Below are 461,373 nucleotides of genomic sequence, written 5' to 3'. Positions count from 1 at the left end.
GCTTGGACCAAAGGAGTTTTGACTTTCGTTGGTGATCGATACCGCATCTTGTGCCGGAGCAGGTCCGGCGCGTGGCGGTGTTGCCCAACTCGAAAGGTTGCCTGACGCAACTCTCTGCCAAAGCTTTGATCCGATACGACACAATCTGCTTCCGGCTTCAACGAAAGCGGCGCTTTATCTTACGACAGGCCCATTATGATGCTTATCGTACCGGCGCGCAGCGCTGAGAGGATTGGAGGACTCCACACCATGACGCAGTTCCGACCGAAATACATCACTTTCGATTGCTACGGCACGCTGACGAATTTCGACATGGCCGGTGCGGCAAGGAGAGTCTACGGCTCCCAGCTTTCCCCCACGGCGATGGCAAGTTTCATCAAGGATTTTTCAGCCTATCGCCTGGACGAAGTTCTTGGCGCGTGGAAGCCCTACTCCGAGGTCGTGCATAATTCGGTAGAGCGCACCTGCAGGCGCAATGGTGTCGCCTTTCGGCCGGAGGATGCCCAACGCATCCATGAAGAAGTGCCGACATGGGGACCGCATGCCGACGTTCCGGCGGGTCTGGCCCGGGTTGCGAAGGAGATACCGCTCGTCATCCTGTCGAACTCCATGAAAAACCTCATCATGTCGAACGTGGAGAAACTAGGTGCGCCCTTCCACATGGTCATCACGGCCGAGGAGACCGGCGCCTACAAACCACACATGAAGGGCTTTGAGTACATGTTGGACAGACTGGGCTGCGGTCCGGAAGACATTACTCACGTCTCGTCCTCCTTCCGCTACGACCTGATGACCGCTTACGACCTGGGCATCAAGAGCAAGGTATGGGTCAACCGCGGTCACGAGCCCGCGAACCCGTTCTATGAATACACCGAGATCGCTGACATCGGCGGGCTCGCCGCGGCAGTCGGCCTGGAGCCCCTTCGGAAAAGCGCGTGAATGCGTGGCCTTTTCGGATTCTTTCTTCGCGGCGCTAGCCTTCGATAATTTCAGAACAGTTCGATGCGTTGTGAAGGAAAAAGGGGGCGGTTCAACCGCCCCCTTTTTGTGTTTCAGCTACCCATCCGATGGGCTCACTCCAACCCGCCGACATGGAGCGTTTTGATCTCGAGATATTCTTCTATCCCGAGCTGAGATCCTTCGCGCCCCAGTCCCGACTGCTTTACACCGCCGAAAGGCGCAACCTCGGTCGAGATCAGGCCGGTATTGAGTCCCACCATTCCGAACTCCAGCGCCTCGGCAACACGCCATGAGCGCTTGAGGTTTTCCGTGTAGAAATAGGCAGCAAGGCCGAATGGCGTGCCGTTCGCGATCGCAATCGCTTCGTCCTCGCTCGTGAAGCGGAAAAGCGGAGCGACCGGTCCGAAGGTCTCTTCCGAAGCCAAAAGCATCTCGGTCGTTGCGTCACCGAGCACGACGGGGCGGGCATATTGCCGACCGTCGGGCATACCTTCACTCTGCGATATGATCCTCGCGCCTTTGCTCAAGGCGTCTGTGACGTGACGCTCGATCTTTTCTATCGCCGCGCCATTGATCATCGGCCCGATTGCGACCCCTTCTTCCGTGCCGGCGCCGACCTTCATTTTCGCGACCCGACCGGCGAGTTTTTCTGCAAAAGCGTCGTAAATGCCTGATTGTACGAGGAGGCGATTGCAGCAGACGCAGGTCTGTCCACCATTGCGGAACTTCGACGCGATCGCCCCCTCAACCGCCAGGTCGACATCGGCATCGTCAAAGACGATGAATGGTGCATTGCCCCCGAGTTCAAGACTGAGCTTCTTGATGTTATCGGCGGCGCCTTTCATCAGCAACGCGCCTACACGGGTCGATCCGGTAAACGAGATCTTGCGCACGGTTTCATTGGCCATCAGCTCGTTACCGATTTCCGCGGGCATGCCGGTTACGATATTTATCACACCAGCCGGAATCCCGGCGCGCTCCGCCAGAACGCCGATCGCGAGAGCCGAAAACGGCGTAAATTCGGATGGCTTGATGACCACGGTGCAGCCCGCCGCAAGAGCAGGCGCCACCTTGCGGGTAATCATGGCGTTCGGGAAATTCCAGGGGGTGATAATCCCGCAGACGCCGACCGCCTCTTTCAGTACTAAAATGCGGCGGTCGCCTGTGGGTGAAGGGATGGTCGATCCATTGATCCTGCGCGCCTCTTCCGCAAACCATTTTACGAAGGATGCCCCGTAGCGGATCTCGCCAAGCGATTCAGCAAGCGGCTTGCCCTGTTCCAGCGTCAACAAAAGCGCCAGATCGTGCTCGTGCTGCAGCATGAGTTCATACCATCGCTCCAGCAACGCTGCGCGCTGTGCATGGGTATTCTTTTTCCAACGCTTGAAAGCATCGGCTGCGGCGTTGATCGCTGCCCTGGTCTCGTCACGACCCATATCGGGAATGCTACCAAAAACCTTCTGACTGGCAGGATCAATGACATCGACGGTCGCTTTCGCGTTCGCATCCTGCCAGTTGCCGCCAATCAACCCCTGCTGGCGAAACAGATCCCTGTCCTTCAATGCAACCATCTTGTTTTTCCCTTCGGGGCCACCCCCTCAATTCGTTCGCAATCGGCTTGCGTCCCTCGTCCACGAGCCAATCTGCTCGACGGGGGTTCGACGAGCACGCTCCTGGATTTGCGATAGGTGAGACAAAATCGTCTCATCCGAGCAATACAGGAGCGAACGCCGCATTTTTCATCGAGAATGAATGGCCTGACGGCGTTGAATCTGGTCAGACGCGGGCTCGAAAGCCGATTGTTCTGAGGGCCGGACCATTGGTGCGGCCCTCAGCATCGCGCTCAGTCATAATGGCAGACGTAGATCTTGCGCACGGTCTCGATCGTGCGCCAGACGCCGACAAAGCCGGGCTTCATCACAAAGCTGTCGCCGGCTCGATAAGTCTTCGTCTCACCATCCTTTTCCTCGATTTCGACAAGACCCGAGATGATGTGGCAAAACTCGAAGGTGGTGCCCTTGATGGAATGGGTCTCCCCGGGCGTTGCTTCCCAGACGCCAGTCAGGACCTTCTCGCCTTTCGAAGCGTCCTGCGCCCAGGTCTTGAAGGATGGATTGCCCGAAATGAGTCGTTCCGGAGCAGGCAAGGCGTCCTTTGGTGTGAAGTCCGGATTGGTGGCGATAGTAATCAGAAGTGACATGACATTTTTCCTGGTTAGTAGCCGAGTGTTCGATCGACAAGGCCGATCGGATCTTTTCCGGCACGATAGCGCCGGATGTTTTCTATGACGGATTGTGCTGCCGTATGCGGCTGCGTCACGGAGGCGATATGCGGCGTTAACATCACCTTCGGATGTGACCAGAGCGCATGACCCTCCGGCAGCGGCTCGGGGTCGGTAACGTCGAGCATCGCTGCCGCAAGGCGGCCGCTGTCGAGCGCCTCGATGAGAGCCTCTTGGTCAAGCTGCGGGCCACGGCCAACATGCAGCAGCCGCGCTCCCGCCGGCAAAAACGAGAAGAGTCTTGCGTTCAGGATGCCGCGGGTTTGCTCCGTCAGGGGCAGCAGACAGACGAGAATATCCGTGCTTTTCAGGAAACTGCCAAGCTGATCTTCGCCGTGAAAGCAGGTGACCCCCTCGACCACCTTTTTGCTGCGGCTCCATGCAGCAAGAGGAAATCCAAAGGGTTTGAGGCGGTCGATTGCCGCTTGCGCCAGCATGCCGAGGCCCAGGAAACCCACACGACGTTCGGTCGCCTGCGTACTGGTAAGGGCTTGCCACACTCCCCTGCTCTGCTGCTCCCGATATGCGAGCATCTCGCGATGGAGCGCCAGCACGCCAAGGACGACGTATTCCTGCATCATGCGTATGATGCCATCCTCGACCATGCGCACCAGCTTCACATGGTCGGGTACGATCTCCGGCTTGAACTGATCAACCCCTGCACCGATAGAAAAGAGCACTTCCAGATTACGAAAACGCGAGACCTCGTCCGGCACGTTCCAGGTCAGGAGGTATCTCACCTTGTCGGGGTCGATATTTTCACTACAGTGGTAGAATTCCTGGTCGGGGAGCTCGCGCGCAAAGACCTGGCGGAAGACTGCTCCCCTGTTAGCATCGGAATTGAAAAGAAATGCCATCGATGCACCTTTCTCGTGTCACGCGGCAAAGCGCGCATCGAGGTCCTGCCCCTTGGCCCGCGACGGTTGGAAATGCGACTGGCCTCGCAAGGATTTCTTCAACAGTCATGGCGCCGCTCTGCCCGCCCAATTCACCGGATGTCGACACCGTAACCGCAAGCAGGAGCTTTCCCTGCCGAATAGCGTTACGCTATAGACCGAAGATTTCGAAGACTGCCCCCAAACAGGCGAAATATGCTGAGTTTCCATGCGATGATGGGGAGAGACGCATCGGCCGCAGCAATGCGGCAGGAGGATCAAAAGCCACGTTATGCCGGACACTTTGGGCATTCTGCAAAGAAACGGATGAGCTGAAATGGGACGATCGGTACGTCTGAAGTCCTTTGAATTGGTCGCGCGCGACATTCGCGAGGTTGATGTGAAGCTACTCCACGCGCTCTCGATTGCGGTTGGCTGGCCGCATCGGTCGAAGGACTGGGATTTCCTGCGCCGCGCCGGTCAGGGCATCGTCGCTGTTGACGGGATCGGGCGTGTTTTCGGAAGCGCGATGTGGTTCCCGCACGGACGCGAATTCGCTACCATCGGCCTGGTAATCACATCGCCGCGCACCCAAGCACAAGGTAGTGGCCGATGGCTCATGGAACAGGTGTTCGAACGGTGTGGGAAGCGGAATTTGAGCCTGAACTCGACCGATGCCGCCTATCATCTTTATCTTTCGCTGGGCTTCAGCAAGGAAGCGGTCGTGTATCAATGGCAAGGTGAGGTCGTATCCTCGCTCCCTGCGGTGCCAGTTCTGGACGGTGAACTGAGGTCGCTGTCGGCCGAAAATCTTCAGGAGATCGCAGCGCTCGATGAGTGTGCGTTCGGAACAAGCCGCCAGAAGCTGCTTGCATTGCTTTCGGAAGGTGCGTCAATCTGCACTCTAAGCCGCGGCGGCGAGATCGTCGGCTACTCCATGAAGCGCGAGTTCGGGCGTGGTCACGTGATCGGTCCCATCGTCGCCAGCAATGATTGTGACGCGATCCATCTCACGGCCGTGCATCTCAAGGAGCTCACGGGACGGTTCGCCCGCGTCGATACGCGCGAGCAGACAGGTCTATTTGCTGACTATCTTCAGCAGAGCCGCCTCGGGATAAGCGAGACGGTCATAACCATGTCCAAGGGACGGCGATTCCTGAACCGAAAAGAAAACGAGCCGTGGGTTTACGGATTGGCCGGTCACGCGTTGAGCTGAAGCCGCGAAGCGAATAGACCGTTGGCGAAACCAAGTCAGTTAACAAGACGCCGTCGTCGCCGCGCGGAAGCAGGTCATGGCTGCGGCAGCTAGGCGAAGGGCGCGACAGAGATCGGCATCATGAGCAGGTTAATTGGCGACGAAGTATTCGCGCGGAATAGAACGGCGCACATTGCTCAATTCCTTCACTGGGGAGCGGCTGATAAGTGCCGCCTGAGGCAAGAGAGCCTATGAAGGGTAAGATCGCAGAACTCTGGCGCTATCCGGTGAGCTCCATGGCAGGCGAACAACTCGCCGTGGCGCGCGTCGACGCAGGCGGCATCGCCGGCGACCGGATCTGGGGAGTGCTCGATGAAGCAACCGGCCGCATCGCCTCCCCTGGGCGGGAAAAGCACTTCATCGGCGTGCCGCGCGCGCATGCCAGGATCGCTGATGGCGGCGTCGCCGTTTCGGTCGATGGCAAGCGTTGGGCTGGACCGGAGGACACCTCGATGCGGGCAGCCTTGTCGACGACCTTCGGTTTCAGGCCGATGCTGAAGCCGTTCGACCCCATCGGATCGGGCGGTTTCCGCCCTCGCTACGAGCACGCTCCGATCCATCTCTTGACCACGGCTGCACTGCGCAGCCTTGGCCGAGAATTGCCCGACAGCGTCATCGACACGCGCCGCTTCCGTCCGAACATTCTCGTCGACTGGCAAGATGAGGACGAGGCGATGCCTGAAAAAGACTGGATCGGCCGGGAGATCAGGATCGGAGAGGTCGTGTTGCGGGGCAAGAAGCCCTGCGGACGCTGCGGCTTTATCACGATCGAGCAGGATCGCTTGCCGCTAGACGTCGAAATCCTGCGCAGAGTGGTCCAGCGTCACGGTCGTGATTTCGGGATTTATTGCGACGTAGTGGATCCCGGGCACGTGACAGCCGGTGCGATGGTCGCCGTTGCGTAAGCTCTCGTCTAGCTAGTAGCAGCGCAATGCGTTCTCCTCGGGTGGCCAGAAGGACCGACTCGGATGATGAGCGCGGATTGCCGAACAAGATCGCACCGCTCCGGAAACATCAGCCCGCCGCCGACACCGCAGCGCGTTCAGTTCAGCCTGTTTACGTTGGTTGTCGCTAGATTTTCTTTGATCTCTCGGTGCACACATCGTGCACACGGCGCCCTCTAAGACATTGAAAAAGCTAAACTCTCGTTCCAATCCATCATGGGCGCGACGGAAAAGCGATAGTTTTGATATTTCAACAGCTTATCTTACTCTTCAATGGGATGAACAGCGAACGTGTGCACTCCAAACTAGACGAAATTGCACACGTTTGTACCCGGTTTGATGTTCTCGGTGCACACGCAGGACCCGCAATCCGCGGCGTCATTTTGGGTGGCGCGTAGAGGCATCGGCTGGCTTAAAATCGCAGTCGGCGGGCTTGGAAACGAGCTCGGTTACTCCCTTCGCAATTTCGCTTCGGAACGAGCTCTGGAAGCCGTCGTCATATTTTGGGGGCGCGAGTAAACACGACATCGATAACGGTTGGCTGCACTGCTCTGAGAAATAATAGGCCGTGCACGGTGTGCCCACGGCCAACACATCATCCGATGGGAGGCCGCCGCGTATGCCAGTCCGTCGTTGACTGGAAGGCGTGTGCGGCGCGTGCAAGCACCTCTTCGGAAAGATGGCGACCGACCAGTTGCATGCTCAGCGGCATCTGATCCAAACTCATTCCCGCCGGCAGCGTAATCGTGGGGCTGCCGCTGAAGTCGAACACGGCTGTGAATCGCAAGATGCTCAACAACACGCCTGGATCGGCGCCATATTCACCCATCTTTGCAAGCGTCGGGATCGGCATCGGCATCGTGGGGACGAGCAACAGGTCGATTTCCTCGAACAGCGCCGCCAGGCCGCCGGAGAATTTCAGTCGCTCGTGATGAATGGCCGCGATCTCAACACCGCTTACCGATCTGCCTTGTTCGATCAACTGCGCCAGGTCCGGACCGTACTCCGACTTGCGCGACGGATACGTCTCCAGGTGGGCTTCGGCTGTCTCCACCGAGCACATCGGTATCCATAGACTGACAAGTTTCTCGTAGGATGGAAATCGAACCTCACGGATTTCTGCGCCGAGATCCGCGAGGGTGCGCTCGGCTTCGAGCAGGGCCGCCACGACCTGCGGGTCTATTCCTTCCTGGGTGTAGTTTCGGTCAACGCCAATCCTGAGACCGCGCACGCCATCCCCGATCCGAGCCAGATAATTCGGCACGGGAGCCGGCAGAGCCGTTGGGTCGTTTGCATCCGCGCCCGCAATGACGCCCAGCATTGCGGCGGCATCCGCAGCACTTCGGCACATCGGTCCGACATGATCGAGCGAGTCCGCCAATGGGAAAACGCCATGCCGACTCACCCGGCCCCATGTCGGCTTGATTCCGGTCAGCCCGCAGGTCGCCGACGGAAATCTTATCGAACCGCCGGTGTCGCTGCCGATCGAACCATAGCAAAGCCCGGCAGAGGTCGCGACACCAGATCCGCTCGATGACGAGCCGACCCAGTAATTGGCGTTCCAGGGATTGAGCGGGGCCTGCTCGTCCGGATGATGGCTGGTGTAGGCACCTTCCGTCATCTTGAGCTTTCCGAGTGTGACCGCGCCGGCGCGCTCGAGCCGGTCAACGATCGTCGCATTGAACGACGGGACGAACTTCGAATGGATCTTCGTGCCGCCTGCGGTCGGCGCAAATGTCGTGTAGCACAAGTCTTTCAAGCCGATCGGTACGCCATGAAGGGGCCCGCGCCAGATGCCCTTAGCGATCTCGCTGTCGTGCTTCTTTGCCTGCGCCATCGCCCGCTCCGCCAGGACAACGGCATATCCGTGCAGGCTTCCATCGAGTTTGCCGATACGGTTCAACACCGCTTCGGTAACCTCTGATGGCAATAGCTCCCTCCGGCGAAACAGCCTGGAGAGTTCAGATATGGATTTGTAGTGCAGCTCATCCGCGGACATATCGGCACCCCGCCACGGCTAGAACTGGACGCCGCGCGTCAAGGCACCGTCCACGACAAGGTTCGTTCCCGTGATGAAACTCGCGGCACGGCTCGCAAGAAACACGACGCCGTTCGCCATCTCCTGCGGCGTGCCCATCCGGCCGGTCGGATTGAGCGCCAGCGCGGTCTTGTAGAGTTCAGGGTTATTGTCCTTGATCATGTTCCAGACCCCACCTTCGAAATAGGTGTTGCCCGGAGACACGGAATTGGCCCGTATGCCCTTGCCGGCCAACTGGTTGGCCAGGCCCTGCGTATAGTGGATGATCGCGGCCTTGAAAGTGCCGTACGGGCCGCTCGCGAAATCTACCTCCCGGCCCGAGACGCTGGAGATCGTCACGATCGCCCCCGCGGCACTTTTCTCAAGAAACGGCATCGCGGCATTCACCAGGCGCACCGTTCCCATCATATCCGTGGAGAATTCCTTCTCCCAGCTCTCCTCGTCCTGCCCGATGGAAAGCGCGCTGACATTGGCGACGACGACATCGACGCCGCCGAGCTTCGATGCCATGTCGTTCACCCAGGCCTTGAGAGCCGCACCATCGGACACATCGAGCGCGCCGCCAAAGGCCGCAGCGCTTTTTGCCTTGAGCGCCGCGACGGCGCTATCCACGTCCGCCTGATTGCGCGAGCAGATACCGACATTGGCGCCCTCGGCGACGAACGTTTCGGCGATCGCCCTGCCGATCCCCCTGGTGCTACCCGTGACGAGAACCTTGGCTCCGTTGAGTCCTAAATCCATGTTCGATTTCCTCCCTGTTTATCGGATCTCGAGCCGCTCTTGCTTTCGAGCAAGTTGCCGCCAAACGCTACTTGCGTCACAACAAGAGTTGCGCACGGACATTGTCCGCGGTCACGTCCTCCCCGGTCAGCGACCGCGTGATCTTGCCTTTTTCCATGATGTAGCATCGCTCGGCGATCGCCATGATCGTATCGAGATTCTGCTCGACAAAAACGATCGTCGTCCCAAGTTCGGTGCGGAACGATTTCAGTGCTTCACAAATGTGCTGCACGATCGACGGCTGCACGCCCTCCGACGGTTCGTCGAGAATCATCAGGCTCGGGTTTCCGATCAGCGCGCGCCCGATGGCCAGTTGCTGTTGCTCCCCTCCCGACATGGTGCCCGCGATCTGCCGCCGGCGCTCCTTCAACCGCGGAAAGTATTCGTAGACCAATTCCGGCAGCTTCTTGCCCTTCGGCCCGCCGATCAATTCGCCAACCTGCAGGTTCTCCTCGACGCTCATCTGCGGAAACACGTCCCGTCCCTGCGGGATATAGCCGAAGCCGGCACGGGCCCGGGCGTCGGCCGGCAGCTGCGTGACATCCTGGTCCATGAACGTGATCGTGCCTCGCCACGTTTCAAGGAGCCCGATCAGGCACCGCATCAATGTCGACTTGCCCACGCCGTTGCGGCCGATCACGCCAACGATTTCGCCGCGCGAGATCGTCATGCTCACGCCCTGGAGGATCGGTGTCGCGCCGTAACCCGCCCACAGCTCCGACAGTTCGAGAATCCGATCAGTGGACATGTGTCTTACCCAGGTAAATTTCGGCCACCTTCTCGTCCTGAATGATCGCCTCCAGACTTCCGCGCGCAAAGATCTTGCCGAGGTGCAACACCGTCACGCGTTGGGCAATCTGGCGCACAAACGCCATATCGTGCTCGACGACCAGAACCGTCATGCCTTCGCCATTGAGCGATTTGATCAGTTCACCGGTCCTGAACGTTTCCTCCGGCGACATGCCGGCGGTCGGCTCGTCCAGAAGCAGAAGCTGCGGTTGCAATGCCAGCGCCATCCCGATCTCGAGCCATTGCTGCTGGCCGTGCGAGAGAGCTCCGGCGAGCTTGCTGCTGTCCGGCGCCAGATTGAGAAGCGCGAGCAGCCGGTCTTCCTCAACGACCCGCTTGGCGCCTGAAAAGCGCTTCTGAAGCGCGATCTGGATATTTTGCCGGACCGGCAGCTCCTTGAAGACGCTCGGCGCCTGCATCTTGATGCTCATGCCCCGCTGCACGCGCGCAAAGGGACGCTCTTCGGTGATATCGACGGAGTCGAACAGGATCGTCCCCCTGGTTGGCGGATAAAGACCGACAATCAGCTTGAACAACGTGCTCTTGCCGGCTCCGTTGGGACCGATCAGACAGTGCACCTCGCCGACATTCACCGTCAGATCGACATCGGAAACGGCGGTCAATCCACCGAAGCGCTTTGTTACTCCTTTCACATCGACCAGCGCCATGATCAGGTCTCTTCCGGTTGCAGGCGGCTGGTGTCCGCCAGGGCGAGTTTTGAGCCGCGTCGCCGGCGCGCGCTCCATCGATCCGCTACGAACTTGCCGACACCGAGCACAAAGCCCTGCGGCGCCAGCATCACGGTGGCGAGCAGAAGGCCTCCCATCAGCACCAGCGCGGCCTGCTGGCTATAAACCGTGATGGTCTGGAAGCCGAACAGCAGCAGGAACGAGCCCACCAGCGTCGCGGTCAGATCGCTTCGTCCGGAAAATGCGACCCACACGATCGGCATGGCCGCCGCCGGCAACCCGATGCTCGATGGGGTGATGAACTGGCCCCAGGATGTATAGAGGGCACCGCTCAGGCCCGCGAGCCCGCTTCCGATGATGAATGTGAGCAATTGATATTTACGGACATCGTAACCGAGCATTTCGGCGCGCTGCGGGTTCTCGCGCGTGGCAACGATCACGTTGCCGATGCGCGAATTGACCAGCATACGCAGCGCGAGGTAAACGATGACGATCAACGCCACCATGAGGTAGTAAAGCGCGGAACCCTCGATATAGAAATCGCCGATGGCAAGCGGGTCCATGCCCTTCATGCCGTTGTAGCCGTTCAGCCGCGCCGGGCCGATGTGCCATTCCGGCCCGGCCGTCTGTCCCAGAAAGAACGCCAGCACCAGCGTCGCCGACAGCGTTACGATTCCGAAGAAGATGCCGTTGATGCCGCCCCAGATCATGAAATAGCCGAGGATGCCCGCCGCGATCATCGCAATGATGATCGACAGGATGAGTGCGGCGATCGTCGCCGACCCGCCTCCCATGTTGATGGCCAGCACGCCATAAGCATAACCGGAGATGCCGAAAAACAGCGTCTGGCCGAACGATAGCATGCCGCCATATCCCCACATCAGACAGAGACCGAGCGCCATGAAAATCCAGATCAGGAAATAGGAGAAGTTGCCGACATCATAGGAGTCCGCAAAGACCGGATAGATCAGCGCGGCTGCCAGTACGACGAGGAAACAGGACCAAAACGTCGGTCCTCTTCCCAGGGTCTGCGAACCATCAAGTAACTTGAACATCAATTCTCCCGATTAGCGGCCACGACGGACCAACACACTGGAAATGCCTTCGGGCAGGACGCGAATGATCAGGATGACGGCAAACAGCATGCCGATCTGGCCGATAATCTGCCCATAGCTCGCATTCAAGGCCATTCGAATGATTGCCAGGAACACGGCGGCCGGCGCCGTTCCGAGCAGGACATTTGCCCCGCCGACGACGACGGTGACGAAGCTCTCCACCACAAACGTAGCACCCATCGTCGGGATCAACGTCATGGTCGGTGCGTAAAGCGCGCCACAAAGACCCGCGAGCCCAGCGCCGATGCCGAAACTGATCGCATAGATGCGCCCCGTGCGAGCTCCCAGCGCCCTGGCCATTGCGGCGTTCTGCATCGTCGCGCGCGCCATCACGCCGAAGCGCGTCTTCATGAAGGTCACATAGAGACCGACCAACACGGCGACCGCGCAGGCAAACAGCACCAGGCGATACGTCGAGAACGTATAGCCGCCGATTGCGAAGCTGCCCTCCGGCGTGCCGATGCCCGTGATCGACGACCCGACGATCAGCAGCATCGATTGTGTGACGATCAGGCTGAGGCCCCAGGTCGCGAGCAGCGAATCCAGCGGCCTTTTGTAGAAGCGCCGGACCACGAGGTATTCGACGGCAACGCCGATCAATCCCGCCGTCAACGCAGCAAGCGCTTGCGCGATCGGGAGCGGCACGCCGAGCTTCACCAGTCCGACCGTCACATAGGCGCCGCACATGATGAATTCGCCGTGCGCCATATTGATGACGCCCATCATGCCGAACACGATGGCAAGACCGGCTGCAGACAGGATCAGAAACGCGAAGACGTCGGCGAACTGATAGAATACCGAGAATAGTTCAGCCGACATCCTGTCCTCCTGCCCCTTCATGGCGCCGCATCGTTGCGGCGCCCATGCAGTTCCACTTCATGACGCGAATGGGCACTCTTGCGGGAGCAAGATTCGTGCCCATCAACGTGTCACGACTTCTTGGGAAGATGACTGGGCGTGTACTGATCCTTGTCATTCTTCTTGGTGAGGTCGCAGCCGATCTCACCGAGCCAATACGGCTTGATCGTTCCGTAGTCCTTCTCGACCTTGACCTCATGCTGGGGCCCAACAGAGATCAAACGCATGCGGTGGGACGTATGCTGGCTCTTCGGGTCGATGCAAACCTGGCCTTCGGGCGCTTCGATGCAGGCTTCGCCTGTCGCGATCACCTTGCGCATATCCTCCAGCTTGATCGACTTCCCCTTCTCGACCAGCATCTTGTACATATAGAGGGTGTTGTAGGCGTTGTAGCCCATGTCGTTGATGTAGAGCTCATCGGCGAATTTCGCGCGCCAGCGCTTTTTGAAATCGTTGGCTTCGGGCGTATCGATCTCCTCGAACCAGTTCGCGGTCGCATGCATGTTGTTGAGCGCCGGCGGCTTGAACCGCTTGTGCTCGAAGCCGAGCATGACCTTGATCGACGACCCCATCGGCAGGTTGAGCTTGGCTGCGGCGGCCTGCTCGAAGAACGAGTCCTGGGCTGCGCCGACATTGATCGTCAAGATCCAGTCCGGCTTTGCCTTCTGTATGTTCTGGATCGTCTGCGCGAACTGTGAAACGCCAAGCGGAATGAATTCTTCTCCGACGACCTCGCCGCCGAGGTCCTTCATGATCTTCCGGTTCCACTCGGCCGAGATCTGACCGAAATTGTAGTCGGCGGCGATGACGTAGACCTTCTTGCCGAACTTCTCTACCATCCAGGGGATCAGCGTCGAGAACTGCTGCTCGGGCACCGCCCCCATGCTGATCATGCTGGCATCGCACACGCCGCCTTCATACTGGTTGGTATAGAAGTACGGCGTGGTCGTTCGGTCGATGATCGGCCGGATGGCCTCGCGCGAAGCAGACGTGATGCCTCCGATCAGCACGTCGACCTTGTCGCGGCTGAGAAGACGCCGCGCAAACTCCTGATAGCGGGCGTTATCGCCCTGCGGATCGAGATGGATGAGCTCGATCTGCCGTCCGAGAATGCCGCCCTTCTTGTTGATTTCCTCGACGGCAAGCTGTGAACCGCGCAGTTTCGGCATGCCCATGAACGCAAGATCGCCGGAGACGTCTTCGAGCAGGCCGATCTTCAAGGGAGGCTCGGCTGCTTGGGCGGCACCGCATGCCGCCACCCCGAGTATGGCACCGAGAAGCGCAGATCTGAGCAGATGTCCTGACTTCATAAAAGTATCCCCTTCGTTGAAAGCTGGTGGAGTTCACGCCTTGAGATAGTTTTTCAGGATCGACGCACCCATCGTGTATTTCGGGTCGACCATGTTGCCGAGCCGCATTCGCCCAGCCTGGCTGAGCAGCATGTACGCGTCGATCTCGTCGAAGCCGTAGTCCGCGCTCATCCATCGCGTGAGTTCGCGATAGGCGATGCGCGCCGCATCCTCGAGCGGGCGTGCGCTGCCGATCGTCATGATGAAGTCGCGGGTCTCCAGACGCGGCCAGGCGAAGCTCCAGTTCTTGATCAGATCGACCTGGAGTGTGACCGTCGCGCGCTGCTCAAGCGCCACACCGGAGAGTTCGCCGTCACCCTGTGTTGCATGGCAGTCACCGACGTAGAGAAGCCCGCCCTCGGTATGCACGGGCAGATAAAGAACGGCCCCGGGGCCGACGTCGGGCAGGTCCATGTTGCCGCCGTGATAGTCCGGCTGCAGGGAGGAGATCGCCTCGATCTCGGGCGACACCCCAATCGTGCCAATGAACGGCTCGTAGGGCAGCGTGATCTTGTCGCTCCATCGCACGCCGTTCCTGTCGACATGCAGCTTGCGGACACGTTCGGGCAGCGGCGGATTCAGCATCGCCGTGGAACTGGTCCCGACCAGCCCGCCGAACTCGGGGATGATGCAGGTCGTTCCGGCCGGTTGTTCGCCGCGCGTCTCGACGTCGCGGATATAAACCGCGAGGCAATCGCCCTTTTTTGCGCCCTTGACCGCAATCGGACCGCATTGCGGATTGAGGTACGGAAAGTTCAACTTCGCGGTGGGGCTGTCGCTCTCGCTCGTGAGCGCACCGCCGAACGCATCCTCGGTTTCGACCACGACGACGCCGCCGGGATCGATCGACAAGGTCGGCTTCGCGTAGGGCCCGTAGACGTAGTGAAAGTTTCCCTGCTCCTCGATCGTCAGGCTATGCCGTGCGCCAGCCACACCCTTGGCGACGGCTCGCTTCGCCATGATGGAACTCGTCAACCAATCTTCTGCTGTCATGCGAACGGTTCCTTTGATCAGAGCGCGGGATGGCGGGTGTGCCAATCGGTGACGCGCTGGAACGCGTCGCCGGCTCGGACGAGACCCGCTTCATCGAAGTGGCGGCCAACGAACTGGAACGCGACAGGACCACCACCTGGCGCGAAGCCGCCCGGAAGCGTGATGGTCGGGCTTCCGGTCATGTCGAACGGACAGGTAAAGCGCAGCAATCCGGCAATCAGCGACGCGTCTTCGCCAAGCGCAGCCATCTTGGCGAGCGTCGGGGCGGCGAAGGCCTGGGCTGGTACGGCGATGAAATCTACCGTCTCGAACAGTATCCGCACTGCGCCGCGAAACGCCTCGCGCCGCAGCACGATCTTCTGATAATCGGCGCCGGATTGCGCAAGGCCAAGGTCGAGCAGTCCCGCAAGTCCGGGGCCATATTCGTCCTTGCGCGACGGATAGGTCGCCTCGTGCGCCACCGCCGCCTCGATGCCGCAAAGCGGGAACCAGTCATCGATGACGGCCTTGGAGTCCGGGAAAGTGACCTCAATGATCTTCGCACCAAGCTCGGCCGCAGCCCGCAAGCCTTCGCTCAAGACCTTGCTTGCGGCCTCGTCGGTGCCTTCGCTGGTCCAGCGCCGATCGACGCCGATCGTAACTCCCCGCAGATTGCCCGGCAGGCCTGCGAGATAGTCCGGCACGGGCAACGGCACTGCCGTGGTATCCTTGGCATCCTGGCCTGCGATTACCCCAAGCATTGCACCGCAATCGACCGCATTGCGGGCCATCGGCCCGATATGATCCAGCGTTGCCGCGAGTTCGAATGCGCCGTAGCGGCTGACCCGTCCCCAGGTTGGCTTCAGCCCCGTGATGCCGTTGGCCGCCGAAGGAAACCTGATCGATCCACCGGTGTCGGTTCCAAGAGATCCGAAACAAAGGCCGGCCGCTGTCGCAGAACCTGAGCCGCTCGAGGATGCGCCCGTCCACAATTCCGCGTTCCACGGATTCTTCGGCGGATCGATTTTGGGGTGGTGATCGGCGTAGGCGCCTTCGGTCTGCTGCAACTTGCCGAGGATGACCGCGCCCGCATCCTTCAGACGCGCGACGACCGTGGCATCCTCGTCGGGGCGGAAGCCGCGATGGATGGTCATGCCATGCGCGGCCGGTGCACCCTTGACCCAACACAGATCCTTGATCGCGACCGGCACGCCGTGCAGCGGCCCCTTGATCTTGCCGGCCGCGATTTCCTTTTCGGCAACAGCCGCCTCCGCAAGCGCGGAATCAGCCATGACATAAGCGTAGCTTTTGAGCTTGCCATCGAGCCGCTCGATCCGGCCGAGCATCGCCTTCGTCACCTCAACCGGCGACAGCTTCTTCGCGTGTATCTGCTGCCCGACCTCGACCAACCCGAGGTAACAAAGATCTGTCGCTGGCATGGCCTGTCGTCCCCCACCCGTGGTGTCCCGCGCATCCACGGCCCGATTACCGTGCATGCGTCACCGGCTTGACGACACGCATGCATCGCCAACTTCCTTTGCGGCAAAAGAAAAAGAGCCACCCGCCCCTCAGAATGAGGTGACGAATGGCTCTGATGCCGCGGCTATGATCTATCGCATGGACCCTGGATCGAACGGAGCACCGAAAGCAGGGATCGGGACGTCATCGGCCCGATCAAAGCAAGCAAGGTTCGACAGGAAGCCCTGTGGAAGAAAGTCTAAGTTCCTGCCCTGCACATTGTCAACGAGCGAGGATGCACAAATTTCGCAGGCCTCATGCGCAGCAAATAAGCAAGACTTCCTGCACTGGCATCGGCGATGATAAGTTCCTCAAGGCGTCGCTCCGTCGAAAGTCATCAATGACCAAGCCATCGGTTCCAGTTGGCATCATATGTTCGCAGTCCGGCCCCTACCACGCCATGGGGCGCGAGATCCTCAAGAGCGCCCTGATGGCGGTCGACGAGATCAACAATCACCCTGATTTCGATTTCTCGCTCACGGCGCATGTGCGCGATCCCCGCGGCGTCATTTCTGAGTATCACACGGTTTGTGACGACCTGATACGCAATACCGGCGTCGAGCACATCATCGGCTGCTATACGTCGGCGTCGCGCAAGCAGGTGCTGCCGATCGTCGAACGCACAGATCGCCTGCTCTGGTATCCCGCGCGTTATGAAGGATTCGAGTGTTCCGACAATGTCATCTATGTCGGAGCGTCCCCCAACCACAACGTCCTGCCGCTTGTGCGGTACATGCTCGACAACATATCGCGGCACGTCTTCTGCGTCGGATCCAACTATGTCTGGACATGGGAGACCAATCGCGTCACGCGCGAACTGGTGACGGCGGCACAGGGAAGCATTCTTGCGGAACGGTTGCTGGAGCTGGGCGAAGGCGCGGTCGAGCACATCGTCGACGAAATCGTGCGCCGCAAGCCGCCCGTAGTCTTCAACACGCTGGTCGGCAGTTCGAGCTATGATTTCATCCGCGCGTTTCACGCCGCCACCACTGCAGCCCGCCTCGAAATTCCGATGCTGAGCTGCAGCCTTTGCGAACCGGAACTCAAGATCGTCGGACCTGCATCTGCCGGATGTATCACGTCATCGGCCTATTTCGAGAGCATCCAACTGCCCGAGAACCGGGCTTTCGTCCAGCGCTGGAAAGCGCGCTACGGTGAAGCAAGCAGCCCCTCCGTCGACGGGCAATCCGCCTATGTCGCGGTCTACCTGCTGGCGCGCGCGCTCAGTCGGGCTGGCACCTCCAGCATCGGTGAAGTCCGGCGTGCGGCCGCAGGCTATCGTTATAACTCACCGCAAGGGCCGGTCTGGATCGACGGTGACAACAACCATTGCGTCCTTACGCCGCGGCTGGCCGTCTCCAACGCGCAAGGACAGTTTGATCTCTTCTGGGAAGCAGACGCGCCGGTCAAGCCGGATCCCTATTTGACGCAGCTCGATGTCGCCGCCGGACCTGCTCGCGAAACATCAAGGGCCGAAGCTTCGCCGATTGCGCCTCACTTGCGGGTGGTGAAATGAGTAAGCCTTCTTCATTCTCCCTCCGCGGGCGCAGAGCGCTGGTCGCCGTCAAGGACGAACGTGACCTGTCGATCGTCAGGCGACAGTTCGAACGCCTGGGTATCGACATCTTTACATGGGAAACGGGTGACGCCCTCGAATGCCGCCCGGACGTGGCGCTGATCGACGATGAATTCCTGCCGCTCGCCTCACCCGCGCAACGGGCCTTGCCCGGACGATGCCCCGTCATCGCCCTGCTAGGCACGGAGACGCCAAGCCGGTTGAAACTGGTGCTGGAACTCGACCCGGCGTCGTTTCTCGTCAAACCGCTGCGGTCCGCAGGCATCTACGCCGCGCTGGTCTTGGCATTCGAGCGGGCCGAACGTACCAACGAGCTGAAGCAGCAAGTCGTCAAGCTGGAAGAGCGCCTTCGCTCGCGTCGAGTCGTACTCGCTGCCGTGCTTCAGGTGATGCATTCGCACGCCGTCGCCGAACCGGCCGCTTTTGCGCTGATCCGGCGAGCCGCCATGGAGCATCGCAAGACAATCGAGCAGATGTCCGCCGAGATCGCGGCAAACGGCAGCTTACCCCGCGCGACCGGATAGGTTCATCAGTCGCTGGATTTGGCGGAACGTTCCGTACAGGTCACGAGCGTCACGTCGCCGTCGATCATGGGCTTGGCGATGCCGAAGAAGCGCGCGACGGCATCGGAATTGTTGTGCCGGTCCATCGCCGCTCGATCCAGGTAGCGCTCGTAGGTCGTGAACACACGCGGATCCGTTGCATCCTGCGACACATAGTACCCGATCGTCGCCGGCTCATTTGCTCGCACGCTACTGACAACATCGAGCAGCGCCTCAAGCATGGCGGCCTCGCAGCCCTGCTTGACCCGGATAATCGCGGTGATGGTCAACATCTCGCCTCTCCGTGCATGATGGCGGTGCCTGATCAACTTCTAGCTTGCACCCCATCGAATGCCAACCGTCGCGAAGCAGATGGGTCCATGCCAAGCGGCTGGATACCCACCGAGTAACGCGCCCAAAGCTAAGCCTTCTCTCGCCGGTTCGTCGTGACGGCCTTCGCAGCTCCTCCCGGCGCGAACCCATGCAAGAACAATTCGACGGCCATATCCGCAAATTCCTGCGGACCGATCGCGCCCTTGGGATCGTACCAAGTGTAGGTGAAGTTGATGATGCCGAACAGGATCATCGTGTAGATCTTCTTGGTGCGCTTGACGACCCGCCCCTCGGCATCGAGCCTGAGCAGAAGATCGGTGACGATATCGACCAGCTGCCGCTCGAGATCCTTGATGATCTTCTGCTCATCCACGCTCAGAAACGACAGATCGTGAATCAGTACGCGCTGCTCGTATGGCGATTTGGCATTGACTTCGACAATCGCGCGAATGACGTTCTGAAACTGCGTCAGGGTCGGGCCGCCGGCCGCGACGGCCGTTTCGACGTGCTCGATCATTTCCCGTATATGGGCGTCCAGGATTGCGAACAGGATCGCTTCCTTGGAGTCGAAATAGTGATAGAGCGCGCCGCGCGACAGCTTGCAGGCGTCCGCAAGGTCGGCAATCGAGGCGCGCATATAGCCCTGCGCCGAAAACAGCCGGGCGGCATTGGTCAATATGCCGAGATGGATGCCGTCGTAATTTTCAGAGCGTGTTCGCGCCATCGGATATTGCCCGCTTCCATTCAGCTTTAGCTCGTATTCCCAAGGGGCATGCTTAGCTGATTCAGCGGCCCTTTTTTACTTTCTCGAAGCTTCGGCCGGCCCGCCGGTCCTGCACGGGCCTGCGGCCGATCGACCACTTCCCCCTTATCGCAAAAAATTGTTTGAACGGCCAGTCGGATTATAATAGAATGACCCAAATCCAGGACAGCCCGGATCAACCGGGCAGCGCGCTTTGGGAGGTGGAATGACGGTCGTTCGTGCGGATGCTGTCGTGATCGGGGCCGGTGCCGGCGGGCTTTGCGCCGCGGCTCGCCTGTCCCATGCCGGGCTCCATACCCTCGTCGTTGACGACAAGGAGCGGATCGGCGGGCGCGCCTCGACCGAAGAGATCGACGGTTTTACGGTCAATATCGGCGCCATCGCGATCGAACTCGGCGGGGTCTTCGAGGAGACTTTCAATACCGTCGGCGCGCCGCTCGATATCCGCACGCCCGAGCCCGCCAGTTCCTTCTTCATCGACGGCAAGCTGATCGATGTCGGTCGCGGCGGCTGGTCGCTGCTGCTGGGGCAACTGACCAAGCAGGCTTCGCGCATCCTGGAGAAATTCGCCGACGCCCGCTCCGGCAACCTACCCGATGGGCGGCAATCGACCGAGGACTGGCTCAAAAGCTACACCAGCAATGCCTCGGTGCACGCGATCTTCCGCAATCTCTGCGCTGCGATCTTCGCCTGCAACGCCAATGAACTGCCGGCCCGCGCCTTCCTGACCTATTTCACCAGCAAGGGCGCCTTCAAGCGTTTTGGATTTTGCCCGCAAGGCACGATCGGCGTCTGGAACGCGCTCGCAACCGCGATTAAACGCAATGGCGACATCTGGTCGTCGACTCCGGCGGTGCAGATCCACACCACCGATGGTCGCGTCGACGGCGTCACCGTCGTTCGCGACGGCCAGAGGGTGCGGATCGAAACTGATCTCGTCATCAGCAATGCCGGCCCCAAGACCACCGTCGTACTCGCGGGCGAAGCCGCCTTCCCGCCCGGCTATGTCGAGCAAGTGCGCACCGGCCTCAAGCCGGCTGCCAACATCGTCATCAATATCGCCAGCCGCGAGCCACTGATCTCCCATCCCGGCATCGTGACCTTCGGCAAGACGCGGCGGCTCTGCAACATGGCCAACCTCACCGCAACCTGCCCCGAACTGGCGCCATCAGGCTGGCATCTCTATGTCGCCTACGCCGTGCCGATCCCGGCGCTCGGCGATTTCGACTCCGACGCCGAGGTCGAACTGGCGCTGACGGATCTGCGCGAACAATTCCCGAATTTTGCACAAGCCAAAATCCTGTCGACCCGAGTGATGCGCGACGACTGGCCGGCCCAGCGCAGCTGCGCCGGTTACGATTTGCCGCGTGAGACGGGTATCAAGGGCCTGTGGTGCGTCGGCGACGCGGTCAAGCAATACGGCAATGGCGGCACCCAGGCCTGCGCCGAAACCGCAAAGATCGTCACCGACGCCATCCTGGCACAGCGGCCGCGCGTGCCGCAGCCGAGCCGGGCCTGAAGATGCCGACAACGATCCCGACGCAGGCCAATATCGGCGGTGCGCAGGCCGCGCCCGATCCGTCATGCCTGCTCGAATTCCGCAACATCCGCATCGTCTATGACAACGCCATCGAGGCGATCCGCGACGTCAGCATTGCCGTGCCTGAAGGCGGCATCGTCGCCCTGCTCGGCTCCAACGGCGCCGGCAAGTCGACGCTATTGAAGGCGATGTCCGGCATTCTCTACACCGAGGAAGGCGTGATCGAGAACGGCTCGATCCGCTTCCGCAACGAGGAAATCCATCGCCTCGCCCCTGATGAACTGGTCCGGCGCGGCATCGTTCAGGTTCCGGAAGGCCGCCGGGTGTTTCCGGCGCTGACCATCGACGAAAATCTGCAGATGGGCGGCTACACCAAGACCGCAGCCGAAGCCCGCGAGCGCCGCGAAAAAGTATTCGCGCTGTTTCCGCGGCTGTTCGAGCGGCGCGACCAGATCGCCGGCTACATGTCCGGCGGCGAGCAGCAGATGCTCGCCATCGGCCGTGCCCTGATGACCGATCCGGTGCTGCTGGCGCTCGACGAACCGTCGCTGGGTCTCGCGCCCCTCATCATCGACCGCATCTACGAGGTGATCGCAAAACTGCGTGACGAGATGAAGATGACGGTGCTGCTGGTCGAACAGAACGCGCAGCGCGCGCTCGATATCGCCGACTACGCCTACATCCTGGAAACCGGGCGCGTCGTGCTCGACGGCACCGCGCAGAAGCTGGCGTCGAATGAGGACGTGCAGGAATTCTATCTCGGCGTCTCCAATTCGGGGCGCAAGAGCCTGCGCGACGTCAAGCACTACAAGCGGCGCAAGAGGTGGCTGTCGTGACCGCCCTGCTCAGCGTCCAGAACCTCAGCAAGAGCTTCGGCGGCCTCAAGGCCGTCGCCGATGTCAGCCTTACCGTGACAACGGGTGAAATCTGCAGCGTGATCGGCCCGAACGGCGCCGGCAAGACCACGCTGTTCAACATGATCTCCGGCGTGCTGCGGCCAAGCGGCGGCCGCATCCTGTTTGGCGGCGTCGACCTTGCGACCGTCTCGCCCTCGCGCTTCGCCGCGATCGGCATCGGGCGGACCTTTCAGAACCTGGCGCTGTTCAAGCACGGCACCGTGGTCGAGAATATCCTGACCGGCCGGCACACCCATCTGCGCTCCAACGTGCTCGATGCCGTGATCTTCTTCGGCCGCACCCGCCGCGAGGAGATCGAGGCCCGCCAGCGCGTCGAGCACATCGTCGAATTCCTCGAGATCGAACCCATCCGCGACGCCGTCGTCGGCACGCTGTCCTACGGCCAGCAGAAGCGGGTCGAACTGGCGCGGGCGCTCGCTTGCGAGCCGAAACTGCTGCTGCTCGATGAAATGGTCTCGGGCATGAACCAGGAAGAGACCGAGGATATCGCCCGCTTCGTGCTCGATATCCGCGACCAGCTTGGCATCACCGTGTTGATGATCGAACACGAGATGCGGATCGTGATGGACATCTCCGACCGCGTTCATGTCCTGAATTTCGGCCGCAAGATCGCGGAAGGCACGCCCGCCGAAGTGCGGCGCGATCCGGCCGTCACGGAAGCCTATCTCGGCGGCCACCGCGCGGAAACCGCAGCCGGGGTACACGCGTGATGTCGGTGATCGAAAGCCTGCGAACCGAACATGCCGCGACGCCATCAAATCCGGCGCGCGCGTCGTCCGCACACGATGCCGGATCGCTGCAGACTGCCCTGAAAACCGCCGCGATCACCATTCCGCAATTACTGCGCCAGCGCGCCGCGATGCACGGCGACGCGCTCGCGCTGCGCGAAAAGGAATACGGCATCTGGAATCCCTATTCCTGGAGCCATTATTACGAGACGGCGCGTTCGGTCGCCCTCGGACTTCTTGCCCTTGGCCTCAAGCCCGGCGACCGCGTCGCCATCGCCGGCGAGAACACGCCGGAATGGTTTTACGCCGATCTCGGCGTCCAGATGATCGGTGCGGTCGCGGTCGGCATCTACCCGACCAATCCCTGGGTCGAGCTGCAATATATCGTGCGCCACTCCGGCGCGCGGGTGGTCATCTCAGGCGACCAGGAGCAGACCGACAAGGTGCTGGACGCGTTGGCCAACAATGGCGGCCTGCCGGCGCTCGAGGCCGTCGTCTGCATTGACATGAAGGGCCTTCGGCAGTACCGGCAATCGCAGCTGATGTCGTTCGACACGCTGTGTCAGCGCGGCCGGGCCTATGCTCTGGAAAACCCCGAAGCCAACGCGACGCTCGATCGGCTGATTTCGCAAGCCTCCCCCGACGACGTCTCGATCCTGGTCTATACGTCGGGCACCACAGGCCCGCCCAAGGGCGCAATGCTGACGCATCGCAATCTGGTCTATGCCGCCTACATATACGCCGACGCGGTCGGGATAGCAGACAAGCCGTTCGAGGCGGTGAGCTATTTGCCGCTGTGTCATGTCGCCGAGCGTTGCTATGGCGAGGTGACGCATCTGGTGCTCGGCGGTGCCGTCAGCTTTGCCGAATCGATCGATACCGTCGCGCTCAACATCCGCGAGATCGCGCCGACCTTCTTCGTCGGTGTTCCCCGCATCTACGAAAAGCTGCAACAGGGCTTCCTGTTCCGGCTCGGCGAAAGCGGCCAGTTGCGCCAGCACTTCGTCAAAGCCTGTATGGCCTGGGGCCGCAAGCTGTCGGATCGCCGGCAGGCCGGGACCACAAATTGGTTCGACCACCTCGGCTACGCGCTGCTCTACGTCCTGCTGTTCCGCAATATCCAGCGTCATCTCGGCTTTGCCCGCAGCCGTCATCGCCTCTGCGCCGGCGCGTCGATTTCGCCGGAGACGCTGCGCTTCTTCGACATCGTCGGCCGCCCGGTGTCGCAAGGGTACGGCCTAACCGAAAGCGGCGGCGTTGCCTTCATCCAGACCGGCAGCCATCACCGGCTCGGCGGTTGCGGTCTCCCCTTGCTTCATACCGAATGGAAGCTCGACGTCGACGGCGAGATCCTGCTGCGCAATCCCGGCGTGTTCAAAGGCTATTTCCTCGACGAAAAAGCGTCCGCCGCGACGCTCGATGCCGCCGGCTGGCTGCGCACCGGCGACATCGTCGAAATCATGGACAATGGCGAGATCACCGTGGTCGACCGCAAAAAGGCGATCATCATCACCGCCGGCGGCAAGAACATCGCGCCCTCCGAGATCGAGAATGCGCTCAAGGACTATGAGTTCATCAAGGAAGCGATCGTGGTTGGCGAGGCCAGGAAATACCTCGGCGCCATCATCCAGGTCGACTTCGACAATGTCGGCCGCTGGGCGCGCGACAAGGCGCTGGCCTACACCAATTACAAGTCGCTGTCGCAACTGCCCGAAGTGCATGACCTCGTCGAGCGCATCGTGGGCGAGACCAACAAGCGCTTTGCCCGCGTCGAGAACATCCGCCGCTTTGCGATCCTCGAGAAAGAACTCGATCATGACGACGGCGAGCTCACCGCCACGCAGAAGGTTCGCCGCGCCATGATCGAGAAGAAGTTCGCGCGCGAACTCGCCATCATCTACCCGGCGGAGGTCTGATGCAGTATTTCATGCAGCTCGTGATATCGGGCCTGGCGATCGGCGCCATCTATGGCCTGATCGCGATGGGCTTTGCGGTGATCTACAAATCCACCGGCCTGGTCAATTTCGCGCAGGGCGAGATGACCATGATCACAGCCTATATCGCCTGGACCATCTCGACCACGGTCAGCGGCAATATGTTCGTCGTCGCGATCGGCGCGATCCTTGCCGCCGTCGTGCTCGGCCTGATCATCGAGCGGGTGGTGATGCGGCCGATGCTGGGCGAGCCGGTGTTCGCCACCGTGATGGTGACCATTGGCCTTGCCGTGATCCTGCGCTCGTCGATTAATTTCATCTGGGACGCCTACCCGCACGGCCTCGATGTCGGCTTCGGCCGCACCATCGTGCGGATCGGGTCGATCGGCGCGCGGACTGGACAGATTGCGGTCATCGTCACACTTCTGGCGCTGCTGGCGGCAATCTGGGCGTTCTTCCGCTACAGCAAGGTCGGCGTCGCGATGCGCGCGGTGGCCGCCGACGATCGTACCGCACTCCTGATGGGCATCAGCGCGACCAAAGTCCATGCGCTGGCCTGGGCGGCCTCCTCCGTGATCGCCGGGATCGGCGGGGTATTCTTTGCGCTGTCCTACGACCTGTCACCGGCGATGTTCCAGCTCGGGCTGAAGGCGTTTCCGGCCACCATCTTGGGCGGCCTCGACGCTGTGCTTGGATCCGGCCTCGGCGGCCTCCTGATCGGCATCACCGAGAATCTCGCTGGCGGCTATCTCGGCTCCGGCATGAAGGAGGTCGCGGGCTTTGCCATGATCATCGTGGTGCTGATGGTCCGCCCGTTCGGCATCTTCGGCGAACGCGACATCGAGAGGGTTTAGCACGATGCGCACCGGTGATTTCAAACAGACCTACGGCGAACTCGTCACCCTCGTCGACTCGCCGCCGGTGTGGCTGTGGTCGGCACTGCTGGTCGCGGGCCTGATCGTCGCGCCCTTTGTGCTGAACTCCTACGCGCTGTCGTTTCTGATGATCATCCTGATCACGGTCGTCGGCGCGCTCGGCCTGAATATCCTGACCGGCTACACCGGCCTGATTTCGCTCGGCCACGTCGGCTTCCTCGTCACCGGCGCCTACGCCTATGCGGTCCTGGTTTCCAAATACCAGATGCATCCGCTGGTCGGCTTCCTGGGCGCCGGCGTGGTGCCGGCGCTCGCCAGCCTTATCGTCGGCGCGCCGTCGCTGCGACTGAAGGGGCTTTACCTCGCAATCACCACGCTCGCCTTCTCCTTCATCATCAACACCGTGATCCTGGAAGCGCGGTGGCTGACCAACGGTGCCCGCGGCATTTCGGTGCAGCGGCCGGAGATTTTTGGCATCAGCTTCGACAGCGACGCCGCTTTCACCTACCTCTGCCTCGGCTTTGCCGTCCTCACGCTGTTTGCGACGCTCAACATCCGCCGCAGCCGGGTCGGCCGCGCCTTTGTCGCGATCCGCGACAACGACACCGCCGCCCGCGTCATGGGCATCAATCTGCACGCCTACAAGCTGTTCGCCTTCGTCACCTCCTCCTTCATCACTGGTCTGTCCGGCGCGCTGTACGGCATATATCTGTCCTTCGTCAGCGTCGAGGGCTTTCCGTTCCTGCTCTCGATCGAGGCGCTGGCGATCCTGATCGTCGGCGGGCTCGGCTCGGCTCTCGGCGCCGTGCTCGGCACCATCCTGATCGTGCTGCTGCCGGAAGCGACCCGGCTGGCCTTCAGCCTGTTCAGCGCGCAGATGGACGCGCTGTTCTCGATCGGTGCGCAAGAGCTCAAGAGCATGCTCTACGGCCTCGTTATCATCCTGTTCCTGCGTTTCCAGCCGCGCGGCCTGGTCGGCGCATGGCACGACCTCAGGCGAATGTGGGTGAACTGGCCGCTTCGTTACTAATCAAAAAGGCAATCGAACAGGAGGAGGAAACGATGATCAAATATCTGGCGACCGCGTCGCTGTTGCTCGCGGGCGCGTATCTCTCGACCGGCACGGCACTGGCGGCCGACCCCGGCATCACCGACACTGAGATCGTGATCGGCGACGTCGAGCCCCTGACCGGGCCGCCGGCGCTGCTCGGCGTCGCCGCATCGATCGGCCACAAGATCGCGATCGCGGAAGCCAATGCCGCCGGCGGCATCAATGGCCGCAAGATCAAATATGTGCTGGAAGACGACGGCTACGTCACCGCCCGCACTATCCAGGGCGTCAAGAAGGTGATCGACGTCGACAAGGCGTTTGCCCTGCTCGGCATCTCCGGCTCCGGACAGTCCATCGCCGTGATGCCGCTGCTGGAGAAAGCCGGTATCCCCACTGTGATCGACGTGGCTCCGGTGAAATTCCTCTGGGAGCCGCCGCGCAAGAACGTGTTCGTGGTCGGGCAATCCTACGAGGAAGGCATCATCCACCTCGTCAACTATCTCGCCGAGAAGAACCCCGGCAAGAAATGGGGCCTGATCACGCAGGACGACGATTACGGCATCACTGTGCGCGACGGCTTCGACACCGTGGTCAAGGCCAGGAAGCTCAACGTGGTCTACAGCGGCAATTACAAGAAGGGCCAGCAGGACTTTTCGTCCGACATGCTGCAACTGAAGGAATCCGGCGCCGAGGTGTTTCTCGCCGGCGGCATCATCGGCGAGAACATCGCCATGATGAAGGAGCTGGAAAAACTCGACATCAAGCCGGTGGTCGGCATCTTCTGGCCCGGGCGGGTCGAGCCGGTACTGAAACTGATGGGACCGGCCGGTGACGGCATCTACGCGGTCGACTATGTCGAACCCTTCGCAGGCGCTGCCGGCAAAGCCTTCCTCGAGAAGGCCAAGGGACTGCTTCCGGAAGCCGAGATGAAAGGCATCAACCGCTATTCCATGACCGGCTATGCTGCCGCCAAGGTGCTGATCTCCGCGATCGAGCGCTGCGGCAAACAGCCGACCTGGGCCTGCACCATCACCGAACTGGAGAAGACCAAGAACGTCGAGACCAGCATCATGGCGCCGATCAGTTTTGGGCCCGGCGTGCGGTTCTCGAACCAGAAGCTACAGATCATGCAGTCGGAGTTCTCGACGCTGAGTTTTAAGCCAGTGAATTGAGGGTATAGCGGCAACAGCAGTGCCCCCTCTCCCCTTGTGAGAGAGGGTGGCTTCGCGAAGCGAAGACGGGTGAGGGGTTCTCTCCTCACGGTAAGACTTGAGCTTAAGGAGAGAGACCCCTCATCCGGCGCTTCGCGCCACCTTCTCCCACAAGGGGAGAAGGAAGAAACGCATGGCGCTTCGTTACTGCCCTCACATCCGCTTGGCAACTTCTTCCAGCATCACTTCAGTCGCCCCGCCACCAATCGTCAGCACCCTGGCATCGCGCACCATCCGTTCGATCGGGGTGCCGCGCATGAAGCCAGAGCCGCCGTGCAGCTGCAGGCAGCCATGCACGACTTCGTGCAGCACTTCCGGCGACAGCGCCTTCACCATCGAGACTTCGCGGGGGCACGGCTTGCCGGCTTCGACCAGTTCCGCGGCATGATACGCCAGCGCCCGGGCCGCAGCGGCCTTGGTCGCCAGCGAGGCGAGCTTGAGCCGCACCGCCTGCTGGTTCCATAAGGGACCACCGAACGCCTGACGGGTCTTCACATAATTGGTGGTGAGCTCGATCGCCTTGGCGGATTCGCCGGCGCAGATGCCGCCGATGCAGATCCGCTCATTCTCAAAGGTCTCCATGATGCCGTAGAAACCGCGGTTCTCCTCTCCCAGCAGGTTTCCGGCGGGGATGCGGACATCCTGAAAACTGATCTCGGCGGTGTCCGAGCACAGCCAGCCGTGCTTGTCGAGTTTTGTGACCGAAATGCCCGGGGTCGTGCGCTCGACAATGAACAGCGAAATGCCACGGCTGCCCTTGGCGGCGGGATCGGTGCGCGCGGCGACGATCAGGATGTCGCCGTAGACAGCATTGGTGATGAACATTTTTGAGCCGTTGATGACCCAGTCATCGCCGTCGCGGCGGGCTCGCGTCTTCAGCCCGGCAACATCGGAGCCCGCATCGGGTTCGGTCACCGCGATGGAGCAGATCGTCTCGCCACGGATGATCGCGGGCAGATATTTCTGCTTTTGCTCCGGCGTACCGCGCAATGTGATGTGGACGGCCGACATGTCGGTATGAACCAACACCGATGACGTGAAACCGCCGAAGGTAGATCGCCCGAGTTCCTCTGCCCACACCATCGACGCCAGTGGCCCCATGTCGGTGCCGCCATATTCGGCCGCGTGGCGCATACCGAGGAAACCGAGCGCGCCCATGCGGCGGTAGATTTCGCGCGGGATCTTGCCGTCGCGCTCCCATTGTTCGCCATGCGGCACGACCTCTTTCTCGACGAAGCGGCGGACCTGCTCGCGCAGCATCCGCAACTCCTCTGACAGTTGCGGCTGCTCCGAGAAATGGAATTCGCTATCGGCGTGGTTGCGTGGATCGGCGGGCCTGACGTTCATGATGATGCCCTCTCGTCCTTGATTTGAAGGTGTCGGTTGAGAAATTGCGCAATCGATGCGATGGCCCGATGCGCCTCGGAAAGCTCCGCCCCGAACATCTGGAAGACATGGATCATGCCATCCCAGACCTCCAGATTAACATCGACACCGGCGGCGCGCGCCAGGTCGGCGAACATGATTGAATCATCCAGCACGGTTTCGCGGTCGCCGACCTGGATCAACAGCGGTGGCAGGCCCGCAAGGTCGGCATAGAGCGGCGAGACCAGGGGGTCGCAGGGATCGCCCTGCGCACCCAGATAATTCTTGGCCAGCGCCAGGATCATCGGGCGCTGATGGATCGGGTCAGCCTCGGCCCGGCTGACATAACTCGTGCCGGTCGCCGCCAGATCAGTCCATGGCGACATCAGAACCGCCGATACAGGCAGCGGAAGTTTGCGTTCGCGCAAGGCCAGCATGGCTGCGAGCACGAGATTGCCACCTGCGGAATCTCCGGCAAAGGCGATACTGCCGTGCGCCAGCCCTTGCCCCAGCATCCAGCCATAGGCCGCCAGCGCATCGTCCAGCGCCGCCGGAAAACGATGTTCCGGGGCAAGGCGGTAGTTGATGGCGAGCACGCGACAGCCGCTGGCGAGCGCGATCTGCGCGATCAGGTCGCGGTGCGATTCCACCGAGCCGATGCGAAAGCCGCCGCCATGAAAATACAGAATGGCCCTATTCAGGGGCGTATTGGCCGGCGATATCCATTCGCCATCGACGCCCCCGGCGCAGACGCGTTCGCAGGTCACCGGGGCGGTGCTGCCTCCAAAGGCCGCATCCCAATCGCTGCGCATCTGGGCCACTGACGTGTCGCGGTTCCAGCTGCGGTAGACCGCGCGGATACGCGCGATCGCAAGGTCGATCGGCGCCGTTGCGATATCTTCGCTTGCGCGCGTCATATCAGCCGCCCATTCCCATGCCGCCGGATACGCCAAGTGTTTCGCCGGTGATGTAGGCCGCCTGATCGGAAGCGAGGAACAATGCAGCTGCGGCGACTTCTTCGGGCTCGCCGAGCCGCCGCAACAGCGTGGCGTCGGTCATGGCGCGCAATATCTTGTCGCCACCTTGGGCTACCGCCGCTTCCAGCATCGGCGTGCGGATCGGCCCCGGCGCAATGGCATTGGCGGTGATTCTGAAGCGCGCATTCTCGCGCGCAATGCTCTTGGTGAAGGCGATCACACCGCCCTTGGCGGCGGAATAGACCGCGCCACCCTTGGAGCCCAGCCGGCCCGCTTCTGAGGTGATGTTGATGATGCGCCCGAACCCGGCCACCTGCATCGCCGGCAACGCGGCGTGAGTGCAGGCAAAGGCCGAGACCAGATTGACCGCGAGCAGTTTGGTCCAATCCTCCGGCGTCGTATCGGTGAAGAACGCATGCTGGTCGACGCCGGCATTGTTGACGACGATATCGAACGGCCCGTGCTGCGCCATGATCGCTTGCACCATGCCGGTGTTGCTGACGTCGAGGCGGGCCGCACTCGCTCCGACCTGTCCGGCCAGACCGGACGCCGTTTCGAGATCACGATCAGCGATCACGACGTGAGCGCCTGCATCGGCAAAGCTGCGGACGATCGCAGCACCGATCCCCTTCGCGCCGCCCGAGACGAAAACGCGGCGGCCGTCGAGCCGCCCGAACGCACGCATGCCAGAGGTCGGCACTGACTAGCGTCCCGTAAAGACGGGCTTGCGCCGCTCGATGACCGCGGCGAGCCCTTCCCGCGCGTCGGCCATGCCGGATAGTTCGGACACGGTGCGCGCTTCCTCGGACAGGCACTGCTCGATACTGGTGCCGGTCCCGGCCCAGACCAGCCGCTTGGTCGCGGCCAGCGCTTTCGGCGCACCGGCCGCCAATTCGCGCGCCATCGCGAGCGACGCTTCGGCCAGTTCGGCATCCGGAACGACTTTGGTGACGATGCCCATGCTCAGGGCTTCGGCGGCCGAGATCACCGGATTTGTGAGAAGGATCGACATCGCCCGGCGTAGCCCGACCAGGCGCGACAGCGTAACTGACACCCCGGCGTCAGGCGCCATCGCGACACGCGTTGCGCCTGCGAGGAATTTGGCGGATTCGCTGGCGATCACGATGTCGGAGGCGCAGACCAGACCGAAGCCGCCGCCGCCCGCCGCAAATCCCTGCACCGAAGTAATCACCGGCGCCTCCAGCCGCAGCAATCCCGTCACCGCGTTCTGCAGATAGGCCGTCGCCTGCCTGATGTAGTCAGGCAGCTTCTCGCCCTTCGACGCAAACGCCCTGACATCGCCACCCGCGCAAAAATTCGTGCCCTCGCCGCTCAGCAGCAGCACGCGCAGGTCCGGCTGGCCGTGGCAGACCATGATGGCGTCGCACAGCGCGCTCAAGAGCTCGACGCTCATGCCGTTGGCGGCGTCGGGGCGGTTGAGCCGCAGCCGCGCGATGCCATCGGCGATATCGAGCAGAACAGGACCTTTATCGATCATCGCTAGTTTCCGCCTTCGGCTAGATCAGGAACGAGAGCGTGAACAGCGCTTTCTCGTTGTTGACCAGGATCACCTTCTTGTACGCCATGCGCAGCTCGCCATCGACATAGCGCAGCCGGTATTCGTTACGCGCAGCCCAGACCGTGTCGTCGCGCAGGCTTGATTCGAACACCATGCTGTTGCTGGCGACCGAGATATCGCCGCCGGGCTGCTGGTCCAGCAGCTCGATGTTGGACACCAGCCGCCGCAGTCGCGATTGCGGCGTCTGAGTGTGGCGTTTTCCCGTCAGCAATTGCTTGACGCGCAGCGAGATGCGCGACCGGTTGTCGTAAATGATCGACATTTCCTTTTCGGGGTCGATGTCGTCGCCATTGGCCGGCACCCAATAGACGCCGTCATCGGTCCACAGCGCTTCCCAGGCTTCGTACTGGTGCTCGTCCTGCAGCCGCGCCTCCTTGTAGATGAAGGCGGTTACGGCTGACATGAGCGTGGCGCTGCTTTCGCGCGACAGCATCAGCGCGCCTCCATCAGGCTGCGGTAGTGCCGCCAGATGCCGCGCGACGGGATCTCGTCGGTGACGTGACCGACCTTGAAGCCGAGTTCGTCCTGGCGCTCGCGCTTCTCGCCGCGGCCGAGGAAAATCCATTCGGGATTGCGCGCCAGCACGCCGCGATGGCAACGCTCGTACATCTCGGAATCATCCGCCAGTAACAACCCGGCCGGGCCGACCGATCCCATGGTCTGCTGGCGTAGACGCCGGTTCATGTCGGGAGCACCTTTGAACTGCAGCGCGGTGACATGCTGCACGCTGTCGTCGACCGCGAGCGGCTGGATCACGAACATCTGGATTTCGGCGATGAACAAATTCGGAAAGATCATCACGTGCGGCGTGCCGTCGATCATGATCTCGCGCGCCTTCTCATCGCCATAGGCGGCCTTCATTCGCGCCGTGTAATCCGGCAACCGCGCTTCCGTGGTGCCGAACCAGCTCATCGGCGCGTCACGCTTGCGGAACTCGGGCCGCAGGTCGATCTCGGTATGGCCGTTGCCGTAGTCACGCGTCACCGCCGTCGAGGCGCCGCCATAGAGCTTGCCGATCGCACTGTCGGCGACGCCGAAGATCGAGGAGTGCACGAAGGCCGGGTGATAGCCGTCGCATTCATTTTCCAGGATGAATTTCCAGTTGGCCTTGACGCGGTGCTTGAGGAAGCCCGCGGTGACCTCGACCTCGCCTTCCGGCGAGAAGCGAACCAGACGGTCGATGGTCTCGGCAGCACCGCCGAGATGCTCCCCCAGATCAGGGCCTTCGGCTGCGAACGAGCCAAAGACAAAGCCGCGATAGGACTGCACCCGCGTCACGCGGCCGAGCGCAAGCTTTGATTTATCCTGGCCCTCATAGCCGTCGGGGAAGGCGTAGCCGACCAGCCGGCCGTCATTGGCGAAGGTCCAGGAATGGAACGGGCATGTGAAGGAGCGCGCGTTGCCCTTGTCGTAGGAACAGACCTGGTTGCCGCGATGCGAACAACGATTGAGCAAGAGATTGACCTTGCCCTGCTCGTCACGGGTCATGATGACGGATTGCGGACCGATCGACTTGACGACGTAGTCGTTCACGTTGGGCACCTCGCTCTCGTGTCCGACATAAACCCAGGTGCGATACCAGATGTTCTGCAGTTCGGCTTCGAAGATTGCGGGATCGCTGTAGAGCGAGCCGTGCACCCTGTCGGAGCGGATCAATTCGCCCCATTGCGAAGCGCGCGGCACCACGTTCATCGCTGCATCTCCCCTTTTATCTTTCGCGGCTGGCCCGAACTCTTCTTGCGGAGCCCCGCGGCCTGGTCTAAAATAATCCGACTGACCGTTCAAATAATAGCACCGGCCGATTTGGGCTTCAAGGACATTTTCAGGGGGAAATGGTGGAGAACGTGAATCCGCGATCTCGCGACGCACCGCGCCCGAGCTTTGCCAGAAATCTCCTTGCCCTCGAAATGAGAGGGCGCAGGGAAGACCGGGTGCGCGCTGCACCCGCGGTCCCGTGTGCGGTTTGCACTAAAGTGTTGCACACGAGCATACAGGTCCAGCGGGGAACACCCGGCCTTCCCTGCGCAATGGCTTTACGGCTTATGCCGTGATCTCCCCGGAGACGAGTTCTTGGTTGACTCCGTCGCTGCCGGTTCCGCTCACGCTTCTCCGACAGCTTGACGCCGGCAACGGGCGCCAGGACCACACGGTTTTGCCGTACGCTCGATCCACGCCGTCGTCTGACGTGAACCAAGCGTCCACCGCAACCCGCCCAACGTCCGTGACGACGGCCGACGCCCTTCTGATCAGGACGGGATGGGCATACAGAAGCACTGATTTGGGGTTCCGTAAAAGCGAACTATTTTTCAGTTCGGGACTTGACATGATTTCCGTAAATCGGAAGTGATTTGCCCGTCGGGTTGATTTGCCGCACTCCGCTGTCATTGCGCATCGAAAAGGAGGACCTACGGCATGGAACGCCAAAGCCTGGAATGCCAAAGCCCCGCCGAACTCGCCCGTGCGCTCTATGCAGCACTTGCCGCCGGCGACCGCGTGCAACTCGACGCCTTGCTGCACCCCGAATTCACCGGGCGCACCGCCGAGGGCATGCCGTTCGGCATCGGCGGCAATCATGATGGCCCCGCGGCAATGCGGAAGAATGGCTGGGGTGCGATCGCCCGGCACTTCGAGGCGCGCGCAGAGCCGGAACGGTTTCTCGATCTCACCGATGGCCGCCTGCTGGTGACGGGCCGTTATCGCGGCCGCGGCAAACAGGGCGGCGCTGCTCTCAATGCCACCTTTGCGCATCTGATCGCGATCGACCAGGGACGCATCAAGTCGCTAGAGCAATTCACCGATACCGCGCAATGGCATGACGCCGCGGGCCCGTTACGAACGGTGCTGCTGGATTTCAACGCAGGCGTCGCGACGTTACGCCTGAACCGACCGGACAAGGGCAACGCGATCGATGAAAGCATGGCCGCCGATCTTGCCGAAGCTGCAACCCAGATTGCAGAGCGATCGGATGTCCGCGCCGTCCTGATCGCCGGCAGCGGACCGAACTTCACGGTCGGCGGCGACCTCAGCCTGTTCGCGGGAACCGCGCGCGAGCAATTGCCGAACCGACTGCGCCGCATGATCGACAGCTATCATCTGGCGATCGAGCGGTTGACCAGCATCGACGCGCCGGTGGTCGCTGCCGTGCGCGGTGGTGCCGGCGGCGGTGGATTGGGTCTGCTCTACGTCGCCGACATCGTCGTGGCGGCCGACGATGCGCGGTTCGCGCTCGGCTATGGCGCGCTTGGCCTGACCGCCGACGGCGGCAACACCTGGTTCCTGCCACGCATGGTCGGGATGCGACGCGCACAAGAACTATTCCTGCTCAACCGACGACTGACCGCGCAGGAGGCGCTTGACTTCGGATTGGTGTCGCGCCTGGCGCCTGATGATGCCGTCGAGAGTGAGGCAGCGACCCTCGCCGCCAAACTGGCCGCAGGTCCGACACGCGCCTTCGGGGCCGTCCGCCGCATGCTGCGGCAGTCATTTGAAACCGGCCTATCGGATCAGCTCGATGCTGAGAAGGAATCGATCGTAGAAGCCAGCCGCACCGGTGACGCACAGGAGGGAATCGCCGCCTTTGCCGCCAAGCGCCACCCGCAATTCCGCGGCCGTTGAAGGGAGCAAGACGGACAGCAATTTACTCGGCTTTCAAGCAGGCTCTTCATGATCCATGGAGGAAGCCTACCGGACGAGGCTCTACTGACGACGCCGAGCTCTCAGCGTCTATAACTTCCCGTCATGCCAATGCAATGCCGCATCGCTCCGGGTATCGACGCAGCGCAGGTTAATCGCGCAGCGCGTCCCTAAACCCCTGAAAGACGTAGAGGATCAGCACCAGCGTCAGCAGGCGGTGCAGGCGCAAAGACGTAAGCAGGCTGGCCATACTTTGGGGCCATGAGGCCTGCGAGTCCACCTCCGAGCGAATGACCCGTGAAAACCAGATTAGTTGCGCCAGTCTGCTGTTTAACTTGCTGAACAAAAGGAATCGCATTCTGAAGTTGCGCCGTATTTACGTTTCCCCACGCGAGGCCATCGTTGCCCTGAGTGAAGTCAATAGTTATGCTCTGCGCGTTAAAGTCCGTACCGCGGAAAGCGATCACGGTCTTTCCGCCTATGGTCCAGGCCTCGGCATAAAAGCCGCTCGACGCTACAGTCATGGTCAGTATAGGTACTGCGCCGGGAATGAGCTTCGTTAGATCAAATTCGTTATTGGCTGCAGAGCGCGAATACACGTAATCGCTAAGCAATGCATATTGAGTTTCGGTGTTCATTGCATCCTCGCAAGCTCGTGATCCAGGTCGAAGTAGCTAGGTAGCCAAAAGTACTGATCGCGCTCGACGATGACGGCGCCAGGCGCCATCATCCTAGCTCCCGGCCAGGTACCGATCAGTTTTTCATCGATGAAAATGCGATGATCAGCCGCTGGCATCTCTCCACCCTGCGGCTGGGAGAAGTACTGGCCGTACATGTCGCGATAGCAGTAGGCGGATCGCCTTTCGGGAAGAAGCCGTCGCCACGGAAGTAGCTTCGCCCGTTGACGTGGTCCTCACGCCGGTCCCCGATCGGAACGATGTTGTCTTTCCATTTCGTCTCGCGCCACGCCTGATGGTCGGCTTCAGTTGCCGTGGTGACGGTGGCGCGATGGAACTTCAGTTTCGAGACCGGCTGCTCGTATGCCCGCTCGTGCAGATAAGCCACGAGGAATTCCAGATTGCCGGCATCCGGCGCCCAGAACACGACAGGAAGAAAATCGGCGGGGACTGGCTCCTTGACGACATCCCGGTCGCAAACGTTAGGGCTTTGAACGAGCACGCCCTCCCCGTTCTTGGTGCGAACCCCGTAAATATAGGGCGCCCAGATCGCACGGGAACTGCGCCCCTCCCCCGGAATCTGCCTCGCCTCGGCGCCGCAGGCGATGATGATTTCGATGTTGATCGGCTCATCACCGTGGGAAAGCTCAACATTAAAGCGGTAAAACCAGCTGAACTTGATGCCTTCAGACGTAGCAGGCTGGCAGCTTGCCAGGGCCGTCGCCAAGACCAGCGTCACGATGGCAAGCATCGTGCGTTTACACGTCGATTCCACGATATGCAGAAATCCACTGACCCGCAGCGCCCTGCGCCACGCTGCCATCAAGATCCCGCCCATCATCGCCATTGAGGAACCGCCTCAAGGGAGCCTCAGTAACTGCCCAGCCAGTCAACTCAGCACCCAGAGGCGAACTCTGGCCGCTCGTACCCAAGTTGTAAAGCGTAGTTCTACATCTTTAATAAGAACCGTGTGGAGGTCGACACTTGTCTTAAATACGTTGCACACTTGCTGTGACAAACTGTCCTTCAACAGCCCCGGCGACCGCCGTTCGGGACAGCCTGGCGATTTCGGAGAAGGCACGCTTCTTCCGCCTATGGGACAACTAGCCCCTTTGAGCGAATCGTTTCCGTCAACCTCTGGTCGTTATATCCGTTCCAATATTGCTATCGCCGCCGGGTTTAGATCGCCATTTTGCACTACAAACCTGCCGCGCCCAACGGTCGTAGCCACGGAAGTGGCTGATGATTTGGCTGCGGCGACACCTCGGTTGCGCCGGGCGCCCCTGCTGACACTTACTTCGTTGTTAGCGATGAACTGTCGTTCACGTTGGTTGTTGCTAGATTCTCTTTGATCTCCCGGTGCACACGCCGCCAACTATCTCATTGAAGAAGCCAAACTCTCGCTCCAATCCATCATGGGCCAGTTTGAGCAAACTACAGCAAAAGCAGGACTAAGCATAGCAAGTGCGGTCCGCCTGGCGCGCCTGAAGCGGTCGTTCATGTATCCACGACCGCCAGACGGCGAAGGCCGATTTAAGAATCGAGTTGCAACAGTCGCTTCGCATTGCCGCCGGTCAATTGCGCCAATGTCGTCTCATCCATACCGTCGACACCGGCGATGTGGCCGATCGGATTGTATTCGGCCATGTCATAGGGATAGTCGGTGCCCATCAAAATCCGATCGGGACCGAACAGGTCGAGCAAATAAGCCAGTTGATGGTAGCTGAAGACAACAGTGTCGAGATAGACCTGACGCAAATACGTTGTCGGCGCTAGCGGCAGGTCACCACGGGAATCCGGCCGCGCGCCCCATGCATGGTCGATGCGTCCAGAATACGCCGGCAGATAGCCCCCACCATGCACAGCCATCAGTTTCAGATCAGGAAAACGCGCCAGCGTTCCGCTAAAGATCAGGTTGTGCAGCGCCAGTGTGGTCTCAAGCGGGTTGCCCACTACGTTGTTGAAGTAGAAGTGCGTAAGACGCTCTCCGTGCGTGAAACCGTTGGGATGCAGCATGATGAAAGCGCCGAGTTCTTCAGCCTTGGCGAAGAATGGGCGGAAAGCCGGATCAGACAGTTCCCTGCCATCGACGTTGGTTAGAATCTGAACACCCTTCAGTTTCAGATGGCTCATGACATAGTCGAGTTCGCGCATCGCCAGTTCGGGCTCTTGCAGCGTAATCCCGCCCAGTCCCACAAATCGATCCGGCCGGCGAGAGCAGAATTCAGCCACGCCATCATTGGCGATGCGATGGGCCTGTTCGGCGATTTTCGCATCGAGATGATAGTAGCATTGCCCGGGCGCAGGAGCGACGACCTGGATATCGATGCCCATCTTGTCGAGATCACGCAATCGCCGGTCGATTGTGGTCATCACCTCCATAATGTCCTGTTCTTGACCGGCATTGATTGCCTTGGTCGCGTCGTCGGCGAAGTGGGCCAGCGAAATACGGCTGATGTCGTTGTGTGGCTGCGCCACCCTGGCTGCTTCGCGGACAAAGATGTGCGAATGAATATCGATCGTTGTGGAAGTTGGACGGCGAGCGCGGCCGTCGGCGTCATGGATGCGTGCTGCGGTCAAGCCATAGCGATTTTTGCGGTCGATCATTAACAGGCCCCGTTCTTGAAAGTCGTCGAAAAGCTGAGCTCAGGCCTGCATGGCCGTCCATTCCAGGGCGGTGCTGAACCGTTTGACGGCCGCCGAAACGTGAGCTTTCAGCAGGCTGACCGAACGGCGCGAGTCGCGCGCCTGAAGCGCTGAAATAATGTCATTGTGCTCTTCGACGAACTTGTGTGCTTTGGGCCGAACCGCGGCGACGCTCATCCTGACAAGGCGCTCGGTTTCCTCGATCAGATCACAGGTCGTTCGCGCCATCCGGCCGTTGTTGGAGCATCGCGCGAGCACGCAGTGAAATTCCTGGTTGTAATTGATGAACTGGTCTTCGTAGTCGCCATCGAATTCGCGAAACCGATCGAGTGCTTTCAGTTCCTCGTCCGATGCGTTCTTCACCGCCTCCGCGATGCACGCGAGTTCGAGCGCCTGGCGAAACGCAAAGATCTCGTTGGCATCCCGCAGCGACACCGGCGACACGCGATACCCCTGACGAGGAATGACGATGACCAGTCCTTCGCTGACAAGGTGCTGGAGCGCCTCGCGCACCGGCGACTTGCTGACATCAAACTGCTGGGCGAGCTCCTGCTCGCGCAATTCGCGGCCGGGCGGCAGATCACACGTCAGAATACCCCGCCTCAGGAAATCGTAGATTCGCTGTCCTTGCATCGTCGAACTGCCGCCTCTTTTCTATCTTGTAAGATATCACGATTTCAATTTCGGTACCTACCCAGCGGATCATATTGCTATTTTCGAGCCGATTACATCAAGAAAATGGCACTTCGAATAACTTTCTATCCGACGATTGACTCTTTGGATGGCTTGGTGACATCTTAACAAGAAGCAAAAATATAAATTGTGATGTATCAAGTCTCGGCTCCAGGGAGATTAAGCATGGTGCGTACCCGCATCTTTTTATCGACGACAATCCTCGCCGCATGGGCATGGACGGCTCTGACGCCGCTGCAGGCTGCCGAACCGCTCAAGGTCGGCTTTATGACGGTCAGGTCGGGGGCCTTGGCCGCCGGCGGCCGGCAAATGGAAGAAGGCCTGAAGCTGTGTATGGATGAGCACCGCGGCGAAATGGCCGGGCGCAAGATCGAGATCATCACCGCCGATACAGCCGGCCAACCTGCCGTGACTAAAACCAAGGCGCAGGAACTGGTCGAACGCGACGGCGCGCAGGTGTTGATCGGTCCACTGGCGGCCTTCGAGGCACTCGCCATCGACGATTACATCCGGCAAACCAAGACGCCAATCATCTCGCCTTCCGCTGCCGCCGAGGACTTGACCCAGCGCAAGCCAAATCCATGGTTCGTGCGCGCTGTCGGCACGTCGGCGCAGGCGCATCATGCACTCGGCGAGTATGCTGCGAAGGATTTGCACTACAAGAAGATCGCGATCATCGCCGACGATTTCGCATTTGGCCATGAACTTTCGGCTGGCTTCCAGCGAACGTTCGAACAGAACGGCGGCAAGGTCGTCCAGAAGCTGTGGTCACCGCTCAACGCCGCGGAATACGGCACCTACATTACGCAGATCGACCCGAGCGTCGATGCAGTCTTCGCGGGGTTTGCCGGCGGCAACGGCATCAAGTTTCTTGGTGAATACAAGAACTATGGCATGCAAAAGCCTGTTCTCGGCGCCATGACGACGGTCGACGAGGGCATTCTCAAGCGCATGGGCGATGAAGCGGTGGGCGTGATCTCGTCCGGTTGGTATAGCGCCGCAACCGATACTCCCGCCAACAAGAAATTCGTGGAAGCCGTGCGCAAGGCCTACAACGCCGATCCGGGCTACTACACCGTCGGCGCCTACATGGCCTGCCAGTTCCTCAACAATGCTCTGGAGCAGGTCAAGGGCGACATCTCCGACAAGGCCGCCTTCATGAAGGCCTTGCGTAGCGTCAACATCTCGCAAAGCCCCTATGGTCCGGTGAAGCTCGACGCGTACGGCCAGCCCATCCTCGATGTGTCGATCCGCAAGGTCGAGAAAAAGGACGGAAGGCTGCAGAACACCGTCATCAAGACCTATCCAGCGGTTAGCCAGTTCTGGACCTACGGGGCTGACGAATTCCTCAAGAGCCCTGTCTATTCGCGCGATTGGACAGCGGCGAAGTAATTCGCTCCGCCGGGAGGGATCCGCATGAATTTCTGGATCATTCAGGGTTTGAACGGTCTTGCGTTCGGATCCCTCCTGTTCATTTTGGCGTCAGGCTTTTCGTTGATCTTCGGCCTCATGCGCATCGTCAATCTCTCGCACGGCGCATACTTCATGCTCGGCGCCTATGTTGGCGTGTCGGCGATCGAGGCCGGCGTGAATTTCTGGCTCGCGATCCTGATCGGTGGCGGCACAATCTGCATCCTCGGTACCTTGATCGAGCGCTTTATCCTGCGCCGGCTGAACGGGCAGCCGCTGGCCCAGGTGCTCGTGACGCTCGGCATCGCATTCATCATCGCCGACACCTGCGTGTGGATCTGGACCGGCGATCCGCGTCCGGTTCCGATGCCCCGGGAACTGGCGGGCGCCCTCCGCGTCTCGAATTTGGCGTTTCCGATCTATCGCCTGTTCGTGATTGGCGTCGCGTTCGCGCTGGCCGCCGCGCTCTGGTTGCTGCTTGAGCGCAGCCGTCTCGGCGCCATGATCCGTGCCGGCGTCGACGATCTGCCGATGGCCCGCGCAATGGGCATCCGGACTTCACTGCTGTTCTCCGCGGTATTCTGCCTCGGCTCCGCGCTGGCCGGCGCCGGAGGCGTGCTGGCAGGACCGATCCTGTCGGTATACCCGGGCCTCGATTCCGACATGCTGCCGCTTGCGCTGGTCGTCGTTATTCTGGGCGGCGTCGGCAGCCTGGTCGGCGCGTTCGTCGGCAGCCTCCTCATCGGCTTCATCTACAGCTATGGGCAGGCGCTGTTTCCCGATCTCGCCTACGTGATCCTTTTCCTGCCGATGGTCCTCGTCCTCACGCTGCGGCCGACTGGCCTGTTCGGAAGGCAGGCGATCTGATGCGTGTCCCATCCAGCATGATCTCGTGGCTTGTTGCAGTCGCCGCACTGTTGGCATTGCCGTGGCTGGTCACGTCGGATTACTACATCAACATCGCAAGCCAGATCGTGATCGCGGCAATTCTCGCCCTCAGCCTCAATCTGCTGATCGGGTTCGGCGGCATGACCTCGCTGGGTCACGCGGCCTATCTCGGTGTAGCCGCCTATCTGTCGATATACCTCACCGCGCATGCGGGTTTCGGGCATCTTGCGGGAGCACTGATCGCGATCGGAGCGACGACAGTGCTGGCGATGCTGTTTGGCTTTCTGGCCCTGCGCGCGTCAGGTCTTGGATTTCTGATGATTACGCTGGCGCTTGGCCAGATCCTGTGGGGCGTTGCCTATCGATGGGCCAGCCTGACCGGCGGTGACAACGGGCTGGGCGGACTCAAGCGACCGCACCCGTTTGGCCTCAATTTGATGGATCCTGCCATCTTCTACTATTTCGTTCTCGCCTTTCTCGGCATAGCGCTGTGGTGCATCGCACGCTTCGTTCAGTCCGGACTTGGGCAGAGCCTGCAAGGTACCCGTGATCAACCGCGGCGCATGCGGGCGCTCGGTTATGAAGTATGGCTAATTCAGTGGCTAAGCTTCGTGTTCGCAGGTTTCTGGGGCGCGATTGCCGGCCTGCTCTATGCCTATTACCATCAGTTCGTCAGCCCCCAGACGCTGCATCTTACGACGTCGGCCGAAGCCCTTCTGATGGTGATCGCCGGCGGCACCGGCACCCTGCTCGGGCCGGTAGTCGGCGCGGCACTCGTCGTCATTCTCAAAAATATCGTCAGCGCCTACATCACGCGCTGGCTGATCCTGCTTGGCGTCATTTTTGTCGCGATTGTCCTGTTCATGCCTGAAGGTCTGGTGCCCGGTCTTACACGTTGGGTGCGCGCTTTGAAGAATCGGCCGCGCGCCGACAAGCCTGCCGATGCGCCCTCTATTGCCGAGGGGCCCGCTCGATGACGACACCTGTTCTGGAGGTCGCCGGACTTTTTCGCTACTTTGGCGGACTGCCAGCCGTACGCGACGTCTCGATGCGCATTCCGGTTGGGGAACGGCGGCTGCTGCTCGGCCCCAATGGCGCCGGCAAGACGACATTCTTCAATCTCATCGCGGGTGATTTTCCGCCGTCGCAGGGCGAGATCCGGATATTCGGTCAGAACGTCACCAGGAAGTCTGCGAGCCAGCGAACCCATCTCGGCATGGCGAGGACCTACCAGATCATCACGTTGTTCTCCAAGAACACGTTGCTGCACAACGTCGTCATCTCTCTCGTCGGCCTCCGCAAAATTCGCTTCAATCCATGGTCCGACCTGCGCCGTCAGACGTCGCTCTGGGAGGAAGCACGCGCAACACTTGCCCTAGTCGGCCTCGAACATGTTGCGGACCGAACCGTGGCGGAGACGAGTTATGGCGAACGGCGACGGCTCGAGATCGCGATGGCGCTTGCGCAAAAGCCAAAACTCCTGCTGCTCGACGAACCATTGGCCGGACTTTCTGCCGACGAACGCCAGGACGTTCAGCGTCTCCTTCAATCCATTCCGCGCGACGTTACCATTGTCATGATCGAACACGACATGGACGTCGCCCTCGCCTTCGCCGACGTGATCACCGTGATGCAGCATGGACAGGTGGTCGTGGAAGGAAGCCGCGCGGACGTGGTCGCTGATCCCCGAACGCGGGAGGTGTATCTTGGACACTGACGCGCTCGCAATCAGCGGCCTCAACGCGTTCTATGGCGAGAGCCATGTCCTGCACAACCTGTCCTTCAACCTGAAGAAGGGGCAAGTCCTGGGACTTCTCGGTCGCAACGGTGCCGGCAAGACCACCTGCATCAGCGCGATCATGGGGCTGGTCAAGGTCAAGGCCGCTCGCGTTGAGCTGTTCGGTCAGTCTATCGCGGGCATGTCACCTGAAAGCATCTCGCTCAACGGCGTCGGTCTGGTGCCGCAGGGCCGACGTATTTTCCCCTCGCTCACGGTCTACGAAAACCTGACGGTCGCGGCTCGCCGCGGGCTCTCCCAACAAGGACCCGGGTGGGGGCTGGAGCAGGTCTATGCGACCTTTCCCCGGTTATCCGAACGACGGCGGCAACTCGCCGGCTCGCTTTCCGGCGGCGAACAACAGATGCTCGCCATCTGTCGCGCCCTGATGACCAATCCGCGCCTCATCCTGTTCGACGAGCCTTCCGAGGGGCTCGCCCCGCAGATCGTCGCCGAGGTAGCGACCGTACTCAAACAACTGCGCAACAGCGGTTTGTCGATCATCCTGGTCGAACAGAACATCAAGCTGGCGCTCGATATCGCCGACGAGGTCGTGGTGCTCAACACCGGCTACGTCGCGCACGCGGGCGATGCGAACTCGCTCCGCTCCAACGATCGTTTGGTCGAGCAATTGCTCGGCGTCTATTGAGAGGTTACCCATGACATCCCTTCGCTTGCGTGACGGCACGCTCGACATCGCCGAAACCGGCACCGGCAAGCCGCTGATCCTGCTACACTCGCTGCTCGCCGATCGCGCAATTTTCGACAAGATCGTCCCGGCGCTTGCCAAGCAGCGACGCGTCATCGTCCCGGACCTGCCGGGATTTGGCGGCTCGTCGTCCGCGGGTTCCACCATTGAGGGAATTGCGGATCGCATTGCGGGCCTGTTTGACGCACTCGATCTCGGGACGACCTCTGACGTGCTGGGTAACGGCTTCGGCGGCTTCATCGCCAGCACGCTGGCTATCCGCCATGGCGCGAAGTTCGACCGGCTGGTCCTGGCCGACACCGGCGTCAGCTTCTCGCCGGAAGGCAAGCAATCGTTCTATGCCATGGCTGAACGGGTGCGCCAAAGCGGCATGGAAGCGATCGTCGATGTCGCGCTGAAGCGGCTGTTTCCGGAAGACTTTATCGCGCTCAATCCTGACATCATGACCGAGCGGCGTAACGCACTGGTCAAGACCAATCCGGACTTGTTCGCCGAAGCGTGCCACGCGCTGGCTGCGCTCGATCTCGCCGCCGAGATCGGGAAGATACCTAACCCGACACTGGTGGTAGTGGGTGAGTTGGACGCCGCAACACCGCCTGAAATGGCACGCACGCTGGCAAAGGCGCTACCAAGGGCCGAACTCATCGAAATGCCGGGATGCGGCCATGCCCCGATGGCCCAGGCCCCCGAAGCATTCATCAAGGCTGTCGCGAAGTTCCTCGACCTGAAGTAAATCCGATGAAAGCATCGCCCTTTCAATATCACCGTCCGCAAACACGCGAAGAGCTCGGCGCGCTGCTGGCCCGTCTGGACAATGCCAAGATCCTTGCGGGCGGACAATCATTGATGCCGATGATGAATTTGCGGGTTATCGCCCCCGATCACCTGATCGATATCAACCGCATTCCCGAACTCGCAGGAATTAAAGAATCCGCTGACGGTATCGAGATCGGCGCGATGACCCGCCAAATGGACGTGTTGTCGTCGGAAACCGTTCGATCCCGGCTCCCGCTGCTGGCACGCGGCCTCGAGCATGTCGGCCACATCCAGACCCGCGCGCGCGGCACGATTGGTGGAAGCTGCTGCCATCTCGATCCTTCGGCCGAGCAGCCTGCTGTCTGCGCCGCCTTTGACGCGGAATTCATCGTCTCGGGGCCGACCGGCCGCCATGTCATTCCCGCAAGCGCCTGGTTTGAAGGATTGTTGCAGTCCGCTCTTGGCGAGCAGGAGTATCTCGAAGCACTCCGCTTCAAGCCATGGGCCAATGGCCATGGTTACGGCTTCGCGGAATATGCGCGGCGGCATGGCGACTTCGCCGTTGCGGGCGGTATTGCCCTCCTCGAGGGCGACCGGGACGGCCGGATTACGCGGGCGGTGCTTCTGTCATTCGGTGTCGAGTCGTCGCCGCGGCGATTGACCGAGGCCGAAAGCGCGCTACTCGGCCAGCACGTCGACAATCTCGACATCGAGCCCGTCATAGAAGCAGCCCGCTCACAGGAAGCAATGGAAGATGCCCACGTGACGGCAGGTTACCGGCGCCATCTCGCCGGCGTGCTCATCGGTCGAGCCTTGAACGACGCATGCGCCACGCTGGAGCGGCAATCATGACAGAACGATCTGTCTCATTCACACTCAACGGTGAGCAGCGTGAGGCCAAAGTCGAGCCTCGCACGCATCTTGGCGACTTCCTCCGGCACTCACTCGGGCTGACCGGCACACATCTTGGCTGTGAGCACGGCGTCTGCGGCGCATGCACCGTGATCGTGGATGGCGCGCCGGTGCGCTCCTGCCTCATGCTGGCGGTTCAGATCGAAGGCAGCGTTGTGGAAACGGTCGAGGGCCTTGGCAATCCTGATTCGTTATCGACGCTCCAGCAGGCTTTCTCAACCAATCATGGCCTGCAGTGCGGCTTCTGTACGCCGGGAATGCTGATGACACTCGAAGCCTACCTGCGCTCCACGCCCATGCCGACAGAGAGGGACGTCAGGATCGCGATCTCGGGCAACATCTGCCGCTGTACCGGCTATGAGGGCATCGTGCAGGCGGCGCTGGACGTCGCAGCAACCAGGGCGGACCGGACATGAGCGCACGCTACTTTGGAGCCGCTGTTACGCGCCTGGAAGATGCACGCCTGCTGGCCGGCAAGGGCCAATATGTGGACGATATCGAGCTGCCCGGGATGCTGCATGCCGCCTTTGTGCGGGCGAGTTTTGCCCATGGCGGGATCCGCAGCATCGATACCAGCGACGCTCTCGCGATGCCGGGCGTAGCCGCGATCTACACCATGGCCGATTTCGAAGACATCGCACCCGGCCCGATGCCGCCAATGGCGCCACATCCGCTGCTGAAGACGCCGATCACCTATCATCCCCTGGCCGATACGGAAGTTCGCCATGTCGGCGAAGCCATCGCCATCGTTCTTGCCGATAGCCGCGCCAAGGCCGAGGACGCTGCTGCCGCGGTGGTGCTCGATATCGAGTACCTGCCGGCGGTCTCGGATGCCACCCTCGCCTGCAACGCCAACTCGCCCAAGGCGCACTCGCAGCACACGAGCAATATCGCGGCTACGATGAAGGCCGGCTTCGGCGACACCGCCGCGGTGTTCGCCAAAGCAGATCATGTGCTGACCGAGCATTTCGACATTCACCGCGGCGGCTGTCATTCGATGGAATGCCGCGGAGTGGTCGCAAATATCGACCTGCTGACCGGTGCGTTGACCATCTCGACCTCCTCGCAATCGCCCTACATGGTCCGGCGGCATCTCGCCGGCTATTTGAAGTGCGACGAGAATGACATTCGTGTCATGACGCCCGATGTTGGCGGCGGCTTCGGGCCGAAGGCCAACGTCTATGCCGAGGAGTTCGCTGTCGCCCTCGCCGTCATCAAGTGCCGCCGCCCCGTGAAATGGATCGAGGATCGCCAGGAGCATTTTGTCGCCACAACTCAACAACGCGGTCAGACCTGGACGCTCGACGTCGCGTTCGACAATGACGGACGTATGCGCGCAATCCGCGGGCGATGTATCCACGACAATGGCGCCTACGCACCCTATGGACTGATTTTGCCGGCCACCGCTCTCGCCAGCTTTCCCGGCCCCTATGCCCTCGAGGCCCTCGATCTGTCGCTCGACGTCGTCCTCACCAACCTGGTGCCGACCTCGCCGGTACGTGGGGCTTGCCGGCCCAACGTCGCATTCCTGCTTGAGCGCCTCGCTGACCGAATCGCGCGGCACCTTGGCATCGACCGGCAGGAGGTTCGGCGCCGCAGTTTCATTCGTGCCGACCAGATGCCCTACACCACCGGCATGAAGGCGCGCGATGGTTCACCGATCTCCTATGATAGCGGCGATTATGTCGGCGCACTGAATCTCGTTCTCGAAAAGATCGACGCGGGGAATTTCCTGACGCGACGCAACGAATCGAAACGCCGCGGCAAGCTGCGCGGACTGGGCATCGCATCCTGCGTCGAAGATACGGGGCTCGGGCCGTTCGAAGGGGCGTCCGTTCGCGTAACGCCGGGCGGCAAGGTTATCATTGCCTCCGGCGCATCCAGCCAGGGCCAGGGCCATCGCACGGCCTTTGCGCAGATTGCCGCAGACGTGCTCGGCGTTGAGCTCGAAGACGTAACGGTTGAAACCGCCGATACCGCGAAATTCCCACTCGGCATCTCGACCATCGCCAGCCGCATTGCCGTCACAGCGGGCTCTTCGGTACAACTTGCCGCGCACAAGGTGCGTGCCAAGGCCATCGCCTTCGCATCCCATCAGCTTGAAGTGGACGAACACGACCTGGAGCTTGCCGGCGGCGCAGTGCATGTGAAGGGCATCCCGGACATGAAAATCAAACTATCCGAGATTGCTCGCACGCTGTCTGGAAATACAGGAATGCCGATGCCGGGCGACATGGAGCCGGACCTCGCTGCGACGGCCTATTTCAATTCCAATGCCCTGACATTTGCCTACGGCGCAAACGCCTGCGAGGTCGAAGTCGACCCCGACACCGGAGATATCAGGGTCGTTCGCTACGTGGTGGTCCACGATTGCGGCAGGCTGATCAATCCAATGATTGTCGACGGCCAGATCCGCGGCGGCGTGGTGCACGGCATTGGCAACGCGTTGTTCGAGCGCATGATCCATGACGAGGAAGGACAGCCGCTGACGACCACCTACGGCGACTATTTACTGCCGATGGCGTCGGAAATGCCGAGGATCGAAATCTACCACATGGAAACGCCTTCTCCTCGAAACCCGATCGGCGTCAAGGGCGCGGGCGAAGGCGGCACCATTCCGGCCGCCGCCTGCGTGATATCGGCCGTGGAGGATGCTCTCGGACCGAACGGGCCATTTATTGCGCTTCATCCGATCTCACCCCAGCAGGTCGTGACATGGTTGGACCGGACCTGACGATGTGTGCCCTTTCGGCAATTCACAATCTTTGAATCTGAAGACTTATGGTCAACATTCTCACAGACCGAACTGGTCACCTTCAGATCTTGAAAGTGCGATCTAACCGACTGATCCACCAGACGTAATCATTTCGCCGACGCTGACGTTCCGACGTCATCGATTAGCTTCCAGGACGAACCTTCAAATTTCGCCATGCGCAGCGATTCGTAGGGTGCGTAGTCCTGAGGCGTGGTGTTGAGCTGAATTCCGGGCAGCATCATCTTGAGACGCGTGCCCTTCATGCTGGTCGCCTGTTTCAGGAGATTTTCCCGCGTCAGGTCGTCTCCGCACTTCGTAATCGCCTGCACGATGCCCTGCACGTTGACATAGCCCGACAGGGCGACGAAATCGCCGGGATTGTCATTTGGAACCCACTTCTTCATGAACTCCACATATTCAGTCACTTCGGGGTCATTGGCCCAGGCCGGATCACCAGCCTGCTTGGTGAATTGCGTCGTGATGATGCCTTGCGCGTTATCGAAGCCGGCCGGCTCCAGCACGGTCTTGACCGAATTGGTCGGGCTGGCAAGGAACTGTAGCGGCGTCCAGCCTGTCTCCTTCACCTTGCGCAGGCCCTGCGCGGTGAATTTCGGCGTCGAGAAGTACAGCAACGTGTCGGCGCCGGAATCCTTCAGGCGAACGATCTGGGAGTCGATGGTCGGCTCGGTTATTTCATAGGTCACCTCGGCAACGATCTTGACCTTGTCGCCGAGCGCAGCCTTCAGGCCGACCAGAAAGTCCTTGCCGTAATCATCGTTCTGATACAGCACGCCGATTTTGGCGGCCGGCTTGTGCTTGAGGATGTACTGCCCGAACGTCTTCCCCTCCATCTCGAAGCCCGGATACATCGGCACGGTCCAGGGGAAGTTCTGCGGGTCGGCGAAACGCCGGCCACCGGCAGACACGAAGATGTGCGGCACCTTGGCGCCGTTCAGATATTTCTGGATCGCGACATTCGGCGTCGTGCCGACGGTACCGACATCGGCTAGCACCTCGTCATTCTCGACCAGTTTCCGGGTCTGTTCGATTGCCTTCGGCGGACTGAAGGCGTTGTCGAGCGAGATCATGTTGATCTTGCGGCCGTTGATGCCGCCGGCCTCGTTGACCATCTTGAAATAGCCGGTCATCACCCGGCCGTAGCTGGAGAACGCCGACGCCGGCCCGCTATAGGGCACGGTTTGGCCGAGCTTGATCTCGGTATCGGTGACGCCGGGCCCGTATTTCTTCTCGGCGGCCGACAGGTCACCGATCGTTGCCACGGCAATCACGGCAACCGCGGCCGTCCATCCAAATTTCCGGATCATGCTTCCCTCCCCGTTAAGCCCGCTTGAACGGATCTCAATTTAACAGTACACTAGCATACTAATTTTTAGCTTACAAGCAAGTTAGCCGGTTTCTTTTGTTGGGCCCGCAAGTAGCGGCGTCGGCGCGCATCAGCATGGCCTACCCTTCTACTCGCACGCCCTGGATTCGCCTTTGGTTTCCTGCAGTTCAATCCGGTCGATCTGTGCGAACAATTCATCTGCGATATCAAGATCGGTTGCGAAGTTCATGGGATCGGCATGGCCACATATCACGTCGGCAAAGTGCCAGGCCGCTACAGCCACCACCCGGTCCTTTGCCATCACCGCGATCTTGAGCGGATGGCTGGCGCCGACACCGCGTGCGGTCTGGTAGCCGTCGGCGATGCAATAGAGCTCGGCCCGCACCTTCCCGGTCGCTACCGCCTGGATAGAAACCTCGATGTCGCAAAAGCCGAAGGCGGGATCGTCGCGCGAACCCTCCGCATAGAAATAGAATGCGCCGATTTTGCCATGCGCGCACGGTCCCAATGCACGGTCGCGCGGCACCTGCGGGTCCGGCCTTGCCGGCGTACGCGGTGGAAGGAGCCCAAGCGAACAGAACTGACGATAGGAATAGCAGGTAGCCAGAACAGCCTCCCTTCAGGTTTGCTTCAAGCCGGGGCCCTGATGTCGAGACCCAACAAGCCCTTCGCATTGCTCATGAACGTTTCACGCGCGAGGCCGAGCGCCCGCTCGGCAAACTCCGCCGGCCGGTCCTGCTTGATCGTGAACGGGTAATCGGATCCTGCGACAACGCGATCCTTGCCGACCTTGGTCACCAGATAGTCCAACGCGACATCGTCATAGAGGATGGTGTCGTAATAGAACGACTTCACCATCTCGCCGGGATCGCGCGGAAACAGGCTGTCCAAGGGCGGTCCGATGCTCCGGGCGTGCCGCAGTCGCGGCAGGATCCAGGGTAGCGCGCCGCCACCGTGGCTGAGCAGGATCCGCAGTTTTGGGAAACGCTCGGTCACACCATTGGCCATCAGTGACACGGCGGCAAAAGCGGTTTCGAGCGGAAATGCCGCAACTGCCGCCAGCTCCGGCCGGCCGCCCATACGGTCGAGACCGAGCGGATGCAGCGGATGGACCATCACCATCAACCCCGCCTGTTCGGCCGCGGCATAGACATCGTGCAGCCTGATATCGCCTAGCGGAATACCGTTGATGTGGCTGCCAATCTCGATGCCACACAGGCCGAGCGATTTGATCTCGTCCAACCGCTTGACGGCGAGAGACGCATCCTGCATCGGCGCCATGCCGATGCCGATGAAGTGCCTGGGGTTCGCATTGCAGAGTTCGGCGATGCCCTCATTGATATGCCGGCACAGCGCGTCGGCATCCGCGGCCGGAAACCAATGCGACAGCAGTTCCGGCATTGGCGAGACCGCTTGCACGTCGACATCGTCGGCCGACATGTCGTCGATGCGGCGCCTGGCGTCCCAGCTTCGTGAATCGATGACGCGGAACACCTTGCCGCCGACCATCACCGCGGCCCCATCCGCGCCCTTGCGCTCGATTGAGGGCCAGAGCGGATTGCGCCCGGCCTGCTGCGGAATGCTGACGGGTACGAAATGGGTATGGCTATCGATGGCCTCGGCCACAACGCGCATCCTCGATATTGTTATGCACCGCGCCAGTTCCTTAGCCCACATTCTCCGGGCGGAACCTGCGATGTCACTTTACAAGCAGGTTGGACTGTTTTTAATATGGATGCAATCGAAAGAATAAGCTGCACGGTTTTGCGAAACCTCGCTCGACCGACTTGCGGAAAGGACGCGACGATCAAGATCGCGTCAGGGAGCGAAAGCGGAAATTGTCGGCGCCAGTCGAAAACATCGTGATTGCAGGAGCGGGCCAGGCCGGCGGCCGTGCGGCGGAAGCGTTGCGCGCCCGCGGCTTTCAGGGCGCCATCACCATCCTCGGCGAAGAACCCCATCCGCCGTACGAGCGGCCGCAATTGTCCAAGGCGATGCTCTACAGCCCGGACGCGCCGGTAGCCTACATCAAGCAGGCCCGGGATTGGAGCAACGTCCTGAACGTTCGACTCGAAACCGGTGCGGCAGTAACTGATTGCGACGCCGACCGCCGCACGGTTACCACAGCCGATGGCCGTTCGTTCGCCTACGATCGCCTGCTGATCGCGACCGGAACGCGGCCTCGCCGGCTTGCTGCGCTGGAAAACCCATGCCTTGAAATTCAGTACCTGCGCAACGTCGAGGATGCGCTGCGCTTTCGCAAATCCGTTCAACATCAATCCCGGATCGTGATCGTCGGCGGCGGCGTGATCGGGCTCGAGGCGGCCTGCGCAGCCGCAAAGAACGGATGTCTCGTTACGGTGATCGAGAGCGAGCCGCGCTTGCTGGCCCGGGCATTCCCGCCGCTCGTCAGCGACCTCGTCGCAGCCAAGCATCGCAGCCATGGCGTCAACTTCATCTTTGGTGCGACCGTCACCGGAAGTACGCCTGATGGCGTTCAGCTCAGCAATGGCGAAGAGGTCGAGGCGGATCTGGTGCTGATCGGCATCGGCGTCGAACCGGTGCCGACGGTCGCCGAACGGCTTGGCCTGCCAACGGCGGGCGGGATCGCCGTCGATGCCTGCGGCCGCACCGCGGCGTCCGGCGTATTCTGCGCCGGCGATGCCGCTCTGCAATGGAGCCGCTGTCACGGCCGCGCGATCCGCGTCGAAACCTGGGCCAATGCGCAAAACCAGGCGATTTCGGTGGCGGCGAACATGATCGGCGAGGCCAGAGAGTACAGCGACCCGCCCTGGTTCTGGACCGACCAGTACGACCTGAACATCCAGGTCGCCGGCGATATGCTCGACAGCGATCACATCATCCGCGGCGATGAACGTTCGGGAAGGTTTTCGGTCATCGCCATGCGCGGCTCGGAAGTGGTCGGCGCGCTGTCGGTCAATGCCGCCAAGGAGATGGCCATGCTCAAGCGCGTGATCGCAGCGAACGCGAGGCCGTCACGTGCCGATCTTGAATCGCCCGCCTACGATCTGCGGGCCGCCTTGAAATGAAAAGAAAAGAAATTTCCAGGGAGAAACAGCAATGAACGCGTTCCAACGGATGAATACCGCGCTCATGATCGATGAAGGCAAGAAGATATTCAAGGTTTCGCGCCGGGCCTTTGTCGATCCCGATATACTGGAGGCCGAGCGGGCGCAGATCTTCGACAAATGCTGGCTCTACCTCGGCCATAGTTCCGAACTCGCCAAGCCCGGGGATTTTGTCACGCGTTCGGTCGGGGGACGGAATATTTTGTTCGCGCGCGATGGCAAGGGCAATCTCAAGGCGATGCTCAACACCTGCCCGCACCGCGGCGCGCAGGTCTGCCGCGAAAAGCACGGCAGCGCCAAATCCTTCCAGTGCTTCTATCACGGCTGGGTATTTGGGCTCGACGGAACGCTGCGCAGCCAGCCTGGCGAGTCCTCCTACGCCGAGGACTTCAAGGAGCGCTCGACCTCCAACATGCAGCAGGTGGCGCGGTTCGAGAGCTACCGCGATCTCAATTTCATCTGCTTCGACAAGGGCGTCGAAAGCCTTTCGGACTATCTTGGTCCGGTGAAGGAGTATCTCGATGTGATCTGCGATCAGGCCGAGATGGGAATGACCATCGTCGGCGGCACGCAGGAATATTCGATGCGGGCGAACTGGAAACTGCTGACCGAGAACAGCATCGACGGCTACCACGCGTTGACGACGCATGCGACCTATCTGGACTACCTGAAGTCGGCGACCGGCGCGCTGGCTCAGGTCGCCTTTGAGGGCTCTGCGCGCGATCTCGGCAAAGGCCATGCCGTGCTCGAATACAAGGCCCCCTGGGGCCGCCCAGTCGCGCAATGGATCCCCTCATGGGGTGAAGAGGGAAAACGCGAGCTTACCCGTCTTTTTGATGGCCTGGTGAATCGGTTCGGCAAGGAACGCGCCGATCGCATCGCCACCTTCAACCGGAATCTGTTTATCTTCCCTAATCTCGTGATCAACGACATCATGGCCGTGACGGTGCGAACCTATTATCCCGCCGCGCCCGACTTCATGAATATCAGCGCCTGGGCCCTCGCCCCCAAGGAAGAGACCGAATGGGCGCGGAAGTACCGGCTGTTCAACTTCCTCGAATTTCTCGGGCCCGGCGGCTTTGCAACGCCTGACGACGTCGAGGCGCTCGAACAGTGCCAGCGCGGCTTTCGCAACTCCGCTGAGGCGCAGTGGAACGACATCTCGAAAGGCATGGGCAAGGAAAATCCGTCCTACGACGACGAATTGCAGATGCGCGCGTTCTGGTCGAACTGGAATGAGCATATTTTCCGGGTGCCGGCATGAGCGATGGAGTAACCGCGATGCAAACCATAGCCCGCACCGACGTCGAGGACTTCCTGTTCGCCGAAGCCGAACTGCTGGATGAATGGCGGCTGCCGGAATGGCTGGAGCTGTTCACCGACGACGCGATTTATTACGTCCCGGCGACGGACCTCGCCGTCGACGCTTCGCCCGACAACAATTTGTTCTATGTCGCCGACGACCGCTTCCGTCTCAGCGAGCGGGTCAAGCGCTTGATGAAGCGCACCGCGCATGCCGAGTTTCCGCATTCGAGGACGCGACACCTCGTCAGCAACGTCCGCATCAGAAAGCATATCGGCGACGATATCGAGGTGAGTTCGGCCTTTATCACCTACCGCACCAAGGATGGCGTCACCGACACCTATTTCGGCAGCAACCGGTATCGCCTGGTGCCCGGCAACGGCACCTTCCGGATCAAGGAAAAGCGCTGCCTCTTGGACAGCGAAGGTCTTCGCGCCCAGGGCCGCGTCAGCATCATTCTGTGAAGGCAAGGCAGGTAATGAACAGGAATCTGAAAGATAATGTCGCGATCGTCACCGGTGCGGCCAAGGGCATCGGCCTCGCGATCGCCGAGCGGTTGGCGCGCGACGGCGCCAAACTCGTGCTCGCCGACCTCGACGAGGCCGGGTTGAAACAGGCTTCCACCCACCTCAGCAAGGAGTTCGGCGCTGAGGTCACCAGCCATGCCGGCGACCTCTCCGATCAGGGCACGGCGGAGAAGACCATCAATCTCGCGAGTGAGCGCTTCGGCCGGCTCGATATCCTCATCAACAACGCCGGCGGCGGCATCATCAGGGCATTCACCGAGCAAACACCGGAAACGCTGAAAACCACCATCGACCGCAATCTCTGGACCGTGTTGTGGTGCTCCTGGTACGCGGTTCCCAAGATGCGCGCGCAGGCTTATGGCCGGATTATCAACCTCGGTGCCGATTCAGTCCGCAACGGGTTGTGGGATCATGCCGCCTATAACGCCGCCAAGGGCGGGGTTCATGGCCTTACGACAGGCATGGCACGGGAATTCGCCAAGGACGGCATCACGGTCAACACGGTGGCGCCCTGCGCGGTGAATACGCCGCAGATGGTGGCGATCACCAAGAGCAACCCCGCGCTCGCCGCCAAGTTCGTCAGCGTCATTCCCATGGGCCGTCCGGCCGAAATGGAGGAAGTCGCCTCGATGGTTTCCTATCTCGCTTCCGCCGAAGCATCGTTCGTGACCGGACAGGTCATCAGCGTCAACGGCGGCAGCACCATGCTCTAGGTCTTGATATGGGTGAAACAGTCGTTCTCTGCGCGGCCAATGAGGTGGTCGAAGGCGAAATCAAGCAGGCGCCTCTGCCCGATGGCTCCAACGTGGCGCTGTATCGGGTCGACGGCGCGGTCTACGCCACCGCCGACATGTGTACTCACGGAGAGGCATCGCTTGCGGAAGAAGGCATCATCACCGGGAAAACCGTGGAGTGCACGTTCCACTTCGGAACGTTCGACGTGACCACGGGTGAACCGACCGGCATGCCCTGCGAGATCGCATTGAAAACCTACCCCGTCACTATCGTTGACGGAAACGTTCAGATCGAGGTCTAGAAATGGCGAATCGTCCTGACCGACTCCCCGCCCCGCTGAAATCCGCGCGCCGCCCGCTCGGCACCGCCCGGCGAAGAACCCAGGCCGAACGGACCGAGGAAACGCGCACGCGCATCCTCAAGGCAGCGTCGGAACTGATTCGCCGGCGCGGCTATGCCCGCTTTCGAACCGCCGACGTCGCCGCCGAAGCGGGGCTGTCGCGCGGCGCGCAGCTTCATCATTTTCCGACCAAGGATTCGCTTGTCGTCGCCACCCTCGAATACGTCTTCGAGCAGGCGCAGATCCAAAGCCGTCGCCGCGCGGCCGCCGTCAATCGGCCGCGTGACCTGATCGAAGCCGTGATCGAGGACGCGCGCGAGTTCTTCTTTAGCGAGCATTTCATGGTAGCGATCGACATCGTGCTGTCGACGTCGACCGATCAGGCCGTTCGCAAGCAGATCCTGGACATCTCCCGCAAGGCGCGCCGGCCGGTCGAGACGGCCTGGACCGAAGCGCTGGCCGCAAGCGGCGTGCCGCCTGCCCTGTCGGCTGACATCGTCGCCCTGACGCTCAGTCTGGTGCGCGGCATGGCGCTGCGCACGCTGTGGGACAACGACCCGAAATGGTTCGACGAGCTGTTCGCGGTGTGGCGGCGGATGATCAAGATTTTCCTGGAATCCCAGCATCCGAAGGCACGGGCGCGATGAACAACGGCCGCGCCACTCCCCTGATCACCTCGGTCTGCTACGTGCGCCTCGCCGTCAGCGAGCCGAGCGCCAGCGCGCGTTTTGTGTCCGACATTTTCGGGCTGCAGCGCGTCTCCGATCAGGATGGCGAGATCGCCTTTCGTTCCGACGACCGGTTTCGCACGGTGAGCCTTGGCCAGAATTCTGCCGATGGCGCCAGCGTCGGGATCGAGGTCTGGGATGACACGGCGCGGGCAGAAATCGGCGGGCGATTGCGCGCACTCGGCTTCACGGTCCAAGAGGCGTCAGCCAGCGACTGCCAGCGCCGCCATGTACAGTCGGCGCTGCTGACAGAAGACGCATCCGGCAACCGGATCGATCTGGTGGTGCGGCCGACGCGAAGCGGACGGCGGTATTTTCCGCCGCGCGATGCCGGCATCGTCGCGTTCCATGGCGTCGGCCTTCGTAGCACCGATCACGCCCGCGACCTCGCATTCTGGCGCGCGCTCGGCGCCGAGGTCAGCGACTGGGTTGGCGACATCGCCTATTTGCGGATCGACGAGTTGCACCACCGCATCGCGCTCTATCCGTCGAACCGCAATGGGCTGCTCTATGCGGCGTTCGAGGTCGAGGCGCTCGATCAGATCATGCAGAACAGCTACTTCATGCAGGAAAGCCAGATCAGGATCGTGCAGGGCCCGGGCCGCGAGGCCGCCTCGCGCCAGATGTTCCTGCACGTCGAAGGCCCGGACGGCCTGATCTTCTCTTATGTGAACGGCATGGCGGAACTCGACGGCAAGCCGCGGCTGGCGCGGCAATTCCCACTTGCTGCCACCTCGCTCTGCGACTGGGGCAGCGAAAGCAAGGACGTACCGGAACTGAGCGCCGGGCCGATGAACAGGAGAACAACATGATCCAGCTGAAGGATGTGAGCTACGTCCGCCTCGGCTCGCCCGATCTCGAATCGGCCGAGAACTTCGCGACCGCCTGCCTCGGCCTGCAGATTGCCGAGCGCGGTAAGAAGGATCTCTATCTGCGTTCCGATGAACGTGCACATACGCTGTGCTACACCGAAGGCGATCCGAACACCCAGACCGTCGGCTTCGAGGTCGAGGACGAGGCGAGCCTGCAGGAAGCAGCTTCCACGCTGGAAGCGCTCGGGCATGCCGTCCATGCAGGAACTGCGCAGGAAGCCGAGCGGCGCAAGGTAAGAGCCTTCATCGGCTTTCGCGATCCGACCGGCAATCATATCGAACTGGTGGTGCGACCGGAGCGCAGCGGCCGGCGCTATTTCGCCAGCCGCGATGCCGGGATCACCGGCTTCAGCCATATCGGCCTCAACTCGACCGATCCGGCGCGCGATGAGCGGTTCTGGACGCAAGTGTGCAACGCCCGTGTCAGCGACCGGATCGGCGACATTCCGCTGATGCGCGTCAATGCGATCCATCACACCATTGCGCTGGTGCGTGCGCCCAAGGCCGGCATCCAGCACATCAACCACCAGGTCGAGACCAGCGACGACGTGCTGCGCTCCTACTACTTCCTCAATGAGCGGCGCGTGCCGATCGTGTTCGGCCCCGGCCGGCATCCGACCTCGGGCGCGCGCTTCCTCTACTTCAAGGGCCCGGACGGCATGATCTTCGAGTACTCGGTCGGCGTCGATGAGATCGAAGACGAGGCGACGCACCGGCCGCGACAGTTCGGCTTTGAGCCGACCAGTTTCTGCATGTGGGGTTCAAAACCCGCGGGCATGGCTTTGCCGAACTCCTGATTGGAACAGAGCAAATGGATCTGGGACTGAAGGGACGCACCGCGATCGTGTGCGCGGCAAGCCAGGGCCTTGGCAAGGCGAGCGCGATGGCGCTCGCCCGCGAGGGTGTGAATCTGGTGATCGCCGCGCGCCGCGGCGACGTGCTGGAAGGCGCTGCCCGTGAGATCGCGTCTGTGACCGGCAACCGGCCCAAAACCGTCATTGCCGACGTGACCACCAACGAAGGGCGCGACGCCATTCTAGCCGCCTGCCCGGCTCCCGACATTCTCATCAACAATGCCGGCGGGCCACCACCCGGAGATTTCCGCAAGTTCGAGCGTGAGGACTGGATCAAGGCGCTCGATGGCAACATGCTGGCGCCGATCGCGCTGATCAAGGCAACGCTGGACGGCATGATCGCGCGCAAGTTCGGTCGCATCGTCAATGTCACCTCGCATGCCGTGAAAGCGCCGGTAGCGATGCTCGCGCTTTCCAACGGCGCGCGCACCGGCTTGACGGGTTTTGTCGCGGGACTGGCCCGGTCGGTCGCCGAGCACAACGTGACGGTCAACAACCTCTTGCCGGGCACGTTCGATACCGACCGCCTCAAGTCCAATCTGGCGGCGCTGGCCCGGAATTCGTCGCGCGAGGTCGGCGCCGTGACCGAGGAGATCAGAACAGCCAACCCGACCAAACGGTTCGGCCACCCCGATGAATTCGGCGCGACCTGCGCGTTCCTGTGCTCGGCGCAAGCCGGTTACATCACCGGCCAAAACATTCTGATCGACGGCGGCGCCTACCCCGGCACGTTCTGATTCGAACAAGCCCGATCAGCTTCGGCCCATTACTCGGTCTTGACATTGCGCTCCTCGATGACCCTGCGCCACGCGGGAATTTCGGCCGCAATGATGGCGGACAGTTCAGCGGGAGTACTGGTCGCGGCCTCGACGCCGTAAGCCAAAAAGCGCTCGCGCAATTGCGGCATCGCCAGCGTCGAGTTGATGGCAGCGTTGAGTTTACCGACGATCTCAGGCGGCGTGCCCGCGGGAGCCAACAACCCGAACCAGGTTTCGACTGAATACCCCTTCAAGACGTTGCCGATGGGCGTGGCCCCGGGAGCGACGGCGGAGCGCTCAGGCGACGAGACGCCGAGCAGCTTCACCTTGCCGGAGCGGATATGCTCGTTCAGCGTGTCGGATGTTGTTGTGAGCAGGATGTCGACCTCGCCGGCGAAGATCGCGAGCGTTGTCGGTGCCTGGCCGCGGTACGGGACGTGGACCATCTGCAGCCCGGCCTGGTTGAGAAAGCGCTCCGTGCTGAGATGTCCGAGCGAGCCAGGTCCGGCGGTCGCATACAGCATCGGCTTGCCCTGCGCCTTGGCGTAGGCAATCAGGCCGGCGGCATCGGCCACCGGCACCTTTTCGCTCGCAACCAGAACCAGCGGCGCCTTGGAGACCAGCGAGACCGGCGCAAAGCTCTTCAGCGGATCGAAATCGACGCCCTTCTGAAGCAGGGGGGCGATCGAGATCGGACCGTTGTTCGCAAACAAAAGCGTGTAGCCATCGGGATCCGCCCGGGCGGCTTCGTTGGCGCCGGTCGTGCCCGCCGCGCCCCCGCGGTTGTCGATGACGAGCGGCTGGCCGAGGATCTTCGCCATCGGCTCCTGCAGCGCGCGCGCCATGATGTCGGTCGAACCGCCGGCGGGATATGGCACGATGAGCCGGATCGGCCGCGACGGGTAATTGTCTGCGGCGGCGGTTCCCGCGAGAACCACAAGCCCGAGCGCAAGAGCGAAGAAATGAAGTCGTTTCACGTCGATCCTCCCATCAGGTCGTCTCTTTTATTTTTGATGCAGTCTCTTGCTCGGGTCGGCCCTATTCTGCTGCCGTTCTGACAACTTTTCCGAACGCGCCGGAGGCGGCCAGTTTTGCGATTTCATCCGCGGACAGTCCAAGCACGCGTTCGAGCACGTCGTCGCGGTGCGACCCGATGGACGGAATTTCTCGCCCGATCGCACTACGCGCACCCGACATTCGCCACGGCGCGTTGACGCCCTTGAATTCGCCGGCGGCGTCCGCAATCGGCGCGAATGTGCCGCGATGGGCAAGATCGGGATCGTCCAGCGCTTCGGCCGGGTCTCGAAAGCGCGCGCAGGGAATGCCAGCCTGATCGAGCAAGGCTAAGCATTCGTCCATCGTGTGTTGCATGGTCCATTTTTCGATGACCTGCATCATCGCGGTCCAGTTCGCGCCGCGCGCCGGCACCGATGCGAACCGCGGATCGGATGAAAGCTCCGGCAGGCCGGTCAGTTCGCGAAGGGCCGCGAAGTTGCGCGCCGACACCGGCGCGATCAGGATGTCGCCATCCCCAGTGCGCACGGGCCCATAAGTCGGCCGCGGCATCGGCTTGGAGAATTGCACTTCCTGCAGCTCATACACCAGAAGGTTCAGCATGCAGTCCATCAGGGCGATATCGATGCGCTGCCCTTCGCCGGTGCGCGAGCGCTGCACCATTGCCGTCTGAATGGCCGAGAAGCCGAAAATGCCGCCGAGAACATCGGCGACGAACACCGCACCTGCCGCCGGCCGATCGCGGTCGCCGGCATAGCGCATCAGCGTGCGATCGAAGCCGCTCTCGGCATGAACGATCATCGCATAGGCGGCGCGCTCGGCCTGCGGACCGGTCTGGCCGTAGCCGGAGATCGAGCAGTAAATCAATCGCGGATTGATCTTTCGCAGCGTCTCATATCCGAGACCCAGGCGCTCCATCACACCGGGTCGAAAATTCTCGACCAGGATATCGGTGTCTTCGACCATACGCTGGACGAGCTTGATAGCATCTGAAGATTTCAGGTCGAGCGCGATGCTCCGCTTGCCGGCATTGAGTTGGCCGAAATAGGCGCTGTGGCCGTCACGCACCGGCGCGCGCAGGCGCATCTCGTCGCCTTCCGGCGGCTCGATCTTGATCACTTCCGCGCCGACATCGGCCAGCAGCCGCGCGCAATAGGGCCCGGCCAGCATGATGGAGAAATCCAGCACCCGCACGCCCTCGAGGGGCGATGTTGATGTTCGGTCCTGCATGCTGCCTGCCTCCTATCTCGGCAATCCGAGCCCACGCTGGGCGATCAGGCTGCGCTGTATCTCGTTGGTCCCGATGCTGATCACCCACATCAGCGAATGGCGCAGGTTCTGCTCGAACCGGCCATTGTCGAGCGCCCCCGGCATCTGCTCGGAAATCGCGGCGCGCATGCCCAAAATGTCGAGCGCCGCCTCGCCGAAGCGTTCCATCAGTTCGCCGGAATAGACCTTGCTGATCGCGCCATATTCCGGCGGCGTCACGCCATTGGCCGCGAGTTCGGCGCAATGCATCATCAGTTGCCGGCCAATCTCGATTTCGCAGGCAAGCGTCGCCATCTTGTCGCGCACGATCGGATCCTGAGCGAGCGGCGGCCGATCGCCCTCGGCCGCCATCACATACCGGCGCAGTTGCTCGAAGGCGTGCGCCACCTTCAGCACGATACCGCCGCCGACCAGACCGCGCTCGAAGGCCAGCGCGCCCGTCAGGACTTTCCAGCCACCATCGACCTCGCCGACGATGTTTTCCAGGGGAATGCGAACGTCGTCGTAGAAGATGTTGGCAAACGTGCCGTCATACATCGTGCCCGCCGGCCGGACCGTAATGCCCTGCGCATTCATCGGGACGATGAACATGCTGATGCCGGCATGCGGCGGGTTGGCATTCCGGTCGGTGCGGGCGGCAAGAAACATGTATTTGCCCCACCAGGTCGTGGTCCAGATCTTCTGGCCGTTGATTGCCCAGTGCTCTCCATCCCGCACCGCGCTGGTACGCAGCGCGGCGAGATCGGAGCCGGCTTGCGGTTCGCTGTAGCCCATGCCGTGCATGGCTTCGCCCCGCAGGATTTCTGGCAGGTACTTCTGCTGCTGCGCTGGCGTGCCGAACATCATCAGGGCGTTGGCCTGAATCGACGCGCCGATGCGCGGTGCCTCGCCCTGCTCCATCGTCTCCATGAAGGCGATCTGTTCCAACGGAGAACGGCCTTGCCCGCCGAATTCCTTTGGCCATCCGAGGCCGATCCATCCGGTCTTGCCGATATCGCGCGCGAAGCCACTGTCGAACTCACGCTTTTCAAATGGCAGTTCGTCGAACCGTGCCTTCCTGTCTCCCGACCAGTTCTGATCGAGCCATAGCCGCACCTGTTCGCGCAGCTCGTTGCCGGCCGGACCGAGATCGTGTTGCGGCAACGACGCGCCGCCGCGATCCAGCAAATACGAAGCCAACCGCCGCCGCGCCTCGGGCGCCCCTCCGAGCGCGACCGTGTCCAGATGCACGCGCTTGAAATGTTGCGCGGCCTCGTGCTCTTCGGCATAGCCGATGGCGCCGAAAACATGCTGGATCTCGAGCGACACACGCCGCAGCGCGTCACCGCCGAAGGCAACCGCGCAATCGGCGAAATAGCGCCAGTTGCGGTCTCCAATGTCATGCAGCCTGGCCGCATGGTCCAGGATCAGGCGGACGCCTTCGAGCGCGATCAGGCTGTTGGCGAGCTTGTGCTGAATCGCCTGGAACTTTGCGATTGGTTGCCCGAACTGGTGACGCTCCTTGGCATAGTCCACGGCCAGCTCGAACGACCGCCGGGCCGCGCCATGTGCTCGCCCCAGCAATGCTACCTTGGCTTTTAGACGGAGATCGTCGAGATTGGCACCTTCAAGCCGAAGCAACGTCAGCGGCGCCGAGTTCAGCCTCACCTCGCAAAGCCCCCAGGCGCCCAAAGCGCGCGTCGGCGTGAGGACAATGCCTGATGCATCCAGTTGGACGAGGGCAAGATGGGACGCGTCAACGGCCACCAGAAGATGTGTGGCACCGGCCGCCTCGACGAAGCAAAGCACGCCGGTTGCGCGAGAGCCGTCAATCCGGATCGATCCCGCACCCACATCAGGATTGCGGGCGCCGAAGGAGAAAGCGGCCACCGCCGTGCCGGCGTGCAGCTTTTCCAGCAGTTCCACCGCGGCGTCGGCCTGCGAGTCCGCGAGCGCAAAGTTGGCCAGCGCGGCGGACCACATCGGCGCCGGACATGCGGCGCGGCCAAGTTCTTCCATCACCACCAGAATCTCGCGAAGCCCGCCTTCGTCAGGGCCCGACCCGAGCGTATCCACCCCCTGCCCGATGAGCTTGCGCCAGATCGCAGAGATATCGTCCGGGGACGGGCGTCCCTTGCCGCCGCCGGCGGCCCAATGCGCTTCGAGAAACCCGCGCAGGGAATCCCGAAGCATTTTGGCGACGTCGTCGTTCGGAGGCGCGGCCGCATCCATGGGAGACTATGCCTTGCCGTATTTCGGCTTGCGCTTCTCCTTGAATGACATGGTCGCCTCTTTGTGGTCGGCGGTCTCGAACGTCACCTGTTCGAGCGCCATCGAGGCCTCGAGCATCATGTTCACGCGGTCCTTGACGATCTGGTTGATCGACAGCTTGGTCCAGCGAATGGCCCAGGTCGGGCCGTTGGCGAGCTCAATTGCGATCTCGCGGGCCTTGGCGAGCACCTCCGCGCGCGGCGCAACGTGGTTGACCAGCCCGATCCGCTCAGCCTCCGCGCCTTTCAGAAGGGTGCCACGGATCAGGTATTCCTTGGCCTTGTTGATGCCGATCAGCAGCGGCCAGATCACGGTGCCGCCGTCGCCGGCGACCAGGCCGACGCGCGAGACGTGGGTGTCGCCGATGCGCGCGTCCTCCGCCATCACCGTGATGTCGCAAAGAAGCGCGTGGGTTGCGGCGAGGCCGATGGCGTCGCCGTTGATCGCTGCAATGATCGGCTTGTCGAGTTCGAGCTGGCGGGTCACGCCGCGGCGGCTGATCATGGGGTCGTGAACCTCGCCCTCTTCGAGGACGTCGCCGCCCGGCCGTTCCGACATCGCCTTCACATCGCCACCGACGCTGAAGAAGTCGCCCGCACCGGTCAGCACCACGACGTTGACCGCGTGATCATCGGCCAAATCGTCCCAGATGGTTCGCAGTTCGCGGATCAGCTTCTGATTGATGGCGTTGCGTGCTTGCGGCCGGTTCAAGGTCACGGTCGCGACCTTGTCCGCGACCTCGACCGACAGGCATTCGTATCTGGCGTACTGGGACACATTTTCCTCCGTTGTTATAATTGTTCGAGCGTGGATCGAGCCACCCTCTCTTATCTGGGCTATCTGCGCATTCCGGGCTGCACCTCCGCCAACGCGACGTGAAGCGACATCGCCCCGGGGTCCTGCTCCAGCATCCGCTGTACCGATTCCAGATGGGTACGCATCAGGCGCGTTGCCGACGCAACATTTCGTTCACCCAGCGCCGCCAGGAATTGCCGCCGCTTTTCCGTCAGCCGCGCCATCGCGACGCCGCTCGACGAGACCTTGGCGTAGACGAAGCGCATGTGAATCTCGGTGACCGAGTCCATGATCATGGCGATCACCTTGTTACCGGTCGACGCCGCGAGCAGCCTGTAGAATTCGCGCGAGCATTCGACGCGGTCCAGCAACCGCCCTTCCCGCGTCGCATCCTCGGTGCGCCGAATATTGGCCTCGAGCGCGTCGAGATCGGCTTTTCGCGCATTGGCACAGGCCAGCCGCACCACGAGATCGAGCACGTGAACGCGCGCTTCCGACAATTCCCGGACGGAGATCGTGCCGAGCGACAGCATATCGCGCATGACGCCGTTCATGCGGCTGGTATCGCCCTCCTGAATGAAGGCCCCGCCCTTGACGCCCTTCTGCAGCCGAAGCACGCCGGCCATTTCGAGGCTGCGCAAGGCCTCGCGCAGGACGTTGCGGCTGACGCCGAGCTGCTGGGCCAGATCGCGCTCGGGCGGCAGCTTGTCGCCCGGCTTGAGGACGCCGAGCGCGAGTTGCTCGCGGATGCGCTCGCAGATTTCCTCGAACGCCCGCCGCGTATGGATCGGCCGGAATGCCGGCGCGGCCGGCGCTCCAGCCGCGCGATGATCGGGGACCCGTTCGCGCCGATTGGGCGATGGGGATCTCGGGCGGGCGGGCGTGCGAGGGCTTGACTTGGTGCTCATGGGGTGAATTATTAAATGGATCACCCATTCAATGGAAGTCCCTTTTTCAAACTTCCGGCAAGAAAAGATGACCCAGGGATCAACATGAGCTTCACCGAGGAGCAGATCGCATTCCGCGACACCGTGCGGAAGATGGTCGCAAAGCACGTCGCACCTGTCGCGGCCGAGATCGACGAGACCGACCGCTTCCCGCTCGAACTGGTGAAGCTGTTCGGCGAGATGGGGCTGATGCAGCTCTGGGTGCCGGAACGTTACGGCGGTCCAAACGGCAATTTGACCATGGCGTGCCTCGCCCGAGAGGAGATTTCCAGGGTCTCGCCAGCCTGCGCCTCGATCGCGGCGCTCAACACCATGTTCATCATGCCGCTGCTTCACTTCGGTTCCGAGGAGCAGCGCGCTAAATACCTACCCATTATCGCCAAGGGCGGCGTCGTCACGGCGATCGCGATATCCGAGCCCCAAGCCGGCTCCGACGTCACCGCAATCAACACGCGTGCCCGGAAGGACGGCGACAGCTACGTCATCGACGGCCGCAAGCAATGGTGCAGCTATGGCGTCGTCGCCGACTACATTGTGGTGATGGCCCGGACCAGCGACGCCCCGGGCGCCGACGGGATCAGCGCCTTCATCGTCGAGCCGAAGAAGATGTCAGGTATTTCGTTTGGACGCCACGAGCGCAAGATGGGCTTCCGCGGCGCGCCGAACACGCCGATCTTCTTCGACAATGTCCGCGTGCCTGCGGAGAATTTGGTCGGGGAAGAAGGCAAGGGTTTCCGGGCGTCGATGCGCGCGCTCGACCTCAACCGGCCGACCATCGGCGCCCAGTCCGTCGGGTTGGCGCAAGGCGCGCTCGACGCGTGCGTCGCCTACGCCAAGGAACGCAAGCAGTTCAAGAAGGCGATCTCGGAGTTCCAGGGCGTGCAGTTCATGCTGGCCGACATGGCCATGCAGATCGAGGCTGCGCGTGCCCTGGTCTATGAATGCGCTCGGGCCGGCGATGCCGGCGACTGGAAACGCCTCAATTTGCTCGCCAGCATGGCCAAATGCGTCGGCAGCGACATGGCCATGAAGGTGACAACGGATGCCGTCCAGATATTCGGTGGCTACGGCTACACCATGGATTATCCGGTCGAACGCATGATGCGCGACGCCAAGCTGACCCAGATCTTCGAAGGCACCAACCAGATTCAGCGCGTGGTCATCGCGCGCGAACTGCTTCGATAGTCACCCCTGCGCCATCGCACCGGTCGCTTCCAGCGCTGTGACCTGGTCAGGCGGAATGCCCCAGTCCGCGAGCGCCTGCCGGCTGTCGCGACCGGGCGCGGGCGTCGGCGTGCGAAGCACGGAGGGCGTGCGGGAAAATCGTGGCGCCGGGCTTGGATGCTGCACTCCATCAAACCTAGCGTAGACCTCACGGGTTTGCATCTGCGGATGGCCGGGCGCTTCGTCGATCGTCAAGACCGGTGCAAGACAGGCGTCGCGCCCCGCCGCTATCGCGACCCATTCGTCGCGCGGACGGGTGACGAAAACCTGCGCAAAATGCTTGCGCATCTGTGGCCACGCCGTGCGATCGTTCTGGTCCGGCAGGGGTTCTCCATCGATGCCCATCACCTTCAGGAGACTGGCGTAGAATTGCGGCTCGATGGCGCCCACCGCGATGAACTTGCCGTCGCTGGTGGCATAGCTGCCGTAAAACGGTGCGCCGCCATCGACGATGTTGTCGGCACGCCGCCCAGTCCAGCTGCCCTGCTGGCGGAACGCCTGGAACGCCGACATCAAATGCGTGACGCCGTCGATCATGGCGACGTCGATCGTCTGTCCGCGGCCCGATTGACGCGCTTCCATCGCAGCCGCGAGCAGGCCTACCACCAGATACATTGCGCCGCCGCCGAGATCGGCGACCAGATTGAGCGGCGGCGGCGGCGGCCGGTCGGCATCACCAAGGCAATGCAACGCGCCCGTCAGCGCGAGGTAGTTGATGTCGTGACCCGCCTCCTGCGCCATCGGCCCCTCCTGCCCCCAGCCCGTCATACGCGCGTAGACCAGCCCCGGATTGATCCCGTGGCAGACATCGGGACCGAGCCCGAGCCGCTCCATAACTGAGGGACGAAAACCTTCGATCAGAGCATCCGCTCCGGCTACGAGGTCCAGCACGGTCGCCACCGCCTGAGGCTGCTTGAGGTCCAGCGCTACGGAGCGTTTGTTGCGATTGTAGAAGTCGAAGCGCGGCGGCAAATCCGGCTCGACGCCCGGTTTGGCGATGCGATCAATCCGCAGGACGTCGGCGCCGAGATCGCCGAGCAGCGCTCCGGCGAATGGCGCAGGGCCAATCCCACCCATCTCGACGACGCGAAAGCCGTTCAGCGGTCCCGTCACGATGAAATCTCCTCCCTCAGCGGTGGAACCGAATGGCTGCGTCGATATCAGCGCGGCCGACGCGCGCGGCATTGGCCTTGATACTGCGATCCTCGTAGCCAAACGAAACGCCGAACAGCAGTTTGTAATTCTGGGGAATGCCGAACTGTTCGCGGATGATTTCAGGAAACAGCCCGAGCGCGCCCTGCGCGCAGGACGCTATGCCGCGCGCGGTCAGCGCCAGCATCAGGGTCTGCGCATACATGCCGATATCGGCCGCTTCGCGGGTATCGAATGGCGCCGGCATAAAGATCAATACGGCATGCGGCGCGTCGAAGAAGGCGTGGTTGCGGATATAGGCCAACTTGCGGCCGACCAAGTCGTTTCGATCGACCCCCATCGCACCGTATAATTTCTGCGCCGCGTCCACCTGCCGCTCGCGATAGATGCCGGTGAACTTGCCGTCAGCGGGCCAGTCCGGCTTGATCGGCTCGTCGCGCATCCCCGCCGCCACCAGCGCCGCGCGAAGACGTTTCAACGCTTCACCCGAAACGACATGTGGCGTCCAGGGCTGCACGTTGCAGTTCGACGGTGACCATTGCGCAAGCTCGAATACCTCCCGCAACGTCGCCTCCGGAACCTCGTCGGGTAGAAAGCCACGCACCGAGCGGCGGCGCCGGATCGCCTCGTCGATGGTCATGGCCGGCCGTTCGTGCACATTCATCGTTGTTCCTCGATCAACGCAACACCGCGCTTCGCATAGGCCCGCGCCAGATGCCGTCCGACGCGCGCCGCGTCCGGCAACACCCCGGTGCCAAGATCGCCGCGCGCGGCGACGCCCGCGCTGCCGACCGCGCCGCGAAACATCGCGAACACCTGGTGAAATCGCGTGAGGCGCTCGGTCGCGCCGGACAGCTCGTAATAGAGTTCCAGATAGTCGCGCTCGGACGGAATCCCCATCTCGGCGAGAGGCAGGCCGAGCAATCCGCCGTTTTCGTCCGGCGCCATCAGCCAGGCCTGGCTGTTGAAGGCGAGATCGACCAGCGGATGACCGAGCGTCGAGAGCTCCCAGTCGAGCACGCCGATCACGCGCGGCTCGGTTGCATGAAACATCACGTTGGCAATACGGAAGTCGCCATGACAAAGCGCGACGGTCTCGCTTTCGGGCAGGCGCTCGGCAAGCCAACGCACCATCCTGTCGAGCGCGGGGTTATCGTCATCGCCGCTCCGGAATTTTGTCCATTGCTCCGACCAGCGCTTGAGCTGGCGGGCAAAATAGTTTCCGGGCCGGCCGAAATCGCCCAGCCCCAATGCCCGGTAATCCAGCCTGTGGATGGCGGCCAGCGCGGCGCACATCGAGCGGAACAGCTCGGCGCGCTCGGCGCGGGCGAGTCCGGGCGTTCCGAACTCGTTGAAGACGCGGCCATTCAGCCATTCCATGAGATAGAACGGTGTTCCGACGATCTCGCGATCTTCGCAGTACCGATAGGGTTTGGGTGTCGGAACGGAGCTGCCTTGCAGCGCCGTCAGCACACGAAATTCGCGGTCGATCGCATGTGCCGACGGCAGCACGTTCTTCGGCTGCTTGCGCAGCACCGCGCGCCATTCGCCGCGGCTGACAAAGTATGTCGGGTTCGACATCCCGCCATGCGTGCGTTCCACCCATGTCGGACCAGCGCCGCCGAGCCAGCCCTTCAGATATTCATCGAGCCGCGCCACGTCGAAGTCGATGCCGCGGTCGGAGGCATCAGCCCCGGTCATCCGCTGCTCGCACGCTTGCCGCTGAAGTTGAACAGGTATTGCGCGACGCGCCGGATCTGCACTTCCTCGGTGCCCTCGGTAATGCGATAGCGGCGGTGATGCCGGTAGATATGCTCGAACGGCAGTGCACGGCTGTAGCCAATGCCGCCATGTACCTGCATCGCCCGGTCAGCCGCCTCGCAGCACAGGCGGTTGGCGCGGAAGTTGCAGATCGAGACCATGTCGCTGATCTCCAGTGGATTCTGACGATCCATCTGCCAGGCCGTACGGAAGATGAAGTTGCGCACCAGTTCGTATTCGGCCCAGAGCTCGACCAGCGGAAACTGCACCGCCTGCTTCCGCGCGAGCGGCTCGCCAAAGGCGACGCGGTCCTTGGCGTATTCGACCGCCTTCAGGATACAGTATCGCGCGGCGCCCGCGCTCGCCGCCGCCTGGCGCACGCGGTTTTCGTGCACAAAGCGCTGCGCGACGACGAGGCCCTCACCCTCCTTGTGCAGGATCGCGCTGTCGGGCACGCGCACATTGACCAGTTCCGTCTCCGCGTGATCGCTGGGCATGTTGAAGGTCCAGTGATTGTAGAGGACGTGATGCCCCGGCGTGTCTGTCGGAACGATGAAGGCGGTGATGCCCTTGGCTTCGCCCGGCTTACCGGAGGTGCGCGCAAAGACCAGATTGGCGTGGGCACGGGCGACCTGACTGTTCCAGCGCTTGCGGCCGTTGATGACCCAATGATCGCCGTCACGTACGCCTTCCGTCTCCAGCCACGTCGCGTCGCTGCCATGTCCGGGTTCGGTCAGGGCGAAGGAAAGGTGTTTGTTTCCGGTGATGATGCCCTCGATATAGGTCTTTTGCTCCTCGGTGCCGTAGTCGGCGAGCGCCGGAATGATCGGGAAATTGCCGACGATGGAGGATTCGTCCTGCAAGTCGTTGTGCAGGCCGAGTCCCTTGGCGGCGAGGTGCTCGCGGATCGCTGCGATCGCAAGATTGGAGGCGGCCTGGCCGCCGCATGATTTCGGCAGGCCGTAGCGCAGATGCCCTGCCTTGTCGGCGCGGCGCTCCATTTCGCTGATCAGCGCGCGCCATTCGGTGCGCGGGCGTCCGTCATCATCCCAGTCGGTTCGGGCATTCTCGCGGCGATGATCGAAGAATTTGATATTGTCGCGCTCGAGCGGCTTGATCTCGGCCTCGATAAAGGCGTCCAGCTCAGCAAGCTTGTCGGTGATTTCCTTGGGCAGTTCGAAGTCCATGGCGCCTCTCCCGGTGCTCTCTTTGTTCCGGGCCGCTGCTAGAGCGCGATCCGCCCATAAGGGTGGGTACTGCTGACGCCGCCGTCGACCGAGAGCAATTGTCCGTCCACATAGGAGGAATCGTCGCTGGCAAGGAAGGCCGCGGCGGCGGCGATCTCCTCGGAACGCCCGGGTCGCTTCATCGGTGTCACATGGCCGAGCTTGGCCTCGACGCCGCGCGCGCGTGCATCTTCGAACACTTTGCGGGTCAGCTGCGTTTCCACCAGTCCCGGCAGCACGGCATTGACGCGCACGCCGGTGCCGGCAAAGGCGTTGGCCGCCGTCTGCGCCAGATTGTTCACCGCCGCCTTGCTCGCGCTGTAGGAGATGGCGCCGGCATTGGCGCGTAGCGATGCGGCCGACGAGGTCAGGATGATCGAGCCGTAGCCCTGCGCCGTCATGTGCCGACCGGCATACTTGATAGCAAGGAAGCAACTGATGGTGTTGATGCGGTAGACTTCCGACCACTCCTCGACCGTCTGCTCCAGCAGCGGCGTGTTGGTTCCGGTGACGCCGATGTTGGCGAAGAAGATTTCCAGACCGCCGAATTCCGCCACGCAGCGTCGGACGATCTCGGCGACGTTTTCCTCGACCGCCGCGTCCGTGATCAACGCCGATGCAATGCCGCCTTCGTCCCGGATCGCCGCTGCGGTTTCCTCGGTGTTGCCGGCGCGGCCGACCACCAGCACAGAAGCGCCTTCGCGCGCGAAACGGATCGCGCTGGCGCGGCCGATGCCGCTGCCACCGCCGGTAACGACCGCGCGCCTGCCCTCCAGTCGCTTCATTGCGTTTCTCCTTATCTGGCAGGGATGGTCCAACCGCCGTCGGCGGTGATGACGGCGCCCTGGATGTAGCTCGCGTCGTCGCTGGCGAGGAATGCGGCAAGGGCCGCGATCTCTTCCGGCTCACCAAAGCGGCCGGCCGGCATCTCGGCTTGACGCGTTGCGATCGTCGCTTCATCGAATTGCGCGATCGAAGCCGGTGTGCCGATCATGCCCGGCGCGATCACGTTGACGCGAATCTTCTTGGCGCTGAGCTCGATTGCCGATGCACGGGAGAGACCGACGACGCCGGCCTTCAGCGCGGAATAGGCAATGGAATCCTTGGCGGGATTGAACGCCGACACGGAACTCAGATTCACGATCGCGCCGCCGCCGCGACGTTCCATCTGCGGCGCCGCCGCTTGCGTGGTCCAGATCAGGCCGTGCACACCGACCGCAAACATGCGATCGACCGTCTCGACTTCGATCTGCGCCAGCGGCTCGAAGCGCGCAAAGACCGCATTGTTGACCAGCACGGCTACCGGCGCCACGAACTCGCGCTCGATCCGCGCAAACAGAGCATGGACATCGTCGCGCTTGCCGACATCGACCTCATAGGGCCTGGCGTCGAACCCCTTGCTCTTCAATCCCTCGACCGCTGGCCCCAGGCGGCGCGCGCTGACGTCGACACATGCGATGCGACCGCCTTCCCGCCCGAAGCGCTCGGCGATCGCAAGGCCGATCCCGCGCGCGGCGCCGGTAACGACGCATACGCGATCTTGCAGGCGGGAGTTCATGCGCTGGCCTTGTGCGGCGGTTCCGCGAAGGCTTTTGCGATCTCCCGCAACTGGAATTTTTGCACCTTGCCCGCCGGGGTCTTTGGCAGATCGGCGACGATCTCGATGCGTTCCGGCCAATATTGTTTGGCGACCTTGTGCTCCGCCATCAAGGCCTGCACGGCGGCCAGATCGAGCGTCTGGCCGGGACGCAGCACCACAAATGCGCAGGCGCGTTCTCCCAGTCGCGGATCCGGATAACCCACGATCGCGGTCGAAAGCACGGCGGGATGCTTGAACAGCAGGTTTTCGATATCGAAGACCGGCACGTTCTCGCCGCCGCGGATGATGATGTCCTTGATGCGGCCGTCGATGCGGATGTAGCCCTCGTCGTCCATGTAGGCCATGTCGCCGGTGTCGAACCATCCCTCGGCGTCGAACGGCTCCATGTCGGCGCGTTTGTAGTAGCCGAGGCACATCTGGGCGCCGCGCACCTTGAGCAAGCCCTTCTCGCCGACCGGCGCCGGCGATCCGTCCATGCGCAGCACCTTTACGGCGACGCCCTCCAGCGGCCGACCGTCGGTCTTCGACGATTTTTCGAGCGCGCGCTCGGGTTCGGTCAAGGTGCTCGACAGCGATTCAGTCATGCCCCAGAGCGAACAGACCTTGAGATCGAGCTCGCGGTAGACGCGATCGATCAATGCCGGCGGAATTGGCGCGCCGGCGCACAGGAATTTGCGCAGCCGCGCGGGCTTTGCCGCGCCACCGGCGACCGCCTCGCACATGTCGGCGAGGAACGTCGCCGCACCCGCCGAGTAGGTAACGCCTTCATTGGCCATGATCGCGATGCCGCGCTTCGGTTCCCACACGTCCTGGAACACGACGGTGGCACCGATCTTGAGGCCGAGCAGCATGCCGGCCGCAAAGCCGGTCATATGGCCGAGCGGCGAGCAGACCAGCATGGTGTCGTTGGTGTCGAGGCCGAAGCGGCCGGCCAGCGCGATATTGCAGGCCAGCAGCGTATTGAGGCAATGCATGACGCCTTTGGGCGAACCCGTCGTACCCGAAGTGAACATCAGCACGGCCATCTGATCGGCGGGAAGCGCGCCGATCTCGCCGATCGGGGGCGGCTTGAGACGATCGCTGCCGGAGAGCAGCGCCTGATCGAAGCTGTTCGTCCCCTCGCCGTCGACCACGATGATGTGCTGAAGTTTTGGCAGTTTGGGCCGCAGCGACTGCGCCATAGCCTCGTGATCGAAGCCGCGGAACAGTTTTGGCACGATCAGAAGCTTGGTTTCCGCAAAATCGAGCATGTAGCTCAGTTCATGTTCGCGGAAGATCGGCATCAGGGGGTTGACGACGGCACCGACCCGGAAGGCGGCGAGCGCGATCACGGCAAACTCCCACCAATTGGGAAGCTGAACGGAGACGACGTCGCGAGGGCCGACGCCGAGGCGCTTCAAGGCGGCCGCCGCGCGCGAAATGAGATCGCCGAGTTCGGCATAGGTAAAGCGCTTCGCCTCGGGGCGATCGGCGCGGTCGGCCAGAAGGGCGAGCTTTCCCGGCGTGGCCGCGATGGTCGCTTGCAGAAATTCGTCGAAGCTCTTGTCGATCCAGAAGCCGCCGGCGCGCATCGACCGTGCGTGGGCGACGGGATCAAATCGATTTCCGCTCATGCGTTCTCTCCCTGAAATCTTATCGCGGCGCTTGACGGCCTATTGGTTAGCTAGTGTACTAGTTTTTCGATGAACCGCAACTTCAAAATCGACCGGTCCGTTCACCTATCTGCACCGGACCGCATACTGGCCGCGGCGGGTCCGACGGCGCCTTGAGGGAACAAGCACAAGACGCATATGATAAACGTGTGTCCGAATACCGGAACGCGCGGCGGAGAAAGCAGGAGAAGCACCATGAAAGCGGCGGTCCTGGAGCGGCGCGGAGCCGAAGGTGTCAGCTGGCGGGATTTTCCCGATCCGGCCACTGCCCCCGGCGAGTCCGTGCTCAAGGTCGCAGCCTCGTCGCTCAATCGCGTCGATCTCTACATGCGCGACAACGGCGCCGGGATCACGCACATCTTGCCGCAGGTGATGGGCGTGGAGGCCGCGGGCGAGATCGTCGAGGCCGAGCCCGGCAGCGGGTTGAAGCCGGGCATGAAGGCCGTCCTGTTTTCCGAGGCGTTTTGCAACACTTGCCGCTATTGCCTCGCCGGCGACCAGCCGCTTTGCGAGAACGTGAAGATCATGGGCGAGCATCGCCATGGCGGCTTTGCCGAATACATCGCGATGCCGAGCCGCTGTTTCCTCCCCCTGCCCGACGACGCCGATCTGGTCGCGGCCGGCGCGCTGATGACGGGCCACCTCACCGCCTGGCGTATGCTGTTCGGCAAGAAGACCTTGCAGCCCGGCGAGAGCGTCCTGATCGTCGGCATCGGCGGGGGCGTCGCGGTCGCCTGCCTGCAGCTGGCAAAACTGGTGGGCGCGCGGGTCTTCGTCACCTCGTCCAGCGACGCCAAGATCGAGCGCGCGATCACGCTGGGTGCCAGCGGCGGCGTCAACTATCAAAAAGACCGCGTTTCGAACGCGATTCTGCAGATGAGCAATGGCGGCGTCGATATGGTGATCGACAGCGTCGGCGAAGCCAGTTGGGGTGAATCGCTGCGGTCGCTGCGGCGCGGCGGGCGGCTTGTCACCTGCGGCGCGACAACGGGTTCCAATCCGCCCGCCGATCTGCAGCGCGTGTTCATCCGCCAGTTGGAGATCTACGGATCGACCGGCGGCAGCCTTACCGAATTCCGCCAGCTGCTCGATGTGTTCAATCGCGGTCTGGTGAAGCCGGTCATCGATGCGACCTTTGACATGGCGGAGATACGCGCCGCATTCGATCATCTCGCGTCCGGGGCGCAATTCGGCAAGGTGTCGCTGGTGGCGTGACAGGCAGGCCGCGAACGGGCGTGGCCTGGCCATAGCAGTTCGGCGCCGGCGTCGAAACTTGATCGACATCGGCGCCGGCTCGCTCACTTCTTGCAGGCGGGATCGACCGGGGGAATGATGTCCGGGCCCGGCTCGATCTTCTTGATGTGGTAGGTCGGCTTGCCATCCTTGCCCGGCAGGATCTGGCCGATGGCCATCCGCCGCACGGCCTGATGATCGCCCGCGCGCATCTCCACGTCGCCAAGCACCGTGTCGGCCTTGAGGCCCGACAGCGCCGCCCGGACAGCGTTGATGTCGGTCGACTTCGCCTTGTTGAGTGCGGCAGCGATCAGCTCAATGGCGGCGTACTGGTCGGCACCGGTGTAAGGCGGCAGTTCGCCATTGTACTTTTCGCTGTACGCCTTCACGAAGTCTTCGGCCTGCGCGCCCGGGAAGCCGGCAACGAAGCCGATGTTCTGATAGACGCCCAGCACCGTGTCGCCCTGAGCAGGCAGCGTTTGCGGGATCACGAAGGAATTTCCCAGCACCATCTTGTACTTCTTGAAGAGGCCGAACTGCTGCTGCTGCTTGGCAAGGTTGATGGCGTCGCTGCCGAAGATCGTCACGAACAGGCCGTCGGCCGGTTCTGCGCCGAGCTCGGAAATCTTGGCGCCGAAGTCCGGCGTCCCGAACGGGGTGAACAACGTCTTTGCGATCGTTCCACCCTGCGAGGTAATCAAGCCCTTGAACTTGTCGGCGGAGTCGCGCCCTGCCGCGTAATCGACCGCAATGATGTCCCATTTCTTGACGCCCTGGTCCTTCAGGAATTCCCTGTAGGAACCCATGATCATCGAATCGTTGGCGTTGACCCGGAAATAGTTCGGCGAGCAGCCCTTGCCGGTCAGGCCGTCGGCATTGGCCATCACTTCGACCATCAGGGCCTTCAACGCGGGAAGCTTCGCCTGTAGCGCCGGCGAGACGGACGAGGTGTCCATTCCGGTAATGAACAACGCACCATCCTTCTGGACGGCGCGGGTGGCGCCGTCCACGGCGGTATCCGGCGTGCCGGGATAGGTGATGAAGACGGCTTCAAGCCTCTTGCCGGCGCCGCCGCCGGCGGCATTGATCCGCTCGATCGCCAGATTGACCGCCTTGGTCTGGGTTTCCTTCAGGCCGGCCAAGGGGCCGCTGTCAATCAGCAGCACGCCGATCTTGACGGTATCGTTGGCGGAAGCTGCGGTCGGCGCCGTCGTTGCAATCGCGATGGCCAGGGCCGCCGAAAGCAGCGCGCCGAAGCCCGTACTGGTAAGTGCCTTCCTCATATTTCCTCTCCCTACGCCTGGTTTTCAGTTTTCTGATTACAACGCCATCAGTGCCTGGTTCTCAGGCGCACCGATCGCCGGTGTCGGTCCTGAGCCGACGACTTCTCCCTTGGCCAGAATGATGAAACGATCGGTCGCACGCTTGACCAGATTCAAATGCTGCTCGACTACCAAGACGCCCGTGCCGGCCTGGCGGATCGTATTGAGCGCGCCGACCAGTCCGTCGATCAACACCGGCGAAAGGCCTTCCGACGGCTCGTCGAGAAAGACCAGGCTCGGATTGGCCATCAGCGCCCGGCCGATCGCCAGCATCTGCTGCTGGCCGCCGCTCAACATGGTGCCGGGCCGGTTCGCGCGCTCTTCGAGTACCGGAAACAGTTCGTAGACGGCCTTCAGATCCCAATACCCCGCCCTGCCCGTCGCCTTGCTGAGCAGCAGGTTCTCCTTGACGGTCAGGTTGGGCAGAATGCGACGACCCTGCGGAGCAATTGAAATGCCGAGCTTCGCCGCCATATAGCCGGGCAGATGATCGACCCTGCTGTCATGCACCCAGATCGCGCCGGAGATGATGTTGGTCTCGCGAAAGACCGAGAGCAGCAGCGTCGACTTGCCCGCCCCGTTGCGGCCCACCACGGCGACCGATTCCCCTTCATTCACCGTGAGGTCGATCCCGTGCAGCACCGTCGAGGCGCCATAGCCGGCAACCAGCTTCTCGATGCGGAGCGCGCTCATGCCGCGGTTCCAAGATAAGCGGCGACGACGCGATGGTCGGCGCGAATTTCCTGCGGCGTGCCGGTGGCGAGGTGGCGGCCGAGGTCGAGCACGGTAACCTTGCCGCAGCACGCGAATACCGCGTCGACATCATGCTCGACCACGACAGCCGCGATCTTCCGCTCGCGCACGAGATCGCGCAGATGCTCGAACAGATGCAGCGTCTCCGCCGCCGAAAGACCTGCGCCCGGCTCGTCGAGCAACAGCAGATGCGGGCGGCCGATCAAGGCCAAAGCGACGTCCACCCTGCGCTGCACGCCGTAGGCGATGCGGCCGGCTTTCTGGTGCAGATAGCCGGCGAGATCCATCACCTCGATCACGTCGTCGAGCCTGGTATCGCCGAGATGCTGCGCAACCAGATGAAGCTGCTCGTGAACGGTGATATCCTGGAACACGCTGGTGCGCTGGAACGAGCGCGCCATGCCCTGCCGGCGCCGCCAGGCCACCGAGCGCCGCGTGATATCCTCGTTGCGATAATGAACTTTTCCCGCGACCGGACGGCGGCGACCGCAAACCGCGTCGAGCAGCGTGGATTTACCGGCGCCGTTGGGCCCGATCACGCCGTGAAGAATGCCGTCGCCAAGAACTTCCAGATCGACGTCCGACAAAGCGCGGACCGATCCATAGCTCACGGAAAGGTTCTCGATCTTGAGCATGTCAGGAAGCCTCCCGCCTGCCGCCGAGCTTCCGCAGCCATGCCATGCTCGACAATCCGCCGACGACACCGCGCGGGAAGATCACGATGAACACGACGATGGCGATGCCGGTCAGAAGCTGCGTGAGCCCGCGCGCGCCGAATTCATCCTGCGCAAAGGAGAAGATCACGCCGCCCAGCAGCGGTCCCACGGAGCCGGCAATGCCGCCCATCAGGGCCGCGACCAGCGAATTGGTGCTGACCGAAATCCCGAGACTCTCAGGCGAGACGAAGCCGGCGTTGAGCACGTGCAGCAGGCCGGCTACGGCGGCGACGATGTTGACGAGGACGTAGGCGATCAGGCGCGGCAGATAGGTGTCGAATCCCGAGAACCGCATGCGTTCCTCGTTCTCACGCACCGCGCGCAGGATCGCGCCGAGGCGGGAGCGGCCGACGGCCCACAGCGCCAAACCGGAAAGCCATGCCGCGACCCACATCACCACCCAGAACCGCGCCGGGCTGGCAAAGTCCGCGGCCTCCATGCCGAATACCGTACCCTTGAAGCTGACGACGAGGCCGTCGGCGCCTCCGGTATAGTCGCGCAATGCTTCCAGCATGACCGCGTGGCTGATCATCTCACCGGCGGCAAGCGTCAGCATCATGAAAGCGAGCGGGTTGGTACGCACGATCAGCGCGCCGAGAACGGTGGCGTAGACTACAATGATGAGAAAGGCGACGCACAGCGCCACCATCGGGGTCAGGTTCCAATCGTTCATGGCGATGGCGAACAGCAGGCCGGAGCCGCCATAGATGCTGGCCGCCCCCAGCGCCACCAGTCCGGCCTGGTTCATCAGGAACGCGACGCTGAGAGCGAGCATGCCGAGCAGCAAGCCTTCATTGCCAAGCCGCAGCACGAAATCGCCGGCGAAGCGGGTTGGCACCACCGCGCCGACCACGAACACAATCGCAACCGCGACAAGGGTCAGCGGCACGCGCAAGGACGATCCGCCCATCGCGCCTAGCGGGGCAACACGCTCGCTTGCCGCGGTCGTTGTCCGGTTACTCAATTGAGCACCCTGCCGCGCCCGATGCCGCGGGGAGCGACCAACAACACGATCATCAGCAAGATGTAGGGAACCAGCGCGGCGATGTTCGGCAGGAAAACCGATCCGGCGACCTGCATGAACCCGAACAGCAATGCTGCGACGATCGCGCCGCCGATGCTTCCGGTGCCGCCGATCACCACGATGATGAGGCAGTTGACGATCATCGTGACGTCCATTCCCGGGTCAATCGACAGATAGGGACCTGCCAGCACACCGGCGACACCGGCGAACGCGGTGCTGAGACTGGTCACCAGCAGGCTAAGCCGGTCGGCATTGATGCCCATCATGCGCGCGACGGAAGGATCCTGACTCACGGCGCGGACATAGAGTCCCGAGGATGTGTATCTGAGCCACAGCGCAAGCAGCGCGCACGACCCCAGCCCCATGATGATCAGGAAGATGCGATAGACCGGATAGGACAGGTTCAGGACCGTCACTGAACCCGACAGGATCTGCGGGGCATCGACGCTGCGCGCAACGCCGCCATAGAAGAAGATGATGATCTGCCCGAGGATGATGCCGAGGCCGAGCGTAACCAGCGCGACCTCGATATGCGACCTGCCTTGCAGGGGCCGCAGCGCCAGATACTCAAAGGCTACTCCGAGCAGCGCAAGCAGGATCGGCACCACGATCAATGCCAGCCAGAATCCACCGACCAGTGAAACCGTGTAGCCGAGATAGGCGCCGAGCATGTAAATCGCGCCGTGGCCGAAATTGATGACGTCGCGCAGCCCGTAGATCAACGCGAGGCCGCTGGCGAGCATGATCAGCAGCGAGGCAAGTGCCAGCGAATTGGCGATCAGCAACGCGATCACGCCGGCGCCCTCTCGTCATGCGTCCGCGGACGAAACGCGTCCGTCCGATACGCCGCCAATTTGCGCACCCGCTTCCGCAATGGACCCTCCCCGCCACGTTAAGCGTGCGCCAACGATCCGATCGCGGGCGATGCCGAACTGCTTCTTTTCCCGCCGTGCCGGCGGAGCCGGTCTGCGCCCGTTATTTAGTACACGTGTTTATCATATACTTATATGTCCCGCAAACGCAAAACGCTGGCCGACCTGCGCTGCTCTGCCACACGTACGCCGTCGCGCCGGGAGTTTGCTGACTAATTAGTACACAAGCGCAACGATGCGACGGATTTCGGCGCGCACAGCTGCAAGCCAACGAAGATCAACTATCGAGCGCATCCAGGTCGGCCATCGCCGTCGTCATCCGCTCGATCATCGTGAGCGTCGTGGCCTCGGGCTGCATGTTCGGCAACAGCGGCGAGTGGCATAGCGTGATCGTCCACATCGCGAGCGCGTGCACGATCTGCTGCCGATAGCGCAGGAAGCTGAGGTCGAAGTCCGGCTTGACGCCGGTCTTCTCCGCGAACCGCTCGATGTAGCGGGCCAGCAGTTCGCGCTCCCAGCTTCGGCGATCGTCCGGCGTCAGCGACGCCGTCACGGCGTAGGCGAAGTCGCGTGACCAATGGCCGCGCGAGAGGCATTGCCAGTCGCACAACCCCATTTGGCCCGAGCCTGTCCGGTACCAGTTGCCGATGTGCACGTCGGAGTGAATGAGGCCCTGCGGCTCGCTGTCATGCAGCGCAAGTGCGCGCATCGTTGCCGGCCAGACATCGTCGCGGCGCGCCATGACCGCAGCTGGAATGACGTGAGTGGCGGCGTCAAACGCTTTCCTTGTGTAATACTCGGTGCCCATTTTTGCAGCCCCAATGGTGAACCATCGGGGATAGCTGGCGAGCCAGCGGTAGCGTTCGGCCAGCGTCGGATCGCCGTAGAAGCGGCCGTGCAACGACGCCAGGAGATCGATCATGTCCTCGGCCATGGCGCGGGTGACGTATGTCTTGTGATTGCAGAACGTCGCTGACTTGGTCGCGACCAGATCTTCCAGCAGATGGATTGCTGCAAACGTTCGCCGATCATAGGCGGAATGATAGCACAGCGGGGCTTCGATCTCGAGCTGGGGGCGGATCTGCGTGAAGAAGCTGCCCTCCACGCGCGCCGTGCCATTGAAGCCGCCGATCATGCGGGTGACGATGCTCGGCAGCGACTTGGTGAAGATCGAGACCGGCAGGCCGGCGCGGCGACCTTCTTCGTTGTAGGACACTCTCAACTGATGCCGCTCGTGGGTGCCCGCACTCGCAGGCTTGACTTCAACGTCTGTGACGATGGCCCCCGGGACCTTGCCGCAGAGGACCGCCGTCAGCCATTCAGGCGTAACAGCGTAAGGTGTGCAGGGCACATCGTCGAACCGGCGCGCCATTGGCCGCGCCAGGCGCTCGTAAGCGACACGTCCACTGATTTTCAGCGCGGCCAGGGCCGTATCTGTTGATTGTCCCATCTTCTCAAGATCCCCTTAAGCGGCGTAAACCTCAACCGATCACACGTTCCCGACGCAATTCGCCGATTGTTTCGGATGACAGACCTATTTCACCCAGCACATCGTCGGTGTGCTGCCCCAGCACCGGCGGCGGCCGGCCTGCGCGACGTTCCGCGCCGTTGATCAGAACCGGGTGACCGACACCCTTCAGCCTGCCCGCGGTCTGGTGCTCGTAATCGACAATGATGCCGCTCGCTTTGGTATGCGGATGGTCGAGCAACTGCGCGATCGAATTGATCGGCGCGCAGGGCACGCCGACACCGGTCAGCACCTCGTTCCAGTGCGCGACGGAATGTTGCCGCAGCGCGGCCTGGACATGGCCGAGGGTTTCCTTGCGGTGAGCCACGCGATCCGCATTTGTTCTGAATTTCGCATCGTCGACGATCGCGTTCAGTCGCGTCACCGCACAAAATTTACGCCAGAGATTGTCGTTCGCGACGCCGATCATGATCGGGCCGTCGGCCGCCTCGAAGGCCTGATAGGGACAAAGCGATTCATGGCTCGAGCCGCATTTCGGCGGCTGAACGCCGCGCTCCCAGAAGGTCTGGAGATTGTAACCGAGCAAGCCGAGTGCGGTTTCGAACAGCGAGACCTGAATCTCGCCGCCCTTCCCGGTTTTTTCCCGCGCATACAGTAGCGCCAGAATGCCGCTGAAGGCGTGCACGCCGGTCATCTGGTCGATCGGCGAGATCGGACTGCGGATATAGCCGCCGTCCTCGTCGCCGGTCATCGACATGACCCCGCAAAATGCCTGCAGGATCACATCATAGCCGGGCGAGTTTTTCAGCGGCCCCGCGCGGCCAAACCCGGAGATGCTGCAATGGATCAGACGGTCGTTCAGGGTTCTCAGCGTCGGTGCATCGATGCCCAGCCGTTCGGCCACTCCTGTTCCAAAGCTTTCGATGGCGACGTCGGCGGATTTGGCCAGCGCATGGACGATCTCGCGCCCCTTCTCCGATTTCATGTCGACGGCGATGCTGCGCTTGTTCCGGTTGGCGCTGAGAAAGACGGTGCCAAGGCCCGGCGCCGGAAACGGCGGCCAGCCGCGCGTCTCATCCCCCTGCCCGACGGTCTCCACCTTGATGATGTCGGCGCCGAGATCACCGAGATATTGCGCACACAGCGGACCTGCCAGGACCTTCGACAGGTCGAGGACGCGGATGCCGGTCAGGGGTTTTGACACTGTCGTTCTCTCAATTGAGTTGCGCGAGCCGCGGTAGCGGTAGGTGAAGTTTCGACGCCGGCATCCGTCAGGCGCCCGGCTGGGCGGACGAGAAGGCACCGGCCATGTAGGCTGGAAAGCCGTATTTCGTAACCAGCAGATAGTCCGCCGCGCGGCGCTGATCCTCGGAGAAGGCGGTCCGCCATTGGTCTGCCACGGCATATGCCCGCGTCAGCCGCTCGCCGAGCGCGCGTTTGCCGTCGGTGACAGGCTCCGACTCCAGCCAGAACGTTGACTGCGCAATGACGCCATCGAAGGCCGGCGCCTTTCCTGGCCCGTGAAAGCCGGCGCGGGCGAACGCGTTTGCAAGCGTTACATCTACTCCGGCCTGCAGCGCTTCGAATACCGCTGCCACGGCCTGTTCGACGGGCGCCGGAATGCCTCCCGCCTTGCGAAGACGGTCATGATCGAGCCGGCCTAGAAACAGCGTCCTGATCATGTTGCGCGGCTCGCGCCGCTGGATGAGCTTTGAGAATATCTGCATCTCGGTGCGGATCGCCGCATCAAAGGGTTGCGGCAGTCCTTGCGCAACGCAATCGAGAATAGCGAGTGGCGCCGGGTAATGTCCGAGGCTCTCGGCCAGAACGCTTTCCCGCTTTCGCGCGACGATCGTAGCCACATCATCGACATCCACCGGCCGCCATCCAGCGCGGTCCCAAGGCTGCGACGCCGACGGATGCGACAGCACCCATCGTTCCGCTGCCGCCACCTCTTCACCGGCAGGAACCAACTCATCGACCACGCCGGCGGCGACAGCGGCCTGCCCGGACAGCCGCGCACCTTCCAACAGGATCGGAAATGCCTTTTCGATTCCAGTCAGACGGGGCAGCCGTTGGGTTCCCCCGCCCCCCGGCAACAGCCCGACCAACGACTCTGGCAAGCCAAACGCGACCTTGGGATCGTCGACCATGACCCGGTGGTGGGTCGCCAGCGCCAGTTCGCCGCCGCCGCCGAGCGCCAGGCCCGCGATCGCCGCCGCGACCGGCTTGCCCGCGACTTCGATTCCACGCAGCGCCTGACTGAGACGGAAGAAATGATCGAACGCCACGCGATCGCGCGTCTCGGCCGGCGCGGCCATGATCATGTCGTAGGCCAATCCCAGTTCGGCGAGATCGGCGCCGGCACAGAATGCCGATGGCTTTCCTGAGCGGATCACCACGCCCTTGACGTCGCTGTCGCGGAGCCACCGGCTGAAAATGGCGAGTTCGGCGATCGCGGCGTTGGAGAATACATTCATCGGACGGCCGGGCATGTCGAAAACAAGATGCAGGACATTGTTTTCGCTGCGTTCGGCCCGGAATTGTTGCAACTTTCCCAGTTCGTCCATGGGCTTCTTCTCCGCCGACATTTTTGGCCCTATAGCATATCGTATATCTGTGTACTAGTTTAAACGGATGGTCCTGCCGCCGCGAAAACTCTACAGCGTTTGCAACGCTGATCTGCCGGGAACGCACGCGAAAGTCCTGACGCTGACGTCGTCGACCCCTGATGCAAAAAGGCCGCGGCGCCAGCTTGCCTTTTACCATCCTCGAACATATAGTACACTACCTAACTAAATTGATGTGGACGGATGTCGATGATCGAGCGCACCATTTTCCGCGAGGAACATCATATTTTCCGGGAATCGGTCCGGCGCTTCGTCGATCGCGAGATCGTGCCGTTTCATGCCCAGTGGGAAAAGGACGGCATCGTGCCACGGGAACTGTGGCTCAAGGCCGGCGCCGAGGGGCTGCTTTGCTGTACCGTTCCGGAAGAATATGGCGGCATGGGCCTCGACTATCTGTTCGACGTGGTCGTGTTCGAGGAATTATGGCGCTCCGGCGCGAGCGGCCCGGGGTTTCTGATCCACACCGATCTCGTGGCGACCTATCTGCTTTCATTCGGCACCGAAGCACAAAAGCGGCAATGGCTGCCGAAGATGGTGTCGGGCGAAGCGATCGGCTCGCTCGGCATGACGGAACCGCATGCGGGCAGCGACCTCAAGGCGATCCGGACCCGCGCCGTGCGCGATGGCGACGATTTCGTTATCAACGGCCAGAAGGTTTTCATCTCGAATGGCCAGCTCTGCGACTTCGTCGTGCTGGCGACCAAGACCGACGGCAGCGCCGGCGCCAAGGGCGTGACGCTGTTCATCGTCGAGAGCAACCGGCCCGGCTTTCAGCGCGGACGAAACCTCGAAAAAATCGGGATGAAGGCCCAGGATACCTCCGAACTGTTCTTCGAGAACATCCGCATTCCAGCGACCAACATGCTGGGACAGGAAGGCAAGGGCTTTGCCCTGATGATGACGAAGCTGTCGCAGGAGCGGCTCGCCCAGGCGATCCGCTCCGCCACCGTCACCGAAACCGTGCTGGACTGGACCGTTGAATATACGTCGGACCGCAGCGTGTTCGGGCAAAAGCTCGCCAACTTCCAGAATACCCAGTTCAAGCTCGCCGATCTCAAGACGAAGGCGACGGTCGCTCGCGTCTTTACCGATCGATGCATCTCGCTCTTCATGGAAGGAAAGCTCGATCCGGTGGACGCCGCGATGGCCAAGATGTTCACCTCCGAACTTCACTGCGAGGCGGTCGATGAATGCCTGCAATTATTCGGCGGCTGGGGTTATATGACGGAGTATCCGATCGCGCGCGCCTATGTCGACGCCCGGATCGTCAAGATTGCGGGCGGATCGATCGAGATCATGAAAACCATCATCGCCCGCCAGATGTTCGCGCAATGTGGTTTCGCGCTCGCCAAGAGCGGTTGATCGCCATTAACGGCACACGGCCGGCGGACGCCATGGGGTCCGCCGAGACAGAACAGACGACCAAAGCGTCGCAAACCAAGGGAGTGAGATTTGAAAGGCTTATCAGGCAAGGTAGCGATCGTTACCGGCGGCGGCCAGGGCATCGGCCGCGCCATCACCCTTCGGCTCGCGGAAGAAGGCTGCAAGGTCGCGATTTTCGACATCAATCCCGATGTCGGACATGAGACCGCGAAACTGGCGCCGAAATCGGCGATCACGACCTACACGGTCGATGTCGGCGACCGCGCCTCGGTCGATCGCGCGGTCGCGCAGGTCGAGGCCGAACTTGGCCCGATCTGGGTTCTTGTCAACAACGCCGGCTGGGACCGGCCGATGCCGTTCCTGAAGACCGACAAGGATCTCTGGGACAAGATCATCCGCATCAATCTGTATGGTCCCCTCAACACCCACCACGCCATTGCGCCGCTGATGGTCGAACATGGCGGCGGCCGTATCATCAATATCGCGTCCGACGCGGCCCGCGTCGGCACCAGCGACGAGGCGGTTTACTCAGCCTGCAAGGGCGGGCTGATCTCCTTCACCAAATCGATCGCCCGCGAACTCGCCCGCAAGAACGTGCTGCTGAACGCGGTATGTCCGGGTCCGACCAACACACCGATGATGGCGGCGGTGCTGGGCGAAGGCGAACAGGCGGTCAAGTGGAAGGACGCCATGGTTCGCGGCATTCCCTTGAAGCGCATGGGCGAGCCCGAGGACTATGCCGGCATCATTGCCCTGCTGGCGTCGGACGACGGCAAATTCATCACCGGACAGGCCATCTCGGTCTCCGGCGGCATGAACATGATCTAGCAGATGTGAGGACAATACGATGTTCGACCCCAGCAAATTCACCGACGTGATCTACGAAGTGCGCGATCGTGCCGCCTGGATCATCATCAACCGGCCCAAGGTCTATAACGCCTTTCGCGGCCAGACCCTCGAAGAACTGATTCAGGCGTTCCAGATCGCCGCCAACGACCGCAACGTTTCCAGCATCGTGCTGACCGGCGCCGGCGACAGGGCCTTCTGCACCGGCGGCGACCAGTCCGCCCATGAAGGACAATATGACGGCCGCGGCGTCGTTGGCCTGCCCATCGACGAGCTGCAGGGCCTGATCCGCGACGTACCCAAACCCGTCATCGCGCGCGTCAACGGTTTTGCGATCGGCGGCGGCAACGTGCTGGCGACGCTGTGCGACCTGACGATCGCCGCCGATACCGCGCAATTCGGGCAAGTCGGACCGAAGGTCGGCTCCGTCGACGCCGGCTGGGGCACCGCCCTGCTCGCGCGCCACGTCGGCGACAAGAAGGCCCGCGAAATCTGGTTCATCAACGACCGCTACACCGCCGAACAGGCGCGTGAAATGGGCCTGGTCAACAAGGTGGTTCCGGCCGCCGAACTCGATGCCGCCGTCAAGGACTGGACCGACAAGCTCGCGCAGCGCTCACCGACCGCGATTGCGCTCGCAAAGCGCTCCTTCAACGCGGACAGCGACAACATTCGCGGTATCAGCAACCTCGCCCTTCATGCCGTGAAGATGTTCTACGATACCGCGGAATCGAAGGAAGGCGTCGCCGCCTTCAACGAGAAGCGGACGCCGGACTTCCACAAGTTCACTTGAGCCATTTTGGCAATGAACGCGTCGCTTCCTTCGCCTTGGCTGATGCCCTCCTCGGGCATCGGCTGAGCGCGTATCGCAAGAGGAAAAACACCGTGCCGGCACGTAAGGTCATCATTTCCTGCGCGATCACGGGCTCGATCCATACGCCCTCGATGTCGCCTCACCTTCCGGTGACGGCGGCGGAGATCGCGGAATCAGCCCTCGGCGCGGCCGAGGCAGGCGCCGCGATCGTGCACCTTCACGCCCGCAATCCAACAGACGGTCGGCCGGACCAGTCGCCGGAAGCCTTTGAGCCGTTTCTTCGAATCATCAAGCAACGATCCGACGTCGTCGTGAATCTCACGACCGGCGGCTCGCCCTATATGACCGTCGAGGAACGAATCAAGCCCGCGGCGGTCTGGAAGCCGGAGGTCGCCAGCCTGAACATGGGCTCGATGAACTTTGGGCTATTCCCGATGCTCAAGCGATACAAGCAGTTCAAGCATGACTGGGAGCCCACGATGCTGGAAGGCTCCCACGATCTCGTGTTCCGCAATTCCTTCAAGGATATCCGTTACGCGCTGGAAACGCTCAACTCGACCGGCGCGCGCTATGAGTTCGAGTGCTACGACACCAGTCATCTCTACAATCTGCATTACTTCTGGACCGAGGGTCTGGTGAAAGCGCCGCTGTTCATCCAGACCGTGTTCGGCCTGTTGGGCGGCATCGGCGCGCATCAGGAAGACGTGATGCACATGAAGCGCACCGCCGATCGTCTGTTCGGCGACAATTATCGCTGGTCGGTGCTGGGCGCCGGGCGCGCGCAAATGCCGGTCGCGGCGATTGCAGCGGCCATCGGCGGCAATGTGCGGGTCGGCCTCGAAGACAGCCTCTGGATCGGCGCCGGCCAACTTGCGGCGTCAAACGCCGACCAGGTAACGCAGGTTCGAAAGATCATCGAAGGGCTGGGGCTGGACGTCGCGACGGCCGACGAGGCGCGCGAGATTCTGGAGCTCAAGGGCGGCGACAAGGTCGCGTTCTGACGCGCTTCATCGATCGGAATGATGTAGCGGCCGGATCGCCAAAAGCAATCAACGGGAGGCCTCAATGCTGCCCCATCGCAGGGTTTACGACGAAGAACATCAACAGTTCAGGGAAACGGTACGGCGCTTCGCGGCGGCAAAGATCGCGCCCGATTTCGCACGATGGGAAGAAGCCGGGATCATCGACAGATCGCTGTGGGGCGCCGGCGGCGCGGCCGGCCTGCTCTGCCCGCAGGTCCCCGAAGAGTTCGGAGGCGCCGGCGGCGACTTCCGGCACAATGCCGTCGTGATCGAGGAATTGAGCTATTCCGGTTTCGCCGGCCCGGCTACCGACTTCTCCGTACACAATGATGTCTGCTGCGGCTATTTGCTCAGTTACGGCACGGCGGAGCAAAAGAAGAAATGGTTGCCGCGCATGGTGACCGGCGAGACCGTCTGCGCCATCGCGATGACCGAGCCCGGTACCGGCAGCGATTTGCAAGGCATCCGCACCCGCGCCTTACGCGATGGCGATGAGTTCGTCATCTCGGGCCAGAAGACCTTCATCTCCAACGGGCAGATGTGCGACCTCGTCATCGTCGTTGTCAGGACCAACCAGGAAGGCGGCTCACGAGGAATGAGTCTGGTTCTGGTTGAAACCGACCGTCCGGGCTTCCGCCACGGCCGCAACCTCGAAAAGCTCGGACACCTCTCCTCCGATACATCAGAACTGTTCTTCGACAACGTGCGCGTCCCCGTGACCAATTTGCTGGGAGCCGAAGGCGGCGCGATGGGCGCGCTGATGAGCGAGTTGCCGCAGGAACGTTTGACCATCGCGCTGCATTCGATCGCCGCCGCCCAGAAGGCCTTCGACCTTGCCAAGGACTACGTGCAGCAGCGCAACGCCTTTGGATCGCCGATCGGCAGCTTCCAGAACACCAGGTTCAAGCTGGCCGACCTGAAATCCGATCTTGCCGTGGGCTGGGCCTATGCCGACCAGTGCCTCCATGACCACATCAATCACGAACTGACGACCTACGCGGCATCGACGGCAAAACTCTGGATCACTGAAATGCATGGCCGGCTCGTCGACCAATGCCTGCAGTTCTTCGGCGGCTACGGCTTTATGCGCGAGTATGAAATTTGCCGCCTCTACGCGGATGCACGGGTGCTGCGGATTTACGGCGGCACCTCGGAAATCATGCGTGAGCTGATTTCGCGGAATCTGTAAGGTCAGTTCGGGGCCTGCATCCTTCGAGACGCCGCTTCGCGGCTCCTCAGGATGAGGTCTGACAGCGGCGGGATGAGGCGTTGAACCCTCATGGTGAGGAGCGCGGCTAGCCGCGCGTCTCGGACCATGAGGCCGAGGGATCGGTGGTCGTGATTCCACCCAAGCAGGGCGTCAGATTCTTCAATAGCTCTTCGGCAGCTCCAGCACTTTCTCGGCGATAAAGCTGAGGATCAGTTGCTCCGTGATCGGCGCCAGCCGCGTGATCGAGACTTCACGGAACAGCCGCTCGACATGATATTCCTTGGCGTAGCCAAAGCCGCCATGGGTCATGATCGCCTGCCACGCCGCATCGTGGCCGGCACGGGCGCCGAGAAATTTGGCGGCGTTGGCTTCGGCGCCGCAGGGTTTGTCGTGATCGTAGAGCCAGGCGGCGCGCATCGCCATCTGCCAGGCTGACTCCAGATACATCCAGTTCTCCGCCAGCGGATGCTGGATGCCCTGGTTCTGGCCGATCGGCCGGTCGAACACCACGCGCTCCCTTGCGTATTTTGCCGCCCGGCGCAGCGCGTCCTGGCCGATCCCGATCGCTTCGACCGCAATCAGGATGCGTTCGGGATTGAGGCTGTGCAGGATGTATGAAAAGCCTTTGCCCTCCTCGCCGATCCGGTCGGCTTCCGGAATGAACAGGCCGTCGATGAAGATGGCATTGGAATCCACCGATTTGCGGCCCATCTTGGGAATGCGGTGAACGTCGATCTTGGACCGGTCGAGATCGGTGTAGAAGATCGTGATGCCGTCGGTCGGACGCTTGCAGTCCTCATACTTCGTCGTCCGCGTCAGCAGCATGATCTTGTTGGCGACCTGCGCGGTCGATGTCCAGACCTTCTGGCCATGCACGAGATAGCCGCCGGGGACCTTCTGCGCAAAAGTCTTGATCCGGGTCGTGTTCAGCCCGGCATCCGGCTCAGTAAAGCCGAAGCAGCATTGATCTTCGCCGGCAACCAGCCGCGGCACCCAGCGCGCCTTTTGCTCCGACGTGGCCTTGACGACGATCGGATGCGGTCCGAACAGATTGATGTGCACCGCCGAGGTCGCGGACATTCCACCGCCATGGCTGGCGACCTCGTGCATCATGATCGCGGCTTCGGTCACTCCGAGGCCGGAGCCGCCATATTCTTCCGGCATGGTGATGCCGAGCCAGCCCGCGTCGGCCATCGCGCGATGAAATTCGAACGGGAACTTGCCGTCGTCGTCGCGCGCCAGCCAGTAATCATCGCCGAAGCGCGTGACGATTGAGCGCACACCTTCGCGAATGGCTGCCTGATCGTCTCCCGGCTCGAACTCGTTGGCCAATGCACTCAAGTGACGTCCTCCCCGGCAGAGGCGAGCGCGCGCTTGGCCGCGATCAGATGCGGCATGTCATACATCTTGCCGTCGATGCCGAGCGTTCCCGCATCAGGCTGCGCGGCAAAGGCCGCCACCACGCGGCGCGCATGCGCCAGGTCGGACTCCGACGGCGTGAAGCATTCATTGATCGTCGCGACCTGAGCGGGGTGAATGGCGATCTTTCCGACAAAGCCGTCGCGGCGCGCGATACGGCAGCTTTCCGCCAATCCCTTCTCATCCCTGAAATCCCCATACAGCGTATCGAGCGCCATGGCACCCGCAGCACCCGCGGCAAACAGGCACTGCGCCCGCGCCACCTGATAGGGAAACGTCCAGCTTCCGTCGGCTTCCTTATTGGAGAGCGCGCCGAGCGCCGCGCCCAGATCCTCGGCGCCCCACGTCATGGCGACCAGGCGCCGGTTTGGCGTTGCATAACCTGCAAAGCCGATCATGGCGGCCGGTGTCTCGGTCGCGACCACCAACAGCTTGACGTGTCCCGGCGTAACGCCGGTGGCGACCTCCAGCACGTCGACATAATTCGAAATCAGTTCGATATCCTGCATGCCGTTGACCTTGGGGATCAGGATGCCGTCGAGGCCCGGGCGAACAACCGCCGCGAGGTCGCCAAGCGTCAGGCCGCTGCCGAGCGGATTGATGCGCACCAGGAACGCCCAGTCGCGCGGCGGACCATTGAGCAGGTTCTTGACCATCTCGCGCGCCAAAGCCTTGCGCGGCGGCGCCACGGCGTCCTCGAGATCGAGAATCAGCGCGTCGGCGCCGATGCCCGATGCCTTTGCAAACTTGTGCTCGCTGTCGCCAGGCACAAACAGAAGGGAGCGCAATCTCATGCGGGACGCCTCATCATCAGGCCGGTGCGACGGCAATAGGCGACTTCCTCATTGTGCTGATTGAAGCCGCGATGCTCGAAGGTCACGATACCCTGGGTCGGGCGGGACTTGCTCTCGCGCACCGCCAGGATCTTCGTTTCCGCCCTGATCGTATCACCGGCAAAGACCGGGCGCGGAAATTTCGTGTCTTCCATCCCGAGATTTCCGACCGTCGTGCCCAGCGTGGTGTCCTGCACCGAGAGACCGATGACCAGGCCCAGCGTGAAGATCGAATTCATCAGCGGTTTGCCGAATTCGGTCGATTTGGCGTACTCGTGATCGATGTGCACGGCCGCCGGATTATAGGTCAGCGACGAAAACAGGATGTTGTCCATGTCGGTGACCGTTCGCCTGATCTCGTGAACGAAAGTTTGCCCGACCGAAAACTGCTCGAAGTAAAGTCCCGCCATCTCGTTTCCTCGCTTTTTTGTCTTCGTACATACGTGTACGATATTTTATTGACACCGCCCGACAGGCGTCATGGCGCCTTCTTCAAGGCCTCCGGAAGTTTGGAGCGGTGAAACCCTTCGAAGGCCGTGCTGCGATTATGCGGTTCGAGCTTCCAAGTGGTCCGCGCATTCGGCGTACCGCCGTCAACCCGGATGCAGGAACCCGTGACGTAGGCGGCAGCCGGCGACAACAAATACACAATCGCCGCCGAGATTTCGGCCTCGGTGCCGAACCGCTGCAGCGGCACACCGGCCGTGAAATCATGCAGCTTCTTCTGCATTTCCGGCGTGTAGGTATCGAACCCGCTGGACACGATACCACCGGGGGCGACCGCATTGACGCGCACGCCCGAGGAAGACCATTCGCACGCCGCGGTTTCGGTCAGCGTCAGCATTCCGCCGCGCGCAGCTCCCGAATGGGCGAATTCGGGCCAGCCATGCCAGATGTCGGCGATGATGTTGACAATGGCCCCGCCATTGGCTTCCATCCAGCGGTTGTAGACCTCGCGCATGAAAATGAAGCCGCCGGTCAGATTGCTGCGGACCACCGCCTCGAAACCCTTGGTCGAGATGGTTTTCATCGGCGCGCGATATTGACCCCCGGCGTTGTTCACCAGCCCGTCGATGCGACCATAGGCGCCAAGCACGGCGTCGATCGCCGCGATCACCATCGCTTCGTCGCGGATATCGCAGACCTGGGTCAGCACCTGCCCGCCGTCCTCTTCAATCTCCGCCCTCACCTCCGCCAGCTTTTCGGCAGTGCGGCCGAGGATCGCGACATTGGCGCCGAGAGCCACCAGCTCGTGTGCGGTGCAACGACCGATCCCGCTGCCGCCCCCAGTGATGATGATGGTCTGGCCCTTGAAGAGATCCGGCCTGAAGACCGATTGATACGACATCGTGTTCTCCGAACGGATGGGCGCGACCGGCATTGGCCGCCCCGCGCGGCAAAAATTAGTACACTATATTATGATATGGTGTATTCTGTTTCGCAAGCGCTTTGCTGAGCGCCTCGACAGGGCCGAAGACGAATTGGAACAATCGGCCGCTTATGGCCATCCACACCGCACCGTGACATCCTGCTGTCCCGGCGCGAATGGAAACGCACGACATGGACAAATTCACGACCATCACCGTCGAAGCGCGCGACGCCATCGAGATTCTTTCCCTAAATCGGCCGGATGCCCTCAATGCGGTGACACCAGCGATGGCCGACGAGCTGATCTCGTACTTTTCGGGGCTGCACGATCGCCTGAGCACGCGCATCGTGATCTTCCGCGGTAATGGGCGGGCGTTTTGCGCCGGGGCCGAACTCGGCTCGGATGCCTTCGCCGCACCCGGTGCGGGCCGTCCGCAGCGGCAGCTCGACATGCAGCAGCGCTATTCGCGGATCATCCGACTGATGCGAAGCTGCCCGCAACCGATCGTCGCACTTGTTCAGGGCGCGGCATGCGGCGCCGGGTTTTCCTTGCTGCTGGCCTCCGATATCAGATTTGCGACGCCGGCAGCGCGGATGAACGCCGCCTACATACGCGTCGGCGTCGGCGGCTGCGACATGGGATCCGGCTACCTGTTGCCGCGGCTGATCGGCCTCTCCGTGGCGTCGGAATTGTTGCTGACCGGACGGTTTCTTGGCGCCGATCGGGCCAAGGCTGTGGGGTTGGTCAGCGACGTCGTTGCCGACGACAAATTGCTCGAGACCGGCCTCGCTTTCGCCGCGGAAATGGCCCGCGCCTCGCCGATGGGTTTGCGCCTGACCAAGCAAACGCTGAACGCGCTGATCGACGCACCCGGCATCGATGCCGCGCTGATGATCGAAGACCGTCAGCAGGTGATGCTGCTCGAAACCAGCGACCACCAGGAGGCCGTCGCGGCATTTCGAGAGAAGCGCGACCCGAACTACAGGGATCAATAAACCTATCTTCCGGCAAATGTCGGTTTACGCTTCTCCCTGAAGGCCTTTACGCCCTCCTGGGCGTCCGCCGTTCGCGAGATCGCCGCCAGCGTTTGCGCCTCGTCTTCCAACTGGCTTTCAATGGAGCGGTTGAGCGTCTGCAGGAACAGGCGCTTGATCCCGCCATAGGCTTCAGTGGGACCTGCCGCCAGCTCACGCGCGATCTTCTCGGCCTCGGCTACGACCGCGTCATCATTCACGACATAGTCGACCAGTCCAGCCGCCAGTGCGGAGTCGGCATCCATCGTCTCCGCCAACAGGAAGAACCGGCGGGCGCGGGCGACGCCGATGCGCCTTGTCACCGTCGTGGTCGAGCCGCTGTCGGGCGTGAAGCCGATCCTGGCGAATGCGGACGAAATGCGCGCCGATTTGCCGATCACCACCAGATCGCCCGCGGCCATCAGCGAGACGCTGCCGCCCGCCACATTGCCTTGCACGGCCACGACAACAGGCGCACGCATGCGGACCATCCGCACAATGGCGGCATGCAGATCCGCCGTCCACGATTTGATCGTCACGGGCAACGCGGCGCCACGGGAGGCGAGCGCTGCGAGATCGCCGCCGACACTGAACAGCCTTCCGCGCGCGGAAATCAGCACCGACCGCACATCGTCGCGCTCGCTGAGTTCCGCCATGCAAAGGTTGAATTCGCGGCAGAAGTCGCCGTCGATGGGGTTGCCGCGCTCGGGCTGATTAAGAACGATATGCGCAAGGCCGCCGTCGATCGTGCATTCGAAGCTGGTGGTAGCGATTGCCAGACCCATTGCGTCTCTCCCGGGCGTTCGGACCTTGTTGGAAATGCATTCGAGGCGGCCGGCATAGACGGCTTTTCGTCGCCGCCCTGGCGTCAGGCCGACCGGCCTTCCTTTTCCTTGCGCGTGGAGGCTTGAATGGCCTCGCGCGCCCGCTGCCAATCGTCAGACGAAAGCTTCGAGAGGCCGGCGAACGTGCTTGGCGCCGCCAGATGATGCCCGCCGTCGATGCTGATGGTGTCTCCGGTGATGTAGCTGCAGCCATCCGACATCAGGAAGATCATGAGATTGCGCAGCTCATCCATCTTGCCGAACCGCCGCAGCGGAACTTCGTCTGCCTGGGTCGCGCCCACGCCGGTCTCCGCCAGCGGATTGAGCTTGTCCCAGGCATTCTCGGTCGGAAACGGACCGGGTGCCACCGCGTTGACACGGATGCCCTTCGGTCCCCATTCGACCGCAAGCGACATCGTCATCGCATGGACCGCGGCCTTGGCCATCGCGGCCGGCACCACATAGGCCGATCCGGTCCAGACCCAGGTGACGAGATTGCTGATGATCACGCCGGGAAGCCCTGCGGCAATCCAGCGTCTGCCGCAGCCCTGCGCCGCGTAGAACGAGCCGTCCATGATGGTCGACCTGATCGCCTCGTAGCCGCGTGGCGACAACGTCTCGGTCGGCGCCAGGAAATTGGCGCCGGCGTTGTTCAGGAGGCCCGTGAGAGGTCCGGTGGCCCAGATTTCCGCCATCATCTTTTCAATGCTGTCGGGATCGCGAACGTTGGCGACCAGCGCCTCGGCCTGCCCGCCCGATCGGCTGCGAATTTCGCCCGCCGCCTGTTCGAGAATTTCCGGCCGGCGGCCGCAGATGAAGACATGGGCGCCGTGCGCGGCAAAGCCCAAGGAAATCTCCTTGCCGAGCCCCGTGCCGCCGCCGGTCACGAGGATGCGCTTTCCCTTGAGGACGTCACGGCTGAACATGAACGGAAAACCCCGCTATTCGAAGCTTACATCACAGCCGAGCCAGGCCGCCAAGCCAAATTAATACACTAATGTACTTCATATGTAAATCGCGATCGTTCCGACTCTAGGATGTCCCCGGGAGCTCAATCCGGCTCAATTCCCAGCAAATAGAGCCGATTCCTGGGGATACGCACGGCCAGGAATCGCCGCGGACGGGTTCGCCGGGGCGCGTTCCTTTTAAAATACGCTTGTGTATGATATCAGTTGAATCGCCGGTGATGGACACGCAATCGGTATCAGCTTCTGACGAGGAAAAAATCGAATGGTCGACCGGCCCGACTGGGATCTCCGACTAGGCTACCTCATCCACGACGTTTCCCGGTTGCGCCGGATGATGTTCGATCGCGCCCTCGCGCCACTCGGCATCACGCGGTCGCAATGGTGGGTGCTTGCCTTCATCTCGCGCAAAGACGGGCTGCCGCAGACTCAGCTCGCCAATGAGCTCGACGTTGGCAAGGTCGGCGTGGGAGCGCTGATCGATCGTCTGGAGTCTTCCGGCTTCGTGCTTCGGCAGGCGGACCCGGTCGACCGCCGCGTCAAGCGCGTCTTCGTCACCAAGCAGGCGCGCGGCTTCCTGGAAAAACTTCGCAAGGAGACCGACAAGTTCAATGCCCAGCTCACCCAGGGGATTGACCGCAAGGCATTGGAAGCGGCGTCGGACGCATTGCTGGCGATGAAGCACAATCTGCTCGCGATGTCCGACGGAAGCGCCCTGCCGGATGAGGGCGAAGAGGACGTCGGCAAGAAGAGCAAACCGCGAAAGAGCAGGAAAGCGGCCTAGCCGCTGATCCTCCTTGCTCGCTGAGCAGATCGCATCGATCGTTAGCGATGCGGTGGCGCTCTATGACACGATGTCTCGCCCCCAAATATCGGCATTGGGGCGAGCCTGCTTCAGCAATTCGGCAACCTTTGAGCCCAGCTCATTGGGATCCTCGACCGGCTCTATCCCCGGCCCCGCGTGCCAGCCTTCGGCAATTTTGAGAATGCCATCACCCGCTTCAAACACGCGGCCTGTAACGTCGCGGGATTCCTCGCTGGCCAGCCAGACGACGATCGGCGCGACCCAGCGCGGATTGCGCCGCTTGATCTCTTCCTCAGTGCGCTCCCGCAATCCTTCTGTCATCCGGGTCTGCGCCCGCGGCGCGATGGCGTTGACGGTTATTCCATACTGCCGGAGTTCGGTCGCGCTGATGATGGTGAACGCGGCGATGCCCGCCTTCGCCGCCCCGTAATTGCTCTGGCCGACATTGCCGAACAGGCCCGACGCGGAAGACGTATTGATCAGGCGCGCGCTCACCGGGGAACCGCACCGCTTGGCCTCCTGACGCCAGTATTGCGCCGCATGATGCGAAGGCGCGAACGTCCCCTTCAAATGCACCTTGATGACGCTGTCCCATTCCGGCTCCGTCATGTTGACCATCATGCGGTCCCGCAGAATACCGGCATTGTTGATCAGGACGTCGAGGCGTCCGAATGTCCCAACCGCTTCGTCGATCAGCGCCTTCGCGCCGCCCCAGTCGCTGACGTCGTTGCCGTTCACGATGGCCTCGCCACCGGCGTTCGTGATCGCTTCGACAACCGACTGGGCCGGCGTCAGGTCGGCGCCCTCGCCGGCCGCGGTGGCGCCGAGATCGTTGACGACGACCTTCGCCCCCTGCTCGGCCAGCATCAGCGCGTATTCGCGCCCGAGGCCGCGGCCCGCACCCGTCACGATCGCAACACGTCCCGCACACAGATTTCCCATTTTCATTGTTCCCAGACCACATCGTTTCACTGACACATACATTCAGGGGACTCGCCATCGCCGCGGCGCCATTTGCACACGCCGACGAACAGCCGAGCGCGTTCACTTCTTCTCGATCTTCGCGGTCGCGACAATCTCGGCCCAGCGCCTGGTATCCGCTTCCTGAAAGGCTCCGAGCTCCTGCGGCGTCGAGGGAAATGGCGTCGCGCCGATCGTGGTCAGGTACTTTTTCGCCTCAGCGCTGTTGACGAAGCCGGTGACCAGAGTGTTGAGCCTTGCGATGATTTCGGTTGGCGTCTTTGCCCGGACGAAGACGCCAACCCAGGCCGTCAATTCGTAACCCGGCAATCCGCTTTCCGCGATGGTGGGTAGCTCCGGCATCGTCTCCAACCGCTTCGCACTGGTCACGGCCAGCGCCCGCAACTTGCCGTCCTGTACCAGGCCTTGCGCGCTCGCGGGATCAGCGAAGACACAATCGATCTGCCCGCCCATCACGTCCGTCAAGGCCTGCGGCATGCCGCGATACGGCACGTGCTGCATTTCGATGGCCTGACGATATCTGAATAGCTCGGCCGCGCCCCTGCTCGATGTATTGCCGCTGCCAAAGGACAAGGGTTTCTCGCGCTTCTTCGCCAGCGCGACGAATTCGGTAACGGTCCTGGCCGGGAAATCAGCCTTTACCGTCAGCATCATCGGTATCGTCATGATACCGGCGACCGGCGCGAAGTCCGCTTTGGGATCGTAAGGCAATGAATGGAACAGGCTGATGTTCGCCGCCTGCGTCGAATTCGTCGTCACGAATGCCGTGTAGCCGTCGGGCTCCGCCTTCAGGACCGTGAGCGCGGCAAGATTGCCGTCGGCACCCGGCTTGTTCTCGACCACAACGGTGGCGTTGGTCGTTGCACGAATGCTTTCCGCCAAGTGGCGCGTTACGCTGTCGGTCGCGCTGCCGGGCGGGAATGGAACGATCAGGGTGATACGCTGCGAGGGATAGGGTTCCGCAGCAGCCGCCGGGAAGCAAGCAGCCAAGAGAAGTACGACGGCAGCGATAGCCCGCGTAGAATTGGCCCTCAAGCTGTCTCTCCCCTGTTGGCGTTTGGGCGGCATCGCCTTCCGGATCGGCCTCGACATATGGGCCTTGTCCGATATAGTACACATACGTACTATCTTTGCGGACTAATGCAAGCGGATCGGTGCGGCCAATCAGCTCGTCGCGTTCGCGCATCGCATACCCTGCCAACAGGAACCGTCGGCCATGAAGAGCAATCGCAATCGTCAGGTCATCCTGAAATCCCGGCCGGCCGATATTCCCCAGGCCGATAATTTCGAGATCATCGAGTCCGACGTTCCCGATCTGCGGGACGGGCAAATCCTGGTGCAGAACCTTTATCTTTCGGTCGAACCTGCCATGCGCGGCTGGGTCAGCAATGTCGCCAATTATTCGGAGCCGGTACGCATCGGCGAAGTGATGCGCTCATTCGCCGCCGGCGAGGTGCTGCAATCGGCACATCCCGACTTCAAGCCGGGCGACAAAGTGATGGGCATGTTCGGATGGCAGGAGTTCGCCGTCGTCGGACCTGCCGCCGTCACACGAAAGATCGCGGAAGAAGGACTGCCGCTTTCGCTCTCGCTCGGCGTCACCGGTCTCAACGGCATCACTGCTTATTTCGGGCTGCTGGACGTTGGCCAGCCCCGCCCCGGCGACACCGTTGTGGTGTCGACCGCGGCCGGCGCGGTGGGCTCGGCAGTCGGACAGATCGCGAAACTCTCAGGCTGCCGGACGGTCGGGATTGCCGGCGGGCCGGCGAAGGTCGCCCAATGCCGCGAGCTGTTCGGCTACGACGCGGCGATCGATTACAAGAGCGACAGTCTGGAGACCGCGCTTGCCACAGCCTGCCCGGCTGGTGTCGACCTCTATTTCGACAACACCGGTGGCGCTATCAGCGACATCGTGCTTCGCCATCTCGCCGTCGGCGCGCGCGTGGTGATTTGCGGAACCGCTTCCGTGTCGAGCTGGAACCCTTGGCCCAACGGTCCACGCGCCGAGCGTCATTTGCTGGTCAAACGCGCACGCATGCAGGGTTTCGTCATCTTCGACTACGCGCCCCGGTTCGAAGAGGCCGTTACCCGGCTGGCCCAGTGGATCCGCGATGGACGACTGCGCTATTCCGAAGACGTGCTCGAAGGCATCGAACACGCGCCGGGAGCGATTGCCGGTCTTTATCGCGGCGAGAACACCGGCAAGCGGCTGATCAGCATTCGCTGAGTCAATCATGGGCAAAGTTGGGCTGTGTCCAGCATCCCTGGTCCGACGAAATCATACTCAGTGGGCGCTGAGAATGTCGCGGTACCTGAACGGCAAACCGCGACATGATCTCTTGCCCGTTATGATTGAAGATGAAGCCGCCCCGACGGCCGCGTCATTGCTCTTCCACTTCCTTGAAGGCCTCCCGCGCGTTTCGGAAGGCATCGATTCCCGAAGGGATGCCGCAATAGACGGCGACCTGGAGCAGGATCTCCTTGATCTCGTCCTTGGTGAGCCCATTCACGAGGGCCCCTTTTACGTGCAGCTTCAGTTCGTGGGGACGACCCAGCGCACCGAGCATGGCCAGGTTGACGATGCTGCGGGTGCGGCGGTCCAGACCCGGCCGCGTCCACAATGCACCCCAGCAAAATTCAGTCGACCATTCCGCCATCGTCCGGGTGAATTCGTCGGCGCCTGCAATGGATTTGTTGACGTAGTCCTCGCCTAGCACTTCCTTGCGAACCTTCAGGCCCTTGTCGAACAATTCAGTCATTGTTAGTTCCTTCCATTGTTTGAGAACTGTTTTTCGAGGCGGCGCGGCTCAGCCGTGCGCCCTCATCAGGCTTGAGACGTCCGCAAGCTCGTCGAGACGCCAGACACCATCGATGACGCGATCTATATCCCAATCGGTCCCCCCCAGCCGTGCACAATCGCGCAATTTTGCTTCGATATCCCGATCCGACAGCGGGTCGGCAAGACTACCCCTCGCTTGCATCACGATCTCGCTGAGCGTTTCTCCCGACGTCAGTCGGATCATGACACGCGTGGCACCATCCGGAAGCGAAGTGTCAAGCTCAGCCCGCACCTTCTGGCGCAGGGATACGATGTCGGGCCGAAATACGGTCGCGTCCGCGAACTCGGTGACGCCGGCCGCCCCCAGCAGCAGCGCGCAGGCAGCGCAGTGATGGATGCTGACCCGCGCGTCGCGTTCGTTGCGAACAGGCCGATCGCCGCGCGCGAGCAGCAGCGCCGAGCCCTGCACCATAATGGAGGCGATATCATCGATGCGTCCGCCCAGCTTCGCCCGCAAAGTGAAGCAGGCGTCGATCACGGCATGAAACACGATGCCCGCCGGATAGGGCTTGTAGGTGTTCTTGGCGATTTCCCAGGTCTTGCCGAGGCTGCCGGTCAATCGCCCAAGATCAGGCTCGTCTCCCATGGCGCGGGCCCAACCGAGCGGCCCTTCAATGGCCCATGGCGATGCGGAATAGCCTTCGGCCGCAAGCAATGCCGCGAACAGGCCGTTGCGCGCCGCGTTGCCGACGCTGACATTCTTCGCGGCGCTCGGGAGATTCTCGATGATCCCCGCCGACTGGCTGGCGGCAATTCCGATCGCATTTGAAATCTGGTCCGCCGGAAGCCCAAGCAGTTTCGCGCAGGCTGCGGCAGCACCGAATACCCCGCAAGTCGAGGTGATGTGCCAGCCGCGCGCGTAATGTCCAGGAGACACCGCGTTGCCGATGCGGCATTCGACCTCCACGCCGAGAATGAATGCCGTGAGAACAGCCTGTCCCGAAAATCCCCGCGCCTGCGCCAATGCCAGCACCGGCGCAGCGACGGGCGCCGCCGGATGAATGATGGTGTCCAGATGGGTATCGTCAAAATCGAGCAGATTGGCCGAAACCGCGTTGACGAACGACGCAGCCAGCGCATCGAGCCGTTCCGAACGGCCGATGACCGCGGATGTCGCAGCGCCACTGAACGGCAACAACGTGCGCAACGCGGCAGTGACGGCAGGATCATTCGCCGACCCCAGCGCGGTCGCGAAGAAGTTCAGGATCGAGCGTTTCGCTTCGTGACTTTGCGCGGCGACATCCGCCCACACCGTGCCGGCAACGAAATCCGCGAATGTCGTGCCGGCGCCTTGCGCTTCATCTTGCCGCACTGAGCAAATTCCTCGGTCCTTGTTTTTCCGACCCTATTCCGGCGCGACGTCGCCTGTCGACCAAAATCTTATGCTTGACAGATTGACTGACAATCTTGAAATTCGGCGAAACGCGACCGGGGAACCCTGGCGCGGCAAGAATCAAGGATGCGCCCGGGCTTGGGGCGCGACAGGGAGCGAACCATGGCAGCGGAAACAATCGGCTTTGTCGGAACGGGCCGCATGGGCGGACCGATGGCCGGGCGCCTGCTCGACGCCGGCTACTCGCTATGTATTTACGATTCGCAGAGCGAGGCGACCAATGCGCTGGTTGCGCGCGGCGCGCGGCTGGCGAAATCGCCTGCCGAAGTCGCATCGAGCGCCGATATCGTGCTGTGCAGCCTGCCGACCCCCGACATCGTCAAGGCGGTTGCGCTGGGGCCCGATGGAATCGTTGCCGGAAACCGCGCCACGGTGCTGATCGACCTGTCCACCACCGGACCCGGCGCAGCCAAGTTGATCGCGAAGGGATTTGAAGCGAGGAACCTGACCCTGGTCGACGCGCCTGTCAGCGGCGGCATCAAGGGCGCGGTGAACGGCACGCTCGCGGTGATGGTGTCCTGCCCGAAGGCGACATATGACCGGGTTGAGCCGATCCTGAAACATTTCGGAAAGCTGTTTTACACCGGCGACAAGCCGGGTACCGCGCAGACCGCGAAACTCGCAAACAATCTGATGGCGGCTGCGGCTCTGGTGATTACCTCCGAAGCGGTGGCGATGGGCGTCAAGGGCGGCGTCAATGCCAAGGTGCTGATCGACATCATCAACGCCAGCAGCGGGCGCAACAGCGCCTCCGAGGACAAGTTTCCTCGCGCCGTGCTTCCCGGCACCTTCGATTTCGGATTTACCACCGGCCTCTCCTACAAGGATGTCCGGCTGTGCGTCGATGAAGCCGAGGCCATGGGTGTTCCGATGGTCTGCGGCTCGGTGGTCCGGCAGATGCTCGCGATTACCAATGCAAAATACGGCGCATCATCTGACTTCACTTCGATCGCGAAAGTGCTTGAGGAATGGGCCGGCGTCGAAATGCGCGGCTAGACGGCCGGCGCGCGAGGGGCGATTGCCATGACGATCGGATCGACCGGACCAGGCGAGGTTTCGTTGGCGCGAGCGCTGACGCGCGCCGCGCTTGCGGTCGACCCCGTCCGTTTCGACACTGAAGTCATCGCCAAGGCAAAAATTTGCCTCCTCGATTTTCTCTCCTGCGCCTTCGAGGCACGCAATCACCCGTGGAGCCGCCAGGCGATCGGTATCGCGCGCGAGGTCAAGGACGGCGCAACCGTCATCGGCACCCGAACCCTCGCCTCACCGGGCGACGCGGCCTTCGCCAACGCCACCATGGGCCACGGCCTGGTGCGCGAAGACATGCACGCCGCCAGCATCTGCCACCATGGCGTGGTGATCTGGCCGATCCTGCTGGCATTGTCGGAACGAACGCCGATATCCGGCGCGACCTTCCTTGGCGCCGCGATCATCGGTTATGAGGCCGGCGCTCAGATCGGCCGCGCGCTCTTTACCGCCGATCTGGCCCGCCTCTACCGGCCGACCGGTCTTGTTACGCCACTCGGCGCGGCGTTAGCGGGAAGCTATGCCCTGGGCCTTGCCGAAGATGCCGCAACCAGCGCAATTGCCATTGCCGCCAACACCTCGTCCGGCCTGAACGAATGGCCGCGCGCCGGCGGCTCCGAAATGTATTTCCATCCCGGTTTTGCGGCGCGTAACGCAATTGCGGCGATCGAACTGGCCGAAGCCGGCGCCCTTGCCTCGGAAACGATCCTTGAGGGCGAAGCCGGATTGTTCGCCGCCTTCGGCCGCCGGCCCGCCCCCGACGATATCCGTTTGTTCACCGGCGCCGAGCCGGAAATCATGGCCGTCTACAACAAGCCGGCTCCCGCCTGCAATTTTGCACAAACCGCGGCGCAGACAGCCCTGCGCGCCGCGCGCGAACTCGGATCATCGGACGACATCGCGACCGTTGCCATTCGGGTGCCGGAAGCCGCGGCCCGTTACCCCGGCTGCGATTCGAAAGGGCCATTTAACAACGCGCTGCAGGCCAAGATGAGCATTCCCTTCAGCGTCGCCGCCGTGCTGGCGCGCGGTGCGCTCGAAGAGGAAAATTACGCTGACATCGACGATCCCCGGATATTGCGCCTGATCGAGCGGACCGAACTGCAAAGCGCGCCTGATCTCACCGCCGCATTCCCCGCCAACCAGGGCGCCGAGGTCCTTGTTGGCCTTCGCAATGGAAAGACCATCCACCACCGCCTCGACAACGTGATCGCGGCCACACCGGACGAAATCCGCAGCCGCTTTCGGCGCGCTGCTTCCGACGTCATCGGCGACAAGCCCGCCCTGCATCTCGAAGAGCTGGTGGACAATTGCACATCGCTTTCGGACAGCCGCCTCGTCGCCGCCCGGTGCAGGCTTGAACCGATAGAGCAACGGCTGCGGCCAGCATCATGATCGATAACGAAATACGGAAAATGGGGGACACAATGTTCAAACCGGGAATGGCCAAAACAGCCACAGCGATAGCTGGCGCGAAACACGGGTCCTCCCTTCCCGCACGAGGTTCGCAGTGACCCAGGCACTGGAAGGTTTCCTGCAAGCGTTGTCCGCCGGACTCCTGATCGGCGCGGTCTACGGGCTGATGTGCGTCGGCCTCGGGCTGATCTTCGGCGTCATGCGCGTGATCAATTTCGCCCAGGGCGATTTCATGATGCTCGGCATGTATGCCGCGTTCTATTTCTTCACCGCGTTCGGCGTGCAGGCCGCGTTCGGCAACACTTTCGGGCCGTTCGTCGCGATCCTGCTGGCCGGCCCGGTGCTGGCCGTGTTCGGCTACTTCGTTCACCTTACCCTGATCTCGCGCGTATCAGGCATGCGTACCTCCTCGCTCGAGGGAGAAGGTCACTATGCCCAGCTTATCCTGACGCTCGGAATCGCGCTGATCCTGCAGAATGGCGGCCTGCTCGTGTTCGGCTCGGTATTGGCGTCGATCCGGACACCGCTGTCGAGCTCGGCGTGGGAGCTCGGACCGATGCTTTACGACGTCAGCGTCTTCATCAACAAGGCGCGCGGGATCGACGCCGTCGTTTCGCTGGTGACGATGCTGCTGCTGACGCTCATGATCACGCGATCGCGGATCGGAAAATCGCTGCGCGCCGCCGCCGATAATCCCACCGCGGCAACCTACATGGGCATCGACGTCGACCGCGCGCACCGCATCGCCTTCGCGCTCGGCACCGGAATCACCGCGATTGCCGGCGGCCTGCTCGCCACCAATTATCCATTCCATCCCTTTGTCGGTGTCGAGTACGTCATCGTCATGTATGCCGGCGTCGTGCTCGGCGGGATGGGCAGCCTCATCGGCGCCTTCTGGGGCGGCATGACGATCGGCCTGGTCCAGCAGATGTCGACGCTGATCCTGCCGACGCAATTGCAGAATGCTGCGATCTTCGTCGTGTTCCTGCTGATCATTTTCTTCCGTCCGCAAGGCTTCTTCGGGCGCATGGTCGAGAGGACATGACCATGCGCGGATGGCGATCGCTGCTGCCTATCCTTGTCTTCACCGCGCTCTATGCCGCGGTGTCGCTGAGCGTGACCAATTCCTACTACCAGCTGGTGATGACGCTGGTTCCTGTCTGGGCGATCTTCGGCCTGTCGTGGAACCTGCTGAGCGGATACACCGGGCTGATCTCGTTCGGGCACGCCGCCTTCTTCGGCGTCGGCGCCTATACGGTCGTGCTCTGCCAGATCCATTTCGATCTGTCGCCGTGGGTGACGATCCCCATCGCGGCCGTTCTCGGCGGTATCGCCGGATTGCTGATCGGCTTTCCGACTTTCCGCCTGCAGGGGCACTACTTCGCATTGGCGATGCTCGCCTACCCGCTCGCCATCCTCTACGTGTTCGAATGGCTCGGCCTGCAGGAAGTCACGCTGCCCATCAAGCGCGACAATCCGATCGCCTATATGCAGTTCGCCGATCATCGGCTCTACACGTTACTGGCGCTGGCGATGATGCTCGGCACCATCCTGCTGACGCGTGCGGTCGAACGGTCGCGCTTCGGCATGGCGCTGCTTGCGATCAAGCAGAATGAGGCCGCCGCGGAAGCCGCAGGGATCAACACGCTGGCCTGGAAACTCCGCGCAGTCACGCTCAGCGGAGCCATCGCCGGAGCGGTCGGCGGATTTTACGCTGTCGTGTTGCTGGTGGTGACCCCGCAATCCGTGTTCGGCATGCTGGTGTCGGCACAGGCGCTGACGGTCGCCATGTTCGGCGGAGTTGGAACGGTCTGGGGACCGGTGATCGGATCGGTGATCCTGATCCCATTGGCCGAGACGCTCAATGCCGAAGCAGGCTCGCGCTTTCCCGGCATTCAGGGGGTGATTTACGGCCTCGCTATCATATGCGTCATCCTGCTCGCGCCTGAGGGCCTGTTCTGGAAAGTGCGTGACTTCCTGCGCAAGCGGTCGGCGCCACCGGCAGCGGCAAAGCCGAGCGCGCCGGAGGCCCCGGTTGCGGCTGCCGCCCCCGCCGCACCGGCGCCAGCGCGGGCCAAACGCCCCACTGGGACGGGCGACGTCGTCCTCGAAGTCCGTAACCTGTCGCGTTCCTTCGGCGGGTTGAAGGCCGTGCAGGACGTCAGCTTCAAGCTACGGCAAAACGAGATCCTCGGAATCATCGGTCCCAACGGAGCCGGCAAGACCACGCTGTTCAACCTGCTGAACGGCTTCCTGAGGCCCGGTACCGGCGAGATTTTGCTCGACGGACGCGAGATGTCCGGCCGCAAGCCGCACGAACTCTGCGAGGCCGGCATCGGCCGCACCTTCCAGATCATGCGTCCGTTCCTGCGCATGTCGATATCGGACAACGTCGTGGTCGGGGCTTATGTGCGCGCCGGGACCGATGCCGAGGCCAGGAAACTGGCGGCCGATGCCATTGCCCGCGTCGGACTGTCCGAGATCGCCGAGCGCATCGCGGGCGAACTCACGACCAAGGAATTGCGACTGATGGAACTCGCCCGCGCGCTGGCCGGACAGCCACGTATCCTGCTGCTCGACGAGACGCTCGCAGGCCTCGGACATGACGAAGCCAACGAGGTCGTGGCTGTCATCCAGCGGCTCGCCCGCGACGGCATGACGATCGCGATCATCGAACACACGATGCAGGCGATGGTCCGGCTGGTCGACAGTTTCCTGGTGCTCGACCACGGTGCCGTGATCGTCGAGGGCGAACCGGAAGCGGTCACGCGCGACAGCCGCGTCATCGAGGCTTATCTCGGCAAAAAATGGGTGGCCCATGCTCCGAATTGATGGGCTGACCGCAGGCTATTCCGCGATTCCCGTGTTGAACGGCGTCTCGATCAAGGTTGACGAAGGCCAGTTCGTCGCGATCGTCGGACCGAACGGCGCCGGCAAGACCACGCTGTTCAAGACGATTTCCGGTATCGTGCAGCCGAGCGCGGGAACGATCACATTCGAAGATCACGACCTGCTGGCGATCCGGCCGTCGCAACGCGCGCATCTCGGCATCGCCCACGTCCCGGAAGGCCGACAGGTCTTTCCCTCGCTCACCGTGATGGAAAACCTCGAAATGGGCGCGATGACCGAAGCCGGGCAGCGCGACTGGAAACACAACATCGAGCGCATCTTCGAATGGCTGCCCATCCTGGCCGAGCGCCGCGGCCAGTTCGCGGGCACGCTCTCGGGCGGACAGCAGCAGATGCTGGCGATCGGCCGCGGGCTCGCGGGCTCGCCCAAGCTCCTGATGCTGGACGAGCCCTCGATGGGCCTTGCACCCACCATCGCCGATTTCATCTTCGAACGGTTGATCGAAATCCGCCGGCAATCCAACCTGACCATCCTGCTGGTCGAACAGCGTGTGGCGGAGGCGCTCGAATCCGCCGACCACGGCTACGTGCTCGAAGCCGGCCGCGTCGCACTCGAAGGCAACAACGAAACCTTGCGGGCGGACGACCGCATCCGCAAGGCCTATCTCGGCATGTAACCAACAACAACAACATTGGGAGGACGAAATTGGGCCAGGGCAAGATTGAGGGCAACGTCGCCGACAATATCTCGAAGACGTCGCTGACACGGCGAACCGTGCTGTCAGGCGCGGCCGCGATCGGCCTGTCGACGATGGCGCGCGCGCAAGCGCCGGCCGAGGTCAAGGTTGGCCTGATTGTGCCGCTATCTGGTATCTATACCCGCCCGGGCCAGGTCATGCGCATGGGCGCCGAGATGGGCATCGAGCACATCAACGCGCAAGGCGGCATCAAATCGCTCGGCGGCGCCAAGATGAAGCTCGTCGTGATCGATTGCGGCGACACCACCGAAAAGGCCAAGAACGCGGCGCAGCGCATGGTGGCGCAGGAGCCCGATCTGGTTGCGGCGACCGGCTCCTATCTGAGCTCCTTCACGCTGGCGGTGACTGAAGTCACCGAACGCGCCGAACTGCCTGTCCTGACGCTGTCTTACTCGGACCTGCTGACCGATCGCGGCTTCAAGTTCATTTTCCAGACCGCCGCACCCGCCAGCGTGCAATCGCAACTCGGCCTGCCCGAACTGATGAAGCTGGCGGAAAAGGCCGCCGGAAAGCGGCCGAAGACGGTAGCGATGCTGATGGACAATACGGCAACCTCGGTCGCTACTGCCAAAGCACTGAAAGAGAAACTCTTCGCGCAGGAAGGCCTTCAGCTCGTGGTCGAGGAAGTCTGGACACCGCCGCTTTCCGACGCCACGCCGCTGATCCAGAAGGTCAGGTCGGCCAGGCCAGACCTGCTGCTATTCATGCCGAACGCGATCTCCGACGCGAAGCTCGGCCTGGAGAAGATCAACGAGTTCGGCCTCGGACAAGGCAAGATTCCGACCGTCTCCTTCAGCATCACCATTGCCGAGCCGGACATGCTGCAAAGCGTCACCCCGGAAGTCGTCCAAGGCATCATGACGATCGTCGCCAATTGGGGCTGCAAAGGACACGAGGACATCATTGCCGAGCTCAAGGCCAAGTACAAAGAGCCCTGGGCGACGCAGAACGTCATCTCGACCTACGGCGACATGTGGCTGATGAAGGCTGCGCTTGAAAAGGCCGGCAAGGCCAACCGCCTCGCCGTCGCCGATGCGTTCCGCACCCTGGATGACGGACCCGCGAAATACTATCCCGGCGGCCAGTTGAAGTTCGACGAAAAGGGCCGCCGTGTCGGTGCCGGCGTCGTCATCGTGCAGTGGCAGAACGGCGTACCCGTGACCGTGTTCCCTTCCGACCTCGCTCAAGCGTCCCCGTTCTGGCCGAAGAAGTCCTGACCATCATGTCGTCAACAAAGATTTCAGGGAGGAATTGTCATGACAAGGAATACCCGATCTGCACTGACACGGCGTAGCTTACTCGCCGGCGCATCCGCCGGTCTGATCTCGTCTCGTGTATGGGCACAGCAAGCGTCCGAAGTGAAAGTCGGATTGCTGGTGCCGATCTCGGGCCTTTATGCGCGCCCCGGAGCCGTGATGCGCCACGGCGCCGAGATGGGGGTCGAGCACATCAATGCGCAGGGCGGCATCAAGTCGCTGGGTGGCGCCAAGCTCAAACTGGTGGTGCTCGATTCCGGTGACACCACTGAGAAGGCCAAGAACGCCGCGCAGCGGATGGTCGCCCAGGAAACCGACATGGTGGCCGCGAGCGGCGCTTACTTGAGTTCGTTCACGCTGGCCGTCACGGAAGTCACCGAGCGGGCCAATCTTCCGGTCCTCACCCTCTCCTACTCCGATCTCATCACGGACCGCGGCTTCAAATATGTGTTCCAAACCTCGGCAACGGCGGGATCGCAGGCAAGACAGGCATTGCCGCAAATCGTGAAGCTGGCGGAAACCGCTTCCGGCAAGAAGCCCAAGACTGTCGCGATCATCACCGACAACACCGCGGCATCGGTTTCTTCGGCAAAGGCGATGCGCGACGGCCTGCTCGCCGAAAACGGGCTGCAACTGATTGTCGATGAAACCTTTACGCCGCCGCTCGCCGACGCCACCCCGCTGGTTCAAAAAATCCGGTCGGCCAAACCTGATCTTCTGTTCTTCCTGCCGACGGTGATTTCCGACGCCAAACTCCTGCTCGAGAAGATGAACGAGTTCGGCCTCGGACAAGGCAAGATTCCGACCATCTCGTTCGGCATCGCCATTGCCGAACCCGACATGCTGCAGACCGTAAGCCCGGAATTGCTGCAGGGCCTGCTCACCTGCGTCGCCAGCTGGGGCGCCAAGGGCCACGAGACGCTGATTGCCGAACTCAAGACCCGCTACAAGGAACCATGGATGACGCAGAACGCAATCTCCACCTATGGCGACATGTGGGTGATCAAGGACGCGCTCGAGAAAGCCGGCAAGGCCGACCGCGTTGCGGTCGCCGACGCGCTGCGCACCATGGATGCCGGTCCTTCGAAATATTACCCGCTCGGCGAAATCAAGTTCGACGAAAAGGGCCGCCGCGTCGGCGCCGGGATGACCATCGTGCAGTGGCAATCCGGCGTACCGGTCACGGTGTTCCCGCCGCAACTGGCGCTGTCGCAGCCGTTCTGGCCGAAAAACTAGCAGAGGATTGGATACCGACATGGACAAGGCAACATACGATCGAGGCCTCCAGATCCGAAAGGACGTACTAGGCAACGAGTTCGTCGACAAGGCGATCGCATCGGCCGATGACTTCAACCGGCCGATGCAGGACCTCACGACGGAGTACTGCTGGGGCTATGTCTGGGGCCGCGACGGCCTCACGCACAAGACCCGCAGCTTCCTCAACCTTGCGATGCTGTGCGCGCTCAATCGGCCGCAGGAACTCAAGACCCATGTGCGGGGCGCCCTGACAAATGGCGCGACGCGCGAAGAGATACGCGAGGTGTTCATGCAGGTCGCGATCTATTGCGGCGTGCCGGCCGGCGTGGACGCGTTCCGTAATGCCAAGGAAGTGTTTGCCGAACTGGACAAGAAGTAACCGAGGAACTTAGGGCGATGCTGAAGGGCAAATGGGCTCTCGTGACCGGGGCAAATGCAGGCCTGGGCCTCGCCGTGGCCGAAAGCCTTGCCGGGGCGGGAGCCAACATTGTCCTGCACGATCTGAATGAACCGGCGCAGACGCGGGATCGTCTTCGCGCGCAATTCGGCGTCGAGGTAATCAGCATCGCAGCCGACCTCTCACAGCGCACCGCCATAGAAACTGCCATGGCCAGCCTGCTCGGCCGCGTCGGCGCGGTCGACATCCTGGTGAACAATGCGGTGGTGCGGCATTTTTCACCGGTCGAGAACTTTGCGCCGGAACGATGGGACGAAGCACTGGCGGTCAATCTTTCGGCTCCGTTCCACCTGATCCGTCTCGCATTGCCCGGCATGAAGCAACGGAAATGGGGCCGCATCATCAACATGGCATCGATCTATTCGACGCGTGCGGTCGCGGACCGGATCGATTATGTGACCACCAAGACGGCCATTGTCGGCATGACCCGCGCCGTTGCGATCGAGACGGCCAGAAGCGGAATTACCTGCAACGCGCTGTGCCCGGGCACGCTGCCGACGCCGGCCATTCAGGAAAAGATCGCAGCCATCGCGGCCAGCGAAGGCCGCAGCATCGACGAGACCACCAGCGACTACCTTGCGAGCCGGCAGCCGAGCGGGCGGTTTGTCGCCATGGAAGGCGTGGGCGCGATGGCGGCCTTCCTGTGCAGTCCGGCCGCGCAGGATATCACGGGGGCCACCCTGCCGATCGATGGAGGCTGGTCCATCGCATGAACATCATCGGCTGTCCCACCAAGGAGATCTGCAATGGCTGAAGCATCGAGCCGAAACGCCGTGGTGACCGGAGCGGCCGGCGGCATGGGTCGTGCCATTACGAAGGCGCTGGTCGAAAGCGGACGACGGGTCGTGCTCGCCGACCGCGATCCGGCCTCGCTTCGCGAGTTCGCCGCTGAGATGGGCGCCAGCACATTCCCGATCGAGCTCGATATTACCGACACCAAGGCCGTGGACCGCCTGCCCGACCTCATCCCGGACGCCTTCAAGCCGATCGATATCCTCGTCAACAATGCCGGCCACGACATCGGCGGCCGGACCCGCTTCGATGTAGGCTCAGCGGACGATTGGTCCGGGATCATCCAGACCAATCTGATCGGCCTGATGCGGGTGACCCGCAGCCTGCTGCCGGAGATGGTCAGGCGCAATTCGGGCCATATCGTCAACATCAGCTCGATCAACGCCGTACGCATCGTCCCTGATATGGCCGCCTACAGCGCCAGCAAGGCGGGCGTGCACATGTTCACCGAAACGCTCCGGGGCGAGCTTGCGGAAACGGCGATCCGGGTCACCGAGATGCAGCCCGGCCTGACAAGGACCAACATCATCCTCACCCGCTACCGCGGCGACCGGGAGAAGGAAAAGGACTATTTTGAGCAGTTCAAGATGGCGCTCGATCCGGCCGATATTGCCCGGTCGATCGTGTTTGCGCTTGACCAGCCGCCGCATGTTCAGATTGCGGAGATGATGATTCTACCCGTAAATCGCTATTGAACCAATGCCGGTGCGAAGGCGGTAGACAATGGACAAACGAGGTGAATTGCAATCGACGCTCCGGATCGAGGACGTTCCGACCGTCCGGTCGATGGTCGCCCAGAAGCTACGCGAGGCGATCATGTCCGGAAAGCTGAAGCCGGGCCAGCGCCTGGTCGAACGGGAGCTTTGCGAGATGACGGGCGTAAGCCGGCCGTCCATTCGCGAAGCGCTCCGGTTGCTGGAAGCCGATGGTCTCGTCAATACCGTCCCTCACCGCGGCCCGGTCGTCAGCACCATCAGTCTTGAGGAGGCAAAGCAGCTCTACGCGGCCCGCGCCGTCCTCGAAGGATTTGCCGGACGAGAATGCGCGCGCCTGCACGATCCAGCCGTCGTCCGCCGGATCGGGGACGCTCTGACCAAGTTGAAAGCAGCGTTCGCCGATTCCGACCTGATAACGGCCCTCGAAGCCAAGACGGAGTTTTATGCAGCGCTGATCGGCGGCTGCCAGAACGCCTTTATCGAACGCATGCTCAGGCCGCTTCACGACCGGATCACGCTGTTGCGGATTACCTCGATGTCGCAACCAAAGCGCATCAACAAGAGCTTGCGCGAGGTCACCGCGATCTGGCGCGCCATCCAGAGCGGCGATCCCGATCTCGCCGAGAAATGCTGCGTCGATCACATCAACGCGGCGGCCGTGGCCGCGCTCAGCATGATCGAACAATCATCCGCGTCGAACGAGAAGGCGACCGCGGATGAATGACCCCACGCTATTTCGACCAAGCCGTTTCAAAGGGCCACAGGGCCGATAGGAAGTTGCCATGAGGTTTGTAAGGCGCGTTCTTCTGATGCTGTTGCTGTCGCCGGTACTGCCGGCATTCGCCCAGGAATTTCCAAACCGGCCGATCACGCTGGTCGTTCCCTTCTCGGCCGGCGGCCCAGGCGACGTCATCGCCCGCCTGCTCGGAACGTCGATGAGCGCGACGCTGAAGCAGTCGCTCGTCATCGAAAACGTCGTCGGCGCCGGCGGTACCCTTGGAACCAATCGCGTCGCCAAGGCCTCGCCTGACGGTCACACCCTCCTGCTGATGCATGTCGGCCAGGCCACCGCGCCGGCGCTCTACGCCAAGCTGCCGTTCGACCCCGTTGGAGACTTTGCGCCGATCGGTCTCGTCACCGACGTGCCGATGATCCTGGTGGCGCGTGCGAATTTTCCGGCCAAGGACCTCAAGGAACTCGTCGCCCATGTGCGCGCCCAGGGCGACAAGGTCACCTATGGCAATGTCGGCCTCGGCTCCGCATCACACCTGTGCGGGCTGATGTTCATGAATGCCATCGAAGCCAAGCTCACACCGATCTACTACAAGGGTGGCGGCCCCGCGCTGAACGATATCATCGCCGGTCACATCGACGTCTATTGCGATCCGGCAACCGGACCGACACCCTATATTCAGGCCGGCACCATTCCCGGCTACGCCATCACCAGCAAGAAACGTGTGCCGACCCTGCCGAACGTGCCGACGTCGGCGGAAGCGGGGGTGCCGAAGTTCGACGTCACGACCTGGTACGGGCTGTATGCGCCACGCAATACGCCCAAGCCGATCGTTGATGCGCTCGTCGACGCGTTGCAAAAGGCGCTCAAGGACCCGCCCCTGGTCAACCGCTTCGCCGAACTCAGCATGGCGCCGGTCGAGCAGGAACGCGCGACGCCCGCAGCGCTCGAAGCCCTCCTCAAGAGCGAAATCGACAGATGGGGCCGTATTATCAAGGATGCCGGCATCACGCCGCAGTAAAGCGGACTCGGCCCGCGGCACAGCGTTTCCGGATCATCCGCGCGGAAGCCAAATCGTCACATTTGTTTGTGCACACATGGTGCACACGAATGCCCCGACCGGCCCTTGGTTCATCGGTGACGGTATGTTGCCACGATACGGTTCGTCGCGTGCCAACTATTGTCAAGAGGCTCGCAGTGCGTTCGTTAGTGCAGCCAGCGCAGCCGGCTGATGCTGACGACTGGGGTAATACATGAAGAATCCGGGAATTGGCGGCGTCCAATCTTCCAGCACACGAACAAGGCGACGTTTCGCAACATGCTCTGCGACCTGCTCTTCGAATGCGAGTCCCAGGCCGGCGCCAGCGAGTGCCGCCTGAATCACCAGATGGGTATCATCGATTATGAGCGGGCCATTCACGCCGACCGTGACCGCCTTTCGTCCTTTCTCGAATTCCCACCGATATGGACCGCCCGGAAGACGCAGGCTTATGCATCGATGGTCATTAAGGTCCTTGGGTTTCCGAGGAATGCTTCGCGATGAAAAATAGCCAGGCGATCCGATCACCGCCAATCTCAGTTCCCGGGTGACCCGCACCGCGATCATGTCCTTTTGAATGTACTCGCCAAGTTGAATACCGGCGTCGAACTCGCCCGCAACGAGGTCCACAGGGCCGGTCACAGTAACAACGTCAAGAACGATGTCAGGGTAGGCTTCCGCGAATGCCGTGAGCCGCGGCAACAATACCATCACGGCAGCCGACCGGGACATTACAATTCGAAGGCGCCCTGCAGGTCGGTGCCGAACGTTTCGGGCTTCGCTGATGGCACGAGCAATTTGCTCAAGTGCCGGAGACAATTCTTTCAAAAGAGCTGCGCCTGCAGCGGTTGGTGCAACGCTCTTGGTCGTTCGAGCAAGAAGCTGCAGCTCGAGCCGTTGCTCAAGTCCCCGGATCGTGTGGCTCAGGGCAGACTGAGACACACCAATCTTTGCCGCAGCCCGCGTAAAGCTTCGTTCCCTGGCGACGATTGCAAACGTAGCGAGTTCGTTCAGTTCGTTTCTCATGATTGATGAGTATCACTCATAAGACCATGCCATGCAACATGGCTAGTTTCATAAGCCACGTTATCCTAGATTTGGCCGCAGGAAGATTTGAGGCAACTTTCCGTACGGTCTTGCCGGCTTGACGCTCGGGCACAGCAGCAGGGCCTATGAGCCGATCCTTGTAACAACCTGGGACGAGGCGATTTCAATCCTCATCTGAAGAGCGCAACCACTTTTTGGGAGAGCAGAATGTCAAAGATGGATCGACGAACATTTCTGGGTCGATCTGCCAGCGTGACTTTTGGAGCTACGCTCGTCAGCGCTCCCGGTTTGATGCTTGCAGAGCCGACAATCAGCTATGCGCAGTCTCCTCCCGTTCCAAACAACAACCCTATGGATAACAAGCTTATGGATGCCGATGCTCATGCCTTGCGCTCTCTGGCGCAGACGTATTTTGACGGTGCTTATGAAATGGATGCAGACAAGTTTGCGTCCATATTTCATCCTGCGAGTTCCGTGACCAAGGTCGGCGACGACGGCAACGTGAGCGTGACGCCAATTGCGGCCTGGCTGGCAGCCGTCCGCAGTTTGACGGCTCCGAAACAACTGGGTCTGGGGCGCCAAGATCAGATTCTGTCAATTGACGTTGAGGGAGAGCTCGCGCTTGTGAAGCTGAAACTGCAAATTCCACCTCGTTACTTCACCGACCTGTTGTCATGCTTAAAGGTCAACGGAACCTGGAAGATCGCTCAGAAAGTCATGACTTCGAAAACCTAGCGGATCGGTGCCGTTTAAAAAAGCGAATCACACACACGGCAGGTTGTCCGTGAAAGCTCTGTCACAAAGCGCCAACACCTTGGCCTGCGCTTCGGGGTCATGGAGGATTTGGTCACTCTCTGATGGATATGTCGACCTGCCCGCCGAATGCCTCAAGTATCCGAGCAACAAAGTATGCAGGCAGACCGAGCCGCCTCAGCGGGACGCTTCGCTAGTTCGATTATCGGTCAACTGCTTCCTGTTCGATCGCTCTGGCATGGATCGCGTCTTGATCGATTGTGGAGCGGGCAGGAGTTGGGACCCGACCATGGGTCACCTCGTGGAAGCGATGGCGGAGGCAGGTATCGACACGTCATCGGTCACGATGATCGCCCTCACTCATGCTCATGGCGACCACATCAATGGTCTCCTGATGCCTGACGGTCGACGAGCATTCAGTGGCCTGAGGAAGATAGTGATAGGGGAAGACGCCGTTGAGGAGTTTCTTGCCGAGCCAGTGCTAGAGGAGTTTCGTTCACTCCTTGCCCCAGTTAACGGAGGAGATCGGCTAGCCGATCATTTACGGGCGGTGGACATACCCGGGCATGCTCGGGGTCATATGGGTTATCTCCTCAACACCGATGAGGACGATGTCTTGTTCTGCGGCGACCTTATCCACGTTCCCGCCGTACAGTTTTCCCGTCCCGAGCTTACCTGGGCCTATGACGATGACGAAGCCGTGGCGAGGGCAAGCCGGATCAAGTTGCTCCAGGACGCAGCAAATGCACATACGTGGCTGGCCGGCGCTCACCTGGGCCGACCAGGCATCGGCAGTGTGATCGAAGAAGGGCAAGGGTATGCGTTCATTCCGGTCGCGTAGCGCCCCGTGAGCCCGCCGTCACTTAGGCATTGATGATGGAACGGTCGTGCCATGTGACGAAAGATGTCAATTCCGGTGGTACGACGGGCCCCATCTTCGCACTACTTCATTGTCGGCATGACAAATTCGGGACCTTGCGCGATGCTTGTCGGCCAACGGCTGGTGATCGTCTTGAGCCGCGTGTAGAAGCGAATTCCCTCCGGACCGTGCATGGAATGATCGCCAAACAGCAAAGCCTTCCAGCCGCCGAAAGAATGGAACGCCACCGGCACTGGAATCGGCACATTGATGCCGACCATGCCGACGCGGATGCGATGCGCGAACTCCCGGGCGACGTCGCCGTTCTGGGTGAAGATCGCCGTGCCGTTGCCGTATTCATTATCGTTGATCATGCGGGCTGCGTGGGCATAGTCGGGTGCCCGTACCACGGCGAGCACAGGCCCGAAGATCTCTTCCTTGTAGATCTTCATTCCTGTCGTGACGTGATCGAACAAGCTGCCGCCAATGAAGTAGCCGCCCTCGTTCGAACGAAAATCGCGGCCGTCGACGACGAGCTTCGCCCCCTCCTCAACACCCGAATCCACGTAACTTCGAACCTTTTCGAGATGCTGTCGGGTGACGAGCGGGCCCATCTCGGATTCAACATTGAAGCCAGAGCCGACCTTGAGAGCGCGTATCTTCGGCTCCAGTTTCGAAACCAGCGCGTCGGCTGTCTTTTCGCCGATCGGAACCGCCACGGATATGGCCATGCAACGTTCGCCGGCCGAGCCGTAAGCAGCACCCATCAGGGCATCGACCGCCTGGTCGAGGTCGGCATCCGGCATCACGACCATATGGTTCTTGGCACCGCCAAGCGCCTGACAGCGCTTTCCGGTGCTGGTCGCCGTCGAATAGATGTAGCGGGCGATCGGTGTCGAACCGACGAAGCTGACCGCCTCCACGTCCGGGTGCAACAGCAACGCATCGACGGCTTCCTTGTCGCCGTGGACGACGTTGAACACACCCGCCGGCAGGCCGGCCTCGGCAAGCCATTGCGCGATCAGCAGGGATGCCGAGGGATCCCGCTCCGAGGGCTTCAGCACGAAGGTATTGCCGCAAGCCAGCGCCACCGGAAACATCCACATCGGGACCATGACCGGGAAATTGAACGGCGTGATGCCGACCACTACTCCGAGCGGCTGGCGCACGCCGTAGCTGTCAACCCGTGTCCCGACATTCTCGCTGACTTCGCCCTTCAGGAGCTGCGGTGCCCCCGACGGCGAATTCGACAACCTCCAGTCCGCGCTGGATCTCGCCCCTGGCATCCGACAGGGTCTTTCCGTGCTCGGACGTGATCACCGCCGCCAACTCATCGATACGATCTTCGACGATCCGCAGGAACCGGTTGAGAATGCGGGCCCGGCGCAACGACGGCGTATCGCTCCAGCTTTCGGCCGCCGCCCGCGCCGCCTCGACCGCCGCACTCACCTCCGCCGCCGTTGCGAGACCAACTTCGCCGGTCTGTTCTCCGGTCGCCGGGTTGAAGACAGGCGCTGTCCGCGCGTCACGGCCAGCGACCAGCTTCCCGTCGATGAAATGTCTGATCTGCGAAACCATGGAAGTCTCCTGTTTGATCTGCAGATCTTTGCGCGCCTTCTGCGCACCGGACAACGCCAAGTATTGCGGCTTCGATGTGCAGCAAATAAAGTCGTCCGATGGATTGGGACAAAGTTCGCATTTTTCTCGAGGTGGCTCGCACGGGTCAGATTCTCGGGGCCGCCAGGCGGCTGAAGCTCAACCATGCGACGGTGGCGCGCCAGCTCACGGCGCTTGAAAAAGAGCTGAAGACGAAGTTGCTGAACCGCCAGACGACGGGCTCGTCCCTGACCCCTTCCGGGGTCGCACTTCTCGCAGCCGCGGAACGAGCCGAATCCGAGATCCTGCGCGTGGGGTCTCAACTCACATCCGCGGCGGACAAGCTGGCCGGCACCGTCAGGATCGGCGCGCCCGAGGGGCTCGGAAATTACTTTCTGGCGGATCGGCTTGGCGCCTTCGCTGCGGCCAACCCCGACCTCGTGGTCCAGCTGGTGGCGTTGCCACGCACGTTCTCACTTGCCAAGCGCGAGGCCGATATCGTCGTCACCCTCGAGCGCCCGGAGGAAGGCCGACTGATCTCGACCAAGCTCATCGATTATACGTTGAGCGTCTATGCATCCCGCGACTATCTGGCGGGCAGCAAGCCGATTCGCGAGCCCGGCGATCTCGCCGACCATCTGCTGATCACTTATATCCACGACATCATCTACAGCCGCGCGCTGGACTACGCTTCGACCTTCAGCGGCTTGATCACGCGCCGCTTCGAATGCGGCAGCGTCGTCGGACAGGTCGAGGCTGTACGCGCCGGGCATGGCGTCGGCATCCTTCACGACTACGCCGCGCAAAAATACCCCGAGCTGACGCGCATTCTACCCGCCAGCCGCTTCACGAGAACCTACTGGCTCGTCTCTCATCCCGACACCCACGACACGAGGCCGGTTCGGGAAGTCCGACGTTATATCGTCGGCAAGGTGCGTGAAGCACGTCAGCAATTCATCGTGAAGTAATCTGCCTGCTTTGTGCGGACCGGCATTGGCGCCTGGGCATGCTATTTGTCACGAAGCGGAGACGACCGCCCCAAATTTCGTGAAGAACTCCCCGGCCAGCTTCTTTGCCGTCGAATCGATCAACCGCCCGCCAAGTTGCGCCAACTTACCGCCGATCTGCGAATCGATCTCATAGTGCAGGATCGTTTCGTTGACGCCGACGGCTTCGAGCCTGATCGCGGCTCCTCCCTTGGCGAAACCCGCAACCCCGCCCGAACCTTCGCCGGTGATCCGGTAACTGTTCGGCGGGTCGAGATCGCTCAGCGTGACTTTGCCGCCGAACGTCGCCTTCACCGGTCCGACCTTGATGACAACCGTCGCCGTCATGTCGGTCGGCGATGTCATCTCGAGGCTCTGACAACCCGGAATGCATTGTTTTAGAACATTGGGATCATTGAGCGCTGACCAGACCTTATCGCGTGAAGCCGGCACGCTCCGGCTGTCGTTCATCTGCATGGGATCACCTGTTTAAAAGGATGCGCATCAAACCGCGCAATAACGTTCCTGGATAGCTTTGTCGGCGAGCAGCGCGGCGGAGCTGCTTTCATAGACGACCTCGCCCTGATCCATGATGATGGCGCGATCGGCGAGGCGAAGCGCCCATTCCACATTCTGCTCGACCAGCAGCAGCGTGACCCCCTGATCGCGCAACCGGCGGAACAGTACACCCATCTCCTCGACCAGCACCGGCATGATGCCTTCCGATGGCTCGTCGAGCAGGATCATCTTCGGCTTGGCGATCGTGGCCCTGGCGATCGCGAGCATCTGCTGCTCCCCTCCGGACATCGTCACGCCTTCCTGGTCAAGGCGTTCCTTGAGGCGCGGGAAGCTTTCCGCAATTTCCTCGATCGCCTCGCGCTCGTCGATATGGTCGCGTGCGGCCACGAGGCCCAGTTGAAGATTTTCGCGCACCGTAAGCCCAGGGATGATCCGGCGCTCTTCCGGCACATAAGCAAGACCCAACCGGAAGCGATCATGCGCGCGCAGCGACACAAGGTCCGCACCGGCGAAGCCAATGCTGCCCGTAGTCTTCGGCATCAACCCCATGATGGAGCGGATCGTGGTGGTCTTGCCGGCGCCGTTGCGACCGACCAGAGCCACGACTTCACCCTGTTCCACCGCGATTGAGACGCCGTGAAGCGTATGGCTCGCGCCGTACCAGGCGTGCAGGTCCTTGGTTTCAAGCATAGCCATCGTTCTGTCCCAGATATACGCGACGGACTTCCGGATCCGTCTGGATGTCACGCGGCGAGCCGTCGGCGATCAGCCGCCCATGGTGCAGCACCAGGATTCGATCGCTGAGACCAAGGATCATCTTCATCTTGTGCTCGACCAGAAGGATCGTTCGCGCCGCAGCGAGCCTTTCCAGCAGCGCGACCATCTCCTTGGTCTCTTCCGGTCCCATGCCCGCCGTCGGCTCGTCCAGCAACAGCACCTCGGGATCGGAGATCAGCGCGATTGCGATTTCCAGGGCGCGCTGCTGACCATGTGCCAGAAATTTGGCGATCTCGTCGCGCTTGGCGACCAGACCTACGGATTCGAGCGCCGCATCAGCTCGGACATCCAGCTCGGAGAATCGCTTCCGATTGGTCCAGATGTTGTAGCGGGACCGGCTTGCCTGAGCGGCGACCCGCACGTTTTCGTGCACGGTGAGGTCGGGAAAGATGTTGGTGATCTGATACGAGCGCGCGATGCCCCGGTGCACGAATTCGTGCTGCCGCGTTCCCTTCAGGTCCTGCCCCTTGAAACGGATCGTTCCGCTCGACGGCGTCAGGACACCCGACAACAAATTGAATAACGTGCTCTTGCCGGCCCCGTTCGGGCCGATGATCGACGTCACCCGTCCCGGATGAAACGCGGTCGTGACGCCCTGCAGCGCCACCGCCAAACCTCACTCCGATATCGTCGACGGCTAGAAGCGGCGCGTTCATCGCATCACCCTTGCCAGAAACGTGCCCCAGATGCCCTTGGGCAGGAACAGGACGAACAGCACGAAGATCGACCCGACGATGATCTGCCAGTGTGACGTCCACAGCGAGAACACGTCCTCCATCACCAGGAAGACAAGGGCGCCGACAAAGGGCCCGAAGAAGCTGCTGGCCCCGCCCAGCAGCGTCATCATCACGATCATGCCGGAAGCATGGTAGTGCAGTGAATCCAGCGGCACGAAGGCCAGATGAAGCGCCGACATCGTGCCGCCGAGCGCGCATATCGTCCCCGACAGAGTGAAGGACAGCAGCTTGGTCCGTTCGACATTGTAGCCGCAGGTGCTGGCACGTCGCTCGTTTTCGCGGATTGCCTCGATCGCCGCGCCGAATGGCGAGTTCAGAATGCGTGAGACGATCCAGAGCGCCAGCGCGGCAAACGTCATCAGCACGTAGTACTTGTTCACCGGATCCAGGAAGTTGACGTCGTAGCCGAGCAGATTGATCTTGTTCACGGTAAAGCCACGCAGCCCGTTCTCGCCACCTGTCCAGGACGACGCCTGTAGCGCGACGTAATAAACGAGTTGCGCCAAAGCTAGCGTGACCATCGAAAAGTAGATTCCGCGCGTTCGCGTCGACAGGGCACCAATCGCGAATGCCAGCAGCCCGCCACCGAAGACGCCGAGCAGGACCGCCGCGTACCAGGGCACGCCGAACTGACCGATGGCGATACCGGTGATGTAGGCACCAGCGCCGACGAACGCCGCGTGTCCGAACGAAAGCAGGCCTGTATAGCCGAACAGAAGGTTATAACCGACTGCGACGACGCCATAGACCAGGACATTGACGGCCAGCGCCTTGGACGGCAGCAGCCAGGGCAACAGGCAAAGCGCGATGATCGACAAGGGAACGCGATAGGTCGTTACCAGCGATTTCAATCGGGCGGGCTTTCGCACGCTTGATGACATAGGTGCGGCGAGCGCCGGGGATGTCATGGTTGGTTCCCTCACGCGAGTTTTCCGAACAGGCCTTGTGGCCGGATCAAAAGGACCAACGCCATTAATGCGAACATCACGATGGTGGCCATTTCCGGCGCGAACAGCGCGGTCATGCTGATCACGATTCCGACCACAAGACCGGCGATGATCGACCCCAGCAGCGAGCCAAGCCCGCCGATCACGGTCACAACGAAGGCTTCCGCGAGCACCAGCGCGCCCATTTCCGGATTGACGCTGCGCATCGGCCCCGACAGGACCCCGCCGAGCGAGGCCAACCCGACGCCGAGACCGAACACCAGCAACCACACCTTGCTGATATCGACGCCCAGCACCCGCATCATTGTCGGGTCGCGGGCGCCGGCACGCACGATAAGCCCGAACCTGGTCTTCTCGAGGCCCAACCACAGCAGTAGCACCACGATAAAGACAACGCCGACGACGAAGATCCGATAGATCGGGAAGAAGCCGACGCCAAGATCGAGCACGCCGGTGAGCGACGGCGGCGTCGGGAATGGGATGCCGTCACTGCCGAACACGATCCGCACGCCCTCCACGAGCACGTAGCTGAGCCCGAAGGTGAGCAGAAGCGGGTCGTCGATCGAGCGGCCATACAGCGGGCGCACCAGGAGATACTCGATCAACATCCCGAACAGGCCGATCATGACCGGGGCGACCAGCAGCCCCCACCAGAAGCTGCCGGTCAGCGACGCGACCCACAGTCCCGCATAGGCACCGACCATGAACAGCGCGCCATGCGCGAAGTTCACGACGCCCAGCATGCCGAAGATGATCGACAGGCCGAGCGCGGTGAGCACGAGGATCGCGCCGAGGGCAACTCCCGAAAAGAGCTGCATCAGGATGAGTTCGGTATCCATTGGAGAGTGGGTGCTTTCGTTAGGCGGGGAAGCCAAGTTCGGTGCAGCCGCGCAGCGCTTTCTCGGAGGCAGGCTCGTTGGCGACGACCTTGAACAGGTCGGCGTCGCTCTTCATGTCGGCCTTTTTCTGCGACTCGAGCACGAGGACCGACTGCACCGACTGGTGATCGCACTTCCGGTAGCTTTGCGGACCCTTGGCCACGTCGTACTTCAGAGCCTCGAGCGATGCGATCACCTTGTCGGTGTCGGTGCCGCCGGCCACCTGCATGGCCATCAGCAGCGACGACAGGCCGGTGTAGCCATAGGCGCCGTAGTCCGTCGGAATCGCGCCACCATGGGCAGCCCGATAGGCATCGTTGAATGCCTTTGCGCTCGGGAGCTGGCTCTCTAGGCCCCAGTAATAGTTCGCGCCACCGACGACACCCTCGAAAACCTCGGGTCCAACCGCCAGCCGCTGGTTATGCAGGATGACCGGCACGACGATCTTTGCCTGCTGCTTCAAGCCGAAATCGACGGCCTGCTTGATCGAATTCGCCTGGTCGCGGCCGAAATTGCTGATGCACAGGAAGTCGGGACGCATCGAACGCAAGCGCGGCATGAACGTGGAATAATCGGCCGCGCCGAACGGATGCAGGATCTCGCCAACCGTTTCGGCCCCGATCTCCGCCTGCGCCCGCTTGAAGCCCCGCAGCATTTCATGGCCGTAAGCATAGTCGGCGACGAGATGCGCAACCTTGGCACCCTTCTTGAAGCTGTGCCGCGCCACGGCGCCCGCCGTCATATGCGGGTTGAGCGCCTCGTGAAATGTATACTTGCTGAAGTCCTTGACCTCGTTGATGGTGTCGGACTGGCTGATCGAGACGTAGATGACGCCACGTGCCCGCGTCACCTCGTTGACGGCAAGTTGCACCGCGCTCGACAATGATCCAACGACCGCATGCACCTTGTCCTTCTCGATCAGCTCCAGCGTGCGGGTCGCCGCCTCGCCGCCGTTGAGCTTGTCGTCACGGACCAGCAGTTCGATCTTGCGGCCGTTGATGCCGCCTTTGTCGTTGAACTGCTTGACGGCCAGTTCGGCACTCTTGACCTGATCCTTGGCCTCGGCCGCAAATGGGCCAGTGAGCGGCGTTGGAAATCCGATGCGGATGGTGTCGTCCGCTGCACGTGCGATCCACGGCATGGCGACGAGGCTGGCGCCCGCGCCCAGTCCAGCCAAGGCACGGCGCCGCGAGATGTTCGTCCGCGTGATATTTCGAATGCTATCGGTCATGGTGTCCTCCAATGGAATGTTTTCTTTGTTGCGTTGAGTTAGTTCTGTCTTTCCAGCTAGATGTGTCCAAGCGCCTTCAGAATTCGTGCAGGGGTCATTGGCAACTGCGCGATCGAACCGCCGAATGGCGCCATCGCGTCGTTTACCGCGTTGAGTGCTGCCGCCGATGCGGCGGCGGTGCCGGCCTCACCGACGCCCTTCGCGCCTAGCTGGGTGTCGAGCGTCGGTGTCTCCACATGCCCGATCTCGATGTCAGGCATCTCGACGGCCATCGGAACGAGGTAATCGGCGAGCGAGCCATTGGTCAGCTGGCCATTGTCGCCGTACGCGCATTCCTCGAAGAACGCGGCGCCGAGCCCCTGAACGACGCCTCCGCGAATCTGCTCGTCAACCAGCAGCGGATTGACGATGCGCCCGCAATCTTCCACGACCCACACCTTCAGGATGTTGACGAGGCCGGTTTCGACGTCGAGTTCGAGGTGGCACCCCTGCACGCCATTGGTGAAGGCAAAGGGGTAGCCCTGCGGCGCGTAGTGATGGGTTACTGAAAGCTGGGCCTGGGTTCCGGGCGGCAACGTGTCCGACCGGAAGTAGACGATGCGCGCGATTTCGGCGAGTTCCACGCGCCGATGCATAGTTGCCGCATCGACGATCCAGCCATTCTGGATGTCGAGCCTCTCCGACGCCTCCTGCAGGATGGCCCCCGCAACCGAAAGTACATTTGCTTTCAGCTTCCTGGCAGCCTGCAATGCGGTTTCCCCGCCGATGCCGGCCCCACGGCATGCATAAGTGGCACCGCCATGCGGCGTCGTCTCGGTGTCGCCGGTAATGACCTTGATGCGATTGCGGTCGACACCGAGATGTTCGGCCACGATCTGCCCGATAATCGTTTCAGTGCCCTGCCCGAGTTCCGTCACCGAAATCAGGCAGCGAACATCGCCGGACGGCGTGATCTTGATGATCGCGCCGTCCTGCGAGGAAATCCGCGCACCACCGACGCCGTAGAATGCCGGGCCGGGATTGGTGATTTCGACGAACGTCGCGATACCGATGCCGCGATGAATACCCTTGGTCCGAAGCTGCGCCTGCTCGGCCCGCAACCGGTCGTAGTCCATCATCTGACGCAGCTTGGCGAGGCATGCATGGTGCGAGAGCGCTTCGAACTGGTAGCCCGTCGGCGACGTACAGGGATAGGCATCGTCGGGTATCAGGTTGACGCTGCGAATCTCGAAAACGTCGCGCGCCGTTCTCGCGGCGATCATGTCGACGAGTCGTTCGGTGACCGCGCAGGCGATCGGATGCCCGACGGCGCGGTACTGACTCATCTGCACCTTGTTCTGAAATACCACCTGCAGATCGGCGCGGTAATTCCTGAACGTGTAAGGCGCGCCCATCAACCGGTAAACCTGATTGCCCTCGACCACGCTGGTGCGTGGATAGGCGGAGAAGGCGCCGATGGCCGTCACATCCTCCACATCCATTGCGAGAATTTCGCCGCCGGCATCTGCCGCCATGCGAGCCCGGACGCGATGGTCCCTCGCATGGATGTCCGAGACGAACGATTCGATGCGGTCGGCTACGTACTTCACCGGACGACCCAGCATGATGCTGAGGCCGACCACGGCCATGTCCTCGTGGTACATGTGAAGCTTCATGCCGAACGAACCGCCGATATCGGGCGCGATCACCCGCACGCGTGATTCCGGAATGCCGTAATGGCGCGAATAGATGTCCTGGAACTGATAGGGCGTCTGCGTGGCGTGATGCACCGTCAGCTGCTGCTCGCTGGCGTCATAATCCGCGATGACCGCGCGCGGCTCCATGGTCACGGCAGTATGACGCCCGAAGTGAAACTCCTCCTCGACGATATGCGCGGCGTTGGCGAAGACGTCGTCCACCCCGCCGGTGTCGATCTTGCCGTGGAAGCAAAGATTGCTGCCCAGTTCAGGAGAGATGACAGGCGAACCGGGCACGCGGGCGGCGTCGATATCGACGACAGCTGGAAGTTCTTCGAACTCGACATGGACGGTCTCGGCAGCATCCTCGGCCAACGCCCTTGTATCCGCGACGACGGCGACCACCGCCTGCCCCGACCACACCACCTTGTCGACCGGCAATGGCAACTGCGGCGGCGATTTCATGCCCTTGAAATGCTCCATGGTCCCGACCCACGGCGTGCAGAGGCGTGCGAGATCTTTTCCCGTCGCAACCAGCTTCACCCCGGGCATCTCGCGCGCGGCTTGCGCATCGATCGAGACGATCCGCGCATGGGCGTAAGGGCTGCGCACATAGGCAACATGCAGCATGCGCGGCAGCACGATGTCGGTGACGTAACGGCCGCGGCCAGCCAGCAGCCGTTTGGCATTGGGCCGCGGGACCGAGCGGCCGATGTAGGAATTCGGACGATCGAGTGAGGTAAGTGCGTTCATGCGCTGGCTTCCCCACGCGTCTGCACGGTGAAGGCCGCGTCGCGGTCACGGGCGACGTTCTCGATCGCATCCACGATCGCTTCGTACCCGGTACAACGGCAATAATTCCCCGACAGCGCATCTCGGATCTCGTCGCGCGTGGGAATGCCGGGCTGCGACAGCAGGCTGTAAGCCGTCATCAGCATCCCCGGCGTACAGAAACCGCATTGCAAGGCATTACGCAGATGAAATGCATCCTGGAGATCGGCAATCGCTGCGCGTTCGGTCAGGCCTTCCACGGTCTCGATCACCGAGCCACCCGCCTGCACCGCGAACATCAGGCATGAATGCACGACCCGTCCATCAACGACGACCAGGCAAGCTCCGCAAACACCCATTTCACAGCCCGTATGGGTCCCGGTAAGCTCAAGCGTCTGGCGCAGGAAATCCGCCAGACTGCTGCGCGGCTCAACACCGCACGACACTCTGCTTCCATTGACCGTCATGCTGACATTGATCGGTTCGCTCACGAGTCCTGCCTCATGATCTGGCCGAGCAATCGCCCGAGAAGCACGCGTGCGAGGTGAAGCTTCATCGCGGGCGGCGCATGCTCATCCTCGGGTGGGTCGAGGTCGCTGCGGATCAACGCCTGTGCTGAGGCCACCGCGGCCGCATCAAATCGCTTACCGATCAAACATTGCTCGGCCTGTCGGGCACGCAGCGGCGTGTTTCCAACGGAAAAGAACACGATGCGGGCCTGCTCGACCAGATCGCCCGCGACCTCGAGCAGAATTCCGCAGCCGACAAGCGCATAGTCCCCGCGCCGACGGGCGAATTCACGAAAGGCCCATCGATGTCCCGACCGGATCACTGGCACGTGGATGGCGACGAGCAGCTCGCCGGGTTCGATGGCGGTCTGAAACAGATCGATGAAGAAGTCATCAGCGGCGACGCGGCGCGTTCCCGTGCGGCTGACGAGTTCCAGTTCGGCGTCCATCGCCAGTGTCATCGCCGGAAACTCCGACGCAGGATCGGAATGCGAGATGCTGCCGCCGATCGTGCCTCTGTTCCGGATCGCCGGATGGGCGACGTGCGGCGCCGCCGCGTGATAAAGCGGCGCGTGCCGGGCTATCAGCGGATCCGTCAGCACTTCGCAATGACGGGTGAGCGCGCCGATGCGCAGCCATTCCCCTCGTAGTTCAACGCCGCGAAGCGCCTCGATATGGGCAATGTCGATCAGCAGTTGCGGCGCTTGCAAACGCAAGGCGAGCGCCGGAACCAGACTCTGGCCACCGGCAACGTAGCTCGCCTCTTCACCCGCATCCGCGAACGTTTCGAGCGCCTCCATCACGGTGGAGGGCCTTGCGTAGCTGAATGCCCGCGCCTTCAAAGGGGAAACTCCCGGCTGTTTCATCCATCCCAAATTTGTGACCATTTGGTCTGAAATCTACATCACGCCGGTTTTTCGAAGTCAACTAAAAACGACCATTTGGTCACTATTGAGAAATGGAGTATCGATAGCGACCTCAAGGCGAACTGGAAATGGCAAAAAAAGAAGTTAAATCAACGAAGAAGCGACCACGCCGAAATATGCGGGCCGCGGAACGCGAGCGTTTCATCGTCGACGAGGCCGTGCGATTTTTTGCCGAGCAGGGATTTGGCGGACAAACGCGCGAGTTTGCCAAGCGCATGGGCATCACCCATTCCGCGATCTACCGCCACTTCCCGAGCAAAGAGGCTCTGATCGAGCGGGTCTATGAAGAGATCTATCTCAGCCGATGGTCGCCATCATGGAGCGACCTCATTCGCGACCGAAGCCTGCCGCTGCAGACGAGGCTGACGAGGTTCTATCTGGAGTATGTCGAGCGCGTCTTCGAATACAACTGGGTCAGGATATTCGTCTTCTCTGGAATGAAGTCTTTTGACATCACCAAACGCTATCTTGAGATCGTTCGAAAGGAAATTATCGAGCCCGCCTGCTGCGAGATGCGGCACGACCTCAAACTCCCCCCGATCGATGAAATAAAACTCTCGGAACGCGAGGTGGAAATGTTCTGGGGCTTGCATGGCCGCATCTTCTACATAGCCATCCGGCGTTTCGTCTATCAGACTCCGACGCCGACGCAGCTGGACGACGTCGTGGTTGACGCCGTCAGGCTGTTTCTCGAAGGCTCAAAGCTCCTGATGCCTGAGCTTGTCGCATCCAAGAGCAAGCCCTGATTTCGATGCGCTATTCGTTGGATGGCGCAGCAGACCCGCGGGCATGCGTGTAGCCGCGAAGATTGAAGCTGGTATGATCGCGCTCAATCGCGGGCTGATGTCGGATCCGGCCGCCCCGTGACCATGTTGCGCCGTGGGTCAAGAAGCAGAACTGCGGTGAGGTCCAGAGCGCGTCAGGCTCAGGCGTTTCAAGGACAAGACAGAGGAGATTGATCGTGCGCACCATCAAGGGACCGGCAATATTCCTGGCTCAGTTCGCCGGCGAAGCTCCTCCTTTCAATACGTTGGACAGCATATGCGCCTGGGCGGCGGGCCTTGGATACAAGGGCGTGCAGATCCCCAGCTGGGCTTCCAGCTTCATCGACCTGGAAAAGGCAGCGACGTCGAAAACATATGCGGACGAACTGCGTGGCACAGCCAATCGCCATGGGCTCGAGATTTCTGAATTGTCGACGCACCTTCAGGGACAACTGGTCGCTGTGCATCCGGCATACTCCGGTGCTTTTGATGGCTTTGCGCCGACTGCAGTCCATGGGGATTCCTCCGCCCGGACAGCGTGGGCCATTCAACAGTTGAAATGGGCGGCAAAAGCTTCGAGCAACCTTGGTCTGAATGCCCACGCAACCTTTTCGGGCGCGTTCGCATGGCCTTTCATCTACCCCTGGCCGCAACGCCCAGCTGGCCTGATCGAAGATGCCTTTAGTGAACTTGGCCGCCGATGGTTACCAATTCTCGATGAGTTCGATCGCAACGGCGTCGATGTTTGCTATGAATTGCACCCGGGCGAGGATCTACATGACGGGGCGACTTTCGAAATGTTCCTCGATCAAGTGAACAACCACGTTCGCGCCAATATTCTTTACGACCCAAGCCATTTTGTGCTGCAACAACTCAAATATCTCGATTTCATCGATATCTATCACCAGCGGATCAAGGCGTTTCACGTCAAGGATGCCGAATTCAATCCAACCGGCAGGCAGGGAGTCTATGGAGGATTTCAGTCGTGGGTTAACCGCGCCGGACGTTTCCGATCGATTGGAGACGGTCAGGTCGACTTTCGGTCGATCTTTTCGAAGCTCACGGCCTACGACTACGCGGGATGGGCCGTGCTGGAGTGGGAATGCGCGCTGAAGCATCCGGAGGATGGCGCCCGAGAGGGAGCCCGGTTGATCTCCGACTACATCATACGGGTCACCGAGCGAGCTTTCGATGACTTTGCAAGCTCCGGCATAAACAGGGAAGCAAATCTGACAATGCTTGGTCTGCCGCCAGATGAGGGCATGTCATGAGGGACGGTGCGAGGTCGCGGATTCGATTGGGAATGGTCGGTGGCGGGATCGGAGCCTTCATCGGCTACGTCCACCGAATTGCATCGCGAATTGACGACGATTATGAACTGGTTGCGGGTGCTTTGTCTTCCGATCCTGATCGAGCTCAAGAATCTGGTAGAAGGATTGGGCTGGCCGAAGACCGAATCTATGCGAGCTTTGCCGAAATGGCGGCGAAAGAGGCTGCCCGTGAAGACGGCATTCAGGCCGTCTCAATCGTTACACCCAATCACCTGCATTTTGCGCCAGCCAAGGCATTTCTTGAGGCTGGAATTCATGTGATCTGCGACAAGCCGCTTACGTCAACGCTCGATGACGCTCGTGCGCTGGCCAAAATCAAGCCAAAGAATGGCGCGAAGTTTCTATTGACGCACAATTACACGGGCTATCCTTTGGTACGACAAGCGCGTGCCATGGTGGCGAATGGTGATCTCGGCAAGATTCGCGTCGTTCAAGTCGAGTACGCGCAAGATTGGCTAACTCGCCACCTTTCAAGCAAGCAGGCGGATTGGCGCACGGATCCTGCTCGTTCAGGACAAGGCGGTGCTATCGGAGATATCGGTACGCACGCCTATAACCTTGCACGGTTTGTCACGGGTTTGAAAACGGCAGCCGTAAGTGCGGACCTGTCGACTTTCGTGGAGGGCAGACCGCTCGATGATAACGTGCACATACTGCTGCGGTTTGAAGGCAACGCGCGCGGGATGCTGTGGGCCAGCCAAGTTGCCTTAGGCTGCGAAAACGGTCTGCAGCTGCGCGTTTACGGGGAAAAGGCCGGGCTTGAATGGCGCCAGGAAAATCCGAACCAGATGTGGTTCACCGAATTTGGCAGGCCCCGGCAACTTCTGACGCGAGGCGGCGCCATCTCTGGTGACGCTCCTCCGATTCAGGTTCGACTGCCGGGCGGACACCCCGAAGGTTATCTCGAGGCGTTCGCCACACTTTATAGTCAGTTTGCTCAGCTGATCCGATCGGGAGACGCTGCCTGTCCCGACCTGCCCTCGCTCGCTGACGGAGTCGAGGGAATGGAATTCATCGCCGCCGCAGTCCGATCGAGTAACAATCAGAGCATGTGGACAAGCCTCAGCGACGTGTAAGGCCCGCCGCTGAATCCAGCACCAAAGGACTCACGATGTCGGCATCGTGGCAGGACTGACCACGTTGACGCGGATATCCACCGCCACTTCTGGGTAAATTCCGTATGAGGCCTAGCTGGGTGACCATTTTCCTCGACCGGCCAGCCCTGGACCAGCGTGTTCCATTCTCGCATAGGCATTGCTTGATGCATACGCATTGACGGCACCGCCGGACAGCTCCAGCCCCATTCTGCCGGCAGGAGTTAACGCGCCTCCATTCAGCACATCCCGGTTCGGGAACATCGCCTGAAACGCTCCGGGTTCTGAGATTGCAGCTTGCGCAAGTGCCGGGGTTATCGAAACGGTCGATAGCAGAGCTACCGCGACGAATGCTTTGATTCTGGTCATGGTGTTCTCCATTTTTTCTTCTGCGAGAATTCGAGCTGGCGCCTGGAAGCGCGGCGGCACCGTACGACCGCATCCGGGCGCCAGGGCGGCCCGAAGATCTGCCCTGGCGCTCCGCCGCATCTCGACTCAGTACGGCCCGGGTTCGCAGGGGATATTGTCACCGGTCCAGGGTGCCGTAGCAAATGCGCCGACGCGCGGCGCCGGGATGCAGACCTGGCCATCAACATACCGAGCGGCGGCAGGGTCGCTCGCGTTGACGTTCTCTGTAGCATGCTGTCTGGCCATATGATTGTCGCGAGCCATGACAGGTGTTGCGAGCATGGCGGCAGCAATCATTCCAGCCGACAGGAGCTTGATTGTGGTCATTTCAACTTCTCCATTATGCGTGAAGGACGCCAAGGACATTTTGGCTTCCACTATTCAGATGTGGATCTCTGCGAGAGTTTTAAACGGCACGCTTGCTCACGATCATTCAACGCGTCGTGAGGCATGAGCGCTATGACTTCGGACTCTGATCACACGACGATTGCAAAACCGTTCAAGACTTCGCGGCGATCGCAAACGGGAGAATGAATTTTTTTATAATCGATTTCGTCGCCGCCGCGCTCCACATTAGGATTGCCACAAGACAAAATGGACAAGACCCATGAAAAGTATTCGGAGCATCGCGATTGCCTCGACAATCGCTTTTTCAGCCCTGGTGTTCGCCTCGGTCACCGCGTCAGTGGCGGAGGCCGGGCCGATCGTTTCAACGGGTCACTATTGCCTGTCATATGATGAGGGCGGGACGGATTGCAGTTTTACAAGCTATTCGCAGTGCCTCGCGACCGCTTCAGGTATTGGCGCGGAATGCTACGGCACGACTTTTCGCAACGACGCTGCCGACGGCTTCCCGGCTGCTCGGCACCCCAAGTCTCAAGGCTCGTGACTGAGGGACGCCCGGGATCTAAGCATTGTCCTGCAGGCAGTGACGACGCTGCTGCCCGGATCAATCCGGTTGATCGGGACAGGCAATCTCCACGTGGCAACCCGGCCCGGAATGGATCGTCATGCGAAAGCCATGTAGCTTTACGATCGCGGCGACCAGATTGAGACCAAGGCCGACACCCGGTGTATTTCGTATCTTGTCGGAGCGATAAAATCGCCTCAGCACGGCCTCCTGTTCTTGTTCACCGATACCGCAGCCGGTATCGGTCACGCGAATAACGGGCTCGCTGCCGTCGCAAAGCAGCTTGATGCTCACTTTGCCGCCTTCCGGCGTGAATTTGATGGCGTTGTCGACCAGGTTGGCAACCGCCTCAATCAGCAAGTCACGATCGCCGCGCACGGTGAGAGGCCGCTCCACCTCGACCTGCAACGCGATGTCCTTGTTCTCGGCGATCGGCTCATAGATGTCATGCACCTCGCGCAGCATGTCGTGAAGGTTGACGTCGCCAAACCCAGCGGACCGCCGGCTGTTTTCGATCTCCGCCAACCGCAACAGCGCGGTTATGATCGTCAGCGACTGATCGATGCCGGCGATGGCCTTGTCAACAACCGCCTGAAGCTGCTCCAGCGACGTTGCGTTGGTACGCCCGCGTTCAAGCGCAAGACGGGCACGCGTGAGCGGCGTCCGCAAGTCATGGGCAATATCGTTTCCGACACCCGCCAGCGCATGGATCATCGTCTCCATTTCATCAAGCATGCCATTGACGATGATCGCAAGCTTCGAAAACGGATCGTCGACGGTACGGTGCGGCAGCCGCTCGCGCAGGTCTCCGGCGATGATACGCTGAACCCGTTGATTGACTTCCTCGACGCGTTTCTGCGTACGCACGCTAAGCCATGCGCCGGCCAGCAGGCAGAGACAGAATCCGGGCAGCAGGCCGAGCGCGAGCGCCTGCCCCACGACACGGGAAATTTCCCTGGCCTCATCGACATTTCGCCCGATGAACAGCACGTCGCCGTTTCGCATCCGTCGCGCAATCGCACGCACCGCCTGATGTTCCCGGCCGCCTCGATCTATCCTGATAATGTCGACGCCTTGCGGCGGCGCATCGATCTTGAGTTCGGCGGGCAGACTCTCCAGATTGCCGGTGATCCGGCGACCGTCGGCGGCAAAGATCGCTGCGAGTTGCACGCCGCGGGGATCCTGCCTCAAGCGCTCGTCGATCGCTTCGAGCCGCCGCTCTGGCGTCAGCTCGGATAGCCCGTCAATGTGCGCCGATATCACGCGGTCGGACCGCACGATCAGATAGTCATCGATCGTCCAGTAGATGAATCCAAACAATGCCAGGATGAAGGCGGCAAGCACGCCTGCCACCATCAGCGTCCAGCGAAACGTATTCGAGCGCGCGAACTGCAAGTTAAGCATCGGATTTCCGTCGCCCGAGGTTCTCAGCCGATACCAGTATAGGCCGCTATCGACAGCGCATCACCCCGGGGCAAACGGTCGATCGCCTCAGGACACAGCCCTAAGAATGAAGCCCGCGCCACGCACGTTGTGGATCATCGGCGCATCACCGGACCCATCTACCTTGTGACGAAGGCGTCCCATATGCACGTCCACAAGGTTGGTCGCGGGAACGAACTTGTAGTTCCAGACCTCTTCCAACAGCATGGCTCGTGTGAGCAATTGATCGGCGCGCCGCATCATGTACTCCAGCAGGCGAAACTCACGCGGCAACAACTCGATCGCACGATCTCCGCGTTTTGCGGTACGTTCAATCAGGTCGATCTCCAGCATCCCTACCTTGAGCGTGGTCTCGCGTGATTCCGCAGGCCGCCGCAGCAACGCTTCCATTCGGGCGACAAGTTCAACAATCGCGAACGGCTTCGTCAGGTAATCGTCGCCCCCCATTCGCAGCCCCCGGACGCGGTCGTCGACCGCGCCCAGCGCACTCAACACCAGCACGGGCGTGCGTACCTGTTCCTTTCTCAAGGTCTCGATAACGGTGAGACCGTCCATTCCGGGCAACAGCCGGTCGACGATCATCGCATCAGGCTGCGACGAGCGCGCCTTGTCGAGGCCCTCGATCCCGTTGCCTGACCATTCAACATCAAAACCACGATCCGCCAGTTCGGCCTTGATTTCCTCAGCCGTTTCAGCGTCGTCTTCGATTAGGAGCACTTTTGCCATATGCCGCTTCTCGATTGCCGCAAAGCCATGCGCGTCCGGCAAGCCGGAAGCCTGACGTCTGCCAACTGCTATCAATGCCATAAGGTCAACCACTTGCAATGCCAAGGCCTTGCCCGGAACTGGATTCTCCGCCCGAATTTTACCTTAAGAGCCGGACGGCACCGCCAGCCTCACCGGGGGAATGAGGCGTGGCGTGCGCCGTCCGCTCGGCGGCCAGGAGAGACACCCCCCATGGTACAAGCGGGGTGAGCCGCACGCAGGTGGATATAGTCGCGATAGATCGGCCGCACCATTAAATAGGATTTTAGGATCGGCCGCCGGATGAGGCTGTTGCCTGCCTCACCCGGTCTTGAGAGTCAGGATACCTGTGTCACCTGGAGCCTGGTGCGCACCTTGCTGCCTTCAACCAAATCGACAGCGGGATTGAGGATGACCTGATCGCTCGGCTTGACACCGCTGTTGACCTCGACCTGCTGCCCGAGGTCGCGCACCACCGTCACCTTGCGCAGATGCACGACGCCATTCTCGACCACCGCAACTTGCAGCCCATCTTTATTGAAGATGACGGCGTCGGCGGAGACCGTGAAGCTTGGCGTCTTGCGCGGAATATGCAGTTCGATCGTGCAGTAGATCCCGGGGGCCAGCGCCCCGTCGGGATTGGGGATGTCGATTTCGGTCAGCAGGGTCCGGGAGCCTGGTTGCAACGCATCGGCTATCCGCGTCACCTTGCCGGGAAAGCTGCGATCCGGGATCTCGGGTACGTGCACGACGGCCTCAATTCCCGGTCGCAGCCCAAAGGCTTCGTCCTGCGGCACGAAAACCTGGGTCCGGATGACATTGCCTTGCATGATGGTGAACATGAAGGTGCCGCTGGTCGTATCGGCCTGCACGAGGCTGCCGATATCGATGTTGCGCTGGGTGATCACGCCATCAAACGGGGCGACAACGTGCTGATAGAGCTTCTGTTGATGCAACACCTGCAACTGGGCTTCCTCAGCCACCACGTTGGCCTGTGCAACGGAGACGCCAGCCTCCTGCGCCTTCAGGGTCTGAACGTCGGTAGTGCCCTGCTGCGCGGTCAGCCAGCCCTGCTTCACCAGCGGACCGTCACGATCCCAGGTCACCTTGGCGAGTTCGCGGTTTGCCTCGGCCTGCTGCAAGGCTGCCTTGAACTGGCCGAGCGTCGCCTCGGCTTGGGCGATCTGGTGATCGAGTTCGGGAGCCACGATTTCGGCCAGCAACTGACCCGCCTTCACCCGGTCGCCGATATCGACCTCGCGCTTGTCGATATAACCACTGGCGCGGGCAAAAATATTGGCAACCGAGAACGCCGATGTGGTCGCCGGCAGACTGACAATCTCCGTGCCGGTGCTGGCTTGCACCGCCGCAACGCGAACCTGCGGGACAAATTCCAGGCTTTGTTTCGCCGTCGTAACCACCTGGCGATGCTGCGCGTAATGGTTCCACGCCCCGCAAGCCAGCGCCGTCATCAGAACGAGGGCAAGCCCGACACCCGAAAGCAAGCCAGCCCGTCGTCTCTTGCCGGGCGGCAGGCTTGCCGGCCCGGCCTCATGACCGCTCTCCGGCGGCTCAACATCCAAAGGACGATTGAAGTTCATTCCAGCACCTCGTCAAATACCCCGTGATGTACTTTGCCGTCGTTGCCTTTGCGCAGCATGGCGAAGAGATACGGCACGACCAGCAGCGTCGTCGGTGTTGCGAACAGCAACCCGCCGATCACCGCGCGCGCCAATGCAGCGTTCTGCTCTTCTCCCGGCGCGCCGATCGCCATCGGAATCATACCGACGATCATGGCGGCAGCCGTCATCAGCACCGGCCGAATCCGCGTATGTCCGGCCTCGATGGCCGCCTCGAACGCCGTCTTGCCCCCAAGCTGTTGCTCGCGGGCAAACGTCACGAGCAGAATGGAGTTTGCCGATGCGACGCCGACCGCCATGATCGCTCCCATCAGGGACGGCACGTTGAGCGTGGTCCCGGTGATGAACAGCATGGTGAGGATTCCGCATAACGTCGCCGGCAACGCCAGGATAACGACGAAGGGATCACCGAAATTCTGGTAATTCACGACCATCAGCAAATAGACAAACACCGCCGCGAACAGCAGCCCGATGCCGAGATCGAGAAACGCCCCGTTCATGCTCTGGATCTGGCCAATCACCTGGATGGTGTTACCGGGCTTGAGTTGCTTCTGCAGGTCCGTCACGATGCTGCCGATCTGGCCGGCTACACCGCCGAGATCACGACCCTGGACGCTGGCATAGACTTCATAGACCGGCTGGACGTTGGCCTGGTTGCTGTTGGTGGGAACGCTGCCACGCCTGAACGTTGTCACGTTGCTGAGCAGGCCCGGCACGGGAACGTCGGTCAAGGATGACGAAATCCCGCTGGAAACCGGCGTATTGCGCAGATCGTTCAGCGACGTGATCCTGCTCTCGGGTGTCTGGACCGCGAGATAATACGGAATACCCGATTTGGGATCGGTCCAGAAATTCGGTGTAACCTGTTCCGAGGAACTCAGGCTGACATTGACGTTGGTTGCGATGGTATTCGCATTGAGCCCGAGCTGGGCTGCGCGCGTGCGATCGATATCTGCATAGAACGCCGGTGCATCGACTTCCTGCTGCAGGTGCGCATCCGCGATCCCCGGTATGGCCGCGATTCGCCGACGCAGTTCGTTCGCAACGCGGAGATTGTTGTCCTTGTCGTATCCCACGGTGCGGACGTCGATTTGCGCCGGCAGACCGAAGTTGAGGATCTGGGTAACGATGTCTGCGGCCTGGAAATAGAACGTGTCTTCGGGGAACGCGGCAGGCAGAGCCTCCCTCAGCTTGCGCGCATATTCGCTGGTCGGCTTGTGACCGTCCTTCAGCGATACCAGAATGACGCCGTCATTGACGCCGATGGTCGAGCCGTCCGTGAACGCCAGATTGTAGGCCCGCGCCGGCAGTCCGATATTGTCCACAATCAGGTCCCGTTGGTCTTCAGGTATGATTTCACGAATCTTGTCCTCGACCTCCTGAAAGATCTTTTCCGTGGCCTCGATCCGCGTTCCGGCAGGCGCGCGCACATGAAGCTGTATCTGTCCACCGTCGATGGCCGGAAAGAAGTCGCGGCCGACGAGCGGAAATGTGACGGCTCCAAGCCCAAGCAGCAGCAACATGAACATCGGAATGACGTAACGATGCTTGATGAGTACAGCGAGCGAACTCGAATAGCGGTGGCGCATGGCCTCGAAGTTGCGCTCAAACGCGGCATGGAAACGGGCAAACAAGCCGGCCTTTGTCGCATCCACTGGGCCGTGATTTTCGCCCTTGAGCAACAAGCCGATGACGATAGGCGTCAGCGTTCGAGACAGGCCGTAGGACGCCAGCATTGCGAATACCACCGCCAGGCCCAGCGGCGTAAACAGATATTTCGCCGGCCCTTCGAGGAACACCACCGAGGTAAAGACGCAGCTGATGGCCAGCGTCGACACCAGCGTTGGAATGGCGATACCGGCGGCGCCGTGCAGCGTGGCCTGCGGCAGGGGCATTCCCTCTTCGGTAAGCAGCCGATGGGTATTCTCGATCGTGACCGTGGAATCGTCCACCAGAATGCCGACCGCCAGCGCAAGTCCGCCGAGCGTCATCGTATTCAACGTCTCACCGAGAAAATACAGCACGACCAACGAAGTGAGGATCGATAGCGGAATCGAGATCATGACCACCAGCGTCGAACGCCACGATCCCAGGAATACAAGGATCATCAGCGCCGTAAGGCCCGCGGCGATTGCGCCCTCACGCAAGACACCGGCAACCGATTGTTTCACGAACACCGACTGGTCAAACAGCTCGTTGATCTGCATCCCGGGGGGCGCAGCGGCGCGCGCTGTTTTCAAGGCATTGTGCACGGCATTGACGACGCTCAGTGTCGAGGCATTGCCGTTCTTGATGATACTGAGCAGGACGGAGTGGCGGCCATTCTGCCGCACCACGTTTTGCTGCACCAACCAGCCATCATGGACCTGGCCGACGTCCTTTACGAAGATCGTGGCCCCATTGACGACCTTGACTGGAATATTGTTGAGGTCATCGATGGTCGCGGGCGTCGCGTTGGTGCGGACGGCATACTGCGTGCTACCGAATTTTGCCGTTCCTGCCGGCAGCGTCAGGTTCTGCGTGTTGACTGCATTGACGACATCAAGCGGCGTAAGCCCCTTGGCGAGCAGCTTCGAGGGGTCCAGATCGACCATGATCTGGCGATATTTTCCGCCGGTGGGCGTCGGGAGCGTGATGCCCGGTATCGGCGCCAGCTGTTGGCGGATGCGATAGATGCCGTAATCATAGAGCTGTTGCTCGTTGAGGGTGTCGGAACTCAAGCTGATCTGCAACACCGGCACGCTTGACGCGTTGAACTGCACCACCAGAGGGGCCTGGATGCCTGGCGGCAACAGTGCACGGATGGCGTTGGTTGCCGAGACAATCTGGGCAATCGCGAGGTCGAGATTGACGTCCGGCTGAAAGTAGATCTTCTGCACCGAAAGTCCGGCCAGCGTCTGCGCCTCGATGTTCTTGATACCATTGACGTTCGAGCTGATGGCGTACTGGCTGTAAGTGGTGACGCGCTGCTCCATCTCCGGCGTACTCAGACCGGTATAGCTCCAGATCACTGTCACGACGGGGATATTGATTTCCGGAAAGACGTCGGTCGGCATCTCCCGGCATGCGACGACGCCCAGAAACAGGATCAGGGCGGCGACCACATAAAACGTGTGCGGAAATCTCAGGGCGAAGCGAACGATACCCATCCATCCATCCTCAGCTACGTGTCCGGCTGGGCCTGGCCGCTCGGCCGGCTCCGCTTGTTCATTTCAACGACACAGCTGCGAACAACGTCTTGGTCGCCACGGGCGAGATCACACGTTTGCGAACAAAAGAACACGAGAGCACAATCATCTCATCTCCGCGCAGATAAGCTCACGCGGCCGTGAATTGCCGCAAGCCTGCTCATGCGCTTCCAGAATGACTTTTCTTCTCGGAAGATTTGCCCAAAGACAATCCTGACACGCAGCTAGCCATCAGGAACATTTCAAACATGGCGGCCCGGTGCCCTGTTCTCAATTAAATACGCGTTTAGTGTCGCGCGATCATTTTTGGCTTGCCGACACGTCATCAGCGAATAAGGCGCCCTACCCTAATCGCACGACTATTACATCGCGGCAGGATCAATCCATGAGACTGACCTCGGCATGCTCGCATACCGAGGTCGTCTCATGGCCGCCGAGCCTGTCGGATTACCGCTGCAGATCGTGATCGGCATCCACTCTGCCCATCAACCGCACACCTGAACAGGTTGCCGGTGCCAACCATGCGCGGTGTGCACGCGGCGTTGAACGACATAGCAACCATCGCTTTCAGCGTAAGAATCGCTCGAAGCGTTCGGATAGCCGTAACCGTAGCCGTCGCTATAGTCGTCATAATAGTACGGATCGTAGAATCCGTAGCCTAGGCCCGTGCCGAGCGCGAAGCGGCTTCCAAAGCCGCGACCATGAAATCCCTGGCCGTGAAATCCACCGCCTCGAAAGCCGCCGAAGCTGCTCCCGCCGTGGAAGCCCCCGGCCAGATTGCCACCATGGAAGCCGCCGCCTCCGAAGCCTCCACCGCCGTGGAAACCGCCACCGCCTCCGTGGCCACCACCGCCTCCACCACGCGCCAGGGCCATGGTTGGAGAAGCCAGGCCAATGGACATGACTGCCAATAACGCGATCGCTGTTTTATGCAACATGAACGTTCTCCGTCAGAGATACAGCTCCCAGCCGGGACTTGTGACCTGGAAATGGGAGACGCATCGAGCAAACGCCACCAGCTGCGACGCGTCCGCCGCTCAACTCTGCGCGAGCCTTGTCGGCCAAGAAGGCCGTGGTTGCTTCGACTAGTTCATTCACCGGGGATTGCCGAGCCGGCGCTGGGCTTTTCTAAAACTGAATTTAGTGGCATCGGCGGACTGCGAACCTAAACTTCACGCGCATCACTCAACGAGTTGCACAGAACCGGCCGACGCCAACGAGGAGTTACGATATGAAAAAGCTTTCCGTTCTTTGTATCGCCCTTTGCTTTGGCCTTTCAACCACCGCGGCGTTTGCCCGCGGCGGCATGGGAGGAGCGCATGGCATGGGAGCGTCTCATATGTCCATGATGGGCGGCGGCGCCCTCGGCACCACCGCTGCCGCGCCCGGCACCAACTCGTCTGGCACGGCACTTTCCTCAGATGGCGTGGGCCGCCCGATGCTTGACCCCATGCCCTCTATCGACTCCGAAAACGCGAAGATCGACAAGGAGATAAATTCGATCTGCCGGGGATGTTGATGCTACCGTGCCGGGGCGTTGCCACTCAGATTGAGTTCGGGTTCATCTCAGATCGCCGGGCGCGACGGACCCTGTGCAAGGGTCTGCAGAACCGCTGCCAGCGCTGCGGCAGCCTTCTCGGGCCGGGCCTTCTCGTAGATCGCGAACTCAAGGTCAGGAAGCCGCGGCAGCCCCTCTTCGACACCGAGAATGCGCAGGCCCGCGATCACTGCGCTGGCAGGAAGCGGGGTGACAGCGAGGCCCGCGAGCGCCGCCGCGCGCACGCCTGTCAAACTGGGGCTGGTATAGACGATTTCCCAGGTCAGCTCGTTGTTATTGAGCGCGATGAGTGCAGCCTCGCGAGAAACCGATCGCTCGCGATACAGGGCCAGCGGCAGCGCCGCCCCCGGAACAAGGTCGAACGTGTCGGCCGCGGCCCATACCAGCGGCTCACGCCACACCACGCGCCCCTTCGAGGTTCCGAGCGGCCGCTTTGCGAACACGACGTCAAGCCGCCCCGCGTTAAGTTGCTCGATCAACTCCGCGCTGACACCGATCTGCACCTCGAGCTTCACGCCCGGATTGAGCGTGGCGAAGCGGCCGAGCGCCGAGGGCAGCGAACCGCCGGCGACCTCCTCGACCACTCCGAGACGCACCATGCCAGACAGCCGCGGCGCCGCGAGGCGATGGCGGGCCGCTTCCTCCAGTTGCAACAGCCGGCGCGCGTCGCCCAGCAGCATCTCGCCATCGTCGGTCAGTGCGACACTGCGCGTTGTCCGCCGAAACAAGGGCCGTTTGGTCTCGAGCTCAAGCCGCTTGATCTGTTGGCTCACCGTCGATTGGGTCAGGTTGAGCCGCTCCGCGGCGCGGTGAAAACCGCCGTAGTCGGCCACGGCAACAAAGGCACGCAACAGCTCGAAATCCAGCATTTGATTGATCCTGATTTACGATCAATCATATTATAAAATATCGTTTCTATAATCAATGATGTTCTCCTAGCTTTTGCTTGGAGGACAGCGAAAGGAGACTAATCATGTTGGACACGTCACGACGCCGAGCTAATCGCGACTCCCGCCTCGCGCGGGCCGCCGCGCTCAGCGGCACGAGCGGAAAGGTCTGCCCGGCCGATCTCGCCACGCAGTTGCTCGAGGCAATCATCGAGCCCGGCGACCGCGTGACGATCGAAGGCGACAATCAGAAGCAGGCGGATTTTCTCGCCTCGGCCCTGGCGAAGGTGGATCCTGCGCGGGTGCACGATCTGCACATGGTGCAGTCGGTGCTGGCGCTGCCCGACCATCTCGCCGTGTTCGAGCGCGGCATCGCGAACCGCCTCGATTTCTCCTATGCGGGGCCGCAAAGCCGCAAGCTCGCCCAACTCGTCGCTGCGAACGCGGTCAAAATCGGCGCGATCCACACCTATCTCGAACTCTATGCGCGCATGCTGGTGGACCTGACGCCGCAAGTCGCACTTGTCGTCGCCGACAAGGCCGACCGCAACGGCAATCTCTATACGGGGCCGAACACCGAGGACACGCCGACCATCACCGAGGCGACGGCGTTCCGGGGCGGCATTGTAGTCGCGCAGGTCAACGAGATCGTGGACCGCCTGCCGCGCGTCGACATACCCGGCGACTGGATCGACATCGTGGTGCCAGGCCCCAAGCCGTATCTGATCGATCCGCTGTTCACGCGCGATCCCGCCAAGATCAGGAACGAGAACGTCCTGATGGCGATGATGGCGATATCCGCTGTCTACGAACCCTACCAGGTCAGGCGGCTCAACCACGGGATCGGCTATGCGACCGCGGCGATCGAACTGATCCTGCCAACCTATGCCGCGCAGCGCGGGCTGAAGGGCAAGGTCGCCAGCCATTTCGTGCTCAACCCGCACCCGACCCTGATCCCCGCGATCGAAGCCGGCTTCGTCGACAGCGTCTATTGCTTCGGCTCCGAGCTGGGCATGGAACGCTATGTCTCGAACCGCGCCGATATATTCCCGGTTGGCGCCGACGGTAATCTGCGATCCAACCGCGCGCTCGCACAGGTCGCCGGGCAATATGCCTGCGACCTCTTCATCGGCGGAACGCTGCAGATCGACGCCCAGGGTAACAGCTCGACAGCCACCAAGGATCGCATCACTGGCTTCGGCGGCGCGCCGAACATGGGCGCGGACACGCGTGGCCGCCGCCACGACAGTCCCGCCTGGCTGCGCGCCGGTCAGGAAGCGGGCGAGAGCCTGCGCGGACGCAAGCTAGTGGTGCAGATGGTGCAGACCCAACAGCCGAATGGCGCGCCGAGCTTTGTCGAACGGCTGGACGCATTCGATCTCGCAGCCTCGGCCGGCTTCGCGCTACCACCGGTCATGATCTATGGTGACGACGTCACCCATGTCGTCACCGAATGTGGTGTGGCCAATCTTTTGCGTTGCCGGTCGCCACAGGAACGCGAGGCGGCATTGCGCGCGGTCGCCGGCGATACTGAGTTCGGAAGGCGACAATCGCCCGAAACAAGCGACAGCCTGCGCCGCCGCGGTATCGTGATGTTGCCATCCGACCTCGGCATCGATGTCAGCGCCGCAACCCGCGACTGGCTCGCGGCGCAGTCCATCGATGACCTCGTGTCAGCGTCAGGCGGGCTCTATTTGCCGCCGGCAAAATTCCGCCCGGCCACGGTCCCCCACGTTGAGCAGAGGAGCCAACGATGATCCCGAACACGCAAACCGCAAATGACCTGTCCAGCTCGAAGCCCGCGCCCGTGGATCGTGCGAAACAGCTTGCGGCGACACTGCTGTCGCAACGCGGCGAGGCATCCGGCGCGCAGGTCGCTCGCGAACTGCACCACGTACTGCGTGCGCTCGATGCGGACGACCGGCACCACTTCCAGCGCCATCTAGCGACGGAATTTCAGCCCGACGAAGCGGCACTTCGCGCAGCAGCGGAGCGTTATCTCGCCGACGCCACGGCGGAAGCCGCCGCCGCGCTGGCACGGGCCGGCGATCCGCCCCGGCAGGAGCTGCTGCGGCGCATGAACATGGCGCCCGGCGGCACCGGCGCGCTGATCGCGATGCGCAGTGAAATTGCCTCATTCCTGCGCGGCGAACCGGAACTGAGGCTGCTCGATGCCGACCTCAAGCATCTGTTCGCCTCCTGGTTCAACCGCGGCTTTCTCGAGCTGCGGCGGATCGACTGGCAGTCCCCGGCGGCGGTGCTGGAGAAGCTCATCGCCTATGAGGCGGTGCATGAGATCAAGGGCTGGGACGATTTGCGGCGGCGTCTCGCGCCGGATCGCCGCTGCTTCGCATTCTTCCATCCCGCGCTTCCCGGCGAGCCGCTGATCTTTGTCGAAGTCGCGCTGGTGCAGGGGTTGGCCACGGCAATGCCGCCGTTGCTCGCACGGCAGACAGATGAAGCGGCCGCACAGGCGCAAGCTATGTGTGCCGACACCGCTATTTTCTATTCGATCTCCAGCTGCCAGGACGGCCTGCGCGGCATATCGTTCGGCAATTTCCTGATCAAGCAGGTGGTCGAGGAGCTCAAGGCGGAGTTTCCGCAGCTGAAGCGTTTTTCCACCTTGTCGCCGGTGCCGGGCTTTCGGCGCTGGCTCGGTCAACGGCTCGCGAATGGAAGCGATCCCGATGCCGCGCTGTTGCCGCAACTCGAGAGCAGCGGCTGGTGGAATGACCCCGCGCAGAGCGAGACGCTGCGCGCGCCCTTGCTGCGGCTTTGCGCCCGCTATCTGACGCGGCAACCCTCGCTACGCATCGATCCGGTGGCGCGCTTTCACCTCGGCAACGGCGCGCGGCTCGAACGTGTCAATTGGCTCAGCAACAACGCGCCTCGCGGCATCCGGGAATCCTTCGGCATCATGGTCAACTATCTCTATGATCATGACAGCATCGAGGATAACCACGAGGCCTTTGTACGTGACGGGACCATCGTGCGTTCGCCTGAGGTCGACGCACTGCTCAAGGCTTATTCCAACCAACCTTAAGGGAAGAGATATCATGATGAACAGACGCGCTTTTTCCGCCGCCCTCGTGACCGGTCTCGCGGCTTCGCTGATCTCCACACGTGGCATGGCCGCAAATTCCACTCCCGTGAAGGCGAAGAACATCGTGCTTGTGCACGGGCTGTTCGCTGACGGCTCGTGCTGGTCAGAGGTGATCGCGCGCTTGCAGGCGGCGGGGCTGAACGCCACAGCCGTGCAAAATCCGCTGACGACGCTGCCTGAAGCGGTCGCGTCCGCGCAGCGCGTGCTGGATCGGCAGGATGGCCCTACCGTTCTTGTCGGTCACTCCTTCTCCGGCATGATCGTCACCGAAGCCGGCGTGCATCCGAAAGTCTCCGCCCTCGTCTATGTGGCGGCGCGCGCGCCGGATGCGGGCGAGGATTACACCGCCCTGGCCAAGACATATCCAACACCGCCGGCGTCGGCGGGGATCGTGTTCGACGGCGATGAAGGCCGCCTTTCCGAGGAGGCATTTCTTCGCGATTTTGCCGGCGACCTGCCGGAAGCGAAGGCCAGGGTGCTCTACGCCGTGCAGCAGCCGTTCCACAAGGCCCTGCTCTCAGGCAAGACTACCCAGGCGGCCTGGCGATCGAAGCCGAGCTACTACGCGGTTTCCACGGATGACCGCACCATCAATCCCGACCTTGAGCGCTTCATGGCCAAGCGGATGGGCGCCAAGACCATCGAGGTAAAGGCCAGCCATCTGTCGCTGATCTCCCGTCCCGACGAGATCACGCGGCTGATCCTCGAAGCCGCGGGACAGCAAGCCTGACGCACCCGGCACCTGCACAGCGCGAAAGGAGCAAAGCGCCAATAAATGCTTTGATCTGTGGACTGGAACCCAGTGATGCGGACTGCCTCTACGTTCACGACGTAGGGGTCCTTCCTGAAGTCCGGGGCATGGGTCTGCAGAACGTCATGTGGATCTGATGGCCGAATGCGCATTTAACCCGCCGCTCCACGCGAGATGGCGGGTTAAAGCGAACCCGCCCTACGGGAGCTTTTGATCAAGCCCCTTCAAGTCGTCGAGGAGAAGTCCTGGAAGAATCTCCTGCCTGATTGCCTCGGCATCGGCGCACTGAAGGCTTCCCCGTTCTTGATCGTATAAAATTCCGTAAAGGAACCCAGAAGCTGTTGGGTTCGAAGGCGGCGAAGCTATTCCATTCTGACCCAGATCTCTCTTGAGCTCGAACCACGTCAGAAACAGCCTGATCAAATGAGTTAGCTCTCTCGACTCGTCTTCTGGCAATCGATCGCGTGTCGGGTAAAGCCGAGCCATATCGGAAATCTTGCTCATCAAATCAGGATTTCCCCTGATTGCTTTAAGGCACTCCACGAGAAAACTGAGTTTGGGCAAACGCAATTTCGCCACCGGTATCATGGCTGGCTCTTGTGAGTCTCCGCGTCTCGCCTTCTGTTCCGCGTCCAAAGCCCAAAGCTCCTCCAGCCAACTAAAATATTGGCCGTTTGCATCAGTCCATGGCTTGTATTTCTCGTCAGTCATTTTGTACGTCCACGGTCAATGCCTTTACCCAGCTTGTCAGCTGCGTAGGGCGAGCTGTTCCGCAGCCATCGCTCGTTCCCTTTAGTCCCGCGCGAACATCTTGCGCGCGCGAATGGACTCCCATGCCTCCGGAGACTCCAAACTGTCGATCTTGCCCATCGCAATTGCGCGCAAGAGACTGTGCACACCGAGATGGCCGCGATTGATCAGCCCATACTTGGCCGTGATCGCGTCCTCAAGCGGCGTCACGACATCCCTTAGAAGGTCGTCGTCGATACCGGCAAATTCGCCCCGCTTGACTACTTCTTTGACGACGTCCCAATAGGCGGAGTTCGCCATCAAACCGCGGGCCATCCACATCACCTCGTCCGCCGTCGCTTTCGTGGTCAAGATGCCGCTGCGGTCGCCCGCCCGTTGAAAGAACCGATCTTCCAGAAAGGCCCGGGCCTCCGAATCGTCGACGCCGGAAATCGCGCCGTCGCCAATCCATCGCGCGAGCGTGACCGCAAGGTTCAGGAGCAGAGGATCACGTGTGGAGTCGAGCGGCGGGAACGGGACCGCGCCGCAGAAATCATGAGCAAATGTGGTGGGCTTGCGATCTGACGCACGCCAGTTCCTGCGGGCAACGAAGTCGGCCAGCATTCGCGCAATGACATTGACTTCTTCGGGTGTGAAATCGCCATGCACACCGACACGCTCGAATGCCTGTCGCGCCGCTTCATCAGCCCGGAGAAAAGCTGTCAGTTCGAGCAATTCGTCGATGCTCGTCGGTTCGAACATCGTCTCTGGTGGGGGCGACGACTCGTCGGATTCAGGACTCATGCAATTAGCTCCACGGGTGGAGATTGGCGTGGCCCTGGAAGGCGTGCCACTTTTGCAGCGGCCCGGCGACTCCCACAGTAGCAACCGCGCGCAGGATCGCGAGATGGCGGGCTAAAGCGAACCCGCCCTACGGGAGCTAAGCCAGCTATTGCCGATCGCGCCACGCAAACCTCCGACCCGGCCGCACCACGAGCGCCCACCAGAAACCGGCGGAACAAGTGCCGCCAATGGCAGCGGCACTCGTAAAGAAAATGAGACTGCCTGCGAGATTGGAGGTTTGAGCGGTTCCTCGCGCGACGTCGACGAACAGCAGTGAATGAAGAAGAAACTCGGCAGCGAACAGGCTGATCAGGAAGGATACCCACCATCCTCCCGAAAGACGCTTCATCAGCCAGTACGATTTCGGCCACTCGATGCTCAGGCCTATGACCATCGCGCAGGCCAGTGCGATGAAGCTGCCGACGAACCATACGGCCGAAACAAATTCCGCGATGCCAGTGAAGTCACGACGGCCGGATTGGAGAAGGCCAACTGCCGCAAACCCCACTGCAAATATCAATGGCGACACTATTCCCGTCAACAAAATCGCAGCAAGGCCACGTCCAACAAGAGCGAGGCGTTTCATGCGTGTCCCCGACCCGACCGGCCGAACAGCAGCGGCATGGTTCAGACCTCCGGATATTCTGCATACAACATGCCCGCAATTCCATCCGCCTTGGCGCGCGACGGTGACGGGAAAGCGTCGATTCGTCGCCCGAGGATGAAGTTAGCCATCACATCCAACGGTTGTAAACGGGAACGCGGAGCGAGCCCTAACTTTCCGTGAATGGAGAAGAACAATCTGCTGCCGTGGGCGGAAGCAAAAAGCCCGTTACCCATCTACGAGCTTCGCCCTGGCGCCTCCCAGCCAATTGCGAAACGCCAGCTGCGTCGCCTCACACGCAAGCACAATCTTGCGGCCTGCGTGCGACAAATCAACCCGACGGGCAAATCAGTTCTGGTTTTCGTAAATCATGTCAAGCCCCGAAACAAGAAATATTTCTGTTTACCAGAATGAAAATCAGGTGCATATGTTTGCCCATCCCGTCCCACTCAGAGGGCGTCGGCCGTCGTCACGGACGTTGGACGGGTTGCGGTGGACGCCGATGTTGCGGAGACGTAACGCGACAGAGGCGTACGGCGAAGACGCGTGGTCCTGGCGCCCGTTGCTGGCGTCAAGTTCCTGAGAGGCCAAATGCCGATCAGGGGCGACGGAGTCAATCAAGAACTCGTCTCCGGGGAGAGCGCGATATAAGCCGTAAAGCCATTGCGCAGGGAATGTCGGATGTTCTCCGCTGCCCTGTATGCTCGTGTGCAGCCTACTTAGCACAATCCGCACACGAGACCGCGGGTGCAGCGCGCATCCGGCATTCCCTGCGCCCTCTATTTGCAGAGGGCGGGAAGTTTCTGGCAAAGCTCGGGCGCAATGCGTCGCGAGAACGCCAAAGTGTGTTTTGGATAATGGTGCAACAACAAACACCGCCGTCGTCCCGGCCTTGAGCACAGATGCGCAATTGCGCATCGGGGGACCCATAGCCACAGGAAGAAGTTTTGCGAATGGCGTCTGTTACCGAGCCTCTATCGAGAGATCACGCGGTATGGGTCCCGGCCTTCGCCGGGACGACGTGAGAGATGGTCACGCCATCACCCCACGTCACCGCTCCCTGCCCGCCTCATCGAGGGCCTGCATGATCGGCGAGAGCAGATACTGGATGACCCGCCGTTGGCCGGTCTTGATCTCGGCCTGCACCGAGAGCCCGGGGCCGAGCGCCTGCTTGCGGTCGCGGACGCGGATGCTGGTCTCCAGCAGGCGGCAGGTTTTCCGGGTCATTGCCTATCCCACCTGGCGTGGATCCCGGCCAAGGTGATGGCCGCTTCAACGACGATCCGAACGCCACGCAACGCAGAACAAGGCGGCCGTGAAGCTGCGGGCCGGTCGATGCCGGACCGCCGCCGAAGATTGAGTATGGACGACGCCGAGGCAGATAGTCCACATTATCTGTCCCGCGCGTCCTTGCCCCGATGGAGAAGCGACCGTGATCTCTTCAAGTCGAATTCGTGATGCGAAACGCTTTGAAGCAAGTCGCTTTGATGCAAGTATTGGAGCCGACAACAACGCTCCCAGGGGCGGAAAAGGCGTGGTGCGATGAGCTTACCGTCTCGTCGCCTGGAGCAAGCCGCTCGCCTCATCGCGCTGGTTTCCGGTCTTGCTCTGTTCGTCTTCGCCGCGGCGGAGCTTTGCAATTATGCGACGGGTCTGGTGTCGCTGGAAACGATGGGCGACATCGCGGCTTGGCGAACGGCGCTTATTCGGTCATGGCCCGGCGCCGCGCTGCTGTTCGTCGCGTTCGTCGGTCATATCGGCACTACGCTGTGGTTCGTCGCTCGCCGGGCAACGTTGCGGATGTCACTATCGGACGCCGTCCTGACGTTCAGCGGCATCCTCGTTCCGTTGCTGCTCCTGCCCTACATCGTCGACACCCGAGGAGCAAACCTGCTTTTCGGGGTCGACGACGATTCACTCTATAAGCTCGCCAGGCTCTGGCCCGAACACGCATTCCTCTATGTCACCCTGATCGTGCTGCTATGGGGCCACGGCTGCCTCGGTCTCCACGAATGGCTCAAGTTACGGCCGAGATACGCTGCCATCGCGCCGGTTCTGACAGTCCTGGCGTTGGCGCTGCCGATTGCAGCGGTCGCCGGACTGGTCGCTGCGGCCCGGGTTGTCGGCGTGCTGATGGCGGACGATGCGTTTGCAGCGCAGGTTCGCGCGGCGACGCGGTGGCCCTCGGCCGCGGCGGAGGATGCTCTGTGGCGATGGCGCCTGACCGCGGTGGCGGCCTACGCGGCTTTCCTGGTGGCGGCGACCGGAGCCGTCATCGTGCGGTTCCTGAGGATCGTGGTCGCGCCCAAGATCGACGTGACTTATGTCAATGGCTCCACGCTGAAGGCTTCGACCGGTCCGACCCTGCTCGAGATCAGCCGCATCCACGGGGTACCTCACGCCGATGGCTGCGGAGGACGCGGCCGCTGCACGGCTTGCAGCGTACGGATCGAGCAAGGCGAAGCTTCGTTGCCTCCCCGCACGGCCGCCGAGCTTGAAATGCTCGGCGCGGAAGATCCCCTCGTCCGGCTTGCGTGTCAGATCCGGCCGACGGCGGCGTTGACGGTCACCCGGCTCGCGCACACCGCCGATGCCGCCGCCACAGAGCCCGAGCTCGATTCGGCGGGAATCGAACGGCAGGTCGCGGCGCTCTGCGTCCAGTTGCAGGATCAAGCCGCCCTGATGGGTGCGCGGCGGGCTTACGACGCGATCTTCCTCCTCAACGAGTTCCTCGACATGGCCCACACCGCCATCGCAAATCACAAGGGCTGGGTTGTGCGGATGACCGGAGGCGGAATCGTTGCCGTGTTTGGCCGGGACGACTCCCCGCAGGCCGCATGCCGCGCCGCCGCGGCGGCGAGCGCCGACATCGACGTCGCGCTCGACCGCATCAACGAAAAGTTCGCCGCAGAGCTTGGCCGGCCGATCGCTGTGGCGATGGGACTGGCGTTCGGCGCGGCCTATCTCGGCCGGATTGGTGCGGGACCTTCGAAGGTGCTGACCGCGATCGGACCGGTTATCGATGCCGCAAGCGGCCTCGCCGCGCTGACTGAAGCTCGTGGCAGCCAGTTGCTATCCGATTCAATTGCGCTCGAGGCCGCTGGTCTCGACGCCACGGGGTTTGAGCTGGTGTCGCTGACCGCCAAAAATGGCGAGACCCGGCAGGTATTCGCAACCGGCCATGCGCGGCTGGGTGTGCCGGGCAAGCCTCCACCTGTCCCTCCCGGTTGAGACCTGGGCCGCATGCCTCGCTTCCGCAATTACGCCGCAGCAATCCCGCCGGTCCTGCGGTCACTTCTCCCGGAACGTCTTGGCGAAGCTGCTCTTCAGCGGCCCGATGAAATAGGTGAGCGCAGTACGCTCGCCGGTCGAGATCAGGATGTCGGCCTGCATGCCCGGCTGGATCTTCTTCGCGATATTTTCCGGCACGGCGCTGTAGTCGATCACGATCTTGGCGGCGAAATAAGGCTGTTGCTGCTGTTGATTGCCGGTCTGGTCGACGGTCGCATCGGGCGCGATGCTGACCACCTTGCCCAGGATGACCGAGACTTGCCGCGACGAGAAGTTGGCGAAGCGCACTTCGGCGGTCTGACCAACCTCGACACTTTCAATATCGCTCGGCTGAACGCGTGCGGTGACCAGCAGCCCCTCACCGAGCGGAACGATTTCGGCCAGGGTTTCACCGGGCTTAACGACCGCGCCGACGCCGTGCACCTTCAGTCCGAGCACGGTGCCGCTCCGCGGCGCCCGCACATCGACCCGGGTCAGGACATCCTCGGCCATCACGATCTTTTCCCGCGCGTCCGAAATCTTGGCGCGGATATCGTTCAGCGCGGTGGAGACTTCATCGTCGAACTTGAAGCGGGCTTGCTTGATCTGAAGCTTCGCTTCTTCGATAGCTTTGCCGAACCGCAAGATATCACTTTCGGCAAGACCAAATTCGCCTTCGACGCGGTTCGCGTCGCGTTCAAGCGCGAGATACTTGTTGCGCGCATAGAAGCCCTTTGCGACCAGCGGAAACACCGTTGTCATTTCGGTTTTGAAGCTCGCCATCTGGGCCGCAAGCGAATCCCTCTGGCGCGTGCGTCCGGTAATGTCCTGCTGCTTCTGCTCGATCTGGGCGGCGAGAATGCCGATCTGGCCGTCGAGCGACTGCTTCCGCTCACGGAATTGCCGCTCCTGGTCCCTGATCGCCATGTCGGTTTCGGCGACCTTGCGCCGTGCCAGCAGGTCGGCCGGGAATTTGATCTGGGCGGCCCGCGTCTGCTCGGCAACAAGTCGGGCTTCCGTGGCCAGATTGGCGTCGATCTGCTTGCGCAGCAGGTCGAGATTGGCCTGGGCGTTGGTGGGTTGCAGGCGGAGGAGCACATCCCCTTCCTTCACCTGCTGTGCGTCGCGGACCAGGATTTCCCGGACGATGCCGCCTTCGAGATGCTGGACCGGCTTGTTGCTGCTCTCGACGGCCACCTGGCCTTGCGCAATGGCGGCGCGACCGAGCGGGGCGAAACCAGCCCAGACGCCGAAGCCACCAAATACCAGCGCGATGGCGGCAAAGCCGAGCCGGCCATAACCGCGGTGATCATCCAGATTTTTGGGCAGTTTTTTGGGAGCGCAAAATTGGTCTGGCGTGTTGAGCGCAAGGGCGTGCATGTTGGTCCTCCGTCAGCATGATGACGCATCCTGCGCGATCTGGCGCCGCCCCACTGTGAGTGACATCACGCACGGTTCACCCGCGCTCCCCTTGATCGAACTGCACCTCGAAAGTCCGCTCCAGGGGACTAAAACCGGAGCTTTTGGCTTCGTGACACGCGTCACAGTCGGCGCCGATCCCGACATGCCAAAACGTTGTCCAGCCGATGGAGGACAACATGGCCGCTCAGAGCAACAGGACCCATAGCCGCTCGCCGCTCACTCAGGCCTTGAAAGCTTGCTATCCCGCCCTGGGAACGACGTTCGTCCTGAGCATGTTCATCAACGCTGCCATGCTCGCATCACCGCTGTATTCGATGCAGGTCTATGATCGTGTCCTGACCAGTCGCAATGTCAGCACCCTGGTCATGCTGACGCTGGTCGTTGGCATTTTCCTGGTCCTCTACGGCGTACTCGAATTCACCCGGTCAGGCGTCCTGGCGCGCGCCGGCGTTCGGTTCGAAAGCGCTCTGCGACGGCCGCTCTTTGAAACCATGATGAAGGCCGAGTTGTCGCCGCAGCACCGGATGGGTCAGCAGGTGATCCGCGACGCCGAGACGATCCGCGAATGCATCAGCGGCGGCGTCGCGGCAATCATCTGCGACGTGCCCTGGACGCCGGTATTCGTCGTGCTCTGCTTCATGCAGCACGTCGTACTCGGCACGGTGGCGCTTGTCGGTGCGTTCGTCCTCTTCGGTCTTGCCTTGGCCACCGAGTTTTACACGCGCTCCGGCGTCAACGAGGCGGGCCGGCTGGCGAACGAGGCCAACCGCTTCGCAGCGTCGGCACTGCGCAATGGCGAGGTGGTGCGCGGCCTCGGCATGGGCGACGTCGTGCTCGACCGCTGGAGCGGCGCGCAGTACGCCCATATCGCAGTCCATAGCGCCGCCACCGAGCGCGGAGCGGCGCTTCACGCCCTCGTCAAGTTCGTCCGGCTCACAGTTCAGATCAGCATGCTCTGTGCCGGTGCGTGGCTCGCCATCGACAAAGAGATTTCCCCCGGCGCCATGATGGCCGCGTCGATCATCATGGGCCGCGCGCTCGCTCCGATCGAGCAGATCGTCGGCCAGTGGAAGCGCATCGTGGCCTTCCGGACCTCCTTCAATCGTCTTGAAAACCTGTTCCACGCACTCCCGCTTGGCGAAGCGCCGACCGCCCTGCCCACGCCCAAAGGCAACATCGAAGTCGAAAACGCGGTGATCTGGCCGCCCAATGCGTCCCGTCCGGCGGTCAAGGGGGTTTCGCTCAGTCTCAAGGCGGGAGAAAGCATAGCGATCGTCGGCGCCTCGGCGAGCGGCAAGTCTACCCTGGCTCGCGCTCTTGCCGGTGTTTGGCCGCTGCGCGATGGCACAATACGGATCGACGGCGCGGAATACAGCCAATGGGACCAGAACGTGCTCGGCAAGCATATCGGTTACCTGCCGCAGGACATCGAACTGTTCTCCGGGACAGTGGCTGAAAACATTGCCCGTCTTGGCACGGTCGATCCCAAGGCCGTCGTCGCGGCTGCCCGGGCCGCGGGTGCCCACGAAGTAATCCTGCGCCTGCCGAACGGCTACGACACGTTGCTCGGCGAAGGCGGCGTGGCGCTGTCCGGCGGCATGCGCCAGCGGGTCGGTCTTGCCCGCGCGCTCTATGGCTGCCCACGCCTTGTGATCCTGGACGAGCCCAACTCCAACCTCGACGAGGAAGGCGAAAAAGCGCTCGGCCGTGCGATGGCGGCGATGAAGGCAGCCGGCTGCACGGTGATCGCGGTGACCCACCGCAACCTGCTCCTGGCCCATGTCGACAAGCTGATGGTGATGTCGTTCGGACAGGTCATCGCACAAGGCCCGCGTGACGAGGTGATCGCCAGTATCCGCGGCAACAAGGTTGCGCTTGCGGCGACCACAGAACGCTCTGTGCGTAACGTCACTTCCGAGGCCCTCGCGACCGGCTAGAACCAACCGCGTCACCTACTCGGGGAGAAAAGTCATGATGAAGTTCTGGATGATGGGCGGCGCGGTCATCGCGGTATCGATAGCCGCGATGGTGTGGAACACGGGGCCGGTCCGCTCGTCGGAAAAACTGCTGAGCAAGGCGCAGTCGGAATTTGCGACCAAAGCGCGAGACGCGTTGATCCAGCGCAAAACGGCACAGGCTCCGACAGTGTCGACGCCGACAGCCGCGCCGAAGTCGCTTCCCCTGCCGCCCGACGTTTTCCCGTCCCTGGACCCGGTCGCTGCTGCGCCGATCGCGGCTCCCGAAACGTCTGTCGAAATCGCCGCTCCGGAGACGCCAACAGTGACCCTGGCCTCCCTCGATACGCCGGCCGTATCGCGAGACCCCCTCTCCTCTCCGGCAACCCTGCCGGCCCCGGCCCGTCTGCCCGCGCCGGCAGTGGAAGATGCTTCGGCGCGCCCTCAAATGGCATCGCTGCCCGAGGAGCCCAAGTCACCGGTATTGGCACCGGTATTGCCGAAGCGGATCGACGTGGCGCCGATGTCCGAAGTCGCAACGGCCGAACCGCCGGCCGTCACCCGGACGTTCGCGGAACCCCAGCGTCAATTCAAGGCCGAACGCAAGACACGCCGCGTACAGCGCGAGCGCAGGACGAACGATGTCGTCTATCGCTCCGAACGCAGGGCGCCGCGATATTCAACGCCCTACAATTTCGAGACCTTGCGCGCCCGCGCGCCGGAAATCGCCGCGGCAATCGCCCGGTACATGTAACAATAGAGCGTCGAACCTGTTTTGGGCGGAGCAGCATTGCTCCGCCCCTTCTGTTCAAGAGTTACCTCGCCCAAGCGAATCGCCTTGATGCGAAAGATAGCGAACTGACGCGGTATTGATTCCAGCTGTTCGTTTTCCAGGCACCGTCCGTCTCATCAAACGTTCATCGATCGCGCAGCGGATGAGTGAGCGGGTCGTGTGCGCACGAAAACGATCCGTAACGTTCCTAACTTCACAAGATCGGAAGATGCTCGACGCGCGTTATGTGTGGAAAATCACAGATGCGAATGAGCGGAGACCCCACTCTCTCCGTGCTGGGCACGCCCCCGTGGCTCGTTCGATCAAAAGGGACAATCATCATGGGCACCAATACATTCTTCAAGGACGCATTGCCAATCTCGATCAGCGGCCCGGTGGGTACAGGAACGGTGAGCCTGCTCGATCTGCTGAAGCAGACCTATGGCGAGGATGCCAGCAGGATCCAAAACGTCAGCATCTTCACGTTAGATGCCGCTGCATTGGCTGCCAGCAATTTGAGCTATTGGGATCCGAACAACAAGGTCCTCACCCACGCCGTCGCGCCCGCCGGTGTGGACCTCGGCAACATCGGCGCAGCCCACTTCAAGGACGTGCAGATCGTGATCGGCAACAACATCGCGCCGAACCTGTTTCTGACGGTGCCGGAAAGCTTCACGCCCGCCAGTGGCGACTCTGTCGGGCATAATCTTGCCATCACCGCCCTTCCGCAGCAATTGGACGCACCGTTCGCCGCCGACCATATCCCGACCGCGGCCGACATCGTGTCGACCGCAAGAATGATCGCGACGGCCGAGAACGGCGTGGCCAATGCCAATGATTGCCACAACATCGCGAGCGCCATCGCGGCGTCCGCAGGCGCAACGCTCGACTCCCAGTCGGCGAACACCACTAACGTCAGCGCGAACGAGGAAAGCGGCTTTTGGCGCATCGCCTATCGCGGAAACGATGCCGCCATCGCCGTTGACGACTGGCAAAGCAAGGTGCAGGCCGGCGATATCGTCCGCATGCAGCGGACCGACGGCGGCGTTCACACCGTCACCGTCACCGCCGGCCTCAACGCCGACGGCAACCACCCCGGTCAGATCCAGGTCGTCGACAACTCGAACGGCATCATCAGCGAGCATTGGCAAGACTACGACAACAACACCGTGAGGAGCAGCGTCACGATCTACCGGCTCACGACGGACGGCGTGTATCTCAACGATCAACATACGGATGGACACAACAACACGATCCTCGGCAGCCAGTTCAACGACGCCATCACGGCCGGCGTCGGCAGCGACACGCTGTCTGGCGGCAACGGCGGCAACGACACCCTCGACGGCGGCAACGGCGACGATACGGCTGTCTTCCACGGCAAGCAGTCGGATTACAAGGTCACCCTCGTCAACGCAACGACCGCGATCCTGACCGATCAACGCGCCGGCTCGCCCGATGGCACAGACACCATCAAGAATATCGAGCACGTCCAGTTTTCTGACGGCCCCGTGGATTTTGCCGAACTCGAGACCACAGCAGAGCCGGCGCCTGTTGCCGGTTCAGTCTCGATCAGCGATGTCAACATCACCGAAGGCAATAACGGCTCTCAGATCGAGACCTTCACGGTGACCCGTACCGGCGGCAGCGCGGCATTCGACGTCGACTTCGCGACCGCCGACGGCTCCGCGACCGTGGCGGACGGCGACTATGTCGCGAAAACCGGCAGTGTGCATTTCGATGCCGGGGTCAACACCCAGACGATCTCGATCGTCGTCAATGGCGATACCAAGGTCGAGGCCAACGAGAGCTTCAACGTGAACCTGTCAGACGCGACCAACGGCGCCACGGTTGCCAAAGCCCAGGGCGTCAGCAGCATCGTCAATGACGATGCGGCACCGGTTGCCGGTTCGGTTGCCATCAGCGATGTCAACATCACTGAAGGTGACAACGGCTCCCAGATCGAAACCTTCACGGTGACCCGTACCGGCGGCAGCGCGGCATTCGATGTCGACTTCGCGACGGCCGACGGCTCCGCGACCACGGCGGACGGCGACTATGTTGCGAATACCGGGAAGGTGCATTTCGACGCCGGGGTCAACACCCAGACGGTTTCTATCGTCGTCAATGGTGACACCAAGGTCGAGGCCAACGAGAGCTTCAACGTCAATCTCTCGGGCGCGACCAACGGCGCCACGATTGCCAAAGCCCAGGGCGTCAGCACCATCGTCAATGACGATGCCACACCGGTTTCCGGTTCGGTTGCCATCAGCGATGTCAACATCACTGAAGGCGACAACGGCTCCCAGATCGAGACCTTCACGGTGACCCGTACCGGCGGCAGCGCGGCCTTCGACGTCGACTTCGCGACGGCCGACGGCTCCGCGACCGCGGCGGACGGCGACTATCTTGCGAATACCGGCAGTGTGCATTTCGACGCCGGGGTCAACACCCAGACGATCTCGATCGTCGTCAATGGCGATACCAAGGTCGAGGCCAACGAGACCTTCAGCGTCAATCTCTCCGCAGCCACCAACGGCGCCACCATCGCTGACGGCCAGGGCGTCGGCACCATCGTCAATGACGATGCTGCCGCGACCCATCACGTCCCTAACGATTTCAATGGCGACGGCATCAGCGATGTCCTGTTCCGCAACAGCAGCGGCAGTGTCGCGGTCTGGGAGCTCAACGGCAACCATATCGACCTGAACGCTACCGTCGGATCGGCAGGAAGCAACTGGCATGAGACCGGCATCGGCGACTTCAACGGTGACGGCAAGGCCGATCTGCTGTGGCGGAACGACCAGGGTGGTGTTGCGATGTGGCAGCTGGACGGCAACCACATTGCCTCCAACACCACGGTCGGATCTGCCAGCTCCGATTGGAAGATCGTCGACGTCGCCGACTTCTCAGGTGACGGCAAGGTCGACATCCTGTGGGAGAACAGCCAGGGCAAGGTCGCGATGTGGCAGATGGACGGCGATCACATCGCCTCCAACACCACGGTCGGATCGGTCGGAACCGATTGGAAGGTGATCGGCACCGACGACTTCAACGGTGACGGCAAGGCTGACATCCTGTGGGAGAACAGCCAGGGCAAAGTCGCGATGTGGCAGATGGATGGCGACCATATCGCCTCCAACACCACGGTCGGATCGGTCGGAAGCAATTGGCACGCCGCCGGCACCGGCGACTTCAACGGCGACGGCAAGGCTGACGTGCTGTGGCAGAACGACCAGGGTGGTGTCGCCATGTGGCAGATGGACGGCGACCACATCGCCTCCAACACCACGGTCGGATCGGCCGCCGGCTGGAGCGTGATCAGCACCGGCGACTACAACGATGACGGCAAGGCCGACGTGCTGTGGCAGAACGCCAGCGGCAATGTCGCCCAGTGGCAGATGGACGGCGATGATATCGCCGCGAACCTGACCGTCGGGTCGCACTCCATCGACTGGCACGCGGTCTAGTCGACCCGGGCGATGGGCTGGATTCGGCAAGTGGCGGGAGGAACAAAACCCTCCCCTCACCCATTGCGTGGTCCCAGTTCGCAAGCACCTTTGGACCATGGTGGACACACGCTTTCCTTGTCACGGCGTCCTCGATCGCGCCGCAAAGCGAAGCACCCCAGGTTGAGCTTTCAGCCGGGCCATCAGCTTCTCTGACGCGCCTCAATCCCGTTACCGTCGATATCGAACATCGCCGAGGACTGGGCGGCGCGCTGTGTCTCGACACCCCTGCCATCCAGATCGAGGATGATCGGCGCAGCTTGCAGCCGGGTCTCGCGCAGGTCAAAGCCCGCCATCGACCAGACCGCAGATTGGCCGGCATTTTTAGCCGGCGGCACCTTCCGTTAGCATGGCGGCAAGTGGACGCCCGACCGGTTCGGCCGTCTGGCCGAAACCGTCGATGCGCGCGCGTCGTCCTGCCGCCTATGATCGGAAGTGGCCCCACCACCCCTGTTCCTGTCCGTTCATAGAACCTTAATACTTTTACAACCTCAAGACGAAAACGCGACTGCCACCAAAAACATTTCGCGATTTGTCGGCCGGTTACATTTTGTGTCTCTTTTGTCCCGGTCCGTCGCGGAACTTCGGGTTAGACAAGGTTAAAGCGGCCCGCTGTCCGGTGTGCGATGAGGTTGTTGGCGATGGCGTGATGATCGATCGCGCTGCGATATACGGCTGGATATAGCGCTGCGCCGATTGGAATTTGCCAACGCGTGGGGCGTTGTTGGTATAATATCCTCTCCAGGCATCCAGCTGCGTAGGGCGGGTTCTCTTAACCCGCCACTTGGATCGCGACATGGCGGGTTAAAGAGAACCCGCCCTACGCGAGCTGATTAAAGACTTCTTCTGGAATAAGGTGATGAATCTGAAAGTTGAAGTAACGGAACGGAATAGACGTTGCTTCGGAGCCCATGACCGCGCCCTCAACCTTCATTCACTATCGTGCATCTGGCTCGCCGCACATTGCGGGTCAGTTTGGCGGCTTTCAGCGCCGCTTCGAGCCGACCGCTCAAGAACAACGCACTCACGAGGTTCGGGTCGGTCCAAAGATCGCAGCCCTGAAGCGCTGACGCACACCACCTGCTTGAAGTTCGCGAGCACGGCGGTGGCGACCTTTTGCGAGGGGGCGATGACGTCGAGCAGCCAGGTGGTCTCGCCGCTGTTCCAGCGCGCCGCGCTGTTGGCATAATATTCTCTTCAGGCATTCAGCCTCGTAGGGCGGGTTCTCTTTAACCCGCCGCTTGGACCGCGAGATGGCGGGTTAAAGCGAACCCGCCCTACGCTCCCTACCCTTGCCTGCCAGGTGCCCGCCAAGCCTTGCTTCTCTTCAAACCTTTGCGTCGCGGTCGACGCGGACGGACGGCTGCCGAAAATCAAAATGGCCACGGACGCGGTGGCGACCTCTTTAAAAAATACGATAACAAGACCCGTTCACCTTCTTTAAAGGCACATACATACGCGACGGGAGTCTCTGGCTGATGCCCACTCGGAAGCAGCCTAAGAACAAGATTTGCGTCGTTGCGATCCTGAAACCAAAAGTCACCAGGGCCCAGTTTCCGGTCTATTTCTGATCGGCCAAAATGAACGTCGTTGTATTGAACGTAAAAGGACGATTTTATGATTTTGCCGTTGCCATATTGCTGATCGCCAAAATTGTCTTCGACAAGGAAGCTCGCTTCAAATGGATAACCGGGACCGACGCGCGCAGCCACCCAGATAATTTTCTCAACGAACCGCACTTTAAGCCGCGCGCAGGTCTTTATGCCCGAAGGCAATTCAAACTCTTGGCCGTCCGGGGCGGTCGGCGACCACCAGTGGGCGACAGCATCTTGCACGAACTTTGGTTGAGATGAACCCGGAAGATCGTTCATCGCATAAGCCCTTTCACACGGCGCGGTGACGCAAAAAAGAACAATCAAGGCTACCCAGCGCGCAGGAAGGGTTGAGCCCTGCGCGAAACCCACCTCCTTCGCTGCTGCGCTAAAAATCACCGATCACCCCCGTCGTCTCAGCCTTCGCATCGCACGATCTTTCGTGACGACAGGATCACCCAGCCGGGTTCGGGAGAGGTGAATTCGGTCAGCGGCAGGTTGAAGAAGTCAACGAGCGCCTCGCTGCGTATCCAGACTTCAACAGATTTGACCTCGGCGTATCCAGGAGAACTGAAATCGGCTCCTTTCACCTCTGTAAGGCGGGACGCCGAACTGATCGCATACAGAAGCGTATCGCGCATATTGTTGGATATTGCCGGAAAATGGCGAAGCTCCATCACCTTTGCCGTTAACCCGAGCGAGTATGTATCGTCTTGAAACTTGTATCGGACGCGATCCCCCTCGATGCTCCAAAAGAAGAAGCCGTAAACGAAGTCGTAGCGTCGCGACTGGAAGATCATGGGGACGTCGACAAGGTGAGCCGTCAGCGGCGACATCAGCCAGATTCTACGATCCTCCTCGGACGGGGGTACAAGCAGCTGACCCGGATCGATTTCAGGATCGTATCCGATGCACAGGCCCGCCGGGTCATCCAAGCCGTCGCCTTGCCCACCGATATGGACACGAAGCTTCAACGACGGATCAATGAGGAAACCCGGTTGAACCTCGATAAAGTCGTCGCGGAAGACCATGAAGTATCTCTCTCGATGGCGGGTTAAAGAGAACCCGCCTACGCGAGCTCACCATAGCCATCCCTTATCCCTTATCCCTTATCCCTTATCCCTTATCCCTTATCCCTTATCCCTTATCCCTTATCCCTTACGAGGCAGGTCGTCGTCGCGGAGCAAAAGGCGTTCACCTGGCGATTCAAGCATGCGCTCGACCGTCGCTGGCGATAGATCTGGCACCGCATCGAACCAAAGGCGATTCAAGAAGCTGGTGACGATGCCCTGAACCCGTGACCACCCTCGACCTCCCAGGCCGTAGATCCATAGTTGGTCGCTTACGAACGCGCTGATATTTTCATACGGATCGATATCTGTCTTGATCACTTCCGCTTTCCGCCGCCGATACTCTTCGAACTTCTGGAAGAACGGCGAATCCAGCAAATTTCTCATGATGTCCTTGATCTCGGATTCCAGAAGCCGGCTGCTCGCACTCTCTGCTCGGACGTGCCGAATGCGATCAGCCAGAAAGGCCAACGCGTCCGCGTCTGACGATATCAAGCCACCATGGCGACGCCTCGCCAGGGCTTCGGCAAGGAAATGGTTGTCGGCAGAACAAAGCCGGTTATGCAGTTGGGGCGCGAATGCTTCGCGGCTGGCAATGATCCGGTGGTATTCGTCAGGTGTTCGATCGAACGGCTTGTGCAGCCCAACGCGCCGGAAGATCGCATCCAGTTTCGGGTCGGCGGCAAGGTGCTTCGCCAATGCGAGGAGTTCCTCGGGCGTCGTCGGGTCGTATCGGTCACTGTCGGCTTGGTCGGACATCACGAAAGTTCCTTGCAGCTTCGTAGAGCGGGTTCCTCTTTAACCCGCCGCTTGGATCGCGAGATGGCGGGTTAAAGAGAACCCGCCCTACGCGAGCTGATTCCTCAAAGGGAGTCATGGGTTCAACTCCTGCGACGCAAGACAATACCAATCGGGCTCGACTTGCTCATAATCGCTCGGATTGAGTTTGAGGATTTCCGTCATGACAGTCTGCGACACGCACATCTCAATGCGCCGGAGGTTCGGGTGAGATGCGAGCGGAACATCTGCGTCGTCCGGCAAGCCCGGAAGATGGATGTAGTTCTTCAATAGATAGATCAACAATTCCCGCGGAAACGCCGATACTATTGGAACATTCGATTTTTTTATCCCATCCAGGTATGCCTTAGCCCAGTACAACTCATCTCCGCGGGCTTCATCCGCAGACTGAAGCTGCTTCAGGAATTTTACCCGGAGCGTGTTACCTGAAATTTCAGCTTGGGCACGAAACGACCGAGGAGGACCTTCAAAAATGTTTCGTGTTGATAGCGATTGTACCGCAATTGGGTCGTCGGCAAATCTGGCCGAACTTTCATAACGCAAATCCAGCTCGCGTTCTTCGGCAGTCTTGGGTCTGGAATAGTATCCAGGTATCATTTCCGGATCATAATATGCCGCGAACGAAACATCGTTCGGCTCCGGCTCGCGCCCATGACTTGGCCGAAGTATGATCTTCAGCACCGGGTCATACATGCTAGTCGGCCACGGATAGGCCCAGTTGTCTTCGAAAACCATGATGCTGTTTTCCTGAATCAGTGTGGAGCGGCATTTTCACGGGCTGGCATCATACTGCGCTTGCCCCCGGAATCATCACGCACTCCCGGTCGTCTCAGCGGTTCCCGCCTCCCCCACCGGCTTGACCTTCATCTTCTCCAGCACAGCCGGATCGACCAGCTGGCTCACGATCGGATGAATCCGCACCGGCTTGTCCTTCACCACCTGCTTGAAGTTCGCGAGCACGGCGGTGGCGACCTTCTGCGAGGGCGCGATGACGTCGAGGAGCCAGGTGGTCTCGCCGCTGTTCCAATCTTCGGCTTTGAGGCGGACCGGAAACACGGGGGCCTGGATCTGCTCGCGTATCTTGGCGTCGACCTCCCGATCACTGTCGGCGTCAAGGAAGGCATGCTTCACCTGCCCCCATGACGCCGTCGCATCAGTCATGAAATAAACCACTGCCTGACCTCCCGAGCACTAATGCCGGTGCGCGACGGCGACGAGAAAGCGTCGATTCGTTGCCCGAGGACAAATTAGGCATCACATCCTCGGGTTGTAAACGGGAACGCGGAGCGAGCCCTAACTTTCCGTGAATGGAGAAGAACAATCTGCAGTGGGCAGAGGCAAAAGCCCGTTACCCATCTACGAGCTTCGCCCGGCGCCTCCCAGCCGATCACGAAACGCCAGCTGCTTCGCCTCGCACGCAAGCACAATCTTGCGGCCCGCCTGCGACAAATCAACCCGACGGGCAAATCACTTCGTGTTTTCGGAAATCATGTCAAGCCCGAATCAAGAAATATTTCTGTTTACCGGAAGCGAAATCAGGTGCATATATTGCCCATCCCGTCCTGGTCAGAAGGGCGTCGGCCGTCGTCACGGACGTTGGGCGGGTTGCGGTGGACGCTGGGCTCACGTCAGACGACGGCGTGGATCGAGCGTACGGCAAAACCGTGTGGTCCTGGCACCCGTTGCTGGTGTCAAGCTGTCGGAGAAGCGTGAGCGGAAATGGCAGTGACGGAGTCAACCAAGAACTCGTCTCCGGGGAGATCACGGCATAAGCCGTAAAGCCATTGCGCAGGGAATGTCGGATGTTCTCCGCTGCCCTGTATGCTCGTGTGCAGCCTACTTAGCACTAACCGCACACGAGACCGCGGGTGCAGCGCGCATCCGGCATTCCCTGCGCCCTCTGTTTTGAGAGGGCGGGAGTTTCTGGCAAAGCTCGGGCGCAATGCGCCGCGAGATCGCGGCCACATATTCAGTTGTCATCACCCGCGCATTCGGGTGATCGTATTCAGAGGCGCCGATGATAGAACCGAGAAGCCGCGGCTGGATTCCCCTCATTGCACCGTTCCGGCGACGGCGCGCGCAGCTGCAGAAACTCGCCGCGCCGCGTGGTCTTGCGCGGCCGAATCCAAATTCGCGGCTTGTCGAACCAGATCGCTCAGCCCATCCGCCGCTTGCCGATCAGCTTGAGCGCGCCGGCGGCGGCCTTCTCGTCCGTCACCAGCACCTTGCCGATCCGACCCTGCAGCGCCGCCGCGATGACCGGCACCTTGTTGGTGCCGCCCGCAATCAGCATCACGGTCGGCGCCCGTGCCAGCTTCTCGATCGGCAAGGCGATGGCGCGCGAATTGATGCCGTGGTTGATCTGCCGGCCAGACTGCTCGAGATACTGGCCGAGCACGTCACCGACGGCGCCGGCAGCGCGCAGATCCTCGATGCCGACATCGGGCGGCAGCCCGTGCCGCACCAGGAGCGAACGCGGCGAGAGGTCGCCCATGCTGAGCAGCGCAAGATCGATCCGCTCGACGCGGTCCAACACCTCCGCATAGACCTCCTGTGCCATGAAGGTGTCGCGCGAGCGCCGGCTGCTGGCATAGATCGGGGCCGCCAGATAGCTGCATTTGGCGTGCAGCCGGCGCGCCAACTCGCCTGCGATCTCGAAAGTATTGAGTTCGAGCCCGCGCGAGAGCCCGCCCATCATCGAGACGATCCAGAGATCCGGATACTCCGCTGGTGTCACGTGGCGGATGGTTTCGCGCAACGTCGCACCCCAGCCGATGCCGATCGTGCGCGGCTTCTTCTCTTCCAGGAATTTCGACAAATAGGCTCCCGCGGCCATTCCGATCAGGCTTGCCACCAGTTCGGGATTTTCCGGACTCGGGATCACCACCGCGTCGTCGAGCCCGCATTGTTGCCGCAACTGATGTTCGAGCTCGGTACAGCTTGCGAACGCCGAGTTCAGCCTGATACTCACGATGCCGCTGTGCCGCGCCTCCGAGAGCATGCGGTTGACGCGCGCCCGCGTCAGTCCGAGCCGCTCGCCGATCTCGGCCTGGGTCAGGTTCTCCATATAGTAGAGCCAGGCGACCCGCAGGATGGTCTGGTCACTCAAAGCGCAATCTCCTCGAGCAACCGCAAAAGCTCGTCATGGATGTGCCCATTTGAGGCGATCTTTTGCAGATCGTCAAACTGCGAAGCCTCGCCCGCAATCGTGGTCACGCGTCCGCCTGCGGCGCGCACCAGCGGCATCGCCGCAGCGTGCGATACGAGATCGGCCTTGATCGACACGAAGGCGTCGAGCCGGCCGGCCGCGATCCATGTCATCTCGAGCGCGCCCGAGACCACGATGCGGACGCCGCGAACCGCCGAGCCGAGCCGCTCGATGATGGCAGCGGCCGTCCGCACCTCGTCGGGTTGATAATGCGAGGTCAGGATCACCGATACCACCGCATCGGAAAGCGACCGCGTGCTCGACACCCGCACGGGCTCACCATTCACGGTGGCAAGCGCGCCCTGCACGTAGCGGGCGCTGACATCGGCCAGCGGCGATTGAACCAGGCCGACCAGCGCCTCACCGCCATCATGGTAGGCCGCACTGACCGAATACCACGGCAGCCCGGAGGCGTAATTCACCGTGCCGTCGAGCGGATCGATGATCCAGCGCGATCCGCTTGTGTTGCCGCTAAAACCCCGCTCCTCCGACAGGATCGCCGCCCCTGGGGTCAGCGACCTCAGTCCATCGATCACGATCCTTTCCGCGGCAAGGTCGGCGTCGGTGACGATGTCACGTAGTTCCTTGCGTGCGGTCGCAAGCGGCGCGCGCTGCATCGCGACCAGCGTCGCAGCCGCCTCCGCCACCACCGGCTCGGCGCCGCGCATCAGCGCCATCAGATCTGTCCTGGTGGCTATCGGCATCAGGCCGCCTTCACGCCGGGCGCACCATCCTCGACCACGAAGGTCGCGAGCCGGCGCACACCGCTCTTCACATCCTTGACGTCGTCGAGCGCCTCGAAACCGACCGTGCAGGATCGCGCATCGAGTTCGACGGTCGCATAGCCACGCTTGTCGCCCCGCGCATAGGTCAGGCCCGGATTGTCGGCGAGCGCCTTGGCCACGCTGCTCTCGCTCGGCCCCTCGGAAGAGATCGAGGTGCCGACGAATTCGGTCGCCACGGTCGCTTCATGTGGCTGCGAATAATCGCGCTTGAGGTCGGCGGCAAAGTAAGCGTGGCGATCGCCGCCGATGACGACCGGGTTGCGCAATTTGTGCAACACGATCGAATCGAGCAGCCGGCGGCGGGCATTGGGGTAGCCGTCCCAGCCATCCATCCAGAAGCGGCTGCCCTCGTCCGCCTTGCGCTTGCTCTCGGCCATCAGAGTCTGCTGCGCCACAACGGTCCAGCGCCCGCGGCTGTCGCGCAATCGTGCGTCGAGCCACTGCTCCTGCGGCCGGCCGAGCATGGAGCGTTCCTCCTCGGTTCGCTCCGGACAGTCCGGCACCGTGGTCGGGCGCCCTCCCTTCACACAGGCGGGCGCGGAGCGGTACTGCCGGTCGTCGAGCAGCATGATGTCCAGCATGTCGCCGAAGCGATAATGCTCGTAGATGGTCGCATTCGGTCCAATCGGACGGGCAGATGGCGGCAGCGGCATATGCTCGTAATAGGCCTGATAGGCAGCGGCGCGCATCTTCAGGAACTGCTCCGGATCGCGCGTCGTGTAGGAGCGGTCATTGGCGTAATCATCCGCCACCTCATGGTCGTCCCAGATCGAAAGCCACGGTAAGGCGGCGTGGGCGGCCTGCAGGTCGGCGTCGGATTTGTACAACGCGTAGCGATTGCGAAACTCGGCAAGCGTGGTTGGAATCCCGACCCCGTGCTGGCGGACGTGACGCGAGCCCCAGGACTTTTCGTAGATGTAATCGCCGAGATGCACGATCAGATCGAGATCGCGCGCCGCCATGTCGCGATACGCGGCGAAATAGCCCTGCTCGTACTGCTGGCAGGAGGCAAAAGCGAAGCGGAAGCCGCTATTGCCCGCGGCCGGCGCGGTGCGGGTACGCCCGACCGGGCTCACCGCCGCACCGGCGCGAAACCGGTACCAGTAGACGCGGCCCGGCCGCAGGCCCGTTGCCTCGGCACGCACCGAATGCGCGAGCTCCGCCGTCGCCTGCACGACGCCCTTCGTGGCGATGCGCGCAAATCCTTCATCTTCCGCGACCTGCCACTCGACCTCGACCGGCGCAGGCGGCATGCCGCCCTCTTCGAGCGGTCGGGGCGCGAGCCGTGTCCACAGAATGACGCGGTCCTCGCGGGGGCAGCCGGAGGCTACGCCGAGCGTGTAAGGGTCCGCGTTGAATGCCACCGGCGCACCGCGCACGATCCCGAATGGCGCGGCCATCGCGGCACTGGCCAATGAGCCTGCGAGGAATCGCCGGCGCGGGATCGTGATGCCGCTCATGACGGCACAGACGCGGACGTCAGTTCGCGCCTGATTTTCACGGCGAGATCGGGCCGGTCGGTGGTGATCTGCCGCACCGGCTGGGCGAGCCAGTGGGCGATATCGTGCGGCTCGTTCGTCACCCAGGCACCGAGCCGGTCGCGACCGAAGACCTTCAGCGCCAGCGGCAGTGTCAGCGTCAGCAGCGACTTCTCGACCGCCACGATGCAATCGGGTATCGCGGCGAGACGGTCGAACGCCGGCGAGATGCCGCCCATCATTTCCGCCGACCTGCGGTCCAGCGAAGCCAGCACACGCGCCTGCGGCGACAGCCTCCGCAACGTCGCGATCACGTCAGGGACGAAGCAGGTGAGCACCGCGCGCCGCTCCAGCCCGCGCCGCTTGACCGCCTCGATGAGCCGCCCTTCGATTCCCGGATAGGGATTGCCGAAGGCGTCGGTCTTGATCTCGATGTGAAGCTCGAGCGGTGACTCGCTGTACACATCGAGCACGGCATCGAGCGTTGGAATGCATTCTTCGCCGGCTTCGCGCAGACGGATGGCGGTCAATTGTTTCAGCGTCCGAACGCCGACCGGCCCGGCGTCATGCGCGGTCCGATCGAGCAGCGGATCGTGAATGACGGCCAGGCCACCATCGACGCTCTGATGAATATCGAACTCGACCGCGTCAACGCCAAGTCCGCGCAGATTGCGAAAGCCGAGCAGGCTGTTCTCCGGCCAAAGGTCGCGGGCGCCGCGGTGTCCGGCGATAAAAACCATGATGGGTCCCCTATTTACTGCTGTCAACGAGCCCTTTGAGGAACCAGCGCTGCAACAGCAGAATCACGAGCGTCGGCGGCAGCATCGCGAGCAGTGCGCCGCTCATGGCGATGTTCCAGGCGGGCTCGCTGTCGGCGCGCGGGATCAAATTCTTCAGCGCGATCACGGCGGTCGCCATGTCCTTGTCGGTGGTGAACAGCAGCGGCCACAGATACTGGTTCCAGCCGAACAGGAACAGGATGATCGAGAGTGCGACGATGTTCGAGACCGACAGCGGCAGCAGGATGCTCCAGAAGAACCGCAGCGGTGACGCGCCGTCGAGCCTTGCCGCCTCACATAACTCATCCGGCACGGTGAGGAAGAACTGTCGGAACAGGAAGGTCGCAGTGGCGGACGCGATCAGCGGCAGGATCAGCCCCGGATAGGTGTTGACCATGTTCCATTCCAGCGCGATCGCCACGTCGTGGCCGCTGATCCATTTCCAGAGTTCGGCAACATGCAGCAGGTCGGCCAGCCATTGCAGCGGCAGCGCGGCGTTCGCCACCGCCTCGAACGTCGGCACGATCCGCACCTCAATCGGCAGCATCAGCGACATGAAGATCAACCAGAACGCCAGCATCCGGTAACGGAAGCGGAAATAGGTGATGGCGAAGGCGGAGAGCAAGGACACCACGATCTTTCCCGCAGTGATGCCGAGCGCCACCACAATGGAATTGAGAAAGCTGCGGCTGAAGTCGGCCTTGACCCAGGCCGTCTGCAGATTGGCAAGAAATTGGTCGCCCGGTAGCCACGGCAGCGGCACCTTCTGCACCTCGGCGATCGTCAGCGAGCCCGCGACGAACGCGAAGTAGAGCGGCACGCACACCAGCATCGCGCCGGCGATCAGGATCGCGTGGCAGATCATATCGAGGATGGGTGCGCGTTCCACCATGCGGTCAGACCCCGTAATTGACCTTGTGGTCGAAATAGCGGAACTGCAGCAGCGTGCAAATCAGCGCGAAGGTCATCAACAGAACCGATTGCGCCGCCGAGGAGCCGAGGTCGAGGTTGATGAAACCATCGACGAAGACCTTGTAGACCAGGATGTTGGTCGCGCCGGCCGGCCCGCCATGGGTGACGGCATCGATGATCGCGAATGTTTCGAAGAAGCCGTAGATAAAATTCATCACGGCGAGAAAGAAGATGGTCGGTCCGAGCATCGGCAGTGCGATGAGAAAGAACCGCCGGATCGGCCCGGCACCGTCGACGGCGGCGGCTTCCATCAGCGAGACCGGCACCGCCAGCAGGCCGACCACCAGGAAGATGTAGTCGTAGCAGATGTGTTTCCATGACGCCGCCATGATCACGAGCCACAGCGCGTCGTTCGGATTGCGATTGGGATCCCAGGAAATCCCGAGCGCGTGCAACATGTGTGCGAGCGGGCCAACGACCGGATTGAACAGGAACGCCCACAGGATGCCGGCAATCGCGGGCGCGATCGCATAGGGCAGCAGGATGAGAGTCCGGTAGACCGATCGCGCGCGCACCACCCGGTCGGTGGCGAATGCAAGAACGACGGCAATCGCCAGCGTAATCACGTTCTGCGCCACCGTGAACCAGGCCGTCGTCACGAGCGACTGGCGATACTCGCCGCTCGCAAACAGCGCCTTGAAGTTGTCGAACCACACGAAATGGACGGTGGTGCCGAACGGATCGCTCAACAGGACGGATTGCGTCAGCGCCCGCAGCGACGGGATGAAGAAGAAGAACACCAGGATCAACACCTGCGGCAGCAGCAACAGCGTCGGCAGGCCGGCGCCGCGGCCGAAATTCGCCCGCTTCAGTCCGGGTTCCCGATCAGGCCGGCCACGCTTGGGCGTCCGCGCCTGACTGGCCCGTTCCCTCACCACACTACGCCCGGCGGCAGTTTCGCCGGGCACCTTGTGCTGCGATCTGGCCAAGCCGGAAGGAGGATCTGCCGGCGCTTCCGGCCAGATCGACGAAGTTGCGATCGGGCTGCCTGCCTTCATTTCGCCTCGGGGGCCCACTCGGTGCCTTTTCCGGCGTTGAGCTTCTCGAACTGGCGCAGGATCTCATTGCCGCGCTTGACGGCGTCATCCATCGCCTGCTGCGGCTGCTTCTGGCCGGTGAACACCGCTTCCACCTCGCTGCGCTGCGCCAGCATCGTCTGCACGAAACTGCCAAAGCGGAAGCCGCGCGAGTTGTCATTGGGCGTGCCGCGCGAGAGTTGCAGCACCGCGATCTCGCGGGTCGGATGCTCCTTGTAATAGCCGCGCTCGCGCGCCAGCGCATAGGCCTTGTTGGTCGCCGGGACGTATCCGGTCACGCCATGCCACCACACCTGCGTCTCCGCCTGGGCAACGAAATCGAGGAAGGCAGCGACCGCGTCGTAGCGTTCCGGCGTATGGCCCTTCATCACCCAGATGGCGCCACCACCAATGGTGCTGTTGAGCGGAGGATTGATATCGCTCTCGTGCGGCAGGAAGGTGGCGCTCCAGTTGATCTTGGCGTTGCGCTCGATATTGCCGTGCGATGCGGTCGAATTGACGAAGGTCGAGCAGCGTCCGGAGGTGAACAATTGTTCCGGGCTAAAGCCCTGACCGGCGATCTGCATGACGCCATCATCGAGCCATTTTTTCAGACGCGTTACTTGCGAGACTACCTTGGTCTTGTTGTAGACGAATTCGGTGCCGAGTCCGTCGAAACCGTTGGCAAGCGTTCCGTAGGGCTGGTTGTTGATGGCGCTGTAGTTTTCCAGCAGGCTCCAGAAGAAGTCGCCCGGCAGCACCGTGCCACACTCACTGACGCCCTTGGCCTTGATGGCGTAGAGTTGTGTCTCCAGTTCCTGCCAGGTTGCAGCCGGCTTGTCGAAGCCGGCTTTCTGGAAGTGGTCCTTGTTGTACCAGAAGATCGGCGTCGAGGAGTTGAACGGCATCGCGGACATGCGGCCCTTGTAGCTCCAGAAACTCGCCACCGGCTTGATGAAATCGGAGAAGTCGACCTTGTAGCCCTTCTGGTCCAGAAGGTCCTGCACTGGCACCACGGCGCCCGACAGCAGCATGGTCATGTAGCCGCGCTCGGCGATCTGCACCATTTCCGGCGGCCGCTTGGCACGATAGGCCGCGATCACGCCATTGGTTACCTCGTCGTAATTGCCTTTGGCGACCGCCACGACGGTATATTTATCCTGGGATGCGTTGAACTTCTCGACCAGCTCGTTGAGCCGCTCGCCCAATACGCCGCTCATGGCGTGCCACCATTGTACCTCGACACGCGCCGCCTGAGCGGGCGCGGCCAACGCCCAAACCCCGAACAAAGCCGCAATGAATGCCATCTTCTTCACGGGTGATCCTCCCTCAGCGGTCCAGCGAGCCGGCGGTTCAAAACCCGGCTTCGATCATTTGTATTTCTATAATGACATATGTGTCGCTTTGATGAAAGGGGGCCAGTTACACGGATTTTGTTGCGGGGAGCACGCGTGCTCAGGCCCGGCTGGTCAGTGTATGGTGGTGTATGGCGCAATCGACCGGGAGCGCGGCGCCAATCGCTGACAGCCGCCTTCTCTGAAATCAACGCGAGCCCTCGGAAAGAGCCCCTCATGTCAGACAAACAATCCGCCAAAACCAAAGACCTCTCGCTCAAGGCCGACGTCGACGCGCTTCTGGTTGAGCTCGGTGTCGAACCTGTCAGCTATACCGGTGGCACGCTGGTCGCGAGAACCCCGATCACCGGTGAAACCGTGGCGCATGTCAGGGAGATCGACGCCGCCGGCGCGGCCTCGGCGATCGAAAAAGCCCATGCGGCTTTCCTGCAATGGCGCCTGATCCCTGCTCCCAAGCGCGGTGAACTGGTGCGGCTGCTCGGCGAAGAGCTGCGCGCCAGCAAGCGCGCGCTCGGCCGGCTGGTTTCCATCGAGGCCGGCAAGATCGAGTCCGAAGGTCTCGGCGAAGTGCAGGAGATGATTGACATTTGCGACTATGCCGTGGGGCTTTCCCGGCAGCTCTACGGCTTGACGATCGCAACCGAGCGCCAAGAGCACCGGATGGCGGAGACCTGGCATCCGCTCGGTGTCACCGGCATCATCTCGGCGTTCAATTTCCCGGGTCGCGGTCTGGTCATGGAATGCCGCGCTGGCGCTGGTCTGCGGCAATAGCATCGTCTGGAAGCCGTCGGAGAAAACGCCCCTCACCGCCTTGGCGACGGACGCGCTGTTCGCCCGCGCCCTGAAGCGTTTCAAGGCCGATGGCGGTGCAGCGCCCGACGGGTTGTCTGCCGTGCTGGTCGGAGGGCGCGAGATCGGTGATACCCTCGTGAACAACACCAGGGTTCCCCTGGTCTCGGCGACCGGTTCGACCGCGATGGGACGCGCCGTCGCGCCGAAGCTGGCGCAGCGTTTCGCCCGCGCCATTCTGGAGCTCGGCGGCAACAATGCGGCGGTGGTCACGCCGACGGCGGATCTCGACCTGACGCTGCGCGGTGTCGCCTTCGCGGCCATGGGCACGGCCGGCCAGCGCTGCACTACACTTCGCCGCCTCTTCGTTCACGAGAGCATCTATGACAGCTTCGTGCCGCGCCTGAGGAAGGTCTATCAGTCCGTTTCCGTCGGCAATCCCCTCACCGGCAATCTGGTCGGCCCTCTGATCGACGGCCACGCTTATGAATCGATGCAGCGCGCCCTCGGCGAAGCCAGGGCCGCCGGTGCGGCGATTGTCGGCGGCGACCGCGTCGCCGTGGCAGGCGCCGACGCGGCCTTCTATGTCCGCCCGGCGCTGGTCGAGATCGGTGGACAGACCGGAACGGCCGAGCGCGAGACTTTTGCGCCGATCCTTTATGTCATCAAATACAACGACTTCGATGCGGTGATCGAATTGCACAATGCCGTTCCGCAAGGGTTATCGTCTTCGATCTTCACCAACGATCTGCGCGAGGCTGAAGCCTTTCTGTCGGCGCGCGGCTCCGATTGCGGAATCGCCAACGTGAACATCGGCCCCTCAGGTGCCGAGATCGGCGGCGCATTCGGCGGCGAGAAGGAAACCGGCGGCGGACGTGAGTCCGGGTCGGATGCCTGGAAGGCCTACATGCGCCGCGCCACCAACACGATCAACTATGGCCGCACACTGCCGCTCGCCCAGGGCGTCAAGTTCGACGTGGATTGAATGGAAATTGCCGTGAACGTGCCGCTTCCGACATCATCGCATTTCCGGCCGGCCTCCCGGCTTTCGTCGATCGGGGTGTCGGAGATCCCTGGAGAAATCGACCTCGCCGCCGAACTCATGGAGGCCTGCCAGCGCATCGCGACAGCATCGCGCAACTGTCCTAGGACAGCGAACCGGTCGCCGAATTAGCTCATCCGTTGTGAGCAGAGGCACAAACCTTCGCGTGAACTCCTTTTGACCCCTTCGCTGCGCAGGCCTGCAAATGAGCATAGATCAGAGGGCTCGGGCTAAGCCGCTCACGTGCTCATCTCCCTCGCTTTTACCGGCGCGACGCGTCGCAGTCGCCCAACTCAACAGGCATCGTGTCAGGTTCCGTCAGTGCGCAGCCGCCGGCACAGCCGCGATTGAAGTTGGCCGGATCGTCAGGAGCAGGAGCAGCCCGGACAGAAGGTAGAGCGCTATCACGAAATACATGCTGTAAGTATTGTCACCTGTGCTCCTGACAATGAGCCCGTTGATCGTCGGACTTATCGCCGGACCGAGGTTGCCGAGGCTGCTGATGAGCGCGAGGCCGCCAGCGGCAGCTCCGACCGAGAGGTATTCGCTGATCAACGCAAAGAACAGAGGCGTGGCAGACGCGATCCCGATCACGGCGAACGACAGCGCCAGGAGCGATCCGACCAGGTTGCCCTGCAGCAGCGTCGTCACGAAGAGGCCGATCGCAGCAATCACCACACATGCTGCAAAATGCCAGCGCCGCTCGCGCCACTTGTCGGAATGCCGGCCGATCAGGATCATGCCGATGACACCGACTGCGTTAGGGATGGCCGCGTAGATCCCGACGAGCAACAGATCCTTGACCCCCCAACTCTGAATCAAGGTCGGCAGCCAGAACACCATCGTATAGGTAGCACCCAGCAGGAGCAGATAAACGAGCGAAAGGGCATACACTTTCGGATCCCGCAGCAAGCCGCCGAACGTGCCGGCAGGCTCCCTTCCGACACCCTTCACGTTATGCGCAAGGCTGTCTTCAAGCAGCTTCTTCTCGTCCTTCGAGAGCCAGCTGGCATTCGCGGGTTTGTCCTCCAGAAGGAAATACACCAGGAACCCAAGAAAAACCGCCGGCAATCCCTGCACCAGGAACAGCCATTGCCAACCGTAAAGCCCGCCGACCCCGTCGAAATATTTCAAGGTAGCGCCGCAAAGCGGTCCGGCAAGTACGGAAATGATCGTGGTAGCGGACATAAAGATCGCGATGACCTGGCCGCGCCGCACCGATGGATACCAGTAGGTGAAATACAGAATGACACCTGGGAAAAAACCTGCCTCGAAGACACCGAGCAGGAATCGCAACACGTAGAACTGCAGTGGCGTGGACACGAACATCATCGCCGATGCGGTCAGACCCCAGAGCACCATGATACGCAACAGCGTCTTGCGCGCACCGATTCTCTCCAGGAGAAGGTTGCTCGGCACTTCAAACAGAAAGTATCCGATAAAAAATATCCCCGCGCCCAGGCCGTAGACGGCATCGTCGAACGGCAGAGTTTGCTTCATTTGCAGCTGCGCATAGCCGATGTTGATGCGATCGAGATAGGCGATCATGTAGGCGATCAGCAGCAGCGGGATGAGGCGCCAGCTAACCTTCGAGAATACCGCCTTGAGCTCACCGCTCTCCAACGCCAGCGATTGCGGCGAGGACGTCTGCGCGCCAGTCGGATGCATGATGGTTCCCCTCCCAAGGATTGCTTATCTTTATGTCAGTCAGCCTATCATGCGGATCGCCGGGATGCATCGGCACCTGATGCACCTCCAGGCGCCAGCTCGACCGGAGGCAGCGCCTCGATTTCGCGCAGCGCGGCCCGCAGGTGCTCTACGAGTTCGTAGGATTCGTCCTGCGACAGCACGCGGCGACAGGCGGTGAGGCCGAACTCCAGCAGGCCGGCGTAGCTTTGCACCGTGATGTTCAGCGCGCTGCCATGAAACGGGATCGACACCGGGTGGTAGTGCACCATCCGCGCCCCGGCCATGTAGAGCGGCATCGACGGGCCCGGGACATTGGAGATCATGACATTGCCGGCCGCGGGCGCGCGGCCCGCGAAGTTGGAGCGGCCGAGCAGCGAGGCGAGCCCGGTCATGAGCCATGGCGAGCCCGTGATCGGCACGTTGACCCCGAGCACCGGCTTGAGCTCCCGCACCACCGCCTTGGCGGCCTCGGACGAGGCATGGATCGCCTTAAATCGCGTAGGCAGGTCCTTGATGTCGGTCGCCAGGTCGACGCGGACCATGGACACCTGGTTGTTCATGGCGCTGTCGCCTTCCGTGCGAAGACTCACCGGAACCATCGCGATGAGCGGTTCCTTCGGAAGCAGATCCCGCTCCCTGAGGAAGCGATCCAGCGCGACGCTGCACACGGCCATGACGATGGTGTTGACGGTGCCGCCAACCCGCTTGCCGAGTTCCTTGATGTCCGCCAGCGGCAGCGACAGCGTCGTGTAGGAGCGCTGGTTGGTGATTGATTCGTTGAAGATCGTCCTTGGGGCGAGGCCGAGATTCAGGGAGCGTTCGCCGCCGGTCGTGCGCTGGCTTGCGAGGACGGTTGCCGCCGCGGTGAGCGCCTTGGCTGCGGTGGGCAACAGATCCGCCAGCTTACGATATTGTTGGGCCGAATTGGCGACCGCCGCCTGCAACAGTTCGGTGACGCCAAGCTGGTAGGAGACGCCGCTGCTGCGCTTGCGGCGGGGCGGCGGCACCTCGCGCATTTGCGGCGAGACATCATAGAGCACCTTGGCAAGCTCGACCCCGGCCTTGCCGTCGACGCCGCTGTGGTGCGCCTTGGAATAGAACGCGACCTGTCCGTTCTCGAGGCCCTCGATAATGTACATTTCCCACAATGGCCGGCTGCGGTCGAGCAGCGTCGAATGCAGCCGCGCGATCAACTGCTCAAGCTGCGCCATCGTGCCGGGGCGACGCAGCGTAACGCTGCGCACGTGATAGTCGAGATCGATGTCATCGTCCTCGATCCATACCGGTTCGGCGAGCTCGAAGGGCATCTGCGCCAGTTTGCGGCACAGTACCGAAGCCAGATGCAGGCGCTTGCCAAGCATGGTCTTCATTTCTTCGTAGTAGTCGCCCTGATATCCCTCGGGGAGCTCGAACACCATCAGGCTACCGACATGCATCGGCGTCTCCGGCGTTTCGAGATGCAGGAAGGAGGCATCCATGCCACTGAGTTGATCCATCCTCATCGCTCCTTCTTGGTGTCGAGGAAATGCGCGCATCCGGTGCTGAAGTCGTTCATCCTGCCGCTCCCGCGCGCCTCACTTGCTGGCGCTCCTCTTCGTCGTACAAATCCTTCTTCGAAATCTTTCCCACGGCGGTCTTCGGCAGTTCGGGGCGGATGTCGAGCGCCTGCACCATTTCGTGCTTGCCGAGCTTGTCCTTCAGGAATGCCTGGAGCTCGCCGAGCGAAGGCGTCGCCGCACCGGCTTTCAGCTTGATGAAGGCCTTGGGCGACTGGCCGCGGTAGTCATCATGGATGCCGATTACCGCGACTTCCTCGACGGAGGGATGCATGTAGATCGCTTCTTCGAGCACGCGCGGATAGACGTTGAAGCCGCTGCACAGCAGCATGTCCTTGGTGCGATCGACGATGAATATGAACCCGTCCTGGTCCATGTAACCGACGTCGCCGGTGCGCAGGAAACCGTCGGACGTGGTGACATCGGCGGTCGCCTGCGGATTGTTCCAATAGCCCTTCATGACGTTGGCGCCGTTGATGCAGATTTCCCCGCGCTCGCCGAGCGGGACGTACTGCTCCCCACCGTCGAGACCGAGGAACTTGATCACGATGCCGGGCGCCGGCATCCCGCACGACCCGGCCTTCCGCATGCCGCCGGGCTGCGCCGGCGTAAAGGTACCACTCGGCGAGGTTTCGGTCATGCCCCAACCTTCGGTCAGATGGCAGCCGGTGATATCCGCGAACCGTTGCGCCACTTCAAGCGGCAGTGGCGCCCCGCCCGAGCCGCAATATTTGAGCGAGCGAAGGCTGTGGTTTGGCGTCTCCGGATGGTTGATCAGCGCCGTGAACATCGTCGGCACGCCGCAGAACACGCTGACCTGCTTCTTCGAAATTTCCGCCAGCGCCGCCTCGGGGTCGAAGCGCACATGCTGGATGATTTCGGCTCCGGCGAGGATGCCGAACAGCACGTTCACGGTCAGCGCATAGATGTGAAAGGGCGGCAGCACGGCGAGCATTCGCTCCTGTCCCTCGACGAGCACCGGCGGATTGCCGCGCGTCGTCTCCCAGAACTGCTGGCAGGCCGCCGACAGATTGCCATGGGTCAGCATGGCGCCCTTGGGCAGACCGGTCGTCCCCCCGGTATATTGCAGCACGGCAATCACTTCGCGCGGATCTGACATCGGGTGGTGTTCCGGCGCGCCGTCATTGTCGAGCAGCTCGGCAAAGCGAATGCGGCTGTCGTCCCACGCCACCTCGCTCACCTGCCCGGCAGCCCTCATCTGGCCTGCGAGCACGTCCGGCGACGCCGTCATCTCGGCCAGACTGCCGACGATCAGCTTCTGCAGCCTTGTCTTGCCGAGCATTCCCGCCATCTGCGGATACAGTGTGACGTGGTCGAGCGTGATCAGGAAATCCGTCCGGCTATCCTCGATCTTGTGCTCGAGAACCCTGGCGGCATCGAGCGGCGAATAGTTCACCACCGTCCCGCCGGCCTTCAGCACGCCAAAGAAGGCGATGACGTAATGCGGTGTGTTGTGCAGGAACAGGCCCACATGCACGCCCGGCCGGACGCCGAGTTGCTGGAGCCCTCGCGCCGCGCGATCCACCTGGTCGCCGAGTTCGCGATAGCTCAGACGCTTGCCCATGAACTCGATCGCGGGCCGATCCGGCCATTTCGCGATCGTGTCATCGAGAATCTTCTGCACCGGCATCGGAACGATCTCGGCATCCCATCGCACACCCGCGGGGTAGGATTTGATCCAGGGCATGTCGTTCATGTTGCGGTTCTCCCAGAAACGGCACACCGGTGCCGGATTACTTCGGCTGCAATAGTTTCTGCAGGTTGCCGAGATTTTCCAGCAGGCGATCCTGAACGACCTTCCAGGTGTTGTTGCGGGCCTGCGCTTCCAGCTCGGATAATTCGCTGAAATTCGCCAGGGCCTTTTCAACGCCAGCCTTGGCCGCTTCGGCCTGCCTGGCGAGACCGTCGGCGCCGGTCGCATCCTTGATCGCAGCCTGCCATTGCGCGAGCGTCTCTTGCAGGATCTCGTTGCGCCGCTCGACAAGCGCGGTAACTCCCGCATGAGCCAGCCGATTGGCTTCGGTCAGTGCCTCCATGTCCTTGCGCTGCCACTCGATCAGCCCCGCGATATCGAGGCCGGGCAGCTGAAACTTTTCGAGCAGCGCCTTGAGATCGACGGACGGCGTCGTGCCGTCAGCCGGTTGGTTGTTTGACTCCATGGAACTTCTCCTCTGTTGAAGCTGTGCTTGAAACGCGACGCGGGGCACGATGCGCTATGCGGCGAACGGCGCGCCATCGACGCTCACGCCAGCGGGACGCCGCGGATCCGGATAGAGCAGGCGTCTGAGGCCGCTCCAGCCACTTCGATCGAACGGTTGCCACGCGTCTTCCGGCATCGCGAGACGATCCGCTACGGCATAGAGCGCGACCGGATTGTGCCCGAGCCCACTATGACTGCTCTCCACCTCGATATTCTCGGTTGTCGCGCTCTCTTGTTCGCGACAACCCTGCCACGCGACGATGCCGTCGCTACGGCTATAGATCGCGGTGCTCGGCACCGGCGGCGGCAGCTTCATGGCCTCGCGCCCGGGCCAGTCTTCCGCCCGCTGCCCGCTGAGGGTTTCATAGAGCTGCCAGGCGTTGCTTGCTTTCGGTTCGTTGGCGAAGGGGCTGCCGAGCGTGATCACCTGGCGTACCAGCGATGGCGCCCGTCGCGACGCCTCGCGTGCAAAGACGCCGCCGAGGCTCCAACCAATCAGGCTGACCTTGCGCTGATAGCGCGCGAACAGTTCCGCGAGCCGCTCGTCGATGCCGGGTTCTACGCCGGGATGTGGACCATGGTTCGAGCCCTGCTTCCAGCCATGAGCTGCGTAGCCCAGGTCTTTCAGAAGTGTTCGCAGCGGTCGGGTCGAGACATCACTTGCCGCCAGGCCGGGCAACACAAGCACCGGATGGCCATCGCCACGCGGCGCCTGCCGCAGCAACGGATATGTCGCGAAGAACGCCTGCAACTCCCAAATGCCGCGCATCTCAAGCGCCAGCAGCAGCCGCGACGGCGGCTCGACGGGTTCGGTTTCCCGATCCATCACAATTCCTCCCCTTAGAATGCAGCGCTCATGGCGCGCTCACATCAAGTCTTTGGCTTGATCGGGATCGGAACGCTCAGGTTCGGATCAGACCTCTCGTGCAGCTTGATTTGAGGTCACGGTAACGAGCGCCTCCGACCCTCGAAAGGTGCAAATGACCCGCTTGCCCGGTGAGTTTGGGACACAGTCCGCGATGCTAAGCTCTGCCGGATACGCGCTGCACTGCAATCATTTTACGCGCGGCGCTGCTGCATGCATGATGCTTGGCTGGAAAACGCCCTGACGATCGGGTGTCCTGAACGCAGCGCGAGCCCGGACACAAAAATCGCGAAAACAACCCCATGCAAAGTAGAAAAACCCGGCCTTGCAGCACCCGTGCTGCTGGCGTCCGGGGCACGAGAAGAAAATCGTCCGTCGTCCCGGCTCCACCTCATCTCGTTCCGCCTAGCTAGATACCAAGCGAAAGCCGGAAATCAGACGGACTCTTTCCCGTCCACCGCAGAAACGCGTGCCGGAAATTGGCGGCGTCGCTGTATCCTAGCCGATTGGCGATTTCCTCATTGGTCATTTTCGTCTTGCGAAGGTACTCGATGGCAAGACGCATCCGCACCTCGGCCAGGATATCGCGGTAAGCCGTCCCTTCCACCTCCAGCCTGCGGCGCAGCGCCCGCGGATGCATCGAGAGCTTCTCGGCAACAACTTCGATGCCGGGGTATCGGCCGCGCAGTTCGATCAGCATCCGCCGAACGTCCGCCGCGACGCCGCCTCCGCGATTGACCTCAGCCATGATCTGCTCGCACATCTCGCGCGCCATGGCGTGACTGCGCGGGTCGGCGAGCGATACCGGACCATCAGCTGTCGCCAAATCATAGCCATAGGCGTTGCTTCGCTGCGTGAACAGAACCGGACATGCGAACAGTTCGTCGTAGAGGGCGGCATGCTGCGGCGTCGCATACACGACGGCGACGTGCGAGTATCTGAATGATGGCCCGACCAGATCCCGGGCAATCATCAAATGTGCCGCCAGTGCGAACTCCACCGCAAACCGATAGGCGTCCTCGGTGGGGTCCACCCAATGCCGCGGCTCGACGGTGCACAGCACGGTCGTCTCGTCATAGGCATTGCTGGCATCGCAGAACGGGCCGATCACACGGATGTAGCGGTTGGCGAAATCGCGGGCGTCGGCGTAGGTGGGACTGCTCAGCAGCGCGTATCCGTACATTCCATACGTCGTGACGTGCATGCGCTGACCCGCGCGGAGCGCGATGGCAGAATCTTTCGACAGGCGGAGGGCGTTGCGGATCACCGTATCGAGTTGCCGATACGAAATCTGGGTGGTGTGTGCCTCCAGCTGGGACCGATCGAGTCCAGTACCGTCCAGTGTTTCGGACGCATCGACACCTTGCGCGTTCAACTCCGAAACGATCGCGGCGATCGAATGCGGTGAATAGATGCGCTGCACGAAGTCTTGCCGCGACAGGCCGCATGATTCACCGTCCTGTTTTTGCGACTTGCCTCCTTCCCTCATAGCCGTGCCCTACCCGCGCCGCTCTCCTGTTGCCAGCGGCCAGAAAGACACACTATCCACCGCGCTCGGCACAGACAACGCCGATCGGACACCTCAACTCGGTGTTCTCCTCAACCCGGCGGTCTTCCGATTCTATTTGACCATCCTGGATTTGAGGCCATTCAGTTATTTTAGCGCCGGCAGTTCGGGACCGGTACGCAGGACCCGTAACCCGCGCATCATTCTGAATGAGGCGTAGAGGCATCGGCTGGCTTATTTGCATCGCAATCGGCGAGCCTGGAGCCGAGCTCGATTACGCCCTTTCGCAAGTTCGGTTCGGAACGAGCCCCGAAAGTCGCCTTCATGGATCGCGATGCTTGTTCGCCGCGGTTCCAGCTTCCGTAAAGGCAGAGGCGAGGTCCGCATGCTGCCGGTTCACCATCGCGCTTCGATGATTGATCGGACCTCAAGGCAGCCTCTTCGAACTCGTTGCGGTTGCGTCGCGATCCTCCGGCCGACGGGAGAGGTCCCATCATGAGTTTTGTCGATGATCGCTCCGGGTGATGGGATGAGCTGGCGACCCCGCACCGTGCAGCAACGCCGCACGGATGGGCTCTGCGGGTGGATCGCAATACCAAACCTCTTCCTAAGAGATTGAGATAACTATATTTTTGTAATTCGTGGAAACTGGACTTCTGTCAAAAAAAACAAATGTTTTTTGTATTTTTCATATGTTGCGTCTTATAGAATACGAATGTAATAGAGCACAATAGGAATGTCCCACGAGGGAGCCCGGTACAAGCCGGGCTGCAGGGTTGATGAGCCGAGCTCTCTTCATCGACGGCGCCAACAAAGCGCGGGTAGCGCAGTTCAATCTGCGCGAGGGTCGCGAGGACGAAGTCCTGATGGATGTCGCCTCAGTCGGCGTTTGCGGCAGCGATCTGCACTATTTCAAGGACGGCGGTATCGGCAGCGCGCTTATCAACGAACCCTTTGTCCCCGGGCATGAGTTCGGCGGCTATCTCTGTCAGGACGTCGAGGAGCTCGGTCTCACGCGCGGCCAGCTCGTTGCCGTCGATCCGAACAAGGCATGCGGCCGGTGCGACTGGTGCCATGAGGGCCATCCCAACCTCTGCCCCAACGTTGAGTTCATTGGGGCTCCTCCCTTCGACGGCGCGATGACGGAACGCATCTGGGCACCAAGGTCGCAGCTCGTCGCGCTGCCGAATGGCTTCGACGCGCTGGATGCCGTCATGCTGGAGCCGCTCGGCGTCGCCATTCACGCCGTCGGGCTCGCCAAACCGCGCATGCTCGAACGCGTGGCCGTGCTGGGCTGCGGCCCGATCGGCCTGCTCATCGTCCAGGTGTTGAAAGCTGCCGGCGCCGGTGAGGTCCTCGCCTGCGATCCGCTGCCGCATCGCCGCGCAATAGCCGAAAAGATCGGCGCCGATCGCGTCGGGGAAAGCGCCGCCGACATCGCCGAATGGTCCAAGGGCGGCTGCCCCCTTGTACTGGAAGCGACAAATTCACCGTTCGGCTTCCGCGACGCCGTAACCGCGACGCGCATCGGCGGACGGATCGTGCTGGTCGGCATTCCCGACGGCGACATTTACACCTTGCCCGCTGCGGACGCCCGCCGCCGCGGCCTAAATATCAAGTTCGCGCGGCGGATGGGCGACGTCTATCCGCGCGCCATTGAGTTCCTCGCAGCGGGGAAGATCGACGTACGCTCGATCGTCACCCACCGCGTCGCGCTGGAGGAAGCGCCTGGCGTGTTCACGGCACTGGCCGACAATGCGCCCGGCTACGTCAAGGTCCTCGTCGATCTGAAAGGCAGTTGAACCGACGCCCGAATGGCACCTGGTCGCCACCAGCAAATGGGAACATCGCAATGAAGCCGGTGTATGCGTGAGGTGAGGTTGTGAGCGACACATCAGACAGCGAAACGACGACAATGCGTATCAACGCCGATGACCTGGCCGAAGCGCAAATCCAGGCTCGAGCCTGCTGGTATTACTATGTCGGCGCGATGACGCAGCAGGAGATCGCCGATCGGCTCGGGCTGACGCGGCTCAAGGTCAACAAGCTGCTCGGGCAGGCACGGCAGGATGGGCTCGTCAGCGTCGAGATCAAGCTGCCGCTCGCCAACTGCGTTGCGCTGGAAGAGAAGCTGAAGGCGCGCTTCGCGCTCGACGATGTTTCCGTGGTTCCCAGCCTGCCCGATCCCGATGCGCTGCAACAGGTGATCGGCGAAGCCGCGAGCACGATGCTTCATCCCCTGCTGAAAGATGGCATCGGCCTCGGCGTCGGCTGGGGCCGCACGCTCAGAGCCGCCGCGCGCACGCTCAAGCAGCGACGATTCGCCCGCAGCTGGGTGACCTCCCTGATGGGCGGCATGACGCGCGGCGCCGGCACCAACACGTTCGAGGTCGCGACCGAGTTTGCTCGGCTGATCGGCGCCGAATGCTACTACGTCGCGGCACCGATCTATTGCCCGTCGGTCGAGAGCCGTTCCACACTCCTGACGCATTACGGACTTGCGGACGTGATGCGCCGGGCTCGCGAAGGCCAGATCGCGCTGGTATCCTGCGGCGACCTGACACCACGCTCGCTGCTCGCGGCGACCCATATTGTGGATGAAGCGCTGGACGGACTGCGCAAGGCGGGCGCAGTCGGCGACCTGCTCGGAACGTATCTGGACGAATACGGCCGCCCGGTCGACCACCCGCTCAATTCCCGTGTCATGGCGCTGAGCCCGCAGGAGCTGAAGGCGTATCCGATCTCCATCCTGGCCTCGGGCGGGTTACCCAAGGCGCCGGTGATCCGCGGCATTCTGAACGCGCGCTATGTACGCTGCCTCGTCACGGACGAGTCTGCGGCAGCGGCGCTGCTGCAATGAGCCTGCTGCTCGCCATCGATGTCGGTACGTTGTCGGCCCGCGCCGGGCTGTTCGACGCGTCGGGCCGGCTGGTGACCGCGCGCAGTCATCCGTTCGAACTGCTGCGGCCCGCGGAAAACCACGCTGTCTATCGGATGGACGAAATCTGGGCGGCGGTATGTGCCGCCATCCGCGCCGCCATTGCCGATGCGCCGGGCGCGGCGGCTGCGATCGCGGGCGTCGCCGTCGACGCAACGTCCTCCACCTATTTCGAGGCGAAAGGCGGGCCGCCGCTGCAAGGTGAGGCGGACGTGGTCTGCTGGATGGACCATCGCGGCGAACGCGAGGCAGAGGAGATTGGAGCGTCCGGCGACCGTTATTTGGATCATGTCGGCGGTACAGTTTCGCCGGAGATGTATCTTCCAAAGATCCTCTGGGTAAAGCGGCACACGCCGGAGGCGTGGGCACGCGTCACCGCCGTGCGCGACCTCTCGGACGAAGTCGCTCGCCGCATGACCGGCATCGATCGGCACTCCGTCTGCGGGCTTGCCTGCAAGTTTCCCTATTTGCCTGCCGAGCCTGATCCATGGCGCCGCGACCTGCTCGCTACACTTGATCTCTCCGATCTGCCGCGGCGCGGCAAGCTCGCCGAGCCGCCAGGCAAGGTCGGGCAGGTTCACGGAACGGTCTCCGCGGATGCGGCGAAGGCGCTCGGCATCGCGCCGGGTGCGCCGGTCGCGATCGGATTGATCGACGCGGAAGCAGGCGCTCTCGGCGTCGTGGGTCGCGGATTTCGCGACAAGATGAACCGCACGCTGGCGCTGATCGGCGGCACCTCGAGCTGCTACATGTCCTGGGCCGAGGATGAGCGGCACATCTCCGGGGTCTGGGGTCCCTTCAAGGACGCGGTATTTCCCGGCTACTGGATGCACGAGGCCGGGATGAGCATTTCGGGCGCGGCGCTCGACGCCGTGCTTGACCAGCATCCCGCCAGCCCCGGCAAGGCGTCGGCGGCGCGGCACGCGGAAACCGCGCGCGATATTCTCGCGCTGCTCGATCTCGACGGCCCCGCCTTCGGCGCGCGGCGGCATATCGTCCCCGACTGGCTCGGCAACCGCGCGCCCTATGGGGATGGTGCGGTGCGCGCGCTGGTCAGCGGCCTTGGCCTGGAGACGAGCCCACGCTCGTTCCTCGAACATTACTACGCGACGGCCCGCGCGCTCGCACTGCAAAGCCGCCATATCCTTGAGCATCTCAACACGCGTGGCTATGCCATCGACCGCGCCTGTCTCTCCGGCGGACACACTAGGAATCCACTGATGGTACGCCTTTATCGCGATGCGCTTGGCGCAGACCTCGTCATCTCCCACTCGCCCGAACCGGTGCTGCTCGGCACCGCGATGGTCGCCTCCGTCGCGGCCGGACTGTACCCGGATCTGTTTGCGGCGCTCGACGCGATGTCGCCGGAGCAGACGATCTACAACGCCGACCCGATATGGGCGGCGGCGAACGATGCCGCCTATTCGACCTATCTCAAGCTGTTCGCCATCCGCAACGAAATCGAGGCCGAAGGTCGGCGACCGGCCGGCCGCCCTTCGGCGTCCGCAGGCGCATTCTGAACGCGGTGTCTTTTCTCGTCAGCAACTGGCTTCAACATTCCGTCCCCGGCTTGAGAGATAGATGCGAGCTGCGTTATCGCCGAAGATGGCCGCCTTTTCATCCGGTGACAGACGGGCGAGCAGGGTTTCGGCGGTGGCAATCCATTTTTCATAACCGCCCGCCAGATTGACCACCGGCCAGTCGCTTCCCCATAGCAGGCGATGTGGCCCGAAACACGCAACGACATGATCCACCGCTTTGCGCAGATCGGTAATCTGCCAATCCGGTGCGGCCTCCGTCACCAATCCCGATAGCTTGCAGACGATGTTGGGGCGTTCGGCAAGCAGCGCGACGTCGCGGTACCAATCTGCTGTCTCGCCGGTCGCAAGTCGGGGCTTGGCGCAATGGTCAAGCACGAAATGCAAATTGGGATGACGATCGACCAGCCGCAGCAGTTGCGGCAAATGGCGCGGCAGCACCAGCGCGTCGAACGCCAGGTTGTTTCGGGCCATCGCTGCCAATAGCGGCGCCAAGCCAGGGCGGAGCAACCAATCGTCATCGGGCATGTCCTGCACCATCGGGCGCAATCCAACCAGGAGTTTGTGCACGGCGAGTGCATCAATGCGCGCCCCGCCGTCGGCTGCGTCGAAGTCCGTCCAGCCGACTACACCCCGCACCACCTGTGCCTTCGCCGCGATGTCGAGAAGAAACATGGTCTCCGCCTCGGTCGGTGCAGCCTGCACCAGGATCGTCCCGGTGATGTTCGCGGCAGCGAGGTGAGGCGCCAGATCCGAAAGGGAAAAGTCGCGGTGGATCGGCGCGAGCGCGGGAGTGAGCCAACTATAATCGCCACGCGCGAGAGTCCACAGATGATGATGCGCATCGATCCGCATCAGCCGGCTACCGGCAGCGGAACGGGCGCTTTCGCATCCAACAGGCGCTCGGCCTTCAGATCGGCCCAAAGCGCGCTTGGTACGTCGCAGGACAGCGCCGCTACGTTGCGCTCGACTTCCTGCGGACTCTGGCCCCCCAGCACAACGCTCGCCACCGCCGGATGGCCCAGGGCAAAATGCAACGCCGCGGTTGGCAGGGCAACGCCATGCGCATCACAGACGCTTTCGATCCGAGCTACCTTTGCCAGGATCTCAGGTGGCGCATCCCTGTAATTGTATTTGGCGCCGCTCACCGCGCCGGTTGCCAGAATACCAGAATTGAATACGCCGCCGAGCAACACGCCGATTCCCTGTTGTTGCGCAAGCGGCAGAAATTCCGCCAGCGCCGGTTGCTCCAGCAGGGAATAGCGCCCCGCGAGCAGCATGGTATCGAATGATCCGGCTTGCGCGAAACGCACGCACATCTCGGCCTCGTTCACGCCGATCCCGATGCCCGCAACAACGCCCTCTCCGCGAAGCCGATCCAGCGCCACGTACGCGCCAGCCATCGCTTCGCGAAAGCGCTCCTCGATCGCGTCGGCGCCATGAGTCCAAACGTCGACGTCGTGGATCAGCAACAGGTCCAGCCGGTCGACGCCTAGCCGCAACAGCGACTGTTCCACCGAACGCATCGTGCCGTCATAGGAATAATCAACCACTGCCCGGTGCGGCAATCCTCCCGCAAAACCGGCACGGTCGCCTCGACCGCGAAACGGGTCCGTCCAGCGGCCAACTTTGGTGCAAACGACGATGTCCTGGCGCGGCACGCGCCTGATGGCGGCGCCGCAACGATGTTCGGCAAGGCCGTTGCCATAGAGCGGAGAAGTGTCGAGGAGATTGATGCCCAGATCGAAGGCACGTTTCACCGTATCAATGGCCGTGCCGTCATCCAGTTGCACGTAGAGATCACCAAGCGGCGCGGTTCCGAATCCCAGAACCGAAACCTGAAGCCGCGTCCCACCAAGAGCACGACGCGGCACCGCAAATACTGGCTTCATATTGACCGGCTCTTTTCGGCCCATCGCCCAGTCGCGGGGATGCGCCTTTACCTTGCTTGCCGTTGGGGCCCGCCCGTTGAGTGGGATGGCCCTGGCTGGATACTGATTTTGCCACCGACAAACCGTGATTGGAAGTCAATCCGGCGCACAAAGCGGCAACCGCGACGCGCCCGGGTACCTGGGAACAATGGCTGACGCTGCACAGCATTTTGCGTTGTCAAGAGCGACGTCGATTCGCGCGGGCCATGATGAGGGTCATGACTTTTTCCAATGATGCGCGACCATGCAAGCGTTCGACCAGCCGTGGAGAACAGGAGTAACCGGCCATTGGGCGCTCGACGCGCTGCGGTCGGGTTGTTAAGCCCGCCTCCGCAGGGAGACTTTGAGTCGAGACATGACCGTTGCGATCGAGATGGGCCACACAACGGCAGGCGCCCCGGCTAACCTGGACCTTGAGGAACTGCTGGCGACGCGCCTGCTGGTGCAGGGCAATTCGGGCTCCGGCAAATCCCATCTGCTGCGCCGGCTGCTGGAACAGAGCGCCCCCTGGGTACAGCAGACCATCATCGACCCCGAAGGCGACTTTGTTGGGCTTGCCGACCGTTTCGGCCACCTTCTGATCGATGCTGAGGACCATACCGAGCGGGGCCTGCAGGTCGCCGGCGAGCGAGCGCGCATACATCGCGTCTCAACGGTGCTCAATCTCGAGGGGCTCGACGCCGAGAACCAGATGCGGCGCGCCGCCGCCTTCCTCGGCGGGCTTTTCGAGGCCGCCCGCGACCACTGGTATCCGATGCTGGTGGTTGTGGACGAGGCGCAACTGTTCGCGCCGGCTGTCGCCGGCGAGGTTTCGGACGAGGCCCGCAAACTCTCGCTCGGCGCCATGACGAACCTGATGTGCCGTGGCCGCAAACGCGGACTTGCGGGAATCATCGCCACCCAGCGACTGGCAAAACTCGCCAAGAACGTCGCAGCCGAGGCGTCCAATTTCCTCATGGGGCGAACCTTTCTGGATATCGACATGGCGCGCGCCGCTGACCTGCTGGGCATGGAGCGGCGACAGGCGGAGGCCTTCCGGGATCTGGAGCGCGGCCAATTCATGGCGCTGGGACCGGCCCTGTCCCGGCGTCCGCTGGGGCTGCGCATTGGTCCAACGGATACAACGCCGCGCAACGCGACCCCGCGCCTGATGCCTCTGCCGGAAGCGACGCTGGACGCGCACGCCATCATCCTGGCAGCACCGCCGCCCGAGCATAATCGGCCCCAGCGCCGGTCGCCACCCGACCTCCTCGGCCAGCTCATGGCAGCGAAGTCAGCGGCGCTGGAAATCCGTCCCGAATCGGTGGAGCAGCCGCTTAGCGCCGAGGCACTGGCGGAGCGGCATGAGCGCGTGGACCGCATTCTGCGCGCCGTCATGGCCGAACCCGACGCTGGGTTTCGTGCCATCGGCGTCCTCTATCAGGAGTTCGTCGTCCGTTGCCGAATAGAGGGCCTCGGTTCTGATGTGCCGGACCTGGGTGACTTCCGTCGCATGCTGACGCGCGCCCGCGCCGGGCTCGGCTCCGATATGGCTGACGATGACGGCTGGCAGGATGTCTCGGTCCGCGCCTCCCTTCTGCCGGAGGATATGCAGGGCGTCTTCATGATGATCGCCCGCGCCGCGAAGGAAGGTTGGCCCTGCCCGAGCGATGCAGCGATTGCCCGCGCCTATGGTTCACATTCGTTGCGCCGTGCTCGGCGTCTGCTGACCTACATCGAGGAGCAGGGCCTCATCGTTTGCCAGCTCGACGGTGCAGGACGGCGGATCGTGACGCTCGTCGAGCTGGCCTGGGCGACGGCACCGGGCGACCCCAATGCCGAGGAACTGCCGGCGGAGCAAGGCTGCAGCCCGGCGCTATGATGTGACAGTCAGGCGCATACCAAACCGTGGTGATCTCTTAAATCACACCGGCGATCCGTAAATCTTCGATCTCTGCACTGCTTAGTTCGAGCAGACCTTTGTAGATATCCTCGTTTTGGGCACCCAGCCCCGCGCCAAGCCAGCGGATCTCGCCGGGCGTTTCCGACAGCCGTGGCACGACGCCGGGAACCGCGATCTCGCCGGCGCGCGAGTCCGTCATTTGGATGTTACCCCGGGCGCGGTATTGCGGGTCTTCGAAAATATCCGCGATGCTGAAGATCAGACTGGCCGGCACGCCTCCCCTCGAACAAAGCGCAAGGACGCTATCGAGGTCGAGCGAGGCGACCCATTCGGAGACGATGCGGTTGACCTCGTCGCGGGCCGCCAGACGCAGCGTCTGCGGACCATATCGTTCCGCCGAGGCCAGTTCCGGTTGCCCCATCGCTTCCGCCAGCCGGGCGAACATCTGATCACTGGTGCAGGCGATCGCGATCCATTTGCCGTCCTTGGTCTGGTAGTGGCTGTGCGGGCAGACGTTGACCGCGTCCGCGCCCATCCGCTCGCGCACATAGCCGAACTTCTGATAGGCAGGCGCGATCTCATCGAGCACGCGAAACACCGATTCGTAGAGTGCGAGATCGACGCATTGCCCCTCGCCGGTCGCCTTGCGGGCTTGCAGCGCGACCAGTGCGCCGATGGCGCCGTACATGCCCGACATGTAATCCGCCAGCGAGGTCGAACCGGGAACAACGGGAATACCGCCGGACTCGCCGGCAAGATAGGTCAGGCCGGAAAACGCGTGCGCGATGCGGGCAAAGCCCGGCTGCGTCCGCATCGGTCCATCCTGCCCGTAGGCCGAGATGCGCACCAGGATCGCAGCGGGATTGATCTTCTTGAGCTCCTCGTAGCCGAGCCCCCATTTTTCCAACGTGCCGGGCCGAAAATTCTCGACGATGATGTCGCATTTCGCGGCGAGGCGCTTCAGCAGTTCCCGCCCGCGCTCGGTCCCGAGATCCAGCGTTACGCATTTTTTGTTGCGGGCTTCGGAGAGCCAAACCAGCGTATCGCCGCATTCGGTATTGGTTCCAAGACGCCGAAGCGAGTCGCCGGTCTTTGGCGGCTCGATCTTGATAACCTCGGCACCGAATTCACCGAGTATGGTGGCGCAATGCGGCCCCGCGATGAACGTGCCGAGGTCGAGGACCCGGATCCCTTCAAGTGCGCTCACGGCTTTCCCCCGATGCTGGCTGCCCGCTCGAGCGGTTTGTTGGCCAACTTGATGTGCATGAGAGCGATCATCTCACCGCTCTTTTCCTTAAGCGCCCTGTGCCCTTCGCGTTCGGCCGCCGCCATCGCGTCAACGACCTCGTTGGCCCAGGCAATCTGTCCGGCGGTTGGCGTCAGCACCTTGTCACTCCAATCCATCATGGGGCGCCGGAGAAGGGATAATTTTGATTTCTCGACAGCTTACATTACTCTTCAAAACTTCTCCAAATGGCCGATGGACATGGCGCTATCCGACGACGCTGGAAAGGACAAACTCGCAGTATCGCTGACGTCGGCCAATGCACGAGATACCGTCGCGTGGTCTATCGCAACCAAATGTAACATTCCGCAGGAAGAACTGGGTGTGCGATGGCTGACCAGTCCAGGCAACTCGGGCCTGACCGACCAGTTGAGACCGGGGAAGATCGCCTTCTGGCTAGCGGCAGTACATCCCTCTCATGACCAAGGCACCGAAGGACTGGGCACGCTCAGCTTCGAGCAGGCTGCGGCGGTGCTCGATGGCGAGGAAGCCAGCCGCCTGGTGCGCTTCGTGCACATTGAGGATCGAAACAGCTACCTCGCCGCACATGCCGGCGTCCGCCTTTTGCTGGGGAGCATTGTGGGGCACGCCGCGGACGCCTTGCGATTTCGACCGTCCGAGCACGGCAAGCCGATGCTCGTCACAGACTCGCCGAACATCGACTTCAGCCTCAGTCACGCAAGAGGTGTGGTCGCTGTCGCTGCTGCGCGTTCGCCTGTTGGTGTCGATGTCGAGCCCTTGCGAGAAATCCCCGATCTGGATTCCGTGAGTGAGATCGTCCTGGCCCGCGAAGAGCGTGAGATCCTGTGGAGCACCCCTGCCGCTTTGCGGTCGCGGCTGTTTCTTCGCTACTGGACCCTCAAGGAAGCCATACTCAAGGCAGCCGCGCTTGGATTCATCATTCCACCGCATTCGGTGATCATCGACGCAGGCCCCTCACCCGCCGTTCTTTCGCTACCAGCAGCGCTCGGGCCTGTCTCGCAATGGCGGCTGATAGCTCCCGCCGCCTGAAGGCTAAGCTATGAGTTCGCGGCGCGAGATCGTCAAAAGCAGCGACTCGGCGATTTCCTGCGAACGGCTGGCCAGAACGGAGAGCAACGTGTCGCTCAGGCCGTGAGAGGCCTCGGAATACCCCTGGAGATGGATTTGCGGCCGAAACGCAGGGCTGGTGGCGAGCCTGTAATTGCGGTCGACAATATCGTCCTGAATATAGCGCCGTATCGGCTCCAGAAACGCGTGTGGTGTTTCCCTGTCATAGCCGGTCGCGAGGATAACGGCATCGTAGCACGAGCGGCGGTCTTGACCGTCGAATTTATCAACTGTTCGAATCTCAATGCCTTCGACGGCCGCGAGTACCTTCGTGATTTCGCTGCGCGGATGCAATTCGATGCCCGTCGTGCCGCTGACGCGTTGCTGGTAGAGCAACCGATACAACTGATCGAGCAGATCGGAATCGACCACGGCATAGTTGGTATTTCGAAAATTGCGAACGATCGCGTTCCGGCGCTCGTCCGGCTGAGCATAAATAAAATCTGTGTAATCCGGATTGAAGATTTCGTTGACGAACGGGCTGCTGTCGGACGGCTTTAAAGCATGGCCGCGAAAGATCAGGTCAATGTTCGCGTGCGGAAAACGGTTTCGAAGATCGACCGTCACCTCGACCGCGCTCTGCCCTCCCCCGACAACGGCCACGCATGCAGCCTTGCCGCCGAGGCCAGCGGACTCGACCGTATCGAGGTAGCGGCTTGAGTGAAATAACCTGGAATCATCGGCGATTTTCGCGAAGACCTGCGGGATATTGGGCTTACCTCCCGCCGCCACGACCAGGTTCTTCGCAAGCCGCACCGTTTCACCGCCGGCGAAGTTGCGTGAATAGACCCGCAACGAATTCACTGACTGCCCCACTGTTACGGGTTCGATGGCAACGACGGTTTCGCCATAAGCCGCTTGTGACTTGAACTGAGCTGCCACCCACCGCAGATAATCGTTGAATTCCGTCCTGCTCGGATAGAACGTCCGGCAGTTGATGAAATCCTGCAAGCGGCCGTGCTTGTGCAGATAGTTCACAAAGGTGAACGGACTGGTCGGATCACGCAACGAAACCAGATCCTTGAGAAACGAGATCTGCATATCGCTGCCCGGCAAAAGCATGCCGCCATGCCAGGTAAATTGGCGCTGCCTCTCGACGAAAAGAGGAGTGCATTTCAAGCGTGATCTTCTGGCGCACTCGTCCAGCGCGATCGCAAGCGCTAGATTGGACGGACCGAATCCGACGCCAATGACGTCGTGCTCGATGGCAAGCTGGTGAGACATAAAGCTGCGCTCCGTTCGCGCGTTAGGCTGTGGGCGCCGGACCGGCCGTCGCCGGTAGCCAAAGCCGGTCACCAAAGAAGCGCTCGCGCAGCAACATGACCAGGGTGGCCCGCTTGTGTGGAAAATCGAAGTTCTTGACCTTCGCAAATCCCGAGAGTTCGAGGTTGCGCAGTTGCTGCGAATGCGCCGCCGCCGGCTCGCCGACGATCCGCTGCGTTCGGCAATCATCCAGGAACATGTAATGCATCAGCGAGGGCAGCCACGCACTGATGTAGCGGCGTCCACGATAGGCGTCCTCTCCGACGACAACGTGCCAGCCGCGATCGTAATCATCGGCATCGTAAAACGGCGCGATACGGTTTTCCTTGGCCCAATAGACCTCGAAATAGCCGAATGGCACGTCGCCGAAGCAACCGATCAGCGGCAGCATGTGCGGATCGGCCAGAATAGTGGACAGATACTTGCGATGCTTTTCGAGATCGCCGGCTTCGTCCCAAAAAGCGTCGACACGAGGATCGTTCATCCAGCGGTGCAGCAAATGAAGATCATCATTCAGGTCCGCAACGCGGAACGAGATGACCTCGGAAAGCCAGGGGATGAAGCGGGCATACACCATCCCCACCGGCTTTTGCGAGCGACGCGGATGCCGTTTGCCGTCCGTCATGACGTGGTGCTGCGGCATTGGCGGCCGCTCGGCATTGACCAGCCAGTTGTCACGACGCTGCATGACCAAATCCGGAAGCAGCACGAGGTTGTTTCCGGTCACGACAGCGAGGCCATCGTCCAGCAATTCGCGCGTAATCGGCTCCCGGACCGAATCAAGAAAAATCCGGTCGAGACCCGGGCGCCATCCGAACATTGCCTCTGCAGCCGCTGAAACCGCCCGCACCGCAAGCCGCGGATCGTCGGGAGCATCGAGCATCTTCAGATGATCCAGCTGCTCATCGAGACGCAGACGCATCATCGTAGCGCCACCTGCAACGACCCGCAGCTCCGCACCGTCTTGGAGGACCGTCGCGGCGGCGCGCGGCCCGACCGGAAACGCATGGGGATCTTTCGCGGAGCTCGACGCTTTGTTCATCCGGCACTCGTATTGACGTGATTGCTTCAAACAAGACGCGATCTTCGCTCACGCACGCGATGTAAATCACTCCCGTGCAGGATGACAAGGAATGCCAACGCACCCAGTTTAGATTCCTTACAAAATCAGCGAATGACCAGGCCGGGACGTTGCATGCCGTGTTCAACGCCAGCGTCGGTAGTGCTGGAACTTAGACTCAAATTTTCCGGGAGAATAAAATAGGTCTAAAGAGGCGCACCGGTCGGAACAGATGACGGCTCCATGACGTTATGCGCCCCCGCCTCGCCAGCGACAATCTTGCCATGCCGGAGCCGCACAAGGTGGTCCGCCGCGCCAAAATAGCGGTCGTCATGTGAGATCACGATGATCGTCTTGCCCAGGCGTTTCAGGTCGGGCAGCAGTTCGGTGTAGAAGATATGCCGGAACGCCGGATCCTGATCCGCCGCCCACTCATCGAACACCAGGACGGGCCGCTCCTCGAGCCAGGCATTCATCAGAGCCAGCCGCTTGCGCTGGCCGGTGGACAGATCCGTTGTCGTGAATACGCCATTTTCAACCGAAACCTTGTGCGCGACCTCCAATCGCTCAAGGTACCGCTCGGCGATATCGGGCACCATTCCCGCTCCCTGCAAAAGATCTTCAAACAGGTAGTAGTCGGAAAAGATTGTCGTGAAGAGCTGCCGGTAGTCATCGCGGGTTTCCGTTACGACCGACAGGCCATCGCGAAGCACCGCGCCACTCTGCGGGGCGTAAAGGCCCAGCAGCAGTTTGATGAGCGTGGTCTTTCCACTGCCATTTTCGCCGACAATGAAAACGATGTCCCCCTGGCGGATGTGCAGGTCAATCGGGCCAAGCACGAAGGGATTGCTGCCGGGCACGGTGCGGAAGGCGTACGACACCCCGCGGAGTTCGATCGATTTGATCTTGGCCGATGTTTCCGGCGCGGTCGAAGGCGCAGCCAGCAAATCCTGTTCAGGCGTAGAGAACTGCTCCGAGAGCTCGGCGATGCGGCGCATCGCCACCTGTGCGCGGCCGAGCGCGGGCAGAATGCCTATCACCTGGTCGATAGGACCCCGCATATAGAGCAGCACCAGCACAAAGCCGCTGGAGACCGAGGCCGGACTGTCCGGCCAAAGGAATGGCCGCAGGGTCAGCGCTACGCCGATCACCACGAAGAACAGCATCGTACCGAAGGCCCGTGCGGTGACGAAAAGATTGATCGACTTGATCTGCACCGTGCTGATCTGGTCGACGGTACGCTGTAGCTTGTCGACGTACACGCGCTGCCGGCGGATGCGGTTCAGGCGCAATTCCTTCGCGCCCTCCGCGATCGCCCGGTAGTGCTTCTGCAACTCATCTTCCGAGTCGCGGGCGGCATTGAAGCCCCGAACCCCCCGCGTTCGCGCAAAGGCATGCGCCAGCGAACCCAGGATGATGACCAATCCCGTGATCAGAAACAGCGGCCACGACAACACCGCCAGGTAAACCATGCAGCCGAAAGTGATGACGACGGACACGAAGAAGGACGAGAAGAAGAACGCGAAATCGCTGATCGTGTCGACGTCCTGAGTGAGAACCGGGATCAGGCGATGGGTGCGGTAAATCTCGAGTTGGTCGATCGGCGCCGCCAGAATTTTGGCAGCAAGCGACTTCCGCAGCTCGGCAATGATCCGCTGTCCGACATAATTGGCGCTTATATCGGAACCAATCGAACCGATCAGGATCAGTGAGCACAGGCCGGCAAAGGCAGAAAGCAGCGTCACGACATCGCTCTGCGAGGCATAGAGGCCGCGATTGACGACCGCCAGCAGCCCCGCAACGCTGGCGCCGCCGACAATACCGAGGACAACGCCACCGAGCACAATCGGCCAATACGGCCGCAGGAGATGCAATATCTGAGCGGTCAGGCCGCTTCGTGGAATCATCATGAGTGCCGCGCTGGATTAAAGCTGGAGCGAACCTACACGGCCCGTGGTGACACGAACAGCCTTGCTGGAGTGATGCGAATACATGATGGCAGCATCGCTATTCCAGTGCTTATTTTCCGGTCTTTTTCGATCGATTCTAATTTGTGATTGGCAACGCGTTTAATAAAAGGTCGGGTAGTATCGCCTTTGCATCGCAGCCGAAGAGCGCGTAGGACATAAATCCGGCCGCTGTATCGGACCGCGATACCCCGGAAATCGAAGCGCTCGCAGGCCAGCATCGGACAGGCCCGACTGGAGCAGGCCCGACTGGAGAATGACTTTGGATTCGCTCGTTTCCGAAACCCGCATCCAGCTTGCCGATGCCGCCGGTCTTGCTGCCCGAATGATCGATCATCTGGCCGAGCATGACATCGCCTTCGAGGATCAAGGCGGTCTGATGGTGGCGAAACTGCCGTTTGGAACCAGCTCGCTCGCCGTCGAGGCCGAGACACTCAGGATACGTGTCGAGGCCAACGACAAGGGTCACCTCGAAATGCTGCGTTCGGTCGTAGCATCCCACGTCATCGAGTTCGCAGGCAACGAGGCACCGACGATCGTCTGGTCCGGCCATGAATCCGATGGCGGCACGTTGGCCAATTTCCGCGAGGTACGGCTCAAGGCGGCGATCGATCTCACGCCCCGCATGCGCCGGCTGACGTTCACCGGAGACGACATCGCACGCTTCCTTGACGATGATGACCTGCATGTCCGCCTGTATTTTCCCCCGGAGGGCCTCGCCAAGCCTGAATGGCCGTGGCCTGCCGCGGACGGACGTATCATGTGGCCCGAACCGGACCGCAGGCCTCTCACCCGCTACTACACCATCCGTCGCGTCGATCTGCAGACCCGCGAGATCGACATCGATTTCGTGGTTCACGACCATGCCGGACCTGGCTCCGCATTCGGGCTCAACGCGCGAGCCGGCGCCATCTGCGGCATGGCCGGCCCGCTCGGACGAGGTATTCGTCCGGCACGCTGGTTTATGCTGGCAGGCGACGAAACCGCCCTGCCCGCCATCGCGCGCATTCTCGAAACGCTGCCGGCGACGGCAATGGGCGAGGTCTTCATCGAAGTCGCCGACCAGCTCGAGGAAGTTCCGATGGTCGCGCCGGCCGGCATGTCGGTTCGCTGGCTGCATCGCGGCGACCGTCCGGCCGGCACGACGCAATTGCTGGTCGATGCCGTCAAGGCCCTGCGATGGCCGGATCACCGCGAGGTCTTTGCATGGGTCGCTTGCGAAGCACAGGCGCTGAAGGCGCTGCGAAACCATTTGCGCGATGAGCGAAAGCTTTCCCGCGAGCAGCATCTTGCGGTCGCGTATTGGAGCCTGCGTCAGCCATGACGTGCCGGCGTCCGATACCTGGACCGGCCAGGCTGCGTTCTCCTTGCATCACATAGTTTCCACCGGGCGCTTCCCATGCACGCAGTTCTGCCAACCGAAACCGCGCCGGCGACGCGCGACGCGGCCATGCCCTTGTTCGAACTGGACCAGGTCAGCTTCGCGGTGACGGGCCGCGCGTTGCTCGAACCGCTGACCCTGACCCTTCCCGCCCGCAGCGTCGTCGGCCTGATCGGACACAATGGCTCCGGCAAATCGACCTTGCTGAAGATGCTGGCGCGGCAGCAGCCAAACTCCTCCGGTACGATCCGCTTTGAAGGGCGTCCATTGCGGGAATGGAGTGATCGGGAATACGCGCGAAAGGTAGCTTATTTGCCGCAGCAGACGCCTCCCGCCGCCGGCATGCTGGTCAAGGAGCTGGTCGCGCTGGGCCGTTATCCGTGGCATGGCGCGCTCGGCCGATTTGGCGATACCGACCGCAACAAGGTCGCGGAAGCCATGGCGCTCACCCACATCGAGCCGTTTGCGGACCGGCTGGTCGACACACTGTCAGGCGGTGAGCGCCAGCGGGTCTGGATCGCCATGCTGGTGGCGCAGGACGCCGAGTGCCTTCTGCTCGACGAGCCGATTTCAGCGCTCGACATCGCCCATCAGATCGAGGTTCTGTCGCTGGTGCAGCAGCTCGCCCGCGAGCGCAACCTCGGAATTGTCGTCGTCCTCCACGACGTCAACATGGCCGCCCGCTTCTGCGACGAGATCATCGCGCTGCATTCGGGCAAGTTGATAACCCGGGGCACGCCTGAAAAGATCATGACGCCCGCCGAACTCGAAACCATCTACGGCATTCCCATGGGGGTGATGCCGTCTCCGGATCAAAGCCACCTCATCAGCTTTGCGCGGTGAAGGGCCAGATCATCCGCCTCCATCGCGGCGGATCACGCGCGCCGCGGGCGCAATAGCCACACCAGATATGGACCGGCGAGCATCATCGCGAAGATGCCGGCCGGCATCTGGAACGGGAATATCACCATCCGCCCTGCCCAGTCCGCGAACACCATCAAGGTGCCGCCAATCAGCGCGGCCAGTGCTACCTGATGCAGCGCGCGTTGCGCCCCCATCATCCGCGCCATATGCGGCGCGATGAAGCCGACCAAGCTTAGGAGCCCGACCATCAGGGTCGCGGTCGCGGTCAACAGCGCGGTCAGCAGCATGATGATGATTCGGCTTCGCGCCATGGATACGCCCACCGAACGCGAGGCCGCCTGACCGAGCGGCAGGATATCGAGCCAGCGCGACAACATCGGCACCATCGCCAGCAGGATGATCGCCGCGACGGCCAGTATCGCAGCCTCGGCCGGACCGATCTGATAAAGCGATCCCGCCAGCAACGACAGAAGCATGCCGATGCGGGGGTCACCGGTCGCCAGCACCATGGCCATGATCGCGCCGAACGCCGCGCTCATGGCGACGCCGGCCAGCAGCACCCGCTCCGGACTGAACTCGGACCGCCGGCTGAACAGCAGAACCAGTCCGAGCACGACGAAGGCGCCGATCGCGGCGGCTGCAATCTGCTCCACCCGCGTGTGAGAGGGCAACGCGTACAGCAGCACAAGCACACCCATCGCGGCGCCATAGCTGATCCCCATCACTTCCGGAGCCGCCATTGGGTTTCCGGTCATGCGTTGCAGCAGCGTGCCGGCTACCGCCAGCGTGGCCCCCGCAGCCAGGGCCGACACCACGCGCGGCCAGCGCCACGGCAGAAACTCCTGGATGCCGGCAAGGCCGCTCCAACTCCAGCCCTCTGAACCGACCCCGACGGCAAGCGCGATCCAGACCACGAGCAGCAGCAAGGCCAGACCGAACAGGATCACCCGCCAGGGATGGTCGAGACGTGGTGGAACGGATGGCGTCAGGTTCCCGACCGGCGCGGTGGCCCGAAGCCGTGGCAGCAACAGCAGCAACATCGGCGCGCCGATCAGGGCGGTGGCGGCGCCAGCCGGCATTTCGCGATAGCCGGGCGGGATCAGCAGAACGAGCTCATCGGTCAGCCACAGCAGCATGGCGCCGCAGAGTGGCGCCCAAATCAGCCGGTCACGAAATCGGCGCGCGCCCGACAGCATGACGATAGCCGGCGCGGAAAGGCCCACAAAGCCCATCACGCCGACCACGGTTACAACTGACGCGCTGAGCGCGATCGCGATGCCCAGCGCGCAGACTCGCGCGCCGGTCAATCCGAGGCCGAGATTGCGCGCAGTCTCGTCATCGAAGCCGAGCAAGGTCAGTGGGCGGACCATCGCCGCGATCAGTGCGAAGGAAACGATGAAACGCGGCGCAAGGAATAGGACGTTGTTCCAGTCCTGCTGGTTGAGGAACCCAGCGCCCCAGATGAACAGCCCGATCAGATATTCGTGGTTCAGCAATATCAGGGCCTGAGTCGTCACGGCGCAATAATAGGCGACGATCAGCCCGGCAAGCACCAGCACTACCGGCGATAGCGCACGGCGCCAGGTGAGACCGAACACGCACAGAAACGCCGCGAATCCGCCCAGCAACGCAATCCACTCGCGGCCGAAGGTGAGCAGCGACGGCGCCCAAAGCGTGGTCACAGACAGCGCGAGATAAGCTCCGTTCAGGACACCGAGGGTGCTCGGTTCAGCAAGCGGATTGCGCAGCACCTGCTGACAGACCGTTCCTGCGAGGCCCAGCGCTGCGCCGGCCAGCAGCGCCACCGCTATGCGCGGAAACACCGTGTAATGAACCAGCATCTGCTGCGGATCGTTGATTTCGGGGCGCCACAGCACCGGCAACCAAGCCCCCGCCGGCAGAAACCCCGACAGATGCCGCCACGTCAGTGCGGCCGCTGCCGCAAACAACAATCCGATTACCAGCGCCGGATGCATCGCGATCCCGGAGCGGACGGGCAGCGCCTCAACCTTGCTCATTTTTTTCCTGCGGAAGGCGTTCGGCGAGAAGGCGGGCGAAGCGCTCAGCTGCCGGCACGCCGCCATAGAAGAATTGATTTCCCAGCACCGTCAACCGCCCCGACCGAAGGAACGGCAGGGTTCGCAACACCGGGCTCGACGTCAGCAGCGCTTCGATATCCGCGACCCGCGAACTCATCAGGATCAGGCGCGCGTCCGGAACGGCCGCGAGCACCTCAAGGCCGACACTGGTATGTCCCCACGGACCGCTCTGCCCGGTCCAGGCGTTCTTCAATCCGAACTGGTTGAGTACCTCCTGATAGAGGCTGTTCGGACCGAACACGAGCGCACGGTTGCGCGCGATCTCGCTGACAAGATACAGCGGTTTGCCGCCGCGATTGCGAAGCTGCTCACGATACCCTGTCATCGCCGTATCGAAACGCGCCAGATAGGCTTCGCATGCGGCCTGCATGCCGACCCGCTGTGCAAGCTCCCTGGTCGAACTGCGCGCTGTTTCCAATGGATGGCGACCAGGCTTGAAAATCGTGAAGATCTCGACTGGAGCGATCAGTTTGAGCCGGGGTATTGCGGCAGTGATACTGGGATCGATGATGATAATGTCAGGCGCGAAACTCTGCAGCAGTTCGAGATTTGGCTCCGAGCGCAGGCCGATTTCCTGAACGCTGGACGGGACAGCCGGCTCGACGACGAGCCTGCCGTAGCGCTCAATCTCCGGAACCACGAGCGGCACGACCCCGAGCACGAGCAGCGTCTGCGCGCAGGCCCAGCCGAGCGCGGCAACGCGCGGCCCGGGCTGTGATGTGGCGGCTTGCGTTGCGCAAAGCGGCCAGTTGCCGAGCAGCAGGCCCCCGCCAAGGCTCACGCCTGCGGCGAGAACGGCGCGGCGTGACGGCCGGCGATCGGGGACAATGGGAGGCTTGTTGTTCATGGAAATCGGCTCAAAGAGCTCTTGCGATCAAGGCCGGGGGACAGAAGACCATTATGACATACCTTCAATCCTCGTGTCCGTCCAAGCCCTGCCGCTGGAGGCACGAAACGCGTTTGCCAGGGCCTGTCCGATCGCCGCCTGCGCCTGCAAGGCGTCGGTCACGACATTTCCCATTCGCAAAAACTCGTGGATCATGCCTGGGTAGATCTGGAGATCGACGGCCACGCCGGCGGCGCGAAGCCGTGCCGCATACTCACGCCCCTCGTCCACCAGCGGATCATATTCGGCGAGCACGAAAAGCGCCGGCGCCAGCCCGGAGAGATCGTGCGCGGCCAGCGGCGCAAAGCGCCAATCGTCGCGGTCGGCATCGTCGCGGAGATATTGCCGGAAGAACCAATCGACGGTGTCCCGCTCGAGCAGAAAACCCGAGCCATACCGGCCGTAAGAATCCGAATTTTGCCGCGAGCTCAGGCCAGGATAGGCGAGAACCTGCAGGACCGGCTGCGGCAAGCCTGGATCGGCCTTCGCTGCAATCGCAAGGGCTGCAGCTAGCGTCCCACCGGCGCTATCGCCGCCGACAGCAACGCGGCCGGCGTCCAGCCCGGCCGCCTCCCCCTCGCGACCGATCCAGGCCAGGGCATCGACGGCATCCTCGAACGCCGTCGGAAATTTGTGCTCCGGGGCAAGCCGATAACCAATCGACAGCACCGCTACGCCGCTGTCGGCGGCGAGGCCGCGGCACAAGGGCTCATGCGAATCGAGACTTCCGACGACAAAGCCGCCGCCGTGCATATAAAGCAGAACCGGCGTGGGATTTTGCGTGTCCGGCTCCCGCGCGGCGTAGAGCCGCGCGGCGATGGCATCCCCATCCCGCGTCGGCAGAGAGAACTCGCGTTCGAATGCCAGCGCCGGAGGGTCGACGTCGAGCAACGGTGACGACGCGTCGAAATCTGTGCGTGCCTGCGTGGCCGTCAGCTGCGGGAACGGGATGCGGGCACCGCTCTCGGTCCCGAGCTGGATCATCTCGAGCAGCGCGGCGATATCGGGATCAAGGCTCATGCGATCGTTCACTCCGCCGGTTCCGGCACTTGGTCCTGCGACACCGTCGATTCCGGCTCCGGAACCAGCAACGCGCAGATCTCATTGAGAAGACCGGCATCCCTGAGGATCGTGAAATGGTTGTCCCCCACACTGCCGCGGTCGACGGCATTCGGGAGTTGCGTCTCCAGCCGATCGCGCTGCGCCAGGCGGACTGCCGTCCACCAGCACAACGGGGCTGCCTGAACACGGAGCGGCGGCGCGGCGTTCTGCGTCAGGGATTTGAGGTGCCGTCCGACGGCAAAGGCGCTGCAGAGATCGTCGACGCCGAGCAGTGTATCGTCCGACAGCGGTCTCCGCACCGCTTCCAATATCTGTGCGGCCAGACGCCGAACGCCTGCGGACGTCTCCGGCACGCCGGCGCGTTTTGCGGCTTCCACGTACGGCTGGATACGGGCAACTGCAGCGTGCTGGATAACGGCCGAAAGCAGTCCCGCCAAATCATCGGTCCAATGGGCTTCGGCTTCCGGCGGGTTCGATCCGCCTGGAGTCCGCAGCACGAAGCTGTCGACCAGGGCGAGGCAATCCACGCGTTCACCGCTTCGCTCAAGTTCGGCCGCAACGAGCGTGACGAGTAGACCTCCGAGCGACCAGCCAATGAGGCTGTACGGACCGCGCGGCTGCGCGCGTCTGATCTCATCTGCATAGTCCGCAGCCATCGCCTGCAGCGACCGGTCGCTCCACGAACTGTCGACCAGCATCCTGGATTGCAACCCAATGACCTGCCGGCGTCCGTCGAGGCGTCGCGCCAGCGGTCCGTAGTCGAAGACGGTGCCAAAACCACCATGCACGCAGAAGACCGGCATCGTTCCGTGAACCGCCGCATTCAACGGCAGCAACGCCGACGGCGCCGCTGCAGCGGCGGGAGCCACGTCACCTGTATCAGCCAGCAGCGCACGGATCGTCGGCTTCTGCAGGAGATCGCGAAGCTTGATCTCGATGCCAAAACTCTTGTCCTGACGGAGCCGGGCAACGACCTTGAGACTGAGGATCGAGTTGCCGCCCAGTTCGAAGAAATTGTCGGTGACGCCGACTTGCGGCAGCTTGAGGATGTCGGCCCACAGGCGCGCCATCGCCGTTTCCGCAGCCCCCTGCGGGGCAACGAAGCTTCGTGCCGCGGTGTCGGGAGCGGGCAGCGCGCGCCGGTCGATCTTTCCGCTCGACATGACCGGCAGGCGATCAAGCACCATGATCCGTGTCGGCACCATGTAGACCGGCAATGTCTGCCTCAGGAAATCGGTCAATCTGTCGACCAGCGCTTCGGCAGGCGCTCCCGACGCGTCCTTTGCCGCCTTCGGCGCGACATAGGCAACAAGCTGGCTTCCGGCTGCGCCCGGCAACGCCACCACCGCCGCCTGCTCGATCTCCTCGTGACGAAGAAGGGAGGTCTGGATCTCGCCAAGTTCGATCCGGAAGCCGTTGATCTTGACCTGGTCGTCTCTGCGGCCGAGATATTCAATGGTACCGTCTTCGCACCATCGTGCCAGATCGCCGGTGCGGTAAAGCCGGGCGCCGGGCGCCGCTGCGAACGGGTCCGGCACGAAACGCTCGGCCGTCATGCCCGCTTTGCCGTGATAGCCGCGCGCCAACCCAAAGCCTCCGAGATAGAGCTCACCAGCGACACCGGCGGGAATGATATTGAGCGAGCTATCGAGAATGTAGGCGCTGCGATCACCGACCGGCAGGCCGATCGGCGCGTAGGGCGTATCGCATTCGGCGGCGCCATCGACCTTCCAGGCCAGGGGCGTGACCACGGTTTCGGTCGGACCATAACCATTGATCAGGATGCGCGGTTTCAGGACGCGCTTGACCTTGTCGAATCCCGCCTTCGGCATCGCCTCGCCGCCGAAAGAATACAGTTTGACCGGCGGCGGGTCGCCCGCCTGCTCGACCCATTCCGCCACTTGCTGAAGGTAGGCAGGCGGCAGGCCGATATGGCTGACGCGATGTGCGTGCAAGGCTTCGACCGTTTGTTCCGGCGTCCACAGCTCCGCATCGCGCATCAGTAGCCGCGCGCCGTGCGACAGCACCGTCAACCAGCGTTCATGCGCGCCGTCGAAAGCCAGCGACAGGAAATGCAGTTCGCACGAGTCCTCGTCGATCTCGTAGAGCCCTCCCGTGACGTGACAGTGCATCGCGAGCGGCCCGTGGGCAACCGCCACACCCTTTGGCGTCCCCGTCGAACCGGAGGTGTAGATCAGATAAGCGAGGTTCTCGGAATCCACGTCCGGCTGCGGCGCAAGGTCCGGACCGGCATCGAAATCGAACGTGAGAAGAGAGATTCTTTGGACATCATCCAGGCCATCTTCGAGCTGGCCGGTCAGCAGAAACGAAATCCCGGCATCGCGCATGACGAACTTGCGGCGCTCTGACGGAAGCTCCGGATCGAGCGGAACATACGCTCCGCCCGCCTTGAGGACAGCGAGCAGTGCGATCATCGTGGCTTCGGTCCGTTCGACCACGACGCCGACCCGCTGCTCGGGCTTGAGCCCGCGGCCGATCAGGTAATGGGCAAGACGATTGGCTTTGGCGTCGAGCGCCCCGAACGAAAGCACATTACCGCCGATGGTAAGAGCCGTTCGTTCCGGCTGACGCCTCGCATGTGCGCTGATCGCCTCATGCACCAGCGGCAATGCGACGGCAGGTACCCCGCGGCGATTGCATTTATCGGCAAGACCGGCGTCAACCACGGTGACCGGATCGATGCCGCCAACCAGCACCGAAGCGTCCCGCGTCAGCGCCGCCAGCAGATGCTCGAACTGCATCCTGATCTGCTCGGCCTGCGGTGCCGTAAAATGGCTCGGCATATAGGTGTATTCGACCTGAAGCGTGTCCTCGACGAGCACCGACAGGTCCATCGGATAGTTCGTCACGTCGACATTCTTCAGGCCGCCGAACTGCAGCGAGCCGTCACCCTTCTGCAACATGCCGCGTTCAATCGGATAGTTTTCGAATACGATGATGCTGTCGAACATCGTCTGGCCGCCGCGGCCGGCCCAGCTCTGAATGTCATAGAGCGGCGTGTGCTCATAATCCCGGATCGCCAGGTTACGGTCCTGAAGCGCCCGCAACCATTCTCCGACCGCGCTTGCGAGCGATGGCGATTCGATCACGGGCAACGTGTTGATGAAGAGACCGAGCATCTGCTGCGACCCGTCGAGGCCGGCCGGGCGACCGGCGACGGTGACGCCGAAAGTCACGGTCTGCTGACCCGTATAACGCTGCAGCAACAAAGCCCACACACCCTGGACAATGGTGTTGAGCGTGATCCGCTCACGGCGAGCGAACGCCTTCAACTGCGCGGTCTCGGTCTCGCCGAGCCGCGTGTAGCAGCGCGCATGACCGGAAGCCGGATGACGACGAGAACCGAAGGCATCGGCAAGTTGCGTCGGCTCGCCGAAAGACTTGAGTTGTTCACGCCAGAAGCGTTCGGCCGCTTGCGCGTCCTGCGCCACCAGCCACGCGATATAGTCGCGGTAATGCGTCGGGTTCGCCGCGGGCGATCCGCCGTAATAACGCTCCAGCACCTCGCCGACAAAGCGCGCCGAGCTCCAGCCGTCCATCAAGATGTGATGATAGGTCCAGATCAGGCGATGGAAGTTGTCCTCGAGACGCAGCAGCCGAACCCTTTGCAGAGGCGGTGCCGAGAGATCAAATTCGGCGGCACGCTCGCCGGCTAGCGCCGCCGCGATGCGTTCGTCGTTGACGGTTTGCCCGCGCCAGTCTTCCTGTTCGAACGGCGCGGCTGCGTCGCGATAGACGGCTTGCAGCGGCGAACCGGACAGCTCGCGCCAAAGGAACCCGGTCCGAAGCATCGGATGACGCGCGGTCACCTCACGCCATGCGGCCCGGAAGCGTTCGGGATCGAGCCCACGGATTTCAACGCTGACCTGATTGACGTAAACGCCGCTGCCGACATCACGCAAGCTATGGAACAGCATGCCCTGCTGCATCGGCGATAGCGGGTAAATATCCTCGATGCGGCTCCAGTCGAGTCCGAGCTTTTCGAGTTGTTCGCTGCTCAGGCCCGAAAGCGAGCCCCGGACTGTCGTGGGCGTTTCCTTTGGCGGCCGGACCTGCCGGGAGACCGCCGCAAGCGTTTCGATTGTCTGATGCTGAAAGCAATCCCGCGGCTCGATCAAGACGCCTTCGCGGCGTGCGCGGCTAACCATTTGCAGCGAAATGATCGAATCCCCGCCGAGCTCAAAGAAATTGTCCGTCACGCCGATGTTCGGTTGGCGCAGCAGGTCGGCCCAAATCGCGGCCAGCGCCGCCTCGGTCGGCGTGCGCGGCGCAACATGCTCGGCAGTGGCAAGCTGATCCGGCGCCGGCAGCGCCTTGCGGTCGATCTTGCCGTTCGGCGTCAGCGGCAATCGATCCAGCACCACGATGCGCGCCGGCACCATATAGTCCGGCAGCACCGATGACAGCGCGGTCTTGAGCGCTGAGCCATCCAGCGACGCCTCGCCGCTGACATAGCCCACCAGCTGGCGGCCAGCGCCGACCTCGCGCGCCACCACCACGGCTGCGCGCACGGCGGCCTGCTCCATCAGCCGCGCCTCGATCTCGCCAAGCTCAATCCGGAAGCCGCGGATCTTCACCTGGTGATCGGAACGTCCGATATATTCGATTACGCCGTCGGCGCGCCACCGCGCCACGTCGCCAGTGCGGTACAGCCGCGCACCGGCAGGGCCAAACGGATCGGGAATAAAACGTTCCGCCGTCAGTGCGCCGCGCTGCCAATAGCCGCGCGCGAGTCCTTCGCCGCCGATATAGAGCTCGCCGGCAACCCCGACCGGCGCCAGGTTGAGATCGTTGTCGAGAATGTGCAGCGTGGTGTTACCGATCGGACCACCCAGCAGCGGCCTATCATCCCTTGCGTCGAGGCGATGGCGGGCCGACCACACCGTGGTCTCGGTCGGGCCGTACAGGTTCCAGACCTCGCCGGCCTGCGCCACCAGCCGCCGCGAAAGGTCCGGTGGCAACGCCTCGCCGCCGCACAGCACCCGGCAGCTTTGCGGAAGCTGTGGCCCGTCGTGATCGAGCAGCATCCGCCAGGTCGACGGCGTCGCCTGGATCATCGTCACGCCTTGGGCTGTCACCATCGCCTTGAGCCGGCCCGGATCATGCGCGGTGGCGCGATCCGCCAGCACCACGCGCGCGCCCAGCGTGAGCGGCAGCCACAGTTCCAGCACCGCAATGTCGAACGACAGCGACGTCAGGCCGAGCACGCGGTCCTGTGGCGCCATCCCCGGCTGTTCCGCCATCGTCGCCAAGAAGTTCGTCACTGCATCGTGGCGGACCATCACGCCCTTGGGCAGGCCGGTCGAGCCTGAGGTGTAGATCACATAGGCCAGACTCTCGGGGTGAACCGCAACGTCGAGATTGCCGGCGTCATGATCCCCGCCTCTATCCGCCTCGTCGAGCAGCCACGCTTCGGCGCCGGTCTCCTTGAGCACCGGGGCAAACTGCTCCAGCAGCGACGTTTGCGTCAGCACCAATCCCGCGCCGCTGTCGCGCAGCATGTGGGAAAGCCGCTCCGGCGGGTAATCCGGATCGAGCGGCAGATAGGCGCCGCCGGCCTTCAGCACCGCCAGCAGCGCCACCATCATGGCGACGCCGCGTTCCAGCGCCAGACCGACCACCACGTCCGTGCCGACACCGTAATCCCGCAAGCCGCGCGCCAGTCTGTTGGCCCGCTTGTTCAGCTCGCCATAGCTCAGCGCCGCATCGCCAAACACCAGCGCGATCGCATCCGGAGACCGGCGAACCTGCTCTTCGAACTGCGCGACAATACCCCGGCGCAGCTCATCGCGACGGGTACTATTCATGCGCAAGAGCAGCGCCTGATCGGCAGGATCGTTAGCCGCGATCATGCCGACCGGCCGATCCGCGTCGGCGCTTAACACTTCCAGCAACCGCACGAAGGCGGACTGTAGCCGCGCCACCTGCGCCTCGTCAAAATGCTTGCGCTGATAGTTGAGCACCAGCCGCAGCCGCTCATCGAGACCCACGCTTGCGAACAGCGGATAGTTGCTGGTCTCGGTGATCCTTGTCTCGCCGACGCGGACGCGCTGGTTCTTCTCCTTCAGCGCGCTGTCGACCGGGTAATTCTCGAACACCAGGATGCTGTCGAACAGCGGCCGTCCGGGACGTCCCGCCAGGCGTTGGATTTCATAGAGCGGCGTCCAGCCGAATTCACGCATGGTCAGATTGCGATCCTGCAGCTCGCGCAACCATGCGCCGATTTTCTGCTGCGGACCGACGCTGTCGACGACCGGCAAGGTATTGATGAACAGGCCCACCATGTCTTCGGAGCCTGCAAGCTCCGACGGCCGTCCCGACACGGTGACGCCGAAGCAGACCGCGCCCTGCCCGGTATGCTGCCGCAGCAATTGCGCCCATGCAGCTTGCACCAATGTGTTGAGCGTCACGCGCTCGCGCGCCGCGAATTGCTGCAGCCGTCCGGTCAGCGCGACGTCCATTTCCAGCGCCAACGCACCGTGGCCCGTCGTTTCTCCGCTTGATCGTTCCACCGAGCCATCCGAGAGGAAACCCGCCTCGCCCCGCTCCGCCATCGCCGTGCGCCAGAACGTGGCCGCGGCGTCGCGATCCCTGCTCTGCAGCCAGCCGATGTAGTCCCGATAGCGGCGCTGCAAGGCTGGCAACCGGGCATCGCCGCTGTATTGCAACACCTCGGCGATCAGTCGCGCCGAACTCCATCCATCGAGCAGGATGTGATGATGGGTCCAGATCAGCCAGTGACGATCTTCTCCCAAACGAATCAGCCGGACCCGCTGCAAGGACGGCCGCGACAGATCAAAGCCTTCGAGGCGTTCCTGAAGCGAGACGTCCTTGAGGGCAGCTTCGAGTCCGCATTGCTCCTGCACCACAAGGCGCGCGCGCCAATCTTCCTCGACGAACGGTACCTCGGCATGGCGATAGACGACTTGTTGCGCTGAACCTGACAGGTCGCGCCAGACAAACCCCGTCCGAAGCACCGCATGCCGATCGCTGACCGCCTGCCAGGCCAGCCGAAGCTTGCCGGCATCAAGGCCATGTATCTCGGCGGCAACCTGATTGACGTAGAGCCCACTCTCGCCGTCGTGCATCGCATGGAACAGCATGCCCTGTTGCATCGGCGATAACGGATAGACATCCTCGATCTGGCGCCAGTCGAGCTCCAGCCGGTCGAGATCGGTCTGGCTGAGCCCGGACAACGCCACATCCGATGGTGTCAGCCCGCATGCTCCGCTGGTGCAGTGATCCACCAACTCCCGCAGCGCCGCCTCATACAATGCGGCCAGCCGTTCGACCGTCTCGCGCCGATAGCGTTTGCGGCCGAAGCCGAACGACAGCCGCAACTGGCCCTCGCGCACCGTGCCGTTGACGCTGAGCCAGCGCCGCAGCGGGCTCGATGCGCTCCGCGAGGGGCCCGCGCTTTCCGGCGCCATGGCGAATGCCTCGCTGGCGCCGCCGTCGATCTGGCCGAGATAATTGAACGTGACCTTCGGCTCGATCGCTTTCGACAGAGTCGCGCGCTGCTCTTCAGAGCCGAGATAGCGCAGTACGCCGTAGCCCAGCCCCCGGCCGGGAATGGCGCGAAGCTCCTCTTTCACGGTCTTGATCAACGACGACGGATCCTTCGAGCCGCCGGCCAGACACACGGGAAACGCGGTCGTAAACCAGCCGACCGTACGCGAGATGTCGATATCGCCGAACAGATCCTCACGGCCGTGACCTTCCAGCTCGACCAGGACATCGTCCTGGCAGCTCCATCGCCAAACGGCGCGCGCCAGGCCGGCGAGGAGAAGGTCGTTTACTTGCGTGCGATAGGCGGAAGGAGCGTCCGTCAGCAGGCGTTGCGTCAGTTCTGCGTCGAACGACAGTGAGATTTCATCGGCGTCGGCGATGGTGTCGACACCGCCATGATCGTCGTCGCACGGAAAATCAGCCGGTCCGCTGCGCTCCACCCAATAGGGTAATTCCGCCGCCAGTTCGGACGACGCTGCGTGAGCTTCCAGCCGGGCGCCCCACAGCGAATAGGCATGGCTCTTCGGCGGAAGCGCGACCATGTCGCTTCGCGTCAACTGGCTGTACGCCGCCGCGACGTCCTCCAGCAGCACCCGCCACGACACGCCGTCGACCACCAAATGATGGATCACGATCAGCAGACGCTGGCTGCCGTCGGCGACATCGATGCCAACCGCGCGCAACAGCGGCCCATTGGCCAGCGACAGGCTTGCCTGCGCCGACGATGCAAGCGCCGTAACGGCTTCGCCATCAACAGCGCTTCGGATCCACAACAGTTCAGCCACATCCGGCGCGGCGCCATGCTCCGCGCCCCACACGCCGTCCCTCGCTTCGAAGCGAAGCCGCAAGGCGTCGTGATGGGCCACCACGGCCGCTATCGCGCGTCCCATGACCTGCCAATCAAGCCGGTCTTTTGGCCGCAACAGCACCGCCTGGTTCCAGTGATCCCGTTCTCCGACATCCTCTGCGAAGAACCGCGTCTGGATCGGCAGCAATGGATGTGAGCCGACAATCAACCCCTGTTCGGCGCGCGTCTCGCTCAGTTGCTCGGTACGTGCCGCGAGCCCCAGGGCTTCCAGCGTCTGATGCTGGAACACATCGCGCGGTTCGATCAGGTAACCGGCGCGTCGGGCGCGGCTCACCATTTGCAGCGAGATAATCGAATCGCCGCCGAGTTCGAAGAAATTGTCGGCAAGGCCAACGACAGGTCGGCCGAGCAGTTCGGCCCAGATCGCCGCAAGCGCCATTTCCACCGGGGTACGCGGCGCCTGGTGCTCCGCGCCGGTATCGATCGCGTCCGGCGCCGGGAGCGCACGGCGGTCTACCTTGCCGTTCGGCGCCAGCGGCAGCCGTTCCAGCGTCACGATCCGCGACGGCACCATATAGTCGGGGAGAACAGATGACAGCGCCGCGCGCAAGTCCGTCCCGTCGAGTTCGTCCGTCCCGCAAACATAACCGAAGAGCTGACGTGCAAGACCCACCTCGCGCGCAACCACCACCGCGGAGCGCACGCCGGGCAGCTCGAGCAGCCGCGCTTCGATCTCTCCTAGTTCAATGCGGAAGCCGCGGATCTTGATCTGATGATCGGATCGTCCGACATACTCGATGGCGCCGTCGGGGCGCCAGCGCGCCAGATCCCCCGTCCGGTACAGCCGCTCGCCGGGACCGCCGAACGGATCCGGAATGAACCGTTCCGCCGTCAGCCCCTGGCGCTGCCAATAGCCGCGCGCCAGACCGACGCCGCCGATGAACAACTCGCCCGTCACCCCGGCCGGAACCATGTTCAGCGAGGCGTCAAGGATGCGAATGGCGGTGCCCGGAATGGGTCGTCCGATCGGCACGCGCGCCACGCCGTCGTCGCGGCAATTCCAGAACGTCGCGTTGATCAGGGCTTCGGTCGGACCGTAGCGGTTGTCGAAGCGAACGTTGGGGAAGGCCGCGAGCACACGCGCCTTCAACTCCGCAGGCAAGGCTTCACCGCCGGCAAACAGCCGCTTGAGCGTCACGCAGCGTTGCACCTCCGGCTCAGCAATGAAATGCTCGAGCATCGGCGGCACGAAATGCAGCGTCGTCACATCGTGAGCAACGACCGCGTCAATGAGAAGCCGCGGTTCGCGATGCGCACCCGGCGCGGCGATCGCAAGGCGTGCGCCGACGGCAAGCGGCCACAGGATTTCCCACACCGAGACGTCGAAGCTGAACGGCGTTTTCTGCAGCAAGGTTTCGCTGGCATCGAGGCGATATTCCGCCTGCATCCAGCCGAGCCGTGCGGCCAGCGCGCCATGCGAGCAAGCCACGCCCTTTGGCATGCCCGTCGATCCCGACGTGTACATGACATAGGCGAGTCCTGCCGGATCAAGCGCGATGTCGAGATTGCTGCCCGGCTCTGCTACCCCGGCCTCATTCTCCACGTCGATGTTCCAGGCTTCCGCCGCCGCTTCAGCAATCACGGGCGCGAGGCGTTCTAGCAGCCGGCTTTGAGTCAGCACCAGCCTCGCCCCGCTGTCGCGCAGCATATGCAGCAGCCGGTCGGCAGGATAATCCGGATCGAGCGGCAGATAGCCTCCCCCCGCCTTCAGCACCGCGAGGACGCCGACGATTAGTTCGACGCTGCGCTCCAGCGCGACACCGACCAGCTGGTCGCGGCCAATACCTCGGTCCCGCAACTGTCGCGCCAGACGATTGGCGCGAGCGTTCAATTCGCCATAGCTGACCTGTTGATCGCCGAAGACCAACGCGATCGAGGACGGTGAATCAGCGGCCTGCGCCTCGATCCGGGCAACGATTCCGCCACCAAAAACCGGGATCCTGTCGAACTCGATTGCGCCGCCACTCCAGGCGAGTATTTGCCTGACCTCATCGACGTCGAGCCCGGTGAGTTCACCAAGCGGCGCGGCGGCATCCGTCACGATCTGCGCGAGCAGGCGCGACAGGCAGGCTTGCAGATATCTTATCTGGTCCTGATCGAACCGGCCGTGGTCATAGCGGAAACCGAGGTTGATGCCGTCGGTCTTGGCAAATACCGCGACCGTCAGCGCATAATTGGTAATCGAGACCTGCTCGACCCGTCCAAAGCGGGAACCGCTTTCATCCTCGCCGCGCAAGGTCTCATCGATCGGATAGTTCTCGAACACCAGGATGCTGTCGAACAGCGGCCGGCCGGATCGTCCGGCCAGGCGCTGGATCTCGTAGAGCGGCATCCAGCCATGGTCGCGCAGATCAATGTTGCGTGCCTGCAGGTCGCGAAGCCATGCACCGGTTTCGGTTTGCGGATTTGCCTGATCAACCACCGGCAGGGTGTTGATGAACAGGCCGACCATTTCCTCGGACCCGGCGATCTCCGCCGGCCTGCCCGAGACCGTCGCACCGAAGCAGACGACGCGCTGCCCGGTATGACACCGCAACAGTTGCGCCCACGCGCCCTGCAGGAGCGTGTTCAACGTCACGCGCTCGCGCCTGGCAAACGCCTGCAAGCTGGCGGTCAGATCAGGCGTGAGAAGCAGATCCAGCGAACCGTGACCGGCTGCGCCTGTGCTCGAAGGTCCTCCCAGGACATCCGCCACGAAGCTCGGCTCGCCCAGCTCGGCCAAGGCGGTACGCCAGAACGCCGCCGACACGTCGCGATCCTGCCTTTGCAGCCAGCCGATATAGTCACGATAGCGGCCGCGCACAGCGGGCAATCGGCTGCCGCGTTCGTGCTGCAGTATCTCGGCCACCAGTCGCGCCGAGCTCCAGCCGTCGATCAGAATGTGGTGATGCGTCCAGATCAGCCAGTGGCGGCCTTCCCCGAGCCTGATCAGCCGCACCCTCTGTAGGGGCGCATGCGACAGATCGAATCCCTGGCCACGCTCGGCCTGCGACGCCAACGCCAGGGCGGCCTCGAGTTCGCTGCGGTCCATGCTGGCCGCCCGTTCGCGCCAGTCTTCTTCGACGAACGGCAGCGTCACATGACGATACACCACCTGCTGGGCCGCGCCCGACAGTTCGCGCCAGGCGAAACCAGTGCGCAGTACCGCGTGCCGGGCGCTTACTTCCTGCCAGGCCGCTCGCAGCCTGCCGGAATCGATGCCACGGATTTCCAGGCCGACCTGGTTGACATAATTTCCGCTTTCGCCATCGCGCAGCGCATGGAACAGCATTCCCTGCTGCATCGGCGACAGCGGATAGATGTCCTCGATCTCACGACAATCGATCGTCGCACTGAGAACGTCGAGGTCGGCCTGGCTCAAGCGGGAGAGTTCGACGTCCGACGGCGTAATCCCATGCGCGCCGCCGGTGCAATGGTCCACCAGCTCCCGCAAGGCTGCCGCATAGTGCGCTGCGAGACGTTCCACCGTCACGCGCCGGTAGCGCCGGCTACCAAAACTGAACGACAGCCGCAGCAGGCCGTCGCGCACCTGGCCATTGATGCTGAGCCAGCGACCAAGCGGCGCGCTCGCGCTGCGTGCGGCGCCGGCGCTCTCGGGCGCAACCTTGAATGAGGCCCCCTCACCCAGGCTCGCATCGAACTGGCCGAGATAATTGAAAACGATACGCGGCTCGGGGATTGCGGAAAGCGCATGGCGCTGCGCTTCGGTGCCGAGATAGCGCAGAATGCCATAGCCCAGCCCGCGCGCCGGGATCGCCCGCAGCTCTTCCTTGACGGCCTTGATCAGCGCAGCGTCGTCGTCCGAACCTCTAGGCAGCCGGACAGGGAACGCGGTGGTGAACCAGCCCACCGTGCGTGAAATCTCCGTACCGGGGAAGATGTCTTCCCGGCCATGGCCTTCGAGTTCGACGAGGACATCGTCAATCCCGCTCCAGCACGATACCGCGCGCGCCAACGCCGCCAGCAGCAGATCGTTGACCTGGGTGCGGTAGGCGGACGGCGCTTCCTTGAGTAGCCGCGTCGTCAGGCCCGCGTCGAATGTCAGCGAGATTTCCTCACCCTCGGCAACCCGATCGACGTTGCCATGATCGTTGTCGCAGGGCAGATCGGCGTTGGGCTTGCGTTCGATCCAATACGGCAGCTCGGCCGCCAGTTCGACGCTGCCTGCATGCGCTTTCAAGCGCGCGGCCCAGGACGAATAGGATTGGCTCTTTGGCGCCAACGTAACCGAGGCCGCGCCCTGTGCCATCTGACCGTAAGCCGATGCGACGTCTTCCAGCAGGACCCGCCATGACACGCCGTCGATGACGAGATGATGCACGGATATCAGCAGCCGCTGGCTGCCGTCGGCCAGGTCCATTCCGACCACTCGCAACAGCGGTCCTTGCAATGAAAGGCTGGCCTGGGCTGCTGACGCCTGCGCCGTCACCTCGGCCGCATCGCGTACGCCACGCCGAATCCAGAGCAATTCCGAGACCGGAGGTGCGGCGCCATAAGTCGCGTGCCAGACATCGTCGATCTCTTCGAAGCGCAGGCGCAGCGCATCGTGATGCGCCACGATAGCAGCGACCGTGCGCTCCACGACCGCCCAATCCAGCCGCGACTGCGGCATCAACAATACGGCCTGGTTCCAGTGATGGCGCTCGCCAGCGTCCTCGCCGAAAAACCGCGCTTGGATCGGCAACAGCTGGTGCTCGCTACCCGCCAGATCCCTCTCTGGCTCAGCGTCGGGCATGGTCTGTTCCGTGCGCGCCGCCAGCGCCAGTTCCTGCAACGTCTGGTGCCGGAAAACGTCACGCGGCTCGATCAGCAGGCCGGCCTGCCGGGCGCGGCCGACCATCTGCAGCGAGATGATCGAATCGCCGCCAAGTTCGAAGAAGTTGTCGTCGACGCCAATCAGGGGCTGGCCAAGGAGCTCCGCCCAGATCGCGGCAAGCGTCGTCTCCGTCGCGGTGCGCGGCGCGACGTGCGCTGCGGTGGGCATTTCGGGGACCGGCAAAGCTTCCCGATCCACCTTGCCGTGAGCGGTGAGCGGCAGGCTTTCAAGTCTGACGATGCGGGCCGGCACCATGTAGTCGGGTAGCCCATCCGCGAGCGCGGCGCGCATCGCCGTCTCGTCGAACGCCCCTTCACCACAGACATAACCCACCAGCTGATGGGTTGCCCCGGCGTCGCGGGCAACAACGACCGCCGATTGCACGCCGGGCTGACGCATCAGCCACGCCTCGATTTCGCCGAGCTCAATCCGGAAACCGCGAATCTTGACCTGATGATCGGAGCGGCCGAGATACTCGATCACGCCATCCGGACGCCATCGGGCCAGATCGCCGGTGCGGTATAGCCGCATGCCCGGCGCGCCAAAGGGATCGGGGATGAATCGCTCCGCCGTCAGCGCGCCGCGCCGCCAGTAGCCCCGCGCCAAGCCTTCGCCGCCGATGAACAATTCGCCAGTCACGCCGACCGGTACGATGTTCAGATCGGCATCAAGGACATAGGCCGATCGCCGGCCGACCGGGCGGCCGATAGGGGCATAACTGCCCTCGATCTCTTCGCTGGCATCAACCTTCCAGACCAGCGGCGTCACGACGGTTTCGGTCGGGCCGTAACCGTTGATCAAGGTCCTCGGCTTGAGCGCGCGCTTGACCTTGTCGAATCCTGCTTTCGGCATCGCCTCCCCGCCGAAAGAATAGAGCGAGACCGGCGGCGGGTCGCCGCGCCACTCAGCAAAGTCGGCGAGCTGCTGCAGGTAAGCCGGTGGAAAGCCGGCGTTGGTGACGCGCTGTTTCCGCATGACGTCCAGCGTCTGCTCGGCCGACCACAGATTCTCATCCCGCATTATGAGCGCGGCGCCGCAGGTCAGCGCGGTCCAGAGCCGTTCATGCGCGCCGTCGAAGGTAAAGGAAAGGAAATGCAGTTCACGGGAATGCCGGTCCATATCGTAGAGGTCGGCGGTCACTTCGCAATGCATCGCGAACGGCCCATGCTCGACTGCGACACCTTTCGGTATTCCGGTCGAACCCGACGTGTAGATCACATAGGCGAGGCTTTGCGTTCCCACGGCGATCGCAGGATCGCTCTCCGTCTCCTGTTCAGGACCAGCAGCGTCGAGCACAACAACTTCGACTCCGGACTTTTTCGGGATCAGCGCTTCGCCGGCCGCATCCGTCAGCACAAAACGCACGCCGGCGTCGCGCATGGTGGCAAGCTGCCGCTTGACGGGATGGTCGGGATCGAGCGGCAGATAGGCGGCGCCGGTCTTCAATACGGCCAGGAGCGCCACGACGAGAGATGGCGAACGTTGCGCCGACAGGCCGACCAGGTCGGAACTGGTGACACCCAGACGGATCAGGCGATGCGCAAGGCGGTTGGCGCGACGGTTGAGTTCATCATACGAGATAACGTCGTCGCCGAAAACCAACGCCGGCGCATCGGGCGTTTGCGCGGCAAAGCGGGCCACCGTCTGGTGCACCGGAGTGAACGGGGGCGCCGAACCAGCGTCTGCTCCGTTCCAGCTCCTGATTTGAGTCAGTTCCTGCTCGCAAAGCAGCGCGATGCCGGCGATGGACTGAGACGGTTTCTGAGCCATCGTGCTGAGGAGCGTGATCCAATGCGTCGCAAGGCGTTCGATCGTCGCCGCTTCGAACAGAGCCGTCGCGTAGGTGAAAATCGCGCGTATCTCTCCTGACGGTCCCTCTTCGCTGTCGAGCGCCAGATCGAACTTGACGGTATCGACATTAGGTTCGATTTTTTCGATTTGCAGGCCGGTCAGGCCGAGCGAATTGTCCGATGTCCGGCGGCGTTGGTGGTTGTAGAGCACCTGGAAGAGCGGATTCTGGCTCAGGCTGCGCTTGGGCTGCAGTACCTCCAATAGCCGCTCGAACGGAAGATCCTGGTTCTCCTGGGCTTCGATCGTGGCTGCATGGACGGTTGCGATGAAATCAGCGATCGTCGCGCGTCCGTCGAGCTGCGTGCGCAGCACCTGGGTGTTGACGAACAGACCGATCATCCCCCGGGTCTCGTCCCGCTGGCGATTGGCGACCGGCACGCCAACGCCGATGTCGGTTTGTCCCGTGTAGCGATAGAGAAGCAACTTGAAGCTCGCCAGCAGAATAGCGAACAGCGTCGTCTTGTGCGTGCGCGCCAGAGTGCGCAGGGCATCGGCAAGCGCGGGATCAAGCTCCATGCGAACCGCTGCGCCGGCGAGGTCGAGTTCCGCCGGCCGCGCCCGATCAATGGGAAGCTGCAGCACCGCCGGATCGTTCAGCCGGGTCGTCCAATAGTCGATCTGCCGCTCGCCGTCGACCGCGCTCATCCAGAGTCGTTGCCATTCGGCATAGTCGATATATTCAACATCGAGCTCCGGCAGCGCCGGCGTCCCGCCTCGCGCAACGGCTGCATACAACTGCCAGAACTCTTCGACCAGCACCGCCATTGACCAGCCGTCGGCGACGATATGGTGCAGGCTGACCACGACAAACCTGTCGTCTTCTTCCAGCGTCAGCACTGCGACCCGCATGAGCGGGCCGGCCTCGAGATCGAAGGGTCGCGCGGCTTCCTCGCGCGCCAGCAGGCGAGCCTGCTGTTCGCAATCATGGTCATCCACCTTGACGTGCCTGATCTCGACCGGCTGCGGGTCGAGCAGGATCTGCTCGGCTTCCCTGCCTTCTTGCCGAAACACCGTGCGAAGCGCGCTGTGCCTGACAACCAGCCTGTCGAAGGCTTGCTGCATCGCGTGCACATCGAGTTGGCCGCGCACCCGAACGGTCGCCGAGATATTGTAGGCGGCACTATCCGGATCCATTCGCCACAGGAACCAGAGGCGCGACTGCGCAAAGGAAAGCGGCGCACGCGTCCGTTCCTGGCGCGCAATCGGCAGCATGGCGAGGTTAACGCCCTTGGCCGCCAGTTGCGTCAGGAACGCATGCTGCTTGTTCGCATCTAGGCGCATCAATCGCCGAGAGATGTCGCGAAGCTGCTGCTTTTGCGTAGTGGCGGTGTCACTCATCGGAAAATTCGACTTCCTTCAACATGTCGAGCATCGCGGCGATGTCATCGCCGCGCTTGTCGACCTGAATCTCCGGGGCGAGGCCAGCCGCCATCGTCTCAACGGTCGTCATTTCAAAAAGGCGGTTCAGCGCCAGATCATGGCCGAGATCGCGCTTGATACGGCTGATGAGCTGGACGGCGGTGAGCGAATCCCCGCCGAGCTCAAAGAAATTGTCCGTCACGCCGATGTTCGGTTGGCGCAGCAGGTCGGCCCAAATCGCGGCCAGCGCCGCCTCGGTCGGCGTGCGCGGCGCAACATGCTCGGCAGTGGCAAGCTGATCCGGCGCCGGCAGCGCCTTGCGGTCGATCTTGCCGTTCGGCGTCAGCGGCAATCGATCCAGCACCACGATGCGCGCCGGCACCATATAGTCCGGCAGCACCGATGACAGCGCGGTCTTGAGCGCTGAGCCATCCAGCGACGCCTCGCCGCTGACATAGCCCACCAGCTGGCGGCCAGCGCCGACCTCGCGCGCCACCACCACGGCTGCGCGCACGGCGGCCTGCTCCATCAGCCGCGCCTCGATCTCGCCAAGCTCAATCCGGAAGCCGCGGATCTTCACCTGGTGATCGGAACGTCCGATATATTCGATTACGCCGTCGGCGCGCCACCGCGCCACGTCGCCAGTGCGGTACAGCCGCGCACCGGCAGGGCCAAACGGATCGGGAATAAAACGTTCCGCCGTCAGTGCGCCGCGCTGCCAATAGCCGCGCGCGAGTCCTTCGCCGCCGATATAGAGCTCGCCGGCAACCCCGACCGGCGCCAGGTTGAGATCGTTGTCGAGAATGTGCAGCGTGGTGTTACCGATCGGACCACCCAGCAGCGGCCTATCATCCCTTGCGTCGAGGCGATGGCGGGCCGACCACACCGTGGTCTCGGTCGGGCCGTACAGGTTCCAGACCTCGCCGGCCTGCGCCACCAGCCGCCGCGAAAGGTCCGGTGGCAACGCCTCGCCGCCGCACAGCACCCGGCAGCTTTGCGGAAGCTGTGGCCCGTCGTGATCGAGCAGCATCCGCCAGGTCGACGGCGTCGCCTGGATCATCGTCACGCCTTGGGCTGTCACCATCGCCTTGAGCCGGCCCGGATCATGCGCGGTGGCGCGATCCGCCAGCACCACGCGCGCGCCCAGCGTGAGCGGCAGCCACAGTTCCAGCACCGCAATGTCGAACGACAGCGACGTCAGGCCGAGCACGCGGTCCTGTGGCGCCATCCCCGGCTGTTCCGCCATCGTCGCCAAGAAGTTCGTCACTGCATCGTGGCGGACCATCACGCCCTTGGGCAGGCCGGTCGAGCCTGAGGTGTAGATCACATAGGCCAGGCTCTCGGGATGGATCGTGAGATCAAGATTATCGACATCACCACCCTCACCGCCATCCTGCTCGTCGAGCAGCCACGCCTCGGCGCCGGTCTCCTTGAGCACTGGCGCAAACTGCTCCAGCAACGACGACTGCGTCAGCACCACCCCCGCACCGCTGTCGCGCAGCATGTGGGAAAGCCGCTCCGGCGGGTAATCCGGATCGAGCGGCAGATAGGCGCCGCCCGCCTTCAGCACCGCCAGCAACGCCACCATCATCGCGACGCCGCGCTCCAGCGCCAGACCGACCACCACGTCCGTCCCGACGCCGTGATCCCGCAGACCTCTCGCCAGCCGGTTGGCTCGCTTGTTCAGTTCGCCATAGCTCAGCTCCGCACCGCCAAACACCAGCGCGATCGCATCCGGAGACCGGCGGACCTGTTCCTCAAACTGCGCGACAAGGCAGCGATCTCGCGGATACCGGGCATCCGTTCGATTCCACGTCTCGAGCAGAAGCTCGCGCTCCTCGGGCGGCAGAATATCGAGTTGCCGGACGGGAAACTGCGGCCGTCGCTCCAGATTATCGGCCAGTTGCTCGAGCGCATGCTCCATCAACGCGCAGACGCGTTCAGGCGACAGCGGATGGATCACTTGCGCCGTCAGACCTAGTGCCTGACCGTAGTCCTCGACCGACAGCATCAAGGGATAATTGGTGCGCTCTTCGCCGCCGAGCCACTCGATGCCATCGACACCGGCGGCGGTCTCACCCGCGGTCGAGCCGGCCGGCATGGCGTTATGGCGGTAGTTCAGGATCGAACTGAACAAGGGAGCCGGCGCCGCAACCTTGCTGCAGCGTTGCGCAAGCGCCAGCGAGGCATGCTCATGCGCCATCAGTTCGGCGAGCCGGGCATGCGCAAGGCGAACGCTGTCTTCGACCGCGGTGCCATCGAGGTCGAGCCGCAGCGGCAATGTGTTGATGAACAACCCCATGGTGCGGTCGCCACCGGCGCCGGCCTGCATGCGGCCGAACAACACCGTGCCGAACACGACGTGCTCGCGTCCACTGCTCCGCGCCACCACCTGGCCCCAGGCGAGATGACAGAGACTGGCGAGGCTTACTCCCAGACGACGCGCCTGAACCCGCAGCCGTCCGTTGAGCGATTGCGACATCGTTCGCCGGGCTTCCACCACGCCACGGCCGTCGCCGTGCACCCTGTCCAGACCAAACGGCGTGGTCGGCTCATCGATATCAGACAGCATGTTCCGGAAAAAGCGCTCGTGCCCGGCCGTCGCTTCCGCTCCCCGCGTCTGGGCCACGAGATTTCGGAACGGGTACGGAGCCGGCAGGTCATGACCGCGCCCGGACAGTATGTTCCGGACTTCGTCATGCATCACTTCCAGGGTGGAATGATCGCCGATCAGGTGATGCAGCAATACCAGCAGCAGCCAACGATCCTTACCGGGATCGCGGGCCACCGCGAAGCGCAACAGCGGTGCCTGGCCAAGATCAATTCTGTTCCGTCGTGGATCGAAACGCCGTGCAAGCTGTTCGTGCGCCGGGCTTTCGCGGTCCAGCTCTACCTCGGTGACGATCAACGGAGCCTGTCGCCACACCACCTGCGCCGGGGTGGACAGCCCCTCCCATTCAATCGAGGTGCGAAGAATGTCGTGACGATCGATCACTTGCCGAACGGCTGCGAGATAGCCGTTGAGCAACTCGCGGTTCGTAAACGCCATCTGGCCGACGAGCAGATAAGGGTCACCCTCCGCTGCCAGCAAATGGTGAAACAGGATGCCGTCCTGAAGCGGCGATAATCCGTATATATCCTGGACGTTAACAACGCCGCCTGGAACACGCGCCACGATGCTGTCGATGTCCGATTGCTCCAGCCTTATCAATGGCAGCATATCGGGCGTGATCGCCGTCGCCTGCATCGGGATCACGTTGGCCGGCACGTCGGCCACGCCGCCGCCATCAAGGTTCGCCGCAAAATCAGCCAGCACCGGCAGGGCAAACAGCGTGCGCACGTCCGCGCTGAGCGAATGCCGCTGCAACCGCTCCAGCATGCGGACCGCGAGCAGCGAGTGGCCACCGAGTTCAAAGAAGTGATCGTTCCGTCCAATGCGCTCGATGCCGAGCAGCTCGGTCCAGATCTTGGCAACCGTTTCTTCGCGTTCGCCTTGCGGCGCTTCATAGTCGCCGCGCACGAAGGCATCGTCCTCGGGCGACGGCAGCGCCTTACGATCGACCTTGCCGTTCGGCGTGAGCGGCAACGCGTCCAGGCGCACGAAGGCCGAGGGCACCATATACTCCGGCAAGCAGGCGCGGAGGTGGCTGCGTAGTGCAGCCGCTAGATCACCGCCGTCGTCACCCGGCGCCGACGGCACCACATAGGCAACCAACCGCGGGTCGCCGCCGTGATCCTGGCGCGCCAGCACCACCGCATCGGCCGCGCCGGCGTGCTCGTTCAAGCGAAATTCGATCTCGCCCAACTCGATGCGGAAGCCGCGGATCTTGACCTGATGGTCATTGCGGCCGAGGAACTCGATATTCCCATCCGGCAGGTAACGTCCGAGATCGCCGGTGCGATACATCCGCGCGCCTGCGTCGCCGCTGAAGGGATCGAACACGAACCGTTCCGCCGTTAGATCGGCGCGATTGAGATACCCGCGGGCAACCCCTGCTCCCCCGACATAGATCTCGCCGGTCGCCCCGAGCGGAACCGGCGCGCCGAATCTATCCAGCAGGTAAATCCGCGTGTTGGGTAGTGGACGACCGATCGGGACGACGCCGCCTTGAAAGCCCATCGGCCGCAGCCAGGTGGTGGCGCAGACGGTTGTCTCCGTGGGACCGTAGCCGTTGAAAACGGCCACGCTTGAAGGCACGCCCTTGATCAACTCGGCCTTGGGCAGTTCGCCGGCGAGGACAAGTACCTGCAGCGATGCCAGGCGATCAAGGTCCGTGCGCCCCTGGAGCAGGGCGGGCGGCAGGGTTGCGTGCGTAATGCCGTTGTGTGCCAGATAATCCAGCAGCTCAGCCGCGTTGCGATGCTCTCGCGGGCCGAGCAGAAACAATTCGGCCCCGGAGCACAGGGCCATGACGATTTCCCAGGTGCTGGCGTCAAAGCTGAAGGAAGCGAACTGTACGACGCGGCTGCGCGCGGAAACTTCAAACAGCGCCCGTTGGGCCAGCGCCAGGTTCACCACACCGCGATGCTCTATCATCACGCCTTTTGGCGTGCCGGTAGAACCCGAAGTATAGATGATATAGGCAAGATGACTTGACGTCAGACCCGCGACCTCGGGACTTGATTTCGCTAACCCGGCGACAACAGGCGCGTGCGCTTCCAGATCAACGATATCGCACGCCGTTCCCGCGAGTGCCGCGCGCCCGGCATCGTCGCAAATCAACAGCTTTGGTCTTGCGTCAACGACGATCTGCCGCAACCGTTCGGACGGATAAGCGGGATCCAGCGGCAGATAGGCGCCGCCGGCCTTGAGTACGGCCAGCAGGCTGACGACCATGGCAATGCCGCGTTCCAGGCAGATCGCGACCGGCTGGTCCGGACCCGCGCCCCGCCTGATCAGATGGTGCGCGAGCTGGTTGGCCTTTGCATCCAGTTCGCTGTAACTCAGGCGAGTATCCTCATGTGCCAGCGCAATGGCATCGGGTGCCTTCCGGACTTGCTCTGCGAACAGTTCGTGGATGCAATGTTCGGACAGGTACGGCGTAGCGGTCTGGTTCCAGGTCTCCAGAACGAGTTCGCGCTCGTCGGCATCAGCCATGTCGATCCGGTCGACGACCTGATCCGCATCGGCGACCATGGCCCGCAGCACGGCAAGCAGATATTCCCGATGACGCCTGATGGTTGCCTCGTCGAACAGCGCCGTCGCGTAGTTCAGGGCCCCAACGATGCGGCCGTCGGCCTCGCCCAGGTTGAGCTCAAGATCGAACTTGATCTCGCTCAGAGCCGTGTCCGTGATCTCGGCCTTCAGGCCCGGCAATTCAAACGTCGCCGCCTCGTTGTTCTGCCAGGCGAATACGACCTGAAACACCGGGGCATGGTCCAGACGCCGCGGCGGCTGAATGATCTCGACGAGTTGCTCGAACGGCAAATCCTGATGGTCCTGAGCCGCCAGCGCAGCACCGCGCACGCGGCTCAGTAGCTCCGCCACGTCAGGTTCGCCCGACAAATCGACGCGAAGCGCCAGCATATTGACGAAGAAGCCGACCAGACCCTCGATTTCGCGCCGGTTGCGATTGGCCGTGGGCGTACCGATCACGACATCGCTCTGACCTGATAGCCTCGACAGCACGGCCGCCCACGCCGCCAGCACCGTCATGAATGCGGTCGCGCGATGAGATTGGCTCAGCTGCTTGATGCCACGTGCAAGCTCGGCGTCGATCTCGATCGGCAGTGAAGCGCCGGCAAGTGACCTGACCGGTGGCCGCGGCCGATCGGTCGGCAATTCGAGCAACGCTGGCGCATCCGCCAGCGTCTGCCGCCAATGGCCGACCTGCCGCTGCAAACGTTCGCCCGCAAGCCACTGGCGTTGCCAGGCGGCATAGTCCGGATACTGAATCGGCAGCGCCGGTAGCGGATCGCCCTCGCCGGCCACGAAGGCGCGATACAGAGCGCCCAACTCGCGCACGAGCACTCCAATGGACCAGCCGTCGGAAACGATATGATGCTGGGTCAGCAGGAACAGATACTCGCTCTCCGCGGTCCGGATGAGGTGCCCGCGGATCAACGGTCCCTGCGAGAGATCGAAGGGCGTATCGGTCTCGTCGCGGCACAGGCGCTCAAGCACCTGCTCGCGCGCTGGTTCGGCCCGCAAATCATGCACGAGCAAAGGCAAGCCCTGACCGGCAGGCAACAGCTCGACGCAAGGCTGTCCATCGGCAACACAAAAAATGCTGCGCAGCGATTCGTGCCGCGCAAACAGCTGGTCCAGACTGCGGCGCCAGGCGGTGACGTCGAGGTCGCCCGAGAGGCGCAGCGCGCCGCGAATGTGATAGTTGGTGCTGCTGCCGTCGAGTTGCGCCAGCAGCCAAAGCCGTTGCTGCGCAAACGACAACGCAAGCGGCCCGTCGCGCGGCACCGCCGGTATCGAGACAGGTTCACCCCTGTTGGCACTCCGGCTGCGGTCCTTCGCCAGCGCCAGGAGCTTTCTCAACTCTCCTGCATCCAGCCCCCGCAAATCGGGTTTCAACGAATCTGCCATTGTCACAGTCCCGATGCGATCAGATCTTGAAGTTCTTCCGCATCGAACTCGCGCTCGATCAGCCTGATCGAAACGATCCGGGCGAACTGGGCCAGTTCCGGATGAACGAACAGATCCGAAATCTGAATCGACACGCCGAGATCCTGTGACACCCGGCTGAGCAGCCGCACCGCGAGCAATGAGTGTCCGCCGAGCTCGAAGAAATGATCGTTGCGTCCGATCCGCTCGACGCCCAGCAACTCGGTCCAGATCGTCGCCAGCGCGATCTCGATTTCGTCCTCGGGCGCCGCATAGCTGCGACGCGCCGCAGCGTCTTCGTCTGGCGGCGGCAGTGCCCGCCGGTCGATCTTGCCATTCGGCGTCAGCGGCAGTTGTTCGAGCACCACGATTGTCGCGGGAACCATGTAATCCGGCAGCATGGCCGACAACGCCTGGCGCAGCGCCTGGCCGTCGAGCGTCCGCTCGCCGCTGGCGTAGGCGATCAGCTGACGTCCCGCCCTCGCTTCGCGCGTCACGACGACAGCGGCGCGCACGCCGCGCTGCTCCAGCAAGCGCGCTTCGATCTCTCCCAATTCGATCCGGAAGCCCCGGATCTTCACCTGATCGTCCGCGCGTCCGACATATTCGATCACGCCGTCAGCCCGCCACCGCGCCAGATCGCCGGTCCGGTAGAGACGCCCGCCGTCGCCGCCGAACGGATCCGGAATGAACCGTTCCGCCGTCAGCGCGCCGCGTTTCAGATAGCCCCGCGCCAGCCCAACACCACCGATGAACAACTCGCCCGTTACGCCGGCCGGGACCATGTTGAGTTCAGCGTCGAGAATGTAGGCGGACCGCAAACCAACGGGCCGTCCGATCGGCGCGTACTGACCCGGCGTCAACGCAGTCTCGTCGACAGTCCATGCCGTCGGCGCGATCACGGTCTCGGTCGGACCATAGGCATTGATCAGTAGACCGACATTGACTGCCCGGCGAAACGCTTTGATGCCCGTATCCGACCAGGCCTCGCCGCCCACGATGCAGAGCCTCAGCGAAAGGCGTCGGCCGCTGTGCCGCAACGCTTCACTCAATTGGTCGGCATAGGCCGGAGGCAGGAAGAGCGCGGTGACCGAACGACGTTCGATTTCGCCGACCAGGTCGTCGATCAGCAGACCTGGCCTGGACGGCAGGACGAGCGACCCGCCTGTCATCAGCGGCACCAACCATCTTTCGTGGGCGATGTCGAAATTGATCGAAGCCGACTGAAACTCCCGATCGCCCGAGTTCATGCCGTACAGCTTGCCGATCGCCTCGCAATGCATGGCGAGTGGTCCGTGCGAGACCGCCACGCCTTTCGGTGTTCCCGTCGAACCTGACGTGTAGATCACATAGGCCAGGCTGTCCGGATGGATTTCGACATCGAGGTTGCTTGCATCGTCACCGGCGCGCCACTGCTGCGGCTCGTCCAGGCGCAAGGCCTCGATCCCGGCCTCACGCAGCACCGGCGCGAAACGCTTGAGCAGCGTGCTTTCCGTCAATACCAGCTTCGTCCCACTGTCGCGCAGCATGTGGGCGAGGCGATCGTCTGGATAGTCCGGATCGAGCGGAAGATAGACACCGCCGGCCTTGAGGATTGCCAGCAGCGCGACCATCATGTCCGGGCTGCGTGTCAGCGCCAGACCGACCAGGCGATCCGGACCAATGCCCCAGCGACGAAGACGCCGCGCCAGCCGGTTCGCCCTGGCGTTCAACTCACCATAGCTGACTGGCGTATCGCCCCACACCAGCGCAACCGACAAAGGCGCCTCTGCGGCCTGCGCCTCGATATGCGCGACGACGCCGACATAAGGCGAGCGCGATGCCGCCAAGGCCGCGGGGCCGCTCCAGTCCAGGAGCCGCCTTGCTTCACCATTGTCGGGCAATCCGATATCACCCACCGGTCGCTCGGTATCGGCCACGACCTGCTGCAGCATTCCGCTCAGGGCGTCGCGTAGGCGCCGGATCGCGGCTCCGTCGAAACGGGCCCGGTCGTAGTTGAACTCCAGATTGAGCGCATCCGCTCCGGCAAACACGGCGACCGCCAGCGCGTAGTTCGTGGGCGTGACGTGCTCCACGCGCCCGAGACGCGGACCGCCCTCGCCGGTTTTCCGCAACGCTTCATCGATCGGATAATTTTCGAACACCAGGATTGTGTCGAACAGCGTCTGCCCGGCATGACCGGCAAGACGCTGGATCTCGTACAGCGGCGTCCAGCCATGCTCGCGCAAGGCCAGGTTCTGCTCCTGCAACTGGCGCAGCCAATCGCCAACAGCGGTTTCCGGGTTCGGAGCATCGACGATCGGCAGCGTGTTGATGAACAGGCCGACCATCTCCTCGGAGCCTGCCAGTTCCGCCGGCCGGCCCGATACGGTCACCCCGAAACAGACCGCGCCCTGCCCCGAATGCCGCCGCAGCAACTGCGCCCACGCCCCTTGAAGGAGCGTATTGAGCGTCACCCGCTCCCGCTTTGCAAATGACTTCAGCCGTTCGGTCAACTCCGCGCTCACCGCAAGCGCGATGCTGGCGTGACCTGCGGCCTCCGGCGCCCTGTCGCTCGATGGCAGTGCATTCGCCAGCAAGGTCGGCGTATCAAGCTTTGCCAGCGCCTCGCACCAGAAAGTTGCGGCTCCCGCATGGTCGCGGCCCTGCAGCCACGCGATGTAGTCGCGATAGCTGCCCTGCACCGTCGGCAGCGTACCGCCGTTCACGTGCTGCAGCACCTCCGCAACCAGCCGCGCCGAGCTCCAGCCATCGCCAAAGATGTGATGATGGGTCCAGATCAGCCAGTGCCTGGCGTCATCGAGCCGGATCAACCGTACCCGCTGCAGCGGTGGGCGGGAGATATCAAAGCCGCTTTCGCGCTCCCGGCGTGACGCATCGGCCAGCGCGATTTCGAGCCGGCCGCTGCGCTCCAGCGCCGCCGCCCGATCGCACCAATCCTCTTCGACGAAGGGCACCGCCACATGACGGTACACCACCTGCTGCGTCGACCCCGACAGATGCTCCCATACGAAGCCGGTCCGCAACGCGGCATGCCGGTCGCTTACCGCCTGCCACGCCGCCTTCAGTTTGTCGGCATCGAAACCAAACACTTCGAGCCCGATCTGGTTGACGTAGACATCGTCAACTCCATCGCGCAGCGCGTGGAACAGCATGCCCTGCTGCATCGGCGAAAGCGGATAGATGTCCTCGACACCGCGCAGGTCCAGAGCCGTCCCCAGCCGGTCGAGATCGGCCTGGCCGAGGCCGGACAACGCAACGTCCGACGGCGTCATGCCGGACGCGCCGCCGCAGCAATGCATCACCAGTTCGCGCAGGGCGGTCTCGTACATGTACGCCAGCCGCTCGACCGTCTCTCGCCGATAGCGCTTGCGCCCATATCCAAAGGATAGAAGCAGACGTCCCTCACGCACCTGCCCCGTGATGTTCAGCCAGCCCCTGAGGCGAGCGGATTCACTTCGTGACGCGCCTGAACTCTCCGGTGCGAAATCGAAGAGCGAGGATGCTCCCACGCTGCCGTCGAACCGGCCGAGATAGTTGAACACGATCTGCGGCTCCGCCAGCCGGCCCAGAGCGTGGCGTTGCTCCTCGGAGCCGAGATAGCGCAGCACGCCATAGCCAAGTCCGCGGTTGGGGACGGCGCGGAGCTCTTCCTTGACCGATTTGATCAGCGTGGCGTCGTCGCTCGATCCGCCACTGAGCCGTACCGGGAAGGCCGTCGTAAACCAGCCCACCGTGCGGGAAACGTCGGCTCCGGGAAATAGGTCCTCGCGGCCATGCCCCTCGAGTTCGATCGTCAAATCTTCGACCCCGCACCAGCGCGAGACAGCGCGCACCAGGCTCGCCAGCAACAGATCATTGACCTGCGTCCGATAGGCGGATGGCGCTTCCTGCAGCAGCCTCGACGTCAGTTCGGTATCGAGTACCAGCGGCACCTCTTCGCCGTCCCCGACGAGATCCGGATCACCGTGATCATTATCGCACGGCAGGTCGGCACCCGCGCCGCGCGCAAGCCAGAACGACTGCTCATCGGCAAGCTCCGGGGCGGCCGCATAGGCGTTCAGCCTCTCCCCCCACGACGCATAGGATTCGCTCTTCGGCGGCAGCGAAACAGTGGCCGCGCCTTGCTTCAACTGGCCGTAAGCCGCAGCCAAATCTTCCAGCAGAACCCGCCACGACACGCCGTCAACCGCCAGATGATGAATCGCGATCAGCAGTCGTTGACTGCCTTCGGCAAGGTCCATCGCTGCCGCGCGTAACAAGGGACCCGATGACAGCGACAGGCTCGCCTGCGCGGCCGACCCAATCGCCGTGACCTCTACGGCATCGCCGACATCCGTGCGAACCCACAGCAAGTCTGACGGCGCCGGCGCGGCGCCATATTCTGCCCGCCAAATGCGATCCACCTGCTCGAAGCGCAAGCGCAACGCATCGTGATGATCCACGACCGCAACGAGCGCACGTCGCAGCACCTCCCAGTCCAGCCGCGACTGCGGGACCAGCAGCACGGCCTGATTCCAATGATTGCGGTTGCCGGATTCCTCATCGAAGAAGCGGGTCTGGATCGGCAGCAAGCGATGCACGCCGGATACCCGGTCGTTCTCGACGATTGTTGCCGACTTCAGTTTCTCGTTCTTTGCGGCAGGCACCGCCGCGGTGACAGCTACCGTTGCCAGGCGCGCCACTGTTTGCTGTCCAAAGACCTGTTTCGGCGTCAGGCGAATGCCGCGCTTGCGCAACCGCGCGATGATCTGCAGGCTGAGAATTGAATCGCCGCCGAGTTCAAAGAAATTGTCGTTACGGCCAATCTGTTCCCGGCCGAGCACCTCGCACCAGATCGCGGCGATCGCCGCTTCGGTCTCTCCCTCGGGCGCTGCGTATTTCACGACGACCGTGTCTTGATCCGGATCCGGCAGCGCCTTGCGATCCACCTTCCCGTTTGGCGTGAGCGGCAGGCGCTCCAGCAGAACGAGCCGCGACGGCACCATGTATTCCGGCAGGACGGCAGCCAATTGCTGTTTGAGCGCGTCCGTCGTCGGCGTCATGCCGGCCCGCGGAACACAATACGCGACGAGTTCCTGCCGTTCGGCGCCCGCCCCGATGGCGCGGGCCACCACCACCGCGTCGTCGATCTCCTGCAACGCCTTGACCGCGCGCGTGACCTCGCCAAGCTCGACACGATAGCCGCGCAACTTGATCTGATCGTCGCCGCGGCCGAGGAACACCAACCGCGCCGACTGATCGCAACGAACCCGATCGCCCGTCCTGTACAGCCGTTCCCCAGCCGGCCCGAACGGATTCGGCACGAAGCGTTCGGCGGTCAGGCCGGGCTGGCCACGATAGCCCCGCGCCAGCCCGGCACCTCCGATATAGAGTTCACCGATGACGCCGATCGGCACCTCGTTTAGCGCATCGTCCAGCACATGGGCGCGCAGATTAGCGAGCGGCAAGCCGATCGGAACCGGACGTGCCTCACCTGCAGGCTCCCATTCATGCGTAACCGCCCCGACCGTCGCTTCAGTAGGGCCATAGTGATTGAGAATTCGGCATTGCGGCCGCAATTGACGGATTTCGTTCAGCAGATCAGCGTCGCAGGCCTCACCGCCGAGAATGAGGACATCGCGGGGCAAGAGATCGGCCGAGCGTGACGCCTGCAACAGGCCGCGCAAATGACTGGGCACGATCTTGAGAATGCCGACGTCGCCATCCCGCATCGCCTTCGCAAACAAATCCGCATCGAGGATGGCTTCTGGAGCCAACAGATTCAGCGTCGCCCCGGAGGCAAGTGCGCCGAACAGCACGGTGTGGCCGAGATCGGCCGCGACGGTAGAAACCATCGCCATGCTCGCACTCGGCGACGGTTGCACGCGTTGCAGCAACGCCTGAACATAATTGGCCAGCGCACCGTGCGAGACGGCAACGCCCTTGGGCACGCCGGTCGATCCCGACGTGTAAATCACATAAGCGGTCTGCGCCGGATGGATCGTGCAGTCCGGAAGCACGCTCACTAACTCTTCAGAGGTGGTGTCGGTGTCCGCATCGAGCACAAGGCAATCGAGCGTAAGCGCCTCGGCCAGCTTCTCACCGGCCGCCAACACGATCTCGATCCCGCCATCCGCCAGGATGCTTCGGACCCGTTCCACCGGCCATTTCGGATCGAGCGGCACATAGGCGCCGCCGGCCTTGAGCACGCCGAGCAGCGCCGTCACGAATGCCGGCGAGCGCTCGATCCAGAGCCCAACCGGCGTTTCCCGTGTCACGCCCCCGGCCGCGAGCACGCGCGCGATATCATCCGACTTCCGCTCGAGCTCCGCAAAGGTCAATGTCTCGCCGCCGCTCTGGATCGCAACCGCGGTTTGCCGATCGACCGTCGATGCGCGAAAAAGGCTGACCACATCATTGAATCGGAACGCAGCAGACTGGCTTGGCACCACCTGCCGGTTCGCATCCTCGATGACGAAGTCCGACACAAGGCGTTCTGCGTCTTCCGCGATCTGGCGGAGCAGCGAGCCGAACTGTGTCGCCAGCCGCGAGATCGTCGCGGCGTCGAACAGGTCGGTCGCGTAGTTGAAGGTCACCTTCATGCCTTCGGCGCCATCGACGATATCAAGCGCGAGATCGAAATGCGAACCCGCGAGGTCCAGGATGTCAATCTCGGCAGCAAGTCCTTCGACGCCGTCAAACCCGCTCGGCGCCTTCATATAGTTGAACTTCACCTGGAACAGCGGGTTGTGACCGCCGCTGCGTTCGGGCCGCAGACCGTCGACCAGCATCTCGAACGGAAGATCCTGATGGGAGAGCGCGTCGATTACCGCTTCCTTGACCTGTTGGAGCAGGTCCGGGAACGTCGCTCCATCGACGATCTCCGCACGCAACACCAGAGTATTGACGAAGCAACCGATCAATCGTTCGAGCTGCGCGTGACGACGCCCGGCTACGGGCACACCGACGCGCAAGTCGCTCTGGCCCGTGTAGCGATATAACGCCGCCTGATACGCCGCGAGCAGCAGCATGAAGACGCTCGTGCGATGTTTTCCCGCGATCTCCTGAAGCTGGGCAGCCAACGCGCCGTCGATCGCAAGGCCGATCGTATCTCCGCCATGGCTTTGCGCCGCCAGACGCGGCCGGTCATGGGGCAGAGCCAGCACCGGGTGGGTGTCGCCCAATTTCTCGCGCCAATATGCGAGCTGCCGGTCTGCCTCACCTCCCGCAAGCCAATCACGTTGCCAGCTTGCGAAATCCGCATACTGAATCATCGGCACCGGCGGTGGACCGAAATCCTCCCGGATGAAGCTGCGATAAAGCCCCGCCAACTCCTGGAGCATCACGTCGAGCGACCAGCCATCGACGACAATGTGGTGGGCCAGCAGCAACAATTCGTGCTCGTCGTCAGCGAACTGCAACAGGGTCGCCCGCAACAACGGCCCGTTGACGAGATCGAACGGTTTGGCGAGTTCGGACTGACCAAGCCCCACGGCATGTTCGACGCGGTCGCGCGCGGAATATGAACGGAGATCCTCGTGCCGGATGCCAACACTCAGCGAGTCGTGAACCACCTGCCCTGCGCGGCCTTCGTGCGCGACAAACGTGCTGCGCAAGACCTCATGGCGCTGGACGATTTCCGCAATCGCCCGCGACAAGGCGGCATGATCGAGCTTTCCCTTCAGCCGGACCGTGCTGGCAACCGTGTAGGCGGTTCCGCCAGGGTCCATGTTCCAGAGAAACCACAGCCGTTCCTGGGCATGGGACAAGGTCATGCGGCTTGCCGGCGCCGCCCGCTGGATCGGAGGGAGAGCCCGCCCCGCGCCCTCACCCACCAGGGTATCGATCCGGCCTGACAAGGCTGCAAGCGTCGGCGCGTCGAAGAAGCTGCGCAGTTCCAGCTCGACGCCGAAGCGTTCGCGGATCGCGGCGGCGGTCTGTCCGGCCGTGATCGAGTTTCCACCCAGTACGAAAAAATCGTCTTCCCGGTGGACAGCCTGCACGCCGAGCGCGTCGCGCCAGATCGACGCCAGCGCACGCTCGGTATCGCTCGCGGGTGCCGTCAATGCGGTACCGTCGCGACGACGCCCTCTTTCGAAAACCATGAAACTGTCGAGCGTGTTGTCGGCCCAGCGCGCGCTGCAGGCCGAACGCTGCAGCTTCCCGCTGGTCGTCAGCGGCATCCCCTGCGGATTCAACAGGATGATGACAGAAGGATATTCCTGAGCCTGTCGAAGCACGGCCTCGCCGATGGCCTGGGCAAGGGCCTCAGGATCGCTACGCTTGAGAACAGTACGGCTGAACTCGGCCGCGACTCCAATGCTTTCCCGTCCGTCGATCTCGACCGCAAAAGCGGCCACCCGGCCGCTGCGAACCAACTCGACGTCGGCCTCCACCGCCTGCTCGACGTCCGTCGGATAGACGTTCTGACCGCGAACGACCAGCAGATCCTTGAGCCGGCCGGTGACGACCAGCGTGCCGTCTCGAATGAAGCCGAGATCTCCAGTGCGCAGCCAGCGCATGCCATCCCGCTCGACGAATACCTTGGAGGTGGCCTCCGGATTATTCCAGTATCCGAGCGCTATGCTGGGACCGGCGACCCAGATCTCGCCGACCTCGTCAGCCTCTGTGACCGTCGATCCATCCGTGCGCATGATGCGCGTGACGTGATCCCCTACCGTTTGACCGCAGGCTACGAGATCGGTGCCTTCATCGGCGGTCGCAATGCGGCCCGCCGCGAGGGCTATTGTATCGAGCGTATGGCTGACGGCCTTGGTCGCCGGGTTGCCTGCCGTCACCAGCAGCGTCGCCTCAGCCAGACCGTAGCAGGCGGTCAACGCCCGTTGATTGAAACCAGCACGCTCAAATCGCTCGCCGAATCTCTGAAGTGTGGCTTTGCGGACAAACTCCGAGCCGGAGAATGCGAATCTCCAACGGCTCAGGTCGAGCCGTCCGATCGTTTCATCGGAAACGCGATCGGCACACAGCGCGTAGGCGAAATCAGGCCCGCCGCTAAACGTTCCGCCGTGACGATGGATGGCCTCAAGCCAGCGCCGCGGCCGCTCGAGAAAATTGCGCGGTGACATCAGGACGGCGGTAAAGCCGGTGAACAGGGGATTCAGCAGTCCACCGATCAGTCCCATGTCGTGATAGAGCGGCAGCCAGCTGACGAAAACATCGTCGAGCGTTCCTGCTACGACGGCCTGGATGGCCTTCTCGTTAGCCGTCAGATTGGCGTGCGAGACGCAAACCCCCTTCGGTTGCGACGTCGACCCCGACGTGTATTGCAGGAAAGCGACGGCATTCCCAGCGGGACTGGTCTCTCGCCAATCCGCAGCAAGTTCAGACGAAATCGCGTCAACCTCGATCATCCGGACATTGGTCAGTCCGGGAAGCGTTGCTTCCACGACAGCACTCAGATTCGATTTTGTCAGAATGAAGCGTGGCGCCGCATCACGCATAATGCCGTTGAGACGGCCCGCATAACGATCGGCAGCACCCTCAGGTGGATACGCCGGAACCGCGATCACACCCGCATACAGACACGCATAGAATGCCACGGCATAGTCGAGCCCGCTGGGCAAGAGAATGACTGCCCGCTCGCCCGCGCAGCCCAACTTTTGCAACCGGGACGCGACGGCGCGAACCCTTGTATCGAGAGCGGCGAATGTCAATTCGCCGGCGACATCATCTCCTTCGAGGAAGCGCAACGCCACCCGATCCGGACGCAATGCTGCGTGGCCGCGCAGTCGTTCGACGAGATTGTCTTGATACATTGTCTCGAAATCCAGTCCGGAAATCCTCGCCTCGCGGTCAGCAAGGGGCAATCAGCTCTGCCGATGCGCTTCGGCCATGGCGACGATCACCTTGCGCGGGCCCTTGAACGGCGCGCGCGCATGCGCCGTGAGCATGTTGTCGAGCATGACGACATCGCCGGCCTGCCAGGGAAAACTGATCTTGTGCGCCTCCAGCACGTTGCGCACGGTGGTCAACGTCTCGTCGTCGATCCGCGATCCGTCGCCGTAGAACACGTTGCGCGGCAGCTCGACCTCGTCGCCGACGACGTCGAGCAAGCTCTCACGCACCTCCGGCTCGAGATTCGAGACGTGAAACAAATGCGCCTGATTGAACCAGACCCTGTCACCCGTTACCGGGTGACGCGCCGTGCCCTGGCAGATCTGGCGCGTCCGCAGCTCGCCGTCTTCTTTCCATTCACAGTCGATGTCATGGCGGGCGCAATAGGCCTCGACCTCCGGCCTGGAATCGGTGCCGAACACCTGCTGCCAGTCGACATCTAGGCCGTTGCCGTAATTGCGGACATACATCACGCCCTTCTCGGTGAAACGCTCCCGAATGGTTGACGGCATGTCGCGATAGATCGCGCGGCTGTCGGCGATCGGCGTTTCGCCGCCCTCCTGTGCCGGCTGCATGCAATAGAACCAGATCTTCATCGGCCAATCCCTCGTATAGGCCTGCTCGTTATGCAGCGGGATATGCTGATGCGGCGGGTATTCGGTGGACGTGTAGACGCCGGAAGTGACCTGCGAGCGTGGCGTCGATCCGAACTCGTAGCTGAGCAGCGGGTGGCCGAAATCGGCCGCGAACGCCCGGAACGCGTCGGGGCCATCGAGGGTGAAGTCGCGAAACACGATGCCACCGCAATCGGTCAAGTGCCGGTCGACGGTATCGCGCAGCATCGGAAGCGCCGCGCCGAGCGGCTGCCCGGCCTTGTCGGCCTTCAGCAACAACGGAAGGCTCTTGCCCTCAACGAGTGGCAGGACGGAGAATGCGCTCATGATCCTTGCTCCAATGCGAACCAATCGACCGTCCCGATTGCCGGGCCAGGGCCGATCCGATCAGGTCAAGCAGTTCGGCTTGCTGCGTGTGAATGAAGAAGTGATGTCCCGGCAGCATGTCGAGCGCGAACTCGGCTGCGGTCTCCTGCTGCCAGGCTTCCAGCGATGCGCGGCTCGTCTCGTCGTCGATACCGCCGAAGATGTGAACGGGACACGGCAACGGGCGACGCAGCCGATAGTTATATGCGCCGCACATCAGGAAATCGGCGCGCAGCACCGGCAACGCCGATCGCATGAGCTCCGCATTCGCCAATGCTTCGTCCGGCGTCCCCTGGAGATTGCGCAGTTCATGCAGCAGCGCTTCGTCGCTCAGCGGCAGGCGCCATCTGCTTCCGTCTCGAACGGCCGGCGCCTCCGTGCCCGACCCGAAGAAAATGGCCGGCGCCGGTGCGCCGCGATCGAGCAAACTGTGGGCAACCTCAAACCCGACCAACGCGCCGAGGCTGTGCCCAAACAGCGCATAAGGACCGTCAAGTCGAGCATGAATCTCCGCGGCGAGTTGCGCGGCGAGGTCGCGGGGATCGGTCGCCAATGGCTCGTCCATACGCGCGCCGCGGCCGGGCCACTCGACCGGCCGGACGTCGATCCACGTGGGCAACAGCCTGCGCCACCGCGCATAGAACATGGCGCTGCCGCCGGAGTAAGGCAGACAAAAAAGCCGCATCGGAAGACGCGCTCCGTGTGCTAAGCCGATTTCTGCGGAGAAGCCGGTTCGTCCATGAATTTGCGCAGCGTCAGGGGACGCATGTCGGTCCACACCTGTTCGATGTGATCGAGGCATTCCTTCTTGGTGCCGGTCTTGCCGACCGCCGTCCAGCCGTTCGGAATGTCCTTGAACGTCGGCCAGATCGAATACTGCTCTTCGTGATTGATGACGACGGTGAAGGTGACGTCGTCTCTGTCAAAAACCATCATGGCCGGCACCTTTCAGAAAAACGAAGCAACGGCGTCTGACTAGGTCAGAAGCAAATGATGGTCAAAGCAATATCGGCGATGCAGTTTTTAATAGCTCCAAACTGGCGCGTTAGAGAAAAATACAACCTCCGCGCAGCGATGGAGCGCATGCGACAACTGGCTGATTTGCAAAGTGATCCCTATTTTGTCGAATTCTAATTGCCCGAGCTGGAACATTTTTCGTTCCCGAAAATCGTGCACCAACTCCGGATTTTTTTCATCGTATTGCCATCAACTCCGTTGAAACGAAACAGCGATAACGACCAAACAAGAAAATGCCGTCGCGGATGATATCCGCGACGGCACATGTTTGCTGGCAATGAGAGCGGCGCAGCGCTCAGAAGTTGAACGTCGTCGACACCAGATAGGTGCGCGGGGCGGCGAGCGTAATCACACCGCTATAGGCCGAGGCCCAATAGGACTTGTTGAAGACGTTCTCGACGTTGGCACGGATCACGATCGGCTTGCCGTTCCAGGGTGACGTCAGCGTGTATCTCGCCCCAAGATCGAACCTCGTCCATTCCGGTATGGACAGTGTGTTGGTGACGTTGACATATTGCGAACTGGTATAGATCAGCCTGCCCGTGAGCGTCAGGTCACGCAGCGGCGTATCCCACTCCGCACCGATATTGGCGTTGAAGGAGGGAACGCCGACGGCCGTCCTGCCGTCAGTTACTCCACCAGGTGTGTTGACCTGCTTGCCCTCGATAAAAGCCAAACCGCCGAGCACCCTAAACCAAGGCGCGATCTCGCCGAACACATTGAGTTCGGTGCCGCGGTTGCGCTGCCTGCCGTTGAGTTGCTGGGTCGCCGTCACACCCGTTCCGACGGCGATAATGCTCCGCTGCTCGATCTCGAACATGCTCAGGGTCGTGGTGAAGCGGCCCGTATCGAACTTCACGCCGGCTTCAGCCTGAGTGGTTTTGCCGGGGGGAAACACCGTACCAACGTTGGCGAACGCGCCGCCAACCACAGCCGGTGTCTGAAGCCCTTCGATATAGTTCGCGTAAAGCGAGATGTTCTCGACCGGTTTCACGACAAGAGCATAGGCCGGGGTCCACAAGCTTTCAGACTGAAACGGCCGGTTCGGCGAAGCCGCGGTCGCGAACAGGTTGTTTATCTCACTCCCTGCGGTCTGGCGACGAACACCCACGGTCAACTGGACCCGATCGTTCCACGTCGACATCGTATCCGACACGCCAAAGCTCTTCAGGTTCACACCGGTGACCTGACTTGCGGACAATGTCGTGAAGTTGGGCTTCGGAATATTGGTCGGCTCGGTGTAGAGATTCCAGAAGATAATGTCAGTCAGCGGATTGGCGGAACGCGTCCGGACCTGCTGGTTATAGGTTCGGTCGTTCTCCGAATAGTTGAAGTTCAAGGCATGTCTGACGGGACCCGTGTCCACCGTTGCACGAACGCCCGCTTCACCCGCATACGTCTCAAACGTCTCCTTCCCCATGAACGGGCGCGACCATAAGCCTCCCAACTGGAATGCTCCCGGGGGAGTCGTCAACTGACCCGGCGCGGTGTTGGAGATATTCGGCGAAGGGTATGCATAGTTGATGTTGCTGTCGTGGTAACCGAACGCCGCATAGGCGGTCAGGTTGTCGGCAAGGTCCACCTCGCCTCTCACGGTCGTGAAAAAATCCGTCGGCGCGTAGTAGGCCCACGGAACCTGGAAATTGTGACCGGGCTTCGGCGGCGGGGGAATCAGTGTTGTCGTCGTAGGCACGTTGAAGAAACGCATCGGTGGATTCAGATTGTCCGCTTGGTAGCCGATATCGACTTCCACGCGCGCGTTCTCGCCCCGATAGTCCAGGCCCAGAACCGCATTGCCGAATTCGTCGGTCTGGCGATTCCAGGGTGTATTGCCATTCGAATAGGTGCTGTTCAGCCGGACGCCCCACTCCTTGCGCTCGCCATATCGCCGGCTGACATCGGTAATCTGTCCGAACTGCGATTGGGAAACATAGGTCGCCGTCAGCCGCGTAATGTCGACATCCGGAGCATGCTTGGTAATCAGATTGACGGTGCCGCCGACGGCGCCGCCGCTCGTTGCACCGGTGCCGCCAACCGTCATGCCGTTGAGCAAGGCGCTCGGGCCCTTCAGGACCTCGACGCGTTCGACGAAATTCGCACCCGTGGAATAGTATGGTGCGATTCCGGCCAGACCGTTCAAACTATAATCGCCGCTGTCGTAGTAGAAGCCACGGATGAACAGACTGTCGGCGCCGCCCCCTGCCGCCTGTACCACTCGGACGGAAGGATCGTTCGCCAGCACGTCGCGGATGGTGCGCGCCTGCTGATTCGCGATCAATTCCGCTGTGTAGCTGGTCTGGTTGAACGGCGTATTCATCACACCGCGGTTGCCGAGAAGTCCGAGGCTTCCGCCCGACGCGACCTGTCCGCCCGCATAGGGGGCCGGAGGCGCACCGAGCGTTCCGGTTGAAGGCGTTACATACGGAACCGGTTCGACGCGGCGAGGCGCCGGCGCGGCGACACGGCGCTGCACGCGCGTCGTGGACGTTTGCGTTCTCCGTACCGAGGGCCGCGCTCGCTGCTGCGTCGGGGCATCCACCGTGACGGGCGGCAAGCTCTGCGCGAACGCTTTCTGACCGCTGGCAAAATCAAGAGAGAGCGCAAGATAACTCACCGCCCCCAGCGAAATAGCGCGCGCAACATTTCTGGCCGCAATCTTATACGTCATACTTCCACCCCAAAGCCCATAAGCAGGTCCCTGAGGCCGTTCTATCTTCGCGAGTGGAAACAGCGAGTAGAAGCTATCTAAGGTAACGCTACGCGCGCACAACGGATTGCATCAGTGGCGATCGAGCAACACCGCGTATTTTCTAATCGTTCTAAATTGTCCTGCCTAACTTTTTAAGCGTTCTAAATTTGCAAGCTGCGCGCGAAATTGAATCACGTGCGGGACGTCAGTTAGAAAAGGTCAGTTTCAAACTGCGCGCCATCTCATCCCAACAAATTACGTAACGCTCGGATGAAAACCCGCGAGCCGATTTCGATCAACTCATCCGGAAAATCGTAGTCCGGCTCGTGCAAGCCGGCGTGCCGCGTGCCCGCCCCCAGGAAAAACATCGCGGCCTTTGACCGGTGGTTGAAACGTCCAAAATCCTCCGACCCCCGCATCGGCAGCCCCTGCCCGGAACACGGCACGCCTTCTGCATCCAGCGCGTTCCGGAGATGGACGACGGCCTCCGCGTCATTCATGCAATGATGGAACACATCGCGATAGATAATCTCCGCCGTCAGTCCTTCGCTTGCCGCCACGCTCCGGACCAGGCTTTCGGCCTGCGCGCGAAGGGCATCCATCTTCGAATCGGTCAGCGTCCTGAGTGTCGCCCAGACCTCGGCATGACCGGGCGAGATGCCGAACGCTGGTTCTCCCAACCTCGCATGGGTGACCGTCACCATTGAGAAATCTTCGTCGAGCGCCCCGCCCCGTCCGAGCGCATCGATCTCGCCCAACAGCCTCGCGATCGCGGCTTGCGGCGATACACCAAGCTCGGGGCTCGACGCATGCGAGGTTCGCCCGGACAGTTTGATCTGCATACCGCGGGAGGCGCAGTTGACCAGCCCCTCGGCGATCGAAACCTGGCCAAGGGAAAGTCCCGGCAGATTGTGCAACGAGAACACAAAATCGGGCTTGATCTGATCAAACTTCTCGTCGGCGAGGACAGCAGCGGCGCCAGATCCATCCTCTTCCGCCGGTTGGAACAGCAGTACGGCCCGGCCTCGTTGCGGGCGTTGACGATCCAAGCCGCGCGCCACCGCCGCCAAAATCGTCATGTGGCCGTCGTGACCGCAAAGATGCGCTTTTCCTGGCACCGACGACCGATACGGCAGAGCCGAGATCTCCTGAATCGGCAATCCATCCAGCTCGGCGCGAAGCATGATCGTCGGGCCAGGCGCATCTCCCTGGTAGATCCCGAGCAGGCCATGCCCGCCAAGTCCCGTGACGACCTTGTCGGCACCAGTTGCGTGGAGAACCGCCTGCACGGCTTGCGCGGTCTTCTCTTCCTGCCCTGACAGTTCAGGCTTGCTGTGGAGCTCGTGCCGCCACGCAATCAGTTCCGTCAATTCCCGCTCAGCCAAAAACATGCTCATCCTCATCACGTTCAGCTCAATAGGCCCCGGTTTCGGGCGTTGATCATGCCATCACATAACACCAGGAACGAGTCGCAAGGACAGGAGCCCGATCGTTGTCACGCACATCAGGACGATCGCATCTGACGATGCCTATCTTGAATCGATCAAAATTTGGCATCGAACCAAGCTTAGAACAATTTGAAAGAACCATCGAAAACGATCCAAACGGCTCGCTCGCCTTGCCTAAAAAGCCAGTCATTGGAGCAACAAGCCGAACGTCCTGGCACCGTTAGAAATGTTCCAAACCTCTCCTGCAACGCACACGCATGAATGAGCCGTGCGATTTGACGCAACCGCGCTTTTTTGCGAGCAGACTTAGAAGCGATCCAAATCAGCCTGCCCGTCATGTCAAAGGTGAGTCTGTCTCATATGGCCAAGACAAAGAGCACGACCGTCAAACCTGAATCAGTTTTGCCGGATCGGATCATTCAGCTGACGGAAAATGCGCCGTACGCACCGTTGGTCGTACGGCACACGGCCGATCGTGCTGCTTTCCTGCCGGAAATACTATCGTTGCACACAAAACAGGAGCTTTCGGAAATACCTGGGCTTGGCAAGGCGTCGATCGCAACGATCGAGGTCTGGCTGGCCGAGCATGGCCGCAGGTTGCGAATCCCCGGCGAAAGCCTTGATGCCGTCATTTGCCATTTTGGCGCCCGACGCAAGCATACCAGCGAGCACAGGCTCGGGGCACGCCTTCGATCCGACCCCGTCGATCACCGACGCTATGCACAAGGTCGGCCGGGTCGCGCATGACTCATGCACGTCCGGCGGCTTCCATGACGCGCAAGTCACTGGACGGGACAGTCTGTGTTTTCGCTGCCAGCGCCGCCTGCAACGCCTCGACATCCGCACGCAGATTCGGGTTTCCAGCCGCAGGTGCATCCGCCGTCACAACGATGCTGATCGGCGACTTCCTTGTAGACGGCACCGAGAGCGGACGCAGCGAGACTCATTACCGTCATCGGCGGCAGCTGGGTCGTGCGAAGGACATCGCAGAAGGCGATCATGATGGACCGATGCATCTCGGCGCTGGCGGATTCGCTATCCGTGTCTGATTGCATGACTGCTCGCCTCCTCTTTCCTCGTTTGCGCCGGGGCGGGCAGCCGCGCAGGCCACGATGTGCTCAGAGAAATTCACCCTGCGCGACCAACGTCAGCGCCGGACAATCGATACGCCCTCATGTGATCGCCATCAAGCTATCGCCTGCGTTTTCAAAATTTGAATGGCTCGAAACTGTAAAGGGACGCGTCGCCACACAACGCTGTCATCCCCGCGCATGCGGGGATCCAGTACGCCGCGGCTTATCGGTTCAATCATTGGTGTCTCTGGAATACTGGGTCGCCCGGTCAAGCCGGGCGATGACAACTGAATGTGAGTTCGCCTTCTCGCGACGCATTGCGCCCGAGCTTTGCCGGAAGTTTCCTTGCCCTCGAAAGTAGAGGGCGCAGGGAAGACCGGGTGCGCGCTGCACCCGCGGTCCCGTGTGCGGTTTGCACAAAACAAAGTGCACACGAGCATACAGGGCAGCGGTGAACACCCGGCCTTCCCTGCGCAATGGCTTTACGGCTTATGCCGTGATCTCCCCGGAGACGAGTTCTTGGTTGACTCCGTCGCTGCCGTTCCCGCTTACGCTTCTCCGACAGCTTGACGCCTGCAACGGGCGCCAGGACCACACGGTTTTGCCGTACGCCCATCCACGCCGTCGTCTCAGCGCAAACCAGCGTCCATCGCAACCCGCCCAACGTCCGTGACGACGGCCGACGCCCTTCTGAGTAGGACGGGATGGCCAAACACATACTCCTGATTTTCTTTCTGGTAAACAGAAATATTTTTGATTTCTGGCTTGACACTAATTCCGTAAATCAGAACTAATTTGCCCGTCGGGTTGATTTGCCGCACTCCGCCGTCATTGCGCATCGAAAAAGAGGACCTACGGGATGGAACGCCAAAGCCTGGAACGCCAAAGCCCTGCCGATCTCGCCCGTGCGCTCCATGCCGCGCTGGCCGCCGGGGGCCGGACTTGTCGGCCTATCGGTGGTCGGCGAAAGCGACTTTGCGGCGTCAATATCAGGTTACGGACGCAACCAGTTCCCGCTCGATATGCGGGACGGCTTCAACCAGCTCACGTGTGTAAGCGGTTTTCGGATTGTCGAACATCGCCCGGCTCTCGCCTTGTTCGACGATGCGGCCATTTTGCAGCACGATGGTCCGGTCGCACATCATGCGAACCACGTTGAGGTCGTGGCTGACGAAGAGGAAGGCCAGGTCATCCTCGCGTCGCAGCCGGTCGAGCAGTTGCAGCACCACCGCCTGTACCGATACATCCAACGCCGCCGTCGGCTCGTCCAGCACCAGGAGGCGCGGCCGGCAGGCGATGGCGCGGGCGATGCCGACGCGGGCCTTTTGGCCACCCGAGAGCTGATGCGGAAAGCGCGTCAGCAGATCGATCCCCAATCCAACGCGCTGCGCACACTCCTCTACCCGCTGCCGCAGCGCGTCGCCCGGGCGCATGCCGCCAAGCCGGAGCAGCGGATGGGCGATACAGTCAAAGGCGGTGAAACGCGGGTTGAGGCTGTCGTTTGGATCCTGAAAGACGATCTGGATATCCTTCCGAAACGGCGAGCGGTGAAAATCGCGGGCCGGGATATGGCCGATCGACTGCCCCTCGAACGCGATCTCGCCCTCGCTCGGATCGATCAGCCGGCAGATGATGCGCGACGTCGTGCTCTTGCCGGATCCGGACTCGCCGACCAGACCGACGCTCTCGCCGGCGCTGATCGTCATGGAAAAGTCGGCCACCGCCGCTGCGCCCTGGTCGAACCGCTTTGCGAGTTTCTGCACCTCCAGCAGCGGCGGGGTACCCGGCGCAGCCGGCGATCTGGTAGCGACCTGGATCGCAACTCCAAGCCCTCGCTCCTCCTCCGGCACCAGATCCGCGATCCGGGACGTCGCCGTGGGCGAAGCCGCCACCAGGCGCTTGGTATAGGAATGCTGCGGCGATCGGAACAGTGTCAGCGGTTCGGCCTCCTCGACCAGCCGGCCTTGCTCCATCACCACGACGCGACGACAGTAACGGGCAGCGAGACCGAGGTCATGGGTGATCAGAATGGTCGCCATACCGCGCTCGGCCGCAATCCCGGTCAACAAATCCATCACGACCTTTTGCGTCGTAACGTCGAGGCCGGTAGTGGGCTCGTCCGCGATCAGCAGTGCGGGATTGCAGGAAATCGCCATCGCGATCATCACGCGCTGGCACATACCGCCGGAGAGTTCGTGCGGATAAGCGGCCATGCGCTTTTCGGGATCACGGATTTGCACGGCGCGCAACAGTTCCAGCGCCTGCGCGCGCGCCTGATCCCGCGGCATTCGCTTATGCGCGGTGATGGCATCGGCGATCTGGTCGCCGACGGCACGGATTGGATTGAGCGCCGCGCGAGGATTCTGAAAGATCATCGCCATCGCCGCACCGTGCAGCTGACGGAAATCACTCCCTGATATCCGCGTGATGTCCCGCCCGCGAAACCGGATATTGCCTGCCGTGATCCGGCCGGCTGCATCGAGCAGCCGCGTGATCGCAAAACCCGTCACGGACTTGCCCGAACCGCTCTCGCCGACCAGGCCGAGCATTTCGCCCGCACCGAGCGACAGCGTGACGCCGCGCACCGCCTCGACCAGCCCGCGCCGTGTCGAGAAGGTGACGTGCAGGTCATCTAACGCCAGCAACGATGGGGTCATGTGCGCATGCGGGGATCGAGAATATCGCGCACCCCGTCGCCGAGCAGGTTGAAACACAGCACGGTCAGCATCAGCGCCAACCCGGGGAACGCAACCAGCCACCATTTGCCGGTCGAAATAAAGCGCGCGCCCTCGGCAACCATGATGCCCCATTCCGGCGTTGGCGGTTTGACGCCGAGACCGATAAAGGACAGTCCGGCCGCATTGAGGATCGCCCAGCCGAGATTGAGCGATATCTGCACCGCCATCGCCGGCAGCACGTTCGGCAACAGGAAGCGCAGCACGACCGAGATGTGGCTGTCGCCGCAAGCGCGCGCCGCCTCGACCCAGCCGACATTGCGGCGGACGTTCACCTCCGCCCGCGCAAAGCGGATGTAGAACGGCAGATTGATGATGGCGGTCGCGATGATGATGTTCTCGACGCGGTTACCCAGCGCGGCGACCATCGCCATCGCCAGCACGAAAAGCGGAAAGGCCATCACGACGTCGACGAAGCGGCCGACGGCGCGATCGAGCCGACCGCCGGTATAGCCGCAGATCGCACCGATGACGGCGCCGATCGCAAAGGAGATTCCGACCGCCGAGACGGCGATCGCGAGATCGAGCCGTGCCGCGACGACGAGGCGGCTGAACACGTCGCGGCCGAGTTGATCGGTGCCGGCGATGTGCGCCGCGCTCGGCGGCATCAAAGCCTGTGACACGTTAGAGACGATCGGATCATACGGCACGATCCATGGTCCGAAAATCGCGATCAGCGTCAGCAGGAAGACGCCGGTAGCGGCGACGGCGGTGAGCGGGTTGCCGCGCAAAATCCAGCCGGCATGCCGAAGTGTTGCTGATGTCATCCGATTGTCACCCGTGGATCGGCAATACCGTAAAGGATATCCACCAGCAGATTGACGATTACGAACACGGTGGCCATCAGCAGCACAAAGCCCTGCACCGGCGCATAATCGGAGGAGAGCAGCGCATCGAGCGCGTAGGAGGCGACGCCTGGCCAGGAAAACACCTTCTCCACCAGGACATTGGCGCCGAGCATGGTCGAGAACACGATGCCTGCGATGGTGATGACGGGCAGGATGGCGTTGCGCAGTGCATAGGTGACGACGATCCGCCACCAGGGAAGGCCAACGGAACGTGCGGTACGCACGAAATCGCTGCCGAGCGAGACCAGCATCGAGGCCCGCGTGATGCGCGCCAGCGGCGCCACCACGAACAGCGCCATGCTCAGCGCCGGCAAGATCAGTTGTCTGAAGGCGGCCCACCATCCATCGAAGTCGCCTGCGAGCAGGAAGTCGATCAACAGGAAGCCCGTCCGCCTTGGCGGCAGTGACGCGAAGATATCGACCCGGCCAGTCGGGTCAGGCGCGAGTCCGAGCAGATAATAGAAAACATAGATCAGCAACAGGCCCGAAACGAACGTCGGCACACAAACGCCGAGCGCGCAGAAAAACCGCACGCCGTGGTCGATGATCGAACCCGGTCTCAGGGCCGCCAACACACCAAGCGGTACCGCCGACACCAGTGCGATCAACAGCGCTGTGAGCGTCAGTTCGAGCGAGGCCGGCAGCCGCTCGCGCAGATCTTTCGTGACCAACTGCCCGGTCATCATTGATCTGCCGAGATTGCCGCTGCCGACATCATAGAGGTACAGCATCAGTTGTTCGGGTATCGGCTTGTCGAGGCCCATCTGCTGGCGGATGGCTTCGATCTCCTCCTTGCCGGAGCTCGGCCCGGAGGCGAAGAACACCGCCGGATCGCCAGGCAGCACCCGCATCAGCAGGAAGGTGAAGACGAGCACGCCAAACAGCGCCGGAAGCGAGGACAGGAACCGCCTGCCCGCCCGCACCACCGTTGCTCCAAAGGCCACCATCACGCCTGCCGCCTACTTGCGGTTGAGATCGCGGTAATCGACCTGCCGGTGGAATTGGTAGGTGTAGCCTTCGACTGTTGCCGCCATGACAGCATCCTGGCTGGGCTGCCAGAGCGGAACCTGCGGCATCTCAGTGAAATGGATGGCGTTGAGCTTCCTGCCGTCTTCCTCGTACTTGGCCGCATCGGGTTCGAAGCGAGCTTTCTGCGCGATCTCCACCAGTTCGGCATTGTTGATCGACGAATAATTCCAGCGCTGATTGCCCGTGTAGAAATTTCGATAGAAATAGTCGGTCGATGGCAGCCAGGCGACGATGCCCTCGGTGAAGAAGGGCAGCTTCTTCTCATTGATCTGCGTCGACATCTGCGCGTCCGGCAGCTTCTGGATATCGACCTTGATGCCGATCTTGGCGAGCGATTCCTTCACGAGCGCAGCCATTGGCTCGGCGGTGGAAGCCTGGCCGACGTTAAAGCTGAACGTGGTCGAGAAGCCGTCCGGCATGCCGGCCGCCTTGAGATATTCCTTGGCCTTATCGAGGTCGAGTTTCACCGGCTGCGGTAAAGGATAGACGCCGCTCGATGGCTTGCCATCGGCCCATGTTGCGCCAAACAGCGGCGACCCGCGGCCGAACAACGCCGCCTTGAACATGTCGTCATAGGGCAGCGCAAAAGCGACGGCACGGCGCACGTTGACATTGTCGAAGGGCGGGATCTGGTTGTTCATCGAAATGAAGGTGACGGCGTTGTATTGCGGCGTCGAGATCACTTTCAGCTTGGCCTTGGCTTCGAGCGACTGGACGTCGCTTGCCTGCAGATCGATGACGAGATCGGCGTCGCCGCGCTCGACCAGATTGGCCCGTGTCGCCGGTTCCGGCACCGATTGCACGATGACGCGCTTGAAGAACGCCGACTTGTCGGCCGTGCCACGGTTCCAGGCCTCGTTGCGCGACATGATGACCTGTTCGCCCGGCTTGAACGTCTCGATCTTGTAGGCGCCGCTGCCGGCCGTGTTCTCCTTCAACCATGCCAGTGCCCAGGGATCGTCTGCTGTCGCATGCGCCTTGGCGACCTTGGAGTTGAAGATGATCGGATAGACGGTGGCGAGATTGGGCAGCGCAAGCTTATCCGGCTTCGGCAGCGTCACCTCGACGGTCAGGGGATCAATCACCTTGAACTGATCGGCCGATGTCATCGAACCCGTGAGGAGTTGCGCCTTGCCAAGCACCGGCGCCGTCACAACGCGGTCGAGCGACCATTTGACGTCATCCGCGGTGACCGGTGTGCCGTCCTGGAATTTGGCGTCCTTGCGGAGGCGAAAGGTCATCTTCAGCCCGTCCGGGCTGACCTCGTAGGATTCCGCCAGTTCACCGGTGATCTTGCCGAGATCAAATACCCATTTGCCGTTGAGTTGCTTGCGGCCAAATGACACGAGCCTGTCGTACGTGCTGAGGCTCACCGCAAAGGCTTCGCGGGTCGAACCCGGAATATTCGGGTCGAGCGTATTGACCGATGCACCGGTCACGTAGCGCAACGTTTCCGCGCGCGTTTGCGCCTGCACCGATCCGGCGGCCAGCGAAAACGCGACAAAGGCAACCACCGAAAACAATGGCCTGGATCCTGCAACGCCCATCGAACTTATTCCCTATCTTGTCAGGTTTATTTTCTGAATGAGAACATCAACTTAAAGCAAGGGATATGCCAACCGGACCGCCGGTGATGCCGAGCATAGTAGGTATGAGCCGAGCCTCCCAACGCATGACGATACACCGTTCATTGCTCCTCGCCCAAGGCCGTCGTTGGCCGCTCGACGACCGCCTGCGGCACATCGTAAGCCCTGAACGAAGCCCAGTGACGTTCGATGTCCGCACGAAACAGGCCCCGCGTCAGCCCATACACGAGCTTCGGCACCGCCGTGGTCATCGCATTGATCGATGAGCCCGACGCACCGAAGCTCATGGTGGAGGCGATCGCGAAGACATGAATGTTCGCGATCCATGGTGTTTCACCGGCGACCCGCTCCATCAGGGCATAGTCGTCAGCGAGATAGGGAAAACGCCCGAGCCGCGGGCTGCGCTCGTCCGGCGGCGGCTGGTAGCGGTCGGCCCAGGTCGCGATGTTGGCGGCGCTGTTTCGCAGTTCGGGCCGGCCAGCAAAATTCATGTCGATCCCTGTGCCGCAAATCACGAAGTCGGCTGCGAATACGCCCCGCGGCGTTTGCAAGTCGACGCCGCGAGCCGTTTCCCTGGCGGCTTCGATCGGTGCCCCCTCCTGCAGGCGGAAATTGGGATGACGCGCGCAGCGGTCGTAGGTCGCTTGCGGAAACCCTTCCCGCATCTCCAGCACGGCGCGCATGAAGCGCCAGCGCCACGTATCATCCAGATCACAGAAGTGACGCAGGAAGCCGCGGAACGTGAGCCAGCGGTAGGGCTGGATCACCTGGATCTCCGCCCTCCGGCAAAACAGGTCCACCTCGGCCGCGCCTGCCTCCAATGCGGTCGCAGCATTGTCGAAGGCCGAGGCGCCGGCGCCGATCACCGCAACCTTCTTGCCGTGCAAGCTGGCGAAGTCGATCGGCTGGGCCGCATGCGCGCAAACCGACGACGGCAGATGGCGTAGCGGCGCCGGAACGGTCCAGTCGCCCATGCCTTCCTGCCCCGTCGCCAGCACAATCTTGCGCGCAAAGACAATATCGAAACCATTAGCCGTCTTCACCTTGGCCACAAGCAATCCACCGGCCGCAGGCGAGATCTCGATAACCTCGCAACCATTCCGCACCGGCAGGTTCAGGATGCGCCTGAACCAGAGCAGATATTCCGCCCAAAGCTCACGTGAAATCTGGTCGAGATTTCGCCAATCCTTCTCGCCGAAGCGCGCCTCGTGCCAGGACTGGTAGGTCAGGCTGGGATGATCAAGGTCGGGCCCGGTGAAATGCTTCGGACTACGTAGCGTATGCATGCGGGCGTAAGTAAGCCACGGCCCCTCCTGCCCCTCCTCGGATTTGTCGAGCACAAGGATGTTGCCCACTTGCGAGCGCATCAGCCCAAAGGCCGTCGCAAGACCTGATTGCCCGGCGCCCACCACGAGCACGTCCAGCGCCGGTCTGCCGTCGGGCCCAAGCTTCGGCGTCAGCCACGCAGCATCCGGATGCGCGGTCTTGGCAAGATCGGCGCGAACCTGAGCCTCGAGAGCGAGCAAGCTATTCATGCCGCGAGCCAACCACCATCGACCACCATGACGGTGCCGGTCGTAAAGGAAGACGCATCGCTGGCGAGGTGGAGCGCGGCCTCGGCTACCTCCTCCGCCTGGCCAAATCGCTTCATGGCATGGCGGTTGCGGGACGCTTCACGCACCGGTTCAGGGTCGGCATGGCGAGCAAAACTGCGCCGCAGCATCGGCGTATCGATCGCCCCCGGCGCGATCGCATTGACGCGGATGCCGTCGGTCGCGAAATCCACCGCCATCGTCCGGGTGAGGCTGATGATCGCGCCCTTGGCCGCGATATAGGCGCTGTTACCCTTACCGCCGGCGATCGCCAGTTGCGAGGCAAGCGTAATGATAGAGCCGCTACCTTGCCGCTGCATCTCGGGCACTGCCGCGCGTGCCCAGAGCCAGGTGCCGCCGACATTGGTGCGGAATACCGCGTCCCAATCGGCCGGATCGGTGGTCAGCACCGTACCGCCGCAGGAAAAGCCGGCCGCGGCCATCAGCACATCTAGGCGGCCGCGTCGTGCCATGACGTCGCTAACCACAGTCTGTGCGAAATCGGCCTCGCTGACATCGCCGACGTGGAGCGATGCTTCACCCTTCACGCCCTCGATCGCCGCCAGCGTCTCCTGCAAGCCCGCACTGTCGCGATCGACCAGCGAAACAAGAGCGCCTTCCTTCGCGAAAAGCACCGCGCTGGCCCGGCCAATGCCGGAGCCGGCGCCGGTCACGATCGCAGTCCGTCCTGCCAGTCTCATGTCAGGCTTCCCCTCGATGCTCGGTCCACCAACGGCTCAGATCGGCAGCCGACTCCGCGCAGCCGAACCGCGCGCGCCAACCGAACTCTTCTGCCATGCGCGCGATAGAAAGCGGCGCGCGGTCTGCTGTACTATGCAGATCGACTGACGGCGTTTCTCCCACCTCTGCCAGTCGACAAATCAAGCCGGGATGCAGGGTGGCCAACTCCTGCCCCCATTGCAGCGCCGGCCATTCCACGCCGGTGGAAATGTTATAGAGCTGATGCTTCGGCCGCTCCGCCTCGATCAGCAATGTCACGGCTTCCGCGACATCCACCGCATAGATCCAGTCCCTGACGCCCGGACGCGCCAGAACGGCCTCGCGTTTTTCCTGCATCGCGGCCAGAATCTGCGCCTGCGGGCTTGGCGTGTCGCGCACCTCGTTGCTCCGCTCCCACGGCCCGAACACCGCGCTCAGCCGTACGCTGATGATTTGGCATTGCCAGAGCGCGGCCAGACGCGCCGCAACTCTCTCGGATGCGAATTTGGTGATGGCATAGAGCGAGGCCGGATCGCAGGGCGTGTCTTCGTCGAGCAGCATGTGCCGAAATGCGCTCGTACCGTAGGCAGCCGCGGACGACAGGTTAATGATGCGCTTGACGCCAGCACGCTGCGCCGCGATCAGGACCGGCGTCTGAGCCAGCAGGTTGACCCGCAGAATGGTCTCGGGATCCTTTGCCTCGCGCTCCGGACCGGCCGTGATTGCGGCTCCGAGAATGATCGCCTCATAGCTGGCTGCGATCGCCCGCTCGACGGCATTCTGATCGGTGATATCGCCCTGGATGACAGTCAGCCGATCCGCGTGAGAGGCAAAGTCCCTGGCTGCGTCAGACGGCATGCCCGCGCGGTCGAACAACGTCACCGTATGACCGCGCGCCAGCAACGTCGCGGCGATATTGACCCCAACAAAACCGGTGCCGCCGAAAACAAGGATTCTCATTTCTCAATCCGAACTCGTCGCGGCGGACAGATCACAAGAGCCTCGCCCCGAAATTCTGTTCCGGGTCCATATCCGATACCAGCCGGCCGGTCGGCTTTGCCGCCTCTCCTCCCGTGCGTGCGAGGAAACGCCCCGAGCCTGCTTCGACCGAACGTCTGCCGTCCGACACGATGACGCGCCCGCGCGACAGCACGGTCACCGGCCAGCCGCGCAGCTTGCGCCCGGCGAAGGGCGTATAGCCCGTGAGGTCATGCATCATTTCATCGCTCAGCGTCACCTCCCGCGCCGGGTCCCAGATCGCGATATCCGCATCGGCGCCAACCGCGATCGAGCCTTTGCGCGGATGCAGATTGTAGATCTTTGCGGGCGCCGTCGCGGTCAGTTCGACGAACTTTTCGATTCCGAGGCGCCCCCTGGAAACCATGGCGTCGAACAGCAGCGGCAACCGGACTTCAAGGCCCGGCAAACCGTTCGCCACCTGCTTGAAATTGGGATTGGGGCCGGCCCGCAGTTTACCGGTTTCGTCGAAACGGTACGGCGCGTGGTCGGACGACACGGTCTGGAGATCGCCGAGCGAAAGTGCCTGCCACAGCGCTTCCTGGTCGGCGGCGCGGCGCGGCGGCGGGCTGCACATCCATTTGGCACCTTCCACGCCGGGCTTGTCGAGATCATCGGCCGTGAGAAACAGATATTGCGGGCAGGTCTCCGCGAATACCTTCAGCCCTTGCCCCCGCGCATCGCGGATGACCTTGGCGCCTTCCGCGGTCGAGACGTGGAAGATCATGATGGGTTGGTCGATCAGCGCAGCCATGCCAATCAATCGCGTGAACGCCTCCGCTTCCGAAATGCGGGCGTGGCTGATAGCGTGATATTTCGGATGGGTATAGCCGCGCGCGAGCAGCCGCTTCACCATCCAGGAAATGATCCCGTGGTTCTCGGCATGGGCGCAGAGCATCACGCCGCCGTCACGCGCCGCCAGCAGAATGTCGAGCAGCGGCTCGTCATCGATCTTCAGGCGGTCATAGGTCATGAAGATCTTGATCGAGCCATGGCCCTGCTTGATCAATGCCGGCAGATCCGTCTCCAGCGTTTCCTTTGTCGGATCGGCGATGATCATGTGAAAGGCGTAGTCGATCACCGCGCCCTTTTTAGCCAGCGCATGATAGTCCTCCAGTACCTTTGGCAGTTTCATGCCGACGTGCTGGGCCGCGAACGAGATCACGCTGGTGGTGCCGCCGAACGCCGCCGAGACCGTCGCGCTCTCGAACGTATCGGCGTTCATGATACCCGCGGCCGAAAGCTGCTCGATATGGCAGTGGCTATCGACGCCGCCAGGCAGCACCAGCTTGCCACGCGCATCGATCTCGCGTCGCCCGGCCGGCAACCCGCGGCCGACCGCGACGATCGTCTCGCCGGAAATGGCGACGTCGGCCTCGAACACGTCGCTGACGGTCGCGACGCGTCCGCCGCGAATGAGAAGGTCGTAGGCGGGTTCGGTCATGGCAAACTCTCCAAGTATCTGGTCCTGAATCGCAAGTCGGGCGTCCGCTGCATAAAAGCACAGATCGTGTCGCGACACGCTCTTGCGCTTTGGGAGCAGACAGTGGACCATGCATCGCTCGATGGCATGGTCATTGCTTCCATCGAAGTCTCGTTGCGCCTCGGCCCCACGGCATCGGCCGATGCGCCGTCCAGCAGGAAAACATGATGTCCAGGCAACGCATTCTCGTCATCAATCCCAATTCAAATCGCCTCGTGACGCAAGGGCTGGAAGACGCGCTCAAGCCGCTCGGCTTTGAGGGCGGACCGGAGATCGTCTGCGAAACTCTGGCCGAAGGCCCTTACGGGATCGAAAGCCAGGCCGACGTCGATGGCGTGGCGATGCCGCTGCGCCGTCTCGTCGAAGGCGACAACCATTCGGCCGCCTTTGTCATTGCATGCTACAGCGATCCGGGCCTGCATGTCTGCCGCGAAGCGACCGATCGGCCGGTGTTCGGCATCGCCGAATGCGGCGTGCTGACGGCGCTCGCGCGCGCCGAAACTTTCGGCGTTATTGCGATCGCGCAGCGCTCGATTCGCCGCCACGTCCGTTACCTCAGGCAAATGGGATTGATGGATCGCCTGACGCGGGAGCGCCCGCTCAACATGAGCGTGGCGGAGACCGCGTCGGGCGAAGGAACGCTGGCCAAGATGATCGAGGTCGGGCGCGCGCTCAAGGACGAAGACGGGTCCGGCGCCATCGTGATGGGCTGTGCCGGCATGGCGCGTCACCGCAGGCCGCTGGAACAGGCGCTCGGGATTCCCGTGATCGACCCGACGCAGGCGGCCGTGACCATGGCATTGGGTACGGTGCAGTTCGCCCATCACTGACTTTCGCCGGACGGTTCACGCGCACCGCTGCGTGCAAGCCAATGGGCGTGGCTTTCGCGCGTCAGCGCGAAGGTATCGCGCTGGGTAGCGTAGAGATTGCCGAACAGGCGTCCGATCGGCCGATAGACATCGAAATCGACGTACATCCTCTCCCGGTCGACCAAGCCGTCGCGCGCATGCAGGCGCAGCACCTCACCAACCAGGAGTTCGCGCCCGGGTCCGAAAGCGAGTGCGACATGTTGCCTGCACTCCAGCGCGAAGGGAGCTGCCGCCAGCCGCGGCACGGCGATATCGACTGACGGCAATGTGGCCAGGCCCGTCGCTTCCACCTCGCTGTTGCCGGAGGGAAAGTCGATCGCGCAGTCGTTCATGGTGGCCGCCAACGCCTCGTCGACCATATGCACGACGAACTCTCCGCTGCGGTGGATGTTGCGGGTGGTGTCCTTGGGGCTGTGATCGGCCTTGTGTTGCAAGCCGAGCACCACGAGTGGAGGATCTTCGGAAAACACGTTGAAGAAGCTGAACGGAGCCGCGTTGACCTTGTTGTTCTCGTCGAGCGTGGTGACCAACGCGATCGGCCGTGGCACCACGACGCCGCACAGCAACTTGTACCGGTCGTGCGGATCAAGTTCGCGGAAGGAGATGCCCGACATCTAGTTTTCCGGAGGCGGCACCGCGCCGGTGCGGCTGGTGATCAGGCCGTAATGCTCGATGCGGCGATGGTTGGCGAAGTTGAAGATGGTTTTCTTGCCGAAATCGGTGGCATCGAGGTCGCAAGGATACACCAGCAATTCATCCTCTTCGGTTTTCGCCTCGACGACGATCTCTCCGTCTGGATTGACGATCAGGCTGCCGCCTATCAAGGGGTGGCCATCCTCGACGCCGGCCTTGGCAACGCACACGACCCAGGTAGAGTTCTGGTAGGCGCCGGCCTGTGCGGACAGCCGGTTGTGGAAGAGCCGCTTCTCGGGCCCCTCCTCGCTCTTCTCGGCATTGACCGAAGGCGTGTTGTAGCCGATCAGCACCATCTCGACGCCCTGCAGACCCATCACGCGGTAGGTTTCCGGCCAGCGCCGGTCGTTGCAGACGGCCATGCCGAAGATTCCGCCGAGTGCACGCCAGACGTTGAAACCGAGATCGCCGGGCTCGAAGTAGCGCTTCTCCAGATGCTGGAACGCGCGTTTCGTATCGAACTCCGAATGACCGGGCAGATGAACCTTGCGGTACTTGCCGACAATTTTTCCGGACTTGTCGGTGAGGATGCTGGTGTTGAAATGATGCCCATCCGGCGTCAGTTCGGCGTAGCCAAAATTCATTGCGATCTTGTGGTGGGCCGCCCCTTTAAACAAGGGCCTTGTCGCCGCGTTCGGCATCTCGCGTTCGAACCAGGTATCGACCTCAGCCTGGCCCTCCATGTACCAGCGCGGAAAGAACGTGGTGAGGGCAAGCTCCGGATAGACGATCAGATCGGCGCCCTTCGCCTTGGCTTCATCCATCAGCGCGATCATGCGCTTGACGACGGTTTCGCGGCTGTCGGCTTTCTGAATCGGACCCAACTGGGCGGCGGCAACATTGATGACGCGCATTGATACCTTTCTGGGCGCTTCCATTTAAGGCGGCGCTTGCATGAAAATGAAGCAGCCAGTGAAGCTCGGAGTCTTATCCGGCTCAATCGAGCCCGCAGTTAAAGTTTTGGTTCACACGAAGTCAATTCCGGAGACACTCCTCGTCCTGCACGTCAGTTCTGCGTTTCTGCCCGCAGCCCCGCGGCGCGAGCCAGCGCATGGTAGAGCGCGCCGTCACGCATCGGTGCCGGCTGCGTTCAGGCCGGTTGGGTCATGAAGCCATCGAAGAATGTCGTCAACGGCCCATAGCCATCGAGCGGCAGAACGTGCGCCACGTACTGATCTGGCCGCACAACCACCATGCATCCCCGTTCGCGATCGATGCCACGCATCGTGAAGATGTCTTTGCCGCCTGTCAGGTCGGCGCAGAACATTTTCTCGTAGTCGCGAAGTCCATAACGTCCCTTCTCCGGCAGCAGGAAGGACGGCATCGCCTCGATGGCGAGTGCGTGATGATGTTGCTGGAAAACCGCGCGAGCATCGATCACCGAGTCGATGTCCTCACCATCGGGGGTGTATTTCCGCACCGGAGAGTCCTGCGCCTCGGCGAGGAAGTCGCACAGGGCCCGGATGCCGGAATTGGACGCCGCGGGATCCTCCGCGCCGGCAAAGGCAAAAATGTGCCAGCGGCCGTCGGCCTTGACCGCGTGGCCGAGGTGAACCGGCTTGGCGTCGGCCAGGCGGATGACCGGCGCGGAATGAAAGCGCATGCCGATCGTCAGCCCCTCGGCCAGATGCTGATGGGTTGGCTCGCCGGTCAGGATCGAGGGCCGGTAACGGGCCGCGGTTCCCGCGGTGTAACGCCCGTGCCTCACGAAATAGCTCTGCGTCTCGGCCGGATCGAACCCCTTGCTCGACGCGAGCAAGGCGGCCCATTCGCGGTCGAAGTCGATCAGTTCCCTGGCAATCGCCTGGCGTTCCGCCGAGTAGCTGTGCAGGAGGCTGGGCGCGCATCGCTGCCGCAAGACAGCCGCCAGCTTCCATCCGAGATTGAAGCCGTCCTGCATCGACACGTTCATGCCCTGGCCCGCTTTCGGGCTGTGGGTGTGGCAGGCGTCGCCGGCGATGAACACACGCGGCAGACGTTTTGCGACGTCTGCTTCCGGCACGTCATCGAACTTGTCGCACAGGCGCTGGCCTATCTCATAGACCGACCACCACGGAACCTCCTTCACGTCGAGCGAATATGGATTGAAAATGCGCCGCGCCGCCGCGATCAGGTCGTCGGACGTGATGTTGCGATCGGAAACCCGCTCCCCGGCATCGAGCTTGTCGAGTTCGATATACAGCCGGAAAAGATAGCCGCCTTCCCGCGGGATGATGATGATGCTGCCGTGGTTGGCGGACTGTATCAATGACTTGAAGCGGACATCCGGAAAGTCGGTGACGGCCAGCACGTCCATGACGCCCCAGGCATGGTTGGCGGAGTCGCCGCGCAGCGTGCGCCCGATGCTCGCGCGCACCGTGCTGCGCGCCCCGTCGCAGCCCACCACATAGCGCGCCTTGATGGTCTCGATCTGTCCTCCGTGCGCGGAATCGAGCCGTTCGAATCTCGCGCTCACCTGATGGGAACCGGCATCGTCGCCGGAAGTGGCCGCAAGGTTGACCTGAAGATCGAGCAGGCGCCGTGCATAATACGGCTCGAGCCGCGACGGCGATTTGCGCATGATTTCGAGATAGAAATCATGCACCCGCGCCTGGTTCAGGACGACGTGCGGAAACTCCGACAGCCCGTCTTCGGTATCCTGCACCCGTCCGCTGCGGACGATGTTGTCGGGCTGCACGGGATCGGGCTTCCAGAAGGTCGTCTCGTTGATCCAGCAGGCTTCCTTCAGCACACGCTCGCTGAAGCCATAGGCTTCGAACATCTCCATCGTGCGGCAGGCAACGCCATCCGCCTGGCCCCGGAGCAAAGGGCCCGGCTTCTGTTCGACGATGCAAGTCTTGATATCGGGAAAGGCGGACAGTTGAGCCGCCAGCGTCAGCCCGGCCGGACCGCAGCCGACGATGAGGATATCGACCTCCGCGGGAATGGCGCCGGCAGATCCTGACGCAAGGACCCGTTGTGCCGGGTCTTGAATCTCGGGGTCGCCGGGTTCGAATCCGTTCAGATGGAATTGCACAAAACCCTCCCCGCGCCTGACGCGACTTCCGGGCCGTTAGCTTGCCGGGGCTCCAAAAAGCCGTTGCCGAATTTAATCAGTATGCTTATTATCAGTATACTTGTCAAGCGAGCGACCTGGAGGGTTTGGGTGACCGAGAACGACGACAAGCCGGGGCACCTGGCGCGCCGGTTCCAACAGATTGCGGTGGCGGTCTTCCATGCCGCGGTCGAGGAAGCCGGCTATGACCTCACCCCCGTTCAATACGCAGCGCTCACCACCATCGGGACACAACCGGGAATCGATCAGGCGACGCTTGCCGGGTTGATCGCCTATGACCGGACGACCATCACCGGCGTTGTGGATCGGCTGGTGCAGAAAGGCTTGCTGGTTCGGCAGGCCAGCCGCACCGACAGGCGCGCCCACGCGTTGCAGATCACCGATGAAGGACATCGGACCCTCGACGGGATCGAGCCGGCCGTCGAGGCGGCGCAGCGGATCATATTGGCCGGCCTGTCCAATGCCGAGGCCGCGACACTCATGCGGCTGTTGCGCAAGGCCATCGCCGCCGGCAACGAACTTAGCCGCGCGCCACAGCAAGCGGCTTTGACAGGTGCCGCCAGAAAGAAATAGCTTTCGTTCACAGGAAGCCCACGACGCGCGTGCTGACAAACCTTGAGCCGATCGTTTCCTGCCGACAGCCAACTCAGATCGCACCGCCTGCTATCTTTTTTGGCTTACTGCTCAATCGGTAATCGCTGGCGCGCGCATCTTTCGAGAACAGGACGCGGCGCTCCACGCCAGTCGTAAGCATACCCGTCGATGAAGCTCAGCTCCGCAATGCCGCTCACGGTGCCATTGCGGTCGCGGATCAGGCAGATTAATCGACGCCGGTCCTGAGGATCGCCAGCGCGAGCGCCTGGGCGCGCGGGACGATGCTGTCGAGCTCGAGATACTCCTGCGCGGTATGGGCTTTGCCGCCAACCGGGCCTACTCCGCAAATCGTCGGGGTGCCGACACTCGCGGTGAAGCCGGAATCGGCGCAACCGCCGGCGAATTCGCCGTCGAGGTTGGGCAGGCCTGCATCCTTTGCCGCCGCGCGGTAGCCATCAAACAGGATTTTCGACGTCTCACTCTGCACCACCGGCAGGAATTCGCCGTTGATCTGCAGCTTCGCCGTCGTACCCGGCACCGTCGGCGTGGCGATAATGGCCTCGATCGCCGCCAGCGTGGTGGCGCGATCGGCGGGATCGATGTAGCGCATGTCGATCTGGCCCTCGGCATGCGGCGCAGTGGTGTTGACCGACTGGCCGCCGGCGACCAACCCGACATTGAGGGTGATGCCTTTCGCAAGGTCGGTCAAAGCATGGATCTGCACGATCTTGTGCGCGAGTTCGCCAATCGCGCTGATTCCTTCCGCAAAATTGCCGCCGGAATGCGCTGCCTTGCCTGCTATCTCGAAGCGCATGAACACGCCGCCCTTGCGGCTGGTGACGACGTTGCCGGTCGGTCGGCCGGGCTCGGAATTGTACACCGCACGCGCCGCACGGCCTTCACGCTCGATCACCGGCCGCGACGACGGGGAAGCGATCTCCTCGTCGGCGGTGAGCAGCAGCTTGATCGGGCACGGCGCGCCGCCGAATTTGTGGAATGCCGCGGCGACGAAGGCGTTGATCACCAGCCCGGCCTTCATGTCGGCGACACCCGGCCCATACGCCCGGCCGCCGTCGATGGTGAACGGCCGGCGCGCCACCTCGCCCTTGGGAAACACCGTGTCGCGATGCCCCATCAGCAAGACAGGCTTCTCGTTGCTGCCCGGCTTCGTCACCAGCGCATGGACGGCATCGCCGAACACGTCATGAGGTTCGCGCCACGACTCGATGCCGTGCGCGGCAAAATGCTGCTCGAACCGCGCACCCACCGCATCGACGCCCGCCTTGTCGTAGGAACCGGAATCGATGTTCACGGCGTCGCGCAGCAGATCGATCATCGATTGCTTCTGCGACGCGATCCATTCGGTGATCTGCGCTTCGATACTGGCGGGCATGGCATTTCCTTCGTGGCAATCCATCGAGCCGGGCCTGCCTCCTTTTGGGGGACGGAGCGGCTCTCGGTTCTTACAATGCCAATTCCCAAAGCGCCAATTCTTAAAGCACCATGGCGGCGGCGTTCGACACGCCCGTCTTCCGCATCATCATGCGGGCAATCGCCTCGCCAATCACCACCGTGGTGAAATGGGTGTTGGCGCGGCAATCGGACGGCATGATCGAGGCGTCCGCCACACGCAGCGCGGCGATGCCCTTCACGGTGCCATCCGGATTCACGACGCCATTGGCGTCGTTGAAATCAGCCATGCGGCACGAACCGGCGGCATGCTGGATGTCGCCGGTGTCGCGGCGGAGCAGCGCTTCGAGTTCCCCGTTCGGCAGCGCAGCGGCCTGCGGCAGCGTCAGGTCGGTATCGATCAGGCGGATCCACTCGGCGATGTCTGCCAGCGCCGGTTGGGTGGTGAGCACGGCCAGCCGCTTCACCGCATCGACCATGCGCAGCAGGTCGCGGTCATCGGCGAGCATGTTTTCTTCGACGATCGGATCGATCGACGGGTCGGTCGAAGCCAGCTTCAGATTGCCGCGCGAATAGGCGTTGAACAGCCCCGCACCGATGGCGCCGGGGTTGCCGATGCCGCGATGGTTGAAAGCAATCAGGATCATGTCCCGCCTTGCCGCCATCCGCAAGCCCGGACGAATACGTCACGCAGCAATTGGTATGACGCGTATCCGGATCTGTCGGCTGGAATTCGTCACGCAGCTTGATGGTAGCGCGAAACAGCGGATGGTCGAAGAAGTGCCTGCCGACCGGCAGGTCGCGCTCGACCGCGATGCCCATCGCCTTCAGCTCATCGGCGGGACCGATGCCCGAACGCAGCAAGATCGCCGGACTGTGGATCGCGCCGGCGCACAGCACGATCTCGCGCGCCTTGATCTCGGAGCTGCCCTGCCCTTCGATGTGAACCAGAACACCCGTGGCCTGGCCGTCCGTGATCAACAGGCGATCGACCAGCGCATGCCCGCGGATTTCCAGATTGGCGCGTCCGCGCGCCGGCTCCAGATAGGCTTCATTGGTGGTGATGCGGCGGCTGTCGCGGCTGTTGATCGGATAGCAGGCGACGCCTTCGCCATCCGGTCCGTTGAGATCGGCACACCATGGATATCCCGATGCCAACGCGGCGTCGCGGAGCCCGCGATCGATGGGCCCCCACTTCTCCGGCGGCGCGCGGTAGACGGGCAACGCCCCGCCGCGACCATGGCCCGCGCGGTCGCCGAACGCGAAATCATCCTCGATGACCGAGAACAGCGGCATGACCTCTTTTGCCGACCACCCGGTGCAGCCACCAGCCGCCCATTCGTCGAATGCGTCAGCCACACCGCGGATGGCGATCTGACCGTTCATCATCGAACTGCCGCCGAGACCCTTGCCGCGCCAATAGAAGCGCGCCTCCTGCCCCGCCACCCGGCGCGTCAGCAAGTTAGGCCACTGCCATTTCTCCTGATACTCGCGCTGGTGAATGATTGGAATAGGATTCGGCGTCCGGACTTCCCAGGGCGCCTCATCGGCGCGCCAGTCGAGGCCCGCCTCCAGCAGCAGCACGCGCCTGGTGCCATCCTCGGAGAGCCGGGCCGCAACGGCGGCGCCGGCAGAACCGCCGCCGACTACAATGACGTCATACATGGCGTTACTTCTCGATGCTCCAGAAAATCGGAATCGCGGAGGGTATCAAACCGCGCAGATTGGCGCGATAGGCTGCCGGCTGAGCGAACTGTCCCCACGGAATGCCCGGCGCCTGATCGTACATCACGGCCTGGATTTCGGCAGCAATCTTCTTGCGATCCTCCTCGGCGGGTGCCTTGGCAAACGCATCCAGCAACGGCGTGATGCGCGGGTCGCACTGCCAGCCCGTGAAGTCGACGCAGTTGAACGCCACCATGACGTTGGTAAGCGGCGACGCCAGATCGAAGCCGCCGGCGTGAACGCCATAAACGCTCCAGCCCTCCTTCTTGGTGCGACGGGCAAGCACCGAGGCCCAATCCATCACCTGCAGATCGACATTGAAGCCGGCCTGCTTCAGCTTCTCTGCAAGGACCTGCGCCGAAATCCGCGGCGCCTCGAGGTCGTTGGCCTGCATCACGATAACAGGCTCGCCGGCATATTTCGTCGCCTTGAGCGCCGCGCGCGCCGCCTCGACGGAAGGATTCGCGGCGGCTTCGGATCCGGCCTTGCTGTCGTAGGTGGTGCCGCAGGTGAAGAACGTTGCGCAAGGTGTCGCGTACTTGGCATCGAGGCCGAGGCCGTCCATCACCTCGCGCTGATCGACCAGCTTCCATAGCACGCGCCGGATCGCCGGATCGTCGAACGGCTTCTGCGTGGCATTGAGGCGATAGGCGCCGGCAAACATGTTGCCGCCGGTGAAGTTGACGACTTTGACGCGGGCGTTCTTCTCCAGAACCGGCAGCAGATCGAACGGCGCGTATTGCATGTAATCGACTTCGCCGGTCTGCAGCGCCGACGCCGCGGTAGAGCCATCCGGAATGACGCGAATTTCAAGCGTGTCGATGTTGACGCGTTTGCCGCCGGCCAGGAAGTCGGCGGGCTCGGAACGCGGCACATAATCGGCGAATTTCTTCAAGATCATGCGGTCGCCGCTGCGATGGTCGGCCTTGCTGTAGACGAACGGCCCGGAACCGACGATTTCGGTGATGCGTTGATCGGCGGGCGTCTTGGCCACCCGCTCAGGCATCATGAAGGCCACGGGACTGACGGGATTGCCGAGCGCGTCGATCACGAGGCCCGAGGGCTCTTTCAGAGTCAGCACGAACGTCTTGGCATCAACAGGCTCAAGCGAAGCGGTGACGGAGAAAATTCGTCGGCCAAGCGCATTGCGCTGACCCCAACGTCGCAGCGATGCGACGCAATCCGCTGCCGTGACCGGCTGACCGTCATGCCATTTCAGGCCGTCACGCAAGCTGAACGTGTAGACCAAGCCATCCGGCGAAACCTTCCAGTCCTGCACCATCTGCGGCTTGATCTCACCCTTGGTGTCCTTTGCGAACAGGGTGTCGAACACCATGAACCCGAAGGTCCGCGAGATATAGGCCGGCGTAAAATGCGGATCGAGCGTGGCGATTTCCGCTTCCAGCACCGCAACAAGATTGCCGCCGGCATAGGACGGCGTAATCCCCGGAGCCGCGCCGAGCGCGAGCGAAAACGCGGCAGCGATGAAAGCCTTCAATTTGAACATGGATGCCTTTTTTGGGTTCGTGAGGAGAGTCTGCGAGGCTTCGGAAGCCGAGAAACGCACCCCCGCAAGCAAGTGCTTGATCAAGCAATGTCCATGCCGTGTGGGGCACGCTGCTCATGTCGCAACGACTACCTGCCGTGCATTTACCGAGGTCTCGGGGCACCAGTTGTGAAAGCCACAACCTTGGTGGGGCGGTAGTCCCGGCACGTCGCGTTTTGAGAACAAGCGATCACAGACGTATCGGCGCGGCAACTACAGCACCGCGCACATGCGGATCGCCGGCTCAGAGAGGAATTTGGACCGGTTCGCACCTCAGCGTCGCTGGTTATAGACGTCAAGACATACCGCGCCGAGCAACACGAGGCCCTTGATCACCTGCTGGTAGTCGATCCCGATGCCGAGAATCGACATGCCATTGTTCATCACTCCCATGATCAGCGCGCCGATCACGGCGCCGGCGACCCGCCCGACACCGCCATAGGCCGAGGCCCCGCCGATGAAGCAGGCGGCGATCACGTCGAGCTCGAAGCCGACCCCGGCCTTTGGTGTGGCGGTGTTGAGCCTTGCTGCGAACACCAGGCCGGCGAGCGCGGCCAGCACACCCATGTTGACGAAGGTGAGGAAGGTCAGCCGTTCAGTCTTGATGCCTGACAGTTTTGCGGCCTTCTCGTTGCCCCCCACCGCATAGATCTGCCGGCCAATGGTGGTTCGCGCGGTGACGAAACCATAGAGTGCGATCAGCGCGATCATGATCACCAGTACGTTGGGGAGACCCCGATGCGAAGCGATCAGATAGGTAAAATACATCACCACGCCGAACAGGACTACGTTCTTGAGCGCAAAGAAAGCGGTGGGCTCAACCTCGACACCATGGCTGGCGCGGCGGGCGCGCGTCGTGACGCTGACATACACCAGGCAAAGCGCCAGCACGGCGCCGATCAATAGCGACGTCGGGTTAAGCGAGCCGGCGCCGGGAAACAGTTCAGGAATGAAACCGGAGGAAAGTTTCTGGAACGTCGGTGAAAACGGGCCGACCGATTGACCTTGCAACACCGCCAGCGCCAACCCCTTGAACACCAACATGCCGGCCAGCGTGACGATAAAGGACGGAATCTTGAAATAAGCGACCCAATAGCCCTGCGCTGCGCCGATCAGCCCACCGAGCGCGAGGCAGATGATCGCGGCCGGAATGAAATGCATGCCGTAACGTACCATCAGCACCGCGGCGATCGCGCCGATGAAGCCCGCGACCGATCCGACCGACAGATCGATGTGCCCGGTGACGATGACCAGCAGCATGCCGAGCGCCATGATCACGATATAGCTGTTCTGCAGCACCAGATTGGTGAGGTTGAGCGGGCGCAGCAGCGTGCCGTCGGTGACGACCTCGAAGAACAGCATGATCGCGAACAGCGACAGCAACATGCCGTATTCGCGCAGATTGGCCTTGAGAAAGCCCGCATGCTTGCGCGCCTCGGGAAGCATCACGGTGTTATCGCTCATGGATGCGCCTCTCCCAACAACTTCTCTTCCAGCTTTCGTTCCAGGTCTCGGTCGACCAGTTGTTCGCCCTTGCGCACGATGACCCGCATGATTTTTTCCTGCGTCGCCTCGGCATGATCGAACTCGCCGACAAAGGCCCCACCGTTCATGACGCAGATGCGGTCACAGATCCCGAGCAATTCGGGCATTTCCGACGAGATCACGATGACCGCCTTGCCGGCATCGGCCAGCTCATTGATGATGCAATAGATCTCATATTTGGCGCCGATGTCGATGCCGCGGGTCGGCTCGTCCAGGATCAGGATCTCCGGATCGGTGAACAGCCATTTCGACAGCACCACCTTTTGCTGGTTGCCGCCGGACAGGTTGCCGGACGTCTGATAGACATCGGAACAGCGGATGCGCATCCGGTTGCGATAATCGCTCGCCACCTGCAACTCCTTGATGTCGTCGATGATGCGGCCGGCTGCGACACTATCGAGATTGGCAAGCGTGATGTTCTTGCGCACGTCTTCAGCGAGCAGCAGGCCGAGCTGCTTGCGGTCCTCGGTGACGTACGCCAGACCGGCGTCGATGGCGCGGCTCACGGTCGAGAGGTCGATCTCGCGACCATGCAGCAGAGCGCGGCCCGTGATGTTGCGGCCCCAGGAGCGGCCGAACAGGCTCATGGCGAATTCGGTGCGCCCTGCGCCCATCAAGCCGGCGATGCCGACGATCTCGCCACGCCGAACCTGGAAGTCCACATTCTTGATGACTTGCCGATCGGCATGCTGGGGATGATACACCGACCAGTTCTCGACCTTGAACACCACCTCACCTATCGCAGGCTCCCGCTTGGGGAAACGATGCTCCAGATCCCGGTCCACCATCTTGCGGATGATACGGTCTTCCTCGACCGCACCTAGCTCACAATCCAGCGTATCGACAGTACGGCCATCACGCAGCACCGTAATGCGGTCCGCGACGCGGGCCACCTCGTTGAGCTTGTGCGAGATCAGGACCGCGGACATGCCGTGGGAGCGGAACTCGAGCAGAAGGTCCAGCAGCGCCGCGCTGTCGCTTTCGTTGAGGCTCGCGGTCGGTTCGTCGAGAATCAGAAGGCGCACTTCCTTGGACAGCGCCTTGGCGATCTCCACCAGCTGCTGCTTGCCGACGCCGATATCGGTGACCAGCGTGTCCGGCGCCTCATTAAGCCCCACTTTCGCCAGCAGCTGCTGCGACCGCCGGTAGACCGCGTCGCGATCGATCACGCCGAACCGCGACGGCGGACTGGCAATGAAGATATTCTCCGCGATCGAGAGCAGCGGGATCAGCGCAAGCTCCTGATGAATGATGATGATGCCGAGCGCCTCGGAATCGTTGATGTCGCGGAAGTGGCGCTCCTCGCCGTCATAGATGATGCTGCCGTCATAGCTGCCATCGGGGTAGACGCCGCTCAGTACCTTCATCAAGGTCGATTTGCCTGCCCCGTTCTCGCCCACCAGCGCGTGGATCTCGCCCTGCCTCACGGTAAAATTGACGTCGTCGAGCGCTTTGACGCCGGCGAAGGCTTTGCCGATACCGCGCATTTCAAGCAATGTGGCCATTCAAATTCCCTGGAACCGGCAGGAAGACAGGGATGGCCGGGGCACATGCCACGAAGACGCGCTTCGCGCTTTTGCCACGGCCATCCGCTTTGTCACAACTCGTCTTAGTTGATTTGCGCCTTCTTGTAATAACCGCCGTCGATCAGGATTTTCTCCCAATTGGTCTTGTCGACGACTACCGGCTTGAGCAAATAGGACGGCACGACCTTGACGCCGTTCTTGTAAGTGGTGGTGTCGTTGACAGTTACGGTCTTACCGGTCAAGGCCGCGTCCACCATGTCGGCGGTGACTTTTGCAAGGTCGCGCGTATCCTTGAAGATCGTGGAGTATTGCTCGCCGCGCAGCATCGATTTGATGGAAGGCACTTCGGCGTCCTGACCGCTCACGATCGGCATCGGCATATTGCCGCTACCGTAGCCGACGCCCTTGAGCGACGACAGGATGCCGATCGAAAGGCCGTCATAGGGCGAAAGCACCGCGTCGACCCGCTTGGTGGTGTAGAACGCGCTGAGCAGGTTATCCATCCGGGCCTGCGCCGTGGCGCCGTCCCAGCGCAGCGTCGAGACCTTGTCCATTCCCATCTGCTTGCTCACGACCACGAGCTTGCCGCTGTCGATATAGGGCTGCAGCACCGACATAGCGCCGTTGTAGAAGAAATAGGCGTTGTTGTCGTCGGGTGAGCCTCCGAACAGCTCAATGTTGAACGGGCCCTTGCCTTCCTTCAGCTTCAGCCCCTGCTCGATCGACTGCGCCTGCTGCACGCCGACCTGGAAATTGTCGAACGTCGCATAGTAATCGACGTTGGGCGTATCGCGGATCAGCCGGTCGTAGGCGATCACGGTGATGCCCTTGTCCTTGGCTTGCTTGAGCACATCGGACAGGGTGGTGCCGTCGATCGAAGCAATCACCAGTACCTTGGCGCCCTTGGTCACCATGTTCTCGATCTGAGAGAGCTGGTTCGGAATATCGTCTTCGGCGTATTGCAGATCGGTATTGTAACCGCGCTCCTTCAGCACCTTGACGATATTGTTGCCGTCATCGATCCAGCGCGCCGAAGCCTTGGTAGGCATGGCGATGCCGACAGTGGGCTTGGTTTGCGCGAGCGCGGGTTCCGCAAGGGCGACCGCGCCGAGCAAGATGGCCGATAGGGCAGATTTGAGTAGTTTCATGTTTCACTCCCAGGTGTTGAGCGTTAATCGCCGCGTTATCAGCGGTTTGCTTTTGGCGCCGGTAACGTATCGGCGCATCATTGGGGAACGTCGGGTCGGCGGAGACGTGAACGGATGATCGGTCACACCTTGTGGTTCCGCAAGTACATGCAGCGCTCATGCGCCGTATCGTGAAGCGACCCATCATGTCGAACCGAGCCTGATGCGAGGTTCCGGCCGCCCCTGTGCGCCGACGTCGAGAACGAAGGTTTGGCCGTGGTGCGGGTCGGCAGCCCTGGCATGCTCGTCCATACCTTCCCAGGCCGTGGTGACCAGCAGCGAAGCGAAATTGCGTCCGACAAAGACCGGGCAACTCGGCTGCTTCGCTGGAATCCTGATGGTGCGAACCCGATCGCCCTCCGGAGTGTAGACATCGATGCAGGATCCGCCCCAGCGCGCATTCCAGATCAACCCCTCGGCGTCGACCACGGCGCCATCCAGGCCGCCTGCCCCGCCGCTGGCATCATAGAGTGTCCCGGGGTTTCCGATCGGCAGCGCATTCGCCGGATCGATGGCGACGCGGCAAAGGACACCCTTGCTGCTGTCGGTGAAATAGGCCGTGGCGCCGTCGGGCGAAAAGCAGATCGCGTTCGGGATGGTAATGTCGGCATAGAGCCGAAGCAGTTCGCCGCGGAAAAAGCGATAGATCGCGCCGGCTCCCTTTTCTGCGTTGCGGCCCATGGTCCCGATCCAGAGAGCGCCGCAGGGATGTACGCGTCCATCGTTGGAGCGGGTTGCCGCATTGTCCGCTTCGAGCGGTATATGAAGCGTGAGACGGCCATCCGCGATGTCGCGGACATAGAGGCCATTTTCGGTCGCAAGCAATTGGCGCTGGTCATCGATGAATGCCAGGACGCTGGCCATCAGCGGAAGCGCGTGCGAAGTGACCGCGCCGGATGCAAGGTCGGCCTGAAACAATTTGCGCTCGATGATATCGAACCACCATGCGGTGTCGGTCGCCGCATCATAGGTGCAGCCCTCGCCGAGATGGCAATGCCAATCGCTCAGGATGCTGGTGCCGACTTCCTCCACGCGAGCTCCCTTATTCCCCTGCAACCTTGCTCACCGAAAATCGATACAGCGATGTGTGACGATAGGTCTGCCCGGGATCGAGCCGCGCCGATGGAAAATCGGGACGGTTTGGCGTGTCTGGATAGACCTGTGGTTCCAGACAGAGCGCGTCATACTGTCGGTGAACGCGGCCATACTTGCCGGTCACGGACCCGTCGAGAAAATTGCCGGAATAGAACTGGACGCCGGGCTGGTTGGTCCAGAGTTCGAGAACCCGGCCCGATTTTGGGTCTTCCACGCGGGCGGCAAAGCGCGGCTCGGTGGTCGCGCCGCCGGGCAGACAGAAATTGTGGTCGTAGCCTTGCCGGATCTGAACCTGTTCGGTCGCATCGCGCAGGCGCGCGCCGACAGGACAGGATTTGCGAAAATCAAACGGCGTTGCATCGACCTTATCAGGCGCACCCAACGGAATGCCGGCGGCACTGATCGGCAGATAGGAGTCCGCCGCGATGGTCAGATGATGATCGAGCACGCCGCCACCGGACTCGACGCCCGCGAGGTTGAAAAAGCTGTGGTTGGTCAGATTGACGATGGTCGGTTTGTCGGTCACTCCTGAGAATTCGAGCGAAAGCTCGCTGCCGCCGGAAATGCGATATGTAATCTCGGTCTTCAGCGTGCCGGGATAGCCTTCCTCGCCATCAGGACTGACATAGGACAGCGTAACGTAAGGCGCCGGGTCTTCACCCATGGCCGTGATAATCCAGGGTTTGCGATCGAAGCCTTGCAGCCCGCCATGAAGCGCATTGGCTCCGTCATTGGTGGGCAGCTGAAAGCGCTCGGCATCCAGTTCGAACGTGCCGCCCGCGATCCGGTTGGCATAGCGCCCGACCGTGGCGCCGAGGAAACGCCGAACCGCGAGATAGCCTGCAAGGTCATCGCGGCCGAGGACCACGTCGGCAAGGCGTCCGGCCCGGTCAGGCACGAAGATCGACTGCAGCGCCGCGCCATAGGTGATGAGGCGCGCCTCGAAGCCGCCCTCACCGCGCAACCGCACCATTTCGATCGCGGTGCCGTCCGGAAGATGCCCGAATATCTCGCGAGCAATCTTCGCCCTCTGTGGTTGGCCTGGCTGCGTCACGTCATACCTCGATGAATGGTTCGACGTCGCGGCGCCGGCCGAGCATGAATGCATCGGCGACATGGACCAGCGGCGACTGATCGACATCGGACGCACGGTTTGCGATCAACTCGACGAAACGCCGATAGATGCCGCGATACTCCGCCTGCTTTTCGTCAACCAGGACATGGCCATCATGCGAGAGATGGCTGCCGCCGGAAGAGAGCGTCAGCCACCCGGCATCGGTCTCGACCCGGATATCCCAGGTCTGCGGGCCGGTCTGGCGCCAGTCGAATTCCGCCCGGATCGGAATGCCCGTCTCGTCCGAAAAGACGAGATCGGCCGCGATCGGCGCCGCGCGATTGCGCGGGAAGGACAGTTCGGCCTCCGTCAGAAAGAACGGCCGCGGCAGGATGCGGGTCAGGATCGAGAGCGCGTTGATGCCGGGATCGAACACGCCAAGCCCGCCCGGCTCCCAGATCCAGGCCTGGCCGGGATGCCAGACCCTGACATCCTCCTTCCATTCGACGACCACCGACTTGATCTGTCGAGCGGCGAGAAAACTTCTTGCGGGTTCGACGGCCGGCGCAAAACGCGAATGCCAGGTTGCAAACAACGTTCGCCCGGTTTGCCTGGCCGCCGCGACCAGCGGATCGAGTTCACTGACGGTGGCGCCCGGCGGCTTCTCGAGCAGCACGTGCTTGCCGGCCTTCAGCGCGGCCGCCGCCTGCGTATGGCGCACCTGGGGCGGCGTGCAGAGCGCAACGGCATCAATATCGAGTTTGGCGCCCAGCAGTTCGTCAAGCGTCGCAAAATGCACGATCCCGTCGATCGAAGCGTTGCGGCTCGCGATCGCCGCAAGTTCGATGCCGTCGGTGCCTGATATCGCCGGGATATGCTGATCCCTGGCGATCTTGCCGAGGCCGACGATGGCAATGCGAATGGTGGTCACGTCAACTCTTCTCGACGTTCGAGGAACGATGTCAGCGGCTCACTTGCCCCAGCGCAGCACGAGCGGATTCAGCGGGCGCGCGATTTCGATCAGCCCAGCCCGAACGGCCGGATGCAGCGGCTGGAGCGGAAGCCGGACGGTTTCGTGCCTGATGACGCCGCCTTCCTTCATCAGCGCCTTGCAGGCGATCAGGCCGCACTGGCGGTTTTCATAGTTGATCAGCGGCAGCCAGCGTTCATAGGCCGCAACCGCTTCGGCGCGGCGGCCGGCGAAATACGGATCGGTGATCTGGCGAATGCCGTCGGGATAACCTCCGCCGGTCATGGCGCCGGTCGCACCGGCGTCGAGGTCGGCCATCAGCGTGATCGCCTCCTCGCCGTCCCACGGACCTTCGATCGCCGCGCCGCCGAGCGCGATCAAATCGCGCAGTTTGGCGGCGGCCTGGGGCGTCTCGATCTTGAAATAGGCGATGTTCTCAAGCTCGCGCGCCATGCGGGCGAGAAAGGCCGCCGACAGCGGCGTGCCGGCGACCGGCGCATCCTGGATCATGATCGGAATCGAGATCGCATCCGAAACGGTGCGGAAAAACTCATAGATGGCGTTTTCCCCGACCCGGATGGTCGCGCCATGATAGGGCGGCATCACCATCACCATGGCGGCGCCCGCCTGCTCGGCCCGCCGCGAACGTTCGGCGCAGATGTGTGAAGCAAAATGCGTGGTCGTGACGATGACGGGAACGCGTCCCGCAACATGCTTCAATACGGCGTCGAGTACCGTGTCGCGCTCGGTATCGGTCAGCACGAACTGCTCGGAGAAGTTGGCGAGGATGCACAGCCCCTGCGAGCCGGCGTCGATCATGCAATCGACGGCACGTTTCTGGCCGTCGAGATCGAGCCGGCCGTCGCCGTCGAACACCGTGGGGACGACCGGAAACACACCTTTATAAGGTCGCTCGACGGTGGAACCTGCCATAACCATTCTCCACTTTCCTTAGCCAGCCGCGCCGTGACGACGCAGACCGTTGAAGATGACTTCCCTCATCGCCGCGGAAGCCGCCTCGGCATTTCGCTCGGCGATTGCGTCGACAATTCGTTCGTGGGCAGCGATGGTGAGTTCGCGCTCCCGCTCCTCGGTCGGCGCGCTCAGCCGAAACGACGCGCGCAATGCCGCCTCGATCACGGCCCCGATCGATCGCATGAACGGGTTTGCCGAACTGGTCGCGATGTCGAGGTGCAGCCGAAGATCAGCATCGGCGAATTCAATGCTGTCCGAAGCAAAGCTGCGCATTTTGGCGATGCTGTCGCGCAGGTGAGCGATCGCATCATCCGCCCGTCGCTCGGCGGCAAGGGCCGCGGCATGCGGCTCGACGGCAAGGCGGATGTCGGCAAGATCACGAAGAAACCGCTTGTCGATCCCGGCTTCGAGGTGCCAGCCGAGCACGTCGGGATCGAACATGTTCCAGGCCGAACGTTCCCTGACCCGCGTGCCGACGCCCGCCTTGGCGTTGAGCAATCCCTTGGCGGACAACGTCTTGACGCTTTCACGCAATACGGTGCGCGAGACGTCGAACATGGCAGTCAGCTCCGCATCGCGCGGCAGACTGGCGCCTTCCGGATAGCGGCCGACAATGATGTCGATCCCGATCGTCCGGGTCACTTCCACCTGGCTGAAATGACCGCGGCCTGGCGCAATCACAACCCGGTCGGACCTCATGACAGGTCTTTGAGAGTCATGGCTGGTTTCGCTCCCTAGATATTGCGGACCGTCCCGCCTCTTCGGGCAAGATCAAGGCTGGCGCGACCTCCCATGCCACACCCCGCAGGCCTTGTATAGCATATTGTCATATTAGTATGACTTTCTTGTTTCGGTCGCCCTTCATCGCCCTCGGTTCTGCCCGGTCGGCGAGAAAATTGAACGTTCAAACGGCGCGCCGGTATTGATTCTCGGGCCCGTACCCACCGACGTCGTTGCCGGACGCACGATCGGGGATACGACTTCGGGCCGGCCTCGCGCGCTCGCTACCGAAAGCGGGCATCGTGCCTCAGTGAGGACTCCGAGCTACGACGTCAGACTAGGCAGATCGAGACCGTTGGTCGTTGCACACTCGATCGCGCTCTCATAGCCAGCGTCGGCATGGCGCATGACCCCCGTCGCCGGGTCATTCCAAAGCACCCGCTCGAGGCGGCGCGCAGCTTCCGGCGTACCGTCAGCGACGATCACCATGCCGGCGTGCTGCGAATAGCCGATACCGACGCCGCCGCCGTGATGCAGCGAGACCCACGTGGCCCCGCTCGCACAATTGAGCAGCGCATTGAGCAGCGGCCAGTCGGACACCGCATCCGAGCCGTCGCGCATCGCTTCCGTCTCGCGGTTCGGGCTCGCCACCGAGCCGCTGTCGAGATGATCGCGACCGATCACGATGGGCGCCTTCAGTTCGCCGCTTGCCACCATTTCGTTGAACGCCAAACCCAACCGGTGGCGATCGCCAAGGCCGACCCAGCAGATCCGCGCCGGCAGCCCCTGGAACTTGATCCGCGCTTTGGCCATATCGAGCCAGTTGTGCAGATGCTTGTCGTCAGGCATCAGCTCCTTGACCTTGGCATCGGTGCGGAAAATGTCTTCGGGATCCCCCGATAGCGCCGCCCACCGGAACGGTCCGACGCCTCGGCAGAACAGCGGACGGATATAGGCCGGAACGAAACCGGGGAAATCGAACGCGTTCTTCAGCCCCATGTCCTTGGCCATCTGGCGGATGTTGTTGCCGTAGTCGAGCGTGGGAATGCCTTGGGCGTGGAAATCCAGCATGGCCTGGACGTGGCCGACCATGGAGGTCTTGGCCGCCGCCTCCACCGCTTTCGGGTCGGCCTCGCGCCTCGACGCCCACTCCGCAAGCGTCCATCCCTTCGGCAGATAGCCGTTGATCGGATCGTGCGCGCTGGTCTGGTCGGTGACAATGTCCGGCCTGACGCCGCGGCGCACCAGCTCGGGAAAAATATCGGCGGCGTTACCGAGCAGGCCGACCGAAACCGGTTTCCCGCTCTGCGCCGCCTCCGCCATGAGCGCGAGCGCCTCGTCGAGCGTGCTGGCCTGACGGTCGAGGTAACCCGTGCGCAGCCGCATCTCGATGCGGCTCGGCTGGCATTCGACGGCGAGCATCGACGCACCGGCCATCGTCGCGGCAAGCGGTTGCGCGCCGCCCATGCCGCCAAGACCTGCCGTCAGGATCCACTTGCCCGCAAGGCTGCCGCCGTAATGCCGTCGGCCCACCTCGACAAATGTTTCATAGGTCCCCTGCACGATGCCCTGGCTGCCGATGTAGATCCACGACCCGGCGGTCATCTGGCCGAACATCATCAAGCCCTGCTTGTCGAGTTCATTGAAATGATCGAGCGTCGCCCAGTGCGGCACGATATTCGAATTCGCGATCAGCACGCGCGGCGCATCGGCATGGGTGCGGAAAATGCCAACCGGCTTGCCCGATTGAACGACCAGCGTCTGGTCGCCTTCCAGCTTGCGCAGTGACGCAACGATCCGATCAAAGCTGTCCCAGTCGCGGGCTGCGCGGCCAATGCCGCCATAGACGACGAGTTCGCTCGGCCGTTCGGCCACGTCAGGATCGAGATTGTTCATCAGCATCCGCAGCGGCGCTTCCGTCAGCCAGCTCTTGGCGCTGATCTCGGACCCCTGAGGCGATCGAATGATGCGGTCGTTGTCCAGTCGGCGATTCATGACAGATGACCTTTCTCGGCAAGTCTTGTTAGGCAAGCATTGGAAACGGGTTGTTGTTGAGTACCGAAATCGCGGCTGGTGGCAATGCACCGGCTGCGACCAGCGCCGTTGCTTTCGCAATGTCGTCGGCCATGTAGCGGTCGCCACCGAGCGCCGGTACTTGCTCGCGCAGCGTAGCAATCACCGCGGCAAGTGCGGGGCTGGTCGTATGCGGTGCGCGCAGCCCGATGCCCTGCGCCGCCACCAGCAACTCGATGCCGAGAATGGTCGCAAGATTATCCGCCATGTCGGACAACCGGCGCGCGGCGTGCGCGGCCATCGACACATGATCTTCCTGGTTGGCGCTGGTCGGTGTCGAATCGATCGAGCAGGCCGCGGCACGTTGCTTGTTCTCGGCATAAAGTGCGGCCGCCGTAACTTCGGCAATCATGAAGCCGGAATTGATGCCGGGATCCGGGGTAAGGAATGGCGGCAGACCAAAGTTCAGCGCAGGATCAACCAGCGTAGCGATGCGCCGTTCACTGATCGCGCCGATCTCCGACAAGGCCAGCGCAATCTGGTCAGCGGCGAACGCGACCGGCTCGGCGTGAAAATTTCCACCCGAGACGATCTCTCCGCTCTCTACCAGCACCAGCGGATTGTCGGTGACGGCATTGGCCTCGATCGTCAATGTGCGGGCGGCTTGCGTCAGCAGGTCAAGTACGGCGCCGGCCACTTGCGGCTGGCAACGCAGGCAATACGGATCCTGCACGCGCTCGTCGCCCTCGAGATGCGAGTTCCTGATATCGCTGCCCTCCAGCAACGCTGTCAGCGCTGCCCCGGTGGCGATTTGCCCGGCATGCCCTCGCAACTGCTGGATCTCGGCGCGAAACGGCGCCGTCGAAGCCATCGCCGCATCGACCGACAACGCGCCGGTCACCAGCGTCGCGCAGAGCAGGTTATAGGCACGCAGCAGTCCGGAAATGGCGTAGGCGGTCGAAAACTGCGTGCCGTTGATCAAAGCGAGACCTTCTTTCGGCCCGAGTGTCACCGGCGCGAGACCGGCGGCGGCCAACGCATCAAGGCCCGGCACGACCTTGCCATCCATGAGCGCCTGCCCCTCACCGATCATGACGGCGGTCATATGCGCCAACGGCGCCAGATCGCCCGATGCGCCCACTGACCCCTGCTGCGGCACCAGCGGATAAACGCCCCGCGCCAGCATGGCCTGCAGTTGCTCGATGATGTCGCGGCGAACGCCTGACGCGCCCCGCCCCAGGGAGACGATCTTCAGCGCCATCATGAGGCGCACGATCGGCTCCGGCGTCGGCGGCCCTACGCCACAGCAATGCGACACGATCAGGTTTCGTTGCAGCAGCGTCGTCTGGTCCGGTGGAATTCGCTTCGACGCCAGTTTTCCGAACCCGGTATTGATGCCGTACGCCGGAACGTCAGCGCCCGCGGCCTTCGCAACGATGGCCGATGCCGCTTCGACGCGCGGCCAGAACGACGGCTCGAGCACGACGGCCGCGCCAGCAAGCACCTGCGCCAGATCGTCGAGGCTGACCCGTCCGGGCGAAACGACAATGGATGCGTTGCGGTCGCTCATTGCCCTCTCCACACCCTCGAATGCAACGGGTTGAAGCCCATCCGGTAGACGAGTTCGGCGGGCCGCTCGATATCCCAGATCGCGAGATCGCACCATTTACCTGTTATGAGCGTGCCGGTCTCATTGAGAATGCCGAGTGCGCGTGCCCCTTCCCGCGTCACACCGGCGAGACATTCGGCAACATTCATCCGGAACAGCGTCGCACCCATGTTCATGGCCAGCAGAAGCGACGTCAGCGGCGAACTGCCGGGATTGCAGTCAGTCGCCAGCGCCAAGTTGACGCCGTGGGCACGGAACAGTTCGACCGGCGGTTTTGTGATTTCGCGAATGAAATAGAACGCGCCCGGCAGCAGGACGGCCACCGTGCCAGCCCGAGCCATATCAGCGGCGCCGGCTTCATCCGTGTGCTCCAGATGATCGGCGGACAGAGCGGAGAATTCCGCGGCAAGGGCCGCGCCGCCGAGGTTCGACAATTGATCGGCATGCAGTTTGACCGGCAGTCCCAGCGCCTTGGCCGCGCGGAACACCTGCGCCGTTTGTTCGCCCGAAAAAGCGATGCCTTCCATGAAGGCGTCGACGGCGTCCGCAAGCCCGGCTTGCGCCACCGCCGGCAGCATCTCGCGGCAAACAAGCTCGATGTAGCGATCCTTGTCGCCATCGGCTTCCGGCGGCAACGCGTGCGCGCCAAGAAAACTGGTTCGGATGCTGACCGGCCGCTTGCGGCCCAGCTCACGCGCGGCCGAGAGTTGCCGCATCTCGGTTTCGGTGTTGAGCCCGTAACCGGATTTGATCTCGACCGTCGTCACGCCCTCGCCAATCAGCGCATCTAACCGCGGCAGCGCACCGGCAACGAGTTCAGCCTCACTCGACGCCCGCGTCGCCGCGACCGTCGAGACGATGCCGCCGCCCGCCCGCGCGATCTCTTCGTAGCTTGCGCCCTGCAGCCGCAGCTCGAACTCGTGCGCGCGGTTTCCGCCGAACACCAGATGGGTATGGCAATCGATCAGTCCCGGCGTGATCCACCGCCCTGCGCAATCGATCCGCTCAGCCGCATCGGCGTCAGATGGAAAATCGGAACGGCTGCCGGCAAAGACGATGCGGCCGTCCCGCGCGGCGATCACGCCCTGCTCGATCACGCCGACGTCGGGCAGATCCTCCCTGATGGTGGCGAGCCGGGCATTCTTCCATATTCGATCAAAGCGCTCGGCCATGCAGCATTCCCTCAACGGCAGAAGCTTGACGGGACGATATGTCTATACATATTATCGTGCCGGTGTTCTGTCCAGCCGGTTTGGAAAACATGTCCACTCTGCATTTCGCGTCAGCGCTGCTCCCATCCGGGTGGGCCGATGACGTGCAAGTGGTTGTGGCCGATGGGATCATCACCAAGATTACCGTCGGCGCGGCGCCGGAAGCCGAAGATGAACGACACCATCTGGCCATCCCGGGAATAGCCAGCCTGCATAGCCATGCGTTCCAGCGTGGCATGGCGGGCCTTGCCGAAACGCGCGGTAATACCGCCGATACCTTCTGGACCTGGCGCGAGACGATGTATCGCTTTGCGCTGAACATGACACCCGAAGACACCGAAGCCGTCGCGACATTGCTCTATGTCGAGATGCTGGAGCAAGGTTTCACGCGCGTCGGGGAATTCCACTATCTCCATCACAACCACGACGGCACGCCCTATGCCAACCCGGCCGAAATGGCGACGCGAATTGCGCAAGCCGCCGAGGCCACCGGCATCGGACTCACCCTGCTGCCGAGTTTCTACGCGCACGGCTCCTTTGGTGGTGCCGCGCCCCATGCCGGCCAGCGCCGCTTCATCTGTTCAGTCGACCAGTTCGCCAAACTGATTTCCGCTACAAAACTGGCTGTCCGTGCGTTGCCCGGAGTCAATGTCGGTATCGCTCCGCACAGCCTGCGCGCCGTGACGCCGGACGAACTGGCGGCCATCGTGCCGCTGGCCGAAGGCGGGCCGGTCCATATCCACGCCGCCGAACAAACCAAAGAAGTCGAGGAATGCATCGCGTGGTCGGGCCGGCGGCCGGTCGAGTGGCTGCTCGAACATGCGCCGATCGATCAGCGCTGGTGCCTGATCCATGCAACGCACACCACCGCGACCGAGATCGCTGCGCTTGCCAAGAGCGGCGCTGTTGCGGGCCTCTGCCCGGTTACCGAAGCAAGCCTCGGCGACGGTACTTTTCCGGCGCGCGAATTCCTCGACGCCGGCGGCCGTTTCGGCGTCGGCACCGATTCCAACGTCCTCGTCGGCGTTGCCGAGGAGTTGCGCCAGCTCGAATACGGCCAGCGGCTCAAGCACCGCGAGCGCAATGTGTTGTCCGGCGGTCCGGGCATCTCGACCGGACGCGCGTTGTTCGACGCCGCGCTGGCCGGCGGCGCCCAGGCGCTCGCACAGCCGACCACAGGAATTCAGGCAGGCGCGCGCGCCGATATCGTCACGCTCGACACCGCGCATCCCTCGCTCGCCGGACGCCATCGGGATGCGGTCCTCGACGGCTGGATTTTTGCGGCCAATGCTGATGCCATCGACTGTGTCTGGGCTGATGGCAGCAAGGTCGTTGAAGGCGGGCATCACCGGCTTCGCCAGAAGGCGCGCGAGGCCTTCAACGCGTCCGTGCGAAGGCTCGTCGCATGAGCCTCTCGATCGATCGCGATAAAAACCAGGCAGCCGACAAGCCGACGCTGTACAAGCAGATACGCCTCGACATCGAACGCCGCATCCTGACCGGCGAATGGCCGCCGGGTCACCGCATCCCGTTCGAACACGAACTCATGGCTCGCTATGGCTGCGCGCGAATGACCGTGAGCAAGGCGCTGTCGGAACTGGCGCAAGCCGATCTCATCGAGCGGCGGCGGCGGGCCGGCACCTTTGTACGCCGTCCCAAATTCCTGTCAGCAGTCCTGACGATTCCCGACATCCGCGCGGAGATCACCGCGCTCGGCCGCAGCTATGGCTATCAGTTGATCCAGTGCTCGCGCCGCGCTGCAAATGCCGCCGACCGCGCGCGTCTTGGTGTGCGGAAAACCGGGAAAGTGATTGCGATTGCCTGTCGCCACAGCGCCGATGGCGTGCCGTTCGCGATCGAGGACAGGCTTATCGATCTCGACGCGGTGCCCGAAGCCGCCACGGCCGATTTTGCGGTCGAACCGCCCGGCACGTGGTTGCTTCACCATGTCCCATGGACGGAAGCAGAGCATTCGATCAGCGCTATCGTGGCCGACGACAAGGCCGCAGCCGCACTGGACATTGCGATCGGTGCGCCCTGCCTCGTGATCGACCGCCACACCTGGCGCAGTGCACGGACACTGACGGCAGTGCGCCTGGTTTATCCGGGCGAGTCCCACAAACTGGTTGCCCGCTTCAAGGGCGGCTGAGAGGGAAATCAATGCGCACAAGATCCGGCACAATTTATGCAGCAGCAATAAAAAGCAGCAACGCTGCACAGACGAGCAAGACGCAATCGGTGAACCAGAAAAAGGGATACAGCCATGCTTAGTTTTAGAGTATTTGCCGCAACCGCAGCTCTCCTGGTGTCCGCACCAGCCATCGCACAGGACGTAAAAGTCGGCATCGGCATCTCGGGATGGACCGGCTTTGCACCGCTCACGCTCGCAAACCAGGCCGGCATCTTCAAGAAGAACGGCCTCGACGTGACGATCAAGAAGATCCCGCAAAAAGATCGCCACCTGGCCATTGCGTCAGGTGACATCCAATGCGCGGCAACCACGGTGGAAACCTGGATTTCCTGGAATGCCAATGGCGTCGCGACCAAGCAGATCTTCCAGCTCGACAAGAGCTACGGCGCCGACGGCATGGCCACGCGAAACGACGTCGCCGCGATCAAGGATCTGAAGGGCAAGACGGTCGCCGCGTCCGCACCCGGCACCGCCCCCTATTTCACCCTGGCCTGGATGCTCAAGAAGAATGGTCTCACGGTCAAGGACGTGACGGTGGTGAACCTGGAACCCGCCGCGGCCGCGCAAGCCTTCGTGGCCGGCCAGAACGATGCCGCCATGACGTATGAGCCTTACCTCTCGACGGTGCGTGCCGCGCCGGACAAGGGCAAGATCATCGCCACCACGCTCGACTACCCGATGATCATGGACACGTTCGGCTGCACGCCGAAATTCCTGACCGACAATCCGAAGGCCGCGCAAGCGCTGGCTGACAGCTATTTCGAGGCCGTGGCCCTGATCGAAAAGGACCAGGCCAAGTCTTACGAGATCATGGGATCGGACGTGAAGCAGTCCGGCGAGCAGTTCGGCAATTCGGCAAAATACCTGCGTTGGCAGGACAAGGCCGCTAACCAGAAATTCTTCGCGGGCGAGTTCCAGGCCTTCACCAAGGAAGCCGGCGAGCTGCTGCTCGAAATCGGTATCATCAAATCGATCCCGAAGACCGAAGACCTCTTTGACGCGAGCTTCATCAAGTAGACCAGACGACGCCGCGACGGTCCCGCTTCGTGGTTTGGAAGCGGGACATTTCGCGCACTGCGCTCCGCCTTGAGGATTAGCCTTTGATAAGACCCCTAGATCCCGTGACGTCGAAGCAGCGCGTGGCCTATGGCTTCGCTTTCTTCGTCCTGTTCGTTGCCCTGTGGGCATGGGCCACGTTTGGCGGCTACGTGTCGAAAACGTTTCTCGCTAACCCGCTGACCATGCTGCAGGAAGGCTGGGAACTGCTGATCAAGCATGGCTTCCTGTACGACATCGGCATGACGATATGGCGGGTGATCGGCGGCTTTGTGCTGGCGGCCATCATCGCGGTGCCGCTCGGCGTTCTGATGGGCGCTTACAAACCGATCGAGGCTTTTCTTGAGCCGTTCGTCTCGTTCGCCCGCTACCTGCCCGCCTCGGCCTTCATTCCGCTGTTGATCCTGTGGGCCGGCATCGGCGAGTTGCAGAAGCTGCTGGTGATTTTCATCGGCTCGGTTTTCCAGATCATCCTGATGATCGCCGTAAACGTCGGCAACACGAGGCGCGATCTCGTTGAAGCCGCCTACACGCTTGGCGCCGGCGACAGCGGTATCATCCGCCGCGTCCTGCTGCCGTCGTCCGCTCCCGAGATCGCGGAAATTCTCCGGCTCGTACTGGGGTGGGCGTGGACCTACGTCATCGTCGCCGAACTCATCGGCTCATCCTCGGGCATCGGCCACATGATCACCGACAGCCAGGCGCTGCTCAACACCGGGCAGATCATCTTCGGCATTATCGTCATCGGGCTAATCGGCCTCGTCTCGGACTTCCTGTTCAAGGCCTTCAACGCCTGGCTGTTTCCGTGGAGATTGGCGTGACCACGCTCAAGATCGATCAGGTCTCGCGCACCTTCCCTGCGCGCCAGGGCAATGCGCCGACACGGGCGCTGGAGCCCACCAATCTCGACGTCGGCAACAACGACTTCGTCACCATCCTTGGGCCCTCGGGCTGCGGAAAATCCACGCTGCTGCGCATCATCGCCGGGCTCGACCGGCCGACCAGCGGCCGCGTCGTTCTCGACGGGCAGGAGGTAACGGGCCCCGGCGCGGATCGCGGCATGGTGTTTCAATCCTACACGCTATTCCCCTGGCTGACCGTGCGCGAAAACATCGCGTTCGGGCTACGCGAGCGCGGAATTTCCGAGGCCGAACGCGGCAAGATCGCCGATGGATTTATTCAACGGGTTGGCTTGTCCGGCTTTGAAAATCACTGGCCGAAGCAACTCTCCGGCGGCATGCAGCAGCGCACGGCGATCGCGCGTGCGCTTGCCAACGATCCCAAGATCCTGCTGCTCGACGAACCGTTCGGCGCACTCGACAATCAGACCCGCGTGCTGATGCAGGAAATGCTGCTCGGCATCTGGGAACGCGACCAGAAAACCGTGTTGTTCGTCACCCATGATATCGAGGAGGCCATTTTCCTCGGCAGCCGCGTCATCGTCATGAGCGCCCGCCCTGGCCGCATCAAGGCCGAGATCGCGGTCGACCTGCCCCACCCGCGATCCTACAAGATCAAGACCGCGCCCGAATTCGTCCAGCTGAAGGAACGGCTGGTGGAGGAGATCCGTGCCGAGGCATTGAAGGTGGCGGTTGACGCCTGACGGACGTTCGCTGCCTTGCTGATTTCCGCACCGTAAATGGTATTATAACACCTCAAACCCCGGACGATCTTTCTTTGCATGGGGTTGTTTTCGCGATTCTGTGTCCGGGCCCGGTATGGTCCCTTTCGTCCACCCCAGTGCCGGCGCAACTCTTTCGGCGACCAGCTCGATGGATCGCAGAATGAATGGGTGCGGCGGGTCGACCGAATGCGCCTGAAACACCAGATCGGTCACCCGCTCCAGAATGCTGTCGGCGCGCAGCGAAGCGATGACGTCGTCAGGCGTCCCGACATGGGTATCGAATGCGGTGATCATGTCGCTCAACGCCTCTCCCGGCGGGGCATGACCGCCTGCAATGAAGCTCGCGCGCGCACGCCGCAGTCCGATGTCGGCCAGCTGCAGCGCCTCCTGCCGATCATCGGCGGCGAAGACGCTGCGCGACGCCATGATCCGGGGCTCGCGCCCCGGCGGCAGTGCGGCGAGATAGGCGTCGATGATGGGATGCTGAATCTCGGCAAGCGACGCGTGCGGCGTTTCCCTTGGCCGCGGCTGCGTTCGCGACAACAGCAAGCCGTCGCCCGCTTTACCGGCCCTCGCCCCGCCGCTGACGGAAAAGGTCGCCTGCCAGATCCGGTCGCACAATTGCGGCCTCGCAGGATAAAGCGTATCGCCACCAGCCAGCGGCGCGCCGGCCAGTGCGTTGCGGACGATGTCGAGGTTGTCGCCGAAAATCTCCGCGCGCTGCGCACTGTCCAGCCCAAAGGCGGCAAAGGCCGACGGGTTTCCGCCGGTACCGACACCAAGTTCAAAACGGCCGTTCGACAACAGGTCGAGGACCGCAGCGTCCTCCGCCACCCTGACGGGGTTTTCCAGCGGCAGGGTAACGATGCCGGTGCCGAGGCGAATGCGGGATGTCTGTGCCGCGACGAAGCCGAGAAAAGCAAAGGGCGCCGGAAGCCCGCCCTCGCTCTCATGAAAATGGTGCTGCGCGATCCATGCGGAATCAAGACCCGCTGTTTCCGCGTGGACGATCTGCGCTGCCGCGAGGCGATATCGTTCCGCCGGACCCACGTCGTCGAGCAGTCGCGTGAAAAACCCCAATCGCTTCAGATTTGCCAGATGATTCATGAAGCCCTTCGAAGCGATCAGACCGGCAGCGCGTCGAGATGACACGCGGCCCACTGGTCGTCGCCAACCGAGCGCAGTTTCGGCTCCTCGGTCCGGCAGCGATCGAACACGTATGGACACCTCGTGTGGAATCGGCAACCGCTCGGCGGATTGATCGGGCTCGGGACGTCGCCTTTCAGGATGATCGGGTTGCGGATCGCGCCAGGCTCCGGCACCGGCACCGCCGACAGCAACGCCCTGGTATAGGGATGCCGGGGCGCGGTGAAGATCTGCTGCCTGGGCGCCGTCTCGACGATCTTGCCGAGATACATCACGGCGACACGGTGCGTCATATGCTCGACGATCGCCAGATCGTGGCTGATGAAGAGCAGCGCGAGGCCGAACTCGCGCTGCAGATCCTGCAGCAGGTTGACGATCTGCGCCTTGACCGAGACGTCGAGCGCCGAGACTGCTTCGTCGCAGACGATCAGCTCGGGCTCCGCCGCTAATGCCCGGGCGATACCGATGCGCTGGCGCTGGCCGCCCGAGAATTCGTGGGGCCGGCGGCCCAGCGCGTCACGCGGCAGGCGCACGGTGTCCATCAGCGCCGCAACCTTGGCCTCGAGTTCGGCGGAAGATTTGGCAAGACCAAAATTGCGGATCGGCTCGGCCAGGATATCGCGCACGCGCATGCGCGGATTGAGGCTGGAGAACGGATCCTGGAACACCACCTGCACACGGCGGCGCATGCTGCGCAGGGCTGCGGGTGACGCGTCGTCGATGCGCTGGCCGTCGAGCACCACCTGGCCCGACGTGATGTCGAACAGGCGCAGAATCGCGCGGCCGACCGTCGACTTGCCGCAACCGGACTCGCCGACCAGCGACAGCGTCTCGCCGCGCGCGACCTCAAAGGACACGCCGTCCACCGCATAGACCCATTTGGACTTGCGGCTGAACAAGCCGCCGCGGACCGGAAAATGTTTCTTGAGATCGTTGACCTGCAGCAACGGGACTTGCAGCAAGGGGACTTGGAGCAGTGGCGCGTTCATGCCGCAGCCGCCTCCTTGACGGCATAGTGGCAGGCAGCGATATGGCGGGGGCCCTTCTCTTCAAGACCTGGCGCGACCTGCCGGCAGAGATCGGTCGCCAGCGCGCACCGCCCCGCGAACACACAGCCCTCGATCCGTCCTTTGAGGCTGGGCACCTGGCCCGGGATTTCGGCGAGACGCCGCGCGGCCCCTGTGAGCGAGGAGCCGAGCTTGGGCACCGCGCCGAGCAGGCCCTGCGTATAGGGATGACGCGGCGAGCGGAATAGTTGGGCCACCGGCGCCTCCTCGACCTTGCGGCCGGCATACATCACCATGACGCGCTCGGCGATTTCAGCGACCACGCCGAGATCATGGGTGACCAGGATGATCGCCGCACCGACCCGGCGCTTGAGGTCCAGCATCAACTGCAGGATCTGCGCCTGGATCGTGACGTCGAGCGCCGTGGTCGGCTCGTCGGCGATCAGGAGTTTTGGGTTGCAGGCCAGCGCCATCGCGATCATCACGCGCTGGCGCATGCCGCCGGAAAGCTGATGCGGATATTCGCGCACGCGCCGTACCGACTCCGGGATGCCGACCAGGTTCAGCATGTCGACGGCGCGGGCTTCCGCGGCCTGCTTGTCGAGCCCCTGATGCATGCGCAGCGTCTCTCCGATCTGACGGCCGACGGTCAGCACCGGATTGAGGCTCGTCATCGGCTCCTGGAAGATCATCGAAATGTCGTTGCCGCGAATGGCGCGCATTTCGCGCTCGGAGAGTTGCAGCAGATCCTTGCCCTGGAAGCGGATCGAGCCTGCGATCTTGCCGGGGGGCTCGGGGATCAAGCGCATCAACGACATCGAGGTGACCGACTTGCCGCAACCGGATTCGCCGACGATCGCCAGCGTCTCGCCTTCATTGACATCGAAGGAAACACCGTCGACGGCGCGGTTGATGCCCTCGGGGGTCCGGAAATGGGTCTGCAGATTTTCGACTTCGAGCAATGCCATTAGATCAGAGACTCTTTGCCATTCGCGGATCGAGCGCGTCACGCAGGCCGTCGCCGAGCAGGTTGACGGCCAGCACGGTGACGGACAGGAACGCGGCGGGAAAGAATACGATGTAGGGTTTGACCTGCCACAGCGCCCTGCCCTCGGCCATGATGTTGCCCCAGGACGGAATGGTGGGCGGCGTACCGGCACCGATGAAGGAGAGAATGGACTCCACGATCATGGCGCTGGCGCAGATATAGGTCGCCTGAACCAGCATCGGCGCCAGCGTGTTGGGCAGGATGTGGCGCAGGATGATCATCGGCGTTCGCGTGCCGGACGCTGTCGCGGCGTCGACATAGGGCTGCTCGCGCAACGACAGCACGACGCTGCGCACCAGGCGCGAGACGCGGGGGATTTCGGCCACCGTGATCGCCAGGATCACATTGCCGACGCTGGCGCGCGTCAACGCCATCAGCGCAACCGCAAGCAGGATCGGCGGGATCGACATCAGCCCGTCCATGAACCGCATGATGATGCCGTCGGCCCATCGCACGAAGCCGGAGACAAGGCCGATGGCAAGACCGGCCAGCGAAGCCAGTACCGCCACCGAAAGACCGACCGTGAGCGAGACCCGCGCCCCGTAGATCACGCGTGAATAGATGTCGCGGCCCAGTACGTCGGTACCGAACCAGTAATCCGCCGATGGTACGCGCGTGCGTTTGGCGGGCGCGATCGTGGTCGGGTCGACGGTCCAGAGATAAGGCGCAAAGATTCCGACCAGGACGAGGCAGATGAGCAATGCGCCGCCGATCGCGACCGTCGGATGATTGCGCAGGAAGCCGAGGACGCCGCGGCGGATTTTGACCGGCGACAGCAGATCCGGCAATTGCGGCGCGACCACGAGGCCCGGCGGTATCCGCACCGTGTTGGTTTCCATGACGGTCAATAGCGGATCCTCGGGTCGACCAGGGTGTAAGTAACGTCGACCATCAGATTGACCAGCACATAGAGGAAGCTGAACAGCAACACGATGCCCTGGATGACAGGATAATCGCGGCGCAGGATCGCGTCGATCGTCAGCCGTCCAAGGCCCGGAATGGCGAACACGCTTTCGGTCACCACCGCGCCGCCGATCAAAAGCGCGATACCGATACCGATCACCGTCACGATCGGAACGGCCGCGTTCTTCAGCGCGTGAATGAACAGGATGCTGCGCTGGTCAAGGCCTTTGGCGCGGGCGGTGCGGACATAATCCTGCTGCAACACCTCGAGCATCGAGGCCCGGGTAATGCGCGCGATCAGCGCGATGTAGACCGAGCCAAGGGCAAGCGCCGGCAGGATCAGGTTCTGGAACCATGGCCAGACGCCATTGGACAGCGGTGTATAGCCCTGCACCGGAAGCCATTCGAAATGCAGCGCGAACACATAGGCAAGGACATAGCCGACAACAAAGACCGGAAGCGAGAAGGCGAACACCGCGAATGCCATGATGGTGCGGTCGATCCAGCTCCCCGCCTTCCATGCCGCCACCACGCCGAGCGGCACCGCGACAAGGATGGTCAGCACCAGCGTGATCGCCATCAGCGACAACGTCGGCTCGATCCGCTGCGCGATCATCTTGGCGACCGGCAAATTGGTGAAGATCGAGGTGCCGAGATTCCCGTGCAAGATGTCCCATAGCCAGGTGCCGAACTGGACCAGAAACGGCCGGTCGAGTCCGAGGCTTTGACGTATCCGCTCGACGTCGGCGGGGCTTGCCTGGTCACCTGCAATCACCGCCGCCGGATCGCCCGGCGCGATGTAAAGCAGGCTGAAGACGAACAGCGCGACGATCCCCATTACAGGCAACGTCGAGAGAATGCGCCGCAGGATATACGAGAGCATGTCGATTCACTGTCCCATCATGCGGTCTTCGACACGCCCCAGAAGAACGGCAGCGGCCCCTTCGCGATGCCGGAGACATTCTTGCGCCACGCCGTATAGCTCAGGAAGAATCCGGTCGGCGCATAGACGACGTCCTCTAGCGCCGCCTTGTTGAGGCGCCCCACCGCGGCCTTCTCCTCATCGAGATTCTTGGCGCCGAACCAGGCCGTGACTTCCTTTTCCACGGCCTCGCTCGTGGGCCAGCCAAACCACGCCTTGTCGCCAGTACCTCGAACAGCATTGTAGACCGCCGGATTGACGCAATCCGCGCCGGCGTGCCAGGTGTGAAATACTTGCCAGCCCCCCTGGCCCGGAGGCGTCTTCTGGGCGCGGCGGGAACCGACCGTGCCCCAGTCTGTCGCGATGAAATCAACATTCATCCCCATCTGCTTCAAAAGATCGGCGGTGACATCGCCGAACGCTTTGGTGATCGGTTGATCCTGCGCCACCAGGCAAGTGACCGGCTGTCCCGAATAACCGCTCTCGGCCAAGAGCTTCTTGGCCACTGTGAGGTCGCGCTTGCCTTTCAGTATCTCGCCGCCCGCCTCGCTGTAGAGCGGCGTATCCGGCGTGAAGAAGCCCGGCAGCGGCTTCCAGAGCGCGGGGTCATCTCCAACCAGCGCGCGCATGTAATCTTCCTGGCTCAGCGCGGTGAGCACGGCGCGCCGCGCCTTCACATCGTTGAAGGGCGGATGCAGATGGTTCATCCGGAACGAGCCGATGTTGCCGAGTGGGTCGGCGATGTCGACGTTGATGTTGCGGTTCTTCTTCAGTGACGGCACCAGATCGGTGATCGGATTTTCCCACCAATCGACCTCGCCGTTCTGAAGTGCTGCGGCCGCCGTAGCGGGATCCGGGATCACCACCCATTCGATGCGGTCGATCAGCATCTGCTTGCCGCCGGCCAGCCAGGACGCCTTCTCCTGCCGCGGCGTGTAATCGGCAAATTTCTCGAACACCGCCTTGGCGCCGGGCACCCACTCGCTCTTCGCGAATTTCATCGGGCCCGAGCCGATATAGTCGGGGATTTGCTTGAACGGATCGGTCTGCGCGAGGCGCTCCGGCATGATGAAGGCGATGGGCGTGCTGTTCTTGCCCAGCGCCAGCAGCATCTTCGGATAAGGCGCCTTCAGCGACCACTTGAAGGTCCTGTCGTCGACGGCGACCAGCTCGTTCTGAAGCGCCTTGAGCATCAGCCCCATCGGATCGCGCGCCGACCAACGCGTCAGGCTCGCCACCACATCCTTGCTCAGCACCGGCTCGCCGTCATGGAACTTCAACCCCGGCCGGAGCCGGAAGGTCCAGACCAGACCGTCATCGGAGGTCTCCTCGGACTCGATCATCTGGCGCTGCGGCTGCAGCGTCGCATCGACGCCATAGAGGGTGTCCCACACCATCGCGGCGGCGTTGCGCACGACATACTGGGTCCCCCAAATGGGATCGAAATTCGCAAGATTGGCTTGGGGCACGAAGCGCAAGGTGCGCGCCGCGGCGCCTTGGGAAAGGGCCGGCATCGACAAGCCACCCGTTGCAGCCAGGCTGCCTACCCCGGCAAATCCCTTCAACAGCGTCCTGCGATCCATGGTGCTCTCCCCGGTTTTGGGTTGTGATGAACGATTCCGCCTGTCTCATGGGCCGAGGGTTCGGCGCCGGTGAGGTGAAACAGGCCAATCAGATGATAGCGATCAGCTTCCTTTGCGTGCAAATGGTATGCCAGCGGGGCCAGGTTGTTCCGCTGCCAAAAGTCAGGTCGATCATGAACGAAGACGCATTTTTCGAGCGATCACGTCTTCGAGCGATGCATCATCCAGGGCCGGTAAACCTGCTGCGAGTTGCTTGAACTTCTCCGATGGTTTCGGGTGCCACCAGCGACCGCCAATGACGACGCCTTCGGAGACGATCTTGCGGTCGCCGATCAGATGCTCGCCGATGACGTCGACATAGTCAAACTGCCCTTGCGCGATCGAGATCAGGGTGGCGTCTCCGGCGCTGCCCGGCTTCAGGCTGCCGAGTTCGGGACGCCGCAGCGCCATCGCGGCATTGACGGTTGACGCGGCGACCACCTCAGGGAGCGGCATTCCCATGCACAGGAACTTGGACATGGTCGTCACCTGATCGAAGGCTGGGCCGTCGATGCACAGCAGATGGACATCCGAAGAGATGGTGTCGGGATAAAAGCCGTTGGCGAGCATCGCCCGGGCGGTCTTGAAGGCGAAGGAGCCCTTGCCGTGGCCGATGTCGAACAACACGCCGCGTTCGCGCGCCTCCAGCACCGCCCTTTTGACCGTGCCCTGGGCCGTGGCGGGCGTATTGGGAAAGGGCCGGAATGCGTGGGTGAGGACGTCGCCGGGGCGCAGCCGCGCGAGCACCTCCTCGTAGCTTGGCGGGGGATGGTCGATATGCGCCATCAACGGCATGCCGACCTGTTCGGCGACCTCAAGCGCGATGTCGAGCGGCACGATCCCCGAGGTACCGGAGGCGTGGAGACCGACCCGCACCTTGATGCCGACGATGAGATCACGATTTTGATCCGCCACCGTGGCGGCGTCGATCGGATTCATCAGCCGGAGCTCTTCGCTCTCGCCGACCATGACCCGATGCGAGAAGCCGAAGATGCCGGCGTGCGAGACGTGCAGATAAGCGAGAATACGGACCTGGCTCGGCTCGATGACGTGCTTTCGGAAGCCGGCAAAATTTCCTGGGCCGGCACTACCCGTATCAACCGCCGTGGTGACGCCCGACGTGCGGCAGAATTCCTCGGCGTCGATGCCGAGCGAGGTGCCGCCCCAATAAACATGCGTATGCAGATCGATCAGGCCCGGCGTGACGATGTAACCTGAGACGTCGCGCACGTCGGTGCCGGGATCGGCCTTGAGGTCGCTTCCGACCATGGCCACCTTGCCACCGGCAAATGCCACATCCGTCACGGCGTCGAGTTTTTGGGATGGGTCAATTACTCGACCGCCGCGCAAGATCAAATCGAAAGGCATTGCGAACTCCTGATATGACGGTCAAGGAAGCAGCGGGAGCGTGTCACGCCCCTCCAACACTGCGCGTGTGCGGACCGTCAGCCATTAAAGGCCGCCTGGGCTTCTGGCAAATCCCAGATCTTGCCGATCGCGGCGGTTCCCGCCGAGATCGTCGCGGCCTCGTCGCCGTGAATGTACCGGCCGCCATCGATCAGCACACGCCCGTCAACAATGACCTGGTCGATATTGGCGCGATTGCCAAGCGCCACCAGCCCGCGCCGCGGATCGAACAGCGGCTGCAGATGGGGATGGGTCAAATCGACGACGGTGAGGTCAGCCGTTGCACCCGGGGCGATGATCCCGAGATCCGGTCGCTTGATGACCGCGGCCGCGGTTGCCGTGACCGACTCGATCAACTCGGGTGCATTGGCGACGTCGGGCCGAGCGGACACGATCTTCGAGATCATCGACGCCGCGTTGAGTTCGCCGAGCAGGTCCATGTTGTAGCCATCGGTTCCGACCACCGTCCGGACGCCGTGCTCGGCGAACCGGCTGAACGCCGCGGTAACGCCTGCACGCGCAAACACGCGCGGGCAGTTCAGCACCGTGGCGCCCCTCGCCGCCATCAGCTTCAAATCACCATCGCTGCTCGCGATGCAGTGCGCGGCCAGTAGGTCCGGCGCCAGCAGGCCCAGCCAGTCGAGGTATTCGGCCGGCGTGCGGCCACCGTGACGGCTGCCGATCGTCGCGACTTCGGCCTGGCTTTGCGCGAGATGAGTGGTGATGGGAATGCCGAGTTCGCGCGCGCGGGCGGCACATGCCCGCAACAGATCCGGACCACAGGTGTCGGTCGCGTGCGGGCTCATCGCAAGGCCGATCCGCCCATCGCCGCGCCCGTTCCAGCGATGGTACAGCGCATTCCAGGTATCCATATCGGCCTGGCCGTCATCGCCGGCGTAGCGCACCACGCCGTCCGGCCCAGCCTTGGCGTCCGACGTGGAGAACAGATACGGCGCCCCATAGAAGCGGATGCCCATCTCCTCGGCGGCGTCGAACATTTCAGGGATGGTGTTGCGGAACGGCTCCATAACGGTCGTGGCGCCGCCCTTCAGCAATTGCAGAATGCCGAGTCGTGCGATGGCAAGGCGTTCCGAAGGCGACAGCATGTCGGCGCCGCGCTTGGTCAGCGGCAGCAGCACCGTATAGACGATGCTCTGATTATTCTTGCGACCGTTGCCGTCCTCCGTGTGGGTCCGGGCGACAGCTTCGCTGAAACAATGGTTGTGCAGGTTCAAAAGCCCGGGCAGCACGAAACGGCCCGGTCGGTCAAACACCTCAGTGGCAGACGGACGGTCGCGCGTGACGGCGGCGATCCGCTTGCCTTCGAGCAGCACCCAATGATCGCGCAGCACCTCCTGCGCACCGTCATTGCGCGACAACACATAGCTGCCGAAGATTGCGATCGTGCTCATGCGGGTTTCACATTCCAGAACACGGCCGTGCCGTCGAGGATGCCGGTGATACCAGAGCGGTAGGCGGTCGGTTGTTTATACTGGCCGATCGGGAAATAGGGAATTTCCTCGAACGACAAGGCCTGGATATCGCGGCAGATCCGCTGTTGCTCGGCAAGATTGGGAGCCGCGAGCCATTGGCTTCGGAGCGCGCCCATCTTCTCGCTCTTGTACCAGCCGGCCACTTTGCTGTCGCCGCGCAGGTTCGAATTGCCGGCCGGGTTGAGCCAATCGATGCCCTGCCAGTTGCCGACACCGGCGCTCCAGCCGCCCTGGGCGACAGGCTCCTTTTTCAACTGCCGCTGCAGCACGATGCCGAAATCCAGTCCGGCATATTCGACGTTCATGCCGGCCTGCTGCAGCATGTCGGCAGCGATGTCGCCGAGCGGCTTTTGTGCCAGCGAATTGGTTGGGACGAGCAGCACCACCTTCTCGCCATTGTAGCCGGCCGCTTTCAGATCGGCCTTGACCTTCGCCATGTCGCGCGGCCCGCGGAACACGTTCAGGCCGACATCGCTCGCCATCGGCGTCCCCGGCGCAAAGAAGCCGATCGGCGCGGTTTGATAGACGGGATCTTCGCCCGCAACCGCCGTCATGAAGGCGGACTGGTCGATCGCACCGAGCAGCGCGCGGCGGATAGCCGGATTGTCGAAGGGCGGCTGCAGATGGTTCACCCGCAACATGCAGGTGTAGCCTCGCGGGTCGAGAATCCGCGTGGTGACGCCGCTACGCTTCAACACCGGCAGCAAATCGTGCGGCGTTGTTTCCTGCCAATCCTGTTCGCGCGTTTGCAGCGCAGCGACCCCTGTCGCCGCATCCGGCATCGTCGTCCAGACCACGCGGTCGTAGTGAACGATCTTGGGACCGGCGGTCCAATCCGGCTTGCCATCCTGCCGGGGCTGATAGCGATCGAAGCGGGCGTACACATTGCGCGCGCCCTGCACGCGCTCGTCTGCCACGAAACGGAAGGGACCGCTGCCGACCACCTCGGTCAGCGGCTTGAACGGATCCTGGCTCGCCAGCCGTTCGGGCATCATGAACGGCGCCTGGATCGCGGCCTTGCCGAGCGCCGCCGGCAACAGGGGGAAAGGCCGGCTCAACCGAAAACGGATGGTGCGGTCGTCCGGTGCCGACAGTTCATCCGTCGCCGCCATCAGTTCGGCGCCGAATCCGTCGCGGGCTGCCCATCGGCGAATGCTGGCGACGCAATCCCGCGCCAGCACGCGCTCACCGTCATGCCATAGCAGGCCGTCGCGCAATGTGAGCTCCCACTGCTTATCGTCATTGGACACGACATGCCCGGACACCATCTGCGGCGAGACCTCAAGCGCCGAATTCATGCCGTAGAGCGTGTCGTAGACCATGAATCCATGATTACGGGAGACCTGCGCTGTGGAGTAAATCGGATCGATGAAGGTCAGATCGATCACGGGAATGAAGCGCAGGGTGGTCTGTGACTGCGCCCGCACGGTCCCCGGCAGCGACAGCGCCGGCGCTACGGCCGCGGCCTTCAAGAGTGAGCGGCGGGAAACAATCATCGAGGACTCCTGGAATAATTGATCGGCGCCGCGGGTCTCAGCGTGCGGCGGCTTCGTGACGGCTGAAATTCGCCGCGATCGCCTCGCCGGTCGTGATCCACAAATCCGGGCAGGATTTGGCGTAGGTGAGGAATTCCCGCAGCAGGCGCAGCCGCATCGGGCGGCCGCTGCATTGCGGATGCAGCACGGTCGTGACCATCGCGCCCCAATCCCTGACCTCGTCGAGTTCATCCTTCCAGATCGAGAGCACGTGCTCCTTCGGAAAGATCGGCCGCGGGCTGAATCGGGCAGACAGCCCGTGCATCCAGTCGTCGTAGCTTGCGGTCACCGGAAGCTCGATCGTGCCCGGCCGGCCATCCGCCAGCTGATGGCGGTAAGGCCGCACGTCGTCCCGAAACGAGGAGGTGTAGACGATGCCGTGGCGCACCAGTGCCACGCGCAATTCTTCGGTGAATTCGCCGTAAGGCGCCCGATAGCCGGTCGGCTTGACGCCGAGCCGGCGCTTCAGCGCCTCAAAACCCCGCTCCAGTTCTTCCTCAATCCAGGGATCGCCCGGATCCGGCAGCAAATGGTGATAGCCGTGATGGCCGATCTCGTGACCGGCCTTGAGAATGGCCTCGGCCATCGCTGGGTGCGCATCCACCGACCAGCCGGTGATGAAGAACGTCGCCTTCAGGTCAAGCTGATCGAGCAGTTCCAGCAGCTTCGGCGTGCCGACGCGCGCCTCGTAGCCGCCGTAACTCATCGTGATCAGGCGCTGGGCATGGGCTGCGTCCTTGCTGGTCCAGGCGCTTTCCGCATCCACGTCGAAGGAGAGGAACATCGCCGAGGTATGGGGTTTGGGCCAGGGATACTCCGGCGCCATCGGCGCGGTGTTCGCCGGAACCAGAGGAATGCTCGCGAGCGCTTTACTGTCCTGCATTGATCATCGCCTTTTCTACGCCGTAGTCGGTCAATTTCCATTTCGCCAGCAACGCGCGGTAGGAGCCATCGGCGATCAAGCCGTCGAGGGCCTCCACGAACGCCTTCTGAAGCACCGTCTCCTTCACACCCAAGGCAAGTCCTGTGAACTGGACCGCGAAAACCTCGCCGACCGGAACATAAGTCCCGGGCTCGAGGTCCATTATGTAGGGAAGCGTCTCGCCGCCCTGAACGGCCGCGTCGAGTCGCCCCTGCCTGAGCTGGGTCCGGGCATCGGCCGAGCCTTCGGTGCCGACGTATACGATCGGATTGCCGCCGCAATTCGCGTCGCTCCAGGCGGCGATCAGTTTCGGAAACGACGTGCGCCGGCTGGCACCGACCTTTTTTCCGCAAAACGCCTTCGTGTCCTTGAACTCGGCTGCGCGCGATTGCTGCACAAAGAAGCGCGGACCGTTGCGGAGGTAGTCGACAAAGGTCGCCGTATCCTGCCGGCTTGCCATGTCGGTCATCCCGGACAGGATCGCATCCACCCTCCCCGTCGCAATCGCGGGCATCATCTGGTCGAAACTGGTTTCCTGCCAGACGATCTTGAGCCCGAGCTTGCGGCCGAGCGCCTCGCCAAGCTCGACGTCGAAACCGGCCAGTGTGTTGGTCGCCGGATCCTTGAATTCCAACGGAGGATAGTTCGGCACGATCGCAACCTTGATGCTGCCCTGCTTTGCGATTTCTGGTGGCAGCTCGACCGCCATGGCTGAGCTATCGGCGGCACAGAGGAACGCCGCTGCAAGAATACGTTTGATCATGAAAATGTCCCCATCAGATCACCGCGGAAAGAAACGATTTCGTGCGCACCTCACGGGGCGCGCCGAGAACTTCGGCGGCGGGCCCGGACTCCACGATCGCGCCATGGTCCATATAGATGACGGTGTCGGCCACCTCGCGCGCGAAGCCGAGTTCGTGCGTCACCACCATCATCGTCATGCCGCTGCGGGCAAGTTCCTTCATGACGCTGAGCACCTCGCCGACCAGTTCGGGATCGAGCGCGCTGGTCGGCTCGTCGAACAGCATCAGCATCGGCTTCATGGCAAGCGCACGGGCAATCGCCACCCGCTGCTGCTGTCCGCCGGAAAGCTGGGAGGGATAGGCATCGGCTTTCGCCACCAGTCCGACGCGCCGCAGCAGCTCCATCGCCTCCGCCTGCACCTCAGCCCGGTTGCGGCCCTGCACTTGCACCGGACCTTCGGTGATGTTTTCCAGCGCCGTCTTGTGCGGAAACAGGTTGAAGCGCTGAAACACCATGCCGGTCTTCAGGCGCTGGTGCGCAATCTGCCGCTCGGTGAGGCGATGCAATCGCCCGCCCTCCTCCCGCACGCCCAGCAATTCACCGTCGAGCCAGATGCCGCCGCTGTCGACCGGCGTAAGCTGGTTGATGCAACGCAGCAGCGTCGTCTTGCCCGACCCCGACGCACCGATCAGGCAAAGCACCTCGCCTGCCCGGACGTCCAGCGAGACCTTGTTCAGGGCCTGAAACTCCCCGAAATTCTTGCTGACCGATCGGATGGCGACGAGGGGCTTGGTCATCGGGTGATCTGCAATGCGCCACGCGCGAAGCGTCGCTCGAGCAGCATCTGCAGGGGCGTCAGAATTGAGACGACGAGCAGATACCACGAGCCGGCGACGATCAGCAGTTCAATCACGCGCGAATTCGCGTAATAGATATTCTCCGCGGCGTGCAGCACCTCCGGATACTGGATGACGCTCGCCAACGACGTCGCCTTCACCATGCCGATGAATTCATTACCGAGCGGCGGGGTCACCACCCGCATCGCCTGCGGCAGAATGATCCGGCGCAGCGCGCGCAATCGTCCCATTCCGATCGCCTGGGCGGCCTCATATTGTCCGACGTCGACCGACAGCATGCCTGCCCGCATCACTTCGGACGTGTAGGCGCCCTGATTGATGCCGAGTCCGAGAAGGGCTGAAAGGAACGGCGTCATGACGTCGACCGCCCGGGCCTCCCACAGGCCGGGAATGCCGATCGTCGGAAACACCAGCGCGATGTTGAACCAGAGCAGCAACTGCAGGATCAGCGGCGTGCCGCGGAACAGCCACGTATAGCCGGCAGCGACCGATTTGAGCACTGGATTGGGCGACAGTCGCATGATCGCGGCGACGACGCCGAGCACGATGCCGAGGGACATCGCGAGCACCGCCATCACCATGGTGTTGACGATGCCTTCGAGGATCGCCTTCGCAGTCAGGAAGCGGCCGACATAGCTCCATTCAATCTGACCGTTGACGAAGGCGCGGCCGATCGCCGCCAGCACCACGAGAATAGCTGCCGCGGCGAGCCAGCGCTGCCAATGCGCCTGACGCGCGACCGTCATGCCGGAGATGTCGGGGAAGCCTCCGGCCAGCGCGGGCGCCGTTCTCATTGCGTGGCCGCGTTCATCATCGGCTGGGCAACTGCATTAGCTCCCAGCCCCCATTTGTCGAGGATGGCCTTGTACGAACCATCCCTCATCATCGCGGCGAGATGCTCCGTCACCACCTCGCGTAGCGCCGCATCGTCTTTCCGGAACATGATGCCCTGATAGCCGGTGGAGAACGGCTCACCGATAATGCGGTATTTCCCGGCCTCCTGTGCCTGGGCGTAGGGCAAGGTTTCGCTGCCTTGCACAGCGGCGTCGATGCGGCCCTGCTTGAGCTGGTTGCGGACGTCGATGCTGTTTTCGCCCGGAACATATTGCACGGCGGGCTTGCCGGTCGCTTCGCAGTTCTGCTTGCTCCACTTCTCGATCTCGATCGGGAAGCTGGTGCTGCGCGTGGTCCCGACCTTCTTGCCGCAGAGATCGATGGCGGTCTTCGCTGCATTTTCAGCCAGAACGAAGAACTGCGGACCCGTCGCCAGATAGTCGATGAAATCAGCGGTCTCGCGCCGCGAGGCGCGATCTGAAATGCCGCTGATGATGAAATCCGCGCGCTTGGTCTGCAACGAGGGGATGAGTTCGGCGAACGGCGTTTCACTCCAGATGATCTTTACGCCGAGGCGTTTCGCAAGCTCGTTCGCAAGATCGATATCGAGCCCGACGAGCTGGTTCGTCGTCGGATCGCGATACTCCATGGGCGCGTAGGTCGAATTGACCGTCAGCCGCAACGTGCCCGCCTGCTTGATTGTTTCAGGCAGTTCAGCGGCCTGCGCAGTTGTAATGGCAAGGAGAGCAGCGAAACCAGCGGAGAACCAGAGGCGTGTCATATCAGCTCCTTCGGCCCGCGGCCGCGACTGGACGCATCATGTTAAATCGCATCGAGATCGACCGGTTCGATAACGCCCGCGCGCTCGGTAATGGCCATGTATTGCTCCGGCCGCCGATGCGCGGCGAAATTGAACATCTTGTCCTTGCCCTGGCGACAGAGATCGAGGTCGAGATCGGCGACGACGACCTCGTCGGCGAGTGTCTGCGCCTCTGCAACAATCCGGCCATTCGGATCGACGATGCAGGAGCCACCGATCAGTCCGGAGCCGTCCTCGTTCCCCGCCTTGGCGACTGCGATCGCCCAGGTCGCGTTCATGTAGGCATTGGCCTGCGTGACGAGCTTTGAATGGAAGGTACGCAGCGCCGCATCTTCGGAAACACCGCCGTTGGGATCGTAGGCCGCGGAATTGTAACCGATACACACCAGCTCGACGCCCTGCAGGCCCAGCACGCGCCAGGCTTCCGGCCAGCGGCGATCGTTGCAGATCATCATGCCCATGATGGCGTTGCGCCAGTCGGAGCCCGCCCGAAAGGCAGGAAACCCGAGGTCGCCATATTCGAAATAGCGTTTTTCGAGCTGCTGGTAGCGTGCGCCGGCCCGCGGCTCGACCGAACCCGGCAAATGCACCTTGCGATAGCGGCCGAGAATTTCGCCGTCGCCATCGACCAGGATCGAGCAATTGAAGCGCTGACCATCCGATGTCAGCTCGGCGTAACCGACATAGAAGCCGATGCGCAGCGCCCGGGCGCGATCGAACAGGGGCTGCACGGCCGGATTCGGCATGCCGCGCTCGAAATAATGCTCGAGCGCTTCGCCCTCGATCAGCCATCGCGGGAAGAAGGTCGTAAACGCCAGTTCGGGAAAAACCACCAGCGTTGCGCCACTCGCGGCTGCCGCCTCCAGCAGTTCCAGCATCCGGCCAAGCGTATGCTCTCGCGGATCCGCTTTTTGCGTCGGCCCCATCTGAGCGGCGGCGGCGCGGAGAACTCGAACCAACATTGCCTCCAATCTGAGCGGATTGCTTACGCAGGAGGCGGACAAGCCCGCTCCGACAACGCCCCGATGCAGAGGTGATTACGCGAAAGCGCGGGCCAAAACGCAATCACTCGTGCTATGATATTTTCACCGAGACAATAACCGGTGGTTATATGAACCTGCGCCAATTGGAGATCCTGCGGGCGGTCATCCGCCATCGGACGACGGTCGCGGCGGCCGACGAACTGGCGCTGTCGCAGCCGGCGATCAGCAATGCGCTGAAGGCAATGGAGGCACAGGCGGGTTTCGCCCTGTTCGAGCGCGTCAACAACCGGCTGTTCCCGACATCGGAGGCGATGACGCTCTACAAGGAAAGCGAAGCGATCTTTGCGCTGCACGCCAAGCTCGAAAATCGCGTGCGCGATTTGCGGGAGTGCCGCACCGGCCTTCTATCGATCGTGGCGACGCCGCCGCTGGCCTATAGCATCATTCCGCACGCACTATCGGACTTCCTGCGCCGCCGTCAGCAGACGCGCGTCTTCTTCGACGTGCGGCGCTACGAGGGAATCATCGACGGCGTCACGAGCAGGGTCGCAGAACTCGGCTTCGCGCTCGGGCTGTCACATCATCCCGGCATCGCGCACGAGGTGGTTCACACCGGCGAGATGGTCTGCGTCCTGCCGCCGAACCATCCGCTGGCCGAACAGCCGGTCATTTCCGCCTCGGACCTTGTCGGCTTGCCCTTCATCGGGCTGGAGCGCGGTACGCGACTAGGTGAAGCCGTGCGCGAGAGTTTTGCGCAAGCCGGCGCGCCGTTCCAGCCGACCGTCGAGGTGCGATACTGCAATACGGCCTGCGTGCTCGCGGCCGCCGGCGTAGGTGCCGCGGTCGTCGATCCCTTTTCGCCGCGCCAGGGCGGCGGCCAGGGCCTTATCGTCCGGCCGTTCGCGCCGAAGACCGTGGCCGTAGCCTATATGCTGTGGTCTGAGGCGGAGCCTCTATCGCGTCTGGCCAAGGCGTTCCTGAACGAAGTCCGGCAGGCGAGCCGAGCCCTGGACCGGGACGGCGCTTGAGCATTGAACCGCGTTGATGGCTAGCGTCATCCGGAGCCCTCAACCCCGACGACACCGTCGATCAGATTGAGGCCGAGCAGAAACTCCGAACTGAGATGGGTGCGTGTCAGCGGTTCGACGACAATCCCACGCGCCAGCAACGCCACCTCGCTGCGGCGAGCCGCAACCGCCTCGTCGATCGATACAGCCGCGAATCTGAACACCGCTCCCGGTCGCGCCTGCGCCAGCCGGCCAAGATCGGGACCGATGATGGTCGCAATCTTCGGATAGCCGCCGGTGGATTGACGATCGGCCATCAGAACGATCGGACGGCCGTCTCCCGGCACCTGGATCGCCCCCATGGCGATTCCGTCAGACACGATGTTGTAGCCACGCGCGTGCGTCAGTTGGGGCCCGTCGAGGTAATACGCCATCCGATCGACCTTGGCGGAGACGATCCAGGGCCCGGCAAGAAAGGCTGCGATCTGGTCGTCGGCGAAGTAGTCGTGTTGGGGCCCAAGCACCACGCGGATAGCGTCGAGGGGACGGTCTAGCCATGGTGCTGCGATGGCGCTCAGCGACGGGGTCGGAGAAGCGGATCGTTCGATGACGAGACGATCGCCCGCGGCAAGCGCGCGGCCGTTCACGCCGCCGAAGCCGGTGCGCGTGTGGGTGGCGTGAGAGCCCAGCACCTTTGGCACGACAAAGCGGCCCGCCACTGCCAGATAGCACCAGGAGCCGCGACCGCCGGCGCGAATTTTCAGCACGGCGCCTGCCTCCAGATTGAGTACCACCGCCGGTGGGAGCGACCTGCCGTCGAGGCTGAGCGAGAATTCGCCGCCGGCAACAGCGATATGGAGCGATCCGGATTCGGCGGTCACTTCTAACCCACCGACGGACACTTCGATCGCGGTTGCACCCGCGGGATTGCCAACCGCAAGGTTTGCCGTCGTATGCGCCAGTTGATCCATCGGCCCTGCGGCGGTGACACCAAAACGCAGATAGCCATGTCGGCCGCCGTCCTGCAGCGTGGCACCCGGCCCGGCCGACAGGATGCGAACGATCGCTTCCGAACCAGCAACCCTCATGCGGCACGCTTGCGGGCAACGATTTCGCCGCTCCCGGCGCGTTGCGCCAGGTCGCGGAAGGTCGAAAGATCGATCGGTTCGAACCGCACGAGATCGCCGGCCTGGATCAGAAAGGCATCCTTGCGTTCCGCGGCAAAGAGGCGCTCCGGCGTTTGGCCGATGACATACCAACCGGTCGGCATCACGAACGGCACGACGGTGCCAAGACCACCTCCGATCGACACCGCACCGGCCGCGTGCGGCGGCCTCGGCTTCGCGCGGCGCGAGATCTTCAGCGGCTCGGGTACGCCGCCCAGATAGATCTGGCCGGGCGTGAAACCACACATATAGACGCGATACGTCGCCTTCGTATGCAAAGCGACGGCGTCATCCCGCGTGAGGCCGAGAATCCTGGCGGCCTCGTCGAGATCCTCGGCCAGCGCGGGATCGTAACAACAAGGCAACGTCCAAATGGTGCCCTCGCCCCGCCATTCGGTAAGACCCATCATCATACGGCGCACGATGGCAACCAGCGTTTCCCTGTCGATCCCAAGCGGATCATAGTGAATCATCAGCGAGCGATAGGTCGGCACGAATTCACGCGTTCCTGTCGGAGAATCGGCACGCAAAGCCGCGTCGAGGGCAAGCACCCTGTCGTTAATCACGGGATCAACGGCGTCACCGAATTCGACGACGAGGGCGGCTTCCCCCGCGTCGAGAAAGCGCGGATCGACCTGCAGTGTCATGCGGCCATCGGCTTGAACGGCTTCAGCGTAACACCGGCCTTTTCCAATCGCTCGCGCACGAGGCTGGCGGTCGCGACCGCATGATCGGAATCGCCATGAACGCAGATCGAACGGATCGGCGTCGGCAAATGCTTGCCGCTTGCCGTGATCACCGCTCCCGCCTGCACCATCGCGAGCACGCGCGCGGCAGCTTCTTCCGCGCCTTCGATCATCGCACCGGGCTGGCCGCGCGGGATCAATTGCCCGGTTTCGGTGTAACCACGGTCGGCATAGATCTCCTGATGAATTTCAAGTCCCGCGGCTTCACCGGCCGCGACCAGCTCCGTCACCGCAATGGCCAGCAACGCCAGATTAGGATCGACCGCCCGAACCGCCCGCGCTACCGCGTCCGCGACGTCGCGTTCCTCGCAGGCGATGTTGCCGAGCGCACCGTGGGTCTTCACATAGGTGATGCGATGACCGGCGTAAGCCGCAAGCGCCATCGCCGCGCCGATCTGGTAGGCGACGAGCCGCTCGATCTCGCCGTTCGAGAACGGGAGGCGGCGGCGGCCAAAACCCCACAGATCCGGAAACCCGGGATGGGCGCCGACCGCGACGCCGCGCTTGCGCGCGATGGCAAACGTCCGTGCCATCACCTCGGGGTCGCCGGCATGAAGCCCGCAGGCCACGTTGGCGGAGGTGACGATGGCAAGCATGGCGTCATCGTCGCCGCAGCGATAAGTCCCAAATCCTTCGCCAAGATCGGAGTTGAGGTCGACGGTTGGCATGGCGGTCTCCTGGGCGTTGCTGATGTCCGCAATTGAACGTCACCTTCGCCGCGAAACACGGGATCGTAAAGTCGGGAGGCATCGCCCGATGCCGATATCTGCCCTGCAATACCGCGGGGGCAAAAGAACAGGCATCGCGGCACCGCACCCAAAAGGTTAACAGGCCGGGAAGGCCTCCGTGGCGCGTTCTGACCGCCGTTGTAATCGGCCAAGATTTGATTATATTGCTCTCTCAGCTGCAACCGCTGCTGAATGTAACGTTGGTGTGACCAGGCCCGTCTGTCCAGGCGGGCCGTCGCCGTTTCAGGGTTCGTAGCGATGACTCGTTCCAATCGGGTTGATCATATTCGCATTACGTCGCACCCGGCTCCGGGTGCCAAGCTCAACTTTCCAATCAGCTGGGGCGCCGCCAGCGCGCGTGAGCGCGGACCGGTGATCGGAACGGTGTCGCGCCCGCAGGACCGCAACGTCATCGGCACCCATGGCGGCTCCTATTCAGTCTATCGGGCACTGGCCGTTTCCTCCGGGGCGCTCGACCCGATCCGGCGTCCGGACCTTACCAACACCCACCCCGCCGAAACCGTCGGGCCGTTTCCGCAATGGTCGGATCCGCAGAAAATCGTTTCGCTGGATCCATGGGGGCATCTCGCCGCCGAAAACTTTGCAACCGAAATCGCCGAGGGCATCGATATCCGCCCCAGCATCGCCATCACGCGCGCGCGCCTCGATCTGCCCGAGTTGCAGGACGCGATCAAGGCCGGACGGCTCAAGCAGGACGGCGAGGTCGTGCACAAGAACGGCAGCGTCTCCGTGGTCAAGATCGCCATCGACCCGGTGTGGTATCTGCCGGGCCTGGCGGAGCGCTTCGCGACCACCGAAAACAATCTGCGCCGGCAACTATTCGAGCAGACCGCCGGCATGTTTCCGGAACTGGTGACGCGGCCCGACCTGCAGGTTTTCCTGCCGCCGATCGGTGGCACGACGGCCTATCTGTTCGGCGACGTTACCAAGCTGCCCGACCACCGCACCAAGATCACCTGCCGCGTGCATGACGAGTGCAACGGCTCCGACGTGTTCGGTTCTGATATCTGCACCTGCCGCCCGTACCTCATTCACGGCATCGAGGAATGCGCGCGCGCCGGCCAGACCGGCGGTCTCGGCATCATCATCTACAATCGCAAGGAAGGCCGCGCGCTCGGCGAGGTCACAAAATTTCTGGTCTATAACGCGCGCAAGCGTCAGGAAGGCGGCGATGCCGCGGCCCAGTATTTCGAGCGCACCGAATGCGTCGCCGGCGTGCAGGACGCCCGGTTCCAGCAATTGATGCCGGATGTGGTGCATTGGCTCGGCCTGAAGCGGATCGACCGCTTCGTATCCATGAGCGACATGAAGCACGATGCGCTGACCGGCCAGGGCATCGAAATCGTCGAGCGCGTGCCTATCCCCGACGACATGATCCCGGCCGACGCGCATGTGGAAATCGCGGCAAAGAAAGCCGCCGGCTACTACACGCCCGAGCCGCAGGAAAGTCCGGACAATCCGGTCGGCCGCCCGCTCGAAAAATATTGAGAGGGCGCCGTGTCCCCCGCAGATCCGGAGATTTCGGCCGCGTTGTCATTGCTGAACGCCAGCGCGGTCCGTGAGCGGGCACATCGCATGCTCGCAATCGGCCTTGACGACAGGCTGCCGAATTTCCGTGTCGATCTCGATCGCATGGAAAGCGCGGTCGATCTGGTGCTGGAGACCACGCGCAAGGCCTATCCCTCCTTCGACGTTCCCTTTCATTCGCGCTGGCGGCACTTCGTTGCCAATGGGGATAATCGCTGGGCCGATATCGCCGGCCGGACCAAATGGCTCGGCCGGGCGGCCCGCGCCCGGGCCGAATTCGATCTGGCGATCGTCAGCGTCTTCCTCGATGCCGGCGCCGGACCGTCGTGGCGCTACCACGATCCGAAAACCGGATCTGACATCGGCCGTTCGGAAGGATTGGGGCTCGCCAGCCTCGCGATGTTCGCCGGCGGCGCTTTCTCGGCCGATCCGCAGGAGCCGCTGCGCACCGATGGCGAGATCCTTGCAAATCTTGATGTCGCCGACCTCGAGAGTGGCATGCAGGTCTCGGATACCAATCCGCTGGTCGGAATGGACGGTCGCGCTGAGCTATTGCGCCGGCTGGGCCGGCTGGTGGTCTCGAAGCCGGATGTGTTCGGCAGCCAGGACACGCCGCGGCCCGGCGGCCTGTTCGATCGATTGGCGAAACTCGCCTACGGCGGACAGCTTCCCGCGCCAGCCATTCTTGCGGAGTTGCTGCAACAGCTGGGCCCAATCTGGCCATCGCGGCTGATGCTGGGGGGAATCCCGCTCGGCGACTGCTGGAAGCATCCGGCATTGACGACGGCGGACGCGACAAATGGACTAGTGCCGCTGCACAAGCTCTCGCAATGGCTGGCTTACTCCCTGATCGAGCCGTTGCAAACGGCCGGCATCACCGTGACCGATATCGATGGCCTCACCGGCCTCGCTGAATATCGCAATGGCGGACTGTTCATCGATATCGGCGTGCTCGCGTTTCGCTATCCGGAATCCGCGCATAGGGAACACGAGGTTGCGTCACCGCTGGTCGTGGAATGGCGTGCGCTCACGGTGGCGCTGCTTGACCGCATCGCCGATGGTTTACGACACCGGCTCAAAGTCGATGCCACCTCGATGCCATTGGCAAAAATTCTCGAGGGCGGCAGCTGGGCGGCGGGTCGATTGCTGGCGCGCGAACGCCGCGCCGACGCTTCGCCGCCGGTGAAGATTATCAGCGACGGCACTGTTTTCTAGATTTGGGATTAGCAACATGGACGGCGTCACGATCGTTAGTCACCCGCTGGTACAGCACAAGCTAACGCTGTTACGGAGAAAAGACATTTCGACCAAGTCGTTTCGCGAACTCCTCAAGGAGATCGGGATGCTGATTTGCTATGAGGTCACGCGTGACCTGCCGCTGGCCGACGTCGAAATCGAAACACCCCTCGCGCACATGAAGTCGCCGCAGATCGCGGGCAAGAAGCTGGTGTTCGCGCCGATATTGCGCGCCGGCATTACTTTTGCCGACGGCATGCTCGATCTGGTGCCGACCGCGCGTATCGCGCATATCGGTCTTTACCGCGAGCCGGAAACCTTCGTTGCCGTCGAATATTTCTTCAAGGCCCCGAGCGATCTGCACGAGCGACTGGTGATCGTGATTTCACCGATACTGGCAACGGCGAACTCCGCCGTCGCCGCGGTCGACCGGCTGAAAGAGCGCGGCGCCAACGACATCCGACTGGTGTGCCTGATCGGCGCGCCGGAAGGCGTCGAGCGCATGCGCGGCATACACCCGGACGTTCCGATCTGGCTCGCCGCGATCGACCAGGGGCTGGACGACAATGCCTTCATCGTGCCTGGTCTCGGCGACGCCGGCGACCGCGCTTACGGCACCAGATAAACCACCAAGCGCAGGCTACGCGGCATCGGCCAGGAGCGTCCGGACGATCGGATGATTCCGGTCGGCCAGGCCGTCGATGACGTCGAAATGGTGGCGACCGGGTTCTTCGATCGCGCAGGTCTGCGCGCCGAGCCCGGTCCAGATATTGGCTAGCAAGGCGTTCTGGCGGACGAATTCCGGGCGCTCCGCGCTGCCCACCCAGCAAGTTACCCGGGCACCAGGCAAAGGCCGCAACAGCACGGGGCTTTCGGTTTGCGCTTCGGCGTCGTCGATCCGCAGATCGGAATTCATTGCGGTCTTCAGCATTGGGCGAAGGTCATGGACGCCCGAGATCGAGACGGTATTGCGGATGCGCGCGCGGGCGGGCTCCGACAGCGGCGAAGTCGCCGAAATCATGCGCGTGACCAGATGCCCGCCTGCGGAGTGGCCTGTCAGGAAAATCGGGCCTTCCACCATCGAGGCCGCCTGCGCGATCGCGGCGGCAATTTCGCGCGTAATATCGGCGATGCGAACCGCCGGACAAAGCGTGTAGGAAGGCATCGCCACCGCATAGCCGCTTTCGACGGCGCCGCGCGCGAGGTGTGACCAAAAGCTCTTGTCGAGGGCGCGCCAGAAACCGCCATGGACGAAAACGACCAGACCCTTGGGCTGACCCTCGGGACGGAACAGATCGAAGCGGTTTCGCGGCCGCTCCCCATAGCCGATATCAAGCGTCGCGCGGCCACTACTCCCTAGTTCATCGCGATAGGTCTGGGCGGGTTGCACCCAGGCCGCCGGCCAGCGTTCGCCACCGGGGATGTTGGGGCCATTGGCGTAGGCGTTGTTCCAGTCGGAAATCTGATGAAAGATCATGCGGGTCGGTTTCCGTTTGGTCTTGAGTGGCCGGCGCAGGCGCCTACGATCATGATTCAGTTCGACGATATCTACTCACATCGGCTGCCCGCAGGACAAGTCCAAAAGTATTTTAGACATATAACTTATGGGCTTGAAACAATTCGCCGCCATGCGAGTATCCGCCGCCTGCGAACGAGGCCAATGATGACCGATTTCAAGCGAACGCGATCCCTGTTCCATATCCCGGATGGCGTCATCTATCTCGACGGCAACTCGCTCGGTCCCCTGCCCGTTGCGGCGACCGATCGCGTCCGCGGCATGATGTCCGAGCAATGGGGAAATCAGCTTATCAGGGGCTGGAACAGCGCCGGATGGATGGCCCAGCCGCGCCGTATCGGAGACCGCGTCGGCCGGCTGATCGGCGCGCCCGAGGGCACCGTGGTGATCGGCGATACCCTGTCGATCAAGGTCTATCAGGCGCTTGCCGCAGCGCTCGAACTCAATTCCAGCAGGCGTGTGGTCTTGTCCGACAACGGCAACTTTCCAACCGACCTCTACATGGCCGAGGGTCTGCTCAGATCGCTCGATCGGGGATATCAGCTCAAGATTGTCTCCCCCGAGGAAGTCGAAGACGCCATCGACGCAACGATTGCGGTGCTGATGCTGACCGAGGTCGACTATCGCACCGGTCGCCTGCACGACATGAAGGCATTGACGCAGAAAGCGCACGCCGCCGGCGCATTGGCGGTTTGGGACCTCGCCCACTCCGCGGGCGCCATTCCGGTCGACCTGTCAGGCGCCAAAGCCGATTTCGCGGTCGGCTGCACCTACAAATATCTCAATGGCGGTCCTGGCGCGCCGGCCTTCATCTATGTCGCACCTGACCATGCCGATATGGCGCGGCCGGCGCTCTCCGGATGGATGGGGCATCAGGCGCCGTTTGCCTTCGATCTTGATTACCGGGCCGGCGCCGGCATCGAACGAATGCGGGTTGGAACGCCTCCCGTCATTGCGATGGCCGCACTCGACGCCGCGCTCGATGCCTGGGAGGGCGTCAGCATGAACGAGGTCCGCAAGGCGTCGATTGCGCTGGCGGACCTGTTCATCCGCGAAGTCGAAGCCCGTTGTCCGGAGTTGACGCTGGCCTCGCCGCGGGACGGCAACAAACGCGGCAGCCAGGTTTCGTTTCGCCACGCCAACGGCTACGCGATCATGCAGGCGCTGATCGCACGCGGCGTGATCGGCGATTTTCGTGCTCCCGATGTGATACGCTTCGGCTTTACGCCGCTCTACATCGGCGAGGCCGAGGTTCGCGCGGCGGTCGATGCGATCGAGGATGTCGTGAACAATCGCCGCTGGGATGCCGCGGAGTATCGCAAAATGACTGTCGTGACATGACCGAAAATCCTTACGACCCCTCCCGCGAGGGCGCCCAGATGTCGTTCGACGGGCGGATGTCCTACAGCGACTATCTGCATCTGGAACGCGTGTTGGACGCGCAGGAACCGCTTTCGAGTGCGCATGACGAACTTCTGTTCATCATACAGCATCAGACCTCCGAACTCTGGATGAAGCTCGCGATCCACGAAATTCGTTCCGCCATCAAGGCGATCCACAACGACGAGCTTCAGCACGCCTTCAAGGTGCTGTCGCGCATCGCCCGAATCTTCGAACAACTCACGGGCGCCTGGGACGTATTGCGGACGATGACGCCGAGCGAGTATACCGAATTTCGCGGTCAGCTCGGTCAATCGTCGGGATTCCAGTCGTACCAGTACCGCGCGATCGAGTTCCTCGCCGGCAACCGCAATGTTGCGATGCTCGGTCCTCATGCCCACCGCAGTGACGTCATCGCGAAACTCGAAGAAATTCTCGGCGAGCCCAGTCTCTACGACGAAGCCTTGCTTCTGCTGGCGCGCAACGGCTTCGACATCGGCGAAGATGCGCAACGAACGGATTGGCGCACGACGCGGACCGCGAATGACAAGGTGCTGGCTGCCTGGAAGACCGTCTACGCATCTCCCGACAAACACTGGATGCTGTACGAGCTGGCCGAAAAACTGGTCGACTTCGAAGACTATTTTCGCCGCTGGCGCTTCAACCACGTCACGACGGTCGAGCGCATTATCGGCCTGAAGCGCGGAACCGGCGGCACCTCGGGCGTATCCTATTTGCGCAAGATGCTCGAGGTCGAACTTTTCCCGGAACTTTGGAAAGTAAGAACGGAACTGTAGCCTGCTGCGTTGTGATCGCTACCCCAGCTTCGGATGCGTCATGAACTCTTCGATGATCTCGGCGGGCGGCTTGACGAATTCTCCGGCACGGCTGACGCCGAGGCCGGTGAGACGGCGAAGTTTGACCGCCATTTCAGCCATCTTCACCACGATCGGGATGCCGTTGATGACAGGCGCGCCGTCGATCGCGTGATTGCGGAGCGCCGCAAACAGCAGCATCGGAATGCCGCCACCCGGGATCAGCACTTCGACGCCTTTGGCCACCAGCGGCCGCGCCTGTTCGGCGAACAGCTCCTCGACCTCGAGCGCCAGCGCTTCCGATTCATAGGCCTTCAGCATCTGCCCCGGCTCGAACGTCATGGCGTGGGTGCCCGCAACCCGGCGCTCCAGCCCGTATTTGGTGATCTGGTGGTGGAACCAGGGAATGTAGCGGGGATTGATCGTGATGATGCCGCTGCGCTGGCCGAGCTGGCAACCATGGAGCATCGACGATTCGCCGAGTGCGAGAACCGGAATATCGACCACCGAGCGGGCTTCGTAGAGACCGGCATCCTGGAAGTGGCCGATCACGAAGGCATCGTATCCCTCGCGTTCAGCCCGCACGGCATTGCAGATCACTTCGCGCGCGCAACGGAATTCGACGATCGCATGGGCATAGGAATCGTGCGGTGTAATGCCCTTGATGTCGATCGTGGTGCCGGGCTCGACGATGTCATCGAGATGTTTGCGCAAACGATCCCAATAGGTCTTGCCGTTCTCGTAATCGACGTAGCTCTGATACCAGATGCGGATCGGCTTCATGGCAGGCGTCTCCTTCCGCGCGCGTCCCTAAGGCGGCGCGGCGTTTGATGAATGCGGCGCGATTGTCGGCCGTGGCTCAGGCCAGCAGCTTCCACGCCCCCTTCTCGAGCGTGACTATGACGCGTGCGCGTTCGTCGACACCGGAATTGTCGTTCTGGGTATAGTTGTAGACGCCATGCGAGCCCACCACGTCCTTGGTGCGGTAGAGCTCATCGCGCAACGCCGACCGGAAGGCAGCCGTCCCGGGCGGTGTCGACGCGAGCGCGCGCTTGGCCGCGGCGGCGAAAACCAGCCAGCCGTCGAAGGAATAGGCCGAGAAGGCATCGGTCGAGGCGACGTTGTTGGCCTTGAGGTGAGCGGCGCGGAATTCCAGGCCGACCTTCTTCACCGGATTGCTGTCGGGCAATTGTTCGGCGACGATCACCGGCCCGGTCGGCGCCAGAACGCCTTCGACCGCTGCGCCGCCGACCCGGATGAAGTCAGGGTTGATCAGGGCATGCGTGCCATAGATCGGGCCGCGAAAACCGCGCTCGCGCAGCGCCAAAAACGGCAGCGCCCCGGGCGTTCCCGAACCGCCGGTCATGACGGCATCAGGTTGCGCGGCCATGATCTTGAGCGTTTGTGCGGTCACCGTGGTATCGGGACGCGCATAGCGTTCGTCCGTCAGGATCTTGATGCCAATCGGCGCGGCAGTCTTCGACAGCGCGTTGTAGACAAGATCGCCCCAGGCGTCGCTGAAGCCGATATAGCCGAGGCTCTTGATGCCGGCTTTTTGCATTTGCGCGACCACGGCTGCGACCATCAGCGGCGGCGGTTGCGGAATCGAAATCGCCCAGAAGCCGCCGTCACCTTTGCCTGCTGTCGGGGGAAGCGGCGAGATGGAAACGAACGGCACCTTCTGCTCGCCGGCGACCGCCGCCATCGCGACCGATCCCGGCAGGCCTGACGTTCCGATCAACAGGTCGACCTTTTCTTCTTCGACCAGCTTGCGGGCATTGCGCGTGGAAGCCGACGGATCGCCGCCGTCGTCCATCTGGACCAGCCTGATCTTATGGCCTTCGATCGTGTCGAGGTAAGCCATCGCAGCGGCAATGCCCCTTGAATAGGGAATGCCGATGGAGGCGCCCGGTCCGGTCTGACCGGTCACGAAACCGACGGAGATGGGAGCGGACTGCGCCCGAAGGATCGCGGGAGCCGCGACGAAACCGGAGAGTGCTGCACCGCCGATGAGAACGTTTCGGCGCGAAATCATCTGTCTGCTCATCGTCGCTACCTCCTGTTGGGCCACCGGTCAGTCGACGGGGGCCGGGCTACTGAAGAAGTGGGAGACCGGAGCGATGGCGGGCCGACGGCGGCATGGCCGCCGCTTCATCCCCGCGTCGTGGCTTGATTTATTGTTCACAGCCGCGCCATCCGCCATTCCGGACAAAAATTGTTTTAGACATAAAATATAAAAGCGTGCAGTATGCCCTCAGTCAAGAGGCAATTCACATGATCAACTTACCGATTAAAGTTGCAATTCATGCCTTATGGCCGAAGGCCGAGGGTGTCGCCGATCTGGCTCGACAGGATCGTGCTGGCCTGATCGTAGAGACCGGTCATCACGTGGAGGATCGAGGTCGCCTGCTGCAGCGCGTCCTGGGTGCCCGACATGCTGCCGACCAGACGCACCAGGGTGTCGCGCCGGTGCTGCAGATAAGCGTCGACGATCGCGCGCCCGGGCTCGGTCGGCACGTAAGTGGTGTTGCGGCGCGAGGCGCCATTGCTCGCTTTCTCGATAAAGCCCAGCGAAAGCAGCTTCTTCAGCCCGTATTGCAGATTGGCAAGGTCATCGCGGTGCAGAAGCCGCGCCACATCGCTCAGGCCCTTCGGCGTGCCATTGAGATGAAGCACGTGCAGGATCGAGGCCTCCGTGCCGCCCAGCGCGTTCGTTGGCATGGCGCCGAGACAGTCGCGCCGCCAGCGCGCGAACGCCGAACCGAAATGCCAGGCGGCATATTCGAACGCGTTCACGGTCTGCTCGATCGGCGAAATCTCGGCGGCCGGCTCCGTGACCACTGCCGCTATTTGCGCCGAAACTGCTTGTTTTTTGGCCACAGAATGCCTCCTCAAATATCAATTTCAAACAGCAATTTAATGTATTAACCTGACTAATCAAGGTGCTGGATCGCATGACGACTGAAATCGCCATCATTCTGCTGCTCGATGGGATCGCCAATGGCGCGATCTACCTGCTGGCGGGCCTCGGCCTCGTGCTGATCTTTTCGGTCACCCGCGTCGTGTTCGTGCCTTTCGGCGATATCACCGCGTTCTGTGTGCTCTCGATCGCCGCGTTCGAACTTGGCCGGGTGCCGGGCACGATCTGGGTAGTCGCGATCCTGGCCGTCATCGCGACCGCAGTCGATGCCGCCGGTCATTACCGATCCGGTGAACACGCGCGGATCCCGCGTTCGTTTTTCATGTATGGCCTGCTGCCGCTTATTCCCTGCGTGCTGGCCTGGGTCGCCGCATCATACGCCCTGCCCCAGGCGGTGCAGATCATCCTTGCGCTGGCGCTCGTGCTGCCGATCGCCCCGCTGCTTGACCGTATCGCGTTCCGGCCCGCCCCCGATGCTTCCGTGCTGGTCCTGCTCATCATCGCGCTGGCCGTTCATTTCGCGATCAGCGGACTGGGCCTGATGGCCTTCGGCGCCGAAGGATTCCGCATTCGTCCATTGGTCAATGGCATCTACAGCTTCGGCGGTGTCATCGTATCGGCGCAGGTGCTGCTGATGCTGGTCACCGCCGCCCTGCTCAGCCTGCTGTTCTTCCTGTTCTTCGAGCGCTCGATGTCGGGCCGGGCGCTGCGCGCCACCGCGGTCAACCGCATCGGCGCCCGGCTCGTCGGTATCCGGCCGGCTCGCACCGGCACCATCGCCTACTTCATTGCCTCGCTGCTCGCCGGCGTCTCCGCCATCCTGATCGGCCCGACCACGACGATCTATTACGATTCCGGTTTCATGATCGGGCTGAAAGCGTTTATCGGCGCCATCATCGGCGGCTTCACCAGCTATCCGATCGCAGCGCTCGGCGCCGTGTTCGTCGGCATCATGGAAAGCTTCGCCTCGTTCTGGAGCAGTTCCTACAAGGAAGTGATCGTGTTCGGCCTGCTGATCCCGGTGCTGCTCTGGCAGTCCTGGAAATCGGCCGGGCATGCCGATGAGGAAGGCGAGGAAATGGAAATGCCCGACGCGATCGCGTTGAGCGCGCCGCTTCGCATCGGCCTGATCAGCGCCGCCGTCATCGCCCTGCTCATCGCCCCTGCACTGCTCGGCAGCTTCGCCATTACGCTTCTCAACTATATCGGCATCTCCGCGCTGGTCGCGCTTGGGCTGGTGCTGCTGACCGGCATCGGCGGCATGACGTCGTTCGGGCAAGCCGCCTTTGTCGGCATCGCGGCCTATGCAACGGCCTGGGCCACCGTGACGCTCGATTTGTCGCCGTGGGTCGGATTGCTCCTGGCGCTGGCAATGACCGGGCTTGCGGCGCTGGCGATCGGCGCGCTGACGCTGCGGCTCGGCGGGCATTTTCTCTCGCTCAGCACGATCGCCTGGGGCATCTCGATCTATTTCCTGTTCGGCAACGTCCCGGGCCTCGGGCAGAACACCGGCATGGCCGGCATCCCGCCGATCACTATCGCGTCGGTCTCACTGATTTCCTCGCAAATGATCTTCTACCTGATCTGGCTGATGGTTGGGCTCGCGATGCTGGCCAGCGCCAATCTGCTCAATTCCCGCGAGGGCCGTGCGATCCGAAGCTTGCGTGGCGGCGGCATTCTGCTGGCGAGCCTCGGCGTCAACATCTTTCGAATTCGCCTTGTTACCTTCGTGATCGCGGCCCTGCTCGCCGGACTGGCCGGCTGGCTCTATGCGCACATGAACCGGTTCATCAGCCCGGCCCCCTTCGACGTCAAGCCCGGCATCGAGTATCTGCTGATGGCGATGGCGGGCGGTGCCGGCCATATCGCGGGCGCGGTTGCCGGCTCGGCTTTGATCACGCTGCTCAAGAACTGGTTGCAGGATGTGCTGCCGCTGGTGACGAAGAACCCGGCGCAATTCGAGATCATCGCCTTCAGCGTTCTCCTTGTCCTGCTGCTGCAGAATGCCCGCGGCGGCCTCATCGCGTTCATCGCCAAGCGCCTGCCCAAGGGCACGCGCCCGCCGCCTGCGGCCGCCGAGGCGATGCCGCGCCGCGCGCTGCCGGAAAATGGCACGCTGATTCTGAACGTCGAAAATGCCGTGAGGACATTTGGCGGACTGACCGCCGTCAACAAGGTGAGTTTTGATCTCAAGGCCGGCGAGATCCTGGGCCTGATCGGTCCGAACGGCGCCGGCAAGAGCACGATGTTCAACCTCCTGACCGGCGCGTTGCAGGCCAACGCCGGCCGGATCAGTTTTCTGGGCCAGGACATCACCTACCGTCCGCAGATGGATATCGCGCGCATGGGCATCGCGCGGACGTTCCAGCACGTGAAGCTGCGGCCGAACATGAGCCTGATCGACAACGTCGCGCTCGGCGCCTATGCACGCACCACGACCGGCTTCCTGAAGAGCGCGCTTCGCCTCGATCGCGCCGAAGAGCGGCGCACGCTGCACGAGGCCCAGCGGCAGTTGCAGCGCGTCGGCCTCGGCGACAAATCCTACGAACTCGCCGGCAACCTTCCGCTCGGCGGACAGCGCATCCTGGAAGTTGCCCGCGCGCTGGCGGCCGATCCCGTGCTGGTGGTGCTGGATGAGCCGGCCGCAGGCTTGCGGCCGCCCGAGAAGGAAGCCCTTGCCAAGGTCTTGCGCCAGATTCGCGATGAAGGCGTTACGATCCTGATCGTCGAGCATGACATGGATTTCGTCATGGGCCTGGTCGACCGGCTGGTGGTCATGGAGTTCGGCTGCAAACTGGTCGAGGGAAATCCGGCAGCGGTCCGCGCCGATCCGAAGGTGCAGGAAGCCTATCTCGGAGGCGTATTATGAGCGCGATGCTCGAAATAACAGATCTTCATGTCGCTTACGGCAAGGTCGAAGCCGTGCGCGGCGTGTCGCTGTCGCTGCAGAGGGGCCAGATCGTCACCGTGATCGGGCCGAACGGCGCGGGCAAGACCACCCTTCTTGCCGCCACCATCGGCCTGTTGCCATCGCGCGGCCGGCTCATCTTCGAGGGCCGGGATCTGTTGAAGCTCGACGTCGAGGCGCGCGTCGAGCACGGCTTCTGCCTGGTGCCCGAGACGCGAGAGCTGTTCGGAGAGTTGACGGTCTATGACAATCTCGTGCTCGGCGCCTATCCGCGCCGTTCGGACCGTGCCTTCGTCGCCCGCGCGCTCGACGAGACCTATGGGCGATTTCCACGCCTCGCCGAACGTCGCGCGCAGCGCGCCGACACGCTTTCCGGCGGCGAGCGCCAGATGCTCGCGCTTGGCCGCGCGCTGATGTCGGCGCCGCGGCTCCTGATGCTCGACGAGCCCAGCCTCGGCCTCGCGCCGTTGATCGTGCGTGACATCCTGCGCATCGTATCCGGCCTGCGCGATGCCGGCGTCTCGATCCTGCTGGTTGAGCAGAATGCGAAGGCGGCACTCGAAATCGCCGACTACGGCTATGTGCTGGAAACCGGCGAGATCGTGCTCGACGGTGAAGCCGCCAGCCTGCTCGGCGATACCCGCGTGCAGGCAACTTATCTTGGCGGAGGGCATTGACCGCCATGGCAAATCGCATTGCAAGTTACGACGGGGTCGCCGTCGCGGTCCCCGTCACCGTGCCCTATGAGCGCTTCTCCATCCGCGGCGCGCATTGGTTCATCGCCCGCGCGCTGAAGGCGCTGGTTGATGGCGCCGGGATTTCCAAGGATGAAATCGACGGCCTGTGCGTGGGAAGCTTCACGCTGGCGCCCGACAGCGCCGTCGGCCTGACCCAGCATCTCGGCCTTTCGCCGCGCTGGCTCGATCACGTGCCGATGGGCGGCGCATCCGGCATTGTCAGCCTGAGGCGTGCGGCGCGCGCCGTTCAGGCGGGTGACGCCGAAATCGTCGCCTGCATCGCCGGCGACACCAACCACGTCGACAGCTTCCGGCTCAGCACGGCGACCTTCAGCATGTTCGCGCAGGACGCGGTCTATCCCTATGGCGCCGGCGGGCCGAATACCAGTTTCGCCTTCCTCACCGCCTATTACATGCGCACCTACGGCGCAAAGCCTGAGGATTTCGGCAAGCTCTGCGTCGCGCAGCGCTCGAACGCGCTGCAATTCCCCCATGCGCTGTTCAAGAAGCCGCTGACGCTGGAAGAATATCTCAACGCCCGGCCGGTCGCCGACCCGCTTCGGCTGTTCGATTGCGTGATGCCTTGCGCCGGCGCCGAGGCCTTTCTTGTTATGAGCGAAGACCGGGCGCGGCGCCTCGGATTGCCGCACGCGCGGCTGCGAGGTGCCATCGAGCGGCACAATGCCTTCCCTGACGATCCGGTACAGCACCGCGGCGGCTGGGCAATGGACCGCGATCGTCTGTACGAAAGCGCAGGCATCGGGCCTGAAGACATCGACCTGCTCGAGGCCTATGACGATTATCCCGTCATCTGCGTCCTGCAGATCGAGGATCTCGGATTCTGCGGCAAGGGCGAAGGGCCGGACTTCATTCGTCGCAACACTTTCGAAGCGAACGGCAGCTTTCCGTTCAACACCTCCGGTGGCCAATTATCTGTCGGCCAGGCCGGTGCCGCCGGCGGAACGCTCGGGATCGTCGAGGCGCTCCGGCAGGTCACCGGACAGCCGCTCGGCGCCCGGGTCGAAAACGCGCGTCATGCGCTGGTCTCCGGATTCGGCATGATCAACTTCGACCGGGGCCTATGCACCGGCGCCGCCATTCTCGCCGCAACATGATTGGGACTTGATGATGAGTGAAACAATCAAACGGCCGAAGCGCAAGAACCCGATCCTGAAGACGCGTGCGCCGACACTGCCGCCGGACCGCCGCAGCCGCATTGCGCTCGGCCTCGTTCGCGGCGCGGCACTGGGCAACCTTGAACTGCAATGCTGCGCGGCCTGCGGCGCCGTGCAGTATCCGCCACGCGAGGCCTGCGTGCGCTGCCTGTCGGCCGAACTCGAATGGACCGTGATGAGCGGACGCGGCGAACTCGTCAGCGAGACCACGTTGCATCATTCCCAAGAGTTATTCTTTCGCGAACGCATGCCCTGGCGGCTTGGACTGGTCCGTCTCGCCGAAGGTGTCAGCCTCGTAACCCATCTCGACGCGCGCTGCAGCCCGGCACCGACGCCGGTCATCGTGGAGGCCGTGCTCGACCGCGCCGGCCAGGCCGCGCTCGTCGCCAAGCCGGATGGTGGCAATACCGCACTTGCCGACGAGCCGAAACTGCGCAACTTCACGTCGGATCCGAGATTCCGCAAAGTGCTGGTCACCGACGCCAAGTCACCTGTCGGCCAGGCTGTCGTGAAAGCGGTGCTGGAGGCCGGCGCCGACCTCGTCTGGGCCGGCAATTGCGAGCCCTGGAAGAATCCGCCGGGCTGGCCGGCGATTGCAGAACTGCCCAAGGTGACGCTGGTTCCGCTCGATGTCACCGACACCAAATCGGTCAATGAGCTTGCCGCCGAACTCGGCTTCAAGGTCGACATCGTAATCAACACATCAGAACATCATCGCACGTTTGGCATTTTCGGCCGTGCCGGCGTCGAAACCGCACGGGCGGAGATGGAGACCAATTGCTTCGGCCTGTTGCGGCTGGCCCAGGCGTTCGGACCGGTGATGCAGGCGCGCGGCGCCGATGGCGAAACCAGCGCGGTGGCCTGGGTCAATCTGCTGTCGATCTATGCGCTGTCCAATTTTCCGCAGCACGCGACCTATTCGGCATCGATGGCCGCGGCCCTCTCGGTCGCGCAGGCGCTGCGCGCCGAAATGCGCGTCGCCGGCATCAGGGTCGTCAACGTCTTTCCCGGGCCGATCGACGACGAATGGAATCAGCTGCTGCTGCCGCCAAAATTGGCGCCATCGGCGGTCGCCCGCGCCATCGTCGGCGCGCTCAAAGGATCGGTCGAGGACGTCTATCCCGGCGACATCGCGCAGGACTGGCTCGCCCGTTTCCGCGACAATCCCAAGGCACTGGAACGGGAGCTTGGCCGATGAACCCGCATGACCCGGCGCCCGGTATGGAGATTCTCGCAGGCTTCACCACGGCGCTCGCCACCGGCGCGATCCGCATCATCGATCTGACGCAGACGTTGGGTCCGGATTTTCCGAGCATCGTGATGCCGCCGGAAATAGGCCAGAGCCGCGCCTTCCGCATGGAAGAGATTTCGCGTTACGACGAACGCGGCGGCGCCTGGTACTGGAACAATCTGTCCTTTGGTGAACACACCGGCACGCATTTCGACGCCCCGATCCACTGGGTCTCGGGCCGCGACCTTCCCAACAGCTCTACCGATACGATCCCGGTTGCCGATTTCATCGCGCCCGCCGTGGTGATCGACTGCTCGAAGGAATCCGCTGCAGATGCCGACTTCCTGCTGACGCCGGATTTCATCAAGGCCTGGGAAGCTGTGCACGGCAAGATCCCGTCGCGGTGCTGGGTGCTGATGCGCACCGACTGGTCGAAGAAGACCGATCCGGCGGCCTATCAGAATTTCGACGAGGTCGGGCAGCACACGCCCGGCCCCGATCCTGACGCCGTGCGTTTCCTGCTGAATGAGCGCGACGTGCTCGGCTTCGGCACCGAAACCATCGGCACCGATGCGGGCCAGGCGGCGCATTTCCTGCCTCCCTATCCGTGCCACTACTACATGCACGGTGCCGGACGCTATGGCCTGCAATGCCTGACCAATCTCGACCTGCTGCCACCGACCGGAAGCTCGCTGATTGCGCCTCCGCTGAAGATCCAGCAGGGCAGCGGCAGCCCGTTGCGCGTGCTTGCGCTGGTGCCTGCAAACCCTGCGGGAGCGTCGCGCGCATGACTCTGCGTACGCCCGGGATGATTCCGCTTCCACCGGAAGACCGGACGCTGCCGCGCATGCTCGAGATTCAGGCCGGCAGCCACGGCGACCGGAGGCTGGTCTCGTGCGCAACTGATTCATGGACGTTCCGCGAGGCGCGCGACATCGCGGCCGGCCGTGCCGCGACGTTACGCGCGGCCGGCGTTGCGGCCGGTGACCGGGTCGCGATCCTCTGCTCCAATCGCCTTGAGATGCTGGAAATCGTTTTGGGCTGTGGCTGGATCGGCGCCATCGCGGTCCCGATCAACACCGCCGCGATGGGACCGCAGATCGGTTATTACCTTTCGAATAGCGGCGCGCGGCTGTTCGCGATCGAGGCGCAATTCGTCGAACGCCTGGCCCAAATCTTCGAAGGTTTGGTCTCCGAAGGCATGGCCTCCCTTGGTTCGATCTGGGTGATCGGCGGCGATGCCCCGCCCAAGGATGCATCGTCGTCGATGGAGGTCATGCCGCCACGCGCCGCCGTGATCTCGGCGGCGCCCGTCAGTCCCGGCGACACGCTTGCGATCATCTACACCAGCGGCACCACCGGCCCATCCAAGGGCGTGATGTGCCCGCATGCGCAATATTATTGGTGGGGCATCCACTCCGGCCGCATTTTTGGCCTGACGGCAGATGACGTGCTTTGCACGACCCTGCCGCTGTTCCATATCAATGCCCTCAATACTTTCGCGCAAGCGCTTCTCAGCGGCGCGCGCATGGTCCTCGAACCGCGTTTCTCGGCCTCCGGCTTCTGGCCGGCCATGATCCAGAGCGAAGCAACCGTGATCTATCTGCTCGGCGCCATGGTGCCGATCCTGCTGTCGGGTGAACCGCGAGCGGACGAGCGCGAACACAGGGTGCGCACCGGACTTGGACCGGGCGTTCCCGCGGGTCTCGGCGCAGCATTTGCTGCACGCACCGGGGTTACGCTGCTGGAGGGTTACGGCTCGACCGAAACCAATTTCGTCATCGGCGCATCGCCGAAAACGCAGAGGCCGGGAACCATGGGCCGTATCGTCGACGGTTTTCAGGCCCGCGTCGTCGATATCAACGACGTTGAATTGCCGGACGGCGAGGCCGGTGAACTCGTCCTGCGCGCCGACGAGCCGTTTGCGTTCGCGAGCGGTTATTTTGGCATGGCCGAGAAGACCGTGGAAGCCTGGCGGAATCTCTGGTTCCATACCGGCGACCGGGTTATCCGTGACGAGAACGGCTATTTCCGCTTCGTGGACCGGCTCAAGGACGCGATCCGCCGCCGCGGCGAGAACATCTCGTCCTATGAGGTTGAGCAAGTGCTGCTGGCTCACCCTGATATCGAGATGACGGCGGTCTTTCCCGCGCGCTCGGAACTTGCCGAGGATGAAGTGATGGCCGCGATCGTGGTGCGGCCGGGAGCGGCGATCCCGCCCGTCGAACTGATGCAATTCTGCGCCCTGCGGCTGCCCTATTTCGCGGTGCCTCGCTTTGTCGATTTTGTCGCGGACCTGCCACGGACCGAGAACGGCAAGATCCGGAAATACGAGTTGCGCGAACGCGGCGTGACCGCATCGACCTGGGATCGCGAAGCGGCCGGCTACCGCCTGAAGCGGAGTGCCGTGTAATGCATAATTATTTGACACTTAAAATATGTCGGCTTAGATTTTTGACCGATCTGCCGCCGTCGCTTGAGCCGAAGGAAATGCGTCATGGCTGAACGCTCTTTCGCCCGAGAGGTCCAGGACCTCAAACTAGGCAACGGGGATGTCTTCCATGGCGAGGGGATTCTGGCCATCACCAAGGCGCTGCTGCAGTCTGGCGTCGGCTACGTCGGCGGCTACCAGGGCGCGCCGATCTCGCATCTGATGGACGTGTTGGCGGATGCGCAGGACATTCTCGGCGATCTCGGCGTGCACTTCGAAACCTCGGCGAACGAGGCGGCCGCGGCCGCGATGCTTTCGGCCTCCGTGATGTACCCGATCCGCGGCGCAGTGACCTGGAAATCGACCGCCGGCACCAACGTCGCCTCCGATGCGCTGTCCAATCTCGCCTCCGGCGGTGTCACCGGCGGCGCGTTGATCGTGATCGGCGAAGACTACGGCGAAGGCTCCTCCATCATGCAGGAGCGCAGCCACGCCTTTGCGATGAAATCCCAGATCTGGCTGCTCGATCCCCGCCCCAACCTCGAATCCATCGTCAAGGCGGTCGAGGACGGATTTGAGCTGTCGGAAGCGACCAACACGCCCGTGATGCTGGAAGTGCGCATCCGATCCTGCCACGTGCACGGCCGCTTTGCCGCCAAGGACAACAAGCGCCCGGCATTCACGATGGCGCAGGCGCTGGAAAATCCGCGCCGCGACACCAACCGCATCGTGCTGCCGCCGGCCTCCTACATGCACGAGAAGGAAAAGATCGAGCAGCGCTGGCCGGCTGCGGTTTCCTTCATCAAGGCGCGCAAGCTCAACGAGGTGTTCGCGGGCGACATCGACGACGTCGGCATCATCCTGCAGGGTGGCATGTACAATGGCGTGATCCGCGCGTTGCAGGGCCTTGGCCTGGCGGACGTCTGGGGCAACACCCGTATTCCGCTCTATGTCATGAACGTGACCTATCCCTTGATCGACGATGAGTTGATCGACTTCTGCCAATCGAAGCGCGCGGTGCTGATGGTCGAAGAAGGTCAGCCTGACTACATCGAACAGGCCCTGCACAAGGTCCTGCGCAAGGCTGATGTCCCCACAAAAATCTATGGCAAGGGCGAACTGCCGATCGGTGGTGAGTATACCGCAGCCGTGATGGCGGCCGGTGTTCGTAAATTCCTCACCGCTGCCGCGCCCGAAGTGCTACCCGACCACATCCGCGCGCCGAACGACCCGTCGATTCTGGCGCACGACAAGATCAAGGCGCTGGCTGAAGTGGTGCCGGCGCGCCCGCCCGGCTTCTGCACCGGTTGCCCGGAGCGGCCGATCTTCGCGGCGATGAAGCTCGTCGAAAAGGACCTCGGCCCGCATCATGTCGCGGCCGATATCGGCTGTCATTTGTTCTCGATCCTGCCGCCGTTCAACATCGGCGCGACGACGATGGGCTATGGGCTCGGACCGGCCTCGGCGTCCGCGTTCAATGTGAAAGCGGACAAGCGCTCGATTTCGATCATGGGTGACGGCGGCTTCTGGCACAACGGCCTGAGCAGCGGCATCGGCAATGCGGTTTACAACCAGCACGACGGCGTCATCCTGGTGGTCGACAACCATTATACCTCGGCCACCGGCGGCCAGGACATCCTGTCGTCCCGCGCCGACAACAAATCGCGCTCGACCAACCACCCGATCACCGAAGCCGTCAAAGGCATCGGCGCCAAATGGGTGCGCCAGATCGACCGCACCTATGACGTCGGCAAAATGCGCGACACGTTGAAGGAAGCGCTGACCAGCCCCGACAAGGGACCGAAGGTGATCGTCGCCTCCTCCGAATGCATGCTGAACAAGCAGCGCCGGATCAAGCCGCTGTTCAACAAGGCCGTGAAGGGTGGCGAGCGCGTCGTACGCGAGCGCTTCGGTGTCGATGAGGACGTCTGCACCGGCGACCATGCCTGCATCCGCCTCTCCGGTTGCCCCTCGCTTTCGGTGAAGCACACCAGCGATCCCCTGAAGGACGATCCGGTCGCGGCGATCGACAATAGCTGCGTCGGTTGCGGCAATTGCGGTGAGGTCGCCGAGGCCGCCGTGCTATGCCCGTCATTCTACCGCGCCGATATCATCCACAACCCGACCGGCTTCGATCAGTTCATGGCGAAGCTTCGTGGCGGCGTCATCGGCTTCCTGCAGCGACGCCGCGACCGTCGCCGTCTCGCGCTGGTTTGAGGGCATGACCGGATGAACATCATGCTGCAGCCCCCCGCCATCGACCTGACCCAACCGCTTTCGATCGCCGTGCTTGCGATGGGCGGCCAGGGCGGCGGCGTGCTGGTCGACTGGATCGTGGCGCTGGCGGAAAGCCAGAACTGGATCGCGCAGTCCACCTCGGTGCCCGGCGTCGCCCAGCGCACCGGCGCGACCATCTATTATGTCGAGCTGATCCCTGCCCGCGCCGATGCCGCCTATCCGGTGCTGTCGCTGATGCCGGTGCCGGGCGAAGTCGACGTCGTGGTCGGCGCCGAGCTGATGGAGGCCGGCCGCGCCATCCAGCGCGGCCTCGTCACACCCGACAGGACCACGCTGATCGCCTCGTCGCATCGTTCGTTCGCGATCCAGGAGAAGCTGGTGCCCGGTGACGGCATCAGCGATTCCAGCAAGGTGTATGAGGCCGCAGGGGCCGCAGCGAAACGTTTCGTCGCCTTCGACATGGCCACGCTCGCCGACAGCACCGGCAGCGCCATCTCGGCCGTGTTGTTCGGCGCACTCGCCGGCAGCGGCGCGCTGCCGTTCGGCCGCGAGGCTTATGAAGCAACCATCCGCGCCGCCGGCATCGGCATCGAACCGAGCCTGCGCGCGTTCGCGGCGGGTTTTGAGCGCACGCAGGCGGATGCCGCATCCGCGACACCGCCCGCGCCGCCCAAGCCTGCTTCAGCCGGCAAGCTCTATCCAACGCTCGCACCGGTCGGCGATGCCGCTTTCGATGCACTCGTCACCGACGCAAGCACGACTTTCCCCGCGCCCCTGCACGGCATGATCGCTGCAGGCTTGCGCAAGGTCGTCGATTTTCAGGACGTCGGCTATGGCCGGGAATACCTCGACCTCGTCGCAGGCTTTATGCGCCTGGAACGCGGCAGCGATCCTGCGTTGACGCGGGCGGCGGCAAAACATGTCGCCGTGGCCATGACCTATGACGACGTCATCCGCGTCGCCGACCTCAAGACCCGCGCGAGCCGTTTCGAACGCGTCCGCAGCGAGGTTCTCGCAAAGCCCGACCAGCTCGTCTACACCACCGAATTCATGCATCCGCGCATGGAAGAGGTCTTGGGCACGCTTCCCGCGGGCCTCGGCCTCTGGCTCGAAGGCAAGCCTGGCCTGTGCAAGACGCTCGATCGCGTGGTCAATCGCGGACGACGCGTGCAGACCGGCACCATCAGGTGGTTCCTGCCGCTGTATGTCTTGGGTGGCCTGAAGCGTTTTCGTCGCGGCACGCTGCGTCATAAGCGCGAAGTCGCCCATCGCGACGCCTGGCTCGATCTCGCCCGCACGACCGCTGCAAAGGATTACGAGCTTGCCGTCGCCATTCTCGAGGCACGCCGGCTGGTGAAGGGTTATTCCGACACCCACGCGCGCGGCGCGTCGAAATTCGACAGGGTGATTGCGGTTGCACCACGTCTTGCCGGTCGCGCGGATGGTGCGGAGTGGCTGCGGCGCCTTTGCAAGGCCGCGCTATCAGATGAAGAAGGTAAGGCGCTCGACGGCGCGCTTGCCACGGTTGAAACCTTTCTGTGATTGATACGATGGACCAGTTCGACCTCACCGTGACCGATATCCACGCGAAAACCTCGTTGATCCGCGCGATCAAGCTCGCCCGTCCGCACGGCGAGCCGCTGCCCTCCTGGGAGGCCGGCGCGCATGTCAAAGTACGCCTGCCCGATGGCGGGGAACGTTCCTATTCGCTGATCAACACTTCGCTCGATCCGGCAGCGACCACGCGCCCGCACGCCTACCGGCTCGGCGTGCGGCTGGAACAGCCGAGCCAGGGCGGTTCCCAGTTCATGCATGCGCTCAAGGTCGGCGACGTCCTCTCGGTCGCCGCGCCACGGAATAATTTTCCGCTGGAGCCGGCCTCGAAACCGATCGTGCTGCTTGCCGGGGGCATCGGGGTGACGCCCGTGCTCTCGATGGCAACGACGCTCACCGCCAGCAAGCATCCCTACCGCTTCATCTATGCCGGCCGCTCGCGCGACCAGCTCGCCTTTCTCAGCGAAAGCGAGGCGCTGTGCGGCGAACATTTGACCGTTCACACCGACGACACGGCAGGCATCTTCGACGTCAAAGGCCTGATGACCTCGCTCACCGACGACGAACCGCTGTACGTCTGCGGCCCCAAGCCGATGATCGATACCGCGATTCAAAGCGCCAAGGATCTCGGCTGGTTGGACGGACGCCTGCGGTTCGAGATCTTTGCCACCGCAGCCCCCCTTGCCGGCGACCAGTCGTTCGAAGTGGTGCTGAACAATTCCGGCAAGACCTTCCTTATTCCGCCCGACAAGACCATTCTCGCCGTGCTGATCGAAGCAGGTGAAGATCCCATGCACGACTGCCAGCGCGGCGATTGCGGCATCTGCCAGGTCAGCGTGATCGAAGGCACGCCGGACCATCGCGACTACATCCTGACCGATGCCGAGAAAGCGGCCGGTAAGCTCATGCAAATCTGCGTCTCGCGGTCGAAAAGCCCGCGGCTCGTGCTCGATCTTTGATTCCTGAGGAGGTGTTGATGGCCAGATATCGCGGAAATCTCGAAGCAATCAAAGGCCTCGTGCGCGAGACCGAGGTGCATCGCGACGTCTATATCGACGAAGAGGTGTTCCAGCTCGAGATGGAGCATGTCTTCGCCAACACCTGGGCCTATGTCGGCCATGACAGCCAGGTCGCGAAACCGGGCGACTATTACGGCACCACCATCGGCACCCAGCCGATCCTGATGGTGCGTCACACCGACAACACCGTGAAGGTGCTGCACAACCGCTGCCCGCACAAGGGCACCCGCATCACCACCGAATCCTGCGGCAACACCGGAAAATTCTTCCGCTGCCCCTATCACGCCTGGAGCTTCAAGACCGACGGTTCGCTGCTCGCAATCCCCCTGAAGAAGGGTTACGAGAACACCGGTGTCGAGCAGAGCCATGCCGGGCGTGGCATGAGCCCGGTCAAACACGTGCACAATTATCGCGGCTTCGTATTCGCCAAGCTCAATGATGTCGGCCCGGGCTTCGAGGAGTTCTTCGGCGACAGCCTGTCGAGCTTTGACAACATGGTCGACCGCTCCCCTGCCGGCCGGCTCGAAGTCGCCGGCGGCGTGCTGCGCTACATGCACAATTGCAACTGGAAAATGCTGGTCGAGAACCAGACCGATACCTGCCATCCCATGGTCGCGCATGAATCGTCGGCCGGCACCGCGATCGAGGTGTGGAAGAACGCGCCTCCCGGCGCCAAGAAGCCGATGGCGGTGGAGATCTACGCACCCTTCATGGCGCCTTACGAGTTCTTCGAGAACATGGGCATCCGCGTCTGGCCCAATGGTCACGGCCATACCGGCGTGCACCACTCCATCCATTCCGACTATTCCGCGGTGCCCGGCTATTTCGAGAAGATGGCGGCGGCCCATGGCGAGGAGCGCGCCAAGGCGATCCTCAATGAGAACCGCCACAACACGGTGTATTTCCCCAACATCATGATCAAGGGGCCGATTCAGCTGGTTCGCGTGTTCAAGCCGATCGCGGCCAACAAGACGCTGGTGGAGAGCTGGACCTTCCGCCTCGTCGATGCGCCCGACATGCTGCTGGAACGTACCTTGATGTACAACCGGCTGATCAACGCGCCGACTTCTGTGGTCGGCCATGACGACCTCGAAATGTACGAGCGCGCGCAGGAAGGCCTGCATGTCGACGCCAACCAATGGGTCAATCTGCAGCGGCTCTACGACCCCTCCGAAATACCGGACACGACGGCCGTCACCAACGGCACCACCGAATGGCAGATGCGGAACCAGTTTCGCGCCTGGTCGAAATTCATGACGATGTCGATGTGAGTGCTGCCATGACCGCGCCCACCGACCAGCAATTGATCGATTTCGTCGTTCGCGAAACCCGCTTGATCGACCAGCACCGTTTTGAGGAATGGCTCGAACTGTTCGCCGAGGACGGTTTTTACTGGATGCCGCTCGAATGGGGCCAGACCGATCCGAGGCTGACGACGTCGCTGATGTACGAGGACAAGCTGCTGCTCAAGATCCGCGTCGAGCGGCTCAAGGGTAACCGCACCTTTTCGCAGAAGCCCAAGAGCCGCTGTCATCATGTTTTGCAAACGCCGCAAGTCGACAGCCGCAACGAGGCGGCCAACGAATACGTCACCTGGACGCCGATGCATTATGTCGAGACGCGCCTCGACCAGCAGGACCTTTACGCAGCCTGGGCGACGCACACCCTGGCCGTGGTGGACGGCGCGCTCAAGATCAAGCTGAAGCGGGTCGATATCGTCAATTGCGATGCCGCCTTTGGTAACATCCAGCTGTTCATGTGAGACGGTGATGCAGCTCCCGATCGAGTCTCCGGCAACCGTCTTCGCGGCTTTCGCGCGCGCCACCGCAAGCCACGGCGACAAGCCGTTTCTCGCCGTGCTGCCCGAGACGGCGCAGGCCTATGGCATTGCAGCCGGCGAGATCGGCTATGGCGAGGCGTTCGCACGGATTGCAGCGCTGACCGACGCCTATCGGGCCGAGGGCTACGGCCGCGGCCATCGGGTCGGCATCCTCATGGAGAATCGCCCGGGTTTCTTCCTGCATTGGTTTGCGCTCAATGCGCTCGGCGTGTCGCTGGTGCCCATCAATCCGGACATGCGCGCCGCGGAACTGGAGTATCTGATCGGCCATTCCGAGATCGTCGCGGCGATCGTGATTGCATCGCGTCAGGACGATGTCGCGGCCGCAGCCAAGGCGATCGGCCGCGACATTCCTGTCGTCGGGCCGGATGACGAACCGGCGGCGATCCACGCCTCTGCGCAGCCCGGCGCACCCGATCGCGACAGCGAGTGCGCCCTGCTCTACACGTCTGGCACCACCGGCCGGCCCAAGGGCTGCGTGCTGCCGAACGAATATTTTCTCTATGCCGGACATTGGTACGCCACGGTCGGCGGCTTGATCGCGCTGAACCATGGCTCCGAACGGATGCTGACGCCGCTGCCGGTATTCCACATGAATGCGATGGCCTATTCCGCGATGGCCATGGTGACCACCGGCGGCTGCCTGATCGTGCTCGACCGTTTCCACCCCAAGAGCTGGTGGGCCAGCGTCAGGGATAGTCGCGCCACCATCGTGCACTATCTCGGCGTGATGCCGCCGATGCTGATGGGCGCACCCGAAAGCGCCGACGACAAGCGCCATGGCGTGCGCTTCGGCTTTGGCGCCGGCGTCGACAAGGCGCTGCACGATCCCTTCGAGGTCCGGTTCGGCTTTCCGCTGGTCGAAGCCTGGGCCATGACCGAGACCGGCGCAGGCGCCGTGGTCGTCGCCTCCCAGGAACCGCGCCACACCGGCACAAGCTGCTTCGGCCGCCTCGGATCCGAACTCGAGGCTCGCATCGTTATCGATAGTGGCGCAGACGCCGGCGTCAACGAGCCCGGCGAACTTCTGGTGCGCCATGCCGGCGCAGCGCCGCGCTACGGTTTCTTCCGCGAATATCTCAAGGACGCCGAGGCCACCGCGGAGGCCTGGGACGGCGGCTGGTTTCACACCGGTGACGTGGTGCGGCGCGGTCCGGATGGGGCGTTTCATTTTGTCGACCGCAAGAAGAACGTGATCCGCCGCTCCGGCGAAAACATCTCGGCGGTCGAGGTCGAGAGCGTGCTGATGCAGCACCCGGCCGTGCGGCAGGTGGCGGTGGCGCCTGCCCCGGACCCGGTACGGGGCGATGAGGTGTTTGCCTGCGTGGTCAGCGACGGCGATCCACCCGACGCGGCGTCGCGCAACAAGATCGCGGCCGATCTCGTCGCATGGAGTCTCAGCCGCCTCGCCTATTACAAGGCGCCTGGCTATGTCGCGTTCGTGTCGGCGCTGCCGCTGACTTCGACGCAGAAGATCCAGCGCGGCGCGCTCAAGGAGCTGGTCATTGCCACGATCGACTCCGAGATGTGCGTCGATACCCGTCCGCTGAAGCGGCGGACAGTGCAGAAGGCCGGGTGAGATATCATGAGCGAGAGCAACGTCGCCATCATCACGGGCGCCAGCGGCGGCATCGGCCGGGCCATCGCCGAGGCGATGCTTGCCGCGGGTCACCAGGTCATCTCGCTCGACCGGCGCCTGCCGGATTGGTCGCATGCACGGCTGGAGCCGGTTCTGGTGGATCTGTTCGATCCGAAGGCGACGGCGGATGCGGCCCGGGATGTAGCTGCGCGGCATGAGGTTTCGCACATCGTCCACAATGCCGGGATCATCCGGCCCAATCTGATCGAACAGGTAACGGTTGATGACATCGCAGCGCTCAGCCAGCTTCATCTCGGCGCGGCGCTAACGCTGGTGCAGGCCGCGTTGCCCGGCATGAAGCAACGGCATTTCGGACGCATCGTCCTGATCGCCTCGCGCGCCGCGCTCGGCGCCGCCACCCGCACCGCCTATTCGGCGACGAAATCCGGCATGCTCGGCATGGCGCGGACCTGGGCGCTGGAAACCGCCGCGCACGGCATCACGGTCAATGTGGTGGCCCCTGGACCGGTCGAGACCGATATGTTCCACAAAGTCATTCCGCCGGGCAGCCCGAAGGTGGATCAACTTGCCCGCTCGATCCCGGTCGGGCGCATCGGCAGACCGAGTGATGTAGCGCGCGCCGTGATGTTCTTCTCGAGCCGCGATGCCGATTTCATCACCGGCCAGGCGCTCTATGTTTGCGGTGGCGCCAGCATCGGATCAATCGCGCTCTAGATTTTTTCACGCGCGGGGAATGGTCAAGGGCCGCGACTCCCGCGTCTGCGCCGCGAGGCGAACCGCAGCATTGGCGGCGCCAAATCCCTGGTAATCGCGCCGCTGGACGATCTCGAAGAAGAATCGGTCATCGAAGGTGTGGGTGTAGACCTGGAAGAATTCGCCGTCGCCTTCGCGGTCGTACAGAATCTGATTGTCGCGCAGGGCCGTCATCGTCGCGGCATCGAGATCGTATTTGGCTTCGATATCGTCGTAATAATTGTCCGGAATCTTCAGGAAATCCGCACCGCGCGAGCGCATGTCCGCGACAGCTGTGAAAATATCGCTGCATGAAAATGCGATATGCTGGACCCCGGAGCCGAAGAATTCGTGGATGAATCGGGCCGACAGCGTCCGCGTCGCCGACGAGCCGTTCAGGATCACGCGCAAGCCTTGGTTGCCATTGATCAGCGCCTGACTCTGCACAAGGCCGACCGGATCGGCGATCTCCATCTGCGGCAGGCGCTGCAGATCGAGTATGCCGGTGTAGAACAACAGCCAGGACAGCATCTCGTCATAAGGCATCGATTGCGAGATATGGTCGACCGCGTCGAGACGGTCGCTCGCGGCATCGCTGCGCAATGGTTCGAAATCGGTGTCCCAGTTCTTGCCCGCGGCCTCCAGAAAATACAGCAGGCTGCCGCCGACGCCCCGTATCGCGGGGATCTCGAGTTCACCGGGCCCAACCGGCTGATAGAAGGTGTGCGCCTTCAGCGCTTCCGCGCGGGCCATGGTTTTCCCGGCGTCGTCGATGTCGATCGCGATGGCGCAGACGCCCGGGCCATGCGTGACGTAGTGCGAATGAGCAAAGCCATCCGGTTCGCAATTGATGACCAGCTCGATATGGCCTTGCGACCAGCGCTCGACATCCTTGCTGCGGTGGGAACCGGTCTTGCGAAAGCCGAGTTGGCCGAACAACGCCGACAGGCTCCTCGCTTTGGCTTCATCGACGGCGAACTCGACGAAGCCTACGCCGCGGCTCTGCGCTTTGGGCTGCAGCCTCTTCATCGACGCCTTGGAAGAGCTCTTCGCGAGTTCATCCTCCAGCAAGATCAGCGAACGCAGTCCGTCGGTCGCGGTGCGGACCGGCGAGCCGGACCGAAACTGATCGTTGAATATTTCCAGCGACAGCGGGCCGCTGTATCCGGTCGCGGCCACAGCGTCCATGAAGGCCCCAACCGGCAGGTCGCCCTGCCCCGGGAAGCAACGGAAATGCCGGCTCCAGGACAATACGTCGAGACCAAGCTTCGGCGCGTCGGCAAGCTGCACCAGGAAGATCCTGTCCGCCGGAATCGACTGGATCGCGCTGACCGGAAATCCCGGCGCCAGCGCGTGAAAACTGTCGAGAATGACCCCGATCGATTTGTGATCGGCACGGCGCACGATTTCCCAGGCGTCGCGATAGTCATTGACGTGACGCCCCCAGGCCAGCGCCTCGAAACCGACGCGCAGGCCATGCGAAGCCGCGAGTTCGCCAAGGGCGCGGAAATCCGCGGCAGCCCGGTCGATGCCTCCAAGGGACGCTGGTGAAACATTGCTGCAGATCAGCAGCAAGTCGGTCCCCAAATCCTGCATCAGATCAAACTTGTGCGCCGCGCGCGCGAAGTTGCGGGCGCGCTGCGGTTCGGGCATGCCCTCGAAATCGCGGAACGGCTGGAACGCGCAAATTGTAAGGCCGAGGTCGCGGCAGAGTTTTCCGACATCACGCGGGCTGCCGTTGAACGTCAGAAGGTCATTCTCGAAAATTTCGACCGCGTCGAATCCGGCCCCGGCGATGGCACGCAGCTTTTCGTCGAGCGAGCCGCTCAGCGAAACCGTGGCGATCGAGCGTTTGGTCATGCGATTAGCTCCGGAAGGTCCCAGGCGCGTCCCGAGGGCCGCACGATAGAGCTAAAGCATCTTCTTTTTCAACCATTTGGACCAATTGTTATCTCTGGTCTCCGATAACTTTCACTGATTCTCAGCGGACCTATGGCGAAAGCGCCGCATACCGGTCCCGCAAGTCGATGCGCCGCCCGGCGGTGGCGGCTTCGGCGATCGCAAGCGTTGCGAGCAAGGACCGCGCGCCATCCTCGACCGGCTGCAACGAGGAAGCGGCGCCGCGGATAATGTCGCGGAAATGATCGAGCTGCGCGACATAGGGATCGATCGTTGGCGCGTGGAGGCGCTGGGCCTGGATCGGCTTGTTCCAGTCCTGCGCGTCGCCCGCCTGCGTCCATTGCACGAGTTCGGGAAACTCGATCGCACCGCGACGGCCCATGAAGCGGTAGCTGCTTTCGCCGCTGAACGGGAATTCCGGCGCCTCACCCAGACCCTGCTCCGTCGTCCAGGGGGAGACGGCGCTGTCGCTGATGAAAAAGGTGCCGAGCGCGCCATTGTCGAATTCGATCAGCGCGGCGGCGCTATCCTCGACCGCAAAGCCGCGCTGGCGATTCGACGCGATGGCTTCGACGGCTACGATTTCGCCGACGGTGTAGCGCAGGAAGTCGATCTCATGGATCAGGTTGATCAGGATCGGGCCGCCGCCGGCCTCACACCGCCACGGCGCGACCTTGAAGTAATCGGCCGGCTTATGCGTCGCCCAGATCGCCGATACGCCGACGACATCCCCGATTCGGCCATCCCGCAGCAGCGCTTGCAGCGTCTTGACCGGCAGATGGTGGCGGCGGTGGTGTCCGACCAGCGATTTGACACCGCCCTTTCGCACTTCCGTGATCAAGGTGGCCGCGGTCTCGAGCGTATCGGTGACCGGCTTCTCGATCAGGATGTGAATGCCCCGCCGGGCGCATTCGATGCCATTCTCGGAGTGAAGCTGGTTGGGCGAGGCGATGATCACGGCCTCCGGCCGTGCTTCGTCCAGCAGCTGGCGGTAATCGGCGAAGACGCGCGTCCTGGGGTGCTCGGCGGAGACCGCATCGGCATTCACGTCCGCGATGCCGACGAGCTCGTAATCCTCGCGCTCGGCGATTTTGCGCAGATGCTTGCGCCCGATCAGCCCGGCGCCGATCACGCCGATCGTGATGTTCTTCATGTCCTAGAGTCCCAGGCGATCGCGGATCCGGCCCGTCATCACCACGCTCTTGACCGCCACCGGCCACAATGCGTGAAAACGAATGGGTTTCAACCCCGTGATCGGCATGTCGATCTCGGCCTTCTCACCGCCGATCAGCCGTTTCGCGAGCTGTTGCCCCATGGCGGTTGCGAGCGCGACGCCGCGGCCATTGCAGCCGAGATAGGCCAGCGCACCCGCGCCAGGTTCGTGCACATGCGGGTAATGATCCGGCGTCATGGCGAGGCGGCTGTTCCAGCCGTGCGTCCAGCGCGCGCCGCGGATTCCCGGCCACAGCCGTTCCGCGTAACGCATGAGGTATGAGACCGGCGCGGGATCCTTGATCCACTGCATCGGGCCGCGGCCCCCCATCAGCAGGCGGTTCGACGCATCGATGCGATAATAGACCGTGATGTGCCCGCTTTCGTACAGCACCGACCGCGTCGGCATGATTTTTCGCGCGACCTCATCGGGCAAAGGCTCGGTCGCGGCGATCGAGCTGAACACCGGAACGATGGTGCGGCGCAGGTCCGGCCAGAGGTCGTCGGTGAAGCCGTTGGTGGCGATCAGGACTTTTTCGGCCCGGACCACCGCGCGCGGGGTTTCAATGCGCCATCGTCCGCCCTCACGCCGCAGCGAGGTGGCCGGGGTCTCGCCGTGAACGGCAGCACCGGCAGCCATCGCCGCCCGCGCAAGACCGCGCGCGTAGCTCAGCGGCTGCACATCGCCGCCGCGCGCGTCCCGCATTGCCAGCAGATATCGGTCCGTCCCGGTCGCTTCGCGGACGGCGTCGCGACCGAGTACCGTGACCGGCATGCCACGCCGGATGCATTGCTCGGCGGTGGTTTCAACCCCCGCGGTGCTGGACGGATGATAGGCCGCGCGCAGCGTGCCGTTCTGCCGCGCCTCGCATTCAATGCCGAGACGGCGGATCAGCTCGAGGGTAAACACCGGCGTGTTGTAGCCGAACGCGATCATCCGCCGGCCGAGATCCGCGCCGAACGTCGCCTCGATCGTATCGGGGTCGAGCTTCAGGCCGGGATTGAGCTGGCCGCCATTATTGCCCGATGCGCCCCAGCCGGGCTGCTGGGCTTCGAGCACGATCGCGTCGGTGCCCTGCTCGGCGAGATGCAGCGCGGTCGATAATCCGGCGAAGCCGCCGCCGATGATCGCCACCGACACGTTTTTATCGACATCAAGTGGCGGTGTCGGGACCGGCGCAACGGCGGTGTCTGCGTAGAGGCTCGGCGGCAGGGCAAGGGATTGATGGGTCAAGTTCATCAGGTCCGGCAAATTTGTTTCACAGGGGATGCAGCACGCGGTGGAGGAAATCCTGGGTCCGCGCGTGCTGCGGCGCGTTAAGTACGGACTTCGCCGCCCCCTGCTCGACAATGACGCCGCCGTCGATGAACAATACCCGGTCGGCGACGTCCCGGGCAAAGCCCATCTCATGGGTGACCACGACCATGGTCATGCCGTCATCGGCGAGTTTTCGCATGACGCCGAGTACCTCGCCAACCAGTTCAGGATCGAGCGCGGAGGTCGGCTCATCGAACAGGATTGCCTTGGGCTGCATCGCCAGCGCGCGGGCAATGGCGACGCGCTGCTGCTGACCGCCGGAAAGCTGACCCGGATGGGCGTCGGCCTTCTCGGCAAGGCCGACCTGCGCCAGCAGCGCGCGGCCGCGCTCGAGCGCCTCGGCCGGCGGTTCCTTTTTCACATAGATCGGTCCTTCGACGACGTTCTCCAGCGCGGTGCGGTGCGGAAACAGGTTGAAGCGCTGGAACACCATCGACACCTGGGTCCGGATCGCGACGATCGACGGCGCCTTGTTGTCGACCTTTGCCCCCTCCACCAGGATCTCGCCGGAGTCGTAGCTTTCCAGGCCGTTGATGCAGCGCAGGATCGTCGACTTGCCGGAGCCTGACGGACCGATGATGCAGACCACCTCGCTCTTCTCAACCGAAGCTGTAATGCCCTTGAGTACCTCGTTGGAACCAAAGCTCTTATGGACGTTGCTGAGCTCTATCATTTGCGCTTCGCCTTGTTCTCGAAATGGCGAACCAGCAGGATCAGCGGGATGCTCATGGTCAGGTACATCAGCGCGACCAGCGTGAACACGCTGGTGTTCTTGAAGGTCGAGGAAGCGATCAATTTGCCCTGCAACGCCAGTTCGGCGACCGTGATGGTGGAGGCCTGCGAGGAGTCCTTCAGCATCATGATCATGACGTTGCCATAGGGCGGCAGCACGATCCTGACCGCCTGCGGCAGCACCACGCGGCGCATGGTCAGCCACCAGCCCATGCCGATAGTCTGCGCCGCCTCGATCTGCCCCTTGTCGATCGCCTCGATGCCCGCGCGGAAATTCTCGGCCTGGTAGGCCGAATAGGCGATGCCGAGCCCGATGATCGAGGCCTGCAGCGCCGTCAGCGCGACGCCGAAGTCGGGCATCACGAAATAGAGGTAGAACAGCAGAACGATGATGGGGATGCCGCGGATCACGTTGATCAGGCCGGCGCTCAGACCCGTCAGGACCCGAATGCCGGAGACCCGCATCAGGGCCCATAGCAGGCCTAGAACGGTCGACAGCAGCAGCGAGCCGATGGTGACGACGACCGTCAGCCAGACGCCCTGCAGCAGGATCGGCATGAACTCGACGGCATCGCGCAGGAAATTTTGCATCAGTTCATCACGCGTTGCCGGCTAGGCCTGTCCAAGATACCTTCTTCAGTGCGCCTCAATCAGGACGCTTTGGGTTTCAGACCCCACTTGTCGAGAATCTTGTCGAGGGCGCCATTGGCCTTGAGCTTGGCGAGCGAGGCGTTGATCTTGCCGAGCAGTTCCTGGTCGGTCTTGCGGACCCCGATCGAGACCGTGCCGACGGTGACCGGCTTGTAGGAATCCACCAGGCGGACTTCGCCAAATGCGCTCTGCTTCAGATTGTAGGCGAGGATCGGGAAGTCGGCGAAGCCGGCCTTGAGGCGGCCCGCATTCACATCACGCAGAATATCCGGAATGGTGTCGTAGACCTTGACCTCGCTGAACAATCCCGTCTTCTTCAACGCATCGACGAAGGCCGTTCCGACCTGGGCGCCGACCACCTCGCCCTTCAGATCTTCCTGCGAGGCATAGTTCTTGGCGTCGGTCTTCGGCACCACGAGACCCTCGCCATAGGTGTAGACGGCCTCCGAGAAATCGATCACTTCCTTGCGCGCTGCGGTGGCGAACATCGCCGCCGAGATGATGTCGATCTTGTTCGACGTCAGCGACGGCACCAGCGCAGAGAATTGCATCGGTTCGATCTGGACCTGGAAGCCGGCGTCCTTGCCGATCTCCGTGATCAGATCGACCATCACGCCCTGAATGCTGTTGGACTTGGTTTCGAGGAAGGTGAAGGGCACGCCGGTCGGGGTCGAGCCCACCTTGAGCACCTGCTGCGCCGACAAAGGCGTGGCGGCGGCGAGGACGAGCGCCGCGGTCGCTGCCTGAACGAGACGTTTGAAAAGCATCGTACCCCTCAACTGTTTGGGCACCGGGCGGCGAATGTGCCTCATCGTCAACAAGCCAGTTGCAGGTTTCGCCGTCCAAGCCTATTTTCACAACCATGAAATTATGGACACATTGCCCGGAATTGCGCAAGCGGGATTTTCACACACATGAAGGACGCGGTTTGACGTGAGCGGCGGCAAGCGCATGGGCAAGAAGGCCGTCAGGGCCGAGCCGGCGGTGGATGTCGCGGTCGGGCAGCGCATCCGCGACCTGCGGCGAAGTCGCAAGCTGTCGCTCGAGACGATTGCCGCCCGCACCGATCTGTCGATCGGCTTTCTCAGCCAGATCGAACGCGGCCTCTCCTCGCCTTCGCTGCGGGTGCTGGCGACCATCGCCGACGTGCTGGGCATCGGCATCGCCGGCCTGTTCGGCGCCAAGGACGCCGCCGGGAACGGCTCGGAAGCCATCGTCACCCGCGAACCGCAGCGCGCCGAGTTGAACCTGTGGCGCACCGGCATCTCCAAGCAGTTGCTTAGCCCGTCGGGTTCGGAAGGCCGCCTCAATCTGTTTCTGGTCCACATGGAGCCCGCCGGCAGCACCGGTGACGAATTATATACGCATGACGGCGAGGAAGCCGGTCTCGTGCTCGAAGGCGAAATGAAACTCACGGTCGATGCCGAAAGCTGGACGCTCAAGACCGGCGACAGCTTCCGTTTCGCCAGCCGCCGCCCGCACCGCTTCAGCAATCCGTCCGACAAGGCCAAGGCGGTGGTGCTGTGGGTGAATTGCGTTTCGGCGCAGTGAGTCCCAACCGTCGTCCCGGCCTATCCACGTCATTGCGAGCGCAGCGAAGCAATCCATCGCGCCGCCCTGCCGAGACATGGATTGCTTCGCTTCGCTCGCAATGACGGGGATAGTGCGGCCCCACACGACGCTGTCATCCCCGCGCATGCGGGGAACCAGTACGCCGCGGCTTCTCGGTTCAATCATCGGCGCCTCTGGAATACTGGGTCGCCCGGTCAAGCCGGGCGATGACACTGAATATGTGGCCGCGATCTCGCGGCGCATTGCGCCCGAGCTTTTGCAGAAAATCCTTACCCTCCCATAATTCAGAGGGCGCAGGGAATGCCGGATGCGCGCTGCACCCGCGGTCTCATGTGCGATTGTGCATAAGAAAGCTGCACATGAGCATACAGGGCAGCGGAGAACATCCGACATTCCCTGCGCAGTGGCTTTACGGCTTATGACGTGCTCTCCCCGGTGAGACGGCCTCTATTGCCACCGTCACCCCTCGGAAGCGTCGGCTTCTTCAGAGCTTGACGCCGTTACGGGCGCCAGGACCACACGCTTTCACCGTACGCCTCAGCCGCGACCGTCAATCGCAACCTCAACGTCCACCGCATCCCCGCCCCTCGTCATGACGACGGCCGACGCCCCTCTGAGTGGGACGGGATGGCTATTGATGTGCAGGTGATTTGGGGTGAAAGGAAAGGGGTATATTTTCGATTTACAGAAATTCAGAGCTTGACACGATTTCTTAAAATCGGAAGTGATTTGCCCGTCGGGTTGATTTGTCGCACGCATGAGTCGAGATTGCGCTTGCGCGCGAGACGACGCAGCCCGTAGCCCGGATGAGCGAGAGCGATATCCGGGGAACCATTGTGCCGCTTCCCGGATGTCGCTGCTCTCATCCGGGCTACGGGCTGCAATGTCACGGAACCGATCGCAGTCGCGGCATGGGTTCTGCATGCAGAGAATTGAGCGATCCCGGAGCACAGCACTCAACCCCGGTAACGGACCAAAGGAAAGACAGTGGCAAGATTTGTGAACGTCGCAGCGGGACAGTTGGGCCCTGTCGCCCGAAGCGAAACGAGGACCGAGGTTGTCGCGCGGCTGATGGCGTTGATGCGCCAGGCGCACGCCAACGGATGCGACCTGATCGTCTATCCCGAACTGGCGCTGACGACGTTCTTTCCGCGCTGGTACATGGAGGATCAGGCGGAAATCGATTCCTTCTTCGAGCATGAGATGCCCGGTCCGCAGACGCGTGTCCTGTTCGACCTGGCCCGGGAACTGGGCATCGGATTTTGCCTGGGTTACGCGGAACTGGTGGTCGAGAACGGCGAAACCCATCGGCACAACACCTCTATCCTCGTGGACAAGCGCGGCAAAACCATTTCCAGGTATCGCAAAGTGCATTTGCCCGGCCACGCCGAACACGAGCCCTGGCGCCGATTTCAGCATTTGGAAAAGCGTTACTTCGAGCCCGGCTCCGGCTTTGGCGTGGCCGACGCATTCAACGGCACGATCGGCATGGCAATCTGCAATGATCGCCGCTGGCCCGAAACCTATCGCGTGATGGGACTGCAGGGCGTCGAAATGGTGCTGATCGGCTACAACACGCCGGTGCATAATCCGCCCGCGCCAGAGCATGACGACCTCTCGCTGTTCCACAATCGCCTTGTGATGCAGTCCGGCGCCTACCAGAACGGGAGCTGGGTCGTGGGCGTCGCCAAGGCTGGGATCGAAGAGGGCGTCGACCAGATTGGCGGTAGCTGCATTGTGGCGCCATCAGGTGAAATCGTCGCCGCTTGCACGACCAAGGGTGACGAAATCGCATTGGCGCGCTGTGATCTGGATTTGTGCAACTCTTACAAGCGCACCACCTTCAACTTCGACGTCCACCGGCAGCCCCATGCCTACGGGTTGATTGTCGAACGAAGGGGCCAGCACATGATGGCGGATGGAACGCCCGTGCCGTCGCACAAAAGCGGTCGCGACCTGTAGCGAAAAAATCCGACGCGAGAGTCAGAAAGCGAACGGAAGCCCCGGCGCTAGTCCGCCATATCTTGTTCAGGCAGGCGCGAGGCGGACATTTGCCGCAGCACCTTCAGGAAGCTGCCTCGGGCGGTCCAGCGCCAATCCGATTACCGTTGACGACAGTTCGTTTAAAAGGATGAGAACCCGTGGGAAAGGCCAATATTAAAGCTAAAGCGAACACCGACACGCCGAATGCAGAGGCCAAAACGAACGAAAAACGAAACTTTGACGGTTCGCTTTTCGCGATGCCGGACATTTTCCGCGGGATCGCCGAGCAGGGTATGGTGCGGACAAAGGACAGCTACGAGAAGTTACGGGCTGCCTCGGGAGAACTGGCCGACATTCTCAGCGAAACCTATTCGACCCACGCCAGGACCGCCGCGGACTACGGGATCAAGGTGATCGAGATCGCGGGCGCCAACACCAACTCCGCTTTCGATTTTCTCTCCAAACTGATGGACACGAAGTCGCTCTCGGAAATCGTGCAGCTGTCAGCCGCGCAGACCCGCAAGAACGTCGAAGCCACGTCCGCGCAGAACAAGGAACTTTGGCAGCTCGCCCAGAAAGTCGCGACCGAGACCGCCGAGCCGATCAAGAAGGGCCTCACCAGGGTCCTGCAGAAAGCCTCCTGAAATCGAACTTGCCACGCCGCCGGGATCGGCTGGAACAAGCGCCTCCGTGAGAAGGGGTGCGTCCAGCCGATGGCGAACGGACACGTTGCCGCGACACAACAGCCGAGGGAGAAACAAGATGGGTATCATCATGATCAAGTGCCCTCAAACGGGACGCGAGATCCCGACGGGCATCAAGGCGGATCGGGAAAAATTTCGATGCAGCGTGGTGTTCTTCGCGCGCACCTTCTGCTCACTCTGCAAAGCCAATCACGAATGGTTCGCCAAGGATGCCTGGGTCAAGGATGCCTGGGTCAAGGATGCCTGGGTTTACGAGCCAAGCGAGACGGCGGAGACTAATGGTCTCTTGGCCGCGGGCTAGTCCCATGCGTTCGCGGGTGCCGCTGCGCGACATCCACCTTGACCAAAAGCGGATCCGGCGCGCGGACGATTTTGTGCACCGGCGGGATGTGAGGCTTCATGCCTTCCGGCGAAACGATTTGATCGATTCTACGGCGCATGACGTCGTAGCACTCGCATGCCGCGGATTCGAGCCGCGGCCGGTCAATCTCGATCAGGCCCCGCCGATTAGACCGGATAGCCCGCAACGTCCGCAGCTTGTGCACGACATGCGTCACGGTCGTTCGACGTACGCCAAGCAGTTCCGCAAGCGCCTCTTGCGTCAACGGCAGGAAATCACCGTCAACGCGATCGTGGATGTGGAGCAACCACCGGGCCAGGCGGGCCTCGACCGAGTGCAGTGCATTGCAGGCGGCGACATGCTGGAATTGCGCCAACAGCACTCTGGTGTAGATCTGGACCGCGTCTCTGATGGCGGCACTTCGGATGAGCGCCGCCTGAAATCTTGCTGGCGAAATTTGCAGCGAGGTCCCGGCCACGCGGACGACTGCCGTCATCGGAGAGCGGGAAGGTCCCAGCGCGGACAGGATGCCCACGGCGCCCTCATTCCCGATGACCGCGGTGGCCACCGTTTGTCCGTTTGGCATATCCATGATGAAAGCGATCGTCCCGCTGAGGGGGAAATAGATCTGTTCGACCAGGTCTCCCGATCGAACCAGCACCGCGTCGCCTTCAAGCGACACTTTGCGCAAGTAAGGCGCAAGCAAATCAAAATCTGCCGCCGGCAACGCGCCTAACAGTCGATTACCTACCCTGGTAGTTGGCTCCATCACGGGACAACTCCTCCCTCGACGGCGGCTCTCCGCAGAGTACTCCTGGCCCCACGCTGCGCAAGTAACAGATTGGGCATAGGCACCAAAACCTGCCGCGCCAGAGGTAGTTCCAGCCGGTAGCCAGGATGAGCAGAGCGATATCCGGGTACTGTACCGCACGGCCCCGCATGTCGCTGCGCTCTTGCGGGCTACGCGCTAAAATAGTCGGTAGTCCGGATGAGCCAACGGATCGCGCCCGACAGGCTCCGCGATATCCGGCCATGACGAAAGCTCGGAGATCACCCAAACCGGTGATCATATCTCGTGAGCGCCAGCTCCTTCACATCGATATCCGGCTTGCGGCCCGAAAGCATGTCCGCCAGCACCCGCCCCGAACCGCAGGCCATGGTCCAGCCGAGCGTGCCGTGGCCGGTGTTGAGATGCAGGTTGGCGTAGCGCGTCGGGCCGATCACCGGCGGACCGTCGGGAGTCATCGGCCGCAGCCCGCTCCAGAACGTCGCCTTGCCGATGTCGCCGCCGCGGGGAAACAGTTCGGTCAGCGAATGATCGAGCGTCGCCCGCCGCGCCGCGTCGAGCTTATTGGAATAGCCTGAAATCTCCGCGGTGCCGCCGACGCGGATGCGGTCTCCCAGCCGCGTGACCGCGACCTTGTAGCTCTCGTCCATCACGGTCGACACCGGCGCGCCGTCGGCATCGACCACCGGCACCGTGATCGAATAGCCTTTGACGGGATAGACCGGGACGGAAATACCGAGCGGTTTGAGCATCCGCGTCGACCAGCTTCCGAGGGCGGCGACATAGGTGTCGGCCTGCAACAAGCCTGCGCTGGTGACGACGCCGGTGATCCTGCCGCCGTCGGCGACCAGCCGCTCGATGGTGGTGTTGAATTTGAACTGCACGCCGAGCTTTGCGGCCTCCACGGCGAGCGCCTGCGTGAACATGTGGCAGTCGCCGGTCTCGTCCTGCGGCAGCCGCAAGCCACCGACAAACTTGTCCTTGACGGCCGACAGCGCCGGCTCCGCACCGATGCAGCCGTTGCGATCCAGCACCTCGTAGGGAACGCCGTATTGCTTGAGCACCGCGATATCGCCACCGGTGCTGTCGAGTTGCTTCTGCTTACGGAACAGTTGCAGCGTGCCGAGGCTACGCTCGTCATATTTGATGCCGATCTCGGCGCGCAGCGCGCGCAGGCAGTCGCGGCTGTATTCGGCGATCGGGATCATCCGGCGCTTGTTGATGGCGTACCGCTCTTCGGTGCAGTTGCGCAGCATCTTCAGGCCCCAGATCCACATGACAGGATCGAGCTTGGGCCAGATCACCAGCGGGCCATGCCGCATCAGGAGCCATTTGATCGCCTTGACCGGCACGCCCGGCCCCGCCCAGGGCGAGGAATAGCCGGGCGAGACCTCGCCGGCATTGGCAAAGCTGGTTTCAAGCGCGGGATGCGGCTGACGGTCGACGACCGTCACCTCATGGCCCGCTTTGGCGAGATAGTAGGCTGACGTGACGCCGATGACGCCACTGCCGAGAATCAAAACTTTCACGATCCCTCATGCTTCTGCCGCGGCATCGTTCGATCACCGCACGATAGTCGATGCCGCAGTTAGAGCAAGGATCAGGCCACGCGCTTGATCGCGTCGCCGAGGATCGAGACCATCTCGTCGATGTGGCTCTTCTCCACGATCAAGGGCGGTGACACCGCAAGGGAGTCGCCGCTCTGGCGCAGATAAAGGCCGTTGTTGAAGCAATCGACCATCAGATCATAGCCGCGCGCGGCCGGCGCGTCCTTGCGCGGTGCGACTTCGATCGCGCCCATCAGGCCGACATTGCGGATGTCGATCATGTTCGGCAGGCCCTTGAGCGAATGCAGACCCTGTTCCCAGTAATCGGCCATCGAGGCGCCGCGCGTCAGCAGCCCCTCGTCCTTGTAGATGTCGAGCGTCGCGATACCGGCCGCGCAGGCCACCGGATGCGCCGAATAGGTGTAGCCGTGGAACAGCTCGATCTGGGCCTGCGGGCCCGTCATCAGCGTGTCGTGAATCTTGCGGCTGGCGAACACCGCGCCGCAGGGAACGGTGCCGTTGGTGATGCCCTTGGCGGTCGTCATCATGTCGGGCGTGACGCCGAAATAATTGGCGGCGAACGGCGCGCCGAGGCGGCCGAAACCGGTGATGACTTCGTCGAAGATCAAAAGAATGCCGTGCTTGTCGCACAGGGTGCGCAGCCGCTGCAGGTAATTCTTCGGCGGCGGCAGCACCGCGGTCGAGCCAGGCACCGGCTCGACGATGACGGCGGCGATGGTCTCGGCGCCATGCAGCGCCACGAGCCGTTCGACATCGTCGGCGAGTTCGGCGCCGTGCTCGGGCTGCCCCTTGGCGAAGGCGTTGCGGGCGAGATCATGGGTGTGGCTGATATGGTCGACGCCCGGCAGATGGGTCGCGAAGGCGCGGCGGTTGTTCACCATGCCGCCGACCGACATGCCGCCGAAGCCGACGCCGTGATAGCCGCGCTCGCGGCCGATCAGGCGCGTACGGGTCGGCTGGCCGGCGGCGCGCTGATAGGCCAGCGCGATCTTCAGCGCGGTATCGACCGATTCAGAGCCGGAATTGGTGAAGAAGATGCGATCGAGCCCGGTTGGGGCGATCGCGGCGAGGCGCTCGGCGAAGTCGAACGCGAGCGGATGGCCCATGTTGAACGAGGGCGCGAAATCGAGGTTCATCAGCTGGCGCTCGACGGCGGCGGCGATTTCCTTGCGGCCATGGCCGGCATTGACGCACCAGAGGCCCGCGGAGCCGTCGATCACCTTGCGGCCGTCGATGGTGGTGTAATGCATGCCCGAGGCGGAGGCGAACAGCCGCGGCTCGGCCTTGAACTGCCGGTTGGCCGTGAACGGCATCCAGAACGATTCGAGCTTCACGGTGTTCGGAATCTGGTGAATCGTCATGGGGCGCTCCTGTGCGGTTTCCCTACCCGACATCATGTTGATGATGTGCAGCAAGTCCTTTTCTGATATCATCCAAGCCATTGAATTTGCTGGGGTCGTTGGGTAGCATTCGTTGGATCCGCAACACACTCAACACCCCAAACCAACCCCTCGAGGCGACGATGAGCATAGATGTCGGCGAACGGTTACGCTTCGTTCGCGCCCGCAACAAGATTTCGCAGCGTGAACTCGCCAAGCGTTCGGGGGTGACCAACTCGACGATCTCGCTGATCGAATCCAACCAGATGAACCCGTCCGTCGGCGCGCTGAAGCGCATTCTCGACGGCATCCCGATGGGCATGGCGGAGTTTTTCGCCCTCGAACCCGACCAGCCGCGCACGGCGTTTTACCGCGCCGACGAACTGAGCGAGATCGGCAAGGGCAAGATCTCGTTTCGCCAGGTCGGCGACAATCTGTTCGGCCGCAGCTTGCAGATATTGAAAGAGCGCTATGAGCCCGGCGGCGACACCGGACGCATTCCGCTGGTGCACGACGGCGAGGAAGGCGGCATCATTCTCTCGGGCCGGCTGGAAGTGACGGTCGACAGCGAACGCCGCATCCTCGGGCCCGGCGACGCCTATTATTTCGAGAGCCGCCGGCCGCACCGGTTTCGCTGCGTCGGCGCCAAGCCGTGCGAAGTGATCAGCGCCTGCACGCCGCCGACATTCTGAGCGCGGGCAACATCAATAGCTCGCCGCCATCAGTTTCAGGCGCGGGTAAAGCTTGTCGATCGCCACGATGTCGCTGCGCATTTGCGCAATGATCCAGTCCCTGATCTCGACGGCAACGGGGCGGATCGGCCGGTTTCGCGGCGTGACGAGTTCGCAGACCCGGCGCGTGCTGACGAGTTTTGCGGACGCCGGCACCAGCGCACCGGTCAGCAGCCAATGCGCGACGACGGTGATCCAGCCGAGCGTCACGCCCTGCCCGAGCAGCGCCGCCTGCACCACCACCGCGTAATCCGAGAAGCTCAGCGCCTTGGCCGGACCTGATGCGCCGGTGAGCGCGCCCGGATATTGCAGCACCCAGTCTTCGGGCGTGTCGGCCAGCTTGATGATGGTGCGCCCTTCGGCAGCCTTGCGCGAAACATTGGTGTCGCGATAGCCGGGGCTGCAGATCGGCAGCATGACTTCCTTCATGACCAGGGCGCCGTTGGTCTCAGGGTCGTCCTGATCGCGAAACCGCATGCCGACATCGACGTTCTCGACGGCGCCGCGCAGTGAGCCCGAGATCAACTGGAACCGGAGGTCGACGTTCGGAAACGCGCGCTGCAGCTTGTCGATGCGCGGCATCAGCCAATGGTTGGTGAAGGCCGAGGAGACCGACAGCGTGACGGTTTCGGTGCCCCGGCGCCGCCGCTCGATCTCGACCAGGCCGCTCTCGATGCTGCGAAAACCGTCGGTGACGCGGCGATAAAGCAGCTCGCCTTCTTCCGTCAGGACAGCGCCGCCGGCAGTGCGGTCGAACAGGCGGACCCCGAGGTAATCCTCGAACCGTCCGAGCATCCGGCTCACCGCCGGCTGGGTCACGTTCAGCTCGGCCGCCGCCGCCGTGAAGCTGCCGTTGCGCGCGGCGGCGTCGAAGACGAACAGCGCATTGCTGGAGGGCAGCATCCGGCGAAGCTCAGGCATAACTTCAGATTATGACGCAAGTGATAATTTGGCAATTGCCCGGCGGGCCTAATTTTGATTGCCTTGCCGGTCAAGGAGGCCTGCCGGGAAGCGGAGCATTCCGAGCAAACTGCGGTCGGGGAGATCGCCCCTGTCGCGCGGGAAGCGTCCGCCTATAAATTGAGATCATGCCAGTTCATCCCCCTTGGCCTTGCGGCAGGGGCGCCGGGAAGCCGCATTCATGCGGGCCAGCGGCGAAGCGCAACAGGAAGGTCGTTCATTGGGCAGCGGTGGTGAAAGCGTCGAAATCAAATCCGCGAGCAAGCACTATGGTGCTGTCGTGGCGCTCGACAATGTCACGCTGAACGTCGCGCCGCGCGAGTTCGTCTCGCTGCTCGGGCCATCCGGATCCGGCAAGACCACCCTGCTCGGCCTGCTCGGCGGCTTCATCCAGCCGACATCAGGTTCGATCCATTTCGGCGAGCGCGACGTCACGCTGGAGCCGCCGCACAAGCGCAACATCGGCGTCGTGTTCCAGAACTACGCGCTGTTTCCGCATATGAGCGTCGGAGAGAACGTCGCCTTCCCGCTGCGCGCACGGCGGCTGCCGAAGGCCGATTGGCCCGCGAAAGTGCGCGGCGCGCTGGCGATGGTCGGCCTCGCCGGTTACGAAGAACGCGGCGTGGCGCAACTCTCCGGCGGCCAGCGCCAGCGCGTGGCGCTGGCACGCGCGATGATCTTCGAGCCGCGTTTGATCCTGATGGACGAGCCGCTTTCCGCGCTCGACAAGCAGCTGCGGGAATCGATGCAGATCGAGCTGCGCCAGCTCCACAAGCGCATCGGCGCCACCATCATCTACGTCACCCACGACCAGCGCGAGGCGCTGACGATGAGCGACCGCGTCGCCATTCTCAAGGACGGCCGCCTGATCCAGATCGACCAGCCCGCGCGGCTGCACGACCATCCCGCGGATTCCTTCGTCGCGAGTTTCATCGGCGAGGCGAGCCTGTTGCCGGTCCGCCGCATCGATGCCGGCAACGTGGCGCTGGGCCCCGCCACCCTGCGTAGCGCAAGGCCGGTCCCGAACGGCGAGGCGCTGATGCTGGCGGTGCACAGCGAAAAGCTCTTGATCGACGACGGCGCTGATAATGCAGCGCTCAACCGGCTGACCGGCACCGTCACCGACGTCGTCTACCAGGGCGAAAGCCTGCGCATTTTTATTGCCCTGCCCGACGGCACCGCGCTCAGCCTGCGCCAGCCGAGCCATCACGAAGCCTATCGCCGCATCCCGCCCGTCGGCGGCCCCCTCACCGTGACCCTTCACCCGGAGGACACGATCATCGTGCCGAAAGCACCGGAATGAACGTCCACCACCAACCCAGTTCCAACACCAGAGAAGAAACGCCCATGTCGTTCAGCAATTTCAAGGTTCTCACTTTCGATGTCGTCGGCACCCTGATCGACTTCGAAACCGGCGTGCTCGATGCCGTCCGCAAGATATCCGGAAGAAGCGCCGCCGAGCTCAGCGACGACAAGATCTTTGCCTCCTACAAGCGCGGCCGCGACGCGCATCCGGAGCGCTCGAGCGAAGTGATGTTCGACGTCTATCGCTACCTCGCCAAGGAACTCGGGCTGCCGGCCGATGATGCGGCCTGCGATTCCTTCCAGCTGGCGGTGCTGCGCTGGCAGCCGTTTGCGGATTCGGTCGAGGCGCTGAAGCGGCTGCGCACCAAATTCCGGCTGGTGGCGATGACCAACGCCGACCGTGTCGCGCTGTCCTGTTACGCCCACGCGCTCGGCGACCCCTTCGATGACAGCGTCTGCGCCGACGAGACCGGCGTCGCCAAGCCGAACCCGGAATTCTTCGCCTATAATAAAGGGCGGCAGTCGGCCTTCGGCTACAAGCAGTCCGACATTCTCCATGTGGCGCAGAGCCAGCACCACGATATCGGGATCGCGCGCAAGCTCGGTTATAAAGTGTGCTGGATCGAGCGCCGCCAGGGCATGGCGGGATTCGGCGGCACGCCCGAAGTGCCCGAACTGACAAAACCCGATTTTCATTTCGCCACCATGAAGGCCTTCGCCGACGCGGCGGTCGGGCACTGAGGGGCGCGCGGCGATGGCACAAGCCTGGACCCCAATGGCATCGGCGAACTCGCTGTGGGCGAGCACGACGACGCCGTTGCGGACCTTTCCCGTGTTGTCGGGCGAGGTTCAGGCCGAAATCGTGATCATCGGCGCCGGCTATACCGGGCTCTCCGCCGCGCATCACATCGCCAAAAGCGGCCTCGTGCCTGTCGTGCTCGAAGCCAACCGTCCCGGCTGGGGCGCCAGCGGCCGTAATGGCGGCGTCATCACCGCAAAATTCAGGCAATCGTTCCGCGGCATCGCTGCGGCCCATGGCCGCGCGATGGCCAAGCGCATGTACGAGATCGCGTATGAATCGACCGAGATCGTCGAGGAACTGGTTTCGGAATTCGGCATCACCGCCGCGCGGCTGACGCGAACCGGACAGGTCAAGGCCGCGCACAACCAGGCGACGTTTAAAGTTGCGATCGACGAAGCCGAATGGATGAAGCGCGAGATGGGCGATGCCGATGTCCGGATCCTCGACGCCCATGAGGTGCGCGAGGAAACCGGCTCAAAGGCGTTCGTCGGCGGCGTGCTCAATCCGGGTTCCGGCGGCATCCATCCGCTGAATTACCTGCATGGCCTCGCCGAAGGGCTCGCGGCGCGCGGTGTCGCGATCTATCAGGAAAGCCCGGCGCTGCGGATACGGCGCGAGAACGGGCTTTCCATTGTCGAAACACCCGAAGGCGCGGTGCGCGCGCGGCAAGTCATCATCGCCACCAACAGCTATTCCGACCTGACCGACGCGACGCGCCACATGCAGCACACGCTGGTGCCGTTCCGCAGCGCCATCATCGCCACCGAGCGGCTGCCGCATAACCTCGCTGGCAGCCTGATGCCATCAGGGCGAACCTATACCGAGACCAAGCGCATGATGCGCTGGTTCCGCATGGTCGACGACCGCGTGATCTTCGGCGGCCGCGGCGCCTTCGGCAAACAGGATTCGGAAGCCGCCTTCGATGCGCTGCGCAAGGCCATGGTCGGCATCTTCCCGGAACTGAACGACACGCCGCTGGGGTTCAAATGGTCGGGCCTCGTCGGCATGACGCTGGATTCCATGCCGCATATCGGCCGGCTCGACGACCACACCCTGTTCTCGATGGGCTACAACGGCGCCGGCGTCGCGATGTCCAGCCTGATGGGGCGTTACCTCGCGGCCTTCGTGCGCGGCGAGCAGCCGGATGTCGGCCTGCTCGATGCCAGCCGCCTCAAGGTCATTCCATTTTATCCGCTGCGTGAACCGGCCGTCCGAATGGTGGCCGGCTGGTACCAGTTTTTGGACGCGATCGGGCAATAGCAAAGACCAAGCCCGGTCATAACAGGAGGGAACGGAAGATGGCAGTTGCATCCAACACAGGATTAGGACGCGCGTTGTTCGGCGCGGCGCTCGGGCTGTTCGCGTCAACCAGCATCGCGGCCAACGCCGCCGAGCAGATCACCTTCGTGTCGCAGGGCGGTGCCTACCAGAAGGCGCAGACAGTTGCGATCCTCGACCCCTCGGCCAAGAAGCTCGGCATCACCATCAACCAGGACAGCATTCCCGATGCCTGGCCAGTCATCAAATCGCAGGTCGCGAGCGGCAAGCCGATCTGGGACGTGGTCGACGTGCCGACCGGCTATTGCCTGCGCGGCGGCGAACAGGGGCTGATCGAAAAACTCGACTTCTCGAAAATCCCCAACGCGGCCGCGATGCCGGAAGCCTATCGCAACGCTTATTCGGTGGCGTACGAGTTCTATTCCAGCGTTCTGGCCTACAGCCAGAAGAAATATCCGGAAGGGGCTACGCCGAACAGCTGGGCCGACTTCTGGGACGTGAAGAAATTCCCCGGCCGCCGCGCACTGCGCAACCACCCCATTGCGACGCTGGAAGCGGCACTGATGGCCGACGGCGTCGCGCCGGACAAGCTCTATCCGCTCGACGTCGACCGCGCCTTCAAGAAGCTCGAGGAGATCAAGCCCAACATCACGGTGTGGTGGACCTCGGGCGCGCAATCCGCGCAGCTCCTGAACGACGGCGAGGTCGACATGGTGATGGCCTGGAACGGCCGCGTCAGCGCGCTGACCAAGGAAGGCGCCAAGGTCGCCTATACTTATAATCAGGGCATCCTGCAGAGCACCTCGCTCTGTATCCTCAAGGGCGCGCCGAATCTGGCGACGGCGGTCAAGTTCCTCAACGAGGCCGTCGATCCCGTCCATCAGGCCAATCTGCCGCTGCACATCGATTACGGCCCGGCGAACCCGAAGGCGTTCGATACCGGCGTGGTCAAGCCGGAGCGCGTCGCGCAGCTGCCGAGCGCGCCCGACAACGCCAAGAAGCAGGCGCTGATGTCCTACGCCTGGTGGGCGTCGCCGGACGGCGAAGCCGCCGAGAAGCGCTGGGTCTCGTTCGTGCAGAAATAGGCGAGAATAATCCGGAGCGGGGTTCGGCCGACGCGCCCCGCTCCTGCCATCCGGCAATGACAGGAAAACGGCTTTGACCCATTCCACACCAGACCTCTCGTTGCGTCACCATCGCCGCGAACAGGGCCTGATGCTGGCATTGGCGTCGCCGGCGCTGCTGGTGATCCTGCTCTTGATCGTGCTCCCGGTAGGCTGGCTCGCCTGGCAGTCGATTTATCATGACGGCTTCACGCTGGAGAACTATCGCCGCATCTTCAGCGAAGCCATCTACTGGCGCAGCTTCTCGCTGACCTTCCAGATCAGCCTGCTGGTGACGCTGCTGGCGCTGCTGCTCGGCTATCCGATCGCCTATGCCGCCAGCGTGGTGCCGAAGGGATGGAGCGTATTTATTCTGGCGCTCGTGATCCTGCCGTTCTGGACCAGCGTCCTGGTGCGCGCCTATGCCTGGCTGGCGCTGCTGCAGCGGACCGGGGTGGTCAACCAGTTCCTGCAATATTTGGGGATTATCGACGAGCCGCTGGCGCTGGTGCACAACACGTTCGGCACTGTCGTGGCGACCGTGCATATCCTGCTGCCGTTCATGGTGCTGCCGCTCTACGCCACCATGCAGAAGATCCCGCACGATTTGATGCAGGCGGGCGCCAGCCTCGGCGGCAGTCCGTCGCATACGTTCTGGCGGATCTTCCTGCCGCTGTCGCTGCCCGGCGTGCTCGCGGGCACCACGCTGGTGTTCGTGCTGTGTCTCGGCTTCTATATCACGCCCGAACTGCTCGGCGGCGGCCGTACCGTGATGGTGTCGCTGCTGGTCAGCCGCAATGTCGAACTCTACGACCAATGGGGCGCCGCAAGCGCCGTCGGTGTGGTGCTGCTGCTCAGCGTTCTCGTCATTTTCCTCATCGTCGGCCGGTTCATTCCGCTCGACCGCATCCTGGGGCAAAAATGAAGACGTTCTCGCTCCCCCGCATCGTCTTCGTCGTGTTCTGCGCGCTGGTGCTGCTGTATCTGATCCTGCCGGTGCTGATCATCGTGCCGATGTCGTTTTCGAGCACCCGCTTCCTGACCTTCCCGCCGCCGTCGCTGTCGCTGCGCTGGTACGAGGAGTATATCGGCAATGCGGCCTGGATGCAGGCGACCCGCGTCACCTTTGCAGTCGCCGCCCTCACCGTCCTGATCTCAACGCCGCTCGGCGTCGCCGCCGCCTACGCCATCAGCAACTCGAAAATGCGCCTCATGCGCATCGTCCACATGATGCTGATGTTGCCTTTGGTGGTGCCGATCATCATCACCGCGGTCGGCATCTTCTTTGTCTATGCCAAAGTTGGGCTGGTGGCGACGATGTCGGGACTGGTGCTCGCCAACGTCATGCTCGGCCTGCCCTATGTCATCACGTCCGTGGTCGCGGGCCTGCAGAGCTTCGACCCGGCGCAGGAGATGGTGGCGCGCAGCCTCGGCATGAACCGCTTGCGCAGTTTCTTTGCCGTCACGCTGCCACAGATCAAGGCCAGCGTGCTGACGGGAGCGATCTTCGCCTTCATCTCGGCGATGGACGAGACCGTGGTCGGCCTGTTCATATCAGGCGGCCAGTATCAGCCGCTGACAAAGCGGATGTTCACCGCGCTGCGCGACGAGATCGATCCGACGATCGCCGCAATCAGCACGCTGATGACCGCAGCCTCGTTCCTGCTGGTGCTGATCGCCAGCACCCGGCCGAAGAAGAGCGGCTGACTGCGTAAGGTCGACCGTCGCCGTCAGCGTTTCGGCGGGTGCGAGAAGACCATCGACATATCCTCGAACTCCTCGATCGGGAGCTTGTTCGCGGCGGTCGAAGAGGAATGTTGCGGCGGTGACGCCAGACCGGTTGTCCCGGTGGCGCGATGGCCCCAAAGCGAGTGCGAGGGCAGCATGGAGATCGCGGCAGCTAGAATGGCGACTGCAATGAATCCAGAAAGCATCAAACGGTTCATGGCAAACCTCCGTTAGGAGAAGCCCACCCCGTCTGTCCCTTAGCGTGAGGCCCGCAGCGCGGATGTGAACTGAATCACAGACAGCGTTCACGCTTTCTCTACCGCTTCGCGGCGCGCCGGGGGAATTGTACCAAAGCGGCACGGTCCTCCTGTTCGGAACGATACGCTGCACTGGGCCCCGTTGCCGCCAGCGCCATGACAGATTTCGCTGAAGGACGAGATCATGGCTCCGGCCTTGTTGCCAAACAGGGATCCAGGAGGACGTGATCGGCATCGCGTCGTCGGTATCCGCCTCTCACAATTATCCTGTCACCGGTCTCCATGCCATTGGACTGGTAGGTCACGCACATGATCCGGACATCGGGCGGAGAACACAGCACGAGATACCACAACACTCCATCTGTCTTCACCGCCGTGAGACTGCCGGCTACGGAAAGATCGATCCGGTAGTCGAGCTCCGGAACGCCATCCGACATCGGCCTCACCTCTCTGCACTCGGCGGCCAATCGCGCAGGCTGGTCCGCCTCCGAGAACGCGGGTCGCTTGGTGAATGTCCGGTCCGACGCAAGCGATGGAAGCGAACTCGGCATCACAAGGCAAACGGCGACGACGGTCATCGATAGCGCGCCAGTCGTTTTCGCTGAGAGATTTGCCGGCATTCCGCACCTAGAGCATGATGATTCTAGTTTGAGTCGGTCCGGCGGCAGACCCGCTGCACCTCTCCCGCTTGCGGGGGAGGTCGACGCGCTCGAAGAGCGCGGCGGGTGGGGGTCTATCCTCTGGGAGAGCGCATCGTGTGGACAGACCCCCACCCCAGCCCTCCCCGCAAGCGGGAGAGGGAGCGCAGTCCCTTCGCCGCTGCTACTCGACCTAATCTCATCACGCACCTAGCCCGGTCTCATCGCCGAGACGGCGCGCGCGATCGAGGCGATGGTGGTGTTTTGTTGCGTGCTGGGAACCTTGGCGCCCGTCAGATAGGCCGCGACGATGATAGGGGCGCCGTCGGGAGGCCACACCACAGCAACGTCATTGTTCGTGCCATGGTCACCGGCGCCGGTCTTGTCGCCGACACGCCAGCCTTTCGCAAACCCTGCGCGTAATCGTGTGTCGCCGGTCTTGTTGGCAACCAACCATGCCGTCAATTGCTCGCGCGACGCAGCCGACAGCGACGCAGTCCCAAGGACGAGCTTCTCGAAGTTCGAAGCCATCGCATTCGGTGTCGTGGTATCGCGGGGGTCGTCGGGCAGCGCCTGGTTGAGCGAAGGTTCATTCCGGTCCAGCCGCGTGACCTGATCGCCGAGCCCTCGCGCGAAGGCAGTCAACCCCGGAGGTCCGCCGATGCTGGCGAGTAGCAGGTTGCCGGCCGTGTTGTCGCTCCGTGTCATCGCCGCGTCGCAAATTTTGGCGAGCGTCATGCCATCGCCCCCGGTGTGCTTTTCAGTTACCGGCGAATTCACCACGATTGCTGATGCGTCGAAGGTTATGCGCCGCGTCAATTGCTCCTTCCCGGCATCCACCCGCGCCAGAACCGCCGCGGTCGCCAGCGCTTTAAATGTGCTGCACATCGGGAAACGCTCGTCGCCCCGGTGGACATGGCGCGCACCGGTTGCCGTCTCCAGCACACAAACGCCGAGCCGGCCACCGCTCTCGCTCTCCAGACGCTTGATCTCGGCGATCAGACGTTGATCCGTGGCCGCTGCGCGTGCCGCTTTTGGCAAGCCGCTCAGATCAGCGGCTATCAGTGCTGCGCCGAAACCAAGGTGAAACTGTCTCCTGCTGATCATTCGAATCCCTCCGGGTTGCGGGCGGGAACGTGCCCAGAAGGCCCTGTCTTGACAAACGATCAGTTTTGAATGCAGGCATTAGAAAAACTAGGGTCGAACGAATGCGCCGCAGGACGAAGCTTTCACACCTTCCGCTGAATGCATTACGGGCCTTTGAGGCGACGGCGCGCAACCTGAGTTTCACACGTGCCGGCCTTGAACTCCGCGTGACGCAGGCCGCCGTCAGTCAGCAGGTGAAAGCGCTGGAGGACAGGCTTGGCGCGCAGCTGTTTCGCCGGTTACCGCGCGGCGTCGCGCTGACCGACGAAGGACAAGCGCTGCTGCCCAGCATCGTCGAGGCTTTCGGGCGGCTCAACGAAGCGGTCAATCGTTTTGAAGACGGTCGCTACCAGGACGTCATCACGATCGGCGTCGTCGGCACCTTCGCGTCGGGATGGCTGCTGCCGCGGCTCGACTCTTTCAGGAAGGCGCATCCGCGGATCGACTTGCGTCTTTTCGTCAACAATAATCGCGTCGACATAGCGGGCGAAGGCCTCGATTACGCCATCAGGTTTGGCGACGGCCTCTGGCACGGTACCGACGCGACCCGCCTGGTGGGGGCGTCGTTTACCCCGTTCTGCGCGCCGGCACTGGCCCGGAGGCTGAGCCGGCCGGCCGATCTCAAACGCGAGGTGCTGCTGCGTTCCTATCGACAGGACGAATGGTCGCGCTGGTTTGCCGCGGCGGGACTGCTTAGTCCCGTCATCAAGGGAATGGTGTTCGACTCATCGATCACGATCGCAAGCGTTGCAGCGCGCGGTACCGGTGTTGCGTTGTTGCCGGCGGAGATGTTTCGGGACGAGGTCCGCGAGCGGCGACTGGTACGTCCGTTCAAGACCGAAGTGACGCTCGGCGACTACTGGATTACGTCGCTGCATTCCCGGCAGCCATCATCTGCGATGCTCTCGTTCAAGGGTTGGTTGCTGGAAACGATCGCAGCGAAAACGGAAGCGCCGGCCCGGAATACCCGTAGCCGATAGTAGTGCGCAGGCCGCTTGTTGGCCCTGCGGCCGCGGTCCTCCGGCGGCAAGGCGCGCTATAGTGTTCTCTACCGCTTCGTGGCGCGCTCGAGGAACTGCACCAGGGCGGCACGGTCATGTTCGGAGCCAATTCGCTGCTCGGGCATCTTGGTGCCGGGCGTGTAGGCCGCGGGCCCGATCTCGAACAATTTCGAAACCGTCTCCGGCGTCCAGACGATATCGAGCCGCTTGAGCGCGTCGGAAAAATCATATCCCGGCAAGGTCGCGATGCGCCGGCCGAACAGACCGGCCAGCGTCGGCCCTGCCCGGTTGGCCTGATCGGCGCCGAGCGTATGGCAGGCGACGCAGGCACGAAAAATATCCGCGCCGCGGTCGCCGGCATACGCGGCCAGTGGGTCCGCGGTGTGTTCAAACAGCAAGGGATCGACGGGTTCTCCGGTCACCGCGTTCCAGCGGCGGATGCTGCTGTCAGCACCGCCGGTGAGCAGCGTTCGACTGTCAGGCAGAAACGCCACCGACCAGACCGGCAGCCCCGGACCTACCAATGTGCGCGCGAGATTGCGCGTCTTGCGATCGATCACCGCGACCGCGCCGCCAATACCGGCGGCTGCGACCCACGCGCCGTCGGGCGAGATCGCCATCGAGATCACCGGCCTCGGGCCGGTTTCAACGTCACCGGCGCGCGCACCGTCGCTGCCCAGAAAATACAGTCTGCCGTCGGCGCCTCCGGCCGCGATTTCGCCGTCACGGCCAATCGCCACCGCGTTGAGCGGGGTCGGCATCGCAATGACTGATGGCGGCGACGTGCCCGCCAGCGGCCAGATGCGAACGTTCTGATCATAGCTGACGCTGACCAGGGTGCGGCCGTCGGGCGCGAAGGCGACGCCGTTGACGTTCTGGGTATGCCCTTCCAGCACGCGCGGGGCGCCGCCCGCGAGCGGCCACAGGCGCACCGTTTGATCCCACGACACGGAGGCCAATGTTGCACCGTCGGACGAAACCGCAAGGGCTGCGATCGGCGCGGTGTGGCCTTCCAGCACCGCATCGGGGCGGGTTTTTCCGGCGGTCCAGATCGCAATGCGGCCATCGGCGCCCGCGGTCGCGGCCCGACCATCGCGGAGCAACGCCACCGCATTGACGGCGTCGGCGTGGAAACGGAGCACCTGCTCGGCCGCATTCGATGTCAGCGACCAGCGGATCGCGGTTGAATCGAAGCTGCCTGAAATGGCGCTCGCACCGTCGGGTGAAATCGCCAAGGCCCGCACCGGCCCGCCATGGCCGCGCAACTGCGCCTGGGCGGCGCTGGTTCCAAGCGCCGGCAGGACCAGCAAAGCGGTCCAGGTCAGCGCTACGAGGCGACGGATGGTGAGAGCACGGAGCATTCGCGGCCATCGTTTCGTCCGATGGTGTCGCCGTCAAGGCAGCGGAGGAAGTTGTCAGCGCATGCCCGGTCTGTCGCGGTCGAGGGCCTTGGCCTGGAGCTCGTCGAGATAATCCTGAAAGCGCCGCTCGGCGTTGATGCCGAGATCGTGCAGGAACGCCCAGGAGTAGATGCCGGTGTTGTGCATGTCGTCGAAGCCGAGCCGCACGGCGTAATTGCCGACGGGATCGACGGAGAGAATGGTCACGTTGCGCTTGCCGCCGACCGTCTTGCGTTGCGCTTCGGAATGCCCCTGCACCTCGGCGGACGGGCTGGTCACCCGGAGCAGTTCGGCCGACAGGTTGAAATCCGCACCGTCGTCAAAGGTGACGTGAAGGGCGCGGCGGTCCTTCACCAGCCGGATTTCCACCGGCCACGCCGCAACTGCCTTAACTTCCTTGGGCGCGTTCAACATCCGAACCAAAAATCAGTTCGGGCCGATCAGATTCTTGCCGGGATCACCGACCCTCGCCCCGCTGGTCGTATAGGCAACCGAACTCGACTGCTGAATGGTGTCGAGCACGGACGACACACAGAACGCGGCGATCGCCGCAAACGCCAAAGCCGCCAGAAAGCTCTTCATCGTATTTCCCTCGAACTGTTCTGTACTCGCATCGTCATTCGGCCGGCACGGCGTGCGTGCCATCTTTCGACGGGGCGCGGCCCTTGGCCTGCTCCTCCGCGACCCAGAGCGCGTGATGCTCCTTGGCCCAGTTGAGGTCGACCTCGCCGGTGCCCATCGCATCGAACGCGCCCTCCATCCCGACCGAACCGATATAGATGTGGGCCAGCATGGCCGCGATGAAGAGCATCGCGATCACGGCGTGGATCACGGTCCAGAACTGCAACGCCGTGACATTGCCCGGAAGATACGGGAACAGCATGTACCAGCCCGACACCGACATCAGCACGCCGCCGATGATCACGATCCAGAAAATGCCTTTCTGTCCGGCATTGAATCGTTTGGCCGGCGGATGCTTGCCGTTGGGCAGGATGCCGCCGCCCTGTTTCAGCCATTGCCAGTCGAGCTTCCCGGGAACGTTATCCTTGATCCAGATCAGGAACATGATCGCGAGGCCAAGCATGAACGGAAACGCCAGGTAATCGTGCGCGATCTTGGCCCAGCCCGACATGGTCGCAAATGCCTGGGCACCGAACAGCGGCATGATCAGGATCCGTCCGAAGCTGATGTTGAGGCCCGACAGCGCCAGCACGATGAAGCAGCTCGCCGTCAGCCAATGGGTGAAGCGCTCGAAGCTCGCAAAACGCAGGATCTTGGTGCCGGAAAAACCGTGATCGACGCGAATCCGGCCGCGCACCATCAGGAAGATCGCCAGCAGCGCGATCATTCCAAGGATGGCGATACCGCCGATGATCGGCAGCTTGCTGCGCTGGAAATCGCGCCAGTCGCGGCCCGCGGGCTGGATCAGGCTGGAGGCCATGGTATCCGGGATCGATATCCGCCCGGTGATCTTGTCGCCCTCCTTCAACGCTTTCAGGAGTTGGTCTTCCTGAACGGCTTCAGCGGTCGGCTTGAACGTCAGCTGCGCTGCGGCGGGATGCGCGAACACAAACAGCAGCGCGATGGCGGCGCATAGCGCCCGGAGGTGTGAAAGAGAGCTTGGCATAGGCCCGTGACCTTCCTAATTTCTCGCCCGTTTCTCGTGACATGTGCGCCGCCGCGCGCCGCGCGACGGCGAAGGCATCAGCCGGTCGGTGAATCCGCGTAAGCCGTTTTCCAGCCCCACATGCCCGAACCGTAACCGCGCTTCATCACGCGTTCCTTGTAGATTTCGGCGATGATGGCGCCGTCGCCGGCGAGCAGCGACTTGGTCGAGCACATCTCGGCGCAAATCGGCAGCTTGCCTTCGGCCAGACGATTGGCGCCGTACTTGGCGTATTCGGCCGGGCTGGAGTCCGCTTCCGGGCCGCCCGCGCAATAGGTGCACTTGTCCATCTTGCCGCGCGAGCCGAAATTGCCGACTTTCGGATATTGCGGCGCGCCGAACGGGCACGCGTAGAAGCAATAGCCGCAGCCGATGCACAGGTCTTTGGAGTGGAGCACCACGCCGTCGGCGGTGGTGTAGAAGCACGACACCGGACAAACCGCGGCGCATGGCGCATCGGTGCAATGCATGCAGGCCATCGACACCGAGCGTTCGCCGGGCTTGCCGTCATTGATGGTGACGACGCGGCGGCGATTGATGCCCCACGGCACTTCATGTTCGTTCTTGCAGGCCGTCACGCAGGCGTTGCACTCAATGCAACGGTCGGCATCACAGAGAAATTTGACGCGAGCCATGATCTATTCTCCCCTCACGCCGATTGAATCTGGCACAGGGTCACTTTGCCCTCGTGCATGCCGGTGACCGGATCGTAGCCGTAGCTTGTGATCCCGTTCACGCTTTCGCCGAGCACGATCGGATCGGCGCCCTTCGGATATTTGCTGCGCTGGTCGACACCCTGGAACCAGCCGGAGAAGTGGAACGGCATGAAGGCTACGCCCTTGCCGACGCGGTCGGTGACCAGCGCCTTGACCCGAGCCTTCGATGAGTTCTCCGGGCCGTAGACCCAGACCCAACCCCCATCCTTGATGCCGCGTTCGGCAGCATCCGATGTGTTGACCTCGACGAACATGTCCTGCTGCAACTCGGCAAGCCATTTGTTCGACCGGGTTTCCTCGCCGCCGCCTTCATATTCGACCAGACGTCCTGACGTGAGGATGATCGGGAATTGCTTGGCAAGCCCTTTGTCCACCGCAGCCTTTTGAACCGAGAAGCCGAGATTGGCCATCCGGAACTGGCGGCCATCCGGGCGCGTCGGGTATTTGGCGACGAGTTCGGGGCGAGAGGTGTAGATCGGTTCGCGATGGACCGGCACCGGATCCGGCAGATTCCACGCCACCGCGCGGGCCTTGCCGTTGCCATAGGCCATCACGCCATGTTCGAGCGTAACGCGGATGATGCCGCCCGACAGGTCGACGGCCCAGCCGACACCGTCGGGATTGTTGCCGCCGATCTTGTTGATCGTCGCCAGTTCGGCCGCGGTGAGATCCTTGTCCCAGCCGAGCTTCTTCAGCACGCCGTAGGTAAACTCCGGATAGCCGTCGGTGAGTTCCGAACCCTTGCTGTAGGAGCCTTCCGACAGCAGGTTGACGTTCTTCACCGAACCGTCCGGCTGCTTCTCTTCATAGACGACGCCGAACCGCGCCCGGAACGTACCGCCGCCGTCCTTGGCGTGCAGGTTGGTGTTGTAGAGCGTATGCGTTCCCGGATGCTTGATCTCCGGCGTGCCCCAGCACGGCCACGGCAGGCCGTAATAGTCGCCGCCGATTTCGGGCTCGTCGGCCTTGGCGCGCAGGGTCACCAGGTCGAACTTGCCCTGGTTCTTCATGTGCGCCTTCAGACGCTCCGGCGATTGGCCGGAATAGCCGGTCGAGAACCCGCCGCGGTTGATTTCGCGCAACAGCTCTTCCGGCGACGGACGGTTATTCTCCACCTTGAGGTTCTTGAACATCGGATCGGCGAAGCCGAGCTTCTTGGAAAGCAGGTAGATGATCTCGTAATCGTCCTTGGATTCGAAGATCGGCTTGACGATCTGCTCGCCCCATTGCAGCGACCGGTTGGAAGCGGTGCGCGAGCCCGAAGTTTCGAACTGGGTGCAGGCCGGCAACAGGTAGGTGCCGTTCTTGCGCTCCGAGATCGCCGCGAACGTGGTCGGATGCGGATCGGCGACCACGAGCAGTTCGAGCTTCTCGAGGCCCTTCACCATCTCGGTCATGCGCGGGATGGTATTGCCGCCATGCCCCATGATGACCACGCCCTTGATGGTGTCGCGTTGATCGACATCATCAGGATTGGCCAGCGTCGCATCGAACCAGCGGGTCCACGGGATGCCCGGCAATTCCATGTTCTGCTTGCGGGTGCGGGCCGGACGGCCCGCTTTCGCCGGCACTTCGTCGAAGCGCGCCTGCAGATAATCGTATTCGACCTCCCAGACCCGCGCCCAGTGCTTCCAGGCGCCTTCAACGAGGCCGTAATAGAGCGGCAGCGTCACGATATCGAGGCCGATATCGGTGGCGCCCTGCACGTTGCAATGGCCGCGGAAAATGTTGGCGCCGCCGCCGAAGGTGCCGACATTGCCGGTCGCCAGCAGCAGGGTGCAATAGGCGCGGACGTTGGCGGTGCCGACGGTGTGCTGGGTGCCGCCCATGCACCAGACGAACGCCGACGGCTTCTGCTTCGCAAAGGTCTCGGCGACTTTCTTGACCTGTTCGCCGGGAATGCCGGTGACGCGCTCGACCTCTTCCGGCGTCCACTTGGCGACTTCGGCGCGGATCTGGTCCATGCCGTAGACGCGCTGCTTGATGTATTCCTTGTCTTCCCAGCCATTGGCGAAGATGTGGTGCAGCATGCCCCAGATGACAGCGATGTCGGTGCCGCTGCGGAAGCGCACATATTCGGTGGCGTGGGCTGCGGTCCGGGTGAAGCGCGGATCGAGCACGAAGACGTTGGCGCGGTTGATCTCCTTGCCGGTCAGGATGTGCTGCAGCGACACCGGATGCGCTTCGGCGGCGTTCGAGCCCATGAAGACGATCGTCTTCGAGTTGCGCATGTCGTTGTAGGAATTGGTCATCGCGCCGTAGCCCCAGGTATTGGCGACGCCGGCGACGGTGGTGGAGTGACAGATGCGGGCCTGGTGGTCGATGGAGTTGGTGCCCCAGAACGCCGCGAATTTGCGGAACAGATAGCCGCCTTCATTGGAGAATTTCGCGGAGCCGAGCAGATAGACGGAATCGGCGCCGGACTTGGCGCGGATTTCCAGCATCTTGTCGCCGATCTCGTTGATGGCGACGTCCCACGATATTTTCTGCCACTCGCCGTTGACGAGTTTCATCGGGTATTTCAGGCGGCGGTCGCCGTGCACGATTTCGCGCACGGACGCGCCCTTGGCGCAATGCGAGCCGCGGTTGATCGGGCTGTCCCAGGCCGGCTCCTGGCCGACCCAGACGCCGTTCTGCACTTCGGCGATCACGGTGCAGCCGACCGAACAATGCGTGCAGATGTTCTTTTTGATTTCCGTCGGCTTGCCCACGATCTTTGGACCGGCCTCCGCCTTGCGCACCGAACCGAGCGGCATCAAGCCGAGGGCGGCGCCGGCGCCTGCAGCCAGGCCGGACCGGCGCAGGAACGAGCGGCGGTCGAGAACCCCCGAAGCCAGGCCGGCGGCGACACCCTGCAAACGCGCCTTGCCTGCGGATCCGTCTTTTCGCTTCATCAACATGTGCGTGGTCCCATCAATAGCGGTTGACGCGGTAGAAATTCTTGACGTGATCGGTTTCCTTGTAGCGGGCCTTGACGCGCTCGGCCTGCGACTCGTCGGCGACCGCCTCGCTGCCCGCCAGCGGCACTACGGCTGCTGCAGCGACTGCCGATCCGCCCATCATGAACAAGCGACGGCGATCGAGCCCCTTGGCATCGAGCAGCTTGTCGGCCGGCGCCTTGTCGGATGGTTTGCTCATCGCGGTCTCCTCCACTTCAAACGTTCAGTCGCCTTTGCACGTCACTCGGACAGCGTGAAGGCCTCGGCTTCCAGTTCCATAAACACGCGGCCGACGCGGCCGACGGCACGGTAGAATTTGGCGGTCCCGGACATCTCCAGATCGACGAACATCCGCGCCGCCCACGGCTTGAGATGCCGGTCGAAGAAGCGCGCCTGTTCGGCGAACTCCGCCTCGAAGTCGCCGCGCGCCAGGCCTGCCATCACCTCAAGCAGAATCGCGATGTGGTCTTCCGGCTCACGCGAGGGGCCGGCACGTTCGATGCCGAGCAGGTCCAGGTCCTCGCGGACGCGCGCCAGCGGGCGCTCGTGCAGGAAGCCGGTCAGGTAATAGGAGGCATAGGGCAGCAGCTCGCCGCGCCCGAGCCCGATGAACAGGTCGAAGAATTCCTTGCTGGCGGCGCGGTCGTCCACGGCTGAAGCGGCCGCGGCGAGTTCGACATGCGCCATGCCGAGATCGGAGGCGTCGCCCTTCAATTTCGCGACCCGCGCCAGCGTGCCCGCGTCCGGCGCCTTGCCGAGCAGCAGCGACAGCAAGCCGTATTCCGCGGCGCGCAGCTGATCGATCTCGTCGACTTCCGGTTTCGATGACACGTTGGATGGCACCTGGGATGACACCTGAGCCTCGGATGATCCGTAGAGATCGGGGCGAAGCACGGAACGCTCGACACGCGTCAAAGCCTCGACCGCGAGAACCCGCTCGGCAGGAATCCGCGACCATGATGAAACCGAAGGCTGCGCAATGCCGATCGCTCGCGCTAACGATGCGACGCCACCCGCTGCCCTGATTGCCTGTTCCAGTCCGGCGTCACGCATGGTGAACCCGACTTCTCCCCAGCCTCACGCCCAGTGTCCCGTATCCTGTGTCCGATGCCTCTTATTCGGGCATACAATTTAGAACTGGAATTATTCCAGTCCTAAATTTGTATCATAGGCTTTGCCTATGTCTCGAAAACTTTTGTCTAAACAAGAGGTTTTGCCGAGCCATGGCGTCGCACCGGCTGCTGCGGTGCAACAGAATCGGAAGGCAGGGAGACTGATTGCTGCACTGGTTCGAGGCCGGCTTCCGCCTCGCCGCTCGTAGGATTCGGCTCCGCGGGCTCCGACTGACCGCTCAATCTCAGCGGTTGATCCGGCAGATCAGGCTTTGGCTGGCCGGAAGATTCAGCGTCGTTCGCGATCTCTGTCGGGGCCTCGGCGGCAACCGGCGGCTCGGCAGGCGCTTCGCCGGTGCCCATGATCTGGGTGACCATCCGTGCGATATCGATGCCCGCGCCGAGTTCGCTGTTGCCGGGCACGCCGCCCGGCGTGTTCCAGTCATAGGCGTATTCCAGCGCAGGATTGACGTAGTTACGGATCGCGGGATCCAGCGCCCAGGATTTTCTCAAGGCCGCATTGCGCAGATGTTCGGGAACGCCCTTGCGCAGAAAGCCGGTGATATCAGTCTCCGACGTCAATTCCTCGAGCGACGGCAGGCTGGAGAGATCGAACTCCGGCACAGCCTCCTTCTCAGCCTCGGCCTCGGTCGCCGGACCAGCAGCGATTTCGGCATCGGCAGCGGGCGCTTCGCGCTCGGGCTGCTTTATCTCTTCCTTGGCCTCCTGCTTACGCTGCGACCATCGCGCCAAAAAGCCTTTGTCGTCGCTCTGGTCCTGACCACTCATGCGCGCCCTGTCCCTTCGTCCGGGCCGCGATCCTTTGGGCCGGGCTGGCGCTCGCCGCCGGCACGATCGCGCTTGCGTTTGTGGAACACCCGCTCGACATGAAACTCGTCGACAAAGGCGGCGATCCAGGCCGCGATCTCCGGAGACATCGGAACGGTGCCGATGACGTCGCAACCGCTTTCGAAGATCGCCTCCCCTTCGGTCGGATCGGCCGTCACCTTGGTCAGTTCGAGTTCGGATCCGCCGGCCTGTCGCCGCAGCGCGACCCAGATGCGCGGTTCGCCGTCGGCGAGATTGTCGCGGTAATTGGCGGTGTCGGAACTGAACAGGTCGATGCTGGCGGCGCCCGCGTAATACATCGTCGCATCCGGTTCAGTGGACAGCACGGTCCATGGTGCGGTTGCCGGCACCTCGTCGAGCACCATCGCCGGCGACCACATATGATCGATCCATGGATTATCGACGGCGCGGCGCCGCACCACCACACCCACTTCGCGGGATGCGGTCATCGCCATGCGCGATCCTCCGTGAACCGGCCGATCATGCCACATTCGCCTTTGGCGCGAGCGGCAGCCCGGCGACCAAATTTTGCGGCTTCAGCCGCACGACCTTGTCCGCGCCCATCGCCAGGATGAGGTAAACCGGTTTGCTGCCGACGCGTTCATCCACCAGCCGCGTATCCGCAATGGTCAGGCGCATCAGCGCGACGATGCGCTCGGCGGCGTTGGCGTCCACCGACGTGCCGTTCCACAGCGCATTGCCGATTTTAGTGCCCTCGCTGTCGAGACCGACAAACCAGCGCCAGTCGCGGTCTTCGATACTGGGAACCGTCTCGACGCTGACGGTTACATCGAGCAGATGGGCGATCCATCGTTCGATCACCCGGCAAAGCCCGGCACGCGCCTTCGGATTGCCGCCGATGTTCATGACCATCGCATGCGCATCCGAACGCGACCAATAGGTCCAGGCGTTCTCGTCGTCCATCACATCCATCTCGCCGAACGCCTTTGGCGGCGCCAGCATCGCCGTGAGCGGCGACGCATGCAGGTCATGTTCGGCCTGTTGCTGCGCCTCGACGATTTCGGCGTCCGCAAGCAACAGCGTGCCCTCATGAAACGCCGCCTGCTGGCTGCGATAGAACAGTTCGGCCGCGCGCAGCATGTAAGGATCGTCGCAGCCCTCGAGCGCGTTGCGCAGGATCAGGTGGCAGAGCTGCGAGACGAAAATCGGCGGCAGGTCGCCGGCGCCATTGCGGGCCAGGTTGACATAGACCGCCTCGAGTGACGGAGCCGCGACCAGCCGGTCGCGAAAATTCATCATAAAGGTCCAGTTCTCGCGCGCATCGGGATCGGCGAGCGCGGCGATATCGGCTTTCGAAACCGAACGGAGCGGATCGGCCAACAGGCCCGCGTGCAGGTTCCGCTCGGCTTCGCAGGCGTCCTCCGGCGGCATCAATTCGGGCCGCGCCAGATAGGCCATGATCAGTTCGGGCGTCGCGATCAACCCGCCGTGGTCGGCGCGCCGCGTCAGGTGATGGCCGGACGCTACCCAGAATTCTCTCATTTGCGATTTCCGGTTTTCTGTTCAGTTCCCATCAATCCCAAGAGATCGACCTCCTCGGCAGGTTCATCGTCACCTTCGATCTCATGAAAGGTAAAGGCGCTGGCATGCGCGTGCAACCGGTCGGCATCGCCTGCGGCTTCGCGCGGCTTGAGGGTGCGAAAGCGCTCGCGGATTTCACCGTCCTCGATGCTGCGTTGCACGGCGAGCAAGGTCTGCACCGGGTGATCGCAGAGCGAGGCCGCAAACGCGACCTCTTCTTCGGCGGCGCCGCGCGCGGCTTCAAGATCCGGCGCGCCGAACTTTTCCAGCAATTGCGAAGCAAGCCGATCGACCGCGGCTTGCCGCTCCGCTTCCGTCGCCTCGGTCACGATCGCAAGCGTCGACCAGCCCAGACTATCTACCCCGAGAAATCCGGACCGCAGCGCCACGCGCTGCTTCTGCGCCAGCGTCGCCGAATCCTGGTTCCAGAACACGAACGCTCCGGAAACCGCCCATTCTCCGGGTTCCGCGGCACGCTCGAAAACAAACGTGTCCGATGGGTCGAGCCTGATGGTTCGCGGCAGCTTCAGCATGTCAGCCTCATCCGAACTTCGGACCGCGCAATTGCGGATCATACCAGTCCGCTTTCGCCAGCGCATCCACGAGGCTGGATCGATCAGGCGGCCCGCTGCCGGCGGGGAGCTTGACCAGCAGATCGCCGTTGACGTCGATGGCCCTGATCTCACCGGCCTTGCGCCTTGGTAGCCGCTCCAGATAATCCCTGGCGATGGCCTCAAAACCGCGCTCGTTCCAGCGATCGAACGCGGTCATCAGATGGCGGGCGAAGCTGCCGATGATCGCGTCGGCATCGACCATCTCAAAGCCCGCGCCCAGCATCGAAACGCCGGCCGCGGCCTGCACCTCGTCGAGATGCACCATGTCGGCGGCGCGCAGGATCACCGCGAAAACCAGCCAGTTCGGCACGTCGGTTTCCGCGCAATCGGCGGGCCAGCCGAGCCGCGCGCCGCCCAGCAATCCCGCGTCGAACCGGATCGTATCGGGCCACTCGAAACTGACGTCCCGCTCGGGCGGACAATGGGCGGCAATCGCGTCCGCCAGCGCGTTCATGCCGGCGAACAACGCCCGGCGCGCCGAGTTCAAGGGTTCGTCGGGTTCGAGCACCACGGCGAATTCGACCAGGTCGTAGCGCCGCACCCAGACCAGCGTTCCGGCACCCGCTTCGGCCGCGATTTCGCATCCATGGGCAAACGCGTCGCCGAGCTCGCGTAACGCGACCAAAGTATAACCGGGGGGCAGATCGGGTGCCTGATCCACTTCCCCGCGACGCGACATCATCGAAAAGCTCATCCTGCGTTGCTGTGCTAAATTGCTTTGCAATCCGCCGGTGTATGCTATCCCCCTTGGGCTCGCAACACGAGCGGAACCAGAAAACGAACCGTGCGATGTGTGCGCCGGTTCAGGAAGTTAACGATGGCTACGGCGTCTCATCTTCTGATTTGCAGTTGCGAGAAGACCATGCCGCTCGACGTGCCGGCGATCAGCCGTGGCTGCGCCGGGAAGATCACGCAAGCCAACCAGCTCTGCGGCCTCGAACTCGAACGGTTCAAGCAAGCGCTAGCCGACGGCGCGCCGATCACAGTGGCCTGCACGCAGGAAGCGCCGCTGTTCCGCGAAGTCGCCGAGGATTTCCCGCAAGCCCAACTTACCTTTGCCAACATCCGCGAAGCCGGCGGCTGGTCGAACGATGCGGCGGCGGCCGGTCCGAAAGCCGCGGCGCTGATCGCGGCTGCGCAGGAAGACATGCCGCCGATCTCAATGGTGACGCTGGAGAGCAGCGGCGTCGCGCTGATCTATGGAAGCGACGAGATCGCCATCGACGCCGCTCAGCGCCTCGCCGACCGTCTCGACATCACCGTGCTTCTGTCAAAACCCGGCGACGTCATGCCGCGCCGGAGCAATGAGTTTCCGGTGCTCAAGGGCACCATTCGCAATGCGCGCGGTCATCTCGGCGCGTTCGAGCTCGCGATCGACGACTACGCGCTGCCGCAGCCCTCCTCGCGTGCGAAGCTCGTATTCGGCGCCGCGCGCAATGGCGCGACATCGACCTGCGATTTGATCCTCGATCTCAGCGGCGGTACACCGCTGTTTCCCGCGCACGAACTGCGTCCGGGATATCTGCGCGCCGATCCACGTGACCGCGCCGCCGTCGAGCGCGCGATTTCGGATGCGGGCAATCTGGTCGGCACTTTCGACAAGCCGCGCTTCATTCAATTCGAGGAGGCGCTGTGCGCCCATTCGCGCTCAGGCATTACCGGATGCACGCGCTGCCTCGATCTCTGCCCGACCGGCGCGATTACGCCGAACGGAAAGGCGGTCGCGATCGACGCCAATGTCTGCGCCGGCTGCGGCGCCTGCGCATCGGTATGCCCGACCGGAGCGGCTTCATATGCACTGCCCAGTGCAGACGCGCTGATGCGGCGATTGCGCACGCTGCTGCAGACCTATCGCAAGGCCGGCGGCAGCAACGGCATCGTGCTGTTCCACGACGGCGAGCATGGCGACGCGCTGATCGACGCGTTGGCAAGGTTCGGCGCCGGACTGCCGGCCCATGTGCTGCCGCTGCGCGTCAATGAAGTGACGCAGCTCGGACCGGAGAGTATCGCGGCGGTGTTCGCCTATGGCGGCAGCGGTGTCGCGATCCTGACGCGCGGCAAACCCAAGCACGATATTGCCGGACTGCGCCGGACCGCCGGGACATCCGACACCGTGGTTGCCGCGCTCGGCTTCGGCGCAGGCTTGGTGCGCATCCTCGAGACCGACGATCCAGACCAGCTGCGCGCGATGCTCGATGCGGCGCCAGGCGGCGTCGCGACGCCAAAGCCGGCCGGCTTCGTGCCGCGCGGCGCCAAGCGCAGCGTGCTCGAAACGACGTTTCGCGAACTTCACCTGGCGGCACCCGCGCCGGTCGATAGCGTCCCGCTTGCGCCGGGCGCGCCGTTCGGCGGCGTCAATCTCAATGTCGAAGGCTGTACGCTCTGTCACGCCTGCGTCACCGCCTGCCCGACCGGCGCGCTATCGGACAATCCCGATCGTGCCATGCTGCGCTTCACCGAAAGCCTGTGCGTGCAGTGCGGGCTTTGCGAAGCGACCTGCCCCGAAAAAGTCATCACGCTCGAGCCGCGGCTGGATTTTGCCGCATGGAATGCGCCGCTGCGCGTTCTCAAGGAGGAAGAGCCCTTCAACTGCATCGCCTGCGGCAAACCGTTCGGGACCAAAAGTTCGATAGAACGCGTATTGGCAAAACTCGGCGAGAAGCACTGGATGTTCCAAGGCGCCAACGCCAAACGGATCGATGTCATCAAGATGTGCGCGGACTGCCGCGTCGAGGCCGTGGTCAATGAGGGTTTTGACCCGCACGGGGCGCCGCAGCGGCCGGCTGTGATGACGACGGAAGATTATTTGCGCGCGCGCGACAGCAAGAAGGGCGATCCCCTTGGATCGTAACGAGCCCGCCGTATCCGGCACCCGGCCAACCCCTGCAGCACGCGCGACGTCGCGGGCGTCAGGCATTCCCGGCGTCAAGCACGTCATCGCGGTCGCCTCGGGCAAGGGCGGCGTCGGCAAGTCCACCACCGCATGCAACCTCGCGCTCGGCTTTGCCGCCCTCGGGCTGAAAGCGGGTATCCTCGACGCCGATATTTACGGCCCATCGCAGCCAAAACTGTTCGGACTGCGTGGCAAGCCACGCCAGGTCGGCCCGCGCATGCTGGAGCCGCTGGAGCGGTTTGGCGTCAAGGTGATGTCGATCGGCTTTCTGGTCGAGGAAGACCTCGCGATGATCTGGCGCGGGGCGATGGTGATCTCGGCGATCACGCAATTGCTGCGCGAGGTGGCGTGGGGCGATCTTGATATTTTGGTCATCGACCTGCCGCCGGGCACCGGCGACGCGCAGCTCACGATGGCGCAACAGGCGCCGCTGGCGGGCGCGGTGATCGTCTCCACACCGCAGGACATCGCGCTGATCGACGCGCGGCGCGGCATCGCGATGTTCGAGAAGGTGAACATCCCGATCCTGGGCCTGATCGAAAACATGTCGGCGTTCTGCTGCCCGGCCTGCCAGAAGCTCACGCCGATCTTCGGCCATGGCGGCGCACGGCAGGACGCCGAACGGCGCGGGATTCCGTATCTTGGCGAGATCCCCCTCGATATCAAAATTCGCGAGACCTCCGACGATGGCCGCCCGGTGGTCGCGACCGAACCGGACGGCGTTCATGCGCGCCACTACATCGCGATCGCCCGCGAAGTCTGGACGACGATCACGTCAGGCGCGGCAAGCCGGCCGCCGCCTCGCATTATCATTGAGTGAACGCGTTCATCGCATCGCAGCGAAGCTGCGGGATGGCACGCGATTGTGCCGCGCCGATTTTCGAGATACGAGGGAGTCATATTTTTTCTTCAAAGCATTTAAGGGAGAATATCGTGCGCTTATTGAGACATTTGGGATTGATGACCGCGATCATGTTCGCTCTGACGGCCAACGCACCCGCAGCCCATGCCGACAGCTTGAAAGACGCCACGGCCGCGTTTGCAAAAAAGCAGTATGCAGCGGCGATAAAACTGTTCCGGCCGCTCGCGGAAAAGGGCAATGCCATCGCGCAATACAAGGTCGCGGTGATGCACAGGATGGGCCTCGGCGTTCCCAAGAGCGAAAAGGAAGCACGGAAGTGGAGCCGGCTCGCCGCCAAGCAAGGCAATCCCCAGGCCCAGACGCTGCTCGGCAGCCTCTACTACAAGGCCAGCGGCGAGGAATCGCCCGACACCGTTCGTGCCTACATGTGGTATGAAGTGGCGGCGGCGCAGGGCAATGCCGAGGCCAAGAAGGATCTCGCTTTGCTCACCAAGGAGCTGACCCCGCAACAGGTCACGGAAGCGCGCGAGAAGGCGCAGAAATGCAAATCGTCCGGCTACGAGCAGTGCGATTGATCGAACGTACTTCTCACGACAGGTAGGCCGGCATCGTCCTCGCGCTCGCCCCTAGCGAAGGCATAACGAGCATTCGCACGGCGCGTCGATGCGCTCATCCCTTCGGTTTGGAATCCGGCTGGCAGTCCTTTCGGACCACCATGGGCTTGCCGCCGCTCTGCACGGTGGGCGCGGCCGAATCGGCGCCGCCGGCGTCGGGCAGGATCGCGCTCTTTTCCACGGCCATCGAGTTCGACGTCTTTTCCTCGCCGTGTCCCGAGGTCGCGGACCCCGTTGTCGTGCAACTGGTCTCCGGCTTTTCGCTCGACGGTGTCGTCGATTGCGCGGCCGCAGGTCCAATGACCAACGATCCCACGAGAATTGCTGCGGCAGCACGAATCATTTTGCTCTCCCGTGAAAAACAGGCTTTCGAAATTCGGAAGACAAACGTTCTGCGACAGCGATGGTTCCCCGGCCCCAAGTCCTTTCAGAATGGCAGCGCGACGTCACACTTGATCTCCTTGAGGATGACATTGGTGCGGACGTGACGGATGCCGGGAATCTTGAACATGAACTCGTCGAGAAACCGGTTATAGGCAGCCATGTCGGCGACGACGACCCGCAAATGATAATCGGCATCCCCCGTCGTCGCAAAACACTCGAGGACCTCGGGGCGCCGTTTCACGCGCGCGACGAACTGGGTGACGAAAGTGGCGTCGTGGCGATCGAGCGACACATGCAGAATGGCTGAAGTCAGGAAGCCGGCCCTCTCCCGGTCGACCAGCGCCGCATAGCCGGTGATGACGCCGGACTCTTCAAGCGCCCGCACCCGGCGCCAGCACGCCGACGACGACATGCCGACATCGTCAGCCAGATCCTGGTTGCTGCGGCGGCCATCTTTCTGGAGATGGGTCAGCAATCGTCGATCCTGTCCTTCAATCATGGTGAGCCTTTCCTGAACTGCGGTGGCAGATCATACCGAATGATGCGTCATTGCTGGTAGCTTCTACCATAACGGACGAAAAAATCGAACAATTAGGACAGCTCTTCCACCCGATCGGGTCGACACTTTCACCGACCTGATACGGCGGGAGGCCGACATGACCCAGACCCTGACGACAGGCAGAGACCTCGACGATTACGCCCTGATGGACCGATACACGCGCCGGAGCGGGCGTGTGCTGCTGACGGGCACGCAGGCGCTGGCGCGCATCCTGCTCGACCAGCGCGACCGCGATTCTGCCGACGGCATCAACTCGGCCGGATTCGTCTCCGGTTATCGCGGCTCGCCGCTCGGCGGCGTCGATATGGAACTCTGGCGCGCCAAAAAACTCCTGAGCGAACGGCGCATCGAATTCCTGCCCGCCGTCAACGAGGACCTTGCCGCCACCGCCGTGTTGGGATCGCAGCAGGTCGAAACCAACCCGGCGCGCGAAGTCGATGGCGTGTTCGGCCTCTGGTACGGCAAGGGCCCCGGCGTCGACCGATCCGGCGATGCGTTGAAGCACGGCAATGCCTACGGCTCCTCGCCGCATGGCGGCGTGCTGGTCGTTGCCGGCGACGATCATGGCTGCGTGTCCTCGTCGATGCCGCACCAGTCGGACGTCGCCTTCATGGCGTGGTTCATGCCGACGCTTAGCCCGTCGAGCGTGGCCGAGTATCTTTCCTTCGGCGAATACGGTTACGCGCTGAGCCGCTTTTCCGGCATGTGGGTCGGATTCAAAGCGATCTCGGAAACGGTCGAGTCCTGCGCCTCGGTCGAATTGCCGCCACGCCGCCTGTTCAACCCGCCGGCATTCGAACCGCCCGCCGGCGGCCTGCACTACCGCTGGCCGGACCTTCCGGGGCCGCAGATCGAGCAGCGGCTGGAGGCCAAGAAGAACGCGGTGCTGGCGTTTGCCGCCGCCAACCCGATCGATCGCCGGATCTACGACATTCCCGACGCCACCTATGGCATCGTCACCACAGGCAAGGCTCATCTCGACCTGATGGAAGCCTTGCAACTCCTTGGCTTAACTGAATCGGAATGCCGGCGGCTTGGTATCGACATCTACAAGGTCGGGATGGTGTGGCCGCTGGCACATCACGATGCACTGGAGTTCGTCCGGGAGAAACGCGAGATCCTCGTGATCGAGGAAAAGCGCGGCATCATCGAAAGCCAGTTCAAGGAATATTTCTACGACTACCCCGGCCACAAGCCCGAACACATGGCCGGCAAGAGCGATGAGAACAATGACCCGCTGGTACCCTGGGTCGGCGAATTGTCGCCGCGGCTGTTGGCGCCGATCGTCGCTAGGCGGCTTGACCTGATTTTCCCCGGCCTCGACCTCACGGCGCGCGCCGAAAAACTGCTCCGCCCGAGCGCGGAGATCATCAACATATCAGGCGCGACCCGCACGCCGTATTTTTGCTCAGGCTGCCCGCACAACACGTCGACCAAAGTGCCTGCGGGATCGCAGGCGCTGGCCGGCATCGGCTGTCATTTCATGGCGAGCTGGATGGACCGCGATACGAGTTCGCTGATCCAGATGGGCGGCGAAGGCGTCAACTGGATCGCCTCCTCGCGCTTTACCGGCGGCAAGCACGTGTTCCAGAATCTCGGCGAAGGCACATATTACCATTCCGGATCGATGGCGATCCGCCAGGCCGTCGCCGCCAAAGCCAACATCACCTACAAGATCCTGTTCAACGACGCCGTCGCCATGACGGGCGGCCAGCCCGTCGACGGTCCGATCAGCGTGACCGCCATCGCCCACGAAGTTCGTGCCAACGGCGTGGCGCGGATTGCGATCGTGTCCGACGCGCCCGACAAATTGCACGCGAGCGATTTCCCGAAGGGCGTAACGATCCATCCCCGCGCGCAGCTGGATGCCGTGCAGCGCGAACTGCGGCAGATCGCCGGCGTCTCCGTGCTGATCTATGAACAGGAATGCGCCACCGAGCGGCGGCGCAAGCGCAAGCGCGGCCAGGCGCCCGAGTTGAAGAAATTCGCCGTCATCAACGATCTCGTCTGCGAGGGCTGCGGCGATTGTTCGGTCGAGTCCAACTGTCTCAGCGTCGAACCAAAGGAGACGCCGTTCGGCCGCAAGCGCCAGATCAATCTCTCGACCTGCAACCAGGACTTTTCCTGCGTCAATGGCTTTTGCCCGAGCTTTGTCACGGTTGAAGGCGCGACCCGGCGCAAGAAGCAAGGCGCCGGCATCGACGCGATGGCCCGCACGACGGCGCTGCCCGAGCCAAATTTCGTTTCACTCGAAAAACCGTTCAACCTGCTGGTGACCGGCGTCGGCGGCACCGGCGTCATCACCGTCGGCGCCTTGATCACGATGGCCGCGCATCTGGAGGGCAAGGGCGCATCGGTGCTCGACTTCACCGGCTTCGCGCAGAAATTTGGACCCGTCCTGAGTTTCATCCGGCTCTCGAATAGCCCCGACGATATCCACCAGGTCCGGATCGATCAGGGCGCCGCCAACGCGCTGATCGGTTGCGACATCGTGGTCAGTTCCTCGCCGAAGGCGTCCGGTACTTACGGACCTGACATGCGCGCTGTCATCAACACGGCTGAAATGCCGACCGGCGACATCGTACGCAATCGCGACGCCAGCCTGGAGGCGGCGGCGAGGCTTCGGCACCTCGAACGCGTCGTTGGATCGGACAATTTCAGGAGTCTTGACGCGAACCGGCTATCCGACGCGCTGTTCGGCGACACGGTTTTTGCCAATGTGATCATGCTCGGAGCGGCGTGGCAGCAAGGATTGGTGCCGGTCGCGCTGGAAGCGCTGATGCGCGCGATCGAGTTGAACGGCGTGGCGATCGAACAGAACAAGCAGGCTTTTGCCAGCGGACGCCTCGCCGCATCGGATCGTGATTTCGTGACGTCGCTATTTGGGCAGGCCAAAAAAGAAGAGACGCTGGACCAGGTCATCTCTCGCCGTGCCGACTTCCTCACCGCCTATCAGAATGCAGCCTATGCCGATCGTTACCTCAAATTCGTCGGTCAAGTCCGCGCCGCCGAGAAACGCCAAGTACCCGGCTCGCAGGCGCTAACGACCGCCATCGCGCGATCCCTCTTCAAGCTGATGGCCTACAAGGACGAGTACGAGGTGGCTCGGCTGCACATGGAAACCGGGTTTCAGGGCAAGCTACGGCAGGAGTTCGAGGGTGACTTCGCGATCAAGTATCATCTGGCGCCGCCGGTGCTGTCGTCCGGAAAGGACGCCCGCGGCCGGCCGCTCAAGCGTCAATTCGGGCAATGGATCCAGACACCATTCCGGATTCTGGCGCGGCTCAAGTTCCTGCGCGGCACCGCGTTGGACGTGTTCGGCTATACGCACGAGCGCCAGATGGAGCGCGGCCTGATCGACTGGTACGAAAGGCTCGTGACCGATCTCACGCCGTGGATTTCACCTGACACCATCGAACGATTGGCCAGGATCGCAGCCGCACCGATGGACATTCGCGGCTTTGGCCCGGTGAAGCTGGAAGCGGTGGCGAAAGTACAAAAGGAGACGGAAGATTTATTCCGTCTCCTGAAGTCGTCGATATCAGAAAGGCGCGCGGCTTAACGTGCTTCTTCGAAGCCGGCGAGCGTCGAGGTCAGGTTGGCACCGAGAATGTCGGAGAGGTATCCGCCCTCCTGGACGAACACGGTCGGAAGTCCGAGTCGCGCGATGGCGGCGCCAATGCGCCGGAATCCGGCTGTCGTCACGGCAAGACCCGCGAGCGGATCATGCTCCGACGCATCGAGACCGAGCGCCACGACCAGCGCGCCGGGTGCAAAGGCATCGATGGCTTTCTTTGCAACGCCAAGCGCGCCCATGTAGCCGTCATCGCCGGTACCGATCGGCAAGGGAATATTGAGGTTGGTCCCGAGGCCAGGACCCGCGCCGCGCTCGTGCGCGTAACCCCACACGAACGGATAATACGACGTGGGATCGGCATGGATCGAAACCGTAAACACGTCGGGTTGTTCGTAGAAAATGCCCTGCGTGCCGTTGCCATGGTGGACGTCGACATCGAGGATGACAACACGTTCATGCCGCTGGCGCAGATGCGCCGCTGCAATCGCACTGTTGTTGAAGAAGCAGAAGCCGCCCGCCATGTCGCGGTAGGCGTGATGACCGGGCGGACGGCACAGCCCATAGGTCGCGTCCTCGCCGTCCATGACAAGCTGCGCCGCCGTCGTCGCCACATCCGTTGCCGCGCAGGCCGCGGCAAAGGTGCCGGGGCCGATCGGAGCGGCAGTGTCGGCCGTATGCCAGCCGAGCCGGCCGACGATATGGGTCGGGTAGGTCGCGGCGTGGCGCACCGGGTGGATGTTGGCGATCATTTCCGGACCGGCATTGCCGAGCGCGGACCAGGCCTCCCAGGCTTCGGCGAGAAAGCCGAGATATTCCGGACTGTGAATCCTTGCACGTGGGCCCTGCCCGAACAGTGTGGGCGCAACCAGTTCGTGCTTGCCGGCCTTCAATCCTGCGAGCAGCCGGTCGGCGCGTTCGGGCTGTTCGGTGGTGCGCTGGATGATACCGCGCACCAGAAAGAATTGCGGATCGTGACTGCGGTGCAGTTCAGTGTAGACGGCCTTCACGCGAATACTCCTGTTTTCTGTAAATGAAATCTGGTGTGCGCCAGCGTACGTCGCCGGCTAAGCGGGAATCTCCCGCACGAGTTTTCCGACTTCGCGCCACGCATGACCGATGTGATAGTCGATATGCGCCACGATACGTTCGGGATGGCCTTGTTCGATGGCAGCTAACACGGGTTCGTGTGTCCGGGCGATTTCATGCGGATCGTCGTACAGCCGTCCGATCAGGCCGATCACCATGCGCATTTCCGATGCGAGATCGTCGAACAACCGCAACAGCCGCCGGTTCGCCGCGATCTCGCAGATCAGGCGGTGAAAGCGGTAGTCCTCCTCGACCTGCCTTGCGGGATCCTCGAGATCAGCGGTCTGGTGCAGCACGTCGATCTGCCGCCGCAGCATGTCGCGCGTCTTCGGCGTCAGATTGCGCGCGGCGAGCACGGCCGCGTGCCGCTCGACGCACAGCCGCAAGTCATAGATGTCGTCGATATCGTCGGCGGCGAATTTGCGCACGAAGAAGCCGCGGCGCGGACTGGCCACCAGCAGTCCCTGCTGTTCCAAGAGCCGCGCGGCCTCGCGCACCGGCGCCCGGCTCACCCCAAGCTCCCTCGCGATCCCCGCTTCCACGACCTTGGAACCCGGCGCCAGCCGGCCTTCGACCACCGCCTGGGTCAAAAGACGGGCGACCTGGCCGACGAGATCGGTGTCGGCGAGGGCTGGCAATCCAACCGGCGGGGACAATGTGCGCATCAAAATGGGTCCATTTTGGCCGATTCCTACCCGATTTTGGCCGGTTTTACTACTTGTACATAATTTAAGCGTCGATTGTCGACAGTTTAGTCTTGTCATGAGCCTAGTTGCGATGCAACCCTTAGACCTGTTCAAAAAGGGTGCATTCCAATAATGACAGCGCACGTACCGCCCCCGGCCATCAAGGACGGAACCCGGCAAGCCCGAATCGATCTCGCCGCCGCCTACCGCCTGATTCACCGGCTCGGCCTCGACGACAGCATCTACACCCATATCTCGGCGCGGCTGCCGGGCGCCCATGACCGTTTTCTGATCAACCCGTACGGCCTGCGGTTTGAAGAAGTCACCGCGTCCAATCTGGTCACCGTCGACATCGACGGCAACGTCATCGACGACCCGATGAACCTTGGCATCAACCCGGCCGGATTCACCATTCACAGCGCCGTGCACGCGGCGCGCACCGATGCTGCCTGCGTGCTGCACACCCACACCGTCGCCGGCGTCGCGGTGTCCTGCCAGAAGCAGGGACTGCTGCCGCTCAATCAATGGTCAATGCAGTTCACCGATCGGCTCGCCTATCACGACTATGAAGGCATCGCGCTCGATCTGGATGAGCGCGAGCGGCTGGTCGCCGATCTCGGCGACAAGTTCGTGATGGTTTTGCGCAACCACGGCATGCTCACCTGCGGCCGCTCGGTCGCCGAAGCCTTCAAGCTGATGCACAATCTGGAGCGCTCGTGCCGCGCCCAGCTCGCGGTTCAGGGCGCTGGCGCAGAGATCATGCCGCTCTCCGCATCCGTCGCCCGCAAGACCGCGGGCCAATACGCGACCTTCTACGACAGCATCGAACTCAACGGTGTTCCCGACATCGAATGGGTTGCCTTCAAGCGGATGCTGGAACGGTCCGATCCGGATTTCATGAACTAGCCCCCACTCACACCTCAACGCAACCGCGCCGCTCAGGCGATCAAGAGAGAGATGTCATGCTGAAGCAATTTGTTATGGGTCTTGCGGTGGCAGGCGCCCTTTCAAGCACAGCCTTTACCAGCACAGCCTTTGCGCAAGAGCCGAAGGCCGGCGGCGTCGTCAATGCCGTGATCCAGCCCGAACCGCCAGGCCTGATGATGGGCATCGTGCAGAACGGCCCGACCCAGATGGTATCAGGCAATATTTACGAAGGCCTGCTGCGCTATAGCCCGAAGCTGGAGCCACTGCCGGGCCTGGCCGAAAGCTGGAGCGTCAGCGAAGACGGCAAGGTCTACTCGTTCAAGCTCAGGAAGGGTGTCACCTGGCATGACGGCAAGCCGTTCACGTCGGCCGACGTGGCGTTCTCGATCGAATTCCTCAAGCAGACCCATCCCCGCGGCCGCAACAACCTGGTCCAGGTCGACAAGGTCGAGACGCCCGACGACTCCACCGTCGTATTCACGCTGAAGCAGCCGTTCGGGCCGTTCCTCGGGATCTTCGAAGTCGGCTCGATGCCGATGATTCCGAAGCACATCTATGAAGGAACCGACTACAAGACCAACCCGGCCAACAATACGCCTGTGGGTACCGGGCCCTTCATGTTCAAGGAATGGCAGAAGGGCTCCTTCATCCGGCTGGTCAAAAACCCGAACTACTACATCAAGGGCAAGCCCAACCTCGACGAGATCTACTGGCACGTCATTCCCGACGCCGCGGCGCGCTCGGTGGCGTTCGAGACTGGCAAGGTCGACGTGCTGCCGGGCGGTTCGGTCGAGAACTTCGACGTTCCGCGTCTCAGCAAACTCAAGAACGTGTGTGTCACCGGCGCGGGCTGGGAATTCTTCAGCCCGCATTCGTGGCTGTGGCTCAACAATCGCTCCGGACCGACCGCCAACAAGAAATTCCGTCAGGCTGTGATGTTCGCGATCGACCGCAATTTTGCAAAGGACGTGATCTGGAACGGCCTCGGCAAGGTCGCGACCGGTCCGTCCGGCTCTTCGATCAAGTACTACACCGACGCGGTGACGAAATACGATTTCAACCCGACCAAGGCCAAGGCCCTCCTGAAGGAGGCCGGCTACAACGGCGAGAAGGTTCGCCTGCTGCCGCTGCCCTACGGCGAAACCTGGCAGCGTTGGGCCGAAGCCGTGAAGCAGAATCTGCAGGACGTCGGCATCAACATCGAAATGGTGGCGACTGATGTCCCCGGCTGGAATCAGAAAACCGCCGACTGGGACTACGATATCGCCTTCACCTATCTGTACCAGTACGGCGACCCCGCGCTCGGCGTTGGCCGCAATTACGTCTCGAGCCAGATAACGAAGGGCTCGCCGTTCAACAACGTCGAGGGCTATTCGAATCCGGAGATCGATCAGCTGTTCGCGGACGGCGCCGTCGCCTTCCCGGACTCCAAGCGCCAGGAAATCTACACCAAGGCGCAAAAAATCCTGACCGACGACGTGCCGGTGGCATGGCTGCTCGAACTGCAGTTCCCCACCATCACCCGCTGCAACGTCAAGAACCTCGTCACGACCGCGATCGGCGTCAATGACGGTTTCCGCGACGCATGGATCGAAAAATAATCTCGTAACCACCCGGCCGCGGCGACGCTTTGGCGCTTCGCCGCGGCCGGAAATTCCAACACCACGCCTCGAACGCAGCGGAAATCCACGATGCTCGCATTCATTGCCCAGCGAATTGGCAAGGCCGTCATCGTCCTGCTGGCAATCGTCGTCCTCAACTTTTTCCTGATCCGGCTGGCGCCTGGCGATCCGGCGCTGGTGATGGCCGGTGAAGCCGGCGCCGGCGACCAGATCTTCCTGGCCCAGCTCCGCGAAAAATTCGGCCTCGACCAGCCGCTGCCGGTGCAACTGTTTCTCTACGTCAAGGGCATCATCAACCTCGATCTCGGCTTTTCGTTCCGCCAGCAAATGCCGGTTTCAAAGCTGATTATGGATCGGCTTCCCGCCACCCTGCTGCTGACCGGCACAGCGTTTGCGATCTCGCTCGCCTTCGGCGTCCTGTTCGGAACGCTGGCGGCACGCCGCGCGGGCAGTTGGACCGACACCCTTATCACGGTGCTGGCGCTGATCTTCTACGCCACGCCGCTGTTCTGGGTCGCGCTGATGGCGATCCTGCTGTTCTCGGTCACGATGGATTGGCTGCCGAGCTTTGGCTACGAAACCGTCGGCGCGAATTACACTGGCCTCGCCCACGTGCTGGACGTCGGCGCGCATCTGATCATGCCGGCGACCACGATCGGCCTGTTCTTCATGGCAACCTACGCCCGCATGACGCGCGCCTCGATGCTCGAGGTCAAGCGGCTCGACTTCGTCAAGACCGCGCGCGCCAAGGGTTTGCGCGATGCCGTGATCCAGCGCCGCCACGTGCTGCGAAACGCGCTGCTGCCGGTGGTGACACTGGCCGGATTGCAGGCGGGCACGCTGGTCGGCGGCGCCGTGCTGACCGAAACCGTGTTCGCCTGGCCCGGTATCGGCCGGCTGATGTACGAGGCGCTGCTGCAGCGCGACTATAATCTTTTGCTCGGCGTCTTCGTCGTTTGCTCGGCGATGGTGCTGGCCTTCAACCTGATCACCGACCTGATCTACCGCTCGGTCGATCCCCGCATCGAGTTCGCCGCATGAGACAGTTCTGGAGATTGATGCTCCGCAATCCCGGCGGGCTGATCGGGCTCGTGATCCTGACCATCGCGATCGCGATCGCGGTGTTCGGTCCCCTGCTGTTTCCGACCTCGCCCTGGCGCATGGTGCAGCGGCCGTTCCTGCCGCCGTTCACGCTGGCCGGCCTGCCGCTCGGCACCGACGCGCTCGGTCGCGACGTGATGGCGGGCATCATCTACGGCGCCCGCGTTTCGCTGCTGGTCGGGCTCGTCTCGACGCTGGCGGCGCTCGCGGTCGGCATTCCCGTGGGCGCTGCAGCCGGCTATTTCGGCGGCCGGATCGGTGACGCCCTGATGCGCTTCACGGAATTCTTCCAGACCGTGCCGAGCTTTGCGCTCGCGATCGTGCTGGTCGCCGTGCTGCAGCCATCGATCGTCTCGATCGTGATTGCGATTGCCATCGTCAGCTGGCCGCCGGTGGCGCGCCTCGTCCGCGGCGAGGTGCTGTCGCTGCGCACCCGCGAGTATGTCCAGGCCGCGATCGTGACCGGGCAGACCAATAGCTGGATCATCTGGCGCGAGATCCTGCCCAACGCACTCTCCCCGGTGATCGTATTGGCGTCGCTGATGGTCGCCACCGCGATCCTGCTCGAATCCTCGCTGTCGTTTCTCGGCCTTGGCGACCCCAATCTGATGTCGTGGGGCTACATGGTCGGGGCCGGCCGCACCGTTATTCGCCAGGCCTGGTGGATCACGGTGTTTCCCGGCGTCGCCATCCTGATCTCTGTGCTGGCGCTGAACCTGATCGGCGAAGGCCTCAACGATGCGCTCAACCCGCGTCTCAACAAGGACGGACGCTGAGCATGTCTGACGCCGCCGTAGTCATCAAAGACCTCAAACTGGCCCTGCCGCCCGGCAGCGACCGTGCTTACGCCGTGGACGGGGTTTCGTTCGAACTCACCGCCGGCAAGATCCTTTGCGTCGTCGGCGAATCCGGCTCCGGAAAATCGATGTGTGCGCATGCCCTGATGGGTTTGCTGCCCGACACCGTGATCGCCGAGGCCGGCGAAATCACCTTTGGCGGCCAAAACCTGCTGACCCTCGACGCGGATGGCTGGCTTGGCCTGCGCGGCCGCCGAGTTGCGATGGTGTTCCAGGAGCCGATGACGGCGCTCAACCCCTTGATGCGGATCGGCGACCAGATCGCCGAGATGTTCGAGGCGCACGGCCTGCTGACGCCGAAAGAACGGAAGCAAAAGGCCCTCGGCCTGCTGCGCGAAGTCGGCCTGCCCGACCCCGAACGCAGCGTGCGGGCCTATCCGCACCAGCTCTCGGGCGGTCAGCGGCAACGCGCGATGATCGCGATGGCATTGGCGCTCGAACCGGCGGTACTGGTAGCGGACGAGCCGACGACCGCGCTCGACGTCACCACGCAGGCGCAAATCCTCAAACTGATCCGCGACCTGCAACGCAGCCGCAACATGGCGGTGATGTTCATCACCCACGACTTCGGCGTCGTCACCGATATTGCCGATCGCGTCGTCGTGCTCCAGCACGGCAAGGTGGTCGAACAGGGCGCGGCAGACGACGTGCTGCAGCGGCCGCAACATCCCTATACCCGGGCGCTACTCGCCGCCGTACCGAAACTGCAGCCGCCGGCGCGCGTTTCCCGGCTCGATCGGCCGAAAGTCGTCGAGGTGATCGGTATCGAGAAAACCTATGTCAGCGGCGGCGGCTGGTTTCAGCCGACCCGCAGCGTCCAGGCCGCCAAGGAAGTCAGCTTTGACATTTTTCAGGGCGAGACGCTTGGCCTGGTCGGCGAATCCGGTTCCGGCAAATCTTCCATCGCGCGCCTGATCATGCGGCTGATCGAGCCGGATGGCGGCACCGTACGGCTTGGTGAAACCGACCTGACGCGCATCAATGGCAAAGCTTTGCGCGAACAGCGCAAGCGCATCCAGATGGTGTTTCAGGATCCATTCGCTTCGCTCAATCCGCGCCGCAAGGTCGGCAACATTATCACCGACGGTCCGATCGCGCACGGTGCGGACCCCGCGGCCGCGCGAGCGCGCGCCCACGATCTGCTTGGTCTGGTCGGCCTCAACGCCAGCGCGATGGAACGCTTCCCGCACGAATTCTCCGGCGGCCAGCGGCAACGGATCGGAATCGCGCGGGCGCTGGCGCTCGACCCTGAGATTCTGGTGGCCGACGAAGCGGTCTCCGCGCTCGACGTCTCGGTGCAGGCGCAGGTTCTGAACCTGCTCGAAGACCTCAAGACGCGGCTTGGGCTGTCGATGCTGTTCATTACCCATGATTTGCGGGTGGCAGCCCAGATATGCGACCGGATCGCGGTGATGCAGCGCGGATCGATCGTTGAACTGAGATCAGCCGCAGCGCTGTTCTCCTCCCCCGAGCACCCCTACACGCGAGAGCTGCTTGCCGCGGTGCCCGGCCAGATTTCGTCCTCCAAGGCGGCGTGAACGATGCGTTGTGCTCTCGTCAGCAGCAGCCTCGATATCAGAGGCTACCTCGGTACAGAATTCGCTCGCATCGCCGATCGCATCGAAATCGTCGATCACCGTCGCAACGGGTCCGACGCGGACATCAGCCTTGCGATCGCGTGGCACCCGCCGGCCGACGCCTTCGAGCGTTACCCGAACCTGAAGGCGGTCTGTTCGATCGGCGCAGGCGTCGACAATATAGTCGCCTGCCCGAGCCTGCGGCCGGATATCGACGTCGTTCGCATCGTCGATCCCCTGCAGGCGCAGACGATGTCAGGCTTTGTCATCTGGCATGTGATCTCGCATCAGCGGCGTTTTGCAACTTATCTGGCCCAGCAGCGTGACGGAATCTGGAAGCGCCTCCCGCAGCGTGCCGCGCAGGACGTGCCGGTGGGCATCCTCGGTTACGGCGAAATCGGCCAGCGCGTTGCCGCCGACCTTGCGCAGCTCGGTTTCCCCGTCATGGCGTGGAGCCGGACGTCGAAGCCGACGCCCGCCTCCGTCCGGGGATTCCACGGCCCCGCCGGCCTCGCCGCCATGCTTGGTGAAAGCGAGGTGCTGGTGAACCTGCTGCCGTTGACGCAGGAGACCCAGGGCATTCTCAACGCGGAACTGTTCGCCCGCATGCGCCGCGGCGGCTACCTCATCCAGGTCGGTCGCGGCGAACATCTGGTCGAAGCGGACCTGCTGGCCGCCTTGGAAAGCGGTCAGCTGGACGGCGCCGCGCTCGACGTGTTCGCGGCCGAACCGCTGGCGCCGGCACATCCGTTCTGGCATCATCCCAAAATCGTCGTGACGCCACACGACGCCTGCGAAGTCCGGGTCGAGGCCGTTGCGACCACGGTCGTCGCAACCGCCGACGCGATACAAACCGGCCGACGGCCGCCGAACGCCATCGACCGCCAACGCGGCTATTGACCGGTCGTACGCCCCCAAAGGATCACGGCCTAAAGGACACTGCGGTGCCAGACTCCTCTCCCGCGATTGACGCGGCACATCCGATCGATGGCCTGCGCGCCGCATCAAGCATTCCGGAGACGCTTGCCAAGGAACTGGCGGCCGAACATTACGGCCTGCCCGTCACAGTGCGTCGCCTCGACAGCGAGCGCGATCAGAATTTCCGGCTGCGGACGCCGGACGGACGCGAATATGTGCTGAAGATCGCGAACCCCACGGAGGATCGCGCGGTCACGAATCTGCAGACCGAAGCTCTGGTTCAGCTGGCCGCCGCCGACCCCGGCCTGCCGGTGCCACGCATCTTCCCGGCGTTGAATGGCGCAACGGGACTCGAGATCGGCTTCGACGACGGCTCGACGCGGGTCGTGCGTCTCTTGTCGTTTCTTGCCGGAACGCCCTTCCACACCGTCGAGAGTTCAGCGGCGCTGCGGCGCGACCTCGGCCAGTGCGCCGCACGGATGGCTCGGGGGCTTCGCGACTTCCGGCATCCCGGCGCCAACCACAAGCTGCTGTGGGACCTTCAGCACGCCGCCGAATTGCGTCCATTGATCGACGCCGTCCCGGCCGACCGACGCACCCTCGTCGAGCGCACCCTCGACCGGTTCGAGACGCACGCCCTTCCCGTGCTGCCCGGCCTGCCCAAACAGCCGCTTCACAACGATCTCAACCCGCACAACATCGTCGTCGATTCCGCGAACAGCGAGCGCATCGCGGGGATCATCGACTTCGGCGACATGACGTCGACCGCCCGGGTCGTCGACCTTGCCGTGACCGCGGCGTACCAGGTCGTCGATGGCAACGATCCGCTCGCGCCCGCCTGCGACATGATCGCGGCTTACCATGCGGTCACGCCGCTCGACCCGATCGAGTTCGAGATATTGTTCGATCTGATCGCGACGCGCATGGTGATGACCATCGTAATCAGCAGCTGGCGGGCCATCCGTTACCCCGGGAATCGGGACTATATTCTACGCAACAATCCGGCAGCCTGGGGCAGACTGCAGCGAATCGCTGGTATTCCCCGCGCCCAGGCCCGGCAGCAGATTCAGTCCGCCTGCAATTCGGAGTAACCGATGTCCACCAACCATGAGACCGCTTCGGCCAACGAGTTGATCGCACGGCGCAAGCGCCTGCTCGGACCGGCCTACCGTCTGTTCTACGAACAACCGGTGCAATTCGTCCGCGGCGAAGGCGTGTGGCTCTACGATCCCGCAGGGAATGCCTATCTGGATGCCTATAACAATGTGGCGTCGGTCGGCCACTCGCATCCCCACGTCGTGCAGGCGATCGCGCGGCAGGCCGCGGTGCTGAACACCCATACGCGCTATCTGCACGAGACCGTGCTCGATTATGCCGAAAAACTCCTCGCCACCTTCCCGGCCGAGATCAGCCAGATCATGTTCACCTGCACCGGCAGCGAGGCCAACGACCTCGCGCTGCGCGTGGCCCACACCTGCACCGGCGGCACCGGCTTCATCGTGACGGAAACCGCCTATCACGGCGTCACCAGCGCGCTGGCCGAGCTGTCGCCTTCGCTCGGGCTGCCGATGGCGAAGGACAGCCACGCCCGGCTGGTACCGGCGCCGCGCTCCGCCGGCGACGACACCGGTGAGACTTTCGCACGGCATGTTCGCGGCGCGCTCGACGACATGAAGAAAAACGGCATTCGCCCGGCCGGACTGTTGGTCGATACCATCTTCTCCAGCGACGGCGTGTTCGCCGACCCTGCGGGCTTCCTGCGCCCGGCGGTCGAAGCGGTGCGTGCGGCCGGCGGCATTTTCATTGCGGACGAAGTGCAGCCCGGTTTCGGCCGCACCGGCGAGCAGATGTGGGGCTTTGCCCGCCACGGTCTCATTCCCGATCTGGTCACGATGGGCAAGCCGATGGGCAATGGCCATCCAGTCGCCGGGATGGCGGCGCGTCCGGAAGTGCTGGCCGAATTCGGCGCGCGCTCACGCTACTTCAATACTTTTGGCGGCAATCCCGTCTCGGCGGCGGCCGGAATAGCCGTGCTCGAAGTGATCGAGTCCGAAGGCTTGCTTGCGAATGCACAGCGCGTCGGCGGCTATCTGCGTGAACAGTTTCGGCAGCTGCAGTCGCGCCATCCATTGATATCAGAGGTGCGCGGCGCCGGATTGTTCTTCGGCGTGGAGCTGCGGCATGGCGGACCGGCCGGGACGCCGGCAGCGAGCGAAACCGCCGCCATCGTCAACATGCTGCGCGAGCGGCACGTGCTGATCAGCGCCGCCGGACCGCAAGCCAATGTTCTCAAGATTAGGCCGCAGCTGGTGTTCACCACGGAGCACGCCGACGTGCTGGTCGAGAAACTCGATCAGGTTTTGCAGGCGCTGAAATAGCCGCAAAGCAACTAGGTTAGCGCGCGGACGGCCTTGAAGCCGTGCGAGGCCGCCTCCAGCGCGGCGTCGATATCGGCAGCCTGATGGGCCGACGACAGGAACATGTTATGCACGGGATGAAAGAACGCGCCGTGGCGCAAGGCGGCTGAACAGAACGCCCGGCCCTTCCTCGCATCCGGATCGGCGTCGAACAGCATCAGCGGCATCTGCGGCGGGCCGCTCTGCCGGATCGCGATGCCGTGCTGGTTCGCCAGCGACGCCAAGCCATCGCGCAGCCGCAGGCCCATGGCGCGGATATGCCCGGGCACATCGGTTTCACGCGCGATCCGCAGCGTCGTCCGTGCCGCCGCCATCGCCACGGTGCCGCACCAGAACGAGCCTGTCACGAACACCTTTGTTGCCGCCTCGCGGAATTTGTCATTGCCGGTCACGGCCGCCAGCGCGTAGCCGTTGGCGATTGCCTTGCTCCAGGCGGCGAGATCCGGCCGCACGCCGAGCGCCTCCCAGCTTCCCCTGATATCGAGCCGCAGCCCGGTGCGCACCTCGTCGAGAATGAGCGCGGCGCCGGTGGCGTCGCACGCGGCGCGTGCAGCGGCGGCGAATTCGCGCGTCGGCAATTCGAGATCGCGGGCGATATCATGACGAAAGCCGGTGACCAGGATCGCGGCAAGATCCTTTCCCGCCTCGTCGACCGCCGCCTGCAGGCTTACGATGTCGTTGTATTCGAAGTGCAGCAGGTGCGCGCGGTCTTCGCTGGTGACGCCGGCCACGCTCGGCGAGCACCAGGGCAGCGCGCCGTGATAGCTTCCCTTGGCGACCAGCACCTTGCGCCGACCGGTGCCGGCCCGCGCGATGGTCACGCAAGCCGTGGTCGCATCACCGCCGTTCTTCTGGAACATCGCCCAGTCCGCATGCGGCACCATCGCGACGAAATCTTCGGCCAGATCCACCATGACCTCGCCGGGGCCGTTCAGACAATCGCCGAGCGCAGCCTGCGCCTCGGCCGCCGCCTGCACTTCGGGGTGGCGATGGCCGAGCAGCACCGGCCCCCAGCTGCACATGAAGTCGATATATTCGCGCCCGTCGACGTCGCGCACCCGGCATCCCTCGGCGGAGGCGAAGAACTGCGGATAACCTTCCGGCAGCCGCGCAGCGTTGAGATGTCCCCACATGCCGCCGGGCACCACGCGCTGGGCTCGCGCCCGCAACATCGCATCCGCGCTCTGTGTTTCGCTCAATACCGCTGCTGGCTTGTTCATGGCGTCCTCTTGGTGTGCGCTTGTTGTTTTTCTCAGCTGCCGCAGACGTGGTACTCCCCGCTTCGATGAAGGCGGAGGCTCCATCCCGCCATCAAAGCATCGCACGCGAACAACGGCAAGATGCCCACGAAATGCGAACCCGCTCCGGCACAGCTATCAGGCATGGCTTTGCATGCGCGCATGCGTATGATGCGTCCGTCGCAAGAACAACAAATCAGAAGAGCTCGGGAGCGCCCTGTGACCGCAACCTCCAACCGGATCAATCCAGCCGATCACCTGCCGGACTATGTCAGCCCGGCGCAGGTGAAGGGGCTGCTCGGCCATGTCGACATCTGGCGCGATGCGTGGGGCATCCCGCATGTCCGCGGCGGCACCTTTCAGGATGCGTTTGCCGGGCTCGGGTTTGCGCAGGCGCAGGACCGGCTCTGGCAGATGGAGGCGCTGCTGCGGCGTGGCACCGGCCGCTATGCCGAATGGCTCGGCCCCCGCGCTGTTGCCGGCGATGTGATTGCGCGGCAGATGAATGGCGACGCCGCTTCGCGCCGCGACTTCGCCCTGCTCGGCGACGAGGCCAAGGCGATGCTGGTGGCGTACGCGCGCGGCGTCAACGCGTTCATCGCGCTGCGCCGATGGCCGGTCGAATACAAGATCCTCGGCTGCGAACCTGCCGCATGGGAACCCTGGCATTCCATCGCTGTCATGCGGCAGATCGGATTCCTGATGGGATCGGTGTGGTGGAAGCTCTGGCGCGCCGCGGCGCTGCCGATCGTCGGCGCCGACAACATCGCAAAACTGCGTTTCGATGATGGCGGCAGCGACCTGCTGTGCGTACCGCCGGGCGTGGAAAGCAAGCGGCTGGCGGCTGCTCTTGCCGATCTCAAGCCCGGCATCTCTGCGCTGCTGGCGACCGCGCAGGAGCAGATGGGCGCGGAGCTCGACGGCGGCAGCAACAATTGGGCGATCTCGGCCGAGCGCACCGCGACCGGCCGGGCAATCGTCGCCGGCGATCCGCATCGCGTGTTGGAAATGCCTAACATGTATGCGCAGGCGCATCTCGCCTGCGACGAGTTCGACGTCATCGGCCTCACCGTCCCCGGTGTGCCCGGCTTCCCGCATTTCGGGCACACGGCCCATGTGGCCTGGTGCGTGACGCATGCCTTTGTCGACATCCACGATCTCTATGTCGAGCAATTCGACGCCGGCGCCCGCCACTATCGCTTCAAGGAAGAGATGCTTCCCGCGACGCATCGCCCCGAGACCATCATGGTGCGAGGCGGCAATGACGTTACGATCGACGTGGTCGAAACCCAACATGGGCCCGTGATCGCGGGCGACCCGACAAAGGGCGTCGCGCTGGCGCTCAAATCCGTGCAGTTCGCGGTGCCCGACACCTCATTCGATTGCATGGTGCGGATGCTGCGCGCCAAATCGGTCGAGCAACTATACGAAGCGACGCGCGGCTTTGCGCTGCTGGACCACAATGTGGTTGCCGGCGACACGTCAGGCAAAATCGGCCACCGCGTGCGCGCCTTGGTGCCGAAGCGGCCGCGCTCCAATGGCTGGCTGCCGGTGCCGGGCTGGACCGGCGAGCACGAATGGGACGGCATGGTGCCGTTCGAGGAGATGCCGCACACGATCGCGCCGGATAAAGGAATGATCGTCACCGCCAATAATCGCGTGGTGGAGCCCGAGCGCGAGCCTTATCTCTCGACCGACCCGATGCCCCCGCACCGCACCCGCCGTATCTGGCTACGGCTCAAGGAATTGAAGCGGCCCTCGCCCGAGCAGATGCCGGCCATTCACCGCGACCTCCTGAGCATTCCGGCCATCGAAATCCGCGAACGCCTTCGCGCAATCGGGCTGCCGGCGCAGACGAAGCAATTGTGCGACCTGATCCTCGGCTGGGATGGCGAGATGCGCGGCGACTCGGTCGCGGCTGCGGCCTATTCCGCCGTTCGGCTGGAATTGACAAAGCTCGCGCTGCGCCGATCGGGCATCGACAAGACCACCGACAGCGATTTCACCAAGGTGGCCCCGGGCCTGTTTCCGGAAGTCCAGTTCTGGTGGACGCTGCCGCAACTGCTGCGCAGCAATGACGAGAGCCTGTTGAAGGGCGCGACCTGGAATGAGTTGCTGCGCGAGGCTGTGGTCACGGTGTCGAAGAATGCGCCGACCGCCGATTGGGGAACGCTGCATACGCCAAAGCTCAAGCACGCACTCTCGGTCGCTTTCCCCGAATATGCCGGCCAGCTCGACAAGGATTGCGCCAAGATATCCGGCGACAATGACTGTGTATTCATGGCGGGATATTCGATGAAGCTCGGCTTCCAGGCCACTTCGTCCGCATTATCCCGTTACGTCTTCGACATCGGCGCATGGAATAACTGCCGGTGGATCGTGTTCCACGGCGCATCGGGGCATCCGGTCAGTCCGCATTACGCAAACCAGAACGCGACATGGGCGAAAGGCGAAATGGTGCCGATGCTTTACGATTGGGAAGCGATCAAGCGCGGGGCGAGTTCACACCAGACACTCAGCAGGACTTGAGGGCTTGCTCAGCAAACTCGTCATGCCCGGCCTTGTGCCGGGCATCCACGTCTTTGGCTTGTATTACGCAAGAAAGACGTGGATGGCCGGGCATAGGCGAGCGGAAGCGACGCCGTCCTTCAGACGGTTATGCCCGGCCATGACGAAGGAGAAAGTTACCGCGGCACCACGGCCGTCGCCTCGATCTCGACCCGTGCGGCTTTCTCGACCAGCCGCACTACCTGCACCAGCGCCATCGCCGGGTAATGCGCGCCAAACGTTTCGCGATACACTTTTCCGAGCGCTTTCAGGTTCGCCAGATATTCCTCGATGTCGACGACGTACCAGGTCAGGCGCACGAGGTGTTCGGGCTTTGCGCCTCCCTCGGCGAGGATCGCGAGTATGTTCTCCAGCGTCTGGCGCACCTGCGCGATGAAGCCATCGGCCAGAACGTTGCTGGCGTCCCAGCCGATCACGCCGCCGGTCACGATCAGGCGTCCGTCGGCCGCCATGCCGTTGGCGTATCCCTTCGGCACCGGCCAGCCGCTCGGCTGCAGGATCTGCAGGCCCGAAGCTGGCCCCTCGCCCTTCGCCACCGGCAACACGGCCAGCGTGGGCCCTTTTTGCGTGCTCACAAGAATCTCTCCATCACTTCCAGATTGTTGTTTGAAGCGTTTTCTTTGCGCGAACCGGTATCCACTTCGCTCGAAAACGCTATGCGCTTCACTCCGCGGCCATGCCCGCCGAGGCCGGATTGGCCTGCGCCATCTGCCGCAGCGCGAACCGCTGCAATTTGCCGGTTCCGGTCTTGGGCAGTTGCGCGACGAACTCGATCGCGCGCGGATATTTGTACGGCGCGATCTCGCGCTTGACGTGATCCTGCAACGCCGTCACCAGCGCCATATCGGCGTCGACACCTGAAGCGACCACGATGTAGGCCTTGACGATCATGCCGCGTGCCTCGTCGGGCGCGCCGACGACGCCGCATTCGGCGACCGCAGGATGCGTCAGCAGTGCCGCCTCGATCTCGGGGCCGGCGATGTTGTAGCCGGAGGAGACGATCATGTCGTCCGAGCGGGCGACGAACGACAGGCGTCCCGTCTCGTCGCGCACGAAGGAATCGCCAGTCAGGTTCCAGCCGTCGCGCACGTAATTCGATTGCCGCGAGTCCGCGAGATAGCGGCATCCGGTCGGGCCGCGAACCGCCAGCTTGCCAACCGTGCCTGCCGGCAGCTCCTTCATGTCCTCATCGACGATTTTGGCCTCGTAACCTGAGACCGGGAGCCCGGTCGTTCCCGCGACGGCCTCTCCAACCCGGTTGGTGATGAAGATGTGCAGCAACTCGGTGCTGCCGATGCCGTCGAGAATTGGCTTTCCGGTCTTGCGGGTCCAGCTATCGAACACCGGCGCCGGCAAGGTCTCGCCGGCCGACACCGCCAGCCGCAACGACGACAGATCCGCGCCCTTGTCCATCGCGGCCATCATCGCGCGATATGCCGTTGGCGACGTAAAGCAGATCGTGGCCTTGTAGGTCTCGATGATCTTGACCATCTCGGGAGGTGAAGCGTTTTCCAGCAAAGTCGCGGTCGCGCCGAACCGCAACGGGAAGATCGCAAGACCGCCGAGGCCGAACGTAAACGCCAGCGGCGGCGAACCGACAAACACATCGTCTTCGGTGACGTTGAGAACTTCCCGCGCATAGCCATCGGCCACGATCAGGAGATCGCGATGGAAATGCATCGTCGCCTTCGGCTCGCCCGTGGTGCCCGAGGTAAATCCCAGCAGCGCGACATCATCCCGGCCAGTCTTGACGGCATCGAAGCGGACCGGCTTGTTGAGCGCCACCCGGTCGAGCTCGGCGTCATGGTTCGACGTGCCGTCGAAATTCACCACCTGCTTGAGAAACTTGCTGGTCTTGGCGCAGGCAACCAGTTCGTCGGCGATGCGGCTGTCGGTCAGCGCCAGCGCGATCTCCGCCTTGTCGACGATTTTTGTCAACTCGCCGGCGCGCAGCATCGGCATGGTGTTGACGACGACGGCGCCGGCCTTTGTGGCCGCGAGCCACGTCGCCACCAAAGCCGGGTTATTGCCGGAGCGGATCAGCACGCGGTTGCCGGGCTTGACGCCGTAATTCTCCACCAGCGCATGCGCCAGGCGGTTCGACCAATCGGCGAGTTCCTTGTAGGTCCGCTGGCGCCCGTTGCCGATCAGCGCGGTACGGTCACCAAAACCTTTCTCGACGATCCGGTCGGTCAATTCGACCGCGGCGTTGAGATATTCGGGGTATTGAAATTCCGGCCGGTCGAGAACCAGGTCCGGCCATTGGTCCGGCGGCAGGTTTCGCCGCGCGAAATCATCGACGTGACCCGATGGGCCTAAAATCCTACCTGACATTTTCCATCGCCCTCGCGTTGGGGTGAAAGGCTTGAGACCGTCCGGCAGCGCTCACCAATCATTTTATACTTAAAGTAATTTGGCGCAAGGCCCCAGATCCAGGCCATCCCAATCTTTTTTGAAAGCCGGCGCGCGCCGCCAGTTCCCGACTGCGCCTTACGCCGTGCGCGCCTTTGCGGATTTCTGCGCGGAAGCCTTGGTCTTGGCCAGCAGGCGCATCAACTCGCGGACATCCTTCGGCGTCAGATCCCCGAAGATGTCGGCGATCCATAATTCATGCTCGGCCGCCATCTTGCGGAACTCGACACGACCGGCCTTGGTCAGGCGGATCACCTGGACGCGGCGGTCGGCATCCGAGGTGCGGCGGTCGAGGTGACCGGATTCGACGAGGCGTTCGACCAGCCCGGTGACGTTGCCGTTCGACACCATCATCCGCTTCGAGACGTCCGACAGCGTCATGCCGTCGGGCACCTTGTCGAGCTGGGCCATCAGGTCGAAGCGCGGCAGCGTTACATCGAAGCGCTCGCGCAGACGGCTGCGAACCTCGCCCTCGATCAGGGTGGTACAGGTCAGAAGGCGGAGCCACAGCCTGATTTCATCCCCGTGATCCTCGGGGAGTTCGACCGCCTTGGTCTCTGAATCAAGCATCATGACGCCATCTTGTCTGATTTGCGTGTGCGGGGGAATCCGAACCGACCACAGCTTGGCTATCATTGCCCAGATTTCTTTAGGGTTCAAGCATTTGGCGCGCAGCTTGCATAGGTTCTTATTTGCGGGCTTGTTGCTTGCGGCCGAAGTCATCCTCAGAATAAGCTGGATCTGAGGATTTGGTGGGTTGGTTTCGGCGATGGCCGAATGAAGGAGTTGATGATGATGCAGCCGTTGAAACTGGCGGGACTTGCGGTCTTGCTGAGTGTCGCCGCAGGACAAGCCGCGGCGCAGGAGAAGATCAAGATCGGCGTCATCGTGACGTTATCAGGCCCTCCGGCGGCGCTCGGCCAGCAGGTCCGCGACGGCTTTGCGCTCGCGGTCAAGGACCTCGGCGGCAAGATGGCAGGCAAGGACGTCGAACTCGTCGTGGTCGATGACGAACTCAAGCCGGACGGGGCCGTGACCAAGGTCAAGGGCCTGCTGGAACGTGAAAAGGTCGATTTCGTCGTAGGCCCAATCTTCTCCAACATCCTCCAGGCCATTCACAGGCCGGTCACAGAAAACAAGACGTTTCTGATCAGCCCGAATGCGGGTCCGTCGACTTATGCCGGCAAGGAGTGCAGCCCGTTCTTCTACGTCACCTCCTACCAGAACGATCAGGTCCACCAGGTCCTCGGCAAGGTTGCCCAGGATCGCGGCTACAAGCGCGTCTATGTGCTGGTGCCGAACTATCAGGCGGGCAAGGATTCCGCCGCCGGATTCAAGATCGACTACAAGGGCGAGATCGTCGAGGAAAGCTATCTGCCGCTGAACACCTCCGATTTCCAGGTCGAGCTCACCAAGATCTCCTCATCGAAGCCCGACGCGCTGTTCACCTTCATGCCGGGTGGCCTCGGTGTCGGCCTTGTCAAGCAATACCGGCAGGCCGGCCTTGCCGATCGCATTCCCGTGCTGTCCGCCTTCACCGTCGATGAATCGACGCTGCCGGCACAGCAGGACGCCGCTGTCGGCATGTTCGGCGGCTCCAACTGGGCGCCCAATCTCGACAATCCGCAGAACAAGAAGTTCGTGGCCGGCTATGAGGCCGCCTACAACATCGTGCCCGGCACCTATGCCTTCCAGGCCTATGATGCGGCGATGCTGATCGACAGCGCCGTCAAGGCGGTGAAGGGCGATCTCGCCAACAAGGACGCGGTGTCGGCGGCGCTGAAGAAAGCCGACTTCACCTCGCTGCGCGGCGACTTCAAGTTCAATGTCAACGGCTACCCGATCCAGAACTTCTACCTGACCAAGGTAGCGAAACGCCCGGACGGCAAGTTCCAGACCGAGATCGTCGAAAAGGTCTTTTCGAATTACGCCGACCGCTACGCCAAGGATTGCGCATCCGGCAAATAGCCGGGCGAAGAAAACGCTGGCAAGAAAATCTGGGAGGAAACAACACAATGAAAACTGAAATCGCCGGCATCACCCGCGCCAATGAAGGCATCCAGGGAATCTCCTGGAACATCCTTGGCCAGACCTATGTGCCCAAAAGCGTCACCGAGCATTCCTTCTCATGGCATGCGACCTTCCCGCCCGACACTTTCGTGCCGCCGCACATCCACCCCGATCAGGACGAGTATCTCTACATCCTGGAAGGCAAGCTCGACTTCTTCCTCGACGGATCAGAGACGCAGGCCTCGCCGGGCGATCTGGTGCGGCTGCCGATGGGCAAGCCCCACGGCATCTTCAACAAATCAGGCCGGACCTCGAAAGTGCTGTTCTGGGTCTCGCCGACGCGGCGGCTCTATGACCTGTTCTGGGGCATCCACAACATGAAAGAGCAGACGCCCGACGCTGTCGTGGCTCTGGCGGCCGAGCACAACATCCACTTCCTGCCGCCGCCTCCGGGCGCGTGAGCTCTCCACCCTCATGGTGAGGAGGCGCGTCTTCGCGCTCCTCAGGATGAGGGCCTACCTTGTTGCGACGTAGCCCGGATGAAGCGTAGCGTAATCCGGGGCCGCGGAGATCATAGCGATCATCATCCCGGATTGGGCTCCGCTCCATCCGGGTTACGGGAGGCGTGGGTTACTCGAACGCTACCGCACGGCCGCCAGCGACGGCGCCGCAAAGCCCGCCTTCGACGCATACCCGCGCACGATCGCTTCGCGCTGGCCGTAGCTCAGCACTTTCTCGATATCCGTAAAACCGTCGGGTGCCAGTTGCTCGACCGCGTCGATGACGCCCTCGGGACCGCCGCGGCGGTTCGCGCGCACGATCTCTGCCGTCATCGGCAGCCGCTTCTGTTCGTAGGCCAGCAGCGCCTGGCGCGGATGCTCGGCATGGGCCAGCGAATCCGCCAGCGCCCGCGCATCGAGAATCGCCTGCGAGGCGCCGTTGGATCCGACCGGATACATCGGATGCGCGGCGTCGCCGAGCAGAGTCACCCTGCCCCGGGTCCAGTACGGCAAGGGATCGCGGTCGCAGCAGGGATATTCATAAAATTCCGGCGTCGCCGAGATCAGGTTGCGGACGTCGACATGCGGCACCGAGAACCGGGCCACATGCGGCATCAATTCCTCACGCTTGCCGGGCCGCGACCAGTCCTCGCGGCGCGGCGGCGCCGCGTTGCCCTCGCCAATCCTGACCATCACGGCCCAGTTGGTCAGCCGGCTGGCGGGGCTCGATCCTTCCGCGATCGGATAGACCACGACTTTTGCATTCAATCCGCCGGCCACGATCATCGAACTGCCGGTCAGGAACATCGGCCAGTCGCGCGCGCCGCGCCACAGCATCAGCCCGTTCCAGCACGGCGGCCCCTCGTCCGGAAACAGCATTTCGCGCACGCGCGAATGGATGCCATCGGCCCCGATCAGGACATCGCCGCGCGCGGTCTTGATATGCGCGCCGGTGCGGTCGAAGAAATGCGCGATCACGCCGCCTTCGTGCTGCGCGAACGCGCCAAGCCGGCAGCCGGTGTGGATCGCCTCCTTGCCGAGCCGTTCCTCGACGGCGCGATGAATGACGCTTTGCAGGCGGCCGCGATGAACCGAGAATTGCGGAACGTCGTGACCGGCGCCGAGGCCGCGCGGCTCGCGCCAGACTTCCTGGCCGTGACGGTTCAGGTAATACAGATCATCAGTACGAACAGCGGCTGCATCCAGCCGGTCCAGCAGCCCTAAGCCAGCTAGTTCGCGGATCGCATGCGGCAGCGTGTTGATGCCAACGCCGAGCTCGCGAATGCTGTCGGATTGCTCGAACAATTCGCAGTCGATGCCGCGGGCGCGCAGCATCAGCGCGGTGGTGAGGCCTCCGATGCCGCCTCCGACGATGATCGCCTTCATCCGCTCAAACTCCACTCAACTGTCTACCCCTCTGCCCGCAAGAGCGGGGCGAGGGAGAAGAAAGAGCCAGCGTGCCATCCAGCCTATTCGGCCGCAAGCGGCTTTGTCGCCTCGGCCTTGAGCTCGGCGCGGGTTTTCGGCTTACCCTTAATTTTGAGGTCGTCGAAATCCTGCCGGTCGCGGACAGAGTTGCGGAAAATCTGCTCTTTTCCGGGGAGATATTGCGGCGGACAGGCGATATCGGAGGCGCCATACCAGGCCGCCGCCCGCATGGTGAAGGAGGGATCAACCAGATGCGGCCGGCCCAGCGCCACCAGGTCGGCGCGGCCGGCGGCCAGGATCGTATTGACCTGATCTGACGTCGTGATGTTCCCGACGCACATGGTCGCAACCCTTGCCTCGTTGCGGACCTGTTCGGAGAACGGCGTCTGGAACATGCGGCCGTAAATCGGCTGCGCGTCGCGCACGGTCTGTCCGGTGGAGACGTCCACGAGATCGACGCCGGCCTCGCCGAACGCGCGGGCAATCGCTACAGCATCGTCGCCGGTGACGCCGCCTTCGGCCCAGTCGGTGGCGGAGATGCGCACCGACATCGGCTTGTGCGCCGGCCACGCCGCGCGTATCGCCTCGAATATTTCAAGCGGATAACGCAGCCGGTTCTCGAGCGTACCGCCATATTCATCCGTGCGCGTGTTGGTCAGCGGCGAGATGAAACTCGCCAGCAGATAACCGTGGGCGCAGTGCAGCTCCAGCATGTCGAAGCCGCAGGCGTCGCCGCGCAGCGCGGAGGCCACAAATTCGGCCTTGACGCGATCCATCGCTGATCGATCCATCTCGCGCGGCACCTGGCTGTCCGGGAAGTAAGGGATCGGCGACGCCGACAGCGTGTCCCAGCCACCCTGCTCCAGCGGCCGGTCCATGCCTTCCCACATCAGCTTGGTGGCGCCCTTGCGGCCGGCATGGCCGAGCTGCAGACAAATCATGGCGGCCGAATTGGCGTGGACGAAATCCACGATCCGCGTCCAAGCGGCCTGCTGTTCGTCATTCCACAAACCGGTGCAGCCCGGCGTGATCCGGGCGTCGCGGCCGACGCAGGTCATTTCGGTAAAGATCAGACCGGCGCCGCCGATCGCGCGCGAGCCGTAATGCACCAGGTGGAAATCGCCGGGCACGCCCTCTTTCGCCGAATACATGCACATCGGCGAAACTACTGCGCGATTGGCCACCTCCATCTCGCGCAGTTTGAACGGCTGGAACATCGGCGCGACAGGTTTTTCGATGTCGACGTCAAACCCTTTGGCGCGAACGGTCTTTGCAAACGCCTTGTCGACCTCGCTGACAAAATCAGGCGCGCGCAGCGTGAGGTTATCGTAGGTGATCGCCTTGGCGCGGGTCATGACGCCGAACGCGAACTGCACGGGATCGAAATCCCAGAACCGGTCGACATGCTCGAACCAGACCAGCGACACGTCGGCGGCGTGCTGGGTCTTCTCGACCTCCTCGCGCCGCCCCTGCTCGTAGGTCTGCAAGGCCGCATCCACTGTCGGCGCCTGCGCCATCGCCTCTGCGAGCGCGATGGCGTCTTCCATGGCGAGTTTGGTACCGGAGCCGATCGAGAAATGCGCGGTCGCCTTGGCGTCGCCGAGCAGCACCATGTTGTCCTTGACCCAGCGCTCACTGCGGATCATCGGAAAATTGCGCCACATCGAACGATTGGTCAGCAGCTTGTGCTCGCCGAGGAACCAGCCGAAGATTTCCGCCATGCGATCGGCGGATTGCTGCTCGCTCAGGCCTTCAAGTCCGGCGCGCGCAAAGGTCTCGGAATCGGTCTCGAAGATCCAGGTCGAGCGGCCGGTTTCATACTGGTAGGCGTGGGCGATGAACGGTCCCCACTCCGTCTCCTGGAAAATGAACGTGAAGGCATCGAGCGGCCGGGTCGATCCCATCCAGGCGAACTTGTTGGAGCGCAGATCGACCTCGGGGCGGAAATGCTCGATGTATTTGTCGCGAAAACGGCTGTTGATGCCGTCGGCGAGCACGATCAAATCGGCATCGGCAAAACGGCTCTCGTCGTCGACATCGGTCTCGAACAGCAGCGTGACGCCGAGTTCGCGGGCGCGTTCCTGCAGGATCAAGAGCAGCATGCGGCGCGAGCAGCCGCAAAAGCCGTTGCCGCCCACCCGATGCACGGTGCCGCGGAAATGCACGGCGATGTCATCCCAATAGGCGAATTCCTGGGTGATGCGGCGGTAGCTCGGCGGGTCGTACTTTTCGAAATTGTCCAGCGTCGCGTCCGAAAACACCACGCCGAAGCCGAACGTGTCGTCGGCGCGGTTGCGCTCGTACACCGTGATCTCGGCCTGCGGCCGCTGCTTCTTCAAGAGGATCGCGGCATAAAGACCCGCCGGTCCGCCGCCGATTATCGCCACCTTCATCAGCGCCTCCGAAGCAAGCTAACGGGCCATCTGGAAATTACTTTAAACCTAAAGCAATTTTCAGGCAAGGCCTACCTGTAGCCCCGATGAGCGGAGCGACATCCGGGATCGGGCTGAACGGAGAATTCCCCGGGTATCGCTGCGCTCACCCGGGCGACATCGTTGCCTAATTCCCCTGGAACACCGGCGACCGCTTGTTGGAAAACGCCTCGAACGCCCGGGCAAAGTCCTCCGTGGTCATGCACAGGGCCTGGGCCACCGCTTCCGCCTCGATCGCCTCCTCTACCGACATCGCCCATTCCATCGCCAGCATGCGCTTGGTCATGGTGTTGGCGTAGGTCGGCCCGTCGGACACCTGTTTCGCCAGCGCTTGCGCCTGCGCCAGCACCTGGTCGGGTGCCACGATCCGGCTGAAGAAGCCCCAGCGTTCACCCTCCTCCGCGGTCATGAAGCGGCCGGTGTAGAGCAGTTCCGACGCCCGCGACTGGCCGATGATGCGCGGCAGGATCGCGCAGGCGCCCATGTCGCAGCCGGAGAGACCGACCTTGTTGAAGAGGAAGGCGACCTTGGCGCCGGGCGCGGCCAGCCGCATGTCCGATGCCATCGCGATGATCGCGCCGGCGCCGGCGCAGATGCCGTCGACGGCGGCGATGACCGGTTGCGGACAGGCGCGCATCGCCTTGACCAGATCGCCGGTCATCCGGGTGAACGCGGTGAGGCCCTTGGTGTCCATCTGCACCAGCGGGCCGATGATCTCGAAGACGTCGCCGCCCGAAGAGAAGTTCCCGCCGGCGCCTGACACCACGATGGTTTTGACTTCATCATCAATCGCGCAGGCGCGGAAGAAATCCGTCAGTTCCCGGTAGCTGTCGAATGTCAGCGGATTTTTCCGCTCGGGACGGTTCAGCGTCACGGTGGCGATCTTGCCGTCGACCTCAAGCAGAAAATGCTTCGGCGAATATTCTGATAGCGGCAGCGTGACGGGGTTGGCGGGTCTGCTCATGGGATCTCCCTTGTCTTGCTATTCGTCATTGCGAGCGCAACGAAGCAATCCATTCTTTCTTTTTGCGGCGAGATGGATTGCTTCGCTTCGCTCGCAATGACGGTTTCAATTTCAAACTTCGCCTCCGGCGACCGCGACCGCCTGTCCGGTAACGGCGCCGGCGCCCGCGCCGCACAACCACAGCACGGCATCGGCGACCTCCGACGGCGCAACGAGGCGGCCCTGCGGATTGTGCTTGGAGAGCTCAGCCACCGCCTGCTCGCGGCTGCGCCCGGTCTTCTTGATGATGTTGCCGATCGAGCCTTCGAGCAGATCGGTCTCGGTGAAGCCGGGACATACCGCATTGACAGTGACGCCGCTCTTGGCCGTTTCCAGCGCCAGCGAACGGACCAGACCAATCACCGCGTGCTTTGCCGCACTGTAGGCGCTGACATAGGCATAGCCCTTCAAGCCGGCGGTCGAAGCGATCGCCACCACCCGCCCCCGGCGGCGCTCCAGCATGCCGGGCAACACGGCCTGCGTGGCGTGGACCACGCCCATGAAATTGACGTCCATCATGCGCTGGAACAGCGCCGCATCGGAGCGGCCGAACGGCGCGGATTCGGCCGCGCCCGCATTGGCGATCAGGATGTCGATCGGCTGCCGCGCTGCGACCTCCGCAACGGCTGATTTCACCGAAGCTGCATCGGCGACATCGGCAGCAACCGCGAACTGCGCGGCGCCTGAGGCAACGGCCTCATCCAGCGTGGCGCGATTGCGGCCGAGCACGGTGACGACAGCGCCGGCTTCGGACAGTGCTGCGGCGATCGCGCGGCCAATGCCTCGCCCGCCGCCGGTGACGAGCGCATGCTGGGAATGCAACGGTTTGGACATCGGTCGGCCTCCCGGAACTGACATCAGACATTTATTTTAAACTTCAAGCTTTTGCAAGTTACGGAAGCACTCCGTGCCACATCCGCTTGACAGAAGGCCGGCCCGGGGTAGCGTCGTCGCGACAGCCAAAAAGAGGGATCAACAACATGGCGGCGCTCGAAAAAGGCATCACGCGGAACGGCACCGGATATTCCGGCAAGACCTGGAACATCCTCGGGCAGGTGTACTTCCCCAAGGCCGTTACGGATTCGACCTTTGCTTTCGAGACCAACAGTGATCCCGGCCAGTTCGTACCGGTCCACATCCACCCCACGCAGGACGAATTTATCCTGGTACAGGATGGCATGCTCGACCTGAAACTCGATGGCGTCTGGGTGCGGGCCAAGGCCGGCGATCTGGTCCGGTTGCCGCGCGGCATCCCGCACGGCTATTTCAACAAGTCGGACAAACCGGCGCGGGCGCTGTTCTGGGTTTCACCAACGCAGAAGCTGGAAGCACTTTTCAACCAGCTGCACAATCTGAGCGATGTCGCTGAAATCGTGCGGATCTCGGCCGAGCATGAAGTGAATTTTCTGCCGCCGGAAGCGAACGACTAGAACTCTTCGCGAACTTTAGCTGAGCCCGCGCGCAATGTGCCGCGCGGGCGGCGATGGCAAAACTCTGACACTGCGCAAGAGTATTTGCGCCAGACATGGCGCGACAAGCCCGTATCCGCGAACCGTCGAGTTCGCGCGAAGCTTTCAACTTTCAAGATTGACGTAAGCGGCCTTAAGCCCCGGCAGCCGGCAGGCTGGCGGCGGCGATCGCGACGATCTGGGCCAGGCGACGTCCGATCCGGGACGGCGCGTTGCGCAGAAATGTACCAACCTGTCGCATTTCATCTTCCATGGCGCCCGGCGGAACGGTTGTTCCGAGAAGACGGGCACACTACGGAAAATGGTCGTAACGGGCTAACTAGTCGAGATGTCTACAAAAATAGCAATGCGCGCGTCGTCCGGGCGCCCTTTGGCAGTGGAATTATTGCCGTGATCGCGCCCGCCGCAGCGCAAATCTTCTCCGCGGATTTGGCGATCGGAACTGCACTTTCGGCACTGAACCCGTCCCCGGAGAGGACGGGTTCCAGCCGCCTCGCCTCACTTCGGCATCACGATCCAGGACGTGCCGTCAAACCGCGCCAGCCGCATCTGCTTGACCGGGAAAAAATCCTTGGCACTGGTGCTGAGGCTGATGCCCGGCAGCAGCATCGGAAGCTCCAGATCCGTCATGGAGGCCGCCTGCTTCATGACGTTCTCGCGCGTCAGCTCGTCGCCGCATTGCTTGAGGACTTGGACGATGGTCTGGGCCATGGAGTAGCCGTAGACATTGCTGCCGTCGATCAGGCTGCCGCGCGGATACCATTGCTTCATGAAGGCGAGCCAGTCCTGAAAGCCCTTGTCGCTTTCCCACACCTTGTCGGTGGGATCCTTCATATAGGCCGCCGTCACGGCGCCGATCGACTTCTCGAGACCGGCCGGAGCCAGAGCCGCGCCGACCGACGCGCCAACGCTCGGCAGGATGATCGCGGGCTTCCAGTTCAGCTCAAACGTCCGGCGGATCGCCTGGGCGACGAATCTCGGATTCGCGTGCAGGAAAAACACCTCGGCGCCGGCCGTCTTCAACGTGATGACCTGCGAGTCGACAGTCGGATCCGACAATTCATACGAGGTCTCGGCCACGATCAGCTTGGCGGCGTCACCGAGGCCGGCCTTGAAACCCTTGATGTAATCCTTTCCGGAATCGTCGTTCTGATACAGCACGCCGATTTTTGCCGTCGGATACGTGGCAGCCGTGTAACGGCCGAGAATGGCGCCTTCGATCTGGTAGCTGGGCTGCCATCCCATGGTCCACGGAAAATGTTCGGGATCGCCCCACCGCGTCGCGCCGGTCGCGACGAAAAGCTGCGGCACCTTCTTGATGTTCAGATATTTCTGAACCGCGGCGTTCGGCGCCGTGCCGAGCGATCCGGCGATGAACAGGACATCATCCTGCTCGACCAGCCTGCGCGTGGCTTCCACCGTCTTGGACGAGACAAACCCGTCGTCCTGCGACAGCAGCGTGATCTTCCGGCCGTTGACGCCGCCCTCCGCATTGATCTTGTCGAAATAGGCCTTCATCACCAGGCCGATCGTGGAATAGGACGACGCCGGCCCGCTGTACGGCATGGTCTGGCCGATCTTGATCTCGGTGTCGGACGCGCCGGGATCGTATTTCTTCTGCGCGAATGCTGCTCCCGACCAGACGGTGGCACTCACTATTCCGGCAACGACCGCCGGCCATAACGACTTACTCAACATCCACTCACTCCCCTGTTTTCACTTTTCTTTCCGGCACGAGCAGAGCCGGCTATTGCTTGACCCGTTGCCTCACCGTGCTCATAGCCCCGTGATCCCGCTGTCGACCGCCAGCGTCTGCGCGTTGACGTAAACGCTCTCGTCGGACATGAAGAACAGCGCGGCGTAGGCGATCTCCCACCCCGTCGCCATCCGCCCGAACGGCGCGCCGGAAGCACTGCGCGACGGCCGGCCGGCGCTGGTGTGGCGTCCGAGCGGCGTATCGACCAGTCCGGGGCAGATGATGTTGGCGCGGATGCCGCGGCGCGCGCCTTCCTTGGCGACGTTGCGCATCAGGCCGCCAAGCGCGGCCTTCGACGTGTCATAGGCAATCAGCCGCGAGCCCGAGCGAAGCCCGGCGATCGACGAGATGAACACGATCGACGCCCCATCGGAGATATGCTTCAGCGCCTTGCGGCAGCAAAGCATCGGACCGGTCAAATTGACCGCGAACGTGTCATTCCACTCCTTGAGATCGACACCGTCGAGACCGAGCGCCCCGACGCCGATGCCGACATTGAGCACCATGCCGTCGAGCCCGCCGAGACCATCAACGGCCTCGTCGATCATCCTGTTCACATCGGCTTGGCGCGCGATATCCGCCTTGATCGAAAAGGCGAGACCGCCCTCACCGGCAATGCGCTTTACGGTGTCATCGGCGCTGGCGCGGTGCAGGTCGGCGACCGCGACATGGGCGCCTTCCCGGGCAAACAACATCGACATGGCCCGGCCGTTTCCAACCGGATCGGTCGCGGCGTCGAACGTCCGCTGACCGCCACCGACGACCAGGATCCTGCGGCCGCGAAGCCGGCCGCGGCCCGGAGCCTGACCTTCGGACTCCGCGCTGAGCTGGCGGACATAACGCATTCTCTCTGACATTTTTATCTCGCGTCGTGTTGGCGTAGAACGGATCTGCACAGCCGCATCGCTGGAATCATGCCGGCCTCGGCATGCGCCATCATGCGGAAGATGCTTGGGCCGAACGGCATCCAGTCAAAGGATGCGCAGATATCTCCGGTGGTCGCGTCCGGATCAATCAGGGATAACCTTGCCACGCGCTTCTCCCTTGCCTTTTCGTTTTTTTGTATTTGTTGGCTCTGCGGCGTCGCTGATGGCGATCAACGAAAAGAAGAAACCGAGAAACCGCTCGATGGCTTCCGTCACCTTGTCGCGCGGTGACGACTGCGCGCCCATCACATAGTGCTCGAGGCGGATGTAGATCAGGCCGGCCGCGAACAGCCGCGCGGTCTCCTGCGGATCCGGCGTCTTGACGAGACCGGCCAGCGTGAAGCCGCGGAAATAATCCGTCATCAGGCGCTGCTCGCGCGCATAAAACTGGTCGGCGAATTTCGCGCGAATGCCCGGCACGCGGTTTCGTTCCGCGGTGATGACCTTCTGGAACTGATGCTCGCGCGGGTCCGACCATTGGTCGACGAGGTCGAGGGCAAACTGCCGGCAGAACGCCGCGGGCTGGTCGCGCAACTGGCGATAGCGCGGCTGCTCGAGGCGGCTCGCCGAACTCGCCGGCCCGTGCTCGCTGACGATGGCTTCCAGGATCGCCGCCTTGCCCGGGAAGTGGTTGTAAAGGCTGCTTTCGCGGACGCCGACCCGGCGGGCCAGCTCGCGCATCGATGCGCCGCCATAGCCGCTCTCGGCAAACAGGCTGAGCGCTTCGGCAAGAATGCGCTCGCGGGTGGAGGTCGCGACCGTTTCGGCCGCATTGGAAGCCGTGGAAATCATGCACATTGACTAACGAACGATCGTTCGATAGTCAACCAAACGAACGATCGTTCGTACAGAGGAACGACCGGAAAGCCCGCCCGAAGAGGCGGGAAACCTGGGAGGAGCTAAAAAGTGCGCCGTTTTCCTGGATCCCGACTTCACGCCCTCGGCATCGCCCTGTCGGTGCTGGCGGCCATCCCCGCGCAGGCACAAGGCGCCGCGAAATACGACACGGGCGCGGACGACAAGACGATCAAGATCGGCACCACGGCCCCCCTCAGCGGCCCGGTTTCCGCCTTCGCGCAGATCGCGAAGTCCGCCGAAGCCTATTTTCGCAAGATCAATGACGAAGGCGGCGTCAACGGGCGACGGATCCAGATGATCATCGCGGACGACGCGTACAGTCCCCCCAAGACCGTCGAGCAGACCCGACGCCTGGTCGAAAGCGATGAGGTGCTGCTGATCTTCGGCGGGGTCGGCACGCCGACCAACAACGCCGTGCACAAATATCTCAACGACAAGAAGGTGCCGCAACTCTTCCTCGGCTCCGGCGCCGCGAAGTGGGACGATCCGAAGAGTTTCCCGTGGACGGTCGGCTGGCAGCCGACCTATCGCGACGAAGCTCTCGCCTACTCCAGATACATCAGGGACAGCCACCCGAAGGCAAAGGTCGGCGTTCTCTATCAGAACGACGATCTCGGAAAAGATTATCTGAAGGCGCTGGAAGAGGGTCTCGGCGGCAGCGATCAGATCGTCTCCAAGGCGCCCTATGAAACCACCTCGCCCACCATCGATACCCAGATACTGCTCCTGAAGAGCAGCGGCGCCGATGTTGTGCTGGTGGCGGCGACACCGAAATTCGCCGCGCAGGCGATCCGCAAGATCGGCGAGATCGGTTGGAAGCCGACCACGATCATTTCAAACGTATCTGCCTCCATCAGCGGCGTGCTCGAACCGGCGGGGCGCGAGAATTCGGTCGGCGTCATCTCGAGCCAGTACCTGAAAGACAGCACCGATCCCGGCCTGAAGGATGACCCTGGCTACAAGGAGTGGCTGACCTTCATGGAAAAATACCTGCCGGACGCCAACAAGAGCGACTGGCTGAACGTGTATGGTTACACCATCGCCCAGACATTGGTAACGACGCTCAAGGCCGCCGGTAACAATCTGACCCGTGCCAATGTGATAAAGCAGGCGACCAACCTGAAAGACGTTCGCCTGCCGATGCTGATCAACGGCACCACGGTGAATAATTCGCCGGAACGCTATACGCCGATGACGAGCATGCGGCTGATCCGCTATGACGGAACACGCTGGGTGCCGTTCGGCGATCTGCTGCGGAACTGACAAGCCGGCATGGAGACGCTGAAAATCGGCAGCATGCGGATCGACCGGCTGGTCGAGATTGCCAGCCTGCCGTTTGAAAAGAACTGGTTGTTCGCCAATGTCGATGACGAGGTGATCGCGACTAACAGCGACTGGCTGGACGAGCGATACATCGAGCCCGACACCGGGCGGATGATCCTCAGCCACCACTCCTATGTGGTCCGCACCGACCGATGGACAGCCCTGGTCGACACCTGCTGCGGCAATCACAAGCCGCGGCCGCGCGTCCCGATATGGAACCAGCTCAACCAGCCTTATCTGGAAAACATGCAAGCACTCGGCGTTCGTCCCGAAGACATCGACTTCGTGATGTGCACGCATCTGCATGTCGATCACGTCGGTTGGAACACGCGGCTCATCGACGGCCGCTGGGTCCCGACCTTCCCGAACGCACGCTACCTGATGGGCCGCGCCGAGTATCGCCATTGGGAGCAGGCGCACGCCACCAACCCCACAAATCCGGTCAATCACGGATCGTTCGCAGATTCTGTGTTGCCGGTGGTTGCCGCCGGACAGGTGGAATTCGTGGAAACCGACCATCTGCTGTTCGACGATCGAAACGCGATGATGCACTTTGAGCCCGCCCCGGGCCATACGATCGGCAACATGCAGATCCATTTGAACGGCGGGCACGATCACGCGGTCATGTCCGGCGACATCATCCATCATCCGATCCAGTGCGCGGCGCCCTGGCTGTCGAACGCGGCGGACTTCGATCGGGAGGCCGCGCGGGCCACCCGTATCAAACTGCTCGAGCGGCTCGCGGACACGCCGAGCATCCTGCTTGCGGCGCACTTTCCGGCACCGACCGCCGGCCGCGTGGTATCGAAGGGATCCGCCTTCCGGTTCGTTTTCCTGTAGCGTCTATTTCGGCGCAAACCCGAACGTCTTCTCGAAGCGCTTGGCATAGGCCGGCCAGACCTCGGGATTGACGATACGCGGCGGCCGCTTGCCGTCGAGCGCGTCGAGGATCTGTTCGGCGGCGATCCTGCCCATGTTGACGCGGGCTTCCCTGGTGACACCTGCCGTATGCGGGCTCGCCAGCACATTGTCGAACTGCAGCAGCGGGTGTTCCGGCGGCGGCGGCTCCTTGTCCCAGACGTCGAGCCCGGCACCGGCAATCCGCTTGTCGCGCAGCGCATCGTACAACGCGGCCTCGTCGTGAATGAAGCCGCGCGCGGTGGTGATGAAGAACGCATGCGGCTGCATCAGCGCGAACTGTTTTGCGCCGATCATGCGGCGATTGTCTTTTGTCAGTGGGCAGGAAATCGAAACGAAGTCCGAGCGGCGCATCAGATCGTCGAGCTCGACCTTCTCGGCGCCCCGCGCCGCGATTTCCTCTGCCGTCAGATAGGGATCATAGGCGATCACCTTCATGTGCAGCAGGCCCTTGCAGAGCTCGGCGATGCGGCGTCCGACATTGCCGATCCCGACGATGCCGATGGTCTTGCCCTGCGCCTCGTTGCCGATCAACGCGTTGCGATTGACATTGGCCTCGCGGCGCAGCGCACGGTCGGATTCGAGGATGCGCTTCGACAGCGTCAGCAGCATGCCGAGCGCGTGCTCGGCCACGGAATTGGCGTTGCCGCCGGTCTGGTTGACCACCAGCACGCCAGCCGCGGTGCAGGCGTCGACATCGACGGGGTCAAAGCCCGCGCCGTTGCTGGAGACGATCAGCAAATTCGGCGCCCGCTTCAGAAGATCTGCATGGGCATGAAAATGCGGCGCCAGTTCATCGCGCGCCGCCCCGATCTGATAGGCGTGCGCCGCGGCCAGAATCGGCGCCGCGACGGATTCGGGGCTCTCGTTTTCCAGCTTGTCGAGCCGTACATCGGCCCTGGCCTTCAGGATCTCGGTGTAGATCTCGTGGGCGAGATATTTGACGTAGAACACGCGCTTGTTGTTGACGGTCATCTTGTTGTGCAACTTTCAGTTCGGGAAGTCATAGAGTTTAGCGGGGTTCGTGACGAAGATGCGCTGCTGGGTCGCTTTATCAGGCGTCCACATCTGAAACAATTCGAGAAGGTGTCCGGCGTCAGGCATTTCGCCCTCGACCCGCGGATGCGGCCAGTCGCCGCCCCAAACCAGGCGCTCCGGATTAGCCTTTACCAGCGCTTCGTGGAAAGGCCGCGCGTCGGGATAGTCAGGCGCGTTCTGGCTCAGCCGGTGCGCGCCCGACAATTTGGACCAGCACCAGCCCTCGCCGACCGCACGCAACAGGCTCTGGAAACCTTCGGTGCCGGTGCCGGCGCGCGCATCGGTGCGACCCATGTGATCGATCACGACAGGCAGGCCGATCTTCTTCAGGACCGGAATCGGTTGCGGCAAATCCTTCACATCGATCCAGAGCTGCAGGTGCCAGCCCAGCTCGGCCATGACCGGCGCAAGCTTCTCGGCCTCCGTCAACGGCACGCCGCCGCGATAATGCAACTGCCCGTCGCGGAAGAAATGATTGAAACGCAGGCCACGCACACCAACCGCGTGCCATGCGCGCAATTCGTCAGGCGAGACATTGGCGTCGGCCACCGCCACGCCGCGCAGGCGGTCGGGCTCTCGCCGCAGCGCATCGAGCATCGCCGAATTGTCGCGGCCGTGCGCACTGCCCTGCACCAGCACGCCGCGCGCGAAGCCGAGCGTGTCGAGCATGCCGAGGTATTTTTCCAGCGGCGCATCCGGCGGCGTGTAGCTGCGATCATCCGCATAGGGAAAGCGATCGGATGGACCGAACACATGGGCATGGGTATCGCAGGCATCCGGCGGCAGCGGCACCTTGGGACGACTGACGGGACGCGGCGGCAGACAGGCTGGAATCATCTTGAGCACCCCAAATTATTCTGCCTTCATTCCGGCCGCCTTGATGATCGGCTCCCATTTTTCGTAGTCGGCACGGATCTTCGTCTCGAATTGTTCCGGCGAGCTACCGATCGGTAAGGCACCGAGCTTGCCAAGCCGTTCCTTGACGGCATCGGTATTCAACGCAGCGACGAAATCGTTCGAGAGCTTTGCCAGCACTTCTGGAGGCAGATTGGCGGGCCCGAGCAGCCCCCACCATACGCCTGTGTCGTAGCCCGGAACGGATTCCGACATGCTTGGCACCTTGGGCAGCAACGGTGCGCGATCGGCAGTCGTCACGGCCAACGCGCGAAGCGTGCCGGCCTGAAGCTGGCCGACCGATTCCGGGCCATTGTTGAACGACATTGGGATCTGCCCGCCGAGCAGATCGTTGATTGCGGGCGCGCCGCCCTTGTAGGGTATCGCATTGAGATCGACCTTGGCGAGACTCTTCAGCAGTTCGCCGGCAAGATGCGTCGACGTGCCGGTGCCGGCATGGGCGAATGAAAGAACTCCCGGCCTGGTCTTCGCAGCGGTGATTACGTCAGCCACCGTCTTGAACGGTGAATCGGCGCGCACCAGCAGGATATTGGGCGACGACGCCAGCAGCGAAATCGGTGTGAAGTCCTTGAAGGTGTCGTAGGGAATTTTGGGGTACAGCAACGGATTGGTGGCGTGGCCGCTCGCGACCATGATCAGCGTATAGCCGTCAGCCGGCGAGGCCACGACCGCCTGCGAGGCAATGACGCCGCCGGCGCCCGGACGGTTCTCGACCACAACCGACTGGCCCCATTGCTTGGACACCACCTCACCCAGCGTGCGCGTCAGGACATCGACGCCGCCGCCCGCAGGATAAGGCACGAGAATACGCACGGGCTTTGAAGGGAACGACTGCGCGGATGCCGCGCCCGCCGCAGCGAGCATCAATCCCGCTACCGCAGCCATCCGGAACCAAACTCCCACGGCAGCCTCCCGATGTTCTCGTTATCTCACATTGTCGCATGCCGGCGCGTTGAAGCCATCGCCAAGTCTGCAGATCACGGTAACGATGAAGGCATGTTGACAATCCCGTCCGCGGCGTCAAGTTTCGGCGCAGCAAAAGCTGCGCGACGGCACCACGTCGCGAACGAGAATTTTCGGAAGATCGAGGGAGAAGACAGTATGGCGGTTGCGGAGGAAAAAACCTCGCCCGAGATCTCGCAGGAGAAGAGCTGGCACGGCATCGTGCTGCAATCGCTCAAGCGCAACGATGTCAGCCTGGTGCCCTATGTGCCCGATCGCATCCTGACGACGCTGATCAAGAACCTGCATGCCGATCCGTTTTTCACGACCTTTCCGACCGCGCGCGAGGAAGAAGCGGTCGGCATCGTCTCCGGCGCCTGGATGGGCGGGCGGCGCGGCGCGGTGCTGATGCAGACGTCAGGCTTTGCGACGCTCGCCAACGTGCTGGCCTCGCTGGCGATACCCTACCAGATCCCGCTGATCATGTTCGTGACCGAACGCGGCACGCTCGGCGAGTTCAACTACGGCCAGTCGCTGGTGTGCCGCACCATGCGCCCGGTGCTGGATTCGCTTGCGATGGAGCATCACACCTGCACACGGCTCGACGAGTTCGAGTTCATCTGCGACCGCTCGATCAAGCAGGCCATCACCACGCAGGCGCCGGTGGCGCTGATCCTTTCGCCGCTTTTGACCGGCGGCAAGACCTTCGACAAGTGAGCGATGTCATGAACAGCACCCCTGCCCGCAATACCAAGGTCATGAACCGCTTCGATCTCACCTCGCGGCTGGTCGCCAAGCTGAAGAACGAGGAAGCCGTGGTCGGCGGCATCGGCAACACCAATTTCGACCTGTGGGCCGCCGGCCATCGGCCGCAGAACTTTTACATGCTCGGCAGCATGGGCCTAGCCTTTCCGATCGCGCTCGGCGTCGCACTGGCGCAACCGGAGCGCCGCATCTTCGCGCTCGAGGGCGACGGCTCGCTGTTGATGCAACTGGGCGCCCTGTCGACGATCGCAACGCTGGCGCCGAAGAATCTCACCATGGTGGTGATGGACAACGGCGTGTACCAGATCACCGGCGCGCAGCCGACGCCGGGCGCTGTTGTCGCCGACATCGTTGCGATCGCGATCGCCAGCGGCCTCGGCAACAGCGCCTGGGCCGCGGACGAGGAGGATTTCGAGCGCCTGATCGATCAATCCATGTCCACCGCGGGGCCGACGCTGATCGGCGTGCGGATCGACGACAAGCCGGGCGTCGGCACCACCCGGCGCGATCCTGTGCAGATCAGGGAGCGCTTCATGCACGGGCTGGGCGTACGAGAACCGCTATAGAAATCGGCATTAACCACACGGCATTGTGGCTGTTCGCAGGTGCAATATTCGCGCCCTGATCGTGCTAAGCCGAAGCCATGTCAGTCGCCCTCAAGTTGCTCGCCTGGTGTCTTGCCGCAGCCGTAGCCTTCGCAACCCTGGGCCCGCCGGGATACCGTCCGCACGCCAGTATTCTGGGACAGGACGGCGAGCATGCACTTGCTTTTGTCCTGATCGGCCTCGCGTTCGGCCTGGCCTACACGCGCAACCGATTGCTCACGGCGGCCATTGCCGTCGGCCTGACCGGCCTGATCGAGATCCTGCAATTCTGGGCGCCCGGGCGGCACGCGCGGCTGGAGGATTTTCTGGTCGACGCGCTTGCAGTCTGCGTTGGCCTCGCCGCTGCGGCGGCCCTCGATCTGGTGGTCAAGCGCACGCAGCGATCGAGCGCCGGCGCGTCCTGACGGCCGCCTAACGCAACAATCCCCGCGGGAGGAATGCCTCCCGCGAGGATCGATTGCAAGCGCTGTGCTTAGTCGATGATCTTGATGACCTTGCGCGTGCGCGGCTCCACGATCACCCGGCGATCATTGACGATCGCATAGCGATATTCGGTGTGGCTCGGCACGGTGCGCAATTCAACGGTCGACGGCAGCGGCTCGCCCACCACGACGCGCTCACGCACCACAACCGACGGCCCGCGCTCCGCCTGGATCGACGTGATCACGGCGTTCGGAATTTCCAGGCCGAGGCCCACGGCCGCACCCACGGTGCCGCCAACCACCTCGCCGACCGGACCGCCGACGGCGCCACCCGTGCGGGCGCCGTCCTGCGCGCCCTGAACGGTGGTGGATTGAGCAAACGCCGCGCCCGATGTCAGCAGCGACGCGGCAATGAGCGAAACAGCAAGACGATTATTCATTATGTCCTCCAGTGAATTGATGGTGCATTTCAACCATCGGAGGCATCAGATGTTCCGGTTCCACGCGCGCCAATAACGGGCACATGGAACAGGAAGTTCCGCATCAGGTTCCGCGTTCGATCAGGTCTTTCCGATCTCGTGGTTGGCCATCATCTCAAGCGCCTTCACCATGCCCGAATGATCCCATGCCTTGCCGCCATGTGCGGCGCAGGAACTGAACAGCTGCTGTGCGATCGCCGTGTTCGGCAAGGATATGCCGAGCGAGCGCGCGCCTTCGAGGGCGAGGTTGAGATCCTTCTGATGCAGTTCGATGCGGAAACCCGGATCGAAATTCCGCTTGATCATTCGCTCGCCATGCACCTCGAGAATCCGCGACGATGCAAAGCCGCCCATCAGCGCCTGCCGCACCAACGCGGGATCGGCACCGGCGCGCGAGGCGAACAGCAAGGCTTCGCCGACCGCCTCGATCGTCAGCGCGACGATGATCTGGTTGGCGACCTTGGTGGTCTGTCCATCGCCATTGCCGCCGACCAGCGTGACGTTCTTGCCCATCTTGTCGAACACCGGCTTCATGGTGTTGAACGCGCGCTCGGGTCCACCCACCATGATGGTCAGGCTCGCGGCCTTGGCGCCGACCTCACCGCCGGAAACCGGGGCATCGAGATAATCGGCGCCGAGCGCCTCGATCTTTTTGGCGAATTCTTTCGTGGCAAGCGGCGAGATCGAACTCATGTCGACCACGATCTGGCCCTTTGAAATCCCCTGCGCGACGCCGCCCTCGGAGAACAACACCGCTTCGACATGCGGCGTATCCGGCACCATAATGATGACGACATCGGATTTTTCCGCGACCTCCTTGCCCGATTTGCAGGCCACCCCGCCTTCGGCGACAAGCTCGGGCGGAATCGGCGCCACGTCGTGCAGGAACAGTCGATGGCCGGCGGCCTGGAGATGCTTTGCCATCGGGCGACCCATGGTGCCGAGGCCGATAAAGCCGATATCGATCATTTGGATTTTCCCTTGTTATTGACCAATCAGGTATCGAGCGTCAGGGCCGCGTGCCAGCCGAGGCCGTCGACAGTCGTCGTCCTCGGTTTATACTCGCATCCGACCCAGCCGCGATAGCCGATCGCGTCGAGATGCCGGAACAGGAACGGATAATTGATTTCACCGGTGCCCGGCTCGTTGCGGCCGGGATTGTCGGCGAGCTGGACATGGGCGATGCGCGGCAGATGCTTCTGCAGGCTGCGCGCGATGTCACCTTCCATGATCTGCATGTGGTAGATGTCGTATTGCACGAACAAATTGCTCGATCGCACATCTGATATGAGCTGGATCGCCTGTTCGGTGCCGTTGAGGAAAAAGCCCGGAATGTCTGTTGTGTTGATCGGCTCGACCAGAAGCCTGATACGCTCCTTGGCCAGCGCGTCGGCGGCAAAGCGCAGATTGCCGACCAGCACCTCGTTCAGCTCGCGCGCATCGGCGCCATCAGGCGCGATGCCGACCAGGCAATTGAGCTGACGGCAATCCAGCGCCCTGGCGTAATCGATGGCGCGCGCGACGCCGTCGCGGAATTCCTCGACCCGGTCAGGAAAGATCGCGATGCCGCGCTCGCCCGCCGCCCAATTGCCCGCGGGGAGGTTATGCAGCACCTGGGTCAACCCGTGCTGCTGCAATTGCTCGCTGAGCTCGGCCTTGTCGAAATCATAGGGAAACAGATATTCGACCCCGCTGAAGCCGGCGGCCTTGGCCGCCGCAAAGCGATCTGGGAATGGCAGTTCGCCGAACAGCATGGTGAGGTTGGCGGCAAATTTGGGCATCGTCGATATCCCCTTAAGCCGGCAACAATGCGCCAGATGTGTTCGACTTCGCCGGCGCATCGTCCAGCGGCAGATCGAGCACTTCCTCGAACTCGATGATGTTGTCGATCTCGGTGCCCATCGCAATGTTGGTGACGCGCTCGAGGATGAACTCGACCACCACTGGCACCTTGTGCTCCGCCATCCATTCGCGCGCGGTCGCGAACGCCGCCTGGGCGTCGTGCGGATCGGTGACGCGGATCGCCTTGCAGCCGAGGCCTTGCGCGACCGCGACGTGGTCGACGCCGTAGACGCCGAGCTCCGGCGCGTTGATGTTCTCGAACGAGAGCTGCACCTGATAGTCCATCTCGAAGCCGCGCTGCGCCTGGCGGATCAGGCCGAGATAGGAATTGTTCACGACAACGTGGATGTAGGGCAGCTTGAACTGCGCGCCGACCGCGAGCTCCTCGATCAGGAACTGGAAGTCATAGTCGCCCGACAGCGCCACGATCTCGCGGGTCGGATCGGCGGCGCGCACGCCAAGCGCCGCGGGCAGCGTCCAGCCGAGCGGACCGGCCTGCCCGGCGTTGATCCAGTTGCGCGGACCGTAGACGCCGAGGAATTGCGCGCCGGCGATCTGCGACAGCCCGATCACGCTGACGTAACAGGTGTCGCGGCCGAACGCTTTGCTCATCTCCTCATAGACGCGCTGCGGCTTGATCGGGATGTCGTCAAAGCGGCTCCTGCGCAGCATTGTGCGCTTGCGGTCCTGGCACGCGGCCGGCCAGGCCTGACGATCGCGGAGCTTGCCGTCCCTGCGCCACTCTTTTGCGACGGTGACGAACAGTTCCAACGCCGCCTGGGCGTCGGAGACGATGCCGAAATCCGGGTTGAAGACGCGGCCGATCTGCGTCGGCTCGATATCGACATGCACGAAGGTGCGGCCCTTGGTGTAGGTCTCGATCGAGCCGGTGTGGCGGTTGGCCCAGCGGTTGCCGATCCCGAGCACGAAGTCGGATTGCAGCATGGTCGCGTTGCCGTAGCGGTGGCTGGTCTGCAGCCCGACCATGCCCGCCATCAGCACGTGGTCATCGGGGATGGCGCCCCACCCCATCAGCGTCGGCACCACGGGAACGTTGACGGCTTCCGCAAACGCCACCAGCAACTCGGATGCGTCGGCATTGATGACGCCGCCGCCCGCCACGATCAGCGGCCGCTCCGCGGCGTTGAGCATCGCCAGCGCCTTCTCGATCTGCCTGCGCGTCGCTGATGGTTTGTAGACCGGCAGCGGCTCATAGGTCTCGTCGTCGAACTCAATCTCGGCAAGCTGCACGTCGAGTGGCAGGTCAATCAGGACGGGCCCGGGACGGCCCGAGCGCATGATGTGAAAGGCCTGGCTGAACACGCGCGGCACCAGCGCGGGCTCGCGCACCGTGACAGCCCATTTCGTCACAGGCTTTGCGATCGACTCGATGTCGACGGCCTGGAAGTCTTCCTTGTAGAGCCGCGCGCGCGGCGCCTGCCCGGTGATGCACAGGATCGGGATCGAATCCGCGATCGCCGAATAAAGCCCGGTGATCATGTCGGTGCCGGCCGGACCTGATGTGCCGATGCAGACGCCGATATTGCCGGCCTTGGCGCGGGTATAGCCCTCGGCCATGTGGGACGCGCCCTCGACATGGCGCGCCAGGATGTGACTGATCGAACCGCGCCGCTTCAGCGCGGAATAAAGCGGATTGATCGCCGCCCCCGGCACGCCGAAGGCGGTCACCACGCCCTCCTTTTCGAGGATACGTACCGCGGCATCGATCGCTCGCATCTTCGCCATTTCGAACCTCGCTTGGCCGTGTTGCTCTGGCGCGATCATCACGGCTGCCACCTTCGATCTCAACGACGTCGCTTTTGTTTCCCGCGATGTGGAATGGATGGGGAAAAGCACGGTGGATCAGGTGCTTGGATGGAATGCGGGGTGAAATGATGCGGCGGCCCTGGCTGTCGTCCTCCGCGAAAGCGGGGGACCCAGTACGCCGCGGTCTCTCGGTTTTGTCATCGGCGCCTCTGGAATACTGGGTCGCCCGGTCAAGCCGGGCGATGACACTGAATATGTGTTGGCGTTCTCGCGACGCATTGCGCCCGAGCTTTGCCAGAAACTTCCCGCCCTCTCCTGAGAGGGCGCAGGGAAGACCGGGTGCGCGCTGCACCCGCAGTCCCGTGTGCGGTTTGCACAAGAAATGCTTCACACGAGCATACAGGGCAGCGGAGAACACCCGGCCTTCCCTGCGCAATGGCTTTACGGCTTATGCCGTGATCTCCCCGGAGACGAGTTCTTGTTGACTCCGTCACCACCGGTTCAGCTTGCGCTTAGCCGATGGCTTGACGCCAGCAACGGGCGCCAGGACCACACGGTTTTGCCGTACGCTCATCCACGCCATCGTCTCAGCGTAAACAAGCGTCCACCGCAACCCGCCCAACGTCCGTGACGACGGCCGACGCCCTTCTGACCAGGACGGGATGGCCAAACACATACCCCTGATTTTCCTTCTGGTAAACAGAAATATCTTTCATCTTGGGGCTTGACACGCCTTCCGAAAATCGGAACTGATTTGCCCGTCGAGCAAATGGTGAGCATTTCTCGGCGCACAGGGCTTTGCCGTACGCTTCAACGTTGTTGAAATTGGCGGGCACAGCGACACAGCCACCTTCCACAAACCTCCGACCGCCGATACACTGCACCGGCGCTACCCAGAGTGGAAAGGACGTACGATGGCCGATGTCACCGTCAACGCCGGTACCCCGTCAAGCAGCGTCGAACCTAGCCTTCACAGGGTCATGGGCCCCTGGCTGCTCCTCCTGTTTATCGTCGGCGACATTCTCGGAACCGGGATTTATGCGCTGACGGGCCAGGTCGCCAAGCAGGTAGGCGGGGTGGTGTGGCTGCCCTTCGTGGTTGCATTCGTGGTCGCGCTGGTGACCGCGTTCAGCTATCTCGAACTGGTCACGAAATATCCGAAAGCGGCGGGCGCGGCCCTCTATACCCATAAGGCTTTCGGCATCCATTTCATCACGTTCATCGTTGCCTTTGCGGTGATGTGCTCGGGGATCACCTCGGCCTCAACGGCCTCCCGGGCGTTCGCCGCGAACATGTCGCACGCGATGGGGCTCGGACTGACCGGTTTTGGCATCACCGTCACGGGTCTTGCTTTCATGGCGGTAGTTGCCGCGGTCAATTTCCGCGGCGTCGGCGAAAGCGTGAAGGCCAATGTGGTGCTCACCTGCGTCGAGCTGACCGGCCTCTTGATCATTATCGTCATCGGCCTTTGGGCCATTGGGCTCGGCCAGGGCGACGTTTCGCGCGTGATGCAGTTTCGCACGACCCCCGATGGCGGCATGTTCTGGCCGGTGATCGCAGCGACCACGCTCGCGTTCTTTGCCATGGTGGGCTTTGAGGATTCGGTCAACATGGCCGAGGAATGCAAGGATCCAACCCGCCACTTTCCAAAGGTGCTGCTTGCGGGCCTTGCGATTACCGGTGTCATCTATGTGCTGGTTTCGATTTCCGCGATCACCCTGGTGGCTCCCGAGCAACTGGGCGAAGGCGAGACCCCGCTCCTGCAAGTGGTTCAAAAAGGCGCGCCCGGTTTCCCGCTCTGGATCTTCGGCTTCATCACCATGTTCGCGGTGGCGAACAGCGCGCTCATCAACATGCTGATGGCCAGCCGCCTTGTCTATGGCATGAGCCGCGAGCATGTGCTGCCGCCCACCCTCGGCAAGGTGCACGCGAAGCGGCGCACGCCCTATGTCGCGATCGGCTTCACGACGCTGCTGGCCTTCGGACTGATCACTTTTGTCGGCGAGGTCCCGGCGCTCGGCGGCACCACGGCGCTGCTTTTGCTGTGCGTGTTCACGGTGGTCAATGTTGCGGTGCTGGTGCTGCGGCGCGACCCCGTCGATCATCAGCATTTCCGCACGCCGACCATTCTGCCGATCCTGGGGGCGGTGTTCTGCGCCTTCTTGACCGGTCCCTGGACCGGCCGTGACCCCGTGCAGTACCGCGTCGCCGGCGTTCTGCTCGCGGTCGGCGTCGTTCTCTGGTTCGTCACGGTCATGGTCAACCGCGCGACCGGGGTAGCGCGCGCGGACCCGGATGCGGGAAATCTGGGTCGTGGCGGGCCGGTCAACTAAGCGGCGATCGGCTTCGACTATTTGCGGAATAACGACCACTGCCGAAGGCTGGAATGGCCTCGCCGACCACGACGAGCATTCAGGTTCCAACGCCTGGAAAGAAGGCATTCGCACACCTACATTGGGCGGTGACCAAATCGAAGTGAGGGCCGACCTCATGTCAGCGATGCCGGAAGTGAAATCCGCGGATGCAAGCATCGAGAAAATCGTCATCAGCACCATCGTGCTCGGCTTTGCGGCCGACCCGATGACGCGCTGGGTTTGGCCCGACGCGTCCGAATATCTCAGGGTGATGCCGCGATTCGTCAAAGCCTTTGGCGGTCGCGCATTCGACCATGGCACAGCCGACATCACGGAACACGCTCGCGCCGCCGCTTTATGGCTGCCGCCGGGCGTCGAGCCCGACGAAACGGCGATGGACGCGGCCATGGAAGGCGCGCTGCGCCCGGAGATCGCCGAGGACGTGGGCGCCGTGATGAAGGCCATGGCCGAGCATCATCCGCACGAACCGCATTGGTACCTGCCCGTTATCGCCGCCGATCCGAAATGGATCGGGCAAGGGCTCGGCGCGCTACTGATGAAACACGCGCTTCGACGCTGCGACGAGCAGGGCGCCGCCGCCTACCTCGAAAGCTCGAACCCGCGCAACATTTCCCTGTACGAACGCCACGGCTTCAAGATTATTGGCAGGATACAAAGCGGCTCGTCTCCCGCATTGACGCCAATGCTGCGGGCCCGACCGTGAGCCGACAGGCGGATTGGTTCAACGGATCCGCGCACACCCTGAAGAGTTCGTGACGTGGATCACACCCTCGGCTGAGCGCCCGTTCTACCCTCCCCGGCACGGTGGATGAGGCGTCCATCGCTTGAGAGGAGATCAACGGATGCAGAACGATCACGAGTTGAACATCGACGAGCTGTCCGCGGTGTACGGAGGCATGGCTACGTCCAGGGACGGCACGATGCCCTATCCAAAGCCTTCGCCGATGGATCAGCTCATCAAGTGGATTCTCGGCATGTTCAAATGACCAAGGTCCTCGGAGCGGACTGAGGCAACAGTCCGCTCCGTGGCCCTCGGCCCTCGCTTCAAGGCGTCATTCCATCGATCGCCGGGGCGGCTGCCGCTTGCGGCGGCCCTTTCCTGCTTTCCCCAACAACGCTTTTGCACATTCAGCGCGATAGTGCTCACCGCCCCTGTCCACGGTGGCGCGGCAGCGTGCTAGCCTTGCTCCGGCACCGCCAAAAACTGTCGGAGGAAACCCTTGATGGGCAAGCGGATCAGTCGCTGCATCGAACTGCTGGAGCAGGATCAGGCGATCTATTATGACGGCCCGCACAGCGGCCATGTGCTGACCCATGCGCAGGGCCGCATCGATGCCGCGACCTGGGCCGACTACATGAATGTCGGCATGGAGCACGGCGCTTTCGATATGGCCGGCCTTGCCGAGTACATGCGCGGCATGGTCGACGCCGGGCCGACGCGTTCAGGGCACCGCACGCCGACTGTCATCGTCGAGGCGCCGGTCAATGGCATCGACGCCGCGCATGTGCGTTACAACGCCTGGCAGTTCCGCCAGATCCTCGGCCGCGGCGTGCATGGCATCCTGCTGTGCCAGGCGGAAACCGCCGACGCGGTGCGGGCCTTCGTGGAATCCTGCCGCTATCCGCACAACGCTGATGGCGTCGATCCCGAAATCCCCTCGCCGCTGGCACGGATGGCGGGAGCGATACGCGCAAGAGACGGCGGCACCGACGCCGCCAGCCGCAGGCTGCTCGGCATCGGTACGCGGGGGCGCGGATCGGAAACCACCGCGGCACCTGTGTGGGGCCTGACAATCGAAGAGTATATGACGCGCTGCGATCCCTGGCCGCTCAATCCGAAAGGTGAGTTGCTGCTGGGCGTGAAGCTGGAAAGCCCCGAGGGCGTCGCCAATTGCGAGGAGATCCTTGGCGTGCCCGGACTGGGATTTGCCGAGATCGGCCCGGGCGACCTCAGTCTTTCGCTCGGCTATCGCGAAATTCCTCGCGAACCCTTTCCGCGGGAAATGCAGGCGGCGCGGAATCGCATTCTGGCGGCCTGCCGCAACAACGGCGTCGCATTCCTGCAAGGCTGCACGGCTGACAACATCACGACACGGATTGACGAGGGCGTGCGCGTGATCGCGGGGCATAGCGAGGCCGCCGCCATCAAGGGCCGGGCACACCAGGGGCGGAAGCTGCCGGTGTAGCCGGCGCGGATTTGGGGCGGCCGCTGGATCACGCCGGAGGACGGGCTTTCGGCAATGGCCCCATGCGGGCAAGCACCTCGTTCGGCACCCCGTAGAGCTTGATTACGTGGTCGATCTTGTTGAGACCGCAGGCCTCGCGCTGCACGACGAAGAGCCAGAGCGCATACCCCGCCTGTTCGACGAGACCATCGCGGATTTGTCGATCCGAGTTGGCGGTCCGCGGACATGCGCGGCACAATCGGTCTTTGGCGGCCTGACGGCGTCGGGCTCAAACACGTTCGCGATCTACATCTTGCTGTCGAGTCGGCTGCAGCCGCATTACCAGGTCTTGATGGGACTGGGCTGGGAAGAACTGAAACTGTCGAACCCGGTACGCCCGGGTGATCAGCTCGATCTCGAAATGACGGTACTGGAAATGCGGCAGTCGAAATCCAAGCCCGACTGGGGAATCGTTCGCAACCGAAACCTGTTGCGCAATCAGAAGCGCGAGACGGTGCTGGAATGCATCTCGAATATTTTCGTTGCAAAGCGGCCGGGCGCACCGGCCGCGAGTTGACCCTGAGGACTAGAGCCTTTTCCGTTCCGATAGAATCGGAACGGGGCTCTAGATTCTTGTTTTGACGCGTTTTCTTCACGCGAACCGGTTTCCACTTCGCTGGAAAACGCTCTAATCCTCGTTCGCCTTGAACCGACCCAGCCCCTGCATCACGAACGGCGCTACCAGCGCGATCAGCGCGATGCCGAGCAGCGTCGCTGACATCGGGCTTTGCAGCAGCGCCATGGGATCGCCGAGGCTGATCGACATCGCGCGGCGCAACTGGCTTTCGGCGATCGGCCCCAGGATGAGACCGACCACGACAGGCGCGATCGGAAAATCGAACCGGCGCATCAGGAAGCCCATCACTCCGAAACCCGCCAGCATCGACAGTTCGACCACCGACGGTTTTGCTGCGATGGTGCCGGTGGTCGCAAACACCAGAATGCCGGCGTAAAGCCACGGCTGCGGTATCGCGAGCAGTTTCACCCACAGGCCGACCAGCGGCAGGTTGAGCACCAGCAGCATGACGTTGGCGATGAACAGGCTGGCGATCAGGCCCCACACCAGATCGGGCCGCTCGGCGAACAGCAGCGGTCCCGGGTTGAGGCCGTATTGCTGGAACCCGGCCAGCATCATCGCGGCGGTAGCCGAGGTCGGAAGCCCCAGCGTCAAGAGCGGCACGAGGGTGCCGGCGGCGGATGCGTTGTTGGCGGCTTCCGGCCCGGCGACGCCTTCGATCGCGCCCTTGCCGAATTCCTCGGGGTGTTTCGACAGCCTCTTTTCAGTTGAGTAAGACAGAAAGGTTGGAATCTCCGCGCCGCCGGCGGGCAGCGCGCCGATCGGAAAACCGAACATGGTGCCGCGCAGCCACGGTTTCCACGACCGTTGCCAGTCCTCTTTGGTCATCCATAGCGAGCCGCGCACCGGCTCGAGCTTTTCTTCGGAGTGATGACGGCGCGAGACGACGTAGAGCGCCTCCCCCACCGCGAACAGGCCGACCGCCAGCGTCGTCACTTCGACGCCGTCGAGCAGTTCGGGGATGCCGAAGGTGAGCCGGGGCTGCCCGGTGAGCTTGTCGATGCCGACGAGCCCGAGCGTCAGCCCGATGAACAGGCTGGTCAGTCCGCGGATCGGCGAACTTCCGAAGGTTGCCGACACTGTGACGAAAGCCACGCACATCAACGCGAAATAATCTTCCGGCCCGAAGTGCACCGCGAAATCGACCAGCCAAGGCGCCAGGAAGGCGAGACCAATGGTGGCGATGGTGCCGGCGACAAACGAGCCGATTGCGGCGGTCGCCAGTGCAGGCCCTCCGCGGCCGGCCTTGGCCATCTTGTTCCCCTCCAGCGCGGTCGCCATCGATGCGCTCTCGCCGGGCGTGTTGATGAGGATGGCGGTAGTGGATCCGCCATACATGCCGCCGTAATAGATGCCGGCGAACATGATCAGCGAACCGCCGGGATCGAGCTTGTAGGTCACCGGCAGCAGCAAAGCGACGGTGAGCGCAGGCCCTATGCCGGGCAACACGCCAACCGCGGTGCCGAGCAGCACGCCGATCAACGCATAGAGCATGTTCATGGGCTGGATAGCGACAGCCATGCCGTTGGCGAGCGCGACGAAGGCGTCCATCAAAACAGCCTTTCCAGTGGGCCAGCGGGAAGGCTCAACGTCAGCAGCCGACTGAAGGCGACATAGATCAGGGTGGTCATTACGAAGCCGATGGCGAGATCGGCGAGAATGGCGCGCCGCCCGAAGGCCGTCGCCGTGGCGACGAACAATGCCGTGGTCGCCGGGATAAAGCCGCCGCCAAGACCGATGATGGCGATCAGCAGCGCCAACCCCCCGAGAATCAGCCACACCGCTTTGGCATCGGCACTCTCGCGTGCCGGCAGATTGCCGCGCAGCGCCTCGACCAGATTGCCGATCGCGAGAATGCCGAGCCCCACGGCGACGACAACAGGCATCACGTGGGGCCCCATGCCGTAGGGATTGTTGGATTGCAGCTGGCTCGCGTCCCACACCAGCACCGCGGCCAGGCCTGCGAGCACGAGCGCAATGATAACGCCCGCGGAATCGATGCGCCGCTCCGCCGCCCCCTGCGGAAGGTCGCTCATGATTTGACCAGGCCGACCGACTTCAGCACGTCGGTAACGCGCACCGTTTCCTTCTTCAGGAAATCCGCGAACGCGTCGCCGGAAAGATAAGCGTCGTCCCAGCCCTTCTGCTTGAGAACCTCTTTCCAGGCGTCGGACTTGACCATCTTCTCCACCGCATCGCTCAGCGTCTTCTTCTGTTCCGCCGTGATGCCGGGAGGCGCCATCACCGCGCGCCAGTTGGCCAGCACGAGGTCGATGCCCTGCTCCTTGAAGGTCGGAATATCGCTGCCAGGGATCCGCTTTTCCGAGGTCACGCCGATCGCGCGCAGTTTGCCGGACTTGATCTGACCGTCGTATTCGCTCATTCCCGAAATGCCCGCGGTGACCTTCCCGCCAAGGATGGCCGCCAGCGACTCGCCGCCTCCGGAAAACGGGATGTAGTTGACCTTCTTGGCGTCGGCGCCGACAGCGCCCGCGAACAGTGCCGCCATCACATGGTCGACGCCGCCGGCCGAGCCGCCGGCAAAGGTGACCTTGGCGATATCGGCCTTGAGCGCGGCGGCCAGATCCTGCGCCGTCTTGATCGGCGAATTCGCCGGCACGACGATGACCTGGATCTCCTCGGTGAGGCGTGCAATCGGCGTCACCTGTTCGAGCGTGACCGGCGATTTGTTCATGGCGAGCGCGCCGACCATGACGAAGCCATTCACCATCATCTGGTTACCGTCGCCCTTGGCGCCGTTGACGAACTGCGCGATGCCGACGCTGCCGCCCGCGCCGGCAACATTGGTGACCTGGACGCTGCGCGCGATACCGGCCGCGACAAACGCCTGCTGCATCGCACGCGCAGTCTGATCCCATCCGCCGCCGGGCGCTGCGGGCGCCATCAGCTTGAGTTCGAGCTGCTGCGACAGCGCCGGGCTGCCTGCCGCGAGCGTCAGCGCGACCGCCGCGCCGATGAGGCGCGTATAAAACGGGATCATGGGAGTTCCTCCAGGCTGATGCAGATGGCTACGCATTTGCCGCATCGTGTCATTTCGTCGCATATCAGCCGGAAAAGTCGCCGCTGTCCAGACGGACTGTTCGCCGTCGTGATGTTCCGCTGCAAAAACGTGGGGGCGGTATTGCTCGCCGACCCGCCCTGGACGTCCGTCCGCGTTTTCGCCGAAACTTCCGCCGCTCAGTCCGATTTCCCAGCCGGCATCACGCCGCCGAGCGCCACCGTGAGTTCAGCCGCCACCTCGCGCACGGTCTGGCCCAGCGATGGCAGGCGATCGTCGGTGAGACGGCTGGTCATGCCGGAAACCGAGATCGCGGCCAGCGGCTCGCTGCAGTCGTTGTAGACCACGGCGGCGATGCAGCGCAGGCCCATGCAGGCTTCCTCGTCGTCGATGGCAAAACCCTGGCGGCGGACTTTTTCGAGCTCCTTGAACAGATCGCTCGGCCGCACGATCGACTTTTCGGTCAGGCGCGGCATGCCGTGATGGCGGATGATCGCGTTGACGTCCTCGTCGGACCAGGTCGCGAGCACGGCCTTGCCGACGCCGGACGCCACCATCGCGACGCGGCCGCCGACTTGTGTGAGTGACCGCATGATCTCGCGGCTCTCCATCCGCGTCAGCACGACGATGAACTCGTCATCGACGACGGCCAGATTGGCGGTCTCGCGCGTCAGGTCGCGCAATTTACGCAAGTAAGGCACCGCCTGCGCGGAAAAATTGCGGCGCCGGGCAAAGGTCGCGCCGACCGTAAAACTGCGCGCGCCGACATGCCACTTCGATTCGGTGCGGTCGAACTGCACGAAGCGCCGGCTTTCCAGCGTCGACAGCAGGCGGTGCACGGTGGAAGTCGACAACCCGGTGCGGATCGCAAGATCGCTCAGGCGATAGCCCTCGTCGTCTTCGGCGAGCGTTTCGATGATCGAGAGCGCGCGATCGACGGACTGCACGCCGCCGTCCCTCGACTCGGCCTCACTGTCCGGGCCCGATTTCGGCTCGAGTGGTTTGCGCCGGATCACGTTTCGCTTCATCGCGACCTGCATCCATCCGTAGGTTGGATCAACACCGCGTATCCGTGGCCTCGTGGTTCGAGACGCGCGGCTTTGCCGCGCTCCTCACCATGAGGGTCTAAGTTCTCATCCTGAGCTGGTAGACCTCATCCCCGCGTGAGCGCAAGCTCATCGCTGGAGGAGGCGCGAAGCGCCGTCTCGAAGGATGAAAGCCACCGACCTTTCGTCAGACAAAAATGCCGCTTCGGCGAACCGAAGCGGCATTGATCGCAGGTCTCAGAGCAGGCCCGCGCCGCGGGCCCACTTGTACTTGGCGCCGAGCACTTCGACCGGCAGTTCGGTCGAGTAAGCATAGGCCGGGATGCCGTTCTGGTAGAGATATTCGGCGGCCTCCTCGACTTCGACGTCGCCGGCGAGCGAAGCCACGATCGGCTTCACAAAGCCCTTGGCCTCCATCTCCTTCTTCACCTCGACCATGTTGCGGGCGAACACCATCGGCGGCGTGACGATGGTGTGCCAGTAGCCGAGGATCAGCGAGTGGATGCGATCGTCCGACAGGCCGAGCTTGACGGTGTTGACGTAGGTGATCGGCGGCTCGCCGCCCGTGATATCCACAGGATTTCCGGCCGCGCCGAACGGCGGAATGAATTTCCGGAACGCCGTATCGAGATCCGGCGGCATCGCCATCAGCGACAGGCCGTTGTCGACACAGGAGTCCGACAGCAGCACGCCGGAGCCGCCGGCGCCGGTGATGATCAGGATGTTTTCGCCCTTCGGCGTCGGCAGGACAGGCACGCCGCGCGCGAATTCGAGCAACTGCCGCAACGAGCGGGCGCGGATCACGCCTGATTGCGCAAACACATCCTCGTAGATCTTGTCGTTGCCGGCGAGCGCGCCGGTGTGCGACGAGGCCGCCTTGGCGCCGGCCGAGGTACGGCCGGCCTTGAGCACCACGACAGGCTTCTTCTTGGAGACGCGCTTGGCGGCTTCCGCGAAGGCGCGGCCGTCTTTCAGATCCTCGCAATGCTGCGCGATGATCGCGGTGTTCGGATCCTGCTCGAAGAAGGCCAGCAGATCGTCCTCGTCGATGTCGGACTTGTTGCCGAGGCCGACGATCGCGGAGACGCCCATCTTGGCCGAGCGCGAGAAGCCGATGATCGCCATGCCGATGCCGCCGGATTGCGACGACAGTGCCGCCGAACCCTTGACGTCATAGGCGGTACAGAACGTGGCGCAGAGATTGGCGGGCGTATAATAGAAGCCGTAGATGTTCGGCCCCATCAGGCGGACATTGTACTTCTTGCCGATCTCGACGATCTCTTCCTGCAACTCGGGCGCGCCGGCTTCGGCGAAGCCCGACGGAATCAGCACCGCGCCGGGAATTTTCTTCTCGCCGCATTCGACCAAGGCGCCGGCGACGAACTTTGCCGGGATCGCGAACACAGCGGTGTCGATCACGCCGGGAACGTCCTTGACGCTCTTGTACGCCTTGTAGCCCAGGATCTCGGCGGCCTTCGGGTGGATCGGGTAGATATCGCCTTTATATCCGCCGTTGATCAGGTTCTTCATCACGGAGTTGCCGATCTTGCCGTCCTCGGCGGAGGCGCCGATCACGGCGACCGCCTTCGGCTGCATGATACGGTTCATCGCGGCAACGATTTCGTCATTCGGGCGCGGCGCCGGACGCGGCTTGTAGTCGAAGTCGACGACGATGCGGACGTCGGCGGCGATCGCGTCGTTCTTGGTGGCGAATACCGGATTGAGATCGAGCTCGACGATCTCGGGGAAGTCGCTGACGAGCTGCGACACTTTGACAATGACGGCGGCCAGCGCCTCGCGGTTGACGGGGTCGCCGCCGCGCACGCCCTTGAGCATGTCATGGGCCTGGATGCCGTCGAGCATCGAGAGCGCGTCGTCCTTGGTGGCGGGCGCCAGGCGGAAGGTGATGTCTTTCAAGACCTCAACCAGCACGCCGCCGAGGCCGAAGGCGACGAGCTTGCCGAACGAGCCGTCGGTGATGGAGCCGACGATGACCTCGGTGCCGCCGGCCAGCATCTGCTGGACCTGGATGCCCTCGATCTTGGCGTCCGCCTTGTACTTCTTGGCATTGGCGAGAATGGTCTCGTAATTCTTTTCCGCATCCGCCGCGGTCTTGACGCCGACCATGACGCCGCCGGCCTCGGTCTTGTGGAGAATGTCCGGCGAGACGATCTTCATCACGACCGGGAAGCCCATATCGGATGCGAGCTTGGCGGCCTCGGCCGCCGATTTGGCGACGCCCTCCTTCGGAACCGGAATTCCGTAGGCATCGCAGACCAGTTTGCCCTCCGGAGCCGTCAGGCTGGTGCGCTTATCGGCCTTCACCGCATCGAGAACTTTGCGGACCGCATCTTTGGGATTCGACATGGACTTCCTCCTGGGGCATATTTTATGGCATTTGGTATGCCAGCGCGGAGAAAGTCAAGTCACCTGATACCCCGGAAACGCTGAAAATACTGTCAACTTGACATGGTGGTATTTGGTATGCCAAAAATATTAGACGTTATTCCTGTTACAACTGGTCTCCCACCGGAGGAGACGAATCGTGCCCGCACGCAAACAACCCAAGGCCACGCCTGCCATGGCTGATGCAGATATCGCAATCGTTCGGATTGCACCTGAGACGAGCTTCAAGAACAAGGCGTACGAAGCCTTGAAGGAAGCTATTCTCAAGATGGATATCTATGCGACGCCCGAGCAGGTGATGCTCGACGAACGCGCGTTGTCCGAACGCCTCGGCGTCAGCCGCACCCCTATCCGCGAAGCCATCGCGATGCTGGAACAGGACGGTTTCGTCAAAACCGTGCCACGCCGCGGCATTGTCGTGGTCCGCCGCACCAAGACCGAGATCGTCGACATGATCCGCGCCTGGGCCGCGCTCGAAAGCATGGCTGCGCGCTTGATCACCACCACCGCGCGCAAGAAAGACATCACGGCACTGCGCGATTTCTTCAAGGATTTCGGCAAGGACCGGCTGCCGCAGGACCACGTCGAGGAATACTCCAAGGCCAATATCGCCTTCCACCAGGCGCTGATCTCGCTTTCGGAATCGCCGGTGCTGGTCGATATGACCAACGACATCCTGCTGCATGTGCGCGGCTACCGGCAATTGACGATCGGCCGCACCGATCGCACCGCGACCTCGCTGCCCGAGCATCTGGCCATCATCGAAGCGCTGGAAGCGCGCGACACCGAACTCGCCGAAAAGCGCGCGCGCGATCACACGCTGGGCCTTGCTTCGTATGTCGAAGCGCATGGCCAAGAACTCTTTAGCTAGAGGACTGTTTAGTTAGAGAATTACCTAGTTAGAACGACCTCACAGCAGAAGACGATCAACTCGTCCGAACCACACACGATCAGGGAGAAAGTGGAATGTCCGTAACCGCAGCCAAGAGCATCGATACCAATCAAGCCGAGCGCGAGCTCACCGACGGCTTTAATCTCATGATCGATGCGCTGAAGCTCAACGGCCTTACCACGATCTACGGCGTGCCCGGCATTCCGATCACGGATTTCGGCCGCATGGCGCAGGCCGCAGGCATTCGCGTGATCTCGTTCCGCCACGAACAGAATGCCGGCAACGCTGCCTCGATCGCCGGCTACCTGACCAAGAAGCCCGGCGTCTGCCTCACGGTTTCGGCGCCCGGCTTCCTCAATGGCCTCACCGCCCTCGCCCACGCCACCACCAACTGCTTCCCGATGATCCTGATCTCCGGCTCGTCCGAGCGCGAGATCGTCGACCTGCAGCAGGGCGACTATGAAGAGATGGATCAGCTCGCGATCGCAAAGCCGCTGTGCAAGGCGGCGTTCCGCGTGTTGCATGCCCAGGACATCGGCATTGGTCTCGCACGCGCGATCCGCGCCGCGGTCTCGGGCCGTCCGGGCGGCGTCTATCTCGATCTGCCCGCGAAACTGTTCGGTCAGGTGATGGATGCCGAGGCCGGGCAGAAGTCGCTGGTCAAGGTGATCGACGCCGCTCCGGCGCAGATCCCCGCCCCGTCAGCCGTGAAACGCGCGCTCGACGTGCTCAAGGGCGCAAAGCGTCCGCTGATCATCCTCGGCAAGGGTGCGGCCTACGCGCAGGCCGATGATGAGATCAAGAGCTTCGTCGAGAAGAGCGGCATTCCGTTCCTGCCCATGAGCATGGCCAAGGGACTGTTGCCCGACACCCATCCGCAGTGCGCGGGTGCGGCGCGCTCGACCGTTCTGAAAGACGCCGACGTCGTGATGTTGGTCGGTGCGCGCCTCAACTGGCTGTTGTCGCACGGCAAGGGCAAGTCCTGGGGCGATGCGCCGAAGAAGTTCATCCAGATCGACATCGAGCCGAAGGAAATGGATTCCAACGTCGAGATCGTCGCTCCCGTGGTCGGCGACATCGGCTCCTGCGTCTCGGCGCTGCTCGAAGGCATGGGCGCGAACTGGACGGCGGCGCCTTCCGACTGGACCGGCGCGGTGACCAAGAAGCGCGAAGAGAACGTCGCCAAGATGGCACCGCGGCTGATGAACAACAATTCGCCGATGGACTATCACGGCGCGCTCGGCGTGCTCAGGACCATCATCAAGGAACGGCCCGACGCCATCCTCGTCAACGAAGGCGCCAACACGCTCGATCTCGCCCGCGGCGTCATCGACATGTACCAGCCGCGCAAGCGGATCGACGTCGGCACCTGGGGCGTGATGGGCATCGGCATGGGCTATTGCATCGCCGCCGCGATCGAAACCGGCAAGCCGGTGCTCGCGGTCGAGGGCGACTCGGCATTCGGTTTCTCCGGCATGGAAGTCGAGACCATCTGCCGCTACAACCTGCCGGTCTGCATCGTCATCTTCAACAATGACGGCATCTATCGCGGCACCGACGTGAACTCGGTCGGCTCCGATCCGGCGCCCACGGTGTTCGTCAAGGGCTCGCGCTACGACAAGATGATGGAAGCGTTCGGCGGCGTCGGCGTCCACGCCACCTCGCCGGACGAACTGAAGCGCGCGGTCAACGCCGCGATGGATTCCGGCAAGCCGACGCTGATCAACGCGGTGATCGATCCCGCGGCCGGCTCCGAGAGCGGCCGCATCGGCAACCTCAATCCGCAAAGCGTGCTGAAGAAGAAATAATCCCATTTCCACCCAATCCATCCTGCGCGTTGCAGGGCATACAGAGTACGGAGCAAAGAATATGACAAAGGCGCTCGAGGGCGTTCGCATTCTCGATTTCACCCACGTTCAGTCGGGACCGACCTGCACGCAGTTGCTGGCCTGGTTCGGCGCCGACGTGATCAAGGTCGAGCGTCCCGGCGTCGGCGACATCACGCGCGGCCAGCTGCAGGACATTCCCAATGTGGACAGCCTGTATTTCACCATGCTGAACCACAACAAGCGCTCGATCACGCTCGACACCAAGAACCCGAAGGGCAAGGAAGTCCTGACGGCACTGATCAAGAATTGCGACGTGCTGGTGGAGAATTTCGGCCCCGGCGTGCTCGACCGCATGGGCTTTCCCTGGGAGAAGATCCACGCCATCAACCCGAAGATGATCGTGGCATCGATCAAGGGCTTTGGCCCCGGACCTTACGAAGACTGCAAGGTGTATGAGAACGTCGCCCAGTGCACTGGCGGCGCCGCGTCGACCACCGGCTTCCGCGACGGCTTGCCGTTGGTCACCGGCGCGCAGATCGGCGACAGCGGCACCGGCCTTCATCTCGCGCTCGGCATCGTCACCGCGCTCTATCAGCGCACCGTCACCGGCCAGGGCCAGAAGGTTACGGCTGCGATGCAGGACGGCGTGCTCAACCTCGCGCGCGTCAAACTGCGCGACCAGCAGCGCCTCGCCCATGGTCCGCTGAAGGAATACAGCCAGTTCGGCGAAGGCATTCCGTTCGGCGACGCGGTGCCGCGCGCCGGCAACGACTCCGGCGGCGGCCAGCCCGGCCGCATCCTCAAGTGCAAGGGCTGGGAGACCGATCCCAACGCCTACATCTATTTCATCACCCAGGCGCCGGTGTGGGAGAAGATCTGCGACGTGATCGGCGAGCCGACCTGGAAGACCCACGCCGATTACGCCAAGCCGCCTGCCCGGCTGTCGCGCCTCAACGAAATCTTCGCGCGCATCGAACAGTGGACGATGACGAAGACCAAGTTCGAGGCGATGGAAATCCTGAACAAGGACGACATCCCCTGCGGCCCGATCCTGTCGATGAAGGAGATCATCGAGGACCAGTCGCTGCGCGCAACCGGCACCGTGGTCGAAGTCGATCACCCGACCCGCGGCAAGTATTTTTCGGTCGGCAATCCGATCAAGATGTCGGACTCACCTTCCGAGGTGACACGCTCGCCGTTGCTCGGCGAACACACCGACGAGATCCTGCGCCAGGTGCTCGGCTTCAGCGATCACCAGGTGGCCGAGATCCACGACTCCGGCGCACTCGAACCGCCGCGCAAGCAGGCTGCCGAATAGACCGCCTCATCTGCCCGAATTCTGCCAAAGGCCGCCGGTTTCCGGCGGCCTTTTCGTTAGAGCCGAATGAGCTTAGGTTGAATCGGTGTCGATTGTAATTTTCATGCAGCTGTAATGGCTTACAGTCGACCCAGTCTCGTTGAGGGGCCGCCAAAGGGTAGCGGGTTCTCCTGCACTTGGGCCAACATCTCGCCGCACGACAGCCAAGGCCGCAATGTTTGCGGCGATACTGACCCAAAGGAAAGTCAGAACTGACAAGGCGAAGCATCTATAACCGACGACAATGGAGTTCCCGCGAGGCCTTTACGTCGAGAGACCGCTTTTTCGCGGCAGCCTGGAGGCACTGCCGTATGACGATGTAGGCCAACCTCGTCAAAGAAAAGACCCGGCCAACGCGCGCTCTGGTTGACAGACAGAATAGCAACAATCAGACTTGTCGAATTGGGACTCGGGGGGCATTATGCGAGCGCTCGTATTCATCCATGGTATTATCGGCGCTAGGATGGAGCTCGATGGAGAGCCAATTTGGCCACCGACAGTTCCAGAGTACATCGGGGGCTATGACAGAATCGACAAGCTCCTAACTCAGACAGCTGTCGCTACCGAGATCATTGACAGATTTCACATCGGCGGGCCCTTCTACAAGAAGATCTACTCGCAAATCATTGACGATCTTAAACTGATAGCTAGTCAGACCGGAAGTTTCACCGAATTTGTCCACTATGATTGGCGTCTGGACAATTGGGTTTCAGGAACTGAGGTGCTCGCACACGCAATGAGGCGCGTGGATGCACGCGCTTCGTCTATCACTCTTGTCTGCCATTCGATGGGAGGCCTCATTGCTCGCCTCATGTTAGAGACGGGCAAGTACAAAGGCGATCCGTGGGTAAAGAAACTTGAAAGAGTTATCTTTGTCTGTACGCCTCACCTCGGTGCCGCGAGACCATTGGGCCTCGCCCTTGGTAACGAAAAATACTTCGGAATTAAGAAAGAAGATGTCCACAAGCTACTCAACGACAGCAGGTACCCCGCAGGTTTTGAGTGCATATCGGACAGACAAACTCAAATTCTGTATGATGCAAGCGATACTCCGCCCACTCCCCAAGATATCTATTTACCTACGGTAGACGAACGATTCAAACTGACACGTTCCAACGTAGTGGCGCTCGAACACGTGCGCGAATTGCTTAACAATGCAGTTCGCATCGAAGGCCCACAATATACGCTCGTCGCGGGTACAGGCGAATCGACACCAACTGCTTTTTCTTACAAAAACAACGTTTACGACAAAACTGCCTATGACGGCAAAACGGGCGACGGAACCGTTACCCTCACAAGCGCCATCCCAGAGGGAATGGGCGTTCGAGTCAAATTTCCCGGCGAACACCTCGGAATTATCGATACTCCGGGTTTCAGAGATTTCCTTTTCCTAACCCTGGGCGGCACGAAACCTGAGAGACGCATGATAGACGGCAAACCAGAGATCATCGTCAGTCTTCAGAAGGACTTCGCAGATCCTGGAGAGATAATAAGCTTGCTCTTAATCCCCGATGGAGACAGTTCGGAGATCAAGGGCATACTCACAATTTCCAAGCTGAACTTGGCCGCCGCGCCGTTTTTAACCGATACTCAAATGGTCGCTGAATTCTCTTATAGTGGAGCGCCAGTCACTCATCTTCGTTCGGACCTGGCGGCCCCGAATGTTCCGGGAACTTACATAATCGAGTTTGAGGGATCTCATCGGACCGACAAAGAAAACGCCGCGATATTAGTGGTCGGTTAGCCCGCCTCTTGATCTCAAGGAAGAATAGTATCACCAATATGAATTGCGATGGGGAGAGTAAAAGATGCCGATGCTCGTGGCGTCACGCGACAAATCTGCACAAATCAAAACAAACTACAGCGGCATCTTCACGGTCAAAAATCTGACCGAGAAACCTGTTACTGGCGCAAGTCTCGCGATGCTAGATTATGATCGTCATCCACTTTGGAGCGATCCGGCCCCGTTCTCAAAATCTATCTCGCCGGGGAAGAGCGCGTCAGTAAATCTCACCCCCAAGAAGCTTCGCATTGTTGAGTTCAAAATAAAGTTTTTCATAGATGGCATACGACACCTCGTTGAGGTCGGCCACGCTCCAGGTAGCTCTGTTGGAAAATGGTACTTCTACACAACGATCGAGCTAACGATCGACCCTTGGGGCTATTTCCTTTCTAAGCAAGCTTGGGAAGAAGTTGGGCCGACTTAATCAGAAACGGGCATCCGATAAACCGGACCGGTTAACTTGTTGGCTAGGGACTTAGCCATTCCGTGACGAAATGGGATTCCATTGCCTTACATTACGCGTTCTGTGGCCGACCTAGGTCTTGACGTCGGCTTCGTGAATCGTGTCGCCGAACTTAGGACCCTTGAACAGCTATTATTATCTGGAGCGTTTCGGGCCATCGTGCTGCAGGGGAGCGCGGCATCGGCAAAACTGCCATGGCACTTGAGTTCTGTCGTCAGCACCGCGACCGTTTTCACAACATCATAACGGTCTCGGTTCGGGAGCCCAACTCTCTCAACGAAGCGTTTGCCTCTGGCTTCAATCCCGCAACTGATCTCATTATAGTTGATGACGAGGCATTCATGCCGGCGGCTCAACTCCAAGAAGTAATAATCGACGTCACGAACCGGCATCGAGACTTCAAAATTATCGTTACTACGGAAAGGTCATTTAGCTACGCCTCACCATTTCCCGTCATAGGACAATTGGGCCTTCCGCCTGACGCAATTGTCGCTCTTCTGGGGCGTCACGGGATCGCAGCAAGCGAGATACCCGACGAGGCTTCACGTCTTTCCCTCGGTAGCCCACGAATGGCAATTACTATTGCTGACATTGCTATCCACAAAAAGCTTCCGATTGCTAAAGTGATCGAAGAATTGCACTCCTTCGAGCGCTCGGGCTTAATTGATCCCATCGGACAACCGCTGACACCCCGCGCACGTAGTTCACTGCGAATGGCAGCGGATGTGCGGATCACGAGCGACGAGCTACTTCGCAAGCTTGGGAAAAATCCTGAACTCGTTTATTTCAATTAGCCCGCGCCGCTTCGAAGAAGCTGCAGCAAAGCTCTTTGGTCAACTCGGATATAAGGTCGAACTTACACCTGCGTCAAAGGACGGCGGCAAAGACCTATACATTGCGAAGAAGGACGATCTAGGCTCTTTTCTGTACTATGTTGAATGTAAGCGCTACGCGCCTGATCGATCCGTTGGAGTCGGTCTGGTGCGATCTCTATATGGAGTTGTTGAAGAGGGCAGAGCTACAGCGGGCCTCTTGCTTACAACGTCGCAATTCACTGCGAATGCGCGTAGTTTTCAGAACAAGCTTGAGCACAGGCTGACGCTGAGCGATTATACCGACTTCAAAGCTTGGCTCAGGCGGGCGGGGTATTAAATCAAGGTGACAGTACAGGAGCGAAGTGCCCAGCACTTCAGGCCTGCGGCAACGCGGCATGCCCTAATACGAGGTCGCAAAACGACTTTCAGCGCAACTAGGGCCATTTGTACCATCCTGCAGCAACATCGACTTCGACGGCTTTTTCCGTTGTTGGATCAGAATGCTTCAGAGTCTGGCAGGCAACTCGAGGACACGATTTGAACCTCTGACCTCCAGGCTGAACCTGATCAGCTACTAACCTCCACTCGGCCGCGTTACGCGCAACAGGCGAGATGACGAAATTCGAGGCGATGGAAATCCTCAACCAGGACGACATCCCCTGCGGCCCGATCCTGTCGATGAAGGAGATCGCGGAAGACCAGTCGCTGCGCGCAACCGGCACCGTGGTCGAAGTCGATCACCCGACCCGCGGCAAGTATTTCTCGGTCGGCAATCCGATCAAGATGTCGGACTCACCTTCCGAGGTGACACGCTCGCCGCTGCTCGGCGAACACACCGACGAGATACTGCGCCAGGTGCTCGGCTTCAGCGATCACCAGGTGGCCGAGATCCACGACTCCGGCGCGCTTGAACCGCCGCGCAAGCAGGCGGCCGAATAGACTGCCTCATCTGCCCGAATTCTGCCAAAGGCCGCCGGTTTCCGGCGGCCTTTTCCTTTGGGAACCCGAACATCGTCATTCATGCTGCGATGCAGAAGACTAATTGCTGCTATGCAAACAAATGCGTTGTTTCTGGCATCTGGTATACATAAATTCAGTGCAGATCACGAAGCGGAGCCACTCCGCGACTCAGAAAAGGGGACAAAATGTCCAAGACCGCCTCCCTCAGCCTCGCACCCTCCAGCACTTTCTTCGGCCGCCTGATGGCCTCGATCGACCGCCTGCTGACCGCGAGTGCCCGCATCGCCATTCGCAACGGCGACCTCCCCCGTTTCGGTCTCTGAGCACGCTAAGGCACAGTACAGACTGCGTTTTCAGGCTCGACCACTTCAGGTTTCCTCCCAGACTAAGGGCCCCGGTTTTCCGGGGCCCTTTTTTTGGCGTCGCCTTAAGCACTCAGGGCCGGGCGCCAACTGCGACAAATTAGCCTGAGCTATGCTCTGGCATCATTATTCGTTTGCAGTATTGGCATATCGCATACCAATATGTCTTCCAAGCGTTCCGGCCCAACAACGAACGGAGGCGATCAGGAGGATGGCGGCAGGCTCTTCGGTGCCAAGCGGCGACGTTCGCAGGCGGTGCCGCGGTTCGCAGTTCACACTCATCCGAAAGACGCGGATGCTGCGCCGAGAGGTCAGGCCTACAATTCAGTTTCGCCTGCAACCCTGACCTGCAATGCCATCTGACCGAACCTCATGAGATAACCGAACAAGTGGGGAAATCCCGACGGGATCAGAAGTGTTGAGTTAAGAGTTGAGTTAAAGACAAAGCCGGCAAAGAACGGCGCATTTAAATTTTACGGGGAGTACGTCAAATGAAGCATTCTGTCTTGCAGACCGCGTTAGCCGCGATTGCCATCTTCGGCGCGGGCACTATGACCGCCTCCGCCGCGTGGGAGCCGGTTCGACCGGTGGAATTCATCGTACCCGCCGGCACCGGCGGCGGCGCCGACCAGATGGCCCGCACCATCCAGGGCATCGTGACAAAACACAGCCTGATGAAGCAGCCGATGGTCGTCATCAACAAGTCAGGCGGCGCCGGCGGCGAAGGCTTTCTCGACGTCAAGGGTTCGGGAAACAATCCCCACAAGATCATCATCACCCTGTCCAACCTGTTCACGACACCGCTTGCGACAGGCATTCCCTTCAGCTGGAAGGACATGACGCCGGTCGCGATGCTGGCGCTCGACGAGTTCGTGCTCTGGGTCAATGCCGAGAAGCCCTACACCACCGTCAAGGACTACGTCGACGCCGTGAAGCAGGCGCCCGCCGGCGGCATGAAGATGGGCGGCACCGGATCGAAGCAGGAAGACCAGATCATCACGGTCGCGCTCGAGAAGGCCACCGGGACCAAGTTCACCTACATTCCCTACAAGGGCGGCGGAGAAGTCGCGGTCCAGCTGGTCGGCAACCACGTCGATTCAACGGTCAACAATCCGATCGAGGCCGTGGCGCAATGGCGCGGCGGCAAACTTCGTCCGCTCTGCGTGTTCGACGGCAAGCAGATGGCCTACGACGAAGTCGTCGCGGACGGCAAAGGCTGGAAGGATATTCCGACCTGCAAGTCACAGGGCCTCGACATCGAATACCTGATGCTGCGCGGCATCTTCATGTCGCCCAAAGCCACCAAGGATCAGGTCGAATATTACGTCGAGCTGTTCAAGAAGGTGCGGGCCACGCCGGAGTGGCAGGACTTCATGAAGAGCGGCGCCTTCAACACCACCTTCCTGACCGGGGCTGAATACGCCAAATGGGTCGAGACGGAAGAGAAGCGCCACGAAACCCTGATGAAAGAGGCCGGCTTCCTCGCTACCCCCGGAAACTGACCTTTAGTCACGTCGCGTACACCGGCGAATGCGCAGCGCATGAAGCGCTGCGAACCCAGAACCGTGATTCCGGATGGAGTTTGAATGACTACGAATAGCCCGCACGCCGGCCCGACCCACAAGGCCGTGGAAGCCGGCGTTACGCTGCTGATCGCGTTGTTCGGCGCGATCGTCGTCTACGGCAGCATCAAGGCCGGAATCAATTGGGGCGCGGAGGGACCGCGTGCCGGTTTCTTCCCGTTCTACATCGGGATCTTCATCATCGCCTCCAGCGCGATCAATCTGTGGAACGGTCTGCGCGACGGTGACGACGGGCTGTTCGCGGAATGGGGACAGCTGCGCCAGGTGCTGAGCGTCGTCATACCGACCGCGATCTATGTCGGCGTGATGCCGTTCACCGGCCTCTATCTCGCCTCCATCATCTTCATCGGCTGGTTCATGCGATGGCTCGGCAAATACAGCTGGCTCGTCGTCACCGCCGTGGCGCTCGGCATGCCTGTTGTCACTTACCTGATTTTCGAGCGCTGGTTTCTGGTCCCGCTTCCCAAGGGACCGATCGAGGAATGGCTCGGTCTCTAGAGCATGATCCGGAAAAGTGGATACCGGTTTTCCGAGAAGATCATGCTCAAACAAAAATAGAATTCTCGTGTCGTCAGAATCGTCATGTCATTAGCTCACGCTTGCAGGACTTGAAGCATGGAAGAACTCGTCAATCTTTTTCACGGCTTTGCGGTCGCCCTGCAGCCATTCAACATCATGGTGATGATCCTGGGCATCGTGCTCGGCGTCATCATCGGCGTGCTTCCGGGATTGGGCGGCGCCAACGGCGTCGCGATCCTGCTGCCGCTGACCTTCAGCATGCCGCCGACATCGGCGATCATCATGCTGTCCTGCATCTACTGGGGCGCGTTGTTCGGCGGCGCCATCACATCCATCCTGTTCAACATACCCGGTGAACCCTGGTCGGTGGCGACCACGTTCGACGGCTATCCGATGGCGCAGAAGGGCAAGGCCGGCGAAGCGCTGACCGCCGCCTTCACCTCCTCGTTCGTCGGCGCGCTGTTCGCCGTCGTCATGATCACGCTGGTCGCGCCGCTGGTCGCAAGTTTTGCGTTACGCTTCGGTCCAGCGGAAAAATTCGCGGTCTACTTCCTGGCGTTCTGCAGTTTCGTCGGCTTGAGTAAAGAGCCGCCATTCAAGACCATCGCCGCGATGATGATCGGCTTTGCGCTGGCGGCTGTCGGCCTCGATTCCATCACCGGACAATTGCGGCTGACGTTCGGGTCGACCGAACTGCTCAACGGTTTCGACTTCCTGATCGCCGTCATCGGCCTGTTCGGCATCGGCGAAATCCTGCTGACCATGGAAGAGGGTCTGGCCTTCCGCGGCGGCAAGGCGAAGATCGACCTGCGCGTCGTCCTGCAGACCTGGAAGGAGATGCCGCAGTATTGGGTGACGTCGCTGCGCTCCTGCCTGATCGGCTGCTGGATGGGCATCACGCCCGCGGGCGCCACGCCGGCGTCGTTCATGAGTTACGGCATCGCCAAGCGGGTCTCCAAGAACGGCCATAATTTCGGCAAGGGCGAGGTCGAGGGCGTGGTCGCGCCGGAGACCGCGGCGCATGCGGCCGGTACCGCGGCATTGCTGCCGATGCTTTCGCTCGGTGTGCCGGGATCACCGACCGCAGCCGTGCTGCTCGGCGGCCTCTTGATCTGGGGCCTGCAGCCCGGCCCGATGCTGTTCGTCGAGCAGAAGGAATTCGTCTGGGGTCTGATCGCCTCGATGTATCTCGGCAATCTCGTCGGCCTGATCGTCGTGCTGACCTGCGTGCCGATCTTCGCGGCCATCCTGCGCGTGCCGTTCAGCATCATTGCGCCGCTCATTCTGGTGCTGTGCGCGATCGGCGCCTATTCGGTCCACAGTTCGACCTTCGACGTCGTGCTGATGCTGGTGTTCGGCGTGGTCGGCTATCTCCTGAAGAAGTGCAACTATCCCCTCGCCCCTCTCGTGCTTGCCATCGTGCTCGGCGACAAGGCGGAGGAAGCCTTCCGGCAATCGCTGCTGGGATCGCAGGGTTCGCTCGGCGTGTTCTTCTCGAACTCGCTGGTCGGCACCATCATGGTGCTTGGACTGATCGCGCTGTTCTGGTCCGCTATCCAGGAAGGCTATAGCCGCTTGCGTCCTCATTCGGTCGCCTGACGGCTAAAAATACCAGACAAAAATATTTTTCGTTCCTCTAAAGCCGCCGGATCGTAAAGCGATCCGGCGGCTAAGTCTTTTCAGATGCAGTGTTTTCCAACAGGATTGAGGGGAAAGACATCCGCAAAAAAATCGACTAGCCTGCGACATCTAGTCAAGATTTCTCTTGTCTACTGGCATATCATATACCAAACTCCTTCCTTAGAGCTGTCGGGCGATAGAACAGCGCACATAGGAGGGAAGATGACGGACACAGTTCAAGGAGCGGCCCCTGCAGTAGCCCGCGTCAGCGATACCTACCGCTGGACGCAATTGGCGATCGGCGTCGCCGCCATGGTTATGATCGCGAACTACCAATATGGCTGGACATTCTTCGTCCCCGACATCCAGAAAAAATTCGGTTGGGATCGCGCGTCGATCCAGTGGGCGTTCACGCTCTTCGTCTTGTTCGAAACCTGGCTGGTGCCGGTCGAAGGCTGGTTCGTCGATAAATACGGCCCGCGTATCGTGGTTCTCGTCGGTGGCGTCCTCTGCGCCGTCGGTTGGGCGATCAACGCGCAGGCAGAAACACTCAACGGTTTCTATCTCGGCATGATCATCGCGGGCATCGGCGCCGGCGGCGTCTACGGCACCTGCGTCGGCAATGCGCTGAAATGGTTTCCCGACAAGCGCGGCCTCGCCGCGGGCATCACAGCGGCCGGCTTCGGCGCCGGCTCCGCGCTGACGGTCGCCCCGATCCAGGCGATGATCAAGGATTCCGGCTTCCAGACCACCTTCCTCTATTTCGGTCTCGGACAAGGCATCATCATCGTGCTGCTCGCCTTCCTGATGTTCTCGCCGAAAGCAGGGCAAGTCCCGGCCGTGATCCAGAACGCCAACGTGATCCAGAGCCGCCGCAACTACGCGCCGACCGAGGTGATCCGCCAGCCGATCTTCTGGCTGATGTATTTCATGTTCGTGATCGTGGGCGCCGGCGGATTGATGGTCACCGCCAACCTCAAGCCGATCGCGGTTGACTGGAAGGTCGACAGCGTACCGGTGACGCTGATGGCGGTAACGATGACCGCGGTGACGTTCGCCGCGACCATCGACCGTGTCCTCAACGGTCTGACCCGGCCGTTCTTCGGCTGGATCTCCGACATGATCGGCCGCGAGAACACGATGTTCATCGCCTTCGGCATGGAAGGCGTCGGCATCTGGGCGCTGTACATGTGGGGCCACGATCCGATCTGGTTCGTGCTGCTGTCGGGCTTCGTGTTCTTTGCCTGGGGCGAGATCTACTCGCTGTTCCCCTCGACCTGCACGGACACGTTCGGTGCGAAGTTCGCGACCACCAATGCCGGCCTGCTCTATACGGCAAAGGGCACGGCAGCCCTGCTGGTGCCGATCGCGAACTACATGCAGCAATCGTCCGGCACCTGGGACAGCGTGTTCATCATCGCGGCGGGCGCCAACATCCTCGCTTCGCTGCTGGCGATCTTTGTGCTCAAGCCGTGGCGCAAGGTGGTGGTCGCGAACGCAAAGGCGTCCACCTAACCTGCCCTACCTGATCCGGCGACAAGCGCGCTCATCCCTGCGGGATGGGCGCGCTTTCGCTTTGTGGGGTTCCTGAACCTGCATATCTGACGGTGGCTTCGCGCTAACGAGTCCACATCCTGGTCAAACCGTGCTCAGCAAAAGACTGGTCTCGCTGTTGGCGATGCCATCGATCATCCGCACCTCGCGAAGAAGCCTGTCAAAATCTGCGAGGCTCGCCGCCCGGATATCGGCGACAAGGTCCCAATTGCCGTTGGTCGTGTGCAGCGCTGAAACTTCCGTCAGGCCGCGTAGCTTTCGCACGACCTGGGTGGTCGATTTTCCGACGACCTCGACCATCATCACGGCACGTATGGTATTGACGTCGTAATCCTCCCGTACGCGGACAGTGAAGCCGAGCAGCGTACCGGTCTCGATCAAGCGATCCAGCCGGTTTTGCACCGTGCCGCGCGCGACCCCGAGTGCGTCGGAAAGCTTGGTCAGTGAAGCGCGTCCATCGGTCCGAAGGTGGGCGATGATCCGGCGATCCAGATCATCCGGTGCGTACTTTGCTGCGGCCATCTCTGCTCCAGTGTACAATTCGCACAATGGAGCTGTACAAATTGCCTAACTTTATGACCGAAATAGCACAAAACTGATATTTCGGCCAACACGTGCGGTCGCTATCCTTCGCCATCAAACATGTGCGATCGGAACCCGACAATGTCTTCGCCCCTTCCATCGGAAAAAGCGTTTGTGCCGTTCGTCAGTGTCGCGAACATGATGCGCCTCGTGCATCACATCGGCATCGAGACCCTGCTCAGCGAACTCACTGACGTCATCGAGGCAGATTTCCGTCGCTGGGAGTCGTTCGACAAGACGCCGCGCGTTGCATCTCATTCCGGCGAAGGCGTGATCGAATTGATGCCGACCTCCGATGGCGAAATCTACAGCTTCAAATATGTGAACGGCCACCCGAAGAACATGGCGCACGGCCTGCAAACCGTGACGGCCTTTGGCCTGCTGGCGAAAGTCTCGACCGGCTATCCCGTGCTGCTCACAGAAATGACGCTGCTGACGGCGCTCCGGACCGCAGCCACTTCGGCCATGGCGGCGCGGCACCTCGCGCCCAAGGCTACCCGCACGATGGCGATGATAGGGAATGGCGCGCAAGCCGAGTTTCAGGCGCTCGCCATGAAAGCCGCGGTCGGCATCGATCATGTCCGGCTCTACGACATCGATCCGCAGGCGACGGCAAAGACGGTTCGCAACCTTTCCGGCATGGGTCTGACTGTCACCGCCTGCACATCATCGCAATCCGCGATCGAAGGTGCAGGGATCATCACCACCTGCACCGCCGACAAGTCGTATGCGACGATCCTGACGGACAACATGATTGCGGCCGGGGTTCACATCAATGCCATCGGCGGCGACTGCCCGGGCAAGACCGAACTGCATCGCGATATCTTGCTGCGCGCCGATACCTTTGTGGAATATCCGCCACAGACCCGCATCGAGGGCGAAATCCAGCAGATGGATGCAGATTACCCCGTCACTGAGTTCTGGCAGGTTATCACGGGACACGCGACCGGCCGCCGCGATGCAAACCAGATCACCCTGTTCGACAGCGTCGGCTTTGCGGTCGAGGATTTCTCCGCCCTTCGCTATGTCCGTGACAAGCTCAGGGGCACGGGGTTTTACCAGGACCTCGACATTATCGCCGATCCCGATGAGCCCCGCGACCTGTTTGGCATGTTGCTGCGCGCAGAGCAGGCTTAGGATGGCAAGATACATTCCATACTCCGTCCAGGCGCCTTCTGCGGTGATCATGGTTCGGCCGCACCACTTCACGGTGAATACCGAGACCGCCACCGACAATTTTTTCCAGGCCTGCCCGGACCAGAAGGATGACCTCTCCTTGACGGCCTACGCTGAGATCACCCAAGCGGCCGAGACGCTTCGCAGCCATGGTGTGAACGTGCATCTGTTCGACAGCACCGGCACCGACACACCGGATGCGGTCTTTCCAAACAACTGGTTCTCCACCCACGCCGGCGGTCATGTGGCGATCTATCCGATGAAGGCTGTCAGCCGCCGGCGCGAGCGTCGCATCGACGTCATCGAAATGCTGAAGAGCCATTATCGGGTGCAGGAGGTTATCGACTATTCGGGTCTCGAGCCCGACGGGCTGTTTCTCGAGGGGACCGGCGCCATGGTTCTCGATCATATCGACCGTGTGGCCTATGCTGTCCGCTCCGATCGCACCAATCCGATTGCGCTTGAGCGCTTTGCGACCCAATTCAATTTCGAGCCGATGGTCTTCGATGCGCGGGACGATAATGGAGCCGCGATCTATCACACCAACGTCCTGCTGTGCATCGCGACCGACTTCGCCCTGATGGGACTGGACATGATGACTGACCTCGCAAGACGGCGGGAGATCGTTACGAGGCTGGAGCGTTCCGGCCGCAGTGTTATCGCGCTCGCGAACGAACAGATTTCAAAATTCGCCGGCAACGCCCTGGAACTTCAGGGAAACGACGGTCGAATCCTGGCCCTCTCGACGACGGCGCTTGCCTCGCTTGACCAGGATCAACTCGGCATGATCTCGGAAAGCGCCAAACCCGTCGCACTCGATATCCCCACGATCGAAAGAGCCGGTGGTTCGGTCCGCTGCACGCTTGCAGGAATTCATCTGGCGCCGAGATAGACTGGCCCCTGGTATACCTGATCGTCTTGGATCAGCTCTTCGTCGCTGCCGGATCGTCTCGCCTCCCTCGCCAAATCTTCAATTATGTCAGTAATACTGCCTATTTATGTGGACGACGCGTGCGCGATGCCTGCTCTTTTCCGTGTTGACTTATGGTATTATGTATACCAGAATTGCGCATAATCCACCCCAAGGAGGTTGCCATGCAAGTCGGAGATATCCTGCGCAAGAAAGCCGCCCGTGTCGCAACGGTTCGCATGAACGAGACGGTTGCCATCGCCGCGCAATTGATGCGCTCCAGCAATATCAGCGCGCTGGTGGTCAAGGATGTCGTTCGCACCGAGGGCAATACGGCGGTCGGCATGTTCACCGAGCGCGACGTGGTTCGCGCGATTGCCGAGTACGGTGCCGCCGGCGCCAATCTCAAGGTTTCGCAGTTCATCTCGGTGCAGCAGCTGGTGTCGTGCAGTTCGCAGGATTCGCTCGAGCACGTTCGCCATCTCATGAACAGGCACCACATCCGCCATGTGCCGGTGCTCGAGAACTACAGCCTGATCGGCGTCGTCAGCATCCGTGACATCTCGACCGCGTTTGACGAGGAAGCCAACGCTCAGCTGGCCATTTCGGCCTGACATTCGGCTTCGGATCGCCGCACCGCACCACAAGTTTTAGCTCTGTCGCAAACGGCGTTTGTACACCTGCGCCGCAGGAGCGGTACGCCGACAAAAAGGACCGATGAAGGGGCTTGCTTGGGTCTGCGCCGCTCCTTCGCCCACGAAGACCTAAGAGCAGGCCTAAGAGCCTCATACGGGAATTTCGAGTGTGGCTTCGATTGAAAATTCTAGCATCGGTGGAAGAGAGAGTATGGCGCGCAACATTCTGATACTTGGAGCCTCTTATGGCTCATTGCTGGCGACAAAGTTCTTGATGGCGGGTCACAACGTGACCCTGGTTTGCCGAAGCAATACCGCCGAACTCATCAATCGCGACGGCACCGAAGTTCGTATCAAGCTGCGTGAGGAGGCGGCGCACCGGGCGATCTTTTCGCGCGATCTGCCGGGAAAGCTGGACGCGGCCACGCCCGCCGATGTCGACCTGTCGCGTTATGATCTGGTCGGCCTTGCGATGCAGGAACCGCAATACTCCGACCATGCGATCGAGGTCCTGATGATCGAGATCGCCGAGGCGAAGCTGCCCTGTCTGTCGATCATGAACATGCCGCCGCTGCCGTACCTCAAGCGGATCCCGGCACTGGCGGAAACGAATCTGGAAGCGGCCTATACCAATGCGGTTGTATGGGAGCGGTTCGAGCCGGGACTGGTATCGCTCTGCTCGCCCGATCCGCAGGCGTTCCGCCCGCCGGAAGAGCCGGCGAATGTCCTTCATGTCGGCCTGCCGACGAACTTCAAGGCCACAACCTTCGAGGACGAGAAGCACAACGCCATGCTGCGCGAGCTGGAAGCCGACATCGACGCGGTGAAGCTCGATGGGTTGGACGTTCCGGTGAAGCTCAGGGTGTTCGATTCACTGTTCGTCCCGCTGGCAAAGTGGTCGATGCTGCTAACCGGGAATTACCGCTGCGTCACGCTGAACGGACCGAGGTCGATCCGCGACGCGGTATACGATGATCTGTCGCTCTCGCAGTCGATCTATGACCACGTCGATGCCATTGCTCAACGTCTGGGGGCGGACCCGAAGGACCAGGTGCCTTTCGCAAAATATGCCAAGGCGGCCGAAAGCCTTCTCAAACCATCGTCGGCAGCGCGTGCGGTGTCCAGCGGCGCGCCGTTCATCGAGCGGGTCGACCTCCTGGTGAAGTTGATTTCGCATCAGCTCGGCATACCCAATGCCGAGATCGACCGCACGGTTCAGACCGTAGATCAAAAACTGAACGAGAGGATCAAGCTGCCGGAACCGGCTCGCAGTGACGCGCTCCAAACCTAGTTCGAGAAAGCGCTCAGCCGGTCAACACGGTGACCGTCGCGAACGACGGCATCGGCAAGCTGACCAACGAATTCCGGCAGTAAATGGGGGCCGCGCTGGCCCAATTGGCATTTGTAATGCCAGCCGACTTGCGATAAGCAACGCCCGCTCCTCGCCCCAAGGGCCTGCCCCGGGTGACATAAGGCCTGCTTCGTCGCCGCCCCAACGCGGATCGTCGGCGGAAATGCTCAAAGGCCAGCGCGGGGCGGAACATCCAAAGAAAAATCCAGCACAACCGGTGGAAGAGAGAGAGTATGGCGCGCAACATTCTGATCCTTGGAGCTTCCTACGGCTCGTTGCTGGGAACAAAGCTATTGATGGCCGGTCACAACGTGACCCTGGTTTGCCGGAAGAAGACGGCCGAATTGATCAACCGCGAGGGCACTGAAGTCCGCATCAAGCTGCGCGACGAGAAGGCGCACCGGGCGATCTTCTCGCGCGACCTGCCGGGCAAGCTCGACGCGGTCACGCCTGCCGAGGTCGACCTGTCCCGTTACGACCTGGTTGGCCTTGCGATGCAGGAGCCGCAATACACCAACCACACCATCCGGGTGCTGATGATCAAGATCGCCGAGGCGAAGCTGCCTTGCCTGTCGATCATGAACATGCCGCCGCTGCCCTATCTCAAGCGGATCCCCGCGCTGGCGGACATGGACCTCGAAGAGGCCTACACCAACGCGCTGGTCTGGGAGCGCTTCAAGCCGGGACTGGTGTCGCTGTGCTCGCCCGACCCGCAGGCCTTCCGTCCGCCGGAAGAGGCCGCGAACATCCTTCATGTCGGCCTGCCGACAAACTTCAAGGCAGCGGCATTCGAAGACGAGCAACACAATAAGCTGCTGCGCGAGCTGGAAGCCGACATCGACGCGGTGAAGCTGGATGGCCAGGACGTTCCGGTCAAGCTCAAGGTGTTCGACTCGCTGTTCGTGCCGCTGGCCAAATGGTCGATGCTGCTGACCGGCAATTACCGCTGCATCACGCCGAACGAGCCGCAGTCGATCCGCGATGCCGTGCATGGTGATCTGAAACTGTCGCGATCGATCTATGACCATGTCGACGGCATCGCGCGGCGTCTCGGCGCCGACCCGATCGATCAGGTGCCGTTCGAGAAATATGCCAAGGCGGCGGAAAGCCTGCTCAAGCCGTCATCGGCGGCCCGCGCCGTGGCCGCTGGCGCGCCGTTCATCGAGCGGGTCGATTTGCTGGTGAAGCTGATTTCGCATCAGCTCGGCGCGCCCAATGCCGAGATCGACAACACGGTGCAGGTGGTCGATCAGAAGCTGAGCGAGAAGATCGTGGGGGGCGGGTCCGGCTCGGCGTGATCGGCGTCGTCACGGGTGTAGCCGCACGCTTTACGCGCGCGGAGCGTCAGGCCCGCAACGGCGACCGCTCTTCGTAGCAATACTCGTCATGCCCGGCCTTGTGCCGCCGGGCATCCACGTCTTTGCTTCCACTTAACAAGAAAGACATGGATGGCCGGGACAAGCCCGGCCATGACTGAAAGTAGGTCAAGCTCTTAAAAAATCGGCGTCGGGTACGGCTGGCCGATCCAGGGATTCCAGGTGACCGTTCCCGGGGGATAGCCGCCGAACGGGGGCTGCGTCGTGCAGCCGATGATGACGACCTTGTCGCCGAAGAGGCCGCCGCCGATGCGGCCGCCGCTGACGCCTTCGAGTTGCGCGAGGCTGAGGATTTCGCAGTCAGCGCCCGTGTTCTGATTCAGGGAATTGCTCATGATCATCCAATCCGTTCGCTAGAGGGGTTGATGTTCCGGGCATAAGCGGCCCGTGATCCCAACTTGCCTCAGCTCTCCCGGACGGACCGTGATTTTGATCACCCAGCGAATGGAGGGGGTTGCCCGGGCTTCGCGCGCCGGTCCTCTAAGGGATAAGCGCCGCCGGCATCGGTCCAGTCGGCAGGGGTTTGAACTGGCGCTGATGCCCCTGCACCATCACCACGAGCGCTAAAGCAAACGCAATGGCCGTCAGGAGCTTGAACATGAGCGTCGGAATGGTTGCAGATTTGCCCAGCCAGATCTTCCTGATTCAGTTTTGCCGACTGGCGGTCAATACATGCACGCGGAGGAGATCAGAACCGTAAACATGTCGAGCTCAAATTCCGATTCCAGGCTCGTTCCAAACCGCTTTAGCCATTTGTCCTGTGCCATGTAGGCGACCTTCTCGCGCGCCATCGGGCATTCAAACTTGAGGCCTGCGAGATTTTGAAGGTGATGAACCATTTCATGAACCAGGATCGATTGGCCCGCTGGTGATTTTCCGTTCCAGTCGTCAGGCAGAAAGATTGTTTTCAGATTGATGTCGTAGACGGCAACGACACGACGCGGAGCTGGTTCATCGCCCACGGCACCCTGCGTCAAGCCTCGCGAGAACGCACGGTCCTCGGCCCGCATCGTTTCAAGCCTCGACTGCGAGACGAAAGCGATTGCCGGATGATCTGCCGCGGCGGGCAGATCAAAGTTCGAACCGAGCCAGGTCACAATTTCATCGAGCAGATCTCTTGTCGCCCGGGTTGCTTCAGACCGAGGCTGAACAGCAGAAGAGTCAGCGGCCACTCTCGCGGCCGGGTCAGCATGACAAGGGGATTGAAAGGAACCAATGAGAGCCGCAACCAAAAGGAATTGCTTGAACATAAGCGCCTCCGGTCTCTGACTTGTTTTTAATCAAATTGCTCTTCTTCAGAGCAGTCGTTTCAATATCTGCAACGCTAACACGGAGAACGCGACGCGGCTGTGAAGCCACTCACAGTCGTGTCGCGCGCATCGCGCAACGAAACAGCTTTCACCGCACTCTCGCGTGTTTGTGATCGCGAACCGACGCGATGACGCAACAAACACCTTCGGCATGTGAGCCAGGTTACGTTCGCATGCGGATTGCAGACGTAATGAGCTGATGATGATCCAGCGTCGATTGGACCGCAGGCAATGCGCTGTTGCGGACGATGGGGACAGCCGACATGAATCTATCGTTGATCGATTTGTCGTTGATTGACTTTCTCGGCTTCGTGGCAGCGCTCAGCGTTCTCGCGAGCTTCTGCATGACGACCATACTGGCGCTTCGTTCGTTTGCGTTGCTGAGCAACGTGCTTTTTATCGTCTACGGATTGTTGTCTCAGGTTTACCCGGTGTTTTTCCTGCACCTTGTGCTGCTGCCGGTTAACATCGCCGCGCTCTATCGGCTTCAGATGGAAACCAGATCGCTGCCGGACCAGCGCAACGGCATCTAGTGGAACAAATGGCCTGCCCGATGAAACCAGGCAACACCCCCGCCCCGGCGCGAGAAGCCGCAAAATTGTCCGCCCGACGGATAAAAGCCCCGCTATTGCATGCTGGCGATGCCCTGACCCCCGCCCGCCGCCGGTAGACTTTTGCGCCTGCTGACGGCATCCTGCCTCGCGAAATCCAACAAAAACGCGCGTGGCTCCGCCCGCGCCCCGAAAACAAAGGGCAGGACATGATCAAGACGCGGTTCACCGAAATGTTTGGCGTTGAGCACCCGATCGTCCAGGGCGGGATGCAATGGGTCGGGCGGGCAGAGCTCGTCGCGGCCGTCGCCAATGCCGGCGCACTCGGCCTGATCACCGCGCTGACGCAGCCCACCCCGGAAGACCTGACAAAAGAAATCGCGCGCTGCCGCGACCTCACCGACAAGCCGTTCGGCGTCAACCTCACGATCCTGCCCGCGATCAAGCCGCCGCCTTACGCGGAATACCGCCAGGCCATCATCGAGGCCGGTATCAAGATCGTGGAAACCGCCGGCAACAAGCCGCAGGAGCACGTCACCGAATTTAGGAAGTACGGCATCAAAGTCATTCATAAATGCACCAGCGTCCGCCACGGGCTGTCGGCGGAGCGGATGGGCGTCGATGCGCTTTCGATCGACGGCTTTGAATGCGCCGGCCATCCCGGCGAGGACGATACCCCGGGCCTCATCCTGATTCCGGCGGCCGCCGACAAGATCAAGATCCCGATGATCGCCTCCGGCGGTTTCGGCGACGGCCGCGGCCTCGTCGCGGCGCTCGCGCTCGGCGCCGAAGGCATCAACATGGGCACGCGCTTCATGGCTACCCAAGAAAGCCCGATCCACCAGCTGGTGAAGGAGCGCATCGTCGCCAATGACGAGCGCGAGACCGAGCTGATCTTCCGCACCATGCGCAACACCTCGCGCGTCGCCAAGAACGTGATCTCGACCAAGGTGGTGCAGATGGAAAAGGAAGGCGCAAAATTCGAGGACGTGCGCGAACTCGTCGCCGGCGCGCGCGGCAAGATGGTCTACGCCACCGGCGACGCCGATGAGGGCATCTGGTCGGCCGGCCAGGTCCAGGGCCTGATCCACGATATCCCGACCTGCGCCGAACTGGTGTCGCGCATCATGCGCGATGCGGAAGCCATCATCCGTAGCCGGCTGGAAGGCATGATGTCGGGCGCGGCGCGCCAGGCGGCGGAGTAGGCGGTCTGCGCTTCACCTCTCCCGCTCTTGCGGGGGAGTTCGGATCGCATCGACAGATGCGATCCGGGTGGGGGAACTCTCTCCACACGGCAGTCTGACTCGCGGCACCACCCCCACCCCGCCCTCCCCCGCAAGCGCGGGAGAGGGAGAAGAAAGAGAAGCCCCATGAAAGCCTACGTCTACGGCGCCAACGGCGCTGAAATCACCGACGTCGCAAAGCCTTCGCCAAAGGGCACGCAGGTGCTGGTCAAGGTCAGCGCCTGCGGACTCAACCGCGCCGATCTCGGCATGACCAAGGGCCATGTGCATGGCGCGGCCGGCGGCGTCGGCACGGTGCTCGGCATGGAATGGGCCGGCGAAGTCGTCGAGCTCGGGCCGGATGCCAAAGGCGTCAAAATCGGCGACAAGATCATGGGCTCGGGCGGCGCGGCGTTCGCCGAATATACGCTGGCCGATCACGGCCGGCTGTTCCGCGCGCCCTCCAACATGAATTTCGAGGAGGCCGCTACGCTGCCCGTCGCGCTCGCCACCATGCACAACGCTGTCGTGACCAACGGCGCGCTGCAGGCGGGCCAGACCGTGCTGATCCAGGGCGCCTCCTCCGGCGTCGGACTGATGGCGATGCAGATCGCAAAATACAAGGGTGCCAAACTCGTGATCGGCTCCTCGACGGATGCGATGCGCCGCGGGCGCCTGAGGGAATTCGGCGCCGACCTCGCGGTGGATTCCTCTGATCCCGGCTGGGTCGATGAAGTGCTGCAGGCAACGGGCGGCGAAGGCGTCGACCTGATCGTCGATCAGGTCTCGGGCTCGGTCGCGAACCAGAACCTCAAGGCCACCAAGGTAAAGGGCCGCATCGTCAATGTCGGCCGGCTCGGCGGCACCCATGCCGATTTCAATTTCGACCTCCACGCCGCACGCCGCATCAATTATATCGGCGTCACCTTCCGCACCCGCACCATCGAGGAAGTCCGCGAGATCTTTGACGAGGTCCGCAAAGACATCTGGCCGGCGGTGGAATCGCGCAAACTGCAGCTGCCGATCGACAAGGTTTTTCCCTTCGCCGAGATCGGCGCGGCGTTCGCGCACATGGAAGCCAACAAGCATCTCGGGAAGATCGTGGTGACGCTGTAGGACGCTTGTAGGGTGGGCAAAGGCGTTCTTCACGCCGTGCCCACCATCTCACGCTTCGATTTTGCCTATTCGAATGGTGGGCACGCTGCGCTTTGCCCACCCTACGTGCCGAGGCGCGCTGCAATGACCCCATCCACCCCCCACACCATCCACGACGGCGGCCGCTACTTCGAAGGGCCGCGCTGGCATGCGGGACGGCTGTGGTTCGTCGACTGCATGGAACGGACGCTGCTCAGCCTTGCCCCCTCAGGCGAATGCCAGCGGCACGCGAAATTCGACGACACGCCGTGCGGCCTCGGTGTGCGGCCGGACGGCAGGCTGATCGTGCTGACGATGTTTCAAAAGCGCCTGCTGGCCTTTTCCGACGGAAAGCTGTCGCCCTACGCCGACCTGTCCGACATCGCGACCGGCACGATCGACGACATGATCATCGACGGGCTCGGCCGCGCCTATGTCGGCGATCTCGGCTTCGACCTGCCGCCGCCGCCGGATCGCGGCGCGCCCGGCCGCATCATCCTGGTGATGCCTGATGGCACCAGGCGCGTGGTGGCCGAGGGATTGCGGTTTCCCAACGGCATCGCGGTCTCGCCGCAAAACGACCGCCTCGTCGTGGCCGAGATGGATGGCGCCTGCCTTGCCGATTACGACATCGCAGCCGACGGCGGTTTGAAGCTTCGCGGCCGCTTCGGCAGCATGAAATCCCCTGACGGCATCTGCCTCGACGCTGATGGCGCCGTGTGGGTCGCCGCCTTCGAGGAGGACGCCTTCATCCGGCTGGATCGCGAGGGCCGCGAATTGCAGCGCATCGAAGTGCCCGGCCGCCGGGCGCTTGCCTGCGTGCTCGGCGGACCTACGCGCAAAACCCTGTTTTGCCTGAGCGCCGCGACGTCGTACGAGGAACTGCGGCAACGGAAATCGTCGTCGCGGATCGATGCGGTCGAGGTGGAGATTCCGGGCGCAGGTCATCCCTGAGCGCGGAGCCGCGCACCGAACCAACGTTCAAGTGGGCTGAAGCTGGATCAGACCACCGGAGCGGCGATCCTTTCCTTCAGTTCGCTGCAGGTCTTGCGGACCTCCGCCGTCATCAGCGAACAGTCCTCGATCTGAACGAAGATGCGCTTGGCCTCCTCGCGGTAGCGGGCTGCGGTTTCCCTCATCTCCAGGGTCACGGCGAGCGCATCGCGGGTCATCGCCTCGCATTGCTTGACGCGCTCGATCAGTTCCGCGCCCATCGCCTCGATGTCCTTCGCGGCAGCTTCGTATTCGCGAACAATGGCTTCCGCCGTCAGCTTGCCGATTTCCGTGGCTCCCTCGCGGTGCTCGACATAATCAGGCATCGACGAGGTGTCCGCCATCGACACGGTCGGCTCATGCACCCTTGGCGGTGTGAAAATGACAGGCCGCCGCTCGTGGACCGGCGGACTTCTTCGAAACTCCGCTTCGATTTCACCCTCCAGGTCAATGACGCTGGAGATCCGTTCAACTATAGACTGTACCATCACTACTACTCCCTTTGTCCAAAAGTGAGTCTTCGTAATCGAGTTTAATCAGACTCCACCTCTTTGGGCGCTGTGCGCCCGCGCTCTTGCTTGAGGGCGAAGAGATTATCGCCAAAATTCAGGCAGTTCTACTGCAACGGATGTCTTTTGTTCACTAAACGTTCCTACTCCTGAATTGCCGACTACGTTGCTCAACTTGGGTTTCGGCGGCACTGGATTTGCAGAAGCTCCTACGCTCCCCGCGAATGCCTTGCACGCTGGCCGTGACCTTAGCGGCACGCGCTTCCCGGTTGCCGGACACGCGAAACCGCGCCCGATGCTGCCGCCGGGAACCACACCACGGGCAAGGCATTGACCTTCCATGAAAATGGCCAAGGCAATCCGTCAGCAGGCAGCCACCGCGGAGCGGGTCGCGGCGAGCGCCGTTGACGCCTATGCCGCCGAACAGATGCGATCGCTGGCGCACGCCTTTCGGGCCCAGGCAGAGATCATCAAGAAGAAGCAGAAGAAAAAGAAGAAGAAATGAGCTTTTCCATCAAAGCCAAGTGCCAGCACGGCGAACTGATCCATCGCAGGAAGACTGCCGAAGCCGCGCTCAAGAAAGCGCGGGAAATGTCGCGAACCGGCTGTTACGACATCTACATCACCACGCCCGAAGGACGCGATTACCACTCGTCCGAGTTCGCGGAGTTGCCTCGCACGCCCAAAGTGCGACCCGTTCGGAAATCGCATCCAACTCACAAGCCGGATACGCCGTGATGTGCCCGATCGATGACTCCGAATCCTTTGGCTCGCCCGCTGCGATGAGGAACCATTAGCCGGCTGATCGATTGGCTGAGAATGATCCGGAGTTCAAACCATGACCGACGACGCCCCCACTCAGCCGTTTATCTACGAAGGCCTGGATCCGCTCCCCGAATCCAAATCCACGATCGAAGAGGTCTCTGACGCCGTCAAAGGCGCGGCCAGCCGGGTCAGCGACGCCATCGAAACCGGGCGAAAACCCGGCATGCCGCTAAGCATCCTTAGCAACATTGCACGCGAAGCTCCGCTCGGATCTCTCCTGGTCGCCTTCTTGCTCGGCGTCGCGGTAGCCAGGCGACGGTGAGGAGAAAACTCATGGCCGATAAATCGACATTTACCGCCGACGAATGGAAAACGCTTTTGGAAAGCGTGATGGCGCCCGGCCTTGCCGTAACGGCCGCCGAACCAAGCGGGCTTTGGGGCCTGCTCCAGGAGAGTTTCGCAAGCGGAAAAATGCTGGCGAAGACGAAGATGGACACGGGCTCCAATCCACTGATCAAGGCCGTGGTCGATGACTTCGCAACAAGCGAGGGGCGAGCCGTGGCGCGCGACGGCTTGAAGGAAAGCCTCAGCGGCAAGAAACCGTCCGAGGTCAAGACCGCCTGCATCGAAATCCTGCAAAAAGTCGACGGCGTCCTAAGCGCCAAAGCACCCGGCGACGCAGCCGCGTTCAAGAACTGGTTGCGCGAGATCAGCCAGCATGTCGCCGAGGCATCCACCGAGGGTGGATTTCTCGGGATTGGCGGTGTCGTGGTCAGCGATACCGAGAAGGCGACGCTTGCCGAAATTTCCAGCGCACTCAAACTGCCGGCTTAAGCATCTCAATCGACCCGTTTGACCAACGGGCATTCGCTATTCGCCAGGTCGGAGTAGACCTCGCCGCTCGGAACCTTTTCAAGCACGTTGTAATACTCCCAGGGCGCCTTGACCTCCGACGGATCCTTGACCTGGACCAAATAGAAGTCGTGCACGAGCTTGCCGTCCTCGCGCACCTTCGCGCCTCTTGCGTAGAAGTCGTCAACCGGCATCGAACGCATTTTCTCCAGCACCGGATCCGTTGCATCGCTGCCAACCGCTGCAACGGCTTTCAGGTAGTGACTGACGCCTGAGTAAACCGCCGCTTGCGGCGCCGTGGGCATTGTGCCGCGTACTTTAAAGAAGCGTTGGCCGAAGGCTCTGGTTTCGTCGTCGAGCGCCCAATACCACGCCGTGAGAGTCGTCAGGCCTTTTGCGATCTTCGGGCCCATGGCATGAACGTCGGTGAGGAACATCAGCTCGGCGACGGGCTTTTGCTTGCCCGTGTTCATGCCGAACTCGTTCCATTGTTTCATCAACGTCACCAGTTGCTCACCGGCATTGGCGAAGGCGATGGCCTTGGCTCCGGACGCCTGGGCTTGCAGAATGAAGGAGCTGTAATCCGCGGTGCCGATCGGGTGATACACGGCGCCGAGCGACTTGCCTCCTGTTGCCGCGAGCACGCGCTGCGACTCCAGCACCATGTTCTTGCCGAACGCGTAGTCGGCCGCAATGAAGAACCACGTATCGTAGCCCTGTGCGATCAGCGTACGGATCGGCCCCGACACCAGATTGTAGGAATCGTGAAGCCAGGCCAGGCCGTTCCGGGAACATTGCTTGCCGTTGAGCTCGGTGGTTGCCACGGCCGAATAGACCACAATCTTGTTCTTGTCGCGGGCCAGTGACTGGATGGCGAGGCCAACGGCCGAGTTGGACACGTCGGCGACCATGTCGACGCCATCGACGTCGAACCATTTCCGGACAATGCCGACGCCGATATCAGGCTTGTTCTGGTGGTCGGCGGCGATGATCTCGACCTTGATCGACGGTACCAATTTTTGAAAGTCTTCCGCCGCCATTTTGGCGGCAGCAATCGAACCTGGCCCGCTCAAATCAGACAATGGCCCGGTCTGGTCATTGATGATGCCGATCCGGACGACGCCACCGGAGAGTTCGGCCGCGCGAGCGACCGGCAAAAATCCGATCAGTGCCCCGGAGAGCAAAAGCGCAGCGACCTTGAACATCATTCTTCCCAAGTTCACTCGGCCGTTGCAGATCATGTGAGTATCTTTCCAAAAATGATGCCAAGTTTCCGGCCGTAACCGCTCATGCAGCCGTCATTGTTTTCGATTTGAGCTTCAAGGCAGCCTTCTGGACCGCCGCCGCGCGCTTGCGAAGCCAGGGTTCGGCCTCACGGCGCATTTGGGCAAGCATCTCGGGCGGCGCATTCTGCACGGTGATATCGAACGGCGGCTGCGGTTGGTATTCCAGCATGAGCTGGAGTTTCTTCGCGACTTCTTCGCCGCAGAGCTCGGAAGCAACCTGGAAGCCGAAATCAATTCCGGCGGTAACGCCACCGCCGGAAATCCGGTTACGGTCGATCACGACGCGTTCGTCGACCGCGATGGCGCCAAAGGCGGCAAGCTGCTCACTCATCAGCCAATGGCAGGCCGACTTGTATCCGTCGAGCAGGCCGGCGGCGCCGAGGATCAGGCAGCCCGCGCAGACCGAGGTGACGTAGCGCGCCGATCCACCCTTGTCGCGAACGAACGCAATCACCTCATCATCATCAAGGAAATCCACCAGCCCCGGGCCGCCGCCGATGCAGAACACATCCAGGTCCGGGCAGTCGGCAAAAGTCGTGGTCGGCAGCAGCGGCAGGCCGACGTCGCTGATCACAGGTTCGATCCGCTTCCAGAGCAGATGCATGCGAACGTTCGGAAGGCGGGCAAAGACTTCGAAAGGTCCGGTGACATCCAGTTGGGTCATCCCGGGAAAGAAAAGAAGTCCGATCTCGATCGGCTTGCCAGACATGCTGCACCCCTCTGTTGAACAAGAGGATGTTGACAGGCGAGACCGTTTGCCGAAATGTCAGAATACACGCATTTCCTGCCAAAACCTCACGAAGAGACTTCCTGACAAGGCCGCTCATGGCTTCGACCGCCCGCCGTCTGGTCTTCGTCCTGTTCGAGGATTGCCTGCTGCTCGACTTTGCCGGGCCGCTGCAAGCCTTTGAGTTGGCCTGCGAAACATCAGAGGCCGGCCGCGCGCCCTATGTCTGGCAGATCTGCTCGTTAAAGGGTGGTCCGGTCAAAACCTCGTCCGGCCTGGAGGTGATGACTTCAGCCCTCTCCGACTGCGACCGCACCGATATCGACACCCTCATCGTCGGTGGCGGCCCCGGCGTTCATCGCGCCGCGGCGGAGGCCGCACTGGTCGACTGGTTTCGTCTGGCGGCGCCGAGCGCAAGGCGCGTCTGCTCCGTCTGCACCGGCACCTTTGTTCTGGCTGCCGCCGGCCTGCTTCACGGGCGGCGCGCGGTCACCCATTGGGGCTCCTGCGAGATGCTGAGGGCGCAATACCCTGATGTTTCGGTGTTGGTCGATCCGGTCTTCGTTCACGACCGCGGAGTCTGGACGTCAGCGGGCGTGACGGCAGGCATCGATCTGGCGCTCACCTTGCTGGAGGATGATCTCGGGCACCGCGAAGCCATGCGTATCGCACGCCGCCTGGTCGTGTTTCTGAAGCGCCCCGGCGGACAGGCCCAGTTCAGCGTGCCGCTGTCACTGCAATCGTCCGAGGACACGGCGTTCGAAAACATCTCAACCTGGATGCAGGACAATCTCCGCCGCGATTTGCGCGTCGAGAGTCTGGCCGAGCGCGTGGGCATGAGCCCCCGCACCTTCGCGCGCGTGTTTCGGCAAAAGACCGGCCGGACGCCGGGCAAGGCCGTGGAAGAGCTTCGCGTCGAGGCCGCCCGCAGGGCGCTGGAAGAATCCGCAGCCCCCATCAAGGAAATCGCCGCGCGCGCGGGATTTCAAAGCGAAGAGCATTTGCGGCGGGCGTTTCGGCGGAGGCTGAATGTGTTGCCGCAGGATTATCGGGTGCGGTTTTATCGGGGGGAGAGGCAGTGAGCGGTGGGGCGGATCAGCGGCTTGTCAGCCCGACGCGCAATGCCAGAAGTGTCGATGCAGGATAGGTTCGTGGATGAAACGCCAGATCGAGATTCGACCCGCGACGGAAAGCGACATCCCCACCATCGCAAATGTTCTCGTTGATACCTGGCGATCGACGTTTCGCGCCTTGCTCCCTTCGGATTTTTTGGACGGCATGTCTCACGCCCGCCAGTCAGAAAGACATTTGCGGATGTTTCGAAAGCCCGAGGCCATCTACCATGTGGCGACCGATCCCCAGGGCCACATCGTCGGGTTCGCAAGTGGCGGGCCCACCCGGCATCCCGACTTTCAGTACCAGAACGAACTTTATGCGATCTATGTGCTGGATTCCCATCAAGGGTCGGGCGTCGGAACGACACTGTTTCGGACGCTGGCGGGCGATCTCCACCGGTCAGGCAGAACCGGGCTAATCGTGTGGGTGCTGATCAACAATCCCAATCGTCGTTTCTACGAAAGCCATGGCGGAACGCTGATCGGACGCCAGCCGATTACCCTGGGTTCTGCTACCATCGAAGAGCTCGCTTACGGCTGGGACGACGTCCTTGCGGTGCGTGATCAATCCTAAACCAGGACCCGCCGGGCGAATTGCTCCCTTGTCCGCTGTGTGTGAACAGCGAAGCCGGAAAATCTTTCCGTTTTCCAGAAATTTTCCTTGACGCCACCCCCAAATCACCTGCACACCTCACCCATCCCGCCCCAATGAGAGGGGCGCTCGCGAACGTCACGAACGTGGGACGGGGCGCGGTGGACGCGGCAGCGTCGCGCGCGATAGGTGGCTGCAGGGTGAGATGAACCTCATGAGCGGCGCGCAGGACGAGCGATGCCAACGCCCGAATGGACCTGAAAGCGAAGACGGGCCGTGCCCGGCGAAGCCAAAGGCGAAGACGGGAGTGCTGCGTACGGCAAAACCGTGTGGTCCTGGCACCCGTTGCTGGTGTCAAGTTTGCGGAGGCAAGTCGAACCCGACCGGGTCTCGATGAGCCGTCAATTCGCAGACGACGGTGACAAAAAGGAACTCGTCACCGGGGAGAGCACGGCATAAGCCGTAAAGCCATTGCGCAGGGAATGTCGGATCGCCTCCGCTGCCCTGTATGCTCGTGTGCACTTTCCTTTGTGCAAACCGCACACGAGACCGCGGGTGCAGCGTGCATCCGGCATTCCCTGCGCCCTCTGTTGCGAGGGCGGGAAGATTTCAAGCAAGGCTCGGGCGCAATGCGTCGCGAGATCGCGGAGCCTTATTTTGCCGTCGTCCCTGCGAACGCAGGGACCCATAACCACAGGACATCATGATTACGCGAGATCGTCGAACAGCGCCCTTCACAATCGGCGACACGGCGTATGGGTCCCTGCGTTTGCAGGGACGACAAAACGGATAAACCACCGCAATGACGGCTCTCTTAAATCGGAACAATTCGCAACAAACCTGCTTCTGCAAACCAGTTGCGACTGGCGCTGTGGATGGGCGCTTGATGTTGACGGACGCCCTGCTAAACCGCCGCTCATGACATTAACCCACGCCCGCGTTTCCAGCCTCAAGACCAACGTCGCCGCGATCTCGATTTTTGCCAGCGCCGGCATGGCCGCGGCGAAATTCGCGGTCGGGATTGCGATCGGCAGTCTGGCGCTGATCTCGGAGGCCCTGCACTCCTCGGTCGACGTGGTCGCGACCATCATCACCTGGCTGGTGGTGCGCGTTTCCGACCAGCCGGCCGACGCGGAACATCATTACGGCCACGGCAAGTTCGAAAGCCTGTCGGCGCTGTTCGTCATCGCTCTGCTCTATGTGCTGGCCGGCGGCATTCTGGTGGAATCCTGGAGCCGCCTGCGCGACGGCGCGCCGCCGCCGACGCTCTCGGCCATTCCCTTCGTGGTGCTGGTGATCGACATCGGCGTGAATTTCTGGCGGGCGCGGGCGCTGCATCGCACCGCGCGCGAAACCAAGAGCCAGGCGCTGGCCGCCGACGCGCTGCATTTTGCCTCCGACGTGCTGGGTTCGATCGCCGTCATTATCGGCCTCGTGCTGACCGGCTTCGGCTATGCCTGGGGTGACACGGTGGCGGCGATCGCGGTCGCCGTGATGATATCGCTCTTGGGCTTGCGGCTCGGACGATCCACCATCGAAACGCTGCTCGACCGCGCGCCGGAAGGCGCGGCGGAAAAAGCCACCGCGGCCATCCGCGCCGTGCCCGGCGTGGTCGGCGTCGAACGGCTGCGCGTGCGCATGGTCGGGCCGACCCATTTCATCGACGCCATCGTCAACGTGCCGCGCACCTACCCGATCGACCGCGTCGAGGCCATCAAGCGGATCGCGCAGGCGGGGGGTGAGCCAGGCGCTCGGCGACGCCGATCTGACGTTCACGGCGGTGCCGGTAGCGCGCGACAATGAGAGCGTCCGCGAGCGCATCATGGTGATCGCGCGCAATTCCGGCCTCGCGGTCCACCATGTCACGGTGCACGATCTCGGCGGCCGGCTGACGGTCAGCATCGACCTCGAGGTCGACGGCGAGATGGCGCTGACCGCGGCGCACGACATCGCCCATGAACTGGAGCGCAGCATCCGCGAGGATTTTGGCGAGGATGTCGAGGTCGATACCCATATCGAGCCACTGGAACCGGAACTGCCCCACGGCACCGACGCCTCACCCGAACGGGTGGAAGTCATCAAGGCGGCGCTGACGGGCTTCGCGGCCAATGGCGCCATCCACGACATCCATAATGTGCGGGTGCGCGACACCGACGCCGGCGAAATCGTCAACTTCCATTGCCGCGCCGCGCCCTCGATGAGCGTCATCAAGGTGCATGAGAACGTCGACGAGATCGAGCGCGCGCTGCGCCGCGCGTTCCCGACCATCAAGCGCGTGATCAGCCACGCCGAACCGCCATATTTGTGATTTTTGTTTTGACGCGTTTTCTTCACGCGAACCGGCACCCACTTCGCTCGAAAACGCTATGGCCGCGTAGTACTACGGACGCGTTCCTGTTTCGGACTCTTTTTGGAGTCCCCGATTCCCCGTTGGACAAGATTTATTTGATATTAACGAATCGTTGACTCTCGACAGCCCGGGAAAAACGGATTCAAATCGCTGTGATTCGGAAGTCGAGGGCTCTTCCGAAACGATGTGCAAAAATGAATTTTCGGTGGGGGTCTATTAGCATGGCGCGCGCGCATGCGGCGAACGCGTGTGTCCAATCCGATTCGATCAAGGGATTGGCGCAATCGATCGCAAAACCGGCGTACCACAGGCTGCTGATCGCCGAGCCGGCGCTGCGACGCGCCGTGCCGACCCTGATCATCGCCTTCCTGATCACGATCTGCCTCGGCGCGGTCGTGCAGGTGATCGACCAGACCCGGCAGAAGCGCGCCGCCATGAAGCGCGACCTCGCCGCCGTCACCGACCTGATGGCCGAACGCATCGATCGCCTCGCCTCCGTCCGGCAGGATCGCGCCCTCACCATCGACCGGCTGCAGAGCCTGCTGCCCGAACTCATTCCCTCCTGGGGCAACGCGACCGGCCGCCATTTCATCATCACCGGGGTGGAGCATCGCGTGCTGGCGCGGATTCCGGTCGAGGGCCTCAGCGGAAGCGACCGCGTGCTCGACGTGATCTCCACCGCGCAACTGCTCGCCGCGCCGGCTCAGCAGGGAATCATCAACGACATGACGCTGCCGAGCGGCAACGGCGCGCTGGCGATTTCGCGGCTGGTCAAGTCGCTGCCTGGCCAGGTCATCGTCATCCAGGAGAAGAACGATCCGCTGTGGGGATCGGACGCGGCGCTGTCGATGACGCTGTCCGCCACCACCGGCTTCGTCGTGCTGATCCTCGGCTTTGCCTTCCACTGGCAATCGACCCGCGCCCGCGAGGGCGACCTGATCAATGACGCGGTGCGCGGCCGGATCGACACCGCGCTCAACCGCGGCCGTTGCGGCCTGTGGGACTGGGACCTGTCACGCGGGCGCATTTTCTGGTCGCAGTCGATGTTCACGATGCTCGGGCTCGACTCCCGCAACGACCTGCTGACGTTCGGCGAAGTCAACGCGCTGGTGAAATCCGACGACATCGACCTGTTCGCGATCGCCGATCAATTGATCTCCGGCAAGCTCGACCATATCGACCAGACCTTCCGCATGCAGCACACCG

391 protein-coding genes and 9 pseudogenes (1 of these 400 only partly in view) are annotated in these 461,373 nt (G+C 62.5%); 174 read left to right on the top strand and 226 right to left on the bottom strand.

Annotated elements, in window-relative coordinates; genetic code table 11:
• Nucleotides 1-249 precede the first annotated feature (249 nt).
• Nucleotides 250-939: a haloacid dehalogenase type II gene (locus ABIE49_RS36600; RefSeq protein WP_192734670.1), complete on the top strand. Its 690-nt coding sequence runs from the start codon at nt 250-252 to the stop codon at nt 937-939.
• A gap of 134 nt (nt 940-1,073) precedes the next feature.
• Here ABIE49_RS36600 and ABIE49_RS36595 read toward each other — a convergent pair whose 3' ends face one another.
• The 3 genes from ABIE49_RS36595 to ABIE49_RS36585 form a co-directional block, all read right to left on the bottom strand.
• Entirely contained in the window at nt 1,074-2,531 is a 1,458-nt protein-coding gene (locus tag ABIE49_RS36595; RefSeq protein ID WP_192734669.1) for an NAD-dependent succinate-semialdehyde dehydrogenase, read from the bottom strand.
• A 272-nt stretch (nt 2,532-2,803) separates the two neighbouring features.
• Nucleotides 2,804-3,160, bottom strand: coding sequence for a cupin domain-containing protein (locus tag ABIE49_RS36590; protein ID WP_192734668.1), 357 nt, complete (start codon nt 3,158-3,160; stop codon nt 2,804-2,806).
• Nucleotides 3,161-3,174: 14 nt separating this feature from the next.
• Complete coding sequence (locus ABIE49_RS36585; RefSeq protein WP_192734667.1) at nt 3,175-4,098, bottom strand: 2-hydroxyacid dehydrogenase; 924 nt, start codon at nt 4,096-4,098, stop codon at nt 3,175-3,177.
• 355 nt (nt 4,099-4,453) lie between these two features.
• On the opposite strand from ABIE49_RS36585, the gene ABIE49_RS36580 reads away from it, so the two are divergent.
• Together ABIE49_RS36580 and ABIE49_RS36575 are read left to right on the top strand one after the other, a co-directional pair.
• Nucleotides 4,454-5,332 carry a GNAT family N-acetyltransferase gene (locus tag ABIE49_RS36580; RefSeq protein ID WP_192734666.1) on the top strand — a complete coding sequence of 293 codons (879 nt, stop codon included), beginning with the start codon at nt 4,454-4,456 and terminating at the stop codon, nt 5,330-5,332.
• 230 nt (nt 5,333-5,562) lie between these two features.
• A complete protein-coding gene (locus tag ABIE49_RS36575; protein ID WP_354067159.1) occupies nt 5,563-6,276 on the top strand; it encodes an MOSC domain-containing protein in 714 nt (237 codons plus the stop codon).
• 634 nt (nt 6,277-6,910) lie between these two features.
• Here the strand turns inward: ABIE49_RS36575 and ABIE49_RS36570 are convergent.
• From ABIE49_RS36570 to ABIE49_RS36530, 9 genes are all read right to left on the bottom strand, one after another.
• A complete protein-coding gene (locus ABIE49_RS36570; protein WP_192734664.1) occupies nt 6,911-8,314 on the bottom strand; it encodes an amidase in 1,404 nt (467 codons plus the stop codon).
• Between the two features lie 18 nt (nt 8,315-8,332).
• A complete protein-coding gene (locus ABIE49_RS36565; RefSeq protein ID WP_192734663.1) occupies nt 8,333-9,094 on the bottom strand; it encodes an SDR family NAD(P)-dependent oxidoreductase in 762 nt (253 codons plus the stop codon).
• A 76-nt stretch (nt 9,095-9,170) separates the two neighbouring features.
• Nucleotides 9,171-9,881 carry an ABC transporter ATP-binding protein gene (locus ABIE49_RS36560; protein ID WP_192734662.1) on the bottom strand — a complete coding sequence of 237 codons (711 nt, stop codon included), beginning with the start codon at nt 9,879-9,881 and terminating at the stop codon, nt 9,171-9,173.
• Entirely contained in the window at nt 9,871-10,590 is a 720-nt protein-coding gene (locus ABIE49_RS36555) for an ABC transporter ATP-binding protein (RefSeq protein WP_192734661.1), read from the bottom strand. Before ABIE49_RS36555 ends, ABIE49_RS36560 begins: the two co-directional genes overlap by 11 nt.
• A 2-nt stretch (nt 10,591-10,592) precedes the next feature.
• The gene (locus ABIE49_RS36550; protein WP_192734660.1) at nt 10,593-11,666 is read right to left on the bottom strand and encodes a branched-chain amino acid ABC transporter permease; all 1,074 of its coding nucleotides are present in this window, start codon (nt 11,664-11,666) and stop codon (nt 10,593-10,595) included.
• Nucleotides 11,667-11,678: 12 nt separating this feature from the next.
• Entirely contained in the window at nt 11,679-12,545 is an 867-nt protein-coding gene (locus ABIE49_RS36545) for an ABC transporter permease subunit (protein WP_192734659.1), read from the bottom strand.
• A 110-nt stretch (nt 12,546-12,655) separates the two neighbouring features.
• Entirely contained in the window at nt 12,656-13,894 is a 1,239-nt protein-coding gene (locus ABIE49_RS36540; RefSeq protein WP_192734658.1) for an urea ABC transporter substrate-binding protein, read from the bottom strand.
• Nucleotides 13,895-13,927: 33 nt separating this feature from the next.
• Nucleotides 13,928-14,926, bottom strand: coding sequence for an acetamidase/formamidase family protein (locus ABIE49_RS36535; protein ID WP_192734657.1), 999 nt, complete (start codon nt 14,924-14,926; stop codon nt 13,928-13,930).
• A gap of 17 nt (nt 14,927-14,943) precedes the next feature.
• Nucleotides 14,944-16,344 (bottom strand): amidase, encoded by a 1,401-nt coding sequence (locus ABIE49_RS36530; RefSeq protein WP_192734656.1) that lies wholly within the window; start codon nt 16,342-16,344, stop codon nt 14,944-14,946.
• A 419-nt stretch (nt 16,345-16,763) separates the two neighbouring features.
• On the opposite strand from ABIE49_RS36530, the gene ABIE49_RS36525 reads away from it, so the two are divergent.
• Nucleotides 16,764-17,939: a transporter substrate-binding domain-containing protein gene (locus ABIE49_RS36525; RefSeq protein WP_192734655.1), complete on the top strand. Its 1,176-nt coding sequence runs from the start codon at nt 16,764-16,766 to the stop codon at nt 17,937-17,939.
• Nucleotides 17,936-18,523 (top strand): ANTAR domain-containing response regulator, encoded by a 588-nt coding sequence (locus ABIE49_RS36520; protein WP_192734654.1) that lies wholly within the window; start codon nt 17,936-17,938, stop codon nt 18,521-18,523. Before ABIE49_RS36525 ends, ABIE49_RS36520 begins: the two co-directional genes overlap by 4 nt.
• A gap of 5 nt (nt 18,524-18,528) precedes the next feature.
• Here the strand turns inward: ABIE49_RS36520 and ABIE49_RS36515 are convergent, their stop codons facing one another.
• Both ABIE49_RS36515 and ABIE49_RS36510 read right to left on the bottom strand, forming a co-directional pair.
• Nucleotides 18,529-18,834 carry a putative quinol monooxygenase gene (locus ABIE49_RS36515; RefSeq protein WP_192734653.1) on the bottom strand — a complete coding sequence of 102 codons (306 nt, stop codon included), beginning with the start codon at nt 18,832-18,834 and terminating at the stop codon, nt 18,529-18,531.
• Nucleotides 18,835-18,962: 128 nt separating this feature from the next.
• Entirely contained in the window at nt 18,963-19,598 is a 636-nt protein-coding gene (locus ABIE49_RS36510) for a TetR-type transcription factor C-terminal domain-containing protein (RefSeq protein WP_192734652.1), read from the bottom strand.
• 244 nt (nt 19,599-19,842) lie between these two features.
• On the opposite strand from ABIE49_RS36510, the gene ABIE49_RS36505 reads away from it, so the two are divergent.
• From ABIE49_RS36505 to ABIE49_RS36475, 7 genes are read left to right on the top strand one after another with little or no spacing between them, the layout of a single operon-like run.
• The gene (locus ABIE49_RS36505; protein WP_192734651.1) at nt 19,843-21,156 is read left to right on the top strand and encodes a phytoene desaturase family protein; all 1,314 of its coding nucleotides are present in this window, start codon (nt 19,843-19,845) and stop codon (nt 21,154-21,156) included.
• Nucleotides 21,157-21,158: 2 nt separating this feature from the next.
• A complete protein-coding gene (locus ABIE49_RS36500) occupies nt 21,159-22,013 on the top strand; it encodes an ABC transporter ATP-binding protein (protein ID WP_354067158.1) in 855 nt (284 codons plus the stop codon).
• Entirely contained in the window at nt 22,010-22,804 is a 795-nt protein-coding gene (locus ABIE49_RS36495) for an ABC transporter ATP-binding protein (protein ID WP_192734650.1), read from the top strand. The genes ABIE49_RS36500 and ABIE49_RS36495 overlap by 4 nt, the downstream gene beginning before the upstream one ends.
• The gene (locus ABIE49_RS36490; RefSeq protein WP_192734649.1) at nt 22,804-24,738 is read left to right on the top strand and encodes an AMP-dependent synthetase/ligase; all 1,935 of its coding nucleotides are present in this window, start codon (nt 22,804-22,806) and stop codon (nt 24,736-24,738) included. The genes ABIE49_RS36495 and ABIE49_RS36490 overlap by 1 nt, the downstream gene beginning before the upstream one ends.
• Nucleotides 24,738-25,610, top strand: a complete 873-nt coding sequence (locus ABIE49_RS36485) for a branched-chain amino acid ABC transporter permease (protein WP_192734648.1) — start codon at nt 24,738-24,740, stop codon at nt 25,608-25,610. Before ABIE49_RS36490 ends, ABIE49_RS36485 begins: the two co-directional genes overlap by 1 nt.
• Nucleotides 25,611-25,614: 4 nt before the next feature.
• The gene (locus ABIE49_RS36480; protein ID WP_192734647.1) at nt 25,615-26,661 is read left to right on the top strand and encodes a branched-chain amino acid ABC transporter permease; all 1,047 of its coding nucleotides are present in this window, start codon (nt 25,615-25,617) and stop codon (nt 26,659-26,661) included.
• A 32-nt stretch (nt 26,662-26,693) separates the two neighbouring features.
• Nucleotides 26,694-27,854: an ABC transporter substrate-binding protein gene (locus ABIE49_RS36475; protein ID WP_192734646.1), complete on the top strand. Its 1,161-nt coding sequence runs from the start codon at nt 26,694-26,696 to the stop codon at nt 27,852-27,854.
• Nucleotides 27,855-28,046: 192 nt separating this feature from the next.
• Here the strand turns inward: ABIE49_RS36475 and ABIE49_RS36470 are convergent, their stop codons facing one another.
• Genes ABIE49_RS36470 through ABIE49_RS36445 form a run of 6 tightly spaced genes read right to left on the bottom strand, consistent with a single transcriptional unit; the run spans nt 28,047 to nt 33,506 of the window.
• Nucleotides 28,047-29,240, bottom strand: a complete 1,194-nt coding sequence (locus tag ABIE49_RS36470; protein ID WP_192734645.1) for an acyl-CoA dehydrogenase family protein — start codon at nt 29,238-29,240, stop codon at nt 28,047-28,049.
• Nucleotides 29,237-30,175 (bottom strand): alpha/beta hydrolase, encoded by a 939-nt coding sequence (locus ABIE49_RS36465; RefSeq protein ID WP_192734644.1) that lies wholly within the window; start codon nt 30,173-30,175, stop codon nt 29,237-29,239. The genes ABIE49_RS36470 and ABIE49_RS36465 overlap by 4 nt, the downstream gene beginning before the upstream one ends.
• 1 nt (nt 30,176) lies before the next feature.
• Nucleotides 30,177-30,935: an SDR family NAD(P)-dependent oxidoreductase gene (locus tag ABIE49_RS36460; RefSeq protein ID WP_354067157.1), complete on the bottom strand. Its 759-nt coding sequence runs from the start codon at nt 30,933-30,935 to the stop codon at nt 30,177-30,179.
• A 3-nt stretch (nt 30,936-30,938) separates the two neighbouring features.
• Complete coding sequence (locus ABIE49_RS36455) at nt 30,939-31,733, bottom strand: enoyl-CoA hydratase/isomerase family protein (RefSeq protein WP_192734643.1); 795 nt, start codon at nt 31,731-31,733, stop codon at nt 30,939-30,941.
• 19 nt (nt 31,734-31,752) lie between these two features.
• Nucleotides 31,753-32,247 (bottom strand): aromatic-ring-hydroxylating dioxygenase subunit beta, encoded by a 495-nt coding sequence (locus ABIE49_RS36450; protein ID WP_192734642.1) that lies wholly within the window; start codon nt 32,245-32,247, stop codon nt 31,753-31,755.
• On the bottom strand, nt 32,247-33,506 hold the full coding sequence (locus tag ABIE49_RS36445) for an aromatic ring-hydroxylating oxygenase subunit alpha (protein WP_192734641.1): 1,260 nt from the start codon (nt 33,504-33,506) through the stop codon (nt 32,247-32,249). The genes ABIE49_RS36450 and ABIE49_RS36445 overlap by 1 nt, the downstream gene beginning before the upstream one ends.
• Before the next feature lie 720 nt (nt 33,507-34,226).
• Here ABIE49_RS36445 and ABIE49_RS36440 point away from each other — a divergent pair.
• Entirely contained in the window at nt 34,227-35,429 is a 1,203-nt protein-coding gene (locus tag ABIE49_RS36440) for an enoyl-CoA hydratase-related protein (RefSeq protein WP_192734640.1), read from the top strand.
• A 188-nt stretch (nt 35,430-35,617) separates the two neighbouring features.
• On the opposite strand, the gene ABIE49_RS36435 is transcribed toward ABIE49_RS36440, so the two are convergent.
• The 4 genes from ABIE49_RS36435 to ABIE49_RS36420 form a co-directional block, all read right to left on the bottom strand.
• A complete protein-coding gene (locus ABIE49_RS36435) occupies nt 35,618-36,085 on the bottom strand; it encodes a Tle-like phospholipase domain-containing protein (RefSeq protein ID WP_192734639.1) in 468 nt (155 codons plus the stop codon).
• Between the two features lie 115 nt (nt 36,086-36,200).
• A complete protein-coding gene (locus ABIE49_RS36430) occupies nt 36,201-36,971 on the bottom strand; it encodes a hypothetical protein (RefSeq protein WP_192734638.1) in 771 nt (256 codons plus the stop codon).
• A 686-nt stretch (nt 36,972-37,657) separates the two neighbouring features.
• Nucleotides 37,658-38,731: an amidohydrolase family protein gene (locus ABIE49_RS36425; protein WP_192734637.1), complete on the bottom strand. Its 1,074-nt coding sequence runs from the start codon at nt 38,729-38,731 to the stop codon at nt 37,658-37,660.
• 39 nt (nt 38,732-38,770) lie between these two features.
• A complete protein-coding gene (locus ABIE49_RS36420; RefSeq protein ID WP_192734636.1) occupies nt 38,771-39,403 on the bottom strand; it encodes a GntR family transcriptional regulator in 633 nt (210 codons plus the stop codon).
• 225 nt (nt 39,404-39,628) lie between these two features.
• Here ABIE49_RS36420 and ABIE49_RS36415 point away from each other — a divergent pair, with 225 nt between their 5' ends.
• The 9 genes from ABIE49_RS36415 to ABIE49_RS36375 are packed head-to-tail and all read left to right on the top strand — an operon-like array spanning nt 39,629 to nt 48,649.
• Nucleotides 39,629-40,855 (top strand): ABC transporter substrate-binding protein, encoded by a 1,227-nt coding sequence (locus ABIE49_RS36415; RefSeq protein ID WP_192734635.1) that lies wholly within the window; start codon nt 39,629-39,631, stop codon nt 40,853-40,855.
• A 24-nt stretch (nt 40,856-40,879) separates the two neighbouring features.
• Nucleotides 40,880-41,740 carry a branched-chain amino acid ABC transporter permease gene (locus tag ABIE49_RS36410; protein WP_192734634.1) on the top strand — a complete coding sequence of 287 codons (861 nt, stop codon included), beginning with the start codon at nt 40,880-40,882 and terminating at the stop codon, nt 41,738-41,740.
• A complete protein-coding gene (locus ABIE49_RS36405; RefSeq protein WP_192734633.1) occupies nt 41,740-42,738 on the top strand; it encodes a branched-chain amino acid ABC transporter permease in 999 nt (332 codons plus the stop codon). The genes ABIE49_RS36410 and ABIE49_RS36405 overlap by 1 nt, the downstream gene beginning before the upstream one ends.
• A complete protein-coding gene (locus ABIE49_RS36400; RefSeq protein ID WP_192734632.1) occupies nt 42,735-43,478 on the top strand; it encodes an ABC transporter ATP-binding protein in 744 nt (247 codons plus the stop codon). The genes ABIE49_RS36405 and ABIE49_RS36400 overlap by 4 nt, the downstream gene beginning before the upstream one ends.
• Nucleotides 43,468-44,187 carry an ABC transporter ATP-binding protein gene (locus tag ABIE49_RS36395; protein WP_354067156.1) on the top strand — a complete coding sequence of 240 codons (720 nt, stop codon included), beginning with the start codon at nt 43,468-43,470 and terminating at the stop codon, nt 44,185-44,187. The genes ABIE49_RS36400 and ABIE49_RS36395 overlap by 11 nt, the downstream gene beginning before the upstream one ends.
• A gap of 10 nt (nt 44,188-44,197) precedes the next feature.
• Nucleotides 44,198-44,980 carry an alpha/beta fold hydrolase gene (locus ABIE49_RS36390; RefSeq protein ID WP_192734630.1) on the top strand — a complete coding sequence of 261 codons (783 nt, stop codon included), beginning with the start codon at nt 44,198-44,200 and terminating at the stop codon, nt 44,978-44,980.
• On the top strand, nt 44,905-45,855 hold the full coding sequence (locus ABIE49_RS36385; RefSeq protein ID WP_192734629.1) for an FAD binding domain-containing protein: 951 nt from the start codon (nt 44,905-44,907) through the stop codon (nt 45,853-45,855). Before ABIE49_RS36390 ends, ABIE49_RS36385 begins: the two co-directional genes overlap by 76 nt.
• Entirely contained in the window at nt 45,852-46,331 is a 480-nt protein-coding gene (locus ABIE49_RS36380; RefSeq protein WP_192734628.1) for a (2Fe-2S)-binding protein, read from the top strand. Before ABIE49_RS36385 ends, ABIE49_RS36380 begins: the two co-directional genes overlap by 4 nt.
• Nucleotides 46,328-48,649, top strand: coding sequence for a xanthine dehydrogenase family protein molybdopterin-binding subunit (locus ABIE49_RS36375; RefSeq protein ID WP_192734627.1), 2,322 nt, complete (start codon nt 46,328-46,330; stop codon nt 48,647-48,649). Before ABIE49_RS36380 ends, ABIE49_RS36375 begins: the two co-directional genes overlap by 4 nt.
• Before the next feature lie 128 nt (nt 48,650-48,777).
• Here ABIE49_RS36375 and ABIE49_RS36370 read toward each other — a convergent pair whose 3' ends face one another.
• The 3 genes from ABIE49_RS36370 to ABIE49_RS36360 form a co-directional block, all read right to left on the bottom strand.
• Nucleotides 48,778-49,995 carry an ABC transporter substrate-binding protein gene (locus tag ABIE49_RS36370; RefSeq protein ID WP_192734626.1) on the bottom strand — a complete coding sequence of 406 codons (1,218 nt, stop codon included), beginning with the start codon at nt 49,993-49,995 and terminating at the stop codon, nt 48,778-48,780.
• A gap of 147 nt (nt 49,996-50,142) precedes the next feature.
• On the bottom strand, nt 50,143-50,541 hold the full coding sequence (locus tag ABIE49_RS36365; RefSeq protein ID WP_192734625.1) for a hypothetical protein: 399 nt from the start codon (nt 50,539-50,541) through the stop codon (nt 50,143-50,145).
• 104 nt (nt 50,542-50,645) lie between these two features.
• A complete protein-coding gene (locus tag ABIE49_RS36360) occupies nt 50,646-51,641 on the bottom strand; it encodes an amidohydrolase family protein (protein WP_192734624.1) in 996 nt (331 codons plus the stop codon).
• A 212-nt stretch (nt 51,642-51,853) separates the two neighbouring features.
• Between ABIE49_RS36360 and ABIE49_RS36355 the strand changes: the two genes are divergently transcribed.
• The 9 genes from ABIE49_RS36355 to ABIE49_RS36315 are packed head-to-tail and all read left to right on the top strand — an operon-like array spanning nt 51,854 to nt 59,200.
• Nucleotides 51,854-53,065 (top strand): NAD(P)/FAD-dependent oxidoreductase, encoded by a 1,212-nt coding sequence (locus tag ABIE49_RS36355; RefSeq protein ID WP_192734623.1) that lies wholly within the window; start codon nt 51,854-51,856, stop codon nt 53,063-53,065.
• A gap of 31 nt (nt 53,066-53,096) precedes the next feature.
• The gene (locus ABIE49_RS36350; protein ID WP_210337145.1) at nt 53,097-54,368 is read left to right on the top strand and encodes an aromatic ring-hydroxylating oxygenase subunit alpha; all 1,272 of its coding nucleotides are present in this window, start codon (nt 53,097-53,099) and stop codon (nt 54,366-54,368) included.
• A 17-nt stretch (nt 54,369-54,385) separates the two neighbouring features.
• The gene (locus tag ABIE49_RS36345; protein WP_210337144.1) at nt 54,386-54,871 is read left to right on the top strand and encodes an aromatic-ring-hydroxylating dioxygenase subunit beta; all 486 of its coding nucleotides are present in this window, start codon (nt 54,386-54,388) and stop codon (nt 54,869-54,871) included.
• 14 nt (nt 54,872-54,885) lie between these two features.
• Nucleotides 54,886-55,647, top strand: a complete 762-nt coding sequence (locus ABIE49_RS36340; RefSeq protein WP_192734621.1) for an SDR family oxidoreductase — start codon at nt 54,886-54,888, stop codon at nt 55,645-55,647.
• An 8-nt stretch (nt 55,648-55,655) separates the two neighbouring features.
• A complete protein-coding gene (locus ABIE49_RS36335) occupies nt 55,656-55,970 on the top strand; it encodes a non-heme iron oxygenase ferredoxin subunit (RefSeq protein ID WP_192734620.1) in 315 nt (104 codons plus the stop codon).
• A gap of 2 nt (nt 55,971-55,972) precedes the next feature.
• The gene (locus tag ABIE49_RS36330; protein ID WP_192734619.1) at nt 55,973-56,656 is read left to right on the top strand and encodes a TetR/AcrR family transcriptional regulator; all 684 of its coding nucleotides are present in this window, start codon (nt 55,973-55,975) and stop codon (nt 56,654-56,656) included.
• Entirely contained in the window at nt 56,653-57,549 is an 897-nt protein-coding gene (locus ABIE49_RS36325; protein WP_192734618.1) for a VOC family protein, read from the top strand. The genes ABIE49_RS36330 and ABIE49_RS36325 overlap by 4 nt, the downstream gene beginning before the upstream one ends.
• A complete protein-coding gene (locus tag ABIE49_RS36320; protein WP_192734617.1) occupies nt 57,546-58,406 on the top strand; it encodes a VOC family protein in 861 nt (286 codons plus the stop codon). Before ABIE49_RS36325 ends, ABIE49_RS36320 begins: the two co-directional genes overlap by 4 nt.
• Before the next feature lie 14 nt (nt 58,407-58,420).
• Entirely contained in the window at nt 58,421-59,200 is a 780-nt protein-coding gene (locus ABIE49_RS36315; protein ID WP_192734616.1) for an SDR family oxidoreductase, read from the top strand.
• 29 nt (nt 59,201-59,229) lie between these two features.
• Here the strand turns inward: ABIE49_RS36315 and ABIE49_RS36310 are convergent, their stop codons facing one another.
• The 5 genes from ABIE49_RS36310 to ABIE49_RS36290 form a co-directional block, all read right to left on the bottom strand.
• Entirely contained in the window at nt 59,230-60,198 is a 969-nt protein-coding gene (locus ABIE49_RS36310) for a Bug family tripartite tricarboxylate transporter substrate binding protein (RefSeq protein ID WP_192734615.1), read from the bottom strand.
• 61 nt (nt 60,199-60,259) lie between these two features.
• Nucleotides 60,260-61,465, bottom strand: coding sequence for a CaiB/BaiF CoA transferase family protein (locus tag ABIE49_RS36305; protein ID WP_192734614.1), 1,206 nt, complete (start codon nt 61,463-61,465; stop codon nt 60,260-60,262).
• 12 nt (nt 61,466-61,477) lie between these two features.
• On the bottom strand, nt 61,478-63,676 hold the full coding sequence (locus tag ABIE49_RS36300) for an acyl-CoA dehydrogenase family protein (RefSeq protein WP_354067155.1): 2,199 nt from the start codon (nt 63,674-63,676) through the stop codon (nt 61,478-61,480).
• A gap of 45 nt (nt 63,677-63,721) precedes the next feature.
• Entirely contained in the window at nt 63,722-64,531 is an 810-nt protein-coding gene (locus tag ABIE49_RS36295; protein ID WP_354067154.1) for an enoyl-CoA hydratase/isomerase family protein, read from the bottom strand.
• Between the two features lie 59 nt (nt 64,532-64,590).
• A complete protein-coding gene (locus tag ABIE49_RS36290) occupies nt 64,591-65,457 on the bottom strand; it encodes a FadR/GntR family transcriptional regulator (RefSeq protein WP_192734612.1) in 867 nt (288 codons plus the stop codon).
• A gap of 84 nt (nt 65,458-65,541) precedes the next feature.
• Here ABIE49_RS36290 and ABIE49_RS36285 point away from each other — a divergent pair, with 84 nt between their 5' ends.
• On the top strand, nt 65,542-66,681 hold the full coding sequence (locus ABIE49_RS36285; protein WP_192734611.1) for an acyl-CoA dehydrogenase family protein: 1,140 nt from the start codon (nt 65,542-65,544) through the stop codon (nt 66,679-66,681).
• Here the strand turns inward: ABIE49_RS36285 and ABIE49_RS36280 are convergent, their stop codons facing one another.
• Genes ABIE49_RS36280 through ABIE49_RS36250 form a run of 7 tightly spaced genes read right to left on the bottom strand, consistent with a single transcriptional unit; the run spans nt 66,682 to nt 74,072 of the window.
• Nucleotides 66,682-67,836, bottom strand: a complete 1,155-nt coding sequence (locus tag ABIE49_RS36280; RefSeq protein WP_502916012.1) for a CaiB/BaiF CoA transferase family protein — start codon at nt 67,834-67,836, stop codon at nt 66,682-66,684.
• 13 nt (nt 67,837-67,849) lie between these two features.
• A complete protein-coding gene (locus ABIE49_RS36275) occupies nt 67,850-68,536 on the bottom strand; it encodes a nitroreductase (RefSeq protein WP_192734609.1) in 687 nt (228 codons plus the stop codon).
• Nucleotides 68,533-69,573, bottom strand: a complete 1,041-nt coding sequence (locus ABIE49_RS36270) for a phosphotransferase family protein (protein WP_192734608.1) — start codon at nt 69,571-69,573, stop codon at nt 68,533-68,535. Before ABIE49_RS36270 ends, ABIE49_RS36275 begins: the two co-directional genes overlap by 4 nt.
• Nucleotides 69,570-70,820 carry an acyl-CoA dehydrogenase family protein gene (locus ABIE49_RS36265; protein ID WP_192734607.1) on the bottom strand — a complete coding sequence of 417 codons (1,251 nt, stop codon included), beginning with the start codon at nt 70,818-70,820 and terminating at the stop codon, nt 69,570-69,572. Before ABIE49_RS36265 ends, ABIE49_RS36270 begins: the two co-directional genes overlap by 4 nt.
• A 38-nt stretch (nt 70,821-70,858) precedes the next feature.
• Complete coding sequence (locus ABIE49_RS36260) at nt 70,859-71,644, bottom strand: SDR family NAD(P)-dependent oxidoreductase (RefSeq protein WP_192734606.1); 786 nt, start codon at nt 71,642-71,644, stop codon at nt 70,859-70,861.
• Between the two features lie 11 nt (nt 71,645-71,655).
• Nucleotides 71,656-72,417, bottom strand: coding sequence for an SDR family NAD(P)-dependent oxidoreductase (locus ABIE49_RS36255; RefSeq protein ID WP_192734605.1), 762 nt, complete (start codon nt 72,415-72,417; stop codon nt 71,656-71,658).
• Nucleotides 72,414-74,072, bottom strand: a complete 1,659-nt coding sequence (locus tag ABIE49_RS36250; RefSeq protein ID WP_192734604.1) for an AMP-binding protein — start codon at nt 74,070-74,072, stop codon at nt 72,414-72,416. The genes ABIE49_RS36255 and ABIE49_RS36250 overlap by 4 nt, the downstream gene beginning before the upstream one ends.
• Nucleotides 74,073-74,306: 234 nt before the next feature.
• Between ABIE49_RS36250 and ABIE49_RS36245 the strand changes: the two genes are divergently transcribed.
• Nucleotides 74,307-75,326, top strand: coding sequence for a zinc-binding dehydrogenase (locus ABIE49_RS36245; RefSeq protein ID WP_192734603.1), 1,020 nt, complete (start codon nt 74,307-74,309; stop codon nt 75,324-75,326).
• An 83-nt stretch (nt 75,327-75,409) separates the two neighbouring features.
• Here ABIE49_RS36245 and ABIE49_RS36240 read toward each other — a convergent pair whose 3' ends face one another.
• The 8 genes from ABIE49_RS36240 to ABIE49_RS36205 all read right to left on the bottom strand — a co-directional run bounded on the left by ABIE49_RS36240 (nt 75,410) and on the right by ABIE49_RS36205 (nt 84,069).
• Nucleotides 75,410-76,627, bottom strand: a complete 1,218-nt coding sequence (locus ABIE49_RS36240; protein ID WP_192734602.1) for an ABC transporter substrate-binding protein — start codon at nt 76,625-76,627, stop codon at nt 75,410-75,412.
• A gap of 36 nt (nt 76,628-76,663) precedes the next feature.
• Nucleotides 76,664-77,359 carry an ABC transporter ATP-binding protein gene (locus ABIE49_RS36235; RefSeq protein WP_192734601.1) on the bottom strand — a complete coding sequence of 232 codons (696 nt, stop codon included), beginning with the start codon at nt 77,357-77,359 and terminating at the stop codon, nt 76,664-76,666.
• Nucleotides 77,356-78,054 (bottom strand): ABC transporter ATP-binding protein, encoded by a 699-nt coding sequence (locus ABIE49_RS36230; protein ID WP_192734600.1) that lies wholly within the window; start codon nt 78,052-78,054, stop codon nt 77,356-77,358. The genes ABIE49_RS36235 and ABIE49_RS36230 overlap by 4 nt, the downstream gene beginning before the upstream one ends.
• 1 nt (nt 78,055) lies before the next feature.
• Nucleotides 78,056-79,099 (bottom strand): branched-chain amino acid ABC transporter permease, encoded by a 1,044-nt coding sequence (locus ABIE49_RS36225; RefSeq protein WP_192734599.1) that lies wholly within the window; start codon nt 79,097-79,099, stop codon nt 78,056-78,058.
• Nucleotides 79,096-79,953: a branched-chain amino acid ABC transporter permease gene (locus tag ABIE49_RS36220; RefSeq protein ID WP_192734598.1), complete on the bottom strand. Its 858-nt coding sequence runs from the start codon at nt 79,951-79,953 to the stop codon at nt 79,096-79,098. The genes ABIE49_RS36225 and ABIE49_RS36220 overlap by 4 nt, the downstream gene beginning before the upstream one ends.
• 355 nt (nt 79,954-80,308) lie before the next feature.
• Nucleotides 80,309-81,481, bottom strand: coding sequence for a phosphotransferase family protein (locus ABIE49_RS36215; protein ID WP_192734597.1), 1,173 nt, complete (start codon nt 81,479-81,481; stop codon nt 80,309-80,311).
• Between the two features lie 31 nt (nt 81,482-81,512).
• Nucleotides 81,513-82,703: a CaiB/BaiF CoA transferase family protein gene (locus tag ABIE49_RS36210; protein WP_210337143.1), complete on the bottom strand. Its 1,191-nt coding sequence runs from the start codon at nt 82,701-82,703 to the stop codon at nt 81,513-81,515.
• Between the two features lie 67 nt (nt 82,704-82,770).
• Entirely contained in the window at nt 82,771-84,069 is a 1,299-nt protein-coding gene (locus ABIE49_RS36205) for an enoyl-CoA hydratase-related protein (RefSeq protein WP_210337142.1), read from the bottom strand.
• Between the two features lie 249 nt (nt 84,070-84,318).
• On the opposite strand from ABIE49_RS36205, the gene ABIE49_RS36200 reads away from it, so the two are divergent.
• The 5 genes from ABIE49_RS36200 to ABIE49_RS36180 all read left to right on the top strand — a co-directional run bounded on the left by ABIE49_RS36200 (nt 84,319) and on the right by ABIE49_RS36180 (nt 89,383).
• Nucleotides 84,319-85,491: an acyl-CoA dehydrogenase family protein gene (locus ABIE49_RS36200; RefSeq protein WP_192734595.1), complete on the top strand. Its 1,173-nt coding sequence runs from the start codon at nt 84,319-84,321 to the stop codon at nt 85,489-85,491.
• Between the two features lie 90 nt (nt 85,492-85,581).
• Nucleotides 85,582-86,340 carry a glucose 1-dehydrogenase gene (locus ABIE49_RS36195; RefSeq protein WP_192734594.1) on the top strand — a complete coding sequence of 253 codons (759 nt, stop codon included), beginning with the start codon at nt 85,582-85,584 and terminating at the stop codon, nt 86,338-86,340.
• A gap of 19 nt (nt 86,341-86,359) precedes the next feature.
• Nucleotides 86,360-87,151, top strand: coding sequence for an enoyl-CoA hydratase-related protein (locus tag ABIE49_RS36190; protein ID WP_192734593.1), 792 nt, complete (start codon nt 86,360-86,362; stop codon nt 87,149-87,151).
• Nucleotides 87,152-87,243: 92 nt separating this feature from the next.
• A complete protein-coding gene (gene kce / locus ABIE49_RS36185; RefSeq protein WP_192734592.1) occupies nt 87,244-88,173 on the top strand; it encodes a 3,5-dioxohexanoate:acetyl-CoA acetone transferase in 930 nt (309 codons plus the stop codon).
• 64 nt (nt 88,174-88,237) lie between these two features.
• On the top strand, nt 88,238-89,383 hold the full coding sequence (locus ABIE49_RS36180; protein ID WP_192734591.1) for an acyl-CoA dehydrogenase family protein: 1,146 nt from the start codon (nt 88,238-88,240) through the stop codon (nt 89,381-89,383).
• Between the two features lie 180 nt (nt 89,384-89,563).
• On the opposite strand, the gene ABIE49_RS36175 is transcribed toward ABIE49_RS36180, so the two are convergent.
• The 4 genes from ABIE49_RS36175 to ABIE49_RS36160 all read right to left on the bottom strand — a co-directional run bounded on the left by ABIE49_RS36175 (nt 89,564) and on the right by ABIE49_RS36160 (nt 93,004).
• Nucleotides 89,564-90,745 carry an acyl-CoA dehydrogenase family protein gene (locus ABIE49_RS36175; protein ID WP_354067152.1) on the bottom strand — a complete coding sequence of 394 codons (1,182 nt, stop codon included), beginning with the start codon at nt 90,743-90,745 and terminating at the stop codon, nt 89,564-89,566.
• Nucleotides 90,742-91,617 (bottom strand): HpcH/HpaI aldolase/citrate lyase family protein, encoded by an 876-nt coding sequence (locus tag ABIE49_RS36170; protein WP_192734590.1) that lies wholly within the window; start codon nt 91,615-91,617, stop codon nt 90,742-90,744. Before ABIE49_RS36170 ends, ABIE49_RS36175 begins: the two co-directional genes overlap by 4 nt.
• Nucleotides 91,614-92,066, bottom strand: a complete 453-nt coding sequence (locus ABIE49_RS36165; protein WP_192734589.1) for a MaoC family dehydratase — start codon at nt 92,064-92,066, stop codon at nt 91,614-91,616. Before ABIE49_RS36165 ends, ABIE49_RS36170 begins: the two co-directional genes overlap by 4 nt.
• A gap of 68 nt (nt 92,067-92,134) precedes the next feature.
• Complete coding sequence (locus tag ABIE49_RS36160; protein WP_192734588.1) at nt 92,135-93,004, bottom strand: SDR family oxidoreductase; 870 nt, start codon at nt 93,002-93,004, stop codon at nt 92,135-92,137.
• Nucleotides 93,005-93,216: 212 nt separating this feature from the next.
• Here ABIE49_RS36160 and ABIE49_RS36155 point away from each other — a divergent pair, with 212 nt between their 5' ends.
• Nucleotides 93,217-94,020 carry an enoyl-CoA hydratase/isomerase family protein gene (locus ABIE49_RS36155; RefSeq protein WP_192734587.1) on the top strand — a complete coding sequence of 268 codons (804 nt, stop codon included), beginning with the start codon at nt 93,217-93,219 and terminating at the stop codon, nt 94,018-94,020.
• Nucleotides 94,021-94,022: 2 nt separating this feature from the next.
• Here the strand turns inward: ABIE49_RS36155 and ABIE49_RS36150 are convergent, their stop codons facing one another.
• Both ABIE49_RS36150 and ABIE49_RS36145 read right to left on the bottom strand, forming a co-directional pair.
• Complete coding sequence (locus ABIE49_RS36150) at nt 94,023-94,823, bottom strand: enoyl-CoA hydratase/isomerase family protein (RefSeq protein WP_192734586.1); 801 nt, start codon at nt 94,821-94,823, stop codon at nt 94,023-94,025.
• Between the two features lie 83 nt (nt 94,824-94,906).
• On the bottom strand, nt 94,907-95,788 hold the full coding sequence (locus ABIE49_RS36145) for an SDR family oxidoreductase (protein WP_192734585.1): 882 nt from the start codon (nt 95,786-95,788) through the stop codon (nt 94,907-94,909).
• 304 nt (nt 95,789-96,092) lie between these two features.
• Between ABIE49_RS36145 and ABIE49_RS36140 the strand changes: the two genes are divergently transcribed.
• On the top strand, nt 96,093-96,611 hold the full coding sequence (locus tag ABIE49_RS36140) for a MarR family winged helix-turn-helix transcriptional regulator (RefSeq protein ID WP_192734584.1): 519 nt from the start codon (nt 96,093-96,095) through the stop codon (nt 96,609-96,611).
• A 60-nt stretch (nt 96,612-96,671) separates the two neighbouring features.
• Here the strand turns inward: ABIE49_RS36140 and ABIE49_RS36135 are convergent, their stop codons facing one another.
• Nucleotides 96,672-97,574, bottom strand: coding sequence for an SDR family oxidoreductase (locus tag ABIE49_RS36135; protein ID WP_192734583.1), 903 nt, complete (start codon nt 97,572-97,574; stop codon nt 96,672-96,674).
• A 102-nt stretch (nt 97,575-97,676) separates the two neighbouring features.
• On the bottom strand, nt 97,677-98,648 hold the full coding sequence (locus ABIE49_RS36130; protein WP_192734582.1) for a Bug family tripartite tricarboxylate transporter substrate binding protein: 972 nt from the start codon (nt 98,646-98,648) through the stop codon (nt 97,677-97,679).
• Between the two features lie 181 nt (nt 98,649-98,829).
• Here ABIE49_RS36130 and ABIE49_RS36125 point away from each other — a divergent pair, with 181 nt between their 5' ends.
• Nucleotides 98,830-99,840 (top strand): NADP-dependent oxidoreductase, encoded by a 1,011-nt coding sequence (locus ABIE49_RS36125; RefSeq protein ID WP_192734581.1) that lies wholly within the window; start codon nt 98,830-98,832, stop codon nt 99,838-99,840.
• Nucleotides 99,841-99,994: 154 nt separating this feature from the next.
• Here the strand turns inward: ABIE49_RS36125 and ABIE49_RS36120 are convergent, their stop codons facing one another.
• Nucleotides 99,995-100,372, bottom strand: a complete 378-nt coding sequence (locus tag ABIE49_RS36120) for a carboxymuconolactone decarboxylase family protein (protein ID WP_192734580.1) — start codon at nt 100,370-100,372, stop codon at nt 99,995-99,997.
• Between the two features lie 48 nt (nt 100,373-100,420).
• Nucleotides 100,421-101,764 carry an MmgE/PrpD family protein gene (locus tag ABIE49_RS36115; RefSeq protein ID WP_192734579.1) on the bottom strand — a complete coding sequence of 448 codons (1,344 nt, stop codon included), beginning with the start codon at nt 101,762-101,764 and terminating at the stop codon, nt 100,421-100,423.
• Nucleotides 101,765-101,911: 147 nt separating this feature from the next.
• Here ABIE49_RS36115 and ABIE49_RS36110 point away from each other — a divergent pair, with 147 nt between their 5' ends.
• From ABIE49_RS36110 to ABIE49_RS36055, 12 genes are all read left to right on the top strand, one after another.
• Nucleotides 101,912-102,841, top strand: a complete 930-nt coding sequence (locus tag ABIE49_RS36110) for an NAD(P)-dependent oxidoreductase (protein ID WP_354067151.1) — start codon at nt 101,912-101,914, stop codon at nt 102,839-102,841.
• A gap of 27 nt (nt 102,842-102,868) precedes the next feature.
• Nucleotides 102,869-104,266, top strand: a complete 1,398-nt coding sequence (locus ABIE49_RS36105) for an MmgE/PrpD family protein (protein ID WP_192734577.1) — start codon at nt 102,869-102,871, stop codon at nt 104,264-104,266.
• A 115-nt stretch (nt 104,267-104,381) separates the two neighbouring features.
• Nucleotides 104,382-105,332 carry a branched-chain amino acid ABC transporter permease gene (locus ABIE49_RS36100; protein WP_354067150.1) on the top strand — a complete coding sequence of 317 codons (951 nt, stop codon included), beginning with the start codon at nt 104,382-104,384 and terminating at the stop codon, nt 105,330-105,332.
• Nucleotides 105,329-107,119 (top strand): branched-chain amino acid ABC transporter ATP-binding protein/permease, encoded by a 1,791-nt coding sequence (locus ABIE49_RS36095; protein ID WP_192734576.1) that lies wholly within the window; start codon nt 105,329-105,331, stop codon nt 107,117-107,119. Before ABIE49_RS36100 ends, ABIE49_RS36095 begins: the two co-directional genes overlap by 4 nt.
• Nucleotides 107,106-107,813, top strand: coding sequence for an ABC transporter ATP-binding protein (locus ABIE49_RS36090; protein ID WP_192734575.1), 708 nt, complete (start codon nt 107,106-107,108; stop codon nt 107,811-107,813). Before ABIE49_RS36095 ends, ABIE49_RS36090 begins: the two co-directional genes overlap by 14 nt.
• Nucleotides 107,814-107,947: 134 nt before the next feature.
• On the top strand, nt 107,948-109,111 hold the full coding sequence (locus ABIE49_RS36085) for an ABC transporter substrate-binding protein (RefSeq protein ID WP_502916011.1): 1,164 nt from the start codon (nt 107,948-107,950) through the stop codon (nt 109,109-109,111).
• 39 nt (nt 109,112-109,150) lie between these two features.
• The gene (locus ABIE49_RS36080) at nt 109,151-110,386 is read left to right on the top strand and encodes an ABC transporter substrate-binding protein (RefSeq protein WP_192734574.1); all 1,236 of its coding nucleotides are present in this window, start codon (nt 109,151-109,153) and stop codon (nt 110,384-110,386) included.
• Nucleotides 110,387-110,405: 19 nt separating this feature from the next.
• Nucleotides 110,406-110,786 (top strand): carboxymuconolactone decarboxylase family protein, encoded by a 381-nt coding sequence (locus ABIE49_RS36075; protein WP_192734573.1) that lies wholly within the window; start codon nt 110,406-110,408, stop codon nt 110,784-110,786.
• 17 nt (nt 110,787-110,803) lie between these two features.
• Nucleotides 110,804-111,577 (top strand): 3-hydroxybutyrate dehydrogenase, encoded by a 774-nt coding sequence (locus ABIE49_RS36070; protein WP_192734572.1) that lies wholly within the window; start codon nt 110,804-110,806, stop codon nt 111,575-111,577.
• Between the two features lie 33 nt (nt 111,578-111,610).
• Complete coding sequence (locus tag ABIE49_RS36065) at nt 111,611-112,351, top strand: SDR family oxidoreductase (RefSeq protein WP_192734571.1); 741 nt, start codon at nt 111,611-111,613, stop codon at nt 112,349-112,351.
• Between the two features lie 28 nt (nt 112,352-112,379).
• Nucleotides 112,380-113,096 (top strand): GntR family transcriptional regulator, encoded by a 717-nt coding sequence (locus tag ABIE49_RS36060; protein ID WP_192734570.1) that lies wholly within the window; start codon nt 112,380-112,382, stop codon nt 113,094-113,096.
• Nucleotides 113,097-113,154: 58 nt separating this feature from the next.
• On the top strand, nt 113,155-114,126 hold the full coding sequence (locus ABIE49_RS36055) for a tripartite tricarboxylate transporter substrate-binding protein (protein WP_192734569.1): 972 nt from the start codon (nt 113,155-113,157) through the stop codon (nt 114,124-114,126).
• A 162-nt stretch (nt 114,127-114,288) separates the two neighbouring features.
• Here the strand turns inward: ABIE49_RS36055 and ABIE49_RS36050 are convergent, their stop codons facing one another.
• On the bottom strand, nt 114,289-115,170 hold the full coding sequence (locus ABIE49_RS36050; protein ID WP_192734568.1) for a LysR substrate-binding domain-containing protein: 882 nt from the start codon (nt 115,168-115,170) through the stop codon (nt 114,289-114,291).
• A 228-nt stretch (nt 115,171-115,398) separates the two neighbouring features.
• On the opposite strand from ABIE49_RS36050, the gene ABIE49_RS36045 reads away from it, so the two are divergent.
• Entirely contained in the window at nt 115,399-115,926 is a 528-nt protein-coding gene (locus tag ABIE49_RS36045; RefSeq protein ID WP_354067149.1) for a nuclear transport factor 2 family protein, read from the top strand.
• Between the two features lie 7 nt (nt 115,927-115,933).
• The gene (locus tag ABIE49_RS36040) at nt 115,934-116,785 is read left to right on the top strand and encodes an MBL fold metallo-hydrolase (RefSeq protein ID WP_354067148.1); all 852 of its coding nucleotides are present in this window, start codon (nt 115,934-115,936) and stop codon (nt 116,783-116,785) included.
• Between the two features lie 101 nt (nt 116,786-116,886).
• Here ABIE49_RS36040 and ABIE49_RS36035 read toward each other — a convergent pair.
• Nucleotides 116,887-118,381 (bottom strand): annotated as a pseudogene (locus ABIE49_RS36035) (CoA-acylating methylmalonate-semialdehyde dehydrogenase).
• A 98-nt stretch (nt 118,382-118,479) separates the two neighbouring features.
• Between ABIE49_RS36035 and ABIE49_RS36030 the strand changes: the two are divergent.
• Nucleotides 118,480-119,367: a LysR family transcriptional regulator gene (locus tag ABIE49_RS36030; RefSeq protein WP_192734566.1), complete on the top strand. Its 888-nt coding sequence runs from the start codon at nt 118,480-118,482 to the stop codon at nt 119,365-119,367.
• A 48-nt stretch (nt 119,368-119,415) separates the two neighbouring features.
• Here ABIE49_RS36030 and ABIE49_RS36025 read toward each other — a convergent pair whose 3' ends face one another.
• The 9 genes and pseudogenes from ABIE49_RS36025 to ABIE49_RS35985 all read right to left on the bottom strand — a co-directional run bounded on the left by ABIE49_RS36025 (nt 119,416) and on the right by ABIE49_RS35985 (nt 128,272).
• A complete protein-coding gene (locus ABIE49_RS36025) occupies nt 119,416-119,856 on the bottom strand; it encodes an SRPBCC family protein (protein WP_354067703.1) in 441 nt (146 codons plus the stop codon).
• A gap of 33 nt (nt 119,857-119,889) precedes the next feature.
• The gene (locus ABIE49_RS36020) at nt 119,890-120,594 is read right to left on the bottom strand and encodes an ABC transporter ATP-binding protein (protein WP_192734756.1); all 705 of its coding nucleotides are present in this window, start codon (nt 120,592-120,594) and stop codon (nt 119,890-119,892) included.
• Nucleotides 120,587-121,337 (bottom strand): annotated as a pseudogene (locus ABIE49_RS36015) (ABC transporter ATP-binding protein). The gene ABIE49_RS36020 and the pseudogene ABIE49_RS36015 overlap by 8 nt, the downstream one beginning before the upstream one ends.
• A complete protein-coding gene (locus tag ABIE49_RS36010) occupies nt 121,334-122,299 on the bottom strand; it encodes a branched-chain amino acid ABC transporter permease (RefSeq protein ID WP_502916010.1) in 966 nt (321 codons plus the stop codon). Before ABIE49_RS36010 ends, ABIE49_RS36015 begins: the two are co-directional and overlap by 4 nt.
• A 38-nt stretch (nt 122,300-122,337) precedes the next feature.
• A complete protein-coding gene (locus tag ABIE49_RS36005) occupies nt 122,338-123,204 on the bottom strand; it encodes a branched-chain amino acid ABC transporter permease (RefSeq protein ID WP_192734563.1) in 867 nt (288 codons plus the stop codon).
• Nucleotides 123,205-123,223: 19 nt separating this feature from the next.
• Nucleotides 123,224-124,474: an ABC transporter substrate-binding protein gene (locus tag ABIE49_RS36000; RefSeq protein WP_192734562.1), complete on the bottom strand. Its 1,251-nt coding sequence runs from the start codon at nt 124,472-124,474 to the stop codon at nt 123,224-123,226.
• A gap of 56 nt (nt 124,475-124,530) precedes the next feature.
• On the bottom strand, nt 124,531-126,903 hold the full coding sequence (locus ABIE49_RS35995; protein ID WP_192734561.1) for a xanthine dehydrogenase family protein molybdopterin-binding subunit: 2,373 nt from the start codon (nt 126,901-126,903) through the stop codon (nt 124,531-124,533).
• Entirely contained in the window at nt 126,900-127,388 is a 489-nt protein-coding gene (locus tag ABIE49_RS35990) for a (2Fe-2S)-binding protein (protein WP_192734755.1), read from the bottom strand. Before ABIE49_RS35990 ends, ABIE49_RS35995 begins: the two co-directional genes overlap by 4 nt.
• 20 nt (nt 127,389-127,408) lie before the next feature.
• On the bottom strand, nt 127,409-128,272 hold the full coding sequence (locus ABIE49_RS35985; protein ID WP_192734560.1) for an FAD binding domain-containing protein: 864 nt from the start codon (nt 128,270-128,272) through the stop codon (nt 127,409-127,411).
• A 200-nt stretch (nt 128,273-128,472) separates the two neighbouring features.
• On the opposite strand from ABIE49_RS35985, the gene ABIE49_RS35980 reads away from it, so the two are divergent.
• The 3 genes from ABIE49_RS35980 to ABIE49_RS35970 all read left to right on the top strand — a co-directional run bounded on the left by ABIE49_RS35980 (nt 128,473) and on the right by ABIE49_RS35970 (nt 131,527).
• Complete coding sequence (locus ABIE49_RS35980) at nt 128,473-129,102, top strand: TetR/AcrR family transcriptional regulator (RefSeq protein WP_192734754.1); 630 nt, start codon at nt 128,473-128,475, stop codon at nt 129,100-129,102.
• A gap of 215 nt (nt 129,103-129,317) precedes the next feature.
• Nucleotides 129,318-130,391 carry a sugar phosphate isomerase/epimerase family protein gene (locus tag ABIE49_RS35975; protein ID WP_192734559.1) on the top strand — a complete coding sequence of 358 codons (1,074 nt, stop codon included), beginning with the start codon at nt 129,318-129,320 and terminating at the stop codon, nt 130,389-130,391.
• A complete protein-coding gene (locus ABIE49_RS35970; protein WP_192734558.1) occupies nt 130,388-131,527 on the top strand; it encodes a Gfo/Idh/MocA family protein in 1,140 nt (379 codons plus the stop codon). Before ABIE49_RS35975 ends, ABIE49_RS35970 begins: the two co-directional genes overlap by 4 nt.
• A gap of 111 nt (nt 131,528-131,638) precedes the next feature.
• Here the strand turns inward: ABIE49_RS35970 and ABIE49_RS35965 are convergent, their stop codons facing one another.
• Together ABIE49_RS35965 and ABIE49_RS35960 are read right to left on the bottom strand one after the other, a co-directional pair.
• Nucleotides 131,639-131,914, bottom strand: coding sequence for a hypothetical protein (locus ABIE49_RS35965; RefSeq protein ID WP_354067146.1), 276 nt, complete (start codon nt 131,912-131,914; stop codon nt 131,639-131,641).
• 126 nt (nt 131,915-132,040) lie between these two features.
• Entirely contained in the window at nt 132,041-132,280 is a 240-nt protein-coding gene (locus ABIE49_RS35960) for a hypothetical protein (RefSeq protein ID WP_192734557.1), read from the bottom strand.
• A 280-nt stretch (nt 132,281-132,560) separates the two neighbouring features.
• On the opposite strand from ABIE49_RS35960, the gene ABIE49_RS35955 reads away from it, so the two are divergent.
• The gene (locus ABIE49_RS35955; RefSeq protein WP_192734556.1) at nt 132,561-132,842 is read left to right on the top strand and encodes a DUF3551 domain-containing protein; all 282 of its coding nucleotides are present in this window, start codon (nt 132,561-132,563) and stop codon (nt 132,840-132,842) included.
• Between the two features lie 60 nt (nt 132,843-132,902).
• Here ABIE49_RS35955 and ABIE49_RS35950 read toward each other — a convergent pair whose 3' ends face one another.
• From ABIE49_RS35950 to ABIE49_RS35930, 5 genes are all read right to left on the bottom strand, one after another.
• On the bottom strand, nt 132,903-134,267 hold the full coding sequence (locus ABIE49_RS35950; protein WP_192734555.1) for a sensor histidine kinase: 1,365 nt from the start codon (nt 134,265-134,267) through the stop codon (nt 132,903-132,905).
• Between the two features lie 87 nt (nt 134,268-134,354).
• Nucleotides 134,355-135,032 carry a response regulator transcription factor gene (locus ABIE49_RS35945; protein ID WP_192734753.1) on the bottom strand — a complete coding sequence of 226 codons (678 nt, stop codon included), beginning with the start codon at nt 135,030-135,032 and terminating at the stop codon, nt 134,355-134,357.
• 356 nt (nt 135,033-135,388) lie between these two features.
• Entirely contained in the window at nt 135,389-136,651 is a 1,263-nt protein-coding gene (locus ABIE49_RS35940) for an efflux RND transporter periplasmic adaptor subunit (protein WP_192734554.1), read from the bottom strand.
• Nucleotides 136,648-139,839, bottom strand: coding sequence for an efflux RND transporter permease subunit (locus ABIE49_RS35935; RefSeq protein WP_192734553.1), 3,192 nt, complete (start codon nt 139,837-139,839; stop codon nt 136,648-136,650). Before ABIE49_RS35935 ends, ABIE49_RS35940 begins: the two co-directional genes overlap by 4 nt.
• Before the next feature lie 524 nt (nt 139,840-140,363).
• Nucleotides 140,364-140,816, bottom strand: a complete 453-nt coding sequence (locus tag ABIE49_RS35930; protein WP_192734552.1) for a hypothetical protein — start codon at nt 140,814-140,816, stop codon at nt 140,364-140,366.
• A gap of 293 nt (nt 140,817-141,109) precedes the next feature.
• Here ABIE49_RS35930 and ABIE49_RS35925 point away from each other — a divergent pair, with 293 nt between their 5' ends.
• Nucleotides 141,110-141,397 (top strand): hypothetical protein, encoded by a 288-nt coding sequence (locus ABIE49_RS35925; RefSeq protein WP_192734551.1) that lies wholly within the window; start codon nt 141,110-141,112, stop codon nt 141,395-141,397.
• Between the two features lie 47 nt (nt 141,398-141,444).
• On the opposite strand, the gene ABIE49_RS35920 is transcribed toward ABIE49_RS35925, so the two are convergent.
• On the bottom strand, nt 141,445-142,305 hold the full coding sequence (locus ABIE49_RS35920) for a LysR substrate-binding domain-containing protein (protein WP_192734550.1): 861 nt from the start codon (nt 142,303-142,305) through the stop codon (nt 141,445-141,447).
• Nucleotides 142,306-142,409: 104 nt separating this feature from the next.
• On the opposite strand from ABIE49_RS35920, the gene mdcA reads away from it, so the two are divergent.
• From mdcA to ABIE49_RS35905, 3 genes are read left to right on the top strand one after another with little or no spacing between them, the layout of a single operon-like run.
• The gene (gene mdcA / locus ABIE49_RS35915) at nt 142,410-144,080 is read left to right on the top strand and encodes a malonate decarboxylase subunit alpha (RefSeq protein WP_192734549.1); all 1,671 of its coding nucleotides are present in this window, start codon (nt 142,410-142,412) and stop codon (nt 144,078-144,080) included.
• A 50-nt stretch (nt 144,081-144,130) separates the two neighbouring features.
• The gene (locus tag ABIE49_RS35910; protein ID WP_354067145.1) at nt 144,131-145,366 is read left to right on the top strand and encodes a malonyl-CoA decarboxylase; all 1,236 of its coding nucleotides are present in this window, start codon (nt 144,131-144,133) and stop codon (nt 145,364-145,366) included.
• Nucleotides 145,367-145,376: 10 nt separating this feature from the next.
• A complete protein-coding gene (locus ABIE49_RS35905; protein ID WP_192734752.1) occupies nt 145,377-146,156 on the top strand; it encodes an alpha/beta fold hydrolase in 780 nt (259 codons plus the stop codon).
• Between the two features lie 219 nt (nt 146,157-146,375).
• Here the strand turns inward: ABIE49_RS35905 and ABIE49_RS35900 are convergent, their stop codons facing one another.
• From ABIE49_RS35900 to ABIE49_RS35880, 5 genes are all read right to left on the bottom strand, one after another.
• Nucleotides 146,376-146,888 carry a hypothetical protein gene (locus ABIE49_RS35900; protein ID WP_192734547.1) on the bottom strand — a complete coding sequence of 171 codons (513 nt, stop codon included), beginning with the start codon at nt 146,886-146,888 and terminating at the stop codon, nt 146,376-146,378.
• An 81-nt stretch (nt 146,889-146,969) separates the two neighbouring features.
• Nucleotides 146,970-147,710: a hypothetical protein gene (locus ABIE49_RS35895; RefSeq protein ID WP_192734546.1), complete on the bottom strand. Its 741-nt coding sequence runs from the start codon at nt 147,708-147,710 to the stop codon at nt 146,970-146,972.
• A gap of 145 nt (nt 147,711-147,855) precedes the next feature.
• Entirely contained in the window at nt 147,856-148,335 is a 480-nt protein-coding gene (locus ABIE49_RS35890; protein ID WP_192734545.1) for a hypothetical protein, read from the bottom strand.
• 41 nt (nt 148,336-148,376) lie between these two features.
• Nucleotides 148,377-148,589, bottom strand: a complete 213-nt coding sequence (locus tag ABIE49_RS35885; RefSeq protein ID WP_192734544.1) for a hypothetical protein — start codon at nt 148,587-148,589, stop codon at nt 148,377-148,379.
• A gap of 814 nt (nt 148,590-149,403) precedes the next feature.
• Entirely contained in the window at nt 149,404-149,580 is a 177-nt protein-coding gene (locus ABIE49_RS35880; RefSeq protein ID WP_192734543.1) for a hypothetical protein, read from the bottom strand.
• Nucleotides 149,581-149,895: 315 nt separating this feature from the next.
• On the opposite strand from ABIE49_RS35880, the gene ABIE49_RS35875 reads away from it, so the two are divergent.
• A complete protein-coding gene (locus tag ABIE49_RS35875) occupies nt 149,896-151,584 on the top strand; it encodes an adenylate/guanylate cyclase domain-containing protein (protein WP_192734542.1) in 1,689 nt (562 codons plus the stop codon).
• Between the two features lie 60 nt (nt 151,585-151,644).
• Here the strand turns inward: ABIE49_RS35875 and ABIE49_RS35870 are convergent, their stop codons facing one another.
• Complete coding sequence (locus ABIE49_RS35870) at nt 151,645-153,003, bottom strand: HlyD family type I secretion periplasmic adaptor subunit (RefSeq protein WP_192734541.1); 1,359 nt, start codon at nt 153,001-153,003, stop codon at nt 151,645-151,647.
• A 218-nt stretch (nt 153,004-153,221) separates the two neighbouring features.
• Here ABIE49_RS35870 and ABIE49_RS35865 point away from each other — a divergent pair, with 218 nt between their 5' ends.
• The 3 genes from ABIE49_RS35865 to ABIE49_RS35855 all read left to right on the top strand — a co-directional run bounded on the left by ABIE49_RS35865 (nt 153,222) and on the right by ABIE49_RS35855 (nt 159,239).
• A complete protein-coding gene (locus ABIE49_RS35865; RefSeq protein WP_192734540.1) occupies nt 153,222-154,982 on the top strand; it encodes a type I secretion system permease/ATPase in 1,761 nt (586 codons plus the stop codon).
• A 34-nt stretch (nt 154,983-155,016) separates the two neighbouring features.
• A complete protein-coding gene (locus ABIE49_RS35860) occupies nt 155,017-155,754 on the top strand; it encodes a hypothetical protein (RefSeq protein WP_354067144.1) in 738 nt (245 codons plus the stop codon).
• A gap of 359 nt (nt 155,755-156,113) precedes the next feature.
• Entirely contained in the window at nt 156,114-159,239 is a 3,126-nt protein-coding gene (locus ABIE49_RS35855; protein WP_192734538.1) for a beta strand repeat-containing protein, read from the top strand.
• A 182-nt stretch (nt 159,240-159,421) separates the two neighbouring features.
• Here ABIE49_RS35855 and ABIE49_RS35850 read toward each other — a convergent pair whose 3' ends face one another.
• From ABIE49_RS35850 to ABIE49_RS35790, 13 genes are all read right to left on the bottom strand, one after another.
• Nucleotides 159,422-159,574, bottom strand: coding sequence for a hypothetical protein (locus tag ABIE49_RS35850; protein ID WP_192734537.1), 153 nt, complete (start codon nt 159,572-159,574; stop codon nt 159,422-159,424).
• A gap of 1,077 nt (nt 159,575-160,651) precedes the next feature.
• Complete coding sequence (locus tag ABIE49_RS35845) at nt 160,652-161,269, bottom strand: hypothetical protein (RefSeq protein WP_192734536.1); 618 nt, start codon at nt 161,267-161,269, stop codon at nt 160,652-160,654.
• Nucleotides 161,270-161,286: 17 nt separating this feature from the next.
• Nucleotides 161,287-161,901, bottom strand: coding sequence for a hypothetical protein (locus tag ABIE49_RS35840; RefSeq protein ID WP_192734535.1), 615 nt, complete (start codon nt 161,899-161,901; stop codon nt 161,287-161,289).
• 120 nt (nt 161,902-162,021) lie between these two features.
• Nucleotides 162,022-162,699 carry a hypothetical protein gene (locus tag ABIE49_RS35835; protein ID WP_192734534.1) on the bottom strand — a complete coding sequence of 226 codons (678 nt, stop codon included), beginning with the start codon at nt 162,697-162,699 and terminating at the stop codon, nt 162,022-162,024.
• A 114-nt stretch (nt 162,700-162,813) separates the two neighbouring features.
• Nucleotides 162,814-163,473: a hypothetical protein gene (locus ABIE49_RS35830; protein ID WP_192734533.1), complete on the bottom strand. Its 660-nt coding sequence runs from the start codon at nt 163,471-163,473 to the stop codon at nt 162,814-162,816.
• A gap of 75 nt (nt 163,474-163,548) precedes the next feature.
• Nucleotides 163,549-163,899, bottom strand: a complete 351-nt coding sequence (locus ABIE49_RS35825) for a toxin-activating lysine-acyltransferase (RefSeq protein WP_354067143.1) — start codon at nt 163,897-163,899, stop codon at nt 163,549-163,551.
• A 994-nt stretch (nt 163,900-164,893) separates the two neighbouring features.
• Entirely contained in the window at nt 164,894-165,847 is a 954-nt protein-coding gene (locus tag ABIE49_RS35820) for a sugar-binding transcriptional regulator (protein ID WP_210337138.1), read from the bottom strand.
• Nucleotides 165,844-166,650: an inositol monophosphatase family protein gene (locus tag ABIE49_RS35815; RefSeq protein ID WP_192734532.1), complete on the bottom strand. Its 807-nt coding sequence runs from the start codon at nt 166,648-166,650 to the stop codon at nt 165,844-165,846. Before ABIE49_RS35815 ends, ABIE49_RS35820 begins: the two co-directional genes overlap by 4 nt.
• Nucleotides 166,650-168,191 (bottom strand): alkaline phosphatase D family protein, encoded by a 1,542-nt coding sequence (locus ABIE49_RS35810; protein WP_210337137.1) that lies wholly within the window; start codon nt 168,189-168,191, stop codon nt 166,650-166,652. The genes ABIE49_RS35815 and ABIE49_RS35810 overlap by 1 nt, the downstream gene beginning before the upstream one ends.
• Nucleotides 168,188-168,949 carry a glycerophosphodiester phosphodiesterase family protein gene (locus ABIE49_RS35805; RefSeq protein ID WP_192734531.1) on the bottom strand — a complete coding sequence of 254 codons (762 nt, stop codon included), beginning with the start codon at nt 168,947-168,949 and terminating at the stop codon, nt 168,188-168,190. The genes ABIE49_RS35810 and ABIE49_RS35805 overlap by 4 nt, the downstream gene beginning before the upstream one ends.
• 10 nt (nt 168,950-168,959) lie before the next feature.
• On the bottom strand, nt 168,960-169,880 hold the full coding sequence (locus ABIE49_RS35800) for an ABC transporter permease subunit (RefSeq protein ID WP_192734530.1): 921 nt from the start codon (nt 169,878-169,880) through the stop codon (nt 168,960-168,962).
• Nucleotides 169,881-169,884: 4 nt separating this feature from the next.
• On the bottom strand, nt 169,885-170,958 hold the full coding sequence (locus ABIE49_RS35795; protein ID WP_192734529.1) for an ABC transporter permease subunit: 1,074 nt from the start codon (nt 170,956-170,958) through the stop codon (nt 169,885-169,887).
• Nucleotides 170,955-172,283, bottom strand: coding sequence for an extracellular solute-binding protein (locus tag ABIE49_RS35790; RefSeq protein ID WP_192734749.1), 1,329 nt, complete (start codon nt 172,281-172,283; stop codon nt 170,955-170,957). Before ABIE49_RS35790 ends, ABIE49_RS35795 begins: the two co-directional genes overlap by 4 nt.
• Before the next feature lie 264 nt (nt 172,284-172,547).
• Here ABIE49_RS35790 and amaB point away from each other — a divergent pair.
• Nucleotides 172,548-174,105 (top strand): annotated as a pseudogene (gene amaB, locus ABIE49_RS35785) (L-piperidine-6-carboxylate dehydrogenase).
• Nucleotides 174,106-174,480: 375 nt separating this feature from the next.
• Here the strand turns inward: amaB and ABIE49_RS35780 are convergent.
• The 6 genes from ABIE49_RS35780 to ABIE49_RS35755 all read right to left on the bottom strand — a co-directional run bounded on the left by ABIE49_RS35780 (nt 174,481) and on the right by ABIE49_RS35755 (nt 181,916).
• The gene (locus ABIE49_RS35780; RefSeq protein WP_354067142.1) at nt 174,481-175,785 is read right to left on the bottom strand and encodes an MFS transporter; all 1,305 of its coding nucleotides are present in this window, start codon (nt 175,783-175,785) and stop codon (nt 174,481-174,483) included.
• A gap of 92 nt (nt 175,786-175,877) precedes the next feature.
• Nucleotides 175,878-177,347, bottom strand: a complete 1,470-nt coding sequence (locus ABIE49_RS35775; protein WP_192734526.1) for a WS/DGAT/MGAT family O-acyltransferase — start codon at nt 177,345-177,347, stop codon at nt 175,878-175,880.
• A gap of 55 nt (nt 177,348-177,402) precedes the next feature.
• Nucleotides 177,403-179,124: a long-chain-fatty-acid--CoA ligase gene (locus ABIE49_RS35770; RefSeq protein WP_192734525.1), complete on the bottom strand. Its 1,722-nt coding sequence runs from the start codon at nt 179,122-179,124 to the stop codon at nt 177,403-177,405.
• A gap of 37 nt (nt 179,125-179,161) precedes the next feature.
• Nucleotides 179,162-179,587 carry a TIGR01841 family phasin gene (gene phaP / locus ABIE49_RS35765; protein ID WP_192734524.1) on the bottom strand — a complete coding sequence of 142 codons (426 nt, stop codon included), beginning with the start codon at nt 179,585-179,587 and terminating at the stop codon, nt 179,162-179,164.
• 54 nt (nt 179,588-179,641) lie between these two features.
• Nucleotides 179,642-180,454, bottom strand: coding sequence for an esterase/lipase family protein (locus ABIE49_RS35760; RefSeq protein WP_192734523.1), 813 nt, complete (start codon nt 180,452-180,454; stop codon nt 179,642-179,644).
• A 448-nt stretch (nt 180,455-180,902) separates the two neighbouring features.
• Nucleotides 180,903-181,916 (bottom strand): AraC family transcriptional regulator, encoded by a 1,014-nt coding sequence (locus ABIE49_RS35755; protein ID WP_354067141.1) that lies wholly within the window; start codon nt 181,914-181,916, stop codon nt 180,903-180,905.
• Nucleotides 181,917-182,779: 863 nt separating this feature from the next.
• Between ABIE49_RS35755 and ABIE49_RS35750 the strand changes: the two genes are divergently transcribed.
• From ABIE49_RS35750 to ABIE49_RS35740, 3 genes are all read left to right on the top strand, one after another.
• Nucleotides 182,780-183,802 (top strand): zinc-dependent alcohol dehydrogenase, encoded by a 1,023-nt coding sequence (locus ABIE49_RS35750; RefSeq protein ID WP_192734521.1) that lies wholly within the window; start codon nt 182,780-182,782, stop codon nt 183,800-183,802.
• 80 nt (nt 183,803-183,882) lie between these two features.
• Entirely contained in the window at nt 183,883-184,860 is a 978-nt protein-coding gene (locus ABIE49_RS35745; RefSeq protein WP_354067140.1) for a sugar-binding transcriptional regulator, read from the top strand.
• Nucleotides 184,857-186,458, top strand: a complete 1,602-nt coding sequence (locus ABIE49_RS35740) for an FGGY-family carbohydrate kinase (protein ID WP_192734520.1) — start codon at nt 184,857-184,859, stop codon at nt 186,456-186,458. Before ABIE49_RS35745 ends, ABIE49_RS35740 begins: the two co-directional genes overlap by 4 nt.
• An 18-nt stretch (nt 186,459-186,476) precedes the next feature.
• Here the strand turns inward: ABIE49_RS35740 and ABIE49_RS35735 are convergent, their stop codons facing one another.
• Both ABIE49_RS35735 and ABIE49_RS35730 read right to left on the bottom strand, forming a co-directional pair.
• On the bottom strand, nt 186,477-187,331 hold the full coding sequence (locus ABIE49_RS35735) for an amidohydrolase family protein (RefSeq protein WP_192734519.1): 855 nt from the start codon (nt 187,329-187,331) through the stop codon (nt 186,477-186,479).
• The gene (locus ABIE49_RS35730; protein WP_354067139.1) at nt 187,331-188,368 is read right to left on the bottom strand and encodes an aldo/keto reductase; all 1,038 of its coding nucleotides are present in this window, start codon (nt 188,366-188,368) and stop codon (nt 187,331-187,333) included. The genes ABIE49_RS35735 and ABIE49_RS35730 overlap by 1 nt, the downstream gene beginning before the upstream one ends.
• 394 nt (nt 188,369-188,762) lie before the next feature.
• Between ABIE49_RS35730 and ABIE49_RS35725 the strand changes: the two genes are divergently transcribed.
• The gene (locus ABIE49_RS35725) at nt 188,763-190,268 is read left to right on the top strand and encodes a helicase HerA domain-containing protein (protein ID WP_192734517.1); all 1,506 of its coding nucleotides are present in this window, start codon (nt 188,763-188,765) and stop codon (nt 190,266-190,268) included.
• 37 nt (nt 190,269-190,305) lie between these two features.
• On the opposite strand, the gene ABIE49_RS35720 is transcribed toward ABIE49_RS35725, so the two are convergent.
• Both ABIE49_RS35720 and ABIE49_RS35715 read right to left on the bottom strand, forming a co-directional pair.
• A complete protein-coding gene (locus ABIE49_RS35720; RefSeq protein WP_192734516.1) occupies nt 190,306-191,496 on the bottom strand; it encodes a CaiB/BaiF CoA transferase family protein in 1,191 nt (396 codons plus the stop codon).
• On the bottom strand, nt 191,493-191,675 hold the full coding sequence (locus ABIE49_RS35715; protein ID WP_192734515.1) for a hypothetical protein: 183 nt from the start codon (nt 191,673-191,675) through the stop codon (nt 191,493-191,495). The genes ABIE49_RS35720 and ABIE49_RS35715 overlap by 4 nt, the downstream gene beginning before the upstream one ends.
• Nucleotide 191,676: 1 nt before the next feature.
• Between ABIE49_RS35715 and ABIE49_RS35710 the strand changes: the two genes are divergently transcribed.
• Nucleotides 191,677-192,585, top strand: coding sequence for a 4'-phosphopantetheinyl transferase family protein (locus ABIE49_RS35710; RefSeq protein ID WP_192734514.1), 909 nt, complete (start codon nt 191,677-191,679; stop codon nt 192,583-192,585).
• Between the two features lie 3 nt (nt 192,586-192,588).
• On the opposite strand, the gene ABIE49_RS35705 is transcribed toward ABIE49_RS35710, so the two are convergent.
• The 3 genes from ABIE49_RS35705 to ABIE49_RS35695 all read right to left on the bottom strand — a co-directional run bounded on the left by ABIE49_RS35705 (nt 192,589) and on the right by ABIE49_RS35695 (nt 196,893).
• The gene (locus ABIE49_RS35705) at nt 192,589-193,887 is read right to left on the bottom strand and encodes a lysine N(6)-hydroxylase/L-ornithine N(5)-oxygenase family protein (RefSeq protein ID WP_192734513.1); all 1,299 of its coding nucleotides are present in this window, start codon (nt 193,885-193,887) and stop codon (nt 192,589-192,591) included.
• A 22-nt stretch (nt 193,888-193,909) separates the two neighbouring features.
• Nucleotides 193,910-194,968: a GNAT family N-acetyltransferase gene (locus ABIE49_RS35700; RefSeq protein WP_192734512.1), complete on the bottom strand. Its 1,059-nt coding sequence runs from the start codon at nt 194,966-194,968 to the stop codon at nt 193,910-193,912.
• Nucleotides 194,969-195,192: 224 nt separating this feature from the next.
• Entirely contained in the window at nt 195,193-196,893 is a 1,701-nt protein-coding gene (locus tag ABIE49_RS35695) for a cyclic peptide export ABC transporter (protein ID WP_354067699.1), read from the bottom strand.
• 322 nt (nt 196,894-197,215) lie between these two features.
• On the opposite strand from ABIE49_RS35695, the gene ABIE49_RS35690 reads away from it, so the two are divergent.
• On the top strand, nt 197,216-198,277 hold the full coding sequence (locus tag ABIE49_RS35690) for a DUF2218 domain-containing protein (protein WP_192734510.1): 1,062 nt from the start codon (nt 197,216-197,218) through the stop codon (nt 198,275-198,277).
• Nucleotides 198,278-198,352: 75 nt separating this feature from the next.
• Entirely contained in the window at nt 198,353-199,177 is an 825-nt protein-coding gene (locus ABIE49_RS35685) for an ATP-binding cassette domain-containing protein (protein WP_192734509.1), read from the top strand.
• A gap of 32 nt (nt 199,178-199,209) precedes the next feature.
• Here the strand turns inward: ABIE49_RS35685 and fhuB are convergent, their stop codons facing one another.
• The 9 genes from fhuB to ABIE49_RS35640 are packed head-to-tail and all read right to left on the bottom strand — an operon-like array spanning nt 199,210 to nt 237,978.
• Nucleotides 199,210-201,216 (bottom strand): Fe(3+)-hydroxamate ABC transporter permease FhuB, encoded by a 2,007-nt coding sequence (gene fhuB, locus ABIE49_RS35680; RefSeq protein WP_192734508.1) that lies wholly within the window; start codon nt 201,214-201,216, stop codon nt 199,210-199,212.
• Nucleotides 201,203-202,144, bottom strand: coding sequence for an ABC transporter substrate-binding protein (locus ABIE49_RS35675; RefSeq protein WP_192734507.1), 942 nt, complete (start codon nt 202,142-202,144; stop codon nt 201,203-201,205). Before ABIE49_RS35675 ends, fhuB begins: the two co-directional genes overlap by 14 nt.
• A gap of 51 nt (nt 202,145-202,195) precedes the next feature.
• Nucleotides 202,196-203,203: an alpha/beta hydrolase gene (locus ABIE49_RS35670; protein WP_192734506.1), complete on the bottom strand. Its 1,008-nt coding sequence runs from the start codon at nt 203,201-203,203 to the stop codon at nt 202,196-202,198.
• An 8-nt stretch (nt 203,204-203,211) separates the two neighbouring features.
• The gene (locus tag ABIE49_RS35665; RefSeq protein WP_192734505.1) at nt 203,212-219,648 is read right to left on the bottom strand and encodes a non-ribosomal peptide synthase/polyketide synthase; all 16,437 of its coding nucleotides are present in this window, start codon (nt 219,646-219,648) and stop codon (nt 203,212-203,214) included.
• Nucleotides 219,641-226,207, bottom strand: a complete 6,567-nt coding sequence (locus tag ABIE49_RS35660; RefSeq protein WP_192734504.1) for a non-ribosomal peptide synthetase — start codon at nt 226,205-226,207, stop codon at nt 219,641-219,643. Before ABIE49_RS35660 ends, ABIE49_RS35665 begins: the two co-directional genes overlap by 8 nt.
• Before the next feature lie 2 nt (nt 226,208-226,209).
• Nucleotides 226,210-235,983: a non-ribosomal peptide synthetase gene (locus ABIE49_RS35655; protein ID WP_192734747.1), complete on the bottom strand. Its 9,774-nt coding sequence runs from the start codon at nt 235,981-235,983 to the stop codon at nt 226,210-226,212.
• A 51-nt stretch (nt 235,984-236,034) separates the two neighbouring features.
• Nucleotides 236,035-237,003, bottom strand: a complete 969-nt coding sequence (locus tag ABIE49_RS35650) for a TauD/TfdA family dioxygenase (RefSeq protein ID WP_192734503.1) — start codon at nt 237,001-237,003, stop codon at nt 236,035-236,037.
• Nucleotides 236,972-237,727, bottom strand: a complete 756-nt coding sequence (locus ABIE49_RS35645; protein WP_354067137.1) for a thioesterase II family protein — start codon at nt 237,725-237,727, stop codon at nt 236,972-236,974. Before ABIE49_RS35645 ends, ABIE49_RS35650 begins: the two co-directional genes overlap by 32 nt.
• 20 nt (nt 237,728-237,747) lie before the next feature.
• The gene (locus ABIE49_RS35640; RefSeq protein ID WP_192734501.1) at nt 237,748-237,978 is read right to left on the bottom strand and encodes an MbtH family protein; all 231 of its coding nucleotides are present in this window, start codon (nt 237,976-237,978) and stop codon (nt 237,748-237,750) included.
• A 54-nt stretch (nt 237,979-238,032) separates the two neighbouring features.
• Between ABIE49_RS35640 and ABIE49_RS35635 the strand changes: the two genes are divergently transcribed.
• The gene (locus ABIE49_RS35635) at nt 238,033-238,176 is read left to right on the top strand and encodes a hypothetical protein (protein ID WP_192734500.1); all 144 of its coding nucleotides are present in this window, start codon (nt 238,033-238,035) and stop codon (nt 238,174-238,176) included.
• A gap of 178 nt (nt 238,177-238,354) precedes the next feature.
• Here ABIE49_RS35635 and ABIE49_RS35630 read toward each other — a convergent pair whose 3' ends face one another.
• Together ABIE49_RS35630 and ABIE49_RS35625 are read right to left on the bottom strand one after the other, a co-directional pair.
• Nucleotides 238,355-240,727 (bottom strand): TonB-dependent receptor, encoded by a 2,373-nt coding sequence (locus ABIE49_RS35630; protein ID WP_192734499.1) that lies wholly within the window; start codon nt 240,725-240,727, stop codon nt 238,355-238,357.
• A 263-nt stretch (nt 240,728-240,990) separates the two neighbouring features.
• Complete coding sequence (locus ABIE49_RS35625; protein WP_192734498.1) at nt 240,991-242,139, bottom strand: amidohydrolase; 1,149 nt, start codon at nt 242,137-242,139, stop codon at nt 240,991-240,993.
• A gap of 417 nt (nt 242,140-242,556) precedes the next feature.
• On the opposite strand from ABIE49_RS35625, the gene ABIE49_RS35620 reads away from it, so the two are divergent.
• Together ABIE49_RS35620 and ABIE49_RS35615 are read left to right on the top strand one after the other, a co-directional pair.
• Complete coding sequence (locus ABIE49_RS35620; RefSeq protein ID WP_192734497.1) at nt 242,557-242,943, top strand: hypothetical protein; 387 nt, start codon at nt 242,557-242,559, stop codon at nt 242,941-242,943.
• A 23-nt stretch (nt 242,944-242,966) separates the two neighbouring features.
• Nucleotides 242,967-243,245: a hypothetical protein gene (locus tag ABIE49_RS35615; RefSeq protein WP_354067136.1), complete on the top strand. Its 279-nt coding sequence runs from the start codon at nt 242,967-242,969 to the stop codon at nt 243,243-243,245.
• A 1,013-nt stretch (nt 243,246-244,258) separates the two neighbouring features.
• Here the strand turns inward: ABIE49_RS35615 and nikE are convergent.
• The 8 genes from nikE to hydA form a co-directional block, all read right to left on the bottom strand.
• The gene (gene nikE / locus ABIE49_RS35610; protein ID WP_192734495.1) at nt 244,259-245,926 is read right to left on the bottom strand and encodes a nickel ABC transporter ATP-binding protein NikE; all 1,668 of its coding nucleotides are present in this window, start codon (nt 245,924-245,926) and stop codon (nt 244,259-244,261) included.
• Nucleotides 245,923-246,771 (bottom strand): ABC transporter permease, encoded by an 849-nt coding sequence (locus ABIE49_RS35605; protein ID WP_192734494.1) that lies wholly within the window; start codon nt 246,769-246,771, stop codon nt 245,923-245,925. Before ABIE49_RS35605 ends, nikE begins: the two co-directional genes overlap by 4 nt.
• Nucleotides 246,768-247,799: an ABC transporter permease gene (locus ABIE49_RS35600; RefSeq protein WP_192734493.1), complete on the bottom strand. Its 1,032-nt coding sequence runs from the start codon at nt 247,797-247,799 to the stop codon at nt 246,768-246,770. The genes ABIE49_RS35605 and ABIE49_RS35600 overlap by 4 nt, the downstream gene beginning before the upstream one ends.
• Nucleotides 247,800-247,811: 12 nt before the next feature.
• Nucleotides 247,812-249,428, bottom strand: a complete 1,617-nt coding sequence (locus tag ABIE49_RS35595) for an ABC transporter substrate-binding protein (RefSeq protein ID WP_192734492.1) — start codon at nt 249,426-249,428, stop codon at nt 247,812-247,814.
• A gap of 140 nt (nt 249,429-249,568) precedes the next feature.
• Nucleotides 249,569-251,002 (bottom strand): NAD(P)-binding domain-containing protein, encoded by a 1,434-nt coding sequence (locus tag ABIE49_RS35590; RefSeq protein WP_192734491.1) that lies wholly within the window; start codon nt 251,000-251,002, stop codon nt 249,569-249,571.
• Entirely contained in the window at nt 250,999-251,760 is a 762-nt protein-coding gene (locus ABIE49_RS35585; protein WP_192734490.1) for an SDR family oxidoreductase, read from the bottom strand. The genes ABIE49_RS35590 and ABIE49_RS35585 overlap by 4 nt, the downstream gene beginning before the upstream one ends.
• 1 nt (nt 251,761) lies before the next feature.
• Nucleotides 251,762-252,739: an NAD-dependent epimerase/dehydratase family protein gene (locus tag ABIE49_RS35580; protein ID WP_192734489.1), complete on the bottom strand. Its 978-nt coding sequence runs from the start codon at nt 252,737-252,739 to the stop codon at nt 251,762-251,764.
• A 31-nt stretch (nt 252,740-252,770) separates the two neighbouring features.
• Complete coding sequence (gene hydA / locus ABIE49_RS35575) at nt 252,771-254,240, bottom strand: dihydropyrimidinase (RefSeq protein WP_192734488.1); 1,470 nt, start codon at nt 254,238-254,240, stop codon at nt 252,771-252,773.
• 206 nt (nt 254,241-254,446) lie between these two features.
• On the opposite strand from hydA, the gene ABIE49_RS35570 reads away from it, so the two are divergent.
• A complete protein-coding gene (locus ABIE49_RS35570; protein ID WP_192734487.1) occupies nt 254,447-255,109 on the top strand; it encodes an aspartate/glutamate racemase family protein in 663 nt (220 codons plus the stop codon).
• On the opposite strand, the gene ABIE49_RS35565 is transcribed toward ABIE49_RS35570, so the two are convergent.
• The 3 genes from ABIE49_RS35565 to ABIE49_RS35555 all read right to left on the bottom strand — a co-directional run bounded on the left by ABIE49_RS35565 (nt 255,103) and on the right by ABIE49_RS35555 (nt 258,857).
• Complete coding sequence (locus ABIE49_RS35565) at nt 255,103-255,762, bottom strand: flavin reductase family protein (protein WP_192734486.1); 660 nt, start codon at nt 255,760-255,762, stop codon at nt 255,103-255,105. The genes ABIE49_RS35570 and ABIE49_RS35565 overlap by 7 nt on opposite strands.
• Nucleotides 255,763-256,695, bottom strand: coding sequence for an N-carbamoyl-D-amino-acid hydrolase (locus tag ABIE49_RS35560; RefSeq protein WP_192734485.1), 933 nt, complete (start codon nt 256,693-256,695; stop codon nt 255,763-255,765).
• A 236-nt stretch (nt 256,696-256,931) separates the two neighbouring features.
• Nucleotides 256,932-258,857 carry an FAD-binding monooxygenase gene (locus ABIE49_RS35555; RefSeq protein WP_192734484.1) on the bottom strand — a complete coding sequence of 642 codons (1,926 nt, stop codon included), beginning with the start codon at nt 258,855-258,857 and terminating at the stop codon, nt 256,932-256,934.
• Between the two features lie 129 nt (nt 258,858-258,986).
• On the opposite strand from ABIE49_RS35555, the gene ABIE49_RS35550 reads away from it, so the two are divergent.
• Nucleotides 258,987-259,469 (top strand): MarR family winged helix-turn-helix transcriptional regulator, encoded by a 483-nt coding sequence (locus ABIE49_RS35550; protein WP_192734483.1) that lies wholly within the window; start codon nt 258,987-258,989, stop codon nt 259,467-259,469.
• A gap of 247 nt (nt 259,470-259,716) precedes the next feature.
• On the opposite strand, the gene ABIE49_RS35545 is transcribed toward ABIE49_RS35550, so the two are convergent.
• The 14 genes and pseudogenes from ABIE49_RS35545 to hutI form a co-directional block, all read right to left on the bottom strand.
• A complete protein-coding gene (locus ABIE49_RS35545; RefSeq protein ID WP_354067135.1) occupies nt 259,717-260,883 on the bottom strand; it encodes a M20 family metallopeptidase in 1,167 nt (388 codons plus the stop codon).
• 100 nt (nt 260,884-260,983) lie between these two features.
• A pseudogene (locus ABIE49_RS35540) lies at nt 260,984-262,565 on the bottom strand (GMC family oxidoreductase).
• Between the two features lie 4 nt (nt 262,566-262,569).
• The gene (locus tag ABIE49_RS35535) at nt 262,570-264,132 is read right to left on the bottom strand and encodes an ABC transporter substrate-binding protein (protein WP_192734481.1); all 1,563 of its coding nucleotides are present in this window, start codon (nt 264,130-264,132) and stop codon (nt 262,570-262,572) included.
• A gap of 312 nt (nt 264,133-264,444) precedes the next feature.
• Nucleotides 264,445-265,635 carry a multiple monosaccharide ABC transporter permease gene (gene mmsB / locus ABIE49_RS35530; RefSeq protein ID WP_192734480.1) on the bottom strand — a complete coding sequence of 397 codons (1,191 nt, stop codon included), beginning with the start codon at nt 265,633-265,635 and terminating at the stop codon, nt 264,445-264,447.
• Nucleotides 265,632-267,221 (bottom strand): multiple monosaccharide ABC transporter ATP-binding protein, encoded by a 1,590-nt coding sequence (gene mmsA / locus ABIE49_RS35525; protein ID WP_192734479.1) that lies wholly within the window; start codon nt 267,219-267,221, stop codon nt 265,632-265,634. The genes mmsB and mmsA overlap by 4 nt, the downstream gene beginning before the upstream one ends.
• A gap of 104 nt (nt 267,222-267,325) precedes the next feature.
• Nucleotides 267,326-268,390 carry a multiple monosaccharide ABC transporter substrate-binding protein gene (chvE, locus tag ABIE49_RS35520; RefSeq protein WP_192734478.1) on the bottom strand — a complete coding sequence of 355 codons (1,065 nt, stop codon included), beginning with the start codon at nt 268,388-268,390 and terminating at the stop codon, nt 267,326-267,328.
• Nucleotides 268,391-268,573: 183 nt separating this feature from the next.
• The gene (locus ABIE49_RS35515; RefSeq protein ID WP_192734477.1) at nt 268,574-269,461 is read right to left on the bottom strand and encodes an SMP-30/gluconolactonase/LRE family protein; all 888 of its coding nucleotides are present in this window, start codon (nt 269,459-269,461) and stop codon (nt 268,574-268,576) included.
• A gap of 10 nt (nt 269,462-269,471) precedes the next feature.
• Entirely contained in the window at nt 269,472-270,578 is a 1,107-nt protein-coding gene (locus tag ABIE49_RS35510) for an aldose epimerase family protein (RefSeq protein WP_354067134.1), read from the bottom strand.
• Between the two features lies 1 nt (nt 270,579).
• Complete coding sequence (locus tag ABIE49_RS35505) at nt 270,580-271,509, bottom strand: Gfo/Idh/MocA family protein (RefSeq protein WP_192734475.1); 930 nt, start codon at nt 271,507-271,509, stop codon at nt 270,580-270,582.
• A gap of 39 nt (nt 271,510-271,548) precedes the next feature.
• Nucleotides 271,549-272,481 carry a dihydrodipicolinate synthase family protein gene (locus ABIE49_RS35500; protein WP_192734474.1) on the bottom strand — a complete coding sequence of 311 codons (933 nt, stop codon included), beginning with the start codon at nt 272,479-272,481 and terminating at the stop codon, nt 271,549-271,551.
• An 18-nt stretch (nt 272,482-272,499) separates the two neighbouring features.
• Complete coding sequence (locus tag ABIE49_RS35495) at nt 272,500-273,222, bottom strand: FadR/GntR family transcriptional regulator (protein WP_192734473.1); 723 nt, start codon at nt 273,220-273,222, stop codon at nt 272,500-272,502.
• Nucleotides 273,223-273,567: 345 nt separating this feature from the next.
• Nucleotides 273,568-275,238 carry a urocanate hydratase gene (hutU, locus tag ABIE49_RS35490; protein WP_192734472.1) on the bottom strand — a complete coding sequence of 557 codons (1,671 nt, stop codon included), beginning with the start codon at nt 275,236-275,238 and terminating at the stop codon, nt 273,568-273,570.
• A gap of 28 nt (nt 275,239-275,266) precedes the next feature.
• The gene (hutH, locus tag ABIE49_RS35485) at nt 275,267-276,826 is read right to left on the bottom strand and encodes a histidine ammonia-lyase (protein WP_192734471.1); all 1,560 of its coding nucleotides are present in this window, start codon (nt 276,824-276,826) and stop codon (nt 275,267-275,269) included.
• Complete coding sequence (gene hutI, locus ABIE49_RS35480) at nt 276,823-278,037, bottom strand: imidazolonepropionase (protein WP_192734470.1); 1,215 nt, start codon at nt 278,035-278,037, stop codon at nt 276,823-276,825. The genes hutH and hutI overlap by 4 nt, the downstream gene beginning before the upstream one ends.
• Nucleotides 278,038-278,126: 89 nt before the next feature.
• On the opposite strand from hutI, the gene ABIE49_RS35475 reads away from it, so the two are divergent.
• The 5 genes from ABIE49_RS35475 (at nt 278,127) to ABIE49_RS35455 (ending at nt 282,926) form a co-directional block, all read left to right on the top strand.
• Nucleotides 278,127-279,485, top strand: a complete 1,359-nt coding sequence (locus tag ABIE49_RS35475) for a formimidoylglutamate deiminase (RefSeq protein WP_192734469.1) — start codon at nt 278,127-278,129, stop codon at nt 279,483-279,485.
• The gene (gene hutC, locus ABIE49_RS35470) at nt 279,482-280,225 is read left to right on the top strand and encodes a histidine utilization transcriptional repressor HutC (protein WP_192734468.1); all 744 of its coding nucleotides are present in this window, start codon (nt 279,482-279,484) and stop codon (nt 280,223-280,225) included. The genes ABIE49_RS35475 and hutC overlap by 4 nt, the downstream gene beginning before the upstream one ends.
• Before the next feature lie 114 nt (nt 280,226-280,339).
• Nucleotides 280,340-281,284, top strand: coding sequence for an ABC transporter substrate-binding protein (locus tag ABIE49_RS35465; RefSeq protein ID WP_192734467.1), 945 nt, complete (start codon nt 280,340-280,342; stop codon nt 281,282-281,284).
• A gap of 86 nt (nt 281,285-281,370) precedes the next feature.
• Nucleotides 281,371-282,144 (top strand): ABC transporter permease, encoded by a 774-nt coding sequence (locus ABIE49_RS35460; protein WP_192734745.1) that lies wholly within the window; start codon nt 281,371-281,373, stop codon nt 282,142-282,144.
• Nucleotides 282,141-282,926: an ABC transporter ATP-binding protein gene (locus tag ABIE49_RS35455; RefSeq protein ID WP_192734466.1), complete on the top strand. Its 786-nt coding sequence runs from the start codon at nt 282,141-282,143 to the stop codon at nt 282,924-282,926. Before ABIE49_RS35460 ends, ABIE49_RS35455 begins: the two co-directional genes overlap by 4 nt.
• A gap of 42 nt (nt 282,927-282,968) precedes the next feature.
• Here the strand turns inward: ABIE49_RS35455 and ABIE49_RS35450 are convergent, their stop codons facing one another.
• The 15 genes and pseudogenes from ABIE49_RS35450 to ABIE49_RS35380 all read right to left on the bottom strand — a co-directional run bounded on the left by ABIE49_RS35450 (nt 282,969) and on the right by ABIE49_RS35380 (nt 299,169).
• Nucleotides 282,969-284,054 carry a putative FMN-dependent luciferase-like monooxygenase gene (locus tag ABIE49_RS35450; RefSeq protein WP_192734465.1) on the bottom strand — a complete coding sequence of 362 codons (1,086 nt, stop codon included), beginning with the start codon at nt 284,052-284,054 and terminating at the stop codon, nt 282,969-282,971.
• Between the two features lie 17 nt (nt 284,055-284,071).
• Nucleotides 284,072-285,052, bottom strand: a complete 981-nt coding sequence (locus tag ABIE49_RS35445) for an ABC transporter ATP-binding protein (protein ID WP_192734744.1) — start codon at nt 285,050-285,052, stop codon at nt 284,072-284,074.
• A gap of 26 nt (nt 285,053-285,078) precedes the next feature.
• Complete coding sequence (locus ABIE49_RS35440) at nt 285,079-286,068, bottom strand: ABC transporter ATP-binding protein (protein ID WP_192734464.1); 990 nt, start codon at nt 286,066-286,068, stop codon at nt 285,079-285,081.
• 4 nt (nt 286,069-286,072) lie between these two features.
• Nucleotides 286,073-286,987, bottom strand: a complete 915-nt coding sequence (locus ABIE49_RS35435) for an ABC transporter permease (protein ID WP_192734743.1) — start codon at nt 286,985-286,987, stop codon at nt 286,073-286,075.
• A 5-nt stretch (nt 286,988-286,992) separates the two neighbouring features.
• Nucleotides 286,993-287,934: an ABC transporter permease gene (locus ABIE49_RS35430; RefSeq protein ID WP_192734463.1), complete on the bottom strand. Its 942-nt coding sequence runs from the start codon at nt 287,932-287,934 to the stop codon at nt 286,993-286,995.
• A gap of 17 nt (nt 287,935-287,951) precedes the next feature.
• On the bottom strand, nt 287,952-289,556 hold the full coding sequence (locus tag ABIE49_RS35425; RefSeq protein WP_192734462.1) for an ABC transporter substrate-binding protein: 1,605 nt from the start codon (nt 289,554-289,556) through the stop codon (nt 287,952-287,954).
• 273 nt (nt 289,557-289,829) lie between these two features.
• Nucleotides 289,830-290,963, bottom strand: a pseudogene (locus tag ABIE49_RS35420) (amidohydrolase/deacetylase family metallohydrolase); the annotation flags it as partial.
• 77 nt (nt 290,964-291,040) lie between these two features.
• Nucleotides 291,041-292,414: an amidohydrolase family protein gene (locus ABIE49_RS35415; protein ID WP_192734461.1), complete on the bottom strand. Its 1,374-nt coding sequence runs from the start codon at nt 292,412-292,414 to the stop codon at nt 291,041-291,043.
• Nucleotides 292,411-293,991 carry an ABC transporter substrate-binding protein gene (locus ABIE49_RS35410; protein ID WP_192734460.1) on the bottom strand — a complete coding sequence of 527 codons (1,581 nt, stop codon included), beginning with the start codon at nt 293,989-293,991 and terminating at the stop codon, nt 292,411-292,413. Before ABIE49_RS35410 ends, ABIE49_RS35415 begins: the two co-directional genes overlap by 4 nt.
• Nucleotides 293,992-294,028: 37 nt before the next feature.
• On the bottom strand, nt 294,029-294,913 hold the full coding sequence (locus tag ABIE49_RS35405) for a polysaccharide deacetylase family protein (RefSeq protein WP_192734459.1): 885 nt from the start codon (nt 294,911-294,913) through the stop codon (nt 294,029-294,031).
• Complete coding sequence (locus ABIE49_RS35400) at nt 294,900-295,712, bottom strand: ABC transporter substrate-binding protein (protein WP_354067695.1); 813 nt, start codon at nt 295,710-295,712, stop codon at nt 294,900-294,902. Before ABIE49_RS35400 ends, ABIE49_RS35405 begins: the two co-directional genes overlap by 14 nt.
• A 16-nt stretch (nt 295,713-295,728) precedes the next feature.
• On the bottom strand, nt 295,729-296,493 hold the full coding sequence (locus ABIE49_RS35395; RefSeq protein ID WP_192734457.1) for an amino acid ABC transporter ATP-binding protein: 765 nt from the start codon (nt 296,491-296,493) through the stop codon (nt 295,729-295,731).
• Nucleotides 296,490-297,347, bottom strand: coding sequence for an amino acid ABC transporter permease (locus tag ABIE49_RS35390; protein ID WP_192734456.1), 858 nt, complete (start codon nt 297,345-297,347; stop codon nt 296,490-296,492). The genes ABIE49_RS35395 and ABIE49_RS35390 overlap by 4 nt, the downstream gene beginning before the upstream one ends.
• Nucleotides 297,344-298,168, bottom strand: a complete 825-nt coding sequence (locus ABIE49_RS35385) for an ABC transporter substrate-binding protein (RefSeq protein ID WP_192734455.1) — start codon at nt 298,166-298,168, stop codon at nt 297,344-297,346. Before ABIE49_RS35385 ends, ABIE49_RS35390 begins: the two co-directional genes overlap by 4 nt.
• Before the next feature lie 41 nt (nt 298,169-298,209).
• Nucleotides 298,210-299,169 carry an N-carbamoyl-D-amino-acid hydrolase gene (locus ABIE49_RS35380; protein WP_192734454.1) on the bottom strand — a complete coding sequence of 320 codons (960 nt, stop codon included), beginning with the start codon at nt 299,167-299,169 and terminating at the stop codon, nt 298,210-298,212.
• A 149-nt stretch (nt 299,170-299,318) separates the two neighbouring features.
• Here ABIE49_RS35380 and ABIE49_RS35375 point away from each other — a divergent pair, with 149 nt between their 5' ends.
• Nucleotides 299,319-300,218, top strand: a complete 900-nt coding sequence (locus ABIE49_RS35375) for a LysR family transcriptional regulator (RefSeq protein ID WP_192734453.1) — start codon at nt 299,319-299,321, stop codon at nt 300,216-300,218.
• A 26-nt stretch (nt 300,219-300,244) separates the two neighbouring features.
• On the opposite strand, the gene ABIE49_RS35370 is transcribed toward ABIE49_RS35375, so the two are convergent.
• Genes ABIE49_RS35370 through ABIE49_RS35360 form a run of 3 tightly spaced genes read right to left on the bottom strand, consistent with a single transcriptional unit; the run spans nt 300,245 to nt 302,777 of the window.
• Nucleotides 300,245-301,285, bottom strand: a complete 1,041-nt coding sequence (locus tag ABIE49_RS35370) for a 5-oxoprolinase subunit C family protein (RefSeq protein WP_192734452.1) — start codon at nt 301,283-301,285, stop codon at nt 300,245-300,247.
• Nucleotides 301,282-302,010, bottom strand: a complete 729-nt coding sequence (locus ABIE49_RS35365) for a 5-oxoprolinase subunit B family protein (protein ID WP_192734451.1) — start codon at nt 302,008-302,010, stop codon at nt 301,282-301,284. The genes ABIE49_RS35370 and ABIE49_RS35365 overlap by 4 nt, the downstream gene beginning before the upstream one ends.
• Nucleotides 302,007-302,777: a 5-oxoprolinase subunit PxpA gene (locus ABIE49_RS35360; protein WP_192734450.1), complete on the bottom strand. Its 771-nt coding sequence runs from the start codon at nt 302,775-302,777 to the stop codon at nt 302,007-302,009. The genes ABIE49_RS35365 and ABIE49_RS35360 overlap by 4 nt, the downstream gene beginning before the upstream one ends.
• A 318-nt stretch (nt 302,778-303,095) precedes the next feature.
• Here ABIE49_RS35360 and ABIE49_RS35355 point away from each other — a divergent pair, with 318 nt between their 5' ends.
• The 3 genes from ABIE49_RS35355 to upp all read left to right on the top strand — a co-directional run bounded on the left by ABIE49_RS35355 (nt 303,096) and on the right by upp (nt 306,246).
• Nucleotides 303,096-304,346: a GTP cyclohydrolase II gene (locus ABIE49_RS35355; protein ID WP_192734449.1), complete on the top strand. Its 1,251-nt coding sequence runs from the start codon at nt 303,096-303,098 to the stop codon at nt 304,344-304,346.
• An 87-nt stretch (nt 304,347-304,433) separates the two neighbouring features.
• Complete coding sequence (locus ABIE49_RS35350; RefSeq protein ID WP_210337162.1) at nt 304,434-305,600, top strand: DUF1688 family protein; 1,167 nt, start codon at nt 304,434-304,436, stop codon at nt 305,598-305,600.
• A 16-nt stretch (nt 305,601-305,616) separates the two neighbouring features.
• Nucleotides 305,617-306,246, top strand: a complete 630-nt coding sequence (gene upp / locus ABIE49_RS35345) for a uracil phosphoribosyltransferase (protein ID WP_192734448.1) — start codon at nt 305,617-305,619, stop codon at nt 306,244-306,246.
• 15 nt (nt 306,247-306,261) lie between these two features.
• On the opposite strand, the gene ABIE49_RS35340 is transcribed toward upp, so the two are convergent.
• Nucleotides 306,262-307,098 (bottom strand): hormone-sensitive lipase, encoded by an 837-nt coding sequence (locus tag ABIE49_RS35340; RefSeq protein WP_192734447.1) that lies wholly within the window; start codon nt 307,096-307,098, stop codon nt 306,262-306,264.
• A gap of 186 nt (nt 307,099-307,284) precedes the next feature.
• Between ABIE49_RS35340 and kynU the strand changes: the two genes are divergently transcribed.
• Both kynU and kynA read left to right on the top strand, forming a co-directional pair.
• On the top strand, nt 307,285-308,478 hold the full coding sequence (gene kynU / locus ABIE49_RS35335; RefSeq protein ID WP_192734446.1) for a kynureninase: 1,194 nt from the start codon (nt 307,285-307,287) through the stop codon (nt 308,476-308,478).
• Nucleotides 308,475-309,314, top strand: a complete 840-nt coding sequence (kynA, locus tag ABIE49_RS35330) for a tryptophan 2,3-dioxygenase (RefSeq protein WP_192734445.1) — start codon at nt 308,475-308,477, stop codon at nt 309,312-309,314. Before kynU ends, kynA begins: the two co-directional genes overlap by 4 nt.
• Before the next feature lie 18 nt (nt 309,315-309,332).
• Here the strand turns inward: kynA and ABIE49_RS35325 are convergent, their stop codons facing one another.
• The 3 genes from ABIE49_RS35325 to ABIE49_RS35315 all read right to left on the bottom strand — a co-directional run bounded on the left by ABIE49_RS35325 (nt 309,333) and on the right by ABIE49_RS35315 (nt 312,212).
• Entirely contained in the window at nt 309,333-310,115 is a 783-nt protein-coding gene (locus tag ABIE49_RS35325; protein WP_210337133.1) for an aspartate/glutamate racemase family protein, read from the bottom strand.
• A 76-nt stretch (nt 310,116-310,191) separates the two neighbouring features.
• Nucleotides 310,192-311,379 carry an ABC transporter substrate-binding protein gene (locus ABIE49_RS35320; RefSeq protein ID WP_354067133.1) on the bottom strand — a complete coding sequence of 396 codons (1,188 nt, stop codon included), beginning with the start codon at nt 311,377-311,379 and terminating at the stop codon, nt 310,192-310,194.
• Between the two features lie 263 nt (nt 311,380-311,642).
• The gene (locus ABIE49_RS35315; protein ID WP_192734444.1) at nt 311,643-312,212 is read right to left on the bottom strand and encodes a winged helix DNA-binding protein; all 570 of its coding nucleotides are present in this window, start codon (nt 312,210-312,212) and stop codon (nt 311,643-311,645) included.
• Between the two features lie 74 nt (nt 312,213-312,286).
• Between ABIE49_RS35315 and ABIE49_RS40140 the strand changes: the two are divergent.
• The 14 genes and pseudogenes from ABIE49_RS40140 to ABIE49_RS35250 all read left to right on the top strand — a co-directional run.
• Nucleotides 312,287-313,264: pseudogene (locus ABIE49_RS40140) on the top strand (branched-chain amino acid ABC transporter permease); the annotation flags it as partial.
• Nucleotides 313,265-313,336: 72 nt separating this feature from the next.
• On the top strand, nt 313,337-315,121 hold the full coding sequence (locus tag ABIE49_RS40135) for a branched-chain amino acid ABC transporter ATP-binding protein/permease (RefSeq protein WP_210337161.1): 1,785 nt from the start codon (nt 313,337-313,339) through the stop codon (nt 315,119-315,121).
• On the top strand, nt 315,118-315,837 hold the full coding sequence (locus ABIE49_RS35305) for an ABC transporter ATP-binding protein (RefSeq protein WP_192734442.1): 720 nt from the start codon (nt 315,118-315,120) through the stop codon (nt 315,835-315,837). Before ABIE49_RS40135 ends, ABIE49_RS35305 begins: the two co-directional genes overlap by 4 nt.
• A 5-nt stretch (nt 315,838-315,842) precedes the next feature.
• Complete coding sequence (locus tag ABIE49_RS35300; RefSeq protein WP_192734441.1) at nt 315,843-317,012, top strand: thiolase family protein; 1,170 nt, start codon at nt 315,843-315,845, stop codon at nt 317,010-317,012.
• Between the two features lie 13 nt (nt 317,013-317,025).
• Complete coding sequence (locus tag ABIE49_RS35295; RefSeq protein WP_192734440.1) at nt 317,026-318,270, top strand: SDR family NAD(P)-dependent oxidoreductase; 1,245 nt, start codon at nt 317,026-317,028, stop codon at nt 318,268-318,270.
• Nucleotides 318,267-319,094, top strand: a complete 828-nt coding sequence (locus ABIE49_RS35290) for a cyclase family protein (RefSeq protein ID WP_192734439.1) — start codon at nt 318,267-318,269, stop codon at nt 319,092-319,094. Before ABIE49_RS35295 ends, ABIE49_RS35290 begins: the two co-directional genes overlap by 4 nt.
• Entirely contained in the window at nt 319,091-320,716 is a 1,626-nt protein-coding gene (locus ABIE49_RS35285) for an ATP-dependent acyl-CoA ligase (protein WP_210337132.1), read from the top strand. Before ABIE49_RS35290 ends, ABIE49_RS35285 begins: the two co-directional genes overlap by 4 nt.
• Nucleotides 320,717-320,800: 84 nt before the next feature.
• Entirely contained in the window at nt 320,801-322,951 is a 2,151-nt protein-coding gene (locus ABIE49_RS35280) for a thiamine pyrophosphate-dependent enzyme (protein WP_192734438.1), read from the top strand.
• 12 nt (nt 322,952-322,963) lie between these two features.
• Nucleotides 322,964-324,514 carry an indolepyruvate oxidoreductase subunit beta family protein gene (locus ABIE49_RS35275; RefSeq protein WP_192734437.1) on the top strand — a complete coding sequence of 517 codons (1,551 nt, stop codon included), beginning with the start codon at nt 322,964-322,966 and terminating at the stop codon, nt 324,512-324,514.
• Between the two features lie 8 nt (nt 324,515-324,522).
• Nucleotides 324,523-325,485 carry a PDR/VanB family oxidoreductase gene (locus tag ABIE49_RS35270; protein WP_192734436.1) on the top strand — a complete coding sequence of 321 codons (963 nt, stop codon included), beginning with the start codon at nt 324,523-324,525 and terminating at the stop codon, nt 325,483-325,485.
• Between the two features lie 17 nt (nt 325,486-325,502).
• Nucleotides 325,503-326,816, top strand: a complete 1,314-nt coding sequence (locus tag ABIE49_RS35265) for an aromatic ring-hydroxylating dioxygenase subunit alpha (RefSeq protein WP_192734435.1) — start codon at nt 325,503-325,505, stop codon at nt 326,814-326,816.
• An 8-nt stretch (nt 326,817-326,824) separates the two neighbouring features.
• The gene (locus ABIE49_RS35260; protein WP_192734434.1) at nt 326,825-327,307 is read left to right on the top strand and encodes an aromatic-ring-hydroxylating dioxygenase subunit beta; all 483 of its coding nucleotides are present in this window, start codon (nt 326,825-326,827) and stop codon (nt 327,305-327,307) included.
• Nucleotides 327,308-327,314: 7 nt separating this feature from the next.
• Nucleotides 327,315-328,964, top strand: coding sequence for an AMP-binding protein (locus ABIE49_RS35255; RefSeq protein ID WP_192734433.1), 1,650 nt, complete (start codon nt 327,315-327,317; stop codon nt 328,962-328,964).
• 6 nt (nt 328,965-328,970) lie between these two features.
• Nucleotides 328,971-329,699, top strand: a complete 729-nt coding sequence (locus tag ABIE49_RS35250; RefSeq protein ID WP_192734432.1) for an SDR family oxidoreductase — start codon at nt 328,971-328,973, stop codon at nt 329,697-329,699.
• Nucleotides 329,700-329,705: 6 nt separating this feature from the next.
• Here ABIE49_RS35250 and ABIE49_RS35245 read toward each other — a convergent pair whose 3' ends face one another.
• The 6 genes from ABIE49_RS35245 to ABIE49_RS35220 form a co-directional block, all read right to left on the bottom strand.
• Entirely contained in the window at nt 329,706-331,577 is a 1,872-nt protein-coding gene (locus ABIE49_RS35245; protein WP_192734431.1) for a bifunctional sugar phosphate isomerase/epimerase/4-hydroxyphenylpyruvate dioxygenase family protein, read from the bottom strand.
• A gap of 130 nt (nt 331,578-331,707) precedes the next feature.
• Complete coding sequence (locus ABIE49_RS35240; protein WP_192734430.1) at nt 331,708-332,769, bottom strand: Gfo/Idh/MocA family protein; 1,062 nt, start codon at nt 332,767-332,769, stop codon at nt 331,708-331,710.
• A gap of 3 nt (nt 332,770-332,772) precedes the next feature.
• Complete coding sequence (locus tag ABIE49_RS35235; RefSeq protein ID WP_502915955.1) at nt 332,773-334,062, bottom strand: NAD(P)/FAD-dependent oxidoreductase; 1,290 nt, start codon at nt 334,060-334,062, stop codon at nt 332,773-332,775.
• A 25-nt stretch (nt 334,063-334,087) separates the two neighbouring features.
• A complete protein-coding gene (locus tag ABIE49_RS35230) occupies nt 334,088-334,819 on the bottom strand; it encodes an amino acid ABC transporter ATP-binding protein (RefSeq protein ID WP_192734428.1) in 732 nt (243 codons plus the stop codon).
• Entirely contained in the window at nt 334,816-335,469 is a 654-nt protein-coding gene (locus tag ABIE49_RS35225; protein WP_192734427.1) for an amino acid ABC transporter permease, read from the bottom strand. Before ABIE49_RS35225 ends, ABIE49_RS35230 begins: the two co-directional genes overlap by 4 nt.
• Before the next feature lie 59 nt (nt 335,470-335,528).
• Nucleotides 335,529-336,296, bottom strand: coding sequence for an ABC transporter substrate-binding protein (locus ABIE49_RS35220; RefSeq protein WP_192734426.1), 768 nt, complete (start codon nt 336,294-336,296; stop codon nt 335,529-335,531).
• Nucleotides 336,297-336,462: 166 nt separating this feature from the next.
• Here ABIE49_RS35220 and ABIE49_RS35215 point away from each other — a divergent pair, with 166 nt between their 5' ends.
• The 4 genes from ABIE49_RS35215 (at nt 336,463) to ABIE49_RS35200 (ending at nt 340,089) form a co-directional block, all read left to right on the top strand.
• The gene (locus ABIE49_RS35215) at nt 336,463-337,080 is read left to right on the top strand and encodes a cupin domain-containing protein (RefSeq protein WP_502915954.1); all 618 of its coding nucleotides are present in this window, start codon (nt 336,463-336,465) and stop codon (nt 337,078-337,080) included.
• A gap of 1,008 nt (nt 337,081-338,088) precedes the next feature.
• Complete coding sequence (locus tag ABIE49_RS35210) at nt 338,089-339,063, top strand: N-carbamoyl-D-amino-acid hydrolase (protein WP_192734425.1); 975 nt, start codon at nt 338,089-338,091, stop codon at nt 339,061-339,063.
• 278 nt (nt 339,064-339,341) lie between these two features.
• Nucleotides 339,342-339,728, top strand: coding sequence for a phasin (locus ABIE49_RS35205; RefSeq protein WP_192734424.1), 387 nt, complete (start codon nt 339,342-339,344; stop codon nt 339,726-339,728).
• Between the two features lie 118 nt (nt 339,729-339,846).
• Complete coding sequence (locus tag ABIE49_RS35200) at nt 339,847-340,089, top strand: hypothetical protein (RefSeq protein ID WP_192734423.1); 243 nt, start codon at nt 339,847-339,849, stop codon at nt 340,087-340,089.
• On the opposite strand, the gene ABIE49_RS35195 is transcribed toward ABIE49_RS35200, so the two are convergent.
• The 3 genes from ABIE49_RS35195 to aptA form a co-directional block, all read right to left on the bottom strand.
• Entirely contained in the window at nt 340,064-340,897 is an 834-nt protein-coding gene (locus ABIE49_RS35195) for a Crp/Fnr family transcriptional regulator (protein ID WP_192734737.1), read from the bottom strand. The genes ABIE49_RS35200 and ABIE49_RS35195 overlap by 26 nt on opposite strands.
• A 281-nt stretch (nt 340,898-341,178) precedes the next feature.
• Nucleotides 341,179-342,444 carry a D-amino acid dehydrogenase gene (locus ABIE49_RS35190; RefSeq protein ID WP_192734422.1) on the bottom strand — a complete coding sequence of 422 codons (1,266 nt, stop codon included), beginning with the start codon at nt 342,442-342,444 and terminating at the stop codon, nt 341,179-341,181.
• A gap of 71 nt (nt 342,445-342,515) precedes the next feature.
• Entirely contained in the window at nt 342,516-343,844 is a 1,329-nt protein-coding gene (gene aptA, locus ABIE49_RS35185) for an omega-aminotransferase AptA (protein ID WP_192734421.1), read from the bottom strand.
• A 161-nt stretch (nt 343,845-344,005) separates the two neighbouring features.
• On the opposite strand from aptA, the gene ABIE49_RS35180 reads away from it, so the two are divergent.
• Complete coding sequence (locus ABIE49_RS35180; RefSeq protein ID WP_192734420.1) at nt 344,006-344,554, top strand: cupin domain-containing protein; 549 nt, start codon at nt 344,006-344,008, stop codon at nt 344,552-344,554.
• 12 nt (nt 344,555-344,566) lie between these two features.
• Here ABIE49_RS35180 and ABIE49_RS35175 read toward each other — a convergent pair whose 3' ends face one another.
• Entirely contained in the window at nt 344,567-345,514 is a 948-nt protein-coding gene (locus tag ABIE49_RS35175) for a LysR family transcriptional regulator (protein ID WP_192734419.1), read from the bottom strand.
• Nucleotides 345,515-345,734: 220 nt separating this feature from the next.
• On the opposite strand from ABIE49_RS35175, the gene ABIE49_RS35170 reads away from it, so the two are divergent.
• From ABIE49_RS35170 to ABIE49_RS35145, 6 genes are all read left to right on the top strand, one after another.
• Entirely contained in the window at nt 345,735-346,856 is a 1,122-nt protein-coding gene (locus ABIE49_RS35170) for an ABC transporter ATP-binding protein (protein ID WP_192734418.1), read from the top strand.
• Nucleotides 346,857-346,900: 44 nt separating this feature from the next.
• On the top strand, nt 346,901-347,599 hold the full coding sequence (locus ABIE49_RS35165; RefSeq protein WP_192734417.1) for an HAD family hydrolase: 699 nt from the start codon (nt 346,901-346,903) through the stop codon (nt 347,597-347,599).
• Nucleotides 347,600-347,612: 13 nt separating this feature from the next.
• On the top strand, nt 347,613-348,920 hold the full coding sequence (locus ABIE49_RS35160; RefSeq protein WP_192734416.1) for an NAD(P)/FAD-dependent oxidoreductase: 1,308 nt from the start codon (nt 347,613-347,615) through the stop codon (nt 348,918-348,920).
• 38 nt (nt 348,921-348,958) lie between these two features.
• Nucleotides 348,959-350,023, top strand: a complete 1,065-nt coding sequence (locus tag ABIE49_RS35155; RefSeq protein ID WP_192734415.1) for an ABC transporter substrate-binding protein — start codon at nt 348,959-348,961, stop codon at nt 350,021-350,023.
• A gap of 130 nt (nt 350,024-350,153) precedes the next feature.
• The gene (locus ABIE49_RS35150) at nt 350,154-350,966 is read left to right on the top strand and encodes an ABC transporter permease (protein ID WP_192734736.1); all 813 of its coding nucleotides are present in this window, start codon (nt 350,154-350,156) and stop codon (nt 350,964-350,966) included.
• Nucleotides 350,963-351,748 (top strand): ABC transporter permease, encoded by a 786-nt coding sequence (locus tag ABIE49_RS35145; protein ID WP_192734414.1) that lies wholly within the window; start codon nt 350,963-350,965, stop codon nt 351,746-351,748. The genes ABIE49_RS35150 and ABIE49_RS35145 overlap by 4 nt, the downstream gene beginning before the upstream one ends.
• Nucleotides 351,749-351,771: 23 nt before the next feature.
• Here the strand turns inward: ABIE49_RS35145 and ABIE49_RS35140 are convergent, their stop codons facing one another.
• A complete protein-coding gene (locus ABIE49_RS35140) occupies nt 351,772-351,987 on the bottom strand; it encodes a hypothetical protein (protein ID WP_192734413.1) in 216 nt (71 codons plus the stop codon).
• A gap of 887 nt (nt 351,988-352,874) precedes the next feature.
• The gene (bla, locus tag ABIE49_RS35135; protein WP_192734412.1) at nt 352,875-353,771 is read right to left on the bottom strand and encodes a class A beta-lactamase; all 897 of its coding nucleotides are present in this window, start codon (nt 353,769-353,771) and stop codon (nt 352,875-352,877) included.
• A gap of 101 nt (nt 353,772-353,872) precedes the next feature.
• On the opposite strand from bla, the gene ABIE49_RS35130 reads away from it, so the two are divergent.
• Nucleotides 353,873-354,790 (top strand): LysR substrate-binding domain-containing protein, encoded by a 918-nt coding sequence (locus ABIE49_RS35130; protein ID WP_192734735.1) that lies wholly within the window; start codon nt 353,873-353,875, stop codon nt 354,788-354,790.
• A 68-nt stretch (nt 354,791-354,858) separates the two neighbouring features.
• On the opposite strand, the gene ABIE49_RS35125 is transcribed toward ABIE49_RS35130, so the two are convergent.
• From ABIE49_RS35125 to ABIE49_RS35065, 13 genes are all read right to left on the bottom strand, one after another.
• On the bottom strand, nt 354,859-356,172 hold the full coding sequence (locus tag ABIE49_RS35125) for a c-type cytochrome (protein WP_192734411.1): 1,314 nt from the start codon (nt 356,170-356,172) through the stop codon (nt 354,859-354,861).
• 54 nt (nt 356,173-356,226) lie between these two features.
• On the bottom strand, nt 356,227-356,625 hold the full coding sequence (locus tag ABIE49_RS35120) for a gamma-butyrobetaine hydroxylase family protein (RefSeq protein WP_192734410.1): 399 nt from the start codon (nt 356,623-356,625) through the stop codon (nt 356,227-356,229).
• Between the two features lie 12 nt (nt 356,626-356,637).
• Nucleotides 356,638-356,793 (bottom strand): hypothetical protein, encoded by a 156-nt coding sequence (locus ABIE49_RS35115; RefSeq protein ID WP_192734409.1) that lies wholly within the window; start codon nt 356,791-356,793, stop codon nt 356,638-356,640.
• A gap of 34 nt (nt 356,794-356,827) precedes the next feature.
• A complete protein-coding gene (locus tag ABIE49_RS35110) occupies nt 356,828-357,838 on the bottom strand; it encodes a formate dehydrogenase subunit gamma (protein ID WP_192734408.1) in 1,011 nt (336 codons plus the stop codon).
• A gap of 77 nt (nt 357,839-357,915) precedes the next feature.
• On the bottom strand, nt 357,916-358,512 hold the full coding sequence (gene fdh3B / locus ABIE49_RS35105; RefSeq protein ID WP_192734407.1) for a formate dehydrogenase FDH3 subunit beta: 597 nt from the start codon (nt 358,510-358,512) through the stop codon (nt 357,916-357,918).
• Nucleotides 358,513-358,526: 14 nt separating this feature from the next.
• Nucleotides 358,527-361,493 carry a formate dehydrogenase subunit alpha gene (locus ABIE49_RS35100; protein WP_192734406.1) on the bottom strand — a complete coding sequence of 989 codons (2,967 nt, stop codon included), beginning with the start codon at nt 361,491-361,493 and terminating at the stop codon, nt 358,527-358,529.
• 13 nt (nt 361,494-361,506) lie between these two features.
• The gene (locus tag ABIE49_RS35095; protein ID WP_192734405.1) at nt 361,507-361,731 is read right to left on the bottom strand and encodes a hypothetical protein; all 225 of its coding nucleotides are present in this window, start codon (nt 361,729-361,731) and stop codon (nt 361,507-361,509) included.
• A 41-nt stretch (nt 361,732-361,772) separates the two neighbouring features.
• Nucleotides 361,773-362,585 carry a Cro/CI family transcriptional regulator gene (locus ABIE49_RS35090; protein ID WP_192734404.1) on the bottom strand — a complete coding sequence of 271 codons (813 nt, stop codon included), beginning with the start codon at nt 362,583-362,585 and terminating at the stop codon, nt 361,773-361,775.
• A gap of 146 nt (nt 362,586-362,731) precedes the next feature.
• On the bottom strand, nt 362,732-363,433 hold the full coding sequence (locus ABIE49_RS35085) for a DUF3306 domain-containing protein (protein ID WP_192734403.1): 702 nt from the start codon (nt 363,431-363,433) through the stop codon (nt 362,732-362,734).
• On the bottom strand, nt 363,430-363,948 hold the full coding sequence (locus ABIE49_RS35080; protein ID WP_502915953.1) for a DUF3305 domain-containing protein: 519 nt from the start codon (nt 363,946-363,948) through the stop codon (nt 363,430-363,432). Before ABIE49_RS35080 ends, ABIE49_RS35085 begins: the two co-directional genes overlap by 4 nt.
• A gap of 25 nt (nt 363,949-363,973) precedes the next feature.
• On the bottom strand, nt 363,974-364,996 hold the full coding sequence (locus ABIE49_RS35075) for a DUF6352 family protein (protein WP_192734402.1): 1,023 nt from the start codon (nt 364,994-364,996) through the stop codon (nt 363,974-363,976).
• A complete protein-coding gene (locus tag ABIE49_RS35070; RefSeq protein ID WP_192734401.1) occupies nt 364,993-365,568 on the bottom strand; it encodes a DUF6505 family protein in 576 nt (191 codons plus the stop codon). The genes ABIE49_RS35075 and ABIE49_RS35070 overlap by 4 nt, the downstream gene beginning before the upstream one ends.
• Before the next feature lie 7 nt (nt 365,569-365,575).
• Nucleotides 365,576-366,331, bottom strand: a complete 756-nt coding sequence (locus ABIE49_RS35065) for a biotin/lipoate--protein ligase family protein (RefSeq protein ID WP_192734400.1) — start codon at nt 366,329-366,331, stop codon at nt 365,576-365,578.
• Nucleotides 366,332-366,466: 135 nt separating this feature from the next.
• On the opposite strand from ABIE49_RS35065, the gene ABIE49_RS35060 reads away from it, so the two are divergent.
• From ABIE49_RS35060 to ABIE49_RS35050, 3 genes are read left to right on the top strand one after another with little or no spacing between them, the layout of a single operon-like run.
• On the top strand, nt 366,467-368,500 hold the full coding sequence (locus ABIE49_RS35060; RefSeq protein ID WP_354067131.1) for a 4Fe-4S binding protein: 2,034 nt from the start codon (nt 366,467-366,469) through the stop codon (nt 368,498-368,500).
• Nucleotides 368,490-369,362: an Mrp/NBP35 family ATP-binding protein gene (locus ABIE49_RS35055; protein ID WP_192734399.1), complete on the top strand. Its 873-nt coding sequence runs from the start codon at nt 368,490-368,492 to the stop codon at nt 369,360-369,362. The genes ABIE49_RS35060 and ABIE49_RS35055 overlap by 11 nt, the downstream gene beginning before the upstream one ends.
• Nucleotides 369,359-369,979: a tetratricopeptide repeat protein gene (locus ABIE49_RS35050; RefSeq protein ID WP_354067130.1), complete on the top strand. Its 621-nt coding sequence runs from the start codon at nt 369,359-369,361 to the stop codon at nt 369,977-369,979. Before ABIE49_RS35055 ends, ABIE49_RS35050 begins: the two co-directional genes overlap by 4 nt.
• A gap of 94 nt (nt 369,980-370,073) precedes the next feature.
• On the opposite strand, the gene ABIE49_RS35045 is transcribed toward ABIE49_RS35050, so the two are convergent.
• On the bottom strand, nt 370,074-370,361 hold the full coding sequence (locus ABIE49_RS35045; protein ID WP_192734398.1) for a hypothetical protein: 288 nt from the start codon (nt 370,359-370,361) through the stop codon (nt 370,074-370,076).
• 84 nt (nt 370,362-370,445) lie between these two features.
• Nucleotides 370,446-370,901: an Lrp/AsnC family transcriptional regulator gene (locus ABIE49_RS35040; protein ID WP_192734397.1), complete on the bottom strand. Its 456-nt coding sequence runs from the start codon at nt 370,899-370,901 to the stop codon at nt 370,446-370,448.
• A gap of 157 nt (nt 370,902-371,058) precedes the next feature.
• Between ABIE49_RS35040 and ABIE49_RS35035 the strand changes: the two genes are divergently transcribed.
• Entirely contained in the window at nt 371,059-374,523 is a 3,465-nt protein-coding gene (locus ABIE49_RS35035; RefSeq protein ID WP_192734396.1) for an indolepyruvate ferredoxin oxidoreductase family protein, read from the top strand.
• Here the strand turns inward: ABIE49_RS35035 and ABIE49_RS35030 are convergent.
• On the bottom strand, nt 374,520-375,545 hold the full coding sequence (locus ABIE49_RS35030) for a histone deacetylase family protein (RefSeq protein WP_192734395.1): 1,026 nt from the start codon (nt 375,543-375,545) through the stop codon (nt 374,520-374,522). The genes ABIE49_RS35035 and ABIE49_RS35030 overlap by 4 nt on opposite strands.
• A gap of 57 nt (nt 375,546-375,602) precedes the next feature.
• Nucleotides 375,603-376,289 (bottom strand): GntR family transcriptional regulator, encoded by a 687-nt coding sequence (locus ABIE49_RS35025; RefSeq protein ID WP_192734394.1) that lies wholly within the window; start codon nt 376,287-376,289, stop codon nt 375,603-375,605.
• A gap of 153 nt (nt 376,290-376,442) precedes the next feature.
• On the opposite strand from ABIE49_RS35025, the gene ABIE49_RS35020 reads away from it, so the two are divergent.
• The 8 genes from ABIE49_RS35020 (at nt 376,443) to ABIE49_RS34985 (ending at nt 385,690) form a co-directional block, all read left to right on the top strand.
• On the top strand, nt 376,443-377,216 hold the full coding sequence (locus ABIE49_RS35020; RefSeq protein ID WP_192734393.1) for a class II aldolase/adducin family protein: 774 nt from the start codon (nt 376,443-376,445) through the stop codon (nt 377,214-377,216).
• A 56-nt stretch (nt 377,217-377,272) separates the two neighbouring features.
• Nucleotides 377,273-378,838: an ABC transporter substrate-binding protein gene (locus tag ABIE49_RS35015; protein ID WP_192734392.1), complete on the top strand. Its 1,566-nt coding sequence runs from the start codon at nt 377,273-377,275 to the stop codon at nt 378,836-378,838.
• 90 nt (nt 378,839-378,928) lie between these two features.
• On the top strand, nt 378,929-379,900 hold the full coding sequence (locus ABIE49_RS35010) for an ABC transporter permease (protein WP_192734391.1): 972 nt from the start codon (nt 378,929-378,931) through the stop codon (nt 379,898-379,900).
• On the top strand, nt 379,897-380,736 hold the full coding sequence (locus tag ABIE49_RS35005) for an ABC transporter permease (RefSeq protein ID WP_192734390.1): 840 nt from the start codon (nt 379,897-379,899) through the stop codon (nt 380,734-380,736). Before ABIE49_RS35010 ends, ABIE49_RS35005 begins: the two co-directional genes overlap by 4 nt.
• Nucleotides 380,737-380,738: 2 nt before the next feature.
• Entirely contained in the window at nt 380,739-382,355 is a 1,617-nt protein-coding gene (locus ABIE49_RS35000) for an ABC transporter ATP-binding protein (RefSeq protein ID WP_192734389.1), read from the top strand.
• Nucleotides 382,356-382,358: 3 nt separating this feature from the next.
• The gene (locus tag ABIE49_RS34995; RefSeq protein WP_192734388.1) at nt 382,359-383,294 is read left to right on the top strand and encodes a 2-hydroxyacid dehydrogenase; all 936 of its coding nucleotides are present in this window, start codon (nt 382,359-382,361) and stop codon (nt 383,292-383,294) included.
• Between the two features lie 167 nt (nt 383,295-383,461).
• Nucleotides 383,462-384,403, top strand: a complete 942-nt coding sequence (locus ABIE49_RS34990; RefSeq protein ID WP_192734387.1) for a phosphotransferase — start codon at nt 383,462-383,464, stop codon at nt 384,401-384,403.
• 3 nt (nt 384,404-384,406) lie between these two features.
• Nucleotides 384,407-385,690, top strand: a complete 1,284-nt coding sequence (locus tag ABIE49_RS34985; protein ID WP_192734386.1) for an aspartate aminotransferase family protein — start codon at nt 384,407-384,409, stop codon at nt 385,688-385,690.
• Between the two features lie 11 nt (nt 385,691-385,701).
• Here the strand turns inward: ABIE49_RS34985 and ABIE49_RS34980 are convergent, their stop codons facing one another.
• Nucleotides 385,702-386,949, bottom strand: a complete 1,248-nt coding sequence (locus ABIE49_RS34980) for an aminotransferase class III-fold pyridoxal phosphate-dependent enzyme (protein WP_192734385.1) — start codon at nt 386,947-386,949, stop codon at nt 385,702-385,704.
• A gap of 237 nt (nt 386,950-387,186) precedes the next feature.
• Between ABIE49_RS34980 and ABIE49_RS34975 the strand changes: the two genes are divergently transcribed.
• A complete protein-coding gene (locus tag ABIE49_RS34975) occupies nt 387,187-389,496 on the top strand; it encodes a penicillin acylase family protein (protein ID WP_354067129.1) in 2,310 nt (769 codons plus the stop codon).
• Between the two features lie 155 nt (nt 389,497-389,651).
• Here ABIE49_RS34975 and ABIE49_RS34970 read toward each other — a convergent pair whose 3' ends face one another.
• The 3 genes from ABIE49_RS34970 to ABIE49_RS34960 form a co-directional block, all read right to left on the bottom strand.
• Nucleotides 389,652-390,110 carry a RidA family protein gene (locus tag ABIE49_RS34970; protein WP_192734384.1) on the bottom strand — a complete coding sequence of 153 codons (459 nt, stop codon included), beginning with the start codon at nt 390,108-390,110 and terminating at the stop codon, nt 389,652-389,654.
• Between the two features lie 88 nt (nt 390,111-390,198).
• Nucleotides 390,199-391,857 carry a benzoate-CoA ligase family protein gene (locus tag ABIE49_RS34965; RefSeq protein ID WP_192734730.1) on the bottom strand — a complete coding sequence of 553 codons (1,659 nt, stop codon included), beginning with the start codon at nt 391,855-391,857 and terminating at the stop codon, nt 390,199-390,201.
• 168 nt (nt 391,858-392,025) lie between these two features.
• Complete coding sequence (locus ABIE49_RS34960) at nt 392,026-392,520, bottom strand: MarR family winged helix-turn-helix transcriptional regulator (protein ID WP_192734383.1); 495 nt, start codon at nt 392,518-392,520, stop codon at nt 392,026-392,028.
• Nucleotides 392,521-392,739: 219 nt separating this feature from the next.
• On the opposite strand from ABIE49_RS34960, the gene ABIE49_RS34955 reads away from it, so the two are divergent.
• Nucleotides 392,740-393,915 (top strand): ABC transporter substrate-binding protein, encoded by a 1,176-nt coding sequence (locus ABIE49_RS34955; RefSeq protein WP_192734382.1) that lies wholly within the window; start codon nt 392,740-392,742, stop codon nt 393,913-393,915.
• Between the two features lie 47 nt (nt 393,916-393,962).
• Nucleotides 393,963-394,418, top strand: coding sequence for a cupin domain-containing protein (locus tag ABIE49_RS34950; RefSeq protein WP_192734381.1), 456 nt, complete (start codon nt 393,963-393,965; stop codon nt 394,416-394,418).
• A 180-nt stretch (nt 394,419-394,598) separates the two neighbouring features.
• Here ABIE49_RS34950 and ABIE49_RS34945 read toward each other — a convergent pair whose 3' ends face one another.
• The 4 genes from ABIE49_RS34945 to ABIE49_RS34930 form a co-directional block, all read right to left on the bottom strand.
• Nucleotides 394,599-395,843 carry a flavin-dependent oxidoreductase gene (locus ABIE49_RS34945; RefSeq protein WP_192734380.1) on the bottom strand — a complete coding sequence of 415 codons (1,245 nt, stop codon included), beginning with the start codon at nt 395,841-395,843 and terminating at the stop codon, nt 394,599-394,601.
• 83 nt (nt 395,844-395,926) lie between these two features.
• Nucleotides 395,927-398,278 carry a bifunctional salicylyl-CoA 5-hydroxylase/oxidoreductase gene (locus ABIE49_RS34940; protein WP_192734379.1) on the bottom strand — a complete coding sequence of 784 codons (2,352 nt, stop codon included), beginning with the start codon at nt 398,276-398,278 and terminating at the stop codon, nt 395,927-395,929.
• A gap of 166 nt (nt 398,279-398,444) precedes the next feature.
• Nucleotides 398,445-399,281: an enoyl-CoA hydratase family protein gene (locus ABIE49_RS34935; protein WP_192734378.1), complete on the bottom strand. Its 837-nt coding sequence runs from the start codon at nt 399,279-399,281 to the stop codon at nt 398,445-398,447.
• Between the two features lie 111 nt (nt 399,282-399,392).
• Complete coding sequence (locus ABIE49_RS34930; RefSeq protein ID WP_192734377.1) at nt 399,393-400,154, bottom strand: SDR family NAD(P)-dependent oxidoreductase; 762 nt, start codon at nt 400,152-400,154, stop codon at nt 399,393-399,395.
• 146 nt (nt 400,155-400,300) lie between these two features.
• Between ABIE49_RS34930 and ABIE49_RS34925 the strand changes: the two genes are divergently transcribed.
• Complete coding sequence (locus tag ABIE49_RS34925; RefSeq protein ID WP_192734376.1) at nt 400,301-400,750, top strand: cupin domain-containing protein; 450 nt, start codon at nt 400,301-400,303, stop codon at nt 400,748-400,750.
• 537 nt (nt 400,751-401,287) lie between these two features.
• Here ABIE49_RS34925 and ABIE49_RS34920 read toward each other — a convergent pair.
• The 4 genes and pseudogenes from ABIE49_RS34920 to ABIE49_RS34905 form a co-directional block, all read right to left on the bottom strand.
• Nucleotides 401,288-402,487 carry an ABC transporter substrate-binding protein gene (locus ABIE49_RS34920; protein ID WP_192734375.1) on the bottom strand — a complete coding sequence of 400 codons (1,200 nt, stop codon included), beginning with the start codon at nt 402,485-402,487 and terminating at the stop codon, nt 401,288-401,290.
• A 78-nt stretch (nt 402,488-402,565) separates the two neighbouring features.
• Nucleotides 402,566-403,402: an SDR family NAD(P)-dependent oxidoreductase gene (locus ABIE49_RS34915; RefSeq protein WP_192734374.1), complete on the bottom strand. Its 837-nt coding sequence runs from the start codon at nt 403,400-403,402 to the stop codon at nt 402,566-402,568.
• Nucleotides 403,403-403,419: 17 nt separating this feature from the next.
• Nucleotides 403,420-403,578 (bottom strand): annotated as a pseudogene (locus tag ABIE49_RS34910) (carboxymuconolactone decarboxylase family protein); the annotation flags it as partial.
• The gene (locus ABIE49_RS34905; RefSeq protein ID WP_192734373.1) at nt 403,556-404,263 is read right to left on the bottom strand and encodes a TetR/AcrR family transcriptional regulator; all 708 of its coding nucleotides are present in this window, start codon (nt 404,261-404,263) and stop codon (nt 403,556-403,558) included. The gene ABIE49_RS34905 and the pseudogene ABIE49_RS34910, both read right to left, overlap by 23 nt.
• A gap of 114 nt (nt 404,264-404,377) precedes the next feature.
• Between ABIE49_RS34905 and ABIE49_RS34900 the strand changes: the two genes are divergently transcribed.
• Together ABIE49_RS34900 and ABIE49_RS34895 are read left to right on the top strand one after the other, a co-directional pair.
• Nucleotides 404,378-405,592 carry an ABC transporter substrate-binding protein gene (locus ABIE49_RS34900; protein WP_192734372.1) on the top strand — a complete coding sequence of 405 codons (1,215 nt, stop codon included), beginning with the start codon at nt 404,378-404,380 and terminating at the stop codon, nt 405,590-405,592.
• Between the two features lie 9 nt (nt 405,593-405,601).
• Complete coding sequence (locus ABIE49_RS34895; protein WP_192734371.1) at nt 405,602-406,492, top strand: MBL fold metallo-hydrolase; 891 nt, start codon at nt 405,602-405,604, stop codon at nt 406,490-406,492.
• Between the two features lie 3 nt (nt 406,493-406,495).
• On the opposite strand, the gene ABIE49_RS34890 is transcribed toward ABIE49_RS34895, so the two are convergent.
• Genes ABIE49_RS34890 through ABIE49_RS34880 form a run of 3 tightly spaced genes read right to left on the bottom strand, consistent with a single transcriptional unit; the run spans nt 406,496 to nt 409,426 of the window.
• A complete protein-coding gene (locus tag ABIE49_RS34890; protein ID WP_192734370.1) occupies nt 406,496-407,545 on the bottom strand; it encodes a hydroxyacid dehydrogenase in 1,050 nt (349 codons plus the stop codon).
• Between the two features lie 15 nt (nt 407,546-407,560).
• On the bottom strand, nt 407,561-408,445 hold the full coding sequence (locus ABIE49_RS34885; protein ID WP_192734369.1) for an amidohydrolase family protein: 885 nt from the start codon (nt 408,443-408,445) through the stop codon (nt 407,561-407,563).
• Nucleotides 408,446-408,460: 15 nt separating this feature from the next.
• Nucleotides 408,461-409,426: a Bug family tripartite tricarboxylate transporter substrate binding protein gene (locus ABIE49_RS34880; protein WP_354067128.1), complete on the bottom strand. Its 966-nt coding sequence runs from the start codon at nt 409,424-409,426 to the stop codon at nt 408,461-408,463.
• Between the two features lie 198 nt (nt 409,427-409,624).
• Between ABIE49_RS34880 and ABIE49_RS34875 the strand changes: the two genes are divergently transcribed.
• The 3 genes from ABIE49_RS34875 to ABIE49_RS34865 all read left to right on the top strand — a co-directional run bounded on the left by ABIE49_RS34875 (nt 409,625) and on the right by ABIE49_RS34865 (nt 411,239).
• The gene (locus tag ABIE49_RS34875; protein ID WP_192734368.1) at nt 409,625-410,182 is read left to right on the top strand and encodes a thiamine pyrophosphate-binding protein; all 558 of its coding nucleotides are present in this window, start codon (nt 409,625-409,627) and stop codon (nt 410,180-410,182) included.
• Between the two features lie 8 nt (nt 410,183-410,190).
• Nucleotides 410,191-410,796, top strand: coding sequence for a thiamine pyrophosphate-dependent enzyme (locus tag ABIE49_RS34870; protein WP_192734367.1), 606 nt, complete (start codon nt 410,191-410,193; stop codon nt 410,794-410,796).
• 77 nt (nt 410,797-410,873) lie between these two features.
• Nucleotides 410,874-411,239: a VanZ family protein gene (locus ABIE49_RS34865; RefSeq protein WP_192734366.1), complete on the top strand. Its 366-nt coding sequence runs from the start codon at nt 410,874-410,876 to the stop codon at nt 411,237-411,239.
• A gap of 68 nt (nt 411,240-411,307) precedes the next feature.
• Here ABIE49_RS34865 and ABIE49_RS34860 read toward each other — a convergent pair whose 3' ends face one another.
• The 4 genes from ABIE49_RS34860 to gcl form a co-directional block, all read right to left on the bottom strand.
• Entirely contained in the window at nt 411,308-411,697 is a 390-nt protein-coding gene (locus tag ABIE49_RS34860) for a DUF1236 domain-containing protein (protein WP_192734365.1), read from the bottom strand.
• A 120-nt stretch (nt 411,698-411,817) separates the two neighbouring features.
• A complete protein-coding gene (locus tag ABIE49_RS34855; protein ID WP_192734364.1) occupies nt 411,818-412,705 on the bottom strand; it encodes a 2-hydroxy-3-oxopropionate reductase in 888 nt (295 codons plus the stop codon).
• Between the two features lie 26 nt (nt 412,706-412,731).
• Complete coding sequence (gene hyi, locus ABIE49_RS34850; protein ID WP_192734363.1) at nt 412,732-413,517, bottom strand: hydroxypyruvate isomerase; 786 nt, start codon at nt 413,515-413,517, stop codon at nt 412,732-412,734.
• A 13-nt stretch (nt 413,518-413,530) separates the two neighbouring features.
• A complete protein-coding gene (gene gcl, locus ABIE49_RS34845) occupies nt 413,531-415,324 on the bottom strand; it encodes a glyoxylate carboligase (RefSeq protein WP_192734362.1) in 1,794 nt (597 codons plus the stop codon).
• A gap of 935 nt (nt 415,325-416,259) precedes the next feature.
• On the opposite strand from gcl, the gene ABIE49_RS34840 reads away from it, so the two are divergent.
• The 4 genes from ABIE49_RS34840 (at nt 416,260) to ABIE49_RS34825 (ending at nt 419,906) form a co-directional block, all read left to right on the top strand.
• The gene (locus ABIE49_RS34840; RefSeq protein ID WP_354067127.1) at nt 416,260-417,678 is read left to right on the top strand and encodes an APC family permease; all 1,419 of its coding nucleotides are present in this window, start codon (nt 416,260-416,262) and stop codon (nt 417,676-417,678) included.
• A complete protein-coding gene (locus ABIE49_RS34835) occupies nt 417,641-418,423 on the top strand; it encodes a GNAT family N-acetyltransferase (RefSeq protein WP_502915952.1) in 783 nt (260 codons plus the stop codon). The genes ABIE49_RS34840 and ABIE49_RS34835 overlap by 38 nt, the downstream gene beginning before the upstream one ends.
• A gap of 139 nt (nt 418,424-418,562) precedes the next feature.
• Nucleotides 418,563-418,706, top strand: a complete 144-nt coding sequence (locus tag ABIE49_RS34830) for a bacteriocin (protein WP_192734361.1) — start codon at nt 418,563-418,565, stop codon at nt 418,704-418,706.
• Between the two features lie 237 nt (nt 418,707-418,943).
• On the top strand, nt 418,944-419,906 hold the full coding sequence (locus tag ABIE49_RS34825) for an aldolase/citrate lyase family protein (RefSeq protein ID WP_192734360.1): 963 nt from the start codon (nt 418,944-418,946) through the stop codon (nt 419,904-419,906).
• A gap of 28 nt (nt 419,907-419,934) precedes the next feature.
• Here ABIE49_RS34825 and ABIE49_RS34820 read toward each other — a convergent pair whose 3' ends face one another.
• The gene (locus tag ABIE49_RS34820; protein ID WP_354067126.1) at nt 419,935-420,144 is read right to left on the bottom strand and encodes a DUF6665 family protein; all 210 of its coding nucleotides are present in this window, start codon (nt 420,142-420,144) and stop codon (nt 419,935-419,937) included.
• Between ABIE49_RS34820 and ABIE49_RS34815 the strand changes: the two genes are divergently transcribed.
• Complete coding sequence (locus ABIE49_RS34815) at nt 420,046-420,462, top strand: hotdog family protein (RefSeq protein WP_210337154.1); 417 nt, start codon at nt 420,046-420,048, stop codon at nt 420,460-420,462. The genes ABIE49_RS34820 and ABIE49_RS34815 overlap by 99 nt on opposite strands.
• A 111-nt stretch (nt 420,463-420,573) precedes the next feature.
• Here ABIE49_RS34815 and ABIE49_RS34810 read toward each other — a convergent pair whose 3' ends face one another.
• The 5 genes from ABIE49_RS34810 to ABIE49_RS34790 all read right to left on the bottom strand — a co-directional run bounded on the left by ABIE49_RS34810 (nt 420,574) and on the right by ABIE49_RS34790 (nt 426,954).
• The gene (locus ABIE49_RS34810) at nt 420,574-422,073 is read right to left on the bottom strand and encodes a tripartite tricarboxylate transporter permease (RefSeq protein WP_192734358.1); all 1,500 of its coding nucleotides are present in this window, start codon (nt 422,071-422,073) and stop codon (nt 420,574-420,576) included.
• Nucleotides 422,073-422,558: a tripartite tricarboxylate transporter TctB family protein gene (locus ABIE49_RS34805; protein ID WP_192734357.1), complete on the bottom strand. Its 486-nt coding sequence runs from the start codon at nt 422,556-422,558 to the stop codon at nt 422,073-422,075. The genes ABIE49_RS34810 and ABIE49_RS34805 overlap by 1 nt, the downstream gene beginning before the upstream one ends.
• Nucleotides 422,555-423,523 carry a Bug family tripartite tricarboxylate transporter substrate binding protein gene (locus tag ABIE49_RS34800; RefSeq protein WP_192734356.1) on the bottom strand — a complete coding sequence of 323 codons (969 nt, stop codon included), beginning with the start codon at nt 423,521-423,523 and terminating at the stop codon, nt 422,555-422,557. Before ABIE49_RS34800 ends, ABIE49_RS34805 begins: the two co-directional genes overlap by 4 nt.
• 197 nt (nt 423,524-423,720) lie before the next feature.
• On the bottom strand, nt 423,721-424,569 hold the full coding sequence (locus ABIE49_RS34795) for an IclR family transcriptional regulator (RefSeq protein WP_192734355.1): 849 nt from the start codon (nt 424,567-424,569) through the stop codon (nt 423,721-423,723).
• Nucleotides 424,570-424,824: 255 nt separating this feature from the next.
• The gene (locus ABIE49_RS34790; RefSeq protein ID WP_192734354.1) at nt 424,825-426,954 is read right to left on the bottom strand and encodes an acetate--CoA ligase family protein; all 2,130 of its coding nucleotides are present in this window, start codon (nt 426,952-426,954) and stop codon (nt 424,825-424,827) included.
• Nucleotides 426,955-427,168: 214 nt separating this feature from the next.
• On the opposite strand from ABIE49_RS34790, the gene ABIE49_RS34785 reads away from it, so the two are divergent.
• From ABIE49_RS34785 to oxlT, 13 genes and pseudogenes are all read left to right on the top strand, one after another.
• Nucleotides 427,169-427,864, top strand: coding sequence for a GntR family transcriptional regulator (locus tag ABIE49_RS34785; RefSeq protein WP_192734726.1), 696 nt, complete (start codon nt 427,169-427,171; stop codon nt 427,862-427,864).
• Between the two features lie 95 nt (nt 427,865-427,959).
• Complete coding sequence (gene oxc, locus ABIE49_RS34780) at nt 427,960-429,693, top strand: oxalyl-CoA decarboxylase (RefSeq protein ID WP_192734353.1); 1,734 nt, start codon at nt 427,960-427,962, stop codon at nt 429,691-429,693.
• A gap of 61 nt (nt 429,694-429,754) precedes the next feature.
• On the top strand, nt 429,755-431,032 hold the full coding sequence (gene frc, locus ABIE49_RS34775; protein ID WP_192734352.1) for a formyl-CoA transferase: 1,278 nt from the start codon (nt 429,755-429,757) through the stop codon (nt 431,030-431,032).
• A 460-nt stretch (nt 431,033-431,492) separates the two neighbouring features.
• Nucleotides 431,493-432,815 (top strand): alpha/beta hydrolase, encoded by a 1,323-nt coding sequence (locus ABIE49_RS34770; RefSeq protein ID WP_192734351.1) that lies wholly within the window; start codon nt 431,493-431,495, stop codon nt 432,813-432,815.
• Nucleotides 432,816-432,879: 64 nt separating this feature from the next.
• Nucleotides 432,880-433,278: a hypothetical protein gene (locus tag ABIE49_RS34765; protein ID WP_192734350.1), complete on the top strand. Its 399-nt coding sequence runs from the start codon at nt 432,880-432,882 to the stop codon at nt 433,276-433,278.
• Between the two features lie 233 nt (nt 433,279-433,511).
• Nucleotides 433,512-434,111: a hypothetical protein gene (locus tag ABIE49_RS34760; protein ID WP_192734349.1), complete on the top strand. Its 600-nt coding sequence runs from the start codon at nt 433,512-433,514 to the stop codon at nt 434,109-434,111.
• Nucleotides 434,041-434,469 carry a restriction endonuclease gene (locus tag ABIE49_RS34755; RefSeq protein ID WP_354067125.1) on the top strand — a complete coding sequence of 143 codons (429 nt, stop codon included), beginning with the start codon at nt 434,041-434,043 and terminating at the stop codon, nt 434,467-434,469. Before ABIE49_RS34760 ends, ABIE49_RS34755 begins: the two co-directional genes overlap by 71 nt.
• Before the next feature lie 266 nt (nt 434,470-434,735).
• Nucleotides 434,736-435,071: pseudogene (locus ABIE49_RS34750) on the top strand (CoA transferase); the annotation flags it as partial.
• A 206-nt stretch (nt 435,072-435,277) separates the two neighbouring features.
• Nucleotides 435,278-435,415 carry a hypothetical protein gene (locus ABIE49_RS34745; protein ID WP_192734347.1) on the top strand — a complete coding sequence of 46 codons (138 nt, stop codon included), beginning with the start codon at nt 435,278-435,280 and terminating at the stop codon, nt 435,413-435,415.
• A gap of 530 nt (nt 435,416-435,945) precedes the next feature.
• Nucleotides 435,946-436,956, top strand: coding sequence for a Bug family tripartite tricarboxylate transporter substrate binding protein (locus ABIE49_RS34740; protein WP_192734346.1), 1,011 nt, complete (start codon nt 435,946-435,948; stop codon nt 436,954-436,956).
• Nucleotides 436,957-437,040: 84 nt separating this feature from the next.
• Complete coding sequence (locus ABIE49_RS34735; RefSeq protein ID WP_192734345.1) at nt 437,041-437,535, top strand: tripartite tricarboxylate transporter TctB family protein; 495 nt, start codon at nt 437,041-437,043, stop codon at nt 437,533-437,535.
• A 117-nt stretch (nt 437,536-437,652) separates the two neighbouring features.
• Nucleotides 437,653-439,155: a tripartite tricarboxylate transporter permease gene (locus ABIE49_RS34730; RefSeq protein ID WP_192734344.1), complete on the top strand. Its 1,503-nt coding sequence runs from the start codon at nt 437,653-437,655 to the stop codon at nt 439,153-439,155.
• 243 nt (nt 439,156-439,398) lie between these two features.
• A complete protein-coding gene (gene oxlT / locus ABIE49_RS34725; protein WP_192734343.1) occupies nt 439,399-440,691 on the top strand; it encodes an oxalate/formate MFS antiporter in 1,293 nt (430 codons plus the stop codon).
• 123 nt (nt 440,692-440,814) lie between these two features.
• On the opposite strand, the gene ABIE49_RS34720 is transcribed toward oxlT, so the two are convergent.
• A complete protein-coding gene (locus tag ABIE49_RS34720; RefSeq protein WP_192734342.1) occupies nt 440,815-441,252 on the bottom strand; it encodes an Lrp/AsnC family transcriptional regulator in 438 nt (145 codons plus the stop codon).
• 141 nt (nt 441,253-441,393) lie between these two features.
• Here ABIE49_RS34720 and ocd point away from each other — a divergent pair, with 141 nt between their 5' ends.
• The 5 genes from ocd (at nt 441,394) to ABIE49_RS34695 (ending at nt 446,682) form a co-directional block, all read left to right on the top strand.
• A complete protein-coding gene (ocd, locus tag ABIE49_RS34715) occupies nt 441,394-442,449 on the top strand; it encodes an ornithine cyclodeaminase (RefSeq protein WP_192734341.1) in 1,056 nt (351 codons plus the stop codon).
• 1 nt (nt 442,450) lies between these two features.
• Nucleotides 442,451-443,380: a citrulline utilization hydrolase CtlX gene (ctlX, locus tag ABIE49_RS34710; RefSeq protein WP_192734340.1), complete on the top strand. Its 930-nt coding sequence runs from the start codon at nt 442,451-442,453 to the stop codon at nt 443,378-443,380.
• Between the two features lie 203 nt (nt 443,381-443,583).
• Nucleotides 443,584-444,012 carry a CBS domain-containing protein gene (locus tag ABIE49_RS34705; RefSeq protein ID WP_192734339.1) on the top strand — a complete coding sequence of 143 codons (429 nt, stop codon included), beginning with the start codon at nt 443,584-443,586 and terminating at the stop codon, nt 444,010-444,012.
• Between the two features lie 232 nt (nt 444,013-444,244).
• Complete coding sequence (locus ABIE49_RS34700) at nt 444,245-445,324, top strand: ketopantoate reductase family protein (RefSeq protein WP_192734338.1); 1,080 nt, start codon at nt 444,245-444,247, stop codon at nt 445,322-445,324.
• Nucleotides 445,325-445,617: 293 nt separating this feature from the next.
• Nucleotides 445,618-446,682 (top strand): ketopantoate reductase family protein, encoded by a 1,065-nt coding sequence (locus tag ABIE49_RS34695; protein ID WP_192734337.1) that lies wholly within the window; start codon nt 445,618-445,620, stop codon nt 446,680-446,682.
• A 194-nt stretch (nt 446,683-446,876) separates the two neighbouring features.
• Here the strand turns inward: ABIE49_RS34695 and ABIE49_RS34690 are convergent, their stop codons facing one another.
• Nucleotides 446,877-447,095 (bottom strand): hypothetical protein, encoded by a 219-nt coding sequence (locus ABIE49_RS34690; protein WP_192734336.1) that lies wholly within the window; start codon nt 447,093-447,095, stop codon nt 446,877-446,879.
• 330 nt (nt 447,096-447,425) lie between these two features.
• The gene (locus ABIE49_RS34685; protein WP_192734335.1) at nt 447,426-448,010 is read right to left on the bottom strand and encodes a DUF6647 family protein; all 585 of its coding nucleotides are present in this window, start codon (nt 448,008-448,010) and stop codon (nt 447,426-447,428) included.
• 323 nt (nt 448,011-448,333) lie between these two features.
• On the opposite strand from ABIE49_RS34685, the gene ABIE49_RS34680 reads away from it, so the two are divergent.
• The 4 genes from ABIE49_RS34680 (at nt 448,334) to ABIE49_RS34665 (ending at nt 451,932) form a co-directional block, all read left to right on the top strand.
• Nucleotides 448,334-448,603: a hypothetical protein gene (locus tag ABIE49_RS34680; protein ID WP_192734334.1), complete on the top strand. Its 270-nt coding sequence runs from the start codon at nt 448,334-448,336 to the stop codon at nt 448,601-448,603.
• Nucleotides 448,604-448,830: 227 nt separating this feature from the next.
• Entirely contained in the window at nt 448,831-449,826 is a 996-nt protein-coding gene (locus tag ABIE49_RS34675) for an NAD(P)H-dependent flavin oxidoreductase (RefSeq protein WP_192734333.1), read from the top strand.
• 165 nt (nt 449,827-449,991) lie between these two features.
• Nucleotides 449,992-450,960 carry a zinc-binding dehydrogenase gene (locus ABIE49_RS34670; protein ID WP_192734332.1) on the top strand — a complete coding sequence of 323 codons (969 nt, stop codon included), beginning with the start codon at nt 449,992-449,994 and terminating at the stop codon, nt 450,958-450,960.
• Nucleotides 450,961-451,083: 123 nt separating this feature from the next.
• On the top strand, nt 451,084-451,932 hold the full coding sequence (locus tag ABIE49_RS34665; RefSeq protein WP_192734331.1) for an SMP-30/gluconolactonase/LRE family protein: 849 nt from the start codon (nt 451,084-451,086) through the stop codon (nt 451,930-451,932).
• Between the two features lie 47 nt (nt 451,933-451,979).
• Here the strand turns inward: ABIE49_RS34665 and ABIE49_RS34660 are convergent, their stop codons facing one another.
• A complete protein-coding gene (locus tag ABIE49_RS34660) occupies nt 451,980-452,459 on the bottom strand; it encodes a hypothetical protein (RefSeq protein ID WP_192734330.1) in 480 nt (159 codons plus the stop codon).
• Between the two features lie 361 nt (nt 452,460-452,820).
• Here ABIE49_RS34660 and ABIE49_RS34655 point away from each other — a divergent pair, with 361 nt between their 5' ends.
• The 4 genes from ABIE49_RS34655 to ABIE49_RS34640 all read left to right on the top strand — a co-directional run bounded on the left by ABIE49_RS34655 (nt 452,821) and on the right by ABIE49_RS34640 (nt 454,079).
• The gene (locus ABIE49_RS34655) at nt 452,821-452,985 is read left to right on the top strand and encodes a hypothetical protein (protein ID WP_192734771.1); all 165 of its coding nucleotides are present in this window, start codon (nt 452,821-452,823) and stop codon (nt 452,983-452,985) included.
• Nucleotides 452,982-453,218 carry a hypothetical protein gene (locus ABIE49_RS34650; RefSeq protein WP_192734329.1) on the top strand — a complete coding sequence of 79 codons (237 nt, stop codon included), beginning with the start codon at nt 452,982-452,984 and terminating at the stop codon, nt 453,216-453,218. Before ABIE49_RS34655 ends, ABIE49_RS34650 begins: the two co-directional genes overlap by 4 nt.
• A 100-nt stretch (nt 453,219-453,318) precedes the next feature.
• The gene (locus ABIE49_RS34645; protein ID WP_192734328.1) at nt 453,319-453,567 is read left to right on the top strand and encodes a hypothetical protein; all 249 of its coding nucleotides are present in this window, start codon (nt 453,319-453,321) and stop codon (nt 453,565-453,567) included.
• Between the two features lie 11 nt (nt 453,568-453,578).
• Nucleotides 453,579-454,079: a hypothetical protein gene (locus ABIE49_RS34640; RefSeq protein WP_192734327.1), complete on the top strand. Its 501-nt coding sequence runs from the start codon at nt 453,579-453,581 to the stop codon at nt 454,077-454,079.
• A 5-nt stretch (nt 454,080-454,084) separates the two neighbouring features.
• On the opposite strand, the gene ABIE49_RS34635 is transcribed toward ABIE49_RS34640, so the two are convergent.
• Together ABIE49_RS34635 and ABIE49_RS34630 are read right to left on the bottom strand one after the other, a co-directional pair.
• Nucleotides 454,085-455,302, bottom strand: a complete 1,218-nt coding sequence (locus ABIE49_RS34635; protein WP_354067124.1) for an ABC transporter substrate-binding protein — start codon at nt 455,300-455,302, stop codon at nt 454,085-454,087.
• 82 nt (nt 455,303-455,384) lie between these two features.
• Entirely contained in the window at nt 455,385-456,092 is a 708-nt protein-coding gene (locus ABIE49_RS34630) for a DJ-1/PfpI family protein (protein ID WP_192734325.1), read from the bottom strand.
• A 116-nt stretch (nt 456,093-456,208) separates the two neighbouring features.
• Here ABIE49_RS34630 and ABIE49_RS34625 point away from each other — a divergent pair, with 116 nt between their 5' ends.
• The 4 genes and pseudogenes from ABIE49_RS34625 to ABIE49_RS34610 form a co-directional block, all read left to right on the top strand.
• Nucleotides 456,209-457,192 (top strand): GlxA family transcriptional regulator, encoded by a 984-nt coding sequence (locus ABIE49_RS34625; protein ID WP_192734324.1) that lies wholly within the window; start codon nt 456,209-456,211, stop codon nt 457,190-457,192.
• Nucleotides 457,193-457,265: 73 nt separating this feature from the next.
• Complete coding sequence (locus tag ABIE49_RS34620; protein ID WP_192734323.1) at nt 457,266-457,799, top strand: GNAT family N-acetyltransferase; 534 nt, start codon at nt 457,266-457,268, stop codon at nt 457,797-457,799.
• A 936-nt stretch (nt 457,800-458,735) separates the two neighbouring features.
• Nucleotides 458,736-460,125: pseudogene (locus ABIE49_RS34615) on the top strand (cation diffusion facilitator family transporter).
• Nucleotides 460,126-460,388: 263 nt separating this feature from the next.
• Nucleotides 460,389-461,373, top strand: partial view of a sensor histidine kinase gene (locus tag ABIE49_RS34610; protein WP_192734321.1) — the 5' end (the start) only. Its footprint extends 1,316 nt past the window's final position; 985 of the gene's 2,301 nt are visible here — the first part of the coding sequence; its start codon is at nt 460,389-460,391; its stop codon lies beyond the right edge, outside the window.

The sequence above is a fragment of the Bradyrhizobium sp. OAE829 genome (genome assembly GCF_040546575.1).
Classification (GTDB): Bacteria; Pseudomonadota; Alphaproteobacteria; order Rhizobiales; family Xanthobacteraceae; genus Bradyrhizobium.
Note: the sequence above shows the minus strand (reverse complement) of the source record. Positions and strands in the feature narration are given on the sequence as shown.

Bases quoted from the DNA above. Each gene is read 5' to 3' on its own strand.
- ABIE49_RS36600 (WP_192734670.1), top strand. From the start codon at position 250: ATGACGCAGTTCCGACCGAAATACATCACTTTCGATTGCTACGGCACG.
- ABIE49_RS36595 (WP_192734669.1), bottom strand. From the start codon at position 2,531: ATGGTTGCATTGAAGGACAGGGATCTGTTTCGCCAGCAGGGGTTGATT.
- ABIE49_RS36590 (WP_192734668.1), bottom strand. From the start codon at position 3,160: ATGTCACTTCTGATTACTATCGCCACCAATCCGGACTTCACACCAAAG.
- ABIE49_RS36585 (WP_192734667.1), bottom strand. From the start codon at position 4,098: ATGGCATTTCTTTTCAATTCCGATGCTAACAGGGGAGCAGTCTTCCGC.
- ABIE49_RS36580 (WP_192734666.1), top strand. From the start codon at position 4,454: ATGGGACGATCGGTACGTCTGAAGTCCTTTGAATTGGTCGCGCGCGAC.
- ABIE49_RS36575 (WP_354067159.1), top strand. From the start codon at position 5,563: ATGAAGGGTAAGATCGCAGAACTCTGGCGCTATCCGGTGAGCTCCATG.
- ABIE49_RS36570 (WP_192734664.1), bottom strand. From the start codon at position 8,314: ATGTCCGCGGATGAGCTGCACTACAAATCCATATCTGAACTCTCCAGG.
- ABIE49_RS36565 (WP_192734663.1), bottom strand. From the start codon at position 9,094: ATGGATTTAGGACTCAACGGAGCCAAGGTTCTCGTCACGGGTAGCACC.
- ABIE49_RS36560 (WP_192734662.1), bottom strand. From the start codon at position 9,881: ATGTCCACTGATCGGATTCTCGAACTGTCGGAGCTGTGGGCGGGTTAC.
- ABIE49_RS36555 (WP_192734661.1), bottom strand. From the start codon at position 10,590: ATGGCGCTGGTCGATGTGAAAGGAGTAACAAAGCGCTTCGGTGGATTG.
- ABIE49_RS36550 (WP_192734660.1), bottom strand. From the start codon at position 11,666: ATGTTCAAGTTACTTGATGGTTCGCAGACCCTGGGAAGAGGACCGACG.
- ABIE49_RS36545 (WP_192734659.1), bottom strand. From the start codon at position 12,545: ATGTCGGCTGAACTATTCTCGGTATTCTATCAGTTCGCCGACGTCTTC.
- ABIE49_RS36540 (WP_192734658.1), bottom strand. From the start codon at position 13,894: ATGAAGTCAGGACATCTGCTCAGATCTGCGCTTCTCGGTGCCATACTC.
- ABIE49_RS36535 (WP_192734657.1), bottom strand. From the start codon at position 14,926: ATGACAGCAGAAGATTGGTTGACGAGTTCCATCATGGCGAAGCGAGCC.
- ABIE49_RS36530 (WP_192734656.1), bottom strand. From the start codon at position 16,344: ATGCCAGCGACAGATCTTTGTTACCTCGGGTTGGTCGAGGTCGGGCAG.
- ABIE49_RS36525 (WP_192734655.1), top strand. From the start codon at position 16,764: ATGACCAAGCCATCGGTTCCAGTTGGCATCATATGTTCGCAGTCCGGC.
- ABIE49_RS36520 (WP_192734654.1), top strand. From the start codon at position 17,936: ATGAGTAAGCCTTCTTCATTCTCCCTCCGCGGGCGCAGAGCGCTGGTC.
- ABIE49_RS36515 (WP_192734653.1), bottom strand. From the start codon at position 18,834: ATGTTGACCATCACCGCGATTATCCGGGTCAAGCAGGGCTGCGAGGCC.
- ABIE49_RS36510 (WP_192734652.1), bottom strand. From the start codon at position 19,598: ATGGCGCGAACACGCTCTGAAAATTACGACGGCATCCATCTCGGCATA.
- ABIE49_RS36505 (WP_192734651.1), top strand. From the start codon at position 19,843: ATGACGGTCGTTCGTGCGGATGCTGTCGTGATCGGGGCCGGTGCCGGC.
- ABIE49_RS36500 (WP_354067158.1), top strand. From the start codon at position 21,159: ATGCCGACAACGATCCCGACGCAGGCCAATATCGGCGGTGCGCAGGCC.
- ABIE49_RS36490 (WP_192734649.1), top strand. From the start codon at position 22,804: ATGTCGGTGATCGAAAGCCTGCGAACCGAACATGCCGCGACGCCATCA.
- ABIE49_RS36485 (WP_192734648.1), top strand. From the start codon at position 24,738: ATGCAGTATTTCATGCAGCTCGTGATATCGGGCCTGGCGATCGGCGCC.
- ABIE49_RS36480 (WP_192734647.1), top strand. From the start codon at position 25,615: ATGCGCACCGGTGATTTCAAACAGACCTACGGCGAACTCGTCACCCTC.
- ABIE49_RS36475 (WP_192734646.1), top strand. From the start codon at position 26,694: ATGATCAAATATCTGGCGACCGCGTCGCTGTTGCTCGCGGGCGCGTAT.
- ABIE49_RS36470 (WP_192734645.1), bottom strand. From the start codon at position 29,240: ATGAACGTCAGGCCCGCCGATCCACGCAACCACGCCGATAGCGAATTC.
- ABIE49_RS36465 (WP_192734644.1), bottom strand. From the start codon at position 30,175: ATGACGCGCGCAAGCGAAGATATCGCAACGGCGCCGATCGACCTTGCG.
- ABIE49_RS36455 (WP_192734643.1), bottom strand. From the start codon at position 31,733: ATGATCGATAAAGGTCCTGTTCTGCTCGATATCGCCGATGGCATCGCG.
- ABIE49_RS36450 (WP_192734642.1), bottom strand. From the start codon at position 32,247: ATGCTGTCGCGCGAAAGCAGCGCCACGCTCATGTCAGCCGTAACCGCC.
- ABIE49_RS36445 (WP_192734641.1), bottom strand. From the start codon at position 33,506: ATGAACGTGGTGCCGCGCGCTTCGCAATGGGGCGAATTGATCCGCTCC.
- ABIE49_RS36440 (WP_192734640.1), top strand. From the start codon at position 34,227: ATGGAACGCCAAAGCCTGGAATGCCAAAGCCCCGCCGAACTCGCCCGT.
- ABIE49_RS36435 (WP_192734639.1), bottom strand. From the start codon at position 36,085: ATGAACACCGAAACTCAATATGCATTGCTTAGCGATTACGTGTATTCG.
- ABIE49_RS36430 (WP_192734638.1), bottom strand. From the start codon at position 36,971: ATGGCGATGATGGGCGGGATCTTGATGGCAGCGTGGCGCAGGGCGCTG.
- ABIE49_RS36425 (WP_192734637.1), bottom strand. From the start codon at position 38,731: ATGATCGACCGCAAAAATCGCTATGGCTTGACCGCAGCACGCATCCAT.
- ABIE49_RS36420 (WP_192734636.1), bottom strand. From the start codon at position 39,403: ATGCAAGGACAGCGAATCTACGATTTCCTGAGGCGGGGTATTCTGACG.
- ABIE49_RS36415 (WP_192734635.1), top strand. From the start codon at position 39,629: ATGGTGCGTACCCGCATCTTTTTATCGACGACAATCCTCGCCGCATGG.
- ABIE49_RS36410 (WP_192734634.1), top strand. From the start codon at position 40,880: ATGAATTTCTGGATCATTCAGGGTTTGAACGGTCTTGCGTTCGGATCC.
- ABIE49_RS36405 (WP_192734633.1), top strand. From the start codon at position 41,740: ATGCGTGTCCCATCCAGCATGATCTCGTGGCTTGTTGCAGTCGCCGCA.
- ABIE49_RS36400 (WP_192734632.1), top strand. From the start codon at position 42,735: ATGACGACACCTGTTCTGGAGGTCGCCGGACTTTTTCGCTACTTTGGC.
- ABIE49_RS36390 (WP_192734630.1), top strand. From the start codon at position 44,198: ATGACATCCCTTCGCTTGCGTGACGGCACGCTCGACATCGCCGAAACC.
- ABIE49_RS36385 (WP_192734629.1), top strand. From the start codon at position 44,905: ATGCGGCCATGCCCCGATGGCCCAGGCCCCCGAAGCATTCATCAAGGC.
- ABIE49_RS36380 (WP_192734628.1), top strand. From the start codon at position 45,852: ATGACAGAACGATCTGTCTCATTCACACTCAACGGTGAGCAGCGTGAG.
- ABIE49_RS36375 (WP_192734627.1), top strand. From the start codon at position 46,328: ATGAGCGCACGCTACTTTGGAGCCGCTGTTACGCGCCTGGAAGATGCA.
- ABIE49_RS36370 (WP_192734626.1), bottom strand. From the start codon at position 49,995: ATGATCCGGAAATTTGGATGGACGGCCGCGGTTGCCGTGATTGCCGTG.
- ABIE49_RS36350 (WP_210337145.1), top strand. From the start codon at position 53,097: ATGAACGCGTTCCAACGGATGAATACCGCGCTCATGATCGATGAAGGC.
- ABIE49_RS36345 (WP_210337144.1), top strand. From the start codon at position 54,386: ATGCAAACCATAGCCCGCACCGACGTCGAGGACTTCCTGTTCGCCGAA.
- ABIE49_RS36340 (WP_192734621.1), top strand. From the start codon at position 54,886: ATGAACAGGAATCTGAAAGATAATGTCGCGATCGTCACCGGTGCGGCC.
- ABIE49_RS36335 (WP_192734620.1), top strand. From the start codon at position 55,656: ATGGGTGAAACAGTCGTTCTCTGCGCGGCCAATGAGGTGGTCGAAGGC.
- ABIE49_RS36330 (WP_192734619.1), top strand. From the start codon at position 55,973: ATGGCGAATCGTCCTGACCGACTCCCCGCCCCGCTGAAATCCGCGCGC.
- ABIE49_RS36325 (WP_192734618.1), top strand. From the start codon at position 56,653: ATGAACAACGGCCGCGCCACTCCCCTGATCACCTCGGTCTGCTACGTG.
- ABIE49_RS36320 (WP_192734617.1), top strand. From the start codon at position 57,546: ATGATCCAGCTGAAGGATGTGAGCTACGTCCGCCTCGGCTCGCCCGAT.
- ABIE49_RS36315 (WP_192734616.1), top strand. From the start codon at position 58,421: ATGGATCTGGGACTGAAGGGACGCACCGCGATCGTGTGCGCGGCAAGC.
- ABIE49_RS36305 (WP_192734614.1), bottom strand. From the start codon at position 61,465: ATGCAGGACCGAACATCAACATCGCCCCTCGAGGGCGTGCGGGTGCTG.
- ABIE49_RS36300 (WP_354067155.1), bottom strand. From the start codon at position 63,676: ATGCTTCGGGATTCCCTGCGCGGGTTTCTCGAAGCGCATTGGGCCGCC.
- ABIE49_RS36290 (WP_192734612.1), bottom strand. From the start codon at position 65,457: ATGAGCACCAAGTCAAGCCCTCGCACGCCCGCCCGCCCGAGATCCCCA.
- ABIE49_RS36285 (WP_192734611.1), top strand. From the start codon at position 65,542: ATGAGCTTCACCGAGGAGCAGATCGCATTCCGCGACACCGTGCGGAAG.
- ABIE49_RS36275 (WP_192734609.1), bottom strand. From the start codon at position 68,536: ATGAATGTGCACGAACGGCCGGCCATGACCATCGACGAGGCGATCCGG.
- ABIE49_RS36270 (WP_192734608.1), bottom strand. From the start codon at position 69,573: ATGACCGGGGCTGATGCCTCCGACCGCGGCATCGACTTCGACGTGGCG.
- ABIE49_RS36265 (WP_192734607.1), bottom strand. From the start codon at position 70,820: ATGGACTTCGAACTGCCCAAGGAAATCACCGACAAGCTTGCTGAGCTG.
- ABIE49_RS36260 (WP_192734606.1), bottom strand. From the start codon at position 71,644: ATGAAGCGACTGGAGGGCAGGCGCGCGGTCGTTACCGGCGGTGGCAGC.
- ABIE49_RS36255 (WP_192734605.1), bottom strand. From the start codon at position 72,417: ATGAACTCCCGCCTGCAAGATCGCGTATGCGTCGTTACCGGCGCCGCG.
- ABIE49_RS36250 (WP_192734604.1), bottom strand. From the start codon at position 74,072: ATGAGCGGAAATCGATTTGATCCCGTCGCCCACGCACGGTCGATGCGC.
- ABIE49_RS36245 (WP_192734603.1), top strand. From the start codon at position 74,307: ATGAAAGCGGCGGTCCTGGAGCGGCGCGGAGCCGAAGGTGTCAGCTGG.
- ABIE49_RS36240 (WP_192734602.1), bottom strand. From the start codon at position 76,627: ATGAGGAAGGCACTTACCAGTACGGGCTTCGGCGCGCTGCTTTCGGCG.
- ABIE49_RS36235 (WP_192734601.1), bottom strand. From the start codon at position 77,359: ATGAGCGCGCTCCGCATCGAGAAGCTGGTTGCCGGCTATGGCGCCTCG.
- ABIE49_RS36230 (WP_192734600.1), bottom strand. From the start codon at position 78,054: ATGCTCAAGATCGAGAACCTTTCCGTGAGCTATGGATCGGTCCGCGCT.
- ABIE49_RS36215 (WP_192734597.1), bottom strand. From the start codon at position 81,481: ATGGGACAATCAACAGATACGGCCCTGGCCGCGCTGAAAATCAGTGGA.
- ABIE49_RS36205 (WP_210337142.1), bottom strand. From the start codon at position 84,069: ATGGACGAACTGGGAAAGTTGCAACAATTCCGGGCCGAACGCAGCGAA.
- ABIE49_RS36200 (WP_192734595.1), top strand. From the start codon at position 84,319: ATGATCGAGCGCACCATTTTCCGCGAGGAACATCATATTTTCCGGGAA.
- ABIE49_RS36190 (WP_192734593.1), top strand. From the start codon at position 86,360: ATGTTCGACCCCAGCAAATTCACCGACGTGATCTACGAAGTGCGCGAT.
- ABIE49_RS36180 (WP_192734591.1), top strand. From the start codon at position 88,238: ATGCTGCCCCATCGCAGGGTTTACGACGAAGAACATCAACAGTTCAGG.
- ABIE49_RS36170 (WP_192734590.1), bottom strand. From the start codon at position 91,617: ATGAGATTGCGCTCCCTTCTGTTTGTGCCTGGCGACAGCGAGCACAAG.
- ABIE49_RS36165 (WP_192734589.1), bottom strand. From the start codon at position 92,066: ATGGCGGGACTTTACTTCGAGCAGTTTTCGGTCGGGCAAACTTTCGTT.
- ABIE49_RS36160 (WP_192734588.1), bottom strand. From the start codon at position 93,004: ATGTCGTATCAATCGGTCTTCAGGCCGGATCTCTTCAAGGGCCAGACC.
- ABIE49_RS36155 (WP_192734587.1), top strand. From the start codon at position 93,217: ATGGACAAATTCACGACCATCACCGTCGAAGCGCGCGACGCCATCGAG.
- ABIE49_RS36150 (WP_192734586.1), bottom strand. From the start codon at position 94,823: ATGGGTCTGGCAATCGCTACCACCAGCTTCGAATGCACGATCGACGGC.
- ABIE49_RS36145 (WP_192734585.1), bottom strand. From the start codon at position 95,788: ATGTTCAGCCGTGACGTCCTCAAGGGAAAGCGCATCCTCGTGACCGGC.
- ABIE49_RS36140 (WP_192734584.1), top strand. From the start codon at position 96,093: ATGGTCGACCGGCCCGACTGGGATCTCCGACTAGGCTACCTCATCCAC.
- ABIE49_RS36135 (WP_192734583.1), bottom strand. From the start codon at position 97,574: ATGGGAAATCTGTGTGCGGGACGTGTTGCGATCGTGACGGGTGCGGGC.
- ABIE49_RS36125 (WP_192734581.1), top strand. From the start codon at position 98,830: ATGAAGAGCAATCGCAATCGTCAGGTCATCCTGAAATCCCGGCCGGCC.
- ABIE49_RS36120 (WP_192734580.1), bottom strand. From the start codon at position 100,372: ATGACTGAATTGTTCGACAAGGGCCTGAAGGTTCGCAAGGAAGTGCTA.
- ABIE49_RS36110 (WP_354067151.1), top strand. From the start codon at position 101,912: ATGCGCCCGGGCTTGGGGCGCGACAGGGAGCGAACCATGGCAGCGGAA.
- ABIE49_RS36105 (WP_192734577.1), top strand. From the start codon at position 102,869: ATGACGATCGGATCGACCGGACCAGGCGAGGTTTCGTTGGCGCGAGCG.
- ABIE49_RS36095 (WP_192734576.1), top strand. From the start codon at position 105,329: ATGACCATGCGCGGATGGCGATCGCTGCTGCCTATCCTTGTCTTCACC.
- ABIE49_RS36090 (WP_192734575.1), top strand. From the start codon at position 107,106: ATGCTCCGAATTGATGGGCTGACCGCAGGCTATTCCGCGATTCCCGTG.
- ABIE49_RS36085 (WP_502916011.1), top strand. From the start codon at position 107,948: ATGGCGCGCGCGCAAGCGCCGGCCGAGGTCAAGGTTGGCCTGATTGTG.
- ABIE49_RS36080 (WP_192734574.1), top strand. From the start codon at position 109,151: ATGACAAGGAATACCCGATCTGCACTGACACGGCGTAGCTTACTCGCC.
- ABIE49_RS36075 (WP_192734573.1), top strand. From the start codon at position 110,406: ATGGACAAGGCAACATACGATCGAGGCCTCCAGATCCGAAAGGACGTA.
- ABIE49_RS36070 (WP_192734572.1), top strand. From the start codon at position 110,804: ATGCTGAAGGGCAAATGGGCTCTCGTGACCGGGGCAAATGCAGGCCTG.
- ABIE49_RS36065 (WP_192734571.1), top strand. From the start codon at position 111,611: ATGGCTGAAGCATCGAGCCGAAACGCCGTGGTGACCGGAGCGGCCGGC.
- ABIE49_RS36060 (WP_192734570.1), top strand. From the start codon at position 112,380: ATGGACAAACGAGGTGAATTGCAATCGACGCTCCGGATCGAGGACGTT.
- ABIE49_RS36055 (WP_192734569.1), top strand. From the start codon at position 113,155: ATGAGGTTTGTAAGGCGCGTTCTTCTGATGCTGTTGCTGTCGCCGGTA.
- ABIE49_RS36050 (WP_192734568.1), bottom strand. From the start codon at position 115,170: ATGAGAAACGAACTGAACGAACTCGCTACGTTTGCAATCGTCGCCAGG.
- ABIE49_RS36045 (WP_354067149.1), top strand. From the start codon at position 115,399: ATGTCAAAGATGGATCGACGAACATTTCTGGGTCGATCTGCCAGCGTG.
- ABIE49_RS36030 (WP_192734566.1), top strand. From the start codon at position 118,480: ATGGATTGGGACAAAGTTCGCATTTTTCTCGAGGTGGCTCGCACGGGT.
- ABIE49_RS36025 (WP_354067703.1), bottom strand. From the start codon at position 119,856: ATGAACGACAGCCGGAGCGTGCCGGCTTCACGCGATAAGGTCTGGTCA.
- ABIE49_RS36020 (WP_192734756.1), bottom strand. From the start codon at position 120,594: ATGCTTGAAACCAAGGACCTGCACGCCTGGTACGGCGCGAGCCATACG.
- ABIE49_RS36010 (WP_502916010.1), bottom strand. From the start codon at position 122,299: ATGTCATCAAGCGTGCGAAAGCCCGCCCGATTGAAATCGCTGGTAACG.
- ABIE49_RS36005 (WP_192734563.1), bottom strand. From the start codon at position 123,204: ATGGATACCGAACTCATCCTGATGCAGCTCTTTTCGGGAGTTGCCCTC.
- ABIE49_RS36000 (WP_192734562.1), bottom strand. From the start codon at position 124,474: ATGACCGATAGCATTCGAAATATCACGCGGACGAACATCTCGCGGCGC.
- ABIE49_RS35995 (WP_192734561.1), bottom strand. From the start codon at position 126,903: ATGAACGCACTTACCTCACTCGATCGTCCGAATTCCTACATCGGCCGC.
- ABIE49_RS35990 (WP_192734755.1), bottom strand. From the start codon at position 127,388: ATGACGGTCAATGGAAGCAGAGTGTCGTGCGGTGTTGAGCCGCGCAGC.
- ABIE49_RS35980 (WP_192734754.1), top strand. From the start codon at position 128,473: ATGCGGGCCGCGGAACGCGAGCGTTTCATCGTCGACGAGGCCGTGCGA.
- ABIE49_RS35970 (WP_192734558.1), top strand. From the start codon at position 130,388: ATGAGGGACGGTGCGAGGTCGCGGATTCGATTGGGAATGGTCGGTGGC.
- ABIE49_RS35965 (WP_354067146.1), bottom strand. From the start codon at position 131,914: ATGACCAGAATCAAAGCATTCGTCGCGGTAGCTCTGCTATCGACCGTT.
- ABIE49_RS35960 (WP_192734557.1), bottom strand. From the start codon at position 132,280: ATGACCACAATCAAGCTCCTGTCGGCTGGAATGATTGCTGCCGCCATG.
- ABIE49_RS35955 (WP_192734556.1), top strand. From the start codon at position 132,561: ATGAAAAGTATTCGGAGCATCGCGATTGCCTCGACAATCGCTTTTTCA.
- ABIE49_RS35950 (WP_192734555.1), bottom strand. From the start codon at position 134,267: ATGCTTAACTTGCAGTTCGCGCGCTCGAATACGTTTCGCTGGACGCTG.
- ABIE49_RS35945 (WP_192734753.1), bottom strand. From the start codon at position 135,032: ATGGCAAAAGTGCTCCTAATCGAAGACGACGCTGAAACGGCTGAGGAA.
- ABIE49_RS35940 (WP_192734554.1), bottom strand. From the start codon at position 136,651: ATGAACTTCAATCGTCCTTTGGATGTTGAGCCGCCGGAGAGCGGTCAT.
- ABIE49_RS35935 (WP_192734553.1), bottom strand. From the start codon at position 139,839: ATGGGTATCGTTCGCTTCGCCCTGAGATTTCCGCACACGTTTTATGTG.
- ABIE49_RS35930 (WP_192734552.1), bottom strand. From the start codon at position 140,816: ATGTTGCATAAAACAGCGATCGCGTTATTGGCAGTCATGTCCATTGGC.
- ABIE49_RS35925 (WP_192734551.1), top strand. From the start codon at position 141,110: ATGAAAAAGCTTTCCGTTCTTTGTATCGCCCTTTGCTTTGGCCTTTCA.
- ABIE49_RS35920 (WP_192734550.1), bottom strand. From the start codon at position 142,305: ATGCTGGATTTCGAGCTGTTGCGTGCCTTTGTTGCCGTGGCCGACTAC.
- mdcA (WP_192734549.1), top strand. From the start codon at position 142,410: ATGTTGGACACGTCACGACGCCGAGCTAATCGCGACTCCCGCCTCGCG.
- ABIE49_RS35900 (WP_192734547.1), bottom strand. From the start codon at position 146,888: ATGACTGACGAGAAATACAAGCCATGGACTGATGCAAACGGCCAATAT.
- ABIE49_RS35895 (WP_192734546.1), bottom strand. From the start codon at position 147,710: ATGAGTCCTGAATCCGACGAGTCGTCGCCCCCACCAGAGACGATGTTC.
- ABIE49_RS35890 (WP_192734545.1), bottom strand. From the start codon at position 148,335: ATGAAACGCCTCGCTCTTGTTGGACGTGGCCTTGCTGCGATTTTGTTG.
- ABIE49_RS35885 (WP_192734544.1), bottom strand. From the start codon at position 148,589: ATGGGTAACGGGCTTTTTGCTTCCGCCCACGGCAGCAGATTGTTCTTC.
- ABIE49_RS35880 (WP_192734543.1), bottom strand. From the start codon at position 149,580: ATGACCCGGAAAACCTGCCGCCTGCTGGAGACCAGCATCCGCGTCCGC.
- ABIE49_RS35875 (WP_192734542.1), top strand. From the start codon at position 149,896: ATGAGCTTACCGTCTCGTCGCCTGGAGCAAGCCGCTCGCCTCATCGCG.
- ABIE49_RS35870 (WP_192734541.1), bottom strand. From the start codon at position 153,003: ATGCACGCCCTTGCGCTCAACACGCCAGACCAATTTTGCGCTCCCAAA.
- ABIE49_RS35865 (WP_192734540.1), top strand. From the start codon at position 153,222: ATGGCCGCTCAGAGCAACAGGACCCATAGCCGCTCGCCGCTCACTCAG.
- ABIE49_RS35860 (WP_354067144.1), top strand. From the start codon at position 155,017: ATGATGAAGTTCTGGATGATGGGCGGCGCGGTCATCGCGGTATCGATA.
- ABIE49_RS35855 (WP_192734538.1), top strand. From the start codon at position 156,114: ATGGGCACCAATACATTCTTCAAGGACGCATTGCCAATCTCGATCAGC.
- ABIE49_RS35850 (WP_192734537.1), bottom strand. From the start codon at position 159,574: ATGGCGGGCTTTGACCTGCGCGAGACCCGGCTGCAAGCTGCGCCGATC.
- ABIE49_RS35840 (WP_192734535.1), bottom strand. From the start codon at position 161,901: ATGGTCTTCCGCGACGACTTTATCGAGGTTCAACCGGGTTTCCTCATT.
- ABIE49_RS35835 (WP_192734534.1), bottom strand. From the start codon at position 162,699: ATGTCCGACCAAGCCGACAGTGACCGATACGACCCGACGACGCCCGAG.
- ABIE49_RS35830 (WP_192734533.1), bottom strand. From the start codon at position 163,473: ATGGTTTTCGAAGACAACTGGGCCTATCCGTGGCCGACTAGCATGTAT.
- ABIE49_RS35825 (WP_354067143.1), bottom strand. From the start codon at position 163,899: ATGACTGATGCGACGGCGTCATGGGGGCAGGTGAAGCATGCCTTCCTT.
- ABIE49_RS35815 (WP_192734532.1), bottom strand. From the start codon at position 166,650: ATGCCGATAGCCACCAGGACAGATCTGATGGCGCTGATGCGCGGCGCC.
- ABIE49_RS35810 (WP_210337137.1), bottom strand. From the start codon at position 168,191: ATGAGCGGCATCACGATCCCGCGCCGGCGATTCCTCGCAGGCTCATTG.
- ABIE49_RS35805 (WP_192734531.1), bottom strand. From the start codon at position 168,949: ATGGTTTTTATCGCCGGACACCGCGGCGCCCGCGACCTTTGGCCGGAG.
- ABIE49_RS35800 (WP_192734530.1), bottom strand. From the start codon at position 169,880: ATGGTGGAACGCGCACCCATCCTCGATATGATCTGCCACGCGATCCTG.
- ABIE49_RS35795 (WP_192734529.1), bottom strand. From the start codon at position 170,958: ATGAAGGCAGGCAGCCCGATCGCAACTTCGTCGATCTGGCCGGAAGCG.
- ABIE49_RS35790 (WP_192734749.1), bottom strand. From the start codon at position 172,283: ATGGCATTCATTGCGGCTTTGTTCGGGGTTTGGGCGTTGGCCGCGCCC.
- ABIE49_RS35775 (WP_192734526.1), bottom strand. From the start codon at position 177,347: ATGGATCAACTCAGTGGCATGGATGCCTCCTTCCTGCATCTCGAAACG.
- ABIE49_RS35770 (WP_192734525.1), bottom strand. From the start codon at position 179,124: ATGAACGACATGCCCTGGATCAAATCCTACCCCGCGGGTGTGCGATGG.
- phaP (WP_192734524.1), bottom strand. From the start codon at position 179,587: ATGGAGTCAAACAACCAACCGGCTGACGGCACGACGCCGTCCGTCGAT.
- ABIE49_RS35760 (WP_192734523.1), bottom strand. From the start codon at position 180,454: ATGGATCGGGAAACCGAACCCGTCGAGCCGCCGTCGCGGCTGCTGCTG.
- ABIE49_RS35750 (WP_192734521.1), top strand. From the start codon at position 182,780: ATGAGCCGAGCTCTCTTCATCGACGGCGCCAACAAAGCGCGGGTAGCG.
- ABIE49_RS35740 (WP_192734520.1), top strand. From the start codon at position 184,857: ATGAGCCTGCTGCTCGCCATCGATGTCGGTACGTTGTCGGCCCGCGCC.
- ABIE49_RS35735 (WP_192734519.1), bottom strand. From the start codon at position 187,331: ATGCGGATCGATGCGCATCATCATCTGTGGACTCTCGCGCGTGGCGAT.
- ABIE49_RS35730 (WP_354067139.1), bottom strand. From the start codon at position 188,368: ATGAAGCCAGTATTTGCGGTGCCGCGTCGTGCTCTTGGTGGGACGCGG.
- ABIE49_RS35725 (WP_192734517.1), top strand. From the start codon at position 188,763: ATGACCGTTGCGATCGAGATGGGCCACACAACGGCAGGCGCCCCGGCT.
- ABIE49_RS35705 (WP_192734513.1), bottom strand. From the start codon at position 193,887: ATGTCTCACCAGCTTGCCATCGAGCACGACGTCATTGGCGTCGGATTC.
- ABIE49_RS35700 (WP_192734512.1), bottom strand. From the start codon at position 194,968: ATGAACAAAGCGTCGAGCTCCGCGAAAGATCCCCATGCGTTTCCGGTC.
- ABIE49_RS35695 (WP_354067699.1), bottom strand. From the start codon at position 196,893: ATGATTCCACGAAGCGGCCTGACCGCTCAGATATTGCATCTCCTGCGG.
- ABIE49_RS35685 (WP_192734509.1), top strand. From the start codon at position 198,353: ATGCACGCAGTTCTGCCAACCGAAACCGCGCCGGCGACGCGCGACGCG.
- fhuB (WP_192734508.1), bottom strand. From the start codon at position 201,216: ATGAGCAAGGTTGAGGCGCTGCCCGTCCGCTCCGGGATCGCGATGCAT.
- ABIE49_RS35675 (WP_192734507.1), bottom strand. From the start codon at position 202,144: ATGAACAACAAGCCTCCCATTGTCCCCGATCGCCGGCCGTCACGCCGC.
- ABIE49_RS35670 (WP_192734506.1), bottom strand. From the start codon at position 203,203: ATGAGCCTTGATCCCGATATCGCCGCGCTGCTCGAGATGATCCAGCTC.
- ABIE49_RS35665 (WP_192734505.1), bottom strand. From the start codon at position 219,648: ATGAGTGACACCGCCACTACGCAAAAGCAGCAGCTTCGCGACATCTCT.
- ABIE49_RS35660 (WP_192734504.1), bottom strand. From the start codon at position 226,207: ATGGCAGATTCGTTGAAACCCGATTTGCGGGGGCTGGATGCAGGAGAG.
- ABIE49_RS35655 (WP_192734747.1), bottom strand. From the start codon at position 235,983: ATGTATCAAGACAATCTCGTCGAACGACTGCGCGGCCACGCAGCATTG.
- ABIE49_RS35650 (WP_192734503.1), bottom strand. From the start codon at position 237,003: ATGAGCGCATTCTCCGTCCTGCCACTCGTTGAGGGCAAGAGCCTTCCG.
- ABIE49_RS35645 (WP_354067137.1), bottom strand. From the start codon at position 237,727: ATGCGGCTTTTTTGTCTGCCTTACTCCGGCGGCAGCGCCATGTTCTAT.
- ABIE49_RS35640 (WP_192734501.1), bottom strand. From the start codon at position 237,978: ATGATGGTTTTTGACAGAGACGACGTCACCTTCACCGTCGTCATCAAT.
- ABIE49_RS35635 (WP_192734500.1), top strand. From the start codon at position 238,033: ATGATGGTCAAAGCAATATCGGCGATGCAGTTTTTAATAGCTCCAAAC.
- ABIE49_RS35630 (WP_192734499.1), bottom strand. From the start codon at position 240,727: ATGACGTATAAGATTGCGGCCAGAAATGTTGCGCGCGCTATTTCGCTG.
- ABIE49_RS35625 (WP_192734498.1), bottom strand. From the start codon at position 242,139: ATGTTTTTGGCTGAGCGGGAATTGACGGAACTGATTGCGTGGCGGCAC.
- ABIE49_RS35620 (WP_192734497.1), top strand. From the start codon at position 242,557: ATGGCCAAGACAAAGAGCACGACCGTCAAACCTGAATCAGTTTTGCCG.
- ABIE49_RS35615 (WP_354067136.1), top strand. From the start codon at position 242,967: ATGACGCGCAAGTCACTGGACGGGACAGTCTGTGTTTTCGCTGCCAGC.
- nikE (WP_192734495.1), bottom strand. From the start codon at position 245,926: ATGACCCCATCGTTGCTGGCGTTAGATGACCTGCACGTCACCTTCTCG.
- ABIE49_RS35605 (WP_192734494.1), bottom strand. From the start codon at position 246,771: ATGACATCAGCAACACTTCGGCATGCCGGCTGGATTTTGCGCGGCAAC.
- ABIE49_RS35600 (WP_192734493.1), bottom strand. From the start codon at position 247,799: ATGGTGGCCTTTGGAGCAACGGTGGTGCGGGCGGGCAGGCGGTTCCTG.
- ABIE49_RS35595 (WP_192734492.1), bottom strand. From the start codon at position 249,428: ATGGGCGTTGCAGGATCCAGGCCATTGTTTTCGGTGGTTGCCTTTGTC.
- ABIE49_RS35590 (WP_192734491.1), bottom strand. From the start codon at position 251,002: ATGAATAGCTTGCTCGCTCTCGAGGCTCAGGTTCGCGCCGATCTTGCC.
- ABIE49_RS35585 (WP_192734490.1), bottom strand. From the start codon at position 251,760: ATGAGACTGGCAGGACGGACTGCGATCGTGACCGGCGCCGGCTCCGGC.
- ABIE49_RS35580 (WP_192734489.1), bottom strand. From the start codon at position 252,739: ATGAGAATCCTTGTTTTCGGCGGCACCGGTTTTGTTGGGGTCAATATC.
- hydA (WP_192734488.1), bottom strand. From the start codon at position 254,240: ATGACCGAACCCGCCTACGACCTTCTCATTCGCGGCGGACGCGTCGCG.
- ABIE49_RS35570 (WP_192734487.1), top strand. From the start codon at position 254,447: ATGTCCAGGCAACGCATTCTCGTCATCAATCCCAATTCAAATCGCCTC.
- ABIE49_RS35565 (WP_192734486.1), bottom strand. From the start codon at position 255,762: ATGTCGGGCATCTCCTTCCGCGAACTTGATCCGCACGACCGGTACAAG.
- ABIE49_RS35560 (WP_192734485.1), bottom strand. From the start codon at position 256,695: ATGCGCGTCATCAATGTTGCCGCCGCCCAGTTGGGTCCGATTCAGAAA.
- ABIE49_RS35545 (WP_354067135.1), bottom strand. From the start codon at position 260,883: ATGCCCGCCAGTATCGAAGCGCAGATCACCGAATGGATCGCGTCGCAG.
- ABIE49_RS35535 (WP_192734481.1), bottom strand. From the start codon at position 264,132: ATGTTCAAATTGAAGGCTTTCATCGCTGCCGCGTTTTCGCTCGCGCTC.
- mmsB (WP_192734480.1), bottom strand. From the start codon at position 265,635: ATGAGCGATAACACCGTGATGCTTCCCGAGGCGCGCAAGCATGCGGGC.
- mmsA (WP_192734479.1), bottom strand. From the start codon at position 267,221: ATGGCCACATTGCTTGAAATGCGCGGTATCGGCAAAGCCTTCGCCGGC.
- chvE (WP_192734478.1), bottom strand. From the start codon at position 268,390: ATGAAACTACTCAAATCTGCCCTATCGGCCATCTTGCTCGGCGCGGTC.
- ABIE49_RS35500 (WP_192734474.1), bottom strand. From the start codon at position 272,481: ATGGCAGGTTCCACCGTCGAGCGACCTTATAAAGGTGTGTTTCCGGTC.
- ABIE49_RS35495 (WP_192734473.1), bottom strand. From the start codon at position 273,222: ATGAGGTCCGACCGGGTTGTGATTGCGCCAGGCCGCGGTCATTTCAGC.
- hutU (WP_192734472.1), bottom strand. From the start codon at position 275,238: ATGAATCGCCGACTGGACAACGACCGCATCATTCGATCGCCTCAGGGG.
- hutH (WP_192734471.1), bottom strand. From the start codon at position 276,826: ATGAGCGACCGCAACGCATCCATTGTCGTTTCGCCCGGACGGGTCAGC.
- hutI (WP_192734470.1), bottom strand. From the start codon at position 278,037: ATGGCCGAGCGCTTTGATCGAATATGGAAGAATGCCCGGCTCGCCACC.
- ABIE49_RS35475 (WP_192734469.1), top strand. From the start codon at position 278,127: ATGTCCACTCTGCATTTCGCGTCAGCGCTGCTCCCATCCGGGTGGGCC.
- hutC (WP_192734468.1), top strand. From the start codon at position 279,482: ATGAGCCTCTCGATCGATCGCGATAAAAACCAGGCAGCCGACAAGCCG.
- ABIE49_RS35465 (WP_192734467.1), top strand. From the start codon at position 280,340: ATGCTTAGTTTTAGAGTATTTGCCGCAACCGCAGCTCTCCTGGTGTCC.
- ABIE49_RS35450 (WP_192734465.1), bottom strand. From the start codon at position 284,054: ATGAATCATCTGGCAAATCTGAAGCGATTGGGGTTTTTCACGCGACTG.
- ABIE49_RS35440 (WP_192734464.1), bottom strand. From the start codon at position 286,068: ATGGCATTGCTCGAAGTCGAAAATCTGCAGACCCATTTCCGGACCCCC.
- ABIE49_RS35435 (WP_192734743.1), bottom strand. From the start codon at position 286,987: ATGGAAACCAACACGGTGCGGATACCGCCGGGCCTCGTGGTCGCGCCG.
- ABIE49_RS35430 (WP_192734463.1), bottom strand. From the start codon at position 287,934: ATGCTCTCGTATATCCTGCGGCGCATTCTCTCGACGTTGCCTGTAATG.
- ABIE49_RS35425 (WP_192734462.1), bottom strand. From the start codon at position 289,556: ATGGATCGCAGGACGCTGTTGAAGGGATTTGCCGGGGTAGGCAGCCTG.
- ABIE49_RS35415 (WP_192734461.1), bottom strand. From the start codon at position 292,414: ATGAGCACGATCGCAATCTTCGGCAGCTATGTGTTGTCGCGCAATGAC.
- ABIE49_RS35410 (WP_192734460.1), bottom strand. From the start codon at position 293,991: ATGATTGTTTCCCGCCGCTCACTCTTGAAGGCCGCGGCCGTAGCGCCG.
- ABIE49_RS35405 (WP_192734459.1), bottom strand. From the start codon at position 294,913: ATGCAGGACAGTAAAGCGCTCGCGAGCATTCCTCTGGTTCCGGCGAAC.
- ABIE49_RS35395 (WP_192734457.1), bottom strand. From the start codon at position 296,493: ATGACCAAGCCCCTCGTCGCCATCCGATCGGTCAGCAAGAATTTCGGG.
- ABIE49_RS35390 (WP_192734456.1), bottom strand. From the start codon at position 297,347: ATGAGAACGGCGCCCGCGCTGGCCGGAGGCTTCCCCGACATCTCCGGC.
- ABIE49_RS35385 (WP_192734455.1), bottom strand. From the start codon at position 298,168: ATGACACGCCTCTGGTTCTCCGCTGGTTTCGCTGCTCTCCTTGCCATT.
- ABIE49_RS35380 (WP_192734454.1), bottom strand. From the start codon at position 299,169: ATGTTGGTTCGAGTTCTCCGCGCCGCCGCCGCTCAGATGGGGCCGACG.
- ABIE49_RS35375 (WP_192734453.1), top strand. From the start codon at position 299,319: ATGAACCTGCGCCAATTGGAGATCCTGCGGGCGGTCATCCGCCATCGG.
- ABIE49_RS35370 (WP_192734452.1), bottom strand. From the start codon at position 301,285: ATGAGGGTTGCTGGTTCGGAAGCGATCGTTCGCATCCTGTCGGCCGGG.
- ABIE49_RS35365 (WP_192734451.1), bottom strand. From the start codon at position 302,010: ATGACACTGCAGGTCGATCCGCGCTTTCTCGACGCGGGGGAAGCCGCC.
- ABIE49_RS35360 (WP_192734450.1), bottom strand. From the start codon at position 302,777: ATGCCAACCGTCGACCTCAACTCCGATCTTGGCGAAGGATTTGGGACT.
- ABIE49_RS35355 (WP_192734449.1), top strand. From the start codon at position 303,096: ATGACTCGTTCCAATCGGGTTGATCATATTCGCATTACGTCGCACCCG.
- ABIE49_RS35350 (WP_210337162.1), top strand. From the start codon at position 304,434: ATGCTCGCAATCGGCCTTGACGACAGGCTGCCGAATTTCCGTGTCGAT.
- upp (WP_192734448.1), top strand. From the start codon at position 305,617: ATGGACGGCGTCACGATCGTTAGTCACCCGCTGGTACAGCACAAGCTA.
- ABIE49_RS35340 (WP_192734447.1), bottom strand. From the start codon at position 307,098: ATGATCTTTCATCAGATTTCCGACTGGAACAACGCCTACGCCAATGGC.
- kynU (WP_192734446.1), top strand. From the start codon at position 307,285: ATGACCGATTTCAAGCGAACGCGATCCCTGTTCCATATCCCGGATGGC.
- kynA (WP_192734445.1), top strand. From the start codon at position 308,475: ATGACCGAAAATCCTTACGACCCCTCCCGCGAGGGCGCCCAGATGTCG.
- ABIE49_RS35325 (WP_210337133.1), bottom strand. From the start codon at position 310,115: ATGAAGCCGATCCGCATCTGGTATCAGAGCTACGTCGATTACGAGAAC.
- ABIE49_RS35320 (WP_354067133.1), bottom strand. From the start codon at position 311,379: ATGAGCAGACAGATGATTTCGCGCCGAAACGTTCTCATCGGCGGTGCA.
- ABIE49_RS40135 (WP_210337161.1), top strand. From the start codon at position 313,337: ATGCCCGACGCGATCGCGTTGAGCGCGCCGCTTCGCATCGGCCTGATC.
- ABIE49_RS35305 (WP_192734442.1), top strand. From the start codon at position 315,118: ATGAGCGCGATGCTCGAAATAACAGATCTTCATGTCGCTTACGGCAAG.
- ABIE49_RS35300 (WP_192734441.1), top strand. From the start codon at position 315,843: ATGGCAAATCGCATTGCAAGTTACGACGGGGTCGCCGTCGCGGTCCCC.
- ABIE49_RS35295 (WP_192734440.1), top strand. From the start codon at position 317,026: ATGAGTGAAACAATCAAACGGCCGAAGCGCAAGAACCCGATCCTGAAG.
- ABIE49_RS35290 (WP_192734439.1), top strand. From the start codon at position 318,267: ATGAACCCGCATGACCCGGCGCCCGGTATGGAGATTCTCGCAGGCTTC.
- ABIE49_RS35285 (WP_210337132.1), top strand. From the start codon at position 319,091: ATGACTCTGCGTACGCCCGGGATGATTCCGCTTCCACCGGAAGACCGG.
- ABIE49_RS35280 (WP_192734438.1), top strand. From the start codon at position 320,801: ATGGCTGAACGCTCTTTCGCCCGAGAGGTCCAGGACCTCAAACTAGGC.
- ABIE49_RS35275 (WP_192734437.1), top strand. From the start codon at position 322,964: ATGAACATCATGCTGCAGCCCCCCGCCATCGACCTGACCCAACCGCTT.
- ABIE49_RS35270 (WP_192734436.1), top strand. From the start codon at position 324,523: ATGGACCAGTTCGACCTCACCGTGACCGATATCCACGCGAAAACCTCG.
- ABIE49_RS35265 (WP_192734435.1), top strand. From the start codon at position 325,503: ATGGCCAGATATCGCGGAAATCTCGAAGCAATCAAAGGCCTCGTGCGC.
- ABIE49_RS35260 (WP_192734434.1), top strand. From the start codon at position 326,825: ATGACCGCGCCCACCGACCAGCAATTGATCGATTTCGTCGTTCGCGAA.
- ABIE49_RS35255 (WP_192734433.1), top strand. From the start codon at position 327,315: ATGCAGCTCCCGATCGAGTCTCCGGCAACCGTCTTCGCGGCTTTCGCG.
- ABIE49_RS35250 (WP_192734432.1), top strand. From the start codon at position 328,971: ATGAGCGAGAGCAACGTCGCCATCATCACGGGCGCCAGCGGCGGCATC.
- ABIE49_RS35245 (WP_192734431.1), bottom strand. From the start codon at position 331,577: ATGACCAAACGCTCGATCGCCACGGTTTCGCTGAGCGGCTCGCTCGAC.
- ABIE49_RS35240 (WP_192734430.1), bottom strand. From the start codon at position 332,769: ATGAAGAACATCACGATCGGCGTGATCGGCGCCGGGCTGATCGGGCGC.
- ABIE49_RS35230 (WP_192734428.1), bottom strand. From the start codon at position 334,819: ATGATAGAGCTCAGCAACGTCCATAAGAGCTTTGGTTCCAACGAGGTA.
- ABIE49_RS35225 (WP_192734427.1), bottom strand. From the start codon at position 335,469: ATGCAAAATTTCCTGCGCGATGCCGTCGAGTTCATGCCGATCCTGCTG.
- ABIE49_RS35220 (WP_192734426.1), bottom strand. From the start codon at position 336,296: ATGCTTTTCAAACGTCTCGTTCAGGCAGCGACCGCGGCGCTCGTCCTC.
- ABIE49_RS35205 (WP_192734424.1), top strand. From the start codon at position 339,342: ATGCCGGACATTTTCCGCGGGATCGCCGAGCAGGGTATGGTGCGGACA.
- ABIE49_RS35200 (WP_192734423.1), top strand. From the start codon at position 339,847: ATGGGTATCATCATGATCAAGTGCCCTCAAACGGGACGCGAGATCCCG.
- ABIE49_RS35195 (WP_192734737.1), bottom strand. From the start codon at position 340,897: ATGGAGCCAACTACCAGGGTAGGTAATCGACTGTTAGGCGCGTTGCCG.
- aptA (WP_192734421.1), bottom strand. From the start codon at position 343,844: ATGACGATTCACCAGATTCCGAACACCGTGAAGCTCGAATCGTTCTGG.
- ABIE49_RS35180 (WP_192734420.1), top strand. From the start codon at position 344,006: ATGAGCATAGATGTCGGCGAACGGTTACGCTTCGTTCGCGCCCGCAAC.
- ABIE49_RS35175 (WP_192734419.1), bottom strand. From the start codon at position 345,514: ATGCCTGAGCTTCGCCGGATGCTGCCCTCCAGCAATGCGCTGTTCGTC.
- ABIE49_RS35170 (WP_192734418.1), top strand. From the start codon at position 345,735: ATGCGGGCCAGCGGCGAAGCGCAACAGGAAGGTCGTTCATTGGGCAGC.
- ABIE49_RS35165 (WP_192734417.1), top strand. From the start codon at position 346,901: ATGTCGTTCAGCAATTTCAAGGTTCTCACTTTCGATGTCGTCGGCACC.
- ABIE49_RS35160 (WP_192734416.1), top strand. From the start codon at position 347,613: ATGGCACAAGCCTGGACCCCAATGGCATCGGCGAACTCGCTGTGGGCG.
- ABIE49_RS35155 (WP_192734415.1), top strand. From the start codon at position 348,959: ATGGCAGTTGCATCCAACACAGGATTAGGACGCGCGTTGTTCGGCGCG.
- ABIE49_RS35150 (WP_192734736.1), top strand. From the start codon at position 350,154: ATGCTGGCATTGGCGTCGCCGGCGCTGCTGGTGATCCTGCTCTTGATC.
- ABIE49_RS35145 (WP_192734414.1), top strand. From the start codon at position 350,963: ATGAAGACGTTCTCGCTCCCCCGCATCGTCTTCGTCGTGTTCTGCGCG.
- ABIE49_RS35140 (WP_192734413.1), bottom strand. From the start codon at position 351,987: ATGAACCGTTTGATGCTTTCTGGATTCATTGCAGTCGCCATTCTAGCT.
- bla (WP_192734412.1), bottom strand. From the start codon at position 353,771: ATGATCAGCAGGAGACAGTTTCACCTTGGTTTCGGCGCAGCACTGATA.
- ABIE49_RS35130 (WP_192734735.1), top strand. From the start codon at position 353,873: ATGCGCCGCAGGACGAAGCTTTCACACCTTCCGCTGAATGCATTACGG.
- ABIE49_RS35125 (WP_192734411.1), bottom strand. From the start codon at position 356,172: ATGCTCCGTGCTCTCACCATCCGTCGCCTCGTAGCGCTGACCTGGACC.
- ABIE49_RS35120 (WP_192734410.1), bottom strand. From the start codon at position 356,625: ATGTTGAACGCGCCCAAGGAAGTTAAGGCAGTTGCGGCGTGGCCGGTG.
- ABIE49_RS35115 (WP_192734409.1), bottom strand. From the start codon at position 356,793: ATGAAGAGCTTTCTGGCGGCTTTGGCGTTTGCGGCGATCGCCGCGTTC.
- ABIE49_RS35110 (WP_192734408.1), bottom strand. From the start codon at position 357,838: ATGCCAAGCTCTCTTTCACACCTCCGGGCGCTATGCGCCGCCATCGCG.
- fdh3B (WP_192734407.1), bottom strand. From the start codon at position 358,512: ATGGCTCGCGTCAAATTTCTCTGTGATGCCGACCGTTGCATTGAGTGC.
- ABIE49_RS35100 (WP_192734406.1), bottom strand. From the start codon at position 361,493: ATGTTGATGAAGCGAAAAGACGGATCCGCAGGCAAGGCGCGTTTGCAG.
- ABIE49_RS35095 (WP_192734405.1), bottom strand. From the start codon at position 361,731: ATGAGCAAACCATCCGACAAGGCGCCGGCCGACAAGCTGCTCGATGCC.
- ABIE49_RS35090 (WP_192734404.1), bottom strand. From the start codon at position 362,585: ATGCGTGACGCCGGACTGGAACAGGCAATCAGGGCAGCGGGTGGCGTC.
- ABIE49_RS35085 (WP_192734403.1), bottom strand. From the start codon at position 363,433: ATGAGTGGTCAGGACCAGAGCGACGACAAAGGCTTTTTGGCGCGATGG.
- ABIE49_RS35080 (WP_502915953.1), bottom strand. From the start codon at position 363,948: ATGGCGATGACCGCATCCCGCGAAGTGGGTGTGGTGGTGCGGCGCCGC.
- ABIE49_RS35075 (WP_192734402.1), bottom strand. From the start codon at position 364,996: ATGAGAGAATTCTGGGTAGCGTCCGGCCATCACCTGACGCGGCGCGCC.
- ABIE49_RS35070 (WP_192734401.1), bottom strand. From the start codon at position 365,568: ATGCTGAAGCTGCCGCGAACCATCAGGCTCGACCCATCGGACACGTTT.
- ABIE49_RS35065 (WP_192734400.1), bottom strand. From the start codon at position 366,331: ATGATGTCGCGTCGCGGGGAAGTGGATCAGGCACCCGATCTGCCCCCC.
- ABIE49_RS35060 (WP_354067131.1), top strand. From the start codon at position 366,467: ATGGCTACGGCGTCTCATCTTCTGATTTGCAGTTGCGAGAAGACCATG.
- ABIE49_RS35045 (WP_192734398.1), bottom strand. From the start codon at position 370,361: ATGATTCGTGCTGCCGCAGCAATTCTCGTGGGATCGTTGGTCATTGGA.
- ABIE49_RS35040 (WP_192734397.1), bottom strand. From the start codon at position 370,901: ATGATTGAAGGACAGGATCGACGATTGCTGACCCATCTCCAGAAAGAT.
- ABIE49_RS35035 (WP_192734396.1), top strand. From the start codon at position 371,059: ATGACCCAGACCCTGACGACAGGCAGAGACCTCGACGATTACGCCCTG.
- ABIE49_RS35025 (WP_192734394.1), bottom strand. From the start codon at position 376,289: ATGCGCACATTGTCCCCGCCGGTTGGATTGCCAGCCCTCGCCGACACC.
- ABIE49_RS35020 (WP_192734393.1), top strand. From the start codon at position 376,443: ATGACAGCGCACGTACCGCCCCCGGCCATCAAGGACGGAACCCGGCAA.
- ABIE49_RS35015 (WP_192734392.1), top strand. From the start codon at position 377,273: ATGCTGAAGCAATTTGTTATGGGTCTTGCGGTGGCAGGCGCCCTTTCA.
- ABIE49_RS35010 (WP_192734391.1), top strand. From the start codon at position 378,929: ATGCTCGCATTCATTGCCCAGCGAATTGGCAAGGCCGTCATCGTCCTG.
- ABIE49_RS35005 (WP_192734390.1), top strand. From the start codon at position 379,897: ATGAGACAGTTCTGGAGATTGATGCTCCGCAATCCCGGCGGGCTGATC.
- ABIE49_RS35000 (WP_192734389.1), top strand. From the start codon at position 380,739: ATGTCTGACGCCGCCGTAGTCATCAAAGACCTCAAACTGGCCCTGCCG.
- ABIE49_RS34995 (WP_192734388.1), top strand. From the start codon at position 382,359: ATGCGTTGTGCTCTCGTCAGCAGCAGCCTCGATATCAGAGGCTACCTC.
- ABIE49_RS34985 (WP_192734386.1), top strand. From the start codon at position 384,407: ATGTCCACCAACCATGAGACCGCTTCGGCCAACGAGTTGATCGCACGG.
- ABIE49_RS34980 (WP_192734385.1), bottom strand. From the start codon at position 386,949: ATGAACAAGCCAGCAGCGGTATTGAGCGAAACACAGAGCGCGGATGCG.
- ABIE49_RS34960 (WP_192734383.1), bottom strand. From the start codon at position 392,520: ATGATGCTTGATTCAGAGACCAAGGCGGTCGAACTCCCCGAGGATCAC.
- ABIE49_RS34955 (WP_192734382.1), top strand. From the start codon at position 392,740: ATGATGCAGCCGTTGAAACTGGCGGGACTTGCGGTCTTGCTGAGTGTC.
- ABIE49_RS34950 (WP_192734381.1), top strand. From the start codon at position 393,963: ATGAAAACTGAAATCGCCGGCATCACCCGCGCCAATGAAGGCATCCAG.
- ABIE49_RS34945 (WP_192734380.1), bottom strand. From the start codon at position 395,843: ATGAAGGCGATCATCGTCGGAGGCGGCATCGGAGGCCTCACCACCGCG.
- ABIE49_RS34940 (WP_192734379.1), bottom strand. From the start codon at position 398,278: ATGAAGGTGGCGATAATCGGCGGCGGACCGGCGGGTCTTTATGCCGCG.
- ABIE49_RS34935 (WP_192734378.1), bottom strand. From the start codon at position 399,281: ATGAGCAGACCCGCCAACCCCGTCACGCTGCCGCTATCAGAATATTCG.
- ABIE49_RS34930 (WP_192734377.1), bottom strand. From the start codon at position 400,154: ATGTCCAAACCGTTGCATTCCCAGCATGCGCTCGTCACCGGCGGCGGG.
- ABIE49_RS34925 (WP_192734376.1), top strand. From the start codon at position 400,301: ATGGCGGCGCTCGAAAAAGGCATCACGCGGAACGGCACCGGATATTCC.
- ABIE49_RS34920 (WP_192734375.1), bottom strand. From the start codon at position 402,487: ATGTTGAGTAAGTCGTTATGGCCGGCGGTCGTTGCCGGAATAGTGAGT.
- ABIE49_RS34915 (WP_192734374.1), bottom strand. From the start codon at position 403,402: ATGTCAGAGAGAATGCGTTATGTCCGCCAGCTCAGCGCGGAGTCCGAA.
- ABIE49_RS34905 (WP_192734373.1), bottom strand. From the start codon at position 404,263: ATGATTTCCACGGCTTCCAATGCGGCCGAAACGGTCGCGACCTCCACC.
- ABIE49_RS34895 (WP_192734371.1), top strand. From the start codon at position 405,602: ATGGAGACGCTGAAAATCGGCAGCATGCGGATCGACCGGCTGGTCGAG.
- ABIE49_RS34890 (WP_192734370.1), bottom strand. From the start codon at position 407,545: ATGACCGTCAACAACAAGCGCGTGTTCTACGTCAAATATCTCGCCCAC.
- ABIE49_RS34885 (WP_192734369.1), bottom strand. From the start codon at position 408,445: ATGATTCCAGCCTGTCTGCCGCCGCGTCCCGTCAGTCGTCCCAAGGTG.
- ABIE49_RS34875 (WP_192734368.1), top strand. From the start codon at position 409,625: ATGGCGGTTGCGGAGGAAAAAACCTCGCCCGAGATCTCGCAGGAGAAG.
- ABIE49_RS34870 (WP_192734367.1), top strand. From the start codon at position 410,191: ATGAACAGCACCCCTGCCCGCAATACCAAGGTCATGAACCGCTTCGAT.
- ABIE49_RS34865 (WP_192734366.1), top strand. From the start codon at position 410,874: ATGTCAGTCGCCCTCAAGTTGCTCGCCTGGTGTCTTGCCGCAGCCGTA.
- ABIE49_RS34860 (WP_192734365.1), bottom strand. From the start codon at position 411,697: ATGAATAATCGTCTTGCTGTTTCGCTCATTGCCGCGTCGCTGCTGACA.
- ABIE49_RS34855 (WP_192734364.1), bottom strand. From the start codon at position 412,705: ATGATCGATATCGGCTTTATCGGCCTCGGCACCATGGGTCGCCCGATG.
- hyi (WP_192734363.1), bottom strand. From the start codon at position 413,517: ATGCCCAAATTTGCCGCCAACCTCACCATGCTGTTCGGCGAACTGCCA.
- gcl (WP_192734362.1), bottom strand. From the start codon at position 415,324: ATGGCGAAGATGCGAGCGATCGATGCCGCGGTACGTATCCTCGAAAAG.
- ABIE49_RS34840 (WP_354067127.1), top strand. From the start codon at position 416,260: ATGGCCGATGTCACCGTCAACGCCGGTACCCCGTCAAGCAGCGTCGAA.
- ABIE49_RS34835 (WP_502915952.1), top strand. From the start codon at position 417,641: ATGCGGGAAATCTGGGTCGTGGCGGGCCGGTCAACTAAGCGGCGATCG.
- ABIE49_RS34830 (WP_192734361.1), top strand. From the start codon at position 418,563: ATGCAGAACGATCACGAGTTGAACATCGACGAGCTGTCCGCGGTGTAC.
- ABIE49_RS34825 (WP_192734360.1), top strand. From the start codon at position 418,944: ATGGGCAAGCGGATCAGTCGCTGCATCGAACTGCTGGAGCAGGATCAG.
- ABIE49_RS34810 (WP_192734358.1), bottom strand. From the start codon at position 422,073: ATGGACGCCTTCGTCGCGCTCGCCAACGGCATGGCTGTCGCTATCCAG.
- ABIE49_RS34805 (WP_192734357.1), bottom strand. From the start codon at position 422,558: ATGAGCGACCTTCCGCAGGGGGCGGCGGAGCGGCGCATCGATTCCGCG.
- ABIE49_RS34800 (WP_192734356.1), bottom strand. From the start codon at position 423,523: ATGATCCCGTTTTATACGCGCCTCATCGGCGCGGCGGTCGCGCTGACG.
- ABIE49_RS34795 (WP_192734355.1), bottom strand. From the start codon at position 424,569: ATGAAGCGAAACGTGATCCGGCGCAAACCACTCGAGCCGAAATCGGGC.
- ABIE49_RS34790 (WP_192734354.1), bottom strand. From the start codon at position 426,954: ATGTCGAATCCCAAAGATGCGGTCCGCAAAGTTCTCGATGCGGTGAAG.
- ABIE49_RS34785 (WP_192734726.1), top strand. From the start codon at position 427,169: ATGGCTGATGCAGATATCGCAATCGTTCGGATTGCACCTGAGACGAGC.
- oxc (WP_192734353.1), top strand. From the start codon at position 427,960: ATGTCCGTAACCGCAGCCAAGAGCATCGATACCAATCAAGCCGAGCGC.
- frc (WP_192734352.1), top strand. From the start codon at position 429,755: ATGACAAAGGCGCTCGAGGGCGTTCGCATTCTCGATTTCACCCACGTT.
- ABIE49_RS34770 (WP_192734351.1), top strand. From the start codon at position 431,493: ATGCGAGCGCTCGTATTCATCCATGGTATTATCGGCGCTAGGATGGAG.
- ABIE49_RS34765 (WP_192734350.1), top strand. From the start codon at position 432,880: ATGCCGATGCTCGTGGCGTCACGCGACAAATCTGCACAAATCAAAACA.
- ABIE49_RS34760 (WP_192734349.1), top strand. From the start codon at position 433,512: ATGGCACTTGAGTTCTGTCGTCAGCACCGCGACCGTTTTCACAACATC.
- ABIE49_RS34755 (WP_354067125.1), top strand. From the start codon at position 434,041: ATGTGCGGATCACGAGCGACGAGCTACTTCGCAAGCTTGGGAAAAATC.
- ABIE49_RS34745 (WP_192734347.1), top strand. From the start codon at position 435,278: ATGTCCAAGACCGCCTCCCTCAGCCTCGCACCCTCCAGCACTTTCTTC.
- ABIE49_RS34740 (WP_192734346.1), top strand. From the start codon at position 435,946: ATGAAGCATTCTGTCTTGCAGACCGCGTTAGCCGCGATTGCCATCTTC.
- ABIE49_RS34735 (WP_192734345.1), top strand. From the start codon at position 437,041: ATGACTACGAATAGCCCGCACGCCGGCCCGACCCACAAGGCCGTGGAA.
- ABIE49_RS34730 (WP_192734344.1), top strand. From the start codon at position 437,653: ATGGAAGAACTCGTCAATCTTTTTCACGGCTTTGCGGTCGCCCTGCAG.
- oxlT (WP_192734343.1), top strand. From the start codon at position 439,399: ATGACGGACACAGTTCAAGGAGCGGCCCCTGCAGTAGCCCGCGTCAGC.
- ABIE49_RS34720 (WP_192734342.1), bottom strand. From the start codon at position 441,252: ATGGCCGCAGCAAAGTACGCACCGGATGATCTGGATCGCCGGATCATC.
- ocd (WP_192734341.1), top strand. From the start codon at position 441,394: ATGTCTTCGCCCCTTCCATCGGAAAAAGCGTTTGTGCCGTTCGTCAGT.
- ctlX (WP_192734340.1), top strand. From the start codon at position 442,451: ATGGCAAGATACATTCCATACTCCGTCCAGGCGCCTTCTGCGGTGATC.
- ABIE49_RS34705 (WP_192734339.1), top strand. From the start codon at position 443,584: ATGCAAGTCGGAGATATCCTGCGCAAGAAAGCCGCCCGTGTCGCAACG.
- ABIE49_RS34700 (WP_192734338.1), top strand. From the start codon at position 444,245: ATGGCGCGCAACATTCTGATACTTGGAGCCTCTTATGGCTCATTGCTG.
- ABIE49_RS34695 (WP_192734337.1), top strand. From the start codon at position 445,618: ATGGCGCGCAACATTCTGATCCTTGGAGCTTCCTACGGCTCGTTGCTG.
- ABIE49_RS34690 (WP_192734336.1), bottom strand. From the start codon at position 447,095: ATGAGCAATTCCCTGAATCAGAACACGGGCGCTGACTGCGAAATCCTC.
- ABIE49_RS34685 (WP_192734335.1), bottom strand. From the start codon at position 448,010: ATGTTCAAGCAATTCCTTTTGGTTGCGGCTCTCATTGGTTCCTTTCAA.
- ABIE49_RS34680 (WP_192734334.1), top strand. From the start codon at position 448,334: ATGAATCTATCGTTGATCGATTTGTCGTTGATTGACTTTCTCGGCTTC.
- ABIE49_RS34675 (WP_192734333.1), top strand. From the start codon at position 448,831: ATGATCAAGACGCGGTTCACCGAAATGTTTGGCGTTGAGCACCCGATC.
- ABIE49_RS34670 (WP_192734332.1), top strand. From the start codon at position 449,992: ATGAAAGCCTACGTCTACGGCGCCAACGGCGCTGAAATCACCGACGTC.
- ABIE49_RS34665 (WP_192734331.1), top strand. From the start codon at position 451,084: ATGACCCCATCCACCCCCCACACCATCCACGACGGCGGCCGCTACTTC.
- ABIE49_RS34660 (WP_192734330.1), bottom strand. From the start codon at position 452,459: ATGGTACAGTCTATAGTTGAACGGATCTCCAGCGTCATTGACCTGGAG.
- ABIE49_RS34655 (WP_192734771.1), top strand. From the start codon at position 452,821: ATGAAAATGGCCAAGGCAATCCGTCAGCAGGCAGCCACCGCGGAGCGG.
- ABIE49_RS34650 (WP_192734329.1), top strand. From the start codon at position 452,982: ATGAGCTTTTCCATCAAAGCCAAGTGCCAGCACGGCGAACTGATCCAT.
- ABIE49_RS34645 (WP_192734328.1), top strand. From the start codon at position 453,319: ATGACCGACGACGCCCCCACTCAGCCGTTTATCTACGAAGGCCTGGAT.
- ABIE49_RS34640 (WP_192734327.1), top strand. From the start codon at position 453,579: ATGGCCGATAAATCGACATTTACCGCCGACGAATGGAAAACGCTTTTG.
- ABIE49_RS34635 (WP_354067124.1), bottom strand. From the start codon at position 455,302: ATGTTCAAGGTCGCTGCGCTTTTGCTCTCCGGGGCACTGATCGGATTT.
- ABIE49_RS34630 (WP_192734325.1), bottom strand. From the start codon at position 456,092: ATGTCTGGCAAGCCGATCGAGATCGGACTTCTTTTCTTTCCCGGGATG.
- ABIE49_RS34625 (WP_192734324.1), top strand. From the start codon at position 456,209: ATGGCTTCGACCGCCCGCCGTCTGGTCTTCGTCCTGTTCGAGGATTGC.
- ABIE49_RS34620 (WP_192734323.1), top strand. From the start codon at position 457,266: ATGAAACGCCAGATCGAGATTCGACCCGCGACGGAAAGCGACATCCCC.